Annotated in this window: 373 protein-coding genes and 13 pseudogenes (2 of these 386 running past the window's edge); 186 read left to right on the top strand and 200 right to left on the bottom strand. The window is 59.4% G+C overall.

Features of this window, described 5'->3' with window-relative positions; translation table 11 throughout:
* The 30 genes from DKY63_RS02610 to DKY63_RS02765 all read left to right on the top strand — a co-directional run.
* Positions 1-23, top strand: partial view of a class II aldolase/adducin family protein gene (locus DKY63_RS02610; protein ID WP_110962680.1) — the 3' portion only. 760 nt of this gene lie to the left of the window's left edge; only the last 23 of its 783 coding nucleotides appear in the window; the start codon falls outside the window, past its left edge; it ends in the stop codon at positions 21-23.
* A 259-nt stretch (positions 24-282) separates the two neighbouring features.
* A complete protein-coding gene (locus DKY63_RS02615; protein ID WP_110962681.1) occupies positions 283-921 on the top strand; it encodes a TetR family transcriptional regulator C-terminal domain-containing protein in 639 nt (212 codons plus the stop codon).
* Between the two features lie 114 nt (positions 922-1,035).
* On the top strand, positions 1,036-1,752 hold the full coding sequence (locus DKY63_RS02620) for a response regulator (protein WP_110962682.1): 717 nt from the start codon (positions 1,036-1,038) through the stop codon (positions 1,750-1,752).
* Positions 1,749-2,525 carry a substrate-binding periplasmic protein gene (locus DKY63_RS02625; RefSeq protein ID WP_110962683.1) on the top strand — a complete coding sequence of 259 codons (777 nt, stop codon included), beginning with the start codon at positions 1,749-1,751 and terminating at the stop codon, positions 2,523-2,525. The genes DKY63_RS02620 and DKY63_RS02625 overlap by 4 nt, the downstream gene beginning before the upstream one ends.
* Entirely contained in the window at positions 2,522-4,783 is a 2,262-nt protein-coding gene (locus DKY63_RS02630; protein WP_110962684.1) for an ATP-binding protein, read from the top strand. Before DKY63_RS02625 ends, DKY63_RS02630 begins: the two co-directional genes overlap by 4 nt.
* 389 nt (positions 4,784-5,172) lie before the next feature.
* A complete protein-coding gene (locus DKY63_RS02640; RefSeq protein WP_110962686.1) occupies positions 5,173-6,585 on the top strand; it encodes an amino acid permease in 1,413 nt (470 codons plus the stop codon).
* A 453-nt stretch (positions 6,586-7,038) separates the two neighbouring features.
* Complete coding sequence (locus DKY63_RS02645; protein ID WP_110962687.1) at positions 7,039-7,830, top strand: enoyl-CoA hydratase/isomerase family protein; 792 nt, start codon at positions 7,039-7,041, stop codon at positions 7,828-7,830.
* A 71-nt stretch (positions 7,831-7,901) separates the two neighbouring features.
* The gene (locus DKY63_RS02650; RefSeq protein WP_110962688.1) at positions 7,902-9,062 is read left to right on the top strand and encodes an acyl-CoA dehydrogenase family protein; all 1,161 of its coding nucleotides are present in this window, start codon (positions 7,902-7,904) and stop codon (positions 9,060-9,062) included.
* Between the two features lie 18 nt (positions 9,063-9,080).
* A complete protein-coding gene (locus DKY63_RS02655; RefSeq protein WP_110962689.1) occupies positions 9,081-11,180 on the top strand; it encodes an acetate--CoA ligase family protein in 2,100 nt (699 codons plus the stop codon).
* Between the two features lie 10 nt (positions 11,181-11,190).
* Entirely contained in the window at positions 11,191-12,798 is a 1,608-nt protein-coding gene (locus tag DKY63_RS02660; RefSeq protein ID WP_110962690.1) for a 5-guanidino-2-oxopentanoate decarboxylase, read from the top strand.
* A gap of 126 nt (positions 12,799-12,924) precedes the next feature.
* A complete protein-coding gene (locus DKY63_RS02665; protein WP_110962691.1) occupies positions 12,925-14,115 on the top strand; it encodes a pyridoxal phosphate-dependent aminotransferase in 1,191 nt (396 codons plus the stop codon).
* A complete protein-coding gene (locus DKY63_RS02670) occupies positions 14,108-15,523 on the top strand; it encodes an aldehyde dehydrogenase family protein (RefSeq protein ID WP_110962692.1) in 1,416 nt (471 codons plus the stop codon). Before DKY63_RS02665 ends, DKY63_RS02670 begins: the two co-directional genes overlap by 8 nt.
* Before the next feature lie 97 nt (positions 15,524-15,620).
* On the top strand, positions 15,621-17,222 hold the full coding sequence (locus tag DKY63_RS02675; protein WP_110962693.1) for an ABC transporter substrate-binding protein: 1,602 nt from the start codon (positions 15,621-15,623) through the stop codon (positions 17,220-17,222).
* A gap of 159 nt (positions 17,223-17,381) precedes the next feature.
* The gene (locus DKY63_RS02680; RefSeq protein ID WP_110962694.1) at positions 17,382-18,341 is read left to right on the top strand and encodes an ABC transporter permease; all 960 of its coding nucleotides are present in this window, start codon (positions 17,382-17,384) and stop codon (positions 18,339-18,341) included.
* A 3-nt stretch (positions 18,342-18,344) separates the two neighbouring features.
* Complete coding sequence (locus DKY63_RS02685) at positions 18,345-19,172, top strand: ABC transporter permease (RefSeq protein WP_110962695.1); 828 nt, start codon at positions 18,345-18,347, stop codon at positions 19,170-19,172.
* A gap of 2 nt (positions 19,173-19,174) precedes the next feature.
* On the top strand, positions 19,175-20,818 hold the full coding sequence (locus DKY63_RS02690) for an ABC transporter ATP-binding protein (RefSeq protein WP_110962696.1): 1,644 nt from the start codon (positions 19,175-19,177) through the stop codon (positions 20,816-20,818).
* A gap of 9 nt (positions 20,819-20,827) precedes the next feature.
* Positions 20,828-21,538, top strand: a complete 711-nt coding sequence (locus tag DKY63_RS02695; RefSeq protein WP_110962697.1) for an NAD(P)H-dependent oxidoreductase — start codon at positions 20,828-20,830, stop codon at positions 21,536-21,538.
* A gap of 392 nt (positions 21,539-21,930) precedes the next feature.
* Complete coding sequence (locus DKY63_RS02700; protein WP_239499368.1) at positions 21,931-22,860, top strand: transporter; 930 nt, start codon at positions 21,931-21,933, stop codon at positions 22,858-22,860.
* 58 nt (positions 22,861-22,918) lie between these two features.
* Positions 22,919-24,646: an FAD-dependent oxidoreductase gene (locus DKY63_RS02705; protein WP_110962698.1), complete on the top strand. Its 1,728-nt coding sequence runs from the start codon at positions 22,919-22,921 to the stop codon at positions 24,644-24,646.
* Between the two features lie 63 nt (positions 24,647-24,709).
* The gene (locus DKY63_RS02710) at positions 24,710-25,099 is read left to right on the top strand and encodes a c-type cytochrome (RefSeq protein WP_110962699.1); all 390 of its coding nucleotides are present in this window, start codon (positions 24,710-24,712) and stop codon (positions 25,097-25,099) included.
* 27 nt (positions 25,100-25,126) lie between these two features.
* A complete protein-coding gene (locus DKY63_RS02715; protein WP_110962700.1) occupies positions 25,127-25,588 on the top strand; it encodes a nuclear transport factor 2 family protein in 462 nt (153 codons plus the stop codon).
* A gap of 206 nt (positions 25,589-25,794) precedes the next feature.
* Positions 25,795-26,724 carry a LysR family transcriptional regulator gene (locus DKY63_RS02720; RefSeq protein ID WP_110962701.1) on the top strand — a complete coding sequence of 310 codons (930 nt, stop codon included), beginning with the start codon at positions 25,795-25,797 and terminating at the stop codon, positions 26,722-26,724.
* Between the two features lie 232 nt (positions 26,725-26,956).
* Positions 26,957-27,451 carry a hydroxyquinol 1,2-dioxygenase gene (locus tag DKY63_RS02730; protein ID WP_110962703.1) on the top strand — a complete coding sequence of 165 codons (495 nt, stop codon included), beginning with the start codon at positions 26,957-26,959 and terminating at the stop codon, positions 27,449-27,451.
* A gap of 48 nt (positions 27,452-27,499) precedes the next feature.
* Complete coding sequence (locus tag DKY63_RS02735) at positions 27,500-28,519, top strand: hydroxyquinol 1,2-dioxygenase (RefSeq protein WP_110962704.1); 1,020 nt, start codon at positions 27,500-27,502, stop codon at positions 28,517-28,519.
* A 90-nt stretch (positions 28,520-28,609) separates the two neighbouring features.
* Positions 28,610-30,073 carry an aldehyde dehydrogenase family protein gene (locus DKY63_RS02740; RefSeq protein ID WP_110962705.1) on the top strand — a complete coding sequence of 488 codons (1,464 nt, stop codon included), beginning with the start codon at positions 28,610-28,612 and terminating at the stop codon, positions 30,071-30,073.
* 8 nt (positions 30,074-30,081) lie between these two features.
* Entirely contained in the window at positions 30,082-31,149 is a 1,068-nt protein-coding gene (locus DKY63_RS02745) for a maleylacetate reductase (RefSeq protein WP_110962706.1), read from the top strand.
* Positions 31,150-31,180: 31 nt separating this feature from the next.
* On the top strand, positions 31,181-32,053 hold the full coding sequence (locus tag DKY63_RS02750; RefSeq protein ID WP_110962707.1) for a dioxygenase: 873 nt from the start codon (positions 31,181-31,183) through the stop codon (positions 32,051-32,053).
* Positions 32,054-32,056: 3 nt separating this feature from the next.
* Positions 32,057-32,374 (top strand): YciI family protein, encoded by a 318-nt coding sequence (locus tag DKY63_RS02755; protein WP_110962708.1) that lies wholly within the window; start codon positions 32,057-32,059, stop codon positions 32,372-32,374.
* On the top strand, positions 32,371-32,718 hold the full coding sequence (locus tag DKY63_RS02760; protein WP_110962709.1) for a Rieske (2Fe-2S) protein: 348 nt from the start codon (positions 32,371-32,373) through the stop codon (positions 32,716-32,718). Before DKY63_RS02755 ends, DKY63_RS02760 begins: the two co-directional genes overlap by 4 nt.
* Before the next feature lie 44 nt (positions 32,719-32,762).
* Positions 32,763-33,218, top strand: coding sequence for a YMGG-like glycine zipper-containing protein (locus DKY63_RS02765; protein WP_110962710.1), 456 nt, complete (start codon positions 32,763-32,765; stop codon positions 33,216-33,218).
* A gap of 79 nt (positions 33,219-33,297) precedes the next feature.
* Here DKY63_RS02765 and DKY63_RS02770 read toward each other — a convergent pair whose 3' ends face one another.
* Genes DKY63_RS02770 through DKY63_RS02780 form a run of 3 tightly spaced genes read right to left on the bottom strand, consistent with a single transcriptional unit; the run spans position 33,298 to position 36,971 of the window.
* Positions 33,298-34,326, bottom strand: coding sequence for a DUF2955 domain-containing protein (locus tag DKY63_RS02770; RefSeq protein WP_110962711.1), 1,029 nt, complete (start codon positions 34,324-34,326; stop codon positions 33,298-33,300).
* Positions 34,316-35,449, bottom strand: a complete 1,134-nt coding sequence (locus DKY63_RS02775; protein WP_110962712.1) for an HlyD family secretion protein — start codon at positions 35,447-35,449, stop codon at positions 34,316-34,318. The genes DKY63_RS02770 and DKY63_RS02775 overlap by 11 nt, the downstream gene beginning before the upstream one ends.
* On the bottom strand, positions 35,442-36,971 hold the full coding sequence (locus DKY63_RS02780; RefSeq protein WP_110962713.1) for an efflux transporter outer membrane subunit: 1,530 nt from the start codon (positions 36,969-36,971) through the stop codon (positions 35,442-35,444). Before DKY63_RS02780 ends, DKY63_RS02775 begins: the two co-directional genes overlap by 8 nt.
* A 328-nt stretch (positions 36,972-37,299) precedes the next feature.
* Here DKY63_RS02780 and DKY63_RS32855 point away from each other — a divergent pair, with 328 nt between their 5' ends.
* From DKY63_RS32855 to DKY63_RS02805, 5 genes are all read left to right on the top strand, one after another.
* The gene (locus DKY63_RS32855; protein ID WP_110962714.1) at positions 37,300-39,303 is read left to right on the top strand and encodes an aminotransferase class I/II-fold pyridoxal phosphate-dependent enzyme; all 2,004 of its coding nucleotides are present in this window, start codon (positions 37,300-37,302) and stop codon (positions 39,301-39,303) included.
* 26 nt (positions 39,304-39,329) lie between these two features.
* Positions 39,330-40,112 (top strand): transporter substrate-binding domain-containing protein, encoded by a 783-nt coding sequence (locus DKY63_RS02790; protein WP_110962715.1) that lies wholly within the window; start codon positions 39,330-39,332, stop codon positions 40,110-40,112.
* A 119-nt stretch (positions 40,113-40,231) separates the two neighbouring features.
* Entirely contained in the window at positions 40,232-40,945 is a 714-nt protein-coding gene (locus tag DKY63_RS02795) for an ABC transporter permease (protein ID WP_110962716.1), read from the top strand.
* Between the two features lie 36 nt (positions 40,946-40,981).
* Entirely contained in the window at positions 40,982-41,680 is a 699-nt protein-coding gene (locus DKY63_RS02800) for an ABC transporter permease subunit (protein ID WP_110962717.1), read from the top strand.
* Entirely contained in the window at positions 41,680-42,684 is a 1,005-nt protein-coding gene (locus DKY63_RS02805; RefSeq protein ID WP_110962718.1) for a DMT family transporter, read from the top strand. The genes DKY63_RS02800 and DKY63_RS02805 overlap by 1 nt, the downstream gene beginning before the upstream one ends.
* Here the strand turns inward: DKY63_RS02805 and DKY63_RS32530 are convergent.
* A pseudogene (locus tag DKY63_RS32530) lies at positions 42,640-43,203 on the bottom strand (TetR/AcrR family transcriptional regulator); the annotation flags it as partial. The gene DKY63_RS02805 and the pseudogene DKY63_RS32530 sit on opposite strands and share 45 nt — an antisense overlap.
* An 84-nt stretch (positions 43,204-43,287) precedes the next feature.
* Between DKY63_RS32530 and DKY63_RS02815 the strand changes: the two are divergent.
* Both DKY63_RS02815 and DKY63_RS02820 read left to right on the top strand, forming a co-directional pair.
* Positions 43,288-44,304, top strand: coding sequence for a succinylglutamate desuccinylase/aspartoacylase domain-containing protein (locus DKY63_RS02815; RefSeq protein ID WP_110962720.1), 1,017 nt, complete (start codon positions 43,288-43,290; stop codon positions 44,302-44,304).
* Positions 44,305-44,409: 105 nt separating this feature from the next.
* Entirely contained in the window at positions 44,410-45,033 is a 624-nt protein-coding gene (locus DKY63_RS02820; protein ID WP_110962721.1) for an NIPSNAP family protein, read from the top strand.
* A 93-nt stretch (positions 45,034-45,126) separates the two neighbouring features.
* Here DKY63_RS02820 and DKY63_RS02825 read toward each other — a convergent pair whose 3' ends face one another.
* A complete protein-coding gene (locus tag DKY63_RS02825; protein WP_110962722.1) occupies positions 45,127-46,071 on the bottom strand; it encodes a LysR substrate-binding domain-containing protein in 945 nt (314 codons plus the stop codon).
* 121 nt (positions 46,072-46,192) lie between these two features.
* On the opposite strand from DKY63_RS02825, the gene DKY63_RS02830 reads away from it, so the two are divergent.
* Complete coding sequence (locus tag DKY63_RS02830; RefSeq protein ID WP_110962723.1) at positions 46,193-47,197, top strand: aldo/keto reductase; 1,005 nt, start codon at positions 46,193-46,195, stop codon at positions 47,195-47,197.
* 97 nt (positions 47,198-47,294) lie between these two features.
* Here DKY63_RS02830 and DKY63_RS02840 read toward each other — a convergent pair.
* Positions 47,295-48,716: pseudogene (locus DKY63_RS02840) on the bottom strand (aldehyde dehydrogenase family protein).
* A gap of 103 nt (positions 48,717-48,819) precedes the next feature.
* Here DKY63_RS02840 and DKY63_RS02845 point away from each other — a divergent pair.
* Positions 48,820-49,713, top strand: a complete 894-nt coding sequence (locus tag DKY63_RS02845) for a LysR family transcriptional regulator (protein WP_110962724.1) — start codon at positions 48,820-48,822, stop codon at positions 49,711-49,713.
* Between the two features lie 159 nt (positions 49,714-49,872).
* Positions 49,873-51,924 (top strand): pyridoxamine 5'-phosphate oxidase family protein, encoded by a 2,052-nt coding sequence (locus tag DKY63_RS02850; RefSeq protein WP_110962725.1) that lies wholly within the window; start codon positions 49,873-49,875, stop codon positions 51,922-51,924.
* A 147-nt stretch (positions 51,925-52,071) separates the two neighbouring features.
* Here DKY63_RS02850 and DKY63_RS02855 read toward each other — a convergent pair whose 3' ends face one another.
* Positions 52,072-53,715 carry an acetolactate synthase large subunit gene (locus tag DKY63_RS02855; RefSeq protein WP_110962726.1) on the bottom strand — a complete coding sequence of 548 codons (1,644 nt, stop codon included), beginning with the start codon at positions 53,713-53,715 and terminating at the stop codon, positions 52,072-52,074.
* Between the two features lie 299 nt (positions 53,716-54,014).
* On the opposite strand from DKY63_RS02855, the gene DKY63_RS02860 reads away from it, so the two are divergent.
* The 3 genes from DKY63_RS02860 to DKY63_RS02875 all read left to right on the top strand — a co-directional run bounded on the left by DKY63_RS02860 (position 54,015) and on the right by DKY63_RS02875 (position 59,525).
* The gene (locus DKY63_RS02860) at positions 54,015-55,460 is read left to right on the top strand and encodes a mechanosensitive ion channel family protein (RefSeq protein WP_110962727.1); all 1,446 of its coding nucleotides are present in this window, start codon (positions 54,015-54,017) and stop codon (positions 55,458-55,460) included.
* A gap of 84 nt (positions 55,461-55,544) precedes the next feature.
* On the top strand, positions 55,545-56,393 hold the full coding sequence (locus DKY63_RS02865) for an SDR family NAD(P)-dependent oxidoreductase (RefSeq protein ID WP_110962728.1): 849 nt from the start codon (positions 55,545-55,547) through the stop codon (positions 56,391-56,393).
* A 243-nt stretch (positions 56,394-56,636) separates the two neighbouring features.
* On the top strand, positions 56,637-59,525 hold the full coding sequence (locus DKY63_RS02875; RefSeq protein WP_110962729.1) for an EAL domain-containing protein: 2,889 nt from the start codon (positions 56,637-56,639) through the stop codon (positions 59,523-59,525).
* A 185-nt stretch (positions 59,526-59,710) separates the two neighbouring features.
* Here the strand turns inward: DKY63_RS02875 and DKY63_RS02880 are convergent, their stop codons facing one another.
* On the bottom strand, positions 59,711-60,631 hold the full coding sequence (locus DKY63_RS02880) for a DUF2950 domain-containing protein (RefSeq protein WP_110967824.1): 921 nt from the start codon (positions 60,629-60,631) through the stop codon (positions 59,711-59,713).
* A 26-nt stretch (positions 60,632-60,657) separates the two neighbouring features.
* Complete coding sequence (locus DKY63_RS02885; protein ID WP_110962730.1) at positions 60,658-62,250, bottom strand: DUF3300 domain-containing protein; 1,593 nt, start codon at positions 62,248-62,250, stop codon at positions 60,658-60,660.
* Between DKY63_RS02885 and DKY63_RS32075 the strand changes: the two genes are divergently transcribed.
* Complete coding sequence (locus DKY63_RS32075) at positions 62,243-62,629, top strand: hypothetical protein (RefSeq protein ID WP_162634830.1); 387 nt, start codon at positions 62,243-62,245, stop codon at positions 62,627-62,629. The genes DKY63_RS02885 and DKY63_RS32075 overlap by 8 nt on opposite strands.
* A 36-nt stretch (positions 62,630-62,665) precedes the next feature.
* Here DKY63_RS32075 and DKY63_RS02895 read toward each other — a convergent pair whose 3' ends face one another.
* The 7 genes from DKY63_RS02895 to arcD (DKY63_RS02925) all read right to left on the bottom strand — a co-directional run bounded on the left by DKY63_RS02895 (position 62,666) and on the right by arcD (DKY63_RS02925) (position 69,305).
* A complete protein-coding gene (locus DKY63_RS02895; protein ID WP_110962732.1) occupies positions 62,666-63,337 on the bottom strand; it encodes a MarC family NAAT transporter in 672 nt (223 codons plus the stop codon).
* Positions 63,338-63,374: 37 nt separating this feature from the next.
* Positions 63,375-63,953, bottom strand: a complete 579-nt coding sequence (locus DKY63_RS02900) for a hypothetical protein (RefSeq protein ID WP_110962733.1) — start codon at positions 63,951-63,953, stop codon at positions 63,375-63,377.
* 57 nt (positions 63,954-64,010) lie between these two features.
* On the bottom strand, positions 64,011-64,373 hold the full coding sequence (locus tag DKY63_RS02905; RefSeq protein WP_110962734.1) for a DUF5064 family protein: 363 nt from the start codon (positions 64,371-64,373) through the stop codon (positions 64,011-64,013).
* Between the two features lie 63 nt (positions 64,374-64,436).
* The gene (gene arcC / locus DKY63_RS02910) at positions 64,437-65,366 is read right to left on the bottom strand and encodes a carbamate kinase (protein ID WP_110962735.1); all 930 of its coding nucleotides are present in this window, start codon (positions 65,364-65,366) and stop codon (positions 64,437-64,439) included.
* A 146-nt stretch (positions 65,367-65,512) separates the two neighbouring features.
* Positions 65,513-66,523 carry an ornithine carbamoyltransferase gene (locus DKY63_RS02915; RefSeq protein WP_110962736.1) on the bottom strand — a complete coding sequence of 337 codons (1,011 nt, stop codon included), beginning with the start codon at positions 66,521-66,523 and terminating at the stop codon, positions 65,513-65,515.
* 67 nt (positions 66,524-66,590) lie between these two features.
* On the bottom strand, positions 66,591-67,847 hold the full coding sequence (arcA, locus tag DKY63_RS02920) for an arginine deiminase (protein WP_110962737.1): 1,257 nt from the start codon (positions 67,845-67,847) through the stop codon (positions 66,591-66,593).
* Positions 67,848-67,877: 30 nt separating this feature from the next.
* Complete coding sequence (gene arcD, locus DKY63_RS02925) at positions 67,878-69,305, bottom strand: arginine-ornithine antiporter (RefSeq protein WP_110962738.1); 1,428 nt, start codon at positions 69,303-69,305, stop codon at positions 67,878-67,880.
* Between the two features lie 418 nt (positions 69,306-69,723).
* Here arcD (DKY63_RS02925) and arcD (DKY63_RS02930) point away from each other — a divergent pair, with 418 nt between their 5' ends.
* The 3 genes from arcD (DKY63_RS02930) (at position 69,724) to ppk2 (ending at position 72,757) form a co-directional block, all read left to right on the top strand.
* A complete protein-coding gene (arcD, locus tag DKY63_RS02930) occupies positions 69,724-71,151 on the top strand; it encodes an arginine-ornithine antiporter (protein ID WP_110962739.1) in 1,428 nt (475 codons plus the stop codon).
* A gap of 70 nt (positions 71,152-71,221) precedes the next feature.
* The gene (locus tag DKY63_RS02935) at positions 71,222-71,884 is read left to right on the top strand and encodes a hypothetical protein (RefSeq protein WP_110962740.1); all 663 of its coding nucleotides are present in this window, start codon (positions 71,222-71,224) and stop codon (positions 71,882-71,884) included.
* A gap of 54 nt (positions 71,885-71,938) precedes the next feature.
* A complete protein-coding gene (gene ppk2 / locus DKY63_RS02940; protein WP_110967825.1) occupies positions 71,939-72,757 on the top strand; it encodes a polyphosphate kinase 2 in 819 nt (272 codons plus the stop codon).
* A 124-nt stretch (positions 72,758-72,881) separates the two neighbouring features.
* Here ppk2 and DKY63_RS02950 read toward each other — a convergent pair whose 3' ends face one another.
* Genes DKY63_RS02950 through DKY63_RS02960 form a run of 3 tightly spaced genes read right to left on the bottom strand, consistent with a single transcriptional unit; the run spans position 72,882 to position 78,605 of the window.
* Positions 72,882-74,318, bottom strand: a complete 1,437-nt coding sequence (locus tag DKY63_RS02950) for an efflux transporter outer membrane subunit (protein WP_110962741.1) — start codon at positions 74,316-74,318, stop codon at positions 72,882-72,884.
* A 1-nt stretch (position 74,319) separates the two neighbouring features.
* On the bottom strand, positions 74,320-77,517 hold the full coding sequence (locus DKY63_RS02955) for an efflux RND transporter permease subunit (RefSeq protein ID WP_110962742.1): 3,198 nt from the start codon (positions 77,515-77,517) through the stop codon (positions 74,320-74,322).
* Entirely contained in the window at positions 77,514-78,605 is a 1,092-nt protein-coding gene (locus DKY63_RS02960) for an efflux RND transporter periplasmic adaptor subunit (RefSeq protein ID WP_110962743.1), read from the bottom strand. Before DKY63_RS02960 ends, DKY63_RS02955 begins: the two co-directional genes overlap by 4 nt.
* 469 nt (positions 78,606-79,074) lie before the next feature.
* On the opposite strand from DKY63_RS02960, the gene DKY63_RS02965 reads away from it, so the two are divergent.
* The 7 genes from DKY63_RS02965 to DKY63_RS02995 all read left to right on the top strand — a co-directional run bounded on the left by DKY63_RS02965 (position 79,075) and on the right by DKY63_RS02995 (position 85,465).
* The gene (locus DKY63_RS02965) at positions 79,075-80,055 is read left to right on the top strand and encodes a quinone oxidoreductase family protein (protein WP_110962744.1); all 981 of its coding nucleotides are present in this window, start codon (positions 79,075-79,077) and stop codon (positions 80,053-80,055) included.
* Between the two features lie 14 nt (positions 80,056-80,069).
* Positions 80,070-80,918 (top strand): TauD/TfdA dioxygenase family protein, encoded by an 849-nt coding sequence (locus tag DKY63_RS02970; RefSeq protein ID WP_110962745.1) that lies wholly within the window; start codon positions 80,070-80,072, stop codon positions 80,916-80,918.
* Between the two features lie 86 nt (positions 80,919-81,004).
* Positions 81,005-82,057: a 3-keto-5-aminohexanoate cleavage protein gene (locus DKY63_RS02975; protein WP_110962746.1), complete on the top strand. Its 1,053-nt coding sequence runs from the start codon at positions 81,005-81,007 to the stop codon at positions 82,055-82,057.
* 99 nt (positions 82,058-82,156) lie between these two features.
* Positions 82,157-83,476, top strand: a complete 1,320-nt coding sequence (locus DKY63_RS02980; RefSeq protein WP_110962747.1) for an MFS transporter — start codon at positions 82,157-82,159, stop codon at positions 83,474-83,476.
* The gene (locus DKY63_RS02985; protein ID WP_110962748.1) at positions 83,473-84,135 is read left to right on the top strand and encodes a DsbA family oxidoreductase; all 663 of its coding nucleotides are present in this window, start codon (positions 83,473-83,475) and stop codon (positions 84,133-84,135) included. The genes DKY63_RS02980 and DKY63_RS02985 overlap by 4 nt, the downstream gene beginning before the upstream one ends.
* Positions 84,132-84,458, top strand: coding sequence for a Rieske (2Fe-2S) protein (locus tag DKY63_RS02990; RefSeq protein ID WP_110962749.1), 327 nt, complete (start codon positions 84,132-84,134; stop codon positions 84,456-84,458). The genes DKY63_RS02985 and DKY63_RS02990 overlap by 4 nt, the downstream gene beginning before the upstream one ends.
* Positions 84,455-85,465, top strand: coding sequence for a YeiH family protein (locus tag DKY63_RS02995; RefSeq protein WP_110962750.1), 1,011 nt, complete (start codon positions 84,455-84,457; stop codon positions 85,463-85,465). The genes DKY63_RS02990 and DKY63_RS02995 overlap by 4 nt, the downstream gene beginning before the upstream one ends.
* Positions 85,466-86,483: 1,018 nt before the next feature.
* Here DKY63_RS02995 and DKY63_RS03005 read toward each other — a convergent pair.
* Positions 86,484-87,515 carry an AraC family transcriptional regulator gene (locus DKY63_RS03005; RefSeq protein ID WP_110962752.1) on the bottom strand — a complete coding sequence of 344 codons (1,032 nt, stop codon included), beginning with the start codon at positions 87,513-87,515 and terminating at the stop codon, positions 86,484-86,486.
* Positions 87,516-87,869: 354 nt separating this feature from the next.
* Between DKY63_RS03005 and DKY63_RS03010 the strand changes: the two genes are divergently transcribed.
* The 8 genes from DKY63_RS03010 (at position 87,870) to DKY63_RS03045 (ending at position 99,626) form a co-directional block, all read left to right on the top strand.
* A complete protein-coding gene (locus DKY63_RS03010) occupies positions 87,870-88,436 on the top strand; it encodes an RBBP9/YdeN family alpha/beta hydrolase (protein WP_110962753.1) in 567 nt (188 codons plus the stop codon).
* Positions 88,437-88,558: 122 nt separating this feature from the next.
* Entirely contained in the window at positions 88,559-90,562 is a 2,004-nt protein-coding gene (locus tag DKY63_RS03015) for a DUF1302 domain-containing protein (RefSeq protein ID WP_110962754.1), read from the top strand.
* A gap of 41 nt (positions 90,563-90,603) precedes the next feature.
* Entirely contained in the window at positions 90,604-91,962 is a 1,359-nt protein-coding gene (locus DKY63_RS03020) for a DUF1329 domain-containing protein (RefSeq protein WP_110962755.1), read from the top strand.
* Positions 91,963-92,112: 150 nt separating this feature from the next.
* Positions 92,113-93,219, top strand: a complete 1,107-nt coding sequence (locus DKY63_RS03025) for a WD40/YVTN/BNR-like repeat-containing protein (protein ID WP_110962457.1) — start codon at positions 92,113-92,115, stop codon at positions 93,217-93,219.
* A 16-nt stretch (positions 93,220-93,235) separates the two neighbouring features.
* On the top strand, positions 93,236-95,755 hold the full coding sequence (locus DKY63_RS03030) for an efflux RND transporter permease subunit (RefSeq protein WP_110962756.1): 2,520 nt from the start codon (positions 93,236-93,238) through the stop codon (positions 95,753-95,755).
* Positions 95,756-95,762: 7 nt separating this feature from the next.
* On the top strand, positions 95,763-97,541 hold the full coding sequence (locus tag DKY63_RS03035) for an acyl-CoA dehydrogenase C-terminal domain-containing protein (RefSeq protein ID WP_110962757.1): 1,779 nt from the start codon (positions 95,763-95,765) through the stop codon (positions 97,539-97,541).
* 21 nt (positions 97,542-97,562) lie between these two features.
* Positions 97,563-99,206, top strand: a complete 1,644-nt coding sequence (locus DKY63_RS03040) for a fatty acid--CoA ligase (RefSeq protein ID WP_110962758.1) — start codon at positions 97,563-97,565, stop codon at positions 99,204-99,206.
* Positions 99,207-99,410: 204 nt separating this feature from the next.
* Complete coding sequence (locus tag DKY63_RS03045; RefSeq protein WP_110962759.1) at positions 99,411-99,626, top strand: hypothetical protein; 216 nt, start codon at positions 99,411-99,413, stop codon at positions 99,624-99,626.
* Positions 99,627-99,656: 30 nt separating this feature from the next.
* Here DKY63_RS03045 and DKY63_RS03050 read toward each other — a convergent pair whose 3' ends face one another.
* The gene (locus DKY63_RS03050) at positions 99,657-100,976 is read right to left on the bottom strand and encodes an OprD family porin (RefSeq protein WP_110962760.1); all 1,320 of its coding nucleotides are present in this window, start codon (positions 100,974-100,976) and stop codon (positions 99,657-99,659) included.
* Positions 100,977-101,223: 247 nt separating this feature from the next.
* Between DKY63_RS03050 and DKY63_RS32080 the strand changes: the two genes are divergently transcribed.
* Together DKY63_RS32080 and DKY63_RS03055 are read left to right on the top strand one after the other, a co-directional pair.
* Positions 101,224-101,625 carry a hypothetical protein gene (locus tag DKY63_RS32080; protein WP_162634832.1) on the top strand — a complete coding sequence of 134 codons (402 nt, stop codon included), beginning with the start codon at positions 101,224-101,226 and terminating at the stop codon, positions 101,623-101,625.
* Positions 101,585-102,955: a diguanylate cyclase gene (locus tag DKY63_RS03055; protein ID WP_162634834.1), complete on the top strand. Its 1,371-nt coding sequence runs from the start codon at positions 101,585-101,587 to the stop codon at positions 102,953-102,955. Before DKY63_RS32080 ends, DKY63_RS03055 begins: the two co-directional genes overlap by 41 nt.
* A gap of 20 nt (positions 102,956-102,975) precedes the next feature.
* Here the strand turns inward: DKY63_RS03055 and DKY63_RS03060 are convergent, their stop codons facing one another.
* Complete coding sequence (locus DKY63_RS03060; protein WP_110962762.1) at positions 102,976-103,563, bottom strand: TetR/AcrR family transcriptional regulator; 588 nt, start codon at positions 103,561-103,563, stop codon at positions 102,976-102,978.
* 137 nt (positions 103,564-103,700) lie between these two features.
* Between DKY63_RS03060 and DKY63_RS03065 the strand changes: the two genes are divergently transcribed.
* The gene (locus DKY63_RS03065) at positions 103,701-104,888 is read left to right on the top strand and encodes a YbfB/YjiJ family MFS transporter (RefSeq protein WP_110962763.1); all 1,188 of its coding nucleotides are present in this window, start codon (positions 103,701-103,703) and stop codon (positions 104,886-104,888) included.
* 16 nt (positions 104,889-104,904) lie between these two features.
* Here the strand turns inward: DKY63_RS03065 and DKY63_RS03070 are convergent, their stop codons facing one another.
* Entirely contained in the window at positions 104,905-106,689 is a 1,785-nt protein-coding gene (locus DKY63_RS03070) for a SulP family inorganic anion transporter (RefSeq protein ID WP_110962764.1), read from the bottom strand.
* Between the two features lie 219 nt (positions 106,690-106,908).
* Between DKY63_RS03070 and DKY63_RS03075 the strand changes: the two genes are divergently transcribed.
* Positions 106,909-107,682, top strand: coding sequence for a ParA family protein (locus tag DKY63_RS03075; protein ID WP_110962765.1), 774 nt, complete (start codon positions 106,909-106,911; stop codon positions 107,680-107,682).
* 132 nt (positions 107,683-107,814) lie between these two features.
* Here the strand turns inward: DKY63_RS03075 and DKY63_RS03080 are convergent, their stop codons facing one another.
* The 5 genes from DKY63_RS03080 to DKY63_RS03100 all read right to left on the bottom strand — a co-directional run bounded on the left by DKY63_RS03080 (position 107,815) and on the right by DKY63_RS03100 (position 113,039).
* Complete coding sequence (locus tag DKY63_RS03080) at positions 107,815-108,603, bottom strand: SDR family oxidoreductase (protein WP_110962766.1); 789 nt, start codon at positions 108,601-108,603, stop codon at positions 107,815-107,817.
* A gap of 30 nt (positions 108,604-108,633) precedes the next feature.
* Complete coding sequence (locus DKY63_RS03085; RefSeq protein ID WP_110962767.1) at positions 108,634-110,208, bottom strand: amino acid ABC transporter permease/ATP-binding protein; 1,575 nt, start codon at positions 110,206-110,208, stop codon at positions 108,634-108,636.
* A 64-nt stretch (positions 110,209-110,272) separates the two neighbouring features.
* Positions 110,273-111,064: an ABC transporter substrate-binding protein gene (locus DKY63_RS03090; RefSeq protein WP_110962768.1), complete on the bottom strand. Its 792-nt coding sequence runs from the start codon at positions 111,062-111,064 to the stop codon at positions 110,273-110,275.
* Between the two features lie 45 nt (positions 111,065-111,109).
* Positions 111,110-112,174: an isopenicillin N synthase family dioxygenase gene (locus DKY63_RS03095; protein ID WP_110962769.1), complete on the bottom strand. Its 1,065-nt coding sequence runs from the start codon at positions 112,172-112,174 to the stop codon at positions 111,110-111,112.
* A 13-nt stretch (positions 112,175-112,187) separates the two neighbouring features.
* Positions 112,188-113,039: a sugar phosphate isomerase/epimerase family protein gene (locus DKY63_RS03100; RefSeq protein WP_110962770.1), complete on the bottom strand. Its 852-nt coding sequence runs from the start codon at positions 113,037-113,039 to the stop codon at positions 112,188-112,190.
* 505 nt (positions 113,040-113,544) lie between these two features.
* Between DKY63_RS03100 and DKY63_RS32540 the strand changes: the two genes are divergently transcribed.
* From DKY63_RS32540 to DKY63_RS03120, 4 genes are all read left to right on the top strand, one after another.
* Positions 113,545-114,243, top strand: a complete 699-nt coding sequence (locus DKY63_RS32540; RefSeq protein ID WP_162634836.1) for a hypothetical protein — start codon at positions 113,545-113,547, stop codon at positions 114,241-114,243.
* Positions 114,244-114,400: 157 nt separating this feature from the next.
* Entirely contained in the window at positions 114,401-115,246 is an 846-nt protein-coding gene (locus tag DKY63_RS03110; protein ID WP_110962772.1) for a DUF6502 family protein, read from the top strand.
* Positions 115,243-117,072, top strand: a complete 1,830-nt coding sequence (locus tag DKY63_RS03115) for a DUF5666 domain-containing protein (protein ID WP_110962773.1) — start codon at positions 115,243-115,245, stop codon at positions 117,070-117,072. The genes DKY63_RS03110 and DKY63_RS03115 overlap by 4 nt, the downstream gene beginning before the upstream one ends.
* 92 nt (positions 117,073-117,164) lie before the next feature.
* Entirely contained in the window at positions 117,165-117,914 is a 750-nt protein-coding gene (locus tag DKY63_RS03120) for a hypothetical protein (protein WP_110962774.1), read from the top strand.
* A gap of 119 nt (positions 117,915-118,033) precedes the next feature.
* Here the strand turns inward: DKY63_RS03120 and DKY63_RS03125 are convergent, their stop codons facing one another.
* From DKY63_RS03125 to DKY63_RS03155, 7 genes are all read right to left on the bottom strand, one after another.
* Positions 118,034-118,630, bottom strand: a complete 597-nt coding sequence (locus tag DKY63_RS03125) for a cytochrome c3 family protein (protein ID WP_110962775.1) — start codon at positions 118,628-118,630, stop codon at positions 118,034-118,036.
* Between the two features lie 9 nt (positions 118,631-118,639).
* Positions 118,640-119,125: a nitrate reductase cytochrome c-type subunit gene (locus DKY63_RS03130; protein ID WP_110962776.1), complete on the bottom strand. Its 486-nt coding sequence runs from the start codon at positions 119,123-119,125 to the stop codon at positions 118,640-118,642.
* Between the two features lie 11 nt (positions 119,126-119,136).
* Positions 119,137-121,641, bottom strand: a complete 2,505-nt coding sequence (gene napA, locus DKY63_RS03135) for a nitrate reductase catalytic subunit NapA (protein WP_110962777.1) — start codon at positions 121,639-121,641, stop codon at positions 119,137-119,139.
* Positions 121,638-121,898 carry a chaperone NapD gene (locus tag DKY63_RS03140; protein ID WP_110962778.1) on the bottom strand — a complete coding sequence of 87 codons (261 nt, stop codon included), beginning with the start codon at positions 121,896-121,898 and terminating at the stop codon, positions 121,638-121,640. Before DKY63_RS03140 ends, napA begins: the two co-directional genes overlap by 4 nt.
* A 33-nt stretch (positions 121,899-121,931) precedes the next feature.
* The gene (gene napE / locus DKY63_RS03145; protein ID WP_110962779.1) at positions 121,932-122,099 is read right to left on the bottom strand and encodes a periplasmic nitrate reductase, NapE protein; all 168 of its coding nucleotides are present in this window, start codon (positions 122,097-122,099) and stop codon (positions 121,932-121,934) included.
* Between the two features lie 273 nt (positions 122,100-122,372).
* Positions 122,373-122,969 carry an NADPH-dependent FMN reductase gene (locus DKY63_RS03150; protein ID WP_110962780.1) on the bottom strand — a complete coding sequence of 199 codons (597 nt, stop codon included), beginning with the start codon at positions 122,967-122,969 and terminating at the stop codon, positions 122,373-122,375.
* Positions 122,966-123,826 (bottom strand): sterol desaturase family protein, encoded by an 861-nt coding sequence (locus tag DKY63_RS03155; protein WP_110962781.1) that lies wholly within the window; start codon positions 123,824-123,826, stop codon positions 122,966-122,968. The genes DKY63_RS03150 and DKY63_RS03155 overlap by 4 nt, the downstream gene beginning before the upstream one ends.
* Before the next feature lie 68 nt (positions 123,827-123,894).
* Here DKY63_RS03155 and DKY63_RS03160 point away from each other — a divergent pair, with 68 nt between their 5' ends.
* From DKY63_RS03160 to DKY63_RS03170, 3 genes are all read left to right on the top strand, one after another.
* Positions 123,895-124,887 (top strand): AraC family transcriptional regulator ligand-binding domain-containing protein, encoded by a 993-nt coding sequence (locus DKY63_RS03160; RefSeq protein ID WP_110962782.1) that lies wholly within the window; start codon positions 123,895-123,897, stop codon positions 124,885-124,887.
* Positions 124,887-125,483, top strand: coding sequence for an eCIS core domain-containing protein (locus tag DKY63_RS03165; protein WP_110962783.1), 597 nt, complete (start codon positions 124,887-124,889; stop codon positions 125,481-125,483). Before DKY63_RS03160 ends, DKY63_RS03165 begins: the two co-directional genes overlap by 1 nt.
* A 640-nt stretch (positions 125,484-126,123) precedes the next feature.
* Positions 126,124-126,996: a DNA/RNA non-specific endonuclease gene (locus DKY63_RS03170; RefSeq protein WP_110962784.1), complete on the top strand. Its 873-nt coding sequence runs from the start codon at positions 126,124-126,126 to the stop codon at positions 126,994-126,996.
* 58 nt (positions 126,997-127,054) lie between these two features.
* Here DKY63_RS03170 and DKY63_RS03175 read toward each other — a convergent pair whose 3' ends face one another.
* The 3 genes from DKY63_RS03175 to DKY63_RS03185 all read right to left on the bottom strand — a co-directional run bounded on the left by DKY63_RS03175 (position 127,055) and on the right by DKY63_RS03185 (position 130,434).
* On the bottom strand, positions 127,055-128,086 hold the full coding sequence (locus DKY63_RS03175) for a sensor domain-containing diguanylate cyclase (protein ID WP_110962785.1): 1,032 nt from the start codon (positions 128,084-128,086) through the stop codon (positions 127,055-127,057).
* 184 nt (positions 128,087-128,270) lie between these two features.
* A complete protein-coding gene (locus DKY63_RS03180) occupies positions 128,271-129,182 on the bottom strand; it encodes a substrate-binding periplasmic protein (protein ID WP_162634838.1) in 912 nt (303 codons plus the stop codon).
* Positions 129,157-130,434 (bottom strand): flavohemoglobin expression-modulating QEGLA motif protein, encoded by a 1,278-nt coding sequence (locus DKY63_RS03185; protein ID WP_110962787.1) that lies wholly within the window; start codon positions 130,432-130,434, stop codon positions 129,157-129,159. The genes DKY63_RS03180 and DKY63_RS03185 overlap by 26 nt, the downstream gene beginning before the upstream one ends.
* Before the next feature lie 114 nt (positions 130,435-130,548).
* On the opposite strand from DKY63_RS03185, the gene DKY63_RS03190 reads away from it, so the two are divergent.
* A complete protein-coding gene (locus DKY63_RS03190) occupies positions 130,549-131,445 on the top strand; it encodes a DMT family transporter (RefSeq protein WP_110962788.1) in 897 nt (298 codons plus the stop codon).
* A 512-nt stretch (positions 131,446-131,957) separates the two neighbouring features.
* Here the strand turns inward: DKY63_RS03190 and DKY63_RS03195 are convergent.
* Entirely contained in the window at positions 131,958-132,848 is an 891-nt protein-coding gene (locus DKY63_RS03195) for a LysR family transcriptional regulator (protein WP_110962789.1), read from the bottom strand.
* A 152-nt stretch (positions 132,849-133,000) separates the two neighbouring features.
* Between DKY63_RS03195 and DKY63_RS03200 the strand changes: the two genes are divergently transcribed.
* From DKY63_RS03200 to DKY63_RS03235, 8 genes are all read left to right on the top strand, one after another.
* A complete protein-coding gene (locus DKY63_RS03200) occupies positions 133,001-134,194 on the top strand; it encodes a M20 aminoacylase family protein (RefSeq protein WP_110962790.1) in 1,194 nt (397 codons plus the stop codon).
* 83 nt (positions 134,195-134,277) lie between these two features.
* Positions 134,278-135,051 carry an ABC transporter substrate-binding protein gene (locus DKY63_RS03205; RefSeq protein ID WP_110962791.1) on the top strand — a complete coding sequence of 258 codons (774 nt, stop codon included), beginning with the start codon at positions 134,278-134,280 and terminating at the stop codon, positions 135,049-135,051.
* Between the two features lie 292 nt (positions 135,052-135,343).
* Complete coding sequence (locus DKY63_RS03210) at positions 135,344-136,072, top strand: ABC transporter permease (protein ID WP_110962792.1); 729 nt, start codon at positions 135,344-135,346, stop codon at positions 136,070-136,072.
* Positions 136,069-136,779 carry an ABC transporter permease gene (locus DKY63_RS03215; RefSeq protein ID WP_110962793.1) on the top strand — a complete coding sequence of 237 codons (711 nt, stop codon included), beginning with the start codon at positions 136,069-136,071 and terminating at the stop codon, positions 136,777-136,779. The genes DKY63_RS03210 and DKY63_RS03215 overlap by 4 nt, the downstream gene beginning before the upstream one ends.
* A gap of 16 nt (positions 136,780-136,795) precedes the next feature.
* Positions 136,796-137,560 (top strand): ABC transporter ATP-binding protein, encoded by a 765-nt coding sequence (locus DKY63_RS03220; protein ID WP_110962794.1) that lies wholly within the window; start codon positions 136,796-136,798, stop codon positions 137,558-137,560.
* A 294-nt stretch (positions 137,561-137,854) separates the two neighbouring features.
* Positions 137,855-139,546 carry a urocanate hydratase gene (gene hutU / locus DKY63_RS03225; RefSeq protein WP_110962795.1) on the top strand — a complete coding sequence of 564 codons (1,692 nt, stop codon included), beginning with the start codon at positions 137,855-137,857 and terminating at the stop codon, positions 139,544-139,546.
* Positions 139,547-139,687: 141 nt separating this feature from the next.
* Positions 139,688-141,220 carry a histidine ammonia-lyase gene (gene hutH / locus DKY63_RS03230; protein WP_110962796.1) on the top strand — a complete coding sequence of 511 codons (1,533 nt, stop codon included), beginning with the start codon at positions 139,688-139,690 and terminating at the stop codon, positions 141,218-141,220.
* Between the two features lie 111 nt (positions 141,221-141,331).
* On the top strand, positions 141,332-142,735 hold the full coding sequence (locus DKY63_RS03235) for an amino acid permease (RefSeq protein WP_110962797.1): 1,404 nt from the start codon (positions 141,332-141,334) through the stop codon (positions 142,733-142,735).
* 63 nt (positions 142,736-142,798) lie between these two features.
* Here the strand turns inward: DKY63_RS03235 and gfa are convergent, their stop codons facing one another.
* The 5 genes from gfa to DKY63_RS03260 all read right to left on the bottom strand — a co-directional run bounded on the left by gfa (position 142,799) and on the right by DKY63_RS03260 (position 147,587).
* Positions 142,799-143,392 (bottom strand): S-(hydroxymethyl)glutathione synthase, encoded by a 594-nt coding sequence (gene gfa / locus DKY63_RS03240; RefSeq protein ID WP_110962798.1) that lies wholly within the window; start codon positions 143,390-143,392, stop codon positions 142,799-142,801.
* A 119-nt stretch (positions 143,393-143,511) separates the two neighbouring features.
* Positions 143,512-144,246 (bottom strand): histidine utilization repressor, encoded by a 735-nt coding sequence (gene hutC, locus DKY63_RS03245; RefSeq protein ID WP_110962799.1) that lies wholly within the window; start codon positions 144,244-144,246, stop codon positions 143,512-143,514.
* Between the two features lie 106 nt (positions 144,247-144,352).
* Positions 144,353-145,219, bottom strand: coding sequence for a patatin-like phospholipase family protein (locus DKY63_RS03250; protein WP_110967826.1), 867 nt, complete (start codon positions 145,217-145,219; stop codon positions 144,353-144,355).
* A 107-nt stretch (positions 145,220-145,326) separates the two neighbouring features.
* Positions 145,327-146,448: an acyl-CoA dehydrogenase family protein gene (locus tag DKY63_RS03255; protein ID WP_110962800.1), complete on the bottom strand. Its 1,122-nt coding sequence runs from the start codon at positions 146,446-146,448 to the stop codon at positions 145,327-145,329.
* Positions 146,445-147,587: an acyl-CoA dehydrogenase family protein gene (locus tag DKY63_RS03260; RefSeq protein ID WP_110962801.1), complete on the bottom strand. Its 1,143-nt coding sequence runs from the start codon at positions 147,585-147,587 to the stop codon at positions 146,445-146,447. The genes DKY63_RS03255 and DKY63_RS03260 overlap by 4 nt, the downstream gene beginning before the upstream one ends.
* Positions 147,588-147,729: 142 nt before the next feature.
* Between DKY63_RS03260 and DKY63_RS03265 the strand changes: the two genes are divergently transcribed.
* The 3 genes from DKY63_RS03265 to DKY63_RS03275 all read left to right on the top strand — a co-directional run bounded on the left by DKY63_RS03265 (position 147,730) and on the right by DKY63_RS03275 (position 150,138).
* Positions 147,730-148,515, top strand: a complete 786-nt coding sequence (locus DKY63_RS03265; RefSeq protein WP_110962802.1) for an enoyl-CoA hydratase/isomerase family protein — start codon at positions 147,730-147,732, stop codon at positions 148,513-148,515.
* Between the two features lie 70 nt (positions 148,516-148,585).
* Positions 148,586-149,350, top strand: a complete 765-nt coding sequence (locus DKY63_RS03270; RefSeq protein WP_239499443.1) for an enoyl-CoA hydratase/isomerase family protein — start codon at positions 148,586-148,588, stop codon at positions 149,348-149,350.
* A gap of 131 nt (positions 149,351-149,481) precedes the next feature.
* Positions 149,482-150,138 carry a TetR/AcrR family transcriptional regulator gene (locus DKY63_RS03275; RefSeq protein WP_110962804.1) on the top strand — a complete coding sequence of 219 codons (657 nt, stop codon included), beginning with the start codon at positions 149,482-149,484 and terminating at the stop codon, positions 150,136-150,138.
* A 3-nt stretch (positions 150,139-150,141) separates the two neighbouring features.
* On the opposite strand, the gene DKY63_RS03280 is transcribed toward DKY63_RS03275, so the two are convergent.
* Positions 150,142-152,832, bottom strand: coding sequence for a LuxR C-terminal-related transcriptional regulator (locus tag DKY63_RS03280; protein ID WP_110962805.1), 2,691 nt, complete (start codon positions 152,830-152,832; stop codon positions 150,142-150,144).
* A 157-nt stretch (positions 152,833-152,989) separates the two neighbouring features.
* Between DKY63_RS03280 and DKY63_RS03285 the strand changes: the two genes are divergently transcribed.
* From DKY63_RS03285 to DKY63_RS03300, 4 genes are all read left to right on the top strand, one after another.
* Positions 152,990-154,402 carry a coniferyl aldehyde dehydrogenase gene (locus tag DKY63_RS03285; protein WP_110962806.1) on the top strand — a complete coding sequence of 471 codons (1,413 nt, stop codon included), beginning with the start codon at positions 152,990-152,992 and terminating at the stop codon, positions 154,400-154,402.
* An 81-nt stretch (positions 154,403-154,483) separates the two neighbouring features.
* Positions 154,484-155,569: a Zn-dependent alcohol dehydrogenase gene (locus tag DKY63_RS03290; RefSeq protein ID WP_110962807.1), complete on the top strand. Its 1,086-nt coding sequence runs from the start codon at positions 154,484-154,486 to the stop codon at positions 155,567-155,569.
* Between the two features lie 65 nt (positions 155,570-155,634).
* Entirely contained in the window at positions 155,635-156,831 is a 1,197-nt protein-coding gene (locus DKY63_RS03295; protein ID WP_110962808.1) for an acyl-CoA dehydrogenase family protein, read from the top strand.
* Between the two features lie 10 nt (positions 156,832-156,841).
* Positions 156,842-157,984: an acyl-CoA dehydrogenase family protein gene (locus tag DKY63_RS03300; RefSeq protein WP_110962809.1), complete on the top strand. Its 1,143-nt coding sequence runs from the start codon at positions 156,842-156,844 to the stop codon at positions 157,982-157,984.
* 128 nt (positions 157,985-158,112) lie between these two features.
* Here the strand turns inward: DKY63_RS03300 and DKY63_RS03305 are convergent, their stop codons facing one another.
* Positions 158,113-160,614: a LuxR C-terminal-related transcriptional regulator gene (locus DKY63_RS03305; protein ID WP_110962810.1), complete on the bottom strand. Its 2,502-nt coding sequence runs from the start codon at positions 160,612-160,614 to the stop codon at positions 158,113-158,115.
* A gap of 68 nt (positions 160,615-160,682) precedes the next feature.
* Between DKY63_RS03305 and DKY63_RS03310 the strand changes: the two genes are divergently transcribed.
* A complete protein-coding gene (locus DKY63_RS03310) occupies positions 160,683-161,798 on the top strand; it encodes a DUF4113 domain-containing protein (RefSeq protein ID WP_110962811.1) in 1,116 nt (371 codons plus the stop codon).
* 156 nt (positions 161,799-161,954) lie between these two features.
* On the opposite strand, the gene DKY63_RS32545 is transcribed toward DKY63_RS03310, so the two are convergent.
* Positions 161,955-164,048: an AAA family ATPase gene (locus DKY63_RS32545; RefSeq protein ID WP_110962812.1), complete on the bottom strand. Its 2,094-nt coding sequence runs from the start codon at positions 164,046-164,048 to the stop codon at positions 161,955-161,957.
* Between the two features lie 265 nt (positions 164,049-164,313).
* Between DKY63_RS32545 and DKY63_RS03320 the strand changes: the two genes are divergently transcribed.
* The 6 genes and pseudogenes from DKY63_RS03320 to DKY63_RS03345 all read left to right on the top strand — a co-directional run.
* Positions 164,314-164,679 (top strand): histone-like nucleoid-structuring protein, MvaT/MvaU family, encoded by a 366-nt coding sequence (locus tag DKY63_RS03320; RefSeq protein WP_110962813.1) that lies wholly within the window; start codon positions 164,314-164,316, stop codon positions 164,677-164,679.
* A 271-nt stretch (positions 164,680-164,950) separates the two neighbouring features.
* Positions 164,951-165,682 carry a GntR family transcriptional regulator gene (locus DKY63_RS03325; protein ID WP_110962814.1) on the top strand — a complete coding sequence of 244 codons (732 nt, stop codon included), beginning with the start codon at positions 164,951-164,953 and terminating at the stop codon, positions 165,680-165,682.
* Positions 165,683-165,817: 135 nt separating this feature from the next.
* Positions 165,818-167,107, top strand: a complete 1,290-nt coding sequence (locus DKY63_RS03330) for an MFS transporter (protein WP_110962815.1) — start codon at positions 165,818-165,820, stop codon at positions 167,105-167,107.
* Positions 167,108-167,135: 28 nt separating this feature from the next.
* The gene (locus DKY63_RS03335) at positions 167,136-167,981 is read left to right on the top strand and encodes an amidohydrolase family protein (protein ID WP_110967827.1); all 846 of its coding nucleotides are present in this window, start codon (positions 167,136-167,138) and stop codon (positions 167,979-167,981) included.
* 295 nt (positions 167,982-168,276) lie between these two features.
* A complete protein-coding gene (locus DKY63_RS03340; protein ID WP_110962816.1) occupies positions 168,277-169,662 on the top strand; it encodes a GntP family permease in 1,386 nt (461 codons plus the stop codon).
* A 158-nt stretch (positions 169,663-169,820) separates the two neighbouring features.
* Positions 169,821-169,964: pseudogene (locus tag DKY63_RS03345) on the top strand (histone-like nucleoid-structuring protein, MvaT/MvaU family); the annotation flags it as partial.
* Positions 169,965-170,199: 235 nt separating this feature from the next.
* Here DKY63_RS03345 and DKY63_RS03350 read toward each other — a convergent pair.
* The 12 genes from DKY63_RS03350 to DKY63_RS03405 all read right to left on the bottom strand — a co-directional run bounded on the left by DKY63_RS03350 (position 170,200) and on the right by DKY63_RS03405 (position 183,714).
* On the bottom strand, positions 170,200-170,982 hold the full coding sequence (locus DKY63_RS03350) for a cyclase family protein (protein ID WP_110962817.1): 783 nt from the start codon (positions 170,980-170,982) through the stop codon (positions 170,200-170,202).
* Positions 170,969-171,967 carry an NAD-dependent epimerase/dehydratase family protein gene (locus tag DKY63_RS03355; RefSeq protein WP_110962818.1) on the bottom strand — a complete coding sequence of 333 codons (999 nt, stop codon included), beginning with the start codon at positions 171,965-171,967 and terminating at the stop codon, positions 170,969-170,971. Before DKY63_RS03355 ends, DKY63_RS03350 begins: the two co-directional genes overlap by 14 nt.
* On the bottom strand, positions 171,958-172,950 hold the full coding sequence (locus DKY63_RS03360) for a fumarylacetoacetate hydrolase family protein (RefSeq protein WP_110962819.1): 993 nt from the start codon (positions 172,948-172,950) through the stop codon (positions 171,958-171,960). The genes DKY63_RS03355 and DKY63_RS03360 overlap by 10 nt, the downstream gene beginning before the upstream one ends.
* Positions 172,947-173,519 carry a cupin domain-containing protein gene (locus DKY63_RS03365; protein ID WP_110962820.1) on the bottom strand — a complete coding sequence of 191 codons (573 nt, stop codon included), beginning with the start codon at positions 173,517-173,519 and terminating at the stop codon, positions 172,947-172,949. Before DKY63_RS03365 ends, DKY63_RS03360 begins: the two co-directional genes overlap by 4 nt.
* A 10-nt stretch (positions 173,520-173,529) precedes the next feature.
* Complete coding sequence (locus DKY63_RS03370) at positions 173,530-174,303, bottom strand: SDR family NAD(P)-dependent oxidoreductase (RefSeq protein WP_110962821.1); 774 nt, start codon at positions 174,301-174,303, stop codon at positions 173,530-173,532.
* Positions 174,304-174,416: 113 nt separating this feature from the next.
* Positions 174,417-176,888: an efflux RND transporter permease subunit gene (locus DKY63_RS03375; RefSeq protein ID WP_110962822.1), complete on the bottom strand. Its 2,472-nt coding sequence runs from the start codon at positions 176,886-176,888 to the stop codon at positions 174,417-174,419.
* Between the two features lie 3 nt (positions 176,889-176,891).
* Positions 176,892-177,950: a WD40/YVTN/BNR-like repeat-containing protein gene (locus DKY63_RS03380; protein WP_110962823.1), complete on the bottom strand. Its 1,059-nt coding sequence runs from the start codon at positions 177,948-177,950 to the stop codon at positions 176,892-176,894.
* A gap of 56 nt (positions 177,951-178,006) precedes the next feature.
* Entirely contained in the window at positions 178,007-179,374 is a 1,368-nt protein-coding gene (locus DKY63_RS03385) for a DUF1329 domain-containing protein (protein WP_110962824.1), read from the bottom strand.
* A gap of 14 nt (positions 179,375-179,388) precedes the next feature.
* The gene (locus DKY63_RS03390; protein WP_110962825.1) at positions 179,389-181,071 is read right to left on the bottom strand and encodes a DUF1302 domain-containing protein; all 1,683 of its coding nucleotides are present in this window, start codon (positions 181,069-181,071) and stop codon (positions 179,389-179,391) included.
* A gap of 81 nt (positions 181,072-181,152) precedes the next feature.
* Positions 181,153-182,274, bottom strand: a complete 1,122-nt coding sequence (locus tag DKY63_RS03395) for an FAD-dependent oxidoreductase (RefSeq protein ID WP_110962826.1) — start codon at positions 182,272-182,274, stop codon at positions 181,153-181,155.
* Positions 182,275-182,370: 96 nt separating this feature from the next.
* Positions 182,371-182,769 (bottom strand): Rieske (2Fe-2S) protein, encoded by a 399-nt coding sequence (locus DKY63_RS03400; protein ID WP_110962827.1) that lies wholly within the window; start codon positions 182,767-182,769, stop codon positions 182,371-182,373.
* Positions 182,770-182,772: 3 nt separating this feature from the next.
* Positions 182,773-183,714, bottom strand: a complete 942-nt coding sequence (locus DKY63_RS03405) for a VOC family protein (protein ID WP_110962828.1) — start codon at positions 183,712-183,714, stop codon at positions 182,773-182,775.
* Between the two features lie 270 nt (positions 183,715-183,984).
* Here DKY63_RS03405 and DKY63_RS03410 point away from each other — a divergent pair, with 270 nt between their 5' ends.
* Both DKY63_RS03410 and DKY63_RS03415 read left to right on the top strand, forming a co-directional pair.
* Positions 183,985-184,932 carry a LysR family transcriptional regulator gene (locus tag DKY63_RS03410; protein WP_110962829.1) on the top strand — a complete coding sequence of 316 codons (948 nt, stop codon included), beginning with the start codon at positions 183,985-183,987 and terminating at the stop codon, positions 184,930-184,932.
* 241 nt (positions 184,933-185,173) lie between these two features.
* The gene (locus DKY63_RS03415) at positions 185,174-186,331 is read left to right on the top strand and encodes an alpha/beta hydrolase family protein (protein ID WP_110962830.1); all 1,158 of its coding nucleotides are present in this window, start codon (positions 185,174-185,176) and stop codon (positions 186,329-186,331) included.
* Between the two features lie 43 nt (positions 186,332-186,374).
* Here DKY63_RS03415 and DKY63_RS03420 read toward each other — a convergent pair whose 3' ends face one another.
* The 5 genes from DKY63_RS03420 to DKY63_RS03440 form a co-directional block, all read right to left on the bottom strand.
* The gene (locus tag DKY63_RS03420) at positions 186,375-187,652 is read right to left on the bottom strand and encodes an OprD family porin (RefSeq protein ID WP_110962831.1); all 1,278 of its coding nucleotides are present in this window, start codon (positions 187,650-187,652) and stop codon (positions 186,375-186,377) included.
* 35 nt (positions 187,653-187,687) lie between these two features.
* Positions 187,688-189,022 carry an MFS transporter gene (locus tag DKY63_RS03425; RefSeq protein WP_110962832.1) on the bottom strand — a complete coding sequence of 445 codons (1,335 nt, stop codon included), beginning with the start codon at positions 189,020-189,022 and terminating at the stop codon, positions 187,688-187,690.
* 194 nt (positions 189,023-189,216) lie between these two features.
* The gene (gene fdhA, locus DKY63_RS03430; protein ID WP_110962833.1) at positions 189,217-190,416 is read right to left on the bottom strand and encodes a formaldehyde dehydrogenase, glutathione-independent; all 1,200 of its coding nucleotides are present in this window, start codon (positions 190,414-190,416) and stop codon (positions 189,217-189,219) included.
* A gap of 79 nt (positions 190,417-190,495) precedes the next feature.
* Entirely contained in the window at positions 190,496-191,572 is a 1,077-nt protein-coding gene (locus DKY63_RS03435; protein ID WP_110962834.1) for an aromatic ring-hydroxylating dioxygenase subunit alpha, read from the bottom strand.
* Between the two features lie 38 nt (positions 191,573-191,610).
* Positions 191,611-192,330: a PDR/VanB family oxidoreductase gene (locus DKY63_RS03440; protein WP_343327507.1), complete on the bottom strand. Its 720-nt coding sequence runs from the start codon at positions 192,328-192,330 to the stop codon at positions 191,611-191,613.
* A 489-nt stretch (positions 192,331-192,819) separates the two neighbouring features.
* On the opposite strand from DKY63_RS03440, the gene DKY63_RS03445 reads away from it, so the two are divergent.
* The 4 genes and pseudogenes from DKY63_RS03445 to DKY63_RS03455 form a co-directional block, all read left to right on the top strand.
* Positions 192,820-193,293 (top strand): MarR family winged helix-turn-helix transcriptional regulator, encoded by a 474-nt coding sequence (locus tag DKY63_RS03445; RefSeq protein WP_110967828.1) that lies wholly within the window; start codon positions 192,820-192,822, stop codon positions 193,291-193,293.
* A gap of 1,305 nt (positions 193,294-194,598) precedes the next feature.
* A pseudogene (locus tag DKY63_RS33000) lies at positions 194,599-194,895 on the top strand (HAMP domain-containing protein); the annotation flags it as partial.
* Positions 194,890-195,753, top strand: a complete 864-nt coding sequence (locus tag DKY63_RS33005) for a methyl-accepting chemotaxis protein (protein ID WP_430523173.1) — start codon at positions 194,890-194,892, stop codon at positions 195,751-195,753. The pseudogene DKY63_RS33000 and the gene DKY63_RS33005, both read left to right, overlap by 6 nt.
* Positions 195,754-196,603: 850 nt before the next feature.
* Positions 196,604-196,853 (top strand): annotated as a pseudogene (locus tag DKY63_RS03455) (histidine kinase); the annotation flags it as partial.
* Positions 196,854-197,143: 290 nt separating this feature from the next.
* Here the strand turns inward: DKY63_RS03455 and DKY63_RS03460 are convergent.
* From DKY63_RS03460 to DKY63_RS03475, 4 genes are all read right to left on the bottom strand, one after another.
* The gene (locus DKY63_RS03460; protein ID WP_110962837.1) at positions 197,144-197,965 is read right to left on the bottom strand and encodes an SDR family oxidoreductase; all 822 of its coding nucleotides are present in this window, start codon (positions 197,963-197,965) and stop codon (positions 197,144-197,146) included.
* 146 nt (positions 197,966-198,111) lie between these two features.
* Positions 198,112-199,311: an MFS transporter gene (locus DKY63_RS03465; RefSeq protein ID WP_110962838.1), complete on the bottom strand. Its 1,200-nt coding sequence runs from the start codon at positions 199,309-199,311 to the stop codon at positions 198,112-198,114.
* A gap of 86 nt (positions 199,312-199,397) precedes the next feature.
* Positions 199,398-200,420: an alpha/beta hydrolase gene (locus DKY63_RS03470; RefSeq protein WP_110962839.1), complete on the bottom strand. Its 1,023-nt coding sequence runs from the start codon at positions 200,418-200,420 to the stop codon at positions 199,398-199,400.
* 53 nt (positions 200,421-200,473) lie between these two features.
* A complete protein-coding gene (locus tag DKY63_RS03475; protein WP_110962840.1) occupies positions 200,474-201,523 on the bottom strand; it encodes an NAD(P)-dependent alcohol dehydrogenase in 1,050 nt (349 codons plus the stop codon).
* Between the two features lie 165 nt (positions 201,524-201,688).
* Between DKY63_RS03475 and DKY63_RS03480 the strand changes: the two genes are divergently transcribed.
* The 3 genes from DKY63_RS03480 to DKY63_RS03490 all read left to right on the top strand — a co-directional run bounded on the left by DKY63_RS03480 (position 201,689) and on the right by DKY63_RS03490 (position 204,635).
* The gene (locus DKY63_RS03480; RefSeq protein ID WP_110962841.1) at positions 201,689-202,606 is read left to right on the top strand and encodes an AraC family transcriptional regulator; all 918 of its coding nucleotides are present in this window, start codon (positions 201,689-201,691) and stop codon (positions 202,604-202,606) included.
* A gap of 31 nt (positions 202,607-202,637) precedes the next feature.
* Positions 202,638-203,540 carry a LysR family transcriptional regulator gene (locus DKY63_RS03485; protein WP_110962842.1) on the top strand — a complete coding sequence of 301 codons (903 nt, stop codon included), beginning with the start codon at positions 202,638-202,640 and terminating at the stop codon, positions 203,538-203,540.
* Positions 203,541-203,645: 105 nt separating this feature from the next.
* Positions 203,646-204,635 carry a zinc-dependent alcohol dehydrogenase family protein gene (locus DKY63_RS03490; protein WP_110962843.1) on the top strand — a complete coding sequence of 330 codons (990 nt, stop codon included), beginning with the start codon at positions 203,646-203,648 and terminating at the stop codon, positions 204,633-204,635.
* Positions 204,636-204,753: 118 nt separating this feature from the next.
* Here DKY63_RS03490 and DKY63_RS03495 read toward each other — a convergent pair whose 3' ends face one another.
* Together DKY63_RS03495 and DKY63_RS03500 are read right to left on the bottom strand one after the other, a co-directional pair.
* The gene (locus DKY63_RS03495) at positions 204,754-204,963 is read right to left on the bottom strand and encodes a hypothetical protein (RefSeq protein WP_075948110.1); all 210 of its coding nucleotides are present in this window, start codon (positions 204,961-204,963) and stop codon (positions 204,754-204,756) included.
* Positions 204,964-205,026: 63 nt separating this feature from the next.
* On the bottom strand, positions 205,027-205,722 hold the full coding sequence (locus DKY63_RS03500) for a hypothetical protein (RefSeq protein WP_110962844.1): 696 nt from the start codon (positions 205,720-205,722) through the stop codon (positions 205,027-205,029).
* An 848-nt stretch (positions 205,723-206,570) separates the two neighbouring features.
* On the opposite strand from DKY63_RS03500, the gene DKY63_RS32550 reads away from it, so the two are divergent.
* Positions 206,571-206,765, top strand: coding sequence for a hypothetical protein (locus tag DKY63_RS32550; RefSeq protein WP_110962846.1), 195 nt, complete (start codon positions 206,571-206,573; stop codon positions 206,763-206,765).
* Positions 206,766-206,822: 57 nt separating this feature from the next.
* Here the strand turns inward: DKY63_RS32550 and DKY63_RS03515 are convergent, their stop codons facing one another.
* Positions 206,823-207,050: a hypothetical protein gene (locus DKY63_RS03515; protein ID WP_110962847.1), complete on the bottom strand. Its 228-nt coding sequence runs from the start codon at positions 207,048-207,050 to the stop codon at positions 206,823-206,825.
* A 332-nt stretch (positions 207,051-207,382) separates the two neighbouring features.
* Between DKY63_RS03515 and DKY63_RS03520 the strand changes: the two genes are divergently transcribed.
* From DKY63_RS03520 to DKY63_RS03540, 5 genes and pseudogenes are all read left to right on the top strand, one after another.
* A complete protein-coding gene (locus tag DKY63_RS03520) occupies positions 207,383-208,753 on the top strand; it encodes a purine-cytosine permease family protein (protein WP_110967829.1) in 1,371 nt (456 codons plus the stop codon).
* Positions 208,754-209,316: 563 nt separating this feature from the next.
* On the top strand, positions 209,317-209,757 hold the full coding sequence (locus DKY63_RS03530) for a CBS domain-containing protein (RefSeq protein ID WP_110962849.1): 441 nt from the start codon (positions 209,317-209,319) through the stop codon (positions 209,755-209,757).
* A 94-nt stretch (positions 209,758-209,851) separates the two neighbouring features.
* Positions 209,852-210,379: pseudogene (locus tag DKY63_RS33010) on the top strand (MCP four helix bundle domain-containing protein); the annotation flags it as partial.
* A gap of 387 nt (positions 210,380-210,766) precedes the next feature.
* The gene (locus DKY63_RS33015; RefSeq protein WP_430523174.1) at positions 210,767-211,471 is read left to right on the top strand and encodes a methyl-accepting chemotaxis protein; all 705 of its coding nucleotides are present in this window, start codon (positions 210,767-210,769) and stop codon (positions 211,469-211,471) included.
* A gap of 530 nt (positions 211,472-212,001) precedes the next feature.
* The gene (locus DKY63_RS03540; protein WP_110962851.1) at positions 212,002-214,629 is read left to right on the top strand and encodes an AAA family ATPase; all 2,628 of its coding nucleotides are present in this window, start codon (positions 212,002-212,004) and stop codon (positions 214,627-214,629) included.
* A gap of 175 nt (positions 214,630-214,804) precedes the next feature.
* Here the strand turns inward: DKY63_RS03540 and DKY63_RS03545 are convergent, their stop codons facing one another.
* The 6 genes and pseudogenes from DKY63_RS03545 to DKY63_RS32925 form a co-directional block, all read right to left on the bottom strand.
* On the bottom strand, positions 214,805-215,152 hold the full coding sequence (locus tag DKY63_RS03545) for a DUF7693 family protein (RefSeq protein ID WP_110962852.1): 348 nt from the start codon (positions 215,150-215,152) through the stop codon (positions 214,805-214,807).
* 106 nt (positions 215,153-215,258) lie between these two features.
* A complete protein-coding gene (locus DKY63_RS03550) occupies positions 215,259-216,104 on the bottom strand; it encodes a DUF7281 domain-containing protein (protein ID WP_110962853.1) in 846 nt (281 codons plus the stop codon).
* Positions 216,092-217,330: a hypothetical protein gene (locus DKY63_RS03555; protein ID WP_110962854.1), complete on the bottom strand. Its 1,239-nt coding sequence runs from the start codon at positions 217,328-217,330 to the stop codon at positions 216,092-216,094. The genes DKY63_RS03550 and DKY63_RS03555 overlap by 13 nt, the downstream gene beginning before the upstream one ends.
* Complete coding sequence (locus DKY63_RS03560; RefSeq protein WP_110962855.1) at positions 217,327-217,944, bottom strand: condensin complex protein MksE; 618 nt, start codon at positions 217,942-217,944, stop codon at positions 217,327-217,329. Before DKY63_RS03560 ends, DKY63_RS03555 begins: the two co-directional genes overlap by 4 nt.
* Entirely contained in the window at positions 217,941-221,723 is a 3,783-nt protein-coding gene (locus DKY63_RS03565) for an ATP-binding protein (RefSeq protein WP_110962856.1), read from the bottom strand. Before DKY63_RS03565 ends, DKY63_RS03560 begins: the two co-directional genes overlap by 4 nt.
* A gap of 724 nt (positions 221,724-222,447) precedes the next feature.
* Positions 222,448-222,669 (bottom strand): annotated as a pseudogene (locus DKY63_RS32925) (NYN domain-containing protein); the annotation flags it as partial.
* Between the two features lie 947 nt (positions 222,670-223,616).
* On the opposite strand from DKY63_RS32925, the gene DKY63_RS03580 reads away from it, so the two are divergent.
* The 3 genes from DKY63_RS03580 to DKY63_RS03595 all read left to right on the top strand — a co-directional run bounded on the left by DKY63_RS03580 (position 223,617) and on the right by DKY63_RS03595 (position 227,555).
* Entirely contained in the window at positions 223,617-224,849 is a 1,233-nt protein-coding gene (locus DKY63_RS03580; RefSeq protein WP_162634840.1) for a PD-(D/E)XK nuclease family protein, read from the top strand.
* Between the two features lie 307 nt (positions 224,850-225,156).
* Positions 225,157-226,260, top strand: a complete 1,104-nt coding sequence (locus tag DKY63_RS03590; RefSeq protein ID WP_110962861.1) for a hypothetical protein — start codon at positions 225,157-225,159, stop codon at positions 226,258-226,260.
* 698 nt (positions 226,261-226,958) lie between these two features.
* Positions 226,959-227,555: a hypothetical protein gene (locus DKY63_RS03595; protein WP_110962862.1), complete on the top strand. Its 597-nt coding sequence runs from the start codon at positions 226,959-226,961 to the stop codon at positions 227,553-227,555.
* An 82-nt stretch (positions 227,556-227,637) separates the two neighbouring features.
* Here DKY63_RS03595 and DKY63_RS03600 read toward each other — a convergent pair whose 3' ends face one another.
* Both DKY63_RS03600 and DKY63_RS03605 read right to left on the bottom strand, forming a co-directional pair.
* Positions 227,638-228,393, bottom strand: a complete 756-nt coding sequence (locus DKY63_RS03600; protein ID WP_162634842.1) for a helix-turn-helix domain-containing protein — start codon at positions 228,391-228,393, stop codon at positions 227,638-227,640.
* Positions 228,394-228,551: 158 nt separating this feature from the next.
* Positions 228,552-228,794 (bottom strand): type II toxin-antitoxin system PrlF family antitoxin, encoded by a 243-nt coding sequence (locus tag DKY63_RS03605; RefSeq protein WP_110962864.1) that lies wholly within the window; start codon positions 228,792-228,794, stop codon positions 228,552-228,554.
* Positions 228,795-228,928: 134 nt separating this feature from the next.
* Between DKY63_RS03605 and DKY63_RS03610 the strand changes: the two genes are divergently transcribed.
* On the top strand, positions 228,929-229,384 hold the full coding sequence (locus DKY63_RS03610) for an antitoxin Xre-like helix-turn-helix domain-containing protein (RefSeq protein WP_110962865.1): 456 nt from the start codon (positions 228,929-228,931) through the stop codon (positions 229,382-229,384).
* Positions 229,385-229,640: 256 nt separating this feature from the next.
* Here the strand turns inward: DKY63_RS03610 and DKY63_RS03615 are convergent, their stop codons facing one another.
* Together DKY63_RS03615 and DKY63_RS03620 are read right to left on the bottom strand one after the other, a co-directional pair.
* On the bottom strand, positions 229,641-229,952 hold the full coding sequence (locus tag DKY63_RS03615) for a DUF7693 family protein (RefSeq protein ID WP_204354290.1): 312 nt from the start codon (positions 229,950-229,952) through the stop codon (positions 229,641-229,643).
* Between the two features lie 196 nt (positions 229,953-230,148).
* Positions 230,149-231,096 (bottom strand): site-specific integrase, encoded by a 948-nt coding sequence (locus DKY63_RS03620; RefSeq protein WP_110962867.1) that lies wholly within the window; start codon positions 231,094-231,096, stop codon positions 230,149-230,151.
* A 178-nt stretch (positions 231,097-231,274) separates the two neighbouring features.
* Here DKY63_RS03620 and DKY63_RS03625 point away from each other — a divergent pair, with 178 nt between their 5' ends.
* Complete coding sequence (locus DKY63_RS03625; RefSeq protein ID WP_110962868.1) at positions 231,275-232,309, top strand: DNA-binding protein; 1,035 nt, start codon at positions 231,275-231,277, stop codon at positions 232,307-232,309.
* 167 nt (positions 232,310-232,476) lie between these two features.
* On the opposite strand, the pseudogene DKY63_RS03630 reads toward DKY63_RS03625, so the two are convergent.
* Positions 232,477-232,599, bottom strand: a pseudogene (locus DKY63_RS03630) (Sir2 family NAD-dependent protein deacetylase); the annotation flags it as partial.
* Between the two features lie 1,109 nt (positions 232,600-233,708).
* On the opposite strand from DKY63_RS03630, the gene DKY63_RS32090 reads away from it, so the two are divergent.
* The 6 genes from DKY63_RS32090 to DKY63_RS32100 all read left to right on the top strand — a co-directional run bounded on the left by DKY63_RS32090 (position 233,709) and on the right by DKY63_RS32100 (position 241,027).
* Complete coding sequence (locus DKY63_RS32090) at positions 233,709-234,212, top strand: hypothetical protein (protein ID WP_162634844.1); 504 nt, start codon at positions 233,709-233,711, stop codon at positions 234,210-234,212.
* Between the two features lie 1,509 nt (positions 234,213-235,721).
* Positions 235,722-236,114 (top strand): hypothetical protein, encoded by a 393-nt coding sequence (locus tag DKY63_RS03635; RefSeq protein WP_110962869.1) that lies wholly within the window; start codon positions 235,722-235,724, stop codon positions 236,112-236,114.
* 29 nt (positions 236,115-236,143) lie between these two features.
* Positions 236,144-236,554 (top strand): histone-like nucleoid-structuring protein, MvaT/MvaU family, encoded by a 411-nt coding sequence (locus tag DKY63_RS32095; protein WP_162634846.1) that lies wholly within the window; start codon positions 236,144-236,146, stop codon positions 236,552-236,554.
* Between the two features lie 647 nt (positions 236,555-237,201).
* On the top strand, positions 237,202-240,219 hold the full coding sequence (locus DKY63_RS03640) for a Tn3 family transposase (RefSeq protein WP_064490829.1): 3,018 nt from the start codon (positions 237,202-237,204) through the stop codon (positions 240,217-240,219).
* On the top strand, positions 240,216-240,605 hold the full coding sequence (gene tnpC / locus DKY63_RS03645; RefSeq protein WP_028622770.1) for a Tn3 family transposase post-transcriptional regulator TnpC: 390 nt from the start codon (positions 240,216-240,218) through the stop codon (positions 240,603-240,605). The genes DKY63_RS03640 and tnpC overlap by 4 nt, the downstream gene beginning before the upstream one ends.
* A gap of 215 nt (positions 240,606-240,820) precedes the next feature.
* Positions 240,821-241,027, top strand: coding sequence for a hypothetical protein (locus DKY63_RS32100; RefSeq protein WP_144000652.1), 207 nt, complete (start codon positions 240,821-240,823; stop codon positions 241,025-241,027).
* A 222-nt stretch (positions 241,028-241,249) separates the two neighbouring features.
* Here DKY63_RS32100 and DKY63_RS03650 read toward each other — a convergent pair whose 3' ends face one another.
* The gene (locus tag DKY63_RS03650; protein WP_028622768.1) at positions 241,250-241,999 is read right to left on the bottom strand and encodes an MBL fold metallo-hydrolase; all 750 of its coding nucleotides are present in this window, start codon (positions 241,997-241,999) and stop codon (positions 241,250-241,252) included.
* Between the two features lie 11 nt (positions 242,000-242,010).
* The gene (locus DKY63_RS03655) at positions 242,011-242,445 is read right to left on the bottom strand and encodes a hypothetical protein (protein ID WP_033050640.1); all 435 of its coding nucleotides are present in this window, start codon (positions 242,443-242,445) and stop codon (positions 242,011-242,013) included.
* 186 nt (positions 242,446-242,631) lie between these two features.
* Between DKY63_RS03655 and DKY63_RS03660 the strand changes: the two genes are divergently transcribed.
* From DKY63_RS03660 to DKY63_RS03675, 4 genes and pseudogenes are all read left to right on the top strand, one after another.
* Positions 242,632-242,970 (top strand): ArsR/SmtB family transcription factor, encoded by a 339-nt coding sequence (locus tag DKY63_RS03660; RefSeq protein WP_028622766.1) that lies wholly within the window; start codon positions 242,632-242,634, stop codon positions 242,968-242,970.
* Positions 242,967-243,398, top strand: a complete 432-nt coding sequence (locus DKY63_RS03665) for a YeeE/YedE family protein (protein WP_028622765.1) — start codon at positions 242,967-242,969, stop codon at positions 243,396-243,398. Before DKY63_RS03660 ends, DKY63_RS03665 begins: the two co-directional genes overlap by 4 nt.
* A gap of 9 nt (positions 243,399-243,407) precedes the next feature.
* Positions 243,408-243,833 (top strand): YeeE/YedE family protein, encoded by a 426-nt coding sequence (locus tag DKY63_RS03670; RefSeq protein ID WP_028622764.1) that lies wholly within the window; start codon positions 243,408-243,410, stop codon positions 243,831-243,833.
* 54 nt (positions 243,834-243,887) lie between these two features.
* Positions 243,888-244,100 (top strand): annotated as a pseudogene (locus DKY63_RS03675) (TSUP family transporter); the annotation flags it as partial.
* Positions 244,101-244,272: 172 nt separating this feature from the next.
* Here DKY63_RS03675 and DKY63_RS03680 read toward each other — a convergent pair.
* The 4 genes from DKY63_RS03680 to DKY63_RS03695 form a co-directional block, all read right to left on the bottom strand.
* Positions 244,273-244,869, bottom strand: coding sequence for an HD-GYP domain-containing protein (locus DKY63_RS03680; RefSeq protein WP_275428119.1), 597 nt, complete (start codon positions 244,867-244,869; stop codon positions 244,273-244,275).
* A 79-nt stretch (positions 244,870-244,948) separates the two neighbouring features.
* Positions 244,949-245,785, bottom strand: coding sequence for an aminoglycoside O-phosphotransferase APH(6)-Id (locus DKY63_RS03685; RefSeq protein ID WP_000480968.1), 837 nt, complete (start codon positions 245,783-245,785; stop codon positions 244,949-244,951).
* Positions 245,785-246,588, bottom strand: a complete 804-nt coding sequence (aph(3'')-Ib, locus tag DKY63_RS03690) for an aminoglycoside O-phosphotransferase APH(3'')-Ib (RefSeq protein WP_001082319.1) — start codon at positions 246,586-246,588, stop codon at positions 245,785-245,787. The genes DKY63_RS03685 and aph(3'')-Ib overlap by 1 nt, the downstream gene beginning before the upstream one ends.
* Positions 246,589-246,653: 65 nt before the next feature.
* Positions 246,654-247,268, bottom strand: coding sequence for a recombinase family protein (locus DKY63_RS03695; RefSeq protein ID WP_000904906.1), 615 nt, complete (start codon positions 247,266-247,268; stop codon positions 246,654-246,656).
* 125 nt (positions 247,269-247,393) lie between these two features.
* Here DKY63_RS03695 and DKY63_RS03700 point away from each other — a divergent pair, with 125 nt between their 5' ends.
* A complete protein-coding gene (locus DKY63_RS03700) occupies positions 247,394-250,279 on the top strand; it encodes a Tn3 family transposase (RefSeq protein WP_001138082.1) in 2,886 nt (961 codons plus the stop codon).
* Here the strand turns inward: DKY63_RS03700 and DKY63_RS32560 are convergent.
* The 8 genes and pseudogenes from DKY63_RS32560 to DKY63_RS03735 all read right to left on the bottom strand — a co-directional run bounded on the left by DKY63_RS32560 (position 250,276) and on the right by DKY63_RS03735 (position 252,922).
* Positions 250,276-250,617, bottom strand: coding sequence for an HD-GYP domain-containing protein (locus tag DKY63_RS32560; protein WP_239499447.1), 342 nt, complete (start codon positions 250,615-250,617; stop codon positions 250,276-250,278). The genes DKY63_RS03700 and DKY63_RS32560 overlap by 4 nt on opposite strands.
* Positions 250,618-250,623: 6 nt before the next feature.
* Positions 250,624-250,674, bottom strand: a pseudogene (locus DKY63_RS33020) (hypothetical protein); the annotation flags it as partial.
* A 34-nt stretch (positions 250,675-250,708) separates the two neighbouring features.
* Positions 250,709-250,996 (bottom strand): DUF3391 domain-containing protein, encoded by a 288-nt coding sequence (locus DKY63_RS32570; RefSeq protein WP_239499444.1) that lies wholly within the window; start codon positions 250,994-250,996, stop codon positions 250,709-250,711.
* Between the two features lie 156 nt (positions 250,997-251,152).
* Entirely contained in the window at positions 251,153-251,533 is a 381-nt protein-coding gene (locus tag DKY63_RS03715; RefSeq protein ID WP_001054412.1) for a hypothetical protein, read from the bottom strand.
* Positions 251,530-251,856, bottom strand: coding sequence for a hypothetical protein (locus DKY63_RS03720; protein ID WP_000091614.1), 327 nt, complete (start codon positions 251,854-251,856; stop codon positions 251,530-251,532). The genes DKY63_RS03715 and DKY63_RS03720 overlap by 4 nt, the downstream gene beginning before the upstream one ends.
* Positions 251,857-251,879: 23 nt before the next feature.
* Positions 251,880-252,214: pseudogene (locus DKY63_RS03725) on the bottom strand (transposase).
* A gap of 14 nt (positions 252,215-252,228) precedes the next feature.
* The gene (locus DKY63_RS03730) at positions 252,229-252,564 is read right to left on the bottom strand and encodes a helix-turn-helix domain-containing protein (protein ID WP_001172026.1); all 336 of its coding nucleotides are present in this window, start codon (positions 252,562-252,564) and stop codon (positions 252,229-252,231) included.
* On the bottom strand, positions 252,545-252,922 hold the full coding sequence (locus DKY63_RS03735) for a type II toxin-antitoxin system RelE/ParE family toxin (RefSeq protein WP_003151133.1): 378 nt from the start codon (positions 252,920-252,922) through the stop codon (positions 252,545-252,547). The genes DKY63_RS03730 and DKY63_RS03735 overlap by 20 nt, the downstream gene beginning before the upstream one ends.
* A gap of 191 nt (positions 252,923-253,113) precedes the next feature.
* Here DKY63_RS03735 and DKY63_RS03740 point away from each other — a divergent pair, with 191 nt between their 5' ends.
* The 5 genes from DKY63_RS03740 to DKY63_RS03760 all read left to right on the top strand — a co-directional run bounded on the left by DKY63_RS03740 (position 253,114) and on the right by DKY63_RS03760 (position 260,728).
* Entirely contained in the window at positions 253,114-253,716 is a 603-nt protein-coding gene (locus tag DKY63_RS03740; protein ID WP_010465829.1) for a recombinase family protein, read from the top strand.
* Positions 253,700-256,729: a Tn3 family transposase gene (locus tag DKY63_RS03745; RefSeq protein WP_024015041.1), complete on the top strand. Its 3,030-nt coding sequence runs from the start codon at positions 253,700-253,702 to the stop codon at positions 256,727-256,729. Before DKY63_RS03740 ends, DKY63_RS03745 begins: the two co-directional genes overlap by 17 nt.
* 49 nt (positions 256,730-256,778) lie before the next feature.
* Positions 256,779-258,425, top strand: a complete 1,647-nt coding sequence (locus DKY63_RS03750) for a DUF5710 domain-containing protein (protein WP_430523139.1) — start codon at positions 256,779-256,781, stop codon at positions 258,423-258,425.
* A 214-nt stretch (positions 258,426-258,639) separates the two neighbouring features.
* The gene (locus DKY63_RS03755; RefSeq protein ID WP_003830786.1) at positions 258,640-260,151 is read left to right on the top strand and encodes an MFS transporter; all 1,512 of its coding nucleotides are present in this window, start codon (positions 258,640-258,642) and stop codon (positions 260,149-260,151) included.
* A 10-nt stretch (positions 260,152-260,161) separates the two neighbouring features.
* Entirely contained in the window at positions 260,162-260,728 is a 567-nt protein-coding gene (locus DKY63_RS03760) for a TetR/AcrR family transcriptional regulator (protein WP_008786762.1), read from the top strand.
* A 19-nt stretch (positions 260,729-260,747) separates the two neighbouring features.
* Here DKY63_RS03760 and DKY63_RS32860 read toward each other — a convergent pair whose 3' ends face one another.
* Together DKY63_RS32860 and DKY63_RS03765 are read right to left on the bottom strand one after the other, a co-directional pair.
* Complete coding sequence (locus tag DKY63_RS32860; protein ID WP_240326617.1) at positions 260,748-260,906, bottom strand: DUF6118 family protein; 159 nt, start codon at positions 260,904-260,906, stop codon at positions 260,748-260,750.
* A 95-nt stretch (positions 260,907-261,001) separates the two neighbouring features.
* Entirely contained in the window at positions 261,002-261,931 is a 930-nt protein-coding gene (locus tag DKY63_RS03765) for a recombinase family protein (protein ID WP_003150544.1), read from the bottom strand.
* Between the two features lie 201 nt (positions 261,932-262,132).
* Here DKY63_RS03765 and DKY63_RS03770 point away from each other — a divergent pair, with 201 nt between their 5' ends.
* Genes DKY63_RS03770 through DKY63_RS03780 form a run of 3 tightly spaced genes read left to right on the top strand, consistent with a single transcriptional unit; the run spans position 262,133 to position 265,779 of the window.
* A complete protein-coding gene (locus DKY63_RS03770; RefSeq protein ID WP_003089107.1) occupies positions 262,133-262,372 on the top strand; it encodes a ribbon-helix-helix domain-containing protein in 240 nt (79 codons plus the stop codon).
* Positions 262,372-262,782, top strand: coding sequence for a putative toxin-antitoxin system toxin component, PIN family (locus tag DKY63_RS03775; RefSeq protein ID WP_003150546.1), 411 nt, complete (start codon positions 262,372-262,374; stop codon positions 262,780-262,782). Before DKY63_RS03770 ends, DKY63_RS03775 begins: the two co-directional genes overlap by 1 nt.
* A gap of 3 nt (positions 262,783-262,785) precedes the next feature.
* Positions 262,786-265,779: a Tn3 family transposase gene (locus tag DKY63_RS03780; protein WP_110962871.1), complete on the top strand. Its 2,994-nt coding sequence runs from the start codon at positions 262,786-262,788 to the stop codon at positions 265,777-265,779.
* A gap of 12 nt (positions 265,780-265,791) precedes the next feature.
* Here the strand turns inward: DKY63_RS03780 and DKY63_RS03785 are convergent, their stop codons facing one another.
* From DKY63_RS03785 to DKY63_RS03795, 3 genes are read right to left on the bottom strand one after another with little or no spacing between them, the layout of a single operon-like run.
* A complete protein-coding gene (locus tag DKY63_RS03785; protein WP_003089113.1) occupies positions 265,792-266,004 on the bottom strand; it encodes a GDCCVxC domain-containing (seleno)protein in 213 nt (70 codons plus the stop codon).
* A 7-nt stretch (positions 266,005-266,011) separates the two neighbouring features.
* Positions 266,012-266,287, bottom strand: a complete 276-nt coding sequence (merP, locus tag DKY63_RS03790) for a mercury resistance system periplasmic binding protein MerP (RefSeq protein WP_003150552.1) — start codon at positions 266,285-266,287, stop codon at positions 266,012-266,014.
* Between the two features lie 12 nt (positions 266,288-266,299).
* Complete coding sequence (locus DKY63_RS03795; protein ID WP_003089115.1) at positions 266,300-266,650, bottom strand: mercuric transporter MerT family protein; 351 nt, start codon at positions 266,648-266,650, stop codon at positions 266,300-266,302.
* Positions 266,651-266,724: 74 nt separating this feature from the next.
* Between DKY63_RS03795 and merR the strand changes: the two genes are divergently transcribed.
* Both merR and DKY63_RS03805 read left to right on the top strand, forming a co-directional pair.
* Positions 266,725-267,123 carry an Hg(II)-responsive transcriptional regulator gene (gene merR / locus DKY63_RS03800; protein WP_003089120.1) on the top strand — a complete coding sequence of 133 codons (399 nt, stop codon included), beginning with the start codon at positions 266,725-266,727 and terminating at the stop codon, positions 267,121-267,123.
* Between the two features lie 90 nt (positions 267,124-267,213).
* A pseudogene (locus tag DKY63_RS03805) lies at positions 267,214-267,897 on the top strand (LysR family transcriptional regulator substrate-binding protein); the annotation flags it as partial.
* A 183-nt stretch (positions 267,898-268,080) separates the two neighbouring features.
* Here DKY63_RS03805 and DKY63_RS32330 read toward each other — a convergent pair.
* From DKY63_RS32330 to DKY63_RS03825, 4 genes and pseudogenes are all read right to left on the bottom strand, one after another.
* Positions 268,081-268,344, bottom strand: a complete 264-nt coding sequence (locus DKY63_RS32330; RefSeq protein ID WP_003830781.1) for a uracil-DNA glycosylase family protein — start codon at positions 268,342-268,344, stop codon at positions 268,081-268,083.
* A 61-nt stretch (positions 268,345-268,405) separates the two neighbouring features.
* Positions 268,406-268,726 (bottom strand): annotated as a pseudogene (locus DKY63_RS33025) (uracil-DNA glycosylase family protein); the annotation flags it as partial.
* A 28-nt stretch (positions 268,727-268,754) separates the two neighbouring features.
* Positions 268,755-269,303 (bottom strand): cytochrome P460 family protein, encoded by a 549-nt coding sequence (locus DKY63_RS03820; protein ID WP_003465000.1) that lies wholly within the window; start codon positions 269,301-269,303, stop codon positions 268,755-268,757.
* A 27-nt stretch (positions 269,304-269,330) separates the two neighbouring features.
* On the bottom strand, positions 269,331-269,906 hold the full coding sequence (locus tag DKY63_RS03825; protein WP_011347535.1) for a carboxymuconolactone decarboxylase family protein: 576 nt from the start codon (positions 269,904-269,906) through the stop codon (positions 269,331-269,333).
* Positions 269,907-269,981: 75 nt separating this feature from the next.
* Between DKY63_RS03825 and DKY63_RS03830 the strand changes: the two genes are divergently transcribed.
* Entirely contained in the window at positions 269,982-270,824 is an 843-nt protein-coding gene (locus DKY63_RS03830) for a helix-turn-helix transcriptional regulator (RefSeq protein WP_003464996.1), read from the top strand.
* An 864-nt stretch (positions 270,825-271,688) separates the two neighbouring features.
* Here DKY63_RS03830 and DKY63_RS03835 read toward each other — a convergent pair.
* The 6 genes from DKY63_RS03835 to DKY63_RS03865 form a co-directional block, all read right to left on the bottom strand.
* Positions 271,689-272,255, bottom strand: coding sequence for an OsmC family protein (locus DKY63_RS03835; protein ID WP_004574805.1), 567 nt, complete (start codon positions 272,253-272,255; stop codon positions 271,689-271,691).
* A gap of 14 nt (positions 272,256-272,269) precedes the next feature.
* Positions 272,270-273,046 (bottom strand): SDR family NAD(P)-dependent oxidoreductase, encoded by a 777-nt coding sequence (locus DKY63_RS03840; protein ID WP_004574804.1) that lies wholly within the window; start codon positions 273,044-273,046, stop codon positions 272,270-272,272.
* Between the two features lie 59 nt (positions 273,047-273,105).
* Positions 273,106-273,690, bottom strand: a complete 585-nt coding sequence (locus DKY63_RS03845; RefSeq protein ID WP_004574803.1) for a TetR/AcrR family transcriptional regulator — start codon at positions 273,688-273,690, stop codon at positions 273,106-273,108.
* A complete protein-coding gene (locus DKY63_RS03850) occupies positions 273,687-274,367 on the bottom strand; it encodes a cupin domain-containing protein (RefSeq protein WP_004574802.1) in 681 nt (226 codons plus the stop codon). Before DKY63_RS03850 ends, DKY63_RS03845 begins: the two co-directional genes overlap by 4 nt.
* A 630-nt stretch (positions 274,368-274,997) precedes the next feature.
* Entirely contained in the window at positions 274,998-275,285 is a 288-nt protein-coding gene (locus DKY63_RS32580) for an EamA family transporter (RefSeq protein ID WP_343327513.1), read from the bottom strand.
* A gap of 125 nt (positions 275,286-275,410) precedes the next feature.
* On the bottom strand, positions 275,411-276,382 hold the full coding sequence (locus tag DKY63_RS03865) for a site-specific integrase (protein ID WP_028622757.1): 972 nt from the start codon (positions 276,380-276,382) through the stop codon (positions 275,411-275,413).
* A 179-nt stretch (positions 276,383-276,561) separates the two neighbouring features.
* Here DKY63_RS03865 and DKY63_RS03870 point away from each other — a divergent pair, with 179 nt between their 5' ends.
* The 4 genes from DKY63_RS03870 to DKY63_RS03885 all read left to right on the top strand — a co-directional run bounded on the left by DKY63_RS03870 (position 276,562) and on the right by DKY63_RS03885 (position 279,628).
* Complete coding sequence (locus DKY63_RS03870; RefSeq protein ID WP_110962872.1) at positions 276,562-277,560, top strand: DNA-binding protein; 999 nt, start codon at positions 276,562-276,564, stop codon at positions 277,558-277,560.
* A 38-nt stretch (positions 277,561-277,598) separates the two neighbouring features.
* On the top strand, positions 277,599-278,243 hold the full coding sequence (locus DKY63_RS03875) for a DUF6036 family nucleotidyltransferase (RefSeq protein ID WP_110962873.1): 645 nt from the start codon (positions 277,599-277,601) through the stop codon (positions 278,241-278,243).
* On the top strand, positions 278,224-278,703 hold the full coding sequence (locus DKY63_RS03880) for a hypothetical protein (RefSeq protein WP_110962874.1): 480 nt from the start codon (positions 278,224-278,226) through the stop codon (positions 278,701-278,703). Before DKY63_RS03875 ends, DKY63_RS03880 begins: the two co-directional genes overlap by 20 nt.
* Before the next feature lie 316 nt (positions 278,704-279,019).
* Positions 279,020-279,628 (top strand): DUF6088 family protein, encoded by a 609-nt coding sequence (locus DKY63_RS03885; protein WP_110962875.1) that lies wholly within the window; start codon positions 279,020-279,022, stop codon positions 279,626-279,628.
* Here DKY63_RS03885 and DKY63_RS03890 read toward each other — a convergent pair.
* Complete coding sequence (locus tag DKY63_RS03890) at positions 279,625-280,416, bottom strand: hypothetical protein (protein WP_110962876.1); 792 nt, start codon at positions 280,414-280,416, stop codon at positions 279,625-279,627. The two genes, DKY63_RS03885 and DKY63_RS03890, sit on opposite strands and share 4 nt — an antisense overlap.
* 829 nt (positions 280,417-281,245) lie before the next feature.
* On the opposite strand from DKY63_RS03890, the gene DKY63_RS32110 reads away from it, so the two are divergent.
* Together DKY63_RS32110 and DKY63_RS03895 are read left to right on the top strand one after the other, a co-directional pair.
* A complete protein-coding gene (locus DKY63_RS32110) occupies positions 281,246-281,407 on the top strand; it encodes a hypothetical protein (RefSeq protein ID WP_162634848.1) in 162 nt (53 codons plus the stop codon).
* Between the two features lie 1,417 nt (positions 281,408-282,824).
* A complete protein-coding gene (locus DKY63_RS03895; RefSeq protein WP_162634850.1) occupies positions 282,825-286,541 on the top strand; it encodes an autotransporter outer membrane beta-barrel domain-containing protein in 3,717 nt (1,238 codons plus the stop codon).
* Between the two features lie 305 nt (positions 286,542-286,846).
* Here the strand turns inward: DKY63_RS03895 and DKY63_RS03905 are convergent, their stop codons facing one another.
* A complete protein-coding gene (locus tag DKY63_RS03905) occupies positions 286,847-287,791 on the bottom strand; it encodes a SphA family protein (protein ID WP_204354292.1) in 945 nt (314 codons plus the stop codon).
* Between the two features lie 234 nt (positions 287,792-288,025).
* Here DKY63_RS03905 and DKY63_RS03910 point away from each other — a divergent pair, with 234 nt between their 5' ends.
* On the top strand, positions 288,026-289,603 hold the full coding sequence (locus tag DKY63_RS03910; protein WP_110962878.1) for an AMP-binding protein: 1,578 nt from the start codon (positions 288,026-288,028) through the stop codon (positions 289,601-289,603).
* Positions 289,604-289,792: 189 nt separating this feature from the next.
* Here DKY63_RS03910 and DKY63_RS03915 read toward each other — a convergent pair whose 3' ends face one another.
* From DKY63_RS03915 to DKY63_RS03950, 8 genes are all read right to left on the bottom strand, one after another.
* Positions 289,793-291,145 (bottom strand): DUF1329 domain-containing protein, encoded by a 1,353-nt coding sequence (locus DKY63_RS03915; protein WP_110962879.1) that lies wholly within the window; start codon positions 291,143-291,145, stop codon positions 289,793-289,795.
* Between the two features lie 239 nt (positions 291,146-291,384).
* Complete coding sequence (locus DKY63_RS03920; protein ID WP_110962880.1) at positions 291,385-291,840, bottom strand: MaoC family dehydratase; 456 nt, start codon at positions 291,838-291,840, stop codon at positions 291,385-291,387.
* A 36-nt stretch (positions 291,841-291,876) separates the two neighbouring features.
* Positions 291,877-293,016, bottom strand: coding sequence for an acyl-CoA dehydrogenase family protein (locus DKY63_RS03925; protein ID WP_110962881.1), 1,140 nt, complete (start codon positions 293,014-293,016; stop codon positions 291,877-291,879).
* Positions 293,017-293,031: 15 nt separating this feature from the next.
* On the bottom strand, positions 293,032-294,228 hold the full coding sequence (locus DKY63_RS03930; RefSeq protein ID WP_110962882.1) for an acyl-CoA dehydrogenase family protein: 1,197 nt from the start codon (positions 294,226-294,228) through the stop codon (positions 293,032-293,034).
* Positions 294,229-294,241: 13 nt separating this feature from the next.
* Complete coding sequence (locus DKY63_RS03935) at positions 294,242-295,429, bottom strand: lipid-transfer protein (RefSeq protein ID WP_110962883.1); 1,188 nt, start codon at positions 295,427-295,429, stop codon at positions 294,242-294,244.
* 129 nt (positions 295,430-295,558) lie between these two features.
* Positions 295,559-296,359 (bottom strand): enoyl-CoA hydratase/isomerase family protein, encoded by an 801-nt coding sequence (locus DKY63_RS03940; protein ID WP_110967831.1) that lies wholly within the window; start codon positions 296,357-296,359, stop codon positions 295,559-295,561.
* Between the two features lie 75 nt (positions 296,360-296,434).
* Positions 296,435-297,580 carry an acyl-CoA dehydrogenase family protein gene (locus tag DKY63_RS03945; protein ID WP_110967832.1) on the bottom strand — a complete coding sequence of 382 codons (1,146 nt, stop codon included), beginning with the start codon at positions 297,578-297,580 and terminating at the stop codon, positions 296,435-296,437.
* Between the two features lie 114 nt (positions 297,581-297,694).
* A complete protein-coding gene (locus DKY63_RS03950) occupies positions 297,695-300,406 on the bottom strand; it encodes a LuxR C-terminal-related transcriptional regulator (RefSeq protein WP_110962884.1) in 2,712 nt (903 codons plus the stop codon).
* A 165-nt stretch (positions 300,407-300,571) separates the two neighbouring features.
* Between DKY63_RS03950 and DKY63_RS03955 the strand changes: the two genes are divergently transcribed.
* From DKY63_RS03955 to DKY63_RS03970, 4 genes are all read left to right on the top strand, one after another.
* On the top strand, positions 300,572-301,345 hold the full coding sequence (locus tag DKY63_RS03955; protein ID WP_110962885.1) for an enoyl-CoA hydratase/isomerase family protein: 774 nt from the start codon (positions 300,572-300,574) through the stop codon (positions 301,343-301,345).
* 41 nt (positions 301,346-301,386) lie between these two features.
* Positions 301,387-302,631 carry a thiolase family protein gene (locus DKY63_RS03960; RefSeq protein ID WP_110962886.1) on the top strand — a complete coding sequence of 415 codons (1,245 nt, stop codon included), beginning with the start codon at positions 301,387-301,389 and terminating at the stop codon, positions 302,629-302,631.
* 87 nt (positions 302,632-302,718) lie between these two features.
* Entirely contained in the window at positions 302,719-303,639 is a 921-nt protein-coding gene (locus DKY63_RS03965) for an SDR family NAD(P)-dependent oxidoreductase (RefSeq protein WP_110962887.1), read from the top strand.
* Between the two features lie 84 nt (positions 303,640-303,723).
* The gene (locus DKY63_RS03970; RefSeq protein ID WP_239499370.1) at positions 303,724-305,295 is read left to right on the top strand and encodes an AMP-binding protein; all 1,572 of its coding nucleotides are present in this window, start codon (positions 303,724-303,726) and stop codon (positions 305,293-305,295) included.
* A gap of 265 nt (positions 305,296-305,560) precedes the next feature.
* Here the strand turns inward: DKY63_RS03970 and DKY63_RS03975 are convergent, their stop codons facing one another.
* The 11 genes from DKY63_RS03975 to DKY63_RS04025 all read right to left on the bottom strand — a co-directional run bounded on the left by DKY63_RS03975 (position 305,561) and on the right by DKY63_RS04025 (position 320,941).
* On the bottom strand, positions 305,561-306,601 hold the full coding sequence (locus DKY63_RS03975; RefSeq protein WP_110962889.1) for a DUF1254 domain-containing protein: 1,041 nt from the start codon (positions 306,599-306,601) through the stop codon (positions 305,561-305,563).
* 32 nt (positions 306,602-306,633) lie between these two features.
* The gene (locus DKY63_RS03980; protein WP_110962890.1) at positions 306,634-307,986 is read right to left on the bottom strand and encodes a DUF1214 domain-containing protein; all 1,353 of its coding nucleotides are present in this window, start codon (positions 307,984-307,986) and stop codon (positions 306,634-306,636) included.
* A gap of 108 nt (positions 307,987-308,094) precedes the next feature.
* The gene (locus DKY63_RS03985) at positions 308,095-309,156 is read right to left on the bottom strand and encodes an NAD(P)-dependent alcohol dehydrogenase (protein WP_110962891.1); all 1,062 of its coding nucleotides are present in this window, start codon (positions 309,154-309,156) and stop codon (positions 308,095-308,097) included.
* 165 nt (positions 309,157-309,321) lie between these two features.
* Complete coding sequence (locus tag DKY63_RS03990; protein WP_110962892.1) at positions 309,322-310,779, bottom strand: acyl-CoA reductase; 1,458 nt, start codon at positions 310,777-310,779, stop codon at positions 309,322-309,324.
* 3 nt (positions 310,780-310,782) lie between these two features.
* Positions 310,783-312,213 (bottom strand): hypothetical protein, encoded by a 1,431-nt coding sequence (locus tag DKY63_RS03995; protein ID WP_110962893.1) that lies wholly within the window; start codon positions 312,211-312,213, stop codon positions 310,783-310,785.
* A gap of 180 nt (positions 312,214-312,393) precedes the next feature.
* Positions 312,394-313,104, bottom strand: coding sequence for a TetR/AcrR family transcriptional regulator (locus tag DKY63_RS04000; protein ID WP_110962894.1), 711 nt, complete (start codon positions 313,102-313,104; stop codon positions 312,394-312,396).
* Positions 313,105-313,107: 3 nt separating this feature from the next.
* On the bottom strand, positions 313,108-314,274 hold the full coding sequence (locus tag DKY63_RS04005) for an acyl-CoA dehydrogenase family protein (RefSeq protein WP_162634852.1): 1,167 nt from the start codon (positions 314,272-314,274) through the stop codon (positions 313,108-313,110).
* Between the two features lie 121 nt (positions 314,275-314,395).
* A complete protein-coding gene (locus DKY63_RS04010; RefSeq protein WP_110962896.1) occupies positions 314,396-315,544 on the bottom strand; it encodes an acyl-CoA dehydrogenase family protein in 1,149 nt (382 codons plus the stop codon).
* Between the two features lie 25 nt (positions 315,545-315,569).
* A complete protein-coding gene (locus tag DKY63_RS04015; RefSeq protein WP_110962897.1) occupies positions 315,570-318,062 on the bottom strand; it encodes an efflux RND transporter permease subunit in 2,493 nt (830 codons plus the stop codon).
* A complete protein-coding gene (locus DKY63_RS04020; protein ID WP_110962898.1) occupies positions 318,062-319,147 on the bottom strand; it encodes a WD40/YVTN/BNR-like repeat-containing protein in 1,086 nt (361 codons plus the stop codon). The genes DKY63_RS04015 and DKY63_RS04020 overlap by 1 nt, the downstream gene beginning before the upstream one ends.
* Before the next feature lie 99 nt (positions 319,148-319,246).
* A complete protein-coding gene (locus DKY63_RS04025) occupies positions 319,247-320,941 on the bottom strand; it encodes a DUF1302 domain-containing protein (protein ID WP_110962899.1) in 1,695 nt (564 codons plus the stop codon).
* 221 nt (positions 320,942-321,162) lie between these two features.
* Between DKY63_RS04025 and DKY63_RS04030 the strand changes: the two genes are divergently transcribed.
* The gene (locus DKY63_RS04030) at positions 321,163-322,233 is read left to right on the top strand and encodes an MBL fold metallo-hydrolase (protein ID WP_110962900.1); all 1,071 of its coding nucleotides are present in this window, start codon (positions 321,163-321,165) and stop codon (positions 322,231-322,233) included.
* 154 nt (positions 322,234-322,387) lie between these two features.
* Here DKY63_RS04030 and DKY63_RS04035 read toward each other — a convergent pair whose 3' ends face one another.
* A complete protein-coding gene (locus tag DKY63_RS04035) occupies positions 322,388-323,131 on the bottom strand; it encodes an SDR family NAD(P)-dependent oxidoreductase (RefSeq protein ID WP_110962901.1) in 744 nt (247 codons plus the stop codon).
* A gap of 383 nt (positions 323,132-323,514) precedes the next feature.
* Here DKY63_RS04035 and DKY63_RS04040 point away from each other — a divergent pair, with 383 nt between their 5' ends.
* The 3 genes from DKY63_RS04040 to DKY63_RS04050 all read left to right on the top strand — a co-directional run bounded on the left by DKY63_RS04040 (position 323,515) and on the right by DKY63_RS04050 (position 328,932).
* Positions 323,515-326,142, top strand: a complete 2,628-nt coding sequence (locus DKY63_RS04040) for a LuxR C-terminal-related transcriptional regulator (protein WP_239499371.1) — start codon at positions 323,515-323,517, stop codon at positions 326,140-326,142.
* 90 nt (positions 326,143-326,232) lie between these two features.
* Complete coding sequence (locus tag DKY63_RS04045; protein WP_110962903.1) at positions 326,233-327,387, top strand: iron-containing alcohol dehydrogenase; 1,155 nt, start codon at positions 326,233-326,235, stop codon at positions 327,385-327,387.
* A 210-nt stretch (positions 327,388-327,597) separates the two neighbouring features.
* On the top strand, positions 327,598-328,932 hold the full coding sequence (locus DKY63_RS04050; RefSeq protein WP_110962904.1) for an MFS transporter: 1,335 nt from the start codon (positions 327,598-327,600) through the stop codon (positions 328,930-328,932).
* 1 nt (position 328,933) lies between these two features.
* On the opposite strand, the gene DKY63_RS04055 is transcribed toward DKY63_RS04050, so the two are convergent.
* From DKY63_RS04055 to DKY63_RS04065, 3 genes are read right to left on the bottom strand one after another with little or no spacing between them, the layout of a single operon-like run.
* A complete protein-coding gene (locus DKY63_RS04055) occupies positions 328,934-329,875 on the bottom strand; it encodes an electron transfer flavoprotein subunit alpha/FixB family protein (protein ID WP_110962905.1) in 942 nt (313 codons plus the stop codon).
* Entirely contained in the window at positions 329,875-330,624 is a 750-nt protein-coding gene (locus tag DKY63_RS04060) for an electron transfer flavoprotein subunit beta/FixA family protein (RefSeq protein ID WP_110962906.1), read from the bottom strand. Before DKY63_RS04060 ends, DKY63_RS04055 begins: the two co-directional genes overlap by 1 nt.
* A 27-nt stretch (positions 330,625-330,651) precedes the next feature.
* Entirely contained in the window at positions 330,652-331,539 is an 888-nt protein-coding gene (locus tag DKY63_RS04065; protein ID WP_239499372.1) for an MBL fold metallo-hydrolase, read from the bottom strand.
* A 208-nt stretch (positions 331,540-331,747) separates the two neighbouring features.
* Here DKY63_RS04065 and DKY63_RS04070 point away from each other — a divergent pair, with 208 nt between their 5' ends.
* The 3 genes from DKY63_RS04070 to DKY63_RS04080 are packed head-to-tail and all read left to right on the top strand — an operon-like array spanning position 331,748 to position 336,552.
* Positions 331,748-333,550 carry an acyl-CoA dehydrogenase gene (locus DKY63_RS04070; protein WP_110967834.1) on the top strand — a complete coding sequence of 601 codons (1,803 nt, stop codon included), beginning with the start codon at positions 331,748-331,750 and terminating at the stop codon, positions 333,548-333,550.
* A gap of 38 nt (positions 333,551-333,588) precedes the next feature.
* Positions 333,589-335,700: a 3-hydroxyacyl-CoA dehydrogenase NAD-binding domain-containing protein gene (locus DKY63_RS04075; protein ID WP_110962907.1), complete on the top strand. Its 2,112-nt coding sequence runs from the start codon at positions 333,589-333,591 to the stop codon at positions 335,698-335,700.
* 57 nt (positions 335,701-335,757) lie between these two features.
* Positions 335,758-336,552 carry an SDR family NAD(P)-dependent oxidoreductase gene (locus DKY63_RS04080; protein ID WP_110962908.1) on the top strand — a complete coding sequence of 265 codons (795 nt, stop codon included), beginning with the start codon at positions 335,758-335,760 and terminating at the stop codon, positions 336,550-336,552.
* Between the two features lie 52 nt (positions 336,553-336,604).
* Here DKY63_RS04080 and DKY63_RS04085 read toward each other — a convergent pair whose 3' ends face one another.
* Together DKY63_RS04085 and DKY63_RS04090 are read right to left on the bottom strand one after the other, a co-directional pair.
* The gene (locus DKY63_RS04085) at positions 336,605-337,789 is read right to left on the bottom strand and encodes an acetyl-CoA C-acyltransferase (RefSeq protein WP_110962909.1); all 1,185 of its coding nucleotides are present in this window, start codon (positions 337,787-337,789) and stop codon (positions 336,605-336,607) included.
* A gap of 176 nt (positions 337,790-337,965) precedes the next feature.
* Positions 337,966-339,747, bottom strand: a complete 1,782-nt coding sequence (locus DKY63_RS04090; protein ID WP_110962910.1) for an acyl-CoA dehydrogenase C-terminal domain-containing protein — start codon at positions 339,745-339,747, stop codon at positions 337,966-337,968.
* A gap of 158 nt (positions 339,748-339,905) precedes the next feature.
* Between DKY63_RS04090 and DKY63_RS04095 the strand changes: the two genes are divergently transcribed.
* From DKY63_RS04095 to DKY63_RS32585, 5 genes are all read left to right on the top strand, one after another.
* Positions 339,906-340,817, top strand: a complete 912-nt coding sequence (locus DKY63_RS04095) for a LysR family transcriptional regulator (protein ID WP_430523140.1) — start codon at positions 339,906-339,908, stop codon at positions 340,815-340,817.
* A gap of 250 nt (positions 340,818-341,067) precedes the next feature.
* Entirely contained in the window at positions 341,068-342,441 is a 1,374-nt protein-coding gene (locus DKY63_RS04100) for a transposase (protein ID WP_110962912.1), read from the top strand.
* A gap of 648 nt (positions 342,442-343,089) precedes the next feature.
* Positions 343,090-344,244: a dsDNA nuclease domain-containing protein gene (locus DKY63_RS04105; protein WP_110962913.1), complete on the top strand. Its 1,155-nt coding sequence runs from the start codon at positions 343,090-343,092 to the stop codon at positions 344,242-344,244.
* Positions 344,241-344,726: a hypothetical protein gene (locus DKY63_RS04110; RefSeq protein ID WP_110962914.1), complete on the top strand. Its 486-nt coding sequence runs from the start codon at positions 344,241-344,243 to the stop codon at positions 344,724-344,726. Before DKY63_RS04105 ends, DKY63_RS04110 begins: the two co-directional genes overlap by 4 nt.
* Positions 344,716-346,497 carry a hypothetical protein gene (locus DKY63_RS32585; RefSeq protein WP_239499373.1) on the top strand — a complete coding sequence of 594 codons (1,782 nt, stop codon included), beginning with the start codon at positions 344,716-344,718 and terminating at the stop codon, positions 346,495-346,497. The genes DKY63_RS04110 and DKY63_RS32585 overlap by 11 nt, the downstream gene beginning before the upstream one ends.
* A 409-nt stretch (positions 346,498-346,906) precedes the next feature.
* Here the strand turns inward: DKY63_RS32585 and DKY63_RS04120 are convergent, their stop codons facing one another.
* From DKY63_RS04120 to DKY63_RS04160, 8 genes are all read right to left on the bottom strand, one after another.
* Positions 346,907-347,812 carry a hypothetical protein gene (locus tag DKY63_RS04120; protein ID WP_110962915.1) on the bottom strand — a complete coding sequence of 302 codons (906 nt, stop codon included), beginning with the start codon at positions 347,810-347,812 and terminating at the stop codon, positions 346,907-346,909.
* Between the two features lie 415 nt (positions 347,813-348,227).
* Positions 348,228-351,047, bottom strand: a complete 2,820-nt coding sequence (locus DKY63_RS32865; RefSeq protein WP_110962916.1) for a YadA-like family protein — start codon at positions 351,045-351,047, stop codon at positions 348,228-348,230.
* 42 nt (positions 351,048-351,089) lie between these two features.
* Complete coding sequence (locus tag DKY63_RS04130) at positions 351,090-351,920, bottom strand: hypothetical protein (protein ID WP_162634854.1); 831 nt, start codon at positions 351,918-351,920, stop codon at positions 351,090-351,092.
* Positions 351,921-352,023: 103 nt separating this feature from the next.
* Positions 352,024-353,628 carry a response regulator gene (locus tag DKY63_RS04135; RefSeq protein WP_162634856.1) on the bottom strand — a complete coding sequence of 535 codons (1,605 nt, stop codon included), beginning with the start codon at positions 353,626-353,628 and terminating at the stop codon, positions 352,024-352,026.
* Between the two features lie 1,213 nt (positions 353,629-354,841).
* The gene (locus tag DKY63_RS32115) at positions 354,842-355,357 is read right to left on the bottom strand and encodes a hypothetical protein (protein ID WP_162634858.1); all 516 of its coding nucleotides are present in this window, start codon (positions 355,355-355,357) and stop codon (positions 354,842-354,844) included.
* A 205-nt stretch (positions 355,358-355,562) separates the two neighbouring features.
* The gene (locus DKY63_RS32120; RefSeq protein ID WP_162634806.1) at positions 355,563-355,739 is read right to left on the bottom strand and encodes a hypothetical protein; all 177 of its coding nucleotides are present in this window, start codon (positions 355,737-355,739) and stop codon (positions 355,563-355,565) included.
* Between the two features lie 110 nt (positions 355,740-355,849).
* Positions 355,850-358,111, bottom strand: a complete 2,262-nt coding sequence (locus DKY63_RS04155; RefSeq protein WP_110962922.1) for a KAP family P-loop NTPase fold protein — start codon at positions 358,109-358,111, stop codon at positions 355,850-355,852.
* Between the two features lie 74 nt (positions 358,112-358,185).
* Positions 358,186-359,058 (bottom strand): DNA-binding protein, encoded by an 873-nt coding sequence (locus DKY63_RS04160; RefSeq protein WP_110962923.1) that lies wholly within the window; start codon positions 359,056-359,058, stop codon positions 358,186-358,188.
* Positions 359,059-359,136: 78 nt separating this feature from the next.
* On the opposite strand from DKY63_RS04160, the gene DKY63_RS04165 reads away from it, so the two are divergent.
* The gene (locus DKY63_RS04165; RefSeq protein WP_110962924.1) at positions 359,137-360,285 is read left to right on the top strand and encodes a tyrosine-type recombinase/integrase; all 1,149 of its coding nucleotides are present in this window, start codon (positions 359,137-359,139) and stop codon (positions 360,283-360,285) included.
* A 251-nt stretch (positions 360,286-360,536) separates the two neighbouring features.
* Here DKY63_RS04165 and DKY63_RS04170 read toward each other — a convergent pair whose 3' ends face one another.
* Positions 360,537-360,812, bottom strand: coding sequence for a helix-turn-helix domain-containing protein (locus DKY63_RS04170; protein ID WP_110962925.1), 276 nt, complete (start codon positions 360,810-360,812; stop codon positions 360,537-360,539).
* Between the two features lie 86 nt (positions 360,813-360,898).
* Here DKY63_RS04170 and DKY63_RS04175 point away from each other — a divergent pair, with 86 nt between their 5' ends.
* Positions 360,899-361,339, top strand: coding sequence for a hypothetical protein (locus tag DKY63_RS04175; RefSeq protein ID WP_110962926.1), 441 nt, complete (start codon positions 360,899-360,901; stop codon positions 361,337-361,339).
* Between the two features lie 401 nt (positions 361,340-361,740).
* Here the strand turns inward: DKY63_RS04175 and DKY63_RS32125 are convergent, their stop codons facing one another.
* From DKY63_RS32125 to DKY63_RS04190, 4 genes are read right to left on the bottom strand one after another with little or no spacing between them, the layout of a single operon-like run.
* Entirely contained in the window at positions 361,741-363,225 is a 1,485-nt protein-coding gene (locus tag DKY63_RS32125; RefSeq protein ID WP_162634860.1) for a hypothetical protein, read from the bottom strand.
* Entirely contained in the window at positions 363,218-364,183 is a 966-nt protein-coding gene (locus tag DKY63_RS04180; protein ID WP_110962927.1) for an ATP-binding protein, read from the bottom strand. Before DKY63_RS04180 ends, DKY63_RS32125 begins: the two co-directional genes overlap by 8 nt.
* A gap of 8 nt (positions 364,184-364,191) precedes the next feature.
* Positions 364,192-366,213: a hypothetical protein gene (locus DKY63_RS04185; protein ID WP_110962928.1), complete on the bottom strand. Its 2,022-nt coding sequence runs from the start codon at positions 366,211-366,213 to the stop codon at positions 364,192-364,194.
* A complete protein-coding gene (locus tag DKY63_RS04190) occupies positions 366,197-366,886 on the bottom strand; it encodes a hypothetical protein (protein ID WP_110962929.1) in 690 nt (229 codons plus the stop codon). The genes DKY63_RS04185 and DKY63_RS04190 overlap by 17 nt, the downstream gene beginning before the upstream one ends.
* 422 nt (positions 366,887-367,308) lie before the next feature.
* Between DKY63_RS04190 and DKY63_RS04195 the strand changes: the two genes are divergently transcribed.
* Entirely contained in the window at positions 367,309-368,415 is a 1,107-nt protein-coding gene (locus DKY63_RS04195; protein ID WP_162634862.1) for a tyrosine-type recombinase/integrase, read from the top strand.
* A 1,051-nt stretch (positions 368,416-369,466) separates the two neighbouring features.
* The gene (locus DKY63_RS04200) at positions 369,467-370,276 is read left to right on the top strand and encodes an inositol monophosphatase family protein (protein WP_430523141.1); all 810 of its coding nucleotides are present in this window, start codon (positions 369,467-369,469) and stop codon (positions 370,274-370,276) included.
* A 309-nt stretch (positions 370,277-370,585) separates the two neighbouring features.
* Here the strand turns inward: DKY63_RS04200 and DKY63_RS04210 are convergent, their stop codons facing one another.
* The 11 genes from DKY63_RS04210 to DKY63_RS04260 all read right to left on the bottom strand — a co-directional run bounded on the left by DKY63_RS04210 (position 370,586) and on the right by DKY63_RS04260 (position 382,706).
* Complete coding sequence (locus tag DKY63_RS04210; RefSeq protein ID WP_110962932.1) at positions 370,586-372,658, bottom strand: pyridoxamine 5'-phosphate oxidase family protein; 2,073 nt, start codon at positions 372,656-372,658, stop codon at positions 370,586-370,588.
* 74 nt (positions 372,659-372,732) lie between these two features.
* Positions 372,733-373,299 carry a cysteine hydrolase family protein gene (locus DKY63_RS04215; RefSeq protein WP_110962933.1) on the bottom strand — a complete coding sequence of 189 codons (567 nt, stop codon included), beginning with the start codon at positions 373,297-373,299 and terminating at the stop codon, positions 372,733-372,735.
* Between the two features lie 195 nt (positions 373,300-373,494).
* Complete coding sequence (locus DKY63_RS04220; protein ID WP_110962934.1) at positions 373,495-374,406, bottom strand: LysR family transcriptional regulator; 912 nt, start codon at positions 374,404-374,406, stop codon at positions 373,495-373,497.
* Positions 374,406-375,326 carry a LysR family transcriptional regulator gene (locus DKY63_RS04225; RefSeq protein ID WP_110962935.1) on the bottom strand — a complete coding sequence of 307 codons (921 nt, stop codon included), beginning with the start codon at positions 375,324-375,326 and terminating at the stop codon, positions 374,406-374,408. Before DKY63_RS04225 ends, DKY63_RS04220 begins: the two co-directional genes overlap by 1 nt.
* An 81-nt stretch (positions 375,327-375,407) precedes the next feature.
* A complete protein-coding gene (locus tag DKY63_RS04230; protein WP_110967837.1) occupies positions 375,408-376,037 on the bottom strand; it encodes a glutathione S-transferase family protein in 630 nt (209 codons plus the stop codon).
* A 152-nt stretch (positions 376,038-376,189) separates the two neighbouring features.
* Positions 376,190-377,074, bottom strand: coding sequence for a transcriptional regulator CynR (gene cynR / locus DKY63_RS04235; protein ID WP_110962936.1), 885 nt, complete (start codon positions 377,072-377,074; stop codon positions 376,190-376,192).
* 110 nt (positions 377,075-377,184) lie between these two features.
* On the bottom strand, positions 377,185-378,546 hold the full coding sequence (gorA, locus tag DKY63_RS04240) for a glutathione-disulfide reductase (protein ID WP_110962937.1): 1,362 nt from the start codon (positions 378,544-378,546) through the stop codon (positions 377,185-377,187).
* A 46-nt stretch (positions 378,547-378,592) separates the two neighbouring features.
* The gene (locus DKY63_RS04245) at positions 378,593-378,826 is read right to left on the bottom strand and encodes a hypothetical protein (RefSeq protein ID WP_110962938.1); all 234 of its coding nucleotides are present in this window, start codon (positions 378,824-378,826) and stop codon (positions 378,593-378,595) included.
* 202 nt (positions 378,827-379,028) lie between these two features.
* Positions 379,029-380,057: a DUF1254 domain-containing protein gene (locus tag DKY63_RS04250; protein ID WP_110962939.1), complete on the bottom strand. Its 1,029-nt coding sequence runs from the start codon at positions 380,055-380,057 to the stop codon at positions 379,029-379,031.
* A gap of 34 nt (positions 380,058-380,091) precedes the next feature.
* Complete coding sequence (locus DKY63_RS04255) at positions 380,092-381,498, bottom strand: DUF1254 domain-containing protein (protein ID WP_110962940.1); 1,407 nt, start codon at positions 381,496-381,498, stop codon at positions 380,092-380,094.
* Positions 381,499-381,578: 80 nt separating this feature from the next.
* On the bottom strand, positions 381,579-382,706 hold the full coding sequence (locus tag DKY63_RS04260) for an alpha/beta hydrolase family protein (protein ID WP_239499374.1): 1,128 nt from the start codon (positions 382,704-382,706) through the stop codon (positions 381,579-381,581).
* A gap of 251 nt (positions 382,707-382,957) precedes the next feature.
* On the opposite strand from DKY63_RS04260, the gene DKY63_RS04265 reads away from it, so the two are divergent.
* The gene (locus tag DKY63_RS04265; protein WP_110962942.1) at positions 382,958-384,472 is read left to right on the top strand and encodes a wax ester/triacylglycerol synthase family O-acyltransferase; all 1,515 of its coding nucleotides are present in this window, start codon (positions 382,958-382,960) and stop codon (positions 384,470-384,472) included.
* Positions 384,473-384,513: 41 nt separating this feature from the next.
* Here the strand turns inward: DKY63_RS04265 and DKY63_RS04270 are convergent, their stop codons facing one another.
* The 5 genes from DKY63_RS04270 to DKY63_RS04290 all read right to left on the bottom strand — a co-directional run bounded on the left by DKY63_RS04270 (position 384,514) and on the right by DKY63_RS04290 (position 388,145).
* Positions 384,514-385,095 (bottom strand): DUF2889 domain-containing protein, encoded by a 582-nt coding sequence (locus tag DKY63_RS04270; RefSeq protein WP_110962943.1) that lies wholly within the window; start codon positions 385,093-385,095, stop codon positions 384,514-384,516.
* A gap of 48 nt (positions 385,096-385,143) precedes the next feature.
* Entirely contained in the window at positions 385,144-385,971 is an 828-nt protein-coding gene (locus DKY63_RS04275) for an SDR family NAD(P)-dependent oxidoreductase (protein WP_110962944.1), read from the bottom strand.
* Between the two features lie 53 nt (positions 385,972-386,024).
* The gene (locus DKY63_RS04280; RefSeq protein WP_110962945.1) at positions 386,025-386,435 is read right to left on the bottom strand and encodes a MaoC/PaaZ C-terminal domain-containing protein; all 411 of its coding nucleotides are present in this window, start codon (positions 386,433-386,435) and stop codon (positions 386,025-386,027) included.
* Between the two features lie 10 nt (positions 386,436-386,445).
* A complete protein-coding gene (locus DKY63_RS04285; protein ID WP_110962946.1) occupies positions 386,446-386,886 on the bottom strand; it encodes a MaoC family dehydratase N-terminal domain-containing protein in 441 nt (146 codons plus the stop codon).
* Between the two features lie 71 nt (positions 386,887-386,957).
* Positions 386,958-388,145: a lipid-transfer protein gene (locus tag DKY63_RS04290; protein ID WP_110962947.1), complete on the bottom strand. Its 1,188-nt coding sequence runs from the start codon at positions 388,143-388,145 to the stop codon at positions 386,958-386,960.
* Between the two features lie 418 nt (positions 388,146-388,563).
* Between DKY63_RS04290 and DKY63_RS04295 the strand changes: the two genes are divergently transcribed.
* Both DKY63_RS04295 and DKY63_RS04300 read left to right on the top strand, forming a co-directional pair.
* Entirely contained in the window at positions 388,564-390,378 is a 1,815-nt protein-coding gene (locus DKY63_RS04295; protein ID WP_110962948.1) for a DUF1302 domain-containing protein, read from the top strand.
* Between the two features lie 15 nt (positions 390,379-390,393).
* Complete coding sequence (locus DKY63_RS04300; RefSeq protein ID WP_110962949.1) at positions 390,394-391,758, top strand: DUF1329 domain-containing protein; 1,365 nt, start codon at positions 390,394-390,396, stop codon at positions 391,756-391,758.
* Between the two features lie 314 nt (positions 391,759-392,072).
* Here the strand turns inward: DKY63_RS04300 and DKY63_RS04305 are convergent, their stop codons facing one another.
* From DKY63_RS04305 to DKY63_RS04360, 12 genes are all read right to left on the bottom strand, one after another.
* Positions 392,073-393,770 carry an AMP-binding protein gene (locus tag DKY63_RS04305; RefSeq protein ID WP_110962950.1) on the bottom strand — a complete coding sequence of 566 codons (1,698 nt, stop codon included), beginning with the start codon at positions 393,768-393,770 and terminating at the stop codon, positions 392,073-392,075.
* A 73-nt stretch (positions 393,771-393,843) separates the two neighbouring features.
* The gene (locus tag DKY63_RS04310) at positions 393,844-394,965 is read right to left on the bottom strand and encodes a thiolase C-terminal domain-containing protein (protein WP_110962951.1); all 1,122 of its coding nucleotides are present in this window, start codon (positions 394,963-394,965) and stop codon (positions 393,844-393,846) included.
* A 63-nt stretch (positions 394,966-395,028) separates the two neighbouring features.
* Positions 395,029-396,846, bottom strand: coding sequence for an SDR family oxidoreductase (locus DKY63_RS04315; RefSeq protein ID WP_110962952.1), 1,818 nt, complete (start codon positions 396,844-396,846; stop codon positions 395,029-395,031).
* Positions 396,847-396,868: 22 nt separating this feature from the next.
* Positions 396,869-398,008 carry an acyl-CoA dehydrogenase family protein gene (locus tag DKY63_RS04320; RefSeq protein WP_239499446.1) on the bottom strand — a complete coding sequence of 380 codons (1,140 nt, stop codon included), beginning with the start codon at positions 398,006-398,008 and terminating at the stop codon, positions 396,869-396,871.
* Positions 398,009-398,040: 32 nt separating this feature from the next.
* On the bottom strand, positions 398,041-399,186 hold the full coding sequence (locus tag DKY63_RS04325; protein WP_110962954.1) for an acyl-CoA dehydrogenase family protein: 1,146 nt from the start codon (positions 399,184-399,186) through the stop codon (positions 398,041-398,043).
* Between the two features lie 284 nt (positions 399,187-399,470).
* Positions 399,471-402,152 carry a LuxR C-terminal-related transcriptional regulator gene (locus tag DKY63_RS04330; protein ID WP_110962955.1) on the bottom strand — a complete coding sequence of 894 codons (2,682 nt, stop codon included), beginning with the start codon at positions 402,150-402,152 and terminating at the stop codon, positions 399,471-399,473.
* A 330-nt stretch (positions 402,153-402,482) separates the two neighbouring features.
* Complete coding sequence (locus DKY63_RS04335) at positions 402,483-403,625, bottom strand: acyl-CoA dehydrogenase family protein (RefSeq protein ID WP_110962956.1); 1,143 nt, start codon at positions 403,623-403,625, stop codon at positions 402,483-402,485.
* A 121-nt stretch (positions 403,626-403,746) separates the two neighbouring features.
* Positions 403,747-404,808 (bottom strand): NAD(P)-dependent alcohol dehydrogenase, encoded by a 1,062-nt coding sequence (locus DKY63_RS04340; RefSeq protein ID WP_110962957.1) that lies wholly within the window; start codon positions 404,806-404,808, stop codon positions 403,747-403,749.
* 164 nt (positions 404,809-404,972) lie between these two features.
* Positions 404,973-406,430 (bottom strand): acyl-CoA reductase, encoded by a 1,458-nt coding sequence (locus DKY63_RS04345; protein WP_110962958.1) that lies wholly within the window; start codon positions 406,428-406,430, stop codon positions 404,973-404,975.
* 3 nt (positions 406,431-406,433) lie between these two features.
* Positions 406,434-407,864, bottom strand: a complete 1,431-nt coding sequence (locus tag DKY63_RS04350; RefSeq protein WP_110962959.1) for a hypothetical protein — start codon at positions 407,862-407,864, stop codon at positions 406,434-406,436.
* A gap of 150 nt (positions 407,865-408,014) precedes the next feature.
* Complete coding sequence (locus DKY63_RS04355; RefSeq protein WP_110962960.1) at positions 408,015-408,755, bottom strand: TetR/AcrR family transcriptional regulator; 741 nt, start codon at positions 408,753-408,755, stop codon at positions 408,015-408,017.
* Positions 408,756-408,758: 3 nt separating this feature from the next.
* Complete coding sequence (locus tag DKY63_RS04360; RefSeq protein ID WP_110962961.1) at positions 408,759-410,729, bottom strand: alkyl/aryl-sulfatase; 1,971 nt, start codon at positions 410,727-410,729, stop codon at positions 408,759-408,761.
* A 197-nt stretch (positions 410,730-410,926) separates the two neighbouring features.
* Between DKY63_RS04360 and DKY63_RS04365 the strand changes: the two genes are divergently transcribed.
* From DKY63_RS04365 to DKY63_RS04385, 5 genes are all read left to right on the top strand, one after another.
* Positions 410,927-411,973, top strand: a complete 1,047-nt coding sequence (locus DKY63_RS04365; protein ID WP_110962962.1) for a LacI family DNA-binding transcriptional regulator — start codon at positions 410,927-410,929, stop codon at positions 411,971-411,973.
* 61 nt (positions 411,974-412,034) lie between these two features.
* Positions 412,035-413,318, top strand: a complete 1,284-nt coding sequence (gene hisD, locus DKY63_RS04370) for a histidinol dehydrogenase (RefSeq protein WP_110962963.1) — start codon at positions 412,035-412,037, stop codon at positions 413,316-413,318.
* A 4-nt stretch (positions 413,319-413,322) separates the two neighbouring features.
* A complete protein-coding gene (locus tag DKY63_RS04375) occupies positions 413,323-413,763 on the top strand; it encodes an acyl-CoA thioesterase (protein WP_110962964.1) in 441 nt (146 codons plus the stop codon).
* The gene (locus tag DKY63_RS04380; RefSeq protein WP_204354293.1) at positions 413,760-415,346 is read left to right on the top strand and encodes an arylsulfatase; all 1,587 of its coding nucleotides are present in this window, start codon (positions 413,760-413,762) and stop codon (positions 415,344-415,346) included. The genes DKY63_RS04375 and DKY63_RS04380 overlap by 4 nt, the downstream gene beginning before the upstream one ends.
* 268 nt (positions 415,347-415,614) lie before the next feature.
* Entirely contained in the window at positions 415,615-416,799 is a 1,185-nt protein-coding gene (locus DKY63_RS04385; RefSeq protein ID WP_110962965.1) for an acetyl-CoA C-acyltransferase, read from the top strand.
* Between the two features lie 49 nt (positions 416,800-416,848).
* On the opposite strand, the gene DKY63_RS04390 is transcribed toward DKY63_RS04385, so the two are convergent.
* From DKY63_RS04390 to DKY63_RS04450, 12 genes are all read right to left on the bottom strand, one after another.
* Entirely contained in the window at positions 416,849-417,619 is a 771-nt protein-coding gene (locus tag DKY63_RS04390) for an SDR family NAD(P)-dependent oxidoreductase (protein ID WP_110962966.1), read from the bottom strand.
* 47 nt (positions 417,620-417,666) lie between these two features.
* On the bottom strand, positions 417,667-418,755 hold the full coding sequence (locus tag DKY63_RS04395) for an alpha/beta fold hydrolase (RefSeq protein ID WP_239499375.1): 1,089 nt from the start codon (positions 418,753-418,755) through the stop codon (positions 417,667-417,669).
* Positions 418,756-418,758: 3 nt separating this feature from the next.
* Complete coding sequence (locus tag DKY63_RS04400; protein ID WP_110962967.1) at positions 418,759-419,151, bottom strand: phasin family protein; 393 nt, start codon at positions 419,149-419,151, stop codon at positions 418,759-418,761.
* Positions 419,152-419,155: 4 nt separating this feature from the next.
* A complete protein-coding gene (locus tag DKY63_RS04405) occupies positions 419,156-420,487 on the bottom strand; it encodes an alpha/beta hydrolase (protein ID WP_110962968.1) in 1,332 nt (443 codons plus the stop codon).
* A gap of 125 nt (positions 420,488-420,612) precedes the next feature.
* Positions 420,613-423,213, bottom strand: coding sequence for a helix-turn-helix transcriptional regulator (locus DKY63_RS04410; RefSeq protein WP_162634864.1), 2,601 nt, complete (start codon positions 423,211-423,213; stop codon positions 420,613-420,615).
* Between the two features lie 92 nt (positions 423,214-423,305).
* Entirely contained in the window at positions 423,306-424,874 is a 1,569-nt protein-coding gene (locus DKY63_RS04415) for a long-chain-fatty-acid--CoA ligase (RefSeq protein WP_110962970.1), read from the bottom strand.
* Between the two features lie 171 nt (positions 424,875-425,045).
* Entirely contained in the window at positions 425,046-426,197 is a 1,152-nt protein-coding gene (locus DKY63_RS04420) for an acyl-CoA dehydrogenase family protein (protein WP_110962971.1), read from the bottom strand.
* Positions 426,198-426,216: 19 nt separating this feature from the next.
* Positions 426,217-427,047: an SDR family NAD(P)-dependent oxidoreductase gene (locus DKY63_RS04425; protein ID WP_110962972.1), complete on the bottom strand. Its 831-nt coding sequence runs from the start codon at positions 427,045-427,047 to the stop codon at positions 426,217-426,219.
* Positions 427,048-427,108: 61 nt separating this feature from the next.
* Positions 427,109-427,543: a MaoC family dehydratase gene (locus DKY63_RS04430; protein ID WP_110962973.1), complete on the bottom strand. Its 435-nt coding sequence runs from the start codon at positions 427,541-427,543 to the stop codon at positions 427,109-427,111.
* 10 nt (positions 427,544-427,553) lie between these two features.
* Positions 427,554-427,994, bottom strand: a complete 441-nt coding sequence (locus tag DKY63_RS04435) for a MaoC family dehydratase N-terminal domain-containing protein (RefSeq protein WP_110962974.1) — start codon at positions 427,992-427,994, stop codon at positions 427,554-427,556.
* Positions 427,995-428,060: 66 nt separating this feature from the next.
* Complete coding sequence (locus DKY63_RS04440) at positions 428,061-429,248, bottom strand: lipid-transfer protein (protein ID WP_110962975.1); 1,188 nt, start codon at positions 429,246-429,248, stop codon at positions 428,061-428,063.
* 257 nt (positions 429,249-429,505) lie between these two features.
* Entirely contained in the window at positions 429,506-430,633 is a 1,128-nt protein-coding gene (locus DKY63_RS04450; protein ID WP_110962976.1) for a CaiB/BaiF CoA transferase family protein, read from the bottom strand.
* A gap of 360 nt (positions 430,634-430,993) precedes the next feature.
* Between DKY63_RS04450 and DKY63_RS04460 the strand changes: the two genes are divergently transcribed.
* The gene (locus tag DKY63_RS04460; RefSeq protein ID WP_110962978.1) at positions 430,994-433,717 is read left to right on the top strand and encodes a LuxR C-terminal-related transcriptional regulator; all 2,724 of its coding nucleotides are present in this window, start codon (positions 430,994-430,996) and stop codon (positions 433,715-433,717) included.
* Positions 433,718-433,723: 6 nt separating this feature from the next.
* Here the strand turns inward: DKY63_RS04460 and DKY63_RS32600 are convergent, their stop codons facing one another.
* Entirely contained in the window at positions 433,724-436,099 is a 2,376-nt protein-coding gene (locus DKY63_RS32600) for a helix-turn-helix transcriptional regulator (protein WP_239499376.1), read from the bottom strand.
* A 524-nt stretch (positions 436,100-436,623) separates the two neighbouring features.
* Between DKY63_RS32600 and DKY63_RS04470 the strand changes: the two genes are divergently transcribed.
* From DKY63_RS04470 to DKY63_RS04500, 7 genes are all read left to right on the top strand, one after another.
* Positions 436,624-438,456 (top strand): DUF1302 domain-containing protein, encoded by a 1,833-nt coding sequence (locus DKY63_RS04470; RefSeq protein ID WP_110962980.1) that lies wholly within the window; start codon positions 436,624-436,626, stop codon positions 438,454-438,456.
* A 27-nt stretch (positions 438,457-438,483) separates the two neighbouring features.
* A complete protein-coding gene (locus DKY63_RS04475; protein ID WP_110962981.1) occupies positions 438,484-439,851 on the top strand; it encodes a DUF1329 domain-containing protein in 1,368 nt (455 codons plus the stop codon).
* A 90-nt stretch (positions 439,852-439,941) separates the two neighbouring features.
* The gene (locus DKY63_RS04480; RefSeq protein ID WP_110962982.1) at positions 439,942-441,345 is read left to right on the top strand and encodes a DUF1254 domain-containing protein; all 1,404 of its coding nucleotides are present in this window, start codon (positions 439,942-439,944) and stop codon (positions 441,343-441,345) included.
* A gap of 43 nt (positions 441,346-441,388) precedes the next feature.
* Positions 441,389-442,417, top strand: a complete 1,029-nt coding sequence (locus tag DKY63_RS04485; protein ID WP_110962983.1) for a DUF1254 domain-containing protein — start codon at positions 441,389-441,391, stop codon at positions 442,415-442,417.
* A gap of 120 nt (positions 442,418-442,537) precedes the next feature.
* Positions 442,538-444,340 carry an acyl-CoA dehydrogenase gene (locus DKY63_RS04490; protein WP_110962984.1) on the top strand — a complete coding sequence of 601 codons (1,803 nt, stop codon included), beginning with the start codon at positions 442,538-442,540 and terminating at the stop codon, positions 444,338-444,340.
* Between the two features lie 161 nt (positions 444,341-444,501).
* Positions 444,502-446,613, top strand: coding sequence for a 3-hydroxyacyl-CoA dehydrogenase NAD-binding domain-containing protein (locus tag DKY63_RS04495; RefSeq protein WP_110962985.1), 2,112 nt, complete (start codon positions 444,502-444,504; stop codon positions 446,611-446,613).
* A gap of 65 nt (positions 446,614-446,678) precedes the next feature.
* Positions 446,679-447,455 (top strand): SDR family NAD(P)-dependent oxidoreductase, encoded by a 777-nt coding sequence (locus tag DKY63_RS04500; RefSeq protein ID WP_110962986.1) that lies wholly within the window; start codon positions 446,679-446,681, stop codon positions 447,453-447,455.
* A gap of 478 nt (positions 447,456-447,933) precedes the next feature.
* Here DKY63_RS04500 and DKY63_RS04505 read toward each other — a convergent pair whose 3' ends face one another.
* The 4 genes from DKY63_RS04505 to DKY63_RS04520 form a co-directional block, all read right to left on the bottom strand.
* Positions 447,934-448,797, bottom strand: coding sequence for an MBL fold metallo-hydrolase (locus DKY63_RS04505; protein WP_110962987.1), 864 nt, complete (start codon positions 448,795-448,797; stop codon positions 447,934-447,936).
* A gap of 154 nt (positions 448,798-448,951) precedes the next feature.
* Positions 448,952-450,430, bottom strand: coding sequence for a DUF1254 domain-containing protein (locus DKY63_RS04510; protein WP_239499377.1), 1,479 nt, complete (start codon positions 450,428-450,430; stop codon positions 448,952-448,954).
* Positions 450,431-450,571: 141 nt separating this feature from the next.
* Positions 450,572-451,312 (bottom strand): SDR family oxidoreductase, encoded by a 741-nt coding sequence (locus tag DKY63_RS04515; protein ID WP_110962988.1) that lies wholly within the window; start codon positions 451,310-451,312, stop codon positions 450,572-450,574.
* A 55-nt stretch (positions 451,313-451,367) separates the two neighbouring features.
* Positions 451,368-451,964 carry a 2-hydroxychromene-2-carboxylate isomerase gene (locus DKY63_RS04520; RefSeq protein WP_110962989.1) on the bottom strand — a complete coding sequence of 199 codons (597 nt, stop codon included), beginning with the start codon at positions 451,962-451,964 and terminating at the stop codon, positions 451,368-451,370.
* Between the two features lie 85 nt (positions 451,965-452,049).
* Here DKY63_RS04520 and DKY63_RS04525 point away from each other — a divergent pair, with 85 nt between their 5' ends.
* Positions 452,050-452,616: a TetR/AcrR family transcriptional regulator gene (locus tag DKY63_RS04525; RefSeq protein ID WP_110962990.1), complete on the top strand. Its 567-nt coding sequence runs from the start codon at positions 452,050-452,052 to the stop codon at positions 452,614-452,616.
* A 14-nt stretch (positions 452,617-452,630) separates the two neighbouring features.
* Here the strand turns inward: DKY63_RS04525 and DKY63_RS04530 are convergent, their stop codons facing one another.
* From DKY63_RS04530 to DKY63_RS04540, 3 genes are all read right to left on the bottom strand, one after another.
* Positions 452,631-453,569, bottom strand: a complete 939-nt coding sequence (locus tag DKY63_RS04530; RefSeq protein ID WP_110962991.1) for a LysR family transcriptional regulator — start codon at positions 453,567-453,569, stop codon at positions 452,631-452,633.
* Positions 453,562-454,224, bottom strand: a complete 663-nt coding sequence (locus DKY63_RS04535; RefSeq protein WP_110962992.1) for a TetR/AcrR family transcriptional regulator — start codon at positions 454,222-454,224, stop codon at positions 453,562-453,564. The genes DKY63_RS04530 and DKY63_RS04535 overlap by 8 nt, the downstream gene beginning before the upstream one ends.
* A 79-nt stretch (positions 454,225-454,303) precedes the next feature.
* Positions 454,304-455,827 (bottom strand): CoA-acylating methylmalonate-semialdehyde dehydrogenase, encoded by a 1,524-nt coding sequence (locus DKY63_RS04540; RefSeq protein ID WP_110962993.1) that lies wholly within the window; start codon positions 455,825-455,827, stop codon positions 454,304-454,306.
* Positions 455,828-456,022: 195 nt separating this feature from the next.
* Between DKY63_RS04540 and DKY63_RS04545 the strand changes: the two genes are divergently transcribed.
* From DKY63_RS04545 to DKY63_RS04555, 3 genes are all read left to right on the top strand, one after another.
* On the top strand, positions 456,023-458,350 hold the full coding sequence (locus tag DKY63_RS04545; RefSeq protein ID WP_110962994.1) for a putative bifunctional diguanylate cyclase/phosphodiesterase: 2,328 nt from the start codon (positions 456,023-456,025) through the stop codon (positions 458,348-458,350).
* Positions 458,338-459,225 carry a phosphate/phosphite/phosphonate ABC transporter substrate-binding protein gene (locus DKY63_RS04550; protein WP_110962995.1) on the top strand — a complete coding sequence of 296 codons (888 nt, stop codon included), beginning with the start codon at positions 458,338-458,340 and terminating at the stop codon, positions 459,223-459,225. The genes DKY63_RS04545 and DKY63_RS04550 overlap by 13 nt, the downstream gene beginning before the upstream one ends.
* A gap of 169 nt (positions 459,226-459,394) precedes the next feature.
* Positions 459,395-460,477, top strand: coding sequence for an alkene reductase (locus DKY63_RS04555; protein WP_110962996.1), 1,083 nt, complete (start codon positions 459,395-459,397; stop codon positions 460,475-460,477).
* 61 nt (positions 460,478-460,538) lie between these two features.
* Here the strand turns inward: DKY63_RS04555 and DKY63_RS04560 are convergent, their stop codons facing one another.
* A complete protein-coding gene (locus tag DKY63_RS04560) occupies positions 460,539-461,000 on the bottom strand; it encodes a GNAT family N-acetyltransferase (protein WP_110962997.1) in 462 nt (153 codons plus the stop codon).
* Between the two features lie 185 nt (positions 461,001-461,185).
* Between DKY63_RS04560 and DKY63_RS04565 the strand changes: the two genes are divergently transcribed.
* Positions 461,186-461,373 carry the beginning of an MliC family protein gene (locus tag DKY63_RS04565; RefSeq protein WP_110962998.1) on the top strand. 460 nt of this gene lie beyond the right edge of the window, so only the first 188 of its 648 coding nucleotides appear in the window; its start codon is at positions 461,186-461,188; its stop codon lies off the right edge, out of view.

Raw genomic sequence — 461,373 nt, forward strand, 5'->3', positions numbered from 1 at the left:
TGGCGCCGGGGTATCGGGATTGATCCTGGACCTGTGTCGAATCGGCTGACGCCATCGCGGGCAAGCCTTGCTCCTACAGATTTCGGTCGTTTGCAAAACTTTCATCCGACTCGGTCCTGTAGGAGCAAGGCTTGCCCGCGATGGCGGTGTGTCAGCCAATGAAGATGTCGAAGCTGCCGGCTCATCGCGAGCAGGCTCGCTCCTGCAGGGATTCTTGCTGTACAGTCGTTCAGCTCGCCAGCAAAACGCGAGCCCCATGACTGAATCCAGGAGCGTGTCGCCATGAATCAGGAAGCCCGTTTTTCCCGCATGGAACCGGAGTTGCGCAAGGCCAATCTGATCGAGGCGACGCTGGTGTGCCTCAAGCGGCATGGCTTCCAGGGCGCTTCGATCCGCAAGATTTCTGCCGAGGCCGGTGTGTCGGTCGGGCTGATCAGCCATCACTATTCCGGCAAGGACGAATTGGTGGCCGAGGCGTACATGTCGATCACCAACCGGGTCATGACCCTGCTGCGCGACGCCATGGAACAGGCGGCACCCAATGCCCGCGAGCGGCTGTCGGCGTTTTTCCGCGGTTCGTTCTCTGCCGAACTGCTCGACCCGCAACTGATCGATGCCTGGCTGGCGTTCTGGGGCGCGGTGAAGACCGCCGAGGCGATCAACCAGGCGCACGATCATTCCTACGGCGAGTACCGCGCCATCCTGCGCAAGGTGTTGACGGAGCTGGCGCAGGAAGAAGGCTGGGAACATTTCGACGCCGATCTGGCGGCGATCAGCCTCAGCGCCTTGCTCGACGGCCTGTGGCTGGAGTCGGGCCTGAACCCCGGCACCTTTACCCCGGAGCAGGGCATCCAGATTTGCGAGGCCTGGGTCGACGGTTTGCAGGCCGGTGGTCGCCAGCGATTTTCAATCAAGGCGTAGCGTGCAGACGAGCAGCTGTTGATCGACTGTTCAGCTATGGATACTCTCTGGCGCACATGTAACAAAACACTCTAATAAGAAATACGCCTTCGGGCCTGTGCAGGACATCCAGTAATGACGCCTCGGGTACTGATCGTCGATGACGATCCGCTGATTCGCGATCTGTTGCACGCCTACCTGTCCCAGGAAGGCTACGAAGTTCATTGCGCCGCCACGGCGGAACTGGCCGAAACCTTCCTCGCCAGCCAGGCCGTGGATCTGGTCATGCTCGATATCCGCCTGCCGGGCAAGGACGGCCTGACCCTGACCCGCGAACTGCGGGTGCGTTCGGAAGTGGGGATCATCCTGATCACCGGGCGCAACGATGAAGTCGACCGCATCGTCGGCCTTGAATGCGGCGCCGATGACTACGTGATCAAACCCCTCAATCCACGGGAACTGGTGTCCCGGGCGAAGAACCTGATTCGCCGGGTTCGCCATGCGCAATCGCCGCAGCCGGTGGCGGCGGTGTCCAAACCGGTCAAACAGTTCGCCGATTGGGCGCTGGATACCGACCGTCGCCGCCTGATCGACCCGGCGGGCGGTGAAACCCTGCTGACCCACGGCGAATACCAGCTGCTCAGCGTGTTCCTGCGCAACAGCGGCCACACCCTCAGTCGCGATCAGTTGATGGACCAGATCCGTAACCGCGAATGGGTGCCCAACGACCGCTCCATCGACGTGCTGGTGGGCCGCTTGCGGCGCAAGTTGCACGACGATCCCGCCGAACCGCAATTGATCATCACCATCCATGGCGCCGGTTACCTATTCACCGCCAGCCTGGCGGCATGATGCGACTGCTTTGGCTGATGCTGGCGCTGCTCGCCAGCCATCAGGCGCTGGCGCTGGAGAAAGTGCGCTACTGCGATTACCCGGTCTATCCGCCGGTTTCCTGGAGCGACGGCAAGCAGGTCCGTGGCCTGGCGCCGAGCGTGGTGAAAAAACTGTTTGGCGAACTGGGCTACGAGGTCGAGATCGTCGTGCTGGGCAACTGGAAGCGCTGCCTGCTCGATGCCGCCGAAGGTCGGGTCGATGTGGTGCTGGCCTACAGCAGCGCGGAGCGTGCGCGCAGCCTGCTGTTTTCCACGGTGCCGGTGTTGCGTGAAGAAGTGGCGTTGTTCATCAATCGCCAGCACCCGGTGAAATTCGAGCGGCTCGAAGACCTCGCCCATTACCGTGGCGGCTTGTTGTTCGGTGAAAGCTACGGCCCGGAATTCGATCGCCTGGTGGCGCAAAACAACAATATCGAATGGGTTGCGGAAAGCCGGCAGAACTTCGGCAAGCTGATCCGCGGGCGTATCGATTTCATCACCCAGGAGCGTCGCACCGGCCAGCTGTACGTGGAAAACCTGCCCGGCGCGCAAGACATCGTCGCCTTGCCCAATGCCCTGAGCGTTGACTACCTGCGGGTTGCCGTTTCGCGTCTTTCGCCCTTGGCCATACGCATGCCTGACATCAACGCGCAACTGCAACGCATGGTCGATGCCGGCGATATCGAACGCCTGCTCAATGAAAGCGAAGTGACCTACCGCGACATGATCAACCTGCCGGCGGATGCCCGATGATCAACGCCCGTCCCGGCGGCCTGCTGCGGCGCCTGTTGCTGTTCATTCTGTTGTTCAGCCTGTGTTTCACCGTGCTCGCCAGCAGCGTGCAGTTGTACATCGAATATCGCCGGGAAATGCGCGACATCGATTCGCGCATGGAGCTGATCCGCGCCGGCTATCTGGCGAGTCTGGAGCGCAGCTTGTGGGACTTGAACCAGGAGCAGTTGAACGTGCAATTGCGCGGCCTGGTGGATTTTTCCGACGTGGCGCGGGTGCACCTGACCAGTGCCGATTACGATCTTTTGCAGGGCAATCCGGAGCCCGTCGGGCCGTTGCGCATTGAGCGCTTTGCCCTCGACTATCAGCCGCCTTCCGGGCCGCTGCGTCACCTTGGCGAGCTTGAAGTCAGCACCGATCTGGGCGCGGTTTATCAGCGTCTGTACGCCAGCGGTTTGACCAGCCTGCTGTGGATGGGCGCATTCCTCTGTGGGCTGGCGGTGGCGTTGTCGGGCCTGTTCTATCGCCTGGTCACCCGGCACCTGCAAGTCATGGCCGAATTTGCCCGGCGCATTGCCGCAGGTGAATGGCACGAGCCGTTGCGCCTGTACAAGAGGCGCAGCGCGCAGCGAGATGAAATCGACACGGTCGCCGATGCGCTGGACGACATGCGCCGGGCGATCCTCAGCGACATCGACCGCCGCGAAAGCGATCGACTGGCCCTGCAGGACAACCGCGATGAACTGCAGCGCAAGGTCGAGCGACGCACCGCCAGCCTGATGCGCGCCAAGGAAGAAGCCGAAGCGGCCAACCAGGCCAAGTCGCGATTCCTCGCCACCATGAGCCACGAGTTGCGCACGCCGCTCAACGGCATTCTCGGCATGGCCGAGTTGTTGCGCGGTGCGAGCCTCAATCAGCAGGACAGCAAGCGTCTGGATGCCTTGCACAAGGCCGGTGAAGGTTTGCTGAGTATCCTCAACGAAGTGTTGTTTTTCGCGAAGTTAGAGGAGGGCGCGAGCCTGCCGGAACCGGTGGATTTCTCGATCCGCCAATTGCTCGACGAAGTGCTGACCCTGCTCGAGCCCAAGGCGCTGAGCAACCAGACCCTCCTGCTGTGCCGAGTCGATGAGCGATTGGCGGCGCGTCACCACGGTGCCGAGCAATTCCTGCGGCAGATCCTCAGCAACCTGCTGGCCAATGCAATCAAGTTCACCGAAGACGGCGAAGTCAGTGTCGAGGTGGCATTGCTCAACCAGGCCGATGGACAGGGCGGGCAGCACTTGCGGATCAGCGTCGTGGACAACGGCATTGGTATCTCGCCGCAGATGCAGGCGAAGATTTTCGAGCGTTTCACTCAGGCCAGCGAAGAAATCGCCCAGCGCTTTGGCGGCACCGGGCTGGGGCTGGCGATTTGCAAACACCTGGTGGAATACATGGGTGGCCGCATCGGGGTCAGCAGCGAAGTCGGGCAAGGCAGTTGTTTCTGGTTCGAACTGACCTTGCAGCCGGCCAGCGATACCAGCGACGAAACCATGGTCAGTACACCGGGTGCGGCGCTGGACATTCTGGTGGTCGAGGATGTGGCGCTCAACCGCGAAGTGGCCGAGGGACTGCTGCAACGGGACGGGCATAGGGTGTGGCTGGCGGTCGACGCCGAACAGGCACTGGAGCAATGCGCCGGGCGCACCTTCGATCTGATCCTGCTGGATGTGCACCTGCCGGGCATGAGTGGGGTCGAGTTGTGCAGCCGGCTGCGCAGCAGCGACGGACCGAATCGCCAGACGCCAATGATCGCGCTCACCGCCAGCGTCCAGCCGGCCCTGGTTCGCGGGTACCTGGATGCGGGCATGGACGGCATCCTCGCCAAGCCGCTGAAGCTGGAAAGCCTGCGTCAGGTTCTGGCGGGGCAGGTCGCGGTCAAAGAGCCGCTGCAAGCGGGCGGGAGCATGGATTGGCAGCTGCTGCAAACCCATCGCACCCTGCTCGGCGAGCAGAAGGTTCAAGGCTTGTTGACGGTTCTGCGCGATTCGATCCTTCAGCATCGCGACGCGCTGGATGAAGCGATCGGGGCTGACGATTGCACGGAGGTTGCGCAATTGGCGCATCGATTGGCGGGCAGCAGTGATTCGTTGGGGTTCAGTGGGTTGGCGGCGGTCATGCGCCAGTTGGAAACGGCGGCACTGGGTAATGAAGAATCAGCGATTCGTGAACTGGCACCGACCGTTCACGCGCAAATGCAGCGGGCGTTGCAAATCCTGCAAGACCTGCTGGGAGGATGATTCCAGGCACACCGAAATCAATTGTGGGGGGGGCTCCCACAGGTGAGTGTCGTAAACAAAATTTGCGGTGGGTACAAAATTTGTGGGAGCAAGGCTTGCCCGCGATGAGGTCGGCACATTCAACATGAATGCTGACTGACCTGACGCCATCGCGAGCAAGCTTTGCTCCCACAGGGAAATGTGTACAAGGTTGTTACGACTTTTTACATCTTTGATCTTTACGTACAACAGGGCCTTACATGGCTTTCCAATAATCGACGCAACCGCCGCAGCGCGGTCTTCGAAGCTTATTGGAGATAATAATAATGAACCGCCGTAAAGCTGATCCTTCCCCGCGCCGTGACGTCCTGTCATGCGCCATGCACCTCATTGAATGCTGAGGTGCCGACATGAACGAAAACACTGATCGCAAAGGCATCCAACTGACCCGCGCCCTGAAAAGCCGGCACATTTTCATGCTGTCCCTGGGCGGCGTGATTGGCACCGGGCTGTTCATGGGCTCCGGCGTGACGATCAATCAGGGCGGCCCGCTGGGGGCGATCCTGGCGTACCTGGTCGCCGGTTTTCTGATGTACCTGGTGATGGTCTGCCTGGGCGAGTTGTCGGTGCAGATGCCGGTGTCCGGCTCGTTCCAGACCCACGCCACCAAATTCATCGGTCCGGCCACCGGTTTCATGATCGGCTGGGTGTACTGGATGAGCTGGGCCACCACCGTCGGCCTGGAGTTCACCGCCGCCGGCATGCTGATGACCCGTTGGTTCCCGGCAGTGCCGATCTGGTACTGGTCGGCGCTGTTCGTGGTGGTGCTGTTCGGCATCAACGCCCTGGCGACCCGCGCGTTCGGTGAGGCGGAATACTGGTTCTCCGGGATCAAGGTGGCGGCGATTCTCGGCTTCATCGTGGTTGGCGTGCTGGTGATCTTCGGGGTGATGCCGCTTACCAATGGGGCGCCTGCGCCGATGGCGAACAACCTGATCGGCGATTCACTGTTCCCCAACGGCCTGTCGGCAGTGTTCGCGGTGATGATGACCGTGGTCTACGCCTTCCAGGGCTGCGAGATCATGGGCGTGGCCGCCGGTGAAACCGATCAGCCGGAAAAGAGCATCCCCCGCGCCGTGCGCAACGTGGTGTTCCGCGTGCTGATTTTCTACGTGCTGGCGATTGTCGTGCTGTCGGCCATCGTGCCGTGGCAGCAGGCGGGGCTGATGGAAAGTCCGTTCGTGCAGGTGTTCGACATGGTCGGCATTCCCTATGCCGCCGACCTGATGAACTTCGTGATCCTCACCGCGATTCTGTCGGTGGGCAACTCCGGCCTGTACGCCTCGACCCGCATCCTCTGGGCGATGTCGAAAACCGGCATGGCGCCGAAAAGCCTGTCGCCATTGAGCAAGCGTGGCGTGCCGTTGCGCGCCCTGAGCATCACCCTGTGCTTCGCATTGGTATCGCTGATGACCAGCTTCGTCGCCGCCGACACGCTGTTCATGGTGCTGATGGCGGTGAGCGGCATGTCCGGCACCGTGACCTGGATTGTCATCGCCCTGGCCCAGTACAAGTTCCGCAAGGCCTATCTGCGTGATGGCGGCAAACTCAGCGACCTGAAATACCGCGCCCCGTGGTTCCCGGTGCTGCCGCTGATGTGCATCACCCTGTGCTGCTCGCTCTTCGTGTTCCTGGCACTGGATGAGACCCAACGGCCGTCGCTGTACTGGGGCTTTGGCTTCATTGCGCTGTGTTATGGCGCGTACTTCTTGTTCCATCGCAAGCGTGAAGAGGTGTTGGCACCAAGCCTGCCGAGCGCCTGATTCCCTTTAAATCCGGCAATACCCCCTGTGGGAGCGAGCTTGCTCGCGATAGCGGTCTGACAGTCGACAGCGATGTTGAATGTCACGCCGCCATCGCGAGCAAGCTCGCTCCCACAGTTGTTTCTCGGCTTCCTGTAGGAGCGAGCCTGCTCGCGATGGTGCCACAGGCACCGAGGGGCATCAGGCAACCCGCGTTTTCGTTGGCGTCCATCGCGAGCATGCTCGCTCCTACAGGGGGGGATGCAACCGGCTGTCGGCAGTTGTTCGAAGTTGTAACAGACTCGACGAGCAAAAATCATTCGTCGATAAAAAATCTATAAAAAACAATTAGATATACATTTTATCGGTCTGTTACAGCCTATTTCTCCACCAATTGCCGCCTTACTGAACACTCGTTTAGTATTGCCTCAAGTCGCAACACCTCAGACCAATCACAATAATTCGAGGACTCGCATGACTACTCACGATTCGCTGCTCAGTCAGGTCGAAGCAGGCGTTGCCTGGATCACCCTCAATCGCACCGCCCAGCGCAACGCGCTGGATATCCCGACGCTGAAAAAAATCCACGAACTGCTCGACGCCTACAACGCCGATGCAGCCGTTCGCGTCGTGGTGCTGACCGGCAGCGGCCGCAGCTTCTGCGCCGGGGCCGACCTCGACGAGTGGGCCGAAGCCGAAGCCCGTGGCGCCCTGGAAACCTACGGCTGGACCGAAACCGCCCATGCCCTGATGACCCGCCTGCACAGCCTGGAAAAACCGACCATCGCCGCCATCAACGGCACTGCCGTCGGCGCGGGCTTGGACCTGACCCTGTGCTGCGATCTGCGCATCGCCGGTCAGTCGGCACGCTTCAAGGCCGGCTACACCAGCATGGCCTACTCGCCGGACGCCGGCGCCAGCTGGCACCTGCCACGCCTGATCGGCACCGAGCAGGCCAAACGCCTGTTGTTCCTCGACGAATTGTGGGGTGCCGACCGTGCCCTGGCCGCCGGTCTGGTCGGTGAAGTCTGCCCTGACGATCAATTGCTGACCGTCACCAACGAACTTGCCGCACGCCTGGCCGCCGGCCCGACCTTCGCCTTTGCCCAGACCAAAAAGCTGATGCGCGAAGGCGCCGACCGCAGCCTGCCCGAGCAACTGCAAGCGGAACTCGCCGCCGGCCTGCTGTGCGGTCGAAGTGAAGACGGCAGCGAAGCCCTGCGCGCCGCCATGGAAAAACGCGCGCCACGCTTTGTCGGTCGCTAAGTTTTGGCACTTAGCTTCGGCACATAGCCTCGACTCAACCCTCTATCAGCACACGAACAACAGGTAGCACCATGAATTTCCAACTGACCCAAGAACAAGAAATGTTGGTGGACGCGGTACGCAGTTTTGTCGAGAAGGAACTGCTGCCTTATGAAGACCAGGTCGATCGCGCCGATGAAGTCTCCCCGGAGCTGGCAGCACAGATTCGCGGCAAGGCGATCGCCGCCGGTTTCTACGCCTTCAACATGCCGGAGGAGGTCGGCGGTGGCGGTCTGGACTACCTGTCCCAGGCGCTGATCGAACGTGAACTGTCCAAAGTCTCCTGGGCCCTGCATGTGTTCGTCGCGCGGCCGTCGAAAATCCTCATGGCCTGCAAGGGCGACCAGATCAACGACTACCTGCTGCCGTGCATCCAGGGCGAGAAGATCGACTGCTTCGCCCTCACCGAGCCGGGCGCCGGTTCCGATGCCAACGCGATCAAGACCCGCGCCGTGCGTGACGGTGACGACTTCATCCTCAACGGCAGCAAGCATTTCATCAGCCATGCCGGCCACGCCGATTTCGCCATCGTCTTCGCCGTGACTGATACCTACGAGCACAACGGCAAGAAGCGCAACGCCGTGACCTCATTCCTGGTGGATCGCAACACCCCGGGCATGACCATTCGCCGTGGACCTAAGTGCGTGAGCAACCGTGGCTACCACACCTTCGAAATGTTCTTCGACGACTGCCGCGTACCGGCCTCCAAAGTACTGGGCGAAGTCGGCAAGGGCTGGGACGTGGCCAACGCCTGGCTGACCGCAGGCCGGGTGATGGTCGCCGCCAACTGCGTCGGCCAGGCACAACGGGCGCTGGACGTGTCGCTGCAATGGGCGGCGGACCGCAAGCAATTCGGTCAGCCGATCGGCACCTATCAAGGCGTGTCGTTCAAATTGGCGGACATGGCCACGCAAATCCGCGCCGCCGAACTGCTGACCCTGCACACCGCCTGGAAAATGGACCAGGGCACCATGACCGACGGCGAGGCCGGCATGGCCAAGCTGTTCGCCAGTGAAGTGCTGGGGCGCGCGGCCGATGAGGCGGTGCAGATTTTCGGCGGCATGGGCCTAATGGACGAAGGTCCGGTGGAGCGCATCTGGCGCAACGCGCGGATCGAACGGATCTGGGAAGGCACCTCTGAAATCCAGCGCCACATCATTTCCCGCGAACTGCTGCGGCCGCTGCTGCGCTGATCGCCCCGGAGAATTCCCATGTCGCAATCGATTCGTGACAACCTCAAACGCATGCTCGCGCCGCGCCACGTCGCGTTCGTCGGCGGCCGCAGCATGGCCCGCGCCCTCAAGCGCTGTGGCGAAGGCGGTTACCAGGGGCAAATGTGGCTGGTCAACCCGCAAAACGACAGCCTCGAAGGCGTGCCTTGTGTGCGCAGCATTGCCGACTTGCCTTGCGGGCCGGATGCGGTGTTCATCGCCACCAACCGTGAGCTAACCCTGACCTGCGTCGCCGAACTTTCCGCCATCGGCACCGGCGGTGCCATCTGCTACGCCTCGGGTTTCGCCGAGGTCGGTGCCGAAGGCCAGGCCCTGCAACGCCAGTTGCTGGAAGCGGCTGGCGACATGGCCTTGCTCGGCCCCAACTGCTACGGCCTGTTGGACTACCTGCACAGCTCCGCGCTGTGGCCGGTGGCCCATGGCGGCAAGGCAGTGGAGAAGGGCGTGGCGGTGCTGACCCAGAGCGGCAACTTCGCCTACAACCTGTCCATGAGCGACCGGTCGCTGCCGGTGGCCTACATGGCCTCGGTGGGCAACCAGGCGCAACTGGGCGTGGCCGAACTGATGGACGTGCTACTCGACGAACCTCGGGTCACCGCCATCGGTCTGCACCTGGAAGGCCTGAAGAACGTACCGGGTTTCGCCCGTGCCGCGCACAAGGCGCTGGAAAAGGGCATCCCGATCATTGCCCTGAAAACCGGCGTGTCGCAGATCGGTGCCGAACTGGCCCTGAGTCACACCAGTTCGTTGTCCGGCTCCGATGCGCTGTACGACGCGCTGTTCGACCGCCTCGGCGTGATCCGCGTCAGTGGTCCGGTGAGCTTCGTCGAAACCCTGAAAGCCGCCGCTTGCGGCAATCTGCCTAAAGGCAACAGCCTGATCGCGCTGGCCTGTTCCGGTGGCGACGCCGGTTTGATTGCCGATTACTCCGAACGCAATGAACTGGCGCTGCCCAAACTCGACCAAGGTCAGGTCGGCGAGTTGGCGCAAGTCCTGCCCAGCTACGCCAACCTGGTCAACCCGCTGGACTTCACCACGGCGATCTGGGGCGACGGCGAAGCGCTGAACCGCATGCTCGACAGTGCCCTGCGCACCGAAGCGGACGCGGCGATGCTGGTGCTCGACTACCCGGCGGAATTCACCGGCGAGCGCAAGGAATGCGACCTGTTGCTCGACCTTTACTGCAAGGCGCTGGAGCGTCATGGCAAGACCGGTTTCGTCACCTCGGCTTTCCCGGAACTGCTGCCACCCCACGCCCGTGAGCGTCTGCATGCCCAGGGCGTGGCGGCGTTGCAGGGCGTCGAAGACGGCCTGGCCGCCTGGGGTCGCATCGCCGGTTACCAGCGGAATCGTCAGGCCTTGCTGGCCCTCGGCGAATCGGCACTGGTGCCGCTGTGCCCGCAGGCGCTGGAAGGCGAAGGCCGGTTGCTCAACGAATGGGATTCCAAACAGGCCCTGCGTCAGTTCGGCCTGCCAACGCCAAACAGCGTGTTGAGCTCGCCGGCCAACGCACTCAAGGACGCGCAAAAGCTCGGTTATCCGCTGGTCCTCAAGGCGGTCAGCGCAGAGCTGCCGCACAAGACCGAAGCCGGGGCCGTGGCCTTGAACCTCAAGGACGACAACGCCCTGAGCGCCGCGCTGGAAACCATGCGTGCCAGCATCAAGGCCTACGCACCGCAGGTGCCGTTCGATCAACTGCTGCTGGAACCGATGGCCAAGCCACCGCTAGCCGAACTGATCGTCGGCATCAAGCGCGAAAACGATTTTGGTCTGGCCCTGGTGATCGGAGCGGGCGGCATTCTGGTGGAATTGCTCAAGGACAGTCGCAGCCTGTTGCTGCCGACCACCGACGGAGCGATTCGCCAGGCCTTGCTGAGCCTGCGCAGCGCCGCACTGCTGCAAGGCTTCCGTGGCCGTGCGGCGGCGGATCTGGACTCGCTGGTCACCGCCATCCGCGCCGTGGCCGACTACGCCTGCGAAAACGCCGCGCAGTTGCTGGAACTGGATGTGAACCCATTGTTGGTCGGCGCCGATGGCACGACCGCGGTCGACGCGCTGATTCGCCTTGGCCATGAATGAGGACCTGAACATGCAAGCAAAAACCTTGACCGGTGGCCAGGCGCTGGTGCGCCTGCTGGCCAACTACGGCGTCGACACCGTGTTCGGCATTCCCGGCGTACACACCCTGGAGCTGTATCGCGGCTTGCCCGGCAGCGGCATTCGCCACGTGTTGACTCGGCATGAGCAGGGCGCCAGCTTCATGGCCGACGGCTATGCGCGCGTCAGCGGCAAACCCGGCGTGTGCTTCGTTATCACCGGCCCCGGCGTGACCAACGCCGCCACCGGTATCGGCCAGGCCTACGCCGACTCGATTCCGATGCTGGTGATTTCCAGCGTCAACCACACCGCGAGCCTCGGCAAGGGCTGGGGCATCCTCCACGAATGCCAGGATCAGCAAGGCCTGACCGCGCCGATCACTGCGTTCTCGGCGGTGGCCCTGACCGCTGAAGACCTGCCGGAACTGGTTGCCCGTGCCTATGCGGTATTCGACAGCGAACGTCCGCGCCCGGTACACATTTCCGTGCCGCTGGACGTGCTGGCGGCACCGGTCGCCCGCGACTGGAGCAACGAAGTCGTGCGCCGTCCGGGGCGTGGCACGCCTGCCGCCAGCGTACTGGACGAAGCCGTGGCCAAACTGCAGGGCGCCAAACGGCCGATGATCATCGCCGGTGGCGGTGCCTTGAATGCAACCTCCCAGTTGCAGGAACTGAGCACCCGTCTGGCCGCGCCGTTGTTCACCAGCGTCGCCGGCAAAGGCCTGCTGCCACCGGACGCGCCGTTGAATGCCGGTTCGTCGCTGTGCGTGGAACCAGGCTGGAACCTGATCGCCGAGGCCGATGTGGTGCTGGCGGTCGGCACGGAAATGGCCGACACCGATTACTGGCGCGAGCGCCTGCCACTCACCGGCGAAGTGCTGCGAGTGGACATCGATCCGCGCAAGTTCAACGACTTCTATCCCTGCGTCGTGGCGTTGCAAGGCGATGCGCAACAGACGCTGGCGGCCTTGCTGGAACGGCTTCCAAAAGATGTACGCAACGCCGAAGCAGCCATCGCCAAGGTCGCTGCATTGCGCGAAGCGATTCAGGCCGGTCATGGTCCATTGCAGTCGATCCACCAGGCGATCCTGCAACGCATCGCCGCCGAACTGCCCGCCGATGCCTTCATCAGCACCGACATGACCCAACTGGCCTACACCGGCAACTACGCCTTCGCCAACCAGGCCACCCGCAGCTGGTTGCACCCGACCGGCTACGGCACCCTCGGCTACGGCCTGCCTGCCGGGATCGGCGCCAAGTTCGGCGCGCCGCAGCGTCCCGGCCTGGTACTGGTGGGTGACGGCGGTTTCCTCTACACCGCGCAGGAACTGGCGACGGCGGTCGAGGAACTGGACAGCCCGCTGGTGGTGCTGCTGTGGAACAACGACGCCCTGGGGCAGATCCGCGACGACATGCTTGGCCTGGACATCGAGCCGATTGGCGTGCTGCCGCGCAACCCGGACTTCGCTGCCTTGGGTCGTGCCTTCGGTTGCACGGTGAACCAGCCGCAAAGTCTGGCCGAGCTGCAAACCGACCTGCGCCATGGCTTCAAGCGCAACGGTGTGACCTTGATCGAACTCAAGCACGCCTGTGCCCATTGATGTAGGAGCGAGCCTGCTCGCGATGGACGTCAACGATGACGCGTGCTGTCTGAAGGTACGCGGTGCCATCGATTTCATCGCGAGCAGGCTCGCTCCTACAGGATCGTATTCATTAGGAGGAAGGCCATGCGCTTTTCCGATCTGACCCAACGCATCGCCGGCGACGGCGCCGCTGCCTGGGATATTCACTACCGCGCTCTGGCCATGATGGAGCAGGGCAAGGACATCTTGCTGCTGTCGGTGGGCGACCCGGATTTCGATACCCCGCAGCCCATCGTGCAGGGTGCCATCGACAGCCTGTTGTCCGGCAACACCCACTACGCCGAGGTGCGCGGCAAGCGTGCCTTGCGCGAAGCCATCGCCAAGCGCCATCAGCAACGCAGTGGTCAACAAGTGTCAGCCGATGAAGTGACGGTGCTGGCCGGCGCCCAGTGCGCGCTGTTCAGCGTGGCCCAGTGTGTGCTCAATCCCGGCGATGAAGTGATCGTCGCCGAGCCGATGTACGTCACCTACGAAGCCGTATTCGGTGCCTGCGGCGCAGTAGTGGTGCCGGTGCCGGTGCGTTCGGAAAACGGTTTCCGTGTTCTGCCCGAGGATGTCGCCGCGCGCATCACCCCGCGTACCCGCGCCCTGGCCCTGAACAGTCCGCACAACCCGTCGGGCGCCAGCCTGCCGCGCAGCACCTGGCAGGCACTGGCCGAAATTTGCATCGCCCATGACCTGTGGCTGATTTCCGATGAGGTCTACAGCGAGCTGCTGTTCGACGGCGAACACGTCAGCCCGGCGAGCCTGCCGGGCATGGCCGAGCGCACCGCGACTCTCAACAGCCTGTCCAAATCCCACGCCATGACCGGTTGGCGCGTCGGCTGGGTGGTGGCGCCGCCATCGCTGTCCGCGCATCTGGAAAACCTCGCGCTGTGCATGCTCTATGGCTCGCCGGACTTCATCCAGGACGCCGCCGTGGTGGCCCTGCAAGCGCAATTGCCGGAACTGGACGCCATGCGCGAAGCCTATCGCCAGCGCCGTGATCTGGTCTGCGAAAGCCTGGCCGATTGCCCCGGTGTGCGCGCGTTGAAACCCGACGGCGGCATGTTCGTGATGGTCGATATTCGCGAAACCGGGCTCAGCGCCCAGGCCTTTGCCGATCGCTTGCTCGATCGCCATGGCGTCTCGGTGCTGGCCGGTGAAGCCTTCGGCCCGAGCGCTGCCGGTCATATCCGCCTTGGGCTGGTGGTAGGTGCCGCGCCCTTGCGCGATGCCTGCCAGCGTATCGCCCGTTGCGCCCAGGAACTGATGGAGGCTGAAGTTGATGCTTGATTACAAGTCACTGTTTATCGATGGCCGCTGGCAAACCCCGTCGGGCCAGGGTGTCGCCGAGGTGATCAACCCGGCCACCGAAGAAGTCGCCGGCAGCGTGCCGCTGGGCGATGAGCGCGATGTCGACAACGCCGTGGCGGCCGCGCGCAAGGCCTTCGCGTCCTGGTCGCGTACGCCTTCCAGTGTGCGCGCCGGTTACATCCGCGCGCTGGTTGAGCAACTGAAAGCCCGCGCCGATGAAATGGCGGCGGTGATCACCACCGAGCTGGGGATGCCGGTGCAATGGTCGCGTTCGGTACAGGTGGACGGGCCGATCGTTGGTCTGGAGCAATACGTCGAACTCGCGGGCTTGATGGACGAAGTGCGGGAAGTCGGCAATTCGCTGGTCATCCGCGAAGCGGTGGGTGTATGTGCGTTCATCAACCCGTGGAACTACCCGCTGCACCAGTTGATCGGCAAGCTCGCCCCGGCACTGGCGGCCGGTTGCACGGTGGTGGTCAAGCCGAGCCAGGACACGCCGCTGCACGCGTTTTTGCTGGCGCAGATGATCGAAGACATCGGCCTACCTGCGGGAGTGTTCAACCTGGTCAGTGGTCCGGGTTCGAAAGTCGGCGAAGCCCTGGCCAAGCACCCGGACGTGGACATGGTGTCGTTCACCGGGTCCACCGGCGCCGGCGTGCGGGTGTCCCAGGCGGCTGCACCTTCGGTGAAACGCGTGTGCCTGGAACTGGGCGGCAAGTCGGCGCTGCTGATTGCCGAAGATGCCGATCTGGATGCGGCGGTGCGCTACGGCGTACAGGACGTGATGATCAACTCCGGCCAGACCTGCACCGCCTTGACCCGCATGCTGCTGCCAGCCAGCCGTTATGCCGAAGCGGTGGAGATCGCGCTGCAGGAAACCCTGAGCCTGAAGATGGGCGATCCGCTGGATCCGCAGAGTTTCCTCGGCCCGATGTGCTCCGCCGGGCAACGTCGCACCGTGCTCGACTACATCAGGATCGGCCAGGAAGAGGGTGCACGACTGCTGTGCGGCGGCGACGCGACGCCGGACTTCGAGCGCGGCTACTACGTCAGCCCGACGCTGTTTGCCGACGTCGACAACCGCATGCGTATCGCCCAGGAAGAAATCTTCGGCCCGGTGCTATGCCTGATCCCTTACGAAGACGAGGCGCAGGCGATCGAGATCGCCAACGACTCGCCATTCGGCCTGTCCAGCGGCGTCTGGGCCGGCAGCAAAGAGCGGGCGTTGGAGCTGGGGCGGCAACTGCGCGCCGGCCAGTGTTTCCTCAATGGCGCAGCGTTCAACTATCAGGCGCCGTTCGGTGGCTACAAACAATCGGGTAATGGACGTGAGTGGGGGGAAGAAGGGCTCAACGAATTCGTCGAAGTAAAGGCGATTCAGGTGTGACCGTTGGACATTCAAAGATAAAGCGCACCGGGCCCAGGCCCGGTGCATTGCGTGGTTTTGATCAGGTATTCCATTAGCTTTTATCAGGGGCAATGCAATGAGCGATAACAAAAACAAGATTACTCAAGCGAACCACGAATTCAGCCTGCCGCGTCGGGACTTTCTCAAGTACAGCGCGACCACTGCTGCGGTGGCCGGGGCGTTCTCCATGGGCTTGCCGTTCGGGGCCTTTGCCGCAGAAGCCACGCCAAAACCCGGCGGCGTGCTGCGTCTGGGCCTGGCCGGAGGCAGCACCACCGACTCAAAAGACCCGGGCTCCTGGGCCGACACCTTCACCTTCGTCGGCTTCTCGGCGGTCTATAACACCCTCACTGAGATCGCCGTCGACGGTACCGCGATTCCTGAACTCGCCGAAAGCTGGACATCGACACCGGATGCACGGGTCTGGACCTTCAAGCTGCGCCAGGGCGTGACCTTCCATAACGGCAAAACCCTGGACGCCAATGATGTGGTGGCCTCGATCCAGCATCACCTGGGGGAAAAATCTACCTCGGCGGCCAAGACCGTATTGGGCGATGTGGCCAAGGTCAGCGCCAACGGCAGCGACAGCGTGGTGTTCGAACTGCACTCGGGCAACGCCGACTTCTCTTACGTGGTTGCCGACTACCACCTGGTGATCATGCCGAGTAAAGACGGAGTACCGGACTGGCAGGCAGGCGTGGGCACTGGCGGTTATCGTCTCAAGGACTTCGAACCGGGTGTGCGCATGACCCTGGAACGCAGCCCGGATTACTGGAAGCCCGGCCGCGCGCACTTCGCCAGCGCCGAGCTGATCGCGATTGCCGACGGCGCCGCACGGGTCAACGCGCTGGTCACCGGGCAAGTGGATGTGATCAACAAGGTCGACCTGAAAACCGTGTCCCTGCTCAAGCGCAATCCGAACCTGGTCATCGAAGAAACCAAGGGCGCGCAGCACTACACCTTCCCGATGCTCACCGACAGCCAGGTGTTCCAGAACAACGACGTACGCCTGGCGATGAAGTACGCGATCAACCGCGAAACCTTGCTGGCGTCGGTGCTGTACGGCTATGGCCTGGTGGGCAACGACCATCCGATCCAGCCCGGCAGCCGCTTCATCAACACCGCGCTGGAGCAGCGCACCTACGATCCGGACAAGTCGCGCTTCCACCTGAAAAAGGCCGGCATGGATTCTCTCAAGGTGCGCCTGCAAGCCTCCGACGCGGCCTACACCGGTGCGGTGGATGCTTCGGTGCTGTTCAAGGAGCAGGCCCGCGCCGCCGGGATCGACATCGATGTGGTGCGCGAACCCGCCGACGGTTTCTTCTCCAACGTCTGGATGAAGCAGCCATTCACCACCTCGTTCTGGTACAGCAGCCTGACCGCCGACCGCATGTTCAGCATCGGCTACGCCAAGGGTGCGGCCTGGAACGAAACCCACTGGGACAACCCGCGCTTCAACCAGTTGCTCAACGCCGCCCGCGGCGAGATGAACGACCCGCTGCGCCGCGAGATGTACAACGAAATGCAGTCGCTGTGCCGGGATGACGGCGGGGCGATCGTGCCGCTGTTCGCCAGCTCCGTGGCCGCACGTTCCAACCGGGTGGTGCATGGCGGGCAGACCGCGCCCTACGGTGAACTTGATGGCCTGCGCGTAATCGAGCGGTGGTGGCAGGCGTAAGAGCCCGTCAGCGATGAAGAACCCCTGTAGGAGCGAGCATGCTCGCGATGGACGTTAACGATAACGCTGACAACCTGACACCCCGCGGTGTTCTGTCGTCCATCGCGAGCGTGCTCGCTCCTACAGTTGGAAACGGTGGTCTTTGTAAGGAACTACGCAGTGAACAGTATTTTCAAGCTGCTACTTCAGCGTTTGGCATTGGGGCTGTTATCGCTGTTTGCGGTGTCAGTGATCATTTTTCTCGCGGTCGGCATGCTCCCCGGCGATATCGCCCAGGCCATGCTCGGCCAATCCGCCACCCCGGAAACCGTGGTGGCGTACCGCGCGCAACTGGGGCTGGACATGCCGCCGCTGACTCGTTTCGGGCACTGGATCTGGCAACTGCTGCACGGTGACCTGGGGGTGTCGCTGGCCAACCAGCGACCCATCGCCGAACTGGTCGGCAGGCGCCTGGGCAACACCTTCAGTCTGGCGTTGTTGGCGGCGCTGATCTCGGTGCCGCTGGCCCTGTTGCTTGGGATGCTCGCAGCCTTATATCGCAACAGCTGGTTCGATCGCCTGCTCAACACCTCGGCCCTGAGCGCCGTGTCGTTTCCCGAGTTCTTTGTCGCCTACATCCTGATCCTGGTGTTCGCGGTCAAGCTCAACTGGTTCCCGAGCATTTCCAACCTGTCGCCGGACGCCTCCTTGGGTGAAGTGCTACAGCGCTCGGTGCTGCCGGTGGCGACCCTGAGCCTGGTGGTGATCGCGCAGATGATGCGCATGACCCGTGCCTCCCTGATCAACCTGCTGGCCAGCCCGTACATCGAAATGGCCCGGCTCAAGGGCATCAGCCAGTCGCGGATCATCTTCCACCACGCCTTGCCCAACGCCCTGGCGCCGATCGTCAACGTGGTGGCGCTCAACCTGGCGTATCTGGTGGTGGGTGTGGTGGTCGTGGAAGTGGTGTTCGTCTATCCGGGTCTGGGCCAGTTGCTGGTGGACTCGGTGGCCAAGCGCGACATTCCGGTGGTGCAGGCCTGCAGCCTGATCTTCGCCGCGACCTACATCCTGCTCAATACCAGTGCCGACGTGCTGTCGATTGCCAGCAACCCGCGCCTGATGCATCCGAAGGGGTAAGCCATGAGCCTTTTAAAACAACTGCTGAAGGCGCCGCTGAGCGCCCAATTCGGGCTGCTGGTGATCGTGCTGTACATCCTCGTCGCCGTGTTCGCGCCAGAGTTGGCGCCGTTCGGCGAAACCCAGGTGGTGGGCGAGGGCTTCGCGCCGTGGGGCGGGCAGTTCCTGCTGGGCACCGATAACTTGGGGCGCGACATGTTCAGCCGTCTGGTCTACGGCGCGCGCAACACCCTGGGCATTGCCTTCCTGACCACGGTGCTGGCGTTCCTGCTCGGCGGCCTCAGTGGCTTGATCGCGGCGATCAAGGGTGGCGCCATCGATCAGGGCCTCTCAAGGGTCGTGGACATCCTGATGGCGATTCCACAGCTGATCTTCGCCTTGCTGATTCTCAGCGTGGTCGGCACCAACGCCACCTCGCTGGTGCTGGTGATCGCTCTGCTGGATGCGACCCGGGTGTTTCGCCTCTCAAGGGCGGTGGCGATGAACGTGGTGGTGCAGGACTTCGTCGAAGCCGCGCGCCTGCGCGGTGAAGGGCTGTGGTGGCTGGTCACCCGCGAAGTGCTGCCAAACGCGGCGGCACCGTTGATTGCCGAATTCGGCCTGCGGTTCTGCTTTGTATTCCTGTTCATCAGTGCGCTGTCGTTCCTCGGTTTGGGTATCCAGCCGCCGACCGCCGACTGGGGCAGCATGGTGCGCGACAACGCCGTGCTGATCACCTTTGGCGACATCAGCCCGCTGTTGCCAGCCCTGGCTGTGGCGTTGATCACCGTGAGCGTCAATTTTGTCGTCGACTGGATGCTGCACAAATCCAGCGGCCTCAAGGAGTGCTGAACATGACGACAAACAAACCTTTGCTGGAAATCCGCAACCTGCACATCGAAGGGCACTACGAAGACGCCTGGCATCCGCTGATCAAGGGCATCGATCTGACCCTGCAACGGGGCGAGGTGCTGGGGCTGATCGGTGAGTCCGGGGCGGGCAAGTCGACCCTCGGCCTGTCGGCCATGGGTTACACCCGTGACGGTTGCCGGATCACCGGTGGTTCGGTGAATTTCGACGGCATCGACCTGCTCAAGGCCAAACCCGAAGCGCTGCGCCAGTTGCGCGGTTTGCGCATTGCCTATGTCGCCCAGAGCGCGGCGGCGTCATTCAACCCGGCCCATCGTCTGATCGACCAGCACGTGGAAACCGCGGTGAAGAACGGTGGCATGAGCCGCGAGCAAGCGATGGCCGAGGCGGTGGAGTTGTACCGGGTGCTGCGCCTGCCCGACCCCGAAAAGATCGGCCAGCGTTATCCGCATCAGGTATCCGGCGGGCAGTTGCAGCGGGTCATGACTGCCATGGCCATGGCCTGTCACCCGGACCTGATCATCTTCGACGAACCGACCACCGCGCTGGACGTCACCACCCAGATCGAAGTGCTCGCGGCGATTCGCGATGCGGTGAAGACCTACGGCAGCGCCGCGATCTACATCAGCCATGACCTGGCAGTGGTGGCGCAGATGGCCGACCGCATCATGGTGTTGCGCCACGGTAAACTGGTGGAAGAGGCCGAAACCCGCCAGATGCTCGGCGACCCGCAGGAGGACTACACCAAGTCGCTGTGGGCGGTGCGCAGTTTCCGTACCGAACCCAAGGCCTGTCCGCACGAAGAAAAACCCCTGCTGGAGTTGCGCAACAGTTGCGCCAGCTACGGCCATCAACCGGTGCTCCATGACGTCTCCTTGAAGCTGTACAAGGGCCAGACCCTGGCAGTGATCGGTGAGTCCGGCAGCGGCAAGAGCTCCACGGCGCGACTGATCACCGGTTTGCTGCCGCCGACCTACGGCGAAGTGCTGTACGACGGCCAGCCACTGCCGGCGGACTTCCGCCAGCGCAGCAAGGAGCAACTGCGGCGGATCCAGATGATCTACCAGATCCCGGACACGGCCCTGAATCCGCGCCAGCGCATCGTCGACATCATCGGTCGGCCGCTGACGTTCTACCTGGGGCTCAAGGGCAAGGCCATGCGCGCCCGGGTCGCCGAGTTGCTGGAGATGATCGAGCTGGACCCGGCCAAGTACATGGAGCGCCAGCCCCGCGAACTGTCCGGCGGGCAGAAGCAACGGGTTTGCATTGCCCGTGCCCTGGCGGCCGATCCGCAACTGATCATCTGCGACGAAGTCACCTCGGCCCTCGACCAACTGGTGGCCGAAGGCGTGCTCAAGTTGCTCAACCGCATTCAGCAGCAACTCGGTGTTGCTTACCTGTTCATCACCCACGATGTCGCCACCGTGCGCGCGATTGCCGACGAAGTGCTGGTGATGCAGCGGGGAAGGGTGGTGGACCATGGCTCGCGCAGTGCAATATTCACCCCGCCGCACCAGGACTACACCGGACTGCTGTTTTCCTCCGAACCGCAAATGGACCCGGACTGGCTCGACCGCTTGTTGGCCAGCCGAGACCTGAACAAAAAAACTACGCTGGAAAAAGTCTAAGGAACCCCCATGAAAGTACTGATCGTCCACGCTCATCCCGAGCCGAAATCCTTCACCGCCGCCCTGCGTGACCAGGCCGTGGCGACCCTCGAAGCCCAGGGCCACGAAGTGCAGGTCAGCGACCTGTACAAGATGAACTGGAACCCGGTGGCCAGCGACGCCGACTTCTCGAATCGGGAAAACCCCGAGTACCTGGTGTACGCGCTGGAGCAGCGCCTGGGTGTGAAGAGCCAGTCACTGGCGGCGGATATACAGGGCGAACTGGACAAACTGCTGTGGGCTGACTTGTTGATCCTGAACTTCCCGATCTTCTGGTTCTCCGCCCCGGCCATGCTCAAGGGCTGGATCGACCGGGTGCTGGTGTCAGGCATCTGCTACGGCGGCAAGCGTTTCTACGATCAGGGCGGTCTGGCAGGCAAGAAAGCGCTGGTGACCGTAACCCTGGGCGGGCGCGAGCACATGTTCGGCGAGGAGGCGATTCATGGTCCGTTGCAGGACATGCTGCGGCCGATCCTGCGCGGGACCCTGGCGTACGTCGGCTTCGACGTGCTGGAACCGTTCGTGGCCTGGCATGTGCCTTACATCAGCGAAGAAGCGCGCCAGCAGTTCCTCAAGGACTATGACTTGCGCCTGCAGCACCTGAGCGATGATCAGCCGCTGGAGTTTCCGAAGCTGTCGCAGTTTGACGAGCAACTCTACCCACTGACCACCCGGGCCTGATCAACACCGAAACCTTCTACTGCCTGACCTGCCGCCATCGCGGGCAAGCCTTGCTCCCACAGGGTTGTGTGTCGTACACAAAAACTGTGATCGACACGAAGCCCTGTGGGAGCGAGCCTGCTCGCGATGGACGTCAACGATAACGCTGGCTGTCTGACACCCCGCGGGGCCCGCGCCTCCATCGCGAGCAGGCTCGCTCCTACAGTTTTGATCGCGGCGCCACCTGCAGACCGTTCGCAAATCCCGCCCCCATTGTTCTGAATCCGCAAACACTGAAGTCGCCGAGATTGGAATTGTTGGCTGTCAGGGCGCGCCTTATCGTTCGCCCCGTAGCCCGATGGCACTGTCGACCGTCGAGCACCCAAAACAATAACAATATCCGGAGTATTTCGATGAGAGCTGGATTCAGTCTCGCGATGAATGTGGCAGGCCTGGGTCTGCTTGTGGGTCTGAGCGCGCTTGGTGCCTCCCTGTATCCAGGCGGCGAGGCGCAGGCGTCGGGCATTCCCTATGCCAGCAACCGGCCGCAAAGCTTCCAGTTCAGTTCGGACTTCACCGAGCCCTACAACTCGGTGGGCCAGGAATTCGAATACAACAACGACCGCCAGCGCTTCGATGACCACGGCAACAAGGTTGCAGGCCCCGGCACCGAAACCTGGGTCGGCCTGACGTCGTTGCTGCACTACTGGAAAATGGACGGGCTGCCCAATACCGGCTTCATTGCCAGCGTTACCCTCCCTGAAGTGGCGGTTCGCGGCAATGGCACGCGGGTCAGTGGCTTTGGCGACCCGCTGGTGGGCGGACTGGTCTGGTACAACCCGACACCGCTGCGCACCATCGGTGCTCAAGCCTATGTGCAACTGCCAACCGGCGCCGACTCGGTCAGCAGCGACACCTACGCCCTGTGGCCTTCGCTGTTCTACAACGAGTGGTTGGGCAAGGTGAACATCGACCTGCTGGTGGGCGCGATCATTCGCGGCGACGGCCCGCATCACACCGAACCGGGCGACACCGGCCACGCCAACCTGCGCCTGGGCTACAACATCGTCGACCGCCCGACCTACCAGGTCACGCCTTTCCTCAGCGCCGACTACCAGAAAACCTTCAGTTCCGACGACCGCGACAACAACAGCATCCCGTTCTCGGATTCCAACGAAACCGCCCTCGGCGCCGGTGTGCTGTTCCAGCTCAAGCCCGGCGTGCAGCAAGTGTTCAACCAGAAAATGTGGGACCAGGTGTCCATCCACTATTCCAAGGGCGTGGACGGGCGCAACACCACGGTCACCGATGGTTTGTTCGTGCAGCTTTGGCATTACTGGTGAGTGCTCCCTGTTTTGTGTGATTTGCCTGTGTGGTTGCTACCCGTTGCGGAGAATAAAAATGACTGAAGAAACTGAAAAACTTGCACTGTCTCGCCGAAGCTTCATCAAGGCCGGCGCCGCCGGAACCGCCGTCGCCGCGCTCTCTGGCGTGGCGGCACGGGCCATGGCCACAGAAGAGCTGCCCTTCGACCGGGAGCACGACATCGTCGTGGTTGGTGGTGGCGGCAGTGGTCTGCCAACTGCCTTGTTCGCCCGCTGGCTGGGCAACGACGTGGTGATTCTGGAAAAGGCCGGCAGCCCCGGCGGTACTGCGGCCAAGGCGGCGTTCTGGTACTGGGTGCCGAACAACAAGCCGATGCGCGATGCCGGCATCGTTGATGAGAAAGCCGATTACATGCGCTACGTGGCGCGCCTGAGCCGTCCGCAATCCTACGATCCGTCGTCCCCGAAACTCGGCCTGTCGGACTGGGAATACGAGATGTGCGAAGCCATCTACGACAGTGCATCGCCTGCCGCCGAACTGCTGGCCGAGCGCGATGCACTGCCTTACCGCCACTGCCCGGACGTGCCGGACTACTGGTACGAGTTGCCTGAAGACAAGGCCAAGAAAGGTCGCGTGCTGTTGCCCAAGGACGCCCGGCCGAGCATGTCCGACGGCGGCCGCGTGGCGATTCGCACGCTGACCGCGGCGGCCAAGCGCGACGGCATCCAGATCCGTACCGGCGAGCGTGTGGTCAAGGTCATCCAGAACTCCAAGGGCGAAGCGGTCGGTGTCGAGGTCGAGACCGAAGAGGGCACCCGTGAGCGGGTCAGGGCGCGCAAGGCGGTGATCTTCGCCACCGGTGGCTTCACCCACGATCCGGAGCTGCGTCGCAACTTCCTCAACGCCCCGGTCTACGGCGGCTGCGCGGCCCTGACCAACGAAGGCGATTTCATCCGCATTTCCAGTGATCTGGGGGTGCAGTTGCGCAACATGAACTACGCCTGGTCGTGCCCGATCCTGCTGGAGAAGGCCCTGGCCAAAGACGGTTCGATGTCAGGTATTTTCACCATGACCGGCGATTCGATGCTGATGGTCAACAAGTACGGCAAGCGCGTCGTCAACGAAAAGACCGTCTACAACGAAATGGTCCCGACCTTTTTCCAGTGGGATGGCGACAAGTCCGAATACCCGAACCTGGTGATGTTTTCGATCTGGGACCAGCAGGCCCAGGACAACTGCTTCAGCGACGAATACGGCTCGCCCATCGTGCCCAAGGGTGGCAACGACCGGCATGTGGTGCGCGGCGACACCCTTGAAGAGCTGGCGAAGAACATTGCCGAACGGCTCGACAAGCACGCGGCCGACATCGGTGGCATGAAGCTCAGCGCGGATTTCAACCTGAACCTGAAGGCCACGCTCAAGCGCTTCAACGAGATGGCGAAGAAGGGCAAGGATCTGGACTTCCAGCGCGGCGAGCTGGTGATTCAGGGCGTGTTCACCGGCCCCGTCAAAGCCGGCCGCAGCGGCAACCTGACGATGTACCCGCTGGCCGCGAAAGGCCCGTACTACGCGGCGCTGATCACCGGTGGCAACCTCGACACCAAGGGCGGGCCGAAAACCAATTCCCACGGCCAGGTGCTGAACAACGCCAACGCGCCGATTCCCGGCCTGTATGGCGTCGGCAACTGTGTGGCTTCGGCGTCCGGTCGCGCCTACTGGGCTGGCGGTTCGACCCTGGGCCCGATCATCGCCTTCGCCTATCGGGCGGCGAATCAGGCGCACAAGGAGCCGGTGCGCGGCTGAATCTGGCCGCCGCCACGTTCATCCGTGGCGGCGGGTAACCCGTGATTGCATGAGAACACGACCATGAACCACTTCAATCCACGTATCGCGGCACTGTTGCTGCTGACGGCAAGCCTGGGTCTGGCGGGCAGCGCCCAGGCCGACGAGCTGGAAATCGCGCAGAAAATGGCGACCAACCATTGTGCGGTGTGCCACACCTTCGACAAGGGCGGGCCACCGGGGCAGGGGCCCAACCTGTTCGGCCTGATCGGTCGCAAGGCCGCCAGTGAAAGCAACTTCACCTACAGCGATGGCTACCGCAAAGCCATGGACGGCAAGGTCTGGGACGAGCAGCTGCTCGATGCCTGGCTGACCGATGCCCAGACCGTCGCGCTGGGCAGCGCCATGGTCTATTCCCAGGACGACCCGGCCAAGCGCCAGAAGATCATCACCTACCTCAAATCGCTGCACTGACAGACCTAAAACCATTCGGAGACAGCCATGATCAGCACTCAGACGATGACCGACGAACAACGCAAATCCGTGGCCCTTGAATACCTCAAGGCCTTCGACAACGGCGGCGTCACCTCCACCGGCGGCAGCATTCTCGAACTGTTCGCCGAAGACGCCCAGGTCCTGTTCCCGAAATGGGGCCTGGCCACCGGTCGCGAGCAGATCGGGCAGATGTTCGGTGACCTTGGCGCACGCTTGAAGTCGATCACCCACGACTACGCGCACTTCAACTGGATACTTACCGGCACCGACACCCTGGTCTGCGAAGGTACCAGCTTCGGCGAGCACGTCGACGGGCCGTGGCGCGCCGGTGTGCCGACGGCGGCGAGTGCCGGGTACTGGGTCGACGTGTTCGAAATCCGCGACTTCAAGATCCAGCGCTGCTTCATCTACCTGGACCCGGACTACGGCAACAAGGACACCGCGCGCTACCCTTGGCTCAATCGCTGAATCCCACCCCCTGTAGGAGCGAGCATGCTCGCGATGGACGTCAACGATAACGCTGGCTGCCTGAAACCCCGCGGTGTCTGCGCCTCCATCGCGAGCATGCTCGCTCCTACAGGGGACTGCGCAATTTGAAGGATCTGGAGCACAGGCCACCAACAGGCTAACCTCGCCATAGCCCAATAATAAAAGCCTCCAGAGAGCCTGCCGCCATGGACCGTTTACTCAGTGTCGAAGCCTTCGTGCGGGTGGCCGAGACCGGCAACTTCGCCAAGGCTGCCCAGCAACTGGGCGTGACCCGTTCGGTGATCACCCACCGCATCCAGCAACTGGAACAATTCATCAACGCGCCGCTGTTCCACCGCAGCACCCGCCATGTGCGGCTCTCCGAAGTGGGGGAGACGTACTACAAGGAATGCGCGGACATGGTCGCCGGTTTCAACTCGCTGACCGAACACATGCGCGAACTGCGGGCCAAGCCCACCGGCAAATTGCGCATTCAGATGCTCCCGGGCTTTGCCATCAGTCATTTCGGCCACCTGCTCGCTGAATTCACCCGGCTGTATCCGGACATCGAGGTCGATGTGATCGTCAACGACCGGGTGGTGGATCCCATCGAAGAAGGCTTCGACGTGGCGTTCCAGATGTTCCCGCCCATGGCCGAGACCCTGATCGAACGCAAGCTGTTCACGGTGCGCCGCCTGTTCTGCATGTCCCCGGATTACGCCAGCGAATTCGGCGTGCCGACCCATCCCCAGGAGCTGCTGCAACACAAGATCGCCCTGTACGAGGGTTATCCGTCGCGTAACCGCTGGGTTTTCAACCGAGAAGACGAACAGGTCGAGCTGAGTTTGCCGGGTCAAGTGCGCTCGAACTCGGTGCATCTGTTGCGCGATTACGCGCAGACCGGGGTGGGGATTGTCTGCCTGCCGACGCTGGTGGCCAGTGAGGATTTGCAAAGTGGCCGGCTGATTCCGGTGCTGTCGGAGTACCTGTTGTCGTCCTTCAATTTCTCCGCGGTGTACCCCGCGACCCAGCGCCGGGCCCTGAAAGTGCGGACGTTGATCGACTTTCTGGTGGACAACTTCGGCGCCGAACCTTACTGGGACGTGCCGTTGCTGGAACGTGGCTGGATCCGCTGACACCCCCGTCCCCTGTAGGAGCGAGCCTGCTCGCGATGGACGCCAACGATAACGCTGGCTGCCTGTCACCCCGCGGTGCCTGCGCCTCCATCGCGAGCAGGCTCGCTCCTACACCTCACCCGCAGTGTTCGCGTTTTGCAAACACTGTTGTCGCCCGTCAGCCAATTGTCCCTGGACCTGTCGCGACGTACTGTTGGCTCACGGTTACTACAACAACAAAACGGTGAGAACCATGAGTAGCGCAGCAATCCAAACGGTGTTCGGCTCGCTGGACAACTACCGCAAGGGCTCGGTCGAGATCATCAGCGGTCAGGCCAGTCACTACGCCTTTTCGAACATCTTCGAAGTGGCGGATAAATCCCTTCCCTATGAAAAAGTCGTGGTCGGCTACAACCTCGGTTACGTCATCGAAACCCTGCGTGCCGAAGGCCAGTCGCCCTGGTACACCGCCGCCCACGATGAGTTCGCCATCGTCATGGACGGTGAAGTGCGGATCGATTTTCTCAAGCTCGAGGCGCCGCTCAAGGACGGCGAGGGCACGCACCTGGCCGGTGAGATGCCAGCGGGCAAACCCATGGGCTACGTACTGCTCAAGTGCGGCCATCAGTGCCTGTTGCCGGTGGGCACGGCGTATCGCTTCGAATCCAGCCGCCCGGGGGTGATTCTGCAGCAGACCATCAAAGGCCCGTTGTCGGTCGAGAAGTGGGCAGATATCTGCTTCAAGTGATCTGTTCGACCCGACCGTCCATTCCCCAACAATAAAAGGAATCCCGCCATGGCCATGCTTGAAACCGCTGCTGAAACCGCACTGTTTGCCGACGATGAAGTCCAGGCCAGCGCGCCCCATCCGGTCACCGGCTACCGCTCATTCAAACTCGGCGCGTTCGAACTGTCGCGCGACGAGTATTTCGCCCGCATCACCTGGCCGGCCAAGGGCCAGACCCGCTCGCACCTGATCCCGGTCGACTACTTCCTGCGCGCCATGATGCGTGACGTCGCCTGGGGCTTCTTCTACGGCTGGGTCAACTTCGACCACGTGATCGGCACCCGCAACTACTACGGCAAGGTCGACCTGTACGCCGGTACGTTCAACGGCACCCTCAAGGCCGCCGGCGTCAACTACACCGAAAACTTCGAGACGCCGCTGATCATGGCCACCTTCAAGGCGATCATGCGCGACTGGACCAACGCCACCTTCGACCCGTTCGCCGCCCCGGAAGAAACCGGCAGCGCCTATGGCCGCAAGAACGGCGACAACATCGAAGCCATCGAGCGTTTCCGCATCGCCACCAAGCGCATGCCCGGCCTGCCGGATGACTCGCCGCTGCGCGACGACCTGCCGGTCAACCGCCAGTTCATCGACGTGTCCCAGGAGGAACCGGAAGTCCATGCCGCCGAAGGTTTCGAAGGCGAACTGCATGCTTTCAGCCTGTTCAAGTACCTGTCGCGCTCCGACGTGACCTGGAACCCGTCGGTGACTTCGGTGTGCAAGGCCAGCCTGTTCTGCCCGACCACCGAGGAATTCATCCTGCCGGTGTTCCACGGCAATGACCGGATCGAGTGGTTCCTGCAGATGTCCGATGAAATCATCTGGGACGTGGGCGACAAGGACGATGGCAATCCCCGTGCGCGCATCACCATGCGGGCCGGCGATATCTGCGCCATGCCCGCCGACATCCGTCACCAGGGCTACTCGACCAAGCGCTCGATGCTGATGGTCTGGGAAAACGCCACGCCGAACCTGCCGCAACGCTACGAAAGCGGTGAGCTTACGCCGTACCCGATCGAGTTCTAAGACTTCGCGTCTTGCCCGGCGCCTTGCCGGGCCATGCTTTCAGCCATTGATTCAGACACTGCGCCAGGCGCGCGGTGCGAGGAAACCATTATGCAAAATCAGCTCTATATCGATGGCCGCTTCGTGGACGCGGTGGCCGGTGGCACCATCGACGTGGTGTCGCCCCATGACGGTTCGTTGATCACCCGCATCGCTGCCGCCGAAGCCGCTGACATCGACCTGGCAGTCGCTGCCGCCAAGCGCGCGTTCCCGGCGTGGTCGGCGCTGGGCGCCGCCGAGCGTGGCCGCCTGCTGCTCAAACTGGCGGACAAAATCGAAGAATGCGCCGAGGAACTGGCGCAGCTCGAATCCCTGGACACCGGGCACCCGATTCGCGACTCCCGTGGCCTTGACGTGCCGCGCACCGCCGCCTGTTTCCGCTATTTCGGCGGCATGGCCGACAAGATCGAAGGCGCGGTGATTCCGGTGGAGGCCGGGTTCCTCAACTATGTGCAACGCAAGCCGATTGGCGTGGTGGCGCAGATCGTGCCGTGGAACTTCCCGCTGATGTTCACCAGCTGGAAAATGGGCCCGGCGCTGGCGGCGGGTAACACCATCGTGATCAAGCCGTCGGAAATCACCCCGTTGTCGACCTTGCGTATCGCCGAGCTGATGACCGAAGTCGGCTTCCCCAAGGGCGTGGTCAACGTGGTGCCGGGTTATGGGCACACCGCCGGCCAGGCGCTGGCCGAACACCTGGACGTGGGCAAGATTGCTTTCACCGGTTCCACCGCCACCGGGCGCCGGATCGTCGAAGCATCGAAAAGTAACCTCAAGCGCATCCAGCTGGAACTGGGCGGCAAGGGTGCCAACATCGTCTTCGAAGACGCCAACCTCGACGCCGCCGTCAATGGCGCCGCCTGGGCGATCTTCCACAATCAGGGCCAGGCCTGCATCGCCGGTTCGCGCCTGATTCTGCACAAAGACATCGCGGACAAGTTCCTCGAGCGTTTCATCCCCCTGGCCAAGTCGATTCGCCTGGGCGACCCGATGAACCCCGAGACCGAAATGGGCCCGCTGACTTCGGCGCTGCACCGCGACCGGGTGATGGCCTACATCGATTTCGCCATTGAACAGGGCGGCAAGATACTCGCCGGCGGCAAGGCCCCGGACGACAAGGCCCTGGCCAACGGCTTCTATGTCGAGCCGACCATTGTCGAGGCCAAACCCTCGGATCGCGTCTGCCAGGAAGAAGTCTTCGGCCCGTTCGTCACCGTGGTGCGGTTCAGCACTGACGAAGAAGCCCTGGCCATTGCCAACGGCACCGAGTACGGACTGGGTAGCGGCTTGTGGACGCAGAACCTGGCCCGGGCGCATAAACTGGCCAATGCGATTCACGCCGGCATGTGCTGGATCAACTGCTACAAGCGCGTCAGCCCCGGCAGCCCGTTCGGTGGTGTCGGCCAGTCCGGTTATGGCCGTGAGATGGGCTTCGAGGCGATCCACGATTACACCGAGGCCCGTTCGGTCTGGGTCAATGTCGACGCTAACATCGCGCCGCACTACAAACGCTGAGGCCTGCCATGAATCCGTTTATCTACCAAAGCCTGCCGACCCGCGTGGTGTTCGGCTGGGGCAAGCTCTCGGCACTGGCCGAAGAGATCGAGCGCCTCGGTGCGCGGCGTGCGCTGATCCTCACCACCCCGGAACAGCAAGGGCTGGGCGAGCGGGTCGCGGCATTGCTCGGTGATCGCGCGGCCGGGGTTTATCCCAAGGCGGTGATGCACGTTCCGCTGGAAGTCGCGCAGGCGGCCCGTGCCGAAGCGGCGCGGCTGGATGCCGATTGCTGCGTGGCGATCGGCGGCGGTTCGACCATCGGCCTGGGCAAGGCGATCGCCATGGATTCCGGCTTGCCGATCCTGGCGGTGCCCACCACTTATGCCGGTTCGGAAATGACCCCGATCTATGGCTTGACCGAGAACCGTCTGAAGAAAACCGGGCGCGATCCGAAGGTTCTGCCCAAGACCGTGATCTACGACCCGCAACTGACCCTGACTCTGCCGGCGCAGATTTCCGCCTGTTCGGGCATGAACGCCATGGCCCACGCGGTGGAGGCGCTCTACGCCCAGGACGCCAACCCGATCATTGGCTTTATGGCCGAGGAATCGATTCGTTCGCTGGCGCAGGCCTTACCGGGGGTGGTCAACGATTCGGAGGATCCGCAGGCGCGCGGCCAGGCGCTGTACGGCGCCTGGCTGGCGGGCATCTGCCTGGGCTCGGTAGGCATGGCCTTGCACCACAAGCTGTGCCACACCCTGGGCGGCACCTTCAATTTGCCCCATGCCCAGGCCCATGCGATCGTTTTGCCCCATGCCGCGCATTACAACCGTGAAGCGGCGGCGGGGCCCTTGCAACGCGCCGCGCGAGCACTGGGCGGCAGCGACGCCAGTGAGGTCGGCGCCTTGCTGTATGCGCTGAACCAGAAGCTGGGCATTCCCCTGGCACTGGAAGACATCGGTTTTCCGGCCAATGGCCCGGCCGAGGCGGCGCAAATCGCCTGTGCCAGCCCGTACTACAACCCGCGGCCGTTCGAGCAAGGCCCGATCGAAGCCCTGCTGAACCGAGCGTTGAAGGGCCAGGCGCCAGCCTGATGTAGCGATCAATCTCATCGGAATAAAAACAATGACCGATCAAGACAAAACGGCGGAAAGCCTGATTTCCGAGCAAGCCGTGAACAGCTTCGATGGCGCGCCCAACGCGCGCTACAAACAGATCATGCAAAGCCTGACCCGGCACCTGCATGCCTTCGTCAGTGAGGTCGAACTGACCGAACAGGAGTGGTTCGAGGGGATTCGCTTCCTGACCGACACCGGCCATACCTGCGATGGCCTGGTGCGTCAGGAATTCATCCTGCTCTCCGATACCCTCGGCGTGTCGATGCTGGTGGATGCGATCAACCATCGACACACCGCCACGGCCACCGAAACCACGGTGTTCGGGCCGTTCTACATCGACGGCATGCCCGATCGCGAATTCGGCGAAAACATGGCGTTCACTCCCGGCGAGACAGCACTGGTACGCGGACGGGTGGTCGACGTCAACGGCAAGGCCCTGGCCGGCGCGGTGCTCGACGTCTGGCAGACCGCCGAGAACGGCATGTATTCCGGCCAGGACACCGAGCAGCCGTTCGGCAACCTGCGCGGTCGCTATCGCACCGACGCTGACGGTTGCTTCGCGATTCGCACCATTGTCCCGGTGGCCTACCCGATACCGACCGATGGCCCGGTGGGGCGCATGCTCGATGCGGCCAACCGTCATGCCTGGCGGCCGGCGCACCTGCATTTCATGATTGATGTACCGGGCTATCGCAAGCTGGTCACGCACCTGTTCAACCACGATGACCCGTACCTTGAATCCGATGCGGTGTTTGGGGTGAAGCAATCGCTGCAGGTGATCTACGAGGACTGTGCTCGCCACGACGAGGTGTCCGCCCGGTTGGGCATGGCGCTGCCGTTCAAGCGGGCGTGCTACGAATTCGTCATGGAAAAGGCCTGAGTCATGGGCCAGTTCTTTGCGGTATTCGCCACCGACCACCCGGACTCACTGGCTCTGCGTCAGCGTCTGCGCCCCAGCCATCAGGCTCATTTGCGCGCCACCGACAGCCACCGGGTGGTGGTGCGCTTCGGCGGCCCGACCCTGGATGATGCCGGCGAGTCGATGAACGGCACCTTGCTGGTGATCGAGGCAGGCAGCCTGCCGGAAGTACAAGCATTCCTGCAGGATGACCCTTATGTTCAGGCGGGGCTGTTCGCCAACATCCAGATCCGGCCCTGGAACTGGAGCCTCGGCAACCCGGAACTGCGTGGCTGGGCATGAGCACCATCATCTTGTGCCAATTGGACGACATCGCCGACGGCGGCGCCCTGGGCCTGCCGCAGCACCGGCAACTGCATCCGGCAGGGCTGGTGGCGGTGCGCCAGGGCGAGCAGGCGTGGGTGTACATCAACCGCTGCCCGCACTTTTCCGTGCCGCTGGACTTTCGACCCCAGGAGTTCTGCACTTATCGCGGCAAGGTGCTGATGTGCGCCCATCACAGCGCAATGTTTCGCTTCGAGGACGGGCATTGTGTCGACGGACCGTGCAAGGGCGCGACGCTTGAGGCGGTGCCGGTCCGCCTGGAGGAAAACAGCCTGGTGATGGAGGTCCGGGAGGAGGGCTGAACTACACTCTTTCGGGGTGAGTCACGCTCATTTCGGAGGACATCATGAAAAGGTTGCCGCTCGTCGGCCTTTGCCTCGTTGTGTCGGTTTTCAGTGTCCAGGGATGGGCGCAATCGGTGGTACCGCTCAAGGGGCAGAGTTCGCAACAGACTCAGGCCGATATCGCCGAGTGCAACAACATCGCCGCCAGCCAGACGGCTTCGACGTCCACCACGCCTTCGGGCGGGCGGGTCAAGGGCGCGATGGCCGGCGCCGCTGCCGGAGCAACCGCCGCCCAGATACGCGGCAATCAGCACGAAGAAATTTATGATCGCGTGGACAGCGACAGGCAGCAAAACTATCGCCAGAACCAGGCCAAACAAACCGCTGCGGCAGGCGCCGTGGTCGGCGGGGCACGCCAGCGCCAGGAACGCCGGGCGCAAAACAAGACCAATTCCGCCAACACGGCGACGGCCTACACAAGCTGCCTGCAGGGCAAGGGTTATCAGGTCAATCCCTGAACGCACACACACATCCTGTGGGAGCAAGGCTTGCCCGCGATGGCGTCCGTGAGAGCGCCATCGCGGGCAAGCCTTGCTCCTACAGGAGACGGTGTGATTTTTGAACTCGGCGCTGCTCGAGCACATGCACCATCACGCACGCATACAAGGTCACCGCAATAAACAACGCCATGCGCACCGCAAACGCGGTGTACACGTCCTTGCCGGCTTCACTGTCCTGCACCGACTGCCCCAGCAGAATGATCAGGGTGATCAAGGTGTTCATCCAGAAGCCGGGGCTCCAGCGGCCGGGGCTAAGACCGTAGAGCTTGCGCGCCAGGATCAGGCCGAACAGCAGCATCCACAGAAAGAACATCCACAGGTGCACGAACAGGCTCAGTGCGCTCCAGAACAGGATCGCCAGCAGCCCGCCGAGCAACGTCGAGCCCAGCAGTTCGCGGCCGGCGCTGCGGGCCGAAGTCGTCGAGCTCTGTTGCCCCAGATTGACCGCCTTGAGCACGATCGGCAGGTAGCTGGCCGGGTCGATCAGCGCCAGCAGGAACGCCGGGATCACGATCAGGGTCGCGCGTAACGCCACCCGGTGGACTTCGTTTTCCGGCAAGGGTGGGGCGGCAGGTGGGGAAGGGGCGTTGGTCGGTTCCGGGAACAACCCGTGACTGACCACGCCCACCATGATCGCCAACAGCAGCCCGGCGACCAGTGCCTTGATGACCGTCAACGCCAGGTCGAAGTCGGCAAATCCCGCCGACGAAATCATGGTCAGGCCGATCACCAGCAAGGTCACGATCAGGGCATTGCCGCCCCTCAAGCCAAAGCCGAACACCGCGAACAGGCAAAGCCCGATCAACAGCACGCCACTGAACCCGTAATAACGCAGCAGTGGAATCAGCAGCAGGCCGATGCCGGTGGTGAGCATCGCCACCAACCCGAGCACGATGGCTGCCTTGAACGACAACGGGCGGTTGAGGGACACCAGCAGCATCGCGCACAACACCGGTGCCAGAAACGGAATCGGCAACGCCAGGCCATAACTGGCGGCCAGGCACAGCGCGGTGCCGGTGGCCAGGCGTGCTGCACGCTGGACCCGTGGCGAGCGCTCAGTAGGCATACGAAAGCCAGCTCATCAGGCCGAGGAAGATCCGCCCCAGCGGATTGAGCACATTGCCCTCCGAAGGAAAGGCCATCACCTCGGCCTGGCCGCCCGCACGGATGGAGCGGTTGTCCTTGAGCATGGCCAAGGACTCGGCGGAAAACTCGATGATCACCGGGAAGCGCTGCGCCGGACGCAGCCAGTCGCGGCTGTTCTGCACCGTGGGCAATGTGCCAGGGGCGGCCGGCTGGCCGACGCTGACCCCGTAACCGAGACTGCGCACTCGCCCCTGGAAGACTTCGCCGGGCAACGCATCGAGCACGATCGACACCGGTGTGTCGGGTTTGACCAGGCCCAGATTGTTCTCGGTCATGTCGGCACTGATCCACACATCATGGATCGCGATCAGGGTCATGACCGGGTTGCCGGCGGCGGCGAACTGGCCGACATCGTTGCGCAAATCGGTAATCAGTCCCGCCGAGCGAGCCCGCACCTGGGTGTTGGACAGGTCCAGTTCGGCCTTTGACAGGGCGGTGGCAGCGCTGCGCAGTTTGGCGTTGTCCTCCTCGCTGCCGCCTTCGGTTTCACGGGCGCGCTGCACTTCTGCACGGGCCGCGGCGACCTTGCTGACAGCGGCTTCGTGGTTGGCCCGCGACACTTCCAGCAGGCGTACGGAGATGGTGCCGGGGTCTTCGCGGTACAAGCCTTCCAGTCGCTGATTGTCCTGGCGGGCCTTGAGTTCATTGGCCTGAGCCGCCCGCAGGTTGGCCTGCGCCGAGGCGATGCCGGCGGTGCTGGCGCCGATCTGTCGGCGGGTCGATTCAAGGTCGGCGCGGGCGCGGTCGACAGCAATCTGGTAGGGCTGCGGATCGATCTCGAAGATCACTTCCCCGGCCTTGACGTCCTGGTTGTTGCGCACGTTGACACGGATCACCCGGCCGGCCACTTCCGCCGCCACCGGAATCACGAAGGCACCTACCCGCGCCTGCTGCGTGTAGGGCGTGAAACGATCGGCGAGGAAATACCAGGTCAGACTGAGGACGATCAGCAGCAACACCCATTTCACCCCGCTTTTTGTCGGGTCGGTGGCGGGTTGTGCTGGCGGCGGGGCGTCGGAGGAGGGAGGCGCGGCGTCAGTCATGGTGGGTTACCGGGTTGGGATAGGAGGCGGCGGGTTGGGGCTCGGACAGCAGGTTGCCCCAGTCGGTGCGTTGTTCCATTTGCCGGCGCGTGGCCGGATCGATTTTGGCCTGGGCGCTGTACCATCCACCGCCAAGGGCCTTGTACAAGGCGATCACGTTGCTCACCGCGTCGTTGCGGCTGACCAGATAGCTGTCCTGGGTATCGAGCAGGGCGCGCTGGGCATCCAGCACCCGCTGAAAGTCCGAATAACCTTCGCGATACAGCGCGTTGGCCAGTTCCAGCGAGCGCTTCGCCGCGCCTTCGGCCTCGCGCAGGATGCGCTCGCGCTGCAAGGCCTGGGTCAGGCCGTTGGCGGCGTCGTCCGCCTCGCGCGCGGCCTGGCGTACCTTGTCGCGATAGGCTTCGATCAGCTGTTGCAGGCGCGCATCCTGCACTCGCACGTTGTTGCTGATGCGCCCGTAATCGAACACGTTCCAGCGCAGGCTCGGGCCGCCGATCAGGTCGAGGCTGCGCGAGCTGCCGCTCAAGGTATCGGCGGACCAGACAATACTGCCGAGCAGGCTCAGCGAGGGGTAGAAATCGGTTTCGGCGACGCCCACCAGCGCCGACTGCGCGGCGACGTTCAACTCGGCGGCGCGCACGTCGGGGCGGCGCAAGAGCAGTTGCGCCGGCACATCCTGCAGCACGGCGCGGTCCACCAGCGGAATCAAGCTGTTGTTCTCCACCACCAGCGGCAGCTCGCCCGGCGGCTGGCCGATGAGCACCGCCAGGGCATTGCGCAAACGCACCAGTTGATCCTGCAGGACCGGGATGCTGCTCAAGGTGCCCAGGTATTGGGTCTTGGCTTGTTGCAGATCGAGTTCGGCGGTCTGGCCACTCTTGAACAGCTTTTCGGTGATCTCGTAATTGCGCTCCTGCTGGCGCGCGTTTTCCTCGGCGACCCGCAGGCGGGCCTGGGTGGTGCGCAGGGCAAAGTAACTGTCGGCCACCTGCGCACGTAGCAGAACCAGGGCGTCGTCGTAGTTGGCCTCGGCGGCGAAATAGCTGGCATCGGAGGCCTCGATGGCACGGCTGAAGCGGCCCCAGAAATCCAGTTCCCAGCCCACATCGAAACCGGCACTGTGCTGCCAGAAACGGCTGTCGACCGGGTTGCGCCCACCGTACTGATCACGGTGGACATACACGCTGTCGGCGCTGATCTGTTGCAGTTGCGGGTAACGGCCACTTTCGGCGATGCCCAACTGCGCACGCGCTTCCATGACCCGCAGGCCGACAATTCTCAGGCTGGAGTTATTCGCGTCGGCTTCGGCGATCAATTGGTTCAGAGTCGGGTCGGCAAAAATCTCCCACCACTGGCGAATGTCCGGTTGCAGCGCCCGCTGGCTGGCGTGGTCGAGGTTGGGCGTATTCCAGTGATCGACCCAGGGCTCGGCGGGTGATTGGAAGTCGGGACCCAACCGAACACAGCCGCCTAGGGCAAGGGCGGCACACAACAAAAATCGGTTCAGACCTGGACGCATCGTGCGCTTCCGACCAAGGAATATCACAGCAGCATAGACCCCCTGTAGGAGCGAGCCTGCTCGCGATGGTCGTGAACGATGACGAGAGGGACCTGATGCCCCGCGGTGTTCTCTGGTTCATCGCGAGCAGGCTCGCTCCTACAGGATTGATTGAACGGTCAAACGAATAAAAAACGCCGCCAATGTTTTAAAAACGACCTGTTTGCGCTGAACGCGCATCTTCATCAGTTTTCTGTTGAACGAGTGTTCAGCTTGGATTATGTTCTTTTCACCTTCTCTCCCGGCTGGTTGCGGGCTTGCGTTTCTTCATTTTGAACGAGGCACTGGCATGCGGTTTTCACCCTTTGTTGAGCGGATCTCAGGTCAAGGTGTAGCGGCCTGGGATATTCACTACGCGGCTTTCGATGCGCGACGACGCGGTGAGGATGTGATCATTCTCAGTGTCGGCGACCCGGATTTTCCCACGCCCGACTTCATCACCGATGCCGCCATCGAAGCGCTGCGCGAAGGTGACACCCACTACACCGAAATCGCCGGCCGCAAGGCGCTTCGCGAGGCCATCGCCGGGCGTTACGCCAAACTGTTCGGGCGCGAGCTGCAAGCCGAAAACGTCATCACCGTGGCCGGGGCGCAGAACGCCTTGTTCACCGCTTCGATGTGCCTGCTCAGTGCCGGCGACGAGGTGATCGCCCTTGACCCGATGTACGTGACCTACGAGGCCACCCTCAAGGCTTCGGGCGCCACGCTGGTGCGGGTGCCGTGTTCGGCGGACGATGACTTCCGCCTCGACGCCGCGGTGCTGGCCAAGGCGATCACCCCACGGACCAAGGCGATATTCCTCTCCAACCCGAACAACCCCACGGGCGTGGTGCTCAACCGCGAAGAGTTGCAAACCATCGCCGACCTGGCCATTGCCCATGACCTGTGGGTGGTGGTGGACGAAGTCTATGAAAGCCTGACCTTCGAACGTGAGCACTTGAGCCTGGCGGCGCTACCCGGCATGGCCGAGCGCTGCGTGGTGATCGGCAGCCTGTCCAAGTCCCACGCCATGACCGGCTGGCGCATCGGCTGGATCATCGCCGACCCGGCGTTGGTCGCCCATGCCGAAAACCTGGTGTTGAGCATGCTCTACGGCTTGCCGGGGTTCTGCATGGAGGCCGCGCTCAAGGCGGTGCTGGCCCACGATGAAGTCAGCCACGGCATGCGCGACATTTATAGGCGCCGTCGCGACCTGGTGGTGGCGGGGCTGGCGGGCTGCGAGCCGATTACCGTACTCAAGCCCGATGCCGGCATGTTTGTCCTGCTGGATGTACGCGGCACCGGCCTGACCTCGCTGGAGTTCGCCTGGCGGCTGCTGCGCGAGGCGAAGGTGTCAGTGCTCGATGCCGCTGCCTTCGGTGAACCGGCCCAGGGTTTTGTGCGCCTGTCCTTCACCTCTGGCGAAGAGCGCCTGACCGAAGCCTGCAAGCGTATTCGCGATTTTCTCCTGGTGCTCAAGGATGAAGCGCCCAAGCCTGCGATCGCCCGCGTGACCAGTGAACCGATCGTCCAGCCAGCGACGGTGCGGACCATGATCGAGGTGGAAAAACTGCACAAGCGCTTCGGCAATATCGAAGTGCTCAAGGGCGTGTCGCTGACCGCCCGCGAAGGCGACGTGATTTCGCTGATCGGCGCCAGCGGCTCGGGTAAAAGTACCTTGCTGCGCTGCATCAACATGCTCGAAGTGCCGGACCAGGGACGCATTCTGGTGGACGGCGAAAGCATTCACCTGAACCACACCCGTCCTGGCGCACCGCTGGTGTCGGATGCCAAGCAACTGGTACGGATCCGCTCGAGCCTGGGCATGGTGTTCCAGAACTTCAATCTCTGGCCCCATCGCACGGTGCTGGAAAACCTCATCGAAGCGCCGACCCAGGTCCTGCGCGAGAGCAAGGCCGAGGCCACCGAACGCGCCGAAGCGCTGCTCGAACGTGTGGGGCTGGCGGCCAAGCGCAACGAATACCCGGCGTTTCTCTCCGGGGGGCAGCAGCAACGCGTGGCTATTGCCCGGGCCCTGGCCATGCGGCCCAAGGTCATGCTGTTCGATGAACCCACCTCGGCACTCGACCCGGAACTGGTCGGGGAAGTGCTGCGGGTGATCCGCTCGCTCGCCGAAGAAGGCCGGACCATGATCCTGGTGACCCATGAAATGGCCTTCGCACGCGATGTCTCTTCCAAAGTCGCCTTCTTGCATCAAGGCCTGATCGAGGAAACCGGTACGCCGGACGATGTGTTCGTACACCCACGCAGCGAGCGTTGCCGACAGTTCGTCAACGCTCATCAGACTCGCTAAAAACAACAAAAGACGGGGCAACAACCATGGGAAATCGACGTTTGGCAACCTGGATCACCGGCGTGGCGGCAGTGATGCTGGCCGGTATGAGTGCAGCGCAAGCCCAGCCGATCCGCTTCGCGGTCGCGGCCGAACCCTATCCGCCGTACACCGAGAAACAGGCCAACGGTGAGTGGAAAGGCTTTGAAGTGGACCTGATCCACAAGCTGTGCAGCGAAATGAAAGCCGAGTGCGAGATCAAGGAAGTGGCGTGGGACGGGATCATTCCGTCGTTGCTGGCGAAAAAGATCGACGTGATTTTCTCCTCGATGTCGGTGACCGAGGAGCGTGAAAAACAGATCGCCTTCAGCAAGGCCTACTACGACTCGGCGGTTGCGGTGGTTGCGCCGAAGGGCACCACCCTCAGCAAATTCCCGGATGACCTGAAGGGCAAGACCATTGGTGTTCAGAACTCGACGGTAAGCGCCAGCTACCTGAAGGCCTACGGCGAAAAAATTGCCGATGTGAAGTATTACGACACCCAGGATTCGGTCAACGCGGACCTGATTGCCGGCCGCATCGACATGCAAATGGCTGATGGCACTGCCATGGCCGCCTTCGTCAAGACGCCGGATGCCAAGGACCTGGCGTATATCACCAACGTGCCGTACGACCCTCTGTTCGGCAAGGGCGTGGGCGCCGGCATTCGCAAGGAAGACACCGCACTCAAGGCCAAGCTCGACAAGGCCATCACCGAACTGCTGGCCAGCAAAGACTACGACGACCTGTCCCAGAGCTACTTCGGTATCAACGTGAAACCGGCGTTCTAAACACAAACAAAGATCCCTGTAGGAGCAAGGCTTGCCCGCGATGGCGTTCTCGTGGGCCCCATCGCGGGCAAGCCTTGCTCCCACAGGGGGACGGGTTGAATTGAAGGTCGGAGACTGAAATGCCAACAATGTTCGAGATGATCGGTTTCAGCGAACAGGGATGGGGCACTGCGTTGCTCAAGGGTCTGGCGATGACCCTGCAGATATCGGCCGGGGCTTTTGTGGTCGGCTTGATCGTCGGACTGATCCTGGCCTGCCTCAAACTCAGCGCGCCCAAACCGATTGCGGCTCTGGCCCGGGGCTACACCACACTGTTTCGCGCCGTGCCCGAACTGTTGATGATCCTGCTGCTGTTCTACGTCGGTTCCATGCTGTTGAACCGGTTGATGGAGTCGATGGGCTATGACGCGGTCAACGTCAGCGGACCACTGGCGGCGATCCTCGTGCTGGGGCTGGTGCAGGGCGCCTATGCCTCGGAGATCTTCCGCGCGGCGATCCAGGCCATTCCCTTTGGCCAGATCGAAGCGGGCAAAGCCTTCGGCCTGCACGGCTTCGGCCTGTTCCGGCGGGTCACGCTGCCGATCATGGCGCCGTATGCGATGGCGGGGATGGCCAACCTGTGGATCAACCTGATCAAGGACAGCGCGCTGATCAGCGTGGTCGGCACCAACGAGCTGCTGTACACCGCCAAGCAGGCCGCGGGGTCGACGCGTCAATACCTGCTGTTCTACCTCACGGCGGCGGCGCTGTATTACGCGGTGACGCTGGCATCCAACTACTTGTCGGGACGGCTGGAGCGACGCATTCGTCGCTGGATGCCTGTTGTTGACTGAATTGAACCGGCCGAATGCACAGCTGAGAGAACAAAAATGATTCCAGCGTGGATAGTTGAATACGCGTCGCTGCTGGTGCGAGGGCTGCAAACGACCATCGCCATCCTGCTGATTTCCAGCGTGTTGGGGTTCGTCATGGCGATCCTCGTGGCACTGGCGCGGATTTCCAAAAACAAGCTGATCGCCAAGGTCAGCCTGCTCTTCACCAGCGTGACGCGCGGTACGCCGCTGCTGATCCAGATCTACATCTTCTACTACGGCCTGGGCAGTCTCTTTGCGCAGTTTCCGTTGATACGCGGCAGTTTCCTCTGGCCTTACATGCGCGACGGCTACTGGTACATCGTCTTCGCCCTGGTGGTGTCGGTGGGGGCTTACGTCGGCGAAGTGATTCGCGGTGGCCTGCTGGCGGTGCCCAAGGGTGAAATGGAAGCCGCTTCGGCCTTCGGCATGACCCCACGCCAGTCGCTGTTGCGGGTGCGTTTGCCCCGGGCGCTGCGCCTGCTGTTGCCGACCCTGGCCGGGGAGACGGTGATGTTGCTCAAGTCCACGGCACTGGCTTCGACCATCGCGGTCATCGACCTGCTGGGCGCGGCCAACGTGGTGCGGGCGCAGACCCTGCAAGTGTACGAGCCACTGCTGCTGGTGGCCGGGGTCTACGTGTGCCTGACCTTCCTGATCGAGGCGCTGTTTGCCTTTGCCGAACGCCGGGGCACCCCGGTGCGCAGGTCCGCCTGATGAACCAGCCACGGGTTGACCGCTCCCTGCAAGGCATTGGCCTGTGCGTGTTCGGCTACGCCTTTTTGTCCTTGCAGGACGCGGGCATCAAGTGGCTGGTGGACGGCTATTCGGTGTTCACCATTCTGTTCTGGCGTGCCGTGGTGGTGGCGGGCGCCTGTTTGCTGGCCGGGCGCACCGCGCTGGTCCAGCGGGCGTGGCGCTCCCCCAGCCGGCGCTTGCTGGTGGTGCGCGGCCTGCTGTCGATTGCCGCCTGGCTGCTGTATTACACGGCGGCCCGGGACCTGACCCTGGCGGAAATGACCACCCTCTATTTCTCGGCGCCGATCATGGTCACGGTGCTGGCGACGACGATTCTCAAGGAGCAGGTCAACCGCTGGCAGTGGTTCGCGTTGATTCTCGGCTTTATCGGCGTGGTGATTGCCTGTCGTCCCAACAACATGGCCGATCCGGTGCCGATTGTCCTGACGCTGCTGGCGGCGGTGTTCTGGGCCTTTACCTACATCCAGCTGCGCCAGGTGGATGACCAGACCTCGGTGCTGGAGCAGATGCTGATTACCAATGTGGTGTTCGTGATCTGCATGGCCGTGGCGTTGCCCTGGACCCACACCCCGACGCCGCTGCCGGCCTGGCTGGGCATGCTCGCCGCTGGCTTGATGGGGGGAGCGGGGCAGTTCTTGCTGTTCGCCAGTTTCCAGCGTGCCACGGCGACGGTGCTGGCGCCGTTCGAATACACCGGGCTGATCTGGGCGTTCCTGCTGTCGAGCGTGGTGTGGGGCACGCTGATGGATGTGTCGCTGATGATCGGTGCCGGGCTGATTGCGGTCAGTGGCACCCTGGCGATGATTTTCGGACGGCACGCCTCACAGGACGTCGTCGGTGTCGAATGCTCCGTTTCGCAGTCCCTTTATCCAGCAGCGACAGATGTGCAGCCCGTTGGCCGGGCTGAAGGTCTCGGCGTTGAGGCTCCACTCGATCCAGAGGCCGTCGAGCATCGCCGATAGGCCGATGGCGGCCAGGCGCGTGTCGTGGATCTTGAAACCCTCGCTGGTGGCCAGGTCATCGAGCAACTGGCACAGCAGGTCGATGTAGGCGCCGTAGCTTTTTTCGTGGGACTGGCTGACGTGTTCGGAGTGGCGGATCAGGCTCCAGAACACCACCCAGGCTCCGAGCAATTGCGGGTCCATGACCCGGGGTGAAAAAGACCCGACAAGGAACGCATCCATCTTTTGCGCCGGGGTGCCGGCCTGCTCGATTTCATGGCGCAGAGCGGTGGTCAGCTCGATGGCGAGCTTCTGGTAGGTGTCGGCGATCAGCGCGTCGATGCTGCCGAAATGATGATTGAGCAGGCCTACCGACACACCGGCTTCGGTGGCGATGCGGCGCACGGAAAGGCCGGCGTGACCGTCGCGCACCAGGCAGCGCAAGGCCGCGGCCACCAGTGATTCACGGCGTTCATCGGCTTCGGCGCGGCGGTTTTTCGGTGGGGTGGTGGTCACGGGGAATTCCTGATGATCGCTCATGTTGGCGAGCTTAGTTGAACACCCGTTCAATCACCAGTCTCGTTCACGACGACGCTTTTGACACACAGACAGGAGGGCAATGGCATGGCGCAGGATGTCTCGTTCAACGTTCACAACAATAACGGCGATGCGGTTCAGGTCGGTGCCTGGCGTTACACCGGCAGCGGCAACGGGCCGACCGTGCATCTGCAGGCGGGAGTGCATGCCGATGAAATCGCCGGGATGCTGGTGCTGCACCTGCTGATGCAACGCCTGCAGGTGGCCGAGCAGCAAGGGCGGATCAAGGGCAGTGTCACCGTGGTGCCCCAGGCCAATCCGCTGGGTATCGGTCAGTTTCGCCAGGGCCGGATTCTGGGCCGTCACCACGACGCCACCGGGCACAACTTCAACCGTGGCTTCGACCAGTCGGCCGCCAAGGCGCAACCTTCGACCGTCGTCGAACACTGGCAAAAGCAATTGGTGCAACTGGCCGCGACCGCCGATGTGATGCTCGATTTGCATACCGATGACGAGGCACTGCCTTACCTCTACGTGCACCGCAGCTTCTGGCCCCGTGGCCGCGATCTGGCGGTGGCGATGAAGATGGACGTGGCGATCATCTGGGATGAGGGCGGGGACGGCTCCTTCGAGGAAACCATCATTGCCCCGTGGCTGCGTGAAGGCAGCGCCGACCGACACATGGCCGCGACCCTGGAGTTGCGCGGGCAGGGCGACGTCAATGATCGTTTCGCCGAGCAGGATGCCGAAGGCCTCTATGCGTGGCTGTGCGGCTACGGGGTGATTGATGATTCGCCGGCGCCCGCGGACTGGCCTGTGGAGGCGGTTGAAATGGGTCACATGGAAACCATCCTGGCGCCGCAGCCCGGAGTGCTGATCTTCGAGAGGGAATTGGGCGATCTTGTAGAAGAAGGCCAGCGCTTCGCACGAATCCTGCGCCGCCCCGGCGATCCGTCTTCGGAAGTGGTGCTCCATGCCGAACAGACCGGGCGCCTGGTCACGCGCTACCGGGATCGCCTGATCGGCCAGGGCATGGGCGTGGCGAAGTTTACCGGTACCCGGCAGTCGCGAAACTGGAGTGGTGGGTTGCTGGACCCGAACTAGGGCAGGGCGCTAAAGAAATCACTTAGGCGCAGGGTGATCGCTCGAATACCGCCGCGCAACCCGTTGCCATAGGCTGCCGGCTATCTAAATTGGCCGGAGTACGCCATGCGGTTATTCGAGTTGATCACCTTCACGGTAAAGGTTCGTACTGTCGCGCAAGCGCTGGCGCGGATTGAAACGGCACTGGCCGAGCCCGAGGTTGGCGGCACCCTGATGGGTTGCTGGGCCTCGGAAATCGGCCAGTTGAACCAGATTGCCCTGTTGCGCGGCTTTGCCGACGAAGGCGCGCGGCAAGCGGAGCGGGAGCGCTTTTTGCTCGATGGCCGTGCTTTTGGTATCAACGAATTCATCACCGATCTGCGGATCGAAAACTACAGCCTGTTTCCGTTCCTCAAGCCTCTGAGTCCCGGTAAGCACGGGCCCTGTTACGAACTGCGGGTCTACGACCTGATCAGCGCCGGCCTGCAACCGACCCTCGATGGCTGGGCCAAGGCGATCGAGGCGCGCACCGCCGAACAGTATTCACCGGTGTACGCCGCGTTTTATGCCACCGACGGCGCCTTGCCGCGTTACCTGCACATCTGGCCCTGGGCCAACCTGGAGCAGCGCCTGCAAGTACGCACCCAGGCGGTGGCGGATGGCGTGTGGCCTCCGGAAAATTCCGGCCCGCAGCTGCGCGACATGCGTTCGTCGATCTACCTGCCTGCGGCGTTTTCGCCATTGGCGTAACTCATCTTCCGTGTGTTGATCGTTCCCACGCTCTGCGTGGGAACGATCAAAAGCCCGCGTCATCGTTGACGACCATCGCGAGCATGCTCGCTCCTACAGGGGGGCGAGTGTGCTGGCGATGGTTTGTGGTGGGGCAACAAAAGGCGCCGGCTCCGGGCCGGTGAGAATCACCCGGAAAGTCTCCACCAGCGGCCGCAGGGTGACCCGGTGCCAGGCCACCCACAGCGGCATGGTGAAGGTCAGCCAGGGCAGTTCGCGGAACACCACTCCTGGATGGGCTGCCTGATTCAGGCTTTTCTGGGTCATGGCCACACCCAGTCCGGCCGCCACCAGCCCCAGGGCGGTGTAGGGTTCGGCAGCCTCCAGGCGGATCTGCGGGGTGAACCCTGCGCGGATGCACGCCGCGACGAAATCGGCGTGGTGATTCTCGCCCTGACTGTACTTCACACCGATCCAGTCCAGATCCTGCACGTGCGTCGGCAACAGGCGCTCGGTGCCCGCCAGCGGGTGATTGGCCGGCAATGCCAGCAGCATCGGGTCTTCCAGCAGCTGGAAATGCGTCAGCTCCGGGTCATCGTTACCCGGTGGCTCGCTGACCAGTGCCACATCCAGGCTGCGCTGGCGCAAGCCTTCGAGCTGATCCGCCGAGCTCAAGTGGTGCAGGGCAATGTGTACGCCGGGACGTATCTCGCGCACTTCCCGCAGGGCCGCCGGCAGCACATTGGCGTGCATGGCGTTTTCGATATAGCCGATACACAGCCCGCCTTCCTCACCGCGACCCAGGCGCTTGCCCAGCGACTCCAGGCGATTGGCGTGGGTGAGCAGGGCGCGGGCTTCGGTGAGGAAGGTCCGTCCGTCGGTGGTCAGGCGGATACGCTGCTGGCTGCGCTCGAACAGCACCAGGCCGAGGCGCTCTTCAAGCTGGGCGATCTGCCGACTCAAGGGTGACTGGGAAATGTGCAACCGTTCGGCGGCGCGGCCCACATGTTCCTCTTCGGCGGTGACGATGAAATAGCGCAGCTGGCGTAGATCGATCATGGTGATGCTCGCGAGGTCTCAAGTGTGGCTTATTGTGTCTTGGACGGTCTGTGTTGCGCAATCTAGGATCTGCTCAACGGTCGCCACCGGCGATCACTCGACAGATCCAGAGGATTGAAAAATGAGCTTGAAAGACAAATTGCCAGGCGTGTTGGGTTTCGGTACCGCTCCACTGGGCAACATGTTCCGCGACATTCCTGAAACCGAGGCGCTGGCCACCGTTGATGCGGCCTGGGACGCCGGGGTGCGTTACTTCGACACTGCACCGTTCTACGGTGCCGGTCTTTCGGAGATCCGCCTGGGCAACGCGCTGCAAAAATACAAGCGCGACGACTACGTGCTGAGCACCAAGGTCGGTCGGGTGATCCTCGACGAGCTGGACAACAGCGCCCGTGACCTGGGTGAAAAAAGCGGTGTGTTCGAACACGGGTTGCGTAACAAGATCGTCAACGACTACAGCGCTGACGCGACTGAGCGCTCCATCGAAGACAGCCTCAAGCGCCTGAAGACCGATCGACTGGACATCGTCTGGATCCACGACATCGCCCAGGACTTCTATGGCGACCAGTGGCTGCAATACTTCGAACAGGCCCGCACCGGTGCCTTCAAGGTCCTGGACCGTCTGCGCGACGAGGGCGTGATCAAGGCCTGGGGCCTGGGCGTCAACCGCGTCGAGCCGATCGAGCTGACCCTGGATCTGGAAGAAGCCCGTCCTGATGGCATGCTGCTCGCCGGTCGCTACACCTTGCTCGACCACGAACGTGCGCTGCAACGCGTGATGGCCCAGGCCAAGTCGCAGAACGTCGAGATCGTGGTGGGCGGCCCGTACAGCTCAGGGATCCTGGCCGGTGGCGCGCACTTCGAATACCAGAAGGCCAGCCCGCAGATCATCCAGAAGGTCGAGCACATCAAGCGCATTGCAAAGGCCCATGGCGTCGATATCAAGGCCGCCGCGCTGCAATTCTCCCTGGCCAACCCGGCGGTGGCCGCGGTGATTCCAGGCGCCAGCCGTCCGGAGCGAATCGCCGAAGACGTGGCCGCGCTCAAGGCGGTGATCCCGGCGGCATTCTGGGCTGAACTGCGCAGCGCCGGGCTGATCGCGGCCAACGCGCCGGTCCCGGCATAACGACGCGTCCCCTGTAGGAGCGAGCCTGCTCGCGATGGCGGCCGGACAGTCGACAATGATGTTGACTGCCAAGACCTCATCGCGAGCAGGCTCGCTCCTACAGGGGCATTACGACAGTCTTGGCCTCCAGAAACGACTCCAGCCCGGCCACCCCGAACTCCCGGCCAATCCGCGATTGCTTAACCCCGCCAAACGGCGCCAATAACTCCGGGTTGATCCGATTGATCATCACGGTGCCTGCTTCCAGCCGCGAAGCGATGTGGCTGGCACGTTGCAGATTGCTCGAGAACACATAGGCGTACAGCCCATACTCCGTGCCATTGGCGATCTCGATGGCCTGTTCTTCGCTGTCATAGGTCATGATCGACAGCACCGGCCCGAAAATCTCTTCTCGGGCAATGTCCATGTCCTCGCTGACATCGGCGAAAACCGTGGGCCTTGCGAAATACCCCTGTTCCAGCCCGGCCGGGCGGCCCTCACCACCGACAATCAACCTGGCGCCCTGGGCCATACCGCGCTGAATGTAATGCTGAACGCGTTGGTATTGGGCGAGGCTGGCCAGCGGTCCGATGGTGGTCTGCGGATCATTGGGATCACCGACGCGCAAGGTGGCGGCAAACTCTTGCACGGCGCCGATGACCTCATCCAGGCGCATTCGCGGCACCAGCAGCCGTGTGCCGGCAATGCACGCCTGGCCGTTGTTCATGAAGGCGGCATTCATCGCCAGTGCAATGGCGGTGGACAGGTCCGCATCATCCAGCACGATCGACGCCGACTTGCCGCTCAGGGCCAGGCTCACGCGTTTCATGCTTTGCACGCCGGCGCGGGCGATCAGCTTGCCGGTGGCCGTAGAGCCGGTGAAGGAAATCCTGGCGATGTCGGGATGGGTGCTCAATTCATCTCCGACATCCTGGCCCCGTCCCAACAGCATGTTGAAGATGCCGTCCGGCAAGCCCGCGCTATGCAGCGCCTGGGCGATGACCCGGGACTGCAAGGGGCTCAGCTCACTGGGTTTGATCACCGAGGTACAACCGGCGGCGATGGCCGAGGCCAGCTTGCTGCAAATCGTCCCGGCCACGCTGTTCCAGGGCGCGATCAATGCCGCGACACCCACCGGCTACATCACGACCTGCGCCGTACCGACTGTGCGAATCAGCGGGTAGTCCTCCAGTGTTTGCACCGCATTGGCAAAACACTGGGAGGCATACTGGCTGACCCATTGGGTACGGGCGAACACGCCGCCGTACTCCTCGATGGCCGAATCGCGGATCTGCCCGGCACTGCTCAATACGGCAGTCTGAAGTTGCCTGAGCATCTCGATGCGTTCGGTCTTGCTGGTCCGGGCGAAGGTGCGTTGTGCGCGGCGGGCGGCGTGGATTGCCAACCGTGCGTCATCGCGGTTGGCCAGGGTGGCCGTACCTATCACGGCTTCGGTCGCCGGATTGATGATCTGTATGACTTCCGTGCCCCGTACCGGCACGAACTTGCCGTCGATGTATGCCTCGCTGATGTCCCACATGATTCGCCCCGGATCGTCGTACTGATGAGGGGCCAATCTATCGATTTGTCATCGTGCCGATAATCCGTTCAAATGCGGATGAATTATCAAGGTAATCGGGACAATGTATAAATCCGGCCTGATCGAACTGGAAGTGGTGCTGGCCGTCGCCCGGCGGCGGGGTTTCCGTGCAGCGGCCACCGACCTGGACATGTCCACCACGGCGGTCAGCAATGCCGTCGCTGGCCTGGAAGCGCGGTTGGGTACGCGGCTGTTTCATCGGACCACCCGCAGCGTCTCCCTTACGGAGGCCGGGCAACGCTTCGTCGAGCAGATAGAACCTGCCGTCGCCCATATCCAGCACGCGATGCAAAACCTGCACGCAGATCAGTCCGTTCTTACAGGCACGTTGCGCATCAACAGTTCGCTGGGTGCGGCGCTCATGGTTTTCCAACCGATCCTGCTCAAGTTCCTGCGGCGCCATCCGGGCATGACGGTGGATATCACCACCGAAGGAAAGAGTGTCGACATCATCGCCGAAGGCTTCGACGCGGGGCTGCGCCAGGGGACGCGGGTGCCACGGGACATGATCCGCGTGCCCATCACCCGGGACATTCCGATGGCCGTGGTGGGCTCGCCCGGCTATTTTTCCTCGCATCCCCGGCCGCTGATTCCCGAAGACCTGCTCAATCACGCCTGCATACGGGCACGTCTTCCTGGCGGTGTGGCATCGCCCTGGTCGTTCATTCGTGAAAATCAACCCTTTACGGTCGAGGTGCAGGGGCCCTTGGTGCTGGACACGCCTTTGCTGATGGTCGAAGCGGCCCGGCAGGGTGCAGGCCTGGCACAGTTGCCAGAGTTTTATGTTCAGGACGAGCTGGCTGAAGGACGTCTGGTGAAGGTCCTGGAGCCTTGGACGCCTGCCGCTGCGGGCCTCTCGCTGTACTACTCCGGCCATCGCCACATACCCGCCGCCTTGCGGGCACTGATCGAGCTGATCCACGAACAAGGCAGCTGACTTCATTGCCGGCGGCGCCATGGATCGCACATTGCGCAGCGGTCATTTCAGTTTCTGAAATAGTGGATTGCAATCCGTGCGGATTCTGCTGCGGGGACTTCGGGAGGAAGATAGCGCTCACGTTGTAACTCCCCAGTCACTGGCGCAAGGAGACACCCGATGGATGACGTCACGAAAGCGCAACCCTCGCCCTGGCATGAAGGCGAGTTGACCTTGCAGCGTTCAGTCGGCGCGGTGGAGATGATGGTCGGTGTCGGCCAGCGACAGATGTCGCGCACGTGGATGCCGGACCAGCATCGCGAGTTCTATGCGCAACTTCCCTTTGTGATACTCGGTGCCGTGGATCGCCAGGGCGATGTGTGGGCCACGATCCGTACGGGGCAACCCGGTTTCATGCATTCCCCCGAGCCGGAACGCCTGCACATCCAACTCGAGCCCCAGCCCAATGACCCGGCGCAAGCGGGCATGCAGGAGGGCGATGCGATCGGCATGCTGGGTATCGAACTGCATACCCGTCGGCGCAATCGCATGAATGGCAACGTGCTGCACCAACTGGACAACGGCATCGAGATTGCCGTGACCCAGGCCTATGGCAATTGCCCGCGCTACATCAATCTTCGCCAGTACGAATTCGTTGACCAGATCGAAGACGTCGCGCGTGAGTTGACCGCGACCGATCCGCTGGTACGGCGCCTGACCACAACGGCCGATTCCTTTTATGTCGCGACTTACGTCGAGCGCGATGGCCAGAACCAGGTCGATGCTTCCCATCGCGGTGGCAAGCCGGGTTTTGTGCGCATCGAGGAAGACGGCGCGCTGACCATTCCGGATTTCTCCGGCAACCTGTTTTTCAACACCCTGGGCAACATCCTGCTCAATCCCCGCGCCGGGTTGCTGTTCATCGACTTCCAGAACGGTGATCTGCTGCAAATGAGCGGGACCGCCGAGGTGCTGCTGGACGATCCGGAAATTGCTGCGTTCCAGGGCGCCGAGCGGCTGTGGCGCTTCAGGCCGCAACGCATTGTTCACCGCCAGGCGGCGATCCCGTTGCGCTGGGTGGACAAGCCTGAAGGGGATTCGCCCAACTCAATGATGACCGGCAGCTGGGAGCAGGCCGCGGAGCGTTTGCAGGCCGAAGCCCTGCGTACCCACTGGCGCGCGTTGCGGGTGGCACGCATCGTCGATGAAAGCCGCAGCATTCGCTCGTTCTATCTGGAGCCCGGCGATGGCGTCGGCCTGTCCGGGTTCGAGCCGGGGCAACATCTGCCCATACGCATTCAGCTGGAAGGGCAAAAGGCTCCGTCGATTCGCACCTACAGCGTTTCCAGCGCACCTTCGGATCAATTCCTGCGGATCAGCGTCAAGCGTGACGGTCTGGTGTCATCGCATCTGCATGAGCGGGTTCAGGTCGGCGACTGGATCGAAGGGCGGGCGCCGCAAGGGCATTTCACCGTAAACGCCTCCGAACGCCGTCCCCTGGTGCTGCTCGCGGCGGGCGTTGGCGTGACGCCGCTGTTGTCGATGCTGCGGGAGGTGGTGTACGAGGGCAAACGCGTCAATCGCATGCGCCCGACCTGGGTGGTGCAAAGCAGTCGCTCGGTGGACGACCTGGCCTTTCGCAAGGAAGTCGACGAGCTGGTGGCGCTGGCCGGGGACAAGGTCAAGGTGCTGCGGGTGGTCAGCCAACCACCTCTCGATGGCGGCGGCGACGGCTATGACGTGGCAGGGCGGATCGATGTCGAGCTGCTCAAGACCCTGCTGCCGCTCAATGACTACGACTTCTACCTGTGCGGGCCGGGGAGTTTTACCCAGGCGCTGTACGACGGCCTGCGCAAAATACGCATTCCCGACGACCGCATTCACGCGGAGACCTTCGGCCCGTCCACGCTGGTCCGTGACGCCGAAGTCAGCGTGCCGGCGGCGCAGCAGGTGCCGGTGTCGACTGAATCGGTGAAGGTGCTGTTTTCCACCTCAGGCAAGGAAGCACGCTGGGAACCTGGCACCGGGACACTGCTGGAACTGGCGGAAGCCCGAGGACTGAGCCCGGAATTCAGCTGTCGCGGCGGCTCCTGCGGCACCTGCAAAACCCGCATGAGCAGCGGTCAGGTGCATTACCTGAACACCCCGGAACCGGGACTGGCCGCTGATGAGGTGCTGATCTGCTGCGCCGTGCCGGCGCAGGGCAGCGAGCCGTTGGTGCTGGATATCTGAATCAGGTGTATACGAAACCCTGTAGGAGCGAGCCTGCTCGCGATGGTGGCCAACGATAACGCTGAGAGCCTGACACCCCGTGGCGCTCTCGGCCCCATCGCGAGCAGGCTCGCTCCTACAGTTGTTGATTGATGCTGTGCAGGCGAACTACACCAACGCACTTCTGCGCTTGAGCTCGCTGTTGAGAATGAAGTCATTCTCCGAATAGTCCACCGGGCAGTCGATCAGGTGCACCCCCGGTTCACCAATGCAGCGTTCCAGCAGCGGCAGGAAACCTTCGGCGCTGTCCACCCGATGGCCCTTGGCGCCATAGGCTTCGGCGTATTTGACGAAGTCCGGGTTGCCGTAGTCCAGGCCGAAATCGGTGAAGCCCATGTTCGCCTGCTTCCAGCGGATCATGCCGTAGCCGTCGTCACGCAGAATGATCACCGTCAGGTTCATCTTCAGGCGTACGGCGGTTTCCATTTCCTGGCTGTTCATCATGAAACCGCCATCACCACACACCGCGACCACCGGGCGATCGGGGTAGACCAGGTTCGCCGCCATCGCCGAGGGCAGGCCTGCGCCCATGGTCGCCAGGGCGTTGTCCAGCAGCACGGTGTTGGGTTTGTGCGCCTTGTAGTTGCGGGCGAACCAGATTTTGTAGATGCCGTTGTCCAGCGCCACGATGCCATCGGAGGGCAGGGCGCGACGCACGTCGGCGACGAAGCGCTGCGGGTAGATCGGGAAGCGGTTGTCGTCCGCGCCTTCGATGACCTGCGCTTCGTTGGCCTCGCGGATCGCCATCAGGCGGCTGAAGTCCCAGTGCGGCTGGACTTGCAGCGCTTCACCGATCTGCCACACCGCGTTGGCGATGTCGCCCACCACTTCGATCTGCGGGAAATACACCGGGTCGACTTCCGCCGAACGGAAGTTGATGTGGATCACTTCAGTGCCGCCACGCACCATGAAGAACGGCGGCTTCTCGATCACGTCGTGACCGATGTTGACGATCAGGTCGGCCGCTTCGACCGCGCGATGCACGAAGTCACCGGCGGAGAGGGCGGCATTGCCGAGAAAGCGCGGGTGGCGCTCATCCACCACGCCCTTGCCCATTTGCGTGGTGACAAACGGAATGCCGGTGTTGTCGATCAGTTGCTTGAGCACCTTGCAGGTCATCTTGCGGTTGGCGCCGGCACCGATCACCAGGATCGGGCTGCGGGCGGCCTTGAGTTTTTCCACCGCGCCCTGGATGGACTTGTGCTCGGCCAGCGGGCGACGGACCAGGCTGGGCGGGATCGGCATGCTTTCGGTCTGTTCGGCGGCGATGTCCTCAGGCAGCTCCAGGTGCACGGCGCCGGGCTTTTCCTCCAGAGACAGGCGGAAGGCTTCGCGAACGCGGGACGGAATGTTGTCGGCGGAGGCCAGTTGATGGGTGTACTTGGTCAGCGGCTGCATCATGCCGACCACATCGAGGATCTGGAAGCGGCCCTGCTTGGACTTCTTGATCGGCTTTTGCCCGGTGATCATCAGCATCGGCATGCCACCCAGATAGGCGTAGGCACCGGCGGTGACCAGGTTGGTCGCGCCGGGGCCCAGGGTCGACAGGCTGACGCCGGTCTTGCCCGTCAGCCTGCCGTAAGTGGCGGCCATGAAACCGGCGGACTGTTCGTGGCGGGTCAGCACGAGCCTGATCGGGGATTTGCGCAGGGATTCCAGCAGGTCAAGGTTCTCTTCGCCGGGAATTCCGAACACGAACTCCACGCCTTCGTTTTCCAGACATTGCACAACGACATCGGCAGCCTTGGCCATTTTGTTTAGTACCTCGGGTTGGGGAGTCGGGCAGTGGGCCGGGGAAAGGCCGGCAGAACCCACTGGTAAACCTGATGACAAACACCGTCTTCGATACCGCAGCGCCCAGTATCGCCTCATTGCCATTAGGCGCATTACCGTTGGTCTGGCCGAGGCGTTCGCAGGCACGCTTGAATCGGGCGACAAGGACGGGGCGGCGGGCGCTGGCTATCCTTCAAGGTCAGATATTCCGAGGGTTTCTCTGGCTTGATTTTGACGTCAGCCGGCGGTTGGTCATTGCGCCGCGCTGGAGGTGCTCGATGCTTTCCATGCTCACTGAAAGCCCGTTGATCGGCGCCCTGGTGTTGATCCTGATCGATACGGTGATGTGGCGTGTGATCAGTTCCAGGCGGCACAACTGGAAGGTGCTGACGCGGTTGATCATTTTCGTTCTGTACAGCTTGCTACTGTTCAACGAAGGCCTGAGCCCGCTGGAACCGGTGCCCGCTGGCGATAACGTGCCGTTGCAGATGGCGGCGACGGTTCTGGAGATCGGTTGGTGGCTGTTCGGCGCGCGCACCCTGACAGTGATCATCGGCGCGGTGATGATGCAGCGTGTCGGCCATACCGGGCGTTTGATCCAGGACTTGCTCGGCGCCGGTTTGTTCCTGATTGCGGTTATCGCCGCCCTGGCGTACGTGCTCAATCTGCCGGTCAAGGGCGTGCTGGCGACGTCCGGTGCCCTGGCGATCATTGTCGGCCTGGCCCTGCAAAGTACCCTCAGCGATGTGTTTTCCGGGATCGTCCTCAACACCACTAAGCCCTATCAGATCGATGACTGGATCGCCATCGACGGTACCGAAGGCCGGGTCACCGACATCGACTGGCGTGCCACCTTCCTGCAAACCTCCCAGGGCAGCATGATCGTCATCCCCAACTCGATGGCGGCCAAGGCCAAGATCACCAACTTCAGTCGCCCCAGCGACATGTTCGGGGTTTCCATCAGTTTGCTGATCAGTCCCCATGTGCGTCCCAACCGGGTGTTCGATGCCCTGGAGCGGGCGGCTCAGGGCTGTCGCATTCTGCTGACCAAACCCGCGCCCAAGGTCACGATCAAGAGCACCGGCAGCGGCGGCGTGGAATATGAAGTCAGCGGTTTCGTGATTTCCATGGATCAGAAGCGCGCCGTGCGCAATCAGTTGTTCGATCTGGCGTACCGGCATTTGCTGGCGGCCGGCATCAATTGGCTGTCGACGGTGGAAACCACCGAACCGGTGCGCCATTCACGGGCACGGGCGTTGCTCGACCACTCCAGCATCTTTTCCACGACCTTGAGTGATGAAGAGAAGGACAAGGTCAGCCAGAACATGACCCGGCAAGCCTTCCAGCCGGGGGAAATGATCCTGCCGGGCGGGGAGATCAGCGAGATCCTCTACATCATCGAGTCCGGCGTGGTGACGGTGGCCCTGAGCCGTGGAGGCGTCAAGTTCGAAGCCGGACGCATGGGGCCGGGGGAGGTGATCGGCGAAGCCGGGATTGTCTCGGGCAAGGCACTGCCGGCGGATTTCGCCGCCCTGACGTTCTGCTATCTATACCGGATCGAAAAAGAATACTTCCGGCCCTGCGTGGAAGCCCGCCATGACATCAGCGAGGCAATGAAGGCGTTGATGGACTTCCGCCTGCAAATCTCCCAGACATTGCTGCAGGAGGAACCGAAGGCTATCGAGAAAAAAGGCTTCCTGCAGTGGCTGCGCAACCGGGTGTGATGGCTCTGGATTCGAACCCTTGGGCGCATCCGGCTGTCTGGAATAAACAACGATCGAAATCCCTTTTGAACGAGGAGTCCGACCATGTCCCATCCCGTGCTCAAGCCCGGCGCCGTGGCCGTCATCACCGGAGGTGCCGCCGGCATCGGGCTGGCCGCCGCCAAGCGCTTCGCCGCCCTCGGCATGCGCGTGTGCATTGCCGATCTGGGGGCGCAAAAACTGCTGGATGCCGCCGAGCAGATTGCCCAACTGACCCGTGCCGGTGCCGAAGATGTATTGGCCATCGAGGCTGATGTCAGTCGCGACGCCGACTTGGGCAACTTGCGCAAAGCGGTGTTGGAGCGTTTTGGCGCAGTTGACCTGCTGATGAGCAATGCCGGGATCCAGCCGCCGACCACGGCGCTCGACAGCGCCAACTGGCAGCAGATGATCGAGGTCAATCTGTGGGGCGTCATTCGCAGCACACAGACGTTCGTTCCGGGAATGGTCGAGCAGGGGCGGTCGGGGCTGGTGATCATCACCGGCTCAAAGCAGGGCATCACCACGCCTCCCGGCAACCCGGCCTACAACGTGTCCAAGGCCGGGGTGAAAGTGTTCAGCGAGTCCCTGCAACATCAGTTGCGCAACACCCCGGGTTGCGCCATCAACGCCCATTTGCTGATCCCGGGCTTTGTCTTCACCGAACTCGCGGCCGGAGGGCGCAAGGACAAACCGGCCGGGGCCTGGACCTCGGAGCAGACCGTCGACTTCATGCTGGAGCGTCTGCAGGCCGGCGATTTCTACATCCTCTGCCCGGACAATGATGTGCCCCGGGCACTGGATGAACGCCGAATCTTGTGGGCCGCGGGCGATATCGTGGAAAACCGCCCGCCGCTGTCACGCTGGCATGCCGATTACGGCGGCGCGTTCGAAGCGTTCGTTAAACGCCGATGAACCGCGTCCCACTGTAGGAGCGAGCCTGCTCGCGATGGACGTAAACGAAAACGCTGGCTGCCTGAATGAACGCGTCGCCCGGAGGTTTTTCGCGAGCAGGCTCGCTCCTACAGGGAATACGTCTTCCCGCCAGAAATAAAATGATTGAAAAAAGATCTCATAAGCTATAAAGGAGGAGGGACACCGGCACTTTGCTAGCAATTAGAAAAAGAGTACCGCCAGTTTCTGGCTCATGGAGCGCTGATGAGTTTTCGTCAATTGACCGGTTCGCCGCGGCAATCGAACGACTGCGACCTGGTCGCATCTCAACTGATAGGGAATTCGGAGACTGCCGCGGTGGCATACGCCGGCAACGACGACATGATCGAACAGCTGCTCGATTCCGCGCGGAACTGGCCCCATACCACGGCATGGGCCGTTTATCGCGCCGGCGAGCAAATGTATCTGGTCGGGCAGGGCGATCCACAGGGGCAATGGCCCGCCAGCGTTTCCAATGAAGAATTCGACGCCTTTTGCCGCACCCGGCGCTTGCAACGCTGGCCGACCGGCAAAGGCGAAAGTGTGCTCGGCTGGCTGCTGGCGCCGCTCGACAATGACGCGCAGCCGGCGCTGGCCGAGTTTGCCCAGCGCCTGGGCATTCAGGTGCAGACCAACACCCTGGCCCGCGCACAGATCACCCAGCGTGTGCTGTATGAAATTACCTATCTGGCCAGTTCGACCCGCGACCGTTCAGTGTTCCTGGTCGGTGTGCATCAGTTGCTGGCCAGCCTGATCGACGCCGAGAACTTCTACCTCGCGCTCTACGACCCGCATACCCACAAGATCGACTACCCGTATTACGTCGACAAAATCGACGTCGATGCCCTGGAGTCCTCGAACTACGAATACCTCGATCCCAAGCGCCTGTCGTTGACCGGCCAGGTGCTGACGTCCGGCCAGCCGCTGCTGATCGATTCGGCCGGGATTCTGGCGGCGCAGGCCGAAGGCCGCTTCTATTGCGTGGGTGATCGTCCCGAGTTCTGGATGGGCGCGCCGTTGAAAAATGCTTCCGATGAAGTGTTTGGCATGCTCGCCATGCAGGTCTACGAGGTGTCTCGCACCTACAGCGCCGAAGACCGTGCGCTGTTTCTGGTGGTGGCCCGCCACGTAGCCATGGCCCTGGACCGGATTCTGCACCGCGAGGACCTGGAGCAGACGGTGATGCGGCGCACCCTGGAGTTGTCGGCGGTCAACGACGCCCTGCGCCAGGAAGTGGCCGAGCGCGAGCGTGCCGAGCACCTGCAGAGCGCGTTGTTCCAGATTGCCGAGCTGTCGAGCCAGCCAGGGGACATGACCGAGTTTTTCCAGACCCTGCATGGCATCGTCGGAGATCTGCTGTTCGCACAGAACTTCTATATCGCGATGTTCGACGACGCCACCGGCGAGGTGACCTTTCCCTATTACGTCGATGAGCGGCAGACCGTCTGCCCGACGGCGCGTCGTGGGCGCAGGGGCCTGACCGAGTACGTGATCCGCCAGCGCCGACCCTGTCTGGTTGACTACGATGAGGCTGATCGACTGAATGCCCAGGGTGAAATCGAAATCGACGAGGCGGTGCGGGCCTATTCCTGGCTCGGCATTCCGCTGTTCGATGGCGATGGGGTGCGCGGCGTCCTGGCGGTGCAGAGTTATACCTCGCAGGTGAGCTACAGCCAGCGTGACCAGGAACTGCTGACCTTCGTGTCACGGCATATCGATACGGCGTTGTCGCGCCGTACTGCCGCCGAAGCGATCCATGCCGCCAATCTCAAACTCGAAGCCCGGGTGCAGAACCGGACTCGCGAGCTGGACCATGCCAACGCCAAGTTGCAACACGAAAACTCCCACGATGCCCTGACCGGGCTGGCCAACCGTACGTACCTGCAACAGCGCCTCAACCTCGCCTGGTCGCACTTCGAAAGCGACGGCGGGCAACTGGCGGTGATGTTCATCGACCTGGATCGCTTCAAAATGGTCAACGACAGTTTCGGCCACCATTTCGGTGACCTGCTGTTGATGCACGCCGCCCATCGCTTGCGCAGTTGCCTGCGGGAAACCGACATGCTGGCCCGCCTGGGGGGCGATGAATTTTCAGTGTTGGCGCCCGAGGCTCCGATGGAGACGCTGATCGAAATCGGCGAACGGATCCTCGCGGCGTTCGACCTGCCGTTTTTCATCAATGGCCATCAGGTGTTTTCCTCCTGCAGCATCGGCATCGTCAGCGCCGACAGTCAGTTCCACAACGAGCCGGCAGACTTGCTGCGCGATGCCGATGCAGCGATGTACCGGGTCAAGAGCGCCGGGCGCGACAGTTATGCGGTGTTCAACCAGGAAGTGCGCCGCGAGGTGAACGATCAGGTCGAGCGGGAAGGGGCCTTGCGCAATGCGCTCAAGCGCACTGACGAGCTGCTGCCGTATTTCCAGCCGATCGTCAGTGTCGAAACCGGTGAACTGTTGGCCCTTGAAGCCTTGATCCGCTGGCATCAGCCGGGCGGTCGGGTGATTGCGCCGGGCGAGTTTTTGCCGGACGTCGAAGGCCTGCGCCTGATCGGTCGACTGGACCTGTACATGCTCACCCGCATCGCGGTGATCCTCGCCCAGCCCGAGCACGCCAACTGGCCGGCGGTGCACGTCAATTGCTCCAGCTACAGCATGGCTCGCCCGGAATTCGCCGGGGAGGTGCTGGCGCTGTTGGCGCGGCACGGGGTCGAGCCGTCGCGGATCTGCCTGGAATTGACCGAAGGCGCGCTGGTGGCCGAGCCCGCCATTGCCCGCCTGACCATGCAGCAGTTGGCCGACAACGGCATGTCGGTGGTGCTCGATGACTTCGGCGCGGGCTTCTCATCCCTGAGCTATGTGCACCAATACCGCTTCAGCGGCTTGAAGATCGACAAGTCGTTCATCCTCGAACTGACCAGCAGCCCGCGCAGTCGCGCCATCGTGCGGGCCATCGTGCGCATGGCCGAATCGCTGGACCTCAGTGTGGTGGCCGAAGGGGTCGAGAATGAAGAGACCCTGAACCTGCTGCGCGACATGGGCGCGGGGCAGGCCCAGGGTTACTACTTTGCCAAGCCGATGAGCCTGGAGGCGTTGCTGGCCAGCTCACTCCTGTGAACTGTAGGAGCGAGCATGCTCGCGATGGGCGTCAACGATAACGATGGGCACCTGATGCCCCTCGGTGTTCCTGACTCCATCGCGAGCAGGCTCGCTCCTACATGGGGCGGTGGGGTGCCAGGTGTCCCGCGTTATCGTTGGCGTCCATCGCGAGCAGGCTCGCTCCTACACAGGGCGGTGGGGTGTCAGGGGACCTGCGTCAGGGACGTCGGTTGGTCCGGGGCCTGGTCGGTCGGCACTTCCTTCCAGCTGTCATCCGGGTCGAACAGCTTCATCGACAACGCCACTTTTTCACCGTTGGGCCCCAGGTCTTTCTCGAACACCTGCCCGTCATGGCTGATCATGAAACTCATGACCCCGGTGTCATCGTATTTCGCCGGCCAGGCGATCAGCGCGAAGCCACGGCTCATCTTGTCGCCGATCAGGTAGCTGTAGGCGCCACCCGGTGCCGACGGGCCTTGTCCCTTGAGGATGCGGAAGTGGTAGCCATGCCAGTCTTCCAGGGTCGAGGCGTTGCCGAACAACGGGCCCAACGGACTGATCTGGCCGCTGTCGTCGTCCGCCCAATAGAGACCGTCATGTTCGCCGGGCGTGCTGAAGATTTTCTGCGCGTATTCCAGCGCACCGTCGCCGTCATGGTCCTGGGTCGCATATTCCATCTGGGCGTCGTGATAGGTCAGCACCGACTGCACCGTCGAGAGTTCGTTGCGGCCGATCCGGCGGGCACGGATTTCAACGGCGCCGGCCTTCATGTCGAAGCGCCAGCCGTTCTTGTCCTTGACCATCGGTATGGGCATCGTCCAGTTGTCAGGGCCGACCGCGAGGATGGCCTTGCGATCACTGGGTTTCTCGATCTGGTGTTGCTCGTGGTACTGCTTCAAAAACGCGTCCACATCCTCGCGCTGCACACCTTCACGGGGAACCACGTTGCGCCAGTCCTCGCCCAGCAACTCGGTCAGGCGCGCCTGATCGGCGTGCTCGGTACCCAGCGCCTTGACGAACGCTTCGGCGGCCTTTTCCGGAGTAGAGAACGCTTCCTGCGCCGTCGCGACGGCCGACCACAAAAGGCTTGCGGTGAGCGCCAGGGCAGGCGCCAGCAGGTTCATGAATACTTTGACTCGACGTGGATTGTTCACCGGCGACCTCCCCCCCTTCCCGAACGCATTGGCGCAGACGGCCTGCTGACCTGGTGACCGCCTCCGCGCATGCCGCTTGGGCGCTGGGCGGAAGCCTGGCTGGCCCGACCGCGCAGAGCTTGTGCATTGGATTGAGACGGTGAGCGCGCACCGGCGAAGGCATTGTTACGCGCACTGCCGGGGCTGGCGGCCGGTCGTTTCTGAAAGTTCTGACGCGCCTGAGTGGAGTCCTGCCTGCGTTGATTCACTTGAGCGTCCTGTCTCCTGGGCTGTTGGTTATCGCGAACGTGCCTCTCGCCACCCTGGTTTCTATTGGCTATCTGGTTTCTGTCGCCACCCTGGTTTCTGTTGGCGATCTGATTCCTGTCCAGGCCCTGGCCCCTGTCCGCCGTCCGGGGTCTGTCTGTGCCGCCTTGCAAGCGGTTGCGGTCGCCCATCCCGGACTGCGCCTGCCGCGCCTGTTGACGGGCCTCGCGGTTGGTAGTGGCGGGTCGTTCGAAACCACTGCGGTCCATGGCACCGCGGGCCTTTTCACGGGCCTGGGCGCGCTGGGCGTTGTCGCCGCGAAAGGCCTGGCGCTGCTCGGCACCGTTGAGTTGGCGGCCGAATTGCTGACGGCTGCGGTTGTCGCGGTAGGGCACGCCATCGCGGTGCGCGGCGTTGTGCTGCCAGCGGTTACTGTTGATCTGGTTGTTGCGGTTGATGTTGTTGTAGCGATTGACGTCGATGTCGACGTCGTTGTTACCCCAATCGCAGTCACCCCACAATGAGCCGATGATCGCAACGCCCGTGCCGAACGCCAGCCCGGCCATCAAGGCCTGCCCGGGGTAATAGGCCGGTGGCGGCGGATAATAGACGGGAGGCGAGGCCGGGTAGGCCCAGGTGCCGTAGGTGGTGGTCGGGTTGTAGGTGGGCACGTACACCACCTGTGGATCGGCCGGCTGGATAACGATGGTGGAAGAGCTGCTGGCCGGCGCGGGGGCCGGGGCTGAAGACGAGGATGTACTGGATTCGGGAGCCGGTGCTGCCGGCGTTATGTTCTGCACCGTGACGTTCTGGTACTGGTTGCTCTGCAGGTTGCCCGCGGCCTGGGCCTGACGCCGCAAGCGCTGGACGCTGGCCATCACATCGTCGGGCTGGGCCAGGAAGGCATCACCCAGGCGCTGCACCCAGACCGGGTCCTGACCCAGGGTCGCCAGCACCTGCGGAAAGGCGACCAGCGACTGGACACTCGGGTCCCAGGGCTGATTCGCCACCTTCTTGACGGCGTCATCGCCCGTGGCTTTCGGATTGGCCTTGGACCAGGTGACGGCTTCGGCGACTTCCCCGGGATAGGTGCTGGCCATCAACAGTTGGGCCAGCAGCGGATCCGGATAAAGCGCAATGGGCGCCGTCATCTGATCGAGCTGCTCCTGGTTGAACACCGGGTCTTTGGCCTGCGCCGCAGCGGGTGCCGCGTCGGTTGCGGCAGGGGTAGATGCCGGTACCGGGGCAGGGGCGGCGGGTGCCGTATCCCCGGCCTGCGCCAGGCAGGTAACACCATTCATCAACACTACGACCGACAACGCGTAGAACAATGGAATGCGCATCGTGCTCTCCATATCTTTCGATCAATTTCCACAGTTCGGTGCACAACCCGAATGCCCACCTTCAGTACTTGATATCCCTGGCTTTTTGACGGCCTTCACGCCGGGTCTCTCGTTTATCCTGCCGGCATTTCGGGTTGCTCTTGGCGTCGGCCGCTCGACAATCCTGATTGGTCTGGCGCGCATCCTGACGGGTTTCCTGCCGGGTATCGCGCGCGGCGCGGCGCTTTTCGGAGCGATCGGTGGCGGCCCAGGTTGCACCGTTCACCAACAGCAGAAAAATCATCGCCAGCCAAACCGGCATCCTTGGCATTTTCATGATTCGATCTCCCATGAACCCGGTATTTCAGTACAGCTGATTTTCCGATTGTCTGCCGGGTAAACACCGGCCATTCATCCCTATTGCACAGCAATGGATCTATTGCGGGCGCAGCAAATGAGCATTGTGGTCGATGAGGGTTTGCAGGATTTCCACCGAGCCATTGATGGCGAACTGAGCGCCCATGCACACCAGCAAAAAGCCCATCAGGCGCGAAATGGCTTCAATGCCCGACTGGCCCATGATTTTCATGATGAAACCGGAGCAACGCAGGCATATCCAGAGAATCAGCGCCGTCAGGAGAAAGATCAGCGGCGGGGCCACCAACAACACCCAGGGCGGGAAAAACGTATTGTTTTTGATGGTGGCGGCCGAGCTGATGATCATCGCAATGGTGCCGGGCCCGGCCGTACTGGGCATGGCCAGCGGGATAAAGGCAAACGTCGGCTCTTCGGCTGCGCTACCGGGGACGGAGGGTTGAGGTGGCGGCGGAAACAGCATCTTCAGGCCCATGATCACCAGAATCCCGCCTCCGGCCATGCGCAGGCCCGGTATTGAAATATTGAAGGCATCCATGACAAGCGCACCGATGTAGTAGGTGACCGCCATGATCAGAAAGACATAAAACGACGTCAGGAAAGCCTGGGTGTCCTTTTCCTTTTGACTCAGCCCCTTGCTCAGGGCGAGAAACAGCGCAACGGTGGTGGGAGGGTTGGTCAACGGCAGCAGTGCCAGCAACCCGAGCCCGATAGCATTGAACAGATCTGTCATATCGAGCCCGGGTCCTCTTTTTCAGGTCATGCGTTCTCTAGCGTGATGTCTGGACCTGCAGCACTTCGGTATAAACGGCGTCCACCGTCTGGCCCACCTTGAGTTTTTTCATGCGTTCCTGAAGTTGTGGATCCTCGACTTTCACGACCTTGAGCTTGCCCTCAGGCGGCATCAGCGTGACTTCGTGGGTTTTCAGGTCGACCTTGGTGATCTTCGAGGTGACCTTGACCTGGCGCACCGCTTCGCCGCCCGGGTTGGGGTTGTCCTTGGTCGAGCGCACGGTCATCGCTTCTTTGCTGACACTCGGCGCGCCGCCGACTTCGGTGTCCAGCACATACGCGACCGAGCGAATCACCTGGATATCGACTTTGTCGCCGACTTTGAGGTTGTGCAGGTTTTTCGCCTGGTCAGTGAGTTGCAGGGGGACCGGTTGTTTGTCGGGACCTTCGATGGTGACCTGATAGTTCGCCGGATCGACGGCCAGTACCTGCGACACGATATGCCCTTCAATGGCGCGACTGCCCAGCGGGATGTCGGCGGCGTGGGCCGTGAGGCAGGCAGTTGAGAACAGTGAGGCGAGGGCTACGGCAGATGCAAGGGAACGGATGGGTTTCATAAGCCTGCTTTTCCATGTGTAGGTTAGACCGCACGAATCCAGCTAAAGGCCCTGCAATTACTCGAAGTGCTCGATGTTGACCGTATCGCCTGACTTCATATTCAGCTGCGCGCGGATATCTTCGAACATCAGGTCATAGTGTTTGTGCATTGAGCCGATGTTGCTCATCGACTTGGGAATGCCGTACTTCTCGGCGATTTGCGTCACGTTCCTGGCGAAGTTGTAGGCCTCCTCCTTGGGCAGGAAAAACTTTTCGTCCATGTCCTTGCCCTGGATGCTGCCGTGCATACGAAACAGCATGCCTTTGCCTTGCTTGGGGTCCTGATTGATCTCGTAATTGAGGTGGATGTTGTAGCTGACATCTTTGTCGTTCAGCGCATGGCGCTCGATGTGCAGGTGACCTGGCTCGAACATGGCCATTTTCTTTTCCCCTTTGGATTGCCGTGTTCCGGGGCAGGGGATGAGCCTGCCCAGAACTTGGTTTTATCGGTAACTGATACCCGGTGTCGCAGTGCTCACGCGGGTGCCAGCCTTGCCTTGAACGATCGCTTCGATGTCCGACAGCGAACCGATCACGGCGACTCTTCCAGTATGGCGGGCGAATTCGCTGGCTGCCTGAACTTTGGGGCCCATGGAACCGGCGGCGAAGCCAAGGCGTTCGAGTTCGTCGGGGTGAGCCTGGGCGATGGCTTTCTGGGTCGGCTTGCCGTAGTCGATGAAGGCGGCGTTGACGTCAGTGGCGATCACCAGCAGATCGGCTTCCAGCTGTTCGGCCAAAAGCGCCGAGCACAGGTCCTTGTCGATCACCGCTTCCACGCCTTCGAGCTTGCCGGGCGAGGTGTACATGGTTGGAATACCGCCACCGCCGGCGCAGATCACAATGCTGCTTTTTTCCAGCAACCACTTGATCGGGCGGATCTCGAAAATGCGCTTGGGTTTGGGGCTGGCCACCACGCGGCGATATTTATCGCCATCGGGGGCAATCGCCCAGCCTTTTTCGGCGGCGAGTTTTTCAGCATCGGCCTTGGAATACACCGGGCCGATGGGTTTGGTCGGGTTCTTGAACGCCGGGTCGTTGGCATCGACTTCGACCTGGGTCAGCAAGGTGGCGAAGGGCACTTCGAAGTCCAGCAGGTTGCCCAGTTCCTGTTCGATGATGTAGCCGATCATGCCTTCGGTTTCGGCACCGAGCACGTCCAGCGGGTAAGGGGTTACCGAAGTGTAGGCCGCCGCTTGCAGCGACAGCAGGCCGACTTGAGGGCCATTGCCGTGGGCGATGACCAGTTGGTTGCCGGGATGGATCTTGGCGATCTGTTCGGTGGCGATCCGGATGTTGGCGCGCTGGTTGTCAGCGGTCATCGGTTCACCCCGGCGAAGCAGGGCGTTACCGCCCAGAGCAACGACGATACGCATGATGCAAGTCCTTTCAGAGTTCGGTGATCCTGTGGGAGCAAGGCTTGCCCGCGATGGCCGTTACGCGATCAGTCAGATCAACCTCGTCGTTCATCGCGGGCAAGCCTTGCTCCTACAGGTTTTTGTGGCGGCCGAGCTGACAGCGCTTACAGATCAGCCAATGTCGACACCAGAATCGCCTTGATGGTGTGCATGCGGTTTTCCGCTTGCTCGAAGGCGATGCAGGCTGGCGACTCGAACACGTCATCGGTCACTTCGATGCCGTTCTTCAGGTGTGGATATTGTTCGGCAATCTGTTTGCCGACCTTGGTATCGCTGTTATGGAAGGCCGGCAGGCAGTGCATGAACTTGGTGCGTGGGTTGCCGGTGGCTTTCATCATCTCGGCGTTGACCTGATACGGCAGCAGTTGCTGGATGCGCTCGGCCCAGGCTTCCACCGGTTCACCCATCGACACCCAGACGTCGGTGTGGATGAAGTCCACGCCCTTGACGGCCACTTTCGGGTCTTCGGTCAGGGTGATGCGGGCACCGCTTTCTTCCGCGTATTTTTTGCAGCGCGCCACCAGGTCGTCCGCTGGCAGCAGGGCTTTTGGCGCACAGATGCGCACGTCCATGCCGAGCTTGGCGCCGATCAGCAGCAGCGAGTTGCCCATGTTGTTGCGGGCATCGCCCAGGTAGGCATAGCTGATGTCGTGCAGCGGCTTGTCGGAGTGTTCGCGCATGGTCAGCACGTCGGCGATCATTTGCGTCGGGTGGTATTCATCGGTCAGGCCGTTGAACACAGGGACCCCGGCGAACTTGGCCAGTTCTTCGACGATTTCCTGCTTGAAGCCGCGATACTCGATGGCATCGTACATGCGCCCCAGTACGCGGGCGGTGTCCTTCATGCTTTCCTTGTGGCCGATCTGCGAGGAGTTGGGGTCGATGTAGGTGACGTTGGCACCCTGGTCATAGGCGGCCACTTCGAAGGCGCAACGGGTACGGGTCGAGGTCTTTTCGAAGATCAGCGCGATGTTGTTGCCCTTGAGGTGCTGCTGTTCGGTGCCGGTGTATTTGGCGCGTTTCAGGTCGCGCGACAGGTCCAGCAGGTAGCGCAATTCGCGAGTGGTGTGGTGTTCCAGGCTCAGCAGATTGCGGTTATGAATATTGAACGCCATTTCGGATCTCCTAAGGTTTTGGCCAGGCCGCGCCTCCCGTGGGACAGCGCGGCCACAGGTTGATGGGTTAGTAGTCGATCGGATCGCGGATGATCGGGCAGGTCATGCAGTGACCGCCGCCACGGCCGCGACCGAGTTCGCCGGCGCTGATGGTGATGACTTCAACACCCGCCTTGCGCAGCAGGGTGTTGGTGTAGGTGTTGCGGTCGTAGCCGATGACCACACCCGGTTCCACAGCCACCACGTTGTTACCGTCGTCCCACTGTTCACGTTCGGCGGCGAAGCTGTTGCCACCGGTCTGTACGACGCGCAGTTCCTTGAGGTTGAGGGCCTTGGCCACCACGTCGAGGAAGTGGCTTTCTTCGCGGCGGATGTCGATGCCGCCTGGCTTGCTTTCGTCCGGGCGCAGGGTAAAGCCGACGATCTGGTTCACCACTTCCGGGAAGATGGTCACCAGGTCGCGGTCGCAGAAACTGAACACGGTGTCCAGGTGCATCGCCGCGCGGGATTTGGGCAGGCCGGCGACCACGACTTTTTCCACGGCCTTGTTCTTGAACAGGTTGATTGCCAGTTGACCAATGGCCTGGCGGGACGAGCGTTCGCCCATGCCGATCAGGACCACACCGTTGCCGATCGGCATCACGTCGCCGCCTTCCAGGGTCGAAGCGCCGTGATCCTTGTCCGGGTCGCCGTACCAGATCTGGAAGTCGGCGTTGGTGAATTGCGGGTGGAATTTATAGATGGCGGTGGTCAGCAGGGTTTCCTGGCGGCGCGCCGGCCAGTACATGGGGTTGAGCGTCACGCCACCGTAGATCCAGCAGGTGGTGTCGCGGGTGAATTGGGTGTTGGGCAGTGGCGGCAACAGGAAGCTGGAGTTGCCGAGGAAGTCGCGGAACATCTGGATCGCTTTGCCGCCGAACGCATCCGGCAGGTCATCGCCCGACACGCCGCCAATCAGGAACTCGGCGATGTGGCGAGGTTCCAGGCTGCGCAGCCAGGAGTCCACTTCATTGATCAGGCCCACCCCGACGGTATCGGGGGTGATCTTGCGTGAAAGAATCCAGTCGAGTGCTTCGGGAATGGCGACGATGTCGGTCAGCAGATTGTGCATTTCAACCACATCGATTCCGCGTTCACGCATCTTGGTGACGAAATCGAAATGGTCGCGCTTGGCCTGGGCGACCCACAGCACATCGTCGAACAGCAATTCGTCGCAGTTGTTCGGGGTCAGCCGCTGATGGGCAAGGCCTGGGGAGCAAACCATGACTTTGCGCAGTTTGCCGGCTTCGGAATGAACGCCGTACTTAACTTTTTCCGTGGTCATTTCAGTGTTCCTCCAGATAAAAAGCAGTTGTTACAAGGTCAGGAAGCCGTCGTAGAGTCCGTAGGCCGCCACCAGGGCGCCTACGACCACTGCGGCGAAAATCAGCTTCTCGACGTGGGTGAATACCGGTTGTTTGAGTTCCAGCTTGGCCTTGGCGAACAGGATCACGCCGGGCGCATAGAGCAGGGCGGACAGCAGCAGGTATTTCATGCCGCCGGCATAGATCAGCCAGATCGCATAAATCAGCGCGATCGCTCCGATGAACAGGTCCTTGCTGCGCTCGGACGCCGCGTTCTCGTAGCTTTCGCCGCGCACCGCCAGCAACAGTGCATAGGCCGCCGACCACAGGTAGGGCACCAGGATCATCGAGGTGGCGAGGTAGATCAGCGACAGGTAGGTACTGGCCGAAAACAGCGTGATGATGAGGAACAGCTGGACCATCGCGTTGGTCAGCCACAAGGCGTTGACCGGCACGTGATTGGCGTTTTCCTTGCGCAGGAACTCCGGCATGGTGTGGTCCTTGGCGGCGGCGAACATGATTTCCGCACACAGCAATACCCACGAAAGCAGCGCACCGAGCAGGGAGATGATCAGGCCGACGCTGATCAGTACCGCGCCCCAGTCACCGACCACATGCTTGAGCACCGCGGCCATCGACGGGTTCTGCAGCTTGGCCAGTTCCGGTTGGGTCATGATCCCCAGTGACAGCACGTTGACCAGCACCAGGAACAGCAACACGGTGATGAAGCCGATCACGGTGGCTCGGCCGACGTCGCTGCGTTTCTCCGCCCGTGCCGAGAAAATGCTCGCGCCTTCGATGCCGATGAACACCCACACGGTGACCAGCATCATCTTGCGCACCTGGTTCATCACGCTGCCCAGATCCGGGTTTTTCACCCCCCAGATGTCGGCGGTGAAGATGTCCAGTTTGAAGGCGAAAATCGCGATCAATACAAACAGCAGCAGCGGTACGATTTTGGCAACCGTGGTCACCAGGTTGATGAATGCCGCTTCCTTGATCCCCCGCAGCACGAGGAAATGCACGGCCCAGAGCAAGACCGAAGCGCCAATGATGGCGGCCACCGTGTTGCCTTCGCCAAAGATCGGAAAGAAGTAACCCAGGGTGCTGAACAACAGCACGAAATAGCCGACGTTGCCCAGCCAGGCACTGATCCAGTAGCCCCAGGCTGACGAGAAACCCATGTAGTCACCGAAGCCGGCCTTGGCGTAGGCATAAACCCCGCCATCCAGGTCAGGCTTGCGATTGGCCAGGGTCTGGAACACGAAAGCCAGGGTCAGCATCCCGACCGCGGTGATGGCCCAGCCGATCAATACCGCGCCTACGTCCGCACTGGCAGCCATGTTCTGGGGCAGCGAGAAAATCCCCCCGCCGATCATTGAACCGACCACCAGTGCAACCAGTGCACCTAATCGCAACTTTCCGGGAGATTCAGACATTGGTTGACTCCATTGTGCGAGAAGAGAGAAAGCAGACTATTTCCATTCGCTGTTCAATCGACTGACCTGGATCAATGGCATGCGACTGCGGACTAAATGACTGGCTGTTAATATTTCGTGCAGTCATTCGATCACCGCAAAAGCCTTTTCCAGAGGCTTGGCTTTAATGTTGCAGATACAACTGAATGTTGACGTTAGTTCAGTTTTCTTTGTTGTAAAGAGTGGCTTTTTGCTTTTTGGATCCGCCACTGGAAAAGCAACCGTTCGAAGTAAATGAACTATTTAGTTATTGCGATTGGCTATAAGAATTTCAGTTGGCCATTAGCGCAAATGGGTTATTACGCTATCTTTCAGACTGCTTGTTACATTCACGCGACGGTTCCGCAACGTCAGTCTTACCGTGGGGGGAGACGCCAGTATGTCGCAGCCGACACAGAAGCTTCGCTTGGGGGCGCTGATAGCGCTGGTGGTCGGTTCAATGATTGGTGGCGGGATCTTTTCCCTGCCCCAGAACATGGCGGAACGGGCCGAAGCCGGTGCCGTTCTGATCGGTTGGGGGATTACGGCGGTGGGCATGTTGACCCTGGCGTTCGTGTTCCAGACCCTGGCCAATCGCAAGCCGGAGCTCAACTCCGGTGTCTATGCCTACGCCAAGGCCGGTTTCGGCGATTACATGGGCTTCTCGTCCGCTTGGGGCTACTGGATCAGTGCCTGGTTGGGCAACGTCGGTTATTTCGTTCTCTTGTTCAGCACCCTGGGTTATTTCTTTCCGGTCTTTGGCCAGGGCAACACCCCGGTGGCCATCGGTTGCGCCTCGGTTTTGTTGTGGTCGGTTCACTGGCTGGTCCTGCGCGGTATCAAGGAAGCAGCCTTCATCAATCAACTGACCACGGTTGCCAAGGTCGTGCCACTGATCATGTTCATCGTGATTGCCGCCGTGGCCTTCAAGGCCGATATCTTTACCCGCGATATCTGGGGACGCGCCAACCCCAGCTTCGGCAGCGTGATGGACCAGGTGCGCAACATGATGCTGGTGACTGTGTTCGTGTTCATCGGTATCGAGGGGGCCAGCGTCTACTCGGCCCGGGCGGAAAAACGTTCGGATGTCGGCCGGGCTACGGTCATCGGTTTTATCGGCGTGTTGGCGCTGCTGGTGATGGTGAATCTGTTGTCGCTGGGCATCATGAGCCAGCCGGAACTGGCCACGTTGCAGAACCCGTCGCTGGCGGCGGTGCTTGAGCATATTGTCGGCCCGTGGGGCGCCTTGCTGATCAGTGTCGGCCTGGCCATTTCACTGCTGGGCGCCTTGTTGTCGTGGGCCTTGCTGTGCGCGGAAATTCTCTTCGCCACGGCCAAGGACCGGACGATGCCTGAGTTCCTGACCCGGGAAAATGCCAATCACGTGCCGGTTAACGCGCTGTGGTTGACCAACATCATGATTCAGCTGTTTTTACTCATCACACTGTTTTCCGCCGGTACCTATACCAGCCTGATCTACCTCGCCTCCTCGATGATTCTGGTGCCGTACCTGTGGTCGGCGGCTTATGCGGTGCTGTTGAGCGGGCGCGGTGAAACCTACGAGCAGGCCTCGGGACAACGGACCAAGGATTTGCTGATCGGCGCCATCGCCCTGGGCTATGCGGTATGGCTGTTGTATGCCGGCGGGGTGAAGTATCTGCTGCTGTCGGCATTGCTCTATGCGCCCGGGGTGATCCTGTTCGCCAAGGCCAAGCGCGAGCAGGGCCAGCCGCTGTTCACAAACATCGAGAAGGGCATTTTCGCCTGCGTCATCGTTGGCGCGGGGTTGGCAGCCTATGGGCTGTATAGCGGTGTGCTGTCGCTGTAAGCGTCACGGGCGTTTCAAACTACACTGAAACGGGGCTGAAAAAGCGCCCGCGTCCAGCGAGGTTGGACCCATGCAAAGCACTGGCGATAAAAAGCGGGCACGCGTACTCGATCCGGTCGAGCGCGCCACGGAAGTGATTTTCGGCCTGCTGATGGCCATGACCTTCACTTCAACCATCAGCGTCGTCACCACCGACCAGGAAGCCGAGCGGGTGATGATGATCGCCGCGCTGGGCTGCAACCTGGCCTGGGGGTTGGCCGACGCGGCGATGTATTTGCTGCGGGTGGTGATCGAACGCAGTCGCAATCGCACCTTGCTTGCCAGCCTGCACAGTGATCCCGATGCGGTCGCCGGGCAGGCGCTGGTGGCCGACGCGCTGCCACCGCGTATCGCCACGGCGGCCGGCACCGAAGGGCTGGAAATGCTCCGACAGCGTTTGCTCCAGGCGCCGGCCAAGAGCCTGTCGCCACGCCTGGGCCTGGACGATTTCAAGGGCGCGTTCGGGGTTTTCCTGTTGGTGGTGTTCTCGACATTTCCCGTCGTGGTGCCGTTCATGCTGGTGGCGCAGACGGCCCTGGCCGTGCGCGTATCCAACCTGGTTGGCGTCGGGATGTTGTTTGTGGCCGGGTGGGTGCTGGCCCGTTACGCGGGCCTGAAACCCTGGCTGGGGGCGTTCGCCCTGGCTATCGCCGGCACCTTGCTTGTATCCGCAATCATCGCACTCGGTGGCTAACCCGCCACGTCCTCTGATCACCTGTCAGTCGTCCGCATTCGTGAGGTAATGAACATGGCAAAAGGCAAGAAAGACTCGAAGAAGCAGCCTGAAGAAGAGAAGAAATTGAGCAACAAGGACTATCTGGCCGAGTTGCGTCTGTTGCATGTCGAGCTGGTGAAGATGCAGGAATGGGTCAAGCAGGAGGGCATCAAGATCTGTGTGATCTTCGAGGGCCGTGACGGTGCGGGCAAGGGCGGCACGATCAAGGCGCTGACCGAACGGGTGAGCCCGCGGGTGTTTCGGGTGATGGCGCTGCCTGCGCCGACCGACCGGGAAAAGAGCCAGATGTATTTGCAGCGCTACCTGCCACACCTGCCGGCGGCCGGTGAAGTGGTGATCTTCGATCGCAGTTGGTACAACCGCGCGGGCGTCGAGCGGGTGATGGGATTTTGCACCGAAGAGCAGGCCGACAAATTCCTCAAGTCAGTCCCGTCGGTGGAGCGCGCGATTGTCGAGTCCGGGGTGATCCTGCTCAAGTACTGGCTGGAAGTGAGCGAAGAAGAACAGACCCGCAGGCTTGAAGCGCGGATCGAGGACGGGCGCAAGATCTGGAAACTGTCGCCCATGGACCTGAAGTCCTACAGCCGCTGGTACGACTATTCCCGTGCCCGTGACGAGATGTTCAAGGCCACCGACACCGAATACGGACCGTGGCTGGTGGCCAACTCCAATGACAAGCGACGGGCACGGCTGAACATCATCAGCGATCTGCTAAGCCGCATTCCCTACAAAAAAGTGCCGCGTGAAAAGGTGATCCTGCCCAAGCGTCAGAAGCCGGGGTCGTATCGTGAGCCGGATTATCCGTACCGGCATATCCCCGAGAAGTTCTGAACACCCTCTGACCTGTAGGAGCGAGCCTGCTCGCGATGAACCCCGGAACACCGCGGGGTGACAGGTGCCCAACGTCTTCGTTGGCGACCATCGCGAGCAGGCTCGCTCCTACAGGGCATCCGGGTCAGTTATGACCCGAAGCTGTCAGCTCATCCGCCTTGCCCACCCAACCCCCGCCCGTGGCCTTGTACAAATCGACCATCGAGGTAAACACCTGGCCCCGGGTGCGGGTGTAGTTGATTTCCGCGTCGAACAGGCTGCGCTCGGCGTCGAGCACTTCGATGTAGCTGGTGTAGCCGTTGTCATAACGCAGCCGCGCATAGTGGGCGTAGCTGCGCAGCGCTTCGACCTGACCGGCCTGGAAGTCCATCTGTTCGCGGCTCTTGCTGGAGGCGACCAGGGCGTTTTCCACATCGCCGAATGCCGACTGAATGGCTTTCTGATAGGTCAGCAGGGTTTGTTTCTGGAAGGCTTCGGCCTGTTTGACCTGCCCGGCAATTGCGCCGCCGGTGAAGATCGGCATGCTCCCCGCGACGCCATAGGACCAGGTGGCGGCGGGGCCGGTGAACAGGTCCGAAAGCTGGTTGCTGACCGAACCGAGCAGCCCGGTCAGGGAAATGGTCGGGAAGTACTGGGCCTTGGCCGCGCCGATCTGGGCATTGGCCGAGATCAGGTTCAGCTCGGCCTGGCGCAGATCGGGCCGGCGTTCCAGCAAGTCCGAAGGCAACCCGGCAGGCACCGTCGGCAGCGTCAGTTGCGCCAGGGTGCGTCCGCGCAGGATAGGGCCCGGGTTGCGCCCGAGCAGAATCGCCAGCAGGTTTTCCTGTTGCGCGACCAGAGGCTCGAATTGCGCTACAGAAGCGAGGGTCCGCTGGTACTCGGAGAGGTTCTGCGCCAGCTCCATTTCCGAAATGACCCCGGCATCGAAGCGCTTCTTGAAGATGTCATAGGAGTCACCGCGCACCTTGGCCGTGGTGCGGGCGATTTCCAGCTCCCGATCCAGATCGCGCAGGGTGATGTAACTGGTGGCCACCGACGACACCAGGCTGAGGATCACGCTGCGCCGTCCTTCTTCGGACGCCAGCAGGTCGGCGCGGGCCGATTCGTTGAGGCGCCGCAGTCGGCCCCAGATATCCATCTCCCAGTTCACGCTGAGCAGGGCCTGATAATTGTTGAACACCGGATCGACCGATGAATCCAGCGGCACCGGGCCGTTGTCCCGTGGCGAGCGAGTGCGCTGCCCCTGGGAATTGAGCCCGACCTGCGGGTAGTACAGGGAGCGGGTTTCAACATAACGTCCCTGGAATTCCTCGACCCGCGCAGCGGCGATCTTGATGTCCTTGTTCTCGAGCAGGGCGCTGCGGATCAGCTCGTTGAGCACCGGGTCCTGAAACTGTTCCCACCACAGCGTGTTCGACAGGTCCCTGGCTTCCTTGTCCGCATAGCGGTAGGCCGCCGGGGTATCAATGTTCGGCGCCTGATAATCGGGGCCAACCATGCAACCGGCCAGGCTCACCCCCAAACCCAGACTCAACCACAACGGGAAAGAGTTCTTGCGCATCTCAATCCCCCTCATGCTTGTTTTGCGCCGCCCCATCGGGGATTTGCGCGGATGGCGTCTGGACCACCTGTTGCTTGTCTTCCTTCTTCCCGGTCATGCGTTCGATCAGGTAGTAGAACATCGGAATGAAGAACACTGCGATCACCGTCGCTGCCAGCATCCCGCCGATCACCCCGGTGCCGATGGAGTGCCGGCTGTTCTCGGACGCGCCGACGGCGATCGCCAGCGGCACACAGCCGAGGATGAAGGCCAGCGAGGTCATCACGATCGGCCGCAAACGTTCCTTGGCGGCCGTCATGGCGGCGTCGTAGGCGGACATGCCGGATTCCCGGTTCAGTACCGCGAACTCGAAAATCAGAATGGCGTTCTTCGCCGCCAGAGCCACCAGCATGGTCAGGCCGATCTGGAAGTACACGTCATTGCTCAAACCTCGCAAAAGCACGGCGAGCAGGGCGCCGAACAGGGCAAACGGCACCGCCATCAATACGCCGACCGGCAGCGACCACTTCTCGTACTGCGCCGCGAGAATCAGGAACACCATCACCAGGCCGAAGATGAACACCTGGGAGGACGCGCCACCGCTCTTTTTCTCCTCGAACGCTTCACCACTCAAGGCCAGCGCATAGTCGTTGGTCATGATTTCGGCGCTGATTTCTTCCAGCGCCCCGAGCGCCTGTCCCGTGCTGTAGCCGGGGGCGGCGTTGGCGGTGAGCTTGACCGCCGGGAAGTTGTTGAAGCGGGTGAGCAGGTCGGGACCGGTGACGTAGCGGGTGGTCAACACGGCCTTGAGCGGCACCATGCCGAGGTTTTTGCTGCGCACGTAAATCTGTTGCAGGTCCTCGGCTTTCAGGCGGTAGGACGGCTCGGCCTGAAGGATCACCTGCCACAGTCGGCTGAACTTGTTGAACTGCGAAACGTACAGCGAACCGAACATGGTCTGCATGGCGCTGTAGACGTCTTCCACCGGCACCCCCAGTGACTCGGCCTTTTCCCGGTCGACATCGACCATCAACTGCCGCGAATGCACGTTGAAGGTCGACGTGACCGAACCCAGTTCCGGACGCTCCTTGGCCTTGGCCAGCAGGGTGGCGACCATTTCTGCCAGTTGGTCGACGTTGCCGTCGCCCTTGCTCTGCACCCACACCTCCATGCCGCCAGTGGTGCCCAGGCCCGGAATGGACGGCGGGTTGACCGGCAGAATGATGCCTTCCTGCACGGTGGAAAAGGCGCGGGCCGCTTTCTGGATCACCGCCGGGGCGCTTTGCTCCTTGATGGTGTCCGAGTTCTTGTAGCGCTCCTCGAAATCCTTGAAACCGACGAAAAACGCCGCGGCGTTGTTCTTGTTCTGGCCGTCCAGCAGGCTGTAGCCGCTGGCGATGGCTACGCCTTCGACCGACTCATCGTGCATGAAGAAGTCTGTGACCACGCTGCCCACCGAGTCGGTGCGGTCAAGGCTGGCGGCATCGGGCATGATCACCGCGCCCAGCAGATAACCCTGGTCCTCAGGCGGCAGGAAGGCGCTGGGTAATCGGCCTGCCATCAATATGATCAGCACGATCATCCCGGCAAAGACCAGCAAGCCCAGGGCAAACCGCTTGATCATGAACGCCACCGAACGCGAATAGCCCTCGGTCATGCGCTCGAAGCTGCGTTCGAACCAGCGGAAAAACGCGTTCTTCTCGCCGTGCTGCGGCTTGAGCAGCAACGCCGCCAGCGCCGGTGACAGAGTCAGGGCCACCAGGCCGGAAATCACCACGGAAATCGCGATAGTAATTGCGAACTGTTTATAGAGCTGGCCGGTGATCCCGCCCATGAACGCCACCGGGATGAACACCGCACACAGCACCAGCACGATGGCCACAACGGGGCCCGCCACTTCGTCCATCGCCCGCTTGGCGGCGTCCTTGGGGTTCATCTTGTGCACGTGCATGTTGCGCTCGACGTTCTCGATCACCACGATCGCGTCGTCCACCACGATGCCGATGGCCAGCACCATGCCGAACAGCGTCAGCATGTTCACGGAAAAGCCCAGGGCCGACATGCCGATGAAGGTACCGACAATCGACACGGGCACCGCAATCACCGGAATCAGCGTCGCGCGCAGGCTCTGCAGGAACAGGAACACCACGATGACCACCAGCACCAGGGCCTCGAAGAAGGTGTGAATCACCTCGGAAATCGACGCGCGGGTGAAGGCGGTGGTGTCCATCACGATCTTGTATTCGATGCCCTCGGGAAAGGTGGCCTTCATGTCGGCCAGGGTCTTGGTCACCGCCGCCGAAACGTCAAGGGCGTTGGCCCCGGGTTGTTGATAGACCGCAATCAGCGTCGCCGGCTTGCCCTGGTAGGTGCTGCGCAGCGAGTAGTCTTTCTGCCCGAGTTCCGCGCGGCCGACGTCCTTGAGCCGCACGATGGCCGCGCCCTCGTTGCTGGCACGCAGGATGATGTTTTCGAACTCGGAAGGCTCGGTCAGGCGGCCCTTGGTGGTCACCGCAAACGACTGCTCCACCGGCGATCCGGTCGGCGACTGGCCGACCCGGCCCACGGCGAATTGCTGGTTCTGGTTGGCCACGGCCTTCTGCACATCGGCGGCGGTGATGCCCAGCTGCGCCATCCGGTCGGGCTTGAGCCAGATCCGCATCGCGTAGTCCGGCGTGCCGAAGATACTGGCCTGGTTGGCACCGGGAATGCGCTTGAGCGCATCCAGCACATAGAGGTTGGCGTAGTTGGCGACGTAGGTGCTGTCGTAGCGATCGCCGGCGGAATACACCGCGAGCACCATCATGAAGGCCGAGGATTTTTTCTGTACCTGGATACCCTGGCTTTGCACCGCCGACGGCAGCTGCGGCAGCGCCAGGTTGACCCGGTTTTGCACGTCCACCTGGGCCAGCGACGGGTCGGTGCCGATCTCGAAGAACACGTTGAGGGTCATGTTGCCCGTCGCCGAGCTCGACGAGTTCATGTAGATCATGTTGTCGGCGCCGTTGACCTGCTGTTCGATGGGCGCCGCGACGTTGTTCGCCACCACCTGCGCGTCGGCGCCGGGGTAGGTGGCCGCCACGGTGATTTGCGGTGGCGTGATGTCCGGGTACTGGGCGACGGGCAGGGCGAGCATGGCCACCGCGCCGGCCAGGGTGATGATGATCGAGATAACCGAGGCGAAGATCGGACGATCAATACAGTAGTGAGAAATGCTCATGGGCTGGTCCCGCCCGGTGCGGCTTTCGAGCCTGCCTTGATGGTTTGCCCGCTTTCAGGGGCGACCGGCGCCTTGACGGTTGCCTCGTTGATTTTCAGCGGCCCGCCGGGCGTCACCCGAAGCGCGCCATCGACCACGATGCGCTCGCCGGCTTTCAGTCCTTTGCTGATGAACCAGTTATCGCCTTGCCATTCGCCGACCTCGACCACCCGTTGCTCGGGTTTGCCTTCGCCGTTGACCACCCAGACAAAGTGGCTTTTCGCCCCCTCGAGAACGGCCTTTTGCGGCACCAGAATCGCATTCGGCCGGCTCGCGCCCTTGGCCAGGGCGCGCACGAACTGGCCGGGGCGCAGCAGGCCGTTGGGGTTGGCGAGCACCGCGCGGACCAGGAAGGTGCCGGTGTCCTGACTGTAGGCCGGTGCGGTGAAATTCACCTTGCCGTGTTCGGGCACCACGGTGCCGTCAGCCAGTACCACTTCGACGACAAAGTCGCTGCGTGGCGGAAATTTCAGGCGTCCGGCGGCGATCTCGTCGCGGTATTTGAGGGTTTCGTTTTCCGAGAGACTGAAGTTGACGTAGATCGGGTCCATCTGGAACACCGAGGTCAGCAGTCCCGATTCACCCGGGGTGACGTAGCTGCCTTCCTGTTTCTTCGCGTCGCCGGAAAGGCCGTTGAGGGGCGAGGTAATGGTGGTGTAGCTCAGGTTCAGTTGCGCGGTGCGGACCTGGCCTTCGGCGGCGAGCACGGCGGCCTTGGTTTCACGCTCGGCGCCGACGGCATTGTCCAGGTCCATCTTGCTGACGGCGTTCTGTGCCGCCAGCGGCTTGACGCGGGCGAGGGTGGCCTTGGCCACTTCCCAGCGCGCCTGTTGCTGGGCCATTTGCCCCTGGGCCGAGGCCAGAGCGGCCTCGAAGGGTTTGCGGTCCATCTGGAACAGCACTTGCCCGGGTTTCACCAGGTCACCTTCGGTGTACTGGCGCTTGTCCAGGAAGCCGGCGACCCGGGCGCGGATTTCCACCTCCCGGGAGCTCTCGGTCTGGGCGACGAATTCGAACGTCACGGGTGTATCGCTCGAAGTGACCGTCATCACGGTCACCTCGGGAGGTTGGCGGGCCGGTGAAACCGGTTCTTTTCCGCACCCCGCCATGAGGGATGAAAGCCCTATCAGGGCAATAGCAGGCAAGCTCAAGCGCTGCCCGACAACGAATGATTTCACACCCATCCCCATGCTCCCTAAGGTCTCCCGATCAGAAGCGTAGTCACAAACCTTACACAGCGCGAACCGCGATGGAGCCTGTTTTTACGGGGCTAATGCAGTCCCCTGTAGGAGCGAGCCTGCTCGCGATAGCGGTGTGTCAGGCAGCAATGATGTCGACTGACCCACCGCTATCGCGAGCAGGCTCGCTCCTACAGGGGGCGGGCGCCGCGCGGAGGCTGCTGTCATCAAATGAAAAGCCATTGTCGTCTGATGAGAAGCGACTCGACAGGCGCCGTCCTACAGTCCAATCAGCGCAATTCGACGCACCCGACAATAATGCTGACTGGGGAACAAAATAATGGCTAAAGCCATACGCTTTTACGAAACCGGTGGTCCCGAAGTACTTCGCTATGAAGATGTCGAAGTCGGCGAACCCGGTCCGGGCCAGGTCCGTCTTCGCCACGTAGCCGTTGGCCTGAACTATGCCGACACCTACTTTCGCAACGGCACCTACCCGATCCCGATGCCCAATGGCATGGGCGTTGAAGCGTCCGGCGTGGTCCAGGCCATCGGCGAAGGCGTGACCAACGTGCAAGTGGGAGACCGTGTCACTTACACCGGTTTCCTCAATACCCTGGGTGCCTACAGCACCGAACGACTGATCCCGGCCGCGCCGCTGATCAAGCTGCCGGAAACCATCGGCTTCGAAACCGCTGCGGCCATGACCATGCGCGGCCTGACATCGTCGTACCTGATGCGTCGCATCTATGACTTCAAGGCAGGCGACAGCATCCTGCTGCACGCCGCCGCCGGCGGTGTCGGCCTGATCGTTTCGCAATGGGCCAAACTGCTGGGCCTGAATGTCATCGGCACGGTCTCCAGCGAAGCCAAGGGCGAAGTCGCCCTGGCCCATGGCTGCGATCACGTCATCAACTACAGCCACGAAGATGTCGCCCAGCGCGTACGCGAACTGACTGACGGCGTGGGCGTGAACGTGGTGTTCGACAGCGTCGGCAAAAACACCTTCATGGGCTCGCTGGATTCGCTCAAGCGTCGCGGCCTGATGGTGTGCGTCGGCACCGCATCCGGACCGATCCCGGCGTTCGATCCGGTGATGCTGGCCATGAAGGGCTCGCTGTACCTGACCCGCCCGGCACTGGCTGACTACATCGCGGACCCGGCGGAAAAGGCCGCATTGGCCGGCGAGTTGTTCGATCACGTCGGCAGCGGCCGCATCAAGATCGAAATCAACCAGCACTACGCCTTGCAGGATGCCGTCCAGGCCCACCGTGACCTGGAATCGCGCAAGACCACTGGCTCCTCGATTTTCGTCATTTAAGGGAGTTGCCTGCCATGAGAGTCGAACAATTGACCTGCAGCATCGGCGCGGAACTGATCGGCGTGAACCTCGCCGATGCGGTCCATGACGACGGTCTTTTCGCCGAAATTCGTGCTCAGTTGCTCAAGCACCGGGTGGTGTTCCTGCGCGACCAGGACATCAGCCGTGCCGAGCATGTGGCCTTCGCCCGACGTTTTGGTGAGCTGGAAGACCACCCGGTGGCCGGCAGCGATCCGGATCACCCGGGGCTGGTACGCATCTACAAGAACCCGGACCAGCCGATGGACCGCTACGAAAACGCCTGGCACACCGACGCCACCTGGCGCGAGGCGCCGCCGATGGGTTGCGTGCTGCGCTGCGTGGAGTGCCCGCCGGTGGGCGGCGACACCATGTGGGCCAACATGGTCGAGGCGTACGCGCGCTTGCCCGAAGACGTGAAAGTGAAGATCGCCGACCTGCGCGCCCGTCACAGCATCGAAGCGAGCTTCGGCGCCGCCATGCCGATCGAGAAACGCCTGGCGCTCAAGGCGATGTACCCGGACGCCGAACATCCGGTGGTGCGCACCCACCCGGAAACCGGCGAGAAGGTGCTGTTCGTCAACGCCTTCACCACCCACTTGAGCAACTACCACACCCCTGACCGGGTGCGCTTCGGCCAGGACGCCAATCCGGGCGCCAGCGAATTGCTGCGCTACCTGATCAGCCAGGCGTACATCCCGGAGTACCAGGTGCGCTGGCGCTGGAAACCCAACAGCATCGCCATCTGGGACAACCGCAGTACCCAGCATTACGCGGTCATGGACTACCCGCCGTGCCATCGCAAGATGGAGCGCGCCGGGATCATCGGTGACAAGACGTTCTGATTCGACACCTTCTGCATTCGCACTCGAAAACGTTTGCCCGGCACAACGCCGGGTGGACGGGACAATGATAAAAACTGGAGTACACCATGCAATTTTTTGACGATTCGTTGCACCCGGAAAACATGGAAAAAGTGGTCATCACCGTGGCCCCGTACGGCCCGGAATGGATGCCGGAAGACTTCCCGGAAGACATCCCGCTGACCATGGACGAACAAGTGCAGAAAGCGGTCGATTGCTATGAAGCCGGCGCGACTGTCCTGCACCTGCACGTACGTGAACTGGACGGCAAGGGTTCCAAGCGCCTGTCCAAGTTCAACGAGCTGATCGCCGGTGTGCGCGAAGCCGTGCCGGACATGATCATCCAGGTCGGCGGTTCGATTTCCTTCGCCCCTGAGAGCGAAGGTGAAGCGGCCAAGTGGCTGTCGGACGACACCCGCCACATGCTTGCCGAGCTGACGCCAAAACCGGACCAGGTCACGGTGGCGATCAACACCACCCAGATGAACATCATGGAGCTGCTGTATCCGGAGTACCTCAAGGGCACTTCCCTGGATAACCCGCTGGTCCATGCCGCCTACAGCGAAATGACCGTACCGGCGGGCCCTGCCTGGGTGGCCGAGCACCTCAAGCGCCTGATGGACAACAACATCCAGCCGCACTTCCAGCTGACCGGCATGCACGCCCTGGAAACCCTCGAGCGCCTGGTGCGTCGTGGCGTCTACATGGGTCCGCTGAACCTGACCTGGATCGGCATCGGCGGTGGTTTCGACGGCCCGAACCCGTTCAACTTCTTCAACTTCATCCACCGCGCGCCGGACGGCTGCACCCTGACGTCCGAGTCGTTGCTCAAGAACGTCATGCCGTTCAACACCATGTCCATGGCCATGGGCATGCACCCGCGCGTTGGCAACGAAGACACTATCATTGATCACAAGGGCGACCGTTTCGGCTCGGTCGATCAGATCAAGCAGACCGTGCGCATCGCCCACGAACTGGGTCGCGAAATCGCCACCGGCAAAGAAGCCCGTGAGATCTATCGCATCGGTGTGAAGTACAACAGCATCGAAGAAACCCTGTTGGCCAACGGCATGGCCCCCAACCGCAAGGCTGGGCAGAAGGGTGTGCCGCAGCGCGGCTGATCCCCGCTGCCAATGGATCGCCGCGAGAGGCCGTGACCTCTCGTGGCGATCTGAAAAACGCTCGATAACAACAATAAAACCAAGTTTCGAGGAGGCCCAATGGCCTTTCACTCAATCGCCGCAGACGATGACGACGGCGCCGTCGCTGTTGCGCGTCCGTATGCCTGGATCGTCTTTGCACTGACGTTCGGCCTGTTGATTTCCGATTACATGTCGCGTCAGGTGCTGAACGCAGTGTTCCCGCTGCTCAAGGGCGAGTGGGCACTGAGCGACGGCCAGCTCGGCTTGCTCAGCGGCATCGTCGCCTTGATGGTCGGGCTGCTGACGTTCCCGCTGTCGTTGCTGGCCGACCGGTTTGGCCGGGTCAAGAGCCTGGCGCTGATGGCCTTGCTCTGGAGCCTGGCGACCCTGGGTTGCGCGTTGGCCCAGGATTACCCGCAGATGTTCATCGCCCGGTTCATGGTCGGTGTTGGTGAAGCGGCCTACGGCAGTGTCGGCATTGCCGTGGTGATTTCGGTGTTTCCCAAGCACATGCGCGCCACCCTGGCCAGTGCCTTCATGGCCGGCGGGATGTTCGGCTCGGTGCTGGGCATGGCGCTGGGCGGTGCGATTGCCGCCAAGCTGGGCTGGCGCTGGTCGTTCGCCGGCATGTCGCTGTTCGGCCTGATGCTGGCGGTGTTGTACCCGATCATCGTCAAGGAGGCGCGCATCGCCCCCAAGCGTGTCGTGGACAAGGCGACGGCGGCGGTCAAGCGTCCGTTGCGCACCCTGTGGTCGAGCCCTTCGGTGATTGCCACTTATATAGGCAGCGGCCTGCAATTGTTTGTCGGCGGCACGGTGATCGTGTGGATGCCCAGCTACCTCAATCGTTACTACGAGATGGCCACGGACAAGGCCGGCGGTGTCGCGGCGATCATCGTGCTGTGCAGCGGCGCGGGAATGATCCTGTGCGGCATGCTCAGCGACCGGATGTGCCGCAACTCACCGGAGCGCAAGGTGTCCCTGGCCATCGCCTATTGCCTGGGCAGTTGCCTGCTGTTGTCGGCGGCCTTTGCCTTGCAACCGGGGCCGGTGCAACTGGTGCTGATTTGCCTGGGCATGCTGATCGCGGCCGGCACTACCGGGCCTGCCGGGGCCATGGTTGCCAACCTGACCCATTACTCGGTCCACGGCACGGCGTTCGCCACGCTGACCCTGGCCAACAACATGCTCGGCCTGGCGCCCGGACCGTTCCTGACCGGCAAGCTGTCCGACCTGATCGGCTTGCACACCGCCTTCCAGGTGGTGCCGCTGGTCAGCATCGCGGCCGCGGCGGTGTTCTTTTATGCCAAGTGTCATTACCACAAAGATATTGCCCGTCTTCAGGGTCAGAGCGTGCCTGACCCCGTCTGCAATGCCGGGCTAGAGGTGAAGTTGTGAGTCGTCGTTTACGTATTGATGTGTTTTTCGATTTCATTTGCCCCTGGTGCCTGATCGGCAAGCGTCAACTGGAGCATGCCCAGGTGCAGTTTCGCAGTCGTCATCCGGATGTGCAGATCACCACGATGTGGCATGGCGTGCAGTTGCTGCCACAGATACCGGTACAGGGTGAACCCTTCGCCGATTTCTACCGCAAGCGCCTGGGCAATGCCGATGCAGTGACCATGCGTCAGGCCCAGGTCCAGCAGGCGGCCGCGGCGGTGGGGTTGAACATCGACCTGAGCAACATCGCGACCATGCCCAACACCGCGGATGCTCATCGCTTGATGGCGCGGGTCAGCGAGCAGGGCAATGAGGTGCAACGCGATATTTTGCTCGAACGCCTGTTCGCCGCTTATTTCCAGAAGGGCGAGGACCTGGGTTGCCGTACGACCCTGCTGGCGATCGCTCGCTCCTGCGGCATCGATCCAGACGTGGTCGCCGACTGCCTGACGGGCGATGCCTCGCCCTTCGAAGGTTTCCCAGGCGGAACCGGTGGTGTGCCGAGCTTTCAGTTCGATCGCCGCATGACCGTGGTGGGGGCGCAACCGGCCCAGGCGCTTCTGGGGGCGATGAACGAAGCCCTCAAGGAACGTGAGCGCGAGCGGCAACCGGCATGACCCGGCGCATTCCCGTACCGGCCGGCAAGTTTCCGCCGGCCGGTGGCCGAGCGCTGTTCGAATTCGACGACAAGAGCCTGGCGCTGTTCAACGTCGACGGCGAGCTGTACGTCATCGATGACAGCTGTCCGCATCAGGGCGCCTCGCTGTGTGGCGGACGCCTGGATGGCAAGGTGATCCAGTGTTGCGCCCATGGTCTGCGTTTCGACCTGCGCAGCGGTTATCTGCTCAATTCCAACCTGGTGAAGGTTAACAACTACCCGGTCGAGATCATCGACGACCAGGCGTTTATCGTCATCGCTTCAGAGGAGACCGCGCCATGAGCGCCATTGCTCTCACCCGTATCCACAGTCGCACGCGCGAACTGGCGCCGGGATTTATCGTCAGCCTGATCGTGGCCGCCGCTGCGTCGTTTTTATCCGAGCACTACGGTGCGCCGGTCATGCTGTTTGCCTTGCTATTGGGCATGGCCCTGAATTTTCTCGCCGATGACGGTCGATGCAAGGCCGGTGTCGAGTTCACTGCCCGCACTGTGCTGCGCATTGGCGTGGCGTTGCTGGGCATGCGTATCACCCTTGAACAGATGGCCGCATTGGGCTGGAAGCCGATTGCGCTGGTGGTGATTCTGGTGGTGGTGACCATCGGCGTTTCGGTGATCGCCGCCAAGGCCCTGGGCTTCCAGCGCCTGTTCGGCATGCTCACCGGCGGCGCGACGGCCATCTGCGGCGCCTCGGCGGCATTGGCCTTGGCGGCGGCGCTGCCGAACCATCCGCAGAAAGAGCGCGCGACCTTGTTCACGGTGATCGGTGTGTCGGCGCTGTCGACCATGGCGATGATTGTCTATCCGATGATCGCCAACTGGCTGCACCTGTCGCCGCAACTGGCGGGGGTGTTTCTAGGGGCGACCATTCATGACGTGGCCCAGGTGGTCGGTGCGGGCTACAGCATGTCGACCGAGACCGGCGACACGGCCACGGTGGTCAAGTTGATGCGGGTGGCCATGTTGCTGCCGGTGATCGTCACCGCCGCCATGATCACCCGCATGCAGGGCGCCGACCCGACCGGCAAGCGGCCGCCGCTGTTGCCCTGGTTTGCCGTGGGTTTCCTGGTGCTGGCGTGCATCAACAGCACCGGCTGGGTGGTCCCGGCGGTGCAGGGCGCGGTCAATGACCTGTCGCGCTGGTGCCTGGTGATTTCCATCAGCGCCCTGGGCATGAAGACCCGGCTCAAGGAGCTGGCGTCAGTGGGTATCAAACCGATTTTGCTGATGGTGGGGGAGACCGTTTTCCTCGTCGTGCTGGTGCTGTTGTTGCTGCACTGGGGGGCTTGAGCCCGTTATCGCATTCACGAAGTGGCAGGCCACATCACGTTGACTCCTGACGGGGTGGGGCTTTCGGCTGGTGTTACAAACACTGGTCTTTCACGGCGACCGTACCAGCGGTCGCCGTTTTTTTTCGTTTGCAGTTTCGGTTTTTGATTGGGTACATATCCGTTTCTTTGGTGATGGCTGCTTATGGTTCCGCCCTGACGGCGGGTTACTTGGAAAAGCGCCAAGTAACCAAGCGCTTTTATCCCCTGACGTACGGCCCTTCGCTTAGGCTCAGGGTTCCCTCGCTCCGGTATTCATCCGGGGGCATCGCCTCCGGTTTGCTGCGCTGCACCTCCTCTCGATGTGTGCGACTGCGTCGCACGGCGCTACGCGCCTTACCCCCGGATGAACACCTCCGCTCGGCCTTCCGACGGGGCAGGTCAAAATCAAGATCAAAAGCCAAAGCAAAAGCAGATCGCGGTCCCCTGTAGGAGCGAGCCTGCTCGCGATGGACGACAGAACAACGCGGGGTGTCAGGCGGCCAGCGTTATCGTTGACGACCATCGCGAGCAGGCTCGCTCCTACAGGGGATTGGGGTACATCTGGAAGAAATGGGTCGGCTGTCAGGCCGCCATCGCTGCGATGCGGCGACCCGACAAGCCAGCTCCCACAGGGGGCGTTGTATGCCTGACCCGCTCTTCACCACTCAACAGGCCGAGCGTTAGCTCGCCTGCAAGCTTTTGATCTTGATTTTGATCTGCCCCATCGGAAGGCTGAGTGGAGGCATTTATCCGGGGGCAGGCGCGTAGCGCCGTGCGGCGAAGCCGCACACATCGAGAGGAGGTGCAGCGAAGCAAACCGGAGGCGATGCCCCCGGATGGATGCCGGAGCGAAGGAACCCCGAGCCTCAGCGAGGGGCCGTACGTCAGGGGATAGAGCGTTTGGTTACTTTGCGCTTTTCAAAGTAACCCGCCGTCAGGCGGAACCATAAGTGGCCGTTACCGCAGCAACGGATATGCGCACAACCTCAAGAACGCCTTCAGGACTCAGGCGCAGCAGCCGAACCCTTGGACTGCTTATGCGAAGCCCGCCAAGCCGCCGGGGGCATCCCGAACTGGCTGATGAACCAGCGGGTGAAGGAGCTGGCCATGGAATAACCGAGCATGTCGGCGATGCGGCTGAGGGAGTAGTTCGGGTTGTCCAGGTAACGCAGCACCAGGTCGCGGCGCACATCGTTGATCACGTCGTTGAAGGCACAGCCGTCGTCCTTGAGGCGACGTTGCAGGGTGCGCACGTTCATGCCCTGGCTTTGGGCGACCTGTTCGATGGTGGCGCGGCCCATGGGCAGCAGCAGGTAGATGGCCTTGCGCACCTCGAACAGCATCGAGGCGCCTTCGTTGCTCTGCAGCGAATCGAGATAGCTCTGGGCGTAGCGCGCCATGGCCGGGTCGGCGTTGGGGTTGGGCAAGTCGAGACTGGCATCGGAGCAGACGATGCCGTTGAACTCGCTGCCGAACTCCAGGTTGCAGTTGAACAGGCGCCGATGCATTTGCAGGTTCTCGGGGGCCTGGTGGGTGAAGTTGACGCTGTAGGGGTGCCAGTGAGAGCCGAGCAGGGCGGAGCACAGGCGAAACATCACCCCCAGGGCCAGCTCCGTTGCCTGGCGGCTGGGCATCGGCGTCTCGGTCACCACCTCCTCGCGAATGATCACCATCTTGCCGGCTTCCTCGATGAAGATCGCCAGCGAGTCGTTCATCAGGTGCCGGTAGTTGACCACCACTCGCAAGGCATCGCGCAGCGTGCGCTGATGACTGAGCAGCAGGCTGACCACGCCGAAGTCCGACAGCTGACGCGATTCGGCCATGCTCAGGCCGAAGTTCTGGCAGCCGCTGGCAGCGGCCGAGTCTTCCAGCAATCGCACGGCGGCATCGATGGGTATGCGGTGTTCGGGAGCTTGCAGCTGGGCCTTGCTCAGGCCTACGCCCGCCAATACATCACGCGGGTTGAACGACAGGTACTGAGTGACCTCCAGGTAGTTGGTCAAGACAGCGGCGCGTACAAGCTTGGTCATGCGAAGGTCTTTCCTGTACCAGTTGCGGTGGAAGCGAGCGTGGCGACTATAGCCAGCACATCAACAGTTGAACAGTTGCGAATTCGCCGACAACGGTCGTTCCGAGCGGCCGAAATTCACCGTTCCCTGACGTCTCGATCAACGCGCACCCATTGATTACAGCGGCCTGCAAGGCATCCGTGGGATTACATGACCAACGGTAGCACATCGCTGGCCACTCCCCGTTTGTCATCAAAAGAAAAGTGCATGACGTCCAATGAAAAGCGCCCGGGGTGGGTGCTCTTTAATGTCATACCTACAACAAAACGCTGACCACCGAGTCAGCCGAGTCACCGTGATAGCGAAGGTGTTGACGTGGACAAACTGCAAACTGCTGCAACCGTTCTGATCGTACCGGGTCTGCGCGAGCACGTTGCCGAACACTGGCAAACGCTGCTTGAAGCAAGACTCTGCAAAGTACGCAGTGTGCCACCGCTGGAAACCGACAAACTCGACTGCATGGCTCGCGTACGGGCAATCCAGCACGAGCTCGAGCAGATCGACGGGCCGGTGATTCTGGTGGCCCACAGTGCCGGTGTCCTGATGGTCGCCCATTGGGCGGCGCACTACAGCCGTCCGATCAAGGGCGCCTTGCTCGCCGCGCCGCCTGATCTCGATGCCGTCTGGCCTTCCAACTATCCCTCGTCCGAAACCCTGAAAACCCAGGGCTGGAATCCACTTCCAAATGGTCCGTTGCCGTTCCCCAGCATCGTGGCCGGCAGCACCAACGATCACCTTGCCAGTTTTTCCGCCGTGTCCCGCATGGCAGAAAACTGGGGCGCCGAATTGCTCGATCTGGGCGAAGTCGGTCATCTCAATCCGGCCGCAGGATTTGGCCCATGGCAGCAAGCCGAGGCACTCATCCTGCAGCTGGATAGCTAATACAGGAGCCGGTCTGGCAACACGCAACCGGCAATTGCCCTCACTCCTGAAACGCAGACCCGAAGAGGTTTGCGAGAGGGCGGCTGCGCTTAAAACAAATAGAAAAAGGCGGAGACAACGCAATGCACAACACCAAGAGTCACGGCTTCACCGCTCCACGCTACAGCCTGCTGGCGTCGGCCATTCTCGCCGCCATCGTGCCGACTGCCCATGGGGTAGAGATCGATACGGGGAATCCGGACTGGACGATGCGTGTGGACAACACCATCAAGTACAACTACGGCGTACGCACTGAAAGTGCCGACAAGCGCATGTTGGGAACGCCGAACAACAACGACGGCGATTACAACTTCCGCAAGGCCGGTACCAACATCACCAACCGTATCGACCTGTTGACCGAGATGGACGTGGTCTACCAGAACGCCATGGGCTTTCGCGTCAGCGCCGCCAGCTGGTACGACAAGGCCTACGAGAACACCGGTTCCAACTCCAACCCGTTCGTCAACGGCAATGGCTCGACTTCCGGCCTGGTTGCCAACGACCCGCGCCTGGCCGCCGTCACTAATGACAACGTTGGCAACGGCAGCCCGCACCTGAGCAACTACGCCCAGCGCTATTACACCGGGCCTTCGGGCGAAATCCTCGATGCCTTCGTGTTCTACAGCACCGAAGTGGGCGAAGAGTCGATGCTCAGCGTCAAGGCCGGCCAGCACAACGTCTATTGGGGTGAGACCATCCTCAACCCGGTGCACTCGATGAGCTACGGCCAGTCGGGCCTGGACCTGGCCAAGCTGGCAGCGTCGCCGGGCACCGAAGCCAAGGAGCTGTTCGTTCCGCGCAATCAGCTGTCGATGTCGTTCACCGTCAACCCGGAGTTGACCCTCGGGGCGCAATACTTTCTCGACTGGGACGCCGCCCGTCTTCCAGAAGCCGGAACTTACTACGGCGGCTCCGACCTGGTCGGTTTCGGCGCGCAGTCGTTCCTGCTGGGTAACACTAATGCTGTCGTGCCTGGCAGTCCTCTGGGTTGCGGCCTGGCGCCGTGCAATGCGTTGACCAACGTGCGTCGTGGCCATGACCTGACCCCGGACAAGAGCGGCGACTGGGGCCTGATGGCCAAGTGGTCGCCAGCCTGGCTGGACGGCACCCTCGGCGTTTACTACCGCGAAACCTCGGAGATCCTGCCGCAGGCCTGGCTGGACGCCCGTGGCATCAGCTCGGCCAACGCCAACGGCACCCGCCCGGCAGGCCAGGTCCCCGCGGTGGTCAACACGCTCAATTCCCTGAGCACCGCCACCTATCAACTGGCTTATGCCGACAACATCAAGATCTTCGGCCTGAGCCTGTCCAAGGACGTGGGCGGCGTGAGCGTGGGTTCGGACCTGAACATTCGCCACAACATGCCGCTGGCCAGTATCCCGGCGATCGTCAGCACCAACAGCCCGCTGGGTCTGGGCCAGGGCCTGGGCTTGTTGCCGCCTCGTACGGCAGCGACCGGCGTGGTCTATGACACCCCGCACAAGGGCGACAGCATGGCCGCCACCGGCGACACGCTGCACTGGACGATCAACGGCCTGATGACCCTGCCGAAAACCCCGGTTTTCGACCAGGCAACCGTGCTCACCGAGCTGTACTACAGCAACCTGCTCAAGCTCGACAGCAAAAATGAGGCGCTCTACAAGGGCAAGGATTCCTATCGCGGCATCGACGCGCCGACCCGGGACAACTGGGGCATCGCGGTCAACTTCACACCGACCTGGTACCAGGTGTTCCCCGGTGTCGATCTCAACGCACCGATGTCGGTCAACGTCGGTATCGATGGCGTGTCGCCAGTCTCCGGTGGCGGTGCCAAGGACACCGGCAACTATGCCGTCGGCCTGGGTGCCGTTGTGTACAACAAATACTTCGTCGACCTGAAGTACGTGGACTCCTTCGGCAAGACCGACAAATGCAACGTCAGCGGTGTGAGCACCGGCCCGACCGGCGGTGACGGCTCCACCCCGAACGCCTTCAGCGGCAACGAAAACTATGCCTGCTACGCCGGCGGCTACTCGTCCTTCTCCGGAGGCGGTGCCACGACCGAGGATCGCGGCGCCCTGTACCTGACGATGAAAACCACTTTTTGATTCACCACTGATTTGCTCGACGCAAGCAGGAGAATACAAAGATGAAATTTGCTTATACCGTTTTGGCCGCATCGCTCTCTCTCGTCCTGGCCGCCCAGGCACAGGCCGCCGTTTCCGCTCAGGAAGCCGCCAAGCTGGGCACCAGCCTGACCCAGGTAGGCGCGGAAAAGGCCGGCAACGCCGATGGCTCGATTCCGGCCTACAGCGGTGGCCTGACCACGCCACCGGCCAGCTTCAAGTCCGGTGACAGCATGCGTCCGAACCCGTTTGCCAGTGAAAAACCGCTGGTGGTGATCGACGGCAAGAACGTCGACAAGTACAAGAACCTGCTGACCGCCACCACGGTGGAACTGGCCAAGCGCTTCCCGACCTTCCGTGTCGACGTGTACCCGACGCACCGCACCGTTTCGCTGCCCCAGGCCATTCTCGACAACGGTGTGAAGAACGCCAGCGGCGCCAAGTCCCTGGAAGATGGCCTGGCCATCGACAACGTGCTGCCGGGCGTGCCGTTCCCGATCCCGCAATCGGGCAGCGAAGCGATGTGGAACTTCCTGCTGCGTTATCAGGGTGTGAACATCAGCTCCAAATACGACTCGTGGAACGTCGACTCCGCCGGTGTGCCAAGCCTGGCGATCACCGGGCAGGCGTTCATTTCCTACCCGATCTACGAGAACCTCTCGCAGCCGATCAGCAGCGCCGACGTCTACTACCAGATGAAGCTGGCCTACACCGGCCCTGCGCGCCGCGCCGGTGAAGCGGTGATGCTCAAGGACGCCGCCAACCCGCTGCAACAACCGCGTCGCGCCTGGCAGTACCTGCCTGGCCAGCGCCGGGTGAAGCTGGCACCGAACCTGGCCTACGACACGCCGAACCCGGGTACCGCCGGTGCGGGCACCTACGACGACGTGTTCGTGTTCAACGGTGCGTTGGATCGCTACGACTGGAAGCTGGTGGGCAAGCAGGAAATGATCGTGCCCTACAACACCTACAAGCTGACGTATGCGCAGGATCCGAAGTCGCTGACCACCGCCAACCACCTGTCTCCGGACTACGTGCGTTGGGAAAAACACCGCGTCTGGGTCGTCGAAGGCAACCTCAAGCCCGGTGCCCGTCACATCTACGCCAAGCGTCGCTTCTACCTCGACGAAGACAGCTGGACGGCTCTGGCTTCGGACCAATATGACGCCCGTGGTCAGCTCTACCGTGGCTCCTTCGCCTTCCTGAGCCAGAGCTATGACAAGCAGGTGCCGGATTCGACGCCGTTCATGATCTACGACCTGGTCGGCGGCTCCTACAACATCAACGGCGTGGTCGGCCCTTACGGCGGCATCAAGTACATCGACCCGCTCTCCAAGGCCCAGTGGTCCTCGGAATCCCTGGCAGGTGCCGGTATTCGCTAAGCCAACCTCACTGTAGGAGCGAGCCTGCTCGCGATGAACCCGAGAGCGACGCGGGCATCCAGAAAGCACGCGTAATCGTTAACGACCATCGCGAGCAGGCTCGCTCCCACAAGTGTGTGCTCCGACGCGATTTTCCGAAGAGGACGCGGTATGTGTTCGTATAAAAATAATTATTTGCAGCTGGCCTGTGGTGTGGTGTTGAGCGTGTTGCAAGGCGTCAGCTTCGCAGCCGATTACGTCGATGTACTGGACTTGCCCGCCCGGGTCAGTGCCTTGTCCGTCAACAGCCCGTTGTCCGGCATGACCCGCGCAGGTTCGCGGGTGATCAGCGTCGGCCAGCGCGGCCATATTCTGTTTTCCGATGATTCAGGGTTGCACTGGCAACAGGCCTCGGTGCCGGTCAGTGCCGACCTTACTGCCGTGAATTTCCCGACCGCGAGCCAAGGCTGGGCGGTGGGCAATGACGGCGTGGTGCTGCACAGCAGCGATGCCGGCGCGACCTGGCAAAAACAACTCGACGGTCGCCAGATCGGCAGCTTGCTGATCGAACATTACTCGGCTCTGGCCAAGGCAGAGCCGAACAACGAGCAATGGCCCCAGTTGGCCACGGAAGGCCAACGTTTAATGGATCAAGGCGCGGACAAACCGCTGCTCGACGTCTGGTTCGCCAATGAAAAAACCGGCTATGTGGTCGGCGTGTTCAATCTGATCCTGCGCACCGACGATGGCGGCCAGACCTGGACGCCGTTCCAGGACCGCACCGATAACCCGCAGGGTTTCCACCTCAATGCCATCGCCTCAACGGGTGATGCGCTGTACATCGCCGGCGAGCAGGGTCTGTTGCTCAAGTGGGACGACAGTGCGCAACGCTTCACTGCCGTAGAGACGCCGTATCAGGGCAGCTTCTTCGGTGTGCTCGGCAAGCCCGGCGAAGTGCTGGTCTACGGCCTGCGCGGCAACGTGCTGCGCAGCAGCGATGGCGGCCAGAGCTGGGCCGCCCTGGACAGCGGCCTGCACCTGAGCATCACCGCGGGGCTGATCGATGCCGCTGGTCACTACCGCCTGTTCACCCAGGGCGGGCAGATGCTGGTCAGCCAGGGGCAGGGCGCGCAGATGCACCTGGTGCAGCAGTCGGCTCCAGCGCCGGTCGCCGGTGCCACCCAGGCCGCCGACGGCCAGCTGGTGCTGGCGGGCAGCCGTGGCGCCCGCACACTGCCAGTCGCACCTGTCCCCAAAGCCGCCGCCATCGAACCCTAAGAGCGAGAACCCAGACATGGGCAATATCAAACAAGACGCCATGCCGGTGATCCGCGACCTGCGCGATTTCGACCAGCGCTCCGGCAACCTTCTGGAACGCCTGGTGTTCAACTTCCGCCCGCTGTTCATGCTGCTGATGGCGCTGACCACGGTGCTGCTGGGCTACATGGCGATCACCCGCCTGGAGCTGCGCCCCAGCTTCGAAAAAATGATTCCGCAGAGCCAGCCCTACATCCAGAACTTCCTGGAAAACCGCGCCTCGTTGCGCGGCCTGGGCAACTCGGTGCGGGTGGTGGTGGAGAACACCCATGGCGATATTTTCGACCCCGAATACCTGGACGTGCTCAAGCAGGTCAACGATCAACTATTCCTCACCGACGGCGTCGACCGCGCCTGGATGAAGTCGCTGTGGAGCCCGGGCGTGCGCTGGACCGAAGTCACCGAGGACGGTTTCCAGGGCGGTCCGGTGATGCCCGACACCTATTCGGGCAAGCCGGAGCAGATCGAGCAGTTGCGCCAGAACATCGCCCGCGCGGGTCTTGTGGGCAGCCTTGTGGCCAGCGACTTCAAGTCGAGCATGCTGGTGGTGCCGCTGCTGGACAAGGCCGCCGCCGGTGGCCAGCGCATCAACTACCACGCCTTTTCGCAGATGCTCGAAGAGCAGCTGCGCGACAAGATCGAATTCGCCGGTGACGCTTCGGCGCGCAAGTCAGGCGAGGAGGGCAAGGGTCCGTACAAGGTACGTGTGATCGGTTTCGCCAAGCTGATGGGCGACCTGATCGACGGCCTGATCCAGGTGATGATGTTCTTCGGCCTGGCCGTGGTCACCTCGCTGGTGATCATTTATGCCTACACCCGGTGCGTGCGCAGTACCTTGCTGGTGGTCGGCTGCTCGCTGATCGCGGTGGTCTGGCAACTGGGCATCGTCGCCTGGCTGGGCTACGCCATCGATCCGTATTCGGTGCTGGTGCCATTCCTGATCTTCGCCATCGGCGTGTCCCACGCGGCGCAGAAGATGAACGGCATCATGCAGGACATCGCCCGGGGCACCCACAAGCTGATCGCCGCGCGCTACACCTTCCGCCGCCTGTTCATTGCCGGGGTCACGGCGCTACTGGCCGACGCCGTGGGCTTTGCGGTGCTGATGCTGATCGACATCCCGGTGATCCAGGACCTGGCGATCACCGCCAGCATCGGCGTCGCGGTGTTGATCTTCACCTCGCTGCTGCTGATGCCGGTGGCGCTGTCCTACATCGGCGTCGGCGCCAAGGCCGCCGAGCGCGCGCTGAAAATCGACACCCGTGCCGAGAAGAGCAAAGGCTTCGGCCGCTTGTGGGACCTGCTCGACCGCTTCACCACCGCCAAATGGGCGACCGCCGCCGTGCTGGTAGCAACGCTGATGGGCGTCGGCGGTTTCGTGGTCAGCCAGCAGCTGAAGATCGGCGACCTGGAAAGCGGGGCGCCGGAGCTGCGCGCCGACTCGCGCTACAACCGCGACAACGCCTACATCACCAGTCACTACGCGCTGTCCAGCGACCTGTTCGCGGTGATGATCAAGACCGCGCCCGAAGGCTGTCTGAACTATAAGACCCTGATCCTCGCCGACCGCCTGGCCTGGGAGCTGCAGCAGTATCCGGGCGTGCAGGCCACCGCTTCGCTGGTCAACGCGGTACGGCAGATCACCGCCGGCACCTACGAAGGCAACCCCAAGCTCAACAGCATCCAGCGCAACCAGGACGTGCTCAACTACGCCGCCCAGCAAGCCTCGGTGAACTCGCCGGAGCTGTTCAACACCGACTGCTCGCTGATGCCGGTGATCACCTTCCTCAAGGACCACAAGGCCGAAACCCTCGACGCCGTGGTGGCGATCGCCGACAAGTTCGCCCGCGAGAACAGCACCCCGGATCGGCAGTTCCTGCTGGCCGCCGGCAGCGCCGGGATCGAGGCGGCGACCAACATCGTGGTGCGCGAAGCCAACCACACCATGCTGCTCTACGTGTACGCGGCAGTGACGCTGTTCTGCCTGATCACCTTCCGCAGCTGGCGGGCCACGCTGGTGGCGCTGCTGCCGCTGGTGCTGACTTCGATCCTCTGCGAGGCGCTGATGGTGGCGATGGGCATCGGCGTGAAGGTCGCGACCCTGCCGGTGATCGCCCTCGGCGTCGGCATCGGCGTGGACTACGCCTTGTATCTCTTGAGCGTGCAATTGCACTTCCAGCGCCAGGGTTTGCCGCTGTCCCAGGCCTATCGCAACGCCGTGTCCTTCACCGGGCGAGTAGTGGGGCTGGTGGGCATCACCCTGGCCGCCGGCGTGGTGTGCTGGGTCTGGTCGCCGATCAAGTTCCAGGCCGACATGGGCATCCTGCTGACCTTCATGTTCCTGTGGAACATGCTCGGTGCGCTGATCCTGATTCCGGCGCTGTCGTACTTCCTGCTGCGCGAAAAGGTGCCTGCCACTGGTGCCGTTGCAACCCCCGACAACATTGAAACCACTGAACGTCCGGGCGTACCTCATGCCCTGACCACTTCCGAGTAAGCCAACAATGTCTGACTACAAAGCACCCCTGCGCGACATGCGCTTCGTACTCAACGAGGTTTTCCAGGTATCGCGGCTATGGGCCAGCATGCCCGGCCTGGCCGAGGTGATCGACGAAGAAACCGCCGCCGCGATCCTCGAAGAGGCCGGCAAGATCACCGGTGAAGTCATCGCACCGTTGAACCGCCCCAGCGACGAACAGGGCTGCACCTGGAGCAAGGACACCGTCAACGCGCCAGAGGGCTTTGCCCAGGCGTACCAGGCATTTGCCGAGGGTGGTTGGGTCGGTGTCGGTGGCGACCCGCGATTCGGTGGGATGGGCATGCCCAAGGCCATCTCCGCGCAGGTGGAAGAAATGGTCAACGCGGCCAGCCTGTCGTTCGGCCTGTACCCGATGCTGACGGCAGGCGCCTGCCTGTCGATCAACGCTCACGCCAGTGAGGAACTGAAAGCCGCTTACCTGCCGAACATGTACGCCGGCACCTGGACCGGTTCCATGTGCCTGACCGAAGCCCACGCCGGCACCGACCTGGGCATGATTCGTACCCGCGCCGAACCCCAGGCCGACGGCAGCTACAAGGTCAGCGGCAGCAAGATCTTCATCACCGGTGGCGAGCAGGACCTGACCGAAAACATCATCCACCTGGTGCTGGCGCGCTTGCCGGATGCACCGGCCGGACCCAAGGGCATCTCGCTGTTCCTGGTGCCCAAGGTGCTGGTCAATGCCGACGGATCCCTGGGCGAACGCAATTCGCTGTACTGCGGCTCCATCGAACACAAGATGGGCATCAAGGCTTCGGCCACCTGCGTGATGAACTTCGACGGTGCCACTGGCTGGCTCGTCGACGCGCCGAACAAAGGCCTGGCGGCGATGTTCACCATGATGAACTACGAGCGTCTGGGCGTTGGCATTCAGGGCCTGGCCCAGGGTGAGCGCTCCTACCAGAACGCCGTGGCGTATGCCCAGGATCGCATCCAGAGCCGTGCGCCCACCGGCGCGCAGCACAAGGACAAGGCCGCCGACCCGATCATCGTGCACCCGGACGTGCGCCGCATGCTGCTGACCATGAAGGCCTTGAACGAAGGGGGTCGCGCGTTCTCCAGCTACGTCGCCTTGCAACTGGACACCGCCAAGTACAGCGATGACGCCACCACTCGCAATCGCGCCCAGGAACTGGTGGCGCTGTTGACCCCGGTGGCCAAGGCCTTCCTGACTGACATGGGCCTGGAAACCACCTTGCACGGGCAGATGGTCTTTGGCGGCCACGGCTACATTCGCGAGTGGGGCCAGGAGCAATTGGTGCGTGATGTGCGCATCACCCAGATCTATGAAGGCACCAACGGCATCCAGTCCCTCGACCTGGCCGGGCGCAAGATCGTCGGCAGCGGCGGGGCGCTTTACCGTCTGTTCGCTTCGGAAATTCGCAACTTCTCCGCCAACGCCGGCGCCAATCTGGGCGAGTTCACCAAACCGTTGAACGCAGCGGTGGATGTGCTCGACGAACTGACCCACTGGCTGCTGGATCGCGCCCAACACAACCCGAATGAGGTCGGCGCGGCCTCGGTCGAGTACCTGCACGTGTTCGGCTACACCGCCTATGCCTACATGTGGGCGATGATGGCCAAGGCCGCCCTCGATGCGGACTCCACGGATGATTTCTACTCCAGCAAACTGGCCACCGCGCGTTTCTACTTTGCCCGCCTGCTGCCGCGTATCCACTCGCTGAGCGCTACGGCCAAGGCCGGCAGTGATTGCCTCTTCGCGCTGCAAGCCGATCAGTTCTGATAGAACAAGGAACCTTTAATAATGATGGCGACAAAAATAATTCCGCCCGCCGAAGGCGCTTATGCCTACCCCTTGCTGATCAAGCAATTGCTGCTCTCCGGCGTGCGCTATGAGCCAGGTCGGGAAATCGTCTACGCCGACAAACTGCGCTACAGCTACCAGACCCTCAACCAGCGTATCCGTCGCCTGGCCAATGCGCTGACCGCCGCCGGGGTCAAAGCCGGTGACACCGTGGCCTTGCTCGACTGGGACAGCCATCGCTACCTGGAATGCTTCTTCGCCGTGCCGATGATCGGTGCGGTGCTGCACACGGTGAACATTCGCCTGTCGCCGGAGCAGGTGCTGTTCACCATGAACCACGCCGAGGACGATCTGGTGCTGGTGCATGACGACTTCGTGCCGCTGCTCGAGCAGATTCAGGATCGGCTCACCACCGTCAAAGGCTACGTCCAGCTCAGCGACAACGGCGCCGCCGATACCTCGCTGCCTGTGGTTGGCGAGTACGAGCAATTGCTGGAGCAGGCTTCGGATCAGTACGACTTCCCCGATTTTGACGAAAACTCGGTGGCGACCCTGTTCTACACCACCGGTACCACGGGTGACCCGAAAGGCGTGTACTTCAGCCATCGGCAACTGGTGCTGCACACCCTCAATGCCGTGGGCAGCCTCGGCGTCTATCAGGGCCAGCCGTTGCTGCGTTCCGACGACGTGTACATGCCGATCACGCCGATGTTCCACGTGCATGCCTGGGGCGTGCCGTATGTGGCGACACTGATAGGGCTCAAGCAGGTTTATCCGGGTCGTTACGAGCCCAACAGCCTGGTGCGATTGTTCCGCGAAGAGAAGGTCAGCTTCTCCCATTGCGTGCCGACCATTCTGCAAATGATCCTGAACTGCGAGGAGGGTTCGAAGACCCGCTTCGACGGCTGGAAAATCCTCATTGGCGGCAGCGCGCTACCTTTGGGTCTCGCCACGGAAGCCAGCAACAGAGGCATGGTGATGCACGCCGGTTACGGCATGTCGGAAACTTGCCCGCTGCTGTGCCTCACCTACCTGCGTGATGAAGACCGCGCCAAGCCCATGTCGGAACAGTTGCCAAGCCGGGTCAAGACCGGCACGCCCATCCCGATGGTCGATTTGCGCATCGTCGACGCCAGCGGCAACGACGTGGCCCATGACGGCGAATCCCTGGGCGAAATCGTGGTGCGCGCACCGTGGCTGACCCAGGGCTATCTGAAGTCAGCGGAAAAAGGCGCCGAGCTGTGGGAGGGCGGCTGGCTGCACACCGGCGACATGGCCTCGATCGACCCGCAGGGCGGGGTGGAGATCAAGGACCGGATCAAGGATGTGATCAAGACCGGCGGCGAATGGATCAGCTCCCTGGAACTGGAAAGCCTGATCAGCGAACACCCGGCGGTGTCGTCCGTCGCGGTGGTCGGTATCGCCGACGAGCAGTGGGGCGAACGCCCGATGGCCATGGTGGTGTGCGAGGCGGGGCAATACCTGGACCGCAAACTGCTGGAAGCGCACCTGCAAGCCTTCGTCGACGGCGGGCGGATCAACAAGTGGGCGATCCCCAAGCAGTTCAAGTTCGTCACCGAAATCCCCAAGACCAGCGTTGGCAAGATCAACAAGAAGCTGATTCGCGAGACCGAGTCGGGCTGAAAAGCTTGATCCAACCCCTGTAGGAGCGAGCCTGCTCGCGAAAAACGCCCAGACGACGCGATCCTTCAGACAAGGCGCGTAATCGTTGACGTCCATCGCGAGCAGGCTCGCTCCTACAAAGGTAATGCGAGCCTGGTGTGGCTGAAACATTGACGCAACAAAGGCCCCGTAGCATTCGCCTCACCAAATCAGAAGGGATCCAGGATGAATCGGCCATCGAGAAGCTTGCGCAAACTGCTTGATTCTGTCGCCAGCAATAATGAAGCGGCGGCGCTGGACGTGATGCGTGCCAGCGAGCAGCTCAAGGATGAGGTATTGCGTCAACGGCTGCTCAACCTGATTCATCGCCTCAACCAGGACGCCATCGACTTGCGCATGGCGCGGGACGAGATTCAGGGCGGCGTCATCAAACTCGCCTGACATTCCCCACGGACTCGGGCCGCGGATGATTCAAAAGTGCCCGAAATTGAGCGGGTACTCGACCACGATGTAGATCCGGTCGATGTCATCCCCGGCCTGAGCGCTGTTGGCCCGATGGGTCACTTGGGACAGTTTCACTGACAAATCCTTTGCCGGGCCTGACTGCACGACGTAGTGCAGATCGATATCCCGCTCCCAATGGCGTCCGCCATCCCCTTGTTGCGGGACGAACTGACCGGTATCCGGATCGAACGGGTTGTACGCACCCCCTTGCGGTGCATGGGTGCCGTCAATGCCGCGACCGGTCACATAACGGGTCATGAACGTCAGGCCGGGAATGCCGAAGGCGCCCATGTCGAGGTCGTAGCGCGCCTGCCACGAACGCTCGCCGGGGCCGTTGAAGTCGGCGTATTTGATGGAGTTGGCGAGGTAGATCGAATCGCCCCCGACAAAGTCGAACGGCGTGTCACCGTGGATCTTTTGATAGGCCAGGGTGAAGCCCTGGGCCCCGACCTTGTATTTCCCCGACAGGCTATAGGCGGTGTTATCAATCGTCCCGGCCGCAGCGTCGCCGTAATCCCGGGTGTGGTAGACATTGCCGTCGATAAAGAACCCGGATTGCGTCAGGTGCAGGTTGGCGTAGTACTGCCGCCAGGTTTCGCTCAGCTCCGAGGCGTACAGCGCACCGCCCACCGGCTGGTCTTCGAACAATTGCGCGCCAAGGAAGCTGATGCCGCCGGTATCGGTGCTCACCCCGTAGCCGGTGAAGTCACCTTTGCCGGTCGACGCGTCCTGGTTCTTGAAGGCGGTGAAATGCCCGGCCTGCACATGCACAGCGTCCGACTCACGGCTGTCGAACAGAAAACCCGTGGCGTATTCCGGTTGCAGACGCTTGTCAGCGGTGTCGAACACTGGGGTTTCCACGGTCATCTCACCGTAGGCCAAGGTGGTTTTTGACGCGCGCAGTTTCAGCGCGCCACCGGCGCTGGAGTAGTCGCTGTCACTGCGACCATCCGAGTCCAGCGGCAACAGGCCCGTGCCCGAATGCCCCTTGCCGCCGTCGAGCTTCACACCGAGAAAACCGTGGGCATCAATGCCGAAGCCAACGGTGCCTGGCGTGAAACCGGAGGCAAACGAAGCGATGAACCCTTGGGCCCATTCCTGCTTGTAGTTCTTGTTCGCCGGGGTTGGGGAGCGGTAGTCGCTTTGCAGGAAGAAGTTGCGGTTCAGGACGTTGAGTGACGAACCCTCCATGAAGCCTTGAGCTTCGGGTTCACTGGCCATGGCTGTCCCGGTGGCGGCCGGGAGGAGTAAAAGCAGCCAGTAAGTGGCTCGCGGTTCAAATGGCATGAGCGATATTTTCCAGTGCCGGTCAGGTACATGACGGAGCGGGTATTGTCCCGGCTATCTGGAGCACGGCGATTGTATGAATGTGCCCACTCTGTAGGTGTAGGAGCGAGCATGCTCGCGATGAACCCGAGAACGCCACGGGGTGTCAGGCCCCCCGCGTCATCGTTGACGACCATCGCGAGCAGGCTCGCTCCTACAGTTATGGCGCCGGGCTACACTTTCTCGATCCGTTTGACGGAATCCATGTATGCCGACTCCATACCGTTCAGGCTCCCGATTTCGCCGTTTTTTTGCCTACATCAATGCCCGTCCGCGGCAGACGGTGTTCGTTTTTTTTGCGGGGGTGTTTGCGGTGACGTTGGTGCTGGCGGCCCGCCAGTATTTTCTGGGTTTCGAACGCCAGGTCGACCAGCGCGAGCACCGCTTGCAACTGCACGCGGTTGCCGTCGACATGACCATCGATAACGGCAAGAACCAGTTGCGGCTGTTGCGCAATGTCGCTGAACGCCTGCTGCAGGACGAGCAGGCCACGCAAGGTGATACGGATCTGGATTCTGCCCTGCAACAAGCGTTGCAAGCGCGGGGGGAGTCCGGTTTGGGGATTATCTGTGACGCCCAGCGATGCCCCGGTGCGTGCCATCGGCGATGAGCAACTGGCGGCGATTCCCGGTTTGTTCCGCGACAGTCGAACCTTGCGTCAGGACCTGATTCTGTCCCGTACCCTGAGTCAGATGTTTCCCGCGCAATACCAGGCAAAACGCTACATCGAGCATGTTCTCTATGTGTCGACCACCGGGGTGGTGGTGGCTTATCCGCGAATTCCCGATGAAAAGCTGCCGGCGGTGCTCAAGGCGTTTGCCGCCTCCAGGCTTATTCGGCCCCGTGCGCAGAGTACAAGCGGGGCCGATGTTGCCTTCATGATTATCCAGGCAAGGCAGGTTTTCCTCGGCGCCCGGTTGTTGCTCACTACATCGCTGATTTCCAATGGCGTGCCACGGGGCGCCATCCTCTTCGAGGTGTTGCAGCAAAGGCTGCAGGATTACCTGTATGCCGGGACACCGCCCGATGAATTGCATGTGCTGCTCGATCAGCGTGGATCGCTGATTGCCACCAATCAGGAAACCTTCAACGACCAGGAAGGCAACTGGCTCAATACTTTGCCCGAGACCGTCTCCGGGCTCTCCATGCCGGCCATGTTCCAGTCAGGCAAAGGCGTGCTTCGTGGTGGCGATGATCTGTATTTCTATCGGGTCCTGCACGATTCCGAACTGTTGCTGCTCAACAAGGTGTCAATCAACGAGCTGCGCTGGTCGGTGATCGAACAGTTCAGCTCGATTTTCATCTTCGTCTGGTTATCGCTTGCCGCGTTATTGGTCGTGACGCTGTTCGTCGTCGATCATTTGCTGCTCAACCAGATGCGACTGAATGCCCGGCTCACCGAACTCGGGCTGGTCGATGCGCTGACGCAACTGGCCAACCGGCGGCGCCTGCAAGCGGATTTCAAAGGGTTGGTCAGGCGGCTTCAAGGCAAGCAACCCATTGCGTTGCTCATGATCGACATCGATCGATTCAAGTTCATCAATGACAATTGGGGGCACACCACCGGCGATGAAGTGCTCAAGCATCTGGCGACCCTGTGCCGCGCATTGGTTCGGCCCCATGACCTGGTGGCGCGCTACGGTGGTGAAGAATTTTGCGTGATGCTGCCAGCGACGACACTGGACGATGCCAGCAGGATCGCCGAGAAGCTGCGCATCGGTATCGAACAGTCAGTGTGTCTGCCGGATCCGGTGATGATGCTGGCGTCGGCACCGTCAAGGGAGGTTCACTTGACGGTGTCGATCGGGGTGGCGGAGCTGGGGGCCGATCAGGTCACCGGGCTCGAAGCGCTGGTGGCCAAGGCTGACCGGCGCTTGTATGCGGCCAAGGAGAATGGCCGCAATCAAGTGGTCAGCGATGACCATTTGGTGTCGGATTAAGCTGCGGGCTGAATGCGTTATCACCCGGCTTGCGGATGCAACAGGATCGCCACCAGCGAATCGGCAATGTCCTGCAGGCGTTGCGCGTCCTGATACAGGCGTTCGATCACCACAATTCCCCGGGTCTGACTCACCACCAGTCGTGCCGCTGCGACGGGGTCCAGGGCCAGGCGCTGTTGTGCCTCTTCGCTGGTAAAGCGCTCGACGAGCAACGCCTCCAGACCATCGAGCAAATCGCGCAAGGCCAGGCGAATCGGTTCGCTGTTGGCGGCTTCGTCGATGGCGGTCTTGGTGGTCAGGCACCCCCTTGGCGGGGTGCCCTGGGTCATGGAGCCAATGGTGTAGGCGAAAAACGCCTTGAGCGCGCGGTCCAGTTGCGGTTCGTCCAGCGCCTCGCGCGCGGCTGCCAGAAATCGTGCCTTGTAGCGGGCAAACACCTCGAGGAACAGCGCCTGCTTGTCTCCGTAGGCGTTGTACAGCGAACCGCGCAGCACCCCCGTAGCCTCTGCCAGCTGCGGCATCGAGGTTGCACCGAAGCCCTGTCGCCAGAACAGCTCCATGGCCAGATCCAGGGTCTGTTCTTCGTTGAATTGACGTACTCCTGCCATGTCGATCGTCCTGCGTGAAGGTTGTGAGGGAGATCTTGACATGCCTGTCAAACATGTCAACACTGCCAACCATGACAGGCCTGTCAAAGATGATTGATCTCCCTTGCACCTCCGTGGCGAACACCGAAGGAGTCCCCATGCGCAGTACACAACCCCACCCGTTACATGCAGTCCTTGCCGGGCTCTGCGCCAGTCTGGTTGGCATAGGCCTGGCGCGTTTTGCCTATACACCGCTGGTGCCGGCGCTGATCGAAGCGCACTGGTTTGCCGCCAACCAAGTGATTTATCTGGGCGCGGCGAATCTGGTCGGCTATCTGGCCGGCGCCTTCTGCGGTCGCCCACTGGCTCGGATGTTCACTGCCAGACGCAGCCTGCGATGGATGATGCTGCTGGTCGCGCTGGCGTTCTTCGCTTGCGCGTTGCCGTTGTCGGTCCTGTGGTTTTTCATCTGGCGCTTTGTCTCGGGCCTGGCCGGGGGCGTGATCATGGTGCTCGCGGCTGGCACGGTGTTGCCGTACCTGCCGGGCGCGCGAAAGGGGCTGGCCAGCGGGGCGATTTTTCTCGGCCTGGGACTTGGGATCGCCGCTTCGGGCACCGTGGTTCCGCTGTTGTTGGAGCTGGGACTGCGCGAAACCTGGATCGGCCTGGGTGTGATTGCGCTGCTGCTCACCGTGATCAGTTGGACGGGCTGGCCGCCAGCCGTTGCGCCCGCCGCAGCGCCCGTGTCCGGTAAAGCTGCCGCCGCGTCGGGGCTGGGGCTGGTTTATGTGCAATACGCCTTGATGGCCGTAGGCCTGGTACCAATGATGTTGTTCCTGGTCGATTACGTGGCCAGGGGGCTGGCGTGGGGCACGCATTCGGCCGCCAACCTTTGGGTGGTGTATGGCCTGGGGGCCATCGTGGGGCCGGTTGCCTACGGTGCATTGGCCGACCGAATCGGCCACGCGGCCACCAATCGGGCGGCACTGATCAGCCAGTTGCTCGCCGTCAGTGTGCTCGCACTGTCGAACCAGACGCTGTGGCTGGTGCCGGCCGTGTTCGTGATTGGCAGCTTTCCACCGGGCATCGTGCCCATCACCCTCGGACGGGTGCAGCAACTGGCCGCGGATCCGGTCGCCCAAGGCGCTGCCTGGAGCCGCGCCACCATCATCTTCGCCTTGTTCCAGGCGCTGGCCGGCTACGCCTATTCCTGGTTGTTCGCCAGCACCCATGGCAACCATGTGCTGCTGTTCTGCATCGGTGGGGCGGCGGTTGCGCTTGCCCTGTTGAGCGAGGCGTTGTGGGTGACGGTGCGGGCTTTCGGGCGTCGCGAGGCTTTGGGCTGATGCTCCCGCTTCCCGATCAGGCCCCCCAGGATTCCCCGTCCTGGCGGGCCACGGGGTTGGCCGTCAGGTAGCTGCCGACGGCGTCGTCGATGGTCGGGAAGAACGCCTTTTCACCGAGTTTCTCGTACAAACCAAAGCGCTTGAGCTTGTCCTTGACCGGGTCTTTCATCTCGGCCAGGCACAACTCGATCCCCGCCGCGTAAAGGGTGTCGTCCAGTTCGGCGAGCATGTCGGCCGAGGTCACGTCGACGCTGGTGATGGGTTCGGCGGCAATCACCAGCCAGCGTACCGGCGTTGGTGAGGCGGCCACGGCGTCGAGAATGCGGTCGTGGAACAGTTCGGCATTGGCGAAAAACAGCGAAGCATCCCAGCGAAACAGCACCAGGCCGGGAATCAGGCTGGCGTCGGTGTAGCGCTGGATGTCATGGAAACCCTTGACGCCCTTGGCCTGGCCCAGCACGGCGGAGTAGGGCCGCCAGCCATCCCAGAGAAATTCGATGACGGCGATCACGATGGCGATGCCGATGCCCTCGATGGCACCGAATACGGCCACGCCGATGGTGCAGACGATCGACAGCCAGAATTCCCAACGCTGAATGCGATAGATGCGTCGCAGGTCGGCGACTTCGATCAGGCCAATGGCCGAGGCAATCACCACCGCCGCCAGCGCGCTGGTGGGCAGGTCTTCCAACAGATTCGGCGCCGCCATCAACAGCACGGCGACTGCCAGCGCGCCGACCACACCGGTCACCTGGGTTTTCGACCCGGCGGCCTCGGCCACCGGAGTGCGTGAAGAGCTGCTGCTGATGGGAAAGCCCTGGAAAAATCCAGCCGCCAGGTTGGCAAAACCCAGGCCGGCCATTTCCTGATTGGGATCGACATAGGTGCGGGTCCGCGCCGCATACACCCGGGACAGCACGCTGGTGTCGGCGAACGAAACCAGGGCCACGGCGCAGCCGCCAATGATCACGGGGACGATGTCTTCACGGGTGATCCACGGGATGGCGAACGCCGGCAAACCTTGTGGCAGTTGCCCAAGCACTGACACTCCGGCGCGCGCCGCAAGGTCCAGCATGCCGACGACAATGGTCGCGCCCGCCACGGCAATGAGGATGCTCGGGATGCGCTTGTTGCTCTTGAGTGAAAGGATCACCACCAGCGTGGCCGCGCCCACCAGAAAGGCAGTCCAGTTGGCCTTGGCATTGATGATCGCCATGGCGATGGCCCACAGGTTTCTCAAAGGGCCGGCGGAATCGATGGAAAAGCCGAACAACTTCGGCAGCTGGCTGATCAATACCGTCAGCGCGATGCCGTTCATGTAGCCGTAGCGGATCGGTTTGGACAGCAATTCGGTGATGAAGCCCAGGCGTGCGATGCCCGCCAGAATGCACACGCCCCCCGAGACTATCGCCATCATGCTCGCCAGCGCCACGGCGCGAGCGGGGTCGCCACCCGACAGCGGCAGGATGACGGCGAGGATAACGGCGGCCAGTGAGGAATCCGGCCCCAGCACGAGGATTCGGCTGGGGCCGAACAGTGCGTAGGCGATCAGGGGAACGATGGTCGCGTACAGGCCATAGATGCCGGGTACACCGGACGCCACGGCGTAGGCGATGCCGACCGGCACCAGCATCGTGGTGAGTACCAGGCCGGCCAGGATATCGTTGCGCAACCAGGCGATCCGGTATTCGCGCAACATTCGAAGCCCGGGAAGCCAGCGGCTCCAGCCGGTGTCAGCGCTGCCTTTGTGTGCGATGCGACCCGGCTCCGGTACTGGCGGCGAAGAATCCGATTGGCTCATGGCGCTGTGGTCCTTTACCTGACTAGGCGAACAACTAGACGTTAGCTCAATCGCACAACTTGCAAGTCACTTCAGGGTCAATTTCAAAGACAACTTCAAGCGTTAGAACCGAAAGCGCTTTGGTTGTCTTGAAAATGCAACAAATATGTCATTTGGAAACATTTCTGAAATATTTCATTCTTATGATTGGGAGAGGTTCTTACTAAGGTTGTCGGTCTCATGCGTCGAGCGGTTTTCAATCAAAAAGGAGGCGTTGGCAAGTCAAGCATCGCCTGCAATCTCGCGGCGGTCAGTGCCGCGGAGGGCTACAGGACGTTGCTGGTGGATCTCGATCCGCAGGCCAACTCGACTCACTATCTGACAGGACTTACAGGCGATGACATTCCCGTGGGGATCGCCGATTTCTTCAAGCAGACCCTGTCCAGCGGCCCGGCCAGCAAGAAGAATCGCGTGGCCATCACCGATACCCGTTACAACAACCTGCATCTGGTCACCGCCAGCCGCGAACTGGCGGACCTGCAGGCCAAGCTCGAATCGAAGTTCAAGATCAACAAGCTGCGCAAGCTGCTGATCGAACTGTCCGAGGATTACGAGCGCATTTACATCGATACGCCGCCGTCGCTGAACTTCTACACCTACAGTGCGTTGATCGCCGCCGACCGGGTGCTGATTCCGTTCGACTGCGACAGCTTCTCCCGGCAGGCGCTATACAACGTCATCGCGCAGGTGAGCGAATTGCGCGCTGACCACAACGAGTCGTTGATCGTGGAAGGGGTGGTGGTCAACCAGTTCGAGGCACGCGCCAGTTTTCACAAGACGCTGATCGACGAACTGGTGGCCGAAGGTTTGCCGGTGCTGCCCGACTATCTGAGCAGCACGGTGAAGATGCGTGAATCCCACGAAGCCTCGGTGCCGATGATTCATCTGGCACCACGACACAAGCTTTCCCTGGAGTTCGGAAAACTGTTTTCGGCTTTGGAACAAGCCAGCTAATCCCCGGACCTCCTGTAGGAGCGAGCCTGCTCGCGATGGTCGTCAACGATGACGCGGGAAACCTGACACCCCGCGGTGTTCTTGGGTTCATCGCGAGCATGCTCGCTCCTACAGGGGCGCGCGGGTGGTTGTTTATTGGCTGGAACGCACGGCCCCGCCATCGATCAGCAGGTTTTGCCCGGTGATGTAGCTGGCGTGGCTGCTGCACACGAAGGCGCAGAGTGCACCGAATTCCTCGGGCGTGCCGAAACGCTTGGCAGGAATTTCACGGCGGCATTCGTCGAGGAATTCCTCACCGGTCAGCCCCATCTCCTCGGCAGCGCCGAGCAGGTTGTCGCGCAACCTGTCGGTGTCGAATGAACCCGGTTGCAGGTTGTTGATCGTGACATTGCGACTGGCAATGCTGTCCTGGCGGGCAAGCCCCGCGACGAAGCCTGTCAGGCCACTGCGCGCACCGTTGGACAAACCCAGGCTTTCGATCGGCGACTTCACCGCACTGGAGGTGATGTTGATGATCCGACCGAATCCGCGTTCCGCCATGCCGTCCACCGTGGCCTTGATCAGTTCGATCGGCGTGAGCATGTTGGCATCCAGCGCCTTGAGCCAGACATCGCGGTCCCAGTTGCGGAAGTCGCCGGCAGGCGGGCCACCGGCGTTGTTGATCAGGATGTCGAAATGCTCGTGGGCGTTCAGGGCGGCTGTCCGACCTTCGGGCGTGGATATGTCTCCAGCGACGGCGATGACCGTCACTTCGGGATTAAGCGCACGAAGCTGATCGGCGGTTTCATTCAAAATCCGTTCGCCCCGTGCGGTGATCACCACGTTCACACCTTCGCGCACCAGCGCCTGCGCACAGGCCTTACCCAACCCCTTGCTGGCGGCACACACCAGCGCCCAGCGTCCTGCAATTCCAAGATTCATGCGTGATTCCCTGAAAAAGAAGCTCAATGATCAGTGGTGGCTGATGACAGCCGCCGGCTCAGGCCTTTGCAACGTTTCAGCCAGGTCCGGCGAGCGGCTGCCAATGCCCATGAAGCGTCGCACACGTTCGCCTTCGGCACTGCAGCGGATGGTGTCAGGTGCGGCGTCCAGTTGCACATTACCGTTTTCCATGAACACCACCCGGTCTGAAATCGACATGGCGAAGTCCATTTCGTGGGTCACGATCAGCATGGTCATGCCTTCTTTGGCCAGGTCGCGGATCACGTTGAGCACGTCGTTGACCAGTTCCGGGTCGAGGGCCGAGGTGGGTTCGTCGAACAGCATGATCTGCGGTTCCATCGCCAGGGCCCGGGCGATCGCCACGCGCTGTTGTTGACCACCGGAGAGCTGCTGCGGGTACTTGTGGGCATGGGCCAGCAGGCCGACCTTGTCCAGCAGCGCATAGGCACGATGCTCGCTCAATTCACCCGGCTGGCCATGGTAACGAGGCGCCAGGGTGATGTTGTCGAGAATGGTGCGGTGGGGGAACAGGTTGAAGTTCTGAAACACCATGCCGATGTGCCGCACGCCCTTGCGCAGACGCGAGCTGTTGGGCTTGTCCGAGGCTTCGATGAATGTCTCGCCGAACAGCGAAATCTCGCCGGTATCGATGGTTTCCAGGCCGTTGACCGTGCGGATCAGCGAGGTCTTGCCCGAACCGGAAGGCCCGATTATCGAGACCACCTGACCGTATTCGACATTCAGGTCGATACCCAGCAGCACTTTGTGGGTGCCATAGCTTTTCTGGATGTTCTTGAGTTGCAGGATCGGCGTCGAATTGTTGCCGGCGGCCTTTGGCGCGGTATCGGGCAAGGCTTCGGCGCTGGCCTTTAGTTTGGCCACGGCGGCCGCGTCGAGGGCGTGCGGCTTGCGGAAGTTAAGGTCCAGGTGGCGTTCCAGGCGCTGCAGGAAATAACCGAATACCGTGACGATCAACACGTAGTAGACGCCGACGGCGGCCAGTGTTTCCAGGACCAGGAAGTTGGTGGCGTAGAGGCGTTGGCCGACGGTGAGGATTTCGGTCAGGGAGATGACCGAGACCAGCGAGGTCAGCTTGACCACGGTGATGTATTCATTGATCAGCGTGGGCAACGAAATACGAAAGGCCTGGGGGATCACGATCAGGCGTTGCATGCCGAACAGGCCGACACCCAGGGCGCGCCCGGCTTCCCTTTGACCCTTGGCCACGGAGATCAGCCCGCCACGATGGATTTCCGCCATGTACGCCGCTTCAGTAACCACCAACGCCAGCAGGCCGGAATAGAAGGGGTCGGACAGAATCGAGCCGCTGCCGGGAAACAGTTGCGGCAGGTTGTAGACGAAGACCACCAGCACCAGCAACGGGATGCTGCGGAAGAACCAGATATAGACCGACGCCGGAATGCGCAGCAACGGTGATTGCGAAAGCTTGGCGGTGGCCAGGAGAAAGCCCAGCAACATGCCGATGAACCAGGCCAGGGCGCTGAGTTGGATCACCGTGACGCAGGCATGCCAGAAGTCGGGAAGGGAAAACAGGGAGAGGAAATACGACCAATCGAATTGCATAGGGCACCTCGATCTGCCGCCCCGGTGAAGGGGTGGCAGATAACCAGACTAAAAGGACAGATACTTAGTTGGCGGTCGGTTCTTCCAGGCCGTACTTTTTCAGGATAGCGGCGTATTCACCGCTCTTTTTGGTTTCCTCGAAGGCCTTCTGCACCGCCTGATAGGTGGCGTCATTGCCTTTCTTGACGAAGATACCCAGGGTTTGCTGGTAGATCGGATGCTCGGTGGTGATCACCACCCGGCCATTGGTCTTTTCCGCGATCATTTTGGCGGCGCCAGCGATTTCCACCTGGGCCTGAATGTTCTTCGACAACAAGGCCTGGGTCACTTCAGGGGCCGAAGGGTATTCGCTGACGGTGATCGCACCCTTGTTGTTCGGCACGCAGTATTCATCGGACAGCTTGCGGAATTCCTTGACCCAGGTGGTGCCTTGTTCCAGGCCCAGTTTCAGGCCGCACAGGTCTTCAGGCTTCTTGGCGTTGAGTTCGCTGCCCTTGGGCACCATGACCGAGGCACCGGTGTTGGCATAGGCGATGGTCTGCGCCTGGGTCTGGCGTTCCGGGGTGATGTACATGCCGGAAATGACCGCGTCGTATTTGCCGGAGTTCAAGCCCAGGATCAGGCTCGGGAACTTGGTGTCGACGAACTCCACCTTGGCGTTCATGTGCTTGGCCAGAGCCGTTGCCAGCTCGGGGTCCGAACCCACCACGTTCTTGTCCTGGTCGTAGGACTCGAACGGCGGGTAGGTGATTTCCATGCCGACCTTGAACGTGTCCGCCGCCATGCTCATCGAGGCACCGAACACGCCGGCTGCCAATACAGCCAGGCTCAAGAGGTTCTTCTTATTGTTTTTCATTTTTTACTGACTCCGGCGTAGGTAGGGTGTAGCTGAAAACTTCAATCAGGACGGTTGCGCCTGATTTTTCAAATGTCCGAAACTGGCGGGCTTGCGTGCCTTGCCTGGCAGTTGAACGTCCCCGTTGGCCACGCGCTGGCGCAGATACTGATAGGTCTGCAGCGCCTGGCCATACATGTGTTCGCCGATGGTGATTTCCTCGTACTCCTGGCCGCTCTGGGCGAACCCGGGCAACGGCCTGATCTGGGTGTGGTAGTCACAGGCATAAAACAGTGGAAACGAATAGCGTTCCTCCTTGACGCTGCGTACCCGGTGCGCGGTGGCGACGAAGGCGCCTGCCGTCATCACCTCCAGCATGTCGCCGATGTTGACCACGAAGGCATCGGCCATCGGCGGTGCATCGATCCATTGGCCAAGATCGTTCATGACCTCAAGGCCCGGTTTGTCGGCCAGGAGGATGGTGAAACACTCGTAATCGGTATGGGCACCCAGGCCCGGTGCGTCATGGGCGGCACCGTCGAAGGGGTAGTGGATCAGGCGCAGCTTGGACGGTGGACGGGTCACCAGGCTGTCGAAGTAGTTTTCCTCCAGGCCCAGGGTCAGGGCGAAGCCACCGAACAGGCGCCGGCCGAGGGCGAAGATCGCTTCATAGTAAGCCTGTACCGACTCCTTGAAGCCGGGCAGCGACGGCCAGTCGTTAGGCCCCAGCAAAGGGGTATTCGCCAGCACCAACGGATCATCGGCAGGAACTTCGAAGCCGACATCGAAGGCTTCCTTGTGGTCCGGCTTGCCTTTGGAATAGACCTCTTCACCTTCGGGCACGAAACCCTTATGGGTCTGCGAGGTACCGATGTAGTGCTGCATCTTGGTGTCGAAGGGCTGGGCGAAGAAATCCCGGGCGGCCCTGCGCAGATTGCTGATCAGCAACGGGTCGATGCCGTGATCGGTGATATAGAGGAAGCCGACTTCGCTGGCGGCGCGGCCCAGTTGTTCGGCCACCGCCAGGCGGTGTTCCAGCTCGAAACTGAACAGGCCGGCGATGCTGACGACCGGGATGCTCTTGAAACTGGTTTTGTGTGTGTCTGCGCTTTTATTTTTATTGTCAGGCATGACCCAAAGACTCCTAGGGGTTGCTTGAGGGGTGGAAACGCTCGAAGTGTTCGCGTTCGGTCTGGCCCATCCACACGTTCAACGACCACAGGTCGGCGACCGGGACATTGGTGAAGGGCAAATGATGCAGATAACCGTCGGCGCCGAATTCCGGAGTCAGGGTGCTGACCTGGTAGCCGCGCTCTTGCTGCGAGCGCCAGATGCTTTCCCAGTGCTGCTGATGGAAAGCCAGCTCCTTTGAATACTCGGGGGCGGCGGGGTGCGGAACCTGCGGCCCCTGGTCATAACCGACCCGCGCCTGGATATGGTGAACCCGCTCGACGAACGCGCTGAGGTCATCGGCCGGGTCATTGAGCAGGCGCTCGCAGGTCACGACCCAGTGGCTGATGTCACTGGTGAAGCGCAGGTCGGGCAATTGCCGGATCAGCTCAAGGGTGACCCAGGGATTGAACAGTGAACGCGAGCGGTGGGTTTCAAAGCTGCAGACCTGGCCGTGCTTGTGCGCCAGATCCATTGCCTGACCGAAAAACTCCACTTGTTGCGCCAAAGACCAGCGATCGTTGCCCGCCAGCACGTTGACGAAACGCGGGGCGAGTTCGGCGGCCCAGGCGAGTTTCTGGTTCAGATCATCGAGGTGGGTGGCGGGGGTCGCCGACTGGTCAGGGAGGACGTCGTACGCGGTAAAGACGGTGCTGATATAGCCCACGCCATTGGCCCGTAGAAAGGCGCCAAACTCGGCCCGTTCACGGCCATCCAGCGGCAGGCGTGCTTCCATGCCGTCAAAGCCGGCTTGCAGCAGCTCGTCGAGAGCCTGTGCCTTGCTGGCGGTGTAGCCCCACAGCGTGCGGAAAATTTCCAGCTTCATCGGTGATCCTCAAAAAAACCCGGACTGGCTGCAAAGGCACGGTTCCGGACTGCCAAGCGATCAAGGTTCAGCCTTGGCTGAACCTGTGGAGCGATACCGATGCTGGCTCGCTGTTGGGCCGATGTTAGGCACAGACAACGCCCTGAAAGAATCTGAAAGTTCAAATCAATACTTCAGACATTTATTAACAAATAGCAGGCTATTTATTCGGCTTTCGAGGAAGGATTTTGAGGGCGGTGGCGTGTCTACGTTGGCTATCAGCGCGGGGTGCCATTACAGCGGAATCATTGTGAAGACTGCCAAGCGATGCCGGGTCGCTGTTGCCCACGCTTCGCAGAACCCTCATTTACCACCGGTCGGCTTTTCCGTGCGCGGCTTGAAGGTCCGCTTAAAGAGGGCTAGCTTTTCGATGTGGGAAAAAATCCCACGCACAGAATTCCAAAAAAACCATGACCATTCCCGACTTGATTCGACGTTTCTCGCGGTAATGGCCAGGAGGCGGTTTATGCAGGTTCATACACTGTTCAAAAAGGCTCTACTGGCGATGGCGATCGGTGGCGTGCTGTCGGCGTCCATCGTCTTGATCCCTGATTCGATTTCCCACGACTCCAGCGCCTACGCCAAAGAAGGTGGCGGTCATGGCGGCGGTGGTGGTGGAGGAGGCGGTGGCGGTGGCGGCGGTAATGGTGGTGGCCACGGCGGCGGCGGAGGCGGTAACGGAGGAGGTGGTGGCGGCAACGGCGGTGGTCACGGTGGAAACGGCGGCGGTAGCGGCGGTGGCGGTGGCGGTGGCGGCGGTAACGGAGGCGGCCATGGTGGCAATGGCGGCGGTAGCGGAAGTGGTGGGAACGGCGGCGGTCATGCTGGCAATGGTGGCGGCAACAGTGGTAGCGGTCACGGCGATGCGGGCTCGGACCACGCTGGGAACTCGAATTCCGGGCGCAACGGCAATCATGCTGAAGCCGGCGACGATCACGGCAATCACGCTGGTGGAGAGCCTGGCGACGATCATGGCAATCATGTGGGCGGTCAGCCCGGGGACGATCATGGCAATCATGTTGGCGGCGAGCCTGGCGACGACCACGGCAATCATGTTGGCGGCGAGCCTGGTGATAATCGGGGCAACCATCTGGGTGGCGAACCGGGTGATGACCGCGGCGTTCACGTCGGCGGCGAAGCCGGGGATGACAACAGCAGGAGCTGACGCTCATAAATGAGATCTCATACAAAACCCAGGGGACGGGTTTTGTATGGGGTTTGAGCAAGGACAACTCACAGCATCCCGAAAAAGTGGGCAACAGCTCGTATGGGATTTTTTCCCGCGTCGTTATACTGGGGTTATCTGTCCAGGAACTCTCTGAATGCAAGCGCCCACGCTCCCTCCCTCACTGATAAGCGCTCTCAAGCGGGTCATGCGCCCGCTGGTGCGCTTGATGCTGCGCAAAGGCATCACCTATACGGTGTTCGCCGATCTGCTCAAAGAGGTGTTCGTCGATGTGGCTGATCGGGAATTTCGCCTGGACGACAAAGTCCCGAGCGACAGTCGCATCAGCCTGCTCACGGGGGTGCATCGCAAGGATGTCCGGCGCCTGCGGGACGACAGCGAAGCCTCGACCTCAAACTTGCCGGAAAACATTACCTTGGGCGCGCAGCTGGTCAATGCGTGGACCAACAACCAGCCTTTCTGCAAGCGCGCCGGACACGCATTGCCATTGCCACGACTGGCCAGTGCCGGTGGCGATTGCTCCTTCGATGCGCTGGTGGCGAAGATCAGCACCGACATCCGCGCGCGGGTCGTGCTCGACGAGTGGCTGCGCCTGGGTATCGTGCGGCTCGATGAACAGGACTGCGTGCACCTTGAGGCCCAGGCATTTGTGCCGCAGAAGGGCTTTGATGAAAAGGCCGCGTACCTGGGCCACAACCTGCACGACCATGCCAGCGCCGCCGTGCATAACCTGAGCGGTGAAGGCGAACCGCTCTTCGAACGTAGCGTGCACTATGATGCCTTGAGTGCCGTCAGCGTCGACAAGCTGCGCGAAGCCGTGGCCAGCGAGGGAATGCAGACGTTGCTGGAGTTCAGCCGGCTGGCCGCAGACCTCGAAACGGTGGATTTGCCAAGCAAAGAACAACGCCAGCGCATCACCATCGGACTTTATTTCTACACTGAGCCTACCGATCCCAATTCGTCGGTGAATCCTGCCCCATGATTTCCCTCAAGCGCTGCTTCAGTGCCGTCACGCTCGTCCTGGGTTTGTGGTTGAACCCGGTGGCTCCCGCGTGGGTGGACGCAGCGCCGGCGTGTATCAGCCGCGATGAAGTCGGCATGGCAGGCGCAGCCGGCTTGCAGTTCCCGGGCGGCACCGGGGGTACCGGGGCGAAGGTCGGTGGGGTCGGCGGCACGGGCGTCAGCAATGATGCAGGCGGCACGGGCACGCCCGTCCGGCAACGCCCTGGCGGCACCGGCGGTACGGGTGCGGTAGCGGCAGGCGTGGATGGCACCATCATTCATCGTGACAACGGTGGAGTGGGCGGCACTGGCGCACCGATCTTCAGCCCGGGCGGTACCGGCGGCACCGGTATCGTCGGCACCATCACCGGGTTCGCGTCGATCTGCGTCAACGGCATGGAAGTGCACTTCGGCAAGGACGTACCGGTCAGCGAAAACGGTGTCGCCGCCAGCAGCGAACATCTGGCGATCGGCCAGGTCGTCGCGGTAGAAGCATTCCCCACCAAGCGCGGCCTGCAAGCCGGGCGCATTTCGATCCTCAACGTCTATGAAGGGCCGCTGACGGCACTGCCGAACGCCAAGGCGCCACTGCGGGTCATGGGGCAGCCGGTGCGTCTGGCGGCGGGGGCGAGGGTGGCCGAAGGATTGCGGCCGGGCGATCCGGTCAGGGTCAGCGGGCTGCGCGATGCCCAGGGCGAAGTGGTGGCCAGCCGTATCGAACGGGCGCCGGGTCTCAAGGAAGCCAGTGCGATCGGTATGGTCGATCGTGCCGGCACCCTGCAGGGCTTGAAACTGGGTACTCGCGTGGCGCCGGCGCAGGAAGTGCTGGTGCGTGGCCAATGGTCCGGTCGTCAACTGGAAGTTGCGCAAAGCCGTCCCGACCCGAGCCTGCCGTTTGCCGGCCACGTACATCAGGCCGTGATCGAGGGCCTGGTGCAGAGCCGACAGGATCGTCGTGTGGTGGTCGGTGGTTTCAACGTGACATTGGGCAGCGATACCGTGTTTGTCGGCGAGCGGTCTACCTCATTGGGCGTTGACCAACGCGTGCGGATCAGCGGGGTGTTCAGCGGTACACGTGAAATTCGTGCCACCCGCGTCGAATTCAATGGTGAACGTATCGATAACTCGGGCCGGGGTCGCCTGGAGCGTGGCACCGGGCAGGACACTGAGCAGGGCACCGATGACTCCGGGCGCTCCGGCAGCAGCAATAACAGCGACAGCAATAGCGGTCGTGGTGGTAGTGGTAATGGTAGTGGTAGTGGTAGTGGTAGTGGCGATTCAAGGCAGCGCGTGGAAAGCGTTGATGACAACAGTGGCCGGGGCAACAGCGGCGACCGGGTTGAAAGCGGCAAGTCTGAATCGGTAGACAAGTCCGGCAAATCCGATCGGGTCGAGAAAGTGGAACAGCCGGAAAAAGTAGACAACAGCGGGCCGTCCGACAGAGTCGAAAAAGTCGAGAAGGTTGAAAGGGTCGAGAAAGTCGAAAAAGTCGAGAAAGTCGAGAAAGTCGAACGCCCGGAGAAGGTTGAGAAAGTCGAAAAAGTAGAGCGGCCAGAGAAAGTCGAAAAGGTAGAACGGCCGGAGAAAGTTGAAAAAGTTGAAAAAGTTGAGCGACCGGAGAAGGTCGAAAAAGTAGAGAAAGTCGAGCGACCGGAAAAGGTCGAGAAGGTGGAAAAAGTAGAGCTCCCGGAGCGGGTAGAGAAGGTTGAACGACCGGAAACCGTAGAGAGGGTGGAAAAGCCGGAAAAGATAGAGACAGTCGAGAAAACCGAAAAGGTAGACCATCCGGATCGATCAGGCCGCTAACCATGAGCGGCACAGTCATTTCTGCAACCCTGAAATAAACAACTAGGCTGGGTAAGTCCGATCACAGTTCTCAACGGGACTTTGAGGTGAAGATGAGACCCACGCTCCCCCTGTTTGCCGGCCTGCTGGCAAGTCTTTCCATACCTGCCCTGGCCGATACCTTCAGCACCGCCATCGGTGTCGACTATTCCAGCGGCGACTATGGCACGGGCACCACGTCGGAAATCTGGTACGTGCCGGTCGTGGCCAAGTACGAAACAGGTCCCATGATTTACAAGGTCACCGTGCCCTGGCTGCGCATCACCAACCCCGAAGTCGGCCCCGATGGCGACCCGTTGCCTGGCGGTTGCAGGGATGTGGAAAGCGGCATGGGCGATACCGTTACCAGCGTCGACTATGCGTTGCTCGATGGCAGTGAAGGGGGGCTGTTGCTGGACCTGATCGGCAAGGTCAAGTTTCCCACGGCCGATGAATCCCAGTGCCTGGGCACCGGCAAGACCGACTACACCGCCCAGGTCGACGTCGCCAAGGCCTTTGGTCGGGTGACCGGCTTTGCCACCCTGGGCTGGAAAAAATTCGGCGACCCGGCCGGCACCAATTTTCGCGACCCGATATTTACCACCCTCGGCTTCGCCATGCCCGTGGCGCCACGTACATCGGCGGGCGCTTCCTATGACTGGCGTGAGAAAGTCGTTTCCACCGGTTCAGAGATTCAGGAATTGACCTTGTTCCTCACCCACAAGCTCAACCCCGAGTGGAAAGTCCAGTTGTATGCGGTCAAGGGCTTCTCGGATGCCAGCCCGGATGCCGAGGGTGGGTTGATGCTGTTTCACACCTTCTGAAAAACCTTGTAGGAGCGAGCCTGCTCGCGATGGTCGACAACGAAAACGCTGGGCACCTGACACCCCGTGGCGTTCTTGCGACCATCGCGAGCAGGCTCGCTCCTACAGGGGATTGAATGTTACCAACCCTTGACCCCGCTCATGTCCGGCAGTTTGTGGGCGATGCCCTTGTGGCAATCGATGCAGGTGGCCTCGCCGCTGGCCAGCGAGGTCGAGTGCATGGCCGCCGCGCGTTTGCTCTGGCGGGTGAAGTCCATGAATTCGAAGTTGTGGCAGTTGCGGCATTCGCGCGAGTCGTTGGCCTTGAGCCTGGCCCATTCATGCTCCGCCAGCTCACGACGCAGGCTGAGGAATTTGTCGCGGGTGTCGATGGTGCCGAACAGCTTGCCCCAGACTTCCTTCGACGCCTGCATCTTGCGCGCGATCTTGTGGGTCCATTCATGGGGTACGTGGCAGTCCGGACAACTGGCACGCACGCCGGAGCGGTTGGTGTAGTGAATGGTCTCCTGCAACTCGACGAACACGTTGTCGCGCATCTCATGGCAGGAGGTGCAGAACTTCTCGGTGTTGGTCAACTCCAGCGCGGTGTTGAAACCACCCCAGAAAATGATCCCGGCGATAAAGCCTCCCAGCGTCAGGAAGCCCAGGCTGTAATAAACACTGGGCCGACGCAGGGTGCCCCAGTAGTCCTTGAGCAGGGCGAACAGTGCTTTCATGGCAGCTCCTCAAGGCTTCTTCGCGTTGTTGGCGTCGTCTTGCAGGATTTTGTCGATGGTCTCGAAGCTGTTGCCCACCAGCGGCTGCACGTCTTTTTGCGGCACATGGCACTGGTTGCAGAAGTAGCGACGGGGTGAAACCGCCGCCAGCGCCTGACCGTCGCGGTCCATGTAGTGGGTAATGCTGATCATCGTCGCCTGACTGCGCGCGCTATTGGCCCGGCTGTGACAGGACAGGCACTTGTTGCCGTTCTTGTCGATCTGGTAACCGCGAATGCTGTGGGGAATGGTCGGCGGCTGGTCCGGGTAGTTGCGCTCGCGCTTGATGTCCTTGTTTTCATCTTCAGCCAGAGGTGGGGCCGGCTGGTTCTGGGTGATGGTGCCGCCGGGGCGACGACCATCCGGGGCCGGGGCATCAAGCGGATAATCGACTTCGGCGGCGATCGCCGCACCGATCAGGGCGAGCAACACCAACGGCAGGATTCGAAAGGGCATGACGGTTCTCCTCAAGCCGCGCTGATCAATTCGATGCGGATGGCGCATTTCTTGTAGTCGGTCTGCTTGGAGATCGGGTCCGTGGCATCGAGCGTGACCTTGTTGATCAGCTTGTTGGCATCGAAGAACGGCACGAACACCAGCCCGCGCGGTGGTTTGTTGCGCCCGCGGGTTTCGATGCGCGCGCGGATCTCGCCACGCCGGCTGATCAGTTTCACTTCGCTGCCGCGCCGCGCCTTCAGGGCCTTGGCGTCCTCGGGGTGCATGTAGACCAGCGCGTCGGGCACCGCTTTGTACAGCTCCTCGACCCGTTGGGTCATGGTGCCGGTGTGCCAGTGTTCCAGCACCCGGCCAGTGCTGAGCCAGAACGGGTAATCGGCATCCGGGGCTTCGGCGGGTGGTTCGTAGGGCAGGGCGAAGATGATCGCCTTCTTGTCCGGCTGACCGTAAAACTGCACTTCGCTGCCGGTTTCGACATAGGGGTCGAGACCTTCGCGGTAGCGCCAGCGGGTTTCCTTGCCGTCGACCACTGGCCAGCGCAGGCCGCGCTCGCTGTGGTAGCGGTCGAAGCCGGCCAGGTCATGGCCATGGCCTCGGCCGAATTGCGCGTACTCTTCGAACAGGCCTTTTTGCACATAGAAACCAAAGGCCTTGGCTTCATCGTTCTTGTAGCCGGCTTCGATCTGCTCGACCGGGAACTGATCGACCTGGCCGTTTTTGTACAGCACATCGAACAGCGTCTTGCCCTTGTATTGCGGGGCCTTGGCCAACAGCTCGGCGGGCCACACCTCGTCGGCGGTAAAGCGCTTGGAGAACTCCAGCAGTTGCCACAGGTCCGACCGGGCTTCGCCCGGTGCGGTCACCAACTGATGCCAGAACTGCGTGCGACGTTCGGCGTTGCCGAAGGCACCTTCCTTTTCAACCCACATGGCGGTGGGCAGGATCAGGTCGGCGGCCTGGGCGGACACGGTGGGGTAGACGTCCGAGACGATCACGAAGTTTTGCGGGTTGCGCCAGCCGGGCAACACCTCCTGCATGATGTTGGGGCCGGCGTGCATGTTGTTGCTGGCCATGGTCCAGTACACGTTGAGCACGCCGTCCTTGAGCATGCGGCTCTGTTGCACCGCATGGAAACCGACTTTTTCCTGGATGGTGCCATCGGGCAGCTTCCAGATTTGTTCCGCGTGGGCGCGGTGCTTGGGATTGGTCACCACCAGGTCGGCGGGCAAACGGTGGGAAAAGGTCCCGACTTCCCGCGCGGTGCCGCAGGCCGAGGGCTGGCCGGTCAGCGAGAAGGGGCTGTTGCCCGGTTCACTGATTTTGCCGGTGAGCAAATGGATGTTGTAGACCAGGTTGTTGGCCCAGACCCCACGGGTGTGCTGGTTGAAACCCATGGTCCAGAACGACACGACCTTGCGCTTGGGATCGGCGTACAGCTCGGCCAGGCTCTTGAGGCGCTCGGCCGAGACCCCGGTTTCCTTCGCCGTGCGTTCCAGGGTGTAGGGTTTGACGAACGCGGCGAAGTCCTCGAAGGACATGTCGGTCCAGGTGTTGGCCTTGTCGGCATTCTTCGCCTGTTTTTCCCGGGGATCGTCGGGACGCAGGCCATAACCGATGTCGTCGGCACCCTTGGCGAAGCGCGTGTGCTTGCCGATGAAATCCTTGTTCACCGCGCCGCTTTCAATGATGTGGTTGGCGATGTAGTTGAGGATCAGCAGGTCCGTTTGCGGCTTGAACACCATGGGGATGTCGGCCAGTTCGAAGCTTCTGTGCTCGAACGTCGACAGCACCGCGACGGTGACATGGGGCTGGCTCAGGCGCCGGTCCGTCACGCGGCTCCAGAGGATCGGGTGCATCTCGGCCATGTTCGAGCCCCAGAGCACGAAGGCGTCCGTGGCTTCGATGTCGTCATAGCAGCCCATCGGTTCGTCCATGCCAAAGGTGCGCATGAAGCCCATCACCGCCGACGCCATGCAATGCCGCGCATTGGGGTCGATGTTATTGCTGCGAAACCCGGCCTTCATCAGCTTGTTGGCGGCGTAGCCTTCCCACACCGTCCACTGCCCGGAACCGAACATGCCGATGGACTCGGGGCCTTTGTTTTTCAGGGCTTGCTTGAACTTTTCTTCCATGATGTCGAAGGCCTTGTCCCAACTCACCGGCTGGAACTCACCCTGCTTGTCGAACTTGCCATCCTTCATGCGTAGCAGTGGCTGGGTCAGGCGGTCGACGCCGTACATGATCTTCGACAGGAAATAACCCTTCACGCAGTTCAACCCACGGTTGACCTCGGCCTTCACATCACCGTGGGTGGCGACCACCTTGTTGTCCCGGGTCGCGACCATCACGCTGCAACCGGTGCCGCAGAAACGGCAGGGCGCCTTGTTCCAGTCCAGGGTGACCATGTCCGCTTCGGTGATCAGGTTGCTCGCGGAAGTGGCGATGGGCAGGCCGGCAGCGGCGGCTGCAATGGCGGCGGCCTGGGCCTTGACGAATTCCCGGCGGGTCATGCTCATTGGGTTTCCCCTGCGTGGTCGAGAACCTGGTGATAGATCAACGCGGCATTGAGAACGCCGGGCAAGTTGTTGATCTGTTCGATGCGTTGCAGGATCTGGTCTTCGTGGGTTGTCTCAAGCACTACGACCAATTTTCCGGCAGCACTTTCCTGATGCAGTTCCAGGCCATCAAGAAGCCGCAAGTTGGCCTTGACCGCTTCAAACAATTGCGGCCGGGCGAGTACCACAAGACTGGCGATATGCAGGGTTTCATCCATGGACTGACTCCATCAGGCGCTTGCCGAAGTTGATCAGTTAGGCGGTCCGGGCGGGCCGTAGAGCAATTGGAAAAACCAGATGATGAAGCCGTAGCCACCGACGATGGCCACGGACAGCAAGGGGAACAGGCAGACGACCAGAAACAGGAACAGCAGGGTTTCCTTTCGGCGCTGTGTTTTTTGTTCTTCAGCCAGTGGCATTGGAGTATCTCCAGCCGAACTTGGAGAAAGAGACTAGTTCACTTGAAAAAGTTGTGGTTATTACCGCGAAGTTTGGCGACCGGCGGCGAGTAATTTGCAGGCGCTATATATATTAGTTAATAGCGCTTAATTAAACCTGTAGGAGCGAGCCTGCTCGCGATGAAGGCTCAGACACCGCGGGCATCCAGACAGCCCGCGTCATCGTTCACGACCATCGCGAGCAGGCTCGCTCCCACAGATAGACAATGTCCCACATGTATAGGGTCGATGCGGTTACATACCGTTGGCGAACTCCGGATCGTCCACGCTGATCCGTTGATTCAATCCACTTAGCGCCCGGGCATATTCACCCAGCACCTGCAGTGACCAGTCGGCGCGGTTGCGGATACGCAAGTCTTCGGCGCCGGCGCTGTCGGGACCGTTCATCACGGTCTCCACCTGACGCACGATCAATTGCTCGGGCAGGTAACAGATGCGGCAATTCTTGTAGCTCGAAGCGCGCAATTCACTGAGCGGATAGGCGCCGCCCTGGCCGGAGGAAATCCCCACCAGCAGCGCCGGCTTGTGGCCCAGTTCCTTGTAACCGGCGTGGACGAACAGGTTCTTCAGGGCCGGGCACGCCATGCCGTGCCATTCCGGGGTCAGCACCACCAGCGCGTCTGCTTCACGCAGCAAGGCACTGTGGTCGGCCCAGATGCCGTGGTGGTCTTCGGCCGGCCACAAAGGCAGGGGCGCGGTGCCGAGGTCAATCACCTTGGGTTGCGCGCACACATCCAGGGCTTGCAGGCGAGCGCCGAGATAAGCGGCGACTTTGGCGGATTGGCTATCGGCCTGACTGGAGCCGGCGATGAGGGCGATGTTCAGGCTCATTTGGCGAGCTCCTGGTTGGGCGAGTTTTGGGTTTGAATTTGAAAACTTTTGCTGCGTGCCAGCGGCCAGAACAATTCCTCCTGCCAACTCACCGGCTTCATGTCTTCGATGCCGTAGTGCTCGGGGCGACGGCGGGTGATTTTCGCCGAGCCGAACAACACGTCCCAGAGGAACAGCAGGTTGCCGAAATTGCCCTTGTAGTTCGTGACGCCATCATCGGCATTCAAACCGTGATGGGCCGAATGGGTGGCGGGCGTGGAAATGGTCCGCTCCAGAATCCACATCAGCGGGCGCAGCGCCGGGATCCGATAGAGCTTTTCGTCCCAGGGCACGCTGCTGTGGGCGGAGAAAATGACGAGCATCTTGACGATCAAGTAACCGAAGTAAACATGGGCCAGTCCCATATGGATCAGCACGCCGCAGAACCACAGGCCGGGCATCAACAGGTAATAGAAACTGTTGTTGCGGTAGACGATGCGGATACTCATGTAGGGCGCCGAATGATGTGCACGGTGCAGTGCATACAGGAACGGCACCTTGTGGCTGAGTCGATGCCACCAGTATTGGGTCATGTCGTCCAGCACCAGAAACAGGCCCAGGCCGAGCAACCAATGCAGGCCGACGAGGCTGTTTTTCAGTTGCGGCGCGAAGTGGTCGAGCAACAGTTGGGTGAGGAACGTCACCAGCGGCAGGGTGACCAGCATCAGCAGGCTGGAACCGACGATTTCAATGATCGCGTCCCGCCGCTGCCCACGGGGCTGGGTGAAGCAGGAACAGGCAATTTCGAGGACGATGAAGCCAATCAGGATGGCGATGATGATCGGTATCGGACTGTTGGTGATTATTGTTGTATTCATGGCACTCTCTGGTGTGAGCCGATATTGGCAAGGCCATCCAATAAGAAACCACAGGGCCGACACGAGATATGTGCAAAGCGGACAGAATCACCCGAAAAGCGGTCAACCCTTCGACCGAGCGATTTCACCGTGGCCCGCTGGGGCGGGTGCTGGAACGCTATCTGCAGAACCGCACGCTGCAAGAACGCAGCAACTACAGCATGGTGGCCCTCGAGCAGCTCTGGGCCAAAGCCGCCGCTGATGATCCGGCTATCGGCCTGAACCTGTTCTCGCAATTCAGTCGCCAGGACTGGCACGTTTTGGTCCACGCGGCTCTGTATAGCGTCGACCTTGAGGAAGCGATCCGCTTCTGGGCGCGTTACGCCAAGCTGGCCTCGGACATGGACAACGTCGTGCTGGTTGAAGAGGGTAATTGCCTGGGTGTGGAGCTGCGCATTGATGCGCCGGCCAGCCTGGTGCGCTATGTCGTCGAGCACTACAGCGTGATGTCGCTCAGCGCATTGCGCATTGGCGCAGGGATCTGTCTGGTGCCGCAGCGTGCCTGCTTCATGCATCCGCGACCGGCTTATCACGGGCAATACGCCCAATGGTTCGGCGACAACGTGCAGTTCGACTGTGAGCACAACCGTCTGTATTTCACCCGTTCCAGCCTTCAGGTTCAGTTGCAGACGCATCACGCCGGGATGCAGGAAGTGCTGCGCCAGGAACTGGATCGCCGCCTGTCACAGCAGCATCAACTCAGCGGCTGGGCGGGCAGGGTGGCACAGGGGATTCGCCAGAACCTCATATCGGGCCAAGTCCCCAGCATCGAAACCCAAGCCCAGGAGCTGCATCAGAGCGCCCGCACCCTGCGTCGACGCCTGGAAGAGGAAGGCATGACCTTCCGATATCTGCTCGATCGGGTCCGCGCTGAACTGGAGCAGTATCTGGAACTGCAAGGCAACAGCCGCACTCAAATCGCCACACAGCTCGGTTACAGCGATTTGGCGGCTTATGTCCATGCGCGCAAACGCTGGCGGACGGAGCCAACCCTCGATCAGTCACCCTCCCTGGAGCCCTGATGCCACGTTTCACCGCCCCCTTGCTGGCGCTGTTGACCCTGTGCCTGAGCCTTGAAGTGTCGGCGCAGGCCACCACCTGCCCAGCAGGCCAGAAACAGATTTGCCTGGATGAATGCATCTGCCTGCCGGACCTGGGCCAGATCACCGGCCTCTACCAGATGGCTGCACCAGCATTGGCGCTGTGGCTCACCCAATCGCGCGCCGAAGCCGCCGTGGCCGGCACTCAACCGATCCCGGAACCGATCCGCGAACAACTGCTGCGCTGGTACGCCCCCAGCGTCCTCGACGCTGCGCTGTACAAAGTCAGCGACAACGGCCAGTTCAGCGCCGCCACCGCGATGCTGCAAAACCCCGATATCGGCGCGGTGACGCTGGTCGACATCATCATCTTCCGAGATGCCAAGGATGCCGAGCAGAACGTCGCGCTCTGGGCCCACGAACTCAAGCATGTGCAGCAATATCAGGAGTGGGGTGTCGAAGGGTTTGCCCAGCGTTACACGCAGGATTTCAATGCGGTGGAGGCGCCGGCGTATGAGATGCAGATGGAGGTGGGGAAGGTGTTGCGTCAGGGGAGTGGTGAAAGGGACGGGCAGTGAAACAGTACTAAAAGTACATATTGTCCAAGGGTGGTTCGTGGGTAATTTCTGATGGTTATCGTTCACTGCAAGGACGTGTTTATTGATCAAACACCATTAGTCATAGAAAGACTATGGCTATTTTTTGCTAACGCTTGAGCACCTGAGCGCTAAAAAAGCAACTGCAAAAAATGAAAACATCATGTTCAAAAAATCCCGAAAAATCAGTCACTACGAAGACTAAGAGAAATCGATACCCCGTATCACATTGAAGAAAACTCTGAAATAGCCAGCTGAGTTCGAGTGCATCTTATTCTTCAATAGTCAGTATTACCGGCCATGATTTCTGTAACTCTCCCCAGCTGTTTAAAGTGCATCCCACGCGGATACTGATGTTCTGGTTGCCCATCCAGACTCATTCATTGCTCCCGCGTCCTTTGGCGTAAGATTTTCTGGCCCACCCGCAAGTGGGCCATTTTTTTTGCCTGTTGATTGCCTTTGCAGGCGCAGCCGTTTGCCGCACCGGCGAAAAAAACTCATTGAAAATCATTGATATCCAGCACTTATGTGATTTGTTACGGTCAATCAATCCCGCACGGCCTGACTCCGTCAATCAGCACCCGCCGTACCTTCACTCCACATCCAATTCGAAGAAAAACCCATGCACCTACGCAAAATTGCAGTTGGGCTGTCGGCCCTTGTTTTGCTCTCTTCCGGGGCGCAAGCCCGCAGTCTGCTGGACTTCATCAAGCCGCCCGCCCAGCATCAGGAACAAGGCTCGCGCTCGGGTTCGATCAGCCAGAGTGCGGCGCTGGATCTGTACTCCAGCAAACAGAAGCAGGCTTCGTTCGATGGCTGCGCCGAGCTGTTCCCTTCATCGAAGCCGCTGACCATGACCACAGTTCCCGCGACCATGAAGCCTTTGGCCCTGTGTTCCGATAACTTTGCGGTGCTGTACTCGCAAACCAGCAAGACACCGCTGGTGGTGGTCGAGCGCCTCAGTGCAGCGCTGTTGCGTGATGCCAAGGGCGAGGAGCGTACCAACCAGTTCTATGCGGACCCACGCATCCCCAAGGGCGCGCGGGCCGAGTTGAGTGACTACCGCAGCCAGCAACCGGCGGTGGACCGTGGCCATCAATCCCCGGCGGCGGACGCGCCGAATCCCAATGCGATGGCTCAGTCCTTCGCGCTGTCGAACATGGTCCCGCAAGATCCCACCAACAACCGCAAGATCTGGAGCAAGGTCGAGTCTGACGTGAGGAAGTTCGCCCAGCGCGCCGGGGGCGATGTCTATGTGTTTACCGGGCCGCTGTTCGACTCGGGCCACGGCACGGTCGGTGACAACAAGGTCTGGGTGCCTACGCGTCTGTACAAGCTGGTGTACGACGCATCGTCCAAACGTGCGTGGGCCTATGTGCTGCCGAACGCGGAAACCCGTATAGAAAAGCCGATGGATTACCAGACGTTCGTGAAGACGACCGGGCTGAACCTGCTGGGGAACCTGCCGGTGACGGGGTCCGTGGGACGCACCTGATGGTTTGATGAGCTGTACCCCCAAGGCCGCATACGGTCCTTGGGGCGTGCACACAGTCTTACCTTTGCGCCTTGCGCTGCTGTTTCACCCGGTACATCTCGCGATCCGCCAACTTGGTAGCCTCGTCGACACTCACGCTGCCAGGCATCACCGCCACCACACCCACGCTCGCGCCGGCGTAGTCGATATCGTCCAGATCGTGACCCAGCTCATACCGCCCAATAGTCGCCTGGCTCAGGCGCTCCTGCAGCAGTTCGGCGGCATGGGACATGTCCTTGGCCAGGCCATCCTCTGCCGATGGTGTACCCAGCGCGATCACGATGAACTCATCGCCCCCGGTACGCCCGATGACGTCGCTGGTTCTGAGGGCATGCTGCAGGTGATTGGCCACGCCACACAGAAACTGGTCTCCCGCCAGGTGGCCGTGGGTATCGTTGATGAGCTTGAAGCCATCCAGGTCAATGACGCCAATCAGGATGAACTTGTTCTCGCGCTGGGCCAGGGCGAACAGGCGCGCGGCATCGTTGAGGATGGCGCGGCGGTTGGACAGGCCGGTGAGGGGGTCGGACAGGGCCAGGCGGGTCAACTCGGTATTCATGACCTGAAGCTTCTCTACCAGCCGCTCACGTTCCAGGGAGTAGCCCAGCAGGCCTGACATCAGCTTCAGCAATGGCTCCACTTCAACAGAACGGGTCACTCGATCGGAGCTTGCGGCGCACACCGTACCCAGCACTTCGCCGTCCTGGGATTTGATCGGGGCACTCACATAGGTCTTGATACCCAGGGCCGCGGCGGCTTCCGAGTCGCTCCAGCACTCGGCCACGTTGTCCGAATACATGCGGTTCTCGTCCAGCGCCCGCTTGCACAAGGTGTCGGCCCAAGGCACGACGAGGCCTTCGGGGATGACCATGTCGCCCACGTTGCGGGCGAACTCGACACGCTGGATGCCTTCGTCGGTATCAATGGTGGTCAGGTAGGTCGATTCCATGCCCGTGACCTGACTGAGCAGGGTCAACAACGGGCGGGTCAGTTGCTCAAGGGTTTGAGCCTTGGGGATAGTGTCGGAGAGCAGGGAAAGGATTTGATCCATCTTGGCGCGCCGGTAGCTGAAGGATTTATCGATTATCGACTTGCTGGAATATTACTTGAAAGCCCACACCCCTCTGTAGGAGCGAGCCTGCTCGCGATGGACGACAGAACACCGCGGGGTGTCAGGGCGCAAGCGTTATCGTTGACGACCATCGCGAGCAGGCTCGCTCTTACAGGGAGAGCCATTACAGTGGAAACCAGCGGCGGTGGATATCGTTGAGCACGCCGTCGGCCTCGATGCGTCGATAGCCTTCGTCATACAGCTTGAGCGCCCGCAAGCCATCCGGATGTGTGACGCTGAAACCTATGGTCGAGTTCACCACGCCGCAATTGAAAGCGAAGCGCACGGTATTTTCCGTGCCCGATTGCCTGGCTTTCTGATTCCTGGCTTCGAGATCGTTACTCATGACCAATGCCGCCTGAAAACGCCGGGCGGCAAGTTTTTGCAGGCCTGTCGAATCCGAAAGGGAATTCTCGAACACCACCCCTGAGGCCTTGAGGGCCATGACCTGGTCCGAGTATTCAAAATCCCGGGTAATGCCAAGCACGGTCCCCGCAGGCAAGACACATTGTCCCTGCGCAGGCTTTGGCAAAGGCGCGTCGACCGGTTCAAACACATCGTTGCTGACGTTGAAGATCGGCCGCTCTGCCAGTTTGATCCTGCCTTCGAACCCCGGTTGCCAGCTCATGTTGAAGCACGCGGCGACCTGGCCGTTGAGCACCATGTACTTGCAGCGCGAATAAGGCACGACCCGCAGTTGCACCTGCACGTCCATCGCCTTGAAGGCGGCGACGACCACGTCATTGGCGTAGCCGGTGCCGTCACTTTTCGACCAGGGTGCGGCGGCGTCTTCGACCATGATCGTCAGCGTCTCCTGTGCGACGCTGGCGCTCGCGGCGAGCAGCTGGAGCGTGCATGCCAGAAGGGCGCAGGTGAGCCAGGTTCCTGGGTGAGTCTTCCTTAACATGCGGGCTTCATTGACCGTCGACTCAACCTTAACCGGATAGATACTTTGCGCACATTCTGAAGGCTTGAAATGGCTTGTAAAGCCCGGAGCAGGAAAACCTCCCTCACTGCGCGCTGGCATCGGCTTCATGTTTGTCGGCGAACGTCATGAACACCTCCAGATCCAGCACCTGCAGATCGATTCGGGTGATAAAGGCAGAGAAGGCCAGATTGGCGGCCAGGCGCCGCAAATCCCGCGCCCAGTCGGGAACATGCACCGGCCCCTGAAGCCAGCCGGACTCGAAAAGAGGCGCCAGGCGTATCGTGTCGCCAAGGCTCAGGCGCCCGGCAAACAGACGCCCGACCAGTTCCGGTCGATTGTCGCGGATCGCAAGGCGCAGCAGGGTATGCACACCGAGCAAACCGGTCAGGTAGGCGGCGTCCTTGGTAAACGCCGAGCCGCCGCGCAAGTCCGCGCCGCGAAAAATCCGCTGGGTGGACCGGAAGGACTCCTCTTCTGACTGCCCCGCATCGAGGAAACCTTCAAACACCTGAATGAAATCGGCACCGTCCAGCGCCTGCTGGACCGCCAGCAAGCGCAGGGCCAGGCGACGCAAGCGGTTGATGTCCATGCTGCCGGTGAACAGCTCGGCCAGGGTGGCAATGCCTTCCTGTGTCGTGGTCGTGCGTGGTGCTCCCAGGGCAAGGCTTTTGAGCTTGGGCTGCAGCGCGCCGTTCTGAGCGGTGGCGACATGCACGAAGGCCTCGTGCTGGAGTAGCTGCTGCTTGTCCAGTTCCGAGTACAGGGCGCTGGCACGCAGGCGGATACGGCTGGACCCCGCAATCGCCTTGGCCGCCAGATTGGGGTCGAGCACCACCGAGATTTGCTCGGGGCCGAAGAAGCGGTCCAGTTCGGGCCGCATCCAGGCTGCGAAGTCTTCGGCCGGGATCTCGGCCGTGCTTGGCGGTATTTGCGCACCACCAAGCAGCGCGTCGGTGGTTTCGAGAAAGAAGCGCGCCGCGTCGAGCATGTTCACTTTCAGGCGTGGATAAGGAAAATCCGGGCGCCGATAGAGTGCCTGTGAATACTGGGTAAAGGCGGGTGTGCCTATGGCCCCGAGCATGCGGCCGGCCGTGGCATAACTCTGCGCCGTCACGGCAAGGAAGTTGCCGGCGGGATGGCCCTTGTCGCAACGACCCATGAAGGACTCCAGCGCGGCGATGTCGGCACTGTGCTCGCGCGGGCGCAGTTCGACGTCGGGCAGCCGTGCCTGGCCGCGACGCCAATGGTCCAGGAAGGTCTCCTCGACGCCGTCGGGCCAGGACAGGGCATCCAGCACGCGGATTTTTCGGGCGAGGGCGGGCAGGGCGGCATCGAGTTCGGATAACGAAGCGGCGCTCATGGACATGTCCTGAAGAAGCATTTGCGGTAGAAACACGGATTCATCGCCATAGCGTAGTTGCTACCGGAATGTTCCGTGGCGTCGCCCGCGATCAAAAAAAGGACGTGATCCATCATGAGCACAGCGGTACCGCCAGTGAGTGAAGCGACGGTCAATGAAGCAGGGCGGGCGAGGAGTACGCGAATCGGTATCGGGCTGTGCCTGATGTCCATGTTCGTGTTCGCCGCCCAGGACGGGATCACCAAGATACTGGTCAAGGACCTGCCGGTGGTGCAGCTGATCATGGTGCGCTACTGGTTCTTCCTGTTGTTCGCCCTGTGTTTCGTGCACGTCAAGGGCGGCCTGGGCAATGCCCTGAAAACCGGCCATCCCTGGTTGCAGATGAGCCGGTCGCTGATCGCGGTGTTCGACATCATGGTCTTCGGCCTGGCGCTGCGTTTTCTCGGGCTGGCCGAGACCCATGCGATCTACGCGATCTTCCCGTTGCTGACCATGGGGCTGGCGGCCCTGATGCTGCGTGAGTCGGTCAGTTCACGGCAATGCGTGGCCGGGGTGATCGGCTTTGCCGGCACGCTGATCATTCTCAAACCGGGCATGGGCGTCTTCAGCCTGACCTCGCTGATTCCGCTGGCGGGTGCGGTGATGTTCGCGTTTTTCAGCGTGCTGACTCGCAAGATCAGCCTGGTCGACAGCTTCGGCACCAACATGCTGTACATGGCCTTTTGGGGCGCGCTGGCCTCGACCCTGTTCGGCGTGCCGCAATGGGTGGCGCCGTCGCCGGTGGAAGCGGGCCTGCTGCTGGTGTTGTCAGTCAGCGGGGTGATCGCCCAGCTGTTGCTGCTGCAGGCGTTGAAGTACGCGGCGGCGGTGACCCTGCAACCGTTCAACTATTCGCTGTTGCTGTTCGCGTCGATATTCGGCGTGACGCTGTTTGGTGAGACGTTGCAGACGTCATTGGTGGTGGGGGCGCTGCTGGTGGTGCTGGGCGGGATGTACGCGTTCAAGCGCTAACGATGCCCCCTGTAGGAGCGAGCCTGCTCGCGATGAGGCTGGCCCATCCAGCAACGTTGGCGCCTGACACCCCGCCATCGCGAGCAGGCTCGCTCCTACAGGTACAGCGGATGTACGCAAAATCCGCGTCAAAAACAGACCCACTGTGGGAGCGAGCCTGCTCGCGATAGGGCCGGCACATCCAACATCTCTGTCGCCTGACACTCCGCCATCGCGAGCAGGCTCGCTCCTACAGGTACAGCGGACGTATGCGAAATCCGCATCAAAAACAGACCCACTGTGGGAGCGAGCTTGCTCGCGATAGGGCCAGCACATCCAGCAACGTTGGCGCCTGACACCCCGCCATCGCGAGCAGGCTCGCTCCCACAGGTACAGCGGATGTACGCAAAATCCGCGTCAAAAACAGACCCACTGTAGGAGCGAGCCTGCTCGCGATAGGGCCGGCACATCCAACATCTCTGTCGCCTGACACTCCGCCATCGCGAGCAGGCTCGCTCCTACAGGTTCAGCAGTCACTGTTTCACCACTGCCTGCAGACACTCCACAAACCGCTGCGCCACCGGCGTGAGCAGCACGCCCTTACGCATGATGATGCTCATCTCAAGCGCCGGCTGTGCCTGCTCCAGCGGGATCTGCTGCAAGCCGAGGCCGGCAATGCTCTCGGCCAACTGCCGCGTGAACAACACCAGGGAATCCGTGCCGGTCACCAGGCCTAAAGCGATGGCAAAGGATGAGCAGTGGATGATCCGCCGTGGCAACGCCAGAGCGGCATGCTCGAACATCGCCTCCATCACGCTGTGCTGGAAACCGCCCGAGGGCACGGTGCTCAACCATTGCGCGTCAGCCAGTTCGGCGAGGTGGCGAGCCTTGGCCAGCGGATGTCCCGCCCGCGCCATCACCACAAAATCCGTCGAGAACAACGGCATGCTGATCAGGTCGTCCCCCAGCATGTCGGGCAGTACATGGGAGACGGCAAAGTCCAGCGAACCATCCCGCAGGTGCTGGGCCGCGAGGGGGAATTTGACTTCCATGAAGGTCATTTCGGCATCCGGAGCCGACTTCTGGAATTGCTCCAATGCTTTTGGCAGCAGGCTCAAGGCAATGGTCGACGTCGCGCTGACCCTGACCTTGCCGCGCAGGTTGTTCTTGATCTGATCGAGTTCTTCCCGCGCACGGCGCAGGTCTTCGAGTATCTGCTGGGCACGGGTTTGCAGGGCTATGCCGTATTCGGTCAGCTCGATGCCCTGTACGTTGCGGGTCATCAGGACCACGCCCAGATCGCTCTCCAGCTCCTGGACACTGCGGGTGACGGCGGGCTGTGTCAGGTTCAGGCAGCGGGCGGCGGCGCGCAGGCTCTTTTCTTCGGCGACGGTCACGAACACCTGGAGCTGATTAATTTTCATGGCGTTCTCATGCCTGCGTGATGATAAAAAAAACTGATCATACTAAAAAAAATAGGATCTTTTCAGAGCACTCGGCAATCTCTACTGTGGCTTCACACCCCGCCCGGCGGCGGCTTACAACAAAGAGCACCCACAAAGAGAAGCCAAGCGATATGGACACTACCCGACGTTACTGCGAGGTCGCGGACCTCGCCGAATCGGCCCAAGAGCTACGCGCGATACGCCATCACCTGCACCAGCATCCCGAACTGGCCTACGAAGAACAGGCAACATCCGCCCTGGTGGCAAGGAAATTGGAGGAGTGGGGTTATGCGGTGACCACCGCTGTCGGGCAAACCGGGGTGGTCGGCTCTCTGACTGTCGGTGACGGCCCGCGCAGCATCGGGATTCGCGCCGACATGGATGCCTTGCCGATTCTCGAGCAAACCGGCTTGCCCTACGCCAGCCAGCATCCCGGCAAGATGCATGCGTGCGGCCATGACGGTCACACCACTATGCTGCTGGGCGCCGCCCGTTACCTTTCGCAGACGCGCAATTTCTCCGGCACCGTGCATCTGTACTTTCAGCCGGCGGAGGAACACGGCATCAACAGCGGTGCGTTGAGCATGATCAACGACGGCCTGTTCGAGCGCTTTCCCTGTGACGCGGTGTTCGGGTTGCACAACCATCCGGGCGCACCGGCTGGCACGATGTTGTTTCGCCGTGGTCCGCTGCAGGCGGCGGGCGATAACGTCTACATCACCATCAAGGGCAACGGTGGTCACGCGGCACGGCCACACCTGACGGTCGATCCGGTGGTGGTGGCCTCGAGCATCGTCATGGCCTTGCAAACCATCGTGGCGCGCAATGTCGACCCCACACACCCGGCGGTGGTGACGGTTGGCGTCTTGCAGGCTGGCACCGCCAATAATGTCATTCCAGGCAGCGCCAGGCTCGAATTGAGCGTGCGCTCGTTCAGTGCCCAGGTACGTGACTTGCTCAAGGCGCGCATCACCGAACTGGTACAGCAGCAGGCCGCCAGTTATGGCGCCGAGGTCGAAATCGACTACCTCATGGGCTACCCGGTGGTGATCAACAGTGATCGCGAAACCGAATTCGCGATCGCGGTGGCGCAGGAACTGATCGGCCCCGACAAGGTGGTGCCACACACCGACCTGCTGATGGGCAGCGAAGACTTCGCCTACATGCTGCAGGCCCGCCCGGGTTGCTTCCTGCGCCTGGGCAATGGCGACGGTGAAGACGGCTGCATGGTCCACAACCCCGGCTATGACTTCAACGACAGCAACCTGCCGATCGGCGCCGCCTACTGGGCGCGTCTGGTCGAGCGTTACCTGGCGCAACCCTAGTCGCGAATTTCCTCTCGGCCAGCCTCTCGCAAAGAGAACAACACGGCTGGCGACCTTTAATGAACCTGTCTTCGGAGTTTCATATGAACAAACTCGTCCTTTCGCTCGCCCTTTTTCTGGCCGCCGGCGGCGCATACGCCAAGGACTGGACCGTTATCCGCTTCGGTGTCGACCCCAGCTACGCGCCATTCGAGTCGAAGGCGGCCGACGGTACGCTGGTGGGCTTTGACATCGACATCGGCAATGCCATCTGTGCCCAGCTCAAAGCCAAATGCGTATGGGTGGAAAGCCCCTGGGACAGCGTCATCCCGGGCCTGAAAGCGAAGAAGTTCGACGGCATTCTGTCGTCGATGAGCGTGACCGAAAAGCGCCTGAAGCAGATCGACTTCTCGGACAAGATCTACCACACCCCCTCCAGCCTGGTGGCGAAGAAGGGTACGGACATCCAGCCGGTGATCGAGTCGCTCAAGGGCCGGCGTATCGGCGTGGAGATGGGCTCGACCCAGGAAGCCTTCGCCAAGACTCATTGGGCGGCCAATGGTGTGACCGTCCTGTCCTACCAGAATCAGGACCTGGTGTATCAGGACCTGCTGTCGGGGCGACTGGATGCCACTCTGCAGGACACGGTGCAAGCGGACATGAGCTTCCTGAAAAGCGAGCAGGGTCGTGACTTCGCGTTCGCCGGCGAGGCCGTGCACGACACCCAGACCCTGGGAATGGGTGCGTCCATCGGCTTACGCAAGGAAGACACCGATTTGAAGCAGGCCATCAACGAGGCCCTGGCCGAGATTCACCGCAACGGTACCTACGAAAAGATCCAGACCAAGTACTTCGACTTCGATATCAACAACGGGTAGCCGACTGGCGCATGGGTTCTGCGAGGGGAGGCGTATGGCACCTTCCGACCAAATGCTTATGCCTGTCTGTACAAGTAGAGATAGCTGCATTAGAGTCGGCCGCACACCTCGACTCACGGGTCTGTCCGCGACCTTGTCCGAGGTGTGTGCATCTTGATCGGCTCCACGAACCATACCCGTGCGCCACAAGCGCTCATGTTGGTCTTCAGGAAAACAACAATGAAAAAAACCTTTCTGACCCTTTCCGCTTCAGCTCCTTGCGTTTCTGCCTCCTGCATCAAGGAGGTGCTCCATGCTGGATAACCTTTTGCAGATTCTCGGGCTGTCGGGCTTCAGCCTGAAGGGCTTTGGCCCGTTGCTGCTGCAAGGCTCGTGGATGACGGTCAAGTTGTCCTTCATGTGCCTGCTGGTGAGTGTGGGCCTGGGCCTGATCGGTGCCAGCGCCAAGCTGTCCCGCTCGGCGCTGTTGCGCATGCCGGCGCAGGCCTACACCACGCTGATCCGCGGGGTGCCGGACCTGGTGCTGATGCTGCTGATCTTCTACAGCCTGCAAACCTGGCTGACCCAACTGACCGAAGCGATGGGCTGGGACTACATCGAAATCGACCCGTTCAGCGCCGGGGTGATTACCCTGGGCTTCATCTACGGGGCGTATTTCACCGAGACCTTTCGCGGCGCCATCCTCGCCGTGCCAAAGGGGCAGATGGAAGCCGCCACCGCCTACGGCCTGACCCGTGCCCAGCGCTTTCGCCTGGTGGTGTTCCCGCAAATGATGCGCTTCGCGCTGCCGGGCATCGGCAATAACTGGATGGTCATCCTCAAGGCCACCGCGCTGGTGTCGATCATCGGCCTGGCGGATCTGGTCAAGGTGGCCCAGGACGCCGGCAAGAGTTCCTACCAACTGTTCTTCTTCCTGGTGCTGGCGGCCCTGATCTATCTGGCGGTCACCACCGTTTCGAACCAGGTCCTGCGCCGGCTGGAGATCCACTACGCTGCAGGCACCCGTGAGGCCGTACGATGATCGAGCTACTGCAGGAATACTGGAAACCCTTCCTCTATAACGACGGCCAGAACATCACCGGCCTGGCCATGACCTTGTGGTTGCTCAGCGCCTCGATCTTCATCGGCTTCGTGATGTCGGTGCCGCTGTCGATTGCCCGGGTGTCTCGCAACGTCTGGGTGCGCTGGCCGGTGCAGTTCTACACCTACCTGTTTCGCGGCACACCGCTGTATATACAGCTATTGATCTGCTACACCGGGATCTACAGCATCGCGGCGGTGCGGGCCCAGCCCATGCTTGACGCGTTCTTTCGCGACGCCATGAACTGCACCATCCTCGCTTTCGCCCTGAACACCTGCGCCTACACCACGGAGATTTTCGCCGGGGCGATCCGCAGCATGAACCATGGCGAAATCGAGGCCGCCAAGGCCTATGGCCTGCGGGGCTGGAAGCTGTATGCCTACGTGATCATGCCGTCGGCGCTGCGCCGCTCGTTGCCGTATTACAGCAACGAAGTGATCCTGATGCTGCACTCGACCACCGTGGCCTTCACCGCCACCGTGCCGGACATTCTCAAGGTCGCCAGGGATGCCAACTCGGCGACCTTCCTGACGTTCCAGTCGTTCGGTATTGCCGCCGCCATCTACCTGGCAGTCACTTTCTCACTGGTCAGCCTGTTCCGCCTGGCTGAACGCCGCTGGTTGTCTTTCCTTGGCCCGGCTCATTAATTCAGGAGGCTTGCACATGTACAAACTGACCGTTGAAAACCTGCACAAAAGCTACGGCAACCATGAAGTGCTCAAGGGCGTCTCGCTGAGCGCCAAGACCGGCGACGTGATCAGCCTGATCGGCGCCAGTGGCTCGGGCAAGAGCACCTTTTTGCGCTGCATCAACTTCCTGGAAACGCCCAACGACGGCGCCATGAGCCTGGACAACCAGCCGATTCGCATGGTCCACGACCGGCACGGCATGCGCGTGGCCGACGCCGACGAACTGCAACGCCTGCGCACCCGCCTGGCCATGGTGTTCCAGCATTTCAACCTGTGGAGCCACATGACGGTGCTGGAGAACATCACCATGGCCCCGCGCCGGGTGCTGGGGGTCAGCAAGAAGGACGCCGAGGAGCGCGCCCGGCGTTATCTGGACAAGGTCGGCTTGCCGGCGCGGGTGGCCGATCAATACCCGGCCTTTCTGTCTGGCGGCCAGCAGCAGCGCGTCGCCATTGCCCGGGCGCTGAGCATGGAGCCGGAGATCATGCTGTTCGATGAACCGACCTCGGCGCTGGACCCGGAGCTGGTGGGTGAGGTGCTCAAGGTCATACAAGGGCTGGCCGAAGAAGGGCGCACCATGATCATGGTCACCCACGAAATGAGCTTTGCCCGCAAGGTGTCGAACCAGGTGTTGTTCCTGCACCAGGGGCGCGTGGAAGAGCAGGGCGCGCCCGAGGATGTATTGGGCAACCCCAAGAGCGAACGCCTGCAGCAGTTCCTCAGCGGTAACCTGAAGTAACCCCGAAGAGCGCGATCAATCCCCTGTAGGAGCGAGCATGCTCGCGATGAACGACAGAGCAACGCGGGGCGTCAGGCTGCCAGCGTTATCGTTGACGTCCATCGCAAGCATGCTCGCTCCTACAGGTTTATTCGGCGTTCAGATTCATCCGTATATCCAGTCATTTCACCCGCGACGACCTAAAAACAGACTCGGTGAAAAATTCACTTGATTAAGCTTGTATATACATGATTGTATTTATACATCCGCTGTATCAACAAACCACCCCGACAGGCCAAAACAAGAGGATTCCCGGTGAGCAAGCCAACCCCCGCCCAAGTTACCAAGCACCGTGACGTTGAAATCCGTGCCCCGCGCGGCAACAAGCTGACCGCCAAAAGCTGGCTGACCGAAGCGCCGCTGCGCATGCTGATGAACAACCTCGACCCTGAAGTGGCCGAGAATCCAAAGGAACTGGTGGTCTACGGCGGCATCGGCCGTGCCGCGCGTAACTGGGAGTGCTACGACAAGATCGTCGAGAGCCTGACCAACCTGAACGACGACGAGACCCTGCTGGTGCAATCCGGCAAGCCGGTCGGCGTGTTCAAGACCCACAGCAACGCCCCGCGCGTGCTGATCGCCAACTCCAACCTGGTGCCGCACTGGGCCACTTGGGAACACTTCAACGAACTGGACGCCAAGGGCCTGGCCATGTACGGCCAGATGACCGCCGGCAGCTGGATCTACATCGGCAGCCAGGGCATCGTCCAGGGCACCTACGAAACCTTCGTCGAAGCCGGTCGCCAGCACTACAACGACAACCTGACCGGCAAGTGGGTCCTGACCGCAGGCCTCGGTGGCATGGGCGGCGCCCAGCCTCTGGCTGCAACTCTGGCTGGCGCTTGCTCGCTGAACATCGAATGCCAGCAGATCAGCATCGATTTCCGTCTGAAAACCCGCTACGTCGACGAGCAAGCCAAGGATCTGGACGACGCCCTGGCTCGCATCGAGAAATACACCAAGGAAGGCAAGGCGATCTCCATCGCCCTGTGCGGCAACGCCGCTGAAATCCTCCCGGAACTGGTGCGTCGCGGCGTGCGTCCGGACATGGTCACCGACCAGACCAGCGCCCACGACCCGTTGAACGGCTACCTGCCAGCCGGCTGGACCTGGGACGAATACCGCGCTCGCGCCAAGACCGAGCCGGCTGCCGTGGTGAAAGCCGCCAAGCAATCGATGGCCGTGCACGTCAAAGCCATGCTCGACTTCCAGAAAATGGGCGTGCCGACCTTCGACTACGGCAACAACATCCGTCAGATGGCCCAGGAAGAGGGCGTGGAAAACGCTTTCGATTTCCCAGGCTTCGTACCGGCCTACATCCGTCCACTGTTCTGCCGTGGCATCGGCCCGTTCCGCTGGGCGGCACTGTCGGGCAACGCTGAAGACATCTACAAGACCGACGCCAAGGTCAAGGAACTGATCCCGGACGACGCCCACCTGCACAACTGGCTGGACATGGCCCGCGAGCGCATCAGCTTCCAGGGCCTGCCGGCGCGTATCTGCTGGGTCGGCCTGGGCCTGCGCGCCAAGCTGGGCCTGGCGTTCAACGAAATGGTCCGCAGCGGCGAGCTGTCGGCACCGATCGTGATCGGTCGCGACCACCTGGACTCCGGCTCGGTCTCCAGCCCGAACCGCGAAACCGAATCGATGCAGGACGGTTCCGACGCCGTGTCCGACTGGCCATTGCTCAACGCCCTGCTCAACACCGCGAGCGGCGCGACCTGGGTGTCCCTGCACCACGGCGGCGGCGTTGGCATGGGCTTCTCCCAGCACTCGGGCATGGTGATCGTCTGCGACGGTACTGACGAAGCGGCCGAGCGCATCGCTCGCGTGCTGCACAACGACCCGGCCACCGGCGTCATGCGTCATGCCGATGCCGGTTACCAGATCGCCATCGACTGCGCCAAGGAACAAGGGCTGAACCTGCCGATGATTACCGGCAAATAACAAAGCAAAACCTGTAGGAGCAAAGCTTGCTCGCGATGGCGGTGTGTCAGCCAACGCATATGTTGAATTTGCCGGCCTCATCGCGAGCAAGCTCAGCTCCTACAAGGAATAAATGATTATCCAGGCTTAAGGAGCTTGAACATGACTGCATTGAACCTGATTCCCGGCCAACTGAGCCTTGCCCAACTGCGCGCTGTGTACCAGCAGCCAGTGAAATTGACCCTCGACAACAGCGCCTCGGCCCAGATCGAAGCCAGCGTCGCCTGCGTGGAACAGATCCTCGCCGAAAACCGCACCGCCTACGGCATCAACACCGGTTTCGGCCTGCTGGCATCCACTCGCATCGCCAGCGCCGACCTGGAAAACCTGCAGCGTTCGCTGGTGCTGTCCCACGCCGCCGGTGTCGGCGAGCCGATCAGCGACGCACTGTGCCGCCTGATCATGGTGCTCAAGGTCAACAGCCTGAGCCGTGGTTTCTCCGGCATCCGCCGCAAAGTCATCGATGCGCTGATCTCGCTGATCAACGCCGAGGTTTACCCGCACATTCCGTTGAAAGGTTCTGTAGGCGCCTCCGGCGACCTCGCTCCTCTGGCGCACATGTCGCTGGTGCTGCTGGGCGAAGGCAAGGCCCGCTACAAGGGCCAATGGCTGCCGGCTACCGAAGCCCTGGCTGTGGCCGGTCTGGAACCTTTGACCCTGGCGGCCAAGGAAGGCCTGGCGCTGCTCAACGGCACCCAGGTGTCCACCGCATTCGCCCTGCGCGGAATGTTCGAAGGCGAAGACCTGTTCGCCGGCGCCCTGGCTGTAGGCGGCCTGACCGTTGAAGCGGTACTGGGTTCGCGTTCGCCGTTCGACGCGCGCATCCACGCCGCTCGTGGTCAAAAAGGTCAGATCGACACCGCTGCCGCTTACCGCGACCTGCTGGGCGAGCGCAGTGAAGTCTCCGATTCCCACCAGAACTGCGAGAAGGTGCAGGATCCGTACTCCCTGCGCTGCCAGCCTCAAGTAATGGGCGCCTGCCTGACCCAGTTCCGCCACGCTGCCGAAGTACTGGTGATCGAAGCCAACGCCGTGTCCGACAACCCGCTGGTGTTCGCCGCTGAAGGCGATGTGATTTCCGGTGGTAACTTCCACGCCGAGCCGGTGGCCATGGCCGCCGACAACATGGCGCTGGCCATCGCCGAAATCGGCTCCCTCAGCGAGCGTCGCATCTCGCTGATGATGGACAAGCACATGTCGCAACTGCCGCCGTTCCTGGTGGCCAATGGCGGCGTGAACTCCGGTTTCATGATCGCCCAGGTGACTGCTGCGGCGCTGGCCAGCGAGAACAAGGCGCTGTCCCATCCGCACTCGGTGGACAGCCTGCCGACCTCCGCCAACCAGGAAGACCACGTGTCCATGGCTCCGGCTGCCGGCAAGCGCCTGTGGGAAATGGCCGAAAATACCCGTGGCATTCTGGCCGTGGAATGGCTTGCCGCCTGCCAGGGTCTGGACCTGCGCGAAGGCCTGAAGACCTCGGCCAAGCTGGAACTGGCACGTACCACCCTGCGTGACAAAGTCGCCCACTACGAAAAAGACCGTTTCTTCGCCCCGGACATCAATGCCGCGAGCGAACTGCTGGCCTCCCGTTGCCTGAACGAGCTGGTACCGGCGCGTCTGCTGCCAAGCCTCTAAGCAGGCGTCTTGGCCGGGAGCCCGGCTCCCGGCACCTCCCATTTCCGTGCACGGTCTGTCTGACAGGCTGTGTGCGGCTTTTCGCCCGACAAAAATAATCAGGAAAGCGAAATGCAAGCGCAAGCAACAGGTTTGAAACGCGGGCTGTCGGCTCGGCATATCCGCTTCATGGCGTTGGGGTCGGCCATCGGCACCGGGCTGTTCTACGGTTCGGCCTCTGCGATCCAGATGGCTGGCCCGGCGGTGCTGCTGGCCTATCTGATCGGTGGCGCGGCGGTGTACATGGTCATGCGCGCCCTCGGTGAAATGGCGGTGCACAACCCGGTCGCGGGTTCCTTCGGCCAGTACGCCAGCACCTACCTGGGGCCGATGGCCGGCTTTATTCTCGGTTGGACCTATGCGTTCGAGATGGTCATCGTCGGCCTGGCCGACGTGACGGCCTTCGGCATCTATATGGGCTTCTGGTTTCCGGAAGTGGCGCGCTGGATCTGGGTGCTCGGCATCGTCTTCGTGATCGGCGGCCTGAACCTGTGCACCGTGAAGGTCTTCGGTGAAATGGAGTTCTGGATGTCACTGCTCAAGGTCGGCGCGATTATCGCGATGATCCTCGGCGGCTTCGGCATCATGGCGTTCGGCATTGGCAGTTCAACCACCGGACATGTGACGGGGATCAGCAACCTGTGGACCCAGGGCGGCTTCATGCCCAACGGCGTGGGCGGCCTGATCGCTTCGTTCGCGGTGGTGATGTTTGCGTTCGGCGGCATCGAGATCATCGGCGTGACCGCCGGTGAAGCGAAGGACCCGCAGCATGTACTGCCAAAAGCGATCAACGCGGTTCCCCTGCGGATCCTGCTGTTCTACGTCCTGACCCTGTTTGTGCTGATGTCGATCTTCCCGTGGCAGCAAATCGGTAGCAACGGCAGTCCTTTCGTGCAGATTTTCGACAACCTGGGCATCAGCTCGGCGGCGACCATCCTCAACATCGTGGTGATTTCCTCGGCGATCTCGGCGATCAACAGCGACATCTTCGGTGCCGGGCGCATGTTGTTCGGCCTGTCGCGGCAAGGTCACGCGCCGAAGGCCTTCGGGCAGTTGTCGCGCCATGGCGTGCCATGGATGACCGTGGTGGTGATGAGCGCCGCCTTGCTCGGTGGCGTGCTGCTGAACTACCTGATCCCGGAAAACGTGTTCGTCCTGATCGCGTCGATCGCGACCTTCGCCACCGTTTGGGTGTGGCTGATGATCCTGCTGACCCAGGTGGCCATGCGTCGCTCGATGAGCGCCGAACAGGTCGCACAGCTGAAGTTTCCAGTGCCGTTCTGGCCTTATGCGCCGATGGCCGCGATTGTCTTCATGGCCTTCATCTTCGGCGTATTGGGTTACTTCCCGGATACTCAGGCAGCCTTGATCGTCGGGTGTGTGTGGATTGCCTTGCTGGTGCTCGCTTACCGGCTGTGGGTCAAGCCAGTGGCGGGGCAGGCGGCGCGGGTGATGGGCGAATCGACGGTTCGTTAAGCCGGACGCATGCCTGTGGCGAGGGGAGGAATCCCCTCGCCACCTGTAACTCAAGGGCAGGTTTCAAGCGCCTGGCAACAGGCCTCTCTGCCTGGCGACATGGGTCGCCAGTGCGTCCATCAAATCCGGGGACAGGCAGTCATAGGGTTCAAGGCCGATAGCACGCAGCCGTTCGCGGATGGCCTTCATCTGCGCCGGTGGCGTGCCGGTTTCGATAATCGACGACACGAACGCCGCGAAACCCGGTGCGCACCAGCCACGCTGAGGCGACAGCTCGGTGTGCACGAAGTCCAGGCCGTAGAACGCATGATCCTTGTTCTCGATCCGCCCGAAGAGATGGGCGTGGCATTGCTTGCAGGCGTGGCGCTGGATGGTCGCGGAGGCGTCGACAATTTCCAGTTTTTCGCCATGGGCGGTGACGCTGACCTTGTCACGGGGCACCACGGCAATCACGGCGAATATCGCCCCTTGTGGCTTCCAGCATTTGCTGCAGCCGCACGCATGGTTATGCAGGGTTTGCGCGTCGACCCTGACCTCGACCTTGTCGTTTGCACACAGGCATTGCAGGGTGCCGCCGGTGAAGTTCGCGGCGGCAGGTTCAAAACCTTTGTCCGGTGCAGCATTGTCCAGCACAGGGTGCAGCTTCGGGGTACTCACGTTGGCGTCTCCTTTTCAGGCTGTCAGACGACAGTGTCTGAGGGCAGGGTGGTCCAAGCAGTATAGGAGCCGCTCAAGACCCGCCACGGGCCGGGTATCGGTGAGTCACGCTGAAACGATCAGTTGTCCCTGTGCGCCCCGACCGGCAGGCGGCTGCCCAGGCGATAGCGGGAGGAGGGGTGGATCAGGCGCACGTAGGTCACGATCTTGCTCTGGTTCCAGGTGCGGCGCATGAGCACCAGGCAAGGTTCGTTGATATCGATTTGCAGGTATTTGCTTTCGTCGCTGCTTGGGTGGCTGGCCTCGACGATATGCTCCATCTCATCGGGCCGCAGCACCTGCAACAGGTACATGGCCGGTTGCAGGTTTTCGCCAAATTCCTGCTGGAGAAAATCGGGAATCATCTCGGGATTGACGTAGCGATCCTCGAGCTGCACCGGAATGCCTTCTTCGCTGTGCACACAGATCACGTGAAAAACCGAAGCACCGGTCGGCAGCGACAATGCAGCCGCTACGGGCATCGAGGCGACTTCGCGCCCCAGGTGCAGGACCTTGCACGTGTAAGTGTGGCCCCGAGCGATGATCTCGTCGGCGATGTTGGTGATTCGCAGCAGGTTGGATTGCGGCTTGCTTTCGGCGACGAAGGTCCCAACGCCCGAGATTCGCACCAGATGGCCTTCTTCGGTCAGTTCACGCAAGGCACGGTTGATGGTCATGCGCGACATGCCCAGTTCCTCGACCAACCGATGCTCGGAAGGGATCAGGTCCCCGGGTTTCCAAACGCCCGCGCGAAGCTGGCCCTGCACGAAATCCTTCGCGCGCCGATAGAGCGCTTGCGGTGCATTTTTAATCATCAGTCGGTCCGTATTTCCTGGACGGCAAGCACACTTGCCAAGGCTTGGAGAAAAAAGTCGATATCGTCACAGCTTATGATGGCTACCTGCAAGTGCCTCGCGGCACTTAATGCTCATGGCCATGGGAGTGCACCGTCAGGGCGCCCGGTACCTTGGTGCGTTCCAGCCCGCCTCGGGCCAGCCAGCGCAGGGTCTGTTCATGGGCACGCTGCAGCAGGGACTCGGTCTGGGCAAAGTTGAACACCGATACGTCCACGGGACACAAAGGCGGGACGATATGCAGGTTGGCGAGGGTGCGGAAGTGTTCAATGTCGCTCACCAACTGGCGCATGCTCATCAGGTTGACGGTATGCAATGCCAGGGCGATCAAGCCCCGGGGCGGTTGGGGCAGGGCGCAACTCATCCCGGTGGGGACGACCACGATGTCGGTGGCTCCCAGGGCGACGGCGGTTGAAATGGGGGTATTGCTGGCCACGCCCCCGTCAATCAGGAACTGATCGCCAATTTGCACACTGGGAAATACCAGTGGAATGGCGGCGCTGGCCAGCAACGCCTTGCCGATTTTGCCACTGGACAGAACGGTCTCGGCGCCGCTGAGCAAATCGGTGGTGACAATGTGCAGCGGCAACACCGCATCCTCGATACGCGTTATGGGCAGCGCCTGCTCCAGCAGCCGGTTCAAGGCGGATGGCTGCAACAGAAAACCACGCTGCTTGAGCAGTCCTCTACAGGTATCGAGCCAGGACAGGGGGAAAATGTCGGTTTTGCGCAAACCGCGCCAGAAACCGGCGAGTGCCTCGACGCCAGCTGCATCGGGCCGTGACGCAAAGTAAGCACCGTTGATGGCGCCGACCGAAGCGCCGACCACCAGGTCGAATCGAACATCGGCTTCGACCAGGGCCTTCAACATGCCCACCTGGACAGCCCCCAGGCTGCCACCGCCAGCGAATACGATTGCGGTTTTGGTTGCCATGGTCGAAGTCTCGGCGCGCCAATGTATCGAATCAGTGTAGCCGGGTGATTTGTGCACCCGGGACATCCTTGTCCTTGTTTGCCTGTCAGGGGCTGACGACGAGCAGGTTAAAACCTGCGTGCCGTCAGCCCCCTCCAGAACCCTGTGCTGCCTGCGGCGATCGCCGACAGACCGAGGACTTCCGCCCATTGCGCATCGCTGCCGAATTCATCTCGCCAGGACCACAGGCGGCGAGTGGCGAAGTGCAGGGTGTGTTCGTGGGTAAACCCGATCGCACCGTGCACCTGATGCGCGACTGAAGCCGCCAGGGTCGCGGCTTCGCCGGCACAGACCTTGGCCACTGCCACGTCGAACAGCAGCGTGCTTTCGCTACCCGGTTCGGCCGTCATGATCTGGCAGGCACTCTGCAGGGCCACTTGTATCGCGGTTCGCGCAGCCCCGATGGCACCCGCCATTTGCGCGAGTTGCTGCTGTATTGCCTGGAACTTGCCGATGGCCTTGCCGAACTGCACACGCTCGTTGGCGTACCCCACGGCCTGATCAAGGCTAGATTCCAGGGTCCCGACCAACATGCTGGCGCGAATCAACGCACCGAACAGCCAGACCGGCTCCGCCACATCCGCCAGTTGCAATTGCCCCAGCGCATGAACCGGCGTCGCCGCGAAATGCACCACATTGCGTTCCTCGCCGGCAAAGTTGCTGCCAGCCTCCAGGCGGACGCCGTCCTGTCGCAGGTCGACCAGCGCCAGGCGGTTTGCCGAAGCGGCGACCACAGCCCACTGGCAGGTGCGCGCCCAGGGCACGTTGATCGCGTTGCCATTGAGACGACCGTCCTCGCCCAATTCGAGATCGCCCAGACGCCCGGCCTGGATCAACGTGATCGGACCTTCGGGCACCTCCAGATTTGCCGCAGCCAGCAACCAGGCAGCGAGCATGGTTTCGCTCAAGGGCAGCGGGGCTTTCCAGTAACCGATGGCCCGCAGTACCGGGCTGACTTCCAGCCAGGTGGCGCCGCTGCCGCCAGCCTCTTCAGACACCAGTGCGCCGGGCAGTCCGTTGTCCACCACCTGCTGCCATAGCTCGGTGGCCGCCTGGCCGGCATCGAAGCGTGTCAGGACATCGGTGGTGATTCGCCCGGCGAACAGGCGTTCGACGCTGTCGGCAATCATCGATTGCAGTTCCGAGGGGGCGCTGTCGTTCACGCCTTGATCTTTGAGTGCCTGGTTCATCGCAGTCCTAATCCTCTGGCAATGATGCCGCGAAGAATTTCGCGGGTGCCGCCACGTAGCGAGAACGATGGCGCGGTTTGGGTCAGGTAACGCATCACCTGGTCGAGTCTGGAGCCCGGCTGGCGAGTGCCCCCGAACAGATCGTGGGCAAGATCGGGCAGTGATTGCTCGAGCAGGGCGCCCTGGTCTTTCACCAGGGCTGCTGGAGTCGCGGGGTTTTCACCCCGGGCCAGCATGCCGGCGACACCCAGCGACATTTGCCGCAACACGGCGTAGCGCGCGGCGACGCGCCCGAGGCTGACGGTGTGCCGCGAGTCTTGCGGGTCGGCGGCGTCGAGCATTTCAAGGTAGAGCTGGGTGCAACTGAGATAGCGTTCCGGGCCGCTGCGCTCCAGGGCGAGTTCCGCGCCAACCTGTTTCCAGCCATCGCCCAATTGGCCGATGACGAAGTCGTCAGGGACGAATACGTTGTCGAGAAAGACTTCGTTGAAATCGTGCTCGCCGAGCATGTTGTAGATCGGTCGCACGGTGACACCGGGCGCCTTCAGGTCGACCAGCAACTGCGACAAGCCGGCATGGCGGTTGCTTTCTTCCTTCGGGCCGGTGCGCAGCAAGGTGACCATGTAATGACTGCGATGCGCGCCGGTGGTCCAGACCTTGCTGCCGTTGACGATCCAGCCGCCATCGGCCTTCACGGCGCGGGTACGCACCGAGGCAAGGTCCGAACCGACATCCGGCTCGCTCATGCCGATGCAAATCATGATTTCCCCCCGGGCCACGGCGGGCAGGAGGCGCGGTGCCAAAACCTCGGGAGAGAATTTCATCAGCAATGGGCCGGACTGACGCTCGGCGATCCAGTGCGCGTTCACCGGTGCGTCAGCGGCCAATAATTCTTCCAGCACCACGTAGCGCTCCAGGGCGCTGCGCTCATGGCCACCGTAGCGTTTTGGCCAGGTCATGCCCAGCCAGCCCCGGGCGCCCAACTTGCGGCTGAACTCGGGATCGGCGCCGTTCCAGTTCTTCGCGCGCTCATGGGCGGGGAGGTCGCTCAACGCATCGGCGAGAAATTCGCGAACCTCTGTGCGCAAGGCTTGTGTACTGGCGTCCAGGCGACAGGGACGAATATCGAGTGCCTGCATGTTTTTATTGCTCTTGTAATGGAGGGAGGAAGCGGTATTTTGCAACTTGCTGAACGGACAACAAGTAAATAAGCTATCAGCAACCCTGACAGCCTTCAAGTAGCGGCCGCCTGCGTTTTTCCAATTCACTGATGGAGCTTTTATGTCTGCAAACACCCTGTTTATTCCCGGCCGCGGCCTCACCCTGGACATGCAAGGACATGTCGCAACGCTGGGTTTCAGCCGGCCACCCTTGAATTTTTTCGACGCCGAACTGATCCGGGACCTGGTCACCATGCTCGAATATCTCGATGAAATGGCGCAGTGCCGTGTGGTCATCCTGCAAGCCGAAGGCAAGGTGTTCTGTGCCGGTGCGGACTTCTCCGGTGCTGACCAGCGTGATCCGCAATACCCGCGCCGGGTGTACAAGAACGCGGTGAAACTGTTCCGCACCCGCAAGCCGCTGATCTGCGTGGTGGAAGGGGCCGCGATTGGCGGTGGACTGGGCCTGGCCCTGGTGGCGGATTTCCGTGTGACCAGCGAAAAGGCACGCTTTTGCGCCAACTTCAACCGCCTTGGTATTCATCAGGGCTTCGGTATGTCGGTCACTCTGCCGCGCCTGGTCGGCCCGCAAATGGCGTCGTTGCTGATTGCCACCGGCCGGCGCATCGATGGCCGCGAGGCCGTACGCATAGGACTTGCCGACGTGCTGGCTGAGCCGGGGCAGGAACGTCAGGCCGCTCGGGAACTGGCCGAAGAAATCGCCGCCTCCGCGCCGCTGGCCGTCATGTCCAGCCGCGAAACCCTGCGCATGGGGCTGGCCGACGCGGTCGACCGCATCATCGACCGGGAAGCCAGCGAGCAGGAGTGGCAGATCGTCAGTGCCGATTTCGCCGAAGGCATCAGTGCCATGACCGAACGGCGATTGCCCGTCTTTTCGGGTCAATAGGCTGGATCATCTCTGGAATCAAGTCAGTTATCGGGGTGCAAATGTTATGTCGACATCCGTTTTGCTGAGCATGGAAGAAGGGCTGGCCACATTGACCCTGTCGCGTCCGGAGCGAAAAAACGCGCTGAACAGGCAGGTATTCGAGCAGTTGGGTGACGCACTCAATCAACTGCGCAGTAACCCTCAAGTCAAGGCATTGCTCTTGACGGGAGCGGGCAGCGATTTTTGTTCCGGTGGCGACATCAACAACATGGGCGGCGAAGTCGAGGCCAGTGCGCGGCAGGCGACGATGACCGACGCCAACCGGGTTCTTGTTTCGCTGATGGAGTTCGACCGCCCGGTTATCGCAGCTGTCGATGGAGTCGCCTTCGGCGCCGGCTTCAGTTTGGCCCTTGCCGCCGATTTTGTGATCGCATCCGAGCGGGCCCGCTTTTGCATGGCGTTCGCACGCATTGGCGCCGTCGCGGATATGGGGGCGAGCTACACGCTGCCACGGATTGTCGGTTATCAGAAAGCCAAGGAAATCATCTACTGCGCACGTGAGCTGTCAGCACAGGACGCGCTGGCCCTTGGCATCGTCCTGGAAACCCATCCACCTGAAGCATTTCTCGATCGGGCCCGGGAAATCGCTCGCAGCATGGGCAACATGTCGCCCACCGCGTTCGGCATGAGCAAGCGTCTGCTGGGCCGCACCTTTGAAAGCACGCTCCAGGCACAACTGGATGCAGAGGCCAGCGCACAGACCCTGGCGATGACGTCAGCCTATTTCCATGCAGCGACGGCGAGGTTCCTGCACAAGGAGCCGCCAATGTATGAATGGCCAACGACCCCGTAATCAGGGCGCGGGAAATTCGGTTACCATGCCGCGCCCGGTTGGCCTTCGAATGGGTCGAAGTGATCGCCGCATCCGCGCCGGGTGTCGCCATGTCCAACCTCCAGATTCACAGGCCAGTAAGGAATTGCCCGATGGAACCCGTTGAGAAACCCGCCCAGCCAACCGCGCGTCGGACCCAGCTCGAACGCCGCGCCGAGGCGGAACAACGCTTGTTGATCGCCGCACGGCAAATTGTTGCGCGCAAGGGCTGGGTGGGGATGACGTTGTCCGAGGTGGGCGAAGAGGCGGGCTACAGCCGTGGACTGGCCACCCATCATTTCGGCAACAAGGCTGGACTGCTGCGTGCCCTGGCGAGTTTCGTCAATGCCACGTTCATGGAGCTGGTCCAGGCCCGTTCACCGCAATGGCGGCCAGGACTGGACGCACTGAAGGGGTTCGTCGGCATTTACCTGTCGCGCCCTGACGGTGACTGGGTCAATACCCGTGCGCTACTGGCGCTGTTGTCCGAAGCGGTGACTCAGGACTCGGAAACCGTGCAGATCCTCGCCGAATACAACCACTCGGTCATGGAACACCTGGCCGGCTACATTCGCGAAGGTATCGAAACGGGTGAGATTCGCGCCAAGGTGGACCCACTGGCCAGTGCCTTGCTGATCCTCGGCACGCTGCGCGGAATGATGCTGCAATTTCTGCTGGACCCCGCAGGCATTGATCTGAAGTTGTTGCGTACGCAATTGCTGACGTTCATCGAACATGCATTGGCATCCGTGCCGCCTGCACAAGGCTGATCCTCAGTCCAGCAAGCCGAGTGACCGTGCAATAGACACCGCTTCGGTGCGGCCACCGGCGCCGAGCTTGGTGTTGATCTTGCGAAGGTGCGATTTCACGGTCAGCTCGGAGAGAAACATCTTTTCGGCAATTTCACGGTTGCGATAACCCAACGCCAACAACCGCACCACTTGCAGTTCACGGGTGGAAAGACGGGTCTGCGGCTCAACGTCATTCGCGGTTTCGGCCTTGCCACTGTTGCGGTTGCCTTGCAGCAACAGGGCGACAAAGCCCGTGCGAATGCCCAAGGCTTCTTCCTGACCATGAAAGGTCACCGACCATCGCTCCAGCACGGCCATCATGGGCACGCCCTCGTCGAGAAAGGTGCGGATGAAGCCAACGTGGCTGGCGAAGCGCAGGGCCAGGGTCAATTGTTCCAGCGCCTCTTTGTGCATCTTCCCGCCATCGAGCGCCAGCGTGAGCAACAGGCGCAGCTTGAGTGCGAGGCGATGCTGGTGGCGTTTCAGTGCTTCTTCGATGGCCTGGCGCAATGGCTCGATGCAGCCGGCGTCGCCTTTGGCAATGCTCAGGCGCTGACGGGCAGTGAAGGGGGTGTCGACATCATTGGCGCTCAATGTCACGCCCGGTTGTTCCCAGTCGCGCAGTTGCTCGGCGGCACGCATCGCGTGATCGGCCGTGTCCAACCGGTTCTCCAGCGTGGCGACTCGCGCCCGCTCCAGCCAGGTGGAGCAGAGGATGCGCGATGAACCGACCACCTGCCCCAACTGGTCGAGGTCGGCCAGATAACGCAACCAGGCGGGGCGGTCACCGCTCAGGTAAGCGATGCGCGCGAGCAAGACATGGGTGGTGATCAGCGAGTACGGCGCGGCGTGGTCCCGGGCATAGGGCAGCAATTTGCTGAGCTGCTGTTTGGCCTCATCCATCGCATCGGCTTCGTAGAGCAGCGTGCAATGCGTGGTTTGCAGCACCGGAAAACCCACTGGCAGCGTGCCGGTGAGTTGATCACGACTGCGGCGCACGGCGGTGTACACCCGGGCCAGGGCACTGTCCAGTTGCCCCTGGGCCAGATCGAGCAGGGCCTCCAGTGAATCGACTACATCGCGCAGGTATGACGATTCGCGCTGCGCCTGGCGTATGCCGTCGCTGCCGAGCAATTGCCGGGCTTCGTCATAGCGTGCGGTGTAGACCAGGCAGGTGGCGTGAACCAGCGCAGTCACCCGATACCCGGTTTGGTCTTCAGGGGTGAGATTGCGCAACATGTCGGCGCTGGCAAGCCGCGCTTCTTCGACGCGATCGCCGATCAGCAGCAACAGTGGATGAACATAGTGATGCTCCCCCGCCAATGCCGGGTTTTCCAGCGCTTGCAGCGCTTCCTTGTAACGTCGCGCATGGAGCAGTGCCCAGGCGTAGGCAATGCCCAGGCCGGTGTGGCGGTCACGAATGTCAGCGGGAATTCGCGAGAGCCAGCGCATCAGCAAACTGGCATGACCATGCTCGACCAGCGTGTCGACATGAAGCTCAAGCTGTGTGGCGGCTTCCTCTTCGGCATGGGCGGCAAACAGATGCTCGAGCGCATCGACCGGGTGGCCGCTGGCGAAGTACCAGCGTGCCGCCTGCTGATTCAGTTGCTCGAACGTGTCGGGGTGCCGTTGCTTGAGTGTTTGCACCAGGAAGTCGGCGAACAAAGGGTGATAGCGGAACCATTGGCGTTCGTTATCGGTGGCGCTCACGAACAGGTGGGATCGCTCCAGTGATTCGAGCACGGCCTTGCTGTCAGTGCGGCCGGTGACGGCATCGCACAGGGCCGGGCAAAACTGCTCCAGAATGCCGGTTTGCAACAGGAACTGCTGACATTCCCCGGTTTGCCTGGCCAACACATCCTCAGCCAGATACTCCGCCAGCGCCGGGTTGCAACCATTGAACGAGGCAATGAATGCCGCCGGGTCGCTGTGCCGTTGCAACGACAATGAGGCCAGGTAAAGGCCGGTGATCCAGCCTTCAGTGCGCTGGTGCAGGTGAGCGATCTCGGTTGCGCCGAGGGACAGTTGACGTTTTTCCTTGAGATAGCAAGCCGCTTCCTCAGCGCTCAGACGCAGTTCTTCGGTGCCGATTTCCAGCAACTCACCCCGGGCGCGCAACCGTCCAAGATTGATCGCCGGTGTTGTACGGGTGGCGATCACCAGGGTCGAGTGAGGGGGCAAGACGTTGAGCAGCCGCTGGAATAGTTGCAATGCCGGCGGGTTGTGCAGGGCTTCGAACTCATCCAGCAGCAAGGTGAACGGAGCGCTGCTCGCGGCGACCTGTTCCAGCAGACAATGCTCCAGTTGTGCAGGGCTGCTGTCCGTGGCCGGAATATCGCTTGCGTCGACCACGCCCAAGTCACCCAGGCCGACAAACAGTACAAGGGCCAGGCGCAGCGGATCGTTGTCCAGCGTGTCCAGATTGCACCACAGCACACGGTGCCCCTTGCCGAGATAGCGTTCGCGGTATTGCTGCAACAGCGTGCTCTTGCCATACCCGGCGCAAGCGCTGATCAGGATCAGGCGCACACCTTCATGCTGGTCCAGCCGGGCAAGCAGGGCCGAACGCTCCAACTGCCCCGGCGGGCTGGCCGGCGCGAGGAACTTGCCCGCGCGAATCGGCGGCTTTGCTCCCTGTGCTGGTTCGTTGGAACTACGTTCAAAACCTTCCATGCATCCTACCTTTGGTTGTCGTCGTGCCGGGGCGGCCCTTTCTAGTATCGACCGTCATGAGCGATACCCGATTGTGGTTCGAGCCGTTGAGTGTAACGGCCCGACACCCGATTGGCAGCTCCCGAACCGCCTACCATTGCATGGAAGTCCGAACACTATGAGTGCCAATGAAAACCTGATTGCCGCCGACATTCGCGTCATCCTCGACAAGCAGCGTGCCGCCTGCCTGACGCAGGAGCCGTGGACGGCCGAGCAGCGTTGTGAGTTGATCGACCGGGCCATCGGCCTGCTGGTGGATTACCAGGACGAAATCGTCCAGGCCCTGAACGATGACTTCGGCCATCGCAGCCATGACTTCACTCGTCTGGTGGATGTGCTGGGGCCACTGGCCTCCTTGAAGTACACCAGGGCCAATATCGCGCAATGGATGCAGCCGGAACCACGAACCAGTGATCGCGGCGAAGCCTGGGTGCAGTATCAGCCGTTGGGTGTGGTGGGCATTCTCACCGCGTGGAATTTTCCGGGAAACATGGTGTTCAACGGCTTAGCGGGTGCCCTGGCGGCCGGGAACCGGGTGATGATCAAGGTTTCGGAGTTCAACCCGAACACCTCTGCGTTGCTGCAGCGCATCGTCCGCGAAGTCTACGCAGAGGATGAAGTCGCGATCATCACCGGCGGCCCCGACGTCGGCCAAGCGTTCTGCCGCCAGCCCTTCGATCATCTGCTGTTCACCGGCGCCAGCAGCATCGGCAAGCACGTCATGCACGCCGCTGCGGAAAACCTGGTACCGGTAACGCTGGAGCTTGGCGGCAAGTCGCCGACCATCATCTCTCGCACCGCGGACATGAAGGCGGCGGTCAGCAAAATCATTGCCGGCAAGCTGCACAACGCCGGGCAGATTTGCCTGGCGCCGGACTATGTGTTCGTACCCGAAGAGCAACAGGAGGCGTTTGTCGCGGCGGTCCGGGAAGCGGTCGCCACCTTGTACCCCACGCTGCTCGACAACCCGGATTACACCTCGGTCATCAATGCCCGGCACTTTGAGCGTCTGCACGGTTATTTGAATGAAGCACGCGCGGCGGGGGTCGAGTTGATCGAGCTGAACCCCGCAGACGAAGACTTCGACGGCCAGCCGTTCCACAAGATGGTGCCGACTCTGTTGCGCGATCCCGGCGATCAACTGCAAGTGATGCAGGACGAAATCTTCGGCCCGCTGTTGCCGTTCAAACCCTACAGCTCCTTCGCCGAGGTGGTCGGCTACATCAACTCGCGCCCGCGTCCACTGGGCCTGTACTACTTCGGCAATGACGCGGCCGAAGAGTCCTTTGTGCTCAACCGCACGACCTCCGGTGGCGTGACGCTCAACGACGTATTGCGACATGGCGGTGTCGAGACCTTGCCGTTCGGCGGTGTCGGCAACAGCGGCATGGGCTGCTACCACGGCTTTGACGGCTTCCGCACGTTCAGTCATGGCAAATCGGTCTTTCGCGGCGTCGACGGGCCGGACGTGATGCGCCCTCCGTATAGCGCCCAGGTACGCCAGATCGTCGGTTCGATGATCAAGCGCTAAGTCATTCACCGGCTCGGCGGGTGCACTCGATCCATCTGCCTTTGCCGGCTCAATCCCGCTTCTAATAAAGAGAATAAAAACATGAAAGCTGCCGTACTCCACGCCCCCGGAAAACCACTGACCATCGAAGAAGTCGGTATCAGCAAGCCCGGCCCCCGGGAAGTTCTGGTGCGTACCGTCGCCGTGGGCGTTTGCCATTCCGACCTGCATTTCGTCGATGGCGCCTATCCGTATCCGATGCCGGTGGTACTGGGGCACGAAGCGTCCGGCATTGTCGAGCAAGTGGGCTCCGAGGTTCGTACCGTCAAGCCGGGCGACCACGTTGTGACGTGCCTGTCGGCCTATTGCGGGCACTGCGAGCATTGCGTCACCGGGCACCTGTCGCTGTGCGTATCACCGGACACCAAGCGCGGCGCGGATGAAGAACCACGCCTGACCTACATCCAGAAACCGATGACCCAGTTCATCAACCTGTCGGCCTACGCCGAGCAGATGCTGGTGCATGAGAACGCGCTGGTTGCCATTCGCCGCGACATGCCACTGGATCGCGCGGCATTGCTCGGCTGCGCGGTCACCACCGGCACCGGCGCGGTGTTCAACACCGCCAAGGTGCGTCCGGGTGAAACCGTGGCGGTGATCGGCTGTGGCGGAATCGGCCTGTCGACCATCAACGGCGCGGCGCTGGCCGGTGCCGGTCGGATCATCGCGATCGACATGCTCGACTCGAAACTGGAACTGGCCCGGCAGTTCGGTGCCACCGACGTGGTCAATGCCAAAGACGGCGACGCGGTCGCGCAAGTACTGGAGCTGAGCCGGGGCGGGGTGCATCACGCGTTCGAGTGCATCGGCCTCAAGCAAACCGCCGAACAGGCCTTCGGGATGCTGGCTCGCGGGGGCACCGCCACGGTCATCGGCATGATCAAGCCCGGCGTAAAGCTCGAACTCGACCCCCTGGCGCTGCTGCACGAGCGGCGCATCCAGGGCTCGTTCATGGGTTCCAACCGCTTCCCGGTCGACCTGCCGCGCCTGACCGATTTCTACATGCAGGGCCGGCTCAAACTCGACGAAATGATCTCCCAGCGCATCAAGCTGGAGCAGATCAACGAGGCCTTCGATGAGCTGCGCCGTGGCGAGCTGGCCCGCTCGGTGATTGTCTTCGACCAGTGACGGCGCCCGATGTGTTCACAAAAACAAGACCGGCCCAGGCTGGCGACTTACAGTTGAGGTACTAGATGGATATTCATTTCAGCCCCGATGAAGTGGCGTTTCGTGAAGAAGTCCGGGGGTTTCTCAAGGACAACCTGCCGGCCGCCATTGCCTCGCGAATCAATCAGGGCAAATCGGTGAGCAAGGCCGATCAGGTGCGGTGGATGCGCACCCTTAACGATAAGGGCTGGCTGGCGGCAAGCTGGCCGGTGGAGCAGGGCGGTACCGGCTGGAGCGCTGTGCAGAAGCACATTTTCGACGAGGAATGCTCGGTCGCCGGTGCGCCACGGATCGTGCCCTTCGGCGTCAACATGGTCGGCCCCGTGATCATCAAGTTCGGCACCGACGAACAAAAGGCCCATTACCTGCCGCGCATTCTCAACTGTGACGACTGGTGGTGCCAGGGCTATTCCGAGCCCGGCGCCGGTTCCGATCTGGCGAGCCTGCGCACGCGCGCGGTACGTGAGGGCGACGAATACGTGGTCAATGGCCAGAAGACCTGGACCTCCACCGGGCATATGGCCGACTGGATGTTCTGCCTGGTGCGCACCGATCCCGAAGCGCAGCAGCAGCGGGGTATTTCCTTCCTGCTGATCGATATGAAAAGCCCCGGCATCACCGTCCGACCGATCATCACCCTGGACGGCGGTCATTACGTCAATGAAGTGTTCCTCGACAATGTGCGCGTCCCGGTTCGGAACCTGGTCGGACGGGAAAACGAGGGCTGGACATGCGCCAAGTACCTGCTGACCCATGAGCGCACGACGATTGCCGGAATCGGCATCGCCAAGGCCATGTTGTCACGCCTCAAGCAGGTCGCCCGGTCCGAGCGACGCAACGGCAAGCCGCTGATCGAAGACCCGTACTTTCGTGCGCAGATCGCCGATGTGGAAATCCAGCTGATGGCCATCGGCATGAGCAACCTGCGCATCCTGGCGTCCGCCCGGGAGGGCGGTGTGCCTGGCTCGGAAAGTTCGATCCTGAAAATCAAGGGCACCGAGATCCGCCAGACCATCACTTACCTGCTGACCAAAGCCGTCGGCGCCTACGCCAATCCGTTTCTCAAGGACGAGCTGGGTCATGACCATGAGGGCGAGCTGCTGCACAGCGAATACAGCAACGCGTCGACCTGCCAGTACCTGGATATGCGTAAAGCCTCGGTGTATGGCGGTTCCACTGAAATCCAGAAAAACATCATCGCCAAGATGATTCTCGAACTCTAAGGGGCAGACCATGGACTTCAAACTTTCCCAAGAGCAGCAAATGCTGCAAGACACGGCTGCCCGACTGGTTCGCGATACCTATGGTTTCGAGCAGCGCGAGCAGTTTCGCGAGAGCGCCAAGGGCTTCAGCACCGGGTTCTGGCAGCAACTCGGTGAGCTGGGCCTGACGTCGGTGCCATTCGCCGAGCAATTCGGCGGGTTCGGCGGCAGCGGCGTGGAGGTGATGGTGGTTGCAAGGGAACTGGGGCGCGGTTTGTGCCTGGAGCCGTTCCTGCAATCAGTGATTTTCGCCGGTGGCTTGATTGATCAGTTGGGCAGCGACTTGCAAAAGAACGAACTGCTGCCGCAAGTGGCCAGTGCCGAGTTGCAATTGGCGGTCGCTGTCGAAGAGCCGCAAAGTCACTATCAATTGCACGATGTGCAGACTCGCGCGCTGGCAGTCAACGGTGGCTGGTTGCTCAATGGACACAAGTCGGTGGTCGTGAGCGGACAAAGTGCCGGTCTGATTCTGGTGTCGGCGCGGGTGGCCGGTGAGGATCGTGACGAAGCAGGTATCAGCCTCTTTCTGCTCGACCCGTCCACCCCGGGCATCCGCATGCGCGAGTACCCGACGATGGATGGCCGCAGGGCGTGTGACCTGTACCTGGACGATGTCTTCGTCAGCGGTGCCGCGGTGCTGGGTACTCACGGCCAGGCCCTGGATGCCTTGCGTTATCAGCAAGGCCGCGCGATCGCTGCGCAGTGCGCGGAAGCCGTCGGCAGCCTTGAGGCCACCTGTGCACTGACGCTCGACTACCTGAAGACCCGCAAACAGTTCGGCCAGGCCATTGGCAAGTTCCAGGCCTTGCAGCACCGGATGGTGGACATGCACATCGAACTGGACCAGGCGACGTCCATGACCCTGCTCGCCGCTTGTGTGGCGGATGAGCCGGACAATCCGGAACGCAGCCGTACGCTGGCGGCGGCCAAGTACATCGTTAGTCGTGCGGCGCGGTTTGTCGCTGATCAGGGTATTCAACTGCACGGCGGGATCGGCCTGACCTGGGAGTATGTGCTTTCCCATCACGCCAAGCATTTGCTGATGGTTGCCCGGCAGTTTGGCGATGACGACCATCACTTGCAGGCCTACAGCGCGATGATGGAAGAAGGCTGAGGCCAATCAACCTGCAGGAGCGAAGCTTGCTCGCGAAAAACGTCCAGGCAACGCGGTCATTCAGATAGCCCGCATTGGGTTAACTTCCATCGCGAGCAAGCTTTGCTCCTGCAGGTGCCACAAGTTGATCAGGTAATCCAGCCACGCGCCCGGGCAATCGCCAGGGTTTCCGTGCGCCCATTGGCATCCAGCTTGGCGTAGATTTTCTGCAGGTGCGATTTCACCGTGAACTCGGAAAGAAACACCTTTTCAGCGATCTCCCGGTTGCGGTGCCCGGCGGCCAGCAATTGCAGGATCTGATATTCGCGCACGGTCAGCATCTGATGAGCACCGTTGTCGTGACCCATGGCATCCGTGTTGGCATCCCCGACTCCCAGGCGTTGCAACAGGTCATCGACAAACCCGGGGGCGATCCCCAGTTCCTTGCAGCGCGGCTTGCCGGTCGTTGCCCAGCGCTGCAGCAGACCGGCCAGGCGATCGCCTTCTTCGATGAACGTCGCAAGGAAGTTGTCGTGACTGGCCAGGTGCAACGCGTCATTGAGCGCCTGGAACGCTTCCTGCGGTTGCTGGAGGCTGTCCAATGCCATCGCCAAAAGGATATGCAGTTTCAATTCACGACGCCGGTGCTGCCACTGCCTGGCGTGCTCGATTGCCGCCCGCAAGGCCTTGACCGCCGCCACACCTTCACCCTGGGCGATGCGCAGGCGCTGACGGGCAATGCTCGGAGTGTCCACGTCGTTGGCAAAACGGATGAAGTCCGGTCGGTCCCAGTCGCCGGCAAGGTCTGCCGCGTGCAGCGATTGCACGGCGATGTCAGGGCGTTGCTCAAGCAGTGCCACGCGCGCGCGCTCCAGCCACGCCGAGCACTCCACGCGACGTGAACCGACCTGGCGACCGATTTGCTCCAGTTCCACCAGACAGCGCATCCAGGTGGTGCGATCGCCATGGCCATAGGCGATTCGCGCGGTCAGCACATGGGTGACGATCTGGTTCTCGGGGGAGGCGACGTGTTTGGCGAAGAACAGGCAACGCCGGAGGATTTTCTCTGCGTCTTCGAAGGCGCCGGTCTCGTACAGCAGCAGGCCATGGAGAATGTCCATCGACAGCTTGGCTTCGTGGGGTTTTCGCTGGCCGTCATTTTGCGCACGGTACGGTGTGCTCTGCATACGCACCAGGGCATTGCTCAGGCGCCCCTGGATCAGGTCGAGGATGCTTTCGTTGGCGCTGTAGGTATGGCGCAGAAAACTCGACTGAATCCTGGGATCGCGCTGCAGCGCTTTGGAGAGCAGGTTGCGTGCTTCATCGTAGCGACCACTGGCGACCATGTTCATCGCCACCGAACTGGCCAACACCGTGTACAGATGGGTTTCTTCGGCCGGTATGCGCGCCAGCACTTCAACACCCATGCGGCAACAGGCTTCCGCCTGATCCGTGACCCCCAGATGCAGGCAATGCAGGGCCTCGGTGACATACGCATAGTCAGGCCCCGAGTGGCGCTCAAGGCGTTCGGCAACGTGCATGGCATCCTTCAGGCGCGTGGTGGAAACCAGCAGCCAGGCATAGGCCTGGCTGAGCCTGGGATAACGATCACGAGTCTCTTCGCCAATACGATCCAGCCAACGCAGCAATAACCGCGTACGGCCACTCTCGATCAGCGTGTCCAGGTGGGTATTGAGTTCGTCGGCGGCCTGCTCGAGCAGCCCGGCACTGAACAGGTGCTCGATCGCCGGGATGGGTTGCCCGGCATCGAAAAACCAGCGTGCGGCGGTTTCGTGAAGCGTGCTCGCCATGCCCGGATACAGGCGATCCAGTGCGTGGCGCAGAAAACTGGCAAACAGATGGTGATAACGGAACCATTGCTGCTGGCTGTCGACCGGTACCAGGAATAGATGGGTCCGGTCCAGGTGATCGATCATCGCGCGACTGTCACTGCGCCCGGTGACCGCTTCGCAAAGCGGTACGCAAAATTGCTCAAGGACACTGGTTTGCATCAGGAACACCCGGCAGTCCTCGGTCTGGCGGGCCAGGATGTCTTCGGTCAGGTATTCGGCCAATTCCAGGTTGGAACCGGAAAAAGAGGCGATGAACGCCGCGTGATCGTCCCGATCCTTGAGCGACAGACTGGCCAGATAGAGCCCGGCGATCCAGCCTTCCGTGCGCCGGTACAGAATCGCCAGTTCGTCGTCCTGCAACGGGATTTGTCGCTTGTCGCGGATGAACGCCATGGCTTCATCGGGGGTGAATCGCAGGTCGCCGGGGCGAATTTCCAGCAACTGGCCGCGGGCACGAATTCGCCCCAGGCCAATGCCGGGTGTGGAACGCGAAGCCATGACCACGACACTTCCCGACGGCAGGTGCTCAATGAACTGCTGGAGAAAATCGAGCACGTCGGGATTCTGGAGCACTTCGACTTCGTCCAGCAGAACGGCGAACGGCAGGGCACTGAACGAAACATCTTCCAGCAAATCCTGGCCACTTCGCTGTTCGATGTCCGGACCTGTTTGCAGCAAGTCGCGCAAGCCGTTGTCCAGCAGATTGACGAAGCGTTGCGGGTCGTTGTCGGCGGGCTCCAGGTTGATCCACAGCGTCCCCTTGCCGCCGGTCACATACTGCTCGCGCAATTGCTGCATCAACGTGGTCTTGCCAAAACCGGCGGCGGCACGAATCAGGATCAGGCGGGCGTAAGCCGTTCGTGAAAATGGGTGAGCCGTACTTCCAGATTAAGCACAAACTCAAGCAGCACGGCATTGTGGCCTTCTCATCTAATTACGCGCTGTATGGCGATATGAGCGAGCGTGTGATGACTGTGATTGAGTCGCTGGTGCCTGCAGTGGAGGTCTATAGCATCGATGAAGCTTTCGCGGATTTAGCTGGTGTACCAGGTGATCTGGAGGCGCTCGGGCGTCGGATTCGTGCGCAGGTTTACAAGAGCACTGGCATCCCAGTCGGTGTCGGGATCGCTGGTACGAAAACCCTCAGCAAGCTCGCCAACCACGCAGCCAAAAAATGGCAAGCGCAGAGTGGTGGAGTGGTCGATCTTCGTGACCAAATCAAGCGCGATTGGGTGCTGAAGAAATGCTCGGTCTCGGATGTTTGGGGAGTAGGGCGGAAGATGACTTTGCACTTGGAGGGTATGGGCATCAAGACAGCTTGGGATCTCTCCAAAACCGATCCCTGGATGTTGCGCAAAAAATTCAGCGTGGTGATCGAGAAGACTGCCCGTGAGTTGGCCGGCACGCCATGCCTGGAGCTCGATGAGCCAGACCCACCGAAGCAAGAGATTTGCTGCAGCAGGATGTTCGGCAAGCGTCTCACCGACATTGCACCAATCAAAGAGGCCGTCGCGACCTACATGATGCGGGCCACGGAGAAGCTCAGGGCTCAGAAGTCATTGTGCAAGAAAATACGCGTGTCTATCCGCACTGGCATGTTCAATCCGGAGGAAGCCAAATACGCCAATGGAGTCCTGGTCGAATTGCCGTATCCAACTGACGATGTCCGGTTGATGACAAAGGCTGCCATAGAAGCGGTGGATCGAGTCTTTCGACCAGGCTTCAAATACAGCAAAGCTGAGGTGCTTTTAGTCAGCCTTTGCCAGAAAGGTGAGTACACGGAAGATCTCTTTTCGACCTCTCAACCGGCTGCAACCGAAAAGGTAATGGGTGTATTGGATGCCATCAATGGTCGATGGGGCAGGGGGACGATGCGTCTTGCGAGCGTGCCAACAGATCCGGATTGGGGAATGCGGCGGGAGATGATGAGCCAGAGTTTCACTACAAGGGTTGATCAGCTATGGACTGTTTTTTGTAAGTAGTTTTTCCCTTGCATGGAATCCCAGAAATACCGTTAGTTCGCTTGTGGTAAACAGGCTATCCTTTGATTTTAGATTTTCACTAAAAAGGGCGTGTCAAAGATTTAACCGCCCTTTTTAAAAAAATTGAAAAATTATGAGTATAGGTTAGAGATAGGGCTAAAGGTTTTCAACGAATGTGTCGCATTCATCTATAACATATTGCGGCACAAGCTGGAACTGAGAAGGGTTAAGCTGGTATATGTAATTATTTTCAATATGGAACGCTTCATTGATAAATTTTCGAATTACGTCGGATTCTATATCCTTGGCTTTGCCATCAAAAAGCATTCTGTAAAGGTGAAGTTTTTCATAGTTGTTTTTAGAGTCGAAATATAGTTTTTTGAGTTCGTTATCGTTTTGTACTAGCGTAATAAGTCTGCTGTATTCAAAGCTCTCTACGAATTTACAAATGTGCTGAGTGCCTTCCTCTAATTCACTGTCTGTTAACTCAATAAAGCCACCGTCTTGATCTTTTTTCGATGGCTTTGATCTTTTGTGGAAAAGGCTGGAAAGTATGTCGAAGCTAAATTGTTTGTTTTCCGTGATTTCGTAATAACGACGCAAATAAACAAGGCGGTTTATTTTATGGAAATCTGTTCGCGAGTTGGTCATCGCAATTTCAATGAATGTCTGAATGTCTGCTCTGTCAATTATGCTTTCGCTCAGTTGACCTTGATTGTTTTCGAGAAAATAAACAGCTGGTTTTATGAAGCGATCTGGGTGATGAAGCATCATGTCCACGACAGGTTCAAAATCGTGAGTGAGGAAAAGAACTGTTTTTCCTCTGAATGAATTTTCTTTGCGAAACAGCGCGTCTACTATTGCGTATTTCTTGTTTTTATCGAAGGACGAAATAGGGTCGTCAAGAATAATCAGGTCAGCTTCGCTTTTTAGGCAGTCATACATAAATAGAACTAATGAGAATGCATTGCGCTCACCATAGCTAAGGTGGGATCGTACATTGGCTATTTCCCCTTCTACTGAATTATGTATCAATTTAAGTTTGTAGTTTTCGCCATCCCCCACGAGCATAACGGAATAGCTATACCCTGCATTCCGCAAAAACTCATTGATGCCAATGCCGTTATTTCTAATTAGTTTTTCTATTAATTTTTTCTGTTTTACTACGCTTCCTTGGAGTTTTCCTGCTTTCTCAAGAAGAGCATTAATCCCATTGTTTACTATTTCAACTTTTTCAGCTGTACTTTCTGAGTTTAGATGGACGTAAAGTTCAAGTTGAATTTTATGATTTTTAAGCTCGTCAATCATAGTTTCAACGTTTTTAAGTGATGAAAATCCCAGATTTTTAGCCTTTGTCAGGCTGTTCGATAGGCGATCAATTTGATCCCATACTTCGCGAATATACGCAGCTTGCTCATCCGTATATCCTTCTATGTTTTTTATGAAGCTGTCGATGCTATTGCGGGTGTCGGTTGAGAAGTATTTGTTGAGCTTTGAAAATGTAGCAATGGTTTTGGCTAAGCTTTCAATGGATTTTGAATCGTACGACTCTGTTACCTTCGTTATTACTTCCAATGTGTCTTTAACGTCGTGTGTGCAGTATGGGCAATCTGATGAAATTTCTAAAAAAGGCTTGCCTTCTTGTTGCCATTTTATCCACTTGTAATTCTGTTCATGTTGAATCAAGGTCGTAAATTTCTCTAAGCCGGCCGGAATGGACTCCACTTTATTACCGTTTTTTAGCGCTTTAGCCACATTGCTCGAAGCATGAAAACCGTTTTTTACGGGCTTTCCAAATGCGCTGGAAAGTTCAAGCAAATCTGTAATTAGTGTTTCAATTTCTGGATCTGCTCCTAGCATATCCTTCATTTCGCTAGCTAGATTTTTTATTTCATCCATCCCAGCATCGTAATCCTTGTCTCTGACAAAGATGTCAAAACTGCCTTTCACAAGCTCGTCCGCCTGGAAGACAAAATCATTAATATATGACTCATCAAAGATTCTAAGTTTGTTGGTTTCTTCAGCTCCTTCGATCTTTGGAGCTAGATCTGTTTTTCCTGAGTTTTTGAATGATGTAAGTTCGGATAGTTTGTTAGTTTCGGATAGTCTGTCATGTATGGAAAGCGATAGTGCTTTTGCTATTGTGCTTTTTCCTGTTCCGTTGGTTGCATACTTTATATTAAGCTTGCCTGGAGAAATATGAAGCGAGCCAGTATCGATGTTATTGCAATTCGAAATTTTGATGTCCATATTCCATTCCGCAGCACTGAGGTGAGCCTAAATAGTAGCTCATAATGTTGTTTATGCTGGCAAAAGTACTTTGTGCTAATGGGGAGATCTGTCTCGACTCGCTTTACGTCGCATATCTTCACGATCCGCTTGGAGAGTGCAAGGTCGTCCTTTTTTAAAAGGTAAGCGCGAATGACACTTTTTTGTTTGATTGGTGATGCTGACCCCAGGCTGAAAATGCAGTTTTTGGTGTATTGTTAGGTGACTAACTACATAGAGATATACCATGTCCAAGCTCGCAGAATTCCGCCAGCTCGAAAAGCACCTCGCCGAGCAGCTTCAAGCTCTCGAAGCGCTGAAAGGTGATGCTGGCCTCAAGAAAGAAATCGAATTTGAAACGAAGCTGCGCGCATTGCTGGCCGAGTACGGATACAGCTTGCCGAACGTGATCAACCTGCTAGATCCGAAGTCTGGCCGTCGCGCTCCAGTAGCCGAATCTAAAGCCGGCAGCCGCAAGCCGCGCCAGGTAAAATTTTATAAAAACCCGCATACCGGCGAACTGGTCGAGACCAAAGGTGGCAACCACAAGACTTTGAAGGAATGGAAAGCTGAGCACGGCTCCGCGACTGTTGAGTCCTGGCTGACCAAGTGATTTTGGTTTGAGTACAAGAGGGCCCTGAAAGGGCCCTTTTTATTGCCCATAGTTAATTGCATTTCACTACATGAAAATCTGCTTGGGATTTTGAAGGGATTGGGAACGTCGACATTGCGAATCACAGAGCTGGCTTGACGTAGGCTTGCCTGGGCGATGGTTCACCATTCATCAGCAGGGATACGTGCCCCTCCTTGACAGCCAAGTCGTCTGGGGAAATACTCGCCGCAAGATTCATATAGATGACTAGACAACAAGGTGAATAAAGTCGATGAATTCTCTATCCAGTGATGTTCGCCTGCCGCTTTACCAACGCCTGCGTGACCACCTGGCAGAGCAAATCGCCAACAATCGCTGGCGTCCGGGAGAGGCCATTCCCACAGAAGCCGCGCTTTCAGCGGAATACCAACTGTCCACGGGCACCGTGCGCAAAGCGGTCGACGCGCTGGTCAGCGAGGGCATTCTGGAGCGACAGCAAGGTCGAGGCACTTTCATTCGCCGGCCGCAGTTTCAATCGTCACTGTTTCGTTTTTTCCGTTTTCAAACTGCCTCCGGCGAACGCCAGGTGCCGGAGAGTCGCATCCTGTCCATCGAGCCGGTGGCCGCGCCCTCGGCGGTGGCCCAGGCGTTGGGCCTGCCTGTCGAGTCGCCGGTCATTCGTATAGTCCGGGTTCGTCTACTTGATGTTCAGCCGGTGCTCGCCGAAGAAATCTGGCTGCCGCGCAACCGCTTCCAGCCGCTGCTGGAGATCGACCTGAGCCGTAAAGGGCCACTGCTTTATCCGATCTACGAAGAAGTTTGCGGGCAGGTCGTCGCCTATGCCGAAGAAACACTGACCGCTGAATCTGTGAATGACGTGCATGCGCGATTACTGCAAGTCCCGATCAATAGTCCGGTGGTGGTAATCGAGCGTCTGGCGCGCGATTACGCCGGTACACCGCTGGAGTGGCGTCGCTCACGTGGGCATGCCGAGCACTTCCGCTACAGCGTGGATATTCGCTAACCCTGTGCCTGGGTAGCGGATCACTCAGCGACGACTCGGTCGTTGCTGATTTCATTGTTTTGATTGCCATGACTGGCCTGTAGCGGCGCGGTTTGTTCTCGGTTGTTTCCCGTTCCACCTATAAGGATAAGAATCATGTTTAGCTGGTATCGCCAAGTCACTCCTCGGGAGCGCAAAACGTTTTGGGCCTGCTTCGGCGGATGGTCGCTCGACGCACTGGAAGTACAAATGTTTGGCCTGGCGATTCCGGCTTTGATTGCCGCCTTTGCCCTGACCAAGGGCGACGCGGGGCTGATAAGCGGAGTGACTCTGGTCACTTCAGCCATCGGTGGCTGGGTAGGGGGGACGTTGTCCGACCGCTACGGCCGGGTACGTACGCTGCAGTGGATGATTTTGTGGTTCTCCTTTTTTACCTTTCTCTCCGCGTTTGTGAGCGGCTTCAACCAGCTCTTGATCGTCAAGGCGCTCCAGGGTTTCGGCATCGGCGGCGAGTGGGCAGCAGGTGCAGTATTGATGGCCGAAACCATCAATCCGCAGTATCGCGGCAAAGTGATGGGCACCGTACAAAGTGCCTGGGCCGTGGGTTGGGGGCTGGCCGTAGGCGTGTTCACACTGATTTACTCCTTCGTGCCGCAGGACATGGCGTGGCGCGTGATGTTCCTGGTCGGGCTGCTACCGTCGTTCCTGATTATCTGGGTGCGTCGCAATGTCGAGGAGCCCGACAGCTTCCAGCGTCTGCAAAAAGAAAACGTCATCCCGCAAAGTTTTTTCAAATCCTTGGCCGGCATCTTCCGCCCCGATTTGATCCGCGTAACGCTGTTCGGTGGCCTGTTGGGGCTGGGTGCGCACGGTGGTTACCACGCGGTGATGACCTGGCTGCCAACGTTCCTCAAGACTGAACGCAATCTGTCCGTACTGAACTCTGGCGGCTACCTGGCGGTGATCATCTTCGCGTTCTGGTGTGGGTGTGTAGTCAGCGGCTTTTTGATCGACCGTATTGGCCGACGCAAAAACATCGTGCTGTTCGCGCTTTGCTGTGTCGTCACTGTGCAGAGTTATGTGTTCCTGCCGCTGACCAATACACAGATGCTTTTCCTGGGGTTCCCGCTCGGCTTTTTCGCGGCCGGTATTCCCGCGAGCCTTGGCGCACTGTTCAACGAGCTGTACCCGGCGGATGTGCGCGGTGCCGGTGTGGGCTTCTGCTACAACTTTGGCCGAGTACTTTCAGCGGTGTTCCCGTTCCTGGTCGGTCACATGAGCGACTCCATGTCCCTTGGGTCTGCGATTGGTATCGACGCGGGGATTGCCTATGGCGTAGCGGTGATCGCGGCACTTTGCCTGCCGGAAACCCGTGGACGCAGCCTCGAAGCTTCGAGTGCATCGGTGCCAGCAACGGTCAACGGCAATGAGAGTGCGCGGGCCTGATGCCCTTTACCTTCTATAGATGAACGCTATGACTGACACCTGTTCTACGCCGATCACCGGCATCGACTCCCATGCTCATGTGTTTAGCCGTGATCTAAATTTGGTCGGTGCACGGCGCTATACCCCTGATTACGACGCCACGCTTGAGCAGTATCTGACGCACTTGCACGCTCATGGTCTGAGTCATGGCGTATTGGTGCAACCGAGCTTTCTTGGTACCGACAATAGCTACTTGCTGGCGGCGTTGAGGCAAGCGCCGGATCAGTTGCGAGGCGTGGTTGTGCTGGAACCAGGCGTCAGTCGCGCCATGTTGAATGACATGGATCGCCTGGGCGTAGTTGGCGTTCGCTTGAACCTGATAGGTAAGGCGTTACCTGATTTTCGTAACAGTGTCTGGAGAGAGTTTTTTAGCCACATTGCTGATCTTGACTGGCATGTCGAGTTGCATCGGGAGGTAAAGGATCTGCCTGGACTGATCCATCAATTGACGCCGTTCGGTTTGAAGTTGGTGATTGATCACTTTGGTCGGCCGGATGCCAATTCGGGCGTCGATCAGCCGGGGTTTTGCGAGTTACTGGAGTTGGGATCGAAAGGTTCGATCTGGATGAAGGTATCGGGAATCTATCGTTTGGGAGGTACGCCGCAACAGAACATCAATTTCGCTCGAATGGCATTACCGCTGCTGGAACAAAGTTTCGGCCTTCGCCAGTTGGTGTGGGGCAGCGACTGGCCGCATACGCAGCATGAGCAAAGCATCGGTTTCCACACCGTAGTCGATCAGTTAAAAGCCCTGGAGTGTTCGACGCAGGTTAGCTATTCGCTGCTGGTGCAAGTCCCTCGAAGGTTATTCGGTTTTGCAAAAGGCAAAAGCTGAGACTTACGCCTGCATTCGCAGATGTCCATTCATCTCACCCATTTAAATGAATACCTACAGAACGTTCGACGTGCGACGTTGCAGTAAACCTATCGTGCCTCACCGAGAAGTTCTGTGTAGTAGCAGCATATTCCAATTACAAGAGAGTAGGTTCCATGAACACGTCATCCAATGCCGAAGTTGAAAGCACCCAATCGATGTTTGGTTTATCGCGTGCACCGACAGGCGTTACGGTTTCAAACTTCTCTTTCAAATCTGAGCGCAGTTTGTGCGCCAGCCCAGCCGAGATCCTTTCATGACTCCCTTAGATATAGACCTCTTACTGACCGCATTGGTGAGTGTCCTGGTGCTGGTGGGGCTCATCGTGTCGCGTCTCAAAATGCACCCGCTCCTGGCCTTGCTAGTGGTTTCCGTGGGCGTTGGCTTTGCAACCGGTATGGAGCCGGAATCCATCGTCTCCCACGTGATCACCGGCGCCGGTAAGACACTGGGGGCAGTAGGGGTCGTAATCGCGCTTGGAGCGATGCTAGGCAAAATTCTTGCTGACGCAGGCGTAACAGAGCAGATTGCCGAGGTCATTCTCAAGCGAACATCGGATCGGATGATCCCTTGGGCCATGATGATGGTTGCATTTGTAATTGGCATTCCCATGTTTTTCGAGGTGGGCTTGGTGATCATGCTGCCGCTGATATTCAGCGTGGCGCGAAAGCTGGAAAGCCAGGCTCGCTTCAAAGGTTCAGCGTATGTGTATGTGGGTGTTCCGGTGATTGCGGCACTTGCTGCCATGCACGGGATGGTACCGCCGCACCCTGGCCCCTTGACGGCCATCGCCGCGCTCAAAACCTCGGTTGGGCCCACAATGCTCTATGGCTTCCTTGCGGCTATTCCTGCAATGATTTTAGGCGGCCCGCTTTATGGCGCATTCATTTCGCCGCGCATGAGCACTCGGCCCGATCAGGTTTTGCTAGATCAGTTCACCTTGGCTGAAAAAGCCGACGATCAACCACGCACCAGCGTATTCCTTGGCGTGCTGGCAGCCTTGCTACCGGCGATCCTGATGCTGATTCATGCCGTCGCTGAGATGGTATTACCCAAGGGCAATGCGATCCTGAACATGGCTAGTTTCTTGGGTAATCCCCTGATCGCCATGCTCCTGGGCGTGCTGTTCGCAGGGGCAAGTCTGGTACTCGCGCGGGGCGGCGATGCGGGGCAATTGCGCGAATCCCTGGGCAAGAGTCTCAAGCCAATCGCCTCAATCATCATGATCATCGCCGGCGGTGGTGCCTTTCAGGAGCTGCTGACAAGCGCCAAGGTGGGCGATGCCATCGTGCACCTGACTCAGCAGTCTGCGTTCCCTCCTCTGATCTTGGGTTGGTTGATCGCGATGTTGCTCTCGGTATCTACCGGTTCTGCCACTGTAGGTATCGTTGGTGCTGCTGGCTTGCTTGCGCCGCTTGCAGGTGCTGATCCTAGCCTCAACCTGCCTCTGCTTGCCTTGTCCATAGGCTGCGGCTCGCTGTTCTTCAACTATGCGAACCATGCGGGCTTCTGGATGGTCAAGGAGTCCTTCGGCATGACTATGGGCGAAGCCACCAAGACCATTTCAGTGGTTCAATCCATCGTAGCCGTGATCGGTTTGATTGTGGTGTTGATGTTGAATGCGGCTGTCACGGTGATTTGAGTCAGGATCTGTTCGCAGGTAGTAACCCTGCCCGAACGAGTTAGCCGAGGGTGGGAGATAGAGTTACGCTCCACAGGGTGTTTTACCATCGAACTTGAATGCTCAGTGTTCGCTGGTAAGTATGGAGCGTTTTACTCGGCTAACCTTAAAGTGTCAGCACTCGCAAACCTCGCCAAGTGAAGGTCTATAAGAAACCGCACACCGGCGAAGTAGTCGAAACCAAAGGCGGCAATCACAAGACGCTGAAAGAGTGGAAAGCACAGTACGGTGCCGATACGGTGGAGCCCTGGCTGACCAAGTGATCTTGGTTTGAGTACAAAAGGGCCCATTGAGGGCCCTTTTTTGTATGCGCTTTCGGGGTTCAAGGCTGATTAAGCTTGGCACTACCAACGCCGAATAGCTCTTAGATTGCCTACAAGATAAGCAGCCTCCAGCGCTAAGTTCATTTGATGATTTCCATGGCCAAATTATTAAGACCCTGGTAGTACGACAGCCGGCATCACCCATACCAAGCCGAGTTAAATTTGTCTTACCGAGTCATTCAAATATAGCTACGGCACGGACAAAACCCGCAGAAGCATGTCGAATCTTGTAGGGAAAGCATGAAACCCAGAAGCCTGATGGGGGAAGTTGCTCCAAGTTAGCCAGCTTTTCCATTTGACCGTAACCGATGTCGCGGCCAGCTTTATGTCCTTCCCAAATGATCGACGCGTCACCCGACTCAGCGAATCTCTCCCTCGTGTATTTGAAGGGGGCATCCCAGCTCCAAGCGTCTGTGCCAACGACTCGCACGCCGCGCTCTAAGAGATACATTGTTGCCTCACGCCCCATCCCAACACCCGCGTCGAGGTAGCCAGGCTGCCCAAACAGACTTCCGGCTCGCGTGTTAATCAGGACGATTTCCAAGGGACTCAATTCATGATTGATACGCTGGAGCTCAGCTTCCAGTTCCGTTGCTGTAACCACGTGTCCATCGGGCAGGTGTCGAAAGTCGAGCTTTACGCCTGGCTGCAGACACCATTCTAGTGGCAACTCGTCGATACCAAATGCCGGTTTCCCACCATCCGTTGTGGATGCGTAGTGCCAGGGTGCATCCATGTGAGTACCACTATGTGTAGTGATACTGAGCCGTTCAGCGGCCCATGATTCGTTACCAGGTAGGTCTTCTTTACGCAGACCCGGGAACATTGCAGCCATCTCGGGCCAGCCTTCCTGATGATCTATGTAATCGATCTTGGGTAAGAGGGGCGGAGGATCTGTGTAGGGGTTGTTGTCCAGGCAGACCGACAAATCAAGCATGCGACACTTACTGAGGTTCATGAACAGCAACTCCTGATTTTGGTTTTGTTGATCGAGTCAGACCTGGCAAGTTGCTCAGTGCATTGCGCAGCAATGTGGCAGGGGAACCATCATGACGAAACCCCATTGCGCGAGCTCGTGGCGTTCGAAGTGGGGGTAAGCTCCCAAACAAACCCTCCAGCTGAGTGTCGGGTTTGAATTCGATTTTTTCGCCATTTGCCTCACCGAAAAGAGCTGCGAGCGCGTCGAGGACTTGGGCTATAGAGAGCTGTAGTACCGGCAATTGCCAAACCCGATCGTTTCCCAAGTTCTTGAGCTCTGCTGCATGCAGCAGGTTTTCTACGCAACAACGAGCTGACATCCACCATGCAGTGGCTTGGGGTGAGACAGGGCAGACGTACGAATCACCTGCGGCATACGAATGCAGCAGGTCGCTCATAAATGCGGATCTCAGTCCGTTTGGTTCGCGTGGTCGAGCGACAATACCGGGGAGACGAAGAATGCGACCATCGACTTCCCCACGGCGTGCCAAGTCTTCAATTGCAATCTCAATCATGCGCTTGTGGGCAGCGTAGGAGAGTTGTGGGTGTTCAGTCTGCATTTCATCCATTCGTGCAGGAAGTTCCCCCCCGTACACGGCAACACTGCTGGCATAGACTAGGACTGGAGGACGGTCGGAATTACGCAGTTGATGCAGGAGCTCTAAGCTGGCTTGCAGATTGACTTGATAGCCAAGTTCGTAATTTGTCTCCGCCGCGCCGCCAGGGATGCTAACGAGATGGAAAACTACGTCGATACCGTCGGCTATTACCCGACGCAACAGTGCCGTATCAGTAATGCTGCCGCAGTGACGACGTATGCGACTGTCTACGGGAAGGTCATCCAGATTCTGGTCGAGCAACAGAAGTGCTTCGATCTTCCGCCCGCGAATCTCATCTTGCTTTAAAAGCCGAGCGACCAGTTCACGACCAACAAATCCATTGGCGCCGCTGACCATCACTCGCATGGCCAACCTCCCTTTACTACACGCTGATCAATTGCGCCAAACAGCACATCATCATTAGTTGCTCTGACTTCCATTCGTACCGAGTCACCGAAGCGCATGAATCCCGTGCGAGGCGCACCTTCTGCGATTGTCTCAATGGCTCGGCGCTCCGCAATGCACGCCGACCCGACGGAGCGGTCGGCATTTGAAACTGTGCCTGAGCCGATCACCGTACCGGCACTTAGTTTGCGGGTTAGCGCAGCGTGAGCAATTAGCTGGTGAAAGCCAAAGTGCATGGCCCCTCCGTGCGGATGGCCGAACCACTCGCCATTCCACTCTACTTTCAGCGGGAGGTGCACACGGCCGTCACGCCAGGCTTCCCCGAGTTCGTCTGGTGTCACCGCTACCGGGGCAAAACTGGTGGAGGGTTTAGCTTGGAGAAAGCCGAAGCCGGTCTTCATTTCGCGTGGTGCCAAGGCGCGCAGACTAACATCGTTTAATTGCACCACCAGGCGAACATGTTGTAGTGCCTGCTCGGCGGGACAGCCCATCGGGACAGCGTCTAGCAATACAGCGAATTCACCTTCGAAATCGATCCCATGAGCTTCGCTCGGCAAGGGGATATCTGCGCGTGGGCCTAAGAAATCATCGCTGGCACCTTGGTAGATCAAGGGAATATGCTCAATGCCTTCGATGGGTTCCAAGTTGAAGGCTTTCTGCATCAATTCGCCATGGCTTAGGAAGCAGGATCCGTCTAACCACTGACGCGCGCGAGGTAGCGGGGCCATCAACTGATCAAAGTACAGTTCGAAACTTCCATCGAACTTACCGTCGTTCAAACGATGATAGAGGTCTGCCAAGGCTGGCTGCACGTTCTCCCAGTTATCCAACGCATTCTGCATTGTGGCGGAGATCCCGCTGGCATCTACGGCATTCTTAAGATCGCGAGAGACTACAAGCAAGCGTCCGTCTGGAGTTCCATCATTGAGCGTGGCGAGCTTCATGGTAGGAGCTCCTTCAAGTCCGGAGCGTAGCGACCGTCAAGGAGGATGAAGACCATCCTTGCCATTTGATCAGTACGGTTGCTCCAAGCGTGGTTGGTACCTCGCTGTACTACGATGTCACCCTGCTTGAGTTGAACCTCTTCGTCGTCGACCACTAGCCAAATCTCACCTTCGGTGACGATGCCATAATCCAGTGTCTCAGTACGATGCATGAGTTTGTGTTTAGAGTCGGCCTTACCAGTACCTGCATGACTTTGGCCGATCTCCGCGAACGCAGCAGCAGCGTCCTCTGCGCTAATTTGGTTTTGCACGCTATCCGGCGGGATGTCCACGACTCGGATCACACTACCCAGCGGCCCGGGGCTAAGTTGAAGCGGTTGGGACGTAGGGTCATCGCCGTTGTCCAGCGGCGCGGGGCTAGTCGCGCTGTTCCATACCTCGTAGAAGACGGTACCGGGGATGGCTTTTAGCGGAAAATTGTTCTGGGTGGCGCCGCAGCTAGCGATTACGGCATGACCCTGGGCGTCGTGACCGGTAACAACTCGTTTGAAGTCAGGAAGTTTTTGCATGATGTCTCCTTTAGTTTCCATCACCGATGGTGGTGCCACCATCAACGATGATGTTCTGACCGCTGATGAAAGCGCCGCCTGGCGCTGCAAGTAAAAGTGCTAGGGCAGCGACTTCCTCCGGGCGTCCAACACGACGCAATGGAGTGAGGGCTAGACGGCGCTGCAGCACTTCAGGTTTATCTGTTAGGGGGCGTGCAAATTCGGTTTGAATCACACCAGGGCTGATCGCATTGACACGGATATTCTTGGGGCCCCATTCCACAGCGAGATTGCGTGCGAGTTGTGCCAAGCCTGCTTTGGATATCCCGTAAAGTCCCAGGGCCTTGTTACCGCGCACTCCCGCAATGCTCGACATTAGAATGACGCTGCCACCCCCTCGCTCGGCCATGGGGGGAAGCAAGTAGTTGGTAAGCCATACGGTACTTCGCAGATTGACCGTCAGAGTCAGATCCCAATCAGTATCGCTGGCAGTTGCAATCGATCCGAAATGGGGGGCTACGCCTGCATTGCAAACCAAAACGTCGATGCGCTCCAACAGCTCTACCGTCTGCTTCGCCAGTTCAATTACATCCGTCTGGTGAAGAAGATTCGCTGCCACTGCATAAGCTTCGATACCTGTTTCAAGCAACGCGGCAGCTATATCTTTGGCCTCATGAATGTCTTCACTGCTGACAACCAATTTGGCACCTGCACGTCCTAGCTCCCGAGCAATTGCCAGCCCGATTCCTCGCGTTGCGCCAGTTATGAGTGCTGTTTTTCCAGCGAGAGAGAACAGTTCGCTCATACAACACCCATCACAAAATGGCCGAAGGCTGCTTTTAGCTGAGCGTTTAACTCAGGCAAGAGACGCATAAAGTCGGTCATCTATTAGTCCTCGTTCTTGTAGTTATGTTGTGGTTAAGCCCAAGGAACGGAGGCGTGCGCCTTGTAATTGATGCAGTCGTGATTTGCCTCTTCCAGTTTGGATGGCTCCGCGTCCGCAGGCTCTTGCGCTTTGACCTTACGCTGCGGAAGTAGGAAGTAAGCCAGTGCTGGAAGTAGCACTAGGGCGCCGACCATGTTCCAAACAAACATAAAGGCAAGTAGTACACCCATGTCTGCCTGGAATTTGATTGGAGAGAAGATCCACGTGCCCACGCCAATAGCGAGAGTCACACCAGTCAACATGACCACCTTCCCGGTAAAGAGAAGCGCTTGGTAATAAGCTTTCGACAAGGTTGCGCCTTGGCGCAGCTGGGCTAGCACGATGCTCATGACATACAACGCATAGTCGACGCCGATGCCTACTCCTAATGCGATAACTGGCAGAGTGGCGACTTTGACGCCCATCCCCAGCGCGACCATCAACGCCTCACACAGAATGGATGTGAGCATGAGAGGAAGAACCGCGCAGAGCACCGCTCTCCATGAACGGAAAGTCACCAGGCAAAGCAGGATGACTGCTCCGTACACCCACCACAGCATGTCGTGGTTCGCTTGTTTCACGACGATGTTGGTCGCTGCTTCAATACCCGCGCTGCCGGCGGCTAGAAGGAATTTGGCGTCTTCAGATGAGTTGCTCTTGGCAAAGCTTTCAACGTTCTCGACCACGTTTGTGAGCGTGTCAGCCTTGTGGTCTTTGAGGTAGGCATAGAGAGTCAGTAAGCTGCAATCATCGTTATACAACCCGCGTGGTGCACCCGCGGTCACCATGTTCAAGGTCGCCTGATTGTTTACCAGCTCGTACCACTTGGGATTACCCTCGGAGAGACCGACCAGCACACGGCGATTCAACAAAGCTAGAGAGTTTGTCGAGTCGACGCCCTCAAGTCCGCGAAGTTGCCAATCCAGGTCGTCAACTCGCTTCAGGGTGTTGTACGCCGAGCACTCACCTGGGCGCGTCTTCACCATCACAGCGAATACGTCGCTGCTTGCACCGTAATGCTGTGTTATGAACCCATTGTCACGGTTGTAGCGAGAGTCGGGGCGTAGCTCTGGAGCGCCCGCGTCAAGATCACCAACCTTTAGTTTCAGGCTTACTGCGTAGCCACCGCAGGCCATGAGCGCCGCTACGATTACGCATGCCGTTGCCCAACGCTTGCGAGTGAAGAGATCTAGAAAGCGCCATACAACATGCTTCTCTTCTCCACACGCCTCGGCTTCCTCACCACGCAGACTACGTCGAGCCGCTTTTGGGCTAACGCCAATGTAGGAGAGCAGTACTGGGAGCAGAATTAAGTTTGTGAAGATGAGAACGGCCACGCCGAGACTGGCAATTACTGCCAGATCCTGGATCACCTGAATCTTGATGATCATCAGAACCGCAAATCCCACCGCGTCACACAGCAATGCAGTAAGACCGGCTAGGAACAATCGGCGGAATGTAAACCGGGCAGCCACCGATCGGTGCATCCCGCGACCCATGTCCTGCATGATGCCATTCATTTTCTGTGCGCCATGGCTCATGCCTATAGCGAACACCAGAAACGGCACCAGAACCGAATACGGGTCGAGCTCGTACCCAAGCAATGGCAATAGACCCAGCTGCCAAATCACAGCGACCAAAGAGCAGGTCACCACCAGGAAGGTGCTTCGGACACAACGGGTGTACCAATAGAGCACTGCCGCGGTGATCAAGATCGCTGCGGCGAAGAACATCAGAATCTGTTTGAGACCATCGATCAAGTCTCCGACTACCTTCGCAAAACCGGTGATGTGGATCTCAACACCTTCTGCTTGGTACTTGGTACGAAGCTTTTCTATCTCGTGAGCGAAAACGGTGTAGTCCAGTGGCTGACCATCAGGAGTTCGTTCCAGCAGTGGCACGTACACAATGCTAGAGCCTTGATCGAAAGCCACCAATTGCCCGATCTCGTTAGAGCGCTCGACGTTGCGCTTGAGAGACTCCAGGCTCGCACTGCCGCCGTCGTAGCCATCGGGGATCACCGGGCCGCCTTCCAGCCCTTCTTCGGTAACACCCGTCCAACGAGTAGAGGGCGTCCACAGCGACTTCATTGCTGCTCGGTCAACCCCCGGCAGCAGATACACCTCATCGCTAAGTTGCTGGAGAGTGTGCAAATACTTTTTGTCGTAGATGTTCCCCTCGGGGTTCACTACGGCAATTCGCACAGCATTCCCAAGACCCGCCAGTTCCTGGCGATGCTCCAGGTAGTTGATGATGTATGGATGTTCACGCGGGATCATCTTCTCGAAGCTGGCATTGAGCGTCACATGTGTCGCCTGCCATGCCAGCAGAATCGTCGCGACCAGACAAAGCAGTACAACGAAGGCACGATGGTTAAACAGTGCACGCTCTAGTATGGAGCCAGAGCTGCTGTCGAAATCGCCGAGACTGCCAATAGACGGAGTAGGGGAGGTCTTTACGTGCATGGCTCAGTCCGCGATTTTGGAGGAGGAAGAAAGCGCTAGGCGCTGCGCGCCAGCCATACCAACAGCGACCAAGGCGCCATCAGATGTCTCACTAACAGAGGTCAAAGGAAGCCCTTCGGATACGGCGATTGGCTGCAAGTGCAGATCTGTAAGTCCGCTTTGCAGGAGGATGCCGGCCTGATTGACCAGCAACAGGTTTTGACCCGCTATACGAATTGCATTGAGGGAAGCAGGGATGGGGTTATCGACGGACTGGAAGCTGATGCCACCATCATCGGAGGAGAACAACTTGCCTCGTAGACCACCGACCAGAATCTTCTTGTTGGGAAGTATTGCGGCGGCGAAATAACTGCCTTCGTAGGGCCCCTTAAGGGCTTCGAACGTGAGGCCGTTATCGATGGAACGCAACAACAAACCTTGCTCACCAGCAATAACAATCTCATCACCGTTGCGGGCCATCGCATAGAGATGCAGTCCTCGCGGATTTGGAAGATCGCTCATCCAAGATTGCCAGGTATTGCCTCCGTCTTTGGTCGTAAGAGCAAGACCGTACGCCCCAAGGACGACGCCGTTCTTTGCATCAACGAAATTCACCACAAGCAATGGCTTATCGGCACCGTCAGCCGACAGTCTTTGCGCTGCGGCGATTCGTCCTGAATCCCCGGTGACTTCCGCTGCTTGCAACTCGATGGCAGCCGCTTGCTTTCCATCCAATTGCACTTGCCAGTTTTCCCCGCCATCACTGCTATGCAGCACGACACCGGAGTGGCCGACAGCCCAGCCATTCTTGGAGTCAACGAATTGCAAACTGGTCAACGTTGTGCTGACGGGACTGGCAGATTGTCGCCAATGCTGGCCGCCATCATCTGATAGCAGTACAACACCGCGTTCGCCGACTGCAACCAGCCGCGAACCGGCTTGATTCACGTCCAGGAGCACTGCGTGCAGTGCTTGAGATCCGAGCACTGTCCTCTGGGAAAGGACATCTACTGTATCTGCTGCCCAGACTGGCAGCAGCGAGCAGCCTGCGGCCATTAGCAAGCCGGAGAGTATCTTTTTCATCACACACAACCTTTTTATTCTTATTTGAAGCAGGCGGGGCTTACGCCCCGCCAAGATTACCGAACGCCTTCACCCGCCATCGCGTCAGCGGTAAAAACCGAGTCCTTGTAGGGCGGCAAGATTCGGTACTGCTCGTTCTTCCCCGCAAAAACGTCACCCACAAACCATGCTCCTGAGAGCAGGTCATAGAATCCGGTGGTGAGTGATGCTGTTCCGGGGAGGTCGGGCAGAACAACCGGGGAAGTCCACAACACTTTCGCAAGTTGACCACGGGCGTCGTAACGATCGCCGAGAACTGCAGTCCAGGTGTCCTCATCGAGGTAATAGGTACTCTTTGGCATAACGTGCCGTGCCCCACTTTTTAGGGTGGCTTCAACTACCCAGACACGATGCAGTTCCCAGCGCACTGCGTCGGATTTCATGTGGTGCTCATCGAAGAGTGCTTCTGGATTAGAAGCGGTGAGTACTCGATTTGAGTTGTACGGGATGTACATCTCTTTCTTGCCGACCAGCTTCCAGTCAAACCGATCAATCCGGCCGTTGAATACATACAGTTCGTCGAAACTCATCACGCCTGCGGTAGCTGGAGTTGGTGTATCGCAACAAGCGTTAGGAAGTCGGCGTACCCGTCGCTGACCAGGCAGGTAAGTCCAGGCCGCGCTATTTTCGGCGTTGAGATTTTCTAGACCGGTGATTGCCTCGCCAGCGCGTAGTGGAGGGCCATCATTGGTCATCCGGATCGCCCAAAACACGCCCTTGTCACTGCTAAAACCAGGGAGATACCAAGGCATTTGCAGATCAGCCCGGGAATCGTTGGTCAGTACGTGTTTCCCGTCCGCAGTGGTGAGGTATTGAGTGAAATTGACGTGCCACGAAGCTCCACGCCAACGCAGGAGGTGATTCCAGATTGCTTCTGCACCACTCTGGGGAATCGGAAACGGAATTCCGCCAGCAGCACTTTCGGGCATGGGGCCAGCCGGGCCGTTTACCAATTTACCGCTCGTAGCGTTAGCGTAGGTCGCATCGTAGATTGACTGCGGTGCTGCGGCACTACGATGAGTTGGGTACACCACGACTTTGTAGCTGTCTGGGTACTTTTTCAGCATGGCTTGGGTGCCGGCCGACAACTTATCGGCGTACTGAGCCATGTTCTGGGCAGTAATGGTCAGTTGGGCCTGGTCGGCTGCGAATGGATCGCTGCGCTTACCACCATTCTTAAAGGATGGATCAGCTTGGGTGAGGCCACCTTTCCACTCGGGAATGCTACCGTCGGCATTTCCTGCGCGTTGTGCACCAAACGGAGTCAGTGTCGACTTCAATTTGGCCGCTTCATCGGCGGAAACTGCGGCCATTGTTCCGTGAGCAAAAAACAGCGAGGCGCTCAAGGCGGTGAGCAAGCATACAAATTTCTTATTGTGTTTCATCGAATATTCCTCGATCAGAAGGTGCGGCCGACGGTGAAGGCGATGAAGTCGCGGTCTTTGAGCGATTGCTCGAAGGTGTAGTGATTGTTTGCATCCAGGAAGGTGTTTTCCGGGCCGTAGTAGTGCGTGTACGTCAGGCCTAGATTCCAAGTGTTCAGATAGTTGCCCTTGAGCCCGATATTGAGGTCACCACCGTGATCAGCACCGAAGCCAGTGCCCAGCGCCTCAGAAGCACCGTTTGTGTAGCTGGCACCGATGGGTACGGACAGATCGAGACCTGGTAGGGCCTGGCGATACATAGGCTCGTAAACAAGTCGCAGGCTGGTGGCGTCGCGGTCTGCATTCGGGTCAACGGCGTCTTTGTTTTTGCTGACGCTCATGACTCTGTTCCACGCAATTTCACCGAGGAAGTTCGCTTCCGGGATGAGGGCGTTTGGCTCGAGACTGGACAGCCAAGAGAGGTTGGCGTGCAGCGTCCTCCCCGTTGCATACAGAGGATCATCGTCGTTGTTGATTGCCTCGCCTGGTGCAAGGGCATGCTGGTTGGTGGACGCTAGAGGCTGGTTCCAGCGAGTGGATACCTCACCTGCAATGTTGTAGTTACCCAACGTGGTGGAGAAGCTCGCGCCCAGAGACTCGATACCTTCCGGGTAGACCCAGTAGTACTCGCCGGCTTTGCCAGTCTGAGGGTTCAGGTTGGCGAAATCCGGGCGCACATTTAGCTGAGGGTTCTTGTCATGAAAGCGAATGGCATAGACGCCCCAGTCCACCGACTCCGTACGCCAGCGAAGTTGAACACCGCCTTGCCCAGAGTCCTTCGCCTCCTTGTCATTGCCATGAAAGAAAGCCAGCGGTTGGGCACCCGGAAACAGAGGTGCACCAATGAACAGACGCTCATTACCGTCACCAAAGCTGTCGGAGCTGGAGAAGTAGCTTCCAGCGGCTGGCAGGCGATTAGCCTCCCACTCGAACTGGTAATACGCGCCGATGGACACATCTGGCGTCAGTTGGAGCTGACCAGAGATCTGCTGCACTGGACGAATCAGTTCTTTGAACTGGGTGTTAGGTACCGATAAAGCCTTAACGACATCAATTGGCGCCATGCCGCCGGCGATACCATTCATCCCGTAGAAGAGACTCTCGCCCCATTGCATTGCGTACTGACCAACTCGACCTGAAGCTTGCATGTCTCCGAAATCGGTCTTGCCGAAAAGGAAGGCGTCCAGGAGTTCACCCTTACGGCCATGTAGGGTACGGGTATCATCGGTGAACTCGTCGAAGTCGACCGAGTAGCTATTGGCGCGGCTCGGATCATTATTATCGGTACCGCGGTTATAGACGTCGTCATACCATGCGGCTCCGCTTACGCGAGCACCGACGTTTTGGTATGTGATATCCATTTCAGAGAGCAGATCGAGGCGATTAGAGATAAGGCCTTTGTCGAAGTTACGATCGCCGTCATCTTGGTTCAGCGCTGTTTGGCCATCGATCAGTTTGTCGCTCTGACCTTTTGTACGCCATGCGGCGCTGTATTTAAGGGTGTTGTCCCAACGCACTCGAAGGTCAGGGTTCCCTGTGTCGAACTCAAATGCACGGGCATCAGGCACCCCTGCAGTGATTGCTAGTAAAGAAATAGCGAATGCCAGGGGCTTGAGCGGCGGCAATGGCCGCGCGGGTGCGCGCTTGGGAGAAAGCATTTAAGTCACCTCATTATTGTTTTTGTATGTCAGCGTTGGCTGCGAGCGGGTGCGCCTCAGGTTTGGCGCACGGCTGCGATGTCAGATGGGGCGTGCAGTGACCTCCAGCATTTGCTTGACCAGGGCTATGCGGTCGAAGTCGGAGTCTTTCTGCATTTCTTTTTCGCCAGCGAACAAAGACTTCTCGCTGATGAACTTGCAGCGCCCGAATCGACGACCCATGAAGCGCTGTAGTTGTTCAGCTAGAGTCCCGCCGGAAGTGAGCTCCTCGCTTAGAACGATGGCGTCCTCAATCGCCATACCAGCACCTTGGCCCAGGTGCGGAGTAGTGGCGTGAGCTGCATCGCCGATGAGGAGGACGCGATCACGATACCAAGGCTCATCGACGAAAACGGCCTCAAGCGGCTTGTAAACAACCTGCGAGTTGTCAGTGATCTGGTCGCGCAATCTTTCGATCAGACCACCAAAGCCGGTAAGGCGGTTGCGAAGCTCTTCTGCCAGGGTGCTCTCATCCATCCAGGGATTGCCTGGTTCGTGGGAAGTGGTGAAGAGATACATCAGATCTTCGGCTAGTGGGACGAGGCCCGCATTGCCGAATGGGCCCTGGTAATTGGCGAGATGGTCGATTTCAGGTGTGCGAGGAAAGTTGTAACGCCACACGGATTGCCCGGTGAAACGAGGTTGGTATTTATTGCCGAACAGCAGACTACGAACCTTGGAGTACAGCCCGTCTGCACCAACAACCAGAGAGTAACGAGAGCGGCTTCCATCGCTTAACAGCACATCAACGCCATCTGCGTCCTGATCAAAACTCTCAATAGAAGTGCCCAGGTAGATGTGGGTACCAAGCTCGATTGCAGTTTCGCTGAGTACCTTGTGGAGCGCGCGGCGGGAGATGCCTACGTTGGCAGGATAATTTGGCCCAGCAAGGCGCTGACCTGGAATTCGAACCAGGGGCACACCATCGGTGTTGTAGATGCCGACGTCTTCAAATGCATATGCAGCATCAAGGTACGCATCAAGCAGGCCCAGCTTCGCCATTTCACGGACGACGTTGCTTTGCTGGATGATGCCAACTCCGTAGACAGTCCATTCGGTTCTGAGCTCGACCAAGTCGACCTCAATCCCTTTGCGACGCAATGCGATAGCCGTACACAAACCACCGATACCGCCACCGACAATCAGGACTTTTGCAATATTCATGAAATTACTCACGTGTTGTTCTTGTTCTCCGCATCCCAAGTTGGTGCGGCCGTTATTCGCGCTTGGGTCGAGTTTCCCGAGCGCAGTGGGATTTGACTAATCGATTCCTCGGATGCGACCTATCGCGCCGCGCGATACCTCGATGGGTTGGCCAAAGTTATCTATGCAGAGGAGAAGCAAACCCTCCTCGCATCGAAATTTAAGAGCCGTTAACGATTGCCCCAGGCAGGGGCCGAATACGCATTCACCGGTATCCGGCATGAATTGCGCGCCATGTGCGTAGCAGATGACTCGCTGCCCATTAGCAGATAGAAATCGATCCTTTCTGTATTCCAGAGGCACATCGAGGTGAGGGCAACTATTGCGGTAAATCCGAACCTCCCCGCGATGCAACAGAGCGAACACGGTGTCGCCACCTGACTTGAAAGGATCAAAGCCGCGTGCCTGGCCTTCTTTCAGTTGATCGAGAGGGCATAGCGCTACGCTACGATCCACGACTTAGTCCTGCTTCGGCGGTGGGCCGCCCGGAGCCCATTTTTCGCGAGAGGTAAAGAGGAACAACTGCGAATTGTCTGCGGATATAGGAGCTACCCGAGGCGCCCAAGCGTCATCGTGTTTGTCCATATCAGCGTCGTATTCGATGTGACAGCCAAGGGGGCTGTTGAAATACCAGAACCAGTTGGAGCCGAAAAGGTGGCGGCCGGGGCCCCAGAAACTTGTCCAACCTTTCTGCTGAAAACGAGTTCCGGCGAGAAGGACTTCTGTACCGCTGCCCATATGGAATGTGAAGTGCTCGCAGCCCTTCATGTGGGGTGGGGTCTGAATCATGAAAAGGCAGTGATGGTCATCCATACCTTTTGGTCGCATGAATGGGCCGACACCCGCGAAGCTGTCGGTAGTTACGAAGCCCAGCCTATCGCGATAGAAGGCTTCGCCTTTTGCTACATCCGGGACGAAGTACACGACATGCGAAAGCGTTCGCGGCAAAGCGTCCATTTCGGGCGTGATACCCAATTGGTTTACTGGACGTTGTGGCGGATTGCCGGGTGCGTTGGTTAGATCTGCTGGAGCGGTAAAGTGGCGGCGCCAAGTGACTTGGAAAGCAATAGCAAAACCAAGGTCATCTACAGTATGCAAGGTACCGTTCGCATCGCGACGAACCTCACGATCTCGGCTCAACTCGTCCTCGATTGCAGCGAGATCGGTGGAGCTTGCAACCCCATAGATAGTCTCGCGCAGAGAAGGCGCGGGGCCCATTGCTGCAGGAAGATTCGGATCCTCGGGGCGACGGATGATGATGGCCGAACCGTCCAAGGCCTCAAAGTGGCCTCCGTCGGCGTCCAGGTGTACTGCGGTCAGTCCGTAATCACGAAGGCAATCAGCGCAGGCTTGAAGGTCATCGACGCCAAATACCAAGGCATCAAGGCCAAGAATGTTCATGGCAACCACTCCATTGAAATTATGATCCGACCGAAAGGCCGGTGGTGTCTCTGCGGTAGGCATGCCGCATGACTGGAGTGGAGAGTGCTGTGGGAGTTCGTTGCTGACTAATCGCAACGTGGGATGCCAGCTATCTGAAAACTCAATACATAGCTGGAGAACCAGCTAGCAGGGGCCTATTCGATGACTGGGTTGTAGGTTCTCTTGACGTATCGAGAATGTCGGAAGAAGGTATCTCAAAAATAACTACAATATCGGAGATGCATCGCGATGCGATTTCATCATTTGGATCTGAATCTTCTGGTAGCTCTAGATGTGCTCCTGGAGGAGCAGAATATTACGCGCGCTGCTGAACGCCTTCATATGACACAGTCTGCTACGAGTGGCGTACTCGGGAGACTCCGAAAGTACTTTGAGGACGATCTCCTCGTGCAGGTAGGTCGGTCAATGCAGCCCACGCCCTATGCCCTGGAGTTGGCAAAGCCTGTGCGTGAGGTGTTACTGACGATCCGATCTTCCATCACTGCGAAACCCGTTTTTGATCCCGCTTCCAGCAAGCGACATTTCCGCTTGGTCGCGTCGGATTATCTAATCAGCGTTCTATTTGCTCAGGTGATCCAGCGTATACATCAGGAAGCTCCAGGGATCACATTTGAGATGCACCCTCCTGGGGAGCAAGCGGTGGAAATGACCGTACGGGGTGAGATTGACCTGATGTTCGTACCGGAGCGCTATCTCATAGAAGGGCACCCGTCTCAATTGCTATTCGAGGAAGAACACGTTTGCGTTGTTTGGAGTGGTAATACTGCAGTTGGCGAGGTGCTAACGCTGGAGCAGTACATGGAAATGGGCCATATCTCCGTTGGATTTGGTCGTTCTCGCCAACTCAGCATTGAAGACTGGTTTATGAATCAATATGGCTTCAAACGTCGATTGGAGGTCATCACCAATGACTTCAACACGTTGCCGCAGCTGCTGGTGGGCACGCACCGAGTTGCCACTATGCACCGCAGGCTGGCCTTGCTGTACGCGCGTTATCTACCGCTTCGTATCCTTCCGCCGCCCGTCAAAATTCCAGTGATGAAAGAGATCATGCAGTGGCACCGCAGCATGGATGGTGATCCCATGCATCGTTGGTTGAGAGAGACCGTTAGAGAGTTTATTCAGACGCTCGATCAAGCTGGTGAGCAAACGCAACAGACCGTGGCGCGCCGTTGAGCCACCATCTATCACACCCTATCTTTGCACGCGTAATCCGCAAGGATTGCGCGAAGTCCAGCTTCGGCAAATCTAAGGATTTACAGGCTTTACGGATATTGCATCGCGTTTCGTGATACCTCGCATCCTCACTCGCGATTAGCCAAAGTTGAGCTGTCTGAATAACGTCCTGCTCTGATCGTGCCCGACTTACCTACCGTTTTCGGGCTCGCCTTACGACTGAAGAAGGACAACAAAAAAAATGTTTCGATATTTCCCCACTAATTACGTATGGAATCTGTCGGTGGATCTCGCCATCGAGATGGGTGCTCGCATGGGCGAGATCGAAGAAATGTGCGCGCCTCTACAGGAAGCTGCTAAACAACCTGATGTAGCTGGTACTGCGGCCTTTCGCGAGTCATGGTCAAAGATGGCTGACAAGCTCTGTGGTCTTGCAGAGGAAGACGAGGTGGCGGGTCGTTTGCTTTCCGCAGGCGAGAAGTACAACCGTGCCGCCACCTATTATCTAACCGGCGAACGCCTGCAGGCGCACGGGGCGCCTGGTCGGCTGGCGCTGTATCAACGATTCCTGGAAACCTTCGCGCGCGGCATTGCACTGTCCAATGAAAACTGTGAGCGCGTCGAGATCCCTTATGAGGGCAAGTTTATCTCAGGCCTATATGTCCGCGCAGAACGTGGAGAGGGCCCGGCGCCACTGTTGCTCCAGGTTAATGGCTTGGATTCGACCAAGGAAATGAAATACCGCGTTGGCCTGCCTAATTGGCTGGCCAAGCGTGGCGTGTCCTCGCTGATTATCGACCAGCCTGGTACCGGAGAGGCGCTGCGCCTGCATGACCTCACCGCCCGCTATGACAGCGAGCACTGGGCCAGCCGAGTGGTCGACTGGCTGGAAACGCGCCCCGAAGTTGATCCTAAGCGCATAGGAATGGAAGGCGTGTCTTTAGGTGGTTACTACTGTCCGCGCGCTGTAGCTTTCGAACCACGTTTTGCCTGTGGCGTTGTCTGGGGTGCAAATCACGACTGGCGTGATGTGCAGAAGCGTCGTCTGGAGAAGGAGGGTAGCTTGCCTGTGCCTCATTACTGGACGCATGTCTGCTGGGTGTGGGGGGCGAAAAACACTGAAGACTTCGTGCAAATTTCAGAGAACGTTCACCTCGACGGCATTCTCGATCGCATTAAAGTACCTTTCCTTGTTACCCACGGAGAAAAGGATTCCCAAATTCCGCTCAAATGGGCCCACCGCACCTTTGAGCAGCTGGTAAATAGCCCGAAACGCGAGCTTAAAATCTTCACCGAGCGCGAGGGTGGTGTGCAGCACTCAAGCTTCGATAACAGCATCAATGCTGGACAGTACATCGCCGACTGGGTAGCCGAAACCCTTGGTGGGCGCACTGCGTGAAACAAGGCTCTGCCTGTGCTTGGCACAGGCAGAGCCAACTGGCTCACCAGATTTTAATGGTGTAGTCGACGTTTACCCGAGTTTCGTTGTCGCTTCTGAACGTTGACGCAACGCCTTGTTGATTTCGGTAAAAGGCCTCTCTTATGCGAAACGCCAAGCCTTTCGCTGGGCCAGACTGGATGACGTATGCCAACTCCAAATCTTTCGACGACTCCGTAAGGTCATTGCCCCCCAACGCCGGCAAGTTGATGTTGTTACCATGCAGGTAGCGCATCATTCCTGTCAGGCCGGGAAATCCCGCTGCTGCGAAGTCATAGTCATATTTCACAAGCCAAGTTCGCTCCTTGGGATTCACGAAATCCGCACTCATCGTTCCATCGCTCAATACAACAGGCTCCCCTCCAGCTATGTAGGGGAACGCGGTGTCTCCAAATTGCTGCATATAGCCGATCCCTAAGGTGTGACCGCTCCAGGCATAGCTGAACATCCCGCCTACGTTTAGGTTATCGACCTTCCCAGCCTTGGCTTGGCCATCGTCTCGGCTGTTGAACACCCGGATATCAGATCGAAACTTACCCATCCCGAGCGGCATTGTGTGGAGTACGCCGAAAAAGTCTTGGGTATAGATGTCCTGTAACTCCGCATGGATGAGCCGCAGGGTCAAACTGTCTGTCCACCGATAGTCACCACCGTAGAAGTCGAAGCGTTCGGAGGATGCTCCTGGTTTGAAGCGGCCATTCGGGGATGCAAGTGCGATCGGCTGATAGTCAGTAGAGTCACGCAGATTGACCCGAACCATACGTCCCGCATGAATGGTTAGTTTCTCTATGTCATCGGAGGTTAGGTAGGCACCACGGAATGATTGCGGCAGCAGCCTCGCAGGGCTCGCATTTATCACAGGTAGGGCAGGAAACTGCGTGCCTACTGAAAGCTTGGTTTTGGATATTTTGCTTTTTAGTGCCAGTCCTAGCTCAGAGTAATCGTCTCTTGCCTCTCGGGTTATTGGGTTAAAGGACAGTAGCTGAGTCCCCGTGCGATCAGGTGACGAGTCGAGTTTGATGCCTAACAAGCCCGTGACATCAAGTCCAAACCCAACTGTCCCCTCAGTGAAGCCGGAATTGGCTTTCAGAATAAAACCTTGAGCCCATTCGCGTGCGGCGGAGTAGGGGGAGTCGCCCTTATAGTCGCGATCAAGGTAAAAATTTCGAGTGGTGAGCGTAGCACTGCTGTCTTTGACAAAGTCTGCTAGCGCACTTTGCGATAGCAAAGCCACGAGCATCCCCAGGCTGGTCAGCCTGAAGCTAAAAGATTTATTGCACATGAAGAATCACCTTCTTGTTGTTATGGGTGATCTGATTAGGAGACAGGCTTGAATGTGACCTGGAGCATGGAGTGACTTTTCATGAGCCACACCGCTATCGCCGCGACAACAAATGCGGTGGCGAAAAGGAGATAAAGATCAGAGGGCAACCAACTCGAATCGATCAGTTTGCCTGCCACCAGAGGAGAGAGAATTGCCCCCATCCTTCCCATGCCGATCGCCCAGCCCAAAGCAGTGACACGCTGCTCAGGGGCATACATGCTCGGCGTCAGCGCGTACAAGCCAGCCACACAACCATTCACTAGGATCCCGATTATCAGTACCAACACGAATGCCAGGCTAAGGTTGGACGTGAAGTGGACGAAGATTGCGATGAACGCGGCGTTGAGGCAGAGGTAACTCATCAAGACACGCGGTAACCGATATCGCGCTGCAAGCAGGCCAATAAGAGAAGTACCAACAATTCCTCCAACGTTGAGTAGTACACCTCCCGTAATCCCCTGTTGGTTTGAAAGCCCTGCGGTAACCAAGAGTTTCGGTGTCCAGCTCATGACGAAATAGAAGCCGAACATGACTAGGAAAAATCCGGCCCAGACCAGTAGGGTTGAACGCAGAAGATCCTTGGAAAATAGCCCGGCAAAAGTCTGCCGCAGAGAGGTCTGTGCGTTCAGCTCGGTTTGAGGCATAGCAGAGATTTGATTGATCCCTACTCGGCTCAGCAGTCGATTCAATCGATTCAAAGCGTTATGCGGCTGACGAGCGACGAGAAATGCGATGGACTCAGGGAGCAGGAAATACATGACGGGAAGTACCATCAGGGTTACCACACCGCCGTAAAGAAATACCGCGCGCCACCCCATATGAGGAATGATTTGCGCAGCTATAAGGCCGCCTATCGTGGCGCCCAAGGCGTAGGCTGTAGATTGCAGGCTGATCGCAAGGCTTCGCCATTTCTGATTCGCATATTCCCCGGCAATGACGTAGCTGCTCGCGAGTACGCCGCCGATACCCAGCCCTGTAAGGAATCGCAAAGCGCCGAGTATGGTCACGGAAGATGCCTGGGACGATGCCAGCATCCCCAGTCCAGCGATTGAGATGCAGAGTAGTATCAATGGGCGACGGCCAAATCTGTCGGCCCACGGTGCGATAAATAGTGAGCCAAATGCCATGCCTATCAGACCTGCACTTAACAAGTAGCCAAGCTGAATGCCACTAAGGCCCCACTCGCTTGAGACGGATGCAGCGGTGAATGCCATCACCAGTACATCAAATCCATCAAGCATATTGATAAGGAAGCAGAGGGAGATCACTACCCATTGGAACGCCCTCATATCTTGTTCTTCCATTTGCACAGCGATCGACGGACTCATGGTTTTGCCCCCCAAGTAGATTGTGTCTTAGGTTTTTTTGGGGCGATCGGAGTCATCCTGCTGAGGAGGAAACATGAGAAATTCATTGAACACCTTTTGTTTTTGTTATGCGTGCAACGCAGAGGCTGGGTCTTGGTAACTGAATGCTAACTGGCTGCCGATTCCTCTATAGGGATCGGCAGCCGATGGCTATGTCAGGCGGTACGGAACAAATTGTGCGGGTCAATGACGAATTTCTTCGGCACTCCTGCGTCGAACTCACCGTAACCTTTTGGGGCGTCATCTAGGGTGATGACTTCCACGCCGACGATGTCGGCAATCTTCAGGCGATCCCACATGATGGCCTGCATCAGCTGGCGGTTGTATTTCATCACTGGGGTTTGGCCAGTATGAAAACTATGCGACTTGGCCCAGCCCAAACCAAAGCGGATGCTTAGGCTACCGCGTTTAGCAGCGGCATCCGTTGCTCCTGGGTCTTCGGTAACGTACAGACCTGGAATACCAATTTTTCCTGCAACGCGGGTGATACCCATCAATGAATTCAGCACGGTGGCCGGAGCTTCTTGTTGCGATCCGGCGTGACCGTGCCCACGAGCCTCGAAACCTACGGCGTCTACCGCGCAGTCCACCTCAGGGTCTCCCAATAAATCGGCGATTTGCTCGTGTAGCGGGGTGTCTTTGGAGAGGTCGGCGATCTCGAATCCCTGTTTCTTGGCGTGGGCCAAGCGGGTCGTGTTGACGTCGCCGATGATCACCACCGCGGCGCCTAAAAGGCGCGCCGAAGCAGCGGCCGCCAGACCTACTGGGCCTGCACCAGCGATGTAAACTGTGCTACCAGGGCCGACGCCAGCAGTGACTGCCCCATGAAAGCCAGTAGGCAAAATGTCAGATAGGCAGGTCAGATCGCGAATTTTCTCCATGGCAGCATCGCGATCGGGCAGCTTCAGCAGGTTGAAGTCGGCGTAGGGAACCAATACGTATTCGGCCTGGCCACCGACCCAGCCGCCCATGTCGACGTACCCATAGGCGCCGCCAGCTCGAGCAGGGTTTACCGTCAAGCAGACGCCGGTGTGTTGTTCCTTACAGGTTCGGCAATGACCGCATGCGACATTGAAAGGAACCGAGACCAAGTCGCCAACTTTCATGGTTTCTACGCCTCGACCGATCTCGATCACTTCACCGGTGATTTCATGGCCTAGCACCAATCCCTCCGGCGCTGTGGTTCGGCCACGCACCATATGCTGGTCAGAGCCGCAGATGTTGGTGGATACCACGCGAAGAATCACACCGTGATCAATCTGCTTGCCTTGAGGATCCTGCATCTTCGGATAGGGAATATTCTGCACTTCGACCTTACCTTGGCCGAGATAAACCACACCACGATTTCCAGACATACGTTCTCCATCTATGCGCCTTGGGCGCGCTGTGAGATCTGCTGAATAGAGGCTGTTTTGGTCGCCTCCTGATTGACCATCAAGACTCTTGGCGAAGCTGCTCGATTATCTTGCGTGCACGGTTTGCGCCTACGTCCACGTGGATGTCCACCATTGGCTTGGGGCCGAACTCGAGCATGTTTTTGTACTGAGCTTCGATAACGACCTTATCCTCATCAAAGGTCATGGCAGTCTGTTCTACGACCTTTGTCATGACTTCTTCAGGATTGCTCTTCGGATTGGATGCGATAGTCCAGAAGTAATGGCTGGAGGTTTCCGTTTCGGGGGTCACTCCGTGGAAACCACGCATATGGAACCCTCCGCGCTGTGGGTCATCTAGCGATACCGTGTTCGCGTCAGCTGCACCTGTCCAAATACGGAGATGCGTGACGTGGAATTCGATTTCTTGCCAGCGATCGACCTTGCCCTGGAATGGATAAGCCGCGGTGTAGGTGGGTGGCGGTACCGAATCCGGCATATGGCGAGTGACCTTCACAGTCGTCTCATCACTATCGACACGCATTTGGGCATTCATGTGGATTTTCGCGTTACCACCGATAGTGCGCAGGTGCACGTAGCCCAGATGGCTCAGGTCAAGCAAGTTGTCATGGATTAGCTGGTAAGGCGCATCGTAGTGATAGACATCACCTTCGAAGAGATACTCGCCGTTGGTGTGGATGTCGTATGCCGGAGGCTCACAGGTGGGCTCTTTGTTATCCGCGTTGCCGAACCAGATCCAGATAATCTGATCGCGCTCACGGACGTGGTACGCAGGCACTTTGGCTTTCGAAGGGATTTTGGTCTGCCCAGGCACCTCCAGGCATTGCCCCTCTCCGTTGAACAACAGGCCGTGGTAGCCACAGCGCACACCTTGCTCTTCTAGCGTGCCGTGAGATAGAGGCAGGGCTCGATGGCAACAGCGATCTTCCAGAGCTGCCGGCTTACCATCTGCCGTGCGAAACAGCACAATGGGTTTTCCGAGCAACGTTCTGCCCACCGGTTTGTCCTTCAGTTCCCAGGCAAAGCCTGAGACGTACCATTGATTCAACGGAAACTTCGGTAGCTCTGAAGGAGCCCCAACCTCATACGCGAGCGATTGAGCTTGCGATGTACTCATTACGATCTCCAACTATCAGGTTTGTTCTTGTTAGGGGGTTACAGATCCAGCACAAGTCGTGGACTGCGAGAGCGGGAACAGCATGGGGTGAAGCTGTCGTTTCGTGCGTGCTCTGTGGCGTTCATGAACTGATCTCGATGATCAGGCTCACCTGCCAGTACTCGAGTGACACAGGCTCCGCAAATGCCTTGCTCACAGGAGGTTTCAATTTCCACATCGTGCTCAAGCAGCGCTTCAAGTGCGGACTTTTGCGCGGGAACTTGAATTACACGTCCCGAGCGGGATAGCTCAATTTCAAATGGCTGATCCCCTTCGAGAACTTGCGACGGAGCAGCAAAGTCTTCTCGATGAATGTTCTCATCACTCCATCCAGAAACTTTCGCAGTAGATTGAATGTGTGACATGAAGCCGGACGGGCCACATACGTAGAGCTGGTCGCCTTGCGCCGGATTCGCGAGGATCCGTGCGGCATCTAAACGTTGCTCGGATGGGCCATCGTCGACATGAACGTGGACATAATTAGCGAAGGGGGCTTCGTTCAGGATCCCAATGAACGCCAGCCGTTCAATGGATCGGCCGCAGTAATGAAGCTCAAAGCGCTTTCCCTCTGCGACTAAGGTGTGGGCCATCGCAAGAATCGGAGTGATCCCAATGCCTCCGGCAAATAAGACATAACGGTCACCAGTGAGATCTAGATCGAAGAGGTTACGAGGGCTCCCTATCGAGAGTTTTGAGCCCTCCGCTACATCGATATGCATCCCCCTGGATCCTCCCCGAGATGCTGGCTCGTTGAGTACCGCAATGAGATATCGGTCTCGCTCATGAGGGGCGTTACACAGTGAGTACTGCCGAACAAAACCAGGGGCAACATGGACGTCGACATGCGCCCCTGCAGTGAAAGCAGGAAGTTGTCCGCCGTTAGCAGGCATAAGTTCGAAGCTGCAGACACCTTCAGCTTCAGAGATTTTGCGAGATACATAAACTTCGAGCATGAGCGTAACCCCACCGCGAATGTGCAGTGTTTGAAGGCAAGTGGACGTTGAGCCGGATTTACCGACTGAGAGCGGTAAGCGTTGAGATCAGGAAGGGGGAGATAGGAGCAAGCAGGTCACGGCACGGACACCTCTAAGTTTTTATTGTTGTACTGCGCGCTTATGATGCAGGCGCAGAATCGTTGTGAGATTCTTATCCTAAGCATTTTAGTTGCGGTGTCAACTAATTCAATCGACGTTCAGGAACCGCTCGTCATGACCGAATCATCCCCCCTCAATCTGGAGCGCTACGTTCCTGCGCTGCTCACCTCCCTGACCAACAAAATGGCTAGTGGCGCATCAGCTTGTTATCGCAAGCATTTCGGGGTCGGCATTGTTGAATGGCGGGTACTGGCGATGCTGGCTGTTGAAGATCACATCACTGCTAATCGGATGGTTCAGGTCATAGGCTTGGACAAAAGCGCCGTCAGTCGAGCGCTGAAGCTGTTAGAGCAGGATGGGCATGTTTCGACTGAGGTCGATGGGGAAGATGCTCGTCGATACACCGTCTCACTTACACCTGCTGGGCGTAAGTTGCATGACCAAGTACTGGTGACAGCGCTTGAGAGGGAGAGGCTACTTCTGGCTGCTTTGAACGATGATGAGATAGAAACGCTCATCGGCTTTCTGCATCGCATGAGCGCTCAGTTAGAGGCTGTGAATGCAGTGGAACCGGACGTCCAAGCATAGGCTAGATATGCCTTTTACAGTCACTTCGTAGGCGTCGTTATGCCAGCGTGCCCGATATCGTCATCAGCGCCGCCACCTGTGCACCTAGCGTCGGACTATAGGGTTCCTTGCTCTATGGCCCCACCATCCAGTTCAGCGACGCCAAGCACTTTCCGCTGTAGTTACCTTCACTCTACCGGCGGCCTTTGGCCGCTGCGCGCTGATCATCCTGCCGCACTGGGTGACCACGCCGCTCACACCATCCTGTGTATTAGTTACAGGAAAGACGTGACCCTGCCCGTTGTGCCCTGGTGAGCACCTGATACGCCCCCTCATCGCGCTGGCCGATACCTCATAGCGTTAAACGCGATTGGCGTGAAGGCTCGCGCACTCGTTAGCGTGTGTGCGCTTTTCACAATAATAAATAAGGCTGCCATATGAAGTCCTTGTCACATTTGTCCCTTTCGTCATGTGCTCACGTCGTATCTGCGCCCAATACCATAGACATCCTTAGCGTGCTGATCTGCATTTCCGCTCGCGGGGCTTGATATGAGTAAAATTAGAAATTTATCGACCAATCTCTCCGTAGGGGCCAAGTTGTGGGTTGGCTTTGGTCTTGTCTTATTTCTCACTGCTAGCGTCGCTGTCACAGCGTTCATCTCCATCACCACGTTGCAACAGCACAGCGAACGTTTACGCGGTGATTTGCAAGTGCAGGCCCAGGTTCTGCAAGCACGTATCGCTGAAAAGGACTTCGCGCTAGTTCTTGATGAGCGAGCGGCCCAGCAGGTACGCCAGACTGTCGAACAATTGCAAGCGGCATTGTCGGTCGACGCTAATTCCACTCGACAGGAGATGGCATCAGCCGCGCAGGCGTACGTCCTTCAATTTGAGCAGTACGTAAAGTCGTTGCATCAGTTGCACGACGCTCGCGTTGGTATGCAGCGCATGGCGCGTGTCGCTGCAGAAAGTTTCAACGCAGTATTCCTTGATCAGCTCGATGGGCTCAGTGCAGGTGCTGATGGGCAGGCGAGGTTGGCGACAGACCAGTTCGCCTTGCTAGAGCAGAGTGCTGCATTGCGTGACAAGCTGGCACAGATGCGGGACAGCGAGCTGTCATACAGCGTGGATAATGACCAAAGTCGCCGTGCCGATTGGGAAATGGGCATGAGCGATGTGCTCTCGACTATTGATACCCTGTCTTTAAGGGTAGGGGATGATGGGCAGGCATCACTTAAGAGTGCGCGTGAGGCGCTGAAGGACTACCGTTTAGCATTTGCTCAGTTCGCCACCAATCGAGACCTAATCGCCCAATCCAAGGCCAGCATGCAGCACCAAAGCGAGTATCTTGGGGTGTTACTAGCAGCTTTGGAACAGGAGCAGGCCCGCGCAATTGCCCAAAGTGGAAGTAGTGCCAATCGCCAGCTTGGCATCATCACCTTGCTTGCCTTGAGTCTGGGCATCGGCTCTAGCCTACTAATTCGCCAGACAATTCTACGCCCACTACGAGAAGCAGTAGCTTGGGCTCGGCGTATTGCCGATGGTGATCTTTCTGGCCCTCGCCAAAGCACTGTGCGCAAAGATGAACTAGGCCTGCTGTTGCACTCCTTCGGTGACATGCTTGACAGCCTACGAGGTTTGGTAAGACGCATCAGTCAGGGTGTCGAGCAACTGAACGGAACGACCGGCAACCTTGCCACAGTTATTTCTAATACCTATTCAGGAGTCGAGCAGCAACGCAAGGAAACAGAAGTTGCAGTTACTTCTATGCAGCAGATGAGTTCCAGGGCGCGAGAGGTGGCGCGAAACACCTACGAAGCTAACGATGCGGTGATGAAGGCCAACGAACAGGCGCGGGACGGAAATCTCCTAGTACAACGAGCGGCCGACAGAGCCGGGTTCCTAACTCAGGAGATGAATGGATGTGCTGAGGTAATGCATGAATTGCTAGGCGAATGCTCGGCAATCAGCGGGGTGCTGGATGTCATTAAGTCAGTAGCCGTGCAGACCAATTTGCTCGCACTGAATGCATCTATTGAAGCTGCTCGTGCCGGCGAGCACGGTCGTGGCTTTGCGGTAGTCGCTGATGAAGTGCGGGGATTAGCTCAGCGGACTCAAGCGTCTACTGATGAGATTAAGTCGCTCATCGATCGGCTATGCAGTGCCGCACAGCAGGCAGCGACGCGCTTGCAGGAAAACCGTCTGTTGACGGACGAGTCTGCAGTACTTGCGGGAGAGGCATCTGTTGCATTGGAGCGCATTACCCAGGCTGTCGCTACCATCGAGCAAATGAATCAGCAGATTGCTACAGCAACTGAACAGCAGAGCATAGTGGCTGAGGAGGTCAATCTCAGCATGACGAAGGTACGCGTCGTTGCAGAAGAATGCTCACAGCAGAATCTCTCGCTGCAGGCTTCGAACGCGGATCTGCAGAAGGTCAGCGGCGCGCTAAATGTGGCGGTTAGGCATTTTCAAATTTGAGCCCAATGAGTCTTCAAGGGTGACTGGCTTCATAGGCAACATTGGGGCGATGCTAACCTCCCGTAGCAGTAATCCTCTTCAAGTCTCGGTTATTAACCCGGAACTACTAAGCATTGTACGGTCAGAGTTTTAAGACTGTGTTAGTAGGACTCTCCACACCTAAGGTTTGCTCCGAAGCTAAGGCCATGCTGCGCATGTAAGGGTTGTGAAGGCGCCATTTATGATGATGACACCGAAGACCCGGACATACTCAATCTGCTGTCGCAGTGCTGTCACTATTCACGAGAGAAAAAATATGAAGGCATAAATTGCATAAGCGGAGCGGGAGAGCGATCAACGTCTGTCCGCAGCTTGCTCAAGAACGAAGCGCCTCGTTAGCCAGAGTGCGAGCGGCGAAACGAAAGCGAACATCTGCGAGGGCAAGGCGTTAAGAAAATCTGCGGTGATTGGGCTAAAGGGGAAATGTTGCTGCACCTGATCAAGCACTGAGTCGCGCGATTTAATCGGTGCGCACAAATTTGCTGCAATCAACGAAATTCCGAGCAGCAGGGGTGGTGCGAATAGATAATTTCCGACACGAATGGTCGAGGAGGAGGACGTCATAAAGCCATGCACAACTAAAGGACGGATTTGTCCTATGGTTGCGTTGGTTGACGTTAACGCTTACGCAAAGCGCTGGGTAGCGCAATGTCTATTTCCAATGTTATCAGAGTGATACATCTTGCTGTCAAGGACAGCAGAAACTTTCAGTCCCGTTAGTGTCGGCTGCGGTGCTTCCGGGAGACAAAGATATCGAGCCTAAATTTCATCGCCCAACATCTCGTTAATCTCTCTATTTGAACGCCCTAGAGCAAAGCGAGCGGCAGCTCTGACTCACCGCCTCCTGGCTTTCTCGCGTCGACAGACGCTTGAACCCAGACCGATTGATGTAAACAAGCTCATGTATGGGATGATTGAGCTGATTCAGCGTACAGCCGGCCCCCGGCATTGTTGTCAAAACTGAGGGAGCTGCGGATCTTTGGCCTGCATTTGTCGATGCAAGCCAGCTTGAAAATACGTTGCTCAATCTCTGTATTAACGCCCGCGATGCCATGCCTAACAAAAGCCCTAGAAGGCCTAGCACCGCCCCGCGACCATTGAGTCTTGGCTGACCAAGTGATCTTGGATTGAGTACAAAGCGGCTTGCTCACCTGAGCTGTAGGTTGCAGAACCCATGCTGGGTGGACACCTGATACACCTGCTCGACTGAGACCCTTTTTTCAGGCGTTTGTCTCTTCCATCCGTTATCTAACACCCACCCACAGCCCCCGCGTACGCTCTACGGGGCAATTGGCGAGCCGGCGCGCCAGATGGAAATAAACCGCCCCCCCTCTGACGGGGGCCACACGTGTTACTTATCATCACCATACCAGTATTGGGCCGTCACACCGCCGTCCATAAGGAAGTCACTGCCGGTGATGAACGTCCCTTCAGGCCCCATGAGCAGGGCAGCTACAGCCCCCACTTCATCGGGCGTACCTCCGCGCTTGGCTGCACAGGACTCGATCATGCGGCGATACCCATCGCCGCGCGGGCCATTGAGTTCATCTCTTGCCAATGGCGTGAAAATGATGCCCGGACTGATCGTGTTGACGCGAGCGCCGCGTTTCCCCCAGCGCACTGCTTCGGCGGCCACTCGCAGCGAATTGCCACGTTTGGAAATCTGGTAGGCATTCAGTGGATCTGTTATTTGCTCTGGTTGAAGCATTGGTAGAGTTAGGAGCTCTTCAGCAGGGGTCAATGCCAAGGCCTTGTTCTGCTCAGCTGTCAGTGCCGGCAATCGATGGCCTGACTGCGAGGCGATGACGATTGCTGAACCGCCTTTTGCAATCACTTCACCGAACAGTTCCAGCACGAGGGCTGTGCCATACAGATCAACTAAGAGAATGGTGGCAGGTGCAGCTTGGGAGGGGGATACGCCTGCCGCGTGGATGACGCCGGTTATGTCCCCGACGCTTGTAGCCTTGGCTACGAGTGCCTGGACTGAGTCCCTAGACGAGATATCGACAACGGTCGAGGTAACCTCAAAACCCGCATCGTTCAAAACCTTTGCTGCTGTGTCGGCTGTTTCTTGCCGCAGATCTGCGAGCAAAACATGCTTGCCTGCGCTGACACGACGAGCGATGGCTTGCCCAATCGAGCCCGCACCAATTACAACAGTTACATTTGTCATCGTTATTATCCTAGAAGAATAGGACTTCACTCTAAGGTAGGGTTGGTATCAGGCACTCATTTAGCACACGCTGATCGTCACGTCGTAACACCGAGCGTATGTTCGACCGAAACCACAGGACATCCTTGGCATGCCTAGTGTTTGTTTCAAGCGATATTCGCCACCGCAAGAGGCTCTCGCGATGCTGTGCGTGCAGCGAGGAAGGCAAGGATGGCCGCCACGCCCAGCAGGGTGGCGCTCAACTCGAAGGTTGCTCGATAGCCGCTCAAGTCAAAGACCAGCCCGCCAACGGTTGCGCCAGACGCGATTGCTAGTTGGATGATCGCTACCATTAAGCCACCTCCTGCTTCAGCAGCGTCTGGCAACGTTCTCGCCAGCCATGTCCACCATCCTACGGGCGCAGCGGTCGCAACCAGTCCCCATAGGCCAAGCAAGACGGTCGTCGTGGCCGCCGAGCTACCGAATGAAACAAGCGCCAATGCAATCACCGCCATCAAGATCGGGATAACGATGAGGGTTCGATGCAGGCCATTTTTCAAGAATGCCTCAATCAGGAAGGTTCCAGCGAGGCCCGCCAGACCCAGCACGAGCAACATCAGCGACAGCATGGAAACACTGACGTGAGTGACCGTTTCAAGGAAGGGGCGCAAATAGGTAAATAGCATGAACTGGCCCATGAAAAAGACGCTGACCGCTACCATGCCTAACGCGACCGGTAGGCTTCTCATCAACCTGAAGACGTTTCCGGTGCCTGAGCCGCTGTGCGATTTCATCGCTGGAAGGCTTAACAACAGCCAGACACCGGCGACTATCGCGACTGGGATGACGCACAAGAATGCACCGCGCCAGCCAATCAAGGCACCGAGAAAACTGCCTAATGGCGCTGCAATCACCGTCGCCAAAGCGTTGCCGCCGTTGACGATTGCCATGGCCCGTGTGACCTGATCTTCAGGTACCAGGCGCATGGCTGTCGCCGCCGATAATGACCAGAATCCACCGATTGCCACTCCGATCAGTGCTCGTCCGACCATGAAGACCCAGTAGTTCGGCGCGAACGCGACCACTGTTCCGGATAGAATCATCATCAGTGTCAGTGAAAGAAGTAGCGGTTTACGGTCAACCCGTGCCGCCACCAGCGGGATAAAAAGGCTGGTGAACAAGGCAAACAGTCCCGAAACGGAGATCCCCTGGCCCGCTTGTCCCTCGGTGATATGCAAATCGGCAGCAATCGGTGTCAGCAGGCTGACAGGCATGAATTCCGACGCCACGAGCACGAAGGCAGCGAGCGACATGGCGAATACGGCACCCCATGATTTATGGGGCATTGGGAGGAAGTGATCAGTCATTGCTTGAATCCTGTATTGCGCGAAGCGTCGTAGCCCCGAGGGTGAGGCTACGAGAGAACCGAAGCCCGGTCAGGGCAACGACCGGGCTACTTCAGGTTGCTTTTGAAGAACGTGGTCAACTTGGCGAATGGAATGAGGCTGACCCGGTCGTAAAGATCCACGTGTCCGGCATCAGGAATAATGAGCAGCTCTTTAGGCTCGGAAGCCCGCTGGTAGGCATCCTCACTGAACTCGCGTGAGTGGGCCTGGGCACCAGCAATAAACAGCAATGGTCGCGGGGAGATAGTCTCGATGTCATTGAACGGATAGAAGTTCATGAACTTCACGTTACTGGTCAGCGTCGGCATGGTAGTTGTCTGTGGCGTTGCGCCTGCCGGAGTGACCTCACCTCGTGGGGTGCGATAGAAGTCGAAGAACTCGTCGCCTACTTCGTTGCCGGTCAGTTTGAGCGGCGTGCCGCCGGTGTAGCGGATTTCGCCACCCTGGAATTCCGCATAACGTTGCTCGGAGGCTTCGCGAATGATCTGCTGACGTTGTTCGAGAGTCACGGCGTGTTTGAGTCCGTTACGGTTGGCCGCACCCATGTCATACATACTGACGGTGGCGATTGCCTTCAGGCGTGGATCGATCTTGGCCGCGCTGATGGCGAAGCTGCCACTGCCGCAGATGCCGATGACGCCAATACGCTCACGGTCGACTATGGGCAGAGTGCCGAGAAAATCTACGGCGGCGCTGAAGTCTTCTGCGTAGATATCTGGCGAGACTGCCTGGCGAGGTGTGCCTTCGCTCTCACCCCAGAAGGACAAGTCCAGCGACAGTGTGACAAAGCCCTGCTCGGCCATTTTGGTGGCGTACAGGTTTGCGCTCTGCTCTTTCACCGCCCCCATGGGGTGGCCGACGATAATGGCGGCATTTTTCGCTTTGGGGTTGTGGCCCTTCAGGGTGAACAGGTTGCCCGCCACCTTCATACCGTATTGATTTTTGAAGGTGACCTTTTCAACGGTCACTTTCTCACTTTTGTAGAAGTTGTCCGCGCCGTTCGACATATTGGCTCCCATTGAGGAAAAAGAGGTAACGAGCAGCCCCAGGGCTAGCAAAATTCCTTTCACTGGATATTCCTTTCGAATGCTTGGTTGTTCGCTGGAGTTTTTGACTCAGGCGTTTAGTCAGCCAACGTGGCGTTGTCGATCACGAAGCGGTACTTGACGTCGCCCTTGAGCATTCGCTCATAGGACTCGTTTATCTGATCGGCTCGAACCAGTTCGATGTCGGCGACGATGCCGTGCTCGGCACAGAAATCCAGCATCTCCTGGGTCTCGGGAATACCGCCGATCATCGAGCCGGCAATCGTTCGGCGCTTCATGATCAGGTTGAATACGTTCGGCGACGGATGTGGTGATGCGGGCGCACCGACGAGAGTCAGCGCGCCATCGCGCTTGAGCAGTACCAGGAAGGCATCGAGATCGTGCGGGGCTGCGACGGTGTTGAGAATGAAGTCAAAGCTCTTGGCATGCGCGGCCATTTCTTCAGCATTGTGCGACACGACAACCTCGTCGGCACCCAATTGCTTCGCCGCCTCGCGCTTGGACTCCGAGGTAGTGAACGCAACGACGTGGGCGCCCATCGCGCGGGCCAGTTTGATGCCCATGTGGCCCAGACCACCAATGCCGACCACGCCGATTTTCTTGCCTGGCCCGGCGTTCCAGCGACGGAGTGGGGAGTAGGTGGTGATGCCCGCACACAACAGCGGCGCAACGGCAGCCAATTGGTCTTCGGGATGGCGGATGCGCAGTACGTAACGCTCATGCACCACGATGTTTTGCGAGTAGCCGCCGAGCGTCCAGCCGGGCGCGTCCGAAGTCGGGAAGTTGTAGGTGCCGATCATGTCGTCGCAGTAATTTTCCAGACCCGTGGCACAGTCGTCACAGTGTTTGCAACTGTCGACGATGCAACCGACCCCGACCAGATCACCGACAGTGAAGTCCGAAACATGCGCACCCACCGCTGATACGTGGCCAACAATTTCATGCCCAGGTACGCAGGGAAATTGCGTACCTGCCCACTCGGCACGCACCTGATGCAGATCCGAATGGCAGATACCACAAAAGGCGATATCAATCTGAACGTCATGGGCAGCAGGTGCACGGCGGCTGATCTTCAATGGCTCAAGCGGTTTGTCGCCCGCGTGAGCACCATAGGCTTTTACAAGCATGTGAAAGTCCTGAATGGCAGTGTCGGATGATCATTTTCCGGTTCTGCCCAGAGACTCTGTAGAGCAATCCGCTTGATTACTTGCCTGATCCTATGAGTCTTGGCTTTTTTGCAGGACGGTCGCCAACTGGCGAGTTAGAGTTCAGCGAAGAGGTAGAAGACGAACATGACGATCAAACGCGAAACCGCCGCTGCACACACATCGCCCCAAGAAGCGCTCGCGCATACCATTGGTGCTCGGATCTCAAAGCCTGGTGACTGCGCTACTTCGATTGCTGGCCTGGGCTTTTATCGGCGTGAGCATCCTTCTCCCCCCGTCGTTTGTATGGTTGAGCCGAGCATCATTCTTGTCGCTCAGGGCGAGAAGCAGCTATGGGTAGGCGGCGAAGGTTATCCGTATGACACGTCGCGATTCCTGGTCACGTCATTGGACTTGCCAGCCAATTCAGAGGTGCTTGCGGCAAGCCCGGAAAAGCCGTGCCTGGGGCTGACATTGAAACTCGATCTGCGCATGTTGGCCGAGCTGATAGCGCAAAGTGACCTGCCACCAATCCGAGATCGATCAGTTGCGAAAGGGGTAGGAATTGGTTCAGTGACCCTGGCAATGCTCGCCTCATTCGAGCGCCTGTTGGCACTGCTCGATGAACCAGAGTCCATCCCTGTTCTCGCACCCTTGATCCAACGAGAGATTCACTACCGCCTGTTGCAGAGTGATCAGGCGGGCAGACTACGACAAATCACATCCGTCGATGGACAGGGTTACCGGATCGCCAAAGCCATCGATTGGCTGAAGTTGAATTACACCTTGGCGCTTCGCGTTGATGAACTGGCGGCGCGAGTGCAGATGAGCACACCAACCTTTCACCACCACTTTCGTCAACTCACCGCAATGAGTCCCTTGCAGTACCAGAAATGGTTGCGATTGAATGAGGCGAGGCGATTGATGCTCAATGAACATCAGGACGTATCCAGTGCGGCTTTCAAGGTCGGCTATGAAAGTCCATCGCAATTCAGCCGCGAATACAGCCGGTTGTTTGGCGTGCCTCCCAAGCGAGATATCGCGGTGCTGCGAGGGCAGGGGTAAGCTGTGATGACCCTTCGTCAGGTGCGTTTTAATGAACATCGTTCACTCGATGCAGGTTTTCGTCAGCGTCATGGAAACCGGCAGTTTTACCAAGGCGGCGCAGGCCTTACACCTTCACCGGCCTGCTGTTTCCAAAACGATTCAGCTTTTGGAGTTGCAACTGGGAGGGCGATTGCTTAATCGAACAACTCGCCAGGTAAGCTTCACCCCTGAGGGTGAAGTGTTCTACAAACGGTGCAAAGCCATCTTGGCCGAGGTCGATGAGACCATGGCGTCATTCGGTAATCGTCCAGCACGTCTCACTGGAAAGCTGCGTGTAGATATGCCTGTCGCCTTGGGGACGCTACTTATCATCCCGTCCCTGATGGAGTTTCAAAGCGAATATCCAGGTATCGAATTGACCCTTGGAGCGAGTGACAAGCCTATCGACATGATCGCAGAGGGAGTGGATTGTGTAGTGCGGTTAGGGGCCCTCGAAGACTCGAGCATGGTCGCTACCGGCATAGGTTTTCTACCGATGGTGACATGTGCTGCGCCGGCCTACCTTGAGCGCTTTGGAGAGCCCCGCACATTAGCTGACCTGGACACTCATCGAGCAGTCAATTATTTCTCCGGTACCAATCCACGGCCAATCGAATGGATCTTCGTTGTGGACGGGCAGGTGCAGACTATGCGCCTTAATTCGGGAATCAACGTGAATGATAGCGAAGCGTTCGTTGCGTCGGCGCTAGCCGGGTTTGGACTGCTTCAAGGGCTGGAGTTAACAGTGCGAGAGCATCTGAAAGACGGTTCGCTTGTTCGAGTACTGGACGGTTACCCGGTACCTTCCAAGCGGACTTCCATTCTCTACCCCCACCGAGACCTATTGCCGCCAAAGGTCGAGGCCTTTGTGCAATGGCTGAAGGCTTTGATGGGCACACATAACCTGATCTAGACCGGATTGTTATTTTTGGGATAACAGTCTGTGTCTTTGGGCGGTCTTCTGGGCGGTGCAGTAAGGGATTACCTTTGACGCTTTCCAGATACCGGGAGTTTACCCATGTCAAAAGTCGTCCGTTTCCACCGTATAGGTGGCCCAGAAGTGCTGCAGATCGATGAAGTCGATGTACGTGAACCCGACGCCGGAGAGGTTCGAATCAAGGTGAAAGCTTTGGGGCTGAACCGCGCCGAGGCGATGTACCGTTCGGGCCAATACGGGTTCGTTCCTGAAATGCCTGCCATCTTGGGTTATGAAGCAGCTGGCACCATCGAAAGCATCGGTGAAGGTGTGACAGAGTACGATGTTGGCGATGAGGTCAACGTCATCCCTGCGTTTTCCTTTGCTGATTACGGAATGTATGGCGAACTGGTCATCGCGCCACTACACGCCGTTGTAAAGCAGCCTGCTGGTATGACAGCAGTGGAGGGAGCAGCAATCTGGATGCAGTTTGTTACTGCATACGGCGCCCTTATCGACATTGGAAAACTCCAGAAAGGCGAAACTGTACTGATTCGCGCAGCCTCCAGTAGCGTCGGTTTAGCGGCCATTCAAATCGCAAATTTGGTGGGTGCGATGCCTGTTGCACTCACCCGCACAAGTGAGAAGCGACAAGCTCTTCTGGATGCCGGGGCTACCCACGTGATCGCAACTGGAGAGCAGGATCTGGTCAATGAGATCAACCGCATTACTGACGGAAAGGGCGCTCGTATGGCGTTCGACCCGGTCGGAGGCGCTGAGGTTGCAAACATTCTTCGCTCGCTGTCTACCCGGGGTATTTTCTTCCAGTACGGCGCTCTCGAAACCGGTGATATGAGCATTCCGGTATGGGAAGTACTCGGCAAGAGCCTGACTATTCGCGGATATCAGTTATTTGAGGTCACCCAAGAGCCTGAGCGTCTGAGTCGGGCCAAAGCCTTCATCACCAAGGGGCTTGAGGCTGGTGCGTTGCATCCGCTGATCGCCAGAACGTTCCCGCTCGATCAGATCGTTGAGGCACATCGATACATGGAATCCAACACCCAAATCGGCAAAATCGTTATCGAAGTTTGACGCAACAATCGGTAAAAAACGGGGATGTTCACCTCTCGTTGTCCTGAAGCGTTGGCGATTACCTAGTCGCTCCTTCGGGCCAACGAGGCCCGGCTAACCAACCTAACTCGAGACCTACTCACTCTGGCGTCATGAGTACCGCTAACGTCATGTTGATAAACTCTTCGTTCTTGCTGATCGTGTCCAAAGCACCACGAACGTTGCCAGCGACTTCCGCTGATCCGCGCTGCTCGACCCACAATGTCAGCTCCATAATGGCAGCCTCAAGTGCGAGCTGGTTTTGGTTGATCTTGAAGAGTAGGGAAGGGAGCAGGTCTGCGTTCGACATCATGATACATCCGTGAAAGAGGTAAGCGTAGCAGGGGAAAGACGGAAGATAGGAATGCTTGAATTAAAGTGCCTGCAATGCCAATGGAGTTGCGCACTGCGTAAGACTATCGATCAGAAGCACCTCGAAAAATGGTGTTGCGACTACTGCACGCTCGACTTCAGAAACGAGCAATTGCCAATCGCTTGGCACGTACAAGCTATTCAGGTGGCACTGAACAACCAACGAAGTGTTTTCTGGATATGAAATTGCCATTTTTTTTCTGATGGAAGAACTGACAATTGGAGCAAACCCGAGCACATGCTCTGAATTGGTGAAAACCACTGGTTCCGACGTTAGAGACGTTCCTCTTTTTGCATTGATCCCCTCTGGGGCAAACGCAGTTTTTCCTTGGTTCAACAACTCCCACGTACAGTATTCGTTTGGATGCATTGCGCTAGTGATCTCGAGAAAAGCTTTTTGCTCGTAGTATCCTTGAGTGACATAGTCTCCGGACTGGACTAACTCAGCATCGTAGGACTGACGTCCGTTGACCCAGCGAACGGAAATGTAGCGTCCTGGCCTGTAGTAGGTCTGGACATAGCGGCAGATTGGTAAGATCTCATCTAGAAGACGTTTCTCATCCTTGCCCGTCCTGAATCGTAGGCGCTCAATGGCACCAGGTTCTGCTCTCAGTACCTCGAACAATGCATAGGCTTTAGCACAAAAGTCTAAGCCATCAAGGAGCTGACCATCCAACTCACCAATCAAATCTCCCACGGGTCAATGCCTCCTTAGTAAGGTCTACTGCACCGGCTCAGTAGGTTCTGCGCGGTTCAGCATCACGCCCTCCCAACTGTTTCGGATATTCAGCATTCAAAGTCGAGCAAACAGCGTCTGCCTCCGTCCTAACCTTGAATACCCCATGCTTGCTGGCTGAGCCTCCCTCTACAAGATCAACGACCCTGTATCGCTTGCTTCCATCGTCCAGTGTGGTGGTTTCAATCACCCTGAATCTAGCTTGCATGGTCGCTTTCCTAGCATGAGATTGGTGTCCTACAAGTACCGGCAGAAGAAGACGATTTCAAGAACGGGACGGGCTCTAGCTGAAACAATTTATGACAGGGCTCAGTGTTTCTCTGCGTGAGGACAGAGACTTCGCAGGAGGTGGGAGGGTAGGTTGTGTTCAAACCATTCTGTGTGTGGCATCGCCTACCCATAGTTAAGCTGCGGGGTGACGTAAATGGAGAGGTCGCTTCTTCGGGCCAAGGGGCCCGGCTCGCTGATCGAACACATTTATCCAAAGTCGTAGTGAAATATCAAAACGACACTGGTAGTGTCCTGGCCACGTTCGTCAAACCATTAAGGGATGGAGGCGAAAATAGAAGCCCTGGAGCCGCGAACCTCCGGGGCTTTGTTTTTTCTACTCAGCAACCAATTAGGCGATCCACATATTTCTACACAGCGGGCTGACGTGACTGGCTCCGACAGCGTAGTTTCCCTAACCTTTTGGTAGGATCGAGCAACCTGTTGCAATGACCTTGCTCGGCGAAGACGCAACCTAGTGAGGAGTTTTGCGGGAGAAGGGGGGTGTCCAGTAAACTGAGGATACTTTTTGGGGGCTTGCGATGAACCTTACCGACGCAACGATTGTGCTGCTCTTAGCCGCACGCATACATGGCACAGACGAAGCTGTCAGGGCCTCCGCAAAAAGCGTGGTTAAAAAACTGCCACGAGGTAAGCGCGATCTCATTTACAAGGTAATTGACGCACAAAGCCCACTCGCGCTCGTGGGTTTCTTGGCCGAGCACCTGGATGACTGACAGTTCATCGATTTAGCTACTGTTCTGAGTCGCAGCTATCAAGATCCCCCTTGAAAGCTATGCCATAGCGGCTCGCAAAATTCTCCCGTCTTTAACTTCGTCTGCATATCCATTTAAACGGTCTGCCTCTTCGTGCAGCCTCTCGATCTTATGCATGACTGCAAGCAGCTCGGCATCACCGTATTGCTTCGCCATTCTGAACATGTCTTGGGCTGCGTCTTCGAGTGCTAGCGCAGCGCTTTTCAAATCACGGCGCAAAACCTGATTTGTTTTCGTAAGCCCCATGAGGAGGCGCCTCTTTTGAGTTTTCGATTGATAGATGTTTTACCGGTCACCCGCTGCGGCATGCCCCCCCTACAGTAAATCGCTAGTCATTACCTGGCTTTTGTAGGCGCTGGCGCGAATGGGCGACCTTCTGATGGTGCACGCCTATTTGGATAACGTGTTGGCACGTCTGCCCACCTAGCGGGACTGGGAAGTCAAGCCGCTGCCACCCAGTAAACCTCTTGCCGACAGTACGGCATGTGATGGCGCTACCAGCTATGAAGCGTTCGTAGTTGGGCCAGTATGCTATCGACGCCCCTCTGATAATCAAGAAAATGAATCGGGAGGCGGTTGTGAAGCTGGAAAAGCGCAGTATCGAGTTTGTCCCACACACTGAACGTTACGGTACCCCACGGCGGTTGTTTACCATTTGGTTCAGCTCCAATTTTCAGGTGACAGCGTTGATGGTCGGTACGCTGGGTATCGCCTCAGGATTAAGCTTCGGATGGACGTTGCTGGGCCTACTGATTGGCAATCTGGTCGGCACCGTATTCATGGCTGCGCATTCCGCCCAAGGCCCTCACCTGGGCGTTCCTCAAATGATCCAGAGCCGAGCGCAGTTCGGTGTGTATGGGGCTGCGGTGCCGCTCCTGGTCATGGTCACGGCGGCGGTGCTATTTCTCGCCGCCAGCGGCGTCTTGATGCGTGATGCCTTAAAGGCGCTGGTGCCCATAAGCGACGACATGGCCATTGCGGTGGTCGGTGTTCTGACCTTCATTATTGGTTTTATAGGCTATGAGCTGATCCACCGTCTGGGGGCGTGGATGAGCCTGCTATCGACCCTAGTGTTTGCAGCCGCCTTGGCCTTAATCCTGCTACACCCGAGTGATGCAGCATCAATAACGGTTTCAGGTACGGGTTTCACGCTGGCGGCCTTTAATCTGGTCATCGCGCAGGCCGCCTCCTGGACATTGGGGTACGGGCCATACGTAGCGGACTACTCGCGTTACCTCCCTGCAAGCGTAAGCACCCGCGCTACGTTCTGGGCAACCTATTGCGGCTGCGCACTAGGCTCTTTTGCCATGATGGCATTAGGCGCTTTACTGGCGGTGGCTATACCTGCCGCGCTCAATCACGACCCTGCAACCGCTATTGCCACGTTGTTTGGCCCTTGGGCCCCGTTGACACTGGGCGTGATCGCTCTTGGCGTCATCCAGTACAACGTGCTTTGCCTGTATAGCGCCTACATGTCTTCGGTCACGATATTCGGAGCCTTTGGAGGGCTCAAATACGTCACGGCTTCAGCAAAAGCCTCGGTGATGGCCGTATTGACCGTAGTCGCTACCCTGATCGCCATAGCCACCCAGTACCGCTTTGACACGTTCTTTGCGGACATCCTGATTGGTCAGCTGTATTTGCTGATTCCCTGGAGCGCGATCAATCTGGTGGATTATTACTGGGTGTGCCGAGGCCATTATGAAGTAGGTGACCTGTACGAAGCTAAGGGTCGCTACGGACGTTTCAACCGGAGAACCCTGGCGGTTTATGCCGTTTCGATCATCGGCACCATTCCCTTCATGAAGCTTTCGTTCTACACCGGCTTCGTAGCGAACTGGCTGGGCGCGGACATCAGCTGGGCGATGGGGTTGGTGTTGGCCGGGACTCTTTACTGCATGGTGAATAGCCGTCCGGTTGTTAAAACCTCACACATGTACGGTCAATAATCTCTTGAGTAGGGCTTGGTCAGGCGACGGCTCCTAAAGCATGCTGACCATGACCATGCTGAAGGGAGAGATTTGTCCGGATGAGACTATCCAATCAACCAAGGCATGCACTGTTGTAAAGCTCTATGCATAACAACGTGCACCAGTCGGAAGCGACGCGATTGGCTTACGCCTCCATTAGCCCAAACCTCATTGATTTACTGACCTTGGTAATTCGCTTTCTCAGCATGTCTGCTCACACCACTGAAACTCGACTGAAGTGCAGTCACCGTGAACCATCTACAGCGTGGGAGCTTGGACTTCCGAAGAGATGAAGTGTCTATGCTGCCGGCTGGCACAAAGGCTGCAATATTTACTCAGGGTTACCTGCCACGTTTTCTTCTGGACACCTCCTCGGTCAACGATGATCGATGTGCCGAACAGTCCCTGAACAACGTGGGTGCCTGAGACGTGGAGCTCTGGCTTTAACACTGCAAAAGAACAGGCAAAGGCGCCTGGAACCCATATGGTTTCAGGCGTTTTTTTTTGCATTTTTTTATCCGCAATTAGCATCGGAGCCGTTCATGAAAACAGCCGCACAATTGCTGAAACTGAAGATCTTGCAAAACCAGCAGGTACATAGCATCGCGCCGGATCAGATGGTGTATGAGGCGCTGAAAATGATGGCTGAAAAAAACGTAGGTGCACTCCCCGTGATTGAGGGTGGGCAGGTGGTGGGGGTTATCAGCGAGCGCGATTACGCACGCAAAGTCGTTCTCCAAGGGCGATCCTCTGTCGGTACGCCGGTCAGGGCCATCATGAGCGCTCCCGTCGTGACGGCAGAAAGTCAGCAGAGCATTGAGCGTTGCATGGAGGTCATGACCGACAGACATCTGCGCCATTTACCAGTGGTGGATGGCGATCAACTTATTGGTCTCCTGTCGATCGGTGATCTGGTGAAAGAGGCCATCGTCGAGCAGGCCGACCTGATACGACAGTTGGAACACTATATTCGCGGGCACTGAGTGACCGAGCATGCTGCGCATATAGGGTTCATGGGTCTTGTCGTTATGAAATGTGGATGCCCATTGGGCAGGAATAAATCAGGGAGCATTTGATATGGCCAAGTTAACCACGGCTCGACGTATTGCTATCGGGTTTGCAATTGCGCCGGTGGTACTGATTTGCCTGACTTTTTATGCGTTGCACGATCTGGCAACTCTGAAAGACCAGGCAATGGTGATCGTCAAACAGGACTGGCCGAAAATTGATCCGATCATGGTTATTGCCACAGGCGTGCGGGACAACGCCAGGAACACTAGAGATTTGCTTATCGACAAGGAGAACCAGCAAGCGCAGGAGGCGATTGATGCCACTAAAAAGCGAATCAGCCAAGCACTCGTAACGCTTGAACTATTGCTCGACACAGCGGATGGCAAGGTCGGCTATGCTGCCCTGAAACAGAACCGCGAGGCATACGTCTCTGCGTTCACCCAAGTGCAGGTGATGATCAAGCAAGGTGCTTTTGATGCCGCGATGACGCAGTTGAAACAGCACGTCGTCCCCGCCGAACAGCAGGTTTATAAAAGCCTGGATTCCGTGATGCTGCTGCAGGGGCAGATCTTTGCCGATCGCGAAAAGTCGGCACAGGCGCTATACAACGATGCGCGACTGAACATGTTGGGATTGCTTATGTTCTGCCTGGTCTCAGTAATCGTCGCAGCAGTCATCGTGACGCGTAGTGTCACTCGACCTTTGGGTGGGGAGCCAATTGATGCAGCGCGGGTCTTGAGTCAAATCGCGCAGGGTGATCTGACGATTCAGGTGCCATTGAATGCAAGTGCTGACGATAGCGTAATGATGAACATGCACCAGATGCAGCAAAGCTTGAACGCGATGGTGAAACACATCGCGGCGTCGGTCGAACGGGTGGCCAGTTCGTCCGAGGAGCTGAGCGCGGTCAGTAGCCAGACCAGCAGCAGCTTGCAGATGCAAGGTCTGGAGATTGAGCAGGCTGCGGAGGCGGTCAATCAGATGACGGCGGCCGTCGACGAGGTCGCACGCAATGCAGTCAGCACAAGCGAGGCGTCCCGGGTGTCCGAGCAAACCGCGCAACGCGGCCGTGAGCAAGTTCAAGAGACAGTGTCCTCGATAGGGGCGCTGGCAGAGGGCATGACGGATACCTCGGAGCGCATCCAGCAATTGGCCACGGGCGTGCAAGAAATCAGCTCGGTGCTTGATGTGATTCGCAGCATCGCAGAGCAAACCAATTTGTTGGCTCTCAACGCGGCGATTGAAGCAGCACGTGCCGGCGATGCCGGTCGGGGTTTTGCGGTGGTCGCTGACGAGGTGCGGGCGCTGGCTCATCGTACTCAGGTATCGACCCAAGAAATCGAACAGATGATTGGTAGTATTCGGCTTGATACCGAGCATGCAGTTAGCGCCATGCACAGCAGCAGTCACCTGGTGAAGTCGACCCTGGAAGTCGCGCAACGCTCCGGCGATGCACTGGAAGAAATTGCCCATTCGATCTCGCAGATCAATGAGCGCAACCTACTGATCGCCAGTGCCACGGAGGAGCAGGCCCTGGTTGCGCGAGAGGTCGATCGCAACCTGGTGGGGATTCGTAATGTGTCAGACCAAGTCTTGGTGGGTGGCCAGCAAACCCAAGCAGCAAGTTCGGAGCTGGCGCAGATGGCAGGAGCACTGCACGAGACGGTAGCGCGTTTTAGGGTCTAAATAGGCTAATCCTCGAATGGCAAATGCCTCCTGAACTGCGTGAGCTCAATGATTTACTTAGGACTGGAGCCACTTGCTGAGAGGGTAAACGGCGTCCCGTCAGCTTAAGTGCAAGTGAAAAGGGTAGTTTCAACCTCACGCAATTGCTCTGGCATGTTTCACCACCAACGCTCGTCAAGTCGCAATGGATAACCGAGTCATGGGCCACCAGGCTTTGAAACCATTCCTCATCTCGATAGCTGCCGTACAACTTTGCATCGATTCGTAGGTAGGTGAGGGCGGAACGGTTTCTATACCTGTCTCGGTTCAAGGCGTTGCGACACAACACGAATGCAAACCGGGCACGGCGGCAGAAGCTGTCGAGCTGCATAGTGAGACAGCCTTGCTCGCGGACGATTAGCCCACAGTGTGTGCGCTGATGACGGATGTGATGGGTGAGCTCGGATATCACTTAATTTTTCCGACTACGCTCCACTGTCAGCTACCCAATGAAGGGGGCATGAGGCGGGTTGGGTTCATAAGGAGCGTGTATGTCGAGTCTAAGAGCAGAGTATCAGCGGTTCCTGGGGCACCTCGCTAACCAGCAAGTGCATGACGATGTGCGCCGAATGGCCAATCTGGTTATGAGTCAGCTGTCGCAACTTGCAGAGGTCGGTGCCAATAGGCGGGCACGATCTGTCAGGTTAGCGCCGCTTGCAGTCCAACATCTACTTGGTATCGATCCCCAATCGCAGGATGCTGCACAGGACGCTCCTAGTGGCCGTCAACAGTTGCGTCTTCAGCGCTTAGAGGTAGGCCCATTCCGGGGGTTTATGGAAGCTGAAGTCTTCGACTTGAGCCACGACATTACTTTGGTTTATGGGCCAAATGGCACAGGAAAAAGCAGTTTCTTCGAGGCGCTTGAGACAGCAATGCTTGGCTCTATCAGTGAAGCTGAAGCGAAGCGCTTCGACCATCGAGCCTACTGCAATAACGCTCGTTTAGGTCGACATGTGGCTCCTCGGCTTTTTGCGTCGGTGAATGACGAAGAGACTGGCCCATTAAGGACTAGCGACGAAGAGTACCGTTTTTGTTTCGTGGAGAAGAACCGCCTAGATGACTTCGATCGAATTGCCGCCAGGACTCCAGGAGACCAGCGTCAACTGATTGCTACGTTGTTTGGCGTCGATCAGTTCAGTGAGTTCGTTCGTGGCTTCAACCCTAACCTTGATGAGAATTTGAACATCGCGGGCTTCAAGGCCTTGCAACTTGACGCGAGACGCAACCAAGTCGCCGCTTCCCAGCAAACAATCGACAACCATGAACAACGCCTCGCAGCTGTAACTCAAGAGGAAGAAGGGCTTGCAGCACGAATACATGCTGGTAATACCTATCAGGCATGCAGCGACTGGATTCTTGGAACGACGGGTACACAGGGCCGACTGGCGTATTTAAGAAGTGCCCTAGAGTCACCGATCCCCGTGATCCATGGATGCACGGCCGGAGGTCTGGATGAAAAGTTGAGTCAAGTCGACCGGCATGTTGAAGCTAGCCAATCAGCCCAGCAATCACTTGCTGCTCGAGCTGCTGACGTCTCGTACTCGAATCTCTATGACGCCTTGCTGCAGCTGTCGCAAGGAGCAACAGAATGTCCTGCGTGTGGCACTACTCTGGATCGTGTTAACCAGAATCCCTTCGAGCGTGCGCGGGAGGGGCTCGCGGAACTCGCTGAGCTCAAGACTCTACAACAACGGGCTGAAAATGCCGCCAGTGAGCTGGATGAGGCGTTCCGCTCACTGCTCGCTGAGATGCAACGGGTGTGTGCTGCAGCGGCACAGGTGTGCAACGCCGAGCTTCAAGCGTCCCTGCTCCCAGAGCTCCCACAAATCGGCAGCGGCCAGTGGCTTCAAGTCTGGATTGATAACGAACGAAGGGCCTGGTGTGCCTTGCTACGCTTAGCCAACCTGGTTGAGCAAGCAGATGGCAACACCCGCCAGATCGTCGAGCAAAGAGAGGCGCTATCACAAGAGCGTGAGCGACTTGATAGTTTCAGAATTGAAATTGAGCGCTGCCGCTTGCTGCGATCCCAGGCCCTCACTGATGTGGAGCAAGCGAGGGCAACCATCGCCCAGTTTGAAGAAGACAACCAACAGCTAATCGCTGAGGTCGGCCGGGAAGCGCAGGTGGTGGAGCACCATAGACGAATTAAGGCGGCCTATGACGCTTACCTCCCACAGCTACAGGCATATCTTGCTGCTCTTCCTGGCCAATTGCTGCAGGGATTAGGGGAGAGCGCACGTGATCTCTACAACTCATTCAACCGGGAGGATCCTCCAGCGGCGCAGATTCATGCTCTTTGGCTTCCATTAGCCGAGAACGGAAAAATTGAGATCGAATTCGTATGCCAGCCAGGCCAACGTTTCGATGCGCTGATGATACTGAGCGAGGGGCACATTCGGTGCCTCGGCTTAGCTATTCTTCTTGCCAAGAATCTGGCGGAAAGTTGCCCTGTCGTGATTTTCGACGATGTAGTTAACGCGATTGATGATGAGCACCGTGATGGTATTTGGCGAACCTTTTTCGAACGTGGTTTGCTCGACGATAAGCAGGTGATATTGACCTCGCATGCAGAGGAATTTTTGCATCGGATTCAGCAAGAGCTGGGGGCGCAGCGGTCAGCACAAATTCGCCGCTACAGATTCCTCCCTCATCAAGGTGAACACCACCTTCGGATTGATACAGATCCCCCCACCAAAAACTACGTCTCACTGGCCCAGGCCTCAGTGCAGGCAGAGGAGAAGCGAGATGCTTTACGCCATTCACGTGCGGCGATTGAGAGCCTGACTGATCGTGCCTGGACGTGGCTAGGGAAACGGTACGATGGAAAGCTGGAGTTGAAACTTTCTGGCCCGAGAGCCAATTGGGAGTTGAATAACAAGTGCATCAAACTTCGAGCTGCTCTGGGCCGCATCCCTGATCATGCGCCAGGGTTACAGTCAATCTTGTCAGGGCTGGATGCGCTGCTCCAGAGAAGCGGGACATCTATTGAGTGGCATTACCTGAACGGCGGCACACATGACTCACAGCGAGACCACGAATTCGATCGCGCGGCAGTGCGTGCCATCGTGGATGCAGCTTCTGCTATGGATAACGGGTTAGAAGCCTTGCGAAACGGCTAGGCTTCACTGGAAATCAGTCCCTGAAAGGGCACCGAAATGGGGTGCCCTTTTTATTGAATGGCGCCAAGCCTTAGGCAAAAAAATTTGCTAATGGCCATTGTTTCATTGGTTACGGAAAATGGAGTAGTCAAGGAAGGTTTACTCACGATGCATTTTTCTGGGCATTTAAACAGCATCAGCAGCTTGCTGATGGGTTTGAGATATCGTGCTCAACTGCGGAGAGCTTGGCCTCCAATTGCTCAAGCTCATGTGGTATCAGAAGTGCCACGGGATCAGCGTCTTGGTTGAGCGGTGATTGGAAGTCATAGTTACGGCCGTTCGGACTGAAACAGCTGTCACAATGGCTGATCTTTTCACGCCACCTCGATACGGTGATCAGCCAACCTTCGATGTCGATAGTCATCACGCCGGAATGCGGCGTGTCGAAAACTTTAGCGCCGATTTGACGCAGTGGACGAGTACCTGATGCAGCCTCGCGAAGCACTTGGTACACCTCACGAGCGGTGAGAACTTTTTGGTTCACCTAATAACCTTCCTTCGTGACACCGGAGGGAGCCGCTTCCTGATGGGGGCTACCGATAGCAGTGGCTAGAGTGCCCTTGGTGGATAGATTAAACGACGAGGTTTGCTCAAGCCAGCTCTAGGCCGATCAGCTTTTCCTGTGGCAATGCCTTACCCGCCTTACGGACGATCCGGTAGACCCGAACCAGCTCTGGGTCGGTCAAGCTTTCGAGGAATGCCAGCTTCCCCGCAACCTGTTTCTGGTACCGTCGCTCGGTGTTGATCTCGCCCATGAGTATCGTCAGGCATTTATCTGATGGAGCAAGGTACCGAGAAAAACCGGGTAGGGTGGCAGCGATACATAGACCCTCTGGGTCATAGTCGGTGAAGGCAATCACAGGCAACTTCAGGTCTGCGAGCAACGCTTGGCTACTGTCGGTCTTGTAGCTGCCTGGTGCACCTCGAAACACCACTAACGGATTCCCAGGCAGTTGCTCGAGCAGAGGTGTTTCGTGGGTGAGTTCAAAATTTTCCCAGTTCTCGATTAGCAAAACGCTGTCATGGCCGGAGTGTTCAGCCACCCAATGGCGATCGAGATCTAGGCAGGCGCCTGGAGGAAGTTGGAGCGGGGTCAGGCCAACGAGTAAAGGTCGGCCTGGTAAGGACTTCACCGCAACGCGCTTTCCGCGAAGACGTTTGTTGGCGTATTTCTCATCCCCGCCCTTCTTAAGAGCGCCATGTCGTGACTCATTATCCCAGGCATCGAGCGATTGGTTCGGATCGACCTTGGCCTCATTCGCAAGGTATGTCGCGATTTTTTCCTTGTCGCTCTGGCTGAACCTCCAAAGAGATCCGACCCGGCGCCCAACACCATAATCCTCGCAGAAGTCTTCGAGTAGTTTGCTGTGTCGGAAGTCCTGTTCGTCCGACTGATAGACAGACATAAGCTTTTTGGTGAGTGCTAGCGTTGGCATAGCAAGACATCCTCAATGATCACGTTGCCGCTCAGGATATCGTCTTCGCTCTTGGCGACAGGCTGTATTGCGACGCGTCTGATGATTTTCGCGTTGGCGTTGATTTGTTTCTCGACGAGTGTGAGGAAGCACATCATGCATGACTCTTGATCTAAGATCTTGGTCTCCTCAGCTTGAAAGAAGTAGCCTGCAGCCGAGATCTTGATAGAGGACTTGGCTGCCTCGTTGAGCAGGCGCTGACTAACCACCACAAGTGGCGATCCTTTTATGAGTGCCGCTTTCGGTGTAGCTTCATCGACCAGTGTGCCTGGCTTTCGTGTCTTGGCGGGTACCGCGACTGCCTTCTCAATGCTCTTTGCGACTTCGACCAAAGCGTCCCGAATATCTTGATTCCCGAGGTCAGGTACCAGCTGAATTTTCAGGGGCTCATGGTGATACGCCCACTCCGGGATTTCAGGGTACTCATCAGGAGAGCGCACCTCATATTCGGGATGCTTCTGCAGATAGAGCTGCAGAGCACGAATGCGCCGCGCGCGAGGGGCGACCGTCCTGATTTTATAGAGGTAGGTCTTGAGCACCTGAATGATGTCGACAGCCCTGGAGCGCCATTCGGAAAGCTTATCCAGGATATGGCTATGGTAGAGAGCTTCGAGTATCTCTCGTTCTGGGGGGGTTAGTTCCTCTAGGATCGCTTCACCATCGAACATGCTCATCGCTTTGAGGATGCGTTCAAGTTGATTCAGGTAGTGTTGGGTCTGCTTTTCCTTTTCCTTGTAGGTACTGACATTGCCGAAGTTGTTTTCAGCGGCAGTACGGACAAGGAGGAGGAAGTCATTCATGGCCTCCGCCATTTCGTATAAGGTCGCGTCGATGTCACCTTGAATCAGCAGCGAATCATCGAAGCGATTCTGCAAACAGGCGTCCGAGTAATCGTCCATAAGCTTGACGAGGCGTGCCATCTGCTCACCAAAATCCGCCGAGACGTCGTAGTTTCTCGTGCGATGCGTAGCCTCGTTGAGCAGGCGATTCAGGGTAGGGGATAGTCGATAGGTGTTCTCAACAGCGGCGTTGATACGCACGGCCCTAATCTGCTGAAGTTTCGTCAGCGCTCGAGCATTCTCATTGTCTCGAGTGACATAGCCGGCGGAATACATCTGGGCGATCAAGTTACGGTTTTTATGAAGAAGCTCTAGGTGCTTCACCACCGACTCTTGGAGCGCGCTCATGAGTCAGCTCTCTTTTCGTACTCGCTATCCTCTTCAGAAATTTCGTCATGCAGCATCAGGTACTCAATGGCCTCCATGAGCCACTCTATGCGACCCGTGAACATATATATCTCTGACTCTGGATTGACGAGAAGCAGATACCCTTCGTTCTGAAAGCGCTTAACGATTTTGTTCAGGCGCTCACGATCTGAGCCGTCTTTTGTGTTGATGTCGATGGTTGTTTGGCGTAGCTGAAGATACAAGCTCGGATTTTCCGAGATTCTGGCCATCATCTGGTTGAGATTAAGAACCTGGCCAGCAGCGACTGAGTCATCATCTCCAGTGATGCGCATCACCAGTTCAAGGAAAGACACCATGGGGCGTAGGGTATTTTTGACCTCAGTGAAGCGTTTCTTCGCATCTCTTTTTCCCTCGACGTCGATGTCCGCGTGGGCGGCGAAGAACGCGCCGCCATCCCGGGTCGTCGTTAGCCTTAGGTCGATCCGCCTTAGGTATTTATCGAGATCATCATGATGTGTTGAGTTAGCCAAAAACTGATGGCCTTCATAATCTGTGATCTGGCAGATGAACCCACCTCCCATGAGCGCGGTCGCCACACGTGCAAAGATGCTCATTCTCCATCCTCCCAGGCGAGCTCGAGCTCGCTGTCATCGCCTGCTTCCTCTTCAACGGAGAGTTCGCATTGCACCAAGCGTCGTTCAGCATCCAATTTGTATTTGTGCTCAAACAGCATCAGCGTCTCAGCATCAGGATCGGGGAATGCGGTGCAGAGGGTGATTCTGTTTTGCCCGAGGTAGTTGCAAAGCGACACGATGTTTTCAGCATCAATGGCCTTGAGTTCGTCCACACACCATGTCAGTTGGACAGGGGCGTTGCCGCGAACCTTTCCGATGAAGCCGAGAAATAGGATGATGAGTACCAGGTAACTCAGCCCATTCGAAGAGATGTTTTCAAGTTCAGTGCGATTGCGGAATTGGCGGTAGTTACCCTGTTCGCGCACGGAGCCCCGGATGCTGACCAGCGATTTGAACTGAGCATTGATGCCGCGGTTGCCGTCCCAGATGGCGAGGAGGGTGTTGAGATGGGCAACGGCATCTGCACTGGGCAGACTGTCCTCTTGCGTCCATTCCTCGCGGTCATTGGTTATTTTGGTGATCACAGACCAGTAGTCGAGCTCCTCAACACCCGAATAGATCGAGATTTTCAGCTCTGAGAGGTTGTCGAACACGGTCGAGCTGTGTTCAAGGTGCTCCTGCAAAGACGCATTGAAGCTGGAGAGCTTTTTATTGAATGTCTGCAGCACACGGTGAAGGCCTTGGATTTCGCCGAAGATGGTCTTGGCATCTGCAACCAACAAACGCCGGCTCTTATCATGCTCAGTGGCGAACCAGTCTTCGACGACTCGTAGCGTCATACGAGCATCCACCTCTTCACCGGTTTCTGTGCGGATGTTGTAGAGGCGATCCTGGAAGTAGGTCGACGGGGCAGCATGTGGCACTTCGAGGAACGCAGTGCGCATCTTGAGGGTGAGCTTCCGCAGGTGCCCTTCGGACTCAGTGATCTGTTGCTGAAACGTGATCATGGCCGCCCGCAGGGAATTGGCTTCCCATGCGGTGTCATAGGCTTCGTGGCGACTGGTTGATACGTAGGATTTCAGCCGGTCTTCAAGGCAGCTGGCAACAACCACTAACTGACCTTCAATGCTTACGATTGCCGAACGACACTCCTTAATGGAGGCGACTACCTGCTCGCGTTTTCGAATCCAAGCATCAGTAGCCTCTTGAAGACGGATGGTGTCTTGGTCGAAGTCTGTCTGCCTTTGCTCTTTCTTAGCCTGGAGCACGGAGATCTGTGGAAGCACCTGCTTTTTCCAGATCTGCCATTCGGACAAGAGCTCACTCCACGATTTGATATCCTCAAGCGTCTTCAACAGCTCCTCGCGCTTGTTTTCGAGCATGGTAATGACGTTGACATCTGCTCCTTCGCCAGCGAGCTCTCTCTTCTGTTGCTCCAGGAAGAATTCGATGCTGGATTCGCACGCACGTTTATGAGCCTCAATGCTGGATTGAATATCCCTTATCTCTGAATTGAGCTGGATACTAACCGCCGACGTATCTTTTTCACGCTGCTGGACTAGAGACTGTTTCTTACTGGCAATGCGTCCGATAAATTCTGTGTGAGCCTGTTCGGCATGCCTGACGCGGCGCTCGCATTCGACCATTTGCGCTTGCGCAAGCTGGCGAGCTTCGTCGAGCATTTTACGCTGTTGAGCGTCCAGCTCATCGACCTCTCTCTCTAGGGCCTGTGTAGCTGAGTTGGCTTTCATCAAGGCGGAGCGTGCCAGTGTCAGTTCGTCTGCAGCGATTTTGATCGACTTTCGAAGCTCGATCTGTTGCTCAATAGCTCGCTCAAGTTGGACTTGAAACGCGTCCAAAGCCTGGTTCGCTTCATCAAGCTTTTCATGGAGCCTCGACTCATCCGCCTCGTCTGTGGCCTCGACGAACTCCAGCTCAAGCGCAATCCCGTAGAGGCTTGCAGACACAGCTGTCAACTGTGGGTGGAGATCAGTACGGTGGAGGAGACCAGGGTTAATGACTTTGGCTATGTCTTCTGACCAATCTGGACGGTTGGCTCTTAGGAAAGCGAGGAGGCTATCCTGGTCAGGCGTGTGAGCTCGTATGATCTCTTCAATCAGGTCTTTTTGTTGAGCGATGGATTGCTTGATTGCTCCGATCGTCACATCGTACTTGGACGATTTAGCCTGGAGATCGTCGACAAGCCGCTGCCTATTAGCGACTGATGCGTGTGAGGTACCAATCGCCTTGTTCGCATCCCTAAGGTCGAGATTTTTCTTGTCAATCCCGGCTTGAATCAAAGGGTCAACCGGTGGGTTGGCTGCGCGCTCCTGAGCACGTGCCAGCTCTCCATGGCGTTGCTGTACCTCACCGACTAGACGATGGAGCTCATCGGAAGAAGAGTCGTCCAGTACCTTCAGCGCATCCGCGTGGACGCCCTCGATTTTCGCTTGAGCTTCGCGAGCCTCATCCCGGAGGACGTTGATTTTATCGAGGGCCACAGCGCGGAAATCATTGTGTAGCCGGTTCTCTTCATTGATCTGCTTGTCGAACTTGGCCTTGATCCCCCTAGCTGCGCCGAGGGCCAGATCCAGTTTCGTGTCAACGCTTCTGAGCTCATCGTTAAAAACTGCCGCTTGAGCCGCACGTGCACGCTTCTCATCAACGCCCTTGCTTTCGTAGTCCTGCCGGGCGGCTTCAATATCCTTGAGGTTACGGTCGCAAGCGTCGATATCGAACCGTGCGCTTTGAATGGCCTTGGTTAGTCCCAAGGCGTTCTCTTCATGAGCCGCTGTCTCTTCGTCGAGGTACGTTTGCTTGAGGGATTGCTCACTTTCACGCTGAGCTTTTGTGAAAAAGAGATGGTCTTGCAGGAAGATAAACTTTTCCTTCACCTCTCGGATGGCATCTTCGGCGGCTTCAAGATCAGAACGGTGTGCCTTCGCGACGTCGACCAGTGGCGTGATATTCATGATATTTTGGTAGGCGTTGTAGTCTCGAGGCCAGTTTTCTACACGCTTGCGTTCTGTTTGAATTCCCGCGGACGGCTTACCTTCGAAAACCCAATCGGCCACCACTTGTTGAAGGTCATCAAAATTGGCCTTGCGAGAAAACATTCCCTTGGTGAGCTTTTCTAGATGCCGCAGTGGTCGGTTGTACGTGGTGAACGCATAAACATCAGCCATCCCGAACAGGTAGCGCCTATGCGTCGGATCAACATGCGGCGGCTGCCACCCCTGGATGATCGCTCTGTAGTCGGTGTACGTGTCTACTAGCTTCTCTGCATGTGGGATCTTCAGGTAGACCAGGCGCTGCCGAAACTCCTTATTGAGTACGAACTGACCGTCATCGGTGACAAACATGTCACGTCGGAAATGGCTGTTCACAAATCGAAATCGGATCTTATCGGCAGTGGAGTTGCTGAGCACGACTACAAGCCGTCGGGTGCCATCCGGGCGTTCGTACTCATAAACGAGGTAAGAGGTTTGGTTCGGCAAGTAATAGTCGATGAACGAGTCCTTGCCTTGCGACACCACATCGCGTGGTTCAACGCCTGCGAACAGTAGCGCTAGCGAGAGCAGGGAGGTTTTGCCTCGACCGTTACGCCCGGTCAGCGCCATGCCTCCGTCAATGCCCATCGTTTGAACTCGCCCGCGGGATAGCGAATCGATGAGATGGATATTCATCAGTCGAAACAGGCCTTGTGGCGCGTTCTGGGGCGCTGCAATCACATCCTCCGCCAGCTGTGGAGGCTCCTTAGCCACGGCCTCCTCAGGTGCAAGAAGGTCGAGACTGGGGTTTTGTGAATCGGTACTCATAACTACTCCTTTAGCAAACAAGGTGCCGCCCGGACGCTATCCCAAAAAATAATTTCTCAGCCCTCTTGAAACCAAAAAAAGAAAACGGAGTTCTTATATTTGAAAACAAAAGAAAGCTGAAAGTGCGGAGTACTCAACCGATCTTAGCAGCAACAGATTTAGGCCTGTCGACTCGATGAATTTCTGCTGCTTTTGTCTCGGCTCTGATTTTTGCTACTAAAAGTGAAGGCTGCAGAGAGCGGCTAACTGGACGCGTCGATCATGAAGGGCATCGTTCGTTCGCGACGTGAGTCGCGGCTAGCTTTTTGAGCCACTTTCAATCTCAAAAATGGGGGCGGGTTGTCTGAATGAGTGATGTGGGTGAGAGAGAGGGATCAACCTAGCCATCCTCGCCCAATGCATAGCTGTGGTGTGATGTAGATGGCAAGGTCGCTCTTTCGGGCCATGGCCTCGGCTCACTTAATCAGCCGAGCATTTCCTTAATGATGGATGCAACGTTCTTGGCATCGTCGATTCCTCGATGATAAGTACCCTGCCATTTCAGGCCCAACGACTCCACCGTTTGCATAAGTCCTTTCGGTCGATTGTCATATAGGCCGGCATGCCATTTCCTGGCATTGAAATGTGGCAAGCCTTCGAGCAGGGAAGGGCGCCGAGCAAATGCAGCATCGCGCTCAAGCTGTCTTGCATCATAGTCACCCCATGATGCCCAAGCCGCGTTTGGATAGGCGAATTGCTGGATGGGTTGAATCGAGTAATCAAACAGGACTTTCTTCCAGCCGCCGAGATGAGGGCCAGTCCAGTCGCCGTAGATGCGTTTCACGCTCGCGACGCCGTACTTAGCAATTTCTTCAAACAGGCCTTCGACGATTGCCGCAGGGGCATTGTCGGCGTCGATCAACACTGCGAGGCGCTTCTGAGCGTTATTGGATGTATGCGTGGCCATGGTTCATCCTTGAGTGAAAGCGTAACCATACCTGTAAACGAGGGGCTAATCTTGGCTTCGGTCGCGCGTATTCCCACCCACTAAGGGCCCGGATTAGCGCCGTAGCTGCCAGATTTAAAGTGTTCCAACTCGTTCCTCGGGTGACCTGTAATCCTCGCAGTAATCCAAGCTGTCGTTAGCGTCAGCGCCAACACCCATGCCATTGCTATGGGCTTCACAGCTGAACAATGCGACCTATAAGCTCTATTTCAAACTCATCAATGAATGCCTTTACCATCGCCGAGTATGGCTGCTCGGGCCCGTGCAAGCGCCTCATGGACACCACCCGTTTCACTGCGCGATCGATATGGCGTTGGGAGCCGCCGTAGGCGAGATCCTCTTCCAGCTCCTCAATGATTTGAGCTTTCTGAAAACGTAATTCTGTCAAAATGCGTGTGCGACTGGCCTCATGTGCATTGCTGGGTGGATGCTTAGAGCAACTAGTTTTCGCGAAGCCAGGTACGTTTGTGCGTAACGGTGTCTATCAGACGTAGGTGCCAACTCAGCACATTAAGTCCTCTCTGTTTTTCGCGAGGCCTGCTTTTCTGCTCAAGTCTGAGTCTTTCCTTGACGAACGCTCCAAGTGTCTGGGCGCCTCAGTGGAGGCCGACTTGTCTAAAGTTTTTGGGAAAACCTAGCGCTATGCTTGTATTCATCCCATAGCACAGTTGCCAGCCTTTCGATAACCCGCCGCCTGAGCGGCTGATTCAGAATCAAAAGTTACCTGGTTTTTCGCCGACACCTGAAGCTTTAGCGTACCTTTCAAGGAGACGACATGCCTGCTCTACTTTTCTTCCTTGGGTTACAACGGAGGAGGAAGTGCAGCATTTTGTATCATGAGCACCTTGGGCGTCGTATGGCAAATCCCTTAAAACGTCATTTACAGAGCAATGGAGTGCGCCCAGTACATGCACAACCCACCGAACACGCAATCGCTTTTGGAGCGAGCCGGCTACCTAGTGAAGGAGAGTCAGGCGAACCTCGCAGCCACAGGCGAATCCTTTAACATTTTCGCGATCACGAAAATTGAGCGGGCAGAGGTCGCTACGCATTCGGCCATGATTGCGGAATTAATCAATCCGCGAGGTAGTCACGGAAAAGGCACAGTGTTCCTTGCGCATTTTCTGTCCACTATCGAGCTTGAGCACGAGAACTCCTTGGACAATGCGCATGTTCGAAAAGAGCAGACTTTTGATGGTGGTCGGGGCCGGGTAGATATCGTCATTCACTTACGAAGTCACCTCATCCTCATTGAAAACAAAATCGACGCTGAAGATGGGAACTGGCAGCTGAAGCAGTACGCCGACATCGGCATGGCGTCGGGCAAGAATTGGAACCTCTTGTACTTGACCAAAAAAGGTACTCACGCACGCGAACGTAGTCATCAAGGGGCCAAATACCAACGAATCTCATACCGTGAGCACATCCTTGAATGGCTCGATCTGTGTCTGGATTCCTGCACAGACACACCGGCACTTCATCATGCATTGATCCAGTACCGAAACCTAGTTCGAAAAATCTCAGGAATGACGATGACTCAGAAGGCTAGAAATACTCTTATCGAGCTGTTGTGCAGCGACGATCAAAGCTTCAAGTCGGCTGATGCCATCGCTGAAGCTTTGCCCTATGCAAAGGGTGCAGCTTTGTTCCGCTTCTTCCAGGCAATTCAAAGCGAGATTGCGAGCGTCCACACACGGGCGCCGTCACCACCAGGGTTTCCTGGCCTTGAATTTAGCGCAGAAAATTGCTCGAAGTGGTTCATGGCCGGCAGGTTGAAGGTGAAGCATGTAGGCCTGTTTTTCAGTATCGGTGTTGAAAACATGCTGTTCAGAGTCGAAGTCGCGTCGGACGCCTTACATTATGGTTTTGTGCCTGTCACCAGCGATGGTCTGGGTGGTATTGAGCAGCAGGCGGAGTCCATGCAGGAGCTTTTACATATTTTCCCGCGGCATTGGAAGGTCTTCCAATGGCATAGCCATCTCTATCAAGACAACGTGGCCAGCAACATGCAGTGTCTGCTAGACCCGTCCAGTATCATCGATCAGATTCTACAATCCATTAAGCACGTTCAAGGGTTTTGGCGGAGTTCTCAAAAAGCTGAAAGCGCCTATGACCTATCATTTGCGCCTTCGCTGGCGTAATCATCTAGTAACCATGCCGAAACTCTCGTCTACCGCGGCATCGAAATCGCTGATTACACTACCTCCAAACCACGGGCTAAGTGCGTTAGCCAGGTTGAAAGACGCATGGTTCGATGTAGCTGTTAGGACGATTAACTGAGCGTGGGATGGTGTTTTGTTTGGAGTGTAGGCAAGATTCTGGCCAGCCACGAACCTGTCACGCGGCGATGCTTATGCGTCGGTTGGCCATGTCACAATCTTTGAAAAGAAGGGCGGCCTGCGATGCAAACTTTTTTAAAATTCAGCCTCTCCATAGTAAGGTTGCTAAATGCGCCCGCTAAGTGATCAGCACGTATACGAAATTGCGGCAGAAATCGGCGGTACGATTTCGGACTATCTCAATGACCACTGGTATACAAAATCAGGTATGCAACTCAGCATCCGGTGGTCATTCAGTCCGCGGATTGAGGCATCCGCTTCTGCATATCCTTCTTTAGAAAACCCTTCGCAGCATGTGATAGATATTTCATATGCCTTTGTAAAAGAGATTTATGACCAAGCCGTAGATTTTGCCCTCTTCGCAACGGGCGGGGATAAAGCACATCCACTTGGCGTTCACTTGATTCCAGCGGGGTATAAGCTTTTCGAAGCAGCAGAGCTGATGTTTCAATTCGGTTTGACGTTTGTGATTTTTCATGAACTGGGGCATCTGAACCAGAGCCATGGGGCGATACGCGCTAAGTATACCGGCAACATCAAGCAGCTAACTTTGGCCGAATTTCAAGTCAACGGCCACGAGAAGCTTGCGGGGGATCAATCCGCGATTTACCACGCTACGGAACTAGCCGCAGATTTTGAGGCTCTGGACTGGATGTGCACGTTCTTGCAACGAGATTATCAAGGTGAAGAGTTTCTGGATCTGGCCTACCTACAATGCGCAAGCGTCAGCTGCATGATGCTGTTATTCAATGGAGATCAGCCGGTTCGACTTGATAAGCAACCCATCGGGTCACACCCGTATCCGGTTGTTCGTATGGATTTGTGGGTACAGGCTTACGCAGAGCGTATCCGAACGCTGGCAGTCCAGCTCGAGATTGAGACACCTTACCCCGAAATTTATAAACGCATGACGGACGCAGCGTTTGTAACTCTCTTAAAATGGATGACTCGCTTGCAGTTACCGAACGTGCCTGAATATTCAGGGCATAGCCTTGGCTCGCTCACACACCCAAATTTCAGTGACTATATGAAATCTATTATTGAGGTGTGGAGTAAGGAATACGTAAGCGCTAGAGAGTTCAGAAAGTATGGAATGCCATTGGCGGTTCTATATTTTACCGATGAATTTCGTCAATTCGTGGGCGCTGAATTGAATACGGAATCGCTGCTCCAGCACGTCCGAAGTTGCTTGATTACCCAGTGCTCTAATTGATTGCCTCGCGACGTCCGGTATGCGCAATGCCAGTTCTGTGACAGCTATAAATGACGGCGGGAGTCATTACCGTGTCTTTTGCAAGCTGGCGGTACAGAGCCACTGGACAAGCTTGAGGCGATGAGATTAGTCAGAATGGCGAAAAGCATGTGCTGGTAGCATTTGGTAGATACGCTGCTGAATTAGGGCGTGCCGCTTTTCGCGGACGCCTACCGTAAACCAAGCCTAAGCGATGCCCGCTTTTGACTCGTCCCCGCTTGCTTCTATGCACACGTCTTTCAGCCAGTGTTTACATCTCTGCGATGGCCCAGTTCATCAAGCTCTTCTCGAAGCTGCTCAAGGCGCAGATCTTTTCGTGAGGCGTTACACCCAACCCATAGTGATCGTACGTTTTGCGCAACGCCACCTCGTCGCCAGAGGAGACGTGGGAATGGGCGAAGATCGTAGCAAGGACAGGCTAGCCCTCGTCAAACATCTCCATTGCTCGCAATTCTTCTGCGCTCGACAAGCTTGTAATGTAGATGGAAGTGTTGCTTTGTTGGGCGTTTGGGCCCAGCCCAGGCTGTCACGAGAGCATCTCTAAATTGCACCCGTCTTTAACAAAATATGTTTTTACGAAAAATATTTCTCTTCTACGTTAAAGTCTGCACTTAATCCGTCCGATTAGATGTTAAGAACATAGATAATGGCGGTGTTTTGTGAGCAAACATGACGGGCAGTCAAAAGTATTCCTTGCGACTCGCGATCTCACATGCTGGCGAGAGCGTGAATACAACGACCAATACCCATGCCAAGTATCAGATTGTAAGGGAGTTAACAGTGTTGATATCAATTTAGATATCGTATCGATAAGGCTTGCTAAAGCAGTAGCGGAAGAGATCGCGCGCTGTCTTTACGATGCTGTACTCATTACCGTAGGGAACTTGGCAGGATTTGTACCAACGCCTGCTGCGCGGGACAGTCTGCTTGAGAGAAAATATCGAAAAAAAGTATCTGGAAAGTGGAGCTACAGCGCCGACGGGCAGTTTCTCTGTCACAAATCAGAAAGTAAGATTTATTCTGTTGAACTTTCAACAGATACGAATGATACGACTGAACAAGTAGGCGTTTATACTGTTGATGGTGGAGTAGAGCTTGTTTTCGACTTCACGTACTTTTCGTTCAGTATGCTTGATGCCGTTTGGCTAGCGAACAGCTTGATGCAGGCCGCCGGAGGTGAGCCTCTGGATGTTTTGGAAACTACTGGTGTGAACTGCGTGCCGCTGGCGGCACTACAGCGCCATGGGCTTGTATGAAACCTAGGATAACCCCGGCAATCCTAGTTAAGGCTATCACCGTTATCACCCTCCGGGCCATTAGCCCGGCTTAACGTCAAGCTCATGCTAAATGAAAGTCGGGAAGGAGATCCTGGGCAAACCAGGTCGATAAGCCTACCTCCAGCCTTTGAAGGTTAGTTGGTGGGCTCACCACGAGGCCGAGGTTGATCAGCCGGTTGAGCTGGTCGCTCGCTGCGTCAGGTGGAAGACCGGTAAAGGTTACGAATTCGGTGCGAGGTAATGAGCCTTGGATTAACAGCGCTAGTAGCGCCGGCATCGTTTCTGGGCTGATGCCTGCTTCGGTCAATTGCGAGTTCGTTCTGTACGCATGGGTAACGGACTCACGAAGCTGGTGACGATTCAGCGCGGTAGTCATGTAGCCCACTTCTTCATGGCAAACATCAAGCATGAACTCGATGAAAGCGAGCTGATCCGTGCGTATGAGTTGTTGAGCACCCTCAAGCCCATCTATCTGCAGGGGATCATTCATGCCAGTAGAAGACTGGTACTCATCAAGCCTTCGGCTCAAGCCCCGCGAAAGCGACCACAGGTGTGGGTTAAGCCCAAGCATCGCGAAATGCTCGAAAGTAAGTGCTCGCGCAAAAGCCTCAATGCCGGCACGGAGTGTTCTCGTATGGAGAATTTGGTAGTGCTGACACAGGGCTGCAATGATTCGCCGACGAAACTCTGGAATACCGTCAAATGCGCTTTGGTGGTGCTCAAGTACGAGATCACGCTCCAGCATTTCTGACTCCGAAAGCCCGCCATTAATCTCGCTGCAGTAATGAGTACTGGTGACTTTCAGAAGTTCGCTCAAGCATGCAGCGGTCTCCGGTGCGACCAGGCCAGCGAGGAATGCAGTCTTCCTTACTAGCTCGTCAGCTCGGGTCAGAGTCGATGTAGGAATCGAGTCGGGGAGGGTGGGGAGGAGCCAGTGCTCAGTCATCTGCGTGAACATCGTAAAAAGGCATTGCTTCACTCATCATCCGCTGAAAGTGGAGAGTTGATGTCAACCTCAATACCGCCGACCAAGGAATCGAGGCGAGCTAGGAGCGTTGAGTCGAGGGCGATCAGCTTTTCAGGGTTGCTTAGGATGTCGTCCTCTAGCAATTTCAGAAACCCACAAAGCTCCTGGTCATTCTCTGAGGCGCCTACATGCTCAGACGCATTGCGAGAGTGGATCGTAGAAGTGGATAGAGTAGGATTTGGATCGTTCATGGCTCTGACATTATCCGTGCTTGAAGTTCTTGTCATGCTCTGCTTGCGTAAGTAGTAAAGCGAGGCTTGTCGCAGAGGGGGGAGTCGCTGATCCGGGCCCTTGGCCCGGCTTGCCTCAGGTCTGTCAAAAGGAGATGAAAGTGCTGTCATCGATCAAGGAATACCAACCAGTGCCACAGATCTCACAGAGCATCTGGATGATCCTCGGGCTTCCTTCACGTGGCACCATGCTTCATGACCTAGTTCACGAAGGACTGCCATTCCAGTACCTTGAGCGAATAGCGAACCTCCTGCAGGTTCAACGAGGCGTAATCTCCAAGGCTATTTGCGTAGCACCTTCGACGTTGGCGCGTAGAGCGAAAGCAGGGCGGTTCAACTCCGCAGAAAGTGACCGCCTCGTCGCACTGGTAGCCATCTTTGAGGAAGCACTCTGTCTATTCGCAAACGATAAGGCCGCTGCAACGGAATGGATGAGTTTGCCGGTTCAAGGGCTCGGATCGAAGCGCCCAATCGACATGCTGGGGACGAGGGTGGAAACGAAAGCTGTTTTCGATCTTATCGGCCAGCTGGAAAGAGGAGTTCTTGCATGAGGTCAGGGCGGAGTAGCCTCGAACCCTCTAGTGACACGACCTGCAGAGCATGAGAGTTGAGGCTATCTAAAGAGATCGTGATTCCGGGCCTCAGGGCCGGCTTGCGGTCACTTGTTACCAGATCATACTGTCAGTGTTCATTTCCTTAGGCGTCCCCATGGCTACCGCAACGGTTAACTCACGAGGCCAAATCACAATTCCTCCTGAAGTACGAGCCGCACTCGCGCTTACGCGGTGGAGCAGAACTTGAAGGGTGTCATTTGATACGACGGAGCATTTCTTCGAGTTGGCGGTGCTCTTCAGGGGTCAAAAGCTCGACAGGATTAAACGCATCTCTTGAACTGAAGTCGTACTTGCGGCCTTCGGGGCTGAAACAGCTATCACAGTAGTCTAGGGTTCCACAGTCGTTGAAGAATGTGATAACCCAGCCATCGACGTCGACTGTCATCAATCCGCAGTAGATCTCGTCCCAACTGGTCGTGGTGATGCGGCGCATTGAGCGCGAAGCGACTGAAGCGTCACGGAGTACTTCGTAAACCTCTCGAACGGTGAGCATTTTTGTATCCATGCTGGATTAGCCTTTAAACTGCGGCGATTAAACACTGTGAGGTCTAGCCGTCACACCTGGCGAATGGCGTCGAGCTAAGGTCGATACGTGTTGAGTCTGAAGTAGCAAATACGCACGCTCAACTGGGCGAAAACGGACGCAAATGACAGGTAGTCCGACCTAGACATTTGCGCCAAACAAATCTTGTGAGACGACTCTAGAGGAGCTCCACTTTGGGCGCTGATGGCTTCAACGCAAGGCCCCCAAAAGAGGAGCCCGCATCAACGTACCTCAGCGCTGACTTGATGTCCTTCCAGCCGACATAGCTCATCAGCGACTTGATATCCCAACCATTAGCGGAAGCCCAAGTGGCAAACCCACGCCGCATTGAGTGACTACTGTAGATGTCCGATGGCACTCCCGCCTGCGTAAAGATGCGACGCAGCATTGGGATCAGGCTGTTGGAGTTGATGCCCCCATCAGCAAGGTTGCCCCAGCGATCGATCTTTCTGAACACAGGCCCATGGGCAATGCCACCCACGGTGATCCAGTTAATGTAAGCCTGCACAGGACATAGTTTCTTGAGGGCAGGGGTATGGAACGTCGTCCCCTGGTGCTGTCGATCGCCTTTGGTGTAAGGCAAATAGAAGGTGATGCCGGCGCCGGCCTCCGCTTGAGTATGCTCGACTTGTAGTCGTGCCAGTTCGTCCCCGCGAAACCCTCGCCAAAAACCAATCAACACCAAGGCTATATCGCGTCGACATTTCATCACGCTTCGGTAGTCATTCCGCTCAGCGGCAAGATTTGCTTCGCGCTCAAGCCAGCTCACAGCTTGCTCCAGGTGAGTGAGGAGGAGAGGGGTCGCCTGCTTTTCTTGAGCAGGATGCAATGTCCGGATCCCCTTTAGCACCTGCCGCACGTTGGGCGTTTTCGTTGGATCAGGAAATCCCTGCGTGATGTGCCACTGAGCCAGGGCAGCCAAGCGCTGCTTCAAAGTGCTAATGGAGTGCTTGTCTGCGTACTCGGCCAGGTAGCGAACGATGCCGTCCCCAGTCGCAGGCAGAAACCCTCCCCAGGTCACTTCGAAATGCTCCACCGCGGCGCGGTAACTACGCCGGGTGTTTTCCCTGGTACCGGCCTGCAGGTACCGATCAGCCTTGTTCATACAGCCCCTTCGACGCGAAACGTAAATTTTCCAGCGATTGAAATGCGAAAATCAGGTCTATGATGTGATAAGCCTCCATTATTTGATCATAAAAATACGATTTTAGTGACTGATTTTTTATCTAAATGTATTATGTAATTACACATTACGTTTACACTACGAAAACGTAGGAGAGGTCATGGCACGCGGCGGTATTAACAGGGCAATCGTCCAGATAGCACGAGATGCGCTGATCGCTCGGGGTGTAAATCCCAGCATCAACGCTGTGCGGGTCGAGCTTGGAAATACTGGTTCGATGACGACCATTGCCCGCCATCTAGGCGAACTCGAAAAAGTAGAGCCACGGCCAAACGAGCGCCGCGAACGCTTGAGTAATGAGCTCAGCGGGCTAGTTGGCCAGTTGTTAGATCGCTTGCTTGAGGAAGCAGCTGAAGAAGTAGCCGAGGCTCGAGCTGAGCTCGATAAGCACCGAGCGTCAGTCAATGAACAGCTTGCGCAGGCACAAGCTGCCTTGGCGGACTTGCAGCGCCAGCACGACAATCTTCAGACAGCGCTCGACGTCCAGGCAGGCGAATTGAGCACGTGCCAAAGCAGCTTGCAATCTGAGCTCACTCGCAACGCCCGCTTGAGCCAACGCTGCGCCGACCTGGAAGTGCGGGTGCACGAGAAAGACGAGCAGATTCGCTCACTTGAAGAAAAGCACCTGCATTCTCGTGATGCACTCGAGCACTACCGCTCGGCCGTGAAAGATCAGCGCGAACAAGAACAGCGCCGTCATGAAGGTCAGCTTCAGCAAATCCAGGTTGAGCATCGTCAGTTGCAGCAGACACTTTCGGTGAAGCAGGACGAACTCAGCCGTTTGAATCGAGACAATGAGCGTCTGCTCAGTGACTCCCGTCAGCAGACCAAGGTTATGACCACCCAAGATGGCACCATTGCGCGGCTTACTGCTGATCTCAATACCTTGGCCATCGCGTCAGCTAGAGAGGAGGGCGCCAAGGAGCAGCTTATCGATCAGCTTGCTCATGCCCGCGAAGAGTCAACCTCCCTGCGCGAATCCGTCACCCAGGCCGAGACACGAGCTAAGAATGCGCAGGGGCTACTGGAAACGACTCAGCATGAGGTCGACCAATTGCGGCAAAAGCTGAACCAACTTCCAAATGAAAAGAATTCATCACGGAGTGAGCGAGCAGATGATCAGCAACAAGAGTGATATGCATCGAGATGAACCACACGCATCCAGATTCCGGGACGCCCTTCAGAAACTCAGGGAGCATGCCGTTGCTGGACATCTCCAACTACAGGTGGAGCGGCGCTCTGGAGAGCTTTATTCGAAGGGTAGGGCTGTGACGAGATTGTGTGCTAGATAACCCGACAATCCCAGAGACCCGTTAGCGCATCTCGGAAGGTAGGGATGCCACTCTCTGCTGATGCGCCGGCGCCGGTGAATACAACTACGTGCTTTGCTTCCTGCAACCGCTTCACAATGGCGCTGATAGACATGGATTCGTATCGTGGTTTCGGCTCTGTCGAGGTTAGTGCTGAGCTGTCTCAAAGAAGAAGTCAACCATGGATCTGAAGGAACGGAAACTACATATGCCTTATGACCCCATGTATCAACGGACTGTAGCTGGGTGGCTACTGCTCCCAGATTTCCTGATATGGAGGACATCAAAGTCATCGGCATTGACCTAACGAAGCAAGGAGGGCAAGCGGCGGCTAAAGCAATTGAGAGCAATCAGGCGAAGGTTAGCCAGAAAAATGATGAATCTAGTTCGTAAAGCCTGCAGCGGGAGTACGCCGCAAAAAGCCTAGCTCAATTGGCTCTCAGCTCTTAAGAAACAGTCTCTGCGCTACAGGAGTCCGGGCAACTTAACCTGAACGTGCAATCTCTTAGACTCCGCTGTCCTCACCTGGAAGCAATTGGAGCTCCGTGTGGACTTCATCACTGATATCTGCAGAGCTCTCCTTTTGCCCGTAGCGCTTCTCCAAATAGGCCCTAACGTACTACTTGCGCTGCATCTCTTTGAGATCTCTAGCGCTCATTTTGGCGATTATTTCACGCTTACTGTTAAATAGAATGCGTGGCTTTAGCGAGTTCAACCGTCTTGCCGACAGCCAAACTTCAAAGTTCAATCGTCCCTCCATGTAATCCTTTACTAGAACGACACCGACGAATCACATATATTAAAATGCCATACGAATCATACCTGTAACAATTAAATTCTCACAAGCAGATGGGGAATTCTGACAATACTTTTATATTGCTTTGGATCTCAAAGCAAAAAATAAAATTACAAATATTGCCAGATTGGCAATTGATTAAAAATAAACAGCTAGCACCAACTACCATCTCACCGTCCAACCTATTGATTTTACTCTACTAGCCATCTCCATAAAAACCAATCAAAATAAATTGACAGCGCGCAGATTGAAAAAAAATCTACGAGCGGGCGAAATAGACTCTGTTGGGCGCTGGTAAGGTAATTTAATTTTTCCGCAATTCTACGAGGCTCATGAAGCGAAGATTTGCACCTTGACTCTTCTAGAAACAAACCTAGGCTAGTAATCTGGATTAAAAATTTAATTCGAGTACTAGAGGGAATTCAAAAATGAATGAGGAAAAACATCCCACTTCACTAAACGGTGGCATACATCTAAATGAAACCCCGTACAAGCTCAATCAGCTTCCATACAAGCCGATTATCACAATCGCCGTCGATAAATTTACTCAAAGCATTATTGCCTTCTCAATCCAGGTAACACCGATCGCGACAAACTTTCAGATTCATACTCGTCAACTGAAAGCGGTGCCTATCAACTATGTTCGAAATGCAATGGCACGCCAGTTTGCTGGCAGCTCAGGCTACTTCAGCGTTTGCAGTTCGCCCGACCTCAGTACTGCCAGCTATCTTAACGCAATGAAAAAGTATGGTTTGCAACCAAAGCTAGTTTGGGATAATTCAGTAGTTCAAGGAGCCAAAATCGAGCGCATTCTGGTAGACGTTTTTTTGACACTATCACAGTCCCTTCGCGGAAATACCAGACCTTCGCCTAAAACTCATTCGTTTGGTGAGCTGTGGCGGCAGGGCAGCCACCGCTTCCCGCCGAAATAATATCGATTATTGAAGATGCTCATGTGCTCAGCATTCCATGCAATGGGGTTGAGCACGTGAAGCGAACACCAGTAATTAGTACTACCTCTTATGGACATTCTACGCAGCTGGGTTCGTACGGTACCCTTTAAGGACGGGACGTAATGCTGTTATACCAACCTCCTGGGCATAGAAATCAAACAATCTAACTGACATGAGATATTACAAGGCGATGACAGAAATGGTCGCCACGCAGAGTGTACCTTTCAGTTTTCGTAGGGTTGTAATGGGTTAGGTAGTAATTTCGAGCTCACTGTAGGGGCGCACTAATCAGCGCTAGGAGCGCTAAAGAGCTCTTCGTAACGGTGTAGATCCCAAGCCCTCAGACTCAATAGCGACAAGCCTTCGGAGACGCATCAATTGAGAAGACGCTCGAGATGTATGGCCTCAAAGTAATAAGACGCACTGGCTTACGCAGGAGGCTAGCTGAGGGCTATGCATCGCTGGCAGTACTATAAGCTAACAAATGGAAAGCAGGACTCACCTACAGCTTCAAGCCGAGCTAGCAGTTCGTTATTATCCGGAAATTAATCCAAACCAGAGGGGCGCCGCTGGGCGTACGGGCAATACATCGGAAAAGGGACAACAGCGACAGCAAGGGGACACCAGCATCGTGAGATCATGGATAGAGTTTCGAATATTGTAGACGCTGGCGAAATGCGTACTGGGTGACACTGATTAATGAGTGCGAACCTCCGGACTAGGAGGGGCACTCTTGGTTAACTCATTGATATTCAACCCCACACAGGTTCATGAAAAAACCGACACAGAATCGTGAAAATGAACACCTGCCAGACAAGAAATTGCTGGCATTACCATTTGCTGACAAATGGATAGCAGGATGCGTCTACAGATTCGAGCCTGGCGAGCACATCAACATTTGCAGGAAATTGACAAAGGCGCGACGGACGGAACATTGGAAAAGGGTCAAACTGTGACGCCATCTAGACACCAGCACCGTAAAATTACGAACGTTATCACAGATTATAGACTCTCATAGGACTCGCTCCACGTAACACATAAGGCTTAAATTGCCCGCACGACATGAGGGCTTTCCGAGCTTGGCTGCACGTCAATTGAAGACAAAAACGTGGTGCTAGCACCGTGGAAGCTTGTAGCAGTGGATGCGTAAGGAAGGGCGTGTTTGTAGGAAAATTACCACCCTGCCGGGGTGATTGGGAACCGAGAGGTGCATATTGCTCGGCGTCCTAAAGTGACAATATTCGAAAAAAATCTTAAACCCACAATAGGAGTCGATAAAAATCGGCATAGCGAGTCGGGGAACTCGGTCACAGCGCGTCCAGATGCTCAAATATCTTTGATAAACCGCGACTTAAATTGGCTTAGAGGCGCGCGGTGCAGCGGCGCGACTCGCTGGTTCAGCATCGTAGGGCTGCCTCGTGTCCTTTCGAGCGCTAATCTGATGCGCTAGAATCGAGGCTAGTACTCGCGCGAAGGAGCTGGTAAGCCATGTCTAGATCTCACGAGTTTTTAGCCCTTAGGCAGGCGGAAAGTCGTTTGGCTGAAGCCACCAGCGAGGTAGAGAAAATTCGCGCCTCTCGTGACTTTATACTTGATGAGCAATTTTTCAAGGCTTTACACAATTTGATGAATGCGTATGGTTTCAATGCTCCAGATGTTGCACGACTGCTACTTGCTCGTGACCCTGATATCAACTCTCCAGAACATGATAACTCCACTATGTCTTATCTGGAAAATTTAAGCGAGTTAGTTATTCTGGACGAGAATCACATCAACCAACCCGAGCCGGCGGACATTTGTTATGAGGGGTACAGTCCGAAAGAGTTTCGAACACGCATTCAAGCTTCAAAAACTAACAAAACCAACTCGTACGAGGGATGAAGTTAAGAGAGCTGTAGTGAGGTGGCGTTGTGAAAAAGATAACCGAAGTTTTTCAAATCAACCGTCGCATTCAGTCAGAGTATCAAACTGCTGCTGCCTTGTTACGCGATGCAGAAGTCATACGCGCTTTACGTTTTCTAAACGACCTTGACGTGTTAGCCGAAAAATTTCAATTTACGCCTCGTGACATACTTATGTATCTCGCGCCTCGAAAGGAATCCTCCCAGCCGACTCATGCTGGCCAAAGTGTGATAGAGAAATTGTCGGCGAAAGTGTCCGCTACGAAATCTACACGCCGTCCACGGGAATATCCTGTCAAACGCTACGAGAACCCTCATACCGGCGATGTGATAGAGACCCGGGGCGGAAACCACACTGTGCTCAAAAAGTGGAAGTCCACCTACGGCGGCGCCGTGGTTGAACGATGGCGAGTCTACTGAGAAAAGCTGCTTTCGGTCGTTGCTCGACAGGCCAGGAGGGGAAGGGTGCTGATCCAGCTCTCAGGAACATTATCCACTGTTCCCACTACGGTAAACGTTAAGCGAAGCGAGTCGAGCCGAGCGGCGCACCATACTGAATGAAAGTTTCCGAAAACAGTCTGCCGACGCAGCGATACTGGGATCGTCGTCAGCACGCGCTGCATCAGCAACAAGTACACGAATTACCTCCACGTAGTTTGACATGGAATTATATTTATAGCCGTCAACCTCACTAAGGTGAGGGAACAGTGGCAGATTCGGCATTGCGCGGATCAGATCCACTTGTCGTGACTGCAGGTACCTTTCAATCAATGGACTCATAGTTGCGGGTAAACGTAACCAGCTATCCGATACGCCGCTGGATGACGCTGAAAGGCTCCAGTCTCCATCAGTCTCGTGCCTTAGGCGGTCGAGTGTGACCTGCTCGCTTGGGCTACCCACTACTTGCTTTGCAGTCGGGGTCATGCCGAGATAAGGCAAAAATTAGGACATTCGTTCTGTAAATCTATGATTTAAAAGGGTATTAGAGAGGCCATGGCTTGCTGATCATCCACCGTCTGGCTAGCCGTCTATGCTGATGCTTTTGCCTTGCTTGGGGGATGTGTTCAATGGCATCGGTGGAAAGAACAGCCTACCCGATCTTGCCCAGTCAGCTACCGGCCAAGGAGCTTCATCGAAGCTATTCCCTGTCTGATTCAGAGATCGAATGGGTCAACAACACCGCTAAGAGTCCAGCGCTCTCGATTGGGCTGGCAATCCAGTTAAAGGTGTTTCAGCAGTTGCACTATTTCGTTCCGTTCGAGGAGCTTCCTCAGGAACTAATCAGTCATGTCCGGCAATGCCTCCGCTACGGCGCGCGAATAGCTCCACGCTATAGCAATCCCCGCACCCTTTACCGGCACCAAGCAGCGGTACGGCAGTACCTGCAGGTTACCCCCTTCTACAGCAGCGACGGGCTAGCGGTCACTGAGCAGATCGCACGTGACTGCGCTTTAGTTCTTGAGCAGCGAGTCGATCTCATCAATGCCATGCTTGATGAGCTGATTCAGCGTGGCTATGAGCTTCCGGCTTATTCGACGCTCAACAACCTCGCAGAAACTGCCTTGGCGAGTACCCAGGAAGTTACCTTCAACCTAGTCGTGACTCGAGCGCCAATCGAGGTGATCTACAAGCTGAAGGAGCTGCTTGACACCGACTTCGGCCGGCGCCAGAGCGATTTCAATGCGCTGAAACAGGCACCCAAGAAGCCATCTCGCAAGCACCTGGAGGTGCTGATCGACCACCTGGCCTGGCTAGAGAGCTTCGGGGACCTGGAGGCCATTTTTGAGGGGATCGTCGATGCCAAGATTCGCCACTTTGCTGCCCAAGCTGCTGCGTCGGACGTCGCCGAGCTGAAGGACTGCTCGCTGCCGAAGCGCTACACGCTAATGCTGGCCTTGATCTACCGCATGCGCGTACGGACCCGTGATCACCTGGCCGAGATGTTCATCCGACGGATATCGACGATCCATAAACGCGCCAAGGAGGAATTGGAGCAAATCCAGGCGCGGCAACGCCAGAAGCTGGAGCAATTGGCGGCGACCCTGGACGGCGTGGTGCAGATTCTTGTTCAAGAACCGGATGACCAGGAAGCTGGCAGCCTGATTCGAGAATACCTCTCCCCCGATGGCAATCTGGATCGCTTGCGCGAGACGTGCGCCGAAGTCCAAGCTACTGGCGGTAATAACTACCTGCCGCTGATCTGGAAGCACTTCAGGTCCCATCGCTCACTATTATTCCGTCTCAGTCACCTTCTCCAACTGGAGCCCACGACTCAGGATCGATCGCTGGTTCAGGCACTGGAATTGATCCAGGACAGCGAGAATCTACACCGCGAATGGATCGACGAGCACGTCGATTTGTCGTTTGCGTCGGAGCGCTGGGTCAAGGTCGTTCGTCGTCCTTCCAGTGAGGGGCCACCGACCAACCGGCGCTATCTAGAAGTTTGCGTATTCTCCTACCTGGCCAGCGAGCTGCGATCCGGTGACATGTGCGTACAAGGGTCGGAATCCTTCGCCGATTACCGCAAGCAGTTACTGCCTTGGGAAGAGTGTCTCCAGCGACTACCAGTCTACTGCGAGAAAGTGGGTCTGCCTGCCAACGCGACGGAATTTGTCGCCTCGCTCAAGAGCCAGTTGGAAGAAACCGCACAGCAACTGGATGACAAGTTTCCCTCCTGTCGGGGGGATGTGTCGATCAACGAGGCCGGCGAACCGGTACTGCGTCGTGTAACAGCACGGGACATCCCACTTTCGGCCATCTCGCTGCAGACAGCGCTTATGCAGCGCATGCCGGCTAGGCATGTGCTGGACATCATGGCCAACATCGAACATTGGATTCAGTTCACTCGGCATTTCGGCCCCATGTCCGGCAACGAGCCAAAGCTCAAAGAGCCGGCCGAGCGCTATCTGATGACTATCTTCGCCATGGGCTGCAACCTGGGCCCTAACCAGGCCGCACGGCATCTGGCCGGTAATGTCACGCCACACATGCTGTCCTATACGAATCGCCGTCACCTCTCGCTGGAGAAGTTGGACAAAGCTAACCGCGAGCTGGTGGAGCTCTACTTGCAACTTGACCTGCCTAAGCTCTGGGGCGATGGCAAGGCGGTGGCCGCGGACGGTACTCAGTTCGACTTCTATGATGACAACCTGCTAGCCGGCTACCACTTCCGCTACCGCAAGATGGGGGCCGTGGCTTATCGGCATGTGGCCAACAACTACATCGCGGTGTTCCAGCACTTCATCCCACCTGGTATCTGGGAGGCGATTTACGTAATTGAGGGGCTGCTCAAGGCTGATCTCAGTGTCGAGGCAGACACTGTGTATTCCGATACTCAGGGGCAATCGGCGACGGTCTTTGCCTTCACCCATCTGCTGGGCATCAACCTGATGCCACGTATTCGCAACTGGCGGGACCTGGTGATGTGCCGGCCGGATCGCGGCGCTTCGTACAAGCATATCAACCGTCTGTTCACCGACACTGCCGACTGGAACCTGATCGAAACCCACTGGCAGGATTTGATGCAGGTCGCGCTGTCTATCCAGGCCGGCAAAATCTCCTCGTCTATGCTGCTGCGAAAACTCGGTTCCTACAGCCGGCGTAACAAGCTCTACCATGCGGCACAGGCACTGGGCAGCGTGATCCGTACGATCTTCCTGCTCAACTGGATCGGCAGTCGCGAGTTGCGCCAGGAGGTCACCGCGAACACCAACAAGATCGAGTCCTACAACGGTTTCTCCAAGTGGCTATCCTTCGGCGGCGATGTGATCGCCGAGAACGATCCGGACGAGCAGCAGAAACGCCTGCGCTACAACGACATGGTGGCCTCGTCGGTGATCCTGCAGAACACCGTGGACATGATGCGCATCCTGCAGAAACTGGCCCGCGAGGGCTGGCAGTTCACCGATGAAGACGTGTCGTTCCTCAGTCCCTACCTGACCAGCAACGTCAAGCGCTTCGGTGAGTTCAACCTCAAGCTCAATCGGCCACCGGAGCCCTGGATCAAGGATTCGGTGTTTCAACAAGCCGCTGGCTCGCTGCGGGTCAGCACGACCCGCCAGGCCGATACCGAGATGACCTCATGATCAACATATCTCCCACATCTTTTCGCGTTACGCCGTGTGGAGAGGTGGACGTCGCAGCATTGGACAAGCTTCGCAACAGCTTCTACACGTCACAGCTACTTGAACTTGTCGATCGACTGGACACTAGCCTGGCTGAGGTGGGTGGGATGATTGCTGTACGCGACGACTTGCTGAAGCTGCATACGATGGCTCAGGCGTTGGTCGAAGGCACTCTACCGCCGGTTACGACCGAGGAATCCTGCGTCTGGGAGGTAGCCGAATCAGTGCTATTAGATCTTGAGACGTTGAGCTCCTGGATTCGCACTGCTCAGATGATGATCGCGCCGTTGGTCGATCTGGTGCCAAAGCATAGAGTCATTGAGTCGCCAGATCGCGAAGGCAACTGAGCAGGTAATTACCGGAGATAGATCAGCGTTCTGGCTGACTCGGGCTTTTACACTGCGCAATCGGTTTGATTGGAATCCATAAGTGGAAGCTCGCTCTGAAAATTTGTGATCGAGAACTGGCCATTTTTTGCCAAGATGCCCAATTGCTCCTGAGGTGAGGTCGATACCTACCGGGCTGAAGGGCCTGGCTATATCGATGTCGGTTTGCCTACGACATGCGCAAACGCAATGAGCGTATTGCGTACCATGGAGCTGACCACCAGCAAATTGCCGTCAGCTTCAATAACCCACCTGGAGATAATGAGCGGCTTGCGATGCGCAATGCTTACGACGATTTTCGCGTCACGATCAAAGTTGGTATCGAGGACACGATCCTCAATGAAACCGTGGTGCGGTTCCATGACGGCATCTCGGTCGGCTAACAGCTTTTTGTAACGCAACCAACCGAACTCCTGCGAAACATCGAGCCCGTCCACGCCCTGTGTCACGATATCCGCCGGCGCAGGGGTTAAGCTTCGCGCCATCACTAAATTGGCGCAGGGAGTATCTGTTGGTCGGTAGCTGCCTATCATATAAAGCCGCCCGCCCTTCCGGAACGGTTGTTCGTTTTAGCGGAAACGTTCACTGGCTTGGCATCACCGTAATCAGCCCTGAGGACTGCGCTCAACCTGTTCGCAATAGCGACGGAAATTATCCGTCAGGTCGGGTGGGCAGACGCCGCACAGGCGATTTCCAGGCACGGCGTGATCGATGAACGCGGGATAGGGCAAGTTCAATTCCGCCATAATTTCTCGGAAGCGCTCCAGGGTGATCGCTTCACCGAGTCGGGGGTTGCGCTGCTTTTCCTGGGCGATGGTCGAGACTCGACGACCGCTGTAGTCATGGCCGGGATAGACCAGGGTGTCGTCTGGCAGCGTGAGCAGCTTGTTTCTAACGCTGTGAAACAGATCGTCGGCGCTGCCGTTCTGAAAGTCGGTCCTACCGCAGCCGTCGATGAGTAATGCATCACCGCTGAACAGGCGATCACCGAGGAGATAGGCAAAGTGCCCGTCGGTGTGCCCGGGGGTATGCAAGGGTGTGAACTGCAGGCTGCCGACGATGAAAGGAACACCGTCCTCAATGCCCACATCCGTGCAGGGCAATTTGTCGATAGCCGGCCCCGCGATACGGCAGCCGGTCTGCTTCTTCAGTTCCAGCGCGGCGGTGATGTGGTCGGCATGTATGTGGGTGTCCAAGGTGAACGCCAGCTGCAGGTCCAGCCTGGCTAGCTCGGCCAGGTCGCGGTCCGTTGCGGAAATGACCGGGTCGATGAGCACGGCCTGGCCGGTGCCCTCGCACCCGAGCAAGTAGGTATAGGTGGACGACACGGGCTCGAACAGCTGGCGAAATATCATGATGGTCTCGGCTAATGGTGAGTGTTCAGCGGTGCCTGTTCCAGCGCCCTGAGCAGTGCATACTTTTCCTGATCGATCTCGCCCCGCGTGCGAATACCCAGCCGGCGCAGAATCGCCAGCGGCGGGCACCAGCCCTGCAAACCGTGTTGCAGAAGAAACGGCAGCACGACGCCAGGCAGCAGAAACCACTTTCGGTTCGCTGTCAGGCCAAGTAGCAAGCCAGACAGCGCGAGCGAGGAGGCATTGACCTCGAGCACGCGCTCCACGTCCCACTCGCGATCCAGGGCGTCGATACGCTGAAGAATTGCGCTTCGTCCCATCCCGCTGAATCGACGAACGTTCGCGTCCGTTTGCCGATCGATTTCTTGGTTCACAGGTTGGGACGTTGAGCGGCGAACCCGGTCCGCCTGGTCATGATTCGTACTGTTTTGCTGTATCGATAACATGTCTATCTCCTGGTTCGCGCCGACGGGGGCGCAGCGAGGTGAAGAGAAAAGCGATGCCGCACAATTTTAGGTGCCTGTAGGGGACGTCGAGTTCCGAGCCGGGCGTCCGCTGTCGCGTCGATACTATATATTGAAATATATATTGATAAATTATATTGTCAAATCCACCTGACCAGCTGAAGAAGAATGGCCGACATGGCAGATCTCGATATCGAAACCCTCCGCCGCAGTGCTGCGGACGCCTGCGGCTTGCTGAAGGTGCTGAGCAACCCTGACCGCCTGTTGTTGCTGTGCCAGCTGACCCAAGGGGAGCACTGCGTGGGTGATCTCGCCAGTGCGACGGGCATCGAGCAACCGACCCTGTCCCAACAGCTAACCGTGCTGCGTCACAACGGCTTGGTCAGCACCAGGCGCGAAGGCAAGCAAGTGCATTACAGTATTTCCAGCCATCAAGCGATGGAGGTCATGCAGGTGCTTTACCGGCTCTACTGCCAGCATCCCGAACGTGAGGAATCCACGACATGACGATCGACTGGGCGAATTTCACACCGTGGTTCTCGCTCGCCGGGGGCACGTTGATCGGCCTCGCTGCGACCCTGTTCATCTTGTTGAACGGGAGAATCGCGGGCATCAGCGGCGTGGTCGGCGGGTTGCTGCGGCCTGCCAAAGGCGATGTGCTCTGGCGTGTTTCATTCATCGCCGGACTGGTCATCGCGCCGGTGCTGTTTCAGGCCGCGTTCGAGCAGCCAGATATCCAGATTGATGCGAGCACCTTGACCCTGATCGCAGCCGGATTGTTGGTCGGGGTCGGCACGCGGTATGGCTCTGGTTGTACGAGCGGGCATGGCGTATGTGGATTGTCGCGCCGGTCGCCGCGCTCGCTGGTCGCGACGGCCGCATTCATGGCCAGCGGCTTTCTGACCGTATTCGTCATCCGCCACCTGCTGGGCTGAGGAGTTGCCATGAAATTGCTAAGCGCATTTGTAGCTGGGTTGGTTTTCGGCCTCGGCCTGATCCTGTCAGGGATGGCCGATCCATCCAAAGTGATCGCCTTTCTAGACCTCACCGGGCCGTGGGACCCCTCGCTTGCGTTCGTTATGGGCGGTGCGATCGTGGTCGCCAGTGTCGGGTTCTATTTCGCCTCCAAACGGTCCCGGGCGGTGCTGGGAGATGTCATGCGGATGCCCACCGCCACCCGAATAGATCGTCGTCTCGTGCTGGGTAGCCTGGCGTTCGGAGTGGGTTGGGGGCTGGCCGGTTATTGTCCAGGACCGGCGGTCGCGACGCTTTTGAGTGGCCGGAGCGAGCCGCTGATCTTTATTCTCGCGATGCTAGCGGGCATGGCGCTGTACGAGCTGCAGACTCGCTTAGCGGATAAGCCGCAGTGATTAGCTGCGTTAGTATCCGCATGACTCGGCCGAGGCGCCCGGACAGGGCGGCTTATGGTCATTGAGTTTGGACTCGGCTTGCTCGTTGGCATTGTCCTAGCGCTTACAGGGGCGGGGGGAGGCATCCTGACGGTCCCCTTGTTGGTGTTTGTGATGGGCCTTGGTTTGCCTCAAGCGGCACCTATTGGCTTGCTTGCTGTTGGTTTGGCGGCCTGGGTGGGGGCGGTTATCGGTCTTAGGGAAGGAATAGTTCGCTACAAGGCGGCTGTACTGGGGATGTAAGCCGGAACCCCAGAAATTTCCGTCACCCTAGTTGGGTGGGCTCAACACTCGTGTCACCAGCTACCTTCTGGAGAATCGAGCTCGGCCATCCCTCCCTGGACGGGCATCGCTCGACGATGTTCAACGGCTCCCTCACGGGGCCGTCGTTTTGTGGGGGCTATTCCATCCACAAGTCGTCGAGGTTCTTGAAGTTCCAGAGCGTCGGGTCTTCGGGGCCAGTGATACTGTCCTTGCAACTCGTGGCCGCCAGGTCGATGGTCTGCATCGGGATCGGCTCTCTCGAGCGTAGCGAGAAGAACACGCGAACCTTGGGAGTCAGCAGTGATTCCATTCCCGGCTCAACGACAACGGCCAGACGCTGAGAGGACAGGCGAACCAAGGAGCCGACGGGGTAGATGCCCACGGCCTTGACGAAGGCGTGGAAGATGCGTTTGTCGAAATGGCCCTCCCACTTGGCCATCTGCCGCATCGCCGCGGACGGGTCCCACGGCTTTTTGTAGGCTCGCTCCGACGTCACGGCATCATAGACGTCGCAGATTGCGCCCATGCGGGCCAGGAGTGAAATGGCGTCACCGGCCAAGCGATCCGGGTAGCCGGTTCCGTCGATCTTCTCGTGATGGTGCAGGGCAATGTCCACCACCCCGGGCTCGGCCCCGCCTGCGCGCAGCATCTTTGCGCCCTCCACAGGGTGGCGCTTCATGATGGCGAACTCGGCATCGGTGAGCTTGGGGTCGTTTGCGGGAGAGGGCGAAATCCTACGCTAAGGCTTTGGCCAACGATATTCTCCGGTAAGATTGATGTGTTCCCAGGGGATAGGAGAAGTCGCTTGATATCTAGTATGACGTCTGTCGCACCTGCTTGATCGCGGCCGCGATAGCTAGATCGCGTTGCTCCTCTTCTCCATCCGCGTTCCAAGCTGCGGAAAGGCACCCATAAGCGTACGCCTGGTCGAGCAGGCGACGCGGATCGACGTCCAGCGCACGAGAGAATGCGTCCGCCATCTGTGCAATGCGTCTAGGATCGAGACAAAGGTCGTCTCTGTCAGCCGGATCGTAGAACATATTGGCGGCGCCAAAGCCCACTTCACCGACCAGACCGACGGGATCTATCACCAGCCAGCCGCGACTGGAGAACATGATGTTTTCATGATGCAGATCGCCATGTAGCCCACGCAGTTCCGAGGCATTGCTCATCATTTGATCGGCTATAATCGCCGCGTGGACGTAGTCAGTTTGACAACCTGCGTTTTGATCATCGCGCGCCCGCTGAAACAAAGCTGCAAAGCGATCCCGGATCGGGAGAAGGGCAGAAGGCAGGGGTTCCTCAGATGCGGCATACAGCTTCGCCATTAGTTCCGCTGCAATTTCGGTCGCCTGGTAGTCGCCGTGCTCGGCAACGATGTGAGAGAGCATTCGCTCCCCGGCATATTCGAGCAACATCAGATTGTTCTCACGACCGAGCAACCGGACTGCTCCCCTCCCATTGCGCCATACCAGATAGTCGGCCCCGCGCAGTTCATCAGCAATGTCTTCTATAGGTTTCAATCCCTTGACGATTGCAGGAGTCCCGTCTGGCAATGAAACTTTCCAAACGAGGCTGGAAAAGGTGTCCGCAATGAGAACAGGTTGCGAAACGTGCCAATGAGCAGGAAAAACAGGCGGCATGAACATCAACCCCAAGTCAGAGGGTCCAATCGCAGATAGAAGGCAAGGCGTTCGCGGTCGGGGGCTTCGATCCCCAATACATTGAATAGGACAGCGAAGGCGCGCTCTGCTTCATCTGGCGCTGCCCAGTTCTCTTCGGCGTTAGCAATCATGAGTGCCAAATCGGCATAGCGATCTGCTGTTCCGAGCCGCCCAAGGTCGATCAGACCCGTGCATTGAAGAGTTTTAGGGTCCACCATGAAGTTCGGCATGCAGGGATCACCATGGCAAACAACCATATCGGTGCGCTCTTGGTCGAGCCGCACCGGTAGCTCTCGTTCGACACGAGCCAAAAGATCGAGCTGCGGCGTACTCTTGTCCTCGTCCGGTAAGAAGTCGGGATTGACGGCATTGCGGGACACCACATCAACGGCGCGTCCGAACATTCGCGACAGCCTGCGCTCAAACGGACATTGATCAACCGATAGGCTGTGAACAGCGCCAAGTTGCTGCCCCATTGACGGCCACGCTTTGAGCAAATCCGCTCCAGACAGATCAGCCGCCGGTACTCCCGGAATTGCCGTTATCACCAAGCATGCACCCTCCTGTTCCTCCTGCCAGTTGATCACCTCGGGGCAAGCCACACCTCGACCTTTGAGCCAAATGAGGCGGTCACGCTCTCCAGCGAGCTCACCGCGGCGGGAAGCAGGTGCGATTTTCGCGAAGGCATGCCCGTCACCACGTCGAAAAACAAAATCACCAGATTCTCCGCCTCTGACAGGCAACCAGTCAGAATGCGATTCACCAAAAAAAATATTAGTTCGATTCAATGGAGGTTCCTTCAGTTTTCTGATGAAGCGCGGAGGTGGCTCAACCTGCGAAAAGAAACGAGTTGCTACGTAAGTCCGAGAACATGCTTTCCATGGTCTCTGAGCTCGCCTTTGGGACCGACATATCGGTAGAGAGTGACGCGCTCGATGCCGAGTTCCTTGCAGAGATCGGAAACTGAAGTATCGCGCTGGGCCATGGCGGCTTGCGCGAGACGCACCTGAGCTTTGGTGAGCGCGAATTTTCGTCCGCCCTTGCGACCGCGCGCTCTCGCGGAGGCGAGACCCGCCATGGTGCGCTCTCGGATCAGATCCCGCTCGAACTCGGCCAAGGTGGCGAAGATTCCGAACACCATGCGACCGGACGCAGTCGTGGTGTCGATCTGAGCGCCCTTTCCAGTCAGAACCCGCAGGCCGATCTTGCGGTCTGACAGCTCCTTCACCGTGTTGACCAGATGGGCAAGCGATCGTCCGAGGCGATCGAGCTTCCAGACCACCAGCACATCGCCGTCACGCAATGACTTGAGGCAGGCAGTCAAGCCAGGGCGATCATCACGACCGCCGGAAGCAAGATCATCATAGATATTGTCCCGTTCGACACCTGCGGCGCGCAAGGCGTCGTGCTGCAGGTCGAGAGACTGCGAGCCATCGGCTTTGGAGACGCGGGCATATCCGATCAGCATGTATCACAAACGTTGGTTTGAGGCGGCGCTTCGGCCACGATTGCATTGACCTCTGGAAATGTATCTCAACCAGCTTCATAAACAAAGCGTCTTGAACGCTATCAGATTTTGAAAAAGGAACATGTATGCCGCGTCGCGTCACTCTAACCGATCGGCAGAAAGACGCGCTGTTGCGCTTGCCGACTTCACAGACGGATTTGCTCAAGCACTATACGCTGAGTGATGAAGACCTTGGGCATATCAGGCTGCGTCGGCGCGCTCACAACAGGTTCGGCTTCGCCCTGCAATTGTGTGTCCTGCGCTATCCCGGCCGGGTGCTGGCTCCAGGCGAACTGATCCCTGCAGAGGTCATCGAATTTATCGGAGCGCAGCTTGGCCTGGGTGCCGACGATCTCGTAGACTATGCTGCCCGCGAGGAAACACGGCACGAGCATCTTGCCGAGTTACGGGGGCTCTACGGCTTCCGCACCTTCTCCGGACGTGGTGCGAGCGAGCTGAAGGAATGGTTGTTCCGAGAAGCCGAGATGGCGGTGTCGAACGAGGATATCGCCCGTCGCTTCGTAGCCGAGTGCCGACGCACCCGCACTGTCCTTCCCGCGACATCCACGATCGAGCGGCTTTGTGCCGCGGCTCTCGTCGATGCCGAGCGACGCATCGAGACGAGGATCGCCAGTCGGCTGCCTATGTCGATCCGAGAACAGTTGCTGGCATTGCTCGAGGAGACGGCTGATGATCGGGTGACCCGTTTTGTGTGGCTGCGCCAGTTCGAGCCTGGCTCGAACTCTTCGTCGGCCAACCGGCTGCTCGACCGGCTCGAATATCTGCAACGCATCGATCTCCCCGAGGATCTGCTTGCCGGCGTTCCTGCCCATCGGGTGACTCGTCTGCGCAGGCAGGGTGAACGGTATTATGCCGACGGCATGCGCGATCTCCCGGAGGACAGGCGGCTTGCGATCTTGGCTGTTTGCGTCTCGGAATGGCAGGCGATGTTGGCCGACGCAGTGGTCGAAACCCACGACCGGATCGTCGGCCGTCTCTACCGTGCTTCGGAGCGTATTTGCCATGCAAAGGTCGCAGACGAAGCGGGGGTGGTGCGTGACACCCTGAAATCCTTCGCCGAGATCGGGGGCGCCCTGGTCGATGCACAGGATGATGGCCAGCCGCTGGGCGATGTCATCGCGAGTGGGTCAGGGTGGGACGGCTTAAAAACCCTTGTTGCAATGGCAACCAGGCTGACCGCCACCATGGCCGACGATCCGCTCAATCATGTGCTCGACGGTTATCACCGCTTCCGCCGATACGCTCCACGCATGTTGCGCCTGCTCGATCTGCGAGCTGCGCCCGTTGCACTGCCGCTTCTGGAAGCGGTGACGGCCCTTCGTACCGGTTTGAACGATGCCGCGATGACCAGCTTCTTGCGGCCCAGCTCGAAATGGCATCGCCACCTTCGGGCCCAGAGGGCTGGCGACGCTCGCCTATGGGAGATCGCGGTGCTGTTCCATCTGCGCGATGCGTTCCGCTCCGGAGATGTCTGGCTTACTAGGTCCCGGCGCTATGGCGATCTGAAACACGCACTCGTTCCGGCACAATCCATCGCGGAAGGCGGTCGTCTCGCTGTGCCATTGCGGCCGGAGGAATGGCTGGCAGACCGGCAAGCTCGCCTCGACATGCGGTTGCGCGAGCTTGGCCGTGCCGCTCGCGCAGGCACGATCCCGGGCGGGTCGATTGAAAACGGCGTTCTGCATATCGAGAAACTCGAAGCCGCCGCGCCGACAGGCGCCGAAGATCTGGTGCTCGATCTCTACAAGCAGATCCCGCCCACGCGCATCACCGATCTCCTGCTGGAGGTGGATGCGGCGACCGGCTTCACCGAAGCGTTCACCCATCTGCGCACAGGAGCACCCTGCGCTGACCGGATCGGGCTAATGAACGTTATCTTGGCGGAAGGGATCAACCTCGGCTTGCGCAAAATGGCGGATGCGACAAACACCCACACCTTCTGGGAATTGATCCGCATTGGACGGTGGCATGTCGAGGGCGAAGCCTATGACCGGGCGCTGGCCATGGTGGTCGAGGCACAGGCAGCGTTACCCATGGCCCGGTTCTGGGGCATGGGCACGTCGGCTTCGAGCGACGGACAGTTCTTCGTCGCTACAGAGCAAGGTGAGGCCATGAACCTGGTCAACGCGAAATATGGCAATACCCCGGGCCTGAAAGCCTATAGCCACGTCTCCGACCAATATGCGCCGTTCGCAACCCAGGTGATTCCTGCAACGGCAAGCGAAGCGCCTTACATCCTCGATGGCCTGCTGATGAACGATGCTGGACGCCATATCCGCGAGCAGTTCACCGACACGGGCGGCTTCACCGATCACGTCTTTGCCGCATGTGCCATTCTCGGCTACCGGTTCGCTCCGCGCATCCGCGACCTGCCATCCAAACGGCTCTACGCGTTCAATCCGTCGGCCGCCCCGGCGCACCTGCGAGCGTTGATCGGCGGAAAGGTCAACCAAGCCATGATCGAGCGCAATTGGCCCGACATCCTGCGCATCGCCGCCACCATTGCTGCCGGGACCGTCGCGCCAAGCCAGATTCTGCGGAAACTCGCCTCCTATCCGCGGCAGAACGAGCTCGCGACAGCCCTGCGGGAAGTCGGTCGCGTCGAGCGCACCCTGTTCATGATCGACTGGATTCTGGATGCCGAACTCCAACGGCGTGCCCAGATCGGGCTCAACAAAGGCGAAGCTCATCATGCGCTGAAGCGGGCAATCAGCTTCCACCGCCGCGGTGAAATCCGCGACCGTTCCGCCGAAGGCCAGCATTACCGCATCGCCGGCATGAATCTGCTCGCCGCCATCATCATCTTCTGGAACACCATGAAGCTCGGCGAGGTCGTTGCAAACCAGAAACGCGATGGAAAGCTGCTATCGCCCGATCTCTTGGCCCATGTTTCGCCGCTCGGATGGGAACACATCAATCTCACCGGAGAATATCGCTGGCCAAAGCCTTAGCGTAGGATTCCGCCCCCTCCCGCAAACGACCCCAGCTTGCCTGGTTTGTTAAGCACTTCCAGCGGCATCGCGGCCTTGCCTAGGTCGTGCATCAGTCCGCCGATGCCAGCCAGGCGCGTTTGCTCCTCGTCTAGATCGAGATGCCGGGCCAGCGATAGCATCAGGGCGCAGACGGCAACCGAGTGCAGGTAGGTGTAATCGTCGTGCGTTTTGATGCGTGCGACGCTGATGAGGGCATGAGGTTGGCGCAGCACCGAGGCAGCGATTTCTCCGACCAGCGGCAACGTCGTGCTTGGGTCGACGGCCTTGCCAAGCCGGGCTTCCTGGAACATGTCCATGACTTGGGACTTGGCCGCAAGACAGAGTTTCCGTGCATAACACATTTCGCTCTCCATTGAGGTTGCGCCGTCACTTTTCTTGCTTAGTGGACTAGACGGCAGAGATTGCTCCTCCGACAATTCTCTGGGCTCTGGGCTCTGGGCTCTGGGCTCTGGGCTCTGGGCTCTGGGCTCTGGGCTCTGGGCTCTGGGCTCTGGGCTCTGGGCTCTCTGGGCTCTCTGGGCTCTCTGGGTCGACTTGGCTTTTGGCCAAGTCGACCCAGACCTCCCCGACGCCACATTCTCGAATGGCAGAGAGATCCTGAGGCTCGGTCAGCAGGAAGCTGCCGCGCCAGAATGGGTGTCGAACCCAAGAGCAGGCGAGCTTGTGGATGTACATGCCGAGACGAAGCTCGGATACGGGAATGCGTTTTACCAACTTATTTTCCTTTCTGAGTTGGGTGGTTAGGCGTGCGCCGAGGCTGGCACCCAGCGGTAGAGCGGAGGTAAGGTCACGCCAAGATTCTTGGATCAGCCGGAACCGCCGAAATTTCCGTCAGCCGATCAACATGGCTTTGTCTCGCGCTCGGTCGATGCGTTCCTGCATCGCCTGCATGACTTCTTCGTGGGTGTACGACTTGGCGTTGGGGTCGTCGGCCTCTCGGAGAGCTTCCTCGACCTCGCGGGTCATCCGCGCATATTCTTCCGGCCACAGCGCTTGCTCCATGCGCAGCGACGCCTGCCCAAGCAGGTGCAGCAGGCCGAACAGCCGCATGTCATTGGTGGCGACGACGTGCTCTCGAATCCGCTCCTGGATCACCTCGCAGGCCCGATGCGCCTCTGGCGTCGCCGTGCCCTCGTAGCCGGCTGGGAGTTCTGCTTCTTCAGCGATTCGCGCCCAAGCGATAGCCAGCGCCTCGATGGTGGACAGGTTCATTTGCTCATCCACTTGCGCAGCAGACGCTTTTTCAGGGAGGCGCGCTCTTGCGGATTGCGTCCCTTGTGGTTGGCAATGCGATCCGCCGTGGCGGCCTGGCGCTTGATGGGCCAGTAGGAGCGGCCATCCTTACCCATCGACCAGACGTTGCTGACCTGGTTTTCCAGTAGAGGCAGATGGGCGCATAGAGCTTCCGGCGACGCGCTGGCCAGCGCGGTGCGCTCGTGGGTTCGCCAGCGCTGATGCCAGAGTTTCTTGTCCTCGCGCTCGCTACGGCAGGTCGTGTGCCCAACGATGGGCGTTTTGCGGCGGCTGCGGCTCATGATGTGGTTGTCTCCAAGAACATTCAGGACAGGCTTTCTGGGTAGAGCGCCGTCACCGGGACAGGGTTTCTTGCACTTGTTCCAGCGAGGTCATCAGATGATCAACCTGATCCTGAAGATCCACGGCGAGATCAAATAGCTCAGCCACTCGGCTGCGTGATCCCTCGTTGAACGCGGCCATTGCCAGTTGATGCAGCTTCAACAGGTCGGTGCGCAGTTGCGGAGGTGCGCCGTCTGCGCTGTCATTCAAATCGCCGCGCAGCACGTCCACGGCATCGACTGCACGCAGCAGTGCCGTGGTATCGAAATTCTCGGGAGTCAGTTCGTCCCATTCGTCGTCGGTGATGCGGGCTGCCATCAGGAGAGCTCCGATTAAGCGGTTGCGAGCGTTAGATGCCCGATCGGCTCGGCTGCTGGCCGTACCTTGATTTCGATGTCGTAGCCGAGGCGATTCAGACAATCCATCAGCTTGCGTTCGGATAGATTGGTGAAGTCGCCGCGCATCATGCCCGACACCTTCGGTTGCGGGATGCCCATGCGTTTGGCCGCCGCTTGTTGAGTCAGCCCAAGGGCGCGCATGGCCCTCCTGATCTCGACCACCAGGCCGGTCTTGATCTTGAGCTTTTCAGCGTCAGGCAGTCCAAGGTCGGCAAAGACGTTGCCCGAGCTGCGCTGAACCTCGACGCCTTCAATGATTCGTTTTTGCATTTCGTAGCTCCTGTGCCAATACCTCGGCCACCTTCAGCCGAGCGCGGATGATGTCCATGTCGGCCTTTGGCGTGGCGATTCCGCTCTTGCTCTTCTTCTGGAAGCAGTGCAGGACGAACACCGCTTCCGCAAACTTGACCGTGTATACCGCTCGATAGGTGCCGCCGGCATCGTCTTCGACGACCTCCAGCACGCCGGCACCACCGAACCCCTTGAGCACCTTTGCTGCGTCATCCTGATCGCCTATCTGCGCCAACGAGAGCGCGTAACCGAAACGGCGACGCACGTCGGACGGCAACGCCATCAAATCCTTGTGGCTGCTCGCGATCCATTCGAGCGGTTTTTCTTTGTTTGTCATGACGGAATTTTATACCTGTTCAGGTAATGATGTAAACGCGGCAACCTCAAGGAGGTGTCGTAAAACATTTGTTTTGCGACAGGCTGTCAGCCGCCGCTGTGCTACCTGTGCAACACCCCCTCAAAAATGTACGGAAAACTCTATCGCTATTCACTATTATGCGGAAACCTGTTTTTGATGGTTATCCGCCTATGTTGGTTGGCTACATGCGCGTGTCGTCGGACTCCGACCGCCAGAGCACGGACTTGCAGCGCGACGCGCTGCTCGCCGCCGGCGTCGATCCGCGTCACCTGTTTGAGGATCGTGCCTCTGGCGCGAAGGATGACCGTGCCGGCTTGGCGCGGGCGCTTGAGTTCGTTCGAGCCGGCGATGTGCTGGTGGTGTGGAAACTCGACCGGCTCGGTCGCTCGCTGTCGCACCTGCTCGCCATTGTGACTTCGCTCAAGGACAAGCGGGTGGCGTTCCGCTCGCTGACAGAGAACCTGGACACTACGACGCCCTCGGGCGAATTCCTGTTCCAGGTGTTCGGTGCGCTCGCGCAGTACGAGCGCGCCTTGATTCAGGAGCGCGTCGTCGCGGGCTTGGCCGCCGCACGCAAACGCGGCCGGATCGGCGGCCGGCCGCAGGCGATCACTGGTGAGAAGCTGGACGCCATCGTCGCCGCGCTCGATGGCGGCATGTCTAAGGCGGCGGTGTGCCGCAACTTCAATGTCAAGCGCACTACGTTGATCGAAACATTGACGCGAGCAGGTTGGCGTGGTGCGGGAAGGACGGTCGATGAGCAACAAGAATAAGCTACTCACCGTCTTTTCTGACGCAGAGCAGGAAGCCTTGTACGGCCTACCGGACTTCGACGATGCTCAGCGGCTGGAATACCTGGCGTTGGCCGAATCTGAACTGGCGTTCGCCAGCAGCCGGCCTAGCCTGCAGGCCCAAGTCTATTGCGTCTTGCAGATCGGCTACTTCAAGGCCAAGCATGCTTTCTTCCGCTTCGATTGGCATGAGGTCGAGGACGATTGCGCCTTCGTGCTGAGTCGCTATTTCCACGGCGAAGCGTTCGAACGCAAGGCGATCACCAAGCATGAGCACTACAGCCAGAGGGGTCAGATCGCCGAACTGTTCGGCTACCGGTCGTGGGCGGCTAGCTTCCTGCCGCAACTGGCACAGCAGGCTGAACAGATCGTGCGGCGCGACGTAATGCCAGGATTCGTGGCCGCCGAACTGATCGTTTGGCTCAGCGAGCACAAAATCATCCGGCCCGGCCACACCACCTTACAAGAGCTGGTCAGTGAAGCCCTGTCCACCGAACGCAGGCGCTTGGGCGGCTTGCTGGCAGAAGTGTTGGACGAATCGGCCAAAGCTGCGCTGGGCCAGCTCCTGGTGCGTGACGACACCCTGTCTCAACTGGCAGCGCTCAAGCAGGACGCTAAAGATTTCGGCTGGCGTCAGATGGCAGGGGAGCGCGAGAAGCGCGCCACGCTGAAGTCCTTGCACGGGATCGCCAAGGCGCTGCTGCCCAAGCTCGGCATCTCGCAGCAGAACCTGCTGTACTACGCGAGCCTGGCGAACTTCTATACCGTCCATGACCTGCGCCACCTGAAGGCGGAGCAGACCCGGCTCTACCTGCTGTGCTATGCCTGGGTACGTTACCGGCAGCTCACCGACAACCTGGTCGACGCGATGGCCTTCCACATGAAAAAACTTGAGGACGAGAGCCGCACGGGTGCGAAACAGTCCTTTGTCGCCGAACAGCTGCGACGCCATCAGGAAACGCCGCAGGTTGGCCGCCTGCTGTCGCTGTACGTGGACGACAGCGTGGCCGATCCGACGCCGTTCGGCGAGGTGCGCCAACGCGCCTACAAAATCATGTCCAGGGAATTGCTGCAAAACACGGCGCAGCGCATGAGCGTCAAGCCACTGAACAAACTGGCGCTGCACTGGCAGGCGGTGGACGGCCTGGCCGAACGCATTCGACGCCATCTACGGCCGCTGTACGTCGCGCTCGACTTCGCCGGCACGGCCCCCGATAACCCATGGCTCGCGGCGCTGACTTGGGCCAAGAGCGTGTTCGCCAAGCAGCAGCGCCTATCACAACGGCCACTCGACGAATGTCCGGCGGCAACGCTGCCGAAACGCTTGCGTCCGTACCTGCTGATGTTCGATGCCGAAGGCACGCCGACAGGCCTGCATGCCGATCGTTACGAATTCTGGCTTTACCGTCAGGTCAGGAAACGCTTCCAGGCGGGCGAGCTCTACATTGACGATAGCTTGCAGCACCGGCATTTGTCCGACGAGTTGGTTTCGATGGACGAGAAAGCCGCCGTGCTCGCGCAGATGGACATCCCCTTCCTGCGGCAGCCGGTCAGTGCCCAGCTCGATGCACTGGCGACCGAGTTGCGTGCGCAATGGGTGGCGTTCAATCGCGAGCTGAAACAGGGCAAGCTGACGCACCTGGAATACGACAAGGACACGCAGAGACTGACCTGGCGCAAGCCCAAGGGGGAGAACCAGAAGGCGCGCGAGCAAGCTCTCTACGAGCAACTGCCATACTGCGATGTCGCCGACGTGTTTCGCTTCGTCAACGGCCAGTGCCAGTTCCTGTCGGCGCTGACACCATTGCAGCCACGCTATGCGAAGAAGGTAGCCGACGCCGACAGTCTGATGGCGGTGATCATTGCCCAAGCCATGAACCACGGCAACCAGGTTATGGCACGTACCAGCGACATCCCGTACCACGTCCTGGAGAGTACCTACCAGCAGTACCTGCGCCAGGCGACGCTACATGTGGCCAACGATTGCATCAGCAACGCCATCGCCGCACTGCCGATCTTCCCGCATTACTCGTTCGACCTCGATTCGTTGTACGGTGCCGTTGATGGGCAGAAATTCGGCGTCGAGCGACCAACTGTGAAGGCGCGCTACTCGCGCAAATATTTCGGCCGCGGCAAGGGCGTCGTCGCCTACACGCTGCTGTGCAATCACGTGCCGTTGAACGGCTACCTGATAGGCGCACACGAGTACGAGGCTCACCACGTGTTCGACATCTGGTACCGCAACACGTCGGACATCGTGCCGAGCGCGATCACCGGCGACATGCACAGCATCAACAAGGCCAACTTCGCCATCCTGCACTGGTTCGGACTTCGTTTCGAGCCGCGCTTCACCGACCTCGACGACCAGTTGCAGGAGCTGTATTGCGCCGATGATCTGGCATTGTACGAGAAATGCCTGATCCGGCCGGCTGGCCAGATCGACCGGCAACTCATCGTCGGTGAGAAGGCGAACATCGACCGAATCGTCGCCACACTGGGCCTGAAGGAAATGACGCAGGGCACGCTGATCCGCAAGCTGTGCACCTATACGGCGCCGAACCCGACGCGGCGCGCAATCTTCGAGTTCGACAAGCTCATCCGCAGTATCTACACACTGCGCTACCTGCGCGACCCGCAACTGGAGCGTAATGTTCACCGCTCGCAGAACCGCATTGAGTCCTATCACCAGCTACGCTCGACCATCGCCCAAGTCGGTGGGAAGAAGGAATTGACCGGCCGCACCGACATCGAAATCGAGATCAGCAACCAGTGCGCCAGGCTGATCGGCAACGCGATCATCTTCTACAACTCGGCGATCCTGTCCCTGCTGCTGACGAAGTACGAGGCAGCTGGCAATGCCAAGGCGCTGGCGTTGATCACGCAGATGTCGCCAGCGGCCTGGCGGCACATCCTGCTGAACGGGCATTACACCTTCCAGACTGACGGCAAGTTCATCGACCTGGATGCGCTCGTGGCGGGACTGGAGCTGGGCTGACGGAAATTTCTGGGATTCCGGCGTACAACCCCGCGTACATGAAGAGCGGGTGCGCCGCGACCCCAACAGCACCGACGAGGACATTTCAGCGGCTAAAGAAGCCCGGAAGGATGCCGAGGCGACCGCCATGCTCAACGATGCGGACTTGCAGCGCCGCATTGCCGAGCTTGAACGCGACCAGCAGGCGCAAGCCCAAGGCGTGGCGGCCGAGCCGGAGCAGCAGAAGCCCGAACGCGAGTACATCAATGTGCCGTTCAAGGAAAAGGACGAAGCCAAAGGACTCGGGGCGCGCTGGGATCGCCAGCAACAGTCCTGGTACGTGCCGGCGGGCGTCGATGCCGCCCCATTCGCCAAATGGGCGCAGGGAGCCGCTACGGCGGCCACAGAGGCCCGTTCAGAGGCCGCAGCACCCCAAGCCCAGCCCGAGGGCCAGAAAGCCGCCCAGGGCCGCACCTATCTGGCCGTTCCCTACGCCGAACGCGGCGAGGCGAAGGCCGCCGGCGCGCTTTGGGACAAGGCCGCGAAGTCCTGGTATGCCGGCCCGCGTGCCGACTTGGCCAAGCTGGAACGCTGGAACCCCGAGAACGTATCGACCCAGCAGGGGCCGGCAATGACGCCCAGGGAAGAATTTGCCGAGGCGATGAAGGCGGCCGGCTTGCAGGTTGGAACCGTCAAGGGCGCGGCCGGCGACCATCCGATCATGGACGGCAAGAAGCACCGTGTTCCGGTCGAGGGCGGCAAGGCCGGCGCGCTGGACGGCTTTTATGTCGGCCACCTGGACGGCCACCCGGCGGGCCGGATCATCAACAACAAGACCGGCACGGACGTGACCTGGAAGAGCAAGGGCTACGCTTTGAGCGACGAGGAAAAAGCCAAGCTGCAAGCCGAGGCCGCGACCAAGCTGGCCGAGCGCAGCGCCGAGATCGAGAAGCAGCAGGAAGCGACCGCGCAGCGGGTCGGCCGCCAGATGGACGGCCTTACCGCCATCGAGCAGCCGACGCCGTACCTGGAAGCCAAGGGCATCAAGCCGCAGGCCGGGGCGCTGACCGACAAGGACGGCCAGAAAACCTACATCCCCGCCTTCGACGTGGACGGCAAGCAGTGGACGATGCAGTACATCCAGGAGGACGGCACCAAGCGATTCGCCAAGGACTCGAAGAAGGAAGGATGCTTCCATCCGGTCGGCGGCATGGATGCCTTGGCCGCAGCGCCGGCGCTGGTGATTTCCGAGGGCTACGCCACGGCCGCGAGCAATGCCGAGGCGCTGGGCTTCGCTACCGTCGCCGCGTTTGACTCCGGCAATCTGCCCCACGTCGCCCGCGCCTTGCATGAGAAGTACCCGGACAAGCCCATCATCATCGCCGGCGACGATGACAAACAGCAGGAGATCGAGCGCGGCCACAACCCCGGCCGGGCCAAGGCCGAGGAAGCGGCGCAGGCGGTCGGCGGCAAGGCCATCTTCCCGATCTTCGCGCCAGGCGAGCAGGCGGGCGATCCCAAGGGCTTCACCGACTTCAACGACTTGGCCAACAAGAGCGAGCTGGGCCGCGAAGGCGTCAAGCGCCAGGTCACTACGGCGGTGGGCAAGGTGCTGATCGACGTTGGCCAGGAGCAGAAGGCGCAGAAACTGGAACAGGAGCAGAAGCGCGAGCAGAAGCAAGAGCAGCGGCCGAAGCGGGCCGCCAAGATCGGATAACCCCACCACCACCCTGCACCACTTCGCCGCCCCGCACTCCGGGGCGGTTTTTTTTGGCGTGCTGGCCAGGTCGGAGATCCACGCCGGCGAGATCCACAACGAGATCCACGCGGCCAAGTTGCATGGCCAAAAATAACCTAGCCTCACGGGCAGGCGCTTGATACTTTACTAACTTGTCTGTAAAGTTTGGCTACTCTCACTGAATGGTGCTATCATGCCTGCCGCCCACTCGAACCGCTGGGTTCTTCTGGTGACCGTCGCCGCCGGTCTCCTGCTTATCGTTCTGGACAATTCGGTCCTCTACACGGCCCTGCCTACCCTGACGCGCGAGCTTGGCGCGACGGCAACGCAAGGGTTGTGGATCATCAACGCATACCCCCTCGTCATGGCCGGCCTGCTGCTCGGCACCGGGACGCTGGGTGACAGGATCGGTCACCGGCGCATGTTCCTCATCGGCCTCGTGCTGTTCGGTGTCGCGTCGATTGTGGCGGCCTATTCGCCTACAGCGGAAATCCTGATCGGGGCGCGGGCCTTTCTGGCGGTCGGCGCGGCGGCGATGATGCCCGCGACACTCGCCCTCATCCGCGTCACCTTCGAGGATGACCGGGAACGCAACATCGCCATTGCGATCTGGGGGTCGTTGTCGGTCGTCGGCGCTGCGCTCGGACCGATCATCGGCGGTTTTCTGCTCGGCCATTTCTGGTGGGGGTCGGTGTTCCTCATCAATGTGCCGGTAGTGGTCGCTGCCTTCATTTCGGCGCTGATCGTTGCGCCGAAGGTGGCCGGCGATGCGACCAAGCCTTGGGACGTGGTGTCGTCGTTTCAGGCATTGGTGGCGCTGTCGGCTTTTGTGATCGCGATCAAGGAATCTGCCCATGCCGGGCAGTCGTGGGCCGTCCCCGCTATTTCGCTGCTGGTTGCCATCCTCGCCGGAGCGCTGTTCGTCCGCCGGCAACTGCGCCTGCCGTTCCCGCTGCTCGACTTCTCGATCTTCCGCAATGCCGCGTTCACATCGGGCGTTCTAGCGGCCGCGTTCTCCCTGTTCGCCATCGGCGGTGTTGAGCTTGCTACGACGCAACGCTTCCAGCTCGTTGCGGGCTTCACGCCGCTGGAAGCCGGGATGCTGGTTTCGGCGGCGGCGCTCGGATCATTGCCGACTGCGCTGCTCGGTGGTGCATTCCTGCATCGTATTGGCCTACGTATCCTTATAGCTGGCGGGCTTGCGGCGGGATCGCTGGCGGTCCTGCTTGCGACATGGGGCATCACTCATGGCCTTGGCTGGCTGATCGCCGGTCTGGCGCTGACCGGTGCCGGCGTAGGTGCAACAATGTCGGTGGCATCAACGGCTATTGTGGGCAATGTGCCTGTGCATCGCGCCGGCATGGCGTCGTCGGTCGAGGAAGTGTCCTACGAGTTTGGCAGTCTGTTCGCTGTCACAATTCTCGGAAGTCTTTTGGCCTACCTCTATACGGTCAACGTCGTGTTCCCCGCCGGAACCTCGGAAGCGGCCCGCGACAGCATGGCGTCGGCGCTGGTCTTTGCCAACGAGGCGGGGGCCGATGGTGTTGTCGTGCGTCAAGCGGCAGGAATCGCATTCGACCACGCCTATACGGTCGTCATGTACGTGGCGGCGGGTGTTCTGGCCGTGGGTGCCCTGATCACCGGCATCCTGTTGCGGCGCTACGGTCCCGGCTCGCAATCGTCAGCCTATCCCACACAACACTAAGGAAGCCGACATGGCGAGAGCCAGCAAGCGCCTCGAAGTGCTTGAAGCCATTGTGAGCATCATCGAGCGTGACGGCCTCACCGCCGTCACCCTCGACGCCGTAGCGCTCGAAACCGGCATGACACGCGCCGGCCTTCTGTATCATTTCCCGTCGCGCGAAGCCCTGATCCTCGCCACCCATGAGCATCTGACTCGCTCATGGGAACAGGAGCTGGAAGCGAGCGCCGGCAACACCTCGGACAGGGCGACAGACGCCGAACGACACGCCGCCTACATCAACACCTGCGCAAGAGCTGCCCGGCGGGTCGAACTACTGCTCATGCTGGAAAGCTCCGACAATCGGCAGCTTGGCGATCTGTGGCAACAGGTCATCGACCGCTGGGCACCTCCTGCGCCGATTGGAAACGACGCTGCCGAGTTGGACAGGTTCATTTCGCGCCTTGCCGCCGATGGGCTGTGGATTCACGAGGCGCTGTCGTCGCGCCCGCTCCCCGAGCAACTGCGCAAGCGTATCGCGGCGCGCCTCGTCGCGATGGCCGCCGGACCTGTTGAGGCGGAAGAAAACCTCCCGAAATAACTGGTGTCCCCCCACAACCCTACTGCGCCGGTGCTGCCGGCGCTTTCACGGTGATGGTGCATTGCTGATCTGAACCGGCCGTGCGCGCGGCCTCGGCGCATTGCCCGATCGCCTCGGCATTGTCGCGCACGAGCTGCGAGGAATTTGAGTCGGGAGCCTTCCCATTTTGGCTAGGCATGGAACAATAGCCATTTTCCCTATACCCAAAATGACCAGGAGGCCCGCATGAAAGTGGGGTTTGGGGAGCAATGGAACCAAAAACCAACGTAAGCCCTACCAACGCTTTTCGGTGTCTTCTTCCCAGGCGCCCATCTCGACAAAACAGTTGCGCATGTCGGCCTCCTGGCTGATCTCGGTCAGCAGGTCATGCACGCTCTTGTCCAGCTCATCGTCGCTCCGATACGGAATGGTCAACTCATAGTGGCCGGCATCCAGCCGCTTCATGCCATAGGGCTCCAGGCAGTAGCGCTCAATGTTCTCCGTGGCCCGCTTCCGGCCGCGCACGAACTTGCTGTTATTCACCACCGCGAGGCGCAGGGTGACGGTGGCCACCCGCTCGGCGGCGGGCGGCTCTGCCGGCGACGCGGCCGAAGGCTGCTGGTCGCGTGACCTGGCGCTCTTCTGGTACGCGCCGATCTCGACACCACGGTGGCGCAGGTAGCTGTACAGCGTGCTCTTGGAGATGTGCAGCTTCTCGCCGATCGCGCTGACGCTCAGGCGACCTTCGCGGTAGAGGGTTTCGGCCGCCATGGCGGTGGCCTCAGCCTTGGCTGGCAGGCCCTTGGGACGGCCACCGATCCGGCCACGCGCCCGTGCGGCCGACAGACCCGCCTGAGTCCGCTCGCGGATCAGCTCGCGCTCGAACTCCGCCAGCGAGGCGAACAGGTTGAACACCAGGCGGCCTTGGGCGTGGGTGGTGTCGATGGGGTCATTCAGGCTCTGTAAGCCGACCTTGCGCTCTGCCAGCTCGCCGACCAACTCGACCAGGTGCTTGAGGGAACGCCCAAGGCGATCCAGCTTCCAGATCACCACGGCATCACCCGGCCGCACGTTGGCCAGCAGTTTGTCCAACTCCGGCCGGGCGCTTTTCGCGCCGCTGGCGATGTCTTGGTAGATGCGTTCGCACCCGGCCTGTTTCAGGGCATCGACTTGTAGGTCGGCTTTCTGATCCCGAGTGCTCACTCGCGCATAACCGATCTTCATCAAAAGTACTGTTTACTCGACTACGTTAGTAATAGTTGAACTTTGATTAAGCGTACCAGTTATTTGAACCGTAGCGCGGGGAGCTTAACGAACCGAGCCATTCCTCGATAGAGTTCGGCAAAACCTTCGTTTTGTCGAACCATTGCATCGCCCTTTGTGATTGGCGTATAAACACACAAACACCTATTAGCGGAGAACGCTATGAATACCATTCGCTGGAATGTCGCCGTCTCGGCCGACACCGACCAGTCGCTTCGGATGTTTCTGGCCAGCCAGGGCGGCGGCCGTAAGGGCGACCTGTCGCGCTTCATCGAAGAAGCGGTACGGGCACACATCCTGGAGCTGAGCGCTGAGCAGGCCAAGGCCGCTAACGCCCATCTGAGTGAGGCAGAATTGACCAACGCGGTTGACGAAGCGCTCGACTGGGCACGTAAGCGCTGATGCGGGTCGTGTTGGATACCAACATCCTGTTCAGCGCCCTGATCTCGCCACATGGCGCGCCCGATGCGATCTACCGTGCCTGGCGGGCGGCGCGTTTCGAGGTGGTGACCTCGCGGATGCAACTCGATGAAATTCGTCGAGCCAGCCGCTATCCCAAGCTTCAGGCCATCCTACAGCCCGCCAAGGTGGGCGCCATGATCAATAACCTGCAACGGGCTGTGGTACTGGAGCGCCTGACCATCGAGGTCGAAGCCGATGATCCGGATGACTCGTTTTTGCTGGCCATGGCCTTGGCGGGCGATGCGGACTACCTGGTAACCGGTGATCGCCGCGCCGGCCTGCTGCAACGCGGGCACATCGAACGCACGCGGATCGTCACGCCCGCCGTGTTCTGCGTCGAGGTGCTGTGATCAATGCCGGTCGGTTTTCTGACTCAAGAGCAACGCGACGGTTTTGGCCGCTATGTTGATTCGCCCAGCCGTGAAGAGCTGGAACGTTACTTCCACCTGAGCGATGAAGACCGTGAAGCCATCCAGGTGCTGCGGGGTAACCATAACCGTCTGGGTTATGCCGTTCTGCTGACCACCGTCCGCTTCGTTGGCGTTCTGCCGGACAAGCCCGCCGCCGTGCCGGTGGAAGTCCTGCAGGTGCTTTGCCGACAACTGGCGATTCCAGACCCCGACTGCCTCCAGCGCTATAGCGATCATCGCCGCTGGATACATGCCACCGATATTCAGAACCGCTTTGGCTATCGTCATTTCACCGATCCGGGCATCGGCTTTCGCTTGAGCCGCTGGCTGTATGCCCTCTGCTGGACGGGCACCGACCGGCCGGGAGTGCTGTTTGAGCGAGCCACCTCGTGGCTGTTCACACAGAAAGTCCTCCTGCCTGGTGTGTCTCAACTAGAGCGCTTTATCGCCCAGTTGCGCAGTCGGGTCGAAGAACGCCTCTGGTTTACGCTGGGCCGCAGCGTGACTGAGGAACAGCGATTGCAACTGCAAGACTTGCTGACGGTGGCCGAAGGCAACCGCAGCTCCCGGCTGGATCAATTGCGCTCCGGCCCGGTCATGGTCAGTGGCCCCGCGTTGATTCGGGCACTGCGCCGGCTCGATGACGTGCGCGGCATCGGCATCACCTTGCCGGCGGCGGCGCACATCCCTCCCAGCCGTATCGCCGCCCTGGCCCGCTTCGCCAACACGGCCAAGGTCACCGCGATTAATCGGCTGCCGGCGTCGCGGCGGATGGCGACACTGGTGGCCTTCGCACTCTGCCTGGAGGCGACTGCGCACGACGACGCACTGGAAGTCCTGGAGGCCTTGCTGCGCGACCTGTTCAGCAACGCGGAGAAGGCCGACAAGAAAGCCCGCATGCGCAGCCTGAAAGACCTGGATCGGTCGGCCGCGACGCTCGCCGCCGCGTGCAAGGTCGTGCTGGACAGGACGATCAGCGATGACAACGTGCGCGCCCGGCTGTTCAACGACCTGCCGAGGACCACCCTGGAAAAGGCCCTGGAAGAGGTCAACGCGCTGATCCGCCCGGTAGATGACGTCTATTTTCTTGCATTGGAAGCGCGCTACCGCAGCGTGCGCCGCTTCCTGCCCGACCTGCTCAAGCACATCCGCTTCGGCTTCAGCCCGGCCGGCAAGGGCGTGGCGGCTAGTCTGGAGTGGCTGCAACTGAACCTGCCGCGCCGGAAGCCAGAGGATGACGCGCCGCAGGAGATCGTGGCCAAGGCTTGGCAGAAGCACATCACCCGCGAAGATGGCTCCCTCGACATGGGTGCCTATGTGTTCTGCACGCTCGATGCGCTGCGCACGGCCCTGCGCCGCCGCGATGTCTTCGTCTCGCCCAGTTGGCGCTATGCCGACCCGCGCCTTGGCCTGCTCGACGGTGCCGAATGGCTGGCGGCGCGACCGATCATCTGCCGGTCACTGGGCCTGACCATCGACGCCAAAACCACCCTGGACGCCTTGTCCGTCGAGCTGGATGCAACCTGGCTGGCAGTAGCCGCGCGCCTGCCCGACAACCCGGCGATTCAACTGAGCGAGAACACCGAGGGCAAGACCGAACTGTCGCTCGGGGCGCTGGACAAGCTGGACGAGCCCTGCTCGTTGCTGCAACTGCGGGCGGCCGTGTCTGACCTGATGCCGCGTGTCGATCTGCCGGAAATCCTCTTGGAAATCGCCGCCCGCACTGGCTTTTCCGAGGCCTTCACCCATGTCTCCGAACGCAATGCACGCGCCGACAACCTGGTCACCAGCCTCTGCGCGGTGCTGTTGGGCGGGGCCTGCAACACCGGCCTGGAGCCCTTGATCCGCACCGACAACCCGGCGCTGCGCCGTGACCGGCTGTCCTGGGTCAGCCAGAATTATATCCGCGACGACACCCTGTCAGCGGCTAACGCCATCCTGGTCGGAGCGCAAAGCCAACTGGAACTGGCCCAAGTCTGGGGTGGCGGCGAGGTCGCCTCCGCCGATGGCATGCGCTTCGTCGTACCGGTGCGCACCGTGCATGCCGGCCCCAATCCGAAGTATTTCGGCACCGGCCGGGGTGTCACCTGGTACAACCTGATTTCCGACCAATTCTCCGGCCTCAACGCCATCACCGTGCCCGGCACGCTGCGCGACAGCCTGGTGTTGCTGGCGGTCGTGCTGGAACAGCAGACCGAGTTGCAGCCGACGCAAATCATGACCGACACCGGGGCCTACAGCGATGTGGTGTTCGGGCTCTTCCGCCTACTTGGCTACCACTTCAGTCCGCGGCTGGCCGATGTCGGCGGTACCCGCTTCTGGCGCACGCGCCCGGACGCGGACTACGGCAAGCTCAACGGGCTGGCCCGCCAGTCGGTCAAACTCGACCTGATCGCCGAGCACTGGGACGACCTGCTGCGCCTGGCCGGCTCGCTCAAACTCGGCCGGGTGCCGGCGACTGGCATCATGCGCACGCTGCAAACGGGAGATAGACCCACCCGGCTGGCCCAGGCGCTGGCCGAATTCGGGCGGATCGAAAAGACTCTGCACACGTTGACCTATATCGACGACGAGTCCAAGCGCCGCGCCACCCTGACCCAGTTGAACCGAGGCGAAGGCCGGCACAGCCTGGCCCGCGCCGTGTTCCACGGCAAACGCGGCGAGCTCCGCCAGCGCTACCGCGAAGGCCAGGAAGACCAGCTCGGTGCTCTGGGCCTGGTGGTGAACATCATCGTGCTGTGGAACACCCTCTACATGACGGCGGCCGTGGAACGGCTCAAGCAGCACGGCTATCCAGTGCTGGAAGAGGATTTGGCCCGGCTATCGCCGCTGATCTACGAGCACATCAACATGCTCGGGCGGTATTCCTTTGCGGTACCGGAAGAAGTTGCGCGCGGCGAGCTGCGGCCACTGCGTAATCCAGACGACGACCTGTGATCCCCCTAAACGCTATGAGCAACACCCAAGCTGCTGCTGGATCGGCGGGCACTTCACCGAGCCGAACGAACAGAAAACGCAGCAATCCCCTGGGTTGGGGCGCAGCAGCGCCTTGCAGTTGCTGCACTCGTAATAGAACTGGCAGGCGTCCGTGGGCATGGTTTCCGGCTTGGCGAAGCCGCAGCGCGGGCAAGTCAGCACGGACTCAAGGACAATGGCGCTCATCGTGACCTCACTTCTGCACTGTGGAGGGGTATCCCGCGTTCGCGGTCGCCTCAGTCAGTGCCTCGGGCTGGGCCTTATCGGGATCGTAGGTGACGGTCGCCGTCTTCTGGTCGAAATTGACCTGGACGTCACTCACGCCGGACACCTTCTCCAGCGACTTCTTGACCGTGATCGGACAGAGTCCGCACGTCATGTTCTGCACGTCGAGCGTGACGGTTTTCGGGGGAGCCGCCAGCGCCACGAAGGGCAAGGCGAAAAGCACGGCGATCAGCAGTTTGCGCATGGTTAATCTCCTTCAGTAGAACAGCGGGGCGAGCCACGGCACGGCCAATAGGCCGAGCAGCAGCACGCTGACGATCCAGAACACGAGTCGCTGTCGCACGAGCGTGCGCGGATCGGCGCAGGGTGTACCTGGCGTACAAACCTGTGGCACCAGGTAGAGCTTGCGGAATGCCAATCCCAGGAACAGTAGAGTCAACCCGATGAAGAGGGGGCGTAGTGGCTCCATCATGGTCAGAGCGCCCACCCACGTACCGCCGACACCGAGTGCCAACAGCACCAGTGGCCCGACACAGCACACCGACGCACCGATGGCGGTCAGCGAACTCGCGACCAGCGAGCCTTTCCCGGTGAGTTGCATCCCCATTCCCATCTCCTGAGCCTGATTGCCTAGGTGCTATTCTAAACTCCGTACCAAAGTACGGAATCAAGGAGAAAGTGATGGCCACAGAGCTGACCATTGGCAAGCTGGCAGACGCCGCCGGGGTGAACGTCGAGACGATCCGCTACTACCAGCGACGCGGGCTGCTGGATGAACCAGCCAAACCCTTGGGTGGCCATCGGCGCTATCCGGTGGACATGGTGAAGCGACTGCGTTTCATCAAGCGGGCTCAGGCGCTGGGTTTCACGCTCTCGGAAGTCGGTGGACTGCTGACGCTGGATGAGTCGTGCGCCTGTGCCGAAACGCGAGCACGGGCTGCACGCAAGCTCGCGTTGATCGAGCAGAAGATGGCCGACTTGGTCGTCATGCAGCAACTGTTAGGCGAACTGGTGCAGCAATGTGATGCGGGAGACGGCGGAACGATCTGCCCGATCATCGAGGCACTGATCAGAGAGTAATGCCTGGCGGGTGAGCTGGAGATCGGAAAGCCCCTTTACGGTGGGATTCAGAGCTTACGTTGGTTTTTGGTTCCATTGCTCCCCAAACCCCTGGAGCGCGCGCGGCGCCTGTTGGCGGATGCGGAGCAGGCGCTTGAGGACGTGGAGCGTCAGGTGCAGGGCTTGGCCGGGCGTGTGCGGCTGGGTGCCTCCACAGGGGCCATCGCACAGTTGATGCCGCAAGCTTTGGAGACGTTGGGCCAACGCCATCCCGCTATCGATGTGCAGGTCGCGGTGCTCACGTCGCAGGAAACTTTGAAGAAGCTTGCCGAGGGCTCTTTGGAGATCGGTCTGGTCGCGCTGCCACAGACCCCGGTGAAGGAATTGCGGATCGAGCCATGGCGGCGGGACCCGGTCATGGCCTTCTTGCCGGCTCGCTGGGAATGCCCGGATGTTGTGACCCCCGGTTGGCTGGCCGCCCAGCCATTAATTCTGAATGACAAAACTACTCGGCTTTCGCGCTTGACCTCGGAGTGGTTCGCCAGTGATGGACGGCAGCCCACGCCGCGTATTCAACTGAACTACAACGATGCGATCAAAAGCCTAGTGGCGGCCGGTTATGGTGCGACGTTGTTGCCGCATGAAGCCTCCACGCCATTGCCCGATACCAGGATCGTCATGCGGCCATTACAGCCCTTATTGTGGCGTCAACTTGGTATTGCCCACCGTGGTGGGGACGTCGAGCGGCCTACGCAACATGTGCTGGATGTGTTGTGGGGGTTGAGTGCGGGCTAGGGCGATGTTGTCAGAGAAAGGACCGCTTTCGACCCGGTCATACGGTGATTGAGGTCCCAGGCGTCAGCTACCGCACCTGAAGCCGTCGTTCATCGCTCCAAAGCCGGTGCCTGTCTCCGTTCGCCCAGGCCAGGGTGTCGTAGTACTTGTGCAGCAGCTCGGTAATGGCGGCGGTGTCGTCGGTCATGGGGTTTCCTTGGGGTTGGCGGTGAGGACTGCCTGGACGCGTGCTTGCAGCGCGGGCAGCACGTCTTGTTGGAACCAGGGGTTGCGCACCAGCCAGCGATTGTTGCGCGGGCTAGGGTGAGGCAGGGGGAACGCTTGCGGCCAGTGCTCGCGCCAGGCTTCGACCACCCGGGTGAGCGGCGTCTTGCCAGTACCGAGGTGGTAGTCCATGGCGTAGCTGCCCAGCACGATGACCAGCGACAGGCGCTCGAAACGCTGCATGAAGGCTTCGCGCCAGGCGGGGGGCGCACTCCGGGCGTAGCGGCAGGTCACCGCTTTTGCCGGTGCCCGGATAACAGAAGCCCATGGGCAGAATGGCGATGCGGGTAGGGTCGTAGAAGGTGTCGCGGTCCACGCCCAGCCAGGCGCGCAGACGCGCGCCGCTGGCGTCGTCGAAGGGCACGCCTGAGGCATGGACCCGGGCCCCCGGTGCTTGGCCGGCGATGAGGATGGGCGCACTCGGGTGAAACTGGAAGACCGGCTGCACGCCGTGTGGCAGATGCGGTGCGCAGCGCGTGCAGGCGCGGACGTCGGTCAGAAAGGCGTCGAGTGTCGGCATGGCGCGCTTCCGGAAAGGGTGGCTCGCGCAGGACGGAGGTGCCATCCTGCGCGAAGCGTAACCCGGCAGCAAGTCAGTGCTGGGTCAGTGTCGGATAGCCCTGGATGAATACGCGGTCGGTCTTGGCCGCCGGCACATGGCAGCCCATGCAGTCGGCTTCGTAGCTGACGGCGACATTCTTGGCGGGGGCGTCGGCCTTGAACAGCGCCCAGCCCCAGCCGTCGCCCCACAAGGGGTTGCTGGCGAAACGGCCTTTGGCGTCCTTGACCATCACGAACCACACGGCCGCATCGGAACCCCAGACCACAGGGTTGCCAGTGGTCATGGCGCTGGTTTCGAGCTTGCGGATCTCTTTCACCAGCGTGGCGCCGTCCAAGAACTTGCCGGTCTTGCGGTAGTGCTCGGCCGAGGCCTTTTCGGTGTACACATCGTGCAAGCCGCGAGAGGCGGATTTTTCGTCCAACACCGCATATGAGCCCAGGTGGACGAAGTTTGTGCGGAAGTCTGTGGGGCGGCTGATGCCGCCCTGGCTGTCCACATAGGGCGAAAAGTCGCCGGCCGTGACGGCCAGTGGCAGGACGAGGGCGCTGGCGAGCAGAGCGCCGGTGAGTGCGATTTTCATCGTGTTCTCCTTATATGCCTATGGAGATCAGACGGCGACCACGGGGAAATCCACCGTGGGGTCGGCGATGTGGTTGGTGTAGTTGGTGAGCGTGTTCAGCGCGACGTTGGCGATCACTTCCAGTATCAGGCCGTCGTCGAGCCCCGCGCGGCGGTAGTTGGCCATGGCGTCGGCCGACACCACGCCGCGTTGCTCGACCAGCGCGCGGGCAAAGCCGGCGATTGCATCGTCAAGTGCGTTGGCCGCCTGGCCGGTGCGGGCCGCGGCGATGGCCTCTGCCGACAGTCCGGCACCTTTGCCGATCAGGGTGTGTGCGCTCAGGCAATACTGGCAGCGATTGGCTTGACCGGCAGCGAGCGCAACGATCTCGCGCTGGGAGGCATTCAGGCGGCCGGTGCCCAGCGTTTCGGACAAGCCGAGGTAGCCATTGAGCGCCGCCGGCGCGTGGGCCAGCGTGGCGAACAGGTTCGGCACCATGCCAAGCTTGGCTTTGACGGCCTTGAGTGTGGCAGCGGTAGCGGCGTCAGCGGTGTCGATGGTCAGGGGGGCGATTTGGGTCATGTCTATCTCCGTAGTGGGTGAGGTGCAAGAGCACGTGGGCATGATCGCCCTTTGTTTGGTACGATATGGCACGTAAAGTATCAAATACGTAACCTATCGTCTTATATGGAGAGTGGAATGGCGGATCGACTGGCCGGCTTGCTCCGGCACTACTCGCTTTCGGCGCGCGTTTTTCACAGCGGCGCCTTCTGTGGGCAGCATCATTACGCGGCGCCGCATGGCTATATCCATCTGGTGCGGCGCGGCCCGATTACGGCGCGTTCGCCCGTGCATGAAGATCTGCTGGTTACCGAGCCGAGCCTGCTGTTTTATCCGCGCGTGGCGTCGCATCGTTTTGTCGCCGCCCCCGGCGATACCGCTGAGCGGTTGTGTGCGGAGGTCGACCTGGGCGCTTCGACGGGCAATCCGTTGGCCATGGCCTTGCCGTCGATGCTGCTGATTCCGTTGGCGGACTTGCCCGGCCTCGGGCCGACGCTAGAGTTGCTGTTTGCCGAAGCCGAGCGCGACCAGTGCGGTCGGCAGGCCGCCATCGACCGCTTGTGCGAGTTGCTACTGATCCAGTTGCTGCGTTATCTGATGGATGGGCGGCTTGGCGCCACCGGACTGCTGGCGGGCCTGGCCGACCCGAAACTCGCGCGCGCCATAACCGCCATGCACGATGCGCCGCAGACCGCGTGGTCGCTCGAGGCGCTGGCGGCGAAGGCGGGCATGTCACGCGCGCGCTTCGCCGCCGCGTTCAAGGACGCGGTGGGCGTCACGCCGGGCGACTATCTGGCCGACTGGCGGATGAACGTCAGTTGCACCCTGCTCAAGCAGGGGCGGCCGGTGGCGGTGGTGGCCGACCGCGTCGGCTACGGCAGCCCGAACGCTCTGGCGCGCGCCTTCCGCGTGCGCATGGGCTGCGCCCCGCGCGACTGGCTGGCGCAGCAGCGCGGTGACGCGGCGCTCAGCGGTTCGTGAGTTTGAGTTCGATTCGCCGGTTCTTGGCGTAGGCGGCGCCGGTGTTGCGCTCGTCGAGCGGGTGAAATTCGCATCACGCCGGAACAACTGGCGGAACTCCAGGTGGCGATCCGTCAACGGCTGGTCAGTCTGTTCGTGCGGCGCGGCCGGCTGGACAAGGCTGAGTCAGTGGCGCAGGTAGCTGGATGACGCTGTCCCGCCCTGAGCCGACGCTCACAGGCGGGGATTTCCAGTGTCGTCATTGTCGGCTATTGGCCGGCAGCAGCCCGTCGTTGCCTGATGGATCCAACCCCTCCGCTGCTATAGTGCAGTCGGCTTCTGACGTTCAGTGCAGCCGTCTTCTGAAAACGACAGGTTGAACGCCAAAGAGGGGGCGGGAGCGCTGCAACCGGAGCAGCGTCAGAGCCTCCAGAATCGCCCACACAACGCGGAAGCTGTCAGTCAGGGGGCAAGCCTACCTTGGCACCAGAAACGCGCCCAGGAGGCCGCAGGGGGCGATTTTGGCCGCTGCAACTGTCCAACCTTGGCCGGGCCTCGCCGGGCCAAGTGGGGCGGCCTTCGACCAGGGCGGGCCGGCGACCGTCCGTCGGGCATGGAGGGGACGATAGAGAAAACGGACAAAATCGTACGCTAAGCGTGCGGCCTGTCAGGTTGAGGCCCTAGAGGTTGCAGGCGAGTCGTCAGAAAATGCTGGAATCGGCCCTATTCTGACACTGCCCAAGGTTCCGGCCTGACGCCCAGTTAGGGCATACCTCAAATTGACACTGCGTATTCCAGAGAACGTGATGACGGAAGGTTGAACCTTCCGTCATAGCGCATCTGGTTTGGCCTCCCGTCAGCCAACCACGGGAAACACTGACTCGATCATTGGAGAATGGTCAGCTTGGCCTTGAGATCAATGGCTCTCGCGAAGTTGTGGTAATTCGGCGATGTTCGCTGCACCTGCGCGTGCAATGCTTTCAGCGCCGCCGAATCCGCCGACGACTCCATTTCGACCTCATACTCGACCTGGTCGTACCCTGGATTGATCCCAGGATCGATTCCAAGAAAACCTCTCAGATCGAGGCTTCCCTTCGTGCGGATAGTCAGCGATTGCAACTCGATGTTCATTGCCGCCGCATTTGCCGCGTAGGTTGCAGTCATGCATGCGTTCAACGCAGCCAGGATCAATTCTTGTGGATTAGCGGCCGTGTCGGTACCGAGCAATTCTGCCGGTTCGTCCGCGTCGATGACAAAGCCGCGCGCCAAGGCCGTGTCACCTAGTACGAGCGGCATGGTTCGCGCACGCGTCCGGGTGCCACCCTCCCAGGTTGTCACGACGCCGAACGTCGCGATGCCTGCGGCGGGCTTTGCTGCGACCTGATCTGCAAACTCACGCAATGCGCCGACGTTGATCCCGTTGCCGGGAGTTCCTTTAATGTTTGTGTTCATTTCTCGTTCCCCCATTATGTGTTACGCCCGGCCATCACGCCGCCGTCAACGTCCCAGATTGCGCCCGTCACCCATGCTGCCTTGTCCGACAACAGGAAGAGGATGACCTCGGCGACGTCTTGTGGCGTCCCAACCCTGCCGATTGGGTGGAAGCTGTTGAATCCCTGTAAGGCGCCATGAACCTCGGCCTTGGGTATGAATCCCTCGTAAATCGGCGTTTCGACAACCGCCGGAGAAACGGCATTGACCCTGATTTGTTTGGATGCCAGCTCCATCGCAAGGTGCTGGGTCAGCGAATGCAAACCTGCTTTTGCCATCGAATACGCGGACGACGGCGTAGCCGCAATCGCCTGCTTGCCCCACATCGAGCCGATGTTCACAATGGCGCCGGGACGCTCGCTGGCCACGAGATTGGCCACGACTTTTTGTGTGATGAAGAAGAACGCTTTATTCAACGTCAAATATTGTTCGTAATCACTTTCCGTGTGCTCAAGAAACGCCTTCGGGAAGAACACCCCAGCCGCGTTGACCAGAAGATTGATGTCCTTGTGGTGTTCATCGATGGTATGCAGGAGTCGCTTCACATCTTCGGCTCGCGAGAGATCGGCAGTCAGGGCGGTCACGGTGCCCAACGACGACAGCGCCTTGCGGGCCTCTTCGGCCTTGTCTTCACGGTGACCGACGATGACGACGCTTCCGCCTTGCTCAAGAACCATGCGGGCAGTTTGCAGTCCCATCCCGCTAGTGCCGCCGATGACCAACAACTTCTTGCCATTAAATTCAGTACTCATAATAATCTCCTTAACTACCAACTAAATGGTAGGGTTGTGTTGCAAAAAAAGTGCCGACCTCAGGTCAACACGGTGGAAAGAAAAGTGTTTCCAACTTCGGCCGGTCCGCGTGACGACCGCATGCCACGGCCCACCATCATCGAGCCTTCCAACGCGCACAAGAATGCCTCTGCGAGAGCCTCTGGGGTGGAATTCGAGGTGATCAGCGCGGCACGCTGACCATCGGCAACGACAAGAGTCAACCAGTCGAGATTGACTTTAAAGAATCGCTCGACCTCGCTCACAACGGCGTCCGGCAGCGAGTCCGACTCGGCACCCAACATGCCGCAGACACAAAGGCGCCGGTCCTTGGCGAAGGTGCGTTCGAAAAGTGCCGCATACGCAGTTAGCCTGTCAGGCGCTTTCGCATGCTGCCCTTCGATGCTCAGCAACTCCTCACGAAACCGGTGCGTGTAGCGCTGTGCGACCACGGCCACGAGTTCACCCTTCTTGGGAAAGTGGTGGTGGATACTTGGTTTTTTGATGCCTACCAACTGGGCCACGTCGTCGTATGAGAAGCCGTTGTAGCCGTGCTGCTGTACCAACCCTTCAGCGGCATCGACCACCCGCTCGGCGGTCGGCGAGATTTCGGAGAAATGCTTCATGCAAGCGCCTCATTTGATTCGGCGACTGGCAGGTGGCCTGTCTTGACCAGGATGGTGCAGCCTGTATTGCTGAAGGGACGGTGAGCACTCAAATGCGGACTGCGCATCCATGTGCCGGTAGGGTAGCTTCCGAACTCATCCTCAAAGACGCCTTCCAACACATAGATTTCTTCACCGCCGTAGTGACGATGCGAATTGAATCGTGTCCCCGGGGCCCAGCGCACCAAAGCCGTATGTTGTGTGTCGAACTCAGAAAGTGGCATCACCGACAGACCCGGCACGAGGCCTGGAAACCAGGGGCCGTTACGGGTGTCGACCACGGTGCGTTGGCTGTCGGCTAGATCAAGATGGCGCAGCTTGACGAACAACGTGCAACCCGTCGCGGAGCTCGGTGCATGCGAAGAACCTGGTGGATTCTTGATGTAAGTCCCAGGCCCGAAGGTCCCGGATTCGTCGCTGAATTCGCCGTCCAGGACCAGAATCTCCTCGCCCAAGTCGTGCTTATGATTTTCAAAAGCGGAGCCCGGCGCGTATCGCACGATCGAGGTGGCACGCGCCACTTCGTCGCCATCACGCTCCAGTAACTGGCGTTGAATCCCGGTCGCTGGCGAATCGACCCACTGTAAGCTTGAAGGCTCGACGACAACACGCTGCGAAAGATCTGAATTGAGTTTCATGGCTTTATTTCATCTACCGACTACTTGGTAGGTAAGTTATAAGATCCCGATTTGTTTGTCAAATAGCTTTCGCCATTTTCTTTCATCCATTGAAAAAACAATGAATTGGTTACAAGAACTCGCGAAGCTTAGCGTACGATTTTTTCCGAATTCTCTATCGTCCCCTATACGGCCCTGGCTATCGGAATGGTCATAGAGGCAGCTCAGGTCGCTGGGTGTATTGCAGAATTCACCTTGGGGCAAAACCTTCACCCTACTAGGGCAACTCGCTTAGAGATTCTGCTTTGCCCGACTGGGATTGCTTTGCTGCTGCCCGCGCAGCATGGCCGGCATTCGTGACAATGGCGCTGTACGGAGCTGGGAATGGCATCCTGACTATCACGGAGCGACTGTCGAAGGCCAAAGCACCGCGGTTCACCTGGATCATCACTTCGTGCCCAGCGGCTGCCTCAGCGAGAGTTCCCCAAGCACTTCGAACTGATCGAGATCATCGAGGCCCGTGCACAGCTCACGCTGGCGGCAGCCTTTCAACAGCACGAGGCCTAGGATCACAGGTCAGGGCTTTTTGGCAATAACCAAAAGCCCGGCCACGATCAACCCGGCACCGGCCAGCATCCGCAGCGTGATCACTTAGCGCAGCAGTAGCCAGGCCATCAGCATCGCTACCACGACGCTGCCCTTGTCGATCAGCGCCACCGTGGCTACGTCCCCCAGCTTCAACGCCTTGTAGTAGAAGATCCAAGACAGCGCCGTGGTGATGCCGGAAAGGCCAAGCCACAGCAGGTTGCGCTGGTTGACCTCGGCAATTTGCTGCACGGGCACCGCCCAGACCGCAAAGATCAGCACGAAGGTGCAGACGAACAGGGTGCGAATCGTCAGCCCCAGCTCGCCGGGCAGCGTGAATCGGGCGTCCAGAATAGGATTCTATAATCGACTATAAAGGCCTATAAAGTTCATTCTAGAGCGGCTCAGCTGCCTGTAAACGCCAGCAGCGAGTCCGATTGCGGTTCATACGGCGCCGTTGTCCCTGATGTGTACCGGTGTTAATGAGAAGCTGAAATTTGGCCCAGAGGTCCAGCATGAAGCTCAAGGGCAGGTTTAGCTGCAAGGCCACCAAAGGATATGGCGGGGTCGATGTAGCGCATGGCGGACTTGATGTCTTTCCAGCCTACATAGGTCATCAAGGCCTTGAGATCCCAGCCATTTGCCGTGGCCCAGGTGGCGAAGCCTCGGCGTAGCGAATGGCTGGTGTACAACTCGGCCGAGACACCGGCGCGTTGCAGGATGTGACGCAACAAGCTGATCAGGCTGCCGGGGTGCAGGGCCTCGCTGCCCAGATGCCCCCAGCGATCCAGGCGACAGAACACTGCGCCACGGGCAATGCCGGCGGCACTGATCCAGTCGAGATAGGCCTGCACAGGACAGAGGCATTTCAAGGCTGGTACGTAATGAGTCGTGCCGAGGTTTTCCCGGTCACCCTTGCTCTGCGGCAGGAATAGGCTCATGCCCGCACCGGCTTCGGCTTGGATATGCTCGACCTGCAGTCGACAGAGTTCGTCGCTGCGAAAACCCCGCCAGAAGCCGATTTGCAGCAGCGCCGCATCGCGCCGGCTGCGCAGCAGGCTTGCCAAATTGCCGGACTGCTGAGCCCGTTCGGCTTCCTGATTCAGCCATTGAATTGCTTGCTCCAGGTGCTGCAACTGCAGCGGTGCAGCCTGCTTCGTTTGCGCCGGATGCAATGTGCGGATGCCTTTGAGCACCTGACGCACCGTGGGCGTCTTGGTCGGATCAGGAAAGCCCTGGGTGATATGCCACTGAGCCAGAGCGGCCAAGCGCTGTTTGAGCGTGTTGCTGCTTAGGGTGTCGGCGTAGTCCACCAGGTAGCGCACGATGCTATCGCTGGTGGCAGGCAGAAAGCCACCCCACGTCACTTCGAAGTGCTCGATGGCCGACTGGTAGCTGCGGCGGGTGTTTTCCCGCGTACCGGCTTGCAGATAGCGCCCGACGTCTTTCATCGCTCGAAATGCCCTTTGTGTACTGGAAAACGGCAGCTAAGCGACCGTTTGTGCCGATCTTATTGAATAACTCTCCATTATTTTATCTGATTTATTTGCTTTTAACTGGCTTTACATCAATCAAATTTAGTATGTAAATACATGGTATGTAATCCAATACGAAATCGTAGGAGCAGACCATGGCCCGCGGCGGCATCAATAAGGCACTGGTTCAGAAGGCGCAACAGGCGATCCTGGCGCGGGGCGAGAACCCCAGCATCGACGCGGTACGGGTCGAGCTGGGCAATACCGGCTCGAAAACCACCATTCACCGCTACCTGAAAGAACTCGAAGACGCCGATCGCGGCCGGAATGCGGGCTCAATCCCGCTCAGCGAGCAGCTCGCCAACCTGGTAAGCCAGCTGGCCGATCAACTGCAAGAAGAAGCCCAGGCCGCCGTGGCTCAAGAGCGCGAGCAGCTAGCCCGTGAACGGCTCGAATTCCAGAACCAGGCTCGGCAAGCCGAAGGCCGAATCCAGCAGTTGGAAAGTCAGAGCAGCGGGCTCACGGAACAACTCCAAGCTGCCCAGCAAGCACTGCAGCAGGAGCAGCAGCAACGCCAGCAGGCAGAGATCGAGAATGCCCGCCTATTGCAGGCCAACCGCGACTTGGAGGAGCGCCTGCAGGACCGCGATGGGCAGATTCGCTCGCTGGAGGAGAAGCATCAGCACGCACGCGACGCCTTGGAGCACTACCGCCAGGCCAGCAAGGAGCAGCGTGAGCAGGAACAACGTCGACACGAGTCGCAGGTACAGCAGCTGCAACTGGAACTGCGACAACTGCAGCAGACCTTGATAATCAAGCAGGACGAGTTGACCCAATTGAACCGCGACAATGCGCGCCTGCTCGCCGAGGCGCGGCAGTTGCAAAAAGAACAACATGCCCAGCAACAGCTACTGGCGCAGAAGGTCCAGGCCTTGGAGGCCGCCCAGAGCGCGTTGACCGGCGCTGAGCGCGCGAATGAAGCCCTGGAACAGCGTTGCAGCACATTGCAGGAGGAGGTGTCCCGGCTGGGCGCAGCCTCCGCGACCCAGGCGCAGCAAACGCAGGGCCTGCAGGAGCGCTTGGCAGAAGCCACTACATTGCTGAAGCTACTCGGGGCGCCGCTTGCGAACAGCGATAGCGCACCGAGCACTTGAACCGGCAAACTGAGTCCATGTGCTGAGTGGAGGTGAAGATGACACTACTTGAGACTGCCAATGAGGGGGGCGCGGAACCTGTCCGTTTGACTACACCGCTAGGCCAGGCCATTGGTAATCTGTTCGCCCGGGCCTTGCCGCTACTGGATGGCAACCCACCAGGCTCGCTCAAGGTCTTCGTCTTCGGCGGCTGCGCGGTGCACCTGCTCACCCATGCGCGTGGTAGTGCGGACATCGATGCGGAGATCGAGGCGGCTCGCGTGCTGCGCAAGGACGAGATCATGGCCGTCTACACACCGCCAGAGGGTTATGAGGACAGCGACGGCCGCGACTTGCAGGTTTACCTGGATCAGAACTACACCAATGCCCTCGGGCCACTGCACGAGGACTACCGCGAGCGCGCCATCCCCATGGAGGGTTTCGAGGGTGAGCAGCCGCTGCATATCTTCGTTGCCGCCGGCGTGGATCTAGCAATATCCAAACTCGGCCGCTTTACGGAAAACGATCAATTTGATATCGAACAGCTCATCGAATGTGGCCGTGTCGATGTCGGCCAGTTTGTTACACTGGCAACAGAGGCAATCGATTATGCCGTGGGCAACCGAAGCGCAATGCTAGGCTGCCTGAAGCTGGTCACAGCGAAGTACCTGGAGGATGGGCGAGATGCCACGTCTGGATCGTAAACAAAGCTTTGGCGCGCTCCTGGAGACTGTCACCCAGCAGCGCCTTAGCCAAGTTGCGTCCGATGCTCTTGTGGAGCTCGCCAAGCAGTTGTGGTACGAAGAGCGCGACCTCGTGCCGGTACTGCAGCGTGAAGTGGCGGGCAAGCTGCGCAAGCCTGAACAGAAGCTGCGAGCCCTCTATCTGGTCGACCTGCTGCGTCGCTTTCCCTGTGTATCAACGGAAAAAGCCGCGCGCCTAAAAGGCTTTGTCAGCAGCTGGTCGAACCTGAAACCGGCTGAACGCTCGCCGCGGGCGACCCAGTTGGTCTCTCGCTACAAGCTCGACAAGCTGGCCTATGAATGGGGGCTGGAGGAAGACGTCAGCAAGCAGATGCAGGATGTCCTGGCTTTCCAAACCCGCCATTACGCCGCCACTCAGGGCGTGAAGACGGGCTATTCAGAGCCCGTGCCTGTCAGCTAGCTGGCAGCCTCCGCAGGCCCTCTAATTCGTCCTTTTTTCCAATTTTTCGATCTCGAGTCGGCCACGGATTGCGGGAATTATCTGCAATTATCTCGACATAGATAATTGATCAATTATTAACCGCGCAGGCGGGTTGCGAATCGTGTTCGACGCTCTTCTGCGAGTGCAACCAAACGGCTGATCCGTCCTTTCTCTCTGGATGGCTGTAGCGATTGCGCGCGAATCCTATTCCGACTGCCGATTGCCGCGCCGCAGTTCGTTGATCAGTGTCAGGATTGTTGCTAGGTTTCTGACATATTTCAAAAACCAGCCATCCATGAAATCCCTTTCCGCGGCAATCATCGAACACAGCAGGCTTCTTCCTGAAGGAGGCATTCTTGCACCAAACGAATTCCTTCACTTGGCTGACCGTGCTTCGGTGGACCAAGCATTCTCTCGATTAGCCAAGGGCGGGGAGTTGATGCGGATTTCACGCGGCCTCTATGTGGCGCCGGTCACCGGGCGCTTCGGCAAACGCGCGCCGGCGACGGAGAAGGTCATCAGTGCGATAGCTTCGAAAAGCCATCAGGTAATCGCGTTAAGCGGTGCCCGCGCAGCGAACCTTCTAGGGCTAACGCAACAGGTGTCGATTAGGGAAGTATTTGTTACCGGCGGACGGCCGAGAACTCTGCAGCTAGGCAAGGCTCAGGTGAGAATCGAGCATGCGCCGCAGTGGCAAATCGCTCTCGGAGCGACCACTGCTGGCGACGCTGTACGTGCGCTTGCCTGGCTGGGGAAACCCCACGCCCAAGAGGCAGTCGCCAAGCTGCGCACGTGCCTGTCGAGCAACGATTGGCAGATTTTGATATCGCATAGATCAAACCTTCCTCAATGGATGGCTGAAGCGATTGGGCGCGAAGCAGTCTTTGCTGAGAAGGGCTTCTAATATTCGTTTAAATACAATAATTTAGAGAACGAATGTCCTAATTTTTGCCTTATCTCGGCATGACCCCCAGTCAGGTTGGTATAGCGAGCAAACCCTAGGTACATCATCACCTGTAGGGCATGGCGACTTTTAACGCGCGACGTCAGAGCGTCCGCCAAAAGCCAGTCGAGTTGGGCTTCAGTGAATACGACCGAACTTCTACTCCAGTTTAGGTTCCTGGAGGTGCTAGAGAATTCATCCGCAGGATTGGCATGCGGGCTACCTGTGGACAATAGGTAGAAGTCAAAGAAATGCCTAAGATGTAACACCAAACGTAAAAACACATCGCGAGTGACGGGGTTCAATGATCGATTTCCGCCGGAAGTTCGTCGGAACAGCCGCCAATCAGGGTTGATCGCCCAGTCTTTGAATGGTGCCGAGTAGTCCTCCAAAAATTTATTGCGAACGGACGCCGCCGTGCATCCGACAGGAGGATCGCAATAGAAACTCAGGAAGCAATCCACATGTTGTACGTCCCAGTCCAATAGAGGCACGCCGGTATGAAAGCTCCAAAGCAGCATAGGTTCCAGGTGCCTAGTCAATTCGTTGTACTTGAAGCCAGTGGGGTTCGTAATCGCGGTGCGCTTGAGGAACTCCATGCAGTACCAAGTACCACTAAATGGCTGAGCATCGGGACAAACCTTTTCCAAACAATCGCAGACGGCGATGGACTCGGGAACGTTGGTTCCGCGCTCAGGACGCCATTGGCTGTAGGGAGGGAAGATCGGAAAGAAGATGAATGGACGCATCGCCACAGCCTCTATAGAAGTATTATCAAGAGGTGCGATGCATATGGGTGATTTAGGTTTAGCCGCGGACTGAGGCTGAGTCAAATATCACCGAGCTTTGCAACGCTCTGGTCGGCGAACGGTGAACTGGCTCCTGACCCTTTGGTTTAAGGAGTAGTACTAAGCGGCTGAGGGCGAAAGGGTTCGGTGAAGGCTGGCAACGATGCCGGTGATTGTTGAAAATGTCCAGGTAGTGGCGTTATCTGTGACACGTCATTTAACATAATATACATTACACGTAACATCGTGTATCAATATCAGCCCGGTTGCACAGTGCTTTGATGTGGGCATTCACAGCGCTCGGAAGTAATTCTTTGAAATTTTCGGAAGTAAATCTGTGAAATGGTGATTTCGTCCCCACTTCAGCAAATTACTTCCGCACCGTCTATGTCGCACGATTCACATTCTATCTGATGAGTTTATGGTTGTTACGGTCACCCGATGGCCTGCACTGATGATCCTCGATGAGTTTACGTTTGGTCTCCATTGGTCCTCGTGGTCTCCGCTTAACGAGTTCACTTACCGGACCGGTGTGAGTTCTGGCGGGCTTCGGCGCGCCTGATTTTACTTCGTGAGCAGCGAATCCACGGATGTCGTTCTTGATTGAGGTAATCGTGCCCCAGACCCGAGTTCACCGATTCGCTTAGTAATGGAAATGTTTTGGGGTTAGCCCGTTCATTTATGCTATTGCTGATACCTCAGATTCGCCTCCAAGCACGGCGCTGTGTGAAATCTGCAGCGTTCAGCGTGGAGTTGGTGCGCAGATTTCAAGGGCTGCCACACGTGGAAAATGCAAACGTCCATTGATTTGCTTGCAGACGCTGACGGTTTGGCGATGCACACGCTGCGTTTGAAGGCCGTTGAACTCTCCGGCCACCAGATCCCCATGAAACTCGCAAAAACCTGGTTGGATGAAAAGCTCAGTGAAATGCTCGTCCGTTACCGTTGTTAACCACAATTTTGACTTGTTAACCACCGTAGTTAACAAGTCAAAAAACAGGTTTACAGCGTAATACTGAACCGACGTATTAGCCTTGGTTTGCCTGGCACGCCCGGGATTTCAAAGCGCCGTAATGCTGTTCGAGCTCTGGGGTTTGCCGGTGGCAATGTTTACCCTTACTATCACTCGCACTGCTCTGTCAGTCGCAACTTTCAAATTTTGGCACCCTGCTAGATTAGGTTGGACCAGATCAGAGAACCCCGACGCCGCGTGTCTGGTGAAAGATATGAGCTCTTGAAGATGGTCTACCGCCAATGATCTTTACGTGGAGTCATTAATTAGCTAGCTCAACTAAACGGCTATTTAGTTGAGTTAAACTTAGACCGCTGTCTATCATATTTTTAGAGGAAATGGCCCCCTATCCCTCCGTAACTTCAATCCACACGATAAGAACAAAGGCGATGTTGGGTTGCCAATGCCTTTATTCAGCATAGCCAATGCTCTATGAATAGTATTCGTCAATACGAAGTGACGTTGTCTGAGTTCCACTCTATTGGATTTTCTTTGTTCGACTGGAGTTTTCCGGTGGCAACGAAATAGGCGAAATCCTCCTCGTCGGCTTGGGCCGCTTTGCGCACCAACGTTTCGTGATCGATTCAACGAGTGCGCTTTTTTATCGCGACACTGCTTTTTGCCATGTCTCTACGCATTTTCCACCTGATCGGCGCTCACAACTGGCGTCGAGCAAAGACATATTTACGGCGCATTGCAGCAGGCAGAACAAGTATGCCGAAGTGCTATTCCATGAATCTCATCAGTTTCTGGTTCCGCCCTGCCCTCAATACTGGAAAAATTCCGCTGATTGGATCCTAAATTAGACGAAACGCATAGCAAGCGTCCAAAGTTGGTCTAAACATAACTGCAGACATATCCCGAGTTGTCTCATGGTTTACCTGTGTGCGGGCGGGTTCCGCACGGTGTCCTGGGGGATACGGACACTCTTGAAGGAAAACTCGAAGAGGGATTCATCGAGGGTTTGCAGAGGGAGTTGGCCGCCATGACTCAACACCAGGATCCGTTTGATTTGCACCACAGATTCACGTCAGATCCAGCTCAATTGACACATGGCAAATGTGTCATCCATACACCGCTTGCATGGAGCGCGGAGGCTGGAACTCCTGCCGATCCGCACTTACGGCTGCAATTCGCGGTCGCGGTAGCGCTATTTGGCGCGATCGCATCGCCGGCCTGGTCCGTCGATTGTCCCTTGCCAGCCCCCGTCAACAACACGAACTGTACTGTGCCCTCCGGTACCACCGTAACCGTCAACACAACAGGTGCTACGGGCCTGAATGACACTGGTACGCTGGGCCAAATCATTGGCGATGGCATTACCGTTAACCTGGGGGCTGCCACCACAACGGGGGCCATGGCATTGCAAGGTGCGGCAATCACCTTCAATGGCAGTACGGTCAGCACCACTTCTATCGGCGCCGCAGCAAACGGCCAGGTCGGATTGCGGGCCTCGGGTGCCGGCAGCAATATCGTCGCAACGGGTGCCACGCTCGACCTGACACCTGCGTCCGGCACTTCCCTGAACCTGCGCGGTGCGGCGGCTGACAGCGGCGGCGTGCTGACGCTGAACGGCACCACGGTGCTGGTCACCGGTGGTGCCAATGGCACGGGTAACTATGGTCTGGCGGCGACCGGAGCGGGAAGCCGGATCAACTTCTCCGGTGGCTCGGTCAGTACCAGTTCCCGGGGTGCCTTCGGCGTACTGGCTGAAAGCGGCGGGACGGTCAGTCTGTCAAACGGTGCCCAGATCAGCAGCGCCGGGGTACAGAACGCAACCACGCTCGCTGGCAGTCATGCGCTTTACTCCACCGGTGGCGGCAGCCAGATCAGCACCACAGGGATCGCGGCCAGTACTTCGGGTACTAACGCATCCGTTGCGCTGGCCGATACCGGTGGCACCCTCCTTCTGACCAGCAGTTCGTTCACCAACTCAGGCGCCAGCAACCTGGATAGCACCCCGAATGCCGGGGTGCGGGCGATCACCGGCGGCAAGATTGTCATGAGCGGCAGCGGCAGCACGATCACTACAACCGGCCTGCGTGGCTTCGGTCTTTCGATCGAGGGTTCCGGGTCGCAAGCCCAGGTGGCGGATACTGTGATCCAGACCAGCGGATCTCGTGCGTTCGGTGTTTCCATCAAGGCTGGCGGCTCGGCGCAGATCAACAACAGCAGCGTTCTGCTCAACGGCGCCACCGGGCCTTTTACACCTGCCGTGCAGGTCGAAGGCGTTGGGTCATCGCTAACGTTGACTAACAGCTCGGTCACCACGACGACACCCACGGTTGCCGTGGGCGTGGCGGCCCGGGACGGTGCGAACGTCCTTGTCAGTGATACCCGGATCACAACCACAGGTCTGAACTCGGCGGCGCTGACCGCGTTCAGTGCGGTGCCGACACCCGCCTCGGTGACCGCGAACAACATTACCATCATCACCAGCGGCGACGACAACGCCATGGGCGCGATTGCCGACCTGAACGGCACCATCACGCTCAATGGCGGCACCATCACCACCACTGGCAACCAGGTCAGGCAGTCGTCCTTCGCCCATGCCCTTGGCGCGCGCAACCCCGGCGGCACACTGATTGCCAACGGTACCGTGGTCAATACATCTGGGCTCTCCGCGATGGGCGCCTGGTCGGACGATGGCGGCAACACGACCCTCAATGATGTCCGGATAACCACGTCCGGTGTGCTGGGTGTCGGCTTGTACGCGGTGGCCGAACAGGTTGGAACACAGTTCAACGCCAATACCACGGCCAATCGCAATACGGTTCAAACCACTGGCCTGAATGCCTTTGGTGTCGAGGCACAATCACGCAATGACCAGCCGGTCGGCGTGGCCACGGTTACGGTAAACGATACGGCGGTCACTACCCAGGGCACGGGTGCCGTGGGTTTGCGGGCGATATTGGAAAACTATGGTTCTGCACCCACCGGCCGAGGCGAAGCTAATGTGGTAGCCAACCGCAGCACCGTGCAAACCCAGGGTGTCGGTGCCCATGGCGCCTTGTCCCGTGACGCGCCGACCTCGGTGACAATCAACCAAAGCTCGGTTCAGGCCTCCGGTACGGAGGCTCACGGTGCGGTTGCATTGATTGGCGGACGCATCATCGGCACCGATGCAACGGTGAATGCCAGCGGTGCGAATTCGATGGCGCTCTATGCCTTGGGCATCCCCGGCGCGGTCTCCACGGCGGACTTCACCCGCAGCACGCTGACCAATACCAGCGGCCCGATCATTGGTGTTGCCGGCGACGCGAATATCACGCTGATCAATTCGACCGTGACAGGCGCCAGTCAATGGCTGCGGGTGGGAACGCTCAATGACTTTCCCCTGTTGGCCGCTTCGCCACCGCCACTGGGCGGACCTGCTGATTTTCCGGATGAGCTCACTGGCGCGTTGCCGCCGTTACAGCCCCCTCCGATCACGGCCCCTGCCCCGCCAGTCAGCCCCGGGCTGGCCAATGTCACACTGTCGGGCTCGACCGTCGTCGGTTCGGCCTTCACCGCGCCAGGCAGCGTTTCCAACCTGACCCTGACCAACAACAGCCTCTGGCGCATGACCGGCGATTCCAACCTGACCACATTGGTCAACGATCCCAGCCTGATCGACTTCTCCGCGCCGGTGGGTGGTGTGTTCAAGACGCTGACCGTCAATACCTACAGCGGTGATGGCGCGATCGGACTGAACACCTTCCTGGAAGGCGATGGCTCGCCTTCGGACAAACTGGTGATCGACGGTGGCACCGCCACGGCCCTGGCCACCGGCAACACCGCCCTGCTCATTCACAATGCCCGGGATACCAGCGGAGTTCTGGGACGAGGCGCCCTGACCACCGGCAACGGCATTCTGGTAGTCGATGCACTCAATGGCGGCACCACGTCCGCCGATGCCTTCCGCCTAGGAAATCGTGCGGTTGCCGGCCCCTACGAGTACACCTTGCATCGATCAAGCGTGGATGGCAGTAACAGCGAGGCTTGGTACCTGCGCTCCACCGCAGATTCCCCATCACCGACGCCGACACCGGATCCGTCACCGGAACCGAACTTCCGTCCGGAAACCTCGCTCTATGGCGCCATTCCGGCCCTGGCCCTGGTCTACAGCCGCGGTCTGATCGACACCCTGCACGAGCGTGTCGCCGAGGAGCGGCGCATGCCCACCGACCCGCTGCCCAAAGAACATGAAGAAACCTACGGGCCATCAATCGGCTGGGGGCGAATGATCTTTCGAAATGGCGAACGCGAGGCCGGCAGTAGCGGTCCATTCGGTAACTCGCCAGCGTACAGCTACGACATGCAGGCGTTCCAGGTCGGCCTCGATCTGTATCGCGGTGAAGACACCGATGGCAGCCATGATCAGGCCGGACTGTCCCTGGCGGTCGGTAATATCGATGGTGGCGTCAAGCATTACACCGGCAACGGCGCCGGCGATAACGTGCTTCGCGCTTACAGCCTCGGTGGTTACTGGACGCATTTCAGCCCCGATGGCGGCTATGTGGACGGCGTGCTGCAACTGCATCGCTTCGACATCGAGGCCAAGCCCAACGACCTCGGCAATCTGGACACCCAGGGCTGGGGTTACACCGCGTCGCTAGAGACCGGCTATCCATTCCTGATCGATGAAGGCGACGACGAACACAAATTCGAAAACCTCTACCTCGAGCCCCAGGCACAGCTGATCTATTCACGCATCAATCTGGATAACAGCGATGACATTGCGGCCGACGTGCGCTTCAAGGACATCGACTCACTGATTGGCCGTTTGGGGGTACGCCTGGCCAAGGACTGGTTCCGTGAAAACGACAAGGGCGAAACCCTGCGCACCAATGGCTGGCTGCGCCCCAGCGTCTGGCACGAGTTCAAGGGGCAACCCAAGACCGAGTTCTCCTCGGCCAACGGTTTCGTGCCATTCGAGGCCGATATCGGCGGTAGCTGGTGGGAAGCCAACCTGGGCGTCGATTATCAGGCTGACAAGAAAGTGACGTTCTACATCTCCGCCGGCTATCAGAAGTCCTTCGACGGCGACAGCCACAGCTACGAGGGCATGCTCGGCGTGAAGTACGATTTCTGAGGGGGGTATGGCTAACTTGTAGGAGAGTGTTCCCCGGGCGGCATCCGACAAAATGCCCGATGACGCCGAGAGTCGCCGTGGGGTACACCTCAGGCCCAAGGAAGGCATTGAGCTTTCAGCTACCTACTTTTCCAATTGTGCTTGTGGGAATTGCCACTCGCCTTCAAGAATCTGAGTACGGGGACGATAGAGTCGCACCATGTAGTTCCCCCCTTATGTGGTCGGCAGGCAATTCGGTGCTTTGCCATCACAGCCAGCAAAGCGAACCGTCACCATCTTTCCTTTCCTAGTGCACACCGTGGATTTCAATTCGATAAAGGAATGACCAAGGACAACCAAGTGTTCCAGCCTTCTGCCCGATTCTTCGCATCGAACTCGTAGTAACCCTTGAGATTGGTATACCAGAGGTCCTTACCGACTTTGAAAAAGTGTCCGGCCTGCGGCCCGATGCCATTGACCCTGGATTTGAAATCGCCAAAGGTTGCACCGCTGCCGCTATCGCCGGTGACCTGACGGAAGACGTAGCCGACAAGACCCAGGTGAGTTTGATCGTTGATGAAATGCGAGGCGCTCAGGTCAAGGTGGGCATCGATACCGTTTTGATAGTCGATATCGGTGTTTTCCCAGTTGTAGGTCAGGCCTGCCACGGCGGAAAACTCGTTTATCTTGTCAAACCAAGTGTAGCCACCTCCCGCATCCAGGGCAGCGTGTCCCAGGCCTATGTTGACCAGACGATTGGGATCATAGGCGCCGACCGGAATGTCGCCCATGGTGTAGGCGATGAAATTGTGAACGCCATGGTTCCATTTCATGGTGCCCATCACATAGACGTCGCTGCCGCCTTTTAAGGTGTCGTCGGTACTGCCGGAAAAGGTCCGGCCTTGTGGCCCTGTCAGCGTGATATCGACACTGCCCTCGGAGCGCGCCACTGCCGCGCCCATTGCCAAAGCAACTTGAGCGTCAAGCAAAGGCTCGGCGAAGGTGTAGCTCGGGAAGGCGAACAGGATGTCCGCTGTCGCATCGAGACCAACGGTGGTCAGCCCGCCGCGGGGAACGGGTTTGCTGGCGTCATCCTTGGCGTTGGCATGGTAGTAGATGAGCGGCAGGCTCAAGCCGGGAGCGGTGGGTACCGCCGCGAGCGCACCGAACTGCCCCGGCAGCCAGAAACTGATACCGCCGTTATCCGCCTGGGCCAGCATGGCGGGCAACAATGTCATCAACCCCAGCGCAAGTCTGTTTCCTGTTTTCATAAAAACCCTCGACTCACTTCAAACTAATGGCTGACCGTGCATTGTTTACAGTGGCTTTCTCGTAAAACGCCATTGAGTGGAAAGGTTTTTTCCGTTGGTTGTGCATATGGTTCTCCTATTCACCCTAACACCGACGGCGCCAACTTCCCCCTCTCCAGATGGGGGGCGCGGTACACCTTGGCCTCCTTTTTAGAATGCGTTTTCCAACACCCAGAACAAAAAACGGAGAACGCAATGAAGATGAATTTTTCCCGGGTCATGGCGCAGGTTGCACAACGCTATTCCCGTCAGGAAGCGTTGGTGAACGTCGAGCGAAATCGGCGTTATCGCTTTGATGAACTGCATCGGCTGACCAACCGCATCGCCAATACCCTGCGTACGCGCCTGCATTTGCAGCGCGGCGACACGGTGCTGTGCATTCTGGAGAACGACAACCTGTCGCTGCTGCATGCCTGGACGGCGTTCAAAGGCGAAGTGGCGATTGCGCATACCAATTTTCGCGATTCGCTCGAAGAACACCGTTGGCAGGTCGAATTTATCGCCCCCAAGGTCATATTCATCGAGACAGCGCTGTTATCGCAGTACAGCGAAATGCTGTGCGCCAGCGGTGCAGTGGTGGTCTGCATGGACGAACCCCCTACCGATTGCGGTTTTGCGCTGTACTTCTGGGCATTGCTGGAGGGCATGTCGGAGGACGAGCCTGACGTCGAATCCGATGTCCATCAGGACACGCTGATCTACCGCTTTACCGGCGGCACGACCGGCAAGAGCAAATGTGCCCGGTACACCATCGATAATTGGCTGGCGGCGCGGGATTCGATGTATGCCGACAGCGAGCAGAGCCAAGCCCTCAACGAACGCACCCGCTACCTGCATATCGCACCCATCAGCCATGGTTCGGGGCTGTCGCTGTTGCCGACGTTGTTCCGTGGCGGCTGCACCGTTACTCAGAATGCCGCCGACCTCAAAGCCTGGTGTCGTAACGTCGAAGCGGAACGCATTACTACAGCGCTAATGGTGCCGACGTTGGTGGGTTGGTTGCTGGAGCTGGAAGAGGCATCGCAATACGATTTGTCCAGTCTGCAGACCCTCTATTACGGCGCGGCCCCCATGAGCCCGGTCAAGCTAAGGCAATCCCAAGAGCGTTTCGGCAACATCTTTTTCCAGCTATACGGCGCCACCGAATGCGCCCAGGCAGTCTGCACCCTGACCAAGGCCGATCATCTGGACGCGGTCGAAACAGGTCGCCTGGCCTCCGCGGGGAGGCCTGCCACCGGTATCGAGCTGAAGATCGTCGATGAGTCGGGTAATCGGGTTGCGAACGGCGTGACCGGCGAGATCTGGCTGCGCGGGCGTGGCACCATCAGTGGCTATCACAATAATCCCCAGGGTACGGCCGCCGAATTCAACGACGGTTTCTGGAAGTCAGGGGACCTGGGCTATGTGGACGAAGCTGGCTATGTGTTCATCGTCGACCGCAAGAAAGACGTGATCATCACCGGTGGGTTCAATGTCTATGCCGTGGAAGTCGAAGCCACGCTCAATACCCATCCCGCCGTATCCATGTCCGCTGTGGTCGGCATTCCCCATGACAAATGGGGCGAGGCGGTCCATGCCGAAGTCGTGCTCAAAACGGGTATGGCGGTCGACGAGCAAGAACTGATTGCACTAGTCAAGGAACGACTGGGGCGCTTCAAGGCCCCCAAGTCGGTGAAGATGGTTGAAACCCTGCCGGTCAGTGCCGTTGGCAAGGTGCTGCGTCGACAGGTTCGTGAGCGCTACTGGGCGGATCAGTCACGCCGGGTTTCCTGACGGTAGGAGCGAGCTTGCTCGCGAAAAACGTCCAGACAACGCGGGCACTCAGAAAGCCCGCGTTATCGTTGACCACCATCGCGAGCAGGCTCGCTCCTACAGGGGGAACGCGTGCGTATCAATGAGCAAAAAAAACGGAACCGCCGAAGGCGGTTCCGTTTCGCAAGTATGGCTAGCCGGAAACAGCCGTCAGCGAACCCCTGCCCCCGCCAAGCTATCAGACGACCAGCCATTATCCGCACTGAGCTTGTCCATGACCTGCACGCCCGCCTTGCCTGGCCAGACGTTGATGTAATAGGTACCCGCAATCAGGTCGTAGTGGCCAGCGGTGCTGTTGGTGGCAACGGCGTCATACATCTGATGGATATAGCTGAAGCCAGGGCGCCACAGTTGACCGCGGCCGTCGTACTGGTCCACCGCTACGGCGGTCCAGCTGTCCTCATCGATGTAGAAGGTACGCTTGGAGTAGATGTGGCGCATGCCGGGCTTCAGAGTCGCTTCCACGACCCAGACACGGTGACGCTCCCAACGCACCAGGTCCGGATTGATGAACTTCGAGCCAAACACCTGCTCAGGACTTTCGGCGTAGGCGAAGCGGTAGGCGTTATACGGAACATACATCTCCTTCTTGCCGACCAGCTTCCAGTCGAAGCGGTCCATCCGTCCATTGAACAGGTTGATGTCGTCGATGGTAGACATACCCGAGGTACTGGCATTCGGCGTGTCGTAGGCCAGGTCTGGCGCCAGGCGCACACGGCGTTGTCCTGGCAGATACTGATAGGCCTTGCGTCCCCGCTCAGTGGCCGTGTAGTCGAAGGTCATCACCGCTTCACCGGCACGACGTGCAGGGCCGCTGTAGTTGGCACGGGCACGGGTCATCACGATGTCGTCGCCGCTTTTCGACGTATCGTAGTAAGGCATCTCATAGGTCCAGCGACCCAGGGTCGATGTGACCAGTTTCCCCGCCGCATCCACGTTGTAAGCCCCGTACTTGGGCGCGATCCAAGCCAGGCCCTGGTAACGTGCGAGATGGTTGAACATCACTTCGATGCCGGTCTTGGGAATCGGAAACGGCACACCGGCGTGGGCGCCTTGCAGCGTTTCGTTATTGTTGGTCAGTGTGGCGCTGGTGGCATTCTTCAGCGTGTTGTCCAGCACGAACTGCGGATAGCCTACAGTGCGATGCGTCGGATAAACGTCGACGCGGAAACCCGGAAGCTTCTTGACCAGAGCCTTGGTGCCTTCGGTGAGCTTGTCGCTGTAGGTGTCCACGTTAGTGGCATTGATCGAGAATTGCGGTTTTTCATTGGCGAAGGGGTCGGGACGAATGCCCGAGGCCTTGTCGAAGCCAACGGGCGCTGTATTCAGCCCGCCGGTATAGGCCGGAATGGTGCCATCGGCATTACCGGCCTTCTCGGCACCCACGCTGGTCAAGGTGGTGCCCAGTTGCTTGGCTTCTTGTTCTGATACTGCTGCATGGAGCACGCCTGCATGCGCGGCCAGCAAGCCGAGCGCAATCAGGGTTCTTGTGAGTTTAATCATGTCTCCAACCTCTAGGATGATGGTTTGAGCGTCTTATCAAGCACGCCCTGCCCTTCAAGGAACTGCGGAATATTTTCCCGTCCTGGCAGTGTTTTTTAACCAACACCCCCCTGTCTTCGCCCCCCCCTTATTGGCGCACAAAGGGAGGGGCCGGCCTTTTACCCGGCTGAAAACGCAAACGCCACGCGGCATCGGTATGCGCGTGGCGTTTGTCACAGCAGTGTTGCGGGCGTTATGGCTCAGGCGAATACTCGTAGGATGGTCTCGGCGACGCAGGCAGGTTTGGTGACGCCCTCGATCTCCACGGTCATCTCGTAAGTCACCTGGGCACCGTTGCCTTCCAGCGGTTCGAAAGACAGCACCTTGAAATGCCCGCGCAACCGGCTGTCCACCGGCACTGGCTGTACAAAGCGTACCTTGTTCATGCCGTAGTTCACGCCCATCTTCACATTGCGCAGCTCAAAGGCGTTGGTCATGAAGGTCGGCAGCAGGCTCAGGGTCAGAAAGCCATGGGCAATCGTCTTGCCGAATGGCCCCTGGGCGGCGCGTTCGGGGTCGGTGTGAATCCACTGGTGATCGCCGGTGGCTTCGGCAAAGGTGTTGATACGTTGCTGGTCGATGGCCACCCAGTCGCTGGTGCCCACGACTTCGCCAACGAGGCCTTGCAGTTCGGCCAGTGTTTCGTAGCTTTTCATTGTTGTTGTGCTCTCGATAGTCTGTTCAATAACGGTTCAGACGCGCAATTGCGCCTGTAGCGCGGCCGCACAAGCGGCCTCGTGGCTGTCGCTGCCGCCCAGGAGCAAGTCCGCGACGATGGCCCGTTTGTAGTAGTGCCCGACCAGGTACTCCTCGGTCACGCCAATGCCGCCGTGCAACTGGATGCCCTGGCCGCAAACGGACTTCGCCGCGCGGCAAATGAGCATCTTGCTGCCCGAAACGGTTTTGTCGCGGGCGACCTCATCATCATTGACCATGGCGGCGAGGGCCGCGTGCAGGCTCGAACGGGCCAGCTCCAGCTCCGCCGCCATATCCGCCATGCGGTGCTGCAAAGCCTGGAAAGTGCCGATGGGCACACCGAACTGTTGGCGCACCTTGAGGTAATCGGCCGTGACTTCGATGGTTTTTTCCATCGCACCGATCAGCTCTGCGCACAGGGCTACGATGCCGTGGGCCAGGCCTTGTCGTAACCCGGACAGGCCTTGCCCCGCCTCGCCAAGCAAGGCGTCCGCGCCGACTTCTACGCCATCGAAATGCAGCTCCTGCGCCCACGTACCGTCGTGCAATGGCAGCGTCTGGCAGGTCAGGCCTGGGCGATCTGCATCCACCAACAGCAGGCTGATACCCGGTGTCTGCGGTATCTGCGCCGAAACGATGAACGCCTTCGCACCCTCGGCGCCCAGCACCAGAGTCTTGCGTCCGGACAGGCGAAAACCGTGTTCCTGACGCTCGGCCCGCAGGGTGACGGGCAACGGCATGCCCCGTGATTGCGCCTCGCTGTAGGCCAGCGCGATACGGTACGTGCCGTCGGCCAGTTGCGGCAGCAGGCGTGCTTTTTGCGTGTCGCTGCCCGCCGCCAACAGCGTCTGGGCCGCCAGCACACCACAGGCCATGAAGGGTTCCAGTACCAGTCCGCGCCCCAGTTCCTGGGCAATGATCACCGTGTCCACCAGCGAGCCACCAAGCCCACCGTATTCTTCCGGTAACGCGGCCATCAGCCAGCCGTTGGCGGCGAACAGGCCCCAGTTGTCCGCACTACCGTTTTTGCCTGTCTTGAGCAGGGCGGTACGCGCCTCGAAACTGTAGGCCTTGTCCACATAGCGTCGCAGGCTGTCCTGCAACAGTTGTTGTTCCGAAGTGAATTCGAAATCCATAGCGGTTTCCTGAGATCAGAGTTGGAACAGCATCTTGGCGATAATGCCGCGCTGCACTTCGCTGGTGCCGCCGTAAATCGTCGAGGCGCGCCGCAGGAACATGTCATTGCTGATCCCCCTTGCCAGTGCCTGCTGCGGGAACGACTGTTCCGGGCCTGCCTCATGGGGATGCGGATAGGCAATCGCGCCGTAGTCGCCCAGTGCCTCGATCTGCGCCTCGGTGATGCGCTGCTGCAATTCGGTGGCGCGGATCTTGAGCATCGAACCCAGTGTGTGCGACGCCGGATTGTGCTGTTGTTCCAGGCGCGCAACCCGCTGCACCAGCATTTCGATGGCTTGCAGTTCGGCGTCAAGGCGCGCCAGCTTCAGCGCGAATTCCGGGCGTTCGAAAAGCGCCTGCTCGCCCACCCGCAACGTCGTGCCGATCAGCTGCAGCTCGCGCAGGTAGCGTTTGAGTTCAGGTAGATCGGCAACGGTGGCGTGTTCGTTGTTGAGCAAGAACTTGGTGATGCTCCAGCCCTGTCCTTCCACGCCAATCAAGTTGCCGACCGGCACCCGCACGTTGTCGAAGAAGGTTTCATTCAAGTGATGGGCATCGTCGATGCTGCGGATCGGGCGTACGGTAATACCGGGTGTACGCATGTCCACCAGCAAAAAGCTGATCCCCGCTTGCTTCTTCACATCCGGGTTGGTGCGTACCAGCAAGAAGATCCAGTCCGCGTGATGCGCATAGCTGGTCCAGATTTTCTGTCCATTGACCACGTAGTGGTCACCATCGCGCTCGGCACGAGTGCGCAGCGATGCCAGGTCGGAACCGGAGCCCGGCTCGGAAAAACCCTGGCACCACAGGCGCTCGCCATTAAGCACCGGCGGCAGGTGCTCGGCCTTTTGTTCCGGTGTGGCAAACGCGTTGAGCACGGGACCGAGCATCTTGTGCACGAATCCATCTTGCGTTGGCGTGCCGGCAGCGCTGCATTCGTCATCGAACACAAGGATCTGCGGCACCGACCAACCGGTACCGCCGTGCTCCTTGGGCCAGTAAGGCGCACCCCAGCCGCGCGCCGTGAGGAGTTTTTGCCAGCGCATGATCTGTTCTCGCGGCGAGCGGGCGCAGCGCTGTTGCCCCTTCAAATCCGCCGGGACCTGGTCGCGCAGGAAGCTGCGCACTTGCTCGCGGAACGCTTCGAGGCTGGCGTCAGGTTGAAAATCCATTGCGCTTCCCCTGTCAGTCTTTGCGGTACAGGGTGACGACGCAGGCGCCACCAATACCGACGTTATGTTGCAACGCGATGCGCGCACCCTCGACCTGGCGCTGCTCGGCGCGGCCACGCAGTTGCTGGACCAGCTCGGTGCATTGCGCCAGGCCTGTCGCCCCGATCGGGTGGCCCTTGGATAGCAGGCCGCCGGACGGGTTGACCACGTATTGACCGCCATAGGTGTTGTCGCCATCGTCGACGAACTTCTGCGCCCCGCCTTCCGGGCACAGACCCAGGGACTCATAGGTCAGCAACTCGTTCTGGGCGAAGCAGTCGTGCAGCTCGACGACGTGCACGTCTTCGGCGCCGATGCCGGCCATTTCATAGGCTTTGCGCGCTGCGGCACGAGACATCGAGTAACCGGCCACATCACGCATGTCGCCTGATTTGAACGTTTCCGCACCATCGGTGGTCAGTGCCTGGCCGGCGATTGACACGCTGCGATCCAGACCATGCTTCAACGCATAGGCTTCGCTGCACAACACCACCGCGGCCGCACCGCAGGTCGGTGGGCAAGCCATCAGGCGAGTCATGACGCCAGGCCACACCACCTGGTCGGCCATCACTTCTTCAGTGGTGACTACTTTGCGGAACACGGCTTTGGGGTTGTTGGCCGCGTGACGGCTGGCCTTGGCGCGAATCTTGGCAAAGGTTTCCAGCGGAGTGCCGAAGCGCTGCATGTGCTCCACGCCGGCACTGCCGAAAATTCGCAGGGCCGCCGGAATTTGCGCAGCACCGGGAATCGCTTCGTCACATTGATCGAGGAACAGTTCCAGCGGGCTCGGGCGATCCGGGAAAGCACTGCCGATGGCGCCGGGGATCATCTGTTCGAACCCGAAGGCCAGGACGATATCCACCATGCCGCTGGCGATGGCCTGGTTGGCCAGGTACAAGGCCGATGAACCACTGGCGCAGTTGTTATTGACGTTCAACACCGGAATGCCAGTCATGCCAACGTTGTAGAGCACACGCTGGCCACAGGTGGAGTCACCGAACACAAAGCTGGCATACGCCTGCTGCACCGATTCGTAACCGACGCCGGCATCTGCCAGGGCCAGGCGCACGGCCTGCTCACCCATGACCGCATAGGTTTCGCTCTGGCCGGGTTTTACGAAGGGGATCATGCCGACACCCGCAACGACGACTTTCTGCATCATGTCTTACTCCTCAACAGTGGAAATCCTGCCGGCTCCTGGGCATTTTCCGGCTTATCGGGCCGGACGGCGGGTTTTGAGTCTCAAGGATAGGCAGCCCCGAAGTCCTGCCGCCCCTCCCCATTTGGGGGTTTATGGCTGTGGCAGTTTCGCGCCAAGGTAGGGCAAGCCTTCCTTGCCGAGAAAGCGTCGTACGGCTTCGGCATGGTATCGACTGGCCCCGCACAGCGACTGCGCGCAAGCCTCGAACTGGGTCATCGCCTGACGGTCCGTCTCGAACGAGCGATTGAGCAGGGTCTTGGCCAATCCTAGCGCATCGGACGGCGCGTCATCGAACTGGGCGGCGAACTGCAAGGCGCTGTCCAGCAGCTGATCCTGCGAGACGATGACCTGCGCCAAACCAAGCTCCAGCGCTTGCTGTGCATCTACCGCCCGTGCGCAAAAAATCAGCTCCTTGGCCTTCGCCAGCCCGACCAGGCGCGGCAGTACGTACAGCATCGACAGGTCCGGCACCAGCCCCAGGCTCAAGAAGGTAGGTAATAGCCGCACCCGTGGCGTCACGAACATGAAATCCGCGGCCAGGGCCAGGGAAAACCCGGCGCCCACCGCTGCGCCGTCAACTGCCGCGATCACAGGTTTTTGCAGGTCGACCAGACCGGCGAACCATTCATGAAAGCCCAGCACCAGCTTGCGCCCGGCGAACGTGCCATCTTCGCCCTCCTCCAGGCTGCCCAGGTCGAAGCCCGAGCAGAATGAACCGCCGGCGCCGGTCAACACAATCGAGCGAACCGAGTGATCATCCCGCGCTGCCATCAATGCGGCCGGCAGGGCTTCGTTGATGGCGGCCTCGAACGCATTCTTTTTCTGCGGCCGGTTCAGGGTGATCAGCGCGGTCTTGCCGATCTTTTCATACAGCACTGCACTGTCAGTCACGTCCATTTCCTCCTGATGCGGCATCGGCCGGTGATGCCCGGCCGTGCTCAAGGTTGGGATTGCCCAGCGGGTCAATTACAGGTTGCGGGCGATGATCACCTTCTGGATGTGGCTGGTGCCCTCGTAAATCTTGGTGACCCGTACGTCACGGCAGTAACGCTCCACCGGGAAATCGTTCAGGTAGCCGTAGCCTCCATGGATCTGCAGCGCATCGGAACAGACCTTTTCAGCCATTTCGCTGGCGAACAATTTGGCGATGGACGCTTCCTTGGCGCAGGGCACACCGGCGCAATGCAAGCGCGCGGCGTGCAGCATGTAGTGCTGGGCCACCTCGAACTGAGTGGCCATGTCGGCCAGATCGAACGCCACGCCTTGCAACTTGATGATCGGCGCACCGTAGGCTTCACGCTCGTGTGCGTACTTCACCGCCGCTTCCAGCGCGGCACGGGCGGCACCTACCGCCACGGCGGCAATACCGATGCGACCTTCGGACAGGGTGGCCATCAGGCGTTTGTAGGCAGTGCCTTCCTCGGCCAGCAGGTTTTGCACCGGTACCCGGCAGTTGTCCAACTGGATCGCCGCCACATGGGCCGAACGCTGCCCCATCTTGCTTTCCACGCGTGCCACGATGTAGCCCGGCTCCCGTGGGTCGATGATAAACATGCTCGCGCCTTTGCGACCTTCGGGCGTATCCGTGGTGGCGGCGATCGCGAAGGCAATCCCGGCTTCGTTGCCGTTGGAGATGAACTGCTTGCTGCCATTGAGCACGTAGTGGTCGCCCTCGCGACGCGCCGAAGTGCGGAAGGCGGCGGTGTCGGAACCGGCCTGGGGCTCGGTGAGCAGGCCGGCGGCGATGAGCTCGCCGGAAATCATCCCGGCCAGGTACTTCTGCTTCTGCTCTTGGGTGCCGAAGCGATGCAGCATGTCGGTCATGCCGTTGTGGACATGCAGGATGGTCGCAAAGCCAGCGTCGGCGGCGGCGAATTCCTCGATGCACAGGCAGTATTCCGGGAATGACATGCCCGAACCGCCTGCCTCTTCCGGAACTTGCATGCCAAGGAAGCCGAGTTCGGCCACCGCCTTGAGTTCCGCGTGCGGCCAAGCGCCCGTGCGGTCGCGTTCGGCTGCCGTGGTCGCCACGACTTCCTGGGCCACCTTGCGTGCGGCGTCGCGAATCATGATTTCCTGCTCGCTCAGGAATGCTGCAGATGTATCGCTCATGGTCTTCCTCTTGATCCGGGTCAAAAAATCGATGCTGACCTGAGCATGCGGGTTGACCACGCACGTACGCGCCTCCCGTCTCGGGAGGGGGCGCACGCCGCGATCAACGTCCCGTCACTTGAGCATGCCCTGCTGGCGCGCCAGGGTGATTGCCGCATAGCGGCTGGACACACCCAATTTGGCGAGGATGTTTTTCACGTTCCACTTCACGGTGCCAAAAGTGATGTTGAGCGTCAGGGCGATTCGTTTGTTGGACATGGCTTGGGCAACCAGCCCGAGAATCTCCAGTTCACGAGGTGTCAGGCTGGCCCGCGGGCCCTCGTTCGAGTGCCTTGGCGCGCTCACCACTGGCGCGGGCTGCGCCTGAGCCGTTTCATGGCACAGCAATGCGTTCAAATAGTCGCCGACTGAACCGTCGCCGGCGATTTCGTCCTGCCATTGCGCCAGCAACGACAACAGCGCCGGGCCTTCATCGAGCAAGGTCCGAACCAGCCCCATCCGGGCGCAGGCATCCACGGCCTGTTGCAGGTAGGCCCGCGCCGACTCCGGCTGATCGAGCATGGCGTGGGCCTGCGCGCCGAGCAGCCGCGCCCGGACCAATAACCGCCCACGCGCAGATTGTTCGGCGAAGGTGATCACGGTCTGTAGTTGCTCCAGCGTACTGAGCGGATCACGCATTGCCAGAGCCAGCCGCGCTTTGGACATGGCGGTCTGGCAGGCGATTTCATCGCGCACCTCTGCGTGCGGACGTTGCGATGCTTCCAGGGCCGTCAGGCGAGTCACCAGCTCGCTGGCGCGACGATTTTCTCCTTGCAGCACCAGCACGCGAACTTGCTCGGCCAGCATGAAGGCCAACAACCGGTCCAGGCCCAGTACATGAAAATGCGCGCTTTGGGTTTCGAGAAAGTTCAAGGCCGCCTGCGGCGACTCGCGCTGCAAGGTGATACGCGCACGGCAGATGGAGGCGCGACCCATCACATCAGGCATGGATGAACGCAAGATACCGCTGCGATTGGCCAACACTTGCAGCGCCTCATCGAGCTGATCCAGTTCGTACCAGGCATCGCATAGCGTGGCGGCGCACAGATTGGCCGCCACCGAGCCACGACCATAAGCCTGCTCGGCGCGAGCGTTGACGCTGGTCCCGATACGTTGTGCCTGTTGCGCATTGCCCTCACTGAGGCTCGTCAGTGCCCGGGTGTTTTCAAAGACCAGCGCCATGTCGTTGTCGCAGTGACTCAGATCAACGGGATGCTGTTCATGAAGCTTTCTGGCGTCGTCCGGGCGCCCCACTGACAGGTAGGCCGTGGCGAGGGCTGACAGACTGATGTAGCGCAGGGAGTGGTTTTCCAGCGGCGTCTGAAGGGTCGGTTCCAGCAACCCGATGACCCGGCGGGGCTCATCCAGTTGCAACGCGATGGCGGCATCGGCCAGCACCAGTTTCGAGGAGATCGCCGGCAGGCGCGACGCCTCGCTGCGGCGTATCTGTTCCAGCCAGCGCTGGGCCTTTTCCGGTCGGGCCGTGAAGGCATACGTCAGGCAGCCCATGATGAACAGTTGCGGATGGGCGAACAAAATGTCCTGGGGCAGGCGTTCGAGCAGGTGCAGCATCGGACTGGTGTAAGCCATGCTCCAGGTCGTCGATGCGGCTTGTTCCATGGCCTTGACGGCATCGTCGCGGTCACCGCCCAGGTTGGCGTGGCGCACGGCCTCCACCAGATAATCATGCTCGGCAAACCACTGGCTGGCGAGGCGATGAAGCGCCTGGACCTTAGCCTCGCCGTGGCTCAACAGACGCTGGATGAGAAACTCGCCGAACAGCGGGTGAAAGCGATACCAGGGCGTACTGTCATCGGACTCGATGCGATGAATCAGCAGATTCTCGTCTTCGGCGCGCTTGATCATGTCCCGGACGTGAGCGCTTCCCGTCACGAACTCGCTCAGATCGGCATTGAAGCGGCGCAGGATCGAGACTTTTTCCATGAACTCCAGCAACTCGGATGGTAAACAGGCCAGCACGTCTTCGGTCAGGTACGCCTGCAAATCCGCCGAGTTGCGCAGGATCGAGCGCAACTGCGAACGCCGCGTCGGACGCACCCGCAACATGGTTGCAATGGGCTGCAGGCTGGCGGGCCAGCCATTGGTCAAATCATGAATCAACCGTTCCTCGTCGGCCGTCAGCGCCAGGGTGCTGAGGTTCTGCTTGAAGAAGTCCCGGGTCTCGTCCAGATCGAACGGCAACTCGACGGTATCGATCTCGGCGACATGCCCCTGCATGCGCAACCGCCCCAGGCTCAATGGCGGTGTCGTCCGCGAAGCGATGGTGACGTGCAGGTTGGCCGGGCAATGGTCGAACAATTTCTGCATCAGGCGATGTGAGGCCGGAGAATCGACATGATGAAAATCGTCGAGCAGCAGGTGCAACTCTCTTTCAATGTTTTGCGCCGCATGGGTGACCAGGGCGATCAAGGCGTTGATCGACTGCTCGCTGCCGTCACTGTTGAGCCAATCCTGTTCGATGCCGATGCCCAGGCGTTGCAAGGCTGCCAGTAAATAGGAAAGGAAGCTGGCGAACTGCCGGTCATCAAGGCTGAACGAAACCCAGGCTACATCCAGCCCTGCTTTCATCAACTCCAGGCGCCACTGGGCCAGAAGAATCGTTTTACCGAACCCCGCCCCTCCGGTAATCAGGCTGGCACTGCACGGTTGCGACTCGCGTAGGCGCGCCAACAGATGCGCGCGCGGGATATGCCGGGCACTCAGGCGCGGCGGCGAGAACTTGGTGGCGACCAACAGATCGCCGGCGTTGATGACATTTGTCTGCATGATTGGGTCTCCGCCCTTTGGCTTATTGCCTGTATGTGCGGCACATCCTGCAACAGACGAAGTGACGCTCGCCCCGTCCGCAAGGGGGGGGGATCGAGTCTGAGGGACTCGCGTAATTTCCAATCCAGACAGAAACGTCAATTGCATGTTGATCGAGGATTGGAGATGAGCGAGTCCGTTTCTTTTGAACTCAAGGGCCAGGTGGGCTGGGTCACCTTGACCCGCCCGAAAGCCATGAACGCCCTTAACCGTGAAATGCTGGAGGCCATGACCGCCCGCCTGAACGCCTGGGAACATGACGATCAGGTCCGCGTGGTGGTCCTGACCGCCACCGGTCCGGCCTTCTGTGCCGGCGCTGACCTCAAGGCCGGCGGCACACCACAGCCTGGCGAGAAAGACCTGCTGGACACCATCGTCACTTTCTTCGACGCGCTGCGTGCCTTTCCCAAGCCAGTAATTGCCGCCGTCAACGGTATGGCCTTGGCCGGTGGTCTGGAAACCGTACTGTGCTGCGATCTGGTGATTGCCGCGCAAAGTGCTCGCTTCGGTGATGCCCACTCCAATTTCGGCGTATTCCCCGGTGGCGGTGGCGCGGCGGTATTGCCCCGCAAGATTCCGGAGAACATCGCCAAATACATGCTGTTCACCGGTGACGCCCTGCCCGCCCAGGACATGAAGAACTACGGCCTGGTCAGCGAAGTGGTTGCTGATGAGGAACTGGTCGATCGCGTCCAGGCCCTGGGCGACAAACTGGCGCAAAAAAGCCCGCTAGTGCTGCGCAAGATGAAAAAAGTGGCCGACGAAGCTGGCGACAAGACCCGCGCCGACGCGTTGCGCCAGGAACTGCTGGAACTGCGTAACCACCAGCGCTCCTACGACATGGCCGAGGGCGTGCGCGCCTTCGCCGAGAAGCGCAAACCGGATTTCAAGGGCTACTGAGTCAGGTGCCCGGCCTTTTTCCTCAACTATTCGAGGCAACCATGGAAAACGTATACATCGTCGGCGTCGGCATGACCGCCTTCGGCCGTCACACTGACAAGACCATCAAGCAACTGACCGCCTGGGCGGTGGAAGATGCACTGAAGGATGCCGATTGCGACCGGAAGTGGATTCAGGTCGGATTCTTCGGCAACTGCACCCAGGGCCACTTTGATGGCCAGCACATGATCCGTGGTCAAGTGGCACTCTTGCCGCTAGGCCTGGACAGCATCCCGATCTTCAACATCGAAGGGGCTTGCGCCTCTTCGAGCCATGCCTTCAACCTGGCCGTGACCCAGTTGCAGGCCGGTGCTGCCGATGTGGCTTTGGCTGTGGGCGCCGAGAAGATGTTCTATAGCGACAAGGCAAAAATGTTCTCGGCGTTCGAGTCCGCCTGGGACATCGAAACCTTCGAGGAAAACAAGCATTATCTGGCGAGCATGGGCAAGGGCATCGTGCCGCCTGCCGGCTCGCAATCGGAAAAACCTTACAGCCCGTTCATGGACGTCTACGCGGCCCTGGGTCGTGGCGGCCTGATGGAGCGTTATGGCATTACCCAGCGCCAGTTGGCTGCCGTGTCCTCGAAGAACCATGGCCACTCGGTGCACAACGAGCGCTCCCAGTACCGCAATGCCATGAGCATCGAGGAAATCCTCGCCGCCCCGCCGATCACCTACCCGATCACCCTGCCGATGTGCTCGCCGATTTCCGATGGCGCCGCCGCCGTCATCCTCTGCACTGAATCGGCATTCAAGAAATACGGTTTCAACAAGAACCGTGCCGTCAAGGTTCTGGCCAGCGTCGTGCGCTCAGCCTCGGCCCGGGCAGCCGAAGACTTCGACAAAGGTTGCACCCACCTGGCTGGCAAGGCGGCATTCGAGCAGGCAGGCATCAGCCCGCAAGATGTCGATGTGGCTGAAGTGCATGACGCCACCGCTATCGGCGAACTGCTGGCAATCGAAGCCCTGGGCCTATGCGAACCGGGCATGAGCGGTGTGATGGCCGAGACTGGCGACAGCGCCCTGGGCGGCCGTTTGCCGGTCAACCCTTCCGGCGGCCTGGAGTCCAAGGGGCATCCGATCGGCGCCACTGGCATCGGCCAGATCTTCGAGCTGGTCGAGCAACTGCGTGGCAACTGTGGCCCGCGTCAGGTCGAAGGTGCCCGAATCGCCTTGCAAGGCAACGGCGGCGGTCTGTGGCGTGTGGAAGAGTCCACCGAGCACGTCGGCATTTTCGGCCGCGCCTGATCGTTTATGGAGGGCGGCGACTCATTGGAAACCACGCATTTCCTGCGCCGCACTCCACCTACTATGATTTCACCAGAGGAAAATATGATGACCATTCGTTTTGATGATCGCGTTGCTATCGTCACCGGCGCCGGCAACGGCCTTGGCCGCGTTCATGCATTGAACCTGGCGGCGCGCGGCGCCAAGGTTGTGATCAACGACTTCGGCGGTAGCCGCGACGGTTCTGGCAGCTCGTCTGACGCCGCCCTGGCGGTGGTCGAGGAAATCCGCCAGGCCGGTGGCGTCGCCATTGCCAACGGCGCCAACGTGGCCGACTACGAACAGGTCCAGGCCATGGTCAAACAAGCGGTCGAAGCCTTCGGTCGCGTCGACATCCTGATCAACAACGCCGGCATCCTGCGCGACAAGTCGTTCGCCAAGATGGAAATGGCTGATATTAAGGCAGTGATCGATGTGCACTTGATGGGCTCGATCAACTGCACCAAGGCAGTGTGGGAACTGATGCGCGAGCAGAACTATGGCCGCATCCTGATGACCACCTCGGCCGCCGGCCTGTTCGGCAACTTCGGCCAGGCCAACTATGGCGCGGCGAAGATGGCGGTGGTGGGCCTGATGAACATGCTCGCCATCGAAGGCCGCAAGAACAATATCCTGGTCAACACCCTGGCGCCAATGGCGGCCACCCGCATGACCGAGGACGTGATGCCGGCCGAACTGCTGGCGGCCAGCCGTCCTGAGCAAGTCACCCCGGGCGCATTGTTCCTGGTCAGCGAAAACGCACCGACCAAGCTGATTCTCGGAGCCGGTGCCGGCGTGTTCTCCGCCGTGCGCATGGAAGAGACCGCTCCGGTGTACATCGGCAACGAGGATCTGACACCGGAAGCCGTTGAGGCGCACATGGCGCAGATCACCGACTGGAGCACTGCCGTGGAGCGTTTCGACGCCAACGCGCAGGTCAAGGAGTTCATTGACACTGCCATGGCGGCCATCAAGGCTCGTCAGGCCTGAGTATTGCCGGGCCCTCGCTCGGGTTAAACTCGCGACGATGATCGCAACGGGCGTGCAGCCACACGCCCGGACGGAGAATGAACAATGACAATAATGAACTTCGCACACACGGTCGGTAACCTGGCCGTGCGGTTCGGCGATCGGGAAGCCCTGGTCAACATCGAGCGCAATCGCCGCTACAACTTCCGTGAACTCCACTCGCTGACCAACCGCGTCGTCAACATGCTGCGCGGGCGTCTTGGGCTTCGCCGCGGGGATGTCTACCTGTGCATCCTGGAAAACGACAACATCTCGCTGTTCCATGCCTGGACGGCGCTCAAGGGCGACGCCGCCGCTGCCTACGCGAACTATCGCGACGCTTTCGAAGAGCATCGCTGGCAAATCGAATTCCTGCGCCCCAAAGTGGTGTTCATCGAGAACGCGTTAATCGATCGTTACTTCGACTCGCTTCACGATCAGGGCATCACCGTCGTCTGCATGGACCCTCCAGAACACCCGCGTGCCGGCCTGTTGTATTTCTGGGACCTGCTCGACGGCGTGCCGGATCACAATCCGGGCGTCGACAACGACACTCAAAAGGACACGCTGGTCTATCGCTTCACCGGCGGCACCACCGGTCAGAGCAAGTGCGTGGCCTACACCATCGAAAACTGGATGGCGTTGCGCGACTCGATGTACCTGGAAGCCGAGCAACCCTATCAGCCGGACACCCGCTTCCTGCACATGGCGCCCATCAGCCATGGCTCCGGACTGGGGCTGCTGCCGACGCTGTACCGCGGCGGCTGTACCCTGACCCAAAACGTCCCGGACCTGGCCCGCCTGTGCCGCAATATCGAAGCAGAAAAGGTCACCATGACCCTGCTCGTGCCGACCATGATCTATCGCCTGCTGGAATTGCCTGAATCACGGGATTATGACCTGTCTTCGCTGCAGACCATGGCCTACGGGGCAGCACCGATGAGCCCGGCCAAGCTGCGCCAGGCACAGGAACGCTTCGGCAATATTTTCATGCAGATCTACGGCGCCACTGAGTGCCTGCATGCCGTGGCGTTGCTCGGCAAGGCCGATCATCTGACCCAGAACGATAAACAACTGTCTTCGGCCGGGCGCATTGCCGTCGGCGCGGAGATCCTGATCGTCGATGACAATGGTCAGGAAGTGCCTTTGGGCACGACGGGTGAGTTGTGGGTGCGTTCCCGGGGCACCATTTCGGGTTACTTCAAAAACCCGCAAGGCACGGCGCAGGAATTCCACGATGGTTACTGGAAATCCGGCGACCTGGGTTACATCGATCAGGAGGGCTTTCTGTACCTGGTCGACCGCAAGAAAGACATGATCATCACCGGTGGTTTCAACGTGTACGCCATCGAGGTGGAGGCGGCGCTCAATGCCCACCCTGCGGTGTTGAACTCGGCCGTCGTGGGTATTCCACATGAAGAGTGGGGTGAGGCGGTGCATGCCGAAGTGATCCTCAAGGATGGCCAGATCGTCTCGGTCGATGCGTTGATCGAGCACGTCAAGGGGCGCCTGGGTCGCTTCAAGGCACCCAAGTCCGTCCAGTTTGTCGACGCCCTCCCGCTCAGTGTCGTGGGTAAGGTGCTGCGCCGTCAGGTGCGTGAAAAGTACTGGAAAGACAAGACGCGTTGCGTGTCCTGATTCGCTGTTTGTTCTGAACGTTTACCCCTTCGATTTCGCCCTGATGTCCCCTACCGCCCTTGGTCAGGCTGGGGACATCGGGGCTTTTTTTGCGGGTTATCTTGCAGGTGGGACTGATTTGGCGTGGCTATTTTCCGGTCGACTTGTTCCCTGTAGGAGCGAGCCTGCTCGCGAAAAACGTGCAGACAACGCGGTCATTCAGAAATCCCGTGTCATCGTTGACGTCCATCGCGAGCAAGCATCTCCCACAGTATGTTCTTGTCCCTCAGGATGCCGGCTGTGCCTGGGGCAATTTCCAGCTGCCGTCCAGAATTGACTTCTGCGGCAGATAGAACCGCACCATGTAGTTCCACCCCGGCATGATCGGCAGGCAATTGTCCGTGCTGGCCGTGCAACCGCCAAACTGCACGGACACTCGCCCGCTCTGGTCTTTCTTCGCGGTCAGATTGTTGAGGGTGTAGGCCTCAAGAGCATTTGGCCGAAACCGGCCATCGGCATCGTAAACACTGATCGACCAGAAGGCTTGAACCGGTACCTGGTCCACGACCAGGCGATAAGGGGTCAGACCATCGTTACGTTCAGGTGTGACGATTTGGTAAAACGCGTCTTTCTGCGGATTGCCGCCCCATGCGGTTGCGCTGCCGATCAAGTGCCGTACCGGGTCCACGTCAGAGGTCTTGCCGAACATATCCCTTGAATCGTCCAGCGACTGGCCCAAAACGGCCAACGCATCGCGAATCCTGGCCCGGCTCGATTCATCCCACTCCGGCACGTCGAAGCGCCCCGGCCCATTGGCCTGGGTCACGGCAATGGCGTCCTGCAGAGCATGGACTTGGCTCAGGTCCGCAGGATCAGCCGGATTCACCAGGATCCGTACACCGAGCATGACGTAGCGGGTGCCCACCTGCGCCCGGCTCACGGTGTACTGGCCGGCGGCATAATCAACATCCACCACATGATGGTCTTCGTTGATCAGGGCCAACGAGATATAGCGCTTGCCCGCATCCGGCAGGGTGATGCTGACAGGCCCGGCATCCAGATCGAAGACTGCGGTGGAATAAAGCGTATCGCGGTTGGGCCGCACGACGGTCTGGGCGCCTGCGGGGACCAGTTGCCGCCAATGGAAGAACTGGCCCAGCCCTGCTGCCCGTTTGATGGTCATGGCGAAATACCGATCAGACTCGGCTCGGGCAAAATTGTCGACCGTTACCGGCACCTGCGCGCCCGGCAATACCTGACTATGTGCGGCGGGAAGACCGGTCGCCAGCAACGCGCAAGACGCCAGCAGCACTTTCCATTCGTTCATTGGTTTGTCCTTGGTAATAGTAGATAGGCGTTTCATAGCCGCACCAGCGCGGGTGGGAAATACTCGCCGCTGGCCACCGGCCCCTTGGCGCCGTAGTAGCGCAGCATCAACCGGAACGGCTCGCCTGCCACAGTCGGCAGCCAGTTGTTCTGGGCCGCCCCAGGTGGCAGTTGCGGTCCGAAATACAGCGTGAGGGAGCCGTCGGCGTTGTAGTGCAGGTCCGATTGATTGTTCAGCAAGAACCGGTCAAGCGAATTGGGCAGCACCCGGAACGTTTTGCTGTTGGTGGCCGTGACGGACCAGAAGTACCGTGCAAAACCGGAGGGCAATTGTTCACGAGGGAATGTCAGTGAGTAGCTGTGCCCGCCATCGAGGACCTTTCCGTCAGCATCCCGCGCGCCACGGTAATAGTTGACCTCCGCACTGGTATTAGCCCAGATGCCGCCAAGGTCGATCAGCGTCCGGGTCAGATAATCGCTGCCGTAGGCGCCCGAAGTCGCAGGCCGAACCCAGCCATCGCGCAATGTGCCCGGTCCGATGGTGGACGCTGCGCTGGCAAGATTGGCAAAGGCATGCGTCTTGATTTGCTGGTCAATACGCGCACGCTCGCCGGGTTGTTTGATCTGCTCGGCAATGCCACGCACCTGAGCTTGCAGCGTCTGCATGCCCGGATTGAGGTCAGGCTCCTCAAGCGCCACCGAAGCGGTATCGAACGCTTCCACCGTGGGTAGCTTATACAACTCGAATATTGGCGCCTTCGGCACGGGCGGCAATTGAGGCGTGCCTGTAGGTCGCATGCTGAACTGATGTTGCAGTCGCTCGGCGACGTTCCAATCCGAGCCCAGTTCCACCCGCGACAACACGCGTGCCGTGCGTACCGGGAGGTCGATTCGCCGGGTATTGGCCGGCAAATCCACTTTCGCGCCCTTGAGGCACACCGCGAACTCTCCATCCGGATGGTCAGCGAACGCGCGTTCATTGATATTGGCCAGGGTTTCCCCCCAGCCATTGAGCAGTTGCACCGTGTAATAACGATCGGTGATCTTCGGCACGCTCACCTGGGTACAACTGTGCTCATCGACGGCCACCCAGGCCTCCGAATAGGCGACGTCGAGATTGGGATTGGGCCAGTCAACCGCACCGGGTTTTCGGTGCACCAAGTGGTTCCAGGTCATGCCCTCCTGAAAATCCAGCTGCTGCTGGCGCATGACGAGCAAACGCCCGAGCAGGTAGATATAGGCATCGCTGACCTGTTGGTCAGCGAAGACAGGTGGTGATGTAACGGGCGATTCGGCGGCGACGGCACTGGCGCACTGGATCGCCCCTGCGAGCAAGGAAGCGACAAAGATGCCACTGCCACGCGCCAAACGTGAAGTTACTGTCATTGTTATTCTCCATCGTGGTCCATGAATGAACCGTTATGCCTCTGCCAGCGCCATACCGCCCCTCCCGTTAAGGGAGGTATGGCAGACAAACAAGATGGGAACGTAACCTCAGGCCACCTCGACATCCATGAGCGACGCCATGTCGATCACGAATCGATACTTCACATCATTGTTCTGCATGCGCGTGAACGCCTGGTTGATGTCCTTTATGTCGATCATTTCGCAGTCCGGCAGCACCCGGTGCGTGGCACAGAAGTCGAGCAGTTCCTGGGTCTGTTCCAGCCCGCCGATCAACGAGCCTGCAATGGAGCGGTTGTTCACCGCCAGCAAGGCCCCGTGTATCGGCTCCAGCGGCTCCAGGGCGCCGACCAGCACCAGCGTACCCTGGCGGGCCAGCAGCATCAGGTAAGGATTGACGTTATGGGTGCGCGGGATAGTGTCCAGAATCAGATCGAAACTGCTCGCGGCGCCTTTCATGGCCTGGGGTTCGCTGGATAGCAGCACATGGTGCGCGCCCAGGGCGCGAGCATCGTCAGCCTTGCCTGGCGAAGTGGTAATCACCGTGACTTCGGCGCCCAATGCCACCCCCAGTTTGACCGCCATATGCCCCAGTCCGCCCAACCCGACCACCGCTAGACGCGTGCCGGCCTTGACCCCGTGTTCACGCATTGGTGTCCAGACGGTGATGCCTGCGCACAGCAATGGACCAGTGAAGCGCGGGTCCAGCGAAGGCGGTACCCGCAATACGAATGACTCACGCACCACAATATGTTGGGCGTAGCCACCGCGGGTCACTTCACCGCTGATACGGTCCAGGCCGTTATAGGTTGGTGTCATGCCCAGGGTGCAATGCGGCTCCTGATGCTGCTCGCAGGCCGCGCACTGCTGGCAACTGTCGATCAGGCAACCCACGGCAACGATATCGCCAGGGCGATGTCGGCTGACGGCCAACCCGACGGCGGTGACCCGGCCGACGATTTCATGGCCCGGTACACAAGGGAAACGCGTGCTTTTCCAGTCGTTGTGCACGTAATGCGTGTCTGAGTGACAGACGCCGCAATAGTCGATGTCGATGGCGACATCATCGTCGCGCAAGGCTCGGCGTTCGAAACGCAGGGGTTCGAGTGGGGCGTTGGCTTCGTGGACGCCATAGCCGATGCAGGTGGTCATGTTCATGTCTCCAGAGGTTGAATGAACAACACTCCCCCTGTAGGAGCGAGCCTGCTCGCGAAAAACGTCCAGACAACGCAGGCATTCAGGCAGCCCGCGTCATCTTTAACGACCATCGCGAGCAGGCTCGCTCCTACAGGGGGAGTGCTGTTCATGGGTTTTTAGTCAGATCGACGGACGCAACCACGGCGCGGCGCTGGTTTGTGGCGCGGCGATCTGATTGGAGATCCACTTGCCCATGCGCCGCATCGGCTCGATGGAATCCTGTGGCGCGGCAAACTTCATGGCGGCGGCGTATCCCAGGGAAACGATGCGCTGAGCCCCATACAGCGGCAGCACATCCTTGAGCTGATCCTTGATGCTTTCCGGATAGACACCGACGGTCTGGGTATAGGCGTCAACCGCAGCCATCATTTCGCTCAGATCATCGACCGGCACCAGGTTGGCCGTGCGGTCATCCAGGCTGGCGGAAAAAGACACTGGTTCGGGTAACTGTGAACAGATGATCGCGCCCTCACCTTCCTTGCCGCCGATAACCCTGTACCACTCGTCATCCAGGCGCAGCGCGTCGACATGCGCCTTCAAGCCCTGGTCGTAACGCTTGGGGGTCGTGCTCAGGGTATTGGGCAAGCCGATCATCGCGTCATAGACGTACTGGCCAAACGTGTTGAGTTTTTCCAGGCCCTGTTCGTCGGTGCCACTTTGCACATAGACCACCCGCGCGCAAACACAGCCCTTCTGATTGATCGCGCCGATGTCGGCCGCCAGGCGCACCGCCGCTTCGCGCATGTTCGCTTCGCTGTCGAAGGTCTCCTGGCCGATGATGCTGGCGCTGCGTTTGGGGTCGAGGGAGATCAGCTCCAGGCCGGGCTGGATGTAGCGCGTCACGTGCTTCATGGAAGCGAATCCGCCCCAGGCGACGATTTTCTCCAGGTTTTGCGGCTGGTACAGGCGCTGCTCGAACGCTTCGTCGCCGCCCTTCCAGTAGGCCACCGAGAGGTGTTTGGTCAGCGGATGATCAGGGGCCATGTCGACCATGGTGCGGGCAATGGCCAGCGCGGTGAACGGGTCGTTGGACGGCGCCTTGATGATCGCGTCGCTGCGCAAGACCATGTTGCGGATGATGGTCCACAACGACAGGGACACCGCATTACCGGCGACGATGTGAAGGGTACGTGCACCGAAGCAACGCACCTCAAGTTCGGTGCCGTCGAGCAGTGTCTGCGGTACCCAGCCTTCAAGGTATTGGATACCGACCGTGGTTTCCGCCATCTCGGTGATGAATTCACGGGTCAGCATATGCGGCAGGCCCATGTAGGAGCCCTTGACGATGGTCGGGGTGGTGGGCGCGGTGAGGTACGACAGTTCGCAGGCTTCCTGCAGGTACTGGTTTTTGTCCAGCGCCAGGCGTTTACCGAGTTCGACGGCGTAATCGAGGATGTCATCGAAACTCAAGGTATACAGGTCGGCGAGTCTGGCCGGATTGCCCAGCGGCAATTGGTCGATGTATTTGCTTGCGTCGGGGGTGAGGAAGCTCAGGTCGCCGCCACGCCCACCCACTTCAATCAGGTTGTCGGTAATGATCTGACCACGAATGATCATCGGTGCAATGGGATGGGTCATGGCTCAGCCTTCCAGGGTGTTGAGGAAGTCCATCGCTTCGCGATGGGACTGTTCGGATGCGGCGCAGGTGATCTTGTCGTCCCCGCCGTTCTTTTCGCTGTAGCGTTGGATCGCACCGACCACGTAACGGCTGTGGCGGCCACAGGTGCAGGGCTCATCCCACTCGATGGTGACTTCGTCGCCGGTGATGAAGCCGCCCCAATGGATATCTGCGCCGAGATCAAAGAACGCCGCGCGCCCGGTCTGACGGCCGTGTCGCGGCAGCGGCTTACTGGTTTCGGGATCAAGCAGGAAAGGAATCGCGGTGTGCGAGAAGTGGTAGTTGCCCTGCTCGCATTTGAGGTGCGAGCCGCTGACGACCTCCGACATTGCATAGGACTCGTTAAGCGTCTTCACCCCCAGAAAGCGCATGACGTCTTCGCGCCAGTTCTCGGGTGGCACGACCCCTTTGGCGCCGCCGGTGGTGATGATGTAGGAATCGGCATGGAACACCCCTTCAAGGCCACGCTCCAGACCGGCCACGGCCATGTTGTGCAGCAGATTCCAGGTGCCGCCGATATACACGCGCTTGCCCTTCAGGCGGGTAGCGATGTCATCGAAAAATGCCGCCAGGTGCTGTGGCATCTCGGCCTGTTGCTGATCGAAGGTTTTTTTCTTGGCCAGCAGCTCTGGCGCCACCACCAGGCGATCCAGCGTGCCATTGGCATGGGCGGCCCGCAGTCTGGCACCCAGGCGCAACACGTCGCTGGACAGGGTCGACGGATAAGCCGGGTGGAAGTGTGAGAGATCGGGCAGCAGCACCCGCACCAGCGAACCCATGCCGCGCAGATGGCTGAGGTAGCCTTTGCGGTAGTACGGATACGCGGTGTGCAGGTCCGGGTCCGGGGTATCCGCGCCGTTCATGTTCCAGGCGTAGAGTTTGCGTACCTGGGAAGCTTTTTCGAACTCACGGGCGCTACAGGGCAAAAAAGACAGGGTGCCGGAGGTGCCCGAGGTGTGGCTCAGGCACAACTCGGGTATGGCGCTGTCCATGGTTTCGAACCAATCGTCGAGGCCTTTGCAGGAACCGACATCGACCGCGGCGATTTTTTCCGCCAGCTCAGGAAGCACCAGTTTGCCCAGCCATTTGTTGATCGCGGCAAAATTGTTCTTTTCCAGCAGTGATGGCGGGTAGGACTTGAACAGAGTGTGCTCGAACAGCAAGGGAACGACGTCGTCCAGTTGTTCGATGCTCTCGATGCCCTCGGCATCTGCCAGTTTTTTCAGGACCGCGACACGGTCGCGCATCTGTGCGAAACGGCGCTTGAGCCCGGCCAGCTGTAGCTTATTGATCTGTTCGGCCGGCATCTGCTTCCAGTTTTGCAGGTTATGCCCGACCAGGGCCGCCGGATCGCTCAGCAGCAGTTCGACCTGTTCTTCTATTGTTGTTGTCATGGGACAGTCTCCGGGAGTTCACTGGTTCGTGCCTGACCGTCTTTGCGCAACGGTCTTGATGGCGGACTCAGTTTAGGGGCGCGCAAGGCAAAACCATTTCCGGATTCCGGTACCCGAAAAATCAACGTAAGTATCTGTTATATATTGGTAATGTTATTTTCTATGGATAAGCGATGCGGGTTATTCCGCATCTGGCGTGGTCAGCAGCGCATGGAGCATGCGCGTCAGTAGGCGAACGGTGTCGTCATCGAGCAGGTACTCGGGATTCTCGATCATCAGCGCCCGGGGTAAAGCGGTGACGGCCTGGTAGGCAAGAAAACCGGCTTTTTCGCGGTCACGCACCAAAACCTGATCGGTAAAACGCTGCACCAAGGCCGGAATGACCATCGAAATCCAGAAGCGCTCCGGCTTGACGATGTCCAGACGCACCAGCTCTCCGTAGTGCGCGCTCTTGAGGCTCAGCTCCGAGTCGACCTGCAACCAGCGATGCAAGGCGCAAAGGCCGGTGCGCAACACCAATTCGATGCCGTCGCAGAGGGTGGCGGTATCGGGCAACGCATGGATGCTGGCGATCACTTGCTCACGGACATCGGCGCGATAGTCCTCGAAAATCGCGCCGATCAGCGAATCGATGGTGGGGAAGTATTCGTAGATCGAACTGATCGCGACGCCCGAGTAGTCGGACAATCGGTAGATCGACAACGCCTCGCGCCCTTCCCCTTCGAGGATCTCCCGCCCGGCGGTTTTCAGGGCGTCGACCAGGGCAACCGAACGCGCCTGCTTCGGTTGTTTGCGTGGCCTGGCGGGCAGTTCCACCTGAATGTTGTCTTGGCAAGGAGAGGACGCCACCTTCTTCTCGTTGCCCGGTTTCAGGAGGCCTCGGCGGGCCATGGTTCAGGGCGCCACGACGTTGAACGTCGGCTGGATGCTGATACCCATGAGCGCATTGGCGATCGAAAATTTTTGCGCGTCTGTCAGGCCATTCGGAGACGGCAGTACGATGGACTCGCGCACAAGGCGCTCGAGGTCCAATGCCGCGCTCAGCTCCTTTCCACCGGGCAGTTGCAGCGCATTCTGGCAAGCCTTGAGTGCGGTTTCGCTCGCCAGCCAGCGGGCCATGCTCGCCTGAAGCTGGCAAGGGGTGCCGTCATCGATCAGCGAATAGGCCCGCAAGCACATGAGCCTCGCCGCTTCGAGTCGAGTCGCCATCTCTGCAATCCTGAGGGCCGCCAGCGGTTGGGATGCGCAGGAGCAGCCAGGACTGTCGGGGAGTTGCGCGGCGGCAATGCACGCCTCCTGCACGGCCCGCGTCAAACCAATCGATAACAAGGCTGCGCAAACGTCGACCTGTTCCAGCAGCCTGGTCTGACGTTCCAGGCGGTTCTGTTCTTCCCAGATAACCTGGCTGACAGGCAAGCGCACGTTGCTGAATGACACTCGGGCGCTGAACATGCCGTTCAGGGTGGGCCTGTCGAGGATTCGCGAGGTATAGCCATGTTGCTCACGCTCTACCAGTACATGACACAGCGCCCCTCTCTCAGTGCGCACCTGGGCGATGAGAAAGTCGCAGTACAAACCATTACACACTTGCTCATGCGCACCATTGATCACCCAACCGTCGGCCGTTTGCCAGGCATTGACACCCCCTTCTGCCTGGGCATCGGTCTGTGGCAGGTAAAAACCGGCGAAGCTTCTACCTGCCAGCAAGTCCGGCAAATACTGGTCGCGCAACTTTTGCTGCGCCACAGGCAAGTCTGCCAGTACGCTCGCAACGAGCATGTTGCCGATGACACAGTGGGCGACTTCGCATGAGACTACACACAGTTCCTCAAGCAACATGGCCTCGGTGATGACGGAGAAACCCATGCCACCAAAAGCCGGCGCGATACTGGCGCCGGGCAAGCCGAACTCGGCAACGCCCTGGGTGATTTCGCGCATCCTTTCCGCAGGGATGGAACGACCCCGAAACTTTCGAATCACGGGCGTCACCTCCAACGCGAGGAAGGTACGGAAACTTTCCACCGCCTGTCGCTGTGCATCAGTCGCTTTCTGCATCTTCATGGTCTGATTCCCTGCCAATGGTCGCGAATCCATCGGTACATACGAGTCCGGCATTCAGTAACAGGTTATTTGCTACAGCTGCCGGGCGCCCCCCTCCCAGTGGAGGGGGCAGGCACAGTTTTCAGCCCAGGCTGCGTGCGATGATCAACTTCTGAATGTGACTGGTGCCTTCGTAGATCTTGGTCACCCGCACATCGCGGCAATAACGCTCAACCGGGAAATCGTTGAGATAGCCATAGCCGCCATGGATCTGCAGCGCGTCGGAACACACCTTTTCCGCCATTTCGCTGGCAAACAGTTTGGCCATCGATGCTTCCTTGGCGCAGGCCACCCCTGCCTCGCAAAGCCGCGCGGCATGCACCATGTAGTGGTGGGCGACATCGACTTGCGCCGCCATGTCTGCCAGGTCGAATGCCACCCCTTGCAGCTGGATGATCGGCGCGCCATAGGCCTCGCGCTCCTTGGCGTAGCCCACTGCCGCCTCCAGCGCTGCGCGCGCGGTACCGGTGGCAACGGCGGCAATGGCCACCCGTCCTTCCGACAGCGACCCCATCACACTGCGATAGCCGGCCCCTTCCTCACCGAGCAGATTCGATACCGGTACCCGGCATTGTTCCAACTGGATCTGCGCAACGTGGGCCGAGCGCTGGCCCATCTTGTGCTCCACCCGTGCCACGACATAACCGGGGTTTTGCTGCGGGTCGACGATCAACAGGCTGCTGCCCTGCTTGCCGGCCGCTTTGTCGGTCACCGCGAGCACCAGGCCCAGGCCCGCTTCGTTGCCGTTGGAGATGAATTGCTTGCTGCCATTGATGACGTAGTGCTCGCCTTCGCGCCGAGCCTGGGTACGGAACGCTGCCGTGTCGGAGCCGGCGTGGGGTTCGCTGAGCAAAAAGGCACCGATTCGCTTGCCACTGGCCAGATCCGGCAGGTACTTGCGCTTCTGTTCTTCATTACCCAGCCGCGCCACGGCCAGGCCCACCGAGTTGTGGACGTGAATAAGGGTGGCGAATCCGGTGTCGGCGGCAGCGAACTCCTCGATGGCCAGGCAGTACTCGACAAAACTGGCACCGGCACCGCCATATTCTTCGGGGATAAGCATGCCGAGAAAGCCCAGTTCGGCAACGTCTTGCAGCTCACGGCGGGGCCAGGCGGCGCTACGGTCACGTTCGGCCGCCGTGGGGGCAACGACCTCTGCGGCCACCTTGCGCGCCGAGTCGCGGATCATGATTTCCTGTTCGCCGAGGAACGCTGCGGATGTATCGCTCATGGTGATTCCTTATGAATTCAGAGGGTCAGACAGGGTTCGGATCGGCCTGTACGGATTGCACAGTCCGGGCCTTGGAGGGGTTGCCGACTGACGTCTGCGTGGTCGCCGGCATGACCACCGGTGAGCCGGTGACATGCACATCCCTGAGCAGGAAGTGCGATAGCGCCGGGATCAAGGCCAGGGCGCCCAGCATGTTCCAGAGGAACATGAAGGTCAGCAGAATGCCCATGTCAGCCTGGAACTTGATGGGCGAGAACGCCCAGGTGATCACACCCGCCGCCAGGGTCACGCCCACCAGCGCCACGACTTTGCCGGTAAAGCGCAAGGCATGCCGGTAGGCTTGTGCCAATGTGTCGCCAGCGCGTTGACGGGCCAGCTGAATGCTCAACAGATAAAGGGCGTAGTCGACGCCGATGCCCACCCCCAGCGCGATCACCGGCAAAGTCGCGACCTTGACGCCCATGCCCAGCAGCACCATCAACGCTTCGCAGAGAATCGAGGTGATGACCAGCGGCACCACGGCCACCACCACCGCGCGCCAGCTGCGGAAGGTGATGAAGCACAGCACGATGACCGCCGCGTACACGTACATCAGCATGGTCAGGTTGGCCTTCTTGACCACGATGTTGGTTGCCGCTTCGATCCCGGCGCTGCCGGCGGCCAGCAAGAACTGGCGGTCTGGCGTGCTGTGCGCGGTGGCGAAGGCTTGCGCGGCCTGTACCACTTGATCCAGGGTCTGCGCCTTGTGATCGGAGAGGTAGGCCACCACCGGCATCACCGAGCAGTCGTTGTTGAATAGCTCAGGGTTGCTGGTGCTCGCGGTCCGTGCTGCGTAGTTGAGTACATCCTGGTTGGGAGAAATCGACATCCACTTAGGGCTGCCCTCGTAGGAGCCCGCCGTAATCTTGCGCACCGCATCGGCCAGAGACACCGTGCTCTGCACCCCCGGTACTTGTTGCAGGACCCAGCCCAGGCGATCGGCGTCGACCAGGGTCTGGTACTCCAGACAACCTTCAGCCTTGGTTTTGACGATGACCGCGAACTGATCCGAAGACAGCGAGTACTTGCTATTGATGTAGGCGTTATCCAGGTTGTAGCGCGAGTTGGGCCGCAGTTCCGAGGCCCCGGCATCCAGATCGCCGATCTTCAGATGGGTGCTGACAACGAAGCCTGCCACCGTCAGGAGCGCCGAGCCCAGCAGCAGTGCCGTCGCCCAGCGACGCTCGGTAAAGCGCTCCAGCAAACGCCAGATCCCGGTCGTTTCACGCTGCTCTTTGCGCAGGCTGCGCGCCGCAGCATTGGGGCTGACGCCGGTGTAAGACAGCATCACCGGCAGCAGGATCAAGTTGGTGAACACCAACAGGGCAACACCGATGGACGCCGTGATCGCCAAGTCCTGGATCACCGGAATATCGATCAGCATCAACACGCCAAAGCCCACGGCGTCGGCCACAAGCGCCGTGACCCCGGCCAGAAACAGACGCCGGAAGGTGTAGCGGGCAGCGACCAGCCGATGGGTGCCACGGGCCACGTCTTGCATGATCCCGTTCATTTTTTGCGCGCCATGGGACACGCCGATGGCGAACACCAGGAAGGGTACGAGAATCGAATAAGGGTCCAGCTCAAAACCCAGGCGCGCGATCAACCCTAGTTGCCACAACACGGCGATGCAGGAACAGCCCAGCACCAGCGCTGTGCTGCGCACACAACGGGTCCAGGCAAAAATGATCAGCGCCGCGATCACCGCCGCCACGGCGAAGTACAGGATCATCTGCTGCAAGCCATCGAGCAGATCGCCTACGACCTTGGAGAATCCGACAATGCGAATGTCCAGGTCGGCGCTGCCCTGGGTGCCGGAGAACTGCGCGCGGATACTTTCCAGGCGCTTGGACAATTCCCAGTAATCCAGCGGCTGACCGGTGTTGTTGTCCTTGTCCAGCAGCGGCACGAAAATCATGCTGGAACGGAAATCGGTGCCCACCAGATTACCCAGCAACTGCGCCCGGCCGATGTTCTGGCGCAAGGCATCGATGCTGGCCTGGGAGCCGGTGTAATTGTCGGGCATCACCGGACCACCGGCGAAGCCCTCTTCGGTCACCTCGTTCCAGCGCACCACTGGCATCCACAACGACTTGACGTTGGCCCGGTCGACGCCCGGCGTCAGGAACAGCTCATCGTTGATGTGCTTGAGCGCCTGTAGATACGCGGGGTCAAAAATATCGCCAGAGCGGTTTTCCACCACCACGCGCACGGCATTGCCCAGGCCCTTGAGTTCGTCGCGGTTCTCCAGAAAGTTACGGATGTACGGCTGATTCAGCGGAATGGTTTTCTCGAATGCGGCATTGAGCGTCAGGCGCGACGAATCCCAGCCGAGAATGATCGAGACGATGCCGCACAGCAGGATGACCAGCAGGCGATGGTTGAAGATCAACCGTTCCAGACGACTGCCCGACTGATGATTGAAATCAGCAATGTTGCTGATGGACTGCAGGTTGTCGCTGGCGTTGTGGCTACCCATCACAGCTCTCCGACTTTCTTGTTCTGTTGCAGGCTTTGCACGCGCACGCCACCCAGTCCGGCCAGGGCGATCGCCCCATCGCCAGCAGATGCCAGTGCAAAATTGGGTGCTACACGGTCCAGCGGGACACGACTGAATGTCGCCCCACGATCAGTGGAACGAAGCAACTGACCGGTCTGGCTGGCGAGCAGGATCGAACCGTCTTCGGCGATCAAGCCACTGGTGATGCCTTCCTTGATGCCGGTGTCGACCGTGCTCCAGCTTGCCCCGCCATCAAGGCTGCGCAAGGCATTGCCGCGCAGGCCGTAGACCAGCACCAGATGGTCATCGCCGAGCAGGCCGAACAGCGTGCCCTCGTAAGGCAGTTCGATTTTGACGAAGCGCTGGCTGACAGGATCCAGCTTCAGCACCAGACCTTGTTCGGCGACCATGAACAACGTGCCGGCTGCCGGACGCATACCGTACAGGTGCATGCTGCGCGGGTTGTCGACACAGTCCTGCCAGGCGGTCCAGGTTTGGCCGCCATCCTCGGTGCGCAGGATCAGGTTGAAGGCGCCGGTCACGAATCCCCTGCGTTCATCGGTAAACCACACGTCCAGCAGCGGTTTATCGGCGCCCTGGGTCGCGAACAGTTCAGCATCCTGCTTCAGGCGCTGCGCCTCCGGGTCATCCGGGTTGGCGGGGTTGCCATACTGCTTGAGCAGGATCCGGGCGATCTGCTGCCCATCGAGCTGTTTGGTCCAGGTTTTGCCCGCGTCGGTGCTGTGCAATACAACGCCTTCGTGGCCAACGGCCCAGCCCTGGCTGGCATCGGGAAACGCCAGCGCCGTCAGGTCGGAGCTGACGGGCACCTGGGCCTGGGTCCAGCTCGCGCCGTTGTCTGAATAAAGAATATGACCGCGCTGGCCGGCCGCGATCAGCCGTCCCCCGGCCTTGGCCAGTGCGTTGATGGGTGCCTGGATCGCCTTGGCGCTTTGCAACGCAGGTGTGTCGAGTGGCGAGACGAAACCCGTCTGGGCGAACGTCGGCAACGCCAGAAGCGTGGCAAGTATCAACAAGGGTGGCCGCAAGAGTTGTTTGAACACGTTGTCACCTCACATCGGGTGCGCGCGAGCGCGCATTGCTCCAGCGGCGGTCCGCATCGGGACCGCCGTGGGCGGACTTGCAATTGACTCAAGCGCGGCTCAGAGCGTGGTCTTGAAGGTGAAGAACACCGCGCCGCGATCTTCCAGCAGCGCCTGGCTGCCGCTTGGCGTCAGGGCCGCACCGGTCACAGGGTTGGTCGAGTAGTCACCGAAGTAGTCCACGTACTTCAGATCGAAGCGGTAGCGACTGTAGAGGTCCAGCCCCAGGCCCACCGCGTAGCTGCCGGCGTCCTTGTTACCGCCGGAAGCGACCGCCGAATTACCCGAAAGGCCCTGGGAGTAACTGATTGGCATCGACAGGTCGCCGCCGGGGAACACCTGATACCAGGTCGGGGTGAAATTGACGGCAATGCCATAGGCGTCACGGGACACTTCGTCGATGTTGCTCGGCACTGCCTTGTAGGCGGACGAGCCCTTGAACAGGTTGAGCGGGTCGTCATTGACCGAAATCCAGCGGCTCCAGGTCAGCTCGGTCGACCAGCTGGCGCTGTCGAACAGCGGCGTCGGGCTGACCGTGCCGATTGCATTGAGCACACCGTGCAGGGTGTCGCCACGGGCGCCGAGAATGTCGCCGTCATCCGGCAGTTGTGCGGTCGAGGTGATCCGCGCCGCCGAACTGACCAGCGGCATGTTGTGGCGATAGTTGAGGTCGGCACCGACACTGATGCCGCCGATTTCCTTCGACAGGCTGATGCCATACATGTCGATCTTGTCGGCGTAGTTGAGGAAATACTGCGGCCGGGCATTAGCCAGCAAGATCACTTGCGGCAGGGTGTCGGAGAACTGACGCACGTAGAATCCCAGGGTGCCGTCCAGCCACTCCGGACTCCATCGAGTCATCACGCCCCAATCTCCGGAATTGCGCGGCTCGATGTCGTCGCCATGGATGGCACGCAGTGTGGGGCTGAGGATGAACGACTCGCCACCTTGTTGGTAGATATCAGCGAAACCCAGATAGCTGCCGGATTCGGGAACTCGCGAAGGCCGCCATTCGAAGAAATACTGCGCAGCGAAAGACCACTCGGGGTTGACTTGCAACTGCGTGGAAATCTGATTGCGCGGCAGGTACAGCTCCTTGGCCTCGATCCCCGGCAGGGCCAACGCCTTGCCCTGATCCAGTGGCGCCTGACCGTAGGAAATGCCATGGATGGCGCCAGCGCCCAGCAACGATTCACCCCAGTTCACGGTATGGCGGCCCAGGCGGGCCTTGAGCGGCATGTCGCCGAGCTGGGTTTCGCCAAAGACAAAGGCGTCCATGATCTCGCCGGACGGGCCTTCATAATAGCGGTCTGTATAGCGGCTCAGTCCCAGGGCCGGTTTACCGTCGGAGCCAAGGTGGTTGGAGGTGGCGACGCTGTCGTTATCCAGATTGCCGGCATAGGCGTCGTCATACCAGAGGGCGGCACTGACGCGCGCGCCGTACATTTGCTTGTAAATGAGATCCGCCTCACTAAGCACGTCCAGGCGATTATTGACCAGGCTGTGCTTATCGAAGTTGCGATCGCCGTCGTCGTTGTTCGGGTTCGCCAGGATCGCCTTGTCCTGCCCTTCGGTACGCATACCCAGGTTGTAGCGCAGGGTATTGTCCCAACGCAGCTGGATGTCGTCGTTGCCGGTATCGATCTCGACCGCAGCGGCGCTGCCGCAGGCAATCGCGCACATGGCCACGACCGTTGCCTTCAATGCATGAGAACTGGTGGGATGACTTTGATTCGATTTGTTCTTGTTATTCATCTGGGTGCCTCCTCCCCTGGGTTGAACCTGGACATCCAGGTTCGCAAGCCACTCAATCAGTGATCGAGTGCTTCGCAGGGTGCCAGCGTCGGGCCGCTGTCCTCCCCCCCCTTTCTGAAAGGGGGGTGCACCCCTACCCCCCTTCGGTAGCGTCTGGTACATCGAGCCGATTGCGCACCTGCACCGGATGCGCCGGCGTTGAACACAGACGGGAGAACACCATGACCGACGACACACCGACCAGCGCGGGCGCGCCGATCAGCTACCCCTTCGCCACGCCGCCCTTGCCTGGCGTACCCGAGCAGATAGCGCCGGGCGTACAGTGGCTGCGGCTGCCGCTGCCGGTATCCCTGGGCGCCATCAACGTCTGGCTCCTGGCCGATGGGGCGGGCACCGCGCTGGTCGATACCGGTATTCAGGACGATCAAACGGTCGCCCTTTGGCACGCGTTACTCGAAGGCGTGCTTAGCGAGGCTCCTCTGACCCGGGTGATCGCCACCCATCTTCATCCGGACCATGTGGGAATGGCCGGCTGGCTGACACGACAGACCGCCACTCGCTTGTGGATGACGCGCCTGGAGTACCTGCAATGCCGAATGCTGACCAGCGACAGCACCCGCCCGGCACCTGAAGAAACCATGGCGTTCTACCGTCGCGCCGGTTGGGACGAGCAGACCCTGGAGCGTTTTCGCCAACGCTTCGGCGGTTTCGGCCGGATGATTTCACCCTTACCCGACAGCTACCGACGTATTCGCGACGGTGAGCGGCTGAACATCGGCGGGCATTTCTGGGAAGTGGTGGTGGGCTCCGGTCATTCACCGGAACACGCTTGCCTGTACGACGCAGACCGCAAGCTGCTGATATCCGGCGACCAGGTTCTGCCGCGTATCTCGTCCAACGTTTCGGTGCAACCGAGCGAGCCGGACGCCGACCCGTTGCAAGACTGGCTTGAATCCCTGGCAACGCTGCGTCGTTGCGTGCCAGATGATGTGTTGGTTTTGCCATCGCACAACAAACCTTTCCGTGGCCTGCATGTGCGGATCGAGCAACTGCTGGCGGATGCCCATGGCGCACTGGATCGACTGCGCGGGGGGTTGGGCGAGCCCAGACGCGTGATCGATCTGTTCAGACTGCTGTTCAGCACCGCCGTACGCAGCGACGACCCCACCCGCTTCACCCTGGCGACCGGCGAGACCCTGGCCTGCCTCAATCACTTGTTGTTGCGTGGTGAGGTCAGCGTCGAACTGGATGATCAAGGTGTGGCCTGGTACCGCAGCATCGCCCCGCGGTAATCCGCACGGCCCGAGGGTGACGAGCGAGCTTGCTCGCGTTGGGCTGCGTAGCGGCCCCAAAAGTCCGCCAGCCAGCGCGATTTGTGAGTGCTACGCACTCAAGCGGGAGCAAGCTCCCTCGCCACAGGTTTTTGCCGTTATTTGTGTCAGCAGATCAACGGGTACCGCACTGAATATCCAGGGTCAGTGCATTGAGATAGGCGTTCTCCACCACATGGCGCACCAGCGCGGCAAATTCCTCCGGCAGGCCCATGCGCCGAGGAAAAAGCAGGCCGTTGACGATGGTTTCGGAGACTTTCGCCGGCATGCCCGCGGACATGCCGGACTCGAACAGACCCGGTGCCAGGCTCACCACGCGGATCCCGTGTTCGGCCAAGTCACGGGCGATCGGCAAGGTCATGCCGATGACCCCGGCCTTGCTCGCACTGTAGGCCGCTTGCCCCATCTGCCCCTCACGCGCAGCACCCGACGCCGTGTTGATGATCACCCCGCGCTCGCCACTGTCATTGGGTGTGTTTGTGGACATGGCCAGGGCCGCGTGGCGGATCATGTTGAAGGTACCGGTGAGGTTGACCCCCAACACCCGGTTCCACAGCTCGGTTGGAAACAACTGGCCCTTGGAAAGCGTCTTGCACGGCCCCAGGATCCCCGCGCAGTTCACCGCCACATGCACCGCGCCAAAGCGTTGCACCACCGCGTCGATAGCTGCCTTGACACTGGCTTCGTCGGACACGTCGACGGCGATGCCGACCATGCCATCCAGCGCTGCATCAAGCCTCTGTTGATCCAGATCGAACCCCACCACCTTCGCCCCGGCTGCCGCCAGCGCCTTGCACGTGGCCAGGCCAAGCCCCGATGCCGCGCCCGTGACGACGGCTACTTTATTATCCAGTTTCATCGTGATTCCTTCGTAAGTGCCCAAAACGGGAACCGGGAAGATCTTAGAAAACAAGGCTGCACTCTCGTCCCCCCCTTTGCGGATGGACTGCCACTTGAATTTGAGCAGCGCCGCTGGTCCCTTGTGGGAGCGAGCCTGCTCGCGAAGGCGCCAGCACATTCAACATCTTCGGCGGCTGACACACTGCCATCGCTCACAGGCTCGCTCCCACAAGGGCTCAAATGGCACTATCGTAAAATCTTGACCTGTATCGACAGGTTGGCTAGTTTCGCCCGGCTTGTGAGTTGCCATGCCCGTGGCGCGAGGACAAGAAGTTGCCAGACACCCCAGCCAGACACCTGGTTTCGACCAGATTTTCGCCACCGCGTATCGGCTCTCGCCATGTGCTGCGTACTGCCCTGCTCGCCCGGCTCAAACTCATGCATCACTGCAAACTGGCGTTGGTCACCGGCGCCGCGGGCTACGGCAAGACGACCTTAATGGCCCAGTGGCGTCAGGATCGACTCATGGCGGGCGCGGAAGTTGCGTGGGTTTCGCTGACGGCCGAGGACAAGGGCTACGCCGCTTTCTGCACCGCGCTGTTTGAAGGGTTACGCCGCTTGGGAATCGAAGTGGACATCGACCTGATCCGCGAAGACAGCACGGTGCCTGCAATGGAAACCTGCGTCGCGATCATCGTCGAAGGGGCGGCGATGATCAGCAAGGAGCTCTATCTGATCGTCGATGACTACCACCATGTGGAAGTCCCCCATGCCCACAAGCTGATTCAAAAACTGCTCGACCAGATTCCGGGCAACCTGCACCTGGTACTGGCCTCGCGGGTCAATCCGCCGCTGAGCCTGTCGCGCCTGCGGGTCATGGACCAGGTGGTAGAAATCGAAAGTGCCGAGCTGCCGTTCGACCTGACCGAGACTCGCACCTTCGTCGAAGAGAACCTGGGCACCGACAAGATCAACGCCGATGAGCTGAGCCTGATCCATGACCTGACCAGCGGCTGGCCGTCGTGCCTGCAACTGATCGTGATCATGCTCAAGAACCGCCCCTCTACCCGATCGGTGCTCAATGACCTGGTCTGGCGATCCAGTGATCTGCAAAGCTATCTCAGCGAAGAAGTGGTGGCACACCTGCCAAAGGACTTGGTGGAAGTGGCCGAAGCGTTGTCGATCTTCCGTCGATTCAACGCTGCCATGGCGGTCGCCGTGACGGGGCATACCGAAGCCGGTGAACTGCTTCAGCGCATGGAAGACGAGAACCTTCTGATTCAACGGGTCGACTCCGAGGACCGGAGGACCTGGTATCGCTTCCAGCCGCTGTTCGGTGAATTCCTCAGCGCGCGCCTGGAACGTCGGGGCGGGGATATCCGCGCCCTGCACCGCCTCGGTGCCCATTGGTTCGCCGCGCACAACTGCCTCACCGAAGCGGTGCGCCACGCCAGCCTGGGTGACGACACCGATTTTGCGATACGAGTCATCGAAGCGGCAGCCCCCGCCACCTGGAGCCTTGAGTACCTCGCACCAACCTTGCGTTTGCTGGAACGCTTGCCCGAGGACGTGCTGTTTTCCCACCAACGCCTGCTGTTTCTGGCCTGCGTCACGGTTTCGCTGACTTCGCGTCCGGCGCGGGCAAAACCCTGGCTCGATCGTTTAAAGGCCAGTGACCTGAGCGCGCACCCCGAGCTGATCAGCGGCCTGCCGCTGATCCATGCGGCCATCGCCATACAGGAAGACGACAGCGAGCATACGATCGGCCTGCTGGAGCCTGTGCTCGATGCGCCCATGGAAAACCCCTTCCTGCGCTACATGCTGCTGGCGGCATTGGCCGTCGCCTATTACACCGCGGGACGCTATGCCGATGCCCGCCGCTTGTTCGACATTCATCCGATACCGCCGCAGGATCGCGGCAACGACATGGCGCTGGTCGCGGAATCGGCACGCTTGACCACCTATATGATCAGCGGTGAGATCGGCGTGGCCGAGCCGCTGGTATCCGAATTGCTGGAACGCTCCACCCGGGAGGGCGGACACCGTTCGATTTGCGCCAATCTCTGCGCTAGCCTTCTGGCCGATGCATTCTACGAGCTTGACCGGATCGATGACGCCCGCGAGCTGATTGCCAACCGCTTTGGCCTGCTGCACTCCTCCGTTCCCGAAGTCATCGTGCGCACCAACATCAGCCGCAGCCGTCTCGACCTGCTGCAAAAAGGTCCGGATGCCGCGCTGACCTTTCTGCGCCAGCAAATCGCTCATTTACGCTGCCTGGGACAGATTCGACCGGTGGCCCAGTTGCTGAGCGAACAGATCCGCGTGAGTCTGATCAAGGGCCAGCGCAATCAGGCCATGGAATTGTTGCAATCGCTCGAAGAGCTTGTCCGCGCCCACGGCAGCGAGCGCGGTGGCCGGGCGGAACTGCCGGCGATTGCCGCACTGTCGCGTGCACGGGTACTCATCAACGAGGATTCCCAGGCAGCCCTGCAGGCTTTGAAAACGGTGAGAGACTACGCCGAACGCTTCCACCGCTATCGCCTTACAGTGCTGGTCGACCTGCTGTCGGCTGGAGTTCTCGAAGACCTCGATTGTCCAGAAGAATCCCTCGAGTGTCTGCGTCGGGCCGTGGAGGCCGGACAGCGCCTTGGACTGATTCGCACCTTGCTGGACGAAGGTGCCTTGAGCGAGAAACTGCTTGGCCGTCTGGCCCGGACCCCTCTTGAAGATCCCGTGCGCAGCTATGTGGACGAACTGATCAGTAAACTCTCCGGCCCCTGCGCACCCGCTGCGGCGACCACACGTGCACGGCGCACGACAACAGCGGGGCAAGAGCCGCAACTGACGCCCCGGGAGCGCGAGATTCTCAGCCTTGTGGCTCAGGCCATGTCGAGCAAACGCATCGCCCATACTCTGGATATCACCCTGGACACCGTGAAATGGAACCTGCGCAACATCTACGCCAAGCTCGGGGTTTCCAGCCGATACGACGCCATGGTCTGGGCGCGTAACCATAAACTGATCGACTGAACCCTCCCCTCCAGAGGGGGGAGCGGCAGACGACCGACACTTAACCTCGCAGGACACCGCCGACCAACGGCCTGTCCACGGGGAAATCACATGACGCGTCGCTTGCTGTTCAACACCACCCGATCGATCATCATCGAGCGCGGCGCCGCAGCGCGCCTTGCCGAACAAGTGCAGTCGATGGGGTACCGCTCCGTACTGCTGGTCACGGATGCCGGCGTCCTGGCAACCGGACTGCTGGCTCCGGTGGAACGCGGTTTCGCCCGCTTGGGCATCGCGTTGCAAGTATTCAGTAACGTCCAGGCCGACCCGCCGGAATCGGTGATTCTTGACGCAGTGCACGCCGCGCGGCAGTGCTACGCCGATTGCGTGATCGGTTTCGGGGGTGGCAGTTCTCTGGATGCGGCCAAGTTGACAGCGCTGCTGGCGCGCAGCGAAGAAACCCTGGCCGATATCTACGGCATCGACCAGACCAATGGCCGGCGCCTGCCGCTGATTCTGGTCCCCACCACCGCAGGCACCGGCTCTGAAGTCACTGCGATATCGGTGGTCACCACCGGCGAGGGTCAGAAGAACGTGGTCATCTCGCCAGCCCTGTTGCCGGACATCGCCTTGCTGGATGCGGACCTGACGCTGGGTCTGCCTCGCTCGGTCACGGCCGCGACGGGTATTGATTCCATGGTTCACGCCATCGAATCCTTTACTTCCAGGCACCTGAAGAACCCCATCTCCGATTGTCTGGCTCGCGAGGCACTGAGGTTATTGGGGGACAATCTTGAGCATGTGTGTAATCACGGCTCGGACGCGCAAGCGCGCGAGCAGATGTTGCTCGGTGCCTGCCTGGCGGGCATGGCGTTTGCCAATGCTCCGGTGGCTGCGGTGCATGCGCTGGCTTACCCGCTGGGCGCTCGTTTCCATATTCCCCACGGCCTTTCCAATTCGCTGGTGCTGGCACCGGTGATGCGTTTCAACCTGCAGGCAGCGGCACCGCTTTACGCCGAACTGGCCGCCATTCTGCTACCGCAAATACAAGGATCGGTGACCGAAAGAGCCCATGCACTGATCGATCACCTGGAAGCTTTACCTGTCCGTCTTGGTTTGCCGACCCGCCTGCGGGACGTGGGTATCACTCTGGATGACCTCGATGCTCTGGCGATGGATGCGACCAAACAGACGCGTTTGCTGAACAACAACCCTCGTGAGGTGACTCTGGACGACATACAGGCGATCTACCGCCAGGTCTTCTGAGCTACGAAACCTGAATGCAAGCCGGTTCGCAGCGAATGCGGAGCCGGCTATCGGGCCTGCGCATCAATGCCCAGTATTTACCTGTGAATTCAATAGGTTGATTGAATCTACGAATCCGGAACATTGCACCATCAGCGGCTCTTTATACTCGCCAGAACGGCCCCCAGAAGTTCCAATACAACAATAACCGGGCCACTGAGGAGCGCTTCAATGAGCGATGCCATCCCGCAATTCCCGGCAGATTCCGCCACTTCTAACGAACTGAAACGCACCTACTCCAAGGTCATCTGGCGCCTGATGCCGTACCTGGTGCTGGCGTTCATTCTCAATGCCATCGACCGCCTCAACCTGTCGTTCGCCAAGCTGCGGATGGCCGAAGACATCCTGCTCACCGATACGGCCTACGGCATCGGCGCCGGGGTCTTTTATCTGGGTTACATCCTGTTTGAAGTACCGAGCAACCTGTACATGCAGCGTGTCGGCGCACGTGCCACGTTGACCCGGATCATGATCCTCTGGGGCCTGATCACCGTGATCACAGCCTTTGTCACCAGCCCCGAGCAACTGCTCGTTGCGCGTTTTTTGCTCGGTGTCGCCGAGGCAGGATTTTTCCCCGGTCTGATTCTGTACCTCACCTACTGGTTTCCGGCCTCCGTGCGCGGGCGTATCACCGCATCGTTTTTCATGTCCGGCATGGTCGCGGGCATGATCTGTGGCCCACTGTCAGGCACCATCATGGCCCAACTGCACGGCTGGCTCGGATTGCGCGACTGGCAGGTACTGTTTGTCCTGACCGGATTGCCCGCAGTGATGCTGGGCTTGATCGGACGCGTTTGGTTGACCGACCGGCCTGACCAGGCGCGCTGGCTCGACGACGATCAAAAACGTCAGATCCGCGAGGCTCTGGCGAATGAGTCGCCCCATGAGTCGGCAGGTTCGGGTTTTGTCAGCGCGTTACGCGATCCACGGCTGTATGTCGCCGGTCTGGTGTGTTTTTGCATCTACAGTGCCGCCAACACAGTGTCGTATTGGTTACCGTCCCTGGTACGCGGCTTTGGTCTGCAAGACTTGCAATTGATTGGCCTGGCCACCAGCCTGCCGTTCCTGGCCGGTCTATGTGCCATGTTCTGGCTCGGTCGCAGCTCCGATCGCCATATGGAGCGACGCTGGCACTTGAGCCTGACCCTGTTGACAGCCGCAGCTTGCTTTTGCCTTCTGGATCTGGTCGAGGGGCACACTGCATTGTCCATGGCATTGATCAGCGTTGGGGGTGCGGCGGCGCTGGCGGCGATGCCATTGTTCTGGACGATCCCGCCCGCATTGCTAAGCAGACCCGCCGCTGCCGGCGGAATCGCCCTTATCAGCAGTCTCGGCAACCTGGCGGGTTTCCTCAGCCAGACTGCCGTTGGCGCTTTGAAAGCCGCTACCGGCAGTTTGTACCTGGCATTCGATTTGTTAGCGGTGTTGCTGGTGTCAGGCGCTCTGTTGTTGCTGATCGCGATTCCAACCGCGCGTTTGCGGGGGCACGGTCGGAATCGGGAATAGCTCAAACCAAGCGTTCAAACTCCGGAACGGCGTCGAACAGATCCGCTACCAGGCCGTAATCGGCCACCTGGAAGATCGGCGCTTCCTCGTCCTTGTTGATCGCCACGATCACCTTGGAGTCTTTCATGCCAGCCAGGTGCTGGATCGCGCCGGAGATACCGACGGCGATGTACAGCTGTGGCGCAACGATCTTGCCAGTCTGGCCAACCTGCATGTCGTTGGCGACAAAGCCCGCGTCCACCGCGGCGCGGGAGGCACCGACACCCGCGCCGAGTTTGTCGGCCAGCGCATACAGGTGCTTGAAGTTGTCACCGTTCTGCATACCGCGGCCACCGGATACGACGATCTTCGCGGCGCTCAGGTCCGGACGGTCGGACTTGGCCAGCACTTCATTGACGAAGCTTGCGGTGCCGGCGTTGTATTCGGTATCGACGAACTCAACAGTTGCCGCCCCCCCTTCGGCAACCACCGGGTCGAAACCGGTGGTACGCACGGTGATGACCTTGACCACAGCGTTGGATTGAACAGTGGCGATGGCGTTACCGGCATAGATCGGGCGTTTGAAGGTATCGGGACTTTCCACCGAGATAATTTCGGAGATCTGATCCACATCCAGCTGCGCGGCAACCCGTGGCAGGATGTTTTTGCCATTGGAGGTGGCTGCGGCCAGTACGTGGGTATAAATCGAGTGCTGCTCGATCACCAGACTGGCGATCAACGCTGCGACGTTCTCCGGCAACTGATGGGCATAGGCGGCCTGGTCGGCAACCAGCACTTTGCTGACACCCGGGATTTTCGCCGCGGCTTCAGTAACCGCACCTGCGCCCTGACCCGCCACCAGCACATGAATGTCGCCGCCGATTTGCGCGGCGGCCGCCACTGTGTTCAGGGTGACGGGCGCCAGCAGCATGTTGTTGTGTTCGGCAATAACCAAAATAGTCATCAGATCACCTTCGCTTCATTTTTCAGTTTCTCGACCAGTTCGGCCACCGACTTGACCTTGATTCCCGGGCTGCGCGCGGCAGGCGCTTCGACGTTTACGGTCTTGTTGGTGGAGTCGGTGCAAATGCCCAAGGCGCCCGGTGTCAGCACTTCCAGAGGCTTCTTCTTGGCTTTCATGATGTTGGGCAGAGATGCGTAGCGCGGCTCGTTCAAACGCAGGTCGGTGGTGACGATGGCTGGTAGCTTGAGGGAAACGGTCTGCGCTCCGCCGTCGATTTCCCGCGTCACGGTCACCTTGTCCTCTCTGATTTCGACATAGGATGCGAACGTACCCTGACCGTAACCGCTCAATGCGGCGAGCATCTGGCCCGTCTGATTGTTGTCGCTGTCGATGGCTTGTTTGCCGAGGATCACCAGTTGCGGTTGTTCCTTGTCCACCACGGCCTTGAGCAGCTTGGCCACGGCCAGGGAACCCAGTGCGTCATCGGTTTCTACCAGGATGGCGCGGTCGGCGCCCAGTGCCAGTGCGGTACGCAATTGCTCCTGTGCGGGGGACGAACCCACGCTGACCACTATCACTTCAGTGGCAACACCTTGCTCCTTCAAACGAACCGCCTCTTCCACAGCGATTTCGCAGAACGGATTCATCGCCATTTTCACGTTAGCGAGGTCGACGCCGGAACCGTCCGCCTTGACGCGGACTTTCACGTTGTAGTCGACCACGCGCTTTACAGCAGCCATTACTTTCATGGGGATCTCCTGGTGAGCGGGTTATTTTCAACTGTCCAGCCGATGCAAGGCGGCGTGTTGATCAAAAGGTTGATAACGGTGCTGCTTGTCACGGGCGACCTTGATCATCGCGACGCTCGGGTCGCGGCTCAGGAACAGTCGCCCTCCCTCGGCCACCACGTGATCGAGCAAGCGCTCCTTTTCATCGATCAGGCTTTCCGGGTTGCGGTCGAAAGCCGTGGTCAGGTCGAGCGCGAGCCACTGCCGGCCAGGGACCAGATCACCGGCAAAAATGATCGGGCCGCCGGGCATATCGATTTCGGGCAACAGTTGCCCGGGGGTATGGCCATCGCTGAGGTGAAAGCGCCAGCCTTCTCCCAGCAGATTGCTGGAGCATTCGTCGATCAGGTGCATTCGCCCACTGCCTTGCAGCTGACTGATGATTTGCGGGACGAACAGCGCTCGGTCTCGCGGGTGCGGATGGTTCGCACGCATCCAGTGCTGTCGGCCGACCAGATAACGAGCGGTCGGAAACAACAGCCGGGGCGCCTCGCCTTCACTGACGGCGAGGCGCACTTCCGGCGCGAGCATCGCATGCAGATGGGTGAGTACCACGGCGTGTATCTGCGCTTCTTCCACCCCCAGCCGGGCAAGCCCTTCCAGCAGGCCCGGAGTCGGACGCTGGCAGCGGCAGGTGCGCGGCAGTGGCGCGAACAGCGCATCGGTGCCCGCCATGACCAGGATGTTCAAGCCGTCCTGTTGCACCAGCAGCGCCCGGCACGCCAATTCGACCTCATTGTCGTAGTCAGGGCTCAGCCATTCGATCCAGGCGTTGCGCGGGGTCGTGCCAAACAGGGCCCCGCCGTCGAGCCTGCGGGGTCTGCCTGTCACCGAAAACAATTTGCGATACACCACTTGTACCTCTCTGGACGCCATCCGCCCCGATGACCCGCAAGGGGATCGGGGTATGGCCAGCTTATCCAGAGAAAGTCGCGCATGACCCTCCCTTGAATGGGTGGGCGGCACGTCCGCGTTACCCCTGCCCCCCCTTTTGGGATAGCGCGCGAGGCGCCGGATTTGGATCTACTGGGCAGGATCATTCCGGTCGGCCGAAAAGGTGACCGACGCCATGCGAGAAAAAACCATGACTGATGCTTTGCTCAATGAACGCGAACTGAGTTTCCAGCTCTATGAACTGAACGATACCGAGGCACTATTGCAGCGCCCGCGTTATGCCGATCACGACCGCTCTGTATTCGATGCGACACTGCAAACCGCTCGCGACATCGCCGCCGACTATTTTGCCCCGCATAACCAGAAAGGCGATGCGCACGAGCCGAGTTTCGACGGTGAAAAGGTTACCCTGATCCCGGAAACCAAGTCGGCCTGGGACGCGTTCGCCCAAGCTGGTTTCCTGGCCGCGCATCACGATGCCAACGACGGCGGTTTGCAACTGCCTGAAGTCATCCTGCGGGCCTGCATGGCGTACTTCAACGCGGCCAACATCGCCACGGTGGCGTACTCGTTCCTGACCATCGGTGCCGCCAACCTGATCAAGAGCTTTGCCAGCGATGTGCTGCGCCAGCGCTTCCTGCCGCCCATGCTAGACGGGCGCTTCAGCGGTACCATGGCCTTGACCGAGCCTGGCCAGGGTTCTGCACTCGGTGACCTGCGGACCCTCGCCCGCCCGGCCGACGACGGGAACTATCGCCTGTTCGGCCAGAAAATGTTCATTTCCGGTGGCGACCACTCGCTAACAGAAAACATCGTGCACCTGGTGCTCGCACGAATCGAAGGCGCACCGGCCGGCACCCGAGGTATTTCGCTGTTTTTGGTGCCCAAGTTCCTGGTCAATGACGATGGCACATTGGGTGCCCGCAATGACGTAGCCCTGGCCGGCCTGCTGCACAAACTGGGTTATCGCAACACCACCTCCACCGTACTGAATTTCGGTGAACAGGCCGGTGCCGTCGGTTACTTGGTGGGTGAAGCCAACAAAGGTTTGTCCTACATGTTCCAGATGATGAACGAAGCACGCATCGGAGTGGCACTGGGGGCTTCGGCGTTGGCGTATCAGAGTTTCAACCGGGCGCTGGACTATGCCCGAGAGCGACCTCAGGGCCGTCGACCGGGGAACAAGGACCCTCTGTCGCCGCAGGTGCGCATCGTGGAACACGCCGACGTGCGCCGCTTGTTGTTGCAGCAGAAAACCTATGCCGAAGGAAGTCTGGCGCTGTGCCTGTATGCCAGCACCCTGTATGAGGACGCGCATACCTCGCCCGACGAAACGGCACGCCACGAAGCCCGCGAACTGCTCGACCTGCTGATCCCCATGGTCAAGTCGTACCCTTCCAAATATGGAGTCATTGCTTCGGACATCGGCATTCAGGTTCTCGGCGGTTCCGGTTATATCCGCGAATACCCACTGGAGCAGTACTACCGCGACAATCGCCTGAACCCCATCCACGAAGGTACTGAGGGTATTCACGGCCTTGATCTGCTGGGGCGCAAGCTGCAACAGAACGGCGCAATGGGCTACCGTCTGTTTGTCGGCAACGTGCGCCAAACCCTTGAGCAGGCTGCGCGCGACCATCGCTGTGCGGCACTCGCCGATGAACTCGCCTGCGCTCTGGACTGCCTCCAACAAACAACCAAAAGTCTGATTGAACAAGTCGCTGAAGATGCCGAGCGAGGCCTGTCAAACGCCACCGTCTACCTCGACCTCTTCGGTCGTGTGCTGGTTGGCTGGCTGTGGTTGCGCATGGCACTGATTGCCAGCCGCGCCCTGAGCGAGGGCGCGACCGGCAGCGAGGCGGATTTCTACAACGGAAAAATGCAAGCGGCGCGCTACTTCATCGACTGGGAGCTGGCCACCATCGAGGCGCAGTCACGTTTGCTGATCCGTGCCGATTGCACCAGCTTCGACATGCAGGACCCGTGGTTCTGAGCCTGTCCATCCCCCTTCAGCCACAACAAGGAGTCATCATGAATTCCCTGGTCACTTATCAGGTACAAGACAATCTAGCGTTGATCGGTCTGGCTCGCCCGCCGGTCAACGCCCTGGGGCAACCCCTGCGTGAAGCCATACTCCAGGCCTGCGAACAGGCCAATGCCGACGCCTCGGTGCGCGCCATTGTCCTCTATGGCGCCAATGGCTTGTTCAGCGCCGGCGCGGACATCAGCGAATTCGGCAGCGCAGCGTCCTTTGCTGCGCCGAATCTACCTGACCTTTGCCTGCGCCTGACCTGTCTTGACAAACCCCTGGTGGCCGCTATTGGCAAGCTGGCGCTGGGCGGTGGCCTTGAGCTCGCACTCGCCTGCGGCTATCGCATCGGCGAACCGCAGACTCGCGTAGGCCTTCCGGAAATCAATCTCGGGTTGTTACCCGGCGCCGGCGGCACCCAGCGTCTGCCTCGGCTGATTGGGGCCCAAGCGGCTCTGGACATGATGATGAGCGGCGCCCCTGTGTCGGCCGGTCGTGCTCTGGAGCTTGGGATTGTCGACCGGCTCGCCGATAGCCCCGAACAATTGCTTGAAGTCGCCTGTGTCTATGCCCGCGAACTGATCACCGTCCACGCCCCGGCCAGACCCGCCGAGCGTTTCGCCAAACCGGCCGAAGGCTTGGCGGCAGATTTCTTTGAACGTTACCGCAGTGAAAATGAGCCCCGCTGGAAGAGCCGTCTGGCTCCCCGTCTGGTTTTTTCCGCCGTAGAAGCCGCTTGCGTGTTGCCGCTAGACCAGGGACTGGCCCGGGAAGTTGCACTGTTCAAGCAGGCTGAAGCGTCTTCCCAGTCTGAGGCATTGCGCCATGTGTTCTTCGCCGAACGCGAAGCGGGCAAGATACCCGGAATCGACGCCTCGACGGCGTTGCTTGCGATTGGCAAAGTCGCGGTCGTCGGCGCCGGCACCATGGGCGGTGGCATCGCCATGAACTTCGCCAATGTCGGCATCCCGGTGACCTTGCTGGAGCGTCAGGGTGACGCACTGGATCGCGGCCTGGCGCATATCCGAAAGACCTACGGCATCAGCGTCAAACGCGGCAAGCTGAGCGAATCCACGCTGGAGCAGCGCATGGCACTGCTTACCGGCACTCTCGACTACGCCGACCTGGCCGACGCCGACCTGGTGATCGAAGCGGTGTTCGAAAAGCTCGAGATCAAGCAGGAAGTGTTCCGCAGCCTTGATCGCGTGTGCAAGCCCGGCGCCATTCTGGCGACCAACACCTCTTCTCTGGACGTCGATCTGATCGCTGCCGTGACCTCCCGTGCGCAGGATGTTATCGGTCTGCATTTTTTCAGCCCGGCCAACGTCATGCGACTGCTGGAAGTGGTCAACGCCCGGGAAACCTCGGCTCAAGTGCTGGCCTCCACCCTCAAGATGGGCCGCACCATCGGCAAGATCCCGGTGGTGTCCGGTGTGTGCTTCGGTTTTATCGGCAACCGCATGCTCGAACCTTATGCCCGCGAAGCCCACCGCTTGGTCCTCGAAGGCGCTACCCCGGAACAGGTGGATGGCGTGCTGACTGACCTGGATTTGAACATGGGTGTGTTCACCATGCTCGACTTGGCCGGCGTCGACGTGAACTTTCTGGTGCGCGATGCCAACCGTGCCGCCATTGCGCACGATCCGAGCTATTGCCGCCTAGGTGATGAGCTGTACAGCATGGGTCGCTTCGGCCAGAAAACCGCACGTGGTTTTTACGCTTACGAAGGGCGGGAAAGGCGCAACGATCCTGATGTCGTTGCCGCGGCCGAACGCCTGGCCGCAGAACTGTCCGTACCCCGTCGAGCCATCGACAAACAGGAAATACATGACCGTTGCCTGTTCATGCTGATCAACGAAGGCATTCAGTTGCTGGATGAGGGCATCGCCCTGCGCGCCAGTGATATCGATCTGGTCTGGATCAACGGGTACGGCTTCCCGGCGCACCTCGGCGGCCCTATGCACTATGCCGAGCAATATGGTCTGGACAAGGTCCTGGCCGGCATCCTGCACTACCGTCAGTCCCTGAGCGAATACGGCCAGATGTGGTTCACCCCGGCACCTCTGCTGGAGCGTCTTGTGGCGGCCGGCAAAACCACGATCGAACGCATCTGACCACAACCGGCAGGCATCCATTCGGTGCCTGCTTCTCTCGTCAACAGGACACCTGCAATGAACGAAACAGTCTCCCTTTCCCATTCCCCCTTCTCTCTCGCCGGTAAAACCGTGCTGATCACCGGTGCCTCCAGCGGCATTGGCGAACACCTGGCGCGGGTTGCCGTTCGTGCCGGCGCGCGAGTGGTGCTGACGGCACGCCGGGTGGAGCGCCTGCAGCAATTGGCCGAGACGATAATCTACAACGGTGGCCAGGCGCTGCCGGTCGCCTTGGATGTCACCGATCGCGACAGTGTTGAAGCCGCATTTGATGAGGCCGAAGCCGCTTATGGTGTAGTGGACGTGGTGCTCAACAATGCGGGCATCGGCAACGGCCAGCGCGTGCTGGAAATCAGTGAAGAAGACTGGCGCCACATGCTGTCGACCAATCTCGACGGCGTCTGGCGGGTGGCCCAGTGCGCGGCGCAACGCCTGGCTCGTGCCGAGCAGCCGGGCAGTATCGTCAACATTGCCTCGATGCTAGGCCTGCGGGTGGGCACCGGATACAGCCACTACTGCACGGCCAAGGCGGGCGTGGTGCAGTTGACCAAATCATTGGCGCTGGAACTGGCGCGCTACGGGATTCGGGTCAATGCCATCGCACCGGGCTACTTCAAGACTGAAATGACCGATGGCGGCTTCTTCGACAGTGAAAAGGGCCAAGCCTATATTCGCGAGGCAGTACCGTTGCGCCGGCTAGGGCAACTGGAGGAGCTGGATGGCCCGTTCCTGTTGCTCGCAAGCGAGGCTGGGGCCTATATGTCTGGTGCGGTGCTGGCAGTGGATGGCGGACAATTGGTGGGGAGCCTGTAAAGCGCTATCAGGCGGTCCGGGTTATCCCGGCCGCCTGAGCCATGGAGTTAAATCACAACACTTCGAACAAACCGGCGGCGCCCATGCCACCGCCGACGCACATACTCACCACCACATACTTCACGCCACGACGTTTGCCCTCCAGCAACGCATGGCCGACCATCCGCGCGCCGCTCATGCCATAGGGGTGACCGATGGCGATCGCGCCGCCGTTGACGTTCAATTTCGCTGGATCAATCCCCAGGGTCTGCGCGCTGTACAGCACCTGGCAGGCAAAAGCCTCGTTGATCTCCCACAGGCCGATGTCATCCACGCGCAGTCCGTGCTGGCGCAGCAGCTTAGGGATCGCCAGCACCGGTCCGATGCCCATTTCTTCAGGCGCCAGACCCGCCACGGCGATGCCACGATACAGGCCCAGCGGGCTCACTGAGGAACGGGCTACCAGTGCACCACTCATCAGCACACAGGCGCTGGCGCCGTCGGACAATTGGCTGGCGTTGCCCGCGGTGATGCAGCCACCTTCAAGCACGGGGGCCAATGCTTGCAGATTGTCGAGCGTGGTCTGCGGGCGATTCCCCTCATCCAGCGTCAGGTGCACGTCTTCATAGGTGACGGCGCCGCTCTGCTTGTCGACGATTTTCTTGCGCACGCTGACCGGTACGATTTCATCGGCGAACAAGCCCGCCGCCTGTGCCGCCGCAGTGCGTTGCTGGGACTGGAGGCCGTAAACGTCTTGGGCTTCACGACTGATGTTGTAGCGTCGGGCGACAATCTCAGCGGTCTGCAACATCGGCATGTAGGCATGCTCGGCCATACGCAACACAGTGGCATCCTGTTCGGCGGCGGCGAACTGCGTGTGCGGGTTTTGCACCCGGCTGATCTGTTCCTGGCCGGCACCGACCGTCACCTGCATGCCATCGACCATGATCTGTTTGGCGGCAATGGAGATTGCCATCAGGCCAGAGGCGCATTGACGGTCGATGGTCTGGCCGCTGACAGACAATGGCAGGCCGGCCGCCAGTGCCGACAGACGAGCCAGGTTGGTCGCGGCGGTACCGCTCTGCATGGCCGTGCCCATCACCAGGTCGTCAATTTGTCCCGGTTCGATGCCCGCACGTTCGACCGCGGCACGAATGGCCACCGCGCTCATCGACGGCGACTTTAAATCATTGAACGCACCGCGAAAGGCTTTGGCGATTGGCGTGCGGGCAGTGGAAACGATAACGGCGTCTTGCATGGTATTGCGCTCCAGCGGTAAGTCGCAGAACAAGCGGCTCAATGCCGCCCGCAGGGATTGAGCAATCGGCACCGGAGGGTGCCGATTATTGAGGGCAGAGGATCTGCGTGGGGGCAGCGTAACCAGCGGAAGGCATGGCCCGCCCCTCCCTTTGTGGCAACACCGGCGGGGACATTTCAGAACGCGAAGTGGCTCTGCGGCATGGTCATCAGGCAACCGGCACCGGCGAGCAATGCCTCGCGATGGGCACCGGCCCGGGGCAGTATCCGGCGCAGGTAGAAGTCGGCCGATTGCAACTTGGCCTGATAGAACGCCGTTTCTCCGGTGCCAGCCTGCAAGGCCTCACTGGCACGAACAGCCGCCTGCAACCACAAGGCCGCCAACATCACGTAGGCCGAATAGGCTAGAAAATCCACGGATACCGCGCCGATCTCCTCGGGATCGCGACGGCAGGCCTGCAGTATTGACTCAGCCAGCGCTCGCCACTCCTGAAGGCGCTGACTGACCCGCTCGGCCATTTCCGGATGGGACGTGGCGAACGCCACTTGGGTGCTCAGTTCGTCTATCAGCGCATTGAGCTCGCTACCGCCGTCGCCCAGCAACTTGCGGCGGATCAGGTCCAGCGCCTGGATGCCGTTGGTACCTTCGTAGAGCTGGGTGATACGACTGTCACGCATCAGTTGCTCCATGCCCCACTCGCGGATGTACCCGTGACCGCCGTACAACTGCACGCCAAGGCTGGCCACTTCCTGCCCGCAGTCGGTGAAGAAGGCCTTGATCATCGGAATGAGCAACGCGGCGCGGCGGGTGGCGGCATCGCGCTGCGCCGGGTCGGCGGCACCGTGTTCGAGGTCCAGTTGCCGGGCGGCATAGGCAGCGAGCATGCGGCAACCTTCGCTGAGGGTCTTCTGGGTGAGCAGCATACGCCGCACATCCGGGTGCACGATGATCGGGTCGGCAGGTTGTTCCGGCGCCACGGGACCTGTGATCGCCCTCGACTGCAAGCGCTCGCGGGCATAGGCCAGGCCGCCCTGGAATGCCGCTTCGGCGATGCCCAGGCCCTGCAGCCCCACCTGAAAACGGGCATCGTTCATCATGGTGAACATGCAGGCCAGGCCTTGGTTGGGTTGCCCTACCAGCCAGCCGGTGGCGCCGTCGAAATTCATTACACAGGTGGAGGCACCCTTGATGCCCATCTTGTGTTCCAGTGCGCCGCAGCTCAGCGAGTTGCGCTCCCCGGGCGAGCCATCGGCGTTGACCAGCCGCTTGGGCACCAGGAACAGGCTGATGCCCTTGATGCCCGGTGGTGCGTCGGGCAAACGGGCGAGCACCAGGTGAATGATATTGTCACTCAAGTTCTGCTCACCGCCGCTAATGAAGATTTTACTGCCGCTGAGTTGGTAGCTGCCATCGGCCTGGGGCTGGGCGCGGGTGCGCAACAGCGCCAGGTCGGTCCCGGCCTGGGGCTCGGTGAGGCACATGGTGCCGGCCCACTCGCCGCTGACCAATGGCCCCAGATAGCACTGCTTGAGCGCCTCACTGCCGTGGCGATGCAAGGCCAGGACCGTGCCTTCGGTCAACCCGGAATAAACACGAAACGACAGCGAGGCGCTCATCAGCATTTCGTGGAAGCTTGCCGAGACCATCTGCGGGAAACCCTGGCCACCAAACTCCTGCGGACCGGTCATGCTCGCCCAGCCTTGCTCGACAAACAGCTTGTAGGCCTGGGCGAAACCATCGGGCGTGGTGACTTCGCCGTTCTCCAGGCGACAGCCCTGCTCGTCACTGTTGCGATTGAGCGGCGCCACCACATTGGCGGCGAACCGCGCAGCCTCTTCGAGCACACCGTCGATGGTTTCGCGATCCAGGCCATTGTCCAGTTGCTGGCAATGTCCGGTCACGTCAAACAGTTCGTGCAGCACAAAACGCATATCGCGCAGCGGCGCTTGATAGTTCATACCCGCCCCTCCTCATCGCCACAGTCCATTAGGCCGACCACTACGAATGCTACCTGTTGTACGTCGAATCTGTTGCTCACAACGACACTCCCAAACCGAAAAGAAGGATTGCCGTCACCCTAAGCAGGTGCCTACTATTTGAGAAATTTCATTTTCGTATGCGTGATATTTGCAGAATGAATACAACTAACTTCGACCTCAACCTGTTGCGCATTCTCGATGTATTGCTGCGAGAACAGAACGTCTCTCGCGCCGCTGAACGCCTGGCTCTTAGTCAACCAACCGTAAGTAACGCCCTGGCGCGCCTGCGCGAACAGCTCGATGATCCGTTGTTGGTGCGTATCGGCCGGCGCATGCAGCCGACGCCCAAGGCTCTGGCACTGGAAGGCCCGATTCGTGCGGCGTTGCAGCAAATCGAACAGACCCTCGGCGTGGATGAAGGCTTCGATCCGCTGTCGAGCCGACAGACCTTTCGCATTGCCACAACTGACTTCGTCGAGCAGTTGTGCATGCCAAGATTGCTGCGGCACTTGCAAGACAATGCACCCAACTTGCGCCTAGACATCGCCCCACTCGACTCTAGCCTGCCGATCGATGCCCTGGATCGCGGGCATCTCGACATGGTTCTGGGCCGCTTTGACGACATCCCTGCACGTTTTGGCCGACATCACTGGCGCAGCGAAACCCTTCAAATCGCGTTACGCCACGACCATCCGGCAATCACCGACACACTGGATCTGGAAACCTTTCTGCGATTACGCCACCTCTGGGTACACGGCGGACAGACACGTGGCATGGTCGATCAATGGCTGGGGGAACAGGGATTGTCACGGCAGATCGTCTACACCACACCCAACTACTTGCAGGCAGCACACCTAGTGGCCGCTTCGGACCTGTGCGTCGTATTGCCGACCCAACTAGCCCGCAACTTTGCGACATTGCTCCCTCTGCAACTGCACGACTTGCCGTTTGCGTTGGAGGCTTTCGAGTTGGACCTGGTCTATCTGGCACAACGTGGACAGGACCCAGCAGTGAACTGGCTGGTGGGAGAGATCCTGCGAATTGGCTAACACTGACGTTTTTATCGGGCAAATACGAAATCACGCCCTGCTTGAACGCCCGTTTGCGTTGCACATGACAATCCATTTGAATCGTACCTGACCAGTCATACGTGCAGTATTTGACCTGCAAGATTCATGGAGACATGACCGTTTTTAGCCGGTCACGACAGGCAGAAAACGGCCGATTCTGTTGAAAAAGTAGCTCCCCTGTCTGGCCTGCTGCAAAATCTCTGCATTGGGCGGTGGGAGATCACACAGCATGATGGGACAGTTATCGAGTGGGCAGGAGCGACTGTTTTACTCGTTCAACCTTGAAGATCACATCCCAGCCAATCACCTTCTGCGCAGCATTGATCAGTGTCTCGATCTAAGCGACCTGCGCCATTACCTCGCCGACTTCTACAGCCCGATTGGGCGTCCTTCGATTGATCCCGAACTGATGATTCGCATGCTGATCGTGGGCTATTGCTATGGCATTCGCTCCGAGCGGCGGTTGTGCGAAGAGGCTCATTTGAACCTGGCGTATCGTTGGTTTTGCCGGTTGAGCCTTGAAGACGAAGTCCCCAACCACTCGAGCTTTTCAAAGAACCGACACGGCCGTTTTCGGGACAGTGATCTGTTTCGCTGGTTGTTCAATGAAGTGCTGCGTCGCTGCATGGACGCCGGCTTGGTCAAGGGCGAAGGCTTTGTCGTGGACGCCAGCGTCATCAAAGCGGATGCGAGTCGGCAGCGCGGTGTACCAGGTGATGAACCGGTCAACTGGAGCGATCCGGCCCTGAGTACCCGCGCCGTGCGTGAATATCTTGAAGCCCTGGATGAAGAGGCTCTGGCCGAAACGCTACCCAAGCGCCTGTCGCTGACGGATCCCCAAGCTCGCTGGACGGCAGCTCCAGGCGGCCCAGCGTTTTACGCTTACTCGACGAATTATCTGATCGATACCGAGCACGGCGTGATCATGGATGTGGAACCCACACCGGCTCATCGAACCGCAGAAGTCGAGAGCACCAAGACGATGATCGAACGCGTCGAAGCGCAATTCGACATCAAGCCGGAACGCCTCATCGGCGATACCGCGTACGGTACTGCGCCGATGTTGGCCTGGATGGTGGAGGAAAAAGACATCGAACCTCACGTGCCGGTGTGGGACAAAACCGAGCGCAAGAACGACAGTTTCTCGAACAACGATTTCCACTGGAATAAAGAGGCGGAGGAATACCGCTGCCCGGCCGGTAACGCGTTGCGCAGCGAATGGCGAGCCTTCAAGAACGAGCGTTCGCACGTAACCAAAGCCAACACCATCATCTTCCGATCCCGGCAGACCGACTGCGCTGCTTGCCCGATGAAAGCCAAGTGCTGCCCGAACACCGCGTTCCGCAAGATCGCTCGCAGCGTCCATGAAGCCGCTCGTGATGTGGCTCGGCGCATCGCAGCGACAGCGCAGTACGTGCGCTCTCGCCACGAGCGTAAGAAGGTCGAAATGTTGTTTGCCCACCTCAAACGCATCCTGAAACTGGATCGCCTGAGACTACGTGGCATGAGTGGCGCGACTGATGAGTTCACGCTGGCCGCTGCGGTACAGAACCTGCGACGGCTGGCCAAAATTACCTCTCAAGGGCCACCGCTCACGGGATAGGTGCGTCTGCACGAAGCAAAAAACCTCAAACCAACCCAATAACAGAGCAGCAAAGGTCAACGAAGGGCCGAAAAACCACGCAACGTGGTGAGTAGGTTCTCCGGTTGTGGTCGTGCCCGAGTTCAGGCGAGCTGAAAATCAGACTTTTTCAACAGAATCGGCCAGAAGCAGCCTCTCACGGCGGGGCAGAAACGGACGTCTGACAAAACACCTACTCGTCTTAAATACGATCCCAAATGGCGAACAGTACACCGGTACGATCAGGGGGCTGCGGTGTCTTGCCAAGTACAAGGCAGCGGACGGTACCAACATAATCATCTATCACACAGAGTGAGGAGACTGTGTGCGGCAACCTAGATCGCCCAGCATCGTTTACTGATGGCAATCAGCCGCCTATGATGCACTAACTGAAAGACCATCAGCCCCAAGGGCCTTAGCAATGGAAGCTAATCGTGAATATCTGCGCTCACGACATCGCACTACTCAAGCCCGGCAGCTTGTTGCTATCGCGATCACATCAGAGCACGCCCCTCACCTCACTAAATGCCATGTGTGCCGCCGAACCGTTTGGGGGGCACGCAACTGCAGCGCTTCTCAACCGTTCAGAATAGCCGGCTCCAATCCGACAAAGAACGCTGAGCGCTATATATGAAACTTCATGAAGTTAAGGCTCGCGAGTTGAACGGTAGAGATACCATTCACCGATTTAAGGCCCAATTCAAAGCCGCAAGCCTAGAATGCTTAGCACTCCTCGAAGACTGCGCCATTGAGCGAGTCTTTTGCGACTACCACGAAGATTACGTGGTCAAGTTTGTGGATGACGGGGAGATTTACTACCGCTTCGTACAGGTCAAAACAAAGACAAAGCAGAACCATCTTTACAATATCCTAGAAATATTTGGCATCAAGAAAACCAAAAAAAACGACCACGATTTACCCAACAGCTTTGCCGGCAAAATGTTGTTACACGTAGATAACTTCGGTGCCACCTGCCACTCTCTCGTCATCTTAACGAACATCAACTTCGACGATGATGTCGAAGGTTTGGTCAACGATGCACAATCCGGCAATGTTGTATCCAAACACACGGCAACGCTAATAACTGAAACTAAAAAGCTTGTACCAAGTCTTACAGCAAAGACCGACAAGGAAGTTCTCGATTTCCTGTCTCACCTAAAGCTAATGCCTCGCCAGCAAATCTTGAACGAAGACGACGATAACTTCGTCTCAAGCGCACACAGTCAAATTTACAAATACAGTGAAATCAATTTGACTCCGAAGGAGATTCGGCTTCTGATCATTCAGCTTCTATCACTAATAGAAAGCAAATCATCAGATGAAATAAAGGACAGCATGACCGAGGATATGCTTAATGATAAAGCGAGTGTCACCCTCGATGACATGCTCGACATCCTTGCCATTTCTCGACCGGCCTATTATCTCCTCAGAAATGGAGGCGACCCGAACGCTATTAAAAGCGTTTCGATTCTTCAGCGCGTATTAAAGCGAAACAACTATAAAGAAGAAACGCTTAACTCATTTGCAAACTTCAAGTCGCAGTGGGAAACCTGGTATCGAGTTAATAGGCACACAATCCAAGAGCTAAAACTACTTGAGCTAATGGATGAAATAACAAGTCTGACAGATAACCTGGCTGTCGGAAAAATAGACATGAAGACAATTACAGGCGCGGTCGTCAAGCTAACAACTAATCTTCGCACACTATTAGACCGCAATGACCTAACTGAAGAATTAGTTTTTGGAGCCGTACTGTCTGAAATCGTGAAAGGAGAGTCTTCATGAATTTCCGTGAAGCTGTGGCTGCAGCAAACACTGAGTCCCAAAGTCTTAATTTCTCGTACTCGCCAAGAAACAGGTCTGACGTTTTGGGTAATGAGACTTTATTTCATATCCCGTTAATTGCACTGACCATTATTTTACTCGCACGTAGCCAAGCAAAGCCTAAACGTAACGACATTGGCATGCTAGTTGGGCAGTGTTTTGAACAGAGCATTGCCAGTTTCAAGGGTTCAACGCAAGAACTAGGCTGGTCTGCGAACTTAAGAGTAAGAACAATTAAGGCGCTGACATTCTTGGAAGACGCTGGGATGGTCGTCGTTAACAAACACAACTCTCGGATCGATGCCGCAGAGCCTGGCAAGAAATTCATCGATAAAGTTATGAGCGAAGAAAGCCACCTTTGCGTGGCGCTCTTAACCATCAAAAGATCATATAGAAATATCTGCAAAGAACGAGACATCGAGGCCAAACTAGATGAAATTTGAATCCCTACAGTTCTTTGCAAGCCATGGTGGTGGGTGGGTCTCTCAAGAGCTGAGGTTTGGTAAATCTGTTACTCAGCTATTTGCCCTTAATGGAAGTGGGAAAACGCCGCTAATCCAATCCATCATGTTTTGTCTCGGATTAGACGTCCAGTTTCGTGAAGACATCATTCGGAATACTGGAAAGGTCGTCCTGCGAGTAAGTATAAACACTAACTTACTTTCCTTCGAGCGGAAGGTAGGAGAGAAATACGACATCACCGTTAGCAGCGACGGCAGAACTATCAATCGCTTCTATAACGATGAAGACTTTTCCAGGTTCATGCTGGGCATCTTGAATCTAAGATCTGAGCGTCTGACTACTAATAGTGACACTGCTACAATTCCGTTTTTCTCGGCGATACTACCACTATTTTATCTAGATCAGGACATCGGTTATTCGGACTATTACGTTCCGCCGCGACATAGCTTTATCAAAGCTCAGTATTCCGAAATGATTCGCCTAGCCGTGGGCCTCCCTGCCAGAAGCTCATTCGACGCAGCCAAAAAGACGATCAATCTCAAAAAAGAGCTCGACTACCTGGATAAGACTATCACAGATAGCCGTAAGCTTATGGAGAGGCTACGCCAAGACCTCCCAGCCGCTCCACGACTTGAAGCAGATATTGAGCGTGATATTACCTCACTCAAAGCTCGTCTTGATGAATTGAAGACGACCAAGGACATTAAAAGCGAGACATTAAACAGCTTCGACTTCTTGATTACCGATCTTCGTCGCCAGCACCGAGAGATAGCCTCACAGCATATAACCCTAGAGTCGAGGATTCGCAGTTCGTCTCAAATACGAGATGAGATCGAAAGCGAAATCGAGACCCTGGATTTGAATGAAGAAGCTCGCCGTGCATTCATTTCTTTTAGCGAAATATGCACAACCCCCTCGTGCGGGATGTTTCTCGTCAGCTCTGACTCGTATGGCAAAAGCCTGCTTTATCTCAAAGATCAGCTGAAAGACCTGGAAGCCGTGACCGTCGCGAATATACAGCAGGCTGAAGCTCTGCAGACCAAGATGACTTGGCTAGAAGGACAAATCGCTGATCTTTCCACAAAGAGAGGGATTGCTGAGCGCGAAGCAGGGATTGAGATGTTCATTGAGGCGATCAGTAGAATTGCCTCCGAACTCTTCGAGTTAGAGCTCGAAAAAGGTCAACAACAGAAATACAAAAGCCAAGAAGGTAAGCACCTCGAACTGCTGAATCGGCGAGAGGCGGTTCAAAACGAGCTAGAGTCTCTCGGAAAAACCAGAGAGCAATCTCCGGATGTAATGCGATTCAAGCTCGCGTTAGCCGAGAAAATGGCCCGTTGGCTAGACATCCTAAACTCCAAGAACATCTCCAGAGAGATCCAGATCGACAGTGATCTGAAGCCAATTCTTGGCTCTGAGAAACTTGGGATAATCAAAGGTAGTTCTAAGGCTCGTACGGTGCTCGCATTCCACGCTGCGCTATTTGAAATCTGCACCAGCAATCCAACCTCGCCCTTCCGAACATTGATATTCGATACCCCTCGGCAGCAGGAGATTCACTCAGAGGATCTGGATGCGTACATCAAAGAGCTCAAAGTAGTGGCTCTAAAAAATAACGCTCAGGTTATCTTCTCGACTACCAGCTACCGCTTCGAGATCGACCCGGCGACGGATGAAGAATGGCTTCCAAAGTTCGGTGGTTTTGAACAGCCGATGTACCTCGGATATTTCAATAACATTCTGGACTCATAGTCTTTAGTTCTCCGAACTGCTCCGGCAGTACGGCCTATACCCCCTCACTGTACAAGGTGCTCCATGACAGCTTTGGTTCAGTTTCTCAGCTTTATCGGCCAGGTTGTTCGTTATGAAGACAGTAGTTCAGACGTGACCTTGAATCGCCCGTCAGTTTTTAGACGCTAAATGGCTGATTTTGGCCGTTAGCGGCCCCTCACAAACGACCGCTACCGGCCGGAGGTGGACGTCCGTGAGCGGTCACTATCGGCTAGGAGCGGTCGGTCGCGATAGATCGCTAGGTCAGGGATTGTGAGCTTCAATCTCCGATGCTAGCCTTGCAAAAGCCACGGAGATAGCCTGTTAAGAGAACTGCAGAAGTGCACTTAATCTTCTTCACTGCCTTGACCGGCACTTAAATATTCGCCTATTAAAACGCTCCAGTCACCTTGGCTAAATATTGCGCAATCGATCCAATGTGATAACCAGCTGGCTCAGATTCCTCTACCCAACCACACTCTACTTCTTCCAGAACCTTTTCATTGATAAGCCACGTAAGCGGTATGGGTTGGCCAGTTTTCAGGAAATAGGCTAGTAAATAATAGTCCCCACGATCCTTATGGCTGAGAGAAGATGTCCCGTTTCGAGTTACAACTGACCAAAAAAGCTCATCAACTTCTGGTATCTGTTGGACGCTAAAGTCGTATGGGCGCCCTACTGCGCTTCCCCACGCATAATAGGATAAGTATGACTGCATGTCGGAGACTTGAAGGCAAACTGGTAAAATTTTACCAAGCCTGTCGTGCAAGCGATCAACATCCAGTATGGTCTCGCCGTGTATTACGTCACCTGAAATAGGTAAGTGATAGCTATAAAGCTCACGACAAAAACGCAACTCATCAAGCAGCCGCACTATCTCCTCATCGTAAACGCCAACTCTGACATAATAATTTTCGATTTCTCTAGCGAGTGCACTGTGAGAAATTTCTCTTACTTTATTCAGTTGGAAATCAGTATTAAGTAATACATTGGCAGACAGCGCGCTAAATAATGAATAATAACATGCATAAAAAGAAAGATTTTTCATCCCTTGGCTGAGAAGGGTTTCGGACTGGGTAAAATAGAGAGCCGCCAGCGAAATTTTCTTTGAGGCTAGATAGTGCCTAGCGATCCATTCTGCAGTAACAATGGGGTCGTTGGCTCCTAAAATTTTCTCCAGCTTCTCGTATTGCGCTCTAGAGAAACGCGCAACTTTATCGCTCGGTCGGCTGTCTCTTATGGCAGAAAACTCACCATAATCTTTTTCGATTTGTTTCAGAATGGATAGTTTTGCCACGTTTGATTCCTGTCATGCCTGACGATAAATTCCGATGTGTGCGAATGTGTTACGGCTCAACGCAAAAAACTCACCTTCAAGAATATAATGAACCAAAAAATCTATTTTCAGAAGCCACCCGTGCGACATCTGCATCAGCACATACGTGGTGGCGCAACCGCAGGATTGCGCCAGCGGAACATGTATCAGCTACTTCTGAGAAAGGCAACTTGGGTCGCTATAAGCGGCTCGCGAGTGACTGCTTCTGGCCGGTTTCAGCCGGTCGCGACAGGCAGAACCGGCCCTTCGCTGTCGTTGGCCAAAGGCCACATGACCACATGACCACCGGGCTGCGCTATCCTTTGTTTTGATCGAAGGTGAGCATGTTCATACGCTTGGACTGGTCCAATGGAATCCTGGCCTGGGTGAGTGAAACTCACCACTGGTAACCCACCCCAACGGCGACGCCTGCATCACCCTGGCTGTTCATGCCGCCTTGCAGCTTGGTGACCCATTTGCCGTCATTGGAAATCTTCGAAACGCCCACGGACAACGCTCCCTGGCCCCGGAAGTTGCCGAGCCCGACAGCGGCCATACTGGCGCCGGGTGAGTAAGGCTGTGGCAGCGTGGCCATGGCCATGGCGCCGGCGATGCCTGCACTGAGCACGTCGTCCTGTTTCTGCAAGTCGTGGCGCAGTGCGTTGTAGCGAGAGTCGGTGTAGTCGTAAAACTGGTTGGACATGTTGCCAATGCTCTGCTGCATCTGGCCGACGTTCACGGCGTCCGTAGGCGCGGTACCGGCGGCGACGTTGGTGATCTGCCGTTCGTGACCGGCGCTGCCAACAGAGACGCTATTGTCGCGTTCGGCCACCGAATTTGCGCCGATGGCGACCGAGCTGCGGCCCCTGGCCTGTGCGTTGGAACCGATGGCGGTGCTGCTTTCGGCTATCGCCTGGGCACCGGCGCCACCGGCCACCGAGTCATTGCCGGTCGCCTTGGGTTTTGGCAAATGGCTGGTGTTGTTGACCTGGAACATGCCATCGGTGCCGTTCTGCACATTGGTCACATCGCCCTCGACATGGGTCACCCGATTGTCGAGGTTGCTGACGTTGGTGGTGACGTTGGCGACATTGCTATTGATGTGGCTGATCGAGTCATCGGAGTATTGCTTTGACTCCGCCACCGCGCCCGACAGCTGACGCAAGTTGACGGCATCGGTGGCTTCCTTGCCATCGGCAACATTACTGAGAGTGCGGGTTTCGCCGGTAGCGGCATTGCCCACGGAAACGGTGCCCACGCTGGTATTGGCCGCATTCGAATACAGCCCGGTATAGCTTTCTGCGCCACGGCCATTGTCGCTGGCGCCCTGCCCCAAGGCCACGCTGCCGTCTGCCGTAGAGGTGGCACCCGCGCCCATGGCGATGGAGCCCTTGCCGGTGGACTGGGCGTTCGGGCCGACAGCAACTGCGTTCGAACCACTGGCGACCGAGTCGGCCTGAGTGGAGTTGGCGTGGAAATACTTGATGCCGCCACCATTGTTGATGGTGGTCACGCTGCCTTCGATTGTAGTGACACGACCATCGATATTGGTGACCAGGGCATTGGTTTCGCCGAGCTGGGCCATGTTCACCGCATCGCTGTCATGCTCGCCGCGCGCCACGTTGGTGATTTTGGTACCGCCGGTTCTGCTGGCGCTGTTATAGGAGGTGCCGGCCAGTGTGACGCTGTTGTAGTTGACGCTGCCGTCGCCATTCAGGTCGTACTTGACCGAGCCCTCGGTGGAGGCGCCGGTCACCTGTTTGAGCTGTGCGACGTTGACCGCATCGCTGTCGTCCGCACCGGCCGACAGTCCGGTGACGCGGCGTTGACCAACGTTGACTTCACCGGTCGCCGTGCCACCCAACAGAAAAGCCTGGTGGCCGAGGGTGCTCCCGTCTGCGACAGACCCGGCGCCCAGGGCGACGCTACCGTCATGGCTGGCCGTCGCTCCCATGCCGATGGCCACTGAATCCACACCGGTGGCGGACGAATCAGTGCCGCTTGAATTGGCGTGGAAATACCTGGTGCCACTGTTGTAGATGTTCTCGATATGGTCGCCCTGGTGTTTCACATCACCCTGTAGCGTGGTGATGTCGCCCTCGACGTTGCTCACCCGGTTGTCGACTTGAGTGATGTTGAGGGTGTTGGCGTTCACCTGCTGGTTAGTCTCGTGCAACTGCGAGCCGTTGATGGCGTCGGTGGAGGTGGCGAGGATCGCTCCGGCCGCTACATTGTTCAGCACCTGCGAGGCACCCGGCGCATAGGCATCGCCCCCTATGGCAATCAGCGACAGTTGATCGGTACCGGTGCGCTGCATGGGGCCGACCAGACCGTAGTTGAAGTTGGTGATATCGGTGGTGTTCTGTTGAACCTGCTGGTTGGTGGCATTGAGCTGCGAGCCATTGACCGCGTCGGTGGAACCGAAGCCGATATCGCCCGCCGCCACGCTGGTGATCCTAAAGTTACCTGCGTCGATACCGTAGAAGTTCACGCTCGGACCGCCGAGGATAGACAGGCCATTCTCGTTGATCGTGGTGTTGCCGGTGGTGACCGAGTCGAACATCGGATTGTCGGCGAGCTGCAGTTGCAGATGGCCATTGGCATCCACCTCGGTTCTCAGGTTGGAACCCGAGTAGGTACCGGCGGTAGTCGAGGCACCTTCGATGAAGAGGGTATCACCCAGCTTCTTGTCCACTGAGCCGGTATTGCCGACAAAAGTCATCGGGGTGTTTGCCAGGTCGTTGAGTTGCGAAACGTTGACCGCATCGCTGCTGTCAACACCGTTGGCGACGTTGCTGAGGGTGGTGCCACCGGTGTGCGAGTAGGCGTCGTAGGCATCACCGCCCAGGGAGATCCTGTTGTGGCTGTCGTCGTCATAGGTCACCGCATCGCCGGTCGGGTTGCCGCTGGCAAGCATCCGCGTGGCCTGGACAGGCTTGCTGACGCTCTCGCAGTTGCTGGTGTTGCCACCGTACTTCCAGTCCAGATCGCCACTCAAGGCGCTGTCCTGGACAACGACGCAGGAAGCGTCGGCGCTGTCGTTGACGTACTGTCCGGCATCGGCGGCGAGCGCGTCGCCCACGAGCAGCAAGCCGAGGGTGCCCAACGCGATGACCACCAGTGCGCGGCCACGTTTGCCCGAATGCCGGGCGAATTCAGAGGCCACACACCAGCAAAGGCGGGATTTTGACCAAACGAGACGATAGATCCTGTTCATGAGAGGACACCTTCCAGGGGTTGCCTGGGACGGATTAGAAAATCAGTGAGTAAACAGTTGCAGGGCGCGGCTGGACTGAATCAGCAGCTGGCGCTCCATGGCCGCAGGTCGGGATTGCTCCAGTGCGAGCTGGTAGATCTGCTCCGCGGCCTGGTGGTCCTGGCGGACGTAGTCGAGGTAGGCACCGGCGAACAAACCGGCTTCGGTGCGCAGGTCACGCTTGGTGGCCTCGGGTACCATCAGGGCGTCGATTTGGGCGAACACCGCCGAAGAATCGGTCTTGCCTTGATAGAGGGCACACAGGGCACTTTGCTGGGCGGTGACCGGTTTGATCTCACGGGCCAGCTTCTGCACGCGCGCCTGGGCCGCCTCCGGTTTGAGCCTCGCGTCGCTAGCGCTGCGCGCGCCCAGCCAGAGCGTCCAGAGTCCGGCGTAGGCTTTCACTTGCGGATTGGGCGAGCGCTTCTGAAGGTCGGCGAATGCGCTCCTGGCCAGGTCGAAACGAGCCAGAGCGGCAAGGTTCACGGCTGAAGGCACCGCGATGATTGCTTCCTGGTCACTGCCTTTGAGGGCGTCGTAGAGCTGACGGGCGCGCATATGACGCCCGTTGGCATCTTCCAGGAAGGCCTGCTCAGCCAGGGCGCGCGTGCCGCCCTGGCCCTTGTTGCCGGCCTCACGGAGCGATGCCTGGGCAGCGGCAAGATCGCCGCCCAGTAACTGCTGGTGGGCAAGCATGACCAACGATTGCTCTGTGGCTTGCGGCGGCACGACGGGGGCGGACAGGACTGTGCCAGCCGTAATCAACAGTGCCATGGCCAGAGTGGAAAGCACGCCAGGATGGCGCGGAGACAAGGGTTTCGAGGTGGAAGTCATGGTGGGCAACTCGGGAAGTCATCGGGTTGCGCACATGCTAGGGAGATGTGATTCAGAGCGAACTCAGAGTCCTTCAGGCGACGTCATCAGACTACTTCCCTACTCACTCGAGGCTGGCCCTGAGTAATTCCAGTTCGAGCGTGACGGTGGCGTCGTTCTCATGGCTGGCATAGCTGAAACGCCCCTGCAGATGTTCCGCCAGCCGCTCGGCATGACAGCGGTCAATGACACTGCCGGCCGCCACCCGACCGCTGATTTCCAGGGTCGTGCCAAGGCGCCCGTTTTCATGGGCTTCCATGTCGAGCCGCAGCGTGATCAGCGCGTCGCTGTCGGCGTGAAAAAGCGACAGGGCACTGCCCATCCATTCCGAAAATAGCCGCTCGTCGACCCAGACCCGATCGGAGTTGATACCCGACACGCCAAACAGACTGGCGGTGTGCCCGGTCAGGCTGTGTTCAATCAGCGCACGCAGCTCACTCGACACCGGCACCGAGGGCACCTGACCGTCTTCCAGGTCGCAGATGCGCCGCAACCGCGCCAGACGCCCGGACAGATCGGCAAGCCCCGGCGTTGTCGGAGGCAGGTCCATGCCCACCAGACGTTCGGCAAGCTCCGTGAGCGAGGCCATGTAGAACTCGGTTCGCTGCCGCAGCCGCGCTTCGGCGCCGAGCGTGCGGTCACGCAACTCGATCAGATGTTCCTCACTGGAGGTGATGTCATGCAAACCGCCGAGCATGCCCGCGGGCTGACCACTTGCATTGCGGTAAGGCACCATCCAGTAATGAACGACCCGCGGTTCGCCAAAGATCTCTATGCGGTTGGTCACGGCAAAGGGAACGCCTTCATTGACCAGTCGCCGGAACGATTCGGGGATGGTCTTGCGCAACGCAGGCGAGAACCAGCGTGCGTCGGCATGCCCTGAGTTCAGCGCCTCTTCGGCGGAGACACGGTAATAGTCGAGAAAACGCTGGTTGCAGAACAACAACCGGCCTTCGATGGTGCGCACGAACATGGGGTTGGGCGCCGCGTCCACCAGACCGCGCAACATGCCCAGTTCCAGCGGCAGCGCTTCCGCTGTCAAGGCGCCGACGCCGCTCTCCTGCCCGGCGACCAGGCCATTGCGTCGCGCGATTTCGGCCAGCTCGACGTTGGAGTCAACGTGTAGTTTTTCGCGAAGGTGACCTTTGTAGGTACTGACGGTCTTGAAGCTGATCCGCAATTGCTCGGCAATGCAAAGATTGGAGTTGCCTTCGGCGATCAGTTGCAGCACCGCCAACTCACGGGGCGTCAGGCCCGCCAACTCCCCTCCACTCCCAGGCTGCATATGCTCCCGGGCGAAATGCGCGCGACCAGCCAGCACATCGACAATGGCCTTGCGCAAGCCCGTGAGGTCCGCGTCCTTGCTGACGAAACCACTGGCACCGGCCTGGAAGCACAAGGGCGCAAAATGTGCCGGGTTCTGCCCGCTGTAGACCAGCAGCATCTGCTCAGGGTCACGAGCTTTCAGCCGGCGCAACAGATCGAGACCGCCTGCACCCGGCAGCGACATCTCGAGAATGACCAGCTGCGGATGTTTCTCCCGCGCAAGGGTCAGCGCCGTGGGGACGTCGATGGCTTCGTCGACGCTACCGTGCCCCATACTCTCCAGCAGGTCCCGCAAGGCACTGCGCACGATCGGCGTCGGGTCCACGAGAAGCACAGTGACCATACTGTATCCTCCTTCCTGGGTGTCCGGTGTCCTCTCTGCGCAATGAGCATAGACGAGCCGGTGGCCCGGAGCTGGGTGCGATGGCGGTGTACTTCTGACGGCTGGTGTCCAGAGCCACCGTTGATTTTGGGGAAGTTGCGGGCCGTTGCGACAGGCGGTAATCGGCCAATAAGAGACAGTGGACATTACCCTCGCCAAGGCGCAAGCGTCAGCCCCTTCAATGTGAGGGCTACACCATGGATGCTACTGAATAACTGCAAGCCATTATTGGTCTTTAGGGGGCGCCTGCGCAACTAAAGGGAACTGCCTAACGTGTGGTATCAGATTTGCGCCGTGAAAGATGTCTTCGTCATCAATACAGCCACGCTTTTGACTCCTTAAGAAGCAAATGCACGACTTTCCGCCTGTGTAATCGGTAAGGAGGTGCACTTGAAATTGTGAAATCGAGTGCAGTATTCCAACTGCCCCAACAGCTCGCACTCGGGTTTTGGTCACAGGGGGGAGCGTTTGATGGTCCGCTCCTAAAAAGAAACTCTTCGTGTTCTAATAAAATTTTCTCGCAAGTAGTACGCCCTCGCGGAACCGGTTTCTACCAGGCCGGTAAGCAGTTCTAGACAAGCTTTGTACATGTTACGCGTCAATGCTGCTCTATTCTCATTTTGTAAATAACGGGCCAAAGACATTTCGAGATAGAAAGCCGTATTGAGCTGCCGGGAAACAACCCTAGTATCCGCCAAATATTTCTCCGCCAAGATGAAAATTCCATCCTCAAAAAACAACTCATGAAAGTTGTACATCAATGAGCTCAGTGCCTCAAAAACGTGATTGTTCTGCCCCGACTTTCTTACGAAGCCTAAAAGGTCACCGACGCCGGCCTGAAGGCATGCGGTTTCGCTTGGGTGGTGTTGCTAAGGGCTGTCGGAGTAGAGCATACCGCGGAGCAACAAATTCAAGCCATGCTGATGTCCAGCATAGGGATCGTTGACTTCTTTCGCCGCGATAGCGTGAAGCTCGAGCGTTAGCACCCGCCATAACGTCCAAATTCCATCGAAATCGCTCTCCTTCTCCATGGCGATATCAAATGCTAACTTGACTAGGTAGGTAAAGGTCGGCGCCTTCGAGCACCCTGCCGTTAACACCTCGCGCCAAGGCTCAAAATTTCTGTCTTTTGAATGCAGCACATGCTCCGCAAAACAGTCCTGAATCTTTTTCTTTATGTCGTAGTGTATTTTTTCCTGACTATCTCGCCGTGACTCTCGGTATTGATCTTCGTAAACAAACCCACGATTTTCTTGAGTAGATGAATGTGGTCATCTTCCTGACTGCCATAAGGAATGAGCAACATGGGCAGATGAATTAGCCATGGGGCATGGCTTTCGAGTGAGTAGTCTTCGACACTCAGCGGGAAATTCCCTGCCAATATTTGCCCCCTGAATCGAGCAATAGTCTCGCTCCAATCCTCAAGCGATTGACTGGAAATATCGACGTCGTAATGATGATGTCTGCGGGTTATCGCCGTTTCCATCCGGAAGCGAGCATGCTCCATTACCCCAGCCAGACAGCGGGATGCAAAGTCACGGTTGCTTAGCAAAGGTAGTTTCGTATTGTCTCCTTCAACGGGGCGCTGACAGGTGATCCGCAATATGAAAAAAAACGGATCAGCATGTCTTCTTTGTTTTGCAGTAGCAGAGGCTTGAGTGAGACTAAAAAGTTCTCGGGATCCGGACATTGCAGGACGGCAGCAATCGCCTCATCTTTCCAATAATTTTCGATGTCCCCATCTGTGAGTATCGTTTCCAAAAAGCCATTCAGCCCCTCGCGAGACTTCAATTTGTAGTGCAGCCATAACCTAAATCCGCGGTTGATTGCGGGTTCATTGCCGATGGCGGTCAGAAAATTTGTTGGATGCCCTTCGCAGGCAATGTATTCGCCCTCTATGAACTGTTCCAGCGCCCAGTCTTCTGTGCGTTCAACTGCTCGGTCAAACGAGTGCTGATGTTGCGAACAAAGTACTTCAACGATTTGTCATCATCTTTCCTGAAAAATTCCAGTTCACTCCCTTTCAGCTCTTCGTGTATACCTTCAGCACTTCGCTCAATTTCCTTGGTCATTTGCTATCCATTCAAATACTTAATGCCTATGTCGCGATTCAGAGGCCCTTAACTCCCTACCGCCTCTGGAGCGCTCTTGTGTTAAATCAAAGTCTCAAATATTGCCTGGATTAATCGTAATCGGACTTTTCTCCCCGCTCGTGCCTTCCCAGCGCCTCTGCAACCAAATCGATGGCCTGAAGTGACTTGCCGCTCAACGAAGCTCGATCGACCTTGTCTATCCATCCTTTACATGACTCGATACCCAAGAGATCCTCAAGGCTAGACGTTCGAATAAAATAGTGTTCAGACACTGAATTTTCAGAGTACCCCGTGCTTTTACTTACCATCGCCTCGGCGAATTGAATGAATCGCGCAACAGACGTTATATGTTTCTCGCTCCACTTTCGGCCGGCGCCGTCAGCAAAACGATTCAATCGGTAAATGTATGAAACGAAGTTCCAATGCGCGATGAAGGCATCGGGATCCTGCGATGCATAGGCGAGCAAATTCAACACGAACATTTGCCTAAGGTTATCGTAGCCGGCCTCGTCCAGATCGGTAGCCTCTAAATCGCTACGCGCGGAAGCTTCTGACATTAGCAAGCGCTCGATAACGACAAAACCTTTGGCCCGCGCGAACGAACTGAGCAGCAGTTCGCTTCGGACCCGCGGTTCTTCATGGCGCTGCAGAAAAAACAACAGCAAGCGGAAGACCCGTGCGGACCCAGGAAAGGAGAACATTGACAGATCCTCTCCATTGACGACCTCCCCGGCATTCAGCAGAGTCACGACCACCGCGTCGGAGTTCTCGAGAGGGAAAACGTCAACACGAGACTCCAGCCTATCTAAAATGGTGTTTTGCTGGTCCTTAGTGTGCCGCTGCAACTCGCCACAGAACCGGGCACTGTCAGGCAACAGAAGCATCAGGGTATGAATCAACGAGTTAGGTATGTCGTCGAGCGGCAGCGCCAACTCAAAGTAGCGATTGAAGATTTCAGCGCGGCATACGCGGGACTCACGCAACCAGCGTGCATGTGTACCGCCTGCGTATGTTTTATTCCTATAGACCCAATCCAGTGTTGGAAACAACTGCTGGATGATCTGATCGACCGCAATCTGGTTATCCTGGGGTGCCAACGCCACGATACCGTCAACCAGAGCCTTGATATGAGACTTGGCGGCTTGATCGTTACCTCGAAGCGAGCTGCCTCCGGTCAACATTTCTTTATTGCGAGCCAGTGCCTCATAGCTCGCCGGGGCGAATGTCCGCAAACACTCGAGCGCAAACAGATCTACTGCGTTGACTTCCGCGACGTCCGCACCACGCAACAATCTGCAATGAAAAGCCAAGGTTGAGGTATAGCGATAGACATCACGCAAACTGCGGAAAAACGGCCGCATGCCTTTGCGAAACATCCCGCGCCAGTAATCGCTATCGAAGTGCTCGCTCAGTTGTGGCTCGCTGGCAAGAATTGCATCCAGTCTTTTGAACAGCGCCGATTCCAAACGATCATTGGACATCGCGGGAACGCTGAATGGTACCTGGATAATCTTCTCCAGGTATTCGGCCCCCTTGAAGCCCGCGCGTTCCAGGCCCTGTTCGACGATGTCACGCTGGAACAGTAGCAAAAACACCACGTTCGGGAAGTCCATATTGCCTTTTACCAACTGGAACAGGGCCTTCATCTGTTCCGATGAGAGTCGATCAATGTCGTCCATCACGATCAACAGCGGATGCTCGCGCTTGGCCAGCAGCGTCCTAATGTCATGTCGGATTTCACTCAGCGTAAGCTCAGCCTCCTTCGCCGACTTATCAATGCTTTCAGCCCGGTCAACCAAAAACTTACCAGTTTTTTTTAGCACCCCAGGGAGTGCCGCCAATGCGGAGACACCGCTCAGTGTGGTCATCAATGTTTGCAAGGCGGGATTCGTGATCCAAATCCCGAGGTAGGATGTGACCAGCGCCGAACCGAGAAACAGCGGTAGGTAGCGGGTCACTCCATCCACCAACTCTGCGCTGGTGTTAATCCGCCGCCCATACTGGTGCAGGATCTTGGCCAGTTTCTTTCCGTCCTTGCTTTTGTCCTTGCGTCGAACGGCACGCGAGACCTCTTCGAAAAACGACGCGCTCAGTTTCTCCTGGCCGGTCCACTCCCATGGGTTGTATTCAATGACTTCAAGCTGTGGTGTGGCAGCTAACCCCTGAATGGCCAGATTTTTGATCGAACTCTTGCCGCTACCCCATAACCCCGTCAGGGCAATGACCAGACTTTCCTGGTTTTTCCAGCCGACAATGGCGTTCGCAAGATTTTGAGCAAAAGTGGATCGCCCTAGCAGATCCTCGTCGGCAGCTATGATCGGTCGGTCATTAGCGAAACCCAATTCATCCATCGTACATTCCTTGTGTGTTGTCATTTCAGCCGTTGAAGCTCAGGTGCCTTATGCCGAAGAACTAGCCTGGCTGCTTACTTCGCAGGCTTGGGCTGGAGCTTTTTCCTCACACGGGTCTTGCGTTCGCTGACCGGCGATGAGCGCAGTTGCACTACCAATTGTTCCAGCGTGTCGCTACGTGCCTGCTGCGCTGCGGCGTTTTGCAGTGCTTGGCCCAACTCGGCCTGTATGCCTTCGATCCGTTGCTGCAACTGCTCAATGTGGTTGCCGGCTTCTTTCACTTGGACGATCCTGCGCTTACCCTCTTCCCGGGCACGATCGACTTCACGATGTGCACGATCCTCGACTCCGCGCACGTAGCTCTCCTGCGCGATGCGCTCCTGCTCGGCCTTGAGTCGCGCCTCCTGCAGATCCTGCTGTAACGTCTGGTTGTGCTGCTGCGCTTCACGGCGCTCGTGCAGCAAACCTTCACGTTGCTGCTGCAGGTCCTCGATCTGCGCTGCGCGCTGCGCCAACAACAGTTCCAGATCGGCCAGGCGCAACTCCGCCGCCTGGCGTGCGGCCACGGCCTCCGCCGTCTGTTGGCGAAACTGCGCCGCGTCCTGGCGCGCCTGGTCCTCTACCGCGGCGACTCGCTCACGCTCGGCTGCCAGGACCTGTCGTTGTTTCTCCAAGGCTTGCTCGGCGACACCCTGCGCCAGATTAATCGCCTGTTGCCACACCGTGACGAACGCCTGCGCCACCTCGCCCGGCAACGCCGGCAGACGGGTCTCACCGTTCAGCCGTTCCGCCAGGCGCGCCCACCATTGATCGAGCAGCCCACCGACCCGCGCCGGACTGCCGCGCCCGAGCTCCAGGCGCACGCGCTCCACCGTCGGGCGTTCGCCGCGGGCGAGCACCGCATCCGCCGCCGCAAACACCTGGTTTTCCGGCACCCCTACTGCCATCGTCACCCTCCGGGTATATTAGGTCTGATAATGAAAGATTATCCGACGTTATTTTCTGATTAATGGATTTATCATACGTTGAACGTATTAAATATTACAGATCAATTACCCCTAGTCGACGAAACCCAACTGGACCCGCATTTTCTGGCGCTCAACGCCCAGGAAGCCGCGTCGGCGTTTATCGCCGCCGGTACCGCGGCCAATACCGTGCGCAGTTATCGCAGCGCCCTCGCCTACTGGTCGGCCTGGTTGCAGTTGCGTTACGGCCAGGCGCTGGGCGATGCGCCATTGCCCGCCACCGTAGCGATTCAGTTCGCCCTCGATCACCTGGCCCGGCCGTTGGCCGACGGCAGCTGGGTCCACCTGTTGCCACCGTCAATCGACGCGGGACTGGTCACCGCGCGGGTCAAGGCCAAGTTGGGACCGCTGGCGTTCAACACGGTCAGCCACCGTCTGGCGGTTCTCGGCAAATGGCACCGGCTCAACGAGTGGGACAGCCCGACCGAAGCGTCGGCGTTGAAGACCCTGCTGCGTGACGCGCGCAAGGCGCAGTCGCGCCAGGGCGTGAACGTGCGCAAGAAAACCGCGATCGTGCTCGAGCCGTTGCAGGCGCTGCTCGCCACCTGCGACGACGGCGTGCGCGGCATTCGCGACCGCGCCCTGCTCCTGCTGGCCTGGAGCGGTGGCGGGCGCCGCCGCTCGGAAGTGGTCAGCCTGCAAGTCGGTGATGTGCGCCAATTGGATGCCGACACCTGGCTGTACGCCTTGGGCACGACCAAGACCGATACCGGCGGTGTGCGCCGCGAGAAGCCGCTGCGCGGCCCGGCTGCCGCCGCGCTGGCGGCTTGGCTGGGGGCGGCACCGGCCGTTTCCGGACCGCTGTTTCGCCGGCTGTATAAAGGGGGCAAGGTCAGCGCTGATGGGCTGTCGAACGACCAGGTGGCGCGCATTGTCCAGCGCCGAGCGAGATTAGCGGGACTTGAAGGCGATTGGGCGGCACACAGCTTGCGCTCGGGTTTTGTCACAGAAGCTGGACGCCAGGGGGTAGCGCTGGGTGAAGTGATGGCCATGACCGAACACCGAAGTGTGACCACGGTGATGGGCTACTTCCAGGCGGGTTCGTTGCTCAACAGCCGTGCCACGTCATTGCTGGTGGATAGCGAAGCGCTCACGCAAGGCGGTCCGCCGAAGGCTGAAACTACCGAACCCGACTTAGGCGAAGAATGACACTCCTGGGATTCGTCGGTATTACCGGGCGGATGCTTTGTTCCGCGCACGCTTCCGGGTCGGCTTTGCCATCAACGAGCAGTGACGCGAGCAACTGGCGCGCCGCGTTGGGCCGCGCGAGTCATTAAGCCACCTCTGGTTAGAGCGGCTCGGTCCGGCCCCACGGCCCATCGCCTAACCGATTCAGTGCGGCCTCACCCTCAAGGGAGGCGGCTCGCGAACTCACCACTCATATTGGAGTGCGGGAGAACTCAGGCCGGCTGCGCTTCACGCTGGACGACAGCCAGCAATGCCTCCAGCGTCTGGTCTGGCTCAAGGACCAGGAAGCTTTCAGCGATCAACGTCAACGGATGAATCTGCAGGACAGAGGCCAGCTCCATCACCTTCTCGAGCGTGGGGCATTTCTGCCCCCGCTCCAGGGTGCTGAGATAAGTTCGGCTGCTCACGTCGGAAAAATCTTCTTGGGTCAACTTACGCTCCAGCCGCCGCGCCTTTAACGCCGTCCCAAAGGCCTGTTTCAGTTCCATTTGCATCGCTCACAAAAGGAACGATGAAGCCTTTTTGAATACTTTAGGGCTACAATCTATAGGGTTCGTTTTGTGAGGGCGTCACTATGTTTTTTACCCAGCCAGCTGCGGAATTCCTCCCTCCCGTGGCGTTTGACTTGAAAATCAAGCGCTGGAGCGTCGTCGAACGGGATCTCAACGACCCTTGGTTTCATGTGTGCATCAAGATGACGGAAGAAGAAATGGAGTTCGGTCGCATCCTGCTGATCTCCGACGTGGGGTACCTGGAGCGCGTGCTCAATGAAGTCTCACCGTTCGGGTCGGTGTATTCGGTGATGATCATGACCCCACCTCGAATGAATGCTTCGGCACACTGGCGCATGGAACAGGTGCTGACCATCAACACCGTGCCAGGAGAATCCTCAGGGCAACCTCGCGTTCGCCTGACCGTGGAACATGGGAAAACCTATGACCTGCTTCATGGCAAGACGATCGAGCAGACAGGGGTGGGGTCGCGATGCATCTACTCAGCCTCACAGCTAGGATGACACCTCGTTCCAAAGCACTGAGGAGGCACTCGCGTGTCATCCTTGGCGACTTGCCTCAGTCGCTTAAAGAGAAGCGCAGCATAGAGAGCAAAGCCCCAAATGCTACCGCTAAGTGAGCCGCCCCATCAGCAGAGGCCTGCGCCTGAGAAAACGAACCAGTCTGGCGGGTGACCGAACCCACCATCTGCGCGTGTTGACCTGGCAGACTGGGCGTGAATGCAAACAGCACCTCGCAGCTAATAAACAATCAGGAGCCATTCCTACCTGACGGCACATTTAGAAAGCCGGTGCCGCAAGCATTACGGCTGGTGCCTAGGTCGAGCGGGATGCCGTTTAGACGATAGCTACACAAGGCACAACCTCCCAGCAAGGAGCCACCGTTGACCGTTTGGACAACGTTACTAGCCTGCAACCACCATGGCTGACTGCCCGCCTCGCTTCGAATGCGCACCACGCCAAAAGCGCAGTAGAACATGCCGCTTCGCCTCATATGCCCAGTTGTAAACATTCCAGGTCGCCTGTTCATTGATAAAGGCCGATTGCTTGAGGCGACTTAAGCAGCGCTTGGCGCATTTGTGCGCTAACACGTTCGGTGAGATGCAGAGACCACTGATCACCGTATTTTCTCCATAACAAAGCACACAGTCTTCGCCCAAGGTCAGCGGAGGGGCACTCGAACAAATCTCGACAGAGAATCGATCTTGAAAGCCGCGACACTTTTCACATTCTCGCTCTATACCGCCCCACAATGCATAAAAATGGAGAAGCCACAGTAAACCGACATCTGCTAAGTCAACGGGACAAAGGTTACGGCGAAACTGGATGAAGTTGATCCGGTCGTACTGACTGAAACCGGTAGCGGCATCCCATTGAAGCGCCATCAGCCACACCAGAAAAGCTGACGACACCGAGCAGGCGTTGGTTACGTCCAATGCGTGCAGTTTGATGGGGTCGAAGTGGGACAATTCGTTCCAGCATTTTTTGTGGCTCCTCACGAATCTGTTAAATAGATGGCGCCGAATCGATTTGAACAGCGCAATGTAATCAGCACCAGCTTCCGCCACCTTGTTTGACGCGGCACAATCGATGTCTGCAAGCCGGAAATCAGCCCGACCAAATTCTGGCCCGATTCGACGCCTATTAGGTCGCCATGGGCAGCAACCGATCAGTGCCTCTACATGACGCAGGCACACATCGAATAGGTGTTCTTGTTGAGATGAAGAATCCAGCACTAAACTTAGTGAATTCACCACCCTTCCGGGAGCGCCTAGCGAACTGCTCTTGCGGAGCCATGCAATTACCTCCATGCTTCTGGTTATAATAATATCAAGCGGCAAACTCGTTACATTCTGGACATGCAATGTTCCGCTAGACAGGAAATGAAAGTGTCCACAAGACAAGGACACCTCATACATACAACCATCTCGAGTAATCATCTGCACTGGGGTGATGGTTAACCCGCCAACCTGAAATGCGCGAGAGCAAACTTTGCACGGTATTAACGGACAACCGTGCCAAGGACAATGCGTAAGAATTTCAAACTGAAACAGTACCGAATGATAGCCGTGCTTAATGCACTCGGAACAATGACGAATGGGAGGATGTCCGGCTTGTCTGATCGGAAAAATTTGATCCACAAAAGATCTACGCAACACCCAAGTAGGTAGGTGGGTGGCTTTGCTAAACTTGGGCATATCGATCCAATCGCTAGCCCAATATCGAACTGGACGCGGTTGACACAATGGGTCCAGCGCGAGAACTTCAAACAGAGTGGACGGTTCAATTAAGTTAAAAGCACAGGCTTTGATCATCAGCGCCCAGGATGATTCGAAAGGAATGGGTGGGCGCGGCCCTAAATCGATGCTCATCGTCATACTTTCATTCAATCTCGATTCCTTTGATCAATTCCATATACTCGTAAATATTGCTTCGATCCAATGCAGAATTAATGGCATCATCAGAAAGGGTAAACTCGGTGCCGTCGTGTTTTCTGCCATACACGAGTGAAGCTTCGACAATACGAAAGATGTACTCCAGAGGCACTGATGGTAGGAAGCTTTCTCCCACCCGAATTTCCAACAAGTGCCATATGCGCTCATGCTGGGTAGATAACCTAAATCCAGCGGCAAACGCCTTAGGGAGAAAAAATCGTGTGTAACTCCAACCAGAATCAACCGGGTATTGTTTTTCATGGTCAAATTGAAACAGGATATTCATAAAACATTCGGAAGAGAGACAACCATCAAATTGAATGGCCTCGCTGAGAAAGCGAGCAACGAGGTTATAGGCTTTCATGGTGATAAGCAGTGAGCGTCGCTTAAGTATTGTAGGCTGCCCAAATCCCACGGTCGTCATGCTGATCCCTTCAGCCGTGAGTCGATTATGGATCACCAGCAAAGTCTCATAATTCTCCAAAGTCAGTTGCTGCATTTCATCGATGATCAACACGAAATGATTTCCGCCGATCTTGGATAATTGGGATCTTACATGCAGAATAATTTTTTCGATCATGAGTGAGTAGGATTCGCGGTCTTTTTTTACCAGCTTAAGTGATACCACGAGATCTCTCGTAAAACTGGCCATACGATTGCTGTCGGCAATATGATAGGCGGGGTACTTATCAGGAAATTCGGCGACAAGGAGCTCCATGACCGCTAGCGCGCAACGACTTTTCCCCATTCGGGGCGTGGCGTACATAAACAGCCCGGTATGCCTGAGCCATACCATTTCACGAATCATTGAATACGCGTCTTTGATCATCGGCGTGATGACCGTGTATTGTTTGATAATGATTGGGTGTTTATCGAGCATCCTTTCTCGTATGTCAGTGTCATTGAGATCCATGATTGCACCTACTTTACTTTTCTCGATCGTAACAATTGATTCAAATCAGGCATTTCGCTCGCCAAACCGGAACTCTCCACTGTGTGCAACTTGCCCTTGCCCACATCCAGTTCCGCCAAGACATCTGCCTCACTCAATGTTGGTTCGTACCCAGCAGTATCTGCTACACGCTTTGCTTCTGTGGCGTTTCGAGGAGAAATTGATGCTTTGCCTTTTTTGGATTTTTTATTGCTTTTATTGATTCGCCCCAGGTACATACTGTAGATGTACACTGGATCATCACCCTGTGTGACAACGAGTAATCTGCGTGTCAGCAACGAGTTAATAGCCCGGCGTGTTCGCCGGTCATGAGCGCTTAGACTCCAGCGTCCTTCGGCCACTAAAGTTCCGATCGGCATACCGTCCAAGGTAAACGCTTCCACAGTACGCATGTCGTTTTCATTAATTAAAATAGATATCTTTGTACCAATCAACTCGACCGCATCTTTAAGTATGCCACTCGTATACCTCACTCGATCAAGTTTAATATGGGGCAATCTGCCACTTTTCCCGCCACCCCGCACATAGACTGTCTCTTTGATATACAAAATGGGGTTCGCTCCTTCTATCGCGACATCAGGAAGTGTTCGAAGCATAAGATGAGAATTATTAGCTTTTAGTTTATGTCCAATAAACTCTAGTGGACTCAAAAATGACAACCCCTCCGTTGGTCTGCAATTGTATTGTGCAATCTCAGCGTCAATAAGATGATGTAATGCGTCATCACGGACATTCTCGCTAACAGCAATTTCCTGTGCATTCTCGACGCGTCCATTAAATGGATTACTGCCCGTAGTGCTGATTAGTCGCCAAATAAGACGATGGGCTAATTCCTTGAAGAAACGTTCAACATCAGGTCGGCGCATTGGGCTTTTAACGGGGCCATAGTTGATTATAAAACCGAGCTCTTTTCTCGCCAATTCACTTACCCTCTTTCCTAAATGGGCCAGGGCGTTATCGAGCATTAAAAAACTCCACAGCGCATGTTGACACTGAGGAAATTGCTCTTGAGGAAACCCCCCATCTACAGGGTATTTAATGCCCTCTACCACTGGTGGCGGCCGCTGATGCTCCTTTTGAAGGGCTAAACGCATCACATCGACAACATCCGCCGCGGCCACTTGACTTCGATACACTAACTTGTAGGCCAGAACAGCATTCGAAGCGACGTCGATTAACACGATCAGCCATAACCGACTGAGTAGAATCGAAACTTCGGTTCCTTCGGGAGTTTTGAAAACTACAGAAAGGTGGCAATCGGTATAATAAGCATCCATTTGCACCGCATCGTATGGATCTAGTGCAGAAATCAGAGAAGGTTTTCCGTGCCCGACTTGCAAATGGGCCCGTGCTATATCGTTCTCACGCACACTCACGGAGTGGCAAAAATTCTCCGCGAGGACCTCATTCATGTAATTTGAAATACTGCGAATGCCTCGCCATTTCATGGTAAACGGCCACTCATCGGCAGGCGCTCCGAGACGCTCAAGGGTTTTAATAAAAAGATGATGAAGAAAGCCCGGGGATATTTTGGGTTCGTGATATTTTTTGGTTTTTTTTAGCTTTTGTATTTCAGCGATCAGTAACTCTTCCAACTCTGGATACCGATCTAATGTGAAAGTTAACGCTCCGGCTTGCCCGCCTTGATCTTCTGTGAGCTTTTTGGCGAGAGGTAGTGTACGTTCATAAGAAGCAATGTGATAGCCATGCACAAGCGCACGACAACCCCACGGTTGACCGCTCGGCGAATCCTCCAGACATTTCTTAACATAATAAATTACTAGACTGCCTGACAATCCGGTCGTCGCTGCGATGTCCCGCAGAAGCTCACCAGCACAATACATTTCCATTGCAATATACTTATTTTTATACTGCTCTTTTTTCTCAGCGTTCCAACTCGAAATATCAACCTTTGGCCAGAAGGCAAACTGACCGCTGGCCTTCTGTCGCCAGTTAGTAATACCCCTATCAGTGCTATTGATTTTGTTCATCTTGCTTGCCGGTAATGGCCCAGCGTGTATTACCACCAAACGACGCATCCGACAGATCAAAACTTAACCGACCTTCTATGAAATGCCTCATCAGCATGCCAATTACGTGATTTTGATCAAAATTTGATAGCTGATCGATTAGATATTTTACTGTACCTCCGCTGCATTTCCATTCTTCCATTATTAGTGCATTGTGCAATGTTGTAAGTTCTTGATCTCGAATGGCTGCAGCGTAGGCAATCGGTTTTAACCAGCGAAGCGCCTGTTTGGCCACCGTCGCCAGTTCCATCACATCAATAAACTTAGCCACCCACTGCGTATTGTCATACCACACCAATGCGTTGTTTTCTGCAACGCCGGGTGAACGCCGCAAATAATCAGCTCTGTGTTGACCATCAGTAAATTCCAATAAAAAGTTTGGATCGGTCTTTACTTTTATGTCACACACGCTAAATGACTTAACTCGCGCTTCCGACTCAACAAAATGCAGCCAATAAATTAATTCCAGATCTGAGTGCAGAATGATGTCCTGCCGAGATTTTGGGCTATAGACTACCCACAGATTGCTTTTTTTTTGCCCTCTTCTGCGGTAGCGCATATACAACGAGTCGCGCGCCCGCATTTGTACGGTTTTCTCCACGAGGAGCTTAACCTCACCTCCCTTCAGCTCCATGACAACTTAACCTCGAAAAAAATGTCCCCTTCACTGGTACTATGAATAAATACCCGAACAAAATACCATATTGCAATAACACACCTTTTCCAAATGTTGAAATTTGAATAAGAAACTCTAAGCATTTGTATTATATGATTTTTAATTTCCTCACCCACCAACTAACACTCCCTCACCTCCGAACCTAGCAGTGAAAAACCCAGCGACTTAGCCCAAGGAAACAGCCCAACACCAATACTCTAAGACACAATATTAAATCTGTTAGATTTAGTGTTGCACATACGTGTTATGCATTGTTTCAAAATATTTACACACCGCCCTCGCAGACCTAGAAAGGGGACATACCTAAATAAACTTTATTTAACTGCTATGCTCACTTGTATTGAGTTTTACAAGCAATGCCATCGCTCGGAGCGTGCTCCATGCCTCCAACAGAAAAAAATGATGATTTCGCCTTTAACGCTACACGCTTTCTATCGGCCTTTCATCCAGCGAATGTTGAAAGCAATCTCTCCACGCTCCATTCATTCAAAGGCAGATCCAATGAGACAATTGCCTTCAGCGACTCAGAGATCGTCGCTATGTGGGTTGAGACTTCATCCAGCAATAAGGGCACTAAACGAGCTAAACGCAAAGAGGGTGAGCGTCTTGTTTTTTATTGTGCCTTTATACTTAGCAAGCGTTTAAATAAATTGACCAATAACGATATTGAGCAGTACATAAGTTTTACGGGGGCACCGGAACCAGAGGACAACTGGGTTTCAAAAACGAAATGGCCGCGGCATGACTCTCGTTGGCGCCCTTTCGCGGGTCCATTGGGCGCAAACTCCAAGCGACTAACTATTCTCGTTTTGTCAAATCTATTCAAATGGATGAGGACAATGAGTTTTATTACAGAGAATCCGATTAATGAGGCAACCAATCTAAATTTACCGGCACCTCCCCTAGAAGTACGTTTACTTGCTGACGGTGCTATTTATTTTATTTACAAGGCTGTAGGTAGCGATAGCAATCAAAGAAAGCGCGTAAGAAATAGCTTCATGATCACCTTATTTTATACAACTGCTATCACACCTTTTGAAGCTGAAACATCAAATATGCATGCAATTAACCAGAAAACCGGTCAGATAACCATATCTCGAAGTGGGAAAACGACCAGGGTCATTCCTATTTCACAAATGTTTCTCGACGAACTGGCCGTATACAGGACTACCTTCAATTTACCAGAAAAAATCCAAAAAGACGAAGACACGCCTTTATTGGTAACGGCTAACAGCAAGTACAAGAGACTAAGCTGCAGCGCGATGACTAATTGTATTTCCGCCATTATGAAGAATGCTGCTGCCCTTGCGCAGCTTGAGGGTGCTCATCATCTCGCGGGATTGTTAAAACAGGCATCAGCCTATTGGCTTCGTCACACTCATCTACGAAACCTTGCTGAAGATGGCAGCGAGTTCCTAACAATCAATCGGATCGCTGGACATTCAAGTCTGGGAACAACGAAAAAATACTTCGACATTGATAGGTGATAGCTTACACGCGTTGGCGATCACTGACTGCCTATCTCCCTTCACTTGTTGGCGCACATTCATAAAACACCACCTATATATCATTCGACTATGACTTGAACAGAAACGTGTTTAAATGCTGGTCTCCGCTTCAAATTTTTGGTTCATATGGTCTCCACTTCAATAATTTTCTTCTAAAATAGCGAACTAATTAATTTAACAAACTTAACGTCACGCATCAGAGTCAACTTATAAATTATTGTTTTTTGTAATATAATATTATTTAAGTTTTTCAAACTTTTAGTTCGGAGCACTTTCACCAATAAATGGAAAACCTCCAGAAAAATGTGTAATGACTAGAATTTCAATCATTTAGTCACTCTCTAGGTCACAACGGACTTGCCTAACTCAAAGCAGTCTCCAAAAAGCGTTCTTAAAAAATGGAAACTGAAATCCTCTGTCGAATGCATTTTGATCCGCGGATCGTAATCGCCTGTGGCTATCCACCCAATAAATTCGGGCCGCAGCGAAGCTGTGGTATTTGCGGGTTGATGTCATTACAGTTTTAAAAGAATGGAGTCTTGATCTAGCTCCTTGAATTGTCTGTCTTTTTATTTCTCACATCTACATTTCATTTTTAAGTGGCTCACTTTAATTCGGAGGAATAGGTAAAAAATAGAAAAATGTATCTAAAGACTACCGGAGCGTCCTCCTTCCCCCTCTGAATCCAGAGGATCATGGCAGAAAGTTGGATCAAGCTTCGATGGAGCTTCACCAATGGCTAGCCCAGTTTCATCGTCCCGAAATAATCAGTGACGCTCCGCAATGGGATTGGCCGCTTCTGGTTCGCTGACTGGCTCCAGCCGACTGCCGAAAGGGATTATCGCAGGCGCTACGACTGATGCCGATGAGGTACTACTACGTGTCGTGGAATTTTCGCATCCTGCGCTGTAGGGCGCTAGATTGATCGCCGAACTGGTGGGGCCGATACTGCTGCAACGAGACGATGGCAGCGCTAGTTGTCCGTAGTTCTCTTTCCTTTGTTTTGTGATCTGCCAATTGGAGAACCTTTGTGGAGAACATCAACCTATTTACGCTGCTTGAGTGTGTGGTAGCCGAGGTGACACTTGCTGGTGAACTACTGATCGCCGAATGGCAAAGGCCCTCTGGAGTACGTGGTCAGGGCGATAAGGCAGATGTGGATATCGAGATAGAGGAGCGCCTGCGCGATCCCCTACTGCAATTGCTAAATTGTGATTTTTGGGGGGAGGAAACGGGACACGTATTAACTGGCCATCCGTGGTGCTGGGTAATCGATCCAAACGATGGCACAAGTGATTTCTTAAGAGGCATTAAGGGCTCATCAATTTCTGTCGGGTTACTGCGAAATTCGATCCCAGTTCTAGGTGTGGTTTACGCACCGATAACAGATGATCGTGGTAAGGACTGCCTCGCTTGGGCTGAGGGTTTGCCTCAGCTATTGCGAAATGGCCAGCCAGTAGACGTAGATCTAAGCCAAAGAGATTTAGAGGTTGGAGATTTGGTCATGGTGAGCGCAGCTGCAGTGACCAGGCCCGAAGCCAATGAAAAACTATGTTCACCTGGGCAATACCACGCCATGCCCAGTATCGCCTACCGGCTTGCACGGGTAGCCGCTGGTGACGGTGTCTGCGCTGTATCGCTCTACCCTGTGTCAGCTCATGATGTCGTTGCGGGACACGCACTTTTAAAAGCCAGTCGGGGAAATTTGCTGGACCAAAACGGCAAAGTTGTTAGTTACGACTCGAGCATGAACTCCGTTTCACTGAGGTGTTTTGGAGGGGCACCAATCGCCTGCATGAAGTTACTTCATCGAAATTGGTCAGCACTATCAAACTCTTAGCAAGAACTTTGAGGTGGGTTCTTAGGCACGTTAGCCAGCTCAGTGCTGTTTGTTTGTTTGTTTGTTTGTTTGTTTGTTTGTTTGTTTGTTTGTTTGTTTGTTTGTTTGTTTGTTTGTTTGTTTGTTTGTTTGTAGAGTTTAGTTGCAATAGCGACCATAACTCAACTAAACATCTATTTAGTTTAGTTAACTTTTATCGCTCAAAAGGCATGTAGTCAGCCACTCGCCGCCTTTCTTCATCGCGCATAAACTCCAGCCTTTGCACCTCGTCATGTGTGCAAAGCCCCGGGACCGATGAAATGGCGCCACTCACAGTTCCAACACAAGGGGGGCATCATCTTCCTTGCCTTGCGCCGGCACCGCACAGCAAATCAGCACTTCCCCCTCGGCCGGCATCTCCGCCGGCAAGTTCAGATAGTGCACTTGGCCACTGACCAATTTCGTCCGACAGGTCCCGCAGGATCCGCCCCGACAGCTGAAGTCCGGGCTCAAGCCTCGACTCTCGGCCAGCTCCAGCAGGCTCCCTCCTCCGGGCTCCCACCTTGCTTCCTTGGCCGATGCCGTAAACAACACTTTGACCGGACTGCTTGCCGCCGGCACTTGCTCGACGGCCGGGGTCAGTTGATCGCGTTGACGAACCAGGGTCGAAGGTCCAAACGTCTCCGCGTGGATACGATCATCGCCAACGCGCAAATGACGCAGGCCATCGTATACCGCTTGAGTAAACGGGCCGGGACCACACAGGTAAAAGTCATAGTCATCAAACGGCAGCAAGGCTTTGAGCAGATCGATGTCGATGCGTCCCGCCAACTCGTAATCCTCACCCGCGCGAGCCTGTGTTTCCGGCTGACTGAGCAACCGTAGCGCACGGATTTTGTCCTTGGCGCGGGTCGCCAATTCGTACAGCTCGTCACGAAACGCCAGCTCGGACAGACTGCGCGCACTCTGAACAAACCAGGTCGGTCGCGTACGGCGGATGCGCTCCCCTTGATAAATCACCTCGCGCAGCATCGAGAGCATGGGCGTCACCCCTACCCCTGCGGCCAACAGCACCAGCGGCCGGTACTCTTCGGCTTGCACGGTGAAGCGCCCCTGCGGGGCTCGGGCCTCGATCAGATCTCCGACCTGAACACGGTCATGCAAATGCGATGAGATCAGGCCGTCACGTTTCACACTGATGCGGAAAAAACTGTCAGAAGGCGCGCTCGACAGACTGTAGGTCCTGACCAGAGGGACCTCACCTTCGGCCAGGCAAATCCGGATCGGCAAGTGCTGGCCCGCGTCGAACCGAGGCAGCCCGGCACCGTCATTCGGCTCAAAGTAGAACGAGCGAATGTTGCTGCTTTCGTCAACGATGCGCGTCACGCGCAGCTGTCGCCATTTATCGCGCAAAGCGTCAGCCTGCAAACGGCCCGCGGCTTGCTCCCAGCTTCCGGTCATGAGGCTGTTGGGCGAAAAACCTTCGAACTGCCAACGCAGGGCCAGCACGGCATGACGTCGAACGACGTGCTCCACGGTTAATGTCCAGAGCCGCTCCGCGCCTTGGAACGCAGCAATCTCAGGTCCCTCGAGAATGACTTCGGCATGTCCGGCAACCTGAAGGACATCACCCGTTTCGAAATCAATGAAGATCAACCCGGCCCGTGGATTGAGCAGAAAATTGCCCAGGGTATTGAAATGCAGATTGCCGGCGAAATCGGGGATGGTCAGCACATTGCCTTCAACCCTCACAAACCCCGGGTTGCCGCCACGATGGGAGACATCGACCGAACGTCGGCTGGCATCGCCGTCCAGGTCCAGGTAGCTGGCCACAAAAAAGGTATCGGCCCTGTTGATCGTCGCTCGCGCGGCGTCATCGAGTTCATTGAGGCGTTCGGGCTCGGCATCCATTGAGGCGTGGCCGAGTCTGACGGGATCGACGGTACGTAGCTGGATGTACTGTGGGCAGTTGCCAAAAGAGTGCACCACAGAAACGGCAATACCGCCGGGGACGGCGGTACTGATGTTTCCGTTCATGCGATTGCGCCTTCGCGTCTTCAGGTCAATGCCGAGCAGGCCGACAGCACTCCCCTCCTTCATCGCCTGCCGGACCGGGTCACCCCGGGCCGGCAGGCAATCGATTTGCAACACCCGAGGATCGGGAGAATGAGCGAAGCCCGGTGGCCCCTCCAGTAGCGTCGCCCAGGGCATGCCTTGATCATCAACGGCGCCGAGTACCAAATAAGGCAGTTGGCTGTAGAACAATCGGTGCTGGTCCGGCATGTAGTCGCGTATGACCCTGCGCCCGTTCGCCTCCATGACCTCGGCGACGCCCACGCTTTCCTGCAATCGCAACTCACCTTCATGCCAGGGCGATGCGCCCGGCTCATTGGTCTGACTCATGATCACCTCTACGTAGTCGTAATCAGGTGCACGTTGCTTGCAGGCCTTGCCAGAGGGACGTATTGGCTCCCCGCTCAGCGCAGGCCCGGACCAGGTTCGGCCACATACTCATCAGTGCTCAGCACCTTGGCGTAACCAAACTGGAGAGCCGCCATGAAAGCCGCGTGCACAAGTGGCGCAGGTACCTTGACGTGGTTGAACTCCAGGTCGTGGGTCGTGCAGGCATCATGAATCACCGTGGTCTCAAACCCGAAGTCGTCAGACGCACGGGTGACCGCATCAATGCACATGTGACTCATGTTCCCGACCACGGTGACCCGTTCAATGTCGTTGTGCTCAAGCACATCCAGCAGTTCGGTTTCGCGGTACGGGTTCATGAAATGCTTGACGATGACCAACTCGTCCGCGAGATTTCGCACCTTTTCGTGCAGTTGCGCGCCGTCAGTGCCCGGGACAAAAAACGGTGCATTGGGGGCCAGCGTCTCGTGGCGGATATGGACGACCAGGTCTCCCCTTTCACGTGCTGCGCCAATCACGCGAGCTGCATTGTCTGCGGCGACGTCAGTGGCATTGAGTTCCCATTTGCCACCGGCAAAGTAGTCATTCTGGATGTCAACGACGATGAGTGCTGTTTGAGTCATACGGTTACCTTGATAGAAAGTCGATTGAAAATTGGGCGATCGGGGTCAGGGCACTTGCGGCGTCTCGTACCCATCACGATCGGGTGTGGCAAATGGAAGTGAAAGTGGGCTCATGGTCCACTTTCACTGCCAGGGTGAGAACGACCACAAAATGCAATCCACCATTTCACCCGCTGAAATGCCCGTGCATTTCGCTCAGAGAGCGTCCAACTGCAGGGCTGGATGTTCGCGCAGGCCGTCGACAATGTGGTCGACGAAACTGCGCACCCGCATCGAGGCCTTGCGCCCTTCGCGGTATACGACGTTTACCGGCAGCGCCGGCAATTCGTAGCGCTGCAACACGCGGCGCAATCGCCCACTGCTCAAATACTCGTGCAACGGATAGCTCGGGCAGCGAGTAATCCCTGCGCCATTGGCGGCAGCATCGATGGCCGCCTGGATCGTCGCGCAACTTATCCTGGTCCGGGCCTTGAGCTGACTCAACTCACCGTCCTGCTGAAAGTCCCACTGCACCTTGTCTCGAAAGGCGTGCGTGGCAACCAGGCGATGGTTTCTCAAGTCTTGCGGTACTTTGGGCTCACCGTGACGGGCCAGATAAGCGGGACTGCTGCAGACCATCGAACGTACATGGCCAACCTGTCGTGCGATCAAAGACGAACCTGGCAGATGACCGACCAGCACCGCCACGTCGATCCCCTCCTCGTTCATGTTCGGAAAACGATCGTGGTACTGAGCGAAGACTTTGACTTCGGGATACAGCCCCATGTAGCTCGACAGCAAGGGCGTCATGACATATCGACTGAACAGCAGCGGCAACAGCACCGTGAGACTGCCTTGTGCCTGTGTGTGCGAGCCTTTGGCTGACGCCTCGGCCTCATCGACCTGCCTGAGGATGCGCGAGCAATCGGCCATGAACGCCGCACCGGCCTCGGTCAGCACAACCCCGCGCGTGCTGCGCTCCAACAGCGCCACGCCCAATCGCTGCTCCAGGCGCGCAATCGCACGTACCACCGTAGGACCGGATACATCAAGACGCCGCGCTGCCGAGGCAAGGCTCGCTGTTTGCGATAACGCTTCGAACATGAGCATTTCATGATAGCGATCCATCAGGCCGTGCCCTTGGCCACGGCCTTGAGCGCTGCATCCTTGCCCAGCCGATCAGCGAGGAAATCCACAAAGGTACGGACTTTGGCTGGGATTCTGGCGCTCTTCAGGTAGACCACCTGAATGGGCAGCGCGGGCGGTTCAAAATCCTCCAGCACCAACTCCAACTCACCCGCCGCGACCTGTTTGGCCACCTGATAGGACAACACCCGCGTGATGCCCCAGCCCAGGCTGGCAATATTGATTGCAGCCTGATTCGCGGTCACCACCAGGCGCGGTTCAAAGCGAAAACTCAGTTCGTTGCCGTCACGGACAAATTGCCAATCGCTCAGCAAGTGGCTGGCTGACGACATGACAATATTGGCGCCGCTCAACTCACCGGGATGACGCGGCCTGCCGTTACGTTCGAAGTATTCGGGGGTGCCACAAATGACCTGCCGTACTTCACCCACTTTGATCGCGTGCTGATTGCTCTCGTGCAAATGGCCGATGCGTATCGCGACATCAATATTTTCGTCAGACATGCTGACGACACGATCCACCAGCAGCGCGTTGAGGTGTACTGAAGGAAACTGGTCCACGTACTCGGCCAGCAGCGGTGCGATGTACAACTCGCCAAACAGCACCGACGCCGTCACCGTCAAATGCCCGCACGGTATTGAATAGCTGCCGGCAGCGGCCTCCTCCGCCTCCTCGACTTCACTGAGAATCCGCCGGCAATCCTCCAGATAACGTTGCCCTGCTTCGGTCAGATGCAGGCTTCGAGTGGTTCGGGAAAGGAGTTGCGTGCCGATACGATCTTCCATCGCAGCGATGGCGCGGGTCACACTGGGAGGCGAGATATTCAGGCGGCGAGCGGCAGCGGCAAAGCCCTCCTCGTCAGCGACAGCCATGAAAATCTGCATTTCCTGAAAGCGATCCATAGGCGACCCTGTCTGACAGCCGAGCAACAATGAAACGAAGCTTGCCGAGAGCACGCTCCCGGCAAGCTCCAGAGGATTGAGTCAAGCCTGTTGCAACCCCTTGGCGGTACGCTGCATGCCCACAAAGTTCGGCAGCGCTTCGATGCTGCCTAGCCAGGCACGGACGTTCGGGTAGTCCGCCAGCGAAACGTTACCTTCCGGTGCGTGGGACACGTAAGTGTAGGCGGCGACATCGGCGATGGTCGGTTTATCGCCGGCCAGGAATCGACTGTTACCCAGTTCGTCTTCCATCACCTCGAGCAAGGCGTGGGAACGCTTGATGGCGTCTTGCGCGTCATAACCGGCACCAAACACGGTAATCAAGCGAGCGGTGGCAGGCCCTGAATTGATTTGGCCGGCGGCCACAGACAGCCAGCGCTGGACATTGGCTTGCTCGGTCGGATCGCTAGGCAGCCATTGGCCCTTGCCATATTTGGCGGCGAGATACACCAGGATGGCGTTGGAGTCTGCCAGGACAGTGCCGTTGTCATCGATCACCGGCACCTGGCCAAAACGGTTGAGGGCCAGGAATTGAGGTGACTTGTGTTCGCCCTTCATCAGATCCACGAAAACCGATTCGGTCGGCAGACCAAGCAGGGACAGCATCAATTCGACCCGATGGCTGTGACCGGACAAAGGGTGGCGATACAGTTTGATGGCTTGCTGGGACATGGTGTTCTCCGATTGCTGTTCGAGGTTCGAAGCGGTCATCGCGTCGATGGCGCCATCTTCCCCTGCTCAAATAAACAGCGGAATGACCAGCAAATACAATCCAGCATTTCACTGGGCGTAATGATCAACACCAGTGCGCTGAAAAGCTTGCCCTACTGACTCGCCGACATGCCCAACATCAAGTCCATAAAGGCCACTGACGCCGCGCTGTGGTAGTTGTTCTTGCGCCGCAGCAACGCAGCCCCGCGGCGAGGCCCCTCGTGCGTCAACGCGATCTTGCGCAGGGCGCGATCCTGGGTGGCGATAGGTTCCGGAAGAATGGTGGCGACCGCCGTGTGCCGAATCACCTCCAGCAGCGTATTGACCGAGTTGACCTCGATCACCACCTTGGGCGTGATCTTCGTCCTGGCAAAGTACTCATCAATACAGACGCGAGTGACGAAGTCCGTTGTCAGCAGCGCAAATTCCAACTGCGCCACCTGCTGCGCAGACAACGGCGTCTTGCACTCGTACAACGGGTGATCGCGGCCGACCATCAGCCCCAGGGTTTCGATGAAAGCGGGGATCGATTCGATGTCGGCATTTCTGACCTGATCAAAGGCAATCGCGATGTCCAGCGAATCCTCTGCCAGCCCGTCCTCGATCTCATCCATCGACAGCTCGAAAATCTCCAGATGGATATTCGGATAATGCGCGGTGTAATCGCGTATCAGCGGCCCGACCAGGTACGCCATGAACGTCGGTGTCATCGCCAGGCGCAGGGTGCCACGGGACAGATCCTTCACGTCATGCAGTGCTCGCTTGCCCGCCGCCAACTCCACCAGCACGCGACGTGCGCACTCGATGTAGGCCTCGCCCGCATCGGTCGGTTTCACGGTGCGTGAAGTTCGGTCAAACAAAACGACGCCGAGAGTTTCCTCCAGTTGCCGGATCTGCTGTGACAAGGTCGGCTGGGAAACATGCAGGGCCTCCGCGGCGCGGGTGAAGCCCCCGTTATCCGCGACGGCCAGCAGATAGCGCAGATGTCTGAGCAGCATGAGAGTTTCCTTCTATAGGAATTGCTTATGCGTGCATTGTATATCCGCTCTGGACCCTATCGGTGCAAGAAGACTCCAAAGGTGGGTGATGGTGCTTCGTCGGCCTGCCGTTATCTGCCTGAGACCGGTGTACGCAAGGTCACGAACTCTTCCGCCGAGGTCGGGTGCACGCCGATGGTTTCATCGAACAGGCGCTTGGTGGCGCCCGCTTTCAGCGCGATCGCCAGCCCCTGGATGATGTCTCCGGCATCGGCCCCCACCATGTGCGCGCCCAGGACCCGATCGGTCACGGCATCCACCACCAGCTTCATCAACGTCTGCTCGGACGACTGCGTGAGGGTCAGTTTCATTGGTTTGAAGCGGCTCTCGAACACCACAACCTTGTGCCCGTTTTCCAGCGCTTGCGCCTCGGTCAGGCCAACGGTGCCGATATTGGGCTGGCTGAAGACCGCCGTGGGGATGTGGCGGTAGTCTACTGGGCGGTATTGCTCAGGCTTGAACAGCCGCCGCGCAACCGCCATGCCCTCCGCCGTCGCAACCGGCGTCAGTTGCACACGGCCAATCACATCACCCAGCGCCAGAATCGAGGGTTCGCGTGTTTCGAAGTGGTCATTGACGTCGATGTATCCCCGCTCATTGAGCGTGACCCGGGTATTTTCCAGCCCCAGGTTATCGAGCATCGGCCGCCGACCCGTGGCGTAGAAAATGCTGTCGGCCTCCAGTTGACGGCCGTCGTTGAGCGTCGCCAGCAGGCTGCCGTCTGCCTGTTTGTCGATCCGCACGATGTCGGTGTTGAATTGCAGTTGCAGTCCGCGCTTGGTCAGCTCTTCGACCAGATGCGTGCGAACCGATTGATCAAACCCACGCAGAAACAGATCGCCGCGATACAGCAGGCTCGTATCGGCGCCCAGGCCGTTGAAGATCCCGGCGAACTCGACGGCGATGTAGCCGCCACCGACCACCAGTACGCGTTTGGGCAACTGCTTGAGAAAAAACGCCTCGTTCGAGGTGATGGCATGCTCGCGGCCTGGGATATCCGGAATGTGTGGCCAGCCGCCTGTGGCAATCAAAATGCGTTCGGCGCTGAAACGCTGTCCATTGATGTCCACATGATGCGCATCGGCCAGTCGCGCATGACCTTCAAGCAGCGTGACGCCGCCGTTGACCAGCAGCTTGCGGTAAATGCCGTTGAGTCGCTCGATCTCACAGTTCTTGTTGGCGATCAGTTTTTCCCAGTCGAATCGGGCCTTGCCGGCCGTCCAGCCAAAGCCCTCGGCCTGCTCAAAGTCGTCGGCAAAATGTGACCCGTAGACCAACAGCTTTTTCGGTACGCAACCGACGTTGACGCAGGTGCCACCGAGGTAGCGACTTTCCGCCACTGCCACTTTCGCACCGAATCCCGCGGCAAACCGCGCTGCTCGCACACCGCCGGAGCCGGCACCAATTACAAATAAATCGAAGTCGTAGATCATCTCAATGCTCTGCAAGGCACCACGACACAAGTGCTGTTGAATGTCGTTAAAGGGGCGAAAAACGAAGTTTCAGTGCTCGCAAAAGCGCCGCGCTCAGTGTCAGGACCGAAGTCTTGTTCTGATGCGTATTGAAACTAAGCGGGACAGGCGCCGCGATGGATTCGCTGGCCAGGGCCCCCATCAGTTGGGGCAGCAGGAAACCGCCTTCGAATTCGCTCGTGGTCATGGCTGGCGTGTCCAACCAAAGGTGACCGTCGCAGGAATGAGTGACATCAATCATATGGGACTCCCGGGCTGGACAACGCATCGGCCCGAAATGGGCCAATGCTCATGGGAGTCAGTCTCGCCATCCGGGAGCAACTAGAGAACAAGCACGGATGTCATGGCTTAATTGTGTTGGGTGAAACAATCTGCTGAAGCAAGAGGTCTGAAAACGATGCTTGAGGAGGCCTTCATCCTTGAATAAAGGCCCTCCCCCCAAATCACCCGGCAGGCACGGCCTGGGGAAATTGCCAGCTGCCATCCAGCACATTCGCACGCGGTTTATACAGGCGCACCATGTAATTCCACCCCGCAGTCACCGGCAAGCAGTTGACGACTGCACCCTCGCAATCACCGAATTGCACGGCAATGCTGCCGTCGCTTTCGCGTTTTGCGGTGAGGCTGTTGAGGGTGTAGCGATTCTGCGAATTGCGCTCGAAGTAGCCGGCCGCGTTGTACACGCTGATCGACCAGAACGCATCGACCGGCACATCCTTGACCTTCAGGCTGTATCGGGTGGCGCCATCGTTTCGTGCTGGTGTCACATTGAGGTAGTAAGCGTCTTGCTCGGGGTTGCCTCCCCAGGCAGAGGCACTGCCGATGTAATGGCGTACAGGGTCGACTTCGGCGGGTTTGCCGAACATTCCCCGGGAATCCGGCACCGTCGCCGCCACTTTCAGCAACGAAGCGCGTATCTCATCCAGGCGGGCCGGGTCCCATTGCGGCACCTCAAACTGCCCCGGGCCATTGGGCTGGTCGACGGTGATCCGGTCTTGCAGCGCCTGGCCGCGTTGCATGTCTTGGGCCGAAGCCGGGTCTACCAGCGTGCGCACACCCAACAGCACATAGCGCGTACCGATGGCCTCGCGGGTGAAGTGATATTGGCCGGGCTTGTACATCAACGGTTGGGTGTACTGGTCTTCGCTGATAGCCATCATCGAAAAGTATCGCTGGCCGGCATCGGGCAGCGTGACGGTCACCGGTCCTGCCTCCAGGTCGAACACCGCCGATGAATACAGGGTGTCGCGGTTCGGACGGATCACGACCTGACTGTCGACAGGCACCAGTTCGCGGTTGTGCACGAATTTGCCGAACCCGCCCCGGCCGACGACCCGGGAGAAGAATTTGTCGGACTCGGCGCGCACGAAGTTATCCGCCGTGACGGCCGTGGTCATTGCCCGGGCCACCGTACCGAAGCACAGCGGTGCGATAAGAGCGAGCGCAAATATCGGTGCCTTTAACATCTGCATGGTCTGCATCCTGTGGAGTTTCTGGAGAACGGATTCAATCGGCGCGCTGAACCTTCGGTGCTTGCCAACGACCGTCGAAGGCTTCGGGTTTGGGCCAATACAGGCGGCCAGCGATATAGAAAGGCCCGTCGGGCGCAGGCAACCAGTTGGCCAGTTGTTCACCCACAGGCTGCTGGTGCTGGATGTACAAGGTGATGCCGCCATCGGCGTCGCGCTTGAGATCGCCCAGCATCGGCGAATTGATCAGGTAACGGTTCAACGGGTTGGCCACCAGCAACCGCTGGGCGTCGTACAGGGTCAACGACCAGAAGGCGTTGACCGGCGGCAACTGGCCCGGTGCAAAACGCAGGGTGTAGCGATGCTGGGAGGCGTCGAGTTTCTGTCCGCCGGCGTCGAGGTAGAACGGTGGATAGAGGGTTTCCTCCCGGTCATTGCCATAAAGGCCGGTGACGGTCGCCCGCATGCGGTACAGGTAGTTGCTGCCCAGATACTCGCGGCTGCCGAGGAAGCGCGAGGTAGACACCTCTCCTCGGGCGACCTTTTGACCCAGCGCCTCGAACTCCTTCCAGGCATCGGCAATACCGGCCTTGATGGCCTCACGGATGTCCTCGGGCAAGGCCTGCTCATCAAAGGTCAGTCCCGGGCCTACACCCAGCTTTGCAAACGTCTGCATCAGCCCGGTTTCCGAGGGGTGTATCGGGCAGAAGCCGAGGACGAAGTTCAACTGGTTGAAGAACGCCAGGCTGCTTCTTTCTGCTTCGGCGCTGAGCGGTACCAGGAAATCCACCGGGGGCGCCGCTACAGGCGCTGGCTGGCCGAGGAACGCGGAAAGTGGCTGGACCTTGTAGCCGGCCTGTATCCGTTTGACGTTATCGAGGTCGCCCGGCCCCTCCAGCTGGGTGCGGTAAAAGACGAAGGCAAACCGGGTTTCGGAGCGAAAGACCCGGTCGACACCCGGCGGTACCGTGCCTTGCCAATCAGGTCCGGCCAGCAGGAAATGACCACCGCCATTACCGGTGGTACGACTGCCGACATAGCCGAAGTTATAGGTGTAGGCATCGACAAACTGTGCCGAGTAATAGCGTCCCTCCTCCACGGCCGGCAGGGTCAGCACCAAGGGTTCCGTACGCAAGTCCGCGCCAAGTTGCGAGTACGGCGTATCGGCGTTGGGTGTCGGATAGGCCTTGTCGTCAGGGGTGTAGATGCGCGCCGTGTTGTGCAGGGTATTCCAGGGTGCCTTGTATTCCGGATGCTGCCGGTCCTGGAAATAGGTGTACTGGACGCGGTAGTTGTCCACCAGGGGAAAGCCGTAAATGTAGGCTTGCTTGGCGATGATCCGGGCTTCGGCCGGCGTCAGCGGATCGGCAATCGACAGTTGCGCCTGGGAGAGCATTGCCAGCCATGCAACCATGACAACGCGTTTTATTGTGTTTTTGTTCACGTGGATGTCCTTCTAACGGGCCTGTAGCGCCTTGCTGCAGTGCACAGATGGTCACCTGCCTCGGCGCAAGGAATGCCCCCTCATGTCGAGGGGGTATACAGACCGGAGCAGCGGTCCATCAATGCGCCCATCCGTGCCAGATACTCGCCACGACCCAGGTGGAGAATGTGGTTGCCGGGAAACCAGTGCAACGCGCTTCCCGGCCAGTGCCCGTGCAGCAGCCGCAGGTGACGTGGCAGGGTCACCCGGTCCCCGGCACCACCGACGATCAGCATGCGCTCCCCTTCAAGGCGCGGGGCGTAGGTCAGCGGGTTGTGCACGGCCAATAACCCGCGCATCTCGGCCACGCCTATGCCCTGGCTGCGCATCAGCCGCGACAACAGTAATCCCGTGGGCTGCCACTCAAGGAACACATCCACCGGGCTGACGGCGGGCACAATCGGCACGCACCAGTCCAGGCGGTCATCAACGGCTGCCAATAACGCTGCGGTGTATCCGCCGAGAGAAATCCCCGTCACGCCAATCTGCTCGACACCGCGCCTCTGTAGATAGTCGATGAACACCCGCAGGTCATGGATCGCATGCAGCGGCGCCTCGTTGAAGGCCACCAGCCCGCTGCCAAACAGACCCTGGCCGCTGAACCAGTCGCCGTGCTCGGCGCGCTGGCCGTGGTGCGGATAGGTGAACAGCAGGATGTCGTAGCCCCGGCGATAGAACCCGGCCAGCTTCAAGGCATGGGCATTGAGCCAATGGGGGTCGGCAGCGAAACCGTGGATGACGATCAATGTCGGTCGCGGCCGGTCGCCATGGCACCAGTGCTGGGCATGGGCGTACGCATTGCGCTGCATGGCCTCGAACTGTGGGCGTGCGAATGGATTGAGTGGTTTGAACGGGCTGGAAAAACGCAGCTGAAAACGGCGAATGTCCTTGCCGGGCAACGCGCGTTCCGACATGACAATGCCCTCAGGCGGTGGCAGGAATACTTGCGACGCGTCCCCCGCGCGCGCCAGCGGTTCGTAGAAGCGCAGTGCGTCGAACTCGCGCTGCACACGGCCAGGTTTGCCCAGCGTCGCCAGCGCGGACGCCGCCACCGTGGCCGACAGCGACGTGCGCATCACCCGCTCGATCGCGGCGCTGCCGTGGATCTTCAGGCGGTGTCGGGCATCCAGCTCGGTACCATCGCCCTGGCGCCAGAAGTCTTCGGACAAACGCTCCCACCAGGGGCTGTGTGAATTGCCTGGCCCCTCCTCACTCACGCACTGCTCTTCACGCCACACGCTGATCCCCTCCCCGGGCGGGGATCTGCGTGTACACCAAGGCGGCGCGCACGGGACCCTCCGATAGCCTCCAGCATAAAGACCACAGTGGCAGCTCATGCCCCCCATTCGCAGGGGGACGGGGCGCAGGCAGATCGACGAATCTGCCAGCCAACCTCCAACACCTTGCGAGAGCCTCAACGATGAGCAAACTCAGCGGGCAAGACGCCCTGTTCCTGAAAGTCGATCGTCCGCATGCCGCGTCGCACTGCACGATGATCTACATCTACGATCAGTCCACGGCAGAGGGGCAACGCCTCGGCTTTCGGGAGATCGTCCACCACATCTCGGACCGCCTCGACGTCTCGCCGGTGTTCAAGCGCAAGATCGTCCAGGTGCCCTTCGGTCTCGGTTATCCCTATTGGGTGGAAGACGATCTGTTCGACATCGACTTCCATGTCCGCCATTTCGCCCTGCCCAAGCCGGGCGACTGGCGCCAGTTCTGCATTCTGGTGTCACGCATCCACGCCCGCTCGGTGGACCTGTCCCGGGCGCCCTGGGAGATGTACGTGATCGAGGGCCTGGACAACATCGAGGGCATTCCCAAGGGCAGCTTTGCGATCCTGACCAAATCGCACCATGCCGCGATGGACGGCGCCGCGGCAGCGGAGCTGACCTGGGCGCTGCATGATCTGGCCGGTGAGCAAGGCAAACCCTCCCCCGTGGTTGGCCACAAGCCGGCGGCAGCCAGCTCGCCGCTGCGCTGGGGCCTGCTGGACACCGTCAGCCGCATGCTCACCGACAACATTTCCGCCTCCGCGCGCATGGCCCTGCCACTGGCCCGCGTGTTGCCCAGGCTTACGGTCGCCAGCCTGCGCAAAATGGCGCGTTCAGTGCTGAGTTCCGAAGGAGGTGCACCGCGCACGCGGTTCAACAGCGACGTCACGTCCAGTCGGGTCTGGGATTCGGTCACCCTGGATCTTGCCGTGGTGAAACAGATCAAGAACCTGGTGCCCGGCGCGACGGTCAACGACGCCGTGCTGGCCCTGGTCGGCGGGGCGATGCGCCGCTACCTGATGGCCAAGGATGAACTGCCGGAGAAATCGCTGGTGACCCTCGCACCGGTCAACACCCGCCAGGGCAATGAATCCGTCGCCGCCGGCAATACCGTGTCGATGCTCACCTTTCCCCTGCGCACGGACATCGAAGACCCGGTCGAGCGACTCCAGGCGCTGCAGGCCGCCACTTCGCAATCCAAGGCGATCCAGAATGCGGTCGGTGCCAGCGATTTGACCAACCTGCAGAAATTCGCGCCCCCTGCCACCCTCGGTCTCGCCGGTCGCCTGGCAACGTTGATGGGCATGGGCGGCAAGGGCCCGGTGGTGTTGCACAACTGCATGGTGACCAACGTCCCGGGACCCAATGTTCCGCTCTACATGCTCGGCGCCAAACTTGTGTACTGGTGCGGTGTCGGCCCGCTGGTCGACGGCCTGTCGCTGATCTGGAACCCCACCAGCTACTGCGGAAAAATGTTCATCTCGCTGACCAGCTCACCCAACGTGGTACCCGACCCGGACTTCCTCGCGCAGTGCCTGAAGGATTCCTACGAGCAAATGCAGGCCGTGGCGGCCGATGCAACCAACGCCAAGGCGCCGGAGACGGAGAAACGCAGGCGCGCCGCCCGAAAACCGGCGGCGCAGAAGGTCGATGAACAGTAAGCACTCAACCGCCATGCTCCTCGCCCGGAGCATGGCCCTCTTCAGCCATTTGAAGTCTCATCGCCGGGGCGCCACTGATTGACGCGTCGCGCGGCATCGCCGTCGGGGTGGTAGGCATGGCAGGTGCCGATTACCCAGTGAGCCGGCATCTTGAAATCAGGATCGGCAGCGGCACGCTGGCGCAGGCGTTTTTGCATGATGGGGGCCAGCGTCTGAATCGCCGTGGTCGCCATCGGGCCAAGCATTTCAGTCAGATGGGTACAGCCCTTCACCCCTGCAACCCGCTCCGCCACCCGCTTCTTGAAGCCGGCGCCGATGCGCAGCCCTACCAACGCCGCATAAGCTCGGTTGATGTGGCTGCACACGGGCGTGGGCGCCTGGTCGGTAACGGCCTTGAGCTGGCGTATGACCATGTTCTGGTCGACGGTCATGGTGATGCGCATGTAATGCAGCACCCCATCGGCGGGAATCGTTCCGTAAGCAAATTGAGTGTCGACGCCCTTGGTATCGAGCAAGCAGCCTTCGATATCGAACAGGCCGTCATCGCGTTCATAACCGCTGCACACCACTTTGCGTGTGTGCAGCAGGCGCCGATTGGGGTTAGCGGAAATGGGTACGGACATGGCCATGCACTCCAGGATGGCGGAGCGCCGCAACGCCCCGCCCGGTTCTCAGACGTTACCCAGGCCACCGCCGCAGACCAGGACCTGGCCGCTGACGTAATCCGACTCCGGAATGCAAAACAGATACACGGCGCCAGCCGCTTCTTCGGTATTGCCCGGACGCCCCAGCGGGATCATGTTTTTGGACTGTTCGACAATGGCCGGGCTGATGCCCACCTTGATCTCCCGGCCTTCGATGTTGATGAAGTGCGGGTCGCCCTCCACCGGCTGGGTCTGGCGGGTCTCGATGTGGCCGAAGGCAACCGCGTTGACGTTGACCTTCATGCGTCCCCATTCCTTGGCCAGGCACTTGGTCATGCCCAGCACGCCAGCCTTGGCCGTGGAGTAGTTGACCTGGCCCGGGTTGCCGCCAGCGGACGTCGAGGCGATGTTGACCACCTTGCGATTGACCACGCGACCTTCGGCGGCCTCTTTCTTGGCCATGGCACTGATGATCGGCTGGGCGGCGCGCAGGATGCGGAACGGCGCGGTGATGTGGCAATCGATGATCGCGTACCACTGCTCGTCGCTCATCTTCTGGATCACGTTGTCCCAGGTGTAGCCGGCGTTGTTGACGATGATGTCGATGGCGCCGTAGTTGTCGACCGCGGTCTTGACGAAGCGATCGGCGAAATCGGCGGCCGTGACGCTGCCGACGCAAGCCACCGCCTCACCACCCAGGGCACGGATCTCGGCCACCACTTCTTCGGCCGGGCCGGCGTCCAGGTCATTGACCACCACGCGCGCGCCGTCACCGGCCAGTTTCAGGGCGACACTACGGCCGATGCCACGCCCGGAACCGGTAACCAGCGCGACTTTGCCTTCGAGTTTTTTCATCGGGTTATTCCTTGTTTTTGTTGGGTTCAGATAAGCACTTCAGATGAGCTACTTCAGATGAGCGCCACGGTGGCTTCGCCGACGAGTTTTTCGTCGCCGTACTGGTTGACACAGCGGATCGCCAGGCGCGCGCGTGGCTCGCCGGCGACCTCGAACAGCTCGATCACCTTGCCGTGGCAGGTGGGGACGTGCCCGAGTTGGGTGATGCCGGTAAATCGCACCGCCAGGCTGCGGATTTGCCGTTGCGCGACCCAGCCGGTGAGCAAGCGCCCCAGGTAGGCCACCGACAACATGCCGTGGGCGAAGACATCGGGCTGGCGGGCCTTGCGGGCGAAGTCCAGATCGATGTGCACCTGGTTGTGATCGCCCGAGGCCCCTGCATATAACGCCAGCGTGGTGCGGTTGATGGCCGGTAACGTCAGGGGCGGCAGCTCGAAGCCGATCTGCACATCATTTGCGTTCATGTCGGGCTCCTCAGCGCTGCACGAGCGACGAGCGGATATCAGCGATGTGCTGACCCTCCTGGTTGGTGACACGGGTCTGCTGCACCACGAAGGTCAGCGCCCCGCCCTTTTTCTCGTAGACATCCACCACCCGGGTATCGAAAGTCAGCACGTCACCGGCATAGGCCAGGGCGTGATACTCGAAACCCTGTTCGGCATGGAGGATGCGCCCCAGATCGAACTCGAAAATGTCCTGCACGATATGGTCGCTATCACGCCCTTCGGCTTCCAGGCACATCAGGAAACTGGGCGGTACCGGCAACGACCGGTGGCCGGCCTCCCGGGCGGCGCTTTCATCGGTGTACACCGGGTCGGTTTCGCCGATGGCCTTGGCGAAAAAGCGCAGGCGACCCTTTTCGACTTCGCAGCGGGTCACGCCCAATGAGCGGCCGATCAGACTCTTGTCTGGCATGTCAGGCAGTCCTGTCAGTCAGTTTTGTCAATCAGGGGAAAAAGGCGCGCCCAAGCGGGCGCGCCGTGTCATCAGCCGCGACCGAACAGGGTCACGATGCCGGCGCCGCCCAGGCCCAGGTTGTGCTGCAAGGCGTGCTCAAGATGCTCCACCTGACGCTTGTCGGCGGTGCCGCGCAGTTGATGGGTCAGCTCGTAGCATTGGGCCAGGCCGGTGGCACCCAGCGGGTGACCCTTGGACAGCAGGCCGCCCGACGGGTTGATCACCACTTGCCCGCCGTATGTATTGTCGCCGTCCATCACGAACTTCTCCGCCCCGCCTTCCGGGCAGAAGCCCAGGCCCTCGTAGGTCAGCAATTCGTTATGGGCGAAGCAGTCGTGCAGTTCGCAAACACGGATGTCTTCCGGTCCGACGCCGGCTTTTTCGTACACCTCTGTGGCCGCCTGACGGGTCATGCCGACACCAACGATGCTGATCAGTGATGGCGGATCAAAGGCCGCTGGCTGATCGGTCACCAACGCCTGGGCGAGGATGCACACATCGGTACGCAGGCCGTGCTGCTTGGCGAAGCGCTCGGAAACCACGATGGCCGCGGCACCTCCGCAGGTCGGCGGGCACGCCATCAGACGGGTCATGACGCCGGGGAAAATCACCTGGTCGGCCATCACTTCTTCGGTGGTAATCACCTTCTTGAACACCGACAACGGGTTGTTGGCGGCATGTCGACTGGCCTTGGCGCGAATGGCGGCAAAGGTTTCCATCTTCGTGCCGTATTTCTCCATGTGCTCTTTACCGGCGCCCCCGAAGAATTTCAGGGCATCCGGCATTTCACGGCCTTCCGGGAAGATCGCGTCGGCCACTTCATGGCCCTTGCCGTAGGTAATCGGCCGGTCAAGCCAGTGGGATTTCAGGGCGCCGGGCTGCATCTGCTCGAAACCGAACGCCAGGGCGCAATCCACGGCGCCGCTTTCCACGGCCTGGCGTGCCAGAAAGAGCGCGGTGGAACCGCTGCCGCAGTTGTTGTTGACGTTGATCACCGGAATACCGCTCAGGCCCACCTCATACAGCGCCGACTGGCCGCTGGTGGAGTCGCCGTATACATACCCGGCGTACGCCTGTTGCACCTTGCGGTAGTCCAGGCCGGCATCCTGCAGGGCCTGGCGAATGGCTTGCGCACCCATCTCGATATACGTACCGCTTTGACCAGGCTTGGCAAACGGGATCATGCCGACACCGGCTACATAGACTTTCTGCGACATCTTTTTCTCCAGGGTGAGTTGAACAGGTTTGGGCGATGACGCCGCAACGGCGTCATGCCTGTAGAGCCCTGGAGTCGATGGTCCTGTAACCCCGCGCAGTATCCCCCCCTCTTGTCGAGGGGGATTGTCCGAACCCATCAGGCAGCAGATCGCGCGCCCTTTAAGGCAACCCTTGTTTTGTCGGCTGGTGCCTTCCCCCCCTTTCAGGAGGGGGGGAGCGATGGAAAACCCGTAGGAAGGTGTATTGGCCGATGAGGTATCGAATCGGCACACCGTTGGACAACGGTGAAACCCAAGAAACCAGGGGCACGAGCGCACCGAAATCTTCACTGCCACCTGGGCCGTTCTGCCAATCCTGAAACCGGGTCGGCCTGTGTTGCGACCCTGAAATGCGGGAAACACGAAATTGGAGCACCGAATGACAATAAGAAAACCGGTAGTATTCCAGCCACACCTGCTCGCCGCCGCCGTCACCCTCGGCACGGCCATGCCGGCTGGTGCCGTCGACTTCAACATCGGCGATATTCAAGGCAAGTTCGATTCGTCGCTGTCCATCGGGGGAAGCTGGTCGACCACCAACGCCGACCCCAACTTCATTTCCAACTTCAACTCCCAGGGCGTCAAAGGCAAGGCATCGTCGCGCACCGCCGACGATGGCCGCCTGAACTTCCGTGCCGGCGAAAACTTCTCGACCATCTTCAAGGGCATCCATGACCTTGAACTGAAGTACGGCGACAGCGGCGCCTTCCTGCGGGGCAAATACTGGTACGACTTCGAGCAGGCGGACGGTCACCAGCATTTCTATGACATCGAAAACAAGGGTCGGGACGAAGCGGCACGGACCCAGGGTGGTCAGTTCCTCGATGCGTTCATCTACCACAACTACAACTTGGGCGATCTGCCAGGCAACGTGCGGTTGGGCAAGCAGGTGGTGAACTGGGGTGAAAGTACCTTCATCCAGAACGGCATCAGCGTCATCAACCCGACCGACGTGTCCGCCCTGCGCCGACCGGGTTCGGAGGTCAAGGAAGCGCTGGTTCCGGTCAACATGTTCTACCTGTCCCAGGGCCTGAGCGAAAACATCACCGCCGAAGGCTTTTACCAACTGGAGTGGGAGCACACGGTAGTCGACAACTGCGGCACCTTCTTCGGCGTCGATGGCATTGCCTCGGGCTGCAATGACCGCCTGGTGGTCACCGGCGACGACCTGGCGCCGGGTGTCGCGAAGAACACCGGAGGCCCGGCGACCCTGGTCCGTGGCGGCACCGACGATGCCTATATTCCGCGCAGCAAGGACAACGACGCCCGCGACAGCGGCCAATACGGCGTGGCCTTGCGCTGGTTCGTGCCGGAGCTGAACGACACCGAGTTCGCCGGCTACGTGATGAACTACCACAGTCGTGCGCCGTTCCTCAGCCTGACCACCGCCACCAACCTGTCCAACCAGTTGACAGCGATCCGCAGTGCCCGGTACTTCATCGACTTCCCGGAAGATATCCGTCTCTATGGCCTGAGTTTCGCCACCAACCTGGCGGGCACCTCCTTCAGTGGTGAACTCAGCTACCGGCCCAACATGCCGCTGCAGATCAACACCGCCGACCTTAACCTCGCCGCGCTCGGCACCGCTGTATCGCCGATCTATGTCAGCGGTACGCAGAAGCTGCAAGCCGGGGCGGACATTCCTGGCTACAAGCGCATGCCGGTCACCCAGGCTCAGGTCAGCGCAACGAAGCTGTTCAACCAGGTGGCTGGCGCTGACCGCCTGACCCTGGTCGGCGAAGTCGGCTACAACCACATCGGAGGCGTGGAATCAGCCGATGGCAACAACATCCGCTTCGGTCGCAACCCGGTGTTCGGCGCCGGCCAACTGACCAACCAGGCGGTGTGCGTCGGCAGTGCCCCGGGCACGGCCAACGCCAGTAACCCGCAACAGCAATGCAACGACAACGGTTTCTACACCAGCAATTCCTGGGGTTACCGCCTGCGTGCGCAGCTGGACTACCCCAACGCGATTGCCGGCGTGAACCTGTCACCCAACGTGGCCTGGTCCCATGACGTCGACGGTTATGGCCCCAACTTCGAGCAAGGGCAAAAGGCCGTCAGCCTGGGCCTCAACGCCGACTACCAGAACACCTACACCGCCAGCCTGGCCTACACCGACTTTTTTGGCGGTCGCTTCAACACCCAGACCGATCGTGACTTCGTGGCGCTCAGCGTCGGCGTGAACTTCTGACACAGGTACAAAAGCATGAAAACTTCTACCCTGATGAAAACCACCGTCCTGACCCTCAGCCTGCTGGCGACCAGCGTCATGGCCGCCGTCTCGCAGCAGGAAGCCGACCAGCTCGGTACCAGCCTCACCCCAATGGGCGCGCAGAAAGAAGGCAACGCCGATGGCAGCATCCCGGCCTGGACCGGGGGCCTGAAGCCCAATGCCGCGCCGGTGCAGAATGGTTTCCTCGGTGATCCCTTCGCCAATGAAAAACCGCTGTTCGTCATCACCGCCAGCAACGCCGAGCAATACAAGGACAAGCTGTCCGCCGGGCAAATGGCGATGTTCAAGCGTTACCCGACGACCTACAAAATCCCGGTCTATACCAGCCACCGCACCTTCAGCGCATCGCAGGCTGTCTACGACCTCGTCAAGAAAAGTGCCACCACCACTCAACTGACCAACGACGGCAACGCGCTGGCCAACTTCACCGCACGCTACTACGCCTTTCCGATTCCGAAGTCGGGCGTGGAGTTGGTGTGGAATCACGAAACCCGCTACAAGGGCACCAACTACTACCGCACTTCGGCCCAGGCCGTGCCACAGGCCAACGGCGATTACACGATGGTCGGTTTCAACGAGACATACGGTACGCCGCAAGACATCAGCGGCAGCGATCCGGCCAAAACCGAGAACATCCTTTACTACTTCAAGCAGGAAATCATTGCCCCTGCCCGCTTGACCGGTACAGTCAACCTGGCCTACGAGACCATTGATCAACTCAAGGAGCCGCGCCAGGCCTGGACTTACAACGCCGGCCAGCGCCGCGTGCGCCGGGCACCGGAGATCGCCTATGACGGTCCCGGCACCGCCGCCGATGGCATGCGCACCACCGACAATACCGACCTCTACAATGGCTCGCCCGACCGCTACACCTGGAAACTGGTGGGCAAGAAGGAAATGTACATCCCGTACAACAACTATCGCCTGTGGTCGCCTACGGTGAAGTACGCCGACATCATCAAGCCGGGGCATATCAACCAGGACCTGACCCGCTACGAGTTGCATCGGGTATGGGAAGTCGAAGGCACGCTCAAGCCAACTGAACGCCACCTGTATGCCAAGCGCCATATGTACTTCGACGAAGACACCTGGGCGCTGACCGGTGTCGATCACTACGACAGCCGTGGTCAACTGTGGCGCGTGGCTGAGGGCCAATTGGTCAACGACTACCAGAACGGTGTCGCCAGCTACGCCGCGCAGACCCTGTACGATCTGGTCGCGGGTCGCTACGTGGTCATGGGCTTGATCAACGAATCCAAACAAGGCACGCAATACGGCCAGAACTTCGCCCTCAGCGAGTTCATCCCGAGCGCACTGCGCAACGCCGGCATTCGCTGATCCGATTAACCGCCGTAAACGAACGCCCCGCTCGCGGGGCGTTTTGCATTGTTGGCCTGACAAAAATAAAACTGTAGGAGCGAGCCTGCTCGCGATGACGATTTGGCATGCACCATTGATATCGGCTGACACGGCCCCATCGCGAGCAGGCTCGCTCCTACAGGATTTGCGCCTTGCTCGTTATCGAGGAACGACACAAATCCTGCAGGAGCGTGGCTTGCCCGCCAAGAGGCCATCGGCAACAGTACAAATCCCCCAAAACACCCATAAAAAAGCCGACCCAAAGGTCGGCTCTGTCACATCGCAACCCGCCCCTACTCGAATACAACCTTGCTGCCGCTCGCATCCCACGCTTCGATCTGGTTCTGATACAGCTCCTCGATCAGATTGCGGCGAATCTTCAGGGTCGGTGTCAGCAATGCATTGGTGACGGTCCAGGGTTCTGCGACAACCACCAGGCAACCCAATTGCTCATGGGACTCGAACTGGGCATTGACCTCGGCCAGGAACACCTCAAGCTCGGTGGCCACCTTGTCGCGGCCTTCCGCCGTGGCGAGCGCGGCGCGGGTATCAGGCGAGACGTTGATCAACGCCAGTGGCTGCGCCAGGCCAACGCCCGTCACGCAGGAGGCCTCGACGCGCGGGTGGTTGCCCAGTTTGGCCTCGATCGGCACCGGCGCCACGTACTTGCCCTTGGCGGTCTTGAACAACTCCTTGACCCGCCCGGTGATGCGCAGGCGCCCTTGCTCGTCCAGGTCGCCCCGGTCGCCAGTGCAAAACAGACCATCGGCGGTGTAGCTCTCGGCGGTCAGGTCGGGACGCTTGTAGTAACCCAGCATCTGCCCCGGGCTTTTCACCAGGATTTCGTTGTTGTCACCGATACGGCATTCGACACCCGGAATCGCCGCGCCCACGTAGCCGACACGTACCTGCCCCGGCAGGCTGAAGTGCGAGATGCCGAAGTTCTCCGACATGCCATACCCTTCAAGCAGTTCAAGACCCAGCTGGCGATACCACTCCATCACCTTGACCGGCAAAGGCGCGGAACCGGAAAGGCCGGTATGCACCTGGTCAAGCCCGAGAGCCGAGAGAATCTGCGCCTTCATCAGCTTTCCCTGCACCGGGTCGGCGAAAGCGGCTTGCTGCACGGCCGGATCGATGCGTTCGTTGATGCCCTGATAGAACTTGCCCCACAACCGTGGCATGGACAGGAAAATAGTCGGGCGCGCGCGGCGCAAGTCTTCACTGAAGGTTTCCAGCCCCAAGTTGAAGAACACCCGGCAGCCGCTGAACAGCGACACCGCTTCCACCACCGCACGCTCGGCGGTATGGGCCAGCGGCAGGTAGGACAGCAACCGGTCACTGCTGCTGGTGCCCTGGCCATTGGCGTACATGCAGCCGGTCACTGCCGGTGCGGTGTACATGGCGCCGAAGCTGTGCATGACCCCTTTGGGGTCACCGGTGCTGCCCGAGGTATAAATGATGGTGGCCAGTTCACCCGGTACCGCTTCGGCCACCGCTTGCAGCGGCGCCTGTCGCTGGACGATGCGCTCCCAGGATTCACCCTTGCCGCAGCCGGACATCGGCAAATCAATCAACGGCAAGTCGGCTGGAACAGAGGCACAGACAGCGTTCCAGCCCGCCGTGTCACCTTCAAGGCGACCGACAAAAAGCAGGCGTATTTCCGCATGCTCCAGCACATAGCGCACCGTGTCGCTATTGGCCGTGGTGTACAGCGGCACGCTGACATGTCCGGCCATCCATATCGCCAGGTCAGCGATGATCCAGTGGGCGGTGTTCTTGCCGTAGATGCCAATGGAAGACTTGGCCGACAAGTCCAGGCTCTGCAGGTGAGCGGCCATGCGCCGCGCCTGATCTCCCACTTCACGCCAGCTGTAGTCTTGCACGCTGCCATCGGGCAAAGGCTGGGTCAGGTAAATCGAATCTGGCGTGCTGTGCTCCCAGTGAAGAAAGCGATGCAACAGTGTCGGGTACTTATTGTTGTTGTCCATGACAGATCCTGCATTTGAAGGGTGGTGTTCCACCCATTGAAATTGTTCTGCTGCTGTACCTGTACCGTGAAATTCAATCGCGCTGAAAAAGGGACGTCGTCACCGTGCCGTCGCTACCTGTCTGGTGTTGAAGCGCCAGTTGCGCATCGGCGACCTGACGCCTGCCGGCGCTGCCGCGCAGTTGATGCACCAGCTCAATACTTTGCGCCAAAGCACTCGCCGCAGTGGACAGACCCAATGTAAGCAGGCCACCGGATGGATTGACCACCAGGTTGCCGCCATACGTATTGTCGCCGTCTTCCACCAGCTTCTCGGCATTGCCTTCCGGACAGAAACCCAGGGCCTCATAGAGTAACAACTCGTTGACGGTGCTGGCGTCATGCAATTCACAGACGGCAATGTCCTGCGGCCCCCTGCCCGCCTGCTCATACAGCTCGCGGGCGGCAGCGACGCTGACCTCATAGTTGACGTCTGCGTACGTCGAACCCTGATCGAGGCCGCTCACTTGCTGTGGGCTGACACAGGCCTGTGCGGCCACGCCAACGACCGCGCCATTGCCCAGGCGTGCGGCAAAGTCGCCGGAACACAGCAGCACCGCCGCCACACCCGTACTGGCCCAGGCAACCTGTGGACGGGTGAGCGGATCGGCGATCACCTCGGCCTCCAACACCTGATCCATGGTCAGCACGCCTTTATACGCGGCCAGAGGGTTGAGCTCGGCGTGCCGGCGCGCCTTCACGGCAATCATGGCGAAAGTCTCCCGGCGAGTCAGATAACGGGCCATGTACGCTCGCGCCGTGGTGCCGACACGCTCGGACCACTGGTCCGGCGCAGGCATGGCAGGTGCCTCCTGGATGCCCAGCACCAGAATGCTTTCGGCCAGCCCCTGGCGGATGTCCTGACAGGCGCGGGCCAACAACGCACTGCCATCGGCGCTGTCCGGCGGGAAATGACTGAGCGGCGCATGGGCCAGCCCCACGTGTTGCAGAGCACGCTGCAAGGTCGCGCTGGCCAGCCTGCCGGTCACAGCATAGACAGCCGCCACGTTGCTCGCGCACAGGCCGGCATCGCCAAGCGCCTGTCGTATCGTAGTGCCGACCAATGTAGTGCCGAGCAATGCCGGTGGATCGGGACCCAGCTCGACGGGACTGAAGGGCGACATTCCTACGCCAATCACATTGACGCAACGCTGCATCGTGCTCTCCTGAAATAGAAAAATGCCGCTTCCCGTTCACGGAAGCGGCAGGTGCCCAAAGGATCAGGCGGGTACGGATTCGAACAATTCGACCGCACCATTTTTCAACACAACCACGTCGCGCTCGACCGCACGCATCTCGACGATGATGCGGGTCGGCGACTCACGCCACATGCGGGTTTCCAGGGTGTCGCCGGGCATCACGATGGAGGCGAAACGCGCACGCACACTCTTGAACAGCCGCGAATCGTTGCCGCAGAACGCCTTGATCACATGACGGCCCAGGTAGCCGAAGGTGCACAGGCCATGCAGGAACGGCTTCTCGTAGCCGGCCCTGGCCGCGTAGTCCGGATCGACGTGCATCGGGTTCCAGTCGCCGCACAGGCGATACAGCAGCGCCTGATTGATCTCGGTCCGGTCCGCCAGTACTGCATCAGGCTGACGATCCGGCGCCACGTTGATCTCTTCGCTGGCCACACGCTGCAAGCCTGCACCTGGCACGCCCGGGTAGAAACCGGTCACTTCGTTGTAAAACAGCGGCGTGCCGTGCTCGTCGGTGGTTTCAATGGCGAGGATGGTGACGGTGCTCTTGCCTTTGTCGATTGCCGACTTCAAGCGCATGGTGTGCTTGAGCTTGGCTTTCGGCGGCAAGGGGCGATACATGACTGTGTACTGCTCGCCGTGCAGGCCTTTGGCGAATGGCACGTTCAGCCCTTCAAGCTGTGGCTCGCCGGATTTGGCGGCCCGCAGGAACACTTCGGTCGCCGGCAACACGGCCATGGTCGGCAAGACCCGAAAGTCGTCACCGACGAACTCGTTGACGTACTTCAGCTCATCGCGATCCAGCGGGTCCTTGGCGGCACCGACGGCCAACGCGTAAAGCGCGGCATCGTTCTGGTCGTATTCGGTTTCCAGGTACGAGACGGCGTTCGCCGCCACTTCCATATCGATAAACGCATTGCCACCCTTGGCCGGCGACTCCATGCGCTCGAACAGTTCCTTGAAGCTTTCACCGCCATCGGCGTGATACACGCTGTGCTCGTCGAACCGGGTGATGCGTTCCCAGTTGTCGCGCACCAGTTCCGGGCTCAAGGTGTTGGTGTGCAGGTGACGCCCCTGGGAGCGCTCCCAACGGTATTTGGAATGGAAACCGCCACCGACTTCGAACAGGCCGCCGGTGTCCTGGCACTCTTCGCTGCACAGCCAACCCACCAGCGGTGCGCAGTCTTCCACTTTCAGCTTGTCGTGAAGCTCCTGGGGGAAGATGCCGCTGGCGATCACCATGCGCGATGCCGCGATCGGCGCGACGGTATTGACGCGGATGTTCTTGCTCGCGCCTTCGATGGCCAGCGAGTTGGCAAAACCGATCAGGCCGGCCTTGGCCGTGGAATAGTTGCACTGGCCGAAGTTGCCGAAAATGCCCGCACCGGAGGCGGTCATCACGATGCGGCCGTAGCCCTTCTCGCGCATGATCGGCCACACGGCGTGGGTCAGGCGGAAGGCGCCCTTGACGTGGACGTCCTGGATCAGGTCCCACTGCTCTTCGGTCATCTTGTGGAACGAGCTGTCACGCAAGACACCGGCGTTGTTGATCAGGATGTCGACCGTGCCGAACACCTCAAGGGCGGTGGCGACGATTTTCTCGCCCTCGGTCACCGAGTTGTAGTCGGCGACCGCCTCGCCACCCATGGCACGGATCTCCGCGACTACCGCGTCGGCGGCGGCACTTGAGGTGCCGAGGCCTTCGGTGCTGACCCCCAGGTCATTGACCACAACCTTTGCGCCCCGGGAACCCAGCAGCAAGGCATGGGCGCGGCCCAGGCCGTTACCCGCGCCGGTGACAATGGCAACTTTGCCGTCAAAGCGAATTTCTTGAGACACGTTTGCTCTCCTATGGTCGTGCTCACAACGTGCGAGCGATGATTTCTTTCATGATTTCGTTGGTGCCGCCCCAGATCCGGTTGCCACGGGTATCCAGGTACAGGCGGGCAATCGGGTATTCGGTCATGTAGCCGTTGCCGCCGTGCAGTTGCAGACAGGCATCGACCACGCGGCTGCTGAGCTCGGCGGTCCAGTACTTGGCCACCGCCGCCGCTTCGGCTGTCAATTCACCGCGCAGCAACAGCGCCATGCAGCTGTCGACCCAGGAGCGGCCGATCTGGATCTCGGCCTTGAGCTGCGCCAGGGTGAAACGCGAGTTCTGGAAGTCGAGCACCGGCTTGCCGAAAACGATGCGCGTGCGGGTGTATTCGAGGGTGTGGTCCAGCGCCGCCTCGGCCTGGGCCTGAAAGCCCACGGCACCGATGATTCGTTCCCAGGCCAGGTCGTGCATCAGTTGGTAGAAGCCCTGCCCGGCCACGCCGCCGAGTACGTTCTCGACCGGCACGCGGCAGTCGTCGAAGAACAGCATGCTGGTGTTCTGGGCGTGCAGGCCGATCTTTTCCAGTGGCTGGGAACGGCTGAAACCCTCGCGCTCCTTCTCGACGATGACCAGCGAGAAGTCCTTGGCACTGCCGCTGTCGCCGGTCTTGCACACCACCAGCGCCAGGTCGCAGGAAGCGCCGTTGGAAATGAAGGTCTTGGAACCGTTGAGCACCAGCTGATCAGCGTCCTGCACGGCACGGGTGCGCACGGCCTGCAGGTCCGAGCCGGTGTTGGGCTCGGTCATGGCGATGGCGCCCACCGCTTCGCCGGCGACCATGCGCGGCAACCAGGTTTGCTTCTGAGCCTCGGTGCCGTAGTTGAGGATGTAGAACGCCACCAGGCCGTGCACGCCAAAGCCGATCAGGCCCGAGGCGCCGACTCGCATGAATTCCTCGGCAAAGACCATGTCGAACAGGCGATCGGCACCGGGTCCGCCATATTCCTCCGGCATGGAGGGCAGAAGCATTCCCAGCTCACCGGTTTTGCGCCACACCTCGCGGGGCACGCACTTGTCCTTCTCCCACTGGGCGTGGAACGGGACGACTTCCTGTTCCATGAAGCGACGGCAGGCGCGGCGAAATTCTTCGTGTTCGGTGCTGAACAAGGTACGGGGGATCAAATATTCCATTGAGTGTTCCTCTGCATCCGGAATCAGAGCGTGCGCCCGACCAGATCTTTCATGATGTCGTTGGCGCCGCCGGCAATGCGCAGCACGCGGTGATCGAGGTAATGACGGGCAACCGGGTACTCGAGCATGTAGCCGTTGCCGCCGTGCAGCTGGACGCACTCGTCCACGACTTTGGTGTAGAGGTCCGAGCACCACAATTTGGCGGCGGCGGCCGCTTCCGGGCTGAGGGTGCGGGCCAGGCACTGCTCCATGCAGCGGTCGACATAGTTCTGCGACACCGCCAGCTGCATCTTCAGGTCGGCCAATTTGAAGCGGGTGTTCTGGAAGGCGAAGATCGGCTTGCCGAAGACGGTGCGGCCCTTGGTGTATTCCAGCGTGCTTTCCAGCACCGCTTCGGCGCCGGCGACGCTGCTGATGGCGATGGACAAGCGCTCCCAGGCCAACTCCTTCATCAACTGGATGAAGCCCTGCCCGGCCACGCCGCCCAACAGGTTTTCCTTCGGCACCCGGACGTTTTCGAAAAACAGCATGGTGGTGTCCTGGGCGTGCAGACCGACCTTGCGCAACGGTTTGGAGCGGCTGAAGCCGGCGCGATCGGCCTCGACCAGGATCAGCGAAATGTCCTGGGCGCCCTTGCCCGTGTTACCGGTTTTGGCTACCACCACCACGATGTCGCAATTGCTGCCGTTGGAGATGAAGGTCTTGGCACCGTTGATGACGTACTCGTCACCGTCGAGCACGGCGCGGGTCTTCACGGCTTGCAGGTCCGAACCGGTATCGGGTTCGGTCATCGCCACCGCACCGATGGCCGAGCCCGCCGCCATCTTCGGCAGCCAGGTCTGCTTTTGCAGCTCGCTGCCGAAATTCACCAGGTAACCGGCCACGATGTCATGCACGCCGAAGCCGATCAGACCCGAAGCCTGGCCCGCGCGATAGATTTCCTCGGTGGCGATCATCGAGAAGCGCCGATCGAGCCCCAGCCCGCCGTAGGCTTCAGGCGTGGTCGCGTTGAGCATGCCCAGCGCGCCAGCCCTCTCCCAGATGGCCCGGGGAACCCGATGGTCCGCTTCCCACTGTTCCAGGCAGGGAGCACATTCCTGAGCCAGGAACCGCCGCACGCTGCGGCGAAACTCCTCGTGCTCTTGATCAAACAGGCTGCGCGCAATCATGGGGTGTTTTCTCCTAAATCGTTATTGCGCCACCTTTACAGGGGCTCTGAATCGATCATAGGAGGAGGTATTGCAGAACCGCCCCCTCAGGGAGGGGGGGATTTGGGAAGAACCACAGGCTTGCGCAAAACAAACAGGCCACGGGCACAACGAATGCCCCCCCCATCATGGGTTGGCTGGCAATCCGGTCGAGACCTCAGAATGCCTCTGCGAAACACCGGTCGGCCAAGCGAGCGCAGCGTCCACGCAACGCTGCCCTCGTTGACCGTGCTGGTGTTTCGCGCTTACTCGATCAACCCGTTCTTGCGGGCCCAGGACACCGCGTCATAGCGGCTGGAAACACCCAACTTGGCGTAGATGTTTTTCAGGTTCCACTTCACCGTTTCCAGCGAGATGTTCAGGGTCAATGCCACGCGCTTGTTGGCCATGGCCTGGCTGATCAATTGCAGGATGGCCAGCTCCCTGGGCGTGAGCATCGAAGACGCGCCATTGGCCGACGACTCGTTGGAGCGACCCACACTTCCCAGCCCGAAACGCTCCAGCAAGCGCTGCAGGTAGGCGTCGTCTTCACTGTCCAGCGACTTGCCCGCCAGCGCGACGAGCATCTTGCGCAGCACTTCACCTTCGTCGAGGAAGGTCCTTACCAGTCCCAGCCGGCGGCCCAACGACAAAGCTTCCAGCAAGTGCGATTGCGCCTGTTGCGGCTGCAGCAGGTCAGCCTTTGCACAAGCCTCAAGCAACTGACCGGTGACCAGCAGCTGTCCGCGACTGAATGTTTTCGCGTAGGCACTCAGGGTTGCCAAATCGTCCAGGGCTTTGTCCGGGTAGTTGGTTGCCAGCAGCAAACGCGCGCGCGCCAATGCCGCAATCGCCGGAATATCGGCCTGGAACCCCGCGGACTCGCGGTGCTTTTCGGCAAGCGCCTGCAGTTTTGCGACCCTGTCGGTGGCCAGTGCCTTGTCGTTCTCCAGCAAGGCAATGCGCGACTGCTCGGCCAGGCAGTGCACCAAGGCACGGTCCTGGCTGATGGTGCGAAAGTGCCGTTCCTGGCGTTCCAGAAAAGCCATGGCCACGGCGGCGCTGTCCTGGAGCAAGTCCAGGCGCGCCCGGCAAATCGTCGCGCGCAGCATGGTGTCGGGCATCGCCCATTGCAGTAGGCCATTGCGATTGGCGAGGATTTCCCGTGCTTCATCGGTGCGGTCCGCCTCGCGGTAAACCTCGGCCAGCGTCGCAGCCCCGAGATAAGCACTGGCGGAGCGATGCCCATGCACCGACACCGCGCGAGCCAACTGAGCCGCACCGAAGCGCTCGGCCTCGCGCATCTGGCCGGCTTGCAGGTAACACAGGGTCCGGGCTCCTTCGGCCACCAACGCCATCTCGCCGTTGCGTTCGGCCTCGGGGATGGGATTGTCATCCAGGCACGCAAGCGCTTCCTCGATCCGTCCCGCCGCCAGATAGGCGATCGCCAGCAGCGCCGGCGCGCCGAATCGGGTCACGGAGTAGTCATCCGGCAAGGCCCGGAAATTCTCGAGCAAGCCAATGATCGGCTCGGTCCTGTCGCGCTGGACTTCGATGGCCGCCTGCACCAGCGGCAATCGATAGGCGACGTCGGTATGTTGGGCCGCCCCGCTGCGATGGAATTGCTCCAGCCACGCCTCGGCCTTGGCCGGACGGGCCGTGAGTGCGTAGGCCAGGCAACCGAGAAAGAACAAACGGGGACGCGAGAACAGAATGTCCTGAGGCATCCGGTCGAGCAGACGCAACAGCGGGCTCAGTTGGCTCAGGCTCCAGGTGGCCGGGGCTGCCCTTTCGATCAGGTCGGCGGCATAGCTGAGATCCCCTGCCTGAGTTGCATGGCGGACCGCCTCGGCCAAAAGCTTGCGCTCGGCGAACCAGCGCGCCGCCCGCTGATGCAGTTCGCTTTGCACGGCGGTGTCACGACGGGCGAGCCGTGTAGCCAGGAAATCGCCGAACAACGCATGGAAGCGATACCACGGCTGGCGATCATCGGCTTCGACGCGAAAGATCAGCAGGTTGTCTTCATCCAGCCGCTTGAGCATTGCCTGGGCGCAACTCTCACCCGTGATCGCTTGCGCCAGGGAAGCATTGAAGCGCCGGCAGATGCTCATGCTCTCCATGAACGAGGCCAACTCTGGCGGCAAGTGGGCCATGACATCTTCCGCCAGGTAGCTCTGCAGGTCATCGGAACGCCAGCCCATTTCCCGCAGGGCGTTGCGCGAGTCAGGATCACTGCGTAGCAGGATGATCACCAGTTGCAACGTCGCCGGCCAGCCACTGGTCAGCTCATGAATCTGATGCAGTTCCTCGGGGCTCAGTTTCAGTGCAGCCAGCCCCTGCTCGAGAAAGGCGCGGGATTCGGCCAGATCGAACGGCAAGCTGGCGCAGTCGAGTTCCAGCAACTGTCCGCTCAGGCGCAGGCGACTGAAACTCAGCGGCGGGCCGACACGTGACGAGATGACGAAGTGCAGGTTCTCCGGGCTGTGATCCAGCAGCTTTTGCATCAGCTGATGGGATCGCGGGTCGGTGACGTGCTGGTAGTCATCGATCACCAGAAACAGCTCTTTGTTGATACTGGCGGCACCTTCGACAATGGTTGCCACCACCTCGTCGATGAACTCCGGTCGCGCCCCTTCCAGCGGCACGCCGCTGTCCAGGACGATGCCAAGACGCTGCAACGCGCCACGCAGATAGGCGAAGAAAATCGGCACGTGCTTGTCATCGGCGCTCAGCGCCAGCCAGGCCACCTCCGCCCCGGAGCGCATCATGACTTGCCGCCACTGGGCCAGGAGCGTGGTCTTGCCGAAACCGGGGCTGCCGGTGATCAGGCCCACGCGGCATTGCGACATGCCACGCAATTCCTCCAGCAAGCGCTCGCGCAGGATGGTCTGGGTGCCAATGCGTGGTGGTGCGAATTTCGTCGATACGAGCAACTTGTCGGTATGCATGTCCTGCCTGGTCTCCGATCCTGCCCGATCCCATGCAACAGCAGGTGCTGCACGATCCGGATCGGCAAGGTGTGGCCACGTTCTGGCGATAGCCGGATTATTTACCCGAACATGGCTGTGTGTCAGCACATGTCATGGTTGCCAGCGGATGCCTGGCAACCTCAGATTCCGCTTCGGGACAGATGGTGGCGGGGAAAACAGGCAGGCCACCCCCCACATTCGAGGGGGGGCTACCTGTAGGAGCGAGCACGCTCGCGATGAACGCCCAGACAACTCAATCATTCAGACAGCCCGCGTTATCGTTGACGACCATCGCGAGCGTGCTCGCTCCTACAGGGTGCGCGCCACCAATTCACGCATGATGTCGTTGGCGCCGCCGTAGATGCGGTTGACGCGGCTGTCCAGGTAATGCCGGGCAACCGGGTATTCGAGCATGTAGCCGTTGCCGCCATGCAGCTGCACGCATTGATCGACCACATTCGAATACAGCTCGGTGCACCACAGCTTGGCCGCCGCTGCGGCTTGCGGGCTCAGTTCGTGTTGCAGGATCAGCTCCATGCAGCGATCGACATAGGTCTGCCCGATGACGATTTCAGTCTTGAGATCCGCCAGCTTGAAACGCGAATTCTGGAATTCGATGATCGGTGTGCCGAACGCCTTGCGCTCACGGGTGTAGTCGATGGTGTGTTCCAGCACCGCCTGGCTGGCCGCAATGGCCAGGATGCCGATACTCAGGCGCTCCCAGGCCAGTTCCTTCATCAACTGATAGAAGCCCTGGCCGGGTTCGCCACCGAGAATATTGGCCCTGGGTACGCGCACGTCCTGGAAGAACAGCATGGTGGTGTCCTGGGCATGCAGGCCGACCTTGCGCAGCGGTTTGGACTTGCTGACGCCGACTCGATCAGCCTCCACCAGAATCAGCGAGATGTCCCGCGAGCCCTTGCCGGTATTACCGGTCTTGGCGATCACCACGATGAGGTCGCTGTTGGTGCCATTGGAAATAAACGTCTTGGCGCCGTTGATCACATACTCATCACCGTCGAGCACGGCACGGGTCTTGACCGCTTGCAGGTCGGAGCCGGTGTCCGGTTCAGTCATGGCCACTGCGGAGATGACTTCGCCGCTGGCCATTTTCGGCAGCCATTGCTGTTTCTGCTCTTCGGTGCCGAAGTTGATCAGGTAGCCCGCACAGATGTCGTGCACGTTGAAGCCGCTCAAACCTGAAAGCCCGGCACGGGCCACCTCCTCGACCGCAATCATCGAAAAACGCCGGTCCAGGCCCAGGCCGCCATAGGCTTCCGGCGTCGTGGCATTGAGCATGCCGAGTTCGCCGGCGCGCTGCCAGATCTGCCGGGGGACCAGATGGTCCTCTTCCCACTGTTCGTGGTGCGGCGTGCATTCCTCCGCGAGAAAACGCCTGACGGTGGTGCGGAACGCTTCGTGCTCATGATCGAAGAGAGTACGCGGAATCATTGAATGACCTCGGGTTGCGATGGGTTCGGACGGCGGACGCCTTTACGCCACCTTAAGGCGCCCCCGGCTCATCCTGTCCCCCTCCAAGCGGGTAGGCCGGACCGCGGGCGCAGGGTTGGCGTCAGGACAGTTCGACGCCCTTGAGCGATGCCATGTCGATCACGAAACGGTACTTCACGTCATTGTTGTGCATGCGCGTGAAGGCCAGGTTGATGTCCTGGATGCCGATCATTTCGCAGTTGGGCAACACCTGATGCTCGGCACAGAAGTCCAGCAGTTCCTGGGTCTGTTCAAGACCACCAATCAAGGAACCAGCGATCTTGCGATTGTTGATCGCCAGCAAGGCGCCGTGAATCGGCTCCAGCGGCTCCAGGGCGCCGACCAGCACCAGCGTGCCGTTGCGCGCCAGCAGCATCAGGTAAGGGTTAACGTTGTGGCTGCGCGGGATGGTGTCGAACACCAGGTCGAAACTGCTGGCAGCGCCTTTCATGGCTTGCGCATCGGTGGACAGCAATACGTGATGTGCGCCGAGCGCCAGGGCGTCGTCGGCCTTGCCTGGCGAGGTGGTGATCACCGTGACCTGTGCCCCCAGCGCGACAGCCAGTTTCACCGCCATGCGCCCCAGCCCGCCCAACCCGACGACCGCCAGGCGGGTACCGGCCTTGACCGCATGCTCGCGCATCGGCGCCCACACGGTGATGCCCGCACACAGCAAGGGACCGGTGAACCGCGGGTCCAGCGCCGGCGGCACCCGCAGCACGAAACGCTCGCGCACCACGATGTGCTGGGCGTAGCCGCCTCGGGTCACCTCGCCACTGAGACGATCAAGGCCGTTGTAGGTCGGCGTCATGCCCTGGGTGCAATGCGGCTCCTGATGGTCTTCACACGCCTCGCACTGTTGGCAGCTGTCGACCATGCACCCGACGGCGACCACTTCGCCCACGCGGTAACGGTTGACGGCCGAGCCCACGGCACTGACCCGTCCGACGATTTCATGCCCCGGCACACAGGGAAAGCGCGTGCTGTTCCAGTCGTTGTGCACGTAATGCATGTCGGAATGGCAGACACCGCAGTAGTCGATGTCGATGGCGACGTCGTCGGCGCGCAGGTCGCGACGTTCGATGCGCAGGGGTTCCAGGGGTGTGTTGGCTTCGTGGACGCCGTAGGCGATGCAGGTGGTCATGTTCTTTTCTCCAGTTATTGAATGAACCGCATCCCCCTGTAGGAGCGAGCATGCTCGCGATGGTCGTCAACGATGACGCGGGATGTCTGAATGCCCGAGTTGTCTGAATGTCCATCGCGAGCAGGCTCGCTCCTACAGGGGATGTGTGGTGTTCATGGGATGTGTCAGATCGACGGCCGCAGCCAGGGCGCGGCGCTGCTTTGTGGCGACGCAATCTGGTTGGAAATCCACTTGCCCATGCGGCGCATCGGCTCGATGGAATCCTGCGGCGCGGCAAATTTCATGGCGGCGGCATAGCCCAGCGAGACGATGCGTTGCGCGCCATACAGCGGCAGCACGTCCTTGAGCTGATCCTTGATGCTCTCGGGATAGACACCGACGGTCTGGGTGTAGGCGTCAACGGCAGCGAGCATTTCGCTCAAGTCATCCACCGGCACCAGATTGGCCGTGCGGTCATCCAGGCTGGCGGCAAAGGACACCGGCTCCGGCAATTGCGAACAGATGATCGCCCCCTCGCCGTCCTTGCCGCCGATCACCTGGTACCACTCGTCATCCAGGCGTAACGCATCGACATGCGCCTTCAGGCCCTGGTCATAGCGCTTGGGCGCGGTGCTCAGGGTATTGGGCAAACCGATCATGGCCTCGTAGACGTAGCGGCCGAAGGTATTGAGCCGTTCCAGGCCCTGTTCATCGGTGCCGCTCTGCACATACACCACCCGCGCACAGACACAGCCCTTCTGATTGATCGCGCCGATATCGGCCGCCAGACGCACCGCGGCTTCGCGCATGTTCGCTTCGCTGTCGAACGTCTGCTGGCCGATGATGCTGGCGCTGCGCTTGGGGTCCAGGGAAATGAGCTCCAGGCCCGGTTGTACATAGCGAGTGACGTGTTTCATAGAGGAGAAACCGCCCCAGGCGACGATCTTTTCCAGGTTCTGTGGCTGGTACAGGCGCTGCTCGAACGCCTGGTCGCCACCTTTCCAGTAGGCAACGCTCAGGTGTTTGGTCAGCGGGTGATCCGGTGCCATGTCGACCATGGTGCGAGCGATGGCCAGGGCGGTGAACGGGTCGTTGGACGGTGCCTTGATGATCGCATCGCTGCGAAGGACCATGTTGCGGATGATGGTCCACAACGACAGCGACACCGCGTTGCCGGCGACGATGTGCAAGGTTCGCGCACCGAAGCAGCGCACTTCCAGTTCGGTACCGTCGAGCAGTGTCTGCGGCACCCATCCTTCGAGGTATTTGCTCCCCACCGTGGTTTCCACCATCTCGCGGATGAATTCCCGAGAGAGCATGTTCTGCAGGCCCATGTACGAGGCCTTGACGATGGTCGGCGTGGTCGGCGCGGTCAGGTACGACAGCTCGCAGGCTTCCTGCAGGTACGGGTTCCTGTGCAGCGCCAGGCGTTCGCCCAGTTCGACGGCGTAATCGAGAATGTCCTCGAAGCTCAAGGTGTACAGGTCGGCGAGGCGGGCCGGATTGCCCAATGGCAACTGGTCGATGTAGTGGTTCGCATCCGGGGTGAGGAAGCTCAGGTCGCCACCGCGGCCACCGACTTCAATCAGGTTGTCGGTGATCACCTGACCACGAATGATCATCGGTGCAATGGGATGGGTCATGGCTCAGCCCTCCAGGGTGTTGAGGAAGTCCATCGCCTCGCGATGGGAATGTTCGGAGGCGGCGCAGGTGATCTTGTCGTCCCCACCGTTTTTCTCGCTGTAGCGCTGGATGGCACCAACCGCGTAGCGACTGTGGCGCCCACAGCTGCACGACTCACTCCACTCGATGGTGACTTCATCGCCCGTGATGAAACCGCCCCAATGGATGTCAGCCCCCAGATCGAAGAACGCCGCGCGGCCGGTCTGGCGTCCCTGGCGTGGCAGCGGCTTGCTGGTTTGCGGGTCCAGCAGGAAAGGAATCGCGGTATGCGCGAGGTGGAAGTTGCCCTGCTCGCAACGCATCGCCGAGCCGCTGACCACTTCTGACATGGCATAGGACTCGTGCAGCACCTTCACGCCCATGAAGCGCATAACGTCTTCACGCCAGTTTTCCGGCGGCACCACCCCTTTGGCACCGCCGGTGGTGGCGATATAGGAATCGGGGTGGAACACCCCTTCCAGACCCCGCTCCAGACCGGCCGTGGCCATGTTGTGCAGCAGGTTCCAGGTGCCGCCGATGTACACGCGCTTGCCTTTGAGGCGTGTGGCGATGTCATCGAAGAAAACGGCCAGGTGCTGCGGCATTTCGGCCTGCTGCTGGTCGAAGGCCTTTTTCTTGGCCAGCAGTTCCGGCGCGATCACCAGGCGATCCAGGGTGCCATTGGCATGAGCCGCACGCAGCCGGGCGCCCAGGCGCAGCACGTCGCTGGACAGGGTCGACGGATACGCCGGGTGGAAATGCGACAGGTCAGGCAGCAGCACTCTGGCGAGCACCCCCATGCCGCGCAAATGGCTGAGGTAGCCCTTCTGGTAGTACGGATAGGCCGTGTGCAGGTCCGGGTCCGGCGTGTCGGCGCCGCTCATGTTCCAGGCGTAGAGCTTGCGGATTTCGGCGGCCTTTTCGAACTCACGGGTACTGCACGGCAGGAACGACAAGGTTCCGGAGGTGCCGGAGGTGTGGCTCAGGCACAGCTCCGGCACTTCCCTGTCCATGGTTTCGAACCAGTCATCCAGGCCCTTGCAGGCGTTGACATCGACGGCGACGATCTTTTCGGCCAACTGCGGAACCACCAGCTTGCCCAGCCATTTGTTGATCGCGGCGAAGTTGTTCTTTTCCAGCAGCGATGGCGGGTAGGACTTGAACATCGTGTGTTCGAACAGCAGCGGCACCACGTCGTCCAGTTGCTCGATCCGCTCGATGCCCTCGCCGTCTGCCAGCTTCTTCAGCATCGCGATACGCTCGCGCATCTCAGCGAAGCGTTGTTTCAGTCCGGCCAGTTGCAACCTGTCGATCTGTTCGGCAGGCATCCGGTTCCAGTCCTGCAGGCTGTGCCCGACCAGGGCCGCCGGGTCGCTCAGCAGCAGTTCGACCTGTTGTTCTGTTGTTGTTTTCAAGGGTCAGTCTCCTGGGATTCACCTGGCCGTCGATGCGCAACGGCCTTCAGGGCTGAGCCAGTTTAGGGTCAGCGAGGGCGAAATCATTTCCGGATTCCGTCACCCAAGCATTCACCCCAAGAGACTGTTTTTATGGGATTTTTTGTCGATTCACGGGGTGTTTTCCCGGCACTGCTCCGCTTTCTCCGTGGTCAGCAGCGCATGGAGCATCCGCGCCAGCATGCGCACGGTGTCCTCTTCCAGCAGATAGGCCGGCTGTTCGATCACCAGCGCACGGGGTAACGCGGTGACCGCCTGATAGGCAAGAAACCCCGCTTTCACGCGATCAGCCACGCGGATTTCGCCGCTGAAGCGTTGCACCAGGGCCGGAATCACCATCGAGATCCAGAAGCGCTCGGGCTTTACGATCTCCAGCCTTACCAGTTCGCCGTAATACGCGCTCTTTATGCTCAACTGCGAGTCGATGTTCACCCAGTGATGCAACGCGCAGAGCCCGGTACGCAAGACCATTTCGATACCGTCATACAGAGTCGCCGACGCCGGTAGCGCATGGAGGTTGGCGATGATTTGCTGGCGGATGTCAGCGCGGTAATCCTCGAAAATCGCGGCGATCAGCGATTCGATCGTGGGGAAGTATTCGTAGATGGAACTGGTCGCCACGCCGGAGTAATCGGACAGGCGATAGATCGTCAATGCTGCGCGCCCTTCCCGCTCAAGGATCTTGCAGCCGGCGGTTTTCAAGGCATCGACCAGGGCCACCGAGCGTGCCTGTTTCGGCTGCTTGCGCGGCCTGTCCGGCAGATTGCGCAGAATGTCAACACCGGCCTCCAGGCCGTGAGAGGACGGCCCCGCCCCCTCACGGCCTTGTGTTAAATGACTACGACGAGCCATGACTCAGGGCGTCACGATATTGAACGTGGGTTGGAAGCTGGTGAGCATGCCGAGCATGGCCTTGAAGCGCTCCGCATCACCTTCGAGCTTGATATCCCCCTGTTTGAGCGCCGTTGGGAAATCCAGCTGGCGCAGGCTGATCCGGTCCAGCACGTCCTTGCTCATCGTCACCGTCACATCCGCCTTGGCGTGGCTGGCGTGTTCACGATAGGTCAGCACCCCGTTGCGCAGGGTCACGGCGAAGGATTGGCCCAGGTCCGTGAAGTTCCAGTTCAGCGTCATGTCATGGCCCTGAGCCTTGTCCGAATCCATGCGCACCGCCAGCACATCCATGAACATCGTCGGTGTCGCCGCCCGAATCAGGTCGGCGGTGGCCGGGGCGCCCATCTGCGGCTGGACCTGGCGCAACTCCTGGGCGCCGGTCAGGTACATGTTGCGCCAGATCGCCGACTCGCTGCGATAACCCAACTGCTCCAGCGCATCGGCCTGGGCCTGGCGCGCGGCCTTGTTGTCCGGCTCGGCGAAGACCAGGTGGTTGCCCAGCTGTGCCGCCCAGCGGTAATCGCCCTGCTGCATCGCCGCGTGCATCAGCTCCAGCACCTTTTCAGCGCCGCCCATGGCCTGCACGTAGTGCTTGCCGGCGTCCACTGGCGGCAGCGGATCGAGGTTGGCCGGGTTACCGTCATAAAACCCCATGTAGCGTTGATACACCGCGCGGGTATTGAAGCTCAGGTTCCCGTAGTAGCCCCTGGCATACCACTTGTGATCCAGCTCGCCGGGCAGTTTCTTCACCGCGTCGGCAATTTCCAGCGGGGTCATGCCCTGGTTGAGCAGGTTCAAGGTGCGGTTGTTGATGAAGGCGTACATGTCGCGCTCATCGGCGAGCAGATTGCGAATGCCCTCGGCTCCCCAGGTTGGCCAGTTGTGCTGGGCGAACATCACCTGGGTCTTGTCGCCATAGCGCACCAGGCTGTCATCGAGAAATTGCCACCAGGCCTTGGCATCGCGCACTTCCGCGCCACGGGGGGTGAGCACGTTGTGCATGGTCATCACGGCGTTTTCGGACATGCACAGCGCCTGCATTTGCGGCAGGTAGATGTTCATTTCCGAGGGTGCCTCTGTCCCCGGCGTAAGCTGGAACTCGAACTGCACGCCGGCGATGGTTTTCTTTTCCAGCGGTTCGACGATCAGGTCGCTGGGCGCAATCAGGCTGATGGTGCCGCCCACCGGGGCGCCCTTGCCGATGCCCGTGTCCAGTTGCCCACGCTCGCTGCGCTCCACCGAGCCGCCGCTCTGATACTTGCCGCGGCGAAGCATGGCATTGCCCGCCAGGACGTTTTCCTGGATCGCGTGCTCCATGAAACCGCTTGGGGCGTAGATGTGCACCTTGCCGGCCTGGACGTCGGCCTCGTCGATCACCCCGCGTACACCGCCGAAATGATCGATGTGACTGTGGCTGTAGATCACCGCCACCACCGGTTTGCGCGGGCGGTTCTTGTAGTAGAGCTCAAGGCCTGCCTTCGACGTTTCGGTGACGTACAGCGGGTCGATGATGATCAGCCCGTCGTCACCTTCGATGATGGTCATGTTGGCCAGGTCGATGCCGCGCAACTGGTAGATCCGGTCGGTGACCTGGAACAGGCCGGCATTGGCGTTCAGTTGCGCCATGCGCCACAGGCTGGGGTTCACCGAATCCGGGGCCTGCTTCTGGCTGAGGAAGTCGTACTGGTGGGTATTCCACACCGTTTTCCCATCGGCATTCTTGATTTCGCCTTCAAAGGCGGCCACCAACCCCTTGCGGGCGGCGTCGTAGTCGGCGCGATCCTGGAATGGCAATTGATCAAGCACTGCCCGATTGGTAGCCACAGTTGTCGGACTGGCGGCCTTGGCCATGTCGCCCGCGTCGTCCAGCGCCCAGCTCGGTCCGCTGATCAGGGAGATGGCAGTGACCAGCGCGGTCAGGGAATTACGCATATCGACTCCTCAAGCATGGATCGCGTCCATTGTTTTTGTCGTGGCACGTCTTGAATGCCATTTCGCGCAGGTTATCCCCCCCTGTGCCTGGCCACCCCCTCCATTGGGGAGGGTCCGCTTTGCGTGAAGCGCGAATAACCTTCGGCCCATCAGTGCACACGATTGCACAACACTCAAATACGGCCGGGCTGATTGACATGACGCGCGACAGCATCAACGAGGATCTTCCCACCCGCCGCCCGCCCGAGGCCGGCCTGCGGGTGACCGCCAGGGACCTCGCCCGGCGTCTCGGGGTCGCCACATCGACCATCACTCGCGCATTTGACGAGCAGTCGCGCATCTCGCCCCGACAACGCGAGCGAATTCTGCAAATGGCCGATGAGCTGGGTTATCGCCCCAATGCCATCGCCCGTTCGCTGAACAAACGCAGGACCGGCATCGTGGCACTGGTCATGGGCGATATGGCCAACCCGTTTTATCCAGCACTGCTAGAAGCCTTTTCCCTGAAGTTGCGCCAGTCAGGCCGGCAATTGCTGCTCTTTGTCGTGCCGCCGGGGGGCGATGCGGATGAACTGATGCCACAAGTGCTGCAATACCAGGTCGATGCCGTCGTGGTGACGGCGGCGAGATTGTCTTCGCACTTGGCGCAACTGTGTGCCCGCCAAGGGGTGGCGGTGGTGTTCATGAACCGCCGCGTCGATGATCCGAGCGTAAGCTCGGTGTGCTGCGATAACGAACGCATGGCGGTTGAGGTGGCCGAGTACCTGCTGCGCCAGCAACGCCGTGCCTGCGCCTTTGTGTCCGGTGATCCGAGCGTCTCCACGACCGCTGACCGCTTGCGCGGATTCGAGCGGGGCCTGGCCAAACAGGGTCAGCGCCTGGTGGCGTGCATCGAGGGTGGGTACACCTATGAAGGCGGACGTCAGGCTGCGGCCCGCCTGTTCAGTACCGCACACCCGGTTATCGACGCCGTGTTCTGCGCCAACGACGTCATGGCCCTCGGCGTATTGAGCCACCTGCGAATGAACACGCGCCTGCGCATCCCGCAAGACGTCGCCGTGGTCGGCTTCGACGACATCCGCGCGGCAGCCTGGCCGGAAAATGACCTGACCACCGTGCACCAGCCGGTCAGCCAGATGATCGATTGCGCCATTGGCCTGCTCGACGAGGGTCACCCGCAGGGCGACGTGATCCCGGCGTTGTTCGAGCTGCCCGGGCGCCTGGTCATTCGTTCCTCGGCGTAGCGCACCCCTTGAACAGCCTCGCGCCTGAATTCCCAATCCCTGCAACCAAAGGAAATGCCCCGTGATCCAGCAACTCAAGAAAGGTCAATCGGCCCAGGCAAAAGCCAGTAACCAGGCTCAGGTGCGCGCCACGGTGGAAGGTATCCTCGCCGACATCGAGCAACGCGGTGACGCGGCGGTACGCGAATACTCCGAGAAGTTCGACAACTGGGCACCGCAAGACATGCGCCTGACCCAGCAGCAGATCGATGCCTGCATCGCCAGCCTGCCCGCTCAAACGCTCGACGACATCAGGTTCGCCCAGGCGCAGATTCGCAACTTCGCCCAGATCCAGAAGGACTCGATGCACGACGTCGAGGTGGAAACCCTGCCGGGCGTGGTCCTGGGTCATCGCAACATCCCGGTCAACTCGGTGGGTTGCTACATCCCCGGTGGCAAGTACCCGTTGATCGCCAGTGCGCACATGAGCGTACTGACCGCCAAGGTCGCCGGCGTCAAGCGGGTCATCGCCTGCGCGCCGCCGTTCGAAGGCAAGCCGTGCCCGGAAATCGTCGCCGCCATGCACCTGGCCGGCGCGGACGAGATCTACTGCCTGGGTGGCGTGCAGGCCGTGGCCGCCATGGCGATCGGCACCGAGAGCATTGTCGGCGTCGACATGATCGTCGGCCCGGGCAACGCCTATGTGGCCGAGGCCAAGCGTCAGCTGTTCGGTCGCGTCGGCATCGACCTGTTCGCCGGCCCCACCGAAACCCTGGTGATCTGCGATGACACCGTGGACGCCGAACTGGTGGCCGTGGACCTGCTGGGCCAGGCCGAGCACGGCCCGACCTCCCCGGCCTATTGCGTGACCACCAGCAAAACAATCGCCGAAGCACTGCCGGCCGCCATCGACCGGGTGCTTTCACGCCTGGACACCGCACCGGTCGCAAGCGCCGCCTGGAACGATTTCGGTGAGATCTATCTGTGCGACAGCGACGAAGAAGCCCTGCAAGTGGCCGAACGCCTGTGCTCCGAGCACGTGCAGGTGATGACCCGGGACCCTGGCTGGTACCACGATCGCATGACCCGTTACGGCGCCCTGTTCCTGGGCCATCGCACCAATGTCAGCTACGGCGACAAGGTCATCGGCACCAACCACACGCTGCCGACCATGGGCGCCGGCCGCTACACCGGTGGGCTGTGGGTCGGCAAGTTCATCAAGACCCACACCTACCAGCGTGTGCTGACCGACGAGGCCAGCGTGATGATCGGTGAGTACTGCTCGCGGCTGTGTGGCTACGAGCATATGTCCGGCCACAAGGAGCAGGCGGACATCCGCGTGCGCCGCATGAAGCAGGAGGCTTGAATTCATGAGCAAACCCGTACCGCACAACCGCAGCGACTATCGCTACCTGCGCGATATCACCACGCGCTGGATGGACAACGACGTCTACGGCCACGTCAACAACGTCATCTACTACAGCTGGTTCGACACCGTGGTCAACGGCTGGCTGCTGGAGCACAACCTGCTCGATTTCGAGCAGTGCCCCACCGTGGGTCTGGTGGTCGATACCCATTGCAGCTACTTCACGTCCGTCGCCTTTCCCGACCTTGTGCGTGCCGGCCTGCGCGTGGCCAGCGTGGGCACTTCCAGTGTGCGCTACGAAGTCGGGCTGTTTGCCAATGACGATACCCAGGCGTCGGCACAGGGGCATTTCGTCCATGTCTACGTCGACCGCGTGACGCGCCGGCCAGTGCCGCTGCCGGCGGCATTGCGCCAGGCTCTGGAGAGCATCGAGGTGGTGTCATGAACAACTTCAGCAGACTTTTCCTGGCCTGCATCATGCTCGCCGCTCCCCTGGCACAAGCCCAGACCAGCAAACCCAACATCCTGGTGATCTGGGGCGACGACATCGGCTGGCAGAACGTGAGTGCCTATGGCATGGGCACCATGGGCTACACCACGCCGAACATCGACCAGATCGGCATGGAGGGCATCCGCTTCACCGATCACTACGGGCAGCCGTCCTGCACCGCCGGTCGCGCGTCGTTCATTACCGGGCAATATCCGATTCGTTCCGGGATGACCACGGTGGGCCAGCCCGGTGACAAGCTCGGCCTGCAAGCCGCCTCGCCGAGCTTGGCCGAGGTGTTGAAAGAAGCCGGTTACCGCACCGGCCAGTTCGGCAAGAACCACTTGGGTGACAACAACCCCAACCTGCCGACGGTGCATGGTTTCGACGAGTTCTACGGCAACCTGTACCACCTCAATACCGAGGAACAGCCGGAGTACGCCGACTACCAGAATTTCGCGAAAAATTATCCCGGCGGCCCCCAGGCCTACGCGAAGAAATTCGCCACCCGTGGCGTGCTGCACACCTTCGCCACCGACAGGGACGACCCGACGGTAGATCCGCGCTTCGGCCTGGTCGGCAAGCAGACCATCGAAGACACCGGGCCGCTGACGATGAAGCGCATGGAAGACTTCGATGGCGCCGAAGTAATCCCCCATGCCATGGACTTCATGCGCAAGGCCAAGGGCGAAGACAAGCCCTTCTTCGTCTGGCTCAACACCAGCCGCATGCACCTGTACACGCATCTGAACGCCAAGTGGAAACATGCCGCCGACAAATACACCCATGAGGGGGACAAGCAAGGCGGCGGGATGATGCAGCACGACTACGACATTGGCCAGCTACTGGAATTTCTCAAACAGAGCGGCCTCGATAAGAACACCATCGTCTGGTATTCCACCGACAACGGCCCGGAACACTCCTCCTGGCCCCATGGTGCGACCACACCCTTTCGTGGCGAGAAGATGACCACCTACGAGGGCGGCGTGCGCGTGCCGTCAATGCTGCGCTGGCCCGGGGTGATTGCCCCCGGGCAGATCAAGAACGGCATTCAGGCGCACATGGACATGTTCACCACCCTCGCCGCTGCCGCCGGTGTGCCGGACGTGGTCGAGCGCATGAAGGTGCAGAAAAAGCAGTACATCGACGGCGTCAACAACCTCGACTACTGGACCGGCAAGGCGCCGGAAAGTGCGCGCAGCAGCCTGTTCTACTACATCGAGAGCAAGTTGACCGCCGTGCGCATGGGCCCCTGGAAAATGCATTTCTCGACCAAGGAGGACTACTACGCGCCGATCAAGCCGTTGTTTGCCCCGCTGATGTTCAACCTGCGCAGCGACCCGTTCGAGAGCTACGACAGCAACGATTCCTATGGCCACATGATCCAGAAATCATCGTGGATCTCGGCGCCCATGGGCGAGCTGATCGGCGCGCACCTCAAGTCCCTGGCCGAGTACCCGCCCGTACAGACGGCCAAGACCTTTGACCGTTCGAATCTGGTGCAGGACTTCCTCAGAAGTCAGCAGAAGCCAGCACCCTGAAAGCTGCAACCCTGTAGGAGCGAGCCTGCTCGCGATGGCGGTGTGTCAGGCGACATATCGGTGACTGACACACCGGTTTCGCGAGCAAGCTCCCACAGGTCTATCGGTTGTACGCAACATCGGCAAACAACCCGAATCCCTGTGGGAGCAAAGCTTGCTCGCGATGAGGCCGGCACATTCAACATCGATGTCGCCCGACACGCCGCCATCGCGAGCAAGCTTTGCTCCTACAAGGGGCCGAGTTTTCCATCAAACAGGAACAACAAAAATGAAAGAAGCCGTCATCCTTTCCACCGCCCGCACGCCGATCGGCAAGGCGTTTCGCGGGGCCTTCAACATCACCACGGCCCCGACCATGGCCAGTTTCGCGATTCGCGCCGCTGTCGAACGCGCCGGCATCGAGGCCGCTGAAATCGAAGACCTGGTGATGGGCACCGGGATGCCCGCCGGTACGGCTGGCTGGAACCTGGGGCGCATGAGCGCGCTGGCCGCCGGTCTGCCATTGACCGTCAGCGGCCAGACCCTGGATCGCCAGTGCGCCTCGGGCCTGATGGCCATCGCCACCGCCGCCAAACAGATCATGGTCGACGGCATGCAGGTGACCATCGGCGCGGGCCAGGAACACATCAGCCTGGTGCAGAACCGCCATATGGAATGGGTCGGCAGCCAGCACGACGAACGTGTCTTGCGCAATGTCCCCCTCGCCTACATGCCCATGTTGCAAACTGCCGAACTGGTGGCCGAGCGCTACAGCATCAGCCGCGAAGCCCAGGACCTCTACAGCCTGCAATCGCAGCAGCGCACCGCCGCCGCGCAACAGGCCGGTCTGTTCAGCCATGAAATCGTCCCGGTCACGGTCACCCGGCAAGTGCTGGACAAGACCAGTGGTGCGGTCCGCCATGAGCAGGTCAACTTGAACCTTGATGAAGGCAACCGCCCACAGACGACCCTTGAAGACCTGAGCAAACTCAAGCCGGTGATCGACGGTGGCTGCATCACCGCTGGCAATGCCAGCCAGTTGTCCGATGGCGCCAGTGCCTGCGTGCTGATGGACACGCGCCTGGCCGAGCAGCGCAACCTGCGGCCATTGGGGCTGTATCGAGGCATCGCCGTGGCGGGTCTGGCGCCGGAAGAAATGGGTATCGGCCCGGTACTGGCGGTGCCAAAACTGCTGAAGCAGCATGGCTTGAGCGTCGATGACATCGGTCTCTGGGAGCTCAACGAAGCCTTTGCCTGTCAGGTGCTCTATAGCCGCGACAAACTGGGCATCGATAACGCCAGGCTCAACGTCAACGGTGGCGCCATTGCCATCGGCCATCCCTACGGCATGAGCGGTGCGCGCATGGTCGGTCACGCCTTGCTGGAAGGACAGCGCCGTGGAGTGAAATACGTGGTGGTCACGATGTGCGTCGGCGGTGGCATGGGCGCCGCCGGTTTGTTCGAAGTACTGTGATGCGAGGCGCTCGGTGTACCGAGCGCCTGACGCGGATACTGCAACGTGACTAAAGGCTGGATATCACATGCCCGCCGTCCACGGTAATCACTGACCCTGTCATCCACGACGAGGCCTGTGTCGCCAGTAGCAACAGCGCGCCATCCAGTTCCTGCGGGGTGCCGAGGCGCTGCATGGGGATGCGCTTGATCAGCGCCGCGCCCTGGGGCGTTTCCCAGGCCGCCTGGGTCATCTCCGTGCAAATGTACCCGGGTGCGATGGCGTTGACGCGGATGCCATGGCGCACCCATTCCACCGCCAGGCTTTTGGTCAACTGCACCACGGCCGCCTTGGAGGCCGAGTACGCCGCGACGCCCGGCATCACCCGTTCGCCCTGGATCGAGGCGATATTGACGATGTTCCCGCCCTGCCCCTGCGCTTTCCATGACCGTCCCGCTTCGGTGGACACCAGCCAGACACCGCGCAGGTTGGTGGCGATGATGTCGTCGAACTCGCTGAGCGGCTGGGTCAGTGCAGCGCCTTCATGGCCGATCCCCGCGTTGTTGACCACCACGTCCAGCGGCTTGCCCGTCTCGGCAATCGTCGCGAACGCCTGTTTGACGGAAGTCTCGCAGGCTACGTCCAACTCGACGATCGTCACCTGCTGCGCACCCAGTGCCTGCAGTTCGCCGGCCAGGCTTTCCAGGCGTGACGTGCGCCGTGCGCCAATCACCACCTGGGCACCGCAGCTGGCGGCCAGCCGGGCGAAATGATTGCCCAGCCCCGACGACGCGCCCGTGATCAGAATCCGTTGCCCAGCGAGCATCGCTCCAAGGTTCATTGCACTTCACCTCTGTTGAATGACTTATGTGATTAAGGAAAGGAGACTTACAGGGAGCGCGTTCCCAGCCATTCATCGAGCGCTGGCCACATGCGTTTTTTCGCCGCAGGCCCGGCGATCAGGCTGACATGCCCGCCCGGCAGCATGATTTCCTGCTTGTCCAGCGAGCCCACTTTCGCCACCAGTGGCTGGGCGCACGCGGGCGGCACGAGCGTGTCGTGCTCGGCGATCACGTGCAGCAACGGCACCGTTATCTTTGCCAGGTCGATCGTCTGGTCGGCGATGCGCAGGCCGCCCTCGTGCAGGCTGTTGTTCCACATCAGCTGCTTGATGACCTGGCGATAGTATTCCCCGGCCAGCGGCAAATTATCGTTGCCCCAGCCAACCATCATCCGGTGGTTCCTGACGTAGGCGTCGTTCCACATGTTGTCCCACAGCCGCAGTCGCCCGGCCAGGCGCCCCACCGGACGTTGCAGGTCGACGGCCTTCATGATCATGTCGCCGGGGATGATGCCGACCGTATCGACGAGTCGATCAACCTGGAAGAAACGCGGGTTGGCGGCACCTTTGGACCAACTCATTTGCGACCAGTCCACGGGCGTGGTGAAGCACACCAGGTTCTTCAACGGGCCGTCGACATGCAGCGCCGCATAGAGCGTCGAGAGCACGCCGCCCATGCAGTAGCCGGCCAGTGTGACGTCTTCAACGCCGCTGTCTGCCTGCACCCGGCGTATGCAGTCGGGAATGAAATCGAGCACGTAGTCTTCGATGCGCAAGTGCCGCTCGGCCTGGGTCGGCGCGTTCCAGTCCATGACATAGATGTCGTAACCACGATCCAGCAGGTAGCCGATCAGGCTCTGGCGCTCGGCCAGATCAAAGATGTAGGCCTTGTTGGTGGTCGCCATCACCAGCAGCAACGGCACCCGATACACTTCCTGTCGGGTGGCGTGATACCGGTACAGGCTCAGTGTGCCGCGCCGGTGCAACAAGGTCCTGGGGGTCGTTCCCATGGCGGGTCCGGGTGACCCCAGGTAGTCGAGCCCCTTGAGACGGCGCTTGATCATCCGGTCGACTTCGCAGCGCAACCGACCGGTGAAGGACTGGGCGCCATCCTGATTCGGGTGAGTGGATGCCATCGGTCAATCCTCCTTGGGCGCGCGCTTGGTCGCAGGTTTGAGTACACGTTTCACCGATTTGCTCTGCGCAGGTGATGGGCGAAGAGTGCGAGACGGCCGGGGTGCAAGCGCAGCGCTGGCCGGGGGTGGGAGCAATTGATCGAGTTTGTCTTCGATGCGCTGCACGGCGCTGGCCAGGGTGTCCACTTCCGAGCGGCTCGGCAGTTCCAGGCGCCTCAAGACGTTGGCCACGGAGCGTTCGAACACATGCTGCACCCCTAAGGAAACCCTGGAAAACTGGTGCAGGGCCTGGGCAAACTCCGCCGACTCCATCTTTTTCGTCGCCAACGAATTGATTTCGCGCTCGATCACGTTGAGCGCCTCGCCCCACAGTTGAAACGGATCAAACTTTCCCACGGCATTACTCTCCGGTCAGTTGCGAATTGGGATAGGACTGTTGGGCACTGCGCCGATTAAGACGTGCGATCAAACGGCGGCGCAGCAGCCTCAGGGGTGCACTCAAGGGTTGCAGCACCAGGCCCGCGGCGCTGGCGGACAGCGGCGAAACCTGGCGCAGCAACGTGCCGCCCCAGCGCTCGGTCGCGACCCAGGTCATCAGCCCGGACGTCGTCAACTCCCCCGCTGCCGCGCACAGGCGCGAGGATCGCCTGGGCGTTTCGTCAGTGATTTCCAGCGTACTGTCCGGGGCGGGTTCGTCGCGAAAGGCCGCGGCCAAGGCATCGCCGATACGCTGCAGGGCATCACCGCCGGCACCAATAACGGCGTCGAAATTCAGGAAACCGTGGAACTGCCCCGCGTAATGCAAAAGCTCCACCGCCACCCCGGCTGCCCGCAGGCGTGAGGTGTAATCCAGCCCGTCGTCACGAATCGGATCGAAGCCCGCGCTGATCATCACGGCCGGCGGCAACCCGCGCAGATCGCTGCTGCGACGCGGAGACAGCCAGGGATCCTGCGGGTCCAGTGATTCGAAGGAACCGGCAACGGTCTGCTTGATTTGCGCCAACAGTTTGTCGGTGATCATGAAGCCTTCGGCATTCTCGACGAAGGAAGGAAACTCCTGCAGCAGGTCGGTGGCCGGATAGGCCAGCACCTGCAGGCACAGCGTCGGCCCGCCCTCGCGCAGCGCCTGCTGGGCCACCGCCGCGCAAATGTTGCCACCGGCCGAATCGCCACCGATGGCCAGCCGCGAGGTATCGATCCCCAGCGTCGCGCCGTTTTCGGCCACCCACCGCAGAGCGGCGAGGCAATCCTCGCGTCCGGCCGCCAGGTCGTGCTCCGGCGCCAATCGGTAGCGCACGGCAATGCTGATGCAATGGGCGTTATGAGCCGTGCTGCGGCAGATCGACTCGGCGCTGTCGAGTCCGCCCACCACAAACCCGCCACCGTGGAACCAGAGGAAAGCCGGTAGCAGCTGCTCGGTGTTATCGGGTCGAAAAATGCGCATTTCGATCGACCCGCCGGGGCCGTCGATGACCACTTCGCTTACGGTCGAGACCGTGGGTTGTTCCCCCAGTGCCAACGAAGCCAGGCGCCAGACCTCACGCAACTGGCGCAGCGAATAGTGCTCGACGGGGCGCAGACGCGTTGCCAGGTTGAGGATGCGCAGAAAGGCGCGGGCATCGCGATCGGGACGACTTGCACGACGCACATGCGGCATGCCGACGTCGCGAAGAGCGTGGTCTGTGGTGTTTTGACGACTGTTCCTGACGGGTGATTCGGTTGACGCGGTCATTCAATATCCCTCGAATGTTTCCTGCCAACAGCCTACCCAGAGTGGCCCGCTCACTGTCCCCCTCGGGAAGAGGGTGGCGCACCCACCCCACCCTCCGGTTTTACTTGAATGCTGCCCTGAGAACGTCAACCGCGCTTTCGGGCAACGATGATCGCGTCGTAACGGCTGGACACGCCGAACTTGAAGAAGATGTTCTTCAGGTTCCACTTCACGGTCTGCAGGCTGAGATTCAAGGTCAGTGCGATGCGCTTGTTGGACATTGATTGCTCAAGCAACTCGACAATGTCCTGCTCGCGGCGGGTCAATGCCACCTGACTGGCGCTGGCTTCGAGCGGTTTCTGTGGGGTTTTGTCTTCTTCGACTGGCGACGCTTGCGCAGCCTCGATCAACAACCTGCGGTAGAAATCGCCCAGCGCCGCATCCTCTGCCAGGTCGAGTTTGAGCAGCACCGTCTGAAAGGCCTGGCCCTCATCCAAAAAGGTGCGCACCAGCCCCAGACGATATCCGCTGGCGATGGCCGAGCGCAGATGATCCATCGCTTCGCCGTTGCGCCCCAGCTCATCGAGGGCAAACGCGCGCAGCAGTTCGACCTTGACCCGCCATTGCCCCCTTCCCAGTTCGCCGGCGTGCCGTTCGACAATGTGCAGTGCCTGCAAGGCGGCTTCCGGTTGCCGCCGGGCCAGGGCCAGGCGCGCCTTCGACAACGCCGCCAGGGTCATGATTTCCGCATCGCACGACGACGGCCCGCAATGGTTTCGCGCCAGATCGTCAAGCAATACCTGCAAGGTCTCGGCATGTCGCCAGTCACCGCACTTCAAGCAAAGGCTCAACTGTTCGTCGAGCATCCTGGCCGTGCCGCGATCCAGGCCCATGTCGCGAAAATGCGCTTCCTTCTGGGTCAGGTATGCCAACGCACTGTGTGGCGAATCCTGCAGGGCAAGCAGGCGTGCATGGCTCAGCGCGGCGCCGATCATGTAGCCCGGCGCCGAGAAACGCAGGATATCCAGGCGGTTGGCCAGCACTGCACGGGCTTCTTCGACCCGGTCCAGCTCATACAGGACTTCGGCCATGACCGCCGCGCTGGCGCAGGCACTGACCGAACGACGCCCATGCACGGACTCGGCCTGTGCGAGTATCGACGAGCCCATGCGCTCGGCCTCCAGCACCTTGCCTTCCAGCAGCAGCAACGAGGTCATGGCGGTCATGCCCATCAGTGCCATTTCGTCATCACTGTTGCGCAGACAACGTCCGCCGGGGCCGTTGAACAGGCTGCGGGCTTCGGCGTAGCGACCCACGAGGGAGAGGCAGGTGATGGTCATGCCGACGCGCACCTGCTCCAGGAACGGATGGCCGACAGGCTCACCAGCGGACAACTCCAGCAGGCCCAGACAATGGGTCTCGTCATCGGCATGCATGGCCAGCGAGGCCTTGAGCAGTTGCAACTGGTTTGCCCATTGCGGCGCTTGCGGCACGCTTTCAAACGCGGTGATCCAGGCTCGGGCCTTGCTGGTAAGGACCGTCAGCAGCGCGCCCCAGATCCCCAGCAGCATCAGTGACGGGTGCCCGGTCAGCTCCTGCAGGGGCACTTGCTCAAGCCAGCGCATGAACTGGCTCAGATGACTCACGCTGCGGTAGGACGGTTGCTTGCGTTCGAGCAACTGCACGACCACGGAAAAATCTTCGCTGTGCAGCGCATGACGAAGGGATTCGGGGATCAGCCCGGCCTGTTCAAACCAGGCCGTCGCACGCCGGTGCAGTTGCGCAATGTCTTCGCCCCTGGTTTGCAGACGCTGGGCCAGGAATTCCACAAACAGTGGGTGCAGGCGATACCACTGGCGGTTGCCCGGCAGATCCACCGGCTGAATGAACAGGTTGCGCTCCTCCACCGCGGCGATCAGCTCCCCTGCCCGCGCAGACCCCGTGACCTGCGCGGCCACGTCGGCATTGAAGCGGCGCAGGATGGAAATTTTCTGCAGGAAGTCGAACAGTTCCGTCGGCAAATCCGCCACCACATCTTCGGACAAGTACGCGCGCAGGGCCGCGCTGTCTGGCAGCAACGCGGTGCTTTTGACGCTCTTTTTCGGATTGGCCTTCAAGGCGATGGACATCAATTGCAGGCCGAAGGGCCAGCCATCGGTCTGGTCATGAATGGCGTGCGCAGCGTCAAGGTCCACCCCTTGGTTCAGGTGCGCCTTGAGGAAAGCCAGTGACTCGGCAAAGTCGAATGACAGGCCGGCGCCATTGACCTCACAAAGCTCGCCCATGGCACGCAACCGCCCCAGCAACAAAGGCGGCGTATTACGGGATGCCAACACCACATGCAATTGATGCGGTGCGCCATCGATCAGCGCCTGCATCATCTGCGCGATGCGCACATCGGCGGCATGCTGGAAATCATCCAGCAGCACATACAGCTCGCCGTTCGCCCGGGCCAGCGTATTGATCAACAGCGAAGCCATTGCCTGAATGCTGACCGCTTCCGGTCCGGCCAACAGCAGCACGTCACCGTCCAGGGGCAGGCCGGCCTGGCGCAAGGCGCCCAGCAAACTGACGCAAAACGACTCCAGGCTGGCATCGTCCGGCGACAATGACAGCCAGGCCACCTGGGCGCCGTTTTTGATCAGTGTCTGGCGCCACTGCGCCATCAAGGTGGTTTTGCCGAAGCCCGCGCTACCGACGATCAATTGCAGGCGACTGTGTCGCTCAGCCTGCAGTTTGGCCAGCAACTGTTCGCGGACCACCGCCTGGTTGCCGATTCGCGGGGGGCAAAACGGGTGGTGGTCAGTACTGCGTTGGTGTTCATGTTCTGTTTACCTGCTCAGGCGATATTGCGACCACGGTTCGCCCAATAAGGTTGGCGCAGCTCGTTCTTGAGAATCTTGCCCACCGTGGACAGCGGCAAGGCCTGGCGGAACTCGACACTGCGCGGGCATTTGTAGCCGGCAATCAGCGATCGGCAATGGCTCACCAGTTCCTCTTCGCTCACCTGGGCTTCAGGCTTGAGCACGATCACCGCGTGCACGGTCTCGCCCCATTTTTCACAAGGAATACCAATGACCGCGCATTGCGCCACGGCCGGATGGCTGGCGATGGCGTTTTCCACCTCGGCGGAATAGATGTTCTCGCCGCCGCTGACGATCATGTCCTTGAGCCGGTCGACGATGTACACAAACCCTTCCTGATCCATGTAGGCACCGTCACCGGTGTGCATCCAGCCATCCTTCAGGACTTCGGCGGTAGCAGCCGGGTTGTTCCAGTAGCCGAGCATCACGTTCGGACCGCGTACCGCGATTTCCCCGACGGTGCCACGCGGCACTTCCCGGCCGTCGCCGTCGACGATCTTCAGCTCCACGCAACTGATGGCCCGGCCGGCCGAATACATCTTGCCGCTCAGCTGGTGCTCGGCACAGTGGTACTGCGCGTCCAGCATGGTGCCGCCGGTGGTCAGCTCGGTCATGCCATAACCCTGAAAAAACCGCGCGGTGGTAAAGGCGGCGCAGGCACGGTCCAGCAGCACGGGAGAAATCGGCGAGGCGCCATAAATGATGTTCTTGATCGAGCTCAGGTCCAGGGCGCTCAAGGCCGGCGTTGCGTCGCGGGCATCGAGCATCATCTGGATCATGGTCGGTGCCAGCATGGCGTCGGTGACACCTTCCTGACTGATCAACTGCAGGGCCGCTTCACCGCTGAAAGCCGGGATCACCACATGGGTGCCACCGCAGATGAACAGGGCATACATGCCGGAAAAGTCCGCCAGGTGGAACATCGGCATCGCATGCAGGAACTTCGCCTCGTCACCGTAAAAACCCTTGCTCAGGCTGGCCAGGGCGGCGAATGCCAGATTGTCATGGCTGATCATCACGCCCTTGGGGAACCCCGTGGTGCCGCCGGTGTAGAAAATGCCCAGCAAGGCGTCGCCGCTGCGGCGCACGTCCTCAATGGCATCGGCCTCGGCCAGCAGGGTTTCGTAGGAGAGCATGCCGTGCGGTGTTTCGTGGTCACCGGCATAGATGACATGGCGAAGGGTGGCCGCCTGGCGGGCAATCATCTCGCCCATGGTGCTGAAGGTGTCATCGACGATCAGGATCGTCGATTGCGAATCGTCCAGTGAGTAGACGATTTCCTTGACGCTCCAGCGGGTATTGACCGGGTTGAGCACCCCGTCGGCCCAGGGTACGCCGAGGCTGTACTCGATGTAGCGCTGCGAATTGCGCGACAGCATGGCGACACAATCACCGCTCGCCAGGCCGAGTTTCTTCAGCGCACCGGCCAGCCGCGCAACCCGCTCGCCCAGCGCGGCAAACGACAGGCTGCGGCCCTGGTAGCGAATGGCCGTAGCCTCGGGGCGCTGCTGCATGTGCCGGTGCAACCCTTGGGTGATGTACATCTGAGCCTCCAAATCTTGTTGTTATCAGTAAAGCAGCTGCGCAAAGCCCCCTGTAGGAGCGAGCCTGCTCGCGATGGACGACAGAACACCGCGTTTAGCCTGAATGAACGCGTTTTCGTTAACGACCATCGCGAGCAGGCTCGCTCCTACAGAGAGCAAAGAGCAAAGCGTTTAGAGCGAACGCCCCACCAGCTCACGCTGGATTTCGTTGGCACCACCGTAAATGCGCGCAACGCGAGCGTCGGCGAACATCCGGGCAATCGGGTATTCATTCATGTAGCCGAAGCCACCGAAGAACTGCAGGCAACGGTCCATGACTTCGCCCTGGCGATCGGTGAGCCAGAACTTGCCCATCGACGCCAACGTGGTGTCGAGAGTGCCATCGACCCAGCGCTGGATGATCAGGTCACCAAAGGTACGCGCCGCCGTCACCGTGGCCTTCACGTCCGCCAGGGTAAAGCGGGTGTTCTGGAAGTCCAGGATCGACTTGCCGAACGCCTTGCGCTCCTTGGTGTATTCCACGGTCAGCGCCAGGGCGCGTTCCATGGCGGCAACGGCCTGGATCGAAATTTCGGCGCGCTCAAAGGGCAACTGCTGCATCAGTTGATAGAAGCCCTGCCCCTCGACGCCGCCCAGCAGGCAGTCAGCCGACACTTCGCACTCGTCGAAGAACATCTCCGAGGTGTCCTGGCCCGGCAGGCCGATCTTGTCCAGGCACTGGCCACGGACGAAGCCCGGGGTGTTGGTGTCGACGATGAACAGCGAGATGCCCTTGGAGCCCTTGGCTTCCAGGTCGGTCTTGGCGATGACCACCACCATGTCGCTGTTCTGGCCGTTGCTGATGAAGGTCTTCGAGCCGCTGATGACGTACTTGTCGCCCTTCTTCACCGCACGGGTGCGCACGCCCTGCAGGTCGGAGCCGGTGCCCGGCTCGGTCATGGCGATCGAGGTGATGCACTCGCCGGAAGCGATTTTCGGCAGCCACTGTTGCTTCTGCGCTTCGGTGCCGCTGGCCAGGATGTAGTGACCGACGATGTGGTTGATGCTCAGCGCGATACTCATCACGCCGGCATAGGTCAGCTCTTCCATGGCCACGGCGTAGTGGGCCGGGGTGCCATCGGCGCCGCCGTACTCCGACGGCATGTCCGGCAGGATCATGCCCATCTCGCCGCAGGCCAGCCACGCGGCACGGTCGGAACGGTGTTGCTCGCGCCACTTGTCTTCGTGGGGCAAGAGTTGTTCGCGCACGAAGCGGCGAATGCTGTCACGGAAGGCGCCGAGGTCTTCGTCCATCCACGCCGGGGTGTAGTTTTCCAGTTGCATGACAAATCTCCTTGAGGGATCAGACGGTGCCGAGGCCGCCGCCGCAGACCAGGACCTGGCCGGACACGTAGTCCGATTCCGGGATGCAGAACAGATACACGGCACCGGCCGCTTCATCCGGGGTGCCCGGGCGTCCCAGCGGGCACATCTGCTTGCCGGCCTCGATGGCGGCGGCCTGGATGCCGACCTTGATCTCGCGACCTTCGATGTTTACCGTCTTGCTCGCATCACCGGCCAGTGCCTGGGTCATGCGGGTTTCGATGTGTCCGTAGGCCACGGCATTGACGTTGACCTTGTGACGTCCCCACTCCTTGGACATGGTCTTGGTCATGCCCAGGATCCCGGCCTTGGCCGTGGAGTAGTTGGCCTGCCCGGCGTTGCCGGCGGCCGCGATAGAGGAAATGTTCACCACTTTGCGATGCACCACGCGGCCTTCGGCGGCCTCGGCCTTGGCGGCGGCGCTGATCACCGGGTAGGCGGCGCGCAGGATGCGGAACGGCGCGGTCAGGTGGCAGTCGATGATCGCGTACCACTGCTCGTCGCTCATCTTCTGGATCACGTTGTCCCAGGTGTATCCGGCATTGTTGACGATGATGTCGATGCCGCCGTAGTTGTCGACCGCGGTCTTGATGAAGCGGTCGGCGAAATCCACCGCCGTCACGCTGCCGATGCAGGCCACGGCATCACCGCCGGCTTCACGAATCTGCGCGACCACTTCCTCGGCCGGGCCGGCGTCCAGGTCATTGACCACCACGCGGGCGCCATCGGCGGCCAGTTTCAGCGCGACGCTGCGGCCGATACCACGACCGGAACCGGTCACCAGGGCCACTTTGCCTTCAAGCTTTTTCATCATTCGATACCTGTGTTTTCTTGTTGTGTTTGTGAATGGAATACCGGGGTTCAATCGGTGTTCAGTTCAACGTCACTACCGCTTCGCCCACCAGCTTGTCTTCGCCAAACTGGTTGCCGCACTTGATTTCCAGACGCACGAAACGCTCGCCGCCGGCTTCGAATTTCTGCGCCACACGCCCGGTCAGGTGCGGGATGTGGCCAATCTGGGTGATGCCGGTGAAGCGCACCGCGAGCTTGCGGATCTGCGGCTGTGGCACCCAGTTGGTCAGCAGGCGACCGAGATAGGCCGCCGACAACATGCCGTGGGCGAATACGTCCGGCATGCGTGCCTTGCGGGCGAAATCGATGTCGATGTGGATCTCGTTGTGATCGCCCGAGGCGCCGGCGTAGAGCGCCAGCATCGTGCGGTTGATCGGGCGCAGCTTCATCAGCGGCACCTCATCGCCTTCCTGGACATCGCTGAACTGCGGGCCGGTTTTCGGGAATTGGGACATGGCTTTTTCCTCAGCGCTGCACGAGCGAAGAACGAAGGTCGGCGATGTGCTCGCCGTCCTGGTTGGTCACGCGGGTTTCCTGCACCACGAATTGCAGCGCCCCGCCCTTCTTCTCATACACATCGACGATTCGTGTATCGAAGGTCAGCACGTCACCGGCAAACGCCATGCGGTGGTAGTTGAACTCCTGCTCGGCGTGCAGGATGCGTCCCAGGTCAAAGCCCATGATGTCTTCGACGATGGCCTGTGGATTGCGGCCTTCGCTTTCCAGGCACAGCAGGAACGTCGGTGGCACCGGCAAGGCCTTGTAGCCGGAAGCCTTGGCCACGGCTTCATCGGTGTACACCGGGTCGGTTTCGCCAATGGCCTTGGCGAAGAAACGCAGGCGGCCCTTTTCCACTTCGCTGGTGGTGACGCCGAGGGAGCGGCCGATCAGACTTTTGTCTGCCATTTCAATTGATTCCTGTCCGTTATCAGGTTCTCGCGCACCCGTCGGGGTACGCGAACCGGGAAGCGATCAGCCGCGACCAAAGAGCGTGACGACACCGGCGCCGCCCAGGCCCAGGTTGTGCTGCAACGCGTGTTGCAAACCTTCGACCTGACGTGCGCCAGCGGTCCCGCGCAACTGATGAGTCAGCTCGAAGCACTGCGCCAACCCGGTGGCACCCAGCGGGTGCCCCTTGGAGAGCAGGCCGCCCGACGGGTTGATCACCACCTGGCCGCCGTAGGTGTTGTCGCCATCCATGACGAACTTCTCGCCACCGCCGACCGGGCAGAAACCCAGGCCTTCGTAGGTCAGCAGTTCGTTGTGGGCGAAGCAGTCGTGCAGCTCGCAAACACGGATGTCCTCGGGACCGACGCCGGCCTTTTCGTAGACTTCGTTGGCTGCCTGACGGGTCATGCCGACGCCGACCACACTGATCATCGACGGAGGATCGAAGGCGTCCGGCTTATCGGTCGCCAGCGCCTGGGCGAGGATGGTCACGTCGGTGCGCAGGCCGTGCTTCTTGGCAAAACGCTCGGAAACGATGATTGCCGCCGCGCCACCACAGGTTGGCGGGCAGGCCATCAGGCGGGTCATCACCCCTTCCCAGACCACCTGGTCGGCCATCACTTCTTCGGTGGTCACGACTTTGCGGAACACCGCCAGCGGGTTGTTGGCCGCGTGACGGCTGGCCTTGGCGCGGATCGCGGCGAAGGTTTGCATGCTGGTGCCGTACTTCTCCATGTGCTCCTTGCCCGCGCCGCCGAAGAACATCAGCGCGCCCGGCATGCCGACACCTTCGGGGAACGCGGCAGCGGAGGCGTCAAAGCCCTTGCCCATGGTCAGGGGACGGTCGGTCCAGAAGTTCTTCAGGGCACCCGGCTGCATCTGTTCGAAGCCGAAGGCCAGCGCGCAATCGACCGCGCCGCTTTCCACCGCCTGGCGTGCCAGGTACAGCGCGGTGGAACCGCTGGCGCAGTTGTTGTTGACGTTGATCACCGGAATCCCGGTCATCCCCACTTCGTACAGCGCCGATTGGCCACAGGTGGAGTCGCCATAGACGTACCCGGCGTAGGCCTGCTGCACCAGCTCATAGCCGATACCGGCATCCTGCAACGCCTGACGTACCGCCTGCGCGCCCATCTCGATGTAGGAACCACTGGCGCCAGGCTTGGCGAACTGAATCATGCCGACGCCGGCAATGTAGGTTTTCTGTGACATCACGTTCTCCCCGGATTGATTGACGGAGCCCTGGCCTTCTCATGCCTTCGTGGCTCCATGACGCCATGGTTGCGTACCAACCCTCGGGCTGTATCCCGCTCACAGGGAGTGGGATGGGGTGGGTTGCCGATCTGCAAAAACACAAACCCAAAACCTGTAGGAGCGAGCCTGCTCGCGATAGCAATCTGTCAGGCGACTCAAATGTTGAATGTTCTGCCGCCATCGCGAGCAGGCTCGCTCCTGCAGGGGGCGGGGTGTCAGGCGATAGCGCCGGCTGAGCGCAGCTCGCCAATACGGGCATCGTCCAGCCCCATCTCACGGAGTATGTCGAGGGTATGCTCGCCGTTTTTCACCACCCTACCCGCCGTGGCCGGTGTGCGGCTCAAGCGCGGGGCCGGGGCCGGGTGGGTCACACCGTCGGTCTGCATGAAGGTGCCTCGGGCCTGGTGGTGCGGGTGCAAGGCGGCTTCGTTGAAGTCCAGCACCGGGGCGAAGCAGACGTCGGTGCCGTCCAGCAGTTCGCACCATTGATCCCGCGTGCGGGTCAGGAACATCGCTTCGAGCTTGCTGCGCAGTGCCGGCCACTGACGGCGGTCCCACTGTTTTTCGAACGCCGGGTCATCGATCTGGCACAGCTCCATCAGCAGCCGGTAGAACTGCGGTTCGATGGAGCCGATCGAGACAAAGCCGCCATCGGCGCACGCGTAGCAACCATAAAACGGCGCGCCGCCATCGAAGATGTTTTCCCCGCGACCGCGCCACTCCCCGCTCTGCTTGAACTCGTAGTACATGGTGCTGAGCAGCGCGGCGCCGTCAGAAATGGCCGCATCCACCACCTGTCCCTTGCCGGATTTCTGCGCCTCGAACAGCGCACTGACAATGCCGAACGCGAGGAACATCGCACCGCCGCCCATGTCCCCGGCCAGATGCAGCGGTGGCGTGGGTTCGCGGTCGGAGTGGCCCATGGCATGCAGCGCGCCGGTGATGGCGAGGTAGTTGAGGTCATGGCCGGCGACGGGCGCCAACGGACCGGTCTGCCCCCAGCCGGTCATGCGTCCGTAGACCAGGCGCGGGTTGCGTTGCAGGCACTGGACCGGGCCGAGTCCCAGGCGCTCCATGACACCGGGACGAAAACCCTCGATCAGTACGTCGGCGCCTTCGATCAATTGCATCAGGACTTCCACCGCGCCGGGCCGGCGCGGATCGATCCCCAGGCTGCGGCGGCCCCGGCTGATCACGCTGCCGTCGCCGTTGAGGAAACCGGCGACCAATCGGTCGACCCGAATCACCTCGGCGCCCATATCGGCCAGCAACATGGCTGCGAAAGGCGCGGGCCCTATCGCGTTCATCTCGACTACCTTCACACCTGCCAGTGGACCTGCCATCGCTTATCTCTCTCATTGTTGGATGCATGGCTGCATGCACGCGATGCGTATTGCAGCGCGCAACAGGCTAGCCAGCCCCATGGGGGAGACAATCGCTCGAACGAGTGAAGTTCAGGCCACAGGCAGGGACCGCTTGCGCAAGGCGGCCTTGTCACGGCAGAACGGCGTTGCAATATGCGTCGGACAAAAGCTGGAAAAAGACAGACTGATGCAGTCAGTGAGGGCACAAAAATACCTGTAGGAGCGAGCCTGCTCGCGATGACGGCTCAATGGACAACATCTATGTTGCCTTATAGACCGCTATCGCGAGCAGGCTCGCTCCTACAGGGTTTGTGTACACACTGGATGCTGGAGCAAAACATGCCTGACCGCCCGGACCTGTTGGCCCGCCTGACCCTCGTCCCGCCCCTTGGCGACACCCGGGATGCGGCGGCAACGCCTGATGCGATGTTTCATGCCTCGCAAATCCACCCGGAAAAATTTCGCGTGCCGGGCGCTGCACCCAGTCATTTGCAGCGTGAACATCTTCTGGACCGCATGGACGTCTCAGACGCCACGCGACTTATCCTGATCGAGGCCGCCGCGGGTTTCGGCAAGACCACATTGCTGCGCCAGTACCGCGAGCGTTGCCTGGCCCATGGGCGTCAGGTGCTATGGCTGACCCTGGATACAGCCGACAATGAACTGCGGCGCCTGACCGCTCATCTTCACGTCGCCGTGCAGGCATTGAGTACCGGAGACGAGAAACCGGCCGACTTCAGCCCCCGGGTCCTGCTCGACAAACTGGCCATGCAAAACCTGCCCTTCGCGATCTTTCTCGACGACTTTGAAACCCTGAAGTCTGCGCCGACACTCGATTTCGTGCGGCAATTGCTGACTGCCCTGCCGTCTCGCGGGCAACTGGTCATCGCGTCAAGAAGCACGCCGCCGATCGCTCTGGGTCGTTTGCGCGCCCACGGGCAACTGCTCGACATCAGCACCGACGCCCTGCGCATGAGCCTTGAAGAGACCACATTATTCCTTCGTGACAAGTGCGGCCTGTCCCTTGCGGATGCAGAGATTGCCATGCTGCAACAGCGCACCGAGGGCTGGATCACCGCGCTTTACCTGAGCACGCTGTCGTTGCAGGGGCGAACGGCACCGGCGGATTTCGTGGCGTCACTTTCCGGGGCAAACCTGGAACTGGCCGATTATCTGGCCGAAGACATCCTGGGCCGGCAGTCCGGGGAATGTCGCCAGTTCCTGCTGCACAGCAGCGTCCTCGGGCGCTTCAGTGCAGCGCTGTGCGACGCCGTAACCGGGCGTCAGGACAGTCAGGCCATGATCGACCACCTGCAACGGGCCAATCTGTTCATTCAACCGACGGATGAGCAGCATCAGTGGTTTCGTTATCACCCGTTGTTCACTGATTTTTTGCGCCGTGCCCTCGAACGCCAGTCCCCCGGACGGGCCAAACAACTGCATGCACGGGCGGCCCTCTGGTACCTGGCACACAACCAACCGGCCAACGCCATCGAGCATTACCTGCTGGCCGGTGACGCCGACAACGCCAGCCGGCAGATCGACCGGCACCTGGATGGGTTGATCGATGCCGGCCGATTGCGCTGGCTGTTGCGCTGGTTCCAGCAAATTCCCGATCAGACACTCGATGGTTACCCCCGGCTGATCCTTGCCTACGCCTGGACACTGGTGCTCGATCATCGCTATCAGGACGCCATGCAATGGGTCGAACGGCATCACGACACCCAGGAAATGGGCACCATACGCTGCCTGTTGCAGGTGTTTACCGACCAGGTCGATGCGGCGTATGCCACCGCCCTGGTAGAGATCGAGCGGGTGTCGCCGGACGACGTATTGCAGTACGGCATGCTCGCGACCACGCTGGCCTACTGCATGGTCGCGACCGGTCGCTATGAACAGGCGCGAGCGCTGCTGACCCGGATGGCCAGCCAGGGTCCGCAGAACCGTTCGGCACTGGTCGACAGCATCGCGGTCTGCGTGGAGTGCATCCTGGACTTGATCCTGGGGCGGCTGGAAAGCGCCGTTGCCCGCTTGCAAGCCGCCAGCGAGGAGCAGGCACGCAGGCCCGAAGGCAAGTGGGCGGGCGGCAGGCCTTCGCTGGATACCCTGCGCGCGATGTCGCGCTATGAACAGGACGAACTTTCGCAAGCCCGCCAGCTGCTCAGTGATATTCCGGCCTACGCCCTCGACAGCGGCGGCCCGGACCCGATGATCATCCGCCATGTGCTGCTCGCCCGCATCGCCTGGCTACAGGGTCAACGCAGCACCTGGGTGCGACATCTGGCAGCGCTCGAACAACTGGGCCGGCGCAGCGGTTCGCTGCGGATTCGTTGTGCGGCGTGGCTGGAGCGCGCCCGTGTCGCAACCCTGGAAAACCGCCTGGACATCGCTGCGCAGGCCTTGCATAACGCCGACCTTGCGGGGAACTGGGGCAGTCCTGATCTGGTGCTGCACAGCTGCGACACCGATACCCCCTTCATCGCCCATCAGAGATTGCGCATCGCCAAGGGTGAATTCGTTATCGCCGCCGAAGCCTTGCAACCGGCTATCGACGAGGCCCAGGCCCGCCAGCATCACCGACGGGCGCTGAAACTGCGCTTGTTGCATGCCCTGGCGCTGGAAGGCCTGGGACGACATAAAGAAGCACTGGACACCCTCACGCCGGCCTTGCGCCTGGCCAGCGACGAGGGCTTCATCCGCACCTTTCTCGATGAAGGTCCGGCCCTGGCCAGACTGCTACAGCGTTGGGCGGTGACGTTCAAGGCGCAGTGCAAGAGCCACGGTATCGCCCCCGGTTTTCTGACGGACCTGCTGCAACGCAGTGCCCTGTCGGGCACACAGGCCGAAGCCGATCCTGAAGAAGCGGACACTCAACTGACCACCCGCGAGTTCCATGTCATCCGTTTGCTGGCCGCCGGCAACCGTAACCGGGCGATTGCCGAGCAGATGCATTTGTCCGAACACACGGTCAAGACCCACTTGCGCAACGTCAGCGCGAAACTCGGGGCGCGAAATCGCACGGAAGTCATCGCCATCGCCCGCGCCAGGGGCTTGCTCGATTGAAGGAGGTCAGTCCAGCACCCCCATCGCCTTGGCTTGCATCACCGCCTGGGTTCGTCGCTTGACCCCCAGTTTGTGATTGATGTGCACGGTGTGGGCCTTGACGGTGTTGAGGGAAATGAACAGCTGATTGCTGATCTCCTGGTTGGACAAGCCTTGCGCCACCAGCTTCAGCACCGCCACTTCTCGTGGCGTCAGCTCCTGGCCGGGGCGTGTTTCCGCTCGCACGTTCGGCGCTGCCAGCGGTACGGTTTCTCGGCTGAATGACGCTGCCGATTGTGCATCGATGCGTGCCAATGCCCGCCGAACCTCGCTGACCAGGTTGCCGAAACAGCGGTTTGAGCAGTCTGCCAGCAACAACTCCAGCCGCTGTCGTGCCGCTTCAACTTGCCCGGTGCCCTGCTCGCCCAGCGCCGCCATCAGCTCGATGCGCTGGTGCAACGAAGGCGCATGCAGCGGTGGCAGGCGGGGGGTATCGCCCCGGATAGAGGCCAGTGCCGCCTGCGCCATCGGCAGCATTCGTTCCCAGGCCTCTTGCCGTGCCAGCAAGCGCAACTGCTGATAAACGATGACCGATTGATAGCAGTTGTCCTTGATCTTCGCGCACTGCATGGCCCGCGTCGCCATGCTCACGTAGATCCGTGCCTGCTCAAGGTCACCTCGGCAGGCGTGCAACTCCGAAAGCCCGAGCAGTGCGTGCAAGGTGTAGGGGTCGCCGCTGTCCGTGCCGTGCTCCAGCGCCATGCGCAGCGCTTTCTCGCTGGCGTCCAACTCACCGCGCAACAGGTGCAGTTCGCCCTGCAACAAGTGCAGGCGCCCCAGCATCAGGCTGTGCCGGCCACTGAGCCTGGCGACCAGGCCGAAGCATTCCCGCACCAGCCGCTCGGCTTCGGTCAGCGCGCCGTTGAGAATCAATTGGCGGATGCGATCGGCGTTGATGAGCACCTCGCTGGCCAGGCATCCCTGATGCCGTGCCAGTGCCAGGCATTGCTGCAACAGGCGTTCGGCCTGCAAGGTTTCGCCTGCGGCCATCGAGACCCGGGCCAGCGTCGAATAGCACAGGAACGAGGATTGCCAATCCCGCAGTTCCAGGTGCTGCAAGGCGGATTCGCAATGCTCGAAGGCCCCTTCGGCATTGCCCAGCAGGCCCTGCAACGTACCTTCCAACGCTTGCCAGTTGGCCAGGATGCGAACGTTGATCGACGCCTTGGGGTGCGGGGAAATCCTCGCCAGCCGGGCGATGCAGGCTTGCGCTTCATCCAGCCGCCAGCTGCTGAGCAATGCCCGGGCATTCATGTAGATCAGATTGGGCGTGCACTCCAGCAGGCGCGAGGGCAAGCGCGCGCGCCAGTCGAGCCAGGTGAACAGGTTGCGTTCGTTCAGCAGCCAGTCCAGTGTCAGGCGCTCCATGTAGCAGGCCGCTTCATCCACATAACCGATGGACAGCGCCAGTTCGACGGCCTCGTCGACGAACCCGTCATTGCACAGCAGGCGGCAGGCGCTCAAGCGCAACTGGCTGATGCCGGCGGCACTCATTTCCCCCTGCAGCGCCCGCGCCACGGCAGGCAACAGGCAGTACCAGTGCGCGTCATTGTCCAGCGGTAGAAAGAACGCTTGTGACTGCAACAGGCGCAGAAAAATGCTGCCGCCATCGAGGTCCGGCCACAGCTGCTGGCAATGGGCGGTCGATACCCGTGGCAACTGCGCAATGCCGAGCAACATCTTGCGCTCGTCGGCATCAACCCGGGCCAGCAGTTCGCCGCCCAGATAGTCGCGCATCCACAACTCCCCTGCCCGCTCCTGACGCCCGGCTGCGTTCAACAGCAGATACGTGCCGGCGCACCAGCCATGGGTCTGGCGCCACAGCGTGTCGCGCACGACAGGCTCGGCGCTGGCTTCGAACGACGTCACCACGGCGTCGAATTCTTCTCGGTCGAAGGCCAGTTGCCCGGCGCCCAGTTCCAGCAATTGCCCTTCCAGCAGCAGGCGCGGGAGTTTCCAGGACGGGCGTTGTCGGCAACTGACCCAAAGCTGTACCTGCCCCTGCGCGCGTAACAACCGATCGATCCATTCATCGAGCTCAGGGCTGGATTGCGCCGGGTAGTCATCCAGCACCAGCCACCAAACGTCCGGGCTGCGTGCCAGCCATTCCAGCAACGCCAGCGGTTCGCGCGCCTCGGTGCCAACACTCGCAGCCAGTCGTTCGCAAAATTGCCCGAGTGTCAGCTGCCGCCCTTCCAGATCAAGCCATGCGCAATGTTCAGCGGTGCGTTGGCGCAGGCACTCGTTGAGCAACGCCGTCTTGCCATATCCGGCCGGGGCACACAGCAGGCGCAGACGCGGTGCACGCGCCAGCAGCTCGTCGACCAGCCGCGTTCGAGGCAAGTAGACGGGCGCCGACCTGGGCGGATGCGCCGGTCGAGCAATAGCGTCAACCGCGGTGTTTTGCTCCCGACACGACATTGAAACGAGCATGGGCGCGCAGCCCTCCTGAAGTACGCCAGGGTTGCCTGGACAAGAATTCGTGCAATCTTCGCGCGCGTGGAACGGCAGCCCCATCCGTCATTCGAGGTATTTTGACTGGAAGGTCAGTGTATTGATGAAAAACTGACCAATCCCCCCTGTGGGAGCAAAGCTTGCTCGCGATAGCGGTGGGCCAGTCACAGCAGCATTGACTGTACTGACGCCATCGCGAGCAAGCTTTGCTCCTACAGGGGGCTTGTTACCTTCTGCAACATCCTCTTTCCCAACGTACCCGATAAGCCTCCAGCCCCACGCAAAAAAACACCGCCAGAACAGCGCAAATAATGCTTTCGGGTAATGCGCAAAATTACCTGATCAGGCAATTCAGGCCTGCGGTTGGCCTGCATAGGATGGCCACTCCACAACATCCTGTAGCAGAGAACCGCATGACAAAAAAAACAAAGCGCGGCGTCTTCCAGCCCAGTCTGCTGGCCGTAGCGGTAATGGTTGCCACCGGCGCGAGCACTCAAGCTCACGCCGTTGATTTCAACATCGGGGAGATTCAAGGGTCGTTCGATTCATCGCTGTCGGTCGGCGCCAGCTGGTCGACGAGCGACCCGGACAAGCAGTTCATCTCCAACTTCAACTCCCAGGGCGTGACCGGGGGCGAGTCCGCCTCGCGCACCACCGACGACAACCGCCTGAACTTCAAGAAGGGCGAGACCTTCTCGAAGATCTTCAAGGGCGTGCACGACCTGGAGCTGAAATACGGTGACAGCGGTGCCTTCGTGCGCGGCAAGTACTGGTACGACTTCGAGCTGATGGACGAGCACCGGCCGTTCTATGACATCGATGACAGTGGCCGGGATCGCGCCGCCAAGTCCTCGGGCGCGATGTTCCTCGACAGCTTCGTCTACCACAACTACAACCTCGGCGATCAGGTCGGCAACGTGCGCCTGGGCAAGCAGGTGGTGAGCTGGGGCGAAAGCACCTTCATCGGCAACTCGATCAACAGCATCAACCCGGTGGACGTGGCGGCCCTGCGCCGCCCCGGCGCGGAAGTGAAGGAAGGCCTGATCCCGGTCAACCTGCTCTACGTGTCCCAGGGCCTGGCCGACAACATCACCGCCGAAGCGTTCTACCAGTTGGAGTGGGAAAAGTCGGTGGTCGACAACTGCGGCACCTTCTTCGGCAGCGACGGCGTACCGCAAGGTTGCAACGACCGCCTGGTGGTGGCCGGCCTCGACCTGCCACCGGGCGTGGCGCGCAACACCGGCGGCAACGCGGCCATCGCCGCCGGCACCGACGATGCGTTCATCCCGCGCCTGAAGGACAACGATGCCCGCGACGGCGGCCAGTATGGCCTGGCCTTGCGCTGGTACGTGCCGGAGCTCAACGACACCGAGTTCGGCGCCTACGCCATGAACTACCACAGCCGCAGCCCGTTCCTGAGCATCAACCAGATGACCAGTGCCGCCGGCGGCGTGACCTCGGCGCGCAGCGTGCGCTACTTCATCGACTACCCGGAAGACATCCGCCTGTACGGCCTGAGCTTCCAGACCAACGTCGAGGGCGTGTCGCTGGGTGGCGAGGTCAGCTACCGGCCGAACATGCCGCTGCAACTGAACACCGCCGACCTGCTGTCGGCCGCCACCTTCGGCGCCACTTCGCCGCTGATCACCACCGGTTTCGCCGGGCGCAACCTCGGCGCCGAGGTCAACGGCTACAAGCGCATGCCGGTGACCCAGGCCCAGGTGACCGCCACGCAATTCTTCGATCAGGTGCTGGGCGCCAGTCGCCTGACCCTGGTCGGCGAGGTCGGCTACAACCACATCGGCGGGCTGGGCAAGGCCGACGGCTCGGACCTGCGCTTCGGTCGCAGCCCGGCCTTCGGTTCCGGTGAGCTGCAAGGCCCGGCTGGCGCCGCGACCTGTGCCGGCACCGCCGTGGGCCTGCCCAACGCCAGCAACCCGGCACAGGAATGCAACGACAACGGCTTCTACACCAGCAACAGCTGGGGCTATCGCCTGCGCGGCAAGCTCGATTACCCGAACGTGATCGCCGGCATCAACCTGTCGCCGAACCTGGCCTGGTCCCATGACGTCGAGGGTTACGGCCCGAACTTCGACGAAGGCTCCAAGGCCGTCAGCCTGGGGCTGGATGCCGACTACCAGAACACCTACACCGCCAGCCTGAGTTACACCAATTACTTTGGCGGCGACTTCAACACCAACGTTGATCGTGACTACGTCGCGCTCAGCTTTGGCGTGAACTTCTGACGCCCCCTTGCCCGAGGAGCCCGAACAATGAAAACAACAACCCTGCTACGCACCGGCGCATTGACCCTCTCGTTGCTGGCCACCAGTGTGTTGGCTGCCGTATCCCCGCAAGAGGCTGCCCAGTTGGGCAGCACCCTGACGCCGCTGGGTGCCGAGAAGGCAGGCAACGCCGATGGCAGCATTCCGGCCTGGACCGGTGGCCTCAAGCCCGGCGCGGCACCGCTCGATCGCGGTTTCATCGGTGAACCATTCGCCGCGGACAAGCCGCAGTTCGTCATCACCGCCGCCAACGCCGAGCAGTACAAGGACAAGCTGACCCCCGGCCAGCTGGCGATGTTCAAGCGTTATCCGGACAGCTACCGGATCCCGGTCTACAAGACCCAGCGCACCGCCGCCAACCCGCAGAACATCTATGACATCGCCAAGAAGAGCGCGGTGACCACCCAGTTGATCAACGATGGCACCGGCCTGGCCAATTTCAGCCAGACCCGCTACTACCCGTTCCCGATTCCCAAGAGCGGCGTCGAGGTCTACTGGAACCACACCAACCGTTATCGCGGCGGCAACATGCTGCGTCAGGCCGCCCAGGCCGCGCCGCAGGCCAACGGTTCCTACTCGATTGTCGAGTACCAGGACGAACTGGCCTTCCCGCAACTCATGGAAGGTATCGAACCGGGCCAGGCCGATAACGTCCTGTATTTCTACAAACAGGAAATCACCGCCCCTTCGCGCCTGGCCGGCAGCGTGGTGCTGATCCACGAGACCATCGACCAGGTCAAGGAACCGCGCCTGGCGTGGGTCTACAACGCCGGCCAGCGCCGCGTGCGCCGTGCCCCGCAAATCGCCTATGACGGCCCGGGCAACGGCTCGGACGGCATGCGCACCGCCGACAACACCGACTTGATGAACGGCGCCCCGGACCGCTACGACTGGAAGCTGATCGGCAAGAAGGAGCTGTACATCCCGTACAACAACTACAAGCTGCAATCGCCCAAGCTCAAGTACGACGACATCATCAAGCCGGGCCACATCAACCAGGACTTGACCCGTTACGAGCTGCACCGGGTCTGGCATGTCGAGGCCACTTTGAAGCCGGGCGAACGCCATGTGTACGCCAAGCGTGACCTGTACTTCGACGAAGACACCTGGCAGATCGCCGAGGTCGATCACTACGACGGTCGCGGACAACTCTGGCGTGTCGGTGAGGGTTATGGCGTCAACGACTACGAACGAGGCGCCGCCGGCTACGCAATGATGGGGATCTATGACCTGATCGCCGGCCGCTACAACGTGCTGGCGATGATCAACGAGTCCAGGCAGGCGCCGCTGTTTGGCAACGCCGCCAAGATGAACGACTTCACCCCGGCCGCGCTGCGTATCGCTGGCGTGCGCTGAGACGGCAACCGACACGGGCGGGTAATGACATTTCGCAGGTGAAATGACGTTACCCGCTTTTTTTTGCGCACATTTCATTGGAGGAAAATCATGAGCCGTTTACGTGCATTGACGATCGCAGGCGTACTGCTCACAACCCTGGGTGCATCGACTTCCTACGGGCAGTCCCTGAGCGTCGATGAAGCCCGGGCGATCGCCAAAGAGGCCTACATCTACGGATTCCCGCTGGTAGACAACTACCGCGTTCAATACTCGTACTTCGTGGACGAAGGCAACCCGGAATTCAAGGCCCCGTGGAACCAGCTGAACAACACCGCGCGTGTCTATACCCCTGACGACAAGGCGATCCAGACGCCCAACTCCGATACGCCCTACTCCCAACTTGGCGCGGACCTGCGCAGCGAACCCTTGGTGCTGACCCTGCCTAAAGTCGAGGACGGGCGCTACTTCTCCGCGCAATTCGTCGACCAGTACACCTTCAACTTCGCCTATCTGGGCAGCCGCACCAGCGGCAACGGCGGTGGCAATTATTTGCTCGCCGGTCCCGACTGGAAGGGAGAAACCCCACCGGGGATCAAGGGTGTGATTCGCTCGCAAACGCAGTTCGCTTTCGTCTTCTACCGCACCCAACTGTTCAACCCGGCCGATATCGACAACGTGAAGAAGGTCCAGGCCGGCTACAAGGTGCAACCGCTCTCGGCCTTCCTGGGCAAGCCGGCACCGGCCACGACAGCGGTCGACTTCATCAAGCCGCTGAGCCCGGACCAGGAACTTTCGTCACTGGAGTTCTTCAATGTGCTGAACTTCGTGCTCAAGTTCTGCCCGACCCACCCCGACGAACAGGCGCTGATGCAACGCCTGGCCAAATTGGGGATCGGTCCCGGCCAGTCGTTCAATGTCGACAGCCTGTCACCCGAGTTGCGCCAGGCCATTGCCGATGGCATGGCCGATGCCTGGAGCAAGGATTTCGCCGAATTTGAGAAACTGCGTAATGCACGCAAGGTCACCAGCCGCGATGTCTTCGGCACCCGCGAACATTTGCACAACAACTATCTGTACCGCATGGCCGGCGCCGTCAGTGGCATCTACGGCAACTCCGAGGACGAGGCGCTTTACCCCAGCTACTACGTCGATGGCGCCGGCAAACCACTGGATGCCGCGCAGCATCGCTATGTGCTGCGTTTCGCGCCGGGGCAATTGCCGCCCGTCAACGCGTTCTGGTCCCTCACGCCCTACAACCTGCCGGCGCGGATGCTGATTGCCAACCCGTTGAACCGCTACCTGATCAACTCGGCGATGCTGCCGGATCTGAAACGCGATCCCGACGGCGGCCTGACGTTCTATGTCCAGCCGCAATCGCCGGGCAAGGACAAGGAAGCCAACTGGCTGCCCACGCCCAATGGCCCGTTCATCATCGCTATGCGCATGTACTGGCCCAAGCCCGAGGCTCTCAGCGGCCAATGGCAGCGGCCTGAACTGCAGCAGGTGAACTGATCAACATCGTTCTTGCAGACCACTATTCCACGGATGATTTCCCATGCTTAAACATGCTTGCCTGGCCACAGCCATTGCCCTGATCGCCCCGACACTCTTCGCCTTGGCCGCCCAGGCCAACGACACGGTGCCCGTGAACGCGGACAACTTCGCCCGCGCCGAATCCGATCGCTACTTCAGCGCCGCCGTCGCCCAGGGTGGCTTTGGCCAGTTTCACCACCACCGCACGACCATGGCCATCGACAAGCAAACCGTCATTCGCCCCAACCGCGACACGCTGTATTCGGCGGCGGTGTTCGACCTCGATGCAGGGCCCGTGACGATCACCTTGCCCGACGCCGGCCAGCGCTACATGTCGCTGCAGGTGATCAACGAAGACCATTACGTCACGTCCGTTGTATATGGCCAGGGCAGTTACACCCTCAGCCGCGAACAGGCCGGCACGCGCTACGCCATCGTCGGTGTGCGCACCCTGTTCAACCCGGAACAGGAAAAAGACCTCGACCAGGCCCATGCACTGCAGGATGCGATCAAGGTCAGCCAGGCGAAGCCGGGCAGCTTCGAAGTGCCGAAATGGGACCCGATCAGCCAGAAGAATGTGCGTGATGCCCTGGTGCAATTGGGTTCGACCCTGCCGGATACCCAGCGCATGTTCGGTAATCGCGAGCAGGTCGACCCCGTGCGGCACTTGATCGGTGCCGCGACGGCCTGGGGCGGCAATCCGGAGAAGGATGCCTTGTACCTGACCGTCACGCCGACACAAAACAACGGTCAGACTCCCTACACACTCAAGGTCAAGGACGTACCGGTGAACGCCTTCTGGTCGGTCAGCGTGTACAATGCCAAGGCCTACTTCGAGCCCAATGCCCTGAACGCTTATTCGCTCAACAGCCTGACCGCAAAGCGTAATAAAGACGGTGAAGCAGCCATTCAGTTTGGCGGTTGCGACGGCAAGGTCGCCAACTGCCTCCCAATCACCGAGGGCTGGAACTACACCGTGCGCCTGTACCAGCCACGGGCCGAAATACTCAGCGGCAACTGGACCTTTCCAGTGGCGCAACCGCTGAACTGAAACGGGCGGGCCTACCCCAAAGGAGGGGGATAAATGCCCGGCACATCTCTCTATTGTGGATGCCTGTAACGGGCCATGAATCCCATGGCCCCAACTGCACACTGTTAGACGAGAGATGCCATGACTGACCTGCTGCTCAACGAGCGCGAGTTGCGCTTCCAGCTTTACGAGCTGCTCGATACCCAGGCGTTGCTGCAACGCCCACGCTACGCGGACCACGACCGCGGCGTGTTCGACGCCTCTCTCACCACCGCCCGCCAGATCGCCAGCGAGCTGTTCGCCCCGCACAACCACAAGGGCGACGCCAACGAACCGACCTTCGATGGCGAACGGGTGCACATGATTCCCGAGACCAAGGCCGCCTGGGATGCCTTCGCCCAGGCCGGTTTCCTGGCCGCGCACCACGACTTCGAAGATGGCGGCCTGCAACTGCCGGAAGTGGTACTGCGCGCCTGCATGGCTTACTTCAATGCGGCCAATATCTCCACGGTCGCCTATTCGTTCCTGAGCATCGGCGCGACCAACCTGGTGAAAGCCTTTGCCGGCCCACAACTGCGCGAGCGCTTCCTGCCACCGATGCTCGATGGCCGCTTCAGCGGCACCATGGCCCTCACCGAGCCCGGCCAGGGTTCGGCGCTGGGCGACTTGCGCACCACCGCACGCCCGGCGGAAAACGGCACTTACCGGCTCTTCGGCCAGAAGATGTTCATCTCCGGTGGCGACCACGAACTGACCGACAACATCGTGCACATGGTATTGGCCCGGATCGAAGGCGCGCCGGCCGGCACCAAGGGCATTTCGCTGTTTTTGGTGCCCAAGTTCCTGGTCAATGCCGACGGCAGCGTCGGCGAGCGCAACGACGTAGCGCTGGCCGGCCTGCTGCACAAGATGGGCTATCGCAACACCACCTCCACCGTACTGAGCTTCGGCGAGCACGACGGCGCCGTAGGGTATCTGGTCGGCGAGGCGCATCAGGGCCTGAGCTACATGTTCCAGATGATGAACGAGGCGCGTATCGGCGTCGGCCTGGGCGCCGCCAGCCTCGCTTATCAAAGCTACATTCATGCCCTGGACTACGCCCGTCAGCGTCCGCAGGGTCGCCTGCCCGGCAACAAGAACCCGGCAGCACCACAGGTGCGCATCGTCGAGCATGCCGATGTGCGGCGGATGCTGTTGCAACAGAAGGTCTATGCCGAGGGCAGCCTGGCGCTGTGCCTGTATGCCAGCAGCCTGGTGGAAGATGCCCACACCTGCGCCACGCCACTGGAGCGCCGCAATGCCGCCGAGCTGCTCGACGTACTGACACCGGTGGTCAAGTCCTGGCCTTCGCGCTACGGCCTGCTCGCCTCCGAGATTGGTGTGCAGGTACTGGGCGGCGCCGGTTACACCCGCGAATACCCGCTGGAGCAGTACTACCGCGACAACCGTCTGAACCCGATCCATGAAGGCACCGAAGGCATCCAGGCAATCGACCTGCTGGGTCGCAAACTCGGGCCGCGTGGTGGTGACGGGTATCGACTGTTCACCGCCGAAGTGCTGGCCACCCTGCTGGTGGCCAACAATGACAGCCACTGCGCGCCGCTGGCTGCACTGCTGGCCGACGCATTGAGTGTGCTGGAGCAAGTCACCGCCAGCCTGCAGGCGCAAGTGGCGGCCGATGCCAACCTCGGCATGGCCAATGCCACGCCTTACCTGGATGTGTTCGGGCGCGTGGTGGTTGGCTGGATCTGGCTGCGCAAGGCGCTGTTGGCCAGCCGTGCCTTGAATTCGAACGCCAGCGGCAGTGACGTCGACTTCTATCAGGGCAAGTTGCAGGCCGCGCATTACTTCATGAGCTGGGAGCTGGCGTCGCTGGCGTCTCAGGCGCGGTTGCTGACCGAAGCCAATCACGTCGCCTACTACATGCAGGACAGCTGGTTCTAGTGAACCTGCTGTGGGAGCGAGCCTGCTCGCGATGAGGCCGTCACATTCACCATCGTTATCTTTTGACTGACAGGGCCCCATCGCGAGCAGGCTCGCTCCTACGGTAGTTATTCACAGGTCCGCGATGCACGCGCCCTTACAACAAAAATCAGGAAAGCATCATGAGCAATCTGGTCACCTACCACGTCGAAGACAATCTCGCGCTGATCGGTCTGGCTTCACCTCCGGTCAACGCCCTCGGACAACCCCTGCGCGCGGCCATCCTGCAAGCCTGCGAGCGCGCCGCCAGCGACCCGGCGGTGTCGGCGATTATTGTGCACGGCGAGAGCGGCCTGTTCTGTGCCGGCGCCGACATCACCGAATTCGGCCTGCCGGCGTCCTTTGCCGCCCCTTCGCTGCCCGACCTGCTGGTTCGCCTGACGCAAATCGACAAGCCGCTGATCGCTTGCATCGGCCGCTTCGCCCTCGGTGGCGGGCTGGAACTGGCGCTGGCCTGCGGTTACCGCGTCAGCGCCGGCAATGCCCGCCTCGGCCTGCCGGAAATCAATCTGGGCCTGCTGCCCGGCGCCGGTGGCACACAGCGTTTGCCGCGTTTGATCGGCGCTGAACCGGCGCTTGAGATGATGATGTCCGGCGTTCCGGTCAGTGCCGATCGTGCCCTTGAGCTCGGGCTGATCGATCGTTTGATCGGTGAAGGCGAAGATTTGCTCGATGGCGCACGCCGCTATGCCCGGGAATTGGTCCGCGACGGCGCAGCGGCCCGTCCCGCCGAACGCCACGCCAACCCTGCAGCCGCCCTGCCCGATGACTTTTTCGCGCGCTATCGCGCCAGCCACGAGCCGCGCTGGAAAAATCGCCTGGCGCCTCGCCTGGTGCTGGCGGCCGTCGAGTCGGCCTGCGTGCTGCCGCTGAGCGCGGGACTGGAACGCGAAGTCGCGCTGTTCAAGGAAGCCGAGGCCTCGAGCCAGTCCGAAGCCCTGCGCCACGTGTTCTTCGCTGGGCGCGAAGCGGGCAAGGTAAGCGGCGTCAGTGCCAGCACCGCCCTGCGTCCGGTGGCCAAGGTTGGGGTGATCGGTGCCGGCACCATGGGCGGCGGCATCGCCATGAACTTCGCCAACGTCGGCATCCCCGTCACGCTGCTGGAACTCAAGCCCGAGGCCCTTGAGCGCGGACTGGGGCAAATCCGCAACAGTTACGAGATCAGCCGGCAACGGGGCAAATTGACCCAGGCCGAGCTGGATCAGCGCATGGCCTTGCTGACCGGCACCCTCGAATACGCCGACATCGCCGACTGCGACTTGGTGATCGAAGCGGTGTTCGAAAGCCTGCCGATCAAGCAGCAGGTGTTCCGCACCCTGGATGAGGTGTGCAAACCGGGCGCTATTCTCGCCAGCAACACCTCCACCCTCGATGTCGATGCGATCGCCGCCGTGACCCGCCGCCCGCAGGATGTGATCGGCCTGCACTTCTTCAGCCCGGCCAACGTCATGCGCCTGCTGGAAGTGGTTCGGGGCAAGCACACCGCGCCTGAGGTGCTGGCGACAACCCTGAAACTGGGCAAGACCATCGGCAAGATCCCGGTGGTGTCCGGCGTGTGCTTCGGCTTCATCGGCAACCGCATGCTCGAACCCTATTCCCGCGAAGCCCATCGCATGGTGCTTGAAGGCGCCACGCCGGCGCAGATCGATCAGGTGTTGACCGATCTCGGCCTGGCCATGGGGGTCATGGCGATGCACGACCTGGCGGGCATCGACGTCAGCTTCCTGGTGCGCGAGTCCCGTCGTGAAGCCATTGCCCATGATCCGAGCTACTGCCGACTCGCCGATGAACTGAACGCGCTCGGTCGCTTCGGTCAGAAGACCAAGCGCGGTGCGTACATTTATGAAGGCCGCGAGCGCAAGGAAGACTTTGAAGTGGTTGCCCTGGCCGAACGCATTGCGGGGGAACTGCATATACCGCGTCGTCCGATCTCCAACCAGGAAATCCATGATCGCTGCCTGTTCATGCTGATCAACGAAGGCTTGCAGTTGCTCGACGAAGGCATCGCCGAGCGCAGTGGCGATATTGACCTGGTGTGGATCAACGGCTACGGCTTCCCGGCCTGGCTCGGTGGGCCGATGCACTATGCCGAGCAGATCGGCCTGGAAAACGTTCTGGCTGGTATTCGCCAGTACCGCAAGGCACTGGGTGAATACGGCGAGATGTGGTTCCACCCTGCCCCCTTGCTGGAACGCCTGGTCGCCGCCGGCAAGACCCGCATCGAACGTATCTGAGTTGAACAACCGGCCCCCACAGTGGGGCCGGTTTTCTGTTGGCAGCATAATCGCGAGGATGTGTGATGGACCTGTTCAATCGATTTTCATTGGCCGGCAAGACCGTGCTGGTGACCGGCGCCTCCAGCGGTATCGGTGCCCATCTGGCCCGGGTGGCCGCTGCCGCCGGCGCTCGTGTGGTGCTCGGCGCGCGGCGTATCGAGCGTTTGCAGCAGCTGGCACAAGGCATTCATGAGGCTGGCGGCGAAGCGCTGGCAGTCACCCTGGACGTGACCGACCGGGACAGCGTTGAAGCCGCGTTTGACGCAGGCGAAGCGGCTTTCGGGGTAATCGACGTGGTGCTCAACAATGCCGGTATCGGCAATGGCCAGCGGGTACTGGAGATCAGCGAGGGCGATTGGCAGGCCATGCTGTCGACCAACCTCGACGGTGTGTGGCGCGTCGCCCAATGCGCGGCCCAGCGGCTGGCCAAGGCGCAGCGGCCCGGGAGCATCGTCAACATCGCTTCGATACTCGGCCTGCGCGTGGGGACCGGCTACAGCCACTACTGCGCGGCCAAGGCCGGCGTGGTGCAACTGAGCAAGTCACTGGCGCTGGAGCTGGCGCGCTATCAGATCCGGGTCAATGCGATTGCGCCGGGGTACTTCAAGACCGAGATGAATGACGCGTATTTCGACAGTGACAAGGGCCAGGCCTACATCCGCGACATCGTGCCGATGCGCCGGTTGGGCAGCCTGCAGGAACTGGAAGGGCCTTTCCTGCTGCTGGCGAGCGACGCCGGGGCTTTCATGACGGGGGCGGTACTGGCGGTGGACGGTGGGCATCTGGTGGGTAGTTTGTAGACGCTGATTATCAAAACTGTGGGAGCGAGCCTGCTCGCGATGGCGGTGCGTCAGTCAACATTGATGTTGGCTGACCTGGCCTCATCGCGAGCAGGCTCGCTCCTACAGGGTTATGCGTCGATCATAAATAATGTGATCAATGCGGAACCTGTGGGAGCAAGGCTTGCCCGCGATGGCGGTGCGTCAGTCAACATTGATGTTGGCTGACCTGGCCTCATCGCGAGCAGGCTCGCTCCTACAGGGTTATGCGTCGATCATAAATAATGTGATCAATACGGAACCTGTGGGAGCAAGGCTTGCCCGCGATGGCGGTGTGTCAGTCAACATTGATGTTGGCTGACCCGGCCTCATCGCGAGCAGGCTCGCTCCTACAGGGTTATGCGTCGATCATAAATAATGTGATCAACGCGGAACCTGTGGGAGCAAGGCTTGCCCGCGATGGCGTAAGCACAGTCGAATGCCGGCCAGCAAGGAACCCTCAAAACTCGAATCGGCTCAACGCAGTGTGCGGGTCAAACGGCAGGTAACGCGATTGCCGATCACGCATGACCTTGATCATCGCAATCTCCGGATCACTGGAGAACACCAGGCGCCCGCCACTGGCCACCAGATGGTCCAGCAGCCGCTCCTTCTCACCCACCAGGCCTTCCGGGTTACGGTCGTTGGCCGTGGTGACGTCCAGGCGCAGCCAATGCGTGCCGGGAATCAGGTCGCCTGCGAACACCACCGGCCCGCCGGGCATGGCGATTTCCGGGATCAATTGCCCCGGCGTGTAGCCATCGCTGAAATGGAATTGCCAGCCATCACCCAGTTCCTTGCAACGGGCGCCATCGACCAGCACCAGCCGACCGCTGCTTTCGAGGCGATGCACGATCTGGCGCACGAACAAGGCACGATCATGGGGATGGTTGTGACAGGCGCGGGACCAGTGGCGCGCACCGGTGATGTAATGCGCGGTGGGAAACAGCAGGCGCGGTGTATTGCCGTCTTCAATTGCCGCACAGAGTTCAGGGGTGAGTTGCGCGTGCAGGTGCGTCAGCACCACCGCACTGATATCACTTTCCGCCAGACCGTGTTGCGCCAGGCTCTCGAGCAACCCCGAGGTGTGCTTTTGGCAACTGCAGGTGCGGCGCAGTGGCGCCAGCAAGGCACCGGCGCCGGCCAGCACGAGGATGTTTCTTCCCCCCTGCTGCACCAGCAAACCCCGTGAAGCCAGATCCACCAGGTTGTCCTGGTCAGGCTTGATCCAGTCGGCCCATAACTGCCGCGGCGTATTACCGAACATCACGCCACCATCAAGCTTGCGACTTCTACCGGCCAGAGTGGATATACAACGGTTCACGACAAGTACCTCTTTGTATTCGCGCCGCCTTTGCGCAACGGGCGGCGGACGCGTTTTATGAGGTCTACAGGTTAATCCGCCGGCACCGGCTCGCCCCCCACCCGAGTGGGGTGGGTCAGGCATATCCCCGCCGGCGCCAGATCAATCGAACAGGCTAGTTTTTTGCCTCGACCGCAGGCGGTGACCACGAACCGTCGGTGGTGGCCGCCCCGGGGCCATAGGCGCGCAAGTAAAGCGAGAAATCAGCGTCCTTCGGTGCGGGCAACCAGTTGGACTCTTTTTCCGGACCGGGTGAGTCGGCCTGTACATGGAGGATCAGAGAGCCGTCGCTCTCGAACTTGAGCCCCTTGTTCTTGGTGCCAAGGGAATAGCGCTTGAGCGCATTGGGCACAAAGAAGTGCTGGGCGTCATAGAGGGTTAGCGACCAGAAACCGAACACCGGTGGAGTTGCACCCTTGGCAAAGGTCAGGGTGTAGTGCCTGGCGCCGTTCAAGCGCTGCCCTGCGCCATCGAGGTCCTGATAAAAATACTTGGTCTCGTTGGGTGAATTGACCAGGATGTTTGACTTGGCCACCGCCGTGCGCGTGAAGTAATCAGTGCCGAACGCAGCGTTATTGGCGGTTGTCGTCCAGTTGTTGCCTGCCGGCAGCCCCCAATTGCGAAACTGCAGCAGCGGGTCCACGAGTTCTTTCTCGGCTTTCGCCGCCTCATCGTCCATCGCCCGCTTCAAGGCCGGATCGCTGTCGGCCGCTGCAAGCACCGCCCGGATCTGCGCATAGCGCGCCTCCTCGCCCGGCAGTGCCGGCGCGTCCTTGAGCACTTTCGGCAGTTCGGCAAAGAACTTGTCGGGGAAGACCCACTGGGTCTCCGCCTCGCCACCGCCCTCGGCAGGGGAATTGAGTGCCGGCAGTTTGCGCCAGTCCTGCTGTTTCATCTTCCCGTCGAATTCGGCGAGCGGGTATATGTCGATGCCACCGATGACCGACTGGATCTTTTCCCGATCCTGCGGCGTGTCATCCATGAATACCCGTGGCACCACAAAGGCCGTGTCGGTGCCGGCGACAAAGACCTTGGTAATGCCTTTGGGGACATCACCCTTCCAGTTGGGGCCGACCAGCAAATAGAAACCTGGCTTGCTCCCATACATCGCGCCCATTTGGGCAAAGCTGTCGGTGCGCAGGTCGACGATCTGGTAAACCCAGAATCGCTCGCCAAAGTCCGGCACCTGGACAACCACCGGCGAGACATCCAGAGCCACCACCGCCCCGCCGTAGACCACGTCCTGATTGGGACAGGCCACCCAACGCTGATCCGCCTGGACGTAGTCGTGCAGCATCGCCAGCCGGTTGAGCGGCGCGAACGGCAGAACACCGTTCATCAAGCCGACCTTGGGCGACTGGCTGAACGCCTGGCGCCGGTTGTAGATGTTCACCATCGGCCAGCCCCAGAAATAGGCGTCACGCGCCACCATGCGAGCGTATTGCTCGGTAACTTTGACGCGTGCGTCAGGCCCCGCAGTCATGGCGGCACTCCAGCCCGGAGATGGCAGCAATGTATCGGCCCGGGCCGAAGGTAACGCAGTGGACAGGACGACAGCCGACGCCATCAGCAACTTCAAGGTTTGAGTGACCATGTGTCCTCCATCTGGCCGCATCCTGAACGTTGGACATACAACAGAAAAATTCTCATCTGTGATTGAAGCCGAAGATTGGCAGCCTGCCTCCCTCGGGCTTCAGCGTCCGACTTGCGGTAACAGCCCCTTGAGCCGGGTTGATCACCATTTCTCGATCCACGGACGCAAATCCAGCTCGAATGTCCAGGCATCCCGTGGCTGGCTGTGCAGGTACCAATAGCTGTCGGCGATGTGCTCGGGATTGAGGATGCCGTCTTCATCCTTCAGCGCATAACGCTCCGGAAAACTGGTGCGAATGAAGTCGGTGTCGATGGCCCCGTCCACCACCACATGGGCCACGTGAATGTTTTTCGGGCCCAGTTCGCGGGCGGCGCTTTGTGCCAGCGCGCGCAGTGCGTGCTTGGCCCCGGCAAACGCCGCGAAGTTCGCCGAACCACGTAGACCGGCCGTGGCACCGGTGAACAGCATGGTGCCTTTTTGCCGCGTCACCATGCGCTTGGCCACTTCCCTGGCGTTGAGAAAGGCGGAAAAACAGGCCATTTCCCAGATCTTGAAGTACTTGCGGGCGGTTTCATCCAGAAGACTGCACGGCACGTTCGCACCGATGTTGAAGACGAACACTTCGATGGGACCCAGCTCTGTCTCGATGCGCTCGATCAGGTCGACGACTTCCTCTTCCTTGCGGGCATCGGAGGCAAAGCCATGGGCGATGCCGCCGCTGGCACGAATGCTTTCGACCAGTGGCTGAAGCTTGTCGGCATCGCGCCGGGTCACGCAGGTGGTGAATCCTTCAGCGGCAAAACGCTTGGCGATGGCGCCGCCGGTGGCGTCACCGGCACCAATGATGAGGGCTACTTTTGCAGTGGATGGGTTAGCTGACATGAACAGGGATCCTCTTTATCGGGCAATTGTTGTGGATCGACACCAGCGGCAATGCTCACGCTTCAGCCAGGGCTTCCATGACGAAATCGAGACGGTCCTGGCCGAAGAACATCTCATCGCCGACAAACATCGTCGGTGCGCCAAATACACCACGACCCAGGGCTTGATCGGTGTTGTCTTTCAATGCGGATTTGATCTGCGGGTCGCTGATCAGCGCTTGAATCTCTTCCAGTGAAAATCCTGCGCCAATCACGGTAGCGGCAACGCCCTCGGGCAGGTTCAGATTCACTCCGTCGACCCACAGTGCCTTGAACAAGGCTGCCAGCATCGTTTCGAATCGCTCGGGATGCCTGATCTGCACGCCGATGTCGGCGCGCATCAGGTTGAGCGTATTGATGGGAAAGTGCGGATTGAACCGGAACGGTACGTCGTAGCGACGGGCATAACGCTGAAAATCAATGGTGGTATAGCGCCCCTTGGCCGGTATCGCCGCGGGTGACGCATTGCCGGTGGCCTGGAAGATGCCGCCCAGCAACATCGGCTTGAACACCAGGCTTGCGCCCTCCCGCGCACAGATTCCCGGCAATTGAGTCCAGGCCAGATAAGACGCCGGACTGCCCACATCAAAGTAAAACTCTACGGTCTTCGCCATATTCGCCTCTCATAGGAAAACGATCGTTTACTTAACGAACCCTATGCTACGCTCCCGCCAATGTCAAACGATCCGGGGACGGTCAATGCGCTACTCCAAAACCCACAAGGAAGAGACGCGTGCAAAGCTGATCGAGGCGGCCAGGGCGGTCACCAAAAAAGGTGGCTTCGGCACCACGGGCGTCGACGCCCTCATGGCCAGCATCGGCATGACCGGTGGCGCGTTCTATAGCCACTTCCCCTCGAAGCAGGCGCTGTTCCAGGCGGTGATCGAGAATGAAGTGCGCAACAGCACGCAAATGCTGACAGGCGGACAGGACGCTTCAGCCAAACAGCTGGAGCAATCCGTGCGCAGCTACTTAAGTACCTTTCATGTCCTTCACCCTGAAGAAGGCTGTGTGCTGCCAGCGTTGGGAGCGGAGATTGCCCGGGCCGAACCGCAGGCACGGGAGGCGGTGGAGAAAGGTTTGAAAGACATCCAGAAAGCCTGGGCCGAGCGCCTGGGCAGTCCCGAGGATGCCTGGGCGGTAATTGCCCAATGCGTGGGAGCGCTGGTCCTGTCCCGCTCGGTCGAGACCGAAAAGACCCGCAAGGAGATCATCTCCTCGACCCGCAAAGCCATCGAGAAGAACCACTTCACCAAGCCAGCGTAAGCGTCAGCTCCCCGCTACATGAATCCGCCGGCAAACTGCCCACGCAGATACTCGACAAACACGCTGACTGCCCTCGGAACGTGGGTGGAGTAAGGGCGCACCAGATAGATGTCTTCAGGAAAGGCACCGACTGAGCGCCAGGCTGGCAACACCTGCACCAGCGCCCCGCTCTTGAGCCCGGCCTGGGCGGTAAAGTCAGGCAGCAGCGCGATGCCCAGATCCGTCAACGCCGCATCCCGCAGGGCTTCGCTATTGTTGGTGGCGAAGATGCCCTTGACCGGCACCGTCAGGCGTTTCCCCGCCATTGGCGAGCCACCCTGGGCCTCGAAGGCCCAGGTCGGTGTATCACTGCCCCGTGGGTAGAACAGGCAACTGTGTCCCGCCAGATCATCGGGATGCCTCGGCTCGCCGAATGTCTCCAGATAACTGCGAGTCGCCACCAGCACGGAACGGGTCGGGCTGAGTTTCCAGGCGACATGGGTGTCCGGGATCTGATTGCTGTGCCGAATGGCCAGGTCAAAGCCCTCGGAGGCGATGGAAGAAATCTGATCGGACACGTCGAGTTGCACCCGAACTTCCGGGTATTCGCGAAAGAAGCCGGCCAGAACCGGCACCAATTGCTGGCGGGCAAAGGCCACTGGCGCGGTCAGGCGCAGAAGCCCGCGTGCGACACCGGCGGAATCGCGAACATCGGAAAAGCTGCGGGCGATTTGCTCGTAGGCGCTGCGCACGTCACTGACCAGAGCATGCCCGGCATCGGTCAAGCGCACGCTGCGGGTCGTGCGCTGCACCAGGCTCAGCCCCGTGGCTTTTTCCAGCTCGACAATGCGCTGGCTCACCGCCGACTTGCTGACGCCCAACCGGAGCGCTGCCGCCGTATAGGTGCCCTGCTCTTCGAGGATCGCCAGCCAGTGCACATGGGTCCAGAGCTGTTCGACTTCCAATCTAGCCATGATGCGATCGTTCTGGTGTGCGAACGCTCAGGCTCGTCAAAAACATCTCGCCAAAGACCCGCAGTGCTTCACCGTCACGCTCAAGTTTGGCGCGTAGCACGGCCCCTTCCCAGCCGATCCAGAAAAACGCCGCCAGACGCGCGCAATCCGCATCCCCGGGGATTTCGCCGACGGCTTTGGCTTGTTCCAGGCAGCGCTCGAACCGGGCCTGCCAATCCAGCAGCACATCGGTCAGCTGCCCGCGGAAGGATTCCGGCAGCGCCCCCATCTCTTGTCCCAGATTGCCAACCAGGCAACCTCGGTGGAAATCGAAGCGCTGCATGCCGCGCTCGGCATCGTCGCAAAAGGCCATGATGCGCTGGAGCGGCGTCAGGCTTTCGTCGAGCAGGAAGTGATCGATCTTGGCCACGAAATAGCGGGCGTACAGCGTGATCAGTTCGCTGCCGAACGCTTCCTTGCTGGCGAAGAAGTGATAGAAAGACCCTTTTGGCACACCAACCGATTTGAGTATTTCGTCGATGCCAGTCGCGGAAAAACCCTTTTCCGTCAAGGCGGCAACGCCCGCACGGCAAAGGGTTTCTCGTGTTTCTCGATGGTCGCCGGCGGCTTTCGCCGGGCGACCGCGCTTGCGGGGGGTAGCTGGAATGTTCGTCATGGGCGAATTAATAGACTGATCGTCTTGATCAATCAACCGTTTTTTCACCCTGCCTTCCCCCGCACTTCAAACTGCAGGCTTACTTCGCCGTCGGCATCGCGAACTCGGCCCCTTTGCCGATGCTTTCCGGCCAGCGTTGCATGATCGATTTCTGCTTGGTGTAGAAGCGCACGCCCTCCTCGCCGTAAGCATGCATGTCGCCAAACAGGCTCTTTTTCCAGCCGCCAAAGCCCTGCCAGGCCATCGGCACCGGGATCGGCACGTTGATGCCGACCATACCGACCTGGATACGGCGGCTGAATTCACGGGCGACGTTGCCATCGCGGGTGAAGCAAGCCACGCCGTTGCCGAATTCGTGATCGTTGACCAGTTGCACGGCGGTGGCGAAGTCAGGCACGCGCATGCAGGCCAGCACCGGTCCGAAGATTTCTTCTTTGTAGATGGTCATTTCCGGCGTGACGTTATCGAACAGCGTGCCGCCCATCCAGAAGCCTTCCTCGCAACCTTCACCGGCGTCGGCGCTGTTGAAGTTGCGGCCGTCCACCAGCAGTTGCGCGCCTTCCTTCACGCCCTTTTCGATGTAGCCGGTGATGCGCGCATGCGCGGCCGGCGTGACGATCGGACCCATTTCAGCGGCCAGGTTGCTGCCGTTGAGCACTTTGAGCGCCTGGGTACGTTCCACCAGTTTCGGTATGACCTTGTCAGCCACATCGCCGACCAGCACCGCCACCGAGATCGCCATGCAACGCTCGCCAGCCGAGCCATAACCCGCGCCGATCAAGGCATCGACCACTTGATCGACGTCAGCGTCAGGCATGACCACCATGTGGTTCTTCGCGCCGCCCAGGGCTTGCACGCGCTTGCCGTGGCGGGCGCCGGTCTCGTAGATGTAGTTAGCGATGGGCGTGGAACCCACAAAAGACACCGCTTTGACGTCCGGGTGCACCAGCAGCGCATCCACCGCTTCCTTGTCGCCCTGCACCACGTTGAACACGCCATCGGGCAAACCGGCCTGCTTGAGCAGGTCAGCCATGAACAGGCTGGCGCTCGGATCGGTCGGGCTTGGCTTGAGGACGAAGGTGTTGCCCGCCGCGATGGCCACCGGGAACATCCACATCGGCACCATCACCGGGAAGTTGAACGGGGTGATGCCGGCCACCACGCCCAGCGGCTGGCGCAGCGTCCAGTTGTCCATGTTGGTGGACACCTGATCGGAGAAGTCGCCCTTGAGCAACTGCGGGATGCCACAGGAGAACTCGACGATATCGATACCCCGGGCCACTTCGCCCTGAGCATCGGTGAAGACCTTGCCGTGCTCGGCGGTGATGATGTGCGCCAGCTCATCCTTATGCTGATTCAACAGCTCCAGAAACTTGAACAATACCCGGGCCCGGCGAATCGGCGGTGTGTCCGCCCAGGCCGGAAAGGCCGCTGCAGCGGACGCCACGGCGGCGTCTACATCCTGGACATTGCCCAGGCGCACGTGGGTGCTGACGGCACCGGTGGCAGGATTGAACACAGGTTGGGTGCGGGTTCCGCTACCGGTGACGCGGACCCCGTGGATGTACTGAGCAATTTCCTGGTTGTCGCTGGCATGGGTCATGACTGGTCTCGCTGCGCGGGTGAAGGTGAATGTCAGCGCCAGAGTAAGCAGCGACTATCGGCCTGACTACGGCAAAAAACTGAATTGATTGTTCGCCACAGCGAACAATTGACCCTCACCTCATAAAGGCAGCCGTCATGAATCCGTAACAGTGCGATTCTATTGTGCCATCACTCTTCGGCAGGAAAATAACCCGTGATCCGCCGGTCCTTCAGCTCCTTGAGCTTTCTGCAATTACTGTTGATGGTGCTGTGCGCAGCCACGCTGGTGTTTCTCTGGGCGCTGTATTTCCAGCAGAAAGCCACCTCCCAGCACGAAGCCTTCGCCGCCAAATCCGCAGAACACCTGAACCTGGCAACCATCACCGCGCAAAACCTGCGGCAATTGGTCGACCGCGCCCAGGCGGTAGGAAAAGTGACCCGCAGTGAAATGGAAGCCCCGGGCCAGCATCATCGCGATCTGGTGCGAATGCTCGCCGAGGATCCGGTATTCAAGCGCATGAGCCTGTACGACAACGAAGGTCGATTGCTGTCCACCAGCCACCCGGAGGAGCCGCAGCAACTGCCCGCCGAATGGCTGACGCAATTGCAAAGGCATGTCGAGCGACATGGTTTCAAGGCGCTGCTGCCGGACGTGCTCAATGTCCAACGCGAGTCGCTGTTGCCCAATTGGCGTTTGCCATTCCTGCTGCCGCTGCTTGATTCGGCCACGGGCAAAATGGACAGCCTTCTCGTCGTGCAACTGGATGTCGGTTACCTGGCTGCGCTGCTGGAACACATCGACCTGGGCCAAAGCGGCTTCATGCGGCTGCTCGATAGCGAGGGTCAGGAGCGGCTGCGCGTCAGCAGCAGTGGCGTGATGATCGCCGGCACACCGTTGACGCCCGAACTGCCGAACATCGGCGATGCCAGTGGCAGCCTGACTCAGTACGTCTCTGCCGTTCCTTATCAGAGTATGTACCTGCGAGTGCCGCAACGCGGCTTCAGCGTGCTGATCAGCCAGGCTGATGACGAGATCCTCGCGTCTTCGCGACAGAGCCAAAGACGCCAGTTGTGGCTGAACCTGTGCATGACGCTGCTGATCGTGGGCAGCCTGCTATGGACATTGCGGGTCTTGCGCAAAAGCCAGGAAGCCTTCGATGCCCTGGAGCAGTCCGAGCACGTCAATCAGCAATTGATTGGCCGACTGGAGGAATCCCATCGCCGAAGCAGTCTCGCGGCGGCTACCGATCACCTGAGCGGCCTGCATAATCGGCGGCAGTTTCTTGAGGTCGCGGCACAAACCCTGGCTGCCCAGCGCGGCAAGCGGCGACTGCTGGCGATCCTTTTCATCGATATGGACCGTTTTAAATCGATCAACGATTCCCTGGGACACAAGGTCGGTGATCTGTTGCTGCAGGCGGTGGCCGGACGGATCAGTCGACTGCTCGAACCGGGCGATGAAGCGGCGCGGTTCGGCGGCGACGAGTTTGTCGTGCTGTTGGCCGGGGATCGCTCCGAAGATCAGATTGATGCCTGGGTACGAACATTGGTGCAAAAACTGTCGGCCACCTATTCGCTCAACGAACATGAACTCAGTACCAGCCCCAGCGTCGGCGTCAGCATCTGTCCCCGTGACGGTCAGGACATCGACGAACTGATTCGCAACGCGGATGCGGCGATGTACTCGGCCAAGCGCGCGGGCCGGGGGCAATTTCGTTTCTTCGATCCCTCGCTGAATGTCGCCGATGTCGAAGAGTTCATTCTGGAGCAGGCGTTCGCCAGCGCCCTCAGCGAGCGCCAATTCGTGCTGCATTACCAACCACAGATCCGCCTGGACTCCATGGCTGTCGATGGCTACGAGGCGCTGGTCCGTTGGGAGCACCCCGAGTTCGGCCTGCTGTACCCGGATCGATTCATCCCGCTGGCCGAGCGCAGCGGATTTATCGTGGCCCTGGGCTGGGAGGTACTGCGCCTGGCCTGCGAGAACCTGTCGCTCTGGCACCAGCAAAAACGCTACGTGCGACTGGCGATCAACGTCTCGGCGATCCAGCTGCGCCAGGCGGACTTCAGCCAGCGGGTGTTGAATGAGCTGGAGTGGTATTCGATCGAGCCGAAATTCCTCGAACTGGAAATCACCGAAACCACCGTGCTGGACCATGTCGGGCAAGCCATCGAGCATCTTCAGCGTCTGCGCAATGCGGGCCTGCACATCAGCCTTGATGACTTCGGCAAGGGTTACGCCGGTTTCGCCCACCTGCAGGCCCTGCCCCTGACCCGGTTGAAGATCGATCGCACCCTGATCACCCCGCTGTCCAACAGCCCCGATGACAGCCCCATCGTTTCCTCGACCATCATCCTGGCCAAACGCCTGGGCCTGGAAGTGGTGGCCGAGGGCGTGGAGACCCGGGCCCAGGTGGTGTGCCTCAAGCTGGCCGGTTGCGGTGTCGCCCAGGGCTATCACTTCAGCAGGCCGTTGTCTCTGGAACAGCTGCGCGAATATTCCCCCTTTAGCAACCTGGTTGAAGACCTATGCGTGCAGTGAAGTGTTTGATCGTGGTGCTGCTGACCTTGCTGCTGACCTTACTGATGGCCAATCAGGTACAGGCCCGCTGCTCACAGCAGAGCCTGCGGATGGCGGTCATCCCCAAGAAAAGCATGGAGGCGTTGTTGCGTGAACATCAGCCGTTGCTCAAGCAGTTGAGCGACGCGCTGGGCATTCCGGTGGAGATCGTTCCGGCGTCCTCCTACGAAAGCGTGGTCGACGCCATTGTTTCCGGCGGCGTGGACATCGCCTGGCTGGGTCCGGCCTCTTACATCCTGGCTTACCAGCGTGACCCGCGTATCGAGCCTTTCGCCAGCCTGACCATCAGTCATGGCTACTTCACGCCGGCGGGCCATCATTACCAGGCACTGTTGCTGGCCCGTGGCGAGGTCGCCGGCGACATCGAGGCACTTCGCAACAAACGGGTTGCACTGGCCGATCCGGTCAGTACCTCGGGCGGCGTGGTGCCGAACGCCGAATTCAGCGCACAGGTCGGCTTGCCGCTGCCGCAGTTTTTCAGCTCCATTGTCTATTCAGGCTCCCATGACAAGGCCCTGGATGCCCTGCGCGAAGGCAAGGTGGATGCAGCTTTTGTCTCCAGCGTGCGCGCCGATGCTTACCTGGACAGCGGCCAGATCACTCGCAAGACCTTCAAGGTGCTGTGGCGCTCGGAGCCGATCTACTACGATCCGTTTGTCTTTAGTAGCACTCTGTGTGACTCGCTGAAAAAACAGGTTCGCGCGGCGATGCTGAACAACCCGGGCAATCTGCGTGAATTCCTCGACTCCCAGGACGCCTCCGGCATCGTCCCGGTCAGCCACGCCGAATATGCGCCGTTGTTGCAGATGATGCAGCCCAGGCCTGTGCAGCCCTGAGTTGTCGGTGCAAGGATCCAGATATATCGCTTACTGAATAACTTAAATTCAACAAGTAAATTATATGAATGACAGCGCAGCGCGCATGCTGAGCCTCACTTGATGAGCTGCCGGCCCACAGGGGCTGGCAGGGTGTTTCCTGACTCTCTGCACTGCAATTGGAGCTGCCATGTCTGACGAAATTCTGTTCACCCCTACCCGCCTCGGCGCTATCGAAGTTCGCAACCGGATCGCCATGGCGCCGCTGACCCGTTCCCGCGCGGGGATGGATGGCGTGCAGTCGCCACTGGCGGTCGAATACTACGCACAGCGTGCCTCGGCGGGCTTGCTGATCACTGAAGCCACCAACATTTCCCGTCAGGGTCGCGGCTATGCCTATACGCCAGGGATCTACACCCAGGCGCATGTGCAGGCCTGGGCGCCGGTGACCAAGGCGGTTCACGAGGCCGGTGGCCGCATCGTGATGCAGCTCTGGCACGTCGGTCGTATGTCCCATGTCAGCCTGCAGGAAAATGGCGTAGCGCCCGTGGCGCCGTCGGCGATCCAGGCCGGAGGCAATGTCTTCACGGAGTCCGGCAACCTGCCGCCGTCGATGCCCCGGGCGCTGACCGCCGAGGAAATCGCCGGAATTCTTGAAGACTACCGTCATGCGGCAAGACTGGCGAAAGAGGCAGGCTTTGATGGTGTGGAAGTGCACGCGGCCAACGGCTACCTGCTGGAGCAGTTCCTGCGCGACAGCACCAACCATCGTGACGACCGCTATGGCGGCTCCATCGAGAACCGTGCCCGCTTCCCGCTGGAAGTGGTGCAAGCCGTAACCGAAATCTGGGGCGCCGACCGTGTGGGCTTGCGGCTGTCACCGCTGTCCACCGCGATTGGCGATATCCCGCTGGACAGCGACTTGATGGAAACCTACGGCTATCTGGCGCGCCGTTTGGGTGAAATCGGCCTGGCTTACCTGCATATCGTCGAAGGGCAATTGCACGGCGGCAATGGCGCCGAACTGTTTGATGTACAGGCACTGCGCACGGCATTTGGCGGTGCCTACATCGCCAACAACGGCTACGACCGCGAGCGTGCCTTGCAGGCCACAGACTCGAACCATGCGGACATGGTGTCCTTTGGCAAACCCTTCATCGGCAACCCCGATCTGGTCGAGCGCCTGCAATCGCAAACACCGTTGTTCGAAGCACCATTGGCGGGTTACTACGGCGGCGGTGCCGAAGGCTACACGCAATTTACCCTGTCGTAACACCCTGGATTGTGGCGAGGCAGCCCCTCGCCACATGGCCCCGCAGGCCGAGTGTCTATCGTCAAATCAATGTTTTTTCGAAGTAGACACGATCGAATCCATCTTCCAAGCGGCGGTCGACTTCGAGGTAGCCGAGCTTCGGATAGATCGCCAGATTCTCGGTCATCCTCGCGTTGGTATAGAGCTGCACACTGCCCAGCCCCATGCGCAGAGCCTGATCCTCGCAGAACCCGATCAGTCGCTTGCCGACTCCTTGCCCGCGGGCGCTCTCTGCAACCGCCACGTTTTCGAGCAGCATGTGCCGGTCAACCGCAAAGAACACGATGAAACCCTGTAGCTCGCCCCCTTCTCCCGTGCACACATACACCTGGCCCGCTGCAATCTGCGCCCCGTAATCCGCCGACATGGGTGCCGGTTTGCGTCCTATCACGGCCACATAGGGCGCATAGGCCTGTTCGGCACAAGCGCGCACGGCGCCTTCGTCCTCGGCCACAGCCTGACGGATCCTGTTTTGTTCGCTCATGGCACTCCTGCTGGCGCTGGCGCGGTCGATCCGCAAAGCCCTCACCCTACCCAGCCGTCAGGCGATGTGGCAAGTTTGCGGCGCTGACTTACACTCCGTACACCTATGCCAATCAACGTCTGTTCACGGATCGATAGCGCTCACATCAATCGGGCATCACGTCATGATCCGGGGGTGAAGCCAACATGAAATCGGTCACGGCCATTCTCACCTGCGTGCTGGGTGCCAGCGCCTGTTTGGCGACGAGCACCTGCGTCGATGCGGCAAGCTTCAAGACCAGCTTTGATTGCGCCAGTGCGACAGCCACCATCGAAAAACTCATCTGCCGCGATTCGCAACTGGCGCAGATGGATGTGGAGCTGAACCGGCTTTA

The organism is Pseudomonas putida (genome assembly GCF_003228315.1).
Lineage (GTDB): Bacteria > Pseudomonadota > Gammaproteobacteria > Pseudomonadales > Pseudomonadaceae > Aquipseudomonas > Aquipseudomonas putida_S.

What these genes read in the sequence shown, in the direction of transcription:
- DKY63_RS02615 (WP_110962681.1), top strand. Translation starts at nt 283, where the DNA reads ATGAATCAGGAAGCCCGTTTTTCCCGCATGGAACCGGAGTTGCGCAAG.
- DKY63_RS02620 (WP_110962682.1), top strand. Translation starts at nt 1,036, where the DNA reads ATGACGCCTCGGGTACTGATCGTCGATGACGATCCGCTGATTCGCGAT.
- DKY63_RS02625 (WP_110962683.1), top strand. Translation starts at nt 1,749, where the DNA reads ATGATGCGACTGCTTTGGCTGATGCTGGCGCTGCTCGCCAGCCATCAG.
- DKY63_RS02630 (WP_110962684.1), top strand. Translation starts at nt 2,522, where the DNA reads ATGATCAACGCCCGTCCCGGCGGCCTGCTGCGGCGCCTGTTGCTGTTC.
- DKY63_RS02640 (WP_110962686.1), top strand. Translation starts at nt 5,173, where the DNA reads ATGAACGAAAACACTGATCGCAAAGGCATCCAACTGACCCGCGCCCTG.
- DKY63_RS02645 (WP_110962687.1), top strand. Translation starts at nt 7,039, where the DNA reads ATGACTACTCACGATTCGCTGCTCAGTCAGGTCGAAGCAGGCGTTGCC.
- DKY63_RS02650 (WP_110962688.1), top strand. Translation starts at nt 7,902, where the DNA reads ATGAATTTCCAACTGACCCAAGAACAAGAAATGTTGGTGGACGCGGTA.
- DKY63_RS02655 (WP_110962689.1), top strand. Translation starts at nt 9,081, where the DNA reads ATGTCGCAATCGATTCGTGACAACCTCAAACGCATGCTCGCGCCGCGC.
- DKY63_RS02660 (WP_110962690.1), top strand. Translation starts at nt 11,191, where the DNA reads ATGCAAGCAAAAACCTTGACCGGTGGCCAGGCGCTGGTGCGCCTGCTG.
- DKY63_RS02665 (WP_110962691.1), top strand. Translation starts at nt 12,925, where the DNA reads ATGCGCTTTTCCGATCTGACCCAACGCATCGCCGGCGACGGCGCCGCT.
- DKY63_RS02670 (WP_110962692.1), top strand. Translation starts at nt 14,108, where the DNA reads ATGCTTGATTACAAGTCACTGTTTATCGATGGCCGCTGGCAAACCCCG.
- DKY63_RS02675 (WP_110962693.1), top strand. Translation starts at nt 15,621, where the DNA reads ATGAGCGATAACAAAAACAAGATTACTCAAGCGAACCACGAATTCAGC.
- DKY63_RS02685 (WP_110962695.1), top strand. Translation starts at nt 18,345, where the DNA reads ATGAGCCTTTTAAAACAACTGCTGAAGGCGCCGCTGAGCGCCCAATTC.
- DKY63_RS02690 (WP_110962696.1), top strand. Translation starts at nt 19,175, where the DNA reads ATGACGACAAACAAACCTTTGCTGGAAATCCGCAACCTGCACATCGAA.
- DKY63_RS02695 (WP_110962697.1), top strand. Translation starts at nt 20,828, where the DNA reads ATGAAAGTACTGATCGTCCACGCTCATCCCGAGCCGAAATCCTTCACC.
- DKY63_RS02700 (WP_239499368.1), top strand. Translation starts at nt 21,931, where the DNA reads ATGAGAGCTGGATTCAGTCTCGCGATGAATGTGGCAGGCCTGGGTCTG.
- DKY63_RS02705 (WP_110962698.1), top strand. Translation starts at nt 22,919, where the DNA reads ATGACTGAAGAAACTGAAAAACTTGCACTGTCTCGCCGAAGCTTCATC.
- DKY63_RS02710 (WP_110962699.1), top strand. Translation starts at nt 24,710, where the DNA reads ATGAACCACTTCAATCCACGTATCGCGGCACTGTTGCTGCTGACGGCA.
- DKY63_RS02715 (WP_110962700.1), top strand. Translation starts at nt 25,127, where the DNA reads ATGATCAGCACTCAGACGATGACCGACGAACAACGCAAATCCGTGGCC.
- DKY63_RS02720 (WP_110962701.1), top strand. Translation starts at nt 25,795, where the DNA reads ATGGACCGTTTACTCAGTGTCGAAGCCTTCGTGCGGGTGGCCGAGACC.
- DKY63_RS02730 (WP_110962703.1), top strand. Translation starts at nt 26,957, where the DNA reads ATGAGTAGCGCAGCAATCCAAACGGTGTTCGGCTCGCTGGACAACTAC.
- DKY63_RS02735 (WP_110962704.1), top strand. Translation starts at nt 27,500, where the DNA reads ATGGCCATGCTTGAAACCGCTGCTGAAACCGCACTGTTTGCCGACGAT.
- DKY63_RS02740 (WP_110962705.1), top strand. Translation starts at nt 28,610, where the DNA reads ATGCAAAATCAGCTCTATATCGATGGCCGCTTCGTGGACGCGGTGGCC.
- DKY63_RS02745 (WP_110962706.1), top strand. Translation starts at nt 30,082, where the DNA reads ATGAATCCGTTTATCTACCAAAGCCTGCCGACCCGCGTGGTGTTCGGC.
- DKY63_RS02750 (WP_110962707.1), top strand. Translation starts at nt 31,181, where the DNA reads ATGACCGATCAAGACAAAACGGCGGAAAGCCTGATTTCCGAGCAAGCC.
- DKY63_RS02755 (WP_110962708.1), top strand. Translation starts at nt 32,057, where the DNA reads ATGGGCCAGTTCTTTGCGGTATTCGCCACCGACCACCCGGACTCACTG.
- DKY63_RS02760 (WP_110962709.1), top strand. Translation starts at nt 32,371, where the DNA reads ATGAGCACCATCATCTTGTGCCAATTGGACGACATCGCCGACGGCGGC.
- DKY63_RS02765 (WP_110962710.1), top strand. Translation starts at nt 32,763, where the DNA reads ATGAAAAGGTTGCCGCTCGTCGGCCTTTGCCTCGTTGTGTCGGTTTTC.
- DKY63_RS02770 (WP_110962711.1), bottom strand. Translation starts at nt 34,326, where the DNA reads ATGCCTACTGAGCGCTCGCCACGGGTCCAGCGTGCAGCACGCCTGGCC.
- DKY63_RS02775 (WP_110962712.1), bottom strand. Translation starts at nt 35,449, where the DNA reads ATGACTGACGCCGCGCCTCCCTCCTCCGACGCCCCGCCGCCAGCACAA.
- DKY63_RS02780 (WP_110962713.1), bottom strand. Translation starts at nt 36,971, where the DNA reads ATGCGTCCAGGTCTGAACCGATTTTTGTTGTGTGCCGCCCTTGCCCTA.
- DKY63_RS32855 (WP_110962714.1), top strand. Translation starts at nt 37,300, where the DNA reads ATGCGGTTTTCACCCTTTGTTGAGCGGATCTCAGGTCAAGGTGTAGCG.
- DKY63_RS02790 (WP_110962715.1), top strand. Translation starts at nt 39,330, where the DNA reads ATGGGAAATCGACGTTTGGCAACCTGGATCACCGGCGTGGCGGCAGTG.
- DKY63_RS02795 (WP_110962716.1), top strand. Translation starts at nt 40,232, where the DNA reads ATGCCAACAATGTTCGAGATGATCGGTTTCAGCGAACAGGGATGGGGC.
- DKY63_RS02800 (WP_110962717.1), top strand. Translation starts at nt 40,982, where the DNA reads ATGATTCCAGCGTGGATAGTTGAATACGCGTCGCTGCTGGTGCGAGGG.
- DKY63_RS02805 (WP_110962718.1), top strand. Translation starts at nt 41,680, where the DNA reads ATGAACCAGCCACGGGTTGACCGCTCCCTGCAAGGCATTGGCCTGTGC.
- DKY63_RS02815 (WP_110962720.1), top strand. Translation starts at nt 43,288, where the DNA reads ATGGCGCAGGATGTCTCGTTCAACGTTCACAACAATAACGGCGATGCG.
- DKY63_RS02820 (WP_110962721.1), top strand. Translation starts at nt 44,410, where the DNA reads ATGCGGTTATTCGAGTTGATCACCTTCACGGTAAAGGTTCGTACTGTC.
- DKY63_RS02825 (WP_110962722.1), bottom strand. Translation starts at nt 46,071, where the DNA reads ATGATCGATCTACGCCAGCTGCGCTATTTCATCGTCACCGCCGAAGAG.
- DKY63_RS02830 (WP_110962723.1), top strand. Translation starts at nt 46,193, where the DNA reads ATGAGCTTGAAAGACAAATTGCCAGGCGTGTTGGGTTTCGGTACCGCT.
- DKY63_RS02845 (WP_110962724.1), top strand. Translation starts at nt 48,820, where the DNA reads ATGTATAAATCCGGCCTGATCGAACTGGAAGTGGTGCTGGCCGTCGCC.
- DKY63_RS02850 (WP_110962725.1), top strand. Translation starts at nt 49,873, where the DNA reads ATGGATGACGTCACGAAAGCGCAACCCTCGCCCTGGCATGAAGGCGAG.
- DKY63_RS02855 (WP_110962726.1), bottom strand. Translation starts at nt 53,715, where the DNA reads ATGGCCAAGGCTGCCGATGTCGTTGTGCAATGTCTGGAAAACGAAGGC.
- DKY63_RS02860 (WP_110962727.1), top strand. Translation starts at nt 54,015, where the DNA reads ATGCTTTCCATGCTCACTGAAAGCCCGTTGATCGGCGCCCTGGTGTTG.
- DKY63_RS02865 (WP_110962728.1), top strand. Translation starts at nt 55,545, where the DNA reads ATGTCCCATCCCGTGCTCAAGCCCGGCGCCGTGGCCGTCATCACCGGA.
- DKY63_RS02875 (WP_110962729.1), top strand. Translation starts at nt 56,637, where the DNA reads ATGAGTTTTCGTCAATTGACCGGTTCGCCGCGGCAATCGAACGACTGC.
- DKY63_RS02880 (WP_110967824.1), bottom strand. Translation starts at nt 60,631, where the DNA reads ATGAACCTGCTGGCGCCTGCCCTGGCGCTCACCGCAAGCCTTTTGTGG.
- DKY63_RS32075 (WP_162634830.1), top strand. Translation starts at nt 62,243, where the DNA reads ATGCGCATCGTGCTCTCCATATCTTTCGATCAATTTCCACAGTTCGGT.
- DKY63_RS02885 (WP_110962730.1), bottom strand. Translation starts at nt 62,250, where the DNA reads ATGCGCATTCCATTGTTCTACGCGTTGTCGGTCGTAGTGTTGATGAAT.
- DKY63_RS02895 (WP_110962732.1), bottom strand. Translation starts at nt 63,337, where the DNA reads ATGACAGATCTGTTCAATGCTATCGGGCTCGGGTTGCTGGCACTGCTG.
- DKY63_RS02900 (WP_110962733.1), bottom strand. Translation starts at nt 63,953, where the DNA reads ATGAAACCCATCCGTTCCCTTGCATCTGCCGTAGCCCTCGCCTCACTG.
- DKY63_RS02905 (WP_110962734.1), bottom strand. Translation starts at nt 64,373, where the DNA reads ATGGCCATGTTCGAGCCAGGTCACCTGCACATCGAGCGCCATGCGCTG.
- arcC (WP_110962735.1), bottom strand. Translation starts at nt 65,366, where the DNA reads ATGCGTATCGTCGTTGCTCTGGGCGGTAACGCCCTGCTTCGCCGGGGT.
- DKY63_RS02915 (WP_110962736.1), bottom strand. Translation starts at nt 66,523, where the DNA reads ATGGCGTTCAATATTCATAACCGCAATCTGCTGAGCCTGGAACACCAC.
- arcA (WP_110962737.1), bottom strand. Translation starts at nt 67,847, where the DNA reads ATGACCACGGAAAAAGTTAAGTACGGCGTTCATTCCGAAGCCGGCAAA.
- arcD (WP_110962738.1), bottom strand. Translation starts at nt 69,305, where the DNA reads ATGTCTGAATCTCCCGGAAAGTTGCGATTAGGTGCACTGGTTGCACTG.
- arcD (WP_110962739.1), top strand. Translation starts at nt 69,724, where the DNA reads ATGTCGCAGCCGACACAGAAGCTTCGCTTGGGGGCGCTGATAGCGCTG.
- DKY63_RS02935 (WP_110962740.1), top strand. Translation starts at nt 71,222, where the DNA reads ATGCAAAGCACTGGCGATAAAAAGCGGGCACGCGTACTCGATCCGGTC.
- ppk2 (WP_110967825.1), top strand. Translation starts at nt 71,939, where the DNA reads ATGGCAAAAGGCAAGAAAGACTCGAAGAAGCAGCCTGAAGAAGAGAAG.
- DKY63_RS02950 (WP_110962741.1), bottom strand. Translation starts at nt 74,318, where the DNA reads ATGCGCAAGAACTCTTTCCCGTTGTGGTTGAGTCTGGGTTTGGGGGTG.
- DKY63_RS02955 (WP_110962742.1), bottom strand. Translation starts at nt 77,517, where the DNA reads ATGAGCATTTCTCACTACTGTATTGATCGTCCGATCTTCGCCTCGGTT.
- DKY63_RS02960 (WP_110962743.1), bottom strand. Translation starts at nt 78,605, where the DNA reads ATGACGGTCACTTCGAGCGATACACCCGTGACGTTCGAATTCGTCGCC.
- DKY63_RS02965 (WP_110962744.1), top strand. Translation starts at nt 79,075, where the DNA reads ATGGCTAAAGCCATACGCTTTTACGAAACCGGTGGTCCCGAAGTACTT.
- DKY63_RS02970 (WP_110962745.1), top strand. Translation starts at nt 80,070, where the DNA reads ATGAGAGTCGAACAATTGACCTGCAGCATCGGCGCGGAACTGATCGGC.
- DKY63_RS02975 (WP_110962746.1), top strand. Translation starts at nt 81,005, where the DNA reads ATGCAATTTTTTGACGATTCGTTGCACCCGGAAAACATGGAAAAAGTG.
- DKY63_RS02980 (WP_110962747.1), top strand. Translation starts at nt 82,157, where the DNA reads ATGGCCTTTCACTCAATCGCCGCAGACGATGACGACGGCGCCGTCGCT.
- DKY63_RS02990 (WP_110962749.1), top strand. Translation starts at nt 84,132, where the DNA reads ATGACCCGGCGCATTCCCGTACCGGCCGGCAAGTTTCCGCCGGCCGGT.
- DKY63_RS02995 (WP_110962750.1), top strand. Translation starts at nt 84,455, where the DNA reads ATGAGCGCCATTGCTCTCACCCGTATCCACAGTCGCACGCGCGAACTG.
- DKY63_RS03005 (WP_110962752.1), bottom strand. Translation starts at nt 87,515, where the DNA reads ATGACCAAGCTTGTACGCGCCGCTGTCTTGACCAACTACCTGGAGGTC.
- DKY63_RS03015 (WP_110962754.1), top strand. Translation starts at nt 88,559, where the DNA reads ATGCACAACACCAAGAGTCACGGCTTCACCGCTCCACGCTACAGCCTG.
- DKY63_RS03020 (WP_110962755.1), top strand. Translation starts at nt 90,604, where the DNA reads ATGAAATTTGCTTATACCGTTTTGGCCGCATCGCTCTCTCTCGTCCTG.
- DKY63_RS03025 (WP_110962457.1), top strand. Translation starts at nt 92,113, where the DNA reads ATGTGTTCGTATAAAAATAATTATTTGCAGCTGGCCTGTGGTGTGGTG.
- DKY63_RS03030 (WP_110962756.1), top strand. Translation starts at nt 93,236, where the DNA reads ATGGGCAATATCAAACAAGACGCCATGCCGGTGATCCGCGACCTGCGC.
- DKY63_RS03035 (WP_110962757.1), top strand. Translation starts at nt 95,763, where the DNA reads ATGTCTGACTACAAAGCACCCCTGCGCGACATGCGCTTCGTACTCAAC.
- DKY63_RS03040 (WP_110962758.1), top strand. Translation starts at nt 97,563, where the DNA reads ATGATGGCGACAAAAATAATTCCGCCCGCCGAAGGCGCTTATGCCTAC.
- DKY63_RS03045 (WP_110962759.1), top strand. Translation starts at nt 99,411, where the DNA reads ATGAATCGGCCATCGAGAAGCTTGCGCAAACTGCTTGATTCTGTCGCC.
- DKY63_RS03050 (WP_110962760.1), bottom strand. Translation starts at nt 100,976, where the DNA reads ATGCCATTTGAACCGCGAGCCACTTACTGGCTGCTTTTACTCCTCCCG.
- DKY63_RS32080 (WP_162634832.1), top strand. Translation starts at nt 101,224, where the DNA reads ATGCCGACTCCATACCGTTCAGGCTCCCGATTTCGCCGTTTTTTTGCC.
- DKY63_RS03060 (WP_110962762.1), bottom strand. Translation starts at nt 103,563, where the DNA reads ATGGCAGGAGTACGTCAATTCAACGAAGAACAGACCCTGGATCTGGCC.
- DKY63_RS03065 (WP_110962763.1), top strand. Translation starts at nt 103,701, where the DNA reads ATGCGCAGTACACAACCCCACCCGTTACATGCAGTCCTTGCCGGGCTC.
- DKY63_RS03070 (WP_110962764.1), bottom strand. Translation starts at nt 106,689, where the DNA reads ATGAGCCAATCGGATTCTTCGCCGCCAGTACCGGAGCCGGGTCGCATC.
- DKY63_RS03075 (WP_110962765.1), top strand. Translation starts at nt 106,909, where the DNA reads ATGCGTCGAGCGGTTTTCAATCAAAAAGGAGGCGTTGGCAAGTCAAGC.
- DKY63_RS03080 (WP_110962766.1), bottom strand. Translation starts at nt 108,603, where the DNA reads ATGAATCTTGGAATTGCAGGACGCTGGGCGCTGGTGTGTGCCGCCAGC.
- DKY63_RS03085 (WP_110962767.1), bottom strand. Translation starts at nt 110,208, where the DNA reads ATGCAATTCGATTGGTCGTATTTCCTCTCCCTGTTTTCCCTTCCCGAC.
- DKY63_RS03090 (WP_110962768.1), bottom strand. Translation starts at nt 111,064, where the DNA reads ATGAAAAACAATAAGAAGAACCTCTTGAGCCTGGCTGTATTGGCAGCC.
- DKY63_RS03095 (WP_110962769.1), bottom strand. Translation starts at nt 112,174, where the DNA reads ATGCCTGACAATAAAAATAAAAGCGCAGACACACACAAAACCAGTTTC.
- DKY63_RS03100 (WP_110962770.1), bottom strand. Translation starts at nt 113,039, where the DNA reads ATGAAGCTGGAAATTTTCCGCACGCTGTGGGGCTACACCGCCAGCAAG.
- DKY63_RS32540 (WP_162634836.1), top strand. Translation starts at nt 113,545, where the DNA reads ATGCAGGTTCATACACTGTTCAAAAAGGCTCTACTGGCGATGGCGATC.
- DKY63_RS03110 (WP_110962772.1), top strand. Translation starts at nt 114,401, where the DNA reads ATGCAAGCGCCCACGCTCCCTCCCTCACTGATAAGCGCTCTCAAGCGG.
- DKY63_RS03115 (WP_110962773.1), top strand. Translation starts at nt 115,243, where the DNA reads ATGATTTCCCTCAAGCGCTGCTTCAGTGCCGTCACGCTCGTCCTGGGT.
- DKY63_RS03120 (WP_110962774.1), top strand. Translation starts at nt 117,165, where the DNA reads ATGAGACCCACGCTCCCCCTGTTTGCCGGCCTGCTGGCAAGTCTTTCC.
- DKY63_RS03125 (WP_110962775.1), bottom strand. Translation starts at nt 118,630, where the DNA reads ATGAAAGCACTGTTCGCCCTGCTCAAGGACTACTGGGGCACCCTGCGT.
- DKY63_RS03130 (WP_110962776.1), bottom strand. Translation starts at nt 119,125, where the DNA reads ATGCCCTTTCGAATCCTGCCGTTGGTGTTGCTCGCCCTGATCGGTGCG.
- napA (WP_110962777.1), bottom strand. Translation starts at nt 121,641, where the DNA reads ATGAGCATGACCCGCCGGGAATTCGTCAAGGCCCAGGCCGCCGCCATT.
- DKY63_RS03140 (WP_110962778.1), bottom strand. Translation starts at nt 121,898, where the DNA reads ATGGATGAAACCCTGCATATCGCCAGTCTTGTGGTACTCGCCCGGCCG.
- napE (WP_110962779.1), bottom strand. Translation starts at nt 122,099, where the DNA reads ATGCCACTGGCTGAAGAACAAAAAACACAGCGCCGAAAGGAAACCCTG.
- DKY63_RS03150 (WP_110962780.1), bottom strand. Translation starts at nt 122,969, where the DNA reads ATGAGCCTGAACATCGCCCTCATCGCCGGCTCCAGTCAGGCCGATAGC.
- DKY63_RS03155 (WP_110962781.1), bottom strand. Translation starts at nt 123,826, where the DNA reads ATGAATACAACAATAATCACCAACAGTCCGATACCGATCATCATCGCC.
- DKY63_RS03160 (WP_110962782.1), top strand. Translation starts at nt 123,895, where the DNA reads ATGTGCAAAGCGGACAGAATCACCCGAAAAGCGGTCAACCCTTCGACC.
- DKY63_RS03165 (WP_110962783.1), top strand. Translation starts at nt 124,887, where the DNA reads ATGCCACGTTTCACCGCCCCCTTGCTGGCGCTGTTGACCCTGTGCCTG.
- DKY63_RS03170 (WP_110962784.1), top strand. Translation starts at nt 126,124, where the DNA reads ATGCACCTACGCAAAATTGCAGTTGGGCTGTCGGCCCTTGTTTTGCTC.
- DKY63_RS03175 (WP_110962785.1), bottom strand. Translation starts at nt 128,086, where the DNA reads ATGGATCAAATCCTTTCCCTGCTCTCCGACACTATCCCCAAGGCTCAA.
- DKY63_RS03180 (WP_162634838.1), bottom strand. Translation starts at nt 129,182, where the DNA reads ATGAAGCCGATGCCAGCGCGCAGTGAGGGAGGTTTTCCTGCTCCGGGC.
- DKY63_RS03185 (WP_110962787.1), bottom strand. Translation starts at nt 130,434, where the DNA reads ATGAGCGCCGCTTCGTTATCCGAACTCGATGCCGCCCTGCCCGCCCTC.
- DKY63_RS03190 (WP_110962788.1), top strand. Translation starts at nt 130,549, where the DNA reads ATGAGCACAGCGGTACCGCCAGTGAGTGAAGCGACGGTCAATGAAGCA.
- DKY63_RS03195 (WP_110962789.1), bottom strand. Translation starts at nt 132,848, where the DNA reads ATGAAAATTAATCAGCTCCAGGTGTTCGTGACCGTCGCCGAAGAAAAG.
- DKY63_RS03200 (WP_110962790.1), top strand. Translation starts at nt 133,001, where the DNA reads ATGGACACTACCCGACGTTACTGCGAGGTCGCGGACCTCGCCGAATCG.
- DKY63_RS03205 (WP_110962791.1), top strand. Translation starts at nt 134,278, where the DNA reads ATGAACAAACTCGTCCTTTCGCTCGCCCTTTTTCTGGCCGCCGGCGGC.
- DKY63_RS03210 (WP_110962792.1), top strand. Translation starts at nt 135,344, where the DNA reads ATGCTGGATAACCTTTTGCAGATTCTCGGGCTGTCGGGCTTCAGCCTG.
- DKY63_RS03215 (WP_110962793.1), top strand. Translation starts at nt 136,069, where the DNA reads ATGATCGAGCTACTGCAGGAATACTGGAAACCCTTCCTCTATAACGAC.
- DKY63_RS03220 (WP_110962794.1), top strand. Translation starts at nt 136,796, where the DNA reads ATGTACAAACTGACCGTTGAAAACCTGCACAAAAGCTACGGCAACCAT.
- hutH (WP_110962796.1), top strand. Translation starts at nt 139,688, where the DNA reads ATGACTGCATTGAACCTGATTCCCGGCCAACTGAGCCTTGCCCAACTG.
- DKY63_RS03235 (WP_110962797.1), top strand. Translation starts at nt 141,332, where the DNA reads ATGCAAGCGCAAGCAACAGGTTTGAAACGCGGGCTGTCGGCTCGGCAT.
- hutC (WP_110962799.1), bottom strand. Translation starts at nt 144,246, where the DNA reads ATGATTAAAAATGCACCGCAAGCGCTCTATCGGCGCGCGAAGGATTTC.
- DKY63_RS03250 (WP_110967826.1), bottom strand. Translation starts at nt 145,219, where the DNA reads ATGGCAACCAAAACCGCAATCGTATTCGCTGGCGGTGGCAGCCTGGGG.
- DKY63_RS03255 (WP_110962800.1), bottom strand. Translation starts at nt 146,448, where the DNA reads ATGAACCAGGCACTCAAAGATCAAGGCGTGAACGACAGCGCCCCCTCG.
- DKY63_RS03260 (WP_110962801.1), bottom strand. Translation starts at nt 147,587, where the DNA reads ATGCAGGCACTCGATATTCGTCCCTGTCGCCTGGACGCCAGTACACAA.
- DKY63_RS03265 (WP_110962802.1), top strand. Translation starts at nt 147,730, where the DNA reads ATGTCTGCAAACACCCTGTTTATTCCCGGCCGCGGCCTCACCCTGGAC.
- DKY63_RS03270 (WP_239499443.1), top strand. Translation starts at nt 148,586, where the DNA reads ATGGAAGAAGGGCTGGCCACATTGACCCTGTCGCGTCCGGAGCGAAAA.
- DKY63_RS03275 (WP_110962804.1), top strand. Translation starts at nt 149,482, where the DNA reads ATGGAACCCGTTGAGAAACCCGCCCAGCCAACCGCGCGTCGGACCCAG.
- DKY63_RS03280 (WP_110962805.1), bottom strand. Translation starts at nt 152,832, where the DNA reads ATGGAAGGTTTTGAACGTAGTTCCAACGAACCAGCACAGGGAGCAAAG.
- DKY63_RS03285 (WP_110962806.1), top strand. Translation starts at nt 152,990, where the DNA reads ATGAGTGCCAATGAAAACCTGATTGCCGCCGACATTCGCGTCATCCTC.
- DKY63_RS03290 (WP_110962807.1), top strand. Translation starts at nt 154,484, where the DNA reads ATGAAAGCTGCCGTACTCCACGCCCCCGGAAAACCACTGACCATCGAA.
- DKY63_RS03295 (WP_110962808.1), top strand. Translation starts at nt 155,635, where the DNA reads ATGGATATTCATTTCAGCCCCGATGAAGTGGCGTTTCGTGAAGAAGTC.
- DKY63_RS03300 (WP_110962809.1), top strand. Translation starts at nt 156,842, where the DNA reads ATGGACTTCAAACTTTCCCAAGAGCAGCAAATGCTGCAAGACACGGCT.
- DKY63_RS03305 (WP_110962810.1), bottom strand. Translation starts at nt 160,614, where the DNA reads ATGCAGCAATTGCGCGAGCAGTATGTGACCGGCGGCAAGGGGACGCTG.
- DKY63_RS03310 (WP_110962811.1), top strand. Translation starts at nt 160,683, where the DNA reads ATGGGTGAGCCGTACTTCCAGATTAAGCACAAACTCAAGCAGCACGGC.
- DKY63_RS32545 (WP_110962812.1), bottom strand. Translation starts at nt 164,048, where the DNA reads ATGGACATCAAAATTTCGAATTGCAATAACATCGATACTGGCTCGCTT.
- DKY63_RS03320 (WP_110962813.1), top strand. Translation starts at nt 164,314, where the DNA reads ATGTCCAAGCTCGCAGAATTCCGCCAGCTCGAAAAGCACCTCGCCGAG.
- DKY63_RS03325 (WP_110962814.1), top strand. Translation starts at nt 164,951, where the DNA reads ATGAATTCTCTATCCAGTGATGTTCGCCTGCCGCTTTACCAACGCCTG.
- DKY63_RS03330 (WP_110962815.1), top strand. Translation starts at nt 165,818, where the DNA reads ATGTTTAGCTGGTATCGCCAAGTCACTCCTCGGGAGCGCAAAACGTTT.
- DKY63_RS03335 (WP_110967827.1), top strand. Translation starts at nt 167,136, where the DNA reads ATGACTGACACCTGTTCTACGCCGATCACCGGCATCGACTCCCATGCT.
- DKY63_RS03340 (WP_110962816.1), top strand. Translation starts at nt 168,277, where the DNA reads ATGACTCCCTTAGATATAGACCTCTTACTGACCGCATTGGTGAGTGTC.
- DKY63_RS03350 (WP_110962817.1), bottom strand. Translation starts at nt 170,982, where the DNA reads ATGAACCTCAGTAAGTGTCGCATGCTTGATTTGTCGGTCTGCCTGGAC.
- DKY63_RS03355 (WP_110962818.1), bottom strand. Translation starts at nt 171,967, where the DNA reads ATGCGAGTGATGGTCAGCGGCGCCAATGGATTTGTTGGTCGTGAACTG.
- DKY63_RS03360 (WP_110962819.1), bottom strand. Translation starts at nt 172,950, where the DNA reads ATGAAGCTCGCCACGCTCAATGATGGAACTCCAGACGGACGCTTGCTT.
- DKY63_RS03365 (WP_110962820.1), bottom strand. Translation starts at nt 173,519, where the DNA reads ATGCAAAAACTTCCTGACTTCAAACGAGTTGTTACCGGTCACGACGCC.
- DKY63_RS03370 (WP_110962821.1), bottom strand. Translation starts at nt 174,303, where the DNA reads ATGAGCGAACTGTTCTCTCTCGCTGGAAAAACAGCACTCATAACTGGC.
- DKY63_RS03375 (WP_110962822.1), bottom strand. Translation starts at nt 176,888, where the DNA reads ATGCACGTAAAGACCTCCCCTACTCCGTCTATTGGCAGTCTCGGCGAT.
- DKY63_RS03380 (WP_110962823.1), bottom strand. Translation starts at nt 177,950, where the DNA reads ATGAAAAAGATACTCTCCGGCTTGCTAATGGCCGCAGGCTGCTCGCTG.
- DKY63_RS03385 (WP_110962824.1), bottom strand. Translation starts at nt 179,374, where the DNA reads ATGAAACACAATAAGAAATTTGTATGCTTGCTCACCGCCTTGAGCGCC.
- DKY63_RS03390 (WP_110962825.1), bottom strand. Translation starts at nt 181,071, where the DNA reads ATGCTTTCTCCCAAGCGCGCACCCGCGCGGCCATTGCCGCCGCTCAAG.
- DKY63_RS03395 (WP_110962826.1), bottom strand. Translation starts at nt 182,274, where the DNA reads ATGAATATTGCAAAAGTCCTGATTGTCGGTGGCGGTATCGGTGGTTTG.
- DKY63_RS03405 (WP_110962828.1), bottom strand. Translation starts at nt 183,714, where the DNA reads ATGAACATTCTTGGCCTTGATGCCTTGGTATTTGGCGTCGATGACCTT.
- DKY63_RS03410 (WP_110962829.1), top strand. Translation starts at nt 183,985, where the DNA reads ATGCGATTTCATCATTTGGATCTGAATCTTCTGGTAGCTCTAGATGTG.
- DKY63_RS03415 (WP_110962830.1), top strand. Translation starts at nt 185,174, where the DNA reads ATGTTTCGATATTTCCCCACTAATTACGTATGGAATCTGTCGGTGGAT.
- DKY63_RS03420 (WP_110962831.1), bottom strand. Translation starts at nt 187,652, where the DNA reads ATGTGCAATAAATCTTTTAGCTTCAGGCTGACCAGCCTGGGGATGCTC.
- DKY63_RS03425 (WP_110962832.1), bottom strand. Translation starts at nt 189,022, where the DNA reads ATGAGTCCGTCGATCGCTGTGCAAATGGAAGAACAAGATATGAGGGCG.
- fdhA (WP_110962833.1), bottom strand. Translation starts at nt 190,416, where the DNA reads ATGTCTGGAAATCGTGGTGTGGTTTATCTCGGCCAAGGTAAGGTCGAA.
- DKY63_RS03435 (WP_110962834.1), bottom strand. Translation starts at nt 191,572, where the DNA reads ATGAGTACATCGCAAGCTCAATCGCTCGCGTATGAGGTTGGGGCTCCT.
- DKY63_RS03440 (WP_343327507.1), bottom strand. Translation starts at nt 192,330, where the DNA reads ATGCATATCGATGTAGCGGAGGGCTCAAAACTCTCGATAGGGAGCCCT.
- DKY63_RS03445 (WP_110967828.1), top strand. Translation starts at nt 192,820, where the DNA reads ATGACCGAATCATCCCCCCTCAATCTGGAGCGCTACGTTCCTGCGCTG.
- DKY63_RS33005 (WP_430523173.1), top strand. Translation starts at nt 194,890, where the DNA reads ATGCTTGACAGCCTACGAGGTTTGGTAAGACGCATCAGTCAGGGTGTC.
- DKY63_RS03460 (WP_110962837.1), bottom strand. Translation starts at nt 197,965, where the DNA reads ATGACAAATGTAACTGTTGTAATTGGTGCGGGCTCGATTGGGCAAGCC.
- DKY63_RS03465 (WP_110962838.1), bottom strand. Translation starts at nt 199,311, where the DNA reads ATGACTGATCACTTCCTCCCAATGCCCCATAAATCATGGGGTGCCGTA.
- DKY63_RS03475 (WP_110962840.1), bottom strand. Translation starts at nt 201,523, where the DNA reads ATGCTTGTAAAAGCCTATGGTGCTCACGCGGGCGACAAACCGCTTGAG.
- DKY63_RS03480 (WP_110962841.1), top strand. Translation starts at nt 201,689, where the DNA reads ATGACGATCAAACGCGAAACCGCCGCTGCACACACATCGCCCCAAGAA.
- DKY63_RS03485 (WP_110962842.1), top strand. Translation starts at nt 202,638, where the DNA reads ATGAACATCGTTCACTCGATGCAGGTTTTCGTCAGCGTCATGGAAACC.
- DKY63_RS03490 (WP_110962843.1), top strand. Translation starts at nt 203,646, where the DNA reads ATGTCAAAAGTCGTCCGTTTCCACCGTATAGGTGGCCCAGAAGTGCTG.
- DKY63_RS03495 (WP_075948110.1), bottom strand. Translation starts at nt 204,963, where the DNA reads ATGTCGAACGCAGACCTGCTCCCTTCCCTACTCTTCAAGATCAACCAA.
- DKY63_RS32550 (WP_110962846.1), top strand. Translation starts at nt 206,571, where the DNA reads ATGAACCTTACCGACGCAACGATTGTGCTGCTCTTAGCCGCACGCATA.
- DKY63_RS03515 (WP_110962847.1), bottom strand. Translation starts at nt 207,050, where the DNA reads ATGGGGCTTACGAAAACAAATCAGGTTTTGCGCCGTGATTTGAAAAGC.
- DKY63_RS03530 (WP_110962849.1), top strand. Translation starts at nt 209,317, where the DNA reads ATGAAAACAGCCGCACAATTGCTGAAACTGAAGATCTTGCAAAACCAG.
- DKY63_RS33015 (WP_430523174.1), top strand. Translation starts at nt 210,767, where the DNA reads ATGACGGCGGCCGTCGACGAGGTCGCACGCAATGCAGTCAGCACAAGC.
- DKY63_RS03540 (WP_110962851.1), top strand. Translation starts at nt 212,002, where the DNA reads ATGTCGAGTCTAAGAGCAGAGTATCAGCGGTTCCTGGGGCACCTCGCT.
- DKY63_RS03550 (WP_110962853.1), bottom strand. Translation starts at nt 216,104, where the DNA reads ATGCCAACGCTAGCACTCACCAAAAAGCTTATGTCTGTCTATCAGTCG.
- DKY63_RS03555 (WP_110962854.1), bottom strand. Translation starts at nt 217,330, where the DNA reads ATGAGCGCGCTCCAAGAGTCGGTGGTGAAGCACCTAGAGCTTCTTCAT.
- DKY63_RS03560 (WP_110962855.1), bottom strand. Translation starts at nt 217,944, where the DNA reads ATGAGCATCTTTGCACGTGTGGCGACCGCGCTCATGGGAGGTGGGTTC.
- DKY63_RS03565 (WP_110962856.1), bottom strand. Translation starts at nt 221,723, where the DNA reads ATGAGTACCGATTCACAAAACCCCAGTCTCGACCTTCTTGCACCTGAG.
- DKY63_RS03580 (WP_162634840.1), top strand. Translation starts at nt 223,617, where the DNA reads ATGCACAACCCACCGAACACGCAATCGCTTTTGGAGCGAGCCGGCTAC.
- DKY63_RS03590 (WP_110962861.1), top strand. Translation starts at nt 225,157, where the DNA reads ATGCGCCCGCTAAGTGATCAGCACGTATACGAAATTGCGGCAGAAATC.
- DKY63_RS03605 (WP_110962864.1), bottom strand. Translation starts at nt 228,794, where the DNA reads ATGAACGATCCAAATCCTACTCTATCCACTTCTACGATCCACTCTCGC.
- DKY63_RS03610 (WP_110962865.1), top strand. Translation starts at nt 228,929, where the DNA reads ATGAAAGTGCTGTCATCGATCAAGGAATACCAACCAGTGCCACAGATC.
- DKY63_RS03615 (WP_204354290.1), bottom strand. Translation starts at nt 229,952, where the DNA reads ATGGATACAAAAATGCTCACCGTTCGAGAGGTTTACGAAGTACTCCGT.
- DKY63_RS03620 (WP_110962867.1), bottom strand. Translation starts at nt 231,096, where the DNA reads ATGAACAAGGCTGATCGGTACCTGCAGGCCGGTACCAGGGAAAACACC.
- DKY63_RS03625 (WP_110962868.1), top strand. Translation starts at nt 231,275, where the DNA reads ATGGCACGCGGCGGTATTAACAGGGCAATCGTCCAGATAGCACGAGAT.
- DKY63_RS32090 (WP_162634844.1), top strand. Translation starts at nt 233,709, where the DNA reads ATGAATGAGGAAAAACATCCCACTTCACTAAACGGTGGCATACATCTA.
- DKY63_RS03635 (WP_110962869.1), top strand. Translation starts at nt 235,722, where the DNA reads ATGTCTAGATCTCACGAGTTTTTAGCCCTTAGGCAGGCGGAAAGTCGT.
- DKY63_RS03640 (WP_064490829.1), top strand. Translation starts at nt 237,202, where the DNA reads ATGGCATCGGTGGAAAGAACAGCCTACCCGATCTTGCCCAGTCAGCTA.
- tnpC (WP_028622770.1), top strand. Translation starts at nt 240,216, where the DNA reads ATGATCAACATATCTCCCACATCTTTTCGCGTTACGCCGTGTGGAGAG.
- DKY63_RS32100 (WP_144000652.1), top strand. Translation starts at nt 240,821, where the DNA reads ATGCGCAAACGCAATGAGCGTATTGCGTACCATGGAGCTGACCACCAG.
- DKY63_RS03650 (WP_028622768.1), bottom strand. Translation starts at nt 241,999, where the DNA reads ATGATATTTCGCCAGCTGTTCGAGCCCGTGTCGTCCACCTATACCTAC.
- DKY63_RS03655 (WP_033050640.1), bottom strand. Translation starts at nt 242,445, where the DNA reads ATGTTATCGATACAGCAAAACAGTACGAATCATGACCAGGCGGACCGG.
- DKY63_RS03660 (WP_028622766.1), top strand. Translation starts at nt 242,632, where the DNA reads ATGGCCGACATGGCAGATCTCGATATCGAAACCCTCCGCCGCAGTGCT.
- DKY63_RS03665 (WP_028622765.1), top strand. Translation starts at nt 242,967, where the DNA reads ATGACGATCGACTGGGCGAATTTCACACCGTGGTTCTCGCTCGCCGGG.
- DKY63_RS03670 (WP_028622764.1), top strand. Translation starts at nt 243,408, where the DNA reads ATGAAATTGCTAAGCGCATTTGTAGCTGGGTTGGTTTTCGGCCTCGGC.
- DKY63_RS03685 (WP_000480968.1), bottom strand. Translation starts at nt 245,785, where the DNA reads ATGTTCATGCCGCCTGTTTTTCCTGCTCATTGGCACGTTTCGCAACCT.
- DKY63_RS03695 (WP_000904906.1), bottom strand. Translation starts at nt 247,268, where the DNA reads ATGCTGATCGGATATGCCCGCGTCTCCAAAGCCGATGGCTCGCAGTCT.
- DKY63_RS03700 (WP_001138082.1), top strand. Translation starts at nt 247,394, where the DNA reads ATGCCGCGTCGCGTCACTCTAACCGATCGGCAGAAAGACGCGCTGTTG.
- DKY63_RS32560 (WP_239499447.1), bottom strand. Translation starts at nt 250,617, where the DNA reads ATGGACATGTTCCAGGAAGCCCGGCTTGGCAAGGCCGTCGACCCAAGC.
- DKY63_RS32570 (WP_239499444.1), bottom strand. Translation starts at nt 250,996, where the DNA reads ATGTACATCCACAAGCTCGCCTGCTCTTGGGTTCGACACCCATTCTGG.
- DKY63_RS03715 (WP_001054412.1), bottom strand. Translation starts at nt 251,533, where the DNA reads ATGAACCTGTCCACCATCGAGGCGCTGGCTATCGCTTGGGCGCGAATC.
- DKY63_RS03720 (WP_000091614.1), bottom strand. Translation starts at nt 251,856, where the DNA reads ATGAGCCGCAGCCGCCGCAAAACGCCCATCGTTGGGCACACGACCTGC.
- DKY63_RS03730 (WP_001172026.1), bottom strand. Translation starts at nt 252,564, where the DNA reads ATGCAAAAACGAATCATTGAAGGCGTCGAGGTTCAGCGCAGCTCGGGC.
- DKY63_RS03735 (WP_003151133.1), bottom strand. Translation starts at nt 252,922, where the DNA reads ATGACAAACAAAGAAAAACCGCTCGAATGGATCGCGAGCAGCCACAAG.
- DKY63_RS03740 (WP_010465829.1), top strand. Translation starts at nt 253,114, where the DNA reads ATGTTGGTTGGCTACATGCGCGTGTCGTCGGACTCCGACCGCCAGAGC.
- DKY63_RS03745 (WP_024015041.1), top strand. Translation starts at nt 253,700, where the DNA reads ATGAGCAACAAGAATAAGCTACTCACCGTCTTTTCTGACGCAGAGCAG.
- DKY63_RS03755 (WP_003830786.1), top strand. Translation starts at nt 258,640, where the DNA reads ATGCCTGCCGCCCACTCGAACCGCTGGGTTCTTCTGGTGACCGTCGCC.
- DKY63_RS03760 (WP_008786762.1), top strand. Translation starts at nt 260,162, where the DNA reads ATGGCGAGAGCCAGCAAGCGCCTCGAAGTGCTTGAAGCCATTGTGAGC.
- DKY63_RS32860 (WP_240326617.1), bottom strand. Translation starts at nt 260,906, where the DNA reads ATGCCTAGCCAAAATGGGAAGGCTCCCGACTCAAATTCCTCGCAGCTC.
- DKY63_RS03765 (WP_003150544.1), bottom strand. Translation starts at nt 261,931, where the DNA reads ATGAAGATCGGTTATGCGCGAGTGAGCACTCGGGATCAGAAAGCCGAC.
- DKY63_RS03770 (WP_003089107.1), top strand. Translation starts at nt 262,133, where the DNA reads ATGAATACCATTCGCTGGAATGTCGCCGTCTCGGCCGACACCGACCAG.
- DKY63_RS03775 (WP_003150546.1), top strand. Translation starts at nt 262,372, where the DNA reads ATGCGGGTCGTGTTGGATACCAACATCCTGTTCAGCGCCCTGATCTCG.
- DKY63_RS03780 (WP_110962871.1), top strand. Translation starts at nt 262,786, where the DNA reads ATGCCGGTCGGTTTTCTGACTCAAGAGCAACGCGACGGTTTTGGCCGC.
- DKY63_RS03785 (WP_003089113.1), bottom strand. Translation starts at nt 266,004, where the DNA reads ATGAGCGCCATTGTCCTTGAGTCCGTGCTGACTTGCCCGCGCTGCGGC.
- merP (WP_003150552.1), bottom strand. Translation starts at nt 266,287, where the DNA reads ATGCGCAAACTGCTGATCGCCGTGCTTTTCGCCTTGCCCTTCGTGGCG.
- DKY63_RS03795 (WP_003089115.1), bottom strand. Translation starts at nt 266,650, where the DNA reads ATGGGGATGCAACTCACCGGGAAAGGCTCGCTGGTCGCGAGTTCGCTG.
- merR (WP_003089120.1), top strand. Translation starts at nt 266,725, where the DNA reads ATGGCCACAGAGCTGACCATTGGCAAGCTGGCAGACGCCGCCGGGGTG.
- DKY63_RS32330 (WP_003830781.1), bottom strand. Translation starts at nt 268,344, where the DNA reads ATGCAGCGTTTCGAGCGCCTGTCGCTGGTCATCGTGCTGGGCAGCTAC.
- DKY63_RS03820 (WP_003465000.1), bottom strand. Translation starts at nt 269,303, where the DNA reads ATGAAAATCGCACTCACCGGCGCTCTGCTCGCCAGCGCCCTCGTCCTG.
- DKY63_RS03825 (WP_011347535.1), bottom strand. Translation starts at nt 269,906, where the DNA reads ATGCCCACGTGCTCTTGCACCTCACCCACTACGGAGATAGACATGACC.
- DKY63_RS03830 (WP_003464996.1), top strand. Translation starts at nt 269,982, where the DNA reads ATGGCGGATCGACTGGCCGGCTTGCTCCGGCACTACTCGCTTTCGGCG.
- DKY63_RS03835 (WP_004574805.1), bottom strand. Translation starts at nt 272,255, where the DNA reads ATGAACACAAACATTAAAGGAACTCCCGGCAACGGGATCAACGTCGGC.
- DKY63_RS03840 (WP_004574804.1), bottom strand. Translation starts at nt 273,046, where the DNA reads ATGAGTACTGAATTTAATGGCAAGAAGTTGTTGGTCATCGGCGGCACT.
- DKY63_RS03845 (WP_004574803.1), bottom strand. Translation starts at nt 273,690, where the DNA reads ATGAAGCATTTCTCCGAAATCTCGCCGACCGCCGAGCGGGTGGTCGAT.
- DKY63_RS03850 (WP_004574802.1), bottom strand. Translation starts at nt 274,367, where the DNA reads ATGAAACTCAATTCAGATCTTTCGCAGCGTGTTGTCGTCGAGCCTTCA.
- DKY63_RS03865 (WP_028622757.1), bottom strand. Translation starts at nt 276,382, where the DNA reads ATGAAAGACGTCGGGCGCTATCTGCAAGCCGGTACGCGGGAAAACACC.
- DKY63_RS03870 (WP_110962872.1), top strand. Translation starts at nt 276,562, where the DNA reads ATGGCCCGCGGCGGCATCAATAAGGCACTGGTTCAGAAGGCGCAACAG.
- DKY63_RS03875 (WP_110962873.1), top strand. Translation starts at nt 277,599, where the DNA reads ATGACACTACTTGAGACTGCCAATGAGGGGGGCGCGGAACCTGTCCGT.
- DKY63_RS03880 (WP_110962874.1), top strand. Translation starts at nt 278,224, where the DNA reads ATGCCACGTCTGGATCGTAAACAAAGCTTTGGCGCGCTCCTGGAGACT.
- DKY63_RS03885 (WP_110962875.1), top strand. Translation starts at nt 279,020, where the DNA reads ATGAAATCCCTTTCCGCGGCAATCATCGAACACAGCAGGCTTCTTCCT.
- DKY63_RS03890 (WP_110962876.1), bottom strand. Translation starts at nt 280,416, where the DNA reads ATGCGTCCATTCATCTTCTTTCCGATCTTCCCTCCCTACAGCCAATGG.
- DKY63_RS32110 (WP_162634848.1), top strand. Translation starts at nt 281,246, where the DNA reads ATGCAAACGTCCATTGATTTGCTTGCAGACGCTGACGGTTTGGCGATG.
- DKY63_RS03895 (WP_162634850.1), top strand. Translation starts at nt 282,825, where the DNA reads ATGGCATTGCAAGGTGCGGCAATCACCTTCAATGGCAGTACGGTCAGC.
- DKY63_RS03905 (WP_204354292.1), bottom strand. Translation starts at nt 287,791, where the DNA reads ATGAAAACAGGAAACAGACTTGCGCTGGGGTTGATGACATTGTTGCCC.
- DKY63_RS03910 (WP_110962878.1), top strand. Translation starts at nt 288,026, where the DNA reads ATGAAGATGAATTTTTCCCGGGTCATGGCGCAGGTTGCACAACGCTAT.
- DKY63_RS03915 (WP_110962879.1), bottom strand. Translation starts at nt 291,145, where the DNA reads ATGATTAAACTCACAAGAACCCTGATTGCGCTCGGCTTGCTGGCCGCG.
- DKY63_RS03920 (WP_110962880.1), bottom strand. Translation starts at nt 291,840, where the DNA reads ATGAAAAGCTACGAAACACTGGCCGAACTGCAAGGCCTCGTTGGCGAA.
- DKY63_RS03925 (WP_110962881.1), bottom strand. Translation starts at nt 293,016, where the DNA reads ATGGATTTCGAATTCACTTCGGAACAACAACTGTTGCAGGACAGCCTG.
- DKY63_RS03930 (WP_110962882.1), bottom strand. Translation starts at nt 294,228, where the DNA reads ATGGATTTTCAACCTGACGCCAGCCTCGAAGCGTTCCGCGAGCAAGTG.
- DKY63_RS03935 (WP_110962883.1), bottom strand. Translation starts at nt 295,429, where the DNA reads ATGATGCAGAAAGTCGTCGTTGCGGGTGTCGGCATGATCCCCTTCGTA.
- DKY63_RS03945 (WP_110967832.1), bottom strand. Translation starts at nt 297,580, where the DNA reads ATGAGCGATACATCTGCAGCATTCCTGAGCGAGCAGGAAATCATGATT.
- DKY63_RS03950 (WP_110962884.1), bottom strand. Translation starts at nt 300,406, where the DNA reads ATGCAGACAAATGTCATCAACGCCGGCGATCTGTTGGTCGCCACCAAG.
- DKY63_RS03955 (WP_110962885.1), top strand. Translation starts at nt 300,572, where the DNA reads ATGAGCGAGTCCGTTTCTTTTGAACTCAAGGGCCAGGTGGGCTGGGTC.
- DKY63_RS03960 (WP_110962886.1), top strand. Translation starts at nt 301,387, where the DNA reads ATGGAAAACGTATACATCGTCGGCGTCGGCATGACCGCCTTCGGCCGT.
- DKY63_RS03965 (WP_110962887.1), top strand. Translation starts at nt 302,719, where the DNA reads ATGACCATTCGTTTTGATGATCGCGTTGCTATCGTCACCGGCGCCGGC.
- DKY63_RS03970 (WP_239499370.1), top strand. Translation starts at nt 303,724, where the DNA reads ATGACAATAATGAACTTCGCACACACGGTCGGTAACCTGGCCGTGCGG.
- DKY63_RS03975 (WP_110962889.1), bottom strand. Translation starts at nt 306,601, where the DNA reads ATGAACGAATGGAAAGTGCTGCTGGCGTCTTGCGCGTTGCTGGCGACC.
- DKY63_RS03980 (WP_110962890.1), bottom strand. Translation starts at nt 307,986, where the DNA reads ATGACAGTAACTTCACGTTTGGCGCGTGGCAGTGGCATCTTTGTCGCT.
- DKY63_RS03985 (WP_110962891.1), bottom strand. Translation starts at nt 309,156, where the DNA reads ATGACCACCTGCATCGGCTATGGCGTCCACGAAGCCAACGCCCCACTC.
- DKY63_RS03990 (WP_110962892.1), bottom strand. Translation starts at nt 310,779, where the DNA reads ATGACCCATCCCATTGCACCGATGATCATTCGTGGTCAGATCATTACC.
- DKY63_RS03995 (WP_110962893.1), bottom strand. Translation starts at nt 312,213, where the DNA reads ATGACAACAACAATAGAAGAACAGGTCGAACTGCTGCTGAGCGATCCG.
- DKY63_RS04000 (WP_110962894.1), bottom strand. Translation starts at nt 313,104, where the DNA reads ATGGCCCGCCGAGGCCTCCTGAAACCGGGCAACGAGAAGAAGGTGGCG.
- DKY63_RS04005 (WP_162634852.1), bottom strand. Translation starts at nt 314,274, where the DNA reads ATGAAGATGCAGAAAGCGACTGATGCACAGCGACAGGCGGTGGAAAGT.
- DKY63_RS04010 (WP_110962896.1), bottom strand. Translation starts at nt 315,544, where the DNA reads ATGAGCGATACATCCGCAGCGTTCCTCGGCGAACAGGAAATCATGATC.
- DKY63_RS04015 (WP_110962897.1), bottom strand. Translation starts at nt 318,062, where the DNA reads ATGGGTAGCCACAACGCCAGCGACAACCTGCAGTCCATCAGCAACATT.
- DKY63_RS04025 (WP_110962899.1), bottom strand. Translation starts at nt 320,941, where the DNA reads ATGAATAACAAGAACAAATCGAATCAAAGTCATCCCACCAGTTCTCAT.
- DKY63_RS04030 (WP_110962900.1), top strand. Translation starts at nt 321,163, where the DNA reads ATGACCGACGACACACCGACCAGCGCGGGCGCGCCGATCAGCTACCCC.
- DKY63_RS04035 (WP_110962901.1), bottom strand. Translation starts at nt 323,131, where the DNA reads ATGAAACTGGATAATAAAGTAGCCGTCGTCACGGGCGCGGCATCGGGG.
- DKY63_RS04045 (WP_110962903.1), top strand. Translation starts at nt 326,233, where the DNA reads ATGACGCGTCGCTTGCTGTTCAACACCACCCGATCGATCATCATCGAG.
- DKY63_RS04050 (WP_110962904.1), top strand. Translation starts at nt 327,598, where the DNA reads ATGAGCGATGCCATCCCGCAATTCCCGGCAGATTCCGCCACTTCTAAC.
- DKY63_RS04055 (WP_110962905.1), bottom strand. Translation starts at nt 329,875, where the DNA reads ATGACTATTTTGGTTATTGCCGAACACAACAACATGCTGCTGGCGCCC.
- DKY63_RS04060 (WP_110962906.1), bottom strand. Translation starts at nt 330,624, where the DNA reads ATGAAAGTAATGGCTGCTGTAAAGCGCGTGGTCGACTACAACGTGAAA.
- DKY63_RS04065 (WP_239499372.1), bottom strand. Translation starts at nt 331,539, where the DNA reads ATGGCGTCCAGAGAGGTACAAGTGGTGTATCGCAAATTGTTTTCGGTG.
- DKY63_RS04070 (WP_110967834.1), top strand. Translation starts at nt 331,748, where the DNA reads ATGACTGATGCTTTGCTCAATGAACGCGAACTGAGTTTCCAGCTCTAT.
- DKY63_RS04075 (WP_110962907.1), top strand. Translation starts at nt 333,589, where the DNA reads ATGAATTCCCTGGTCACTTATCAGGTACAAGACAATCTAGCGTTGATC.
- DKY63_RS04080 (WP_110962908.1), top strand. Translation starts at nt 335,758, where the DNA reads ATGAACGAAACAGTCTCCCTTTCCCATTCCCCCTTCTCTCTCGCCGGT.
- DKY63_RS04085 (WP_110962909.1), bottom strand. Translation starts at nt 337,789, where the DNA reads ATGCAAGACGCCGTTATCGTTTCCACTGCCCGCACGCCAATCGCCAAA.
- DKY63_RS04090 (WP_110962910.1), bottom strand. Translation starts at nt 339,747, where the DNA reads ATGAACTATCAAGCGCCGCTGCGCGATATGCGTTTTGTGCTGCACGAA.
- DKY63_RS04095 (WP_430523140.1), top strand. Translation starts at nt 339,906, where the DNA reads ATGCGTGATATTTGCAGAATGAATACAACTAACTTCGACCTCAACCTG.
- DKY63_RS04100 (WP_110962912.1), top strand. Translation starts at nt 341,068, where the DNA reads ATGATGGGACAGTTATCGAGTGGGCAGGAGCGACTGTTTTACTCGTTC.
- DKY63_RS04105 (WP_110962913.1), top strand. Translation starts at nt 343,090, where the DNA reads ATGAAACTTCATGAAGTTAAGGCTCGCGAGTTGAACGGTAGAGATACC.
- DKY63_RS04110 (WP_110962914.1), top strand. Translation starts at nt 344,241, where the DNA reads ATGAATTTCCGTGAAGCTGTGGCTGCAGCAAACACTGAGTCCCAAAGT.
- DKY63_RS32585 (WP_239499373.1), top strand. Translation starts at nt 344,716, where the DNA reads ATGAAATTTGAATCCCTACAGTTCTTTGCAAGCCATGGTGGTGGGTGG.
- DKY63_RS32865 (WP_110962916.1), bottom strand. Translation starts at nt 351,047, where the DNA reads ATGAACAGGATCTATCGTCTCGTTTGGTCAAAATCCCGCCTTTGCTGG.
- DKY63_RS04130 (WP_162634854.1), bottom strand. Translation starts at nt 351,920, where the DNA reads ATGACTTCCACCTCGAAACCCTTGTCTCCGCGCCATCCTGGCGTGCTT.
- DKY63_RS04135 (WP_162634856.1), bottom strand. Translation starts at nt 353,628, where the DNA reads ATGGTCACTGTGCTTCTCGTGGACCCGACGCCGATCGTGCGCAGTGCC.
- DKY63_RS32115 (WP_162634858.1), bottom strand. Translation starts at nt 355,357, where the DNA reads ATGTCCGGATCCCGAGAACTTTTTAGTCTCACTCAAGCCTCTGCTACT.
- DKY63_RS32120 (WP_162634806.1), bottom strand. Translation starts at nt 355,739, where the DNA reads ATGACCAAGGAAATTGAGCGAAGTGCTGAAGGTATACACGAAGAGCTG.
- DKY63_RS04155 (WP_110962922.1), bottom strand. Translation starts at nt 358,111, where the DNA reads ATGGATGAATTGGGTTTCGCTAATGACCGACCGATCATAGCTGCCGAC.
- DKY63_RS04160 (WP_110962923.1), bottom strand. Translation starts at nt 359,058, where the DNA reads ATGGCAGTAGGGGTGCCGGAAAACCAGGTGTTTGCGGCGGCGGATGCG.
- DKY63_RS04170 (WP_110962925.1), bottom strand. Translation starts at nt 360,812, where the DNA reads ATGGAACTGAAACAGGCCTTTGGGACGGCGTTAAAGGCGCGGCGGCTG.
- DKY63_RS04175 (WP_110962926.1), top strand. Translation starts at nt 360,899, where the DNA reads ATGTTTTTTACCCAGCCAGCTGCGGAATTCCTCCCTCCCGTGGCGTTT.
- DKY63_RS04180 (WP_110962927.1), bottom strand. Translation starts at nt 364,183, where the DNA reads ATGGATCTCAATGACACTGACATACGAGAAAGGATGCTCGATAAACAC.
- DKY63_RS04185 (WP_110962928.1), bottom strand. Translation starts at nt 366,213, where the DNA reads ATGAACAAAATCAATAGCACTGATAGGGGTATTACTAACTGGCGACAG.
- DKY63_RS04190 (WP_110962929.1), bottom strand. Translation starts at nt 366,886, where the DNA reads ATGGAGCTGAAGGGAGGTGAGGTTAAGCTCCTCGTGGAGAAAACCGTA.
- DKY63_RS04195 (WP_162634862.1), top strand. Translation starts at nt 367,309, where the DNA reads ATGCCTCCAACAGAAAAAAATGATGATTTCGCCTTTAACGCTACACGC.
- DKY63_RS04210 (WP_110962932.1), bottom strand. Translation starts at nt 372,658, where the DNA reads ATGAGTCAGACCAATGAGCCGGGCGCATCGCCCTGGCATGAAGGTGAG.
- DKY63_RS04215 (WP_110962933.1), bottom strand. Translation starts at nt 373,299, where the DNA reads ATGACTCAAACAGCACTCATCGTCGTTGACATCCAGAATGACTACTTT.
- DKY63_RS04220 (WP_110962934.1), bottom strand. Translation starts at nt 374,406, where the DNA reads ATGGATCGCTATCATGAAATGCTCATGTTCGAAGCGTTATCGCAAACA.
- DKY63_RS04225 (WP_110962935.1), bottom strand. Translation starts at nt 375,326, where the DNA reads ATGGATCGCTTTCAGGAAATGCAGATTTTCATGGCTGTCGCTGACGAG.
- DKY63_RS04230 (WP_110967837.1), bottom strand. Translation starts at nt 376,037, where the DNA reads ATGTCCCAGCAAGCCATCAAACTGTATCGCCACCCTTTGTCCGGTCAC.
- cynR (WP_110962936.1), bottom strand. Translation starts at nt 377,074, where the DNA reads ATGCTGCTCAGACATCTGCGCTATCTGCTGGCCGTCGCGGATAACGGG.
- gorA (WP_110962937.1), bottom strand. Translation starts at nt 378,546, where the DNA reads ATGATCTACGACTTCGATTTATTTGTAATTGGTGCCGGCTCCGGCGGT.
- DKY63_RS04245 (WP_110962938.1), bottom strand. Translation starts at nt 378,826, where the DNA reads ATGATTGATGTCACTCATTCCTGCGACGGTCACCTTTGGTTGGACACG.
- DKY63_RS04250 (WP_110962939.1), bottom strand. Translation starts at nt 380,057, where the DNA reads ATGCAGATGTTAAAGGCACCGATATTTGCGCTCGCTCTTATCGCACCG.
- DKY63_RS04265 (WP_110962942.1), top strand. Translation starts at nt 382,958, where the DNA reads ATGAGCAAACTCAGCGGGCAAGACGCCCTGTTCCTGAAAGTCGATCGT.
- DKY63_RS04270 (WP_110962943.1), bottom strand. Translation starts at nt 385,095, where the DNA reads ATGTCCGTACCCATTTCCGCTAACCCCAATCGGCGCCTGCTGCACACA.
- DKY63_RS04275 (WP_110962944.1), bottom strand. Translation starts at nt 385,971, where the DNA reads ATGAAAAAACTCGAAGGCAAAGTCGCGCTGGTTACCGGTTCCGGGCGT.
- DKY63_RS04280 (WP_110962945.1), bottom strand. Translation starts at nt 386,435, where the DNA reads ATGAACGCAAATGATGTGCAGATCGGCTTCGAGCTGCCGCCCCTGACG.
- DKY63_RS04285 (WP_110962946.1), bottom strand. Translation starts at nt 386,886, where the DNA reads ATGCCAGACAAGAGTCTGATCGGCCGCTCATTGGGCGTGACCCGCTGC.
- DKY63_RS04290 (WP_110962947.1), bottom strand. Translation starts at nt 388,145, where the DNA reads ATGTCGCAGAAAGTCTATGTAGCCGGTGTCGGCATGATCCCGTTTGCC.
- DKY63_RS04295 (WP_110962948.1), top strand. Translation starts at nt 388,564, where the DNA reads ATGACAATAAGAAAACCGGTAGTATTCCAGCCACACCTGCTCGCCGCC.
- DKY63_RS04300 (WP_110962949.1), top strand. Translation starts at nt 390,394, where the DNA reads ATGAAAACTTCTACCCTGATGAAAACCACCGTCCTGACCCTCAGCCTG.
- DKY63_RS04305 (WP_110962950.1), bottom strand. Translation starts at nt 393,770, where the DNA reads ATGGACAACAACAATAAGTACCCGACACTGTTGCATCGCTTTCTTCAC.
- DKY63_RS04310 (WP_110962951.1), bottom strand. Translation starts at nt 394,965, where the DNA reads ATGCAGCGTTGCGTCAATGTGATTGGCGTAGGAATGTCGCCCTTCAGT.
- DKY63_RS04325 (WP_110962954.1), bottom strand. Translation starts at nt 399,186, where the DNA reads ATGATTGCGCGCAGCCTGTTTGATCAAGAGCACGAGGAGTTTCGCCGC.
- DKY63_RS04330 (WP_110962955.1), bottom strand. Translation starts at nt 402,152, where the DNA reads ATGCATACCGACAAGTTGCTCGTATCGACGAAATTCGCACCACCACGC.
- DKY63_RS04335 (WP_110962956.1), bottom strand. Translation starts at nt 403,625, where the DNA reads ATGATTCCGCGTACTCTCTTCGATCATGAGCACGAAGCGTTCCGCACC.
- DKY63_RS04340 (WP_110962957.1), bottom strand. Translation starts at nt 404,808, where the DNA reads ATGACCACCTGCATCGCCTACGGCGTCCACGAAGCCAACACACCCCTG.
- DKY63_RS04345 (WP_110962958.1), bottom strand. Translation starts at nt 406,430, where the DNA reads ATGACCCATCCCATTGCACCGATGATCATTCGTGGTCAGGTGATCACC.
- DKY63_RS04355 (WP_110962960.1), bottom strand. Translation starts at nt 408,755, where the DNA reads ATGGCTCGTCGTAGTCATTTAACACAAGGCCGTGAGGGGGCGGGGCCG.
- DKY63_RS04360 (WP_110962961.1), bottom strand. Translation starts at nt 410,729, where the DNA reads ATGCGTAATTCCCTGACCGCGCTGGTCACTGCCATCTCCCTGATCAGC.
- DKY63_RS04365 (WP_110962962.1), top strand. Translation starts at nt 410,927, where the DNA reads ATGACGCGCGACAGCATCAACGAGGATCTTCCCACCCGCCGCCCGCCC.
- DKY63_RS04375 (WP_110962964.1), top strand. Translation starts at nt 413,323, where the DNA reads ATGAGCAAACCCGTACCGCACAACCGCAGCGACTATCGCTACCTGCGC.
- DKY63_RS04380 (WP_204354293.1), top strand. Translation starts at nt 413,760, where the DNA reads ATGAACAACTTCAGCAGACTTTTCCTGGCCTGCATCATGCTCGCCGCT.
- DKY63_RS04385 (WP_110962965.1), top strand. Translation starts at nt 415,615, where the DNA reads ATGAAAGAAGCCGTCATCCTTTCCACCGCCCGCACGCCGATCGGCAAG.
- DKY63_RS04390 (WP_110962966.1), bottom strand. Translation starts at nt 417,619, where the DNA reads ATGAACCTTGGAGCGATGCTCGCTGGGCAACGGATTCTGATCACGGGC.
- DKY63_RS04395 (WP_239499375.1), bottom strand. Translation starts at nt 418,755, where the DNA reads ATGGCATCCACTCACCCGAATCAGGATGGCGCCCAGTCCTTCACCGGT.
- DKY63_RS04405 (WP_110962968.1), bottom strand. Translation starts at nt 420,487, where the DNA reads ATGACCGCGTCAACCGAATCACCCGTCAGGAACAGTCGTCAAAACACC.
- DKY63_RS04415 (WP_110962970.1), bottom strand. Translation starts at nt 424,874, where the DNA reads ATGTACATCACCCAAGGGTTGCACCGGCACATGCAGCAGCGCCCCGAG.
- DKY63_RS04420 (WP_110962971.1), bottom strand. Translation starts at nt 426,197, where the DNA reads ATGCAACTGGAAAACTACACCCCGGCGTGGATGGACGAAGACCTCGGC.
- DKY63_RS04425 (WP_110962972.1), bottom strand. Translation starts at nt 427,047, where the DNA reads ATGAAAAAGCTTGAAGGCAAAGTGGCCCTGGTGACCGGTTCCGGTCGT.
- DKY63_RS04430 (WP_110962973.1), bottom strand. Translation starts at nt 427,543, where the DNA reads ATGTCCCAATTCCCGAAAACCGGCCCGCAGTTCAGCGATGTCCAGGAA.
- DKY63_RS04435 (WP_110962974.1), bottom strand. Translation starts at nt 427,994, where the DNA reads ATGGCAGACAAAAGTCTGATCGGCCGCTCCCTCGGCGTCACCACCAGC.
- DKY63_RS04440 (WP_110962975.1), bottom strand. Translation starts at nt 429,248, where the DNA reads ATGTCACAGAAAACCTACATTGCCGGCGTCGGCATGATTCAGTTCGCC.
- DKY63_RS04450 (WP_110962976.1), bottom strand. Translation starts at nt 430,633, where the DNA reads ATGGCAGGTCCACTGGCAGGTGTGAAGGTAGTCGAGATGAACGCGATA.
- DKY63_RS04460 (WP_110962978.1), top strand. Translation starts at nt 430,994, where the DNA reads ATGCCTGACCGCCCGGACCTGTTGGCCCGCCTGACCCTCGTCCCGCCC.
- DKY63_RS04470 (WP_110962980.1), top strand. Translation starts at nt 436,624, where the DNA reads ATGACAAAAAAAACAAAGCGCGGCGTCTTCCAGCCCAGTCTGCTGGCC.
- DKY63_RS04475 (WP_110962981.1), top strand. Translation starts at nt 438,484, where the DNA reads ATGAAAACAACAACCCTGCTACGCACCGGCGCATTGACCCTCTCGTTG.
- DKY63_RS04480 (WP_110962982.1), top strand. Translation starts at nt 439,942, where the DNA reads ATGAGCCGTTTACGTGCATTGACGATCGCAGGCGTACTGCTCACAACC.
- DKY63_RS04485 (WP_110962983.1), top strand. Translation starts at nt 441,389, where the DNA reads ATGCTTAAACATGCTTGCCTGGCCACAGCCATTGCCCTGATCGCCCCG.
- DKY63_RS04490 (WP_110962984.1), top strand. Translation starts at nt 442,538, where the DNA reads ATGACTGACCTGCTGCTCAACGAGCGCGAGTTGCGCTTCCAGCTTTAC.
- DKY63_RS04495 (WP_110962985.1), top strand. Translation starts at nt 444,502, where the DNA reads ATGAGCAATCTGGTCACCTACCACGTCGAAGACAATCTCGCGCTGATC.
- DKY63_RS04500 (WP_110962986.1), top strand. Translation starts at nt 446,679, where the DNA reads ATGGACCTGTTCAATCGATTTTCATTGGCCGGCAAGACCGTGCTGGTG.
- DKY63_RS04510 (WP_239499377.1), bottom strand. Translation starts at nt 450,430, where the DNA reads ATGGTCACTCAAACCTTGAAGTTGCTGATGGCGTCGGCTGTCGTCCTG.
- DKY63_RS04515 (WP_110962988.1), bottom strand. Translation starts at nt 451,312, where the DNA reads ATGTCAGCTAACCCATCCACTGCAAAAGTAGCCCTCATCATTGGTGCC.
- DKY63_RS04520 (WP_110962989.1), bottom strand. Translation starts at nt 451,964, where the DNA reads ATGGCGAAGACCGTAGAGTTTTACTTTGATGTGGGCAGTCCGGCGTCT.
- DKY63_RS04525 (WP_110962990.1), top strand. Translation starts at nt 452,050, where the DNA reads ATGCGCTACTCCAAAACCCACAAGGAAGAGACGCGTGCAAAGCTGATC.
- DKY63_RS04530 (WP_110962991.1), bottom strand. Translation starts at nt 453,569, where the DNA reads ATGGCTAGATTGGAAGTCGAACAGCTCTGGACCCATGTGCACTGGCTG.
- DKY63_RS04535 (WP_110962992.1), bottom strand. Translation starts at nt 454,224, where the DNA reads ATGACGAACATTCCAGCTACCCCCCGCAAGCGCGGTCGCCCGGCGAAA.
- DKY63_RS04540 (WP_110962993.1), bottom strand. Translation starts at nt 455,827, where the DNA reads ATGACCCATGCCAGCGACAACCAGGAAATTGCTCAGTACATCCACGGG.
- DKY63_RS04550 (WP_110962995.1), top strand. Translation starts at nt 458,338, where the DNA reads ATGCGTGCAGTGAAGTGTTTGATCGTGGTGCTGCTGACCTTGCTGCTG.
- DKY63_RS04555 (WP_110962996.1), top strand. Translation starts at nt 459,395, where the DNA reads ATGTCTGACGAAATTCTGTTCACCCCTACCCGCCTCGGCGCTATCGAA.
- DKY63_RS04560 (WP_110962997.1), bottom strand. Translation starts at nt 461,000, where the DNA reads ATGAGCGAACAAAACAGGATCCGTCAGGCTGTGGCCGAGGACGAAGGC.